Origin of the sequence: Pseudomonas sp. RA_5y_Pfl1_P24 (assembly GCF_963970945.1) — a bacterium.
GTDB lineage: Bacteria > Pseudomonadota > Gammaproteobacteria > Pseudomonadales > Pseudomonadaceae > Aquipseudomonas > Aquipseudomonas tritici.
Genome location: NZ_CAXAOJ010000006.1, coordinates 56,972 through 413,230, shown reverse-complemented (window position 1 = coordinate 413,230; position 356,259 = coordinate 56,972). Strand labels below are relative to the sequence as shown.

The following is a 356,259-nucleotide window of genomic DNA, read 5'->3' as shown; positions in this document are numbered from 1 at the left end:
TTCTGTTACACCGCTACGAGCCAGCAGATGATCGGTTGCCAAGCCTTGGGCGCAGATGTTGAGCCGCCTCGCGACCTCGTGCACCGGTTCGTCGCGAAACAGCGCCATGCCAAGCACAAGCCAGAGCACTTGATCGGCAGGCAAACGACGGCGCCTGATGGTTGCCTGACTGGAGAGATCCAACGCAGATGCCACCCACTCAACGGGGATATTTTGAGTGAAGGTACTCAGGTCAGAAAAGTTGAAAAGGTCGCTGAGGTCTAGCAGGTGCTGCTGAACAGACATAAAAAATCCGATGCCAGATATCTGGCATCGGATTTTCTAGGAGCTTCGACGTGAGCTCAAATGCTTAAGTGAACAGCATTACACCGTGAGGTGGGTTTTCTTATGCGACGCCAATCAATCAGTTAGCAACGGAAGACCGTGGCTTGACCGGCTGGTTGTCGTTGGAGATGGTCACTTCAACGCGGCGGTTCATGGCACGGCCCGACACGCTGGCGTTGTCGGCAACCGGGTATTCCTTGCCATAGCCCTGGGTCACGATGCGCGAGATGTCCACGCCTTGCTGAGCCAGTGCGCGTTGCACGGAGGCTGCACGGCGCTCCGACAGGCTCTGGTTGTACGAGTCTGAACCGGTGCTGTCGGTGTAGCCTTCGACGATCACCTTACGGTCCGGGTTGTCGCGCAGGAACTGAGCCAGCTTGGTGATGTTAACCAGGCCGCTGGATTTCAGATCAGATTTGTTGGTGGCGAACAGCACGTCACCGAAGGTCACCAGGGTGCCGCGATCGGTCTGCTTGGCGTTCAAGCTGTCTTGCAGCTGCTTGATCTGCGCATCACGAGCCTCCAGCAAAGCGCGGGCGCGTTCGTCGCCGGCGTTTTTCAGCTTGGCTTCGGATTCGCGCAGCACGATGGTGTCTTTGGCCACTTCAACACGCTGGTTAGTCAGGTAGGCCAGTTGGTCGACTTTCTTCTGGTCTTCCTTGTCGCGGTAAGCCTTGTCAGCCTTGTCCAGCCATTCGCTGGCGTCCTTGGTTTCCAGCGCCGCGAGCTTGGTCGCTTGCGGGTTGGTTTGCAGGGACGAGAAGTTGGTCCGTGCATTTTCCAGGTTCGCGTTCGGCGGGGTGGAGCAAGCCGCCAGTGCAACGCTCATCGCCAGCAGGGCAGGGATCATCAATTGTTTACGCATAGTCGTGTCGTCCTTTCAATTCTTTATCGGGTGCGATTCGGTCACAGGAAGCGTCTTACTTCTGCTGGATAGCAGCCGGGCGCATGCCTTCCTTACGCAACTCATCAACAGCCTTCTGGGAATCCTTCAAAGCCTGTTCAGCCTTGGCAGCCTGGGATTTGCGCTCTGCAACGCGAGCGTCCCACTCGGCTTGTTCGGCCAGGCGACGGGCTTCCTCGTAATTTTTGTCGTGCATGGCAATCTCAGCTTGCTTGAGCTTGTCCTGGGCCGACTTCATTTCTACAGCCGCGTACTCGGTGCCGCCGGCGCTGACAGCGCTGTTCACCGCAGACTGGGTGACCGCATATTGCTCGGTCGGAGGGTTGCCGGCGCAGCCAGCCAAAACGAAGCTTGTGCCGATTGCCAGCGCGGCCAACTTGAGCCCGCGCAGAGGGTTAAACGAGGATTTGGCAGTGCTGGTCTTCATCGTCTTCAACTCCATTAGATAGCTCCTAATAACATCAAAATCCATCTCAGGTGGTCAGCGGCGGCGGGCTAGCGGTAAAGCTGCGGACGCCTATTCAAACGGCTGTTCCAAGTGATGGCTTACTCGGTGTGACCCGAGGCTTTTTTGAATAGTTCAGCGAAGATGGCGAATTGCCTAAAAAAATTTTTGACTGATTGGTCAGGTCAAAAAGTTGGAACTTTCAGCTGCACGAACGGTATGCCGGGCTTGATAAAAGCCCGAAATAATTGGGTGAAAAGGAAGTTTTGAAGAGGGAGGTCAGCGTTGTGGGTCTTCGTCGCTGGCAGACTGGTCGTGCAGAAAACGCCGCGAAAGTGACAGGAAGCGAGGGGTAGCACCGACATCTTCGTAAAGGGGGTCGCCTTCTTCGTCGGTGGCAATCACATGCTCGCCCTTGACGTAGGGAAAGCTCTCTTCAAGCTCTTCCAGGGCCGCGCCGATCAACTCGCCAAGTAATTCCTCGGTCTGACGCTTGGGGTACATTTCGGCGATGGCCGCCAGCCTCGCGGCGGCCTCTACATCCAGATGAATCGCGTACTCGGTTTTGGTCAGGCGACCCTTGGCGTTCTCTTCCCAGTGCTGGGCCAATTCTCGGATTTTCATGGCAACCTCAATAAAGCGCGCGTTGGCAGGCGGTGATGAGCAACCAGTCGTCTGCGTAGGTGAACGCGACGACTCAACCTTGAGACTCGCTACAACTCACAAGGTTTAAAGTCTTGTCATAAATGGACGCTGGCGGCACTCTGACAGACCTGCGCGTCCCGGATTTCTGGCTGGAGATTGGCTGATGAGTGATATCGATGCACGCTTGCGTGAGGATGTTCACCTGCTGGGTGAGCTGTTGGGCAACACGATTCGAGAGCAGTACGGCGATGATTTCCTCGACAAGATCGAGCAGATCCGCAAAGGCGCTAAGGCTGATCGCCGCGGCGCTGGCGATGAACTGAGTACCCGCGTGAATCAGTTGCAGGAAAATGAACTGTTGCCGGTGGCCCGTGCGTTCAATCAATTCCTCAACCTCGCCAACATCGCTGAGCAATACCAACTGATTCACCGACGCGATGAGTCGCAAGCCGCGCCGTTTGAATCCCGCGTATTGCCGGAGTTGCTTGCCCGCCTGCAAAGTGAAGGTCATAGCAACGAATCCCTGGCCCGCCAGTTGGGGCGCCTGGAGATTGAACTGGTCCTCACCGCTCATCCTACTGAAGTGGCGCGCCGTACCCTGATCCAGAAATACGATGCTATTGCCGCCCAACTGGCCCTGCAGGATCACCGCGACCTCACTACCGCCGAGCGCGAGCAGATCCGCCAGCGCCTGCAACGGCTGATCGCTGAAGCCTGGCACACCGAAGAAATCCGCCGTACCCGGCCCACCCCGGTGGACGAGGCCAAGTGGGGCTTTGCGGTGATCGAGCATTCGCTGTGGCACGCCATCCCTAATTACCTGCGTAAGGCTGACCAGGCGTTGCACGCCGCCACCGGCCTGCGCCTGCCCCTGGAAGCGGCGCCAATCCGCTTTGCGTCCTGGATGGGCGGCGACCGTGACGGCAACCCGAATGTCACTGCGCCGGTCACCCGCGAAGTGTTGCTGTTGGCGCGCTGGATGGCGGCCGACTTGTACCTGCGTGATATCGATCACCTGGCCTCGGAGCTGTCGATGCAACAGGCCAGCCCGGCGTTGCAGGCCAAGGTCGGTGACAGCGTGGAGCCTTATCGCGCGTTGCTCAAGCAACTGCGCGAACGCCTGCGCGCCACGCGCCAATGGGCACACACGGCGTTGAGCAGCAGCACCCCGGCGCCGACCGAGGTGTTGCAGAACAACCGTGACCTGCTGGAGCCGCTGGAATTGTGCTACCAGTCGCTGCATGAGTGCGGCATGGGCGTGATCGCCGATGGCCCACTGCTCGACTGCCTGCGTCGGGCCGTGACCTTTGGCTTATTCCTTGTACGCCTGGACGTGCGCCAGGACTCCAGTCGCCATTCGGCGGCGATGACCGAGATCACCGATTATCTTGGGCTGGGACGTTACGAAGACTGGGACGAAGACGCACGCATCAGCTTCCTGATGAAGGAGTTGGCCAACCGTCGACCGCTATTGCCGAGTTATTTCAAGCCGTCGGCCGATACGGCCGAGGTGCTCAACACCTGCAAGGAAGTCGCCGCCGCACCGGCCGCCTCCTTGGGTTCGTATGTCATCTCCATGGCGGGCGCGGCGTCGGACGTGCTGGCAGTGCAACTGCTGCTTAAAGAGTCAGGCGTGCAACGACCGATGCGCGTGGTGCCGCTGTTCGAAACCCTGACCGACCTGGATAACGCCGGTCCTGTGATCGAGCAACTGTTGCTGTTGCCGGGCTATCGCGCGCGTTTGCAGGGCCCGCAGGAAGTGATGATTGGCTACTCGGACTCAGCCAAGGATGCCGGCACCACCGCCGCTGCCTGGGCGCAGTACCGGGCACAGGAACGGCTGGTGGATATCTGCCGCGAACAACAAGTGGAATTGCTGTTGTTCCACGGTCGTGGCGGCACGGTCGGCCGTGGCGGCGGCCCGGCGCACGCGGCGATCCTGTCGCAGCCACCGGGTTCGGTGGCGGGGCGGTTCCGTACCACTGAGCAGGGCGAAATGATTCGCTTCAAATTCGGCTTGCCGGATATCGCCGAACAGAACCTCAATCTGTACCTGGCGGCGGTACTCGAAGCCACGCTGTTGCCACCGCCGCCGCCTGAACCGGCCTGGCGCCATTTGATGGATGAATTGGCGGCAGACGGTGTCAGCGCTTACCGCGCCGTCGTGCGGGAAAATCCGCAGTTCGTTGAGTATTTCCGCCAGTCCACGCCGGAACAGGAACTGGGCCGTTTGCCATTGGGCAGTCGCCCGGCCAAGCGCCGTGCGGGCGGGATTGAAAGCCTGCGCGCGATCCCATGGATCTTCGGTTGGACCCAGACCCGCCTGATGCTACCGGCCTGGCTTGGTTGGGAAGCGGCGCTGAGCAAGGCGCTGGAGCGCGGCGAAGGCGAACTGCTGGGGCAGATGCGTGAGCAATGGCCGTTCTTCCGTACCCGCATCGACATGCTGGAAATGGTGCTGGCCAAGGCCGATGCCGATATCGCCCGTCTGTATGACGAGCGGCTGGTGCAGCCAGACCTGCTGCCATTGGGCGTGCACCTGCGCGACCTATTGTCGCAGGCGTGCGGCGTGGTGCTTGGCCTGACCGGTCAGTCGCAACTGCTCGCCCACAGCCCAGACACCCTTGAGTTCATCCGCCTGCGCAACACCTACCTCGACCCCTTGCACTTGCTGCAAGCCGAGCTGCTGGCACGCTCGCGCCAGCAGGAAGCGGCGCAAGACAGCCCTCTGGAACAGGCGCTGCTGGTGTCTGTGGCCGGTATTGCCGCTGGTTTGCGTAACACCGGCTAAGGTTTTTTGCGTATTCTCAATGGCTTGCAGATAAACCACGTCGGCCGTCCTGAAAAGGGCGGCTGGCGTTTATGCGGCTGGGTTGCACTCAGGCACACCCCTACCTATGACGTAAGCCGGGCACGGTTCCTGCGACTTTCGGCGGCTTGTGTGGTTAGGGCCTGCTGTGTATCTTGATCAGCCTTTGGCCGTTTTGGACGGCTGGGCTCATACAGTTACAAACCCTATTTTACGAGATTGGCCCCACGCGGCGAATCCGAGCGTCATCTCTATAAAAAATTGAGGAGCACATCAATGCGCGTCATTCTGCTGGGAGCTCCGGGGGCCGGTAAAGGTACTCAGGCAAAGTTCATCACTGAAAAATTCGGTATTCCACAAATCTCCACCGGCGACATGCTGCGTGCGGCCGTCAAGGCCGGCACCGAGCTGGGCCTGATCGCCAAGAGCGTGATGGACAGCGGTGGCCTGGTTTCTGATGACCTGATCATCAACCTGGTCAAGGAACGCATCAGCCAGGAAGACTGCAAGAACGGTTTCCTGTTCGACGGCTTCCCGCGCACCATTCCCCAGGCCGAAGCCCTGGTGAAGGCCGGCGTCGAGCTGGATGCCGTCGTCGAAATCGCGGTTGAAGACGAAGAAATCGTCCAGCGCATTGCTGGTCGTCGCGTTCACGAAGCTTCTGGCCGCGTGTACCACACCGTCTACAACCCGCCAAAGGTTGAAGGCAAGGACGATGTGACGGGTGAAGACCTGGTGCAGCGTAAAGACGACACCGAAGAAACCGTGCGTCATCGCCTGTCGGTCTACCATTCCCAGACCAAGCCGCTGGTGGATTTTTACCAGAAGCTGTCCGCCGCTAACGGCAAGCCGAAGTACAGCCACATTCCTGGCGTCGGCTCGGTTGAAGCGATCACTGCCAAAGTGCTGCAAGCACTGAGCTGATCCCTCGACTGGCTTCACGGATAACGGCCCGCTTGCGGGCCGTTGTTGTTTATACTGGCGCACTTTTTTTCGACTTGGACACCCACAACGATGAGCACCCTGCTGGCCCTGGACACCGCGACTGAAGCTTGCTCCGTTGCCTTGCTGCACGATGGCAAGGTAACGAGCCACTACGAGGTGATCCCGCGCCTGCATGCGCAGAAGCTGCTGCCAATGATCAAGCAACTGCTTGAAGACGCAGGCACGACGTTGGCTGCGGTCGATGCCATCGCCTTCGGCCGTGGCCCGGGCGCGTTTACCGGTGTGCGCATCGCCATCGGCGTGGTGCAGGGGCTGGCGTTCGCGTTGGAGCGCCCAGTGTTGCCGGTGTCCAACCTGGCGGTTCTGGCCCAGCGTGCCTTGCGTGAACACGGCGCGCAGCAGGTGGCGGCCGCTATCGATGCGCGGATGGATGAAGTGTATTGGGGTTGCTATCGCGCAACGGCGGGCGAGATGCGCCTGGTGGGCGTGGAAGCGGTGCAGCCGCCGGCGTCGTCTGCGTTGCCGTTGGATGCCAGCGGTGATTGGTTCGGCGCCGGCACCGGCTGGGGTTATGGCGAACGTATTGGCGTGTCGTTGGCCGGCCAGGACGCTGCGTTGTTGCCGCATGCCGAAGACTTATTGACCCTTGCGCGCTTCGCGTTCGAACGGGGTGAAGCGATTCCGGCGGACCAAGCTGCTCCGGTTTATCTGCGCGATAAGGTTGCGCAGACTAAAGCTGAACGCGGGATTATTTGACGCCAAAAATGGTGGCACTTTGGGGCTAAATTCACCAATCGTCAGAATTTGCCCCCGCTTTTAAACCTTTTTCAAATTATGTGTTCTAGTTATCACCAGAGCATTTGCGCGTTATGGATTGCGCCACTAAAATGCCATCACCGATTTCGAGTTCGCATACATGCGTATAGATGGATTTTCCTCACCGTCCTACCCCATCAAGCGTAAGCCACGCAAGGCAAACGTTACGGTAGACGAGTCCGTCGAAGATTCGCCGGACTTCATCGAAGTCCAGTCCGAAGCACAGCAAAATGCCCAGGGTTCCGCAGGCGCTCGTATCAGCGGTCTTCCAGCCCGTCAGCAAGACATGGTCTTCCCGCGCTCCATGAGCAAAAGCGTCGCCACCGCCCTGGCCAGCTACATGACCACCGCCGGTTTTGTCGAATGGGATATGGAAGTGCTGGGCCTCGACATCCACATCTGATGCGTCTGCCTTACTACCTCGGTTGCCCGTCCTGGAGCGAAAACGCTTGGCGCGAGTACCTGTACCCCGCCGATGCCCGTTCCAGCGACTACCTTGCGCTCTATTCCCAGGTCTTCAACGCCGTTGAAGGCAACACCACCTTTTATGCCCGCCCTTCAGCTGCCACGGTGCAACGCTGGGCCGAAATCATGCCTGACGATTTCCGCTTCACGGCCAAATTTCCCGGTGATATCAGCCACAGCGGCAACCTGATCGAACAACTGCCGGCGGCAGAAAGCTTTGTTGGCTTGATGAGCCCGCTGGGTGAGCGGGTATCGCCGTTATGGTTGCAGCTGCCCGCGACGTTCACGCCGCAGCGGCTGGGTGAGTTGGCAGGTTTCATTGATGGGCTCGAGCGTCCGATGGCTGTCGAAGTGCGGCATCTTGAGTTTTTCGCCAAGGGCGAGGCCGAGCGAACGCTCAACCGTTTGTTGCGTGATCGCGGGGTCGAGCGGGTCTGCCTTGACCCGCGGGCCTTGTTCAGTTGCACGTCCACCTCGGCGGCCGTGCTGCACGCGCAATCCAAAAAGCCCAAGGTGCCGCCGCGTCCGGCGGCGCTGACGCTGTTTCCCCAAGTGCGTTTTATCGGCCATCCCGAATTGGAAGCCAATGACCCGTTCCTGGTCCCATGGGTGGAGAAAGTCGCCGGTTGGATTGAAGAAGGCCGTACGCCCTACGTGTTCCTGCACACCTCGGACAACCGCCTCGCCGCGCAATTGGCGCTGCGTTTTCACGACCAGTTGATGGTGCGTCTGCCTGGCCTGCCAGCGCTGGCAACCTTGGATCGAGCTCCCGCAGCGGAGCAACTGGGGTTACTCTAGGGCACCTTTTTCCGCCTGGAGCCAGACATGGATGCCCAAACCCTTCGCGCCGAAACCTTCAAGGCCTTGCATGAGCGAGACCGTGCGTTTGTCATGCCCAACCCGTGGGATGCTGGTTCCGCTGTGATGCTCGCCAGCCTGGGGTTTGAAGCGCTGGCCACCACCAGTGCGGGGTATGCGTTCAGCCTGGGGCGCCCGGATGCGGAAGGGGCGCTGTCCCTGGATGACACCTTGATCAACGCCAGTATGCTCGTCAAAGCCACCGCGTTGCCGGTAGCGGCCGATCTGGAAAACGGCTTCAGTGACACCCCCGAAGGCTGCGCCCAGACGATCCTGCGTGCCGCGGCCACGGGTATCGTTGGCGGTTCCATCGAAGATGCCACCGGTATTGCCGCTGACCCGATCTATCCCTTCGACCTCTCCGTCGAGCGCGTGGAAGCTGCCGTTGCCGCCGCGCGCAGCCTGCCATTCCCCTTCACCCTGACTGCCCGCGCGGAAAACCTCCTGCATGGTCGTCTGGATTTGCCTGACACCATCCGCCGCCTGCAAGCCTACGCCGAAGCCGGTGCCGACGTGCTGTATGCACCGGCTCTGCGCACTGCCGAGGAAGTGCTGGCGGTGGTCAAAGCGGTGGCGCCCAAACCGGTGAATGTGTTGATGTCCGGCGGATTGAACCTCAGTGTGGCGCAATTGGGCGAGATGGGCGTGCGGCGTATCAGCGTCGGCTCGGCGCTGGCGTTGGCCGCCTATGGTGAGTTCTACCGCGCGGCCCAGGAGGTCTATGAGCTGGGCTCGTTCACCTTCACCGACCGCAAAATGCCGTTCAGTCAGGCCAACCAGTTCTTTAAGTACTAAGCGGTGCGTTTCTTCAAAATCATCTGCGTACTGCTGGTTCTGGGCGGGGTGTTTGCCGTTGGTGTCTGGCGTGGCTGGCTGCCGTTGCCGGCTGATTGGAACCCTTGGGCGCCGTTGGATGTGCGCGCCAGCCCCAACTTTTTGACCCGTTATAAATTGGGACGTCTGCAGGATGATCCAGCGCTGTGCGACAACGTGCTGGAAACCTCCGGCCTGCGCGTCAGCCATCAGGCCGATACGCCCGTCGACGCCGCCTGCCCTTTACGCAATACCTTGCGTGTACAGGGCGCTGCGGTTGGGCTCAGCAGTAGCTTTCTCGCCAGTTGCCCACTGGCGGTGGCGTTCGCGTTGTTCGAGCGGCACAGTTTGCAGCCGGCGGCCCAGGCGGTGTTTGGCCAGGCGGTGACGCGGGTCGATCACCTGGGCAGCTTTGCCTGCCGCAACATGTATAACCGTTCTGTAGGGCGACTCAGCGAGCATGCCTCCGCCAATGCGTTGGATATTGCCGGCTTTCGCCTGGCGGATGGGCGCCGCATCAGTGTGCTCAAAGGTTGGCCGGGGGAGGGCGCTGATGCGCGGTTCCTGCGTCGGGTGCGCGATAGCGCCTGCGATGATTTCAATGTGGTGTTGAGCCCGGACTACAACGCCGCGCACCGCAACCATTTCCATCTGGACATGGGGCGTTGGTGGGTGTGTCGCTAGGGTTTAAGCGGCCAGGCGCAGGTTGTTGGCGATCAACGGACGTGCCCAGTAGTAATCGAAGTCGAGGGCCTTTTGTTGCGCGACCAGTTCTTCGGTAGGGTAAGGCGTGGCGGCCGGTGGCAGCAGGTCCAGCTCGAATTCGGCAATGGGCAGGTGCAGTGGGCGTGGTGCCGGCACCGGGCCTGGCTCCGGCAGCGGCTGGCCGGCTGTCAGCACGATCGGGCGCACCCAGCCACTTTCGAAATTCTGCTGGCGTTGCTGGGCGACGATTTCTTCTTCCGGGAATGGCTCGGCGGCGGGTGGCAGCAGTTCGGTTTCGAACTCGGCGATCGGCAGGAACAGCGGCTCTGGAGGGGCGATCTCGGTGTCCTTCACGTCACACTCACGCTGGGTGAGGATCTGCGACAACAGGTCGGCGCCGGCGTTGGGTTCTACCGCTGGGTCCGCAGGTGCAGGCGCCTGGACCGCCAGCGCGCCAGGCGTATCGCCGAGCTGCTCGGCCAATGCCCGGGCGAAGAAGTCCTGCCACACATGACTCACCCCGGCCAGCGCTTGAGTATTGCGCAGGCCGTAGTGGTTATGGGTCGGCAGTACACCGATGGTTAGGGGAAGAATGTCTGACATTTTTCTCGGTCGACGCTCAGCTCTGGCAAAATACCTGACTGTTGTTTTTATCGGCCGGTTTTGGCCGATCCTTAATATTTTTGAGCGTAGCGATTGATGAGCGAACAACCAGCGGCCAGCCGCATCAGGGTCGAGGCCTTGGGCGAAGGCTTCCAGGACCGTGCCGAGCAGTGGGCTTCACTGCTGGGTTTGCCGTTACACCTGGCGGATGCGGACTTTTCCCTGCAGTTCGGGGAGCATGGCCTACAGCTACAACAGCTTGGGCCTGACGCGCCAGGGCCGGTGCGGGTGGACTTTGTCGAGGGCGGCGCGGCGCATCGACGCCTGTACGGCGGTGGCAGCGGGCAGATGATTGCCAAGGCCGTGGGTGTCGCCCAAGGCGTCCGCCCACGGGTGCTGGACGCCACGGCGGGCCTGGGTAAGGACGCCTTCGTGCTTGCCAGCCTGGGCTGCGAAATGAGCCTGATCGAGCGCCAGCCGCTGATCGGCGCCCTGCTCGAAGATGGCCTGGCGCGCGGCGCGGATGATTGTGAGGTGGCGCCGATCGTGGCGCGCATGAAGTTGCTCAAGGGCAACTCCATTGACGTAATGTGCAACTGGGAAGGCGAGCCGCCGCAGGTGATCTACCTCGACCCGATGTTCCCGCACCGTGAGAAGACGGCATTGGTGAAGAAGGAAATGCGCCTGTTCCGCCCGCTGGTTGGCGATGATCCGGACGCACCGGCCCTGCTGGCCGCCGCCCTGGCCCTGGCCAGCCACCGCGTGGTGGTCAAGCGTGCGCGCAAGGCGCCGTGCATTGAAGGGCCCAAGCCGAGCCACGCGCTGGAGGGTAAGTCCAGCCGGTATGATATTTATGCTAAAAAAGCGCTCAAGCTCTAAGCTGCAAGCTGCAAGCTGCAAGCTGCAAGCTGCAAGCTGCAAGCAAACGCGCTGTACACTTGCCGCTTGTAGCTAACCCCTTGCAACTGCTCCTCTCCCATAAGCCCGCATAAACAACCCCACCACTTCCTGCACATGCGCTTCGGCGGCTTCTTCGCTCTGTTGTCCGCCGCAGCCATACAGCAGGCAAAAATTCGCCGTGCCCTTGAGCAGGCAAAAAAAGTGCTCGGCTGCCGTGAAGGGTTTATCGATGCTCAGGGCGCCACCCTGGTCGATCTTGCCGAGCAGACGCTCCATGCCTTGCAGCATGCGCATGGGGCCGGCCTCGAAGAAGATCTGCGAGAGTTTCACGTCCTGGTTGCCGGTGGTCATCATCAGGCGATGCAGGTTTATCGATTCTTCGCTGTTGATCAGGCGATGGAACCCCCTCGCGATGTTCAACAACACAGTCTCCACGGGCACGCCTTCGGGCAGCTCGAAGTACATCACCGGCAGCTGTTCCTCGCACTTGGCCACCACGGCGGCGGTGAACAGGGTTTCTTTGTCATTGAAGTGGCTGTAGACGGTCAGTTTTGAAACGCCGGCCTCAAGGGCCACGGCGTCCATGCTGGTACTGGCGTAACCATTGCTCAAAAACAGGAATTTCGCTGCTTCGAGGATAGCCTGGCGTTTTGCCATGTCCTTGGGGCGCCCGGGGCTATTGGTGTTTACAGGATTGTCGGACATTTTCACCTTTAATACTGGACTGGCGAGTTTGGTATTAATAACATACCGGCCAGTATAATTATTCTTAGCTTCATTTGCGAAAGGTCCTACAGCATGCGCAGCACTTTCCTGCCCTTTGCGTTGCCTGTCAGTCTGGTCGTCCTGTTGACCGCTTGCGGCCATGAGGAAGCGACCCAGGCCACCATCCGCCCGGCCATGGTGGTGCAGCCACTGCCTTCGTCGCAGTCGATGGGCAGTTACCCCGGCGAAGTGCGTGCGCGCTATGAGCCAGACCTGGCATTCCGCATCGGCGGCAAAATAAGCAAGCGGCTGGTGGAGGAGGGCGAGCGAGTCAAGGCCAACCAACCGCTGGCAGAGCTCGACCCACAGGACGTGCGCCTGCAACTGGAAGCCACCCGTGCCCAAGTCGCCGCCGCCGAGGCCAACCTGAGCCTGGTGCGTGCCGAGCGCGATCGCTACAAGACCTTGATGGACCGTCAGATGGTCAGCCGTTCTCAGTATGACAATGCCGAAAATCTCTACCGGGCCGGTGTTGCCCGCCTCAAGCAGATCAAGGCTGAGTTCGACGTGGCCAGCAACCAGGCCGGCTATGCCGTGCTGCGTGCGCCACAAGACGGTGTGGTCGCCAAGCGCGCAGTGGAAGTTGGCCAAGTGGTGTCCGCCGGCCAGACCGTGTTCACCCTCGCCACCGATGGCGAGCGCGAAGTGCTGATCAGCCTGCCGGAGCAGGGTTTTGCCCGTTTCAAGATCGGCCAGCCGGTGTCGGTGGAGCTGTGGAGCCAGCCCGATCAACGCTTCACCGGGCGTATTCGTGAGCTGTCACCGGCGGCCGATCCGAAGTCGCGTACGTTCGCGGCCCGCGTGGCGTTCACGGGTGGCAAGATACCGGCCGAGCTGGGCCAAAGCGCCCGCGTTTTCATACAGGCTGACGGTGTGATTCCGTTGTCGGTGCCGCTGTCTGCCCTCAGTGCGCAGAACGGTGAGTCCTACGTCTGGCGTGTGCAGCCCGACAACACGCTCAAGCGCACACCGGTGCGCATCGGCGCCTTTGGTGAAAAAACCGTCCCGATACTGGAAGGCCTGACCCCGACCGATTGGGTGATCGCCGCCGGTGTCCATGTGCTCCACGAGGGCCAGCAAGTGCGCCCGGTGGATCGTGCCAACCGTGTGGTGAATCTGGCGGCCAAGGAGTAGTCCCCCAATGGGTTTCAATCTTTCCGAATGGGCGCTGCGTAATCGCCAGATCGTACTGTTCCTGATGATCCTGCTAGCGGTGGTTGGCACCTTGTCCTACTCCAAGCTGGGACAAAGTGAAGACCCGCCGTTCACGTTCAAGGCCATGGTGATCAAGACCAACTGGCCGGGGGCCACGGCCCAGGAAGTTTCGCGGCAAGTCACCGAGCGCATCGAGAAAAAACTCATGGAGACGGGTGAGTACGAGCGCATCGTCTCCTTCTCGCGGCCCGGCGAATCCCAGGTCACTTTCATTGCCCGTGATTCCATGCATTCGGCGCAGATCCCCGACCTGTGGTACCAGGTGCGCAAGAAGATCAGCGACATCCGCCAGACCTTGCCGCCGGATATCCAGGGGCCGTTTTTCAACGATGAGTTCGGCACCACCTTTGGCAATATCTACGCGCTGACCGGCGATGGTTTTGACTACGCCCTGCTCAAGGACTACGCCGACCGCATCCAGATTCAACTGCAGCGGGTGGCGGATGTGGGCAAGGTCGAGCTGCTCGGCCTGCAGGATGAAAAGATCTGGATCGAACTGTCCAACCTCAAGCTGGCCACGCTCGGCCTGCCATTGGCGGCGGTGCAGCAGGCATTGCAGGAGCAAAATGCGGTGTCCACTGCGGGCTTCTTTGAAACCCCTAGCGAGCGCGTGCAACTGCGGGTGTCGGGCAACTTCAAGAGCGTGGAAGAGATCCGCAACTTCCCGATTCGCGTGGGTGACCGGACCTTCCGCATCGGCGATGTAGCCGACATCCACCGCGGCTTCAACGATCCACCGGCACCGCGTATGCGCTTCATGGGCGAAGATGCCATTGGCCTGGCCGTGGCCATGCGTGACGGCGGCGATATTCTGGTATTGGGCAAAGCCTTGGAGAGCGAATTCTCACGCCTGCAGAAGAATCTTCCGGCAGGCATGGAACTGCGCAAGGTGTCGGACCAACCGGCGGCGGTGAAAACCAGCGTCGGCGAATTCGTGCAGGTGCTGGCCGAAGCGCTGGCCATCGTGTTGCTGGTGAGCTTCTTTTCCCTTGGCGTGCGCACGGGCATGGTGGTGGCCCTGGCGATTCCGCTGGTGCTGGCGATGACCTTTGCCACCATGTATTACCTCGGCATCGGCCTGCACAAGATTTCCCTCGGTGCCCTGGTGCTTGCCTTGGGTTTGCTGGTGGATGACGCGATCATCGCGGTAGAAATGATGGCGATCAAAATGGAGCAGGGCTATGACCGGCTCAAGGCCGCCAGCTTTGCCTGGACCAGCACCGCATTCCCGATGCTCACCGGTACGCTGATCACGGCGGCGGGCTTCCTGCCGATCGCCACGGCGCAATCGAGCACCGGCGAATACACCCGTTCGATTTTCCAGGTGGTGACCATTGCGTTGCTCGCCTCGTGGGTGGCCGCCGTGGTGTTTGTGCCCTACCTGGGGGAAAAACTCCTGCCGGACCTGGCGAAGATTCACGCAGCCAAGCACGGCACCGATGGCCCAGATCCCTACGGCACGCCGTTCTATCAACGTGTAAGGCGTTTGGTGGAATGGTGTGTGCGTCGGCGCAAGACCGTGATCGTGCTGACCCTGTTGCTGTTTATCGGCTCGGTGGCGTTATTCCGTTTTGTGCCTCAACAGTTCTTCCCAGCTTCTGGCCGATTGGAGCTGATGGTCGATCTGAAGCTGGCCGAAGGTGCTTCTTTGAGCAACACCGCTGACCAGGTCAAACGCTTGGAGGCGCTGCTCAAGGAGCATGAAAGCATCGACAATTACGTGGCCTATGTCGGTACGGGCTCGCCGCGCTTCTACTTGCCCCTGGATCAGCAACTACCGGCCGCCAGCTTCGCGCAGTTTGTGGTGCTGGCCAGAACCATTGAAGAACGTGAAAGCCTGCGCACCTGGCTGATCGAAACCCTCAACGAACACTTCCCGGATCTGCGCTCACGCGTCACACGCCTGGAAAACGGTCCGCCCGTGGGCTACCCGGTGCAGTTCCGCGTGACCGGTGAGCACATCGAAGAAGTCCGCGCCCTGGCACGCAAAGTCGCGGCCAAGGTTCGCGAAAATACCCATGTGGTCAACGTGCACCTGGACTGGGAAGAACCGAGCAAGATCGTCTACCTCAATATCGACCAGGACCGCGCCCGCGCCCTTGGCGTGAGCACGGCCAACCTGTCGAAGTTCCTGCAGAGTTCGTTGACCGGTTCCAGCGTCAGTCAGTACCGCGAGGACAACGAGTTGATCGAGATCCTTCTGCGCGGCACGGTGCATGAACGCACCGAGCTGTCATTGCTACCAAGCCTGGCGGTGCCCACCGACAACGGTAAAAGCGTAGCGCTGTCGCAAATCGCCACCCTCGAATACGGCTTCGAGGAAGGCATTATCTGGCACCGCAACCGTCTGCCGACGGTGACCATCCGCGCTGACATCTATGGCAAGGAGCAGCCGGCGACATTGGTCCAGCAGATCTTGCCAACCCTTGCAGGCGTGCGGGCCGAACTGCCGGATGGCTACCTGCTGGACGTCGGCGGTACGGTCGAGGACTCGGCCCGTGGTCAGAACTCGGTCAAGGCAGGCGTGCCGCTGTTTATCGTGGTGGTGCTGACTCTGCTGATGCTGCAACTGCGTAGCTTCTCGCGCACTGCCATGGTGTTTCTGACAGCGCCGCTGGGGTTGATCGGTGTGACGTTATTCCTGCTGGTATTCCGCCAGCCGTTTGGCTTTGTGGCCATGCTGGGGACCATCGCACTGTCCGGGATGATCATGCGCAACTCTGTGATCCTGGTAGATCAGATCGAACAGGACATCAAGGCGGGCCTGGCACCCTGGCAGGCAATCATCGAAGCCACCGTGCGACGTTTCCGCCCGATTGTGCTGACAGCCCTGGCGGCCGTGCTGGCAATGATTCCACTGTCACGCAGTGTGTTCTTCGGACCAATGGCCGTGGCGATCATGGGTGGCTTGATCGTGGCGACGGCGTTGACGTTGTTATTCTTGCCAGCGTTGTACGCGGCATGGTTCCGAGTCAAACCACAGTCCGTGTAAAAGCTTGTCGTAGGGGTTTTCACAAAGGCAATACGCAGGCGGGAACGTTTCAGAGACGCGGGGCCACACATGAATTACCTGATTGCCAGGTCTTCTACCAGCAGGCTTCACCGCTGCTGGTAGAAGCTTAAATCTGATGATTCAAGGAGTGTTTATGAAAATTGATATCAATGTCAGCGCTTTCAAACCCGCCTGCAGCAGCAACCCATGCGGGCCTGGCAAGCCTGAACCTGCCAAGCCAAACGACCCTTGCAAAGACGCTTGCAAGCCCCGCAAGAGTTTTGCGATAGGCTTCGGTGTCATGCCGTTGGGCGCGATCGCTTTTGGGGGTATTGGTCTTTTAGGGAAGATCTTCTAATTACGCGAAGACTTCCAGACCCGGGCAGGTGAGCTCCCCACACCTGCCCGGGCTTCTGCCTGGGCTTACAGGGCGCCGAAGACTTTCTTCGCCAGGCTGGTCGCGGCAGCTGCAGGGTTCTCGCGAATGGTTTCTTCCTGCTTGGCAATCATCTTGAACAGCCCATCCAGCGCTTGCTCGGTCACGTAGTTTTCGACGTTGGCGCTCTTGGCGTCCAACGCGCCAAAGGCCGCAGCCTTGCCGGCCAGGGCGTTGTACTGTTGGGCCACGCCGACCTTGTCGGTAGCCGCCTTGACGATCGGCAGGAACTTGGCGCGGATTTGTTCGCGGCTGCTTTTGTTCAGGTACTGGGTTGCCGAATCCTGACCCCCACTGAGGATGCCCTTGGCGTCACTCACGCTCATGTTTTTCACGGCGTTGACCAGGATCGGTTGGGCCTGGGTCACGGCGGTTTCGGCGGCCTTGTTCATGCTGGTTTCCAGCTGAGTGACTTGATCACCCATGCCGAACATTTTCAGTTTGTCGGCGACTTTGCCCAGCTTGCCCGGCAGGCCGATCCTCACTTCGGGGTTATCGCTGAAACCACCGGGGACGCCCAGTTGCTTCACGGCGATCTGCGCGCCTTGGGTCAGTGCATCCTTGAGTCCACCGGCGGCATCACCTTGGGACAGGCTGCCAAGATCCAGGGCCATGGCATTGGCCCCGAGCAGCAATCCGGCACACAGGGCAGTAAAACGAAGGGAGTTACGGAGCATGGGCGCTTCCTTATGAAGTTCGAATTCAGTGGGCGACAGCATCAACCCGCAGACGCAACGGTTGTGGGTCCTGGCCGTTGAGCTGCACAGAATGCCGTTCGGTGGTGATAAACAGTAGCTTGCCATCCAGCTCGATGCGAGCACTCACCGCGTAACTGCGGCCAGGCTTGACGTGCGCCGGGTCGTAGCTCAGGTGAAAGGGCAACGGCACTTGGCCTTTGACCGGGCCTTTCTGTTCGGCCAGGGTGACGGCCGGGGCGTCCATCAACGACACGTCTTGCAGGCTGACGCTCAAGGTCGCGGTTGGCGGCAGGGCAATGCGTTGCAGATAGAACACTTCGCCATCAAGGCTGGCCTTGGAAGTGGGGCTCATGGATTGGCAGGCTCCAAGCAAGGCGGTGAGGCCCAGGAGAATGATCTTTTTCATGGTACAGCTCCTTTTCAACGGCACCGGCATCCAACCGGCGCCTGTTTAAATCTAGCGGGTTTCTTCAGGTGTCGGGGCTTCGGGTTCGACGGACGCTTCAGCAGCGCCATCCACACGATGCAGGGCCACCTGACGGATCGACAGGCGAATATCCGCCGGCAACACGCGCTTGGCTGCGCCTTCAGCCAGCTCACCCAGCAGGTCGTGGTAGCTCAGCTTGCCGGCTTCATTGCGACGCAGCACATCTTGCTCCAACAAGGTCTGGATGAAATGTCGGAAAAGGCTCTTGTCGAAGAACTCTGGAGCGTTGAGGCCATGCAGGATCGACAGGCGCTGGGCCATGATCGTGCACAGGTCTTCCAGCTCTTCGGCGCTGATGCTGCTTTGGCCACTGTTGAGCAGCAGCGAAATCGCCATGTAGAAGCGTTGCAGGGTCTGGGCGATGCTCTTGGACAGCAGCGTGAGCAGCACGAAGTGCCGCGAACTGGGGGCCGGGCGCAGGAACACGTCTTTCTCGAAACGCAGCAGGCCCTGTTCGACAAAAGCCTCCAGCCATTGGTCAACCACCGTGTCCAGCTCTTCCAGCGACCAGCGGATAAACAGCTCCGATTGCAGGTACGGATACAGCGCGTGGGTGTAGCGCAGGATCTGGTCGCGGCTCATGCGCGAGCTGCTCTGGAAGAAGCTCGCCAGCAGCGCCGGCAGGGCAAAAATGTGCAAAACGTTATTGCGATAGTAGGTCATCAGGACGGCGTTTTGCTCGTCCAGGTACAGAATCTTACCGAGGGCGTCGCTCTGTTCCGATAGCAGGTCCATGCCCTTGACGTGCTTGATCAGCGCCAGGCCATCGCCCTCAGGCAACGTGGTGTGAGGCGAGTACGGCACACGGCGCAGCAGCGCCAGGTACAGGTCCAACTGGCGCGCCATGGCTTGTTCGTCGAGCGCTAGGCGCGTGGTGGACAGCAGTGCCAACGCTACCAGGTTCACTGGGTTCACTGCCGCAGCTTCGTTCAGGTGGCGCGCCACCTGTTCGCCAAGGCGGTTAGTGGTTTCGTTGAGCCAGGCTGGTTTGTAGTTCGGGGCCAGTTCCTGGGAGCGCCAATCCGGCTGTTCGCTGTCGAGGAATTCGGCCAGCTTGATCGGCTCGCCGAAGTTGACCGCGACCTGGCCAAAGCGCTGCTTGAGCGCGCCAACCACCTTGAAAATATCGAAGATCGATTCTTTCTTCTTGGTCGCGCCGCGCAGCTCGCCGAGGTAGGTGCGGCCTTCGAGCACGCGTTCGTAGCCGATGTACACCGGCACAAACACGATCGGCATACGCGAGGAGCGCAAGAAACTGCGCAGTGTAATCGCCAGCATCCCGGTCTTCGGTTGCAGCATGCGACCGGTGCGCGAGCGCCCGCCTTCGACGAAGTACTCCACCGGGAAACCCTTGGTGAACAGGGTATGCAGGTATTCGTTGAACACCGAGGTGTACAGCGGGTTGCCCTTGAAGGTGCGGCGCATGAAAAACGCACCGCCACGGCGCAGCAGGCTGCCGATGACGGGCATGTTCAGGTTGATCCCGGCGGCGATATGCGGCGGGGTTAGGCCATTTTTGAACAACAGGTAAGACAGCAACAGGTAGTCGATATGGCTGCGGTGGCAAGGTACGTAGATCACCTCGTAACCCTGGGCAACCTTTTGCACACCTTCGATGTTATTGACCTTGATCCCGTCGTAGATCTTGTTCCAGAACCAGCTCAGCACCACTTCCAGAAAGCGGATCGCGGTGTAGGTGTAGTCCGAGGCGATCTCGTTGCCGTAGCGCAAGGCCTGGGCCTTGGCTTTTTCCGGGGAGATTTTTTCCCGCTCAGCCTCGTCGGCAATGGCTTGGCGCACCAGCGGCATATTGACCAGGCCTTTCACCAGATTGCGGCGGTGGGACAGGTCGGGGCCGATCACGGCGGTCTTCAGGTTACGAAAGTGCACACGCAGGATGCGCTGGGCCATCCGCACCGTGCGTTCGTGGCCTTTATTGTGCTCGATCAATTCACGCAGGTTGATAGGCGCAGAGAATTGCACACGGGTCTTGCGACCGAGGATCAGGATGCTCAAGAACCGACGCAGACGCCCGGTGACCGCCCAACTGTCAGCGAATAACAATTTCCACGGACTGGACTCGCTTTCGGGGGATTGGCCCCAGAACACGCTGACCGGAATGATTTGTGCATTCTCCTCGGCGTGCTCGCTGAGGGTGTTGACCAGGCGGGTCAGGGTCGGCGGCGCGCCGCGCTTGTCTTGGCGGCCGAGCCAGTCGGGCTCTGGCGTGAGGTAGAAGAACGCCGCCGCTTCCATTAGCGGGCCGACCGCTACCGGCAGCACCGGGCGCGGCAAGCCGGCCTTGGTGCACTCGGCATCGACCACGGCCAATTCGCTGAGGGAGGGTGATTGCAGGACGTATAACACCGGCCGGCTGCGGTCCAGGTTGAGGGTTAAGGACGACTGGTTGATCGTCTCCGAGCGAACCCAGAGGTACAACAGTCGGCGCAAGGTGCCAAATACCAGACGGCGAAACGGGGAGCGGGTCATACGGCTTCTGCTTTGAGTGGGAAAAACCGAGCAGACGCTCGGGCGGGTAGTGTGCCGTATTCGCCGAAAATCGGCAAAAAAGCAGCGATGTAAACTTGAGTTGATCGTTTTTGAGCCTGTCTTATACTCGGCAGTTCAATGCGAGCAACTCAACAATAAAAATGCATGTGGGAGTAAGACAGATGGCAACGCGCGAAACCGGCAATGTGAAGTGGTTCAACGATGCAAAGGGCTATGGGTTTATTCAACGCGAGGACGGCAAGGATGTGTTTGTGCACTACCGCGCCATTCGCGGTGATGGTCACCGTTCTTTGGCCGAAGGCCAGCAGGTGGAGTACGCCGTGGTGACCGGCGAGAAGGGGTTGCAGGCGGAGGATGTGGTCGGCCTGTAAGGCCGAGCTGCAAGCTTCAAGCTGCAAGCTGCAAGCGGGTTGGCTTCAGCTTGAGGCTTGTAGCTTGCAACTGCTTTAAGCTGTCTTCCAGGTGATCTGCTCTTCACCGTCTTCACTGATACGAATCCAGGTGTCAGCGCTTTCCTCACCTTCCTCTTCAACCCAAGTACCCGGCGCACAACGCACTTCCACCTTCAGCGCGGCAAACGCGGCGCGGGCGCAGGCGATGTCGTCATCCCACGGGGTCTGGTCGCTTTCCAGGAACAGGCTGTTCCATTTGCCTACAGCTTTCGGCAGCCACGTTACCGGCACATCGCCGGCCTTGCACTTGTAGGTTTGACCCCGTTGGACCCAGTCGGTGCACGGGCCCAGGGCGGCGCCCAGCCAGGCGGCAATGGCCTTGTAGTCGACGTCAGCGTCCTTCAGGTAAATCTCGATATCGGGTTGGCGCATGGATGTTCCTCGTTGCGGGATTCGAAAATCCATTCGCGGAAAGTCGGTTAGTTAAGCACGAAATAATCGTAGCGCATCGACACAGTGACCAGCAGCGGCTCGGCCGCCTCGATCACTTGCGCGCGGCGCTCGGCACTGGCGCGCCAGCCGTGGGGTGTCATGGCCAGCAGGTTGGCGCGGTCCAGGGGCTCGGCCAGGCTCAGCGTGAATTCCAGCGTCTCGCTGTGCGCCAGGCTCATGCCGTCTGGCACCAGGGCCAGATGCTTGTCGTCGGTGTATTCGCGCACTTCGTCGTACAGGCGTTCGCGCAGTTCCATCAGGTGGCCGCTGGTAGGACCGACCTTCATCAAGCCGCCGCCAGTGCTGAGCAGGCGCTTGGCCTCCTGCCAGTCCAATGGGCTGAACACACTGGCGAGGAACTGGCAACTGGCATCGGCCAAGGGCACACGGGCCATGCTGGCGATCAACCAAGTCAGCGCCGGGTTGCGCTTGCACGCGCGCTTGACCGCTTCTTTGGAGATATCCAGCGCGTAGCCATCGGCGTGGGGCAGGGCGTCGGCTATTTGCGCGGTGTAATAACCCTCGCCGCAACCGATGTCGACCCAGCGCGCCGGGGCGCGTTCAGCGGCCAACTCGGCCAAGCGTTTTGCCACGGGAGCGTAGTGGCCGGCGTTGAGGAAGTCGCGGCGCGCTTCCACCATCGCCAGGTTATCGCCGGGGTCGCGGCTGTTCTTGTGCTGCACCGGCAACAGGTTCAGGTAACCCTGGCGCGCACGGTCGAAACGGTGCCCGGCCGGGCAGGCCACGCCATTGTCGACCGCGTTGAGCGGTGCGCTGCAAATGGGGCACGCGAGCATCAGGCGAGCAACTTGATCAGGGTCTGGTAATAGATTTCGGTCAGCACATCGAGGTCGCTGGCGAGGATGCGTTCGTTGACCTGGTGGATCGTTGCGTTGACCGGGCCCAGCTCTACCACTTGAGTGCCGAGGGTCGCAATGAAGCGCCCGTCGGAGGTGCCGCCACTGGTGGACGCCTTGGTCTCGCGACCGGTGATCGCCTTGATGCTCGCCGATACCGCATCCAGCAAAGCGCCCGGCTCGGTCAGGAACGGCAGGCCCGACAGCGCCCATTCCACGTGCCAGTCCAGGCCATGCTTGTCGAGAATCGCCGCAACCCGTTGCTGCAGGCCTTCCACGGTGGACTCGGTGGAGAAGCGGAAGTTGAACACCGCTGTCAGCTCACCGGGGATCACGTTGGTCGCGCCAGTGCCCGAGTTGAGGTTGGAGATCTGGAAGCTGGTCGGCGGGAAGAACGTGTTGCCGTCATCCCAATGCTCAGCGGCCAGTTCGGCCAGTGCCGGAGCGGCCAGATGGATCGGGTTTTTCGCCAGGTGCGGGTAGGCCACGTGACCTTGCACACCGCGTACGGTCAGGGTGGCGCCGAGTGAGCCACGACGGCCGTTCTTGACCACATCGCCCACCAGTGTGGTGCTTGACGGTTCGCCGACGATGCACCAGTCCAGGCGCTCCTTGCGCGCGGCCAGGCGTTCGATGACCGCCTTGGTGCCGTGGTGCGCGGGGCCTTCTTCATCGCTGGTGATCAGGAAAGCGACCGAACCCTTGTGGTCCGGGTAATCGGTGACGAAACGTTCCGCCGCCACCAGCATGGCTGCCAGGCTGCCTTTCATGTCCGCCGCGCCACGCCCGCAGAGCATGCCGTTTTCGTCGATCAGCGCGTCGAACGGGTCGTTCTGCCACGCCTGCACCGGACCGGTCGGCACCACGTCGGTATGGCCGGCAAAGCACAGCACCGGGCCGTCATGCTTGCCGTGAGTGGCCCAGAAATTGTCCACGTCTTCGATGCGCATCGGTTCCAGCGCAAAACCTGCGTCGCCCAGGCGCTGCATCATCAGCTTCTGGCAATCGGCGTCGATCGGCGTCACCGAGGGGCGACGGATCAGGTCGATGGCAAGTTGAAGGGTCGGCGAAAGGTCGGCATGGGCCGTCATGAAAAACTCCGGAAGCGTGTAATGGGCGCAGGACGAATGTGGACTTGAAGCGGTGCAGATCCAATGTGGGAGCTGGCTTGCCTGCGATAGCATCGCCACGGTGTACCTGCCAGACCGCGGCGTCTGCATCGCAGGCAAGCCAGCTCCCACACAGAGCCGGGGCTATGCCAAGTCTTGCAAAACGGCCGTTATCTTATAGCAAAACGGCGGCCAGAGGCCGCCGTTTAGTGCATTGCGCAAGTTTTTACACGGCTGTGACAGGCTCAGCCTTCACCGAAGGTTTCGGCAGGGAAGACAGGAACGCCATGATCAGCGCCGCCACATACGGCAGCGACTGCACCAGCAGCATCACCACCCAGAAGCGGATGTCATTGCTTGGCAGGCCCTGCACCAGGTAAATCCCGAGCGCCGCGCCCCACAACAGCAGCATGATGAACATCTCTTCGCGGGCTTCGGAAATCGCCACCCAGAAGCCGTGGTTATCCGCGTTTTTCGGTGTACGAAAGAACGGAATACTGGTGGTGAAGAATCCGTACAGCACCGCTTTGGCGATGGTGTGTGACAACGCCAGGCCGGCCAGGGCTGCGCAGAACGCATCCTTGAGGTTCACACCCACGGCGCGGCGGTACAGGAAGATGATCTTGCCGACTTTGAACACAAACAGCGCCAACGGCGGGATCGCGAAAATCAGCAACGGCGGGTCGACCCGCGTCGGCACGATGATCATCGCCGCCGACCACAACAGCGCGCCAACGGTGAAGAAGATGTTCATGCCGTCCGCCACCCACGGCAACCAGCCCGCGAGGAAGTGGTAGCGCTGGCCACGGGTCAGCTCTGTGCCTTTGCCGCGCAACAGGCTTGCGGTGTGACGCTTGATGATCTGTATCGCACCGTAGGCCCAGCGGAAACGCTGTTTCTTGAAGTCGATAAAGGTATCCGGCATCAGGCCCTTACCGTAGCTGTCGTGGTAATACGCCGCCGACAGGCCTTTCTCGAATACACGTAGGCCCAGTTCGGCGTCTTCGCAGATGCACCAGTCGGCCCAGCCCAGTTCTTCAAGCACCGAGCGACGGGTCATGGTCATGGTGCCGTGCTGGATGATCGCGTCGCGGTCGTTGCGGGTGACCATGCCGATATGGAAGAAGCCCTTGTATTCCGCGTAGCAGAGCTTCTTGAAGGTGCTTTCGTTCTGGTCGCGATAATCCTGCGGCGACTGCACCACGGCGATTTTCGGGTCGGCGAAGTGCGGCACCATGTGCTTGAGCCAGTTTGGCGACACGCAGTAGTCGGAGTCGATCACCGCGATCACTTCGGCATCCTTGGCGGTGTGCGGGATCAGGTAGTTCAGTGCGCCGCCCTTGAAACCTGCCAGGGGCGCGACGTGGAAGAACTTGAAGCGCGGGCCCAGGGTTTCGCAGTAGTCGCGCACCGGCTCCCAAACGGCCGGGTCCTTGGTGTTGTTGTCGATGATCAGGACTTCGTAGTCCGGGTAATCGAGGGCGGCCAGGGCGTCGAGGGTCTGTTTGACCATCTCAGGCGGCTCGTTGTAGCACGGCACATGGATCGACACTTTCGGGCGGTAGTCCGACTCCCCCTCCACCGGCAGGAATTCACGCCGGCGCTTGTGAGTCCATACCGCTTCCGCCAGTTCGTGGGCTTCGGTCAGCAACACGATAAACACGCCCAGGGCGCCGAGGGCCAAGAGGATGCCCACGGTGACACTGAACCACGTGCTGTATTGCTGGCTGTAGTCGTAACCGATCCACACCAGCACTGAACCGCACAAGAACGCGATAAACGTCAGGAAGGTCCGGCCGCGTTGGCGCAGGGCCGAGCCGTCGATCATTAACAGGGTCAAGGACAGCAGCGCAAGTATGACCGAGCCGATGGCCAGTACGCGCCATTGCGGGATCGCGACCACCGGCCCTTCAAAGTTGAATTTCTGCTGGCGTGCGCCGTTGAACACACCCCAGTAAGCGCCGGCCGAGCCTTCGTCGCTGACTTTCCACGGCTGATCGAACGCCTCGATCACGAAGTAGTTGTAGCCCTGACGGTTCAGCTTGTTCACCAGCGTACGCAGGTAAATCGCCTGGTCGGCCGGCGACGTTTCATTGCCGCCGCGCATGCGCCCGTTGCTCGGCCAGCCAACCTCCGACAGCAGCAGCGGCTTTTTCGGGAACAGTTTCTTCAGATCCTTGGCGCGGTCGAGTACGTACTGGCCGGCCTTGTCCATTGGAATGTATTCCCAGAACGGCAGGATGTGCGCGGCGATCAGGTCGACGTGCTTGGCCAGTTGTGGGTTCTTCTCCCAGATGTCCCATTGCTCGGATGTCGTCACCGGCACTTTCACAGCGGCGCGCACTCGATCCAGCAGCACGATCAACGCTTCTGGCGTGATGTCCTTACGGAACACCGCCTCGTTGCCGACCACCACCCGCACCACACTGCGCGAGGTGTTGGCGATTTCGATGGCGCGCTGGATTTCCCGCTCGTTACGTTCAAGGTCCGGGCTGATCCAGATCCCCAATGTCACGCGCAGGCCGAATTCTTCCGCCAACTTGGGGATGTCGCTCAGGGTGCCGTCGACCGAGTAGGTACGGATGTTGTCCGTCAGCTTGCTCATGATCTCAAGGTCGCGACGCATCTGATCGTCGGTCGGGAACTGGTTTTTCTGTGGGTACTGACCTTGCTGGAACGGCGAGTAGGAAAAACCGGAGATCTGCTCAGGCCAGTTGGGAGCAGTGACCGGGCGGTTGATTAGCGCCCAGAAACCGGTGAACAGTGCGGCAATTGCCAGCACGATCACCAGGTTGAGTCCAAATTTACGCGATGCCATGGTTATGTCAGGTTCCAAAAGGTGTGGAACGAAAAGAGGTGTCGGCCTGCGCCGAACGGCGCGCATCCTACACCGGCCCTTCCCTGACCGTACAGCAAGCAGAGAAAAACTGGACATTATTCAGCGAAAGGCCATCTAAGTTCTTTACTTGTAGCTTGTCGCTTCGAACTTGTCGCTGCGTAGTCCATAATGCGCGCCGGTTTTTGGGGTAATGGTCATGAGCACAGAAGATCCACGGTTTGCAGGCGTCGCCCGTTTGTATGGCATTGAAGGCCTGGAACGCTTGAAAGCGGCCCACGTGGCAATCGTCGGCGTCGGCGGCGTGGGCTCGTGGGCGGCGGAAGCCATGGCCCGTTGCGGGGTGGGCGAGATTTCGCTGTTTGATCTGGACGATGTCTGCGTCAGCAACAGCAACCGCCAGTTGCACGCGCTGGACAGCACCGTGGGCAAGCCCAAGGTCGAGGTGATGGCCGAGCGCCTGAAGGGCATCAACCCGGATTGCACCGTGCATGCGGTGGCGGACTTTGTGACCCGCGACACCATGGCCGAGTACATCACGCCGGATATCGACTGCGTGATCGACTGCATTGACGCCGTTAACGCCAAGGCGGCATTGATTGCCTGGTGCAAGCGCCGCAAGATCCAGATCATCACCACCGGCGGCGCCGGCGGGCAGATCGACCCGACGCTGATCCAGGTCTGCGACCTGAACCGCACCTTCAATGACCCGCTGGCGTCGAAAGTGCGCTCCACGCTGCGTCGCGACTATGGTTTCTCACGCACCGTGACCCGCCATTACAGCGTGCCGTGCGTGTTTTCCACCGAGCAACTGCGCTATCCCAAGCCGGATGGCAGTATTTGTTTGCAGAAGAGTTTTGTCGGGGATGGCGTGAAGCTGGACTGCGCCGGTGGGTTTGGCGCGGTGATGATGGTCACGGCCACGTTCGGCATGGTGGCGGCGACCAAGGCAGTGGACAAGATTGTGGCTGGGGTGCGGCGGCCGTCGGAACGGGTCAAGTCTGCTTAAAACTTAATGCCGTGCACCGCTCAAAATGTGGGAGCTGGCTTGCCTGCGATAGCATCACCGAGGTGTGCCGGATAGACCGAGGTGCCTGTATCGCAGGCAAGCCAGCTCCCACACAAGCCCGCTCCCACATTTAGTTTTGTGTAGGGCTTAGTTCTCGCATGCGCTTGAGGACCGCGTTCAGGCCATTGCTGCGCGACGGTGACAGTTGACGGGAAAGGCCCAACTGGTTGAACCAGTCAGGCAGATCCACCCCTTGCAACTCAGCCGCCGACAACCCATTGACCCGTGCCAGCAGCAACGCCACCAGCCCGCGAATCAGCCGCGCATCGCTGCTCGCCGCAAACTGCCAATGCCCATCCTGCAAACGCCCCACCAACCACACCAGGCTTTCGCAGCCCTGGACCAGGTTGGCGTCGACCTTATCTTCATCCGCCAGGGCCGGCATACGCTCGCCCCACTGCATCAACATCCGCGCGCGTTGCTCCCAGCTACCGACGGCTTGAAAGGCTTCAAGCGCGCTGACCGCATCCACCGGCACACTCATCGCAACATATCCAGGGCCTGGTCCAGCGCTTCAAAAAAGCGTTCCAGGTCATCGGAGTCGTTATACAGCGCCAGGGATACGCGGATCGCCCCCGACAGGTGCATGGCCTTGAGCAACGGCATCGCGCAGTGATGACCCGCGCGCACGGCAATACCTTGCTCGGTCAGCAGGTGCGCAAGGTCGGCGTTATGCACGCCGTCGACCACAAAACTGACCAACGCCACCTGTGGCGAACCCAGCACGCGCACGCCATTGCGCGCCTTGAGCCCACGCAACAGGTAGTCATGCAGGGCTGCTTCATGGGCGACCACCGCTGGCTGATCCAGCGAGCTCAAGTAATCCAGGCTGGCGCCCAGGCCAATCACGCTGGCAATCGGCGGTGTGCCGGCCTCGAAACCCAGCGGCGCGGGACGGAAACTGGCGCTGTGGTAGTCGGCTTTTTGCACCATTTCTCCTCCAAACTGCCAGTGGCGCAGGTGATGCAGGGCGTCATTGCGCCCAAACAGCACGCCGACGCCGTCCGGGCCGTACAGTTTGTGGCTGGAAAATACGTAGAAGTCGCAACCCAGGGCCTGCACGTCGTGGCGGCCATGGACGATGCCTTGGGCGCCGTCGACCACGGTCAGGGCACCGTGGGGCTGGGCCAGCGCGAGAAGGGCCTCCAGCGGCTGCCACGCGCCGAGCACGTTGGACAGCTGGCTCACCGCCAGCAGGCGTGTGCGCGAGCCGATCAGCTCGGCGGCGGCTTGCAGGTCGATCACGCCGTCCTCGCCAAGTGGCAATACCACCAGCGTCAGCGCGCGACGTTTGGCCAACTGCTGCCACGGCAACAGGTTGGCGTGGTGCTCGAGGGCGCTGATGACAATCTCATCGCCCGCATTGAATAAATGCTCCAGGCCATAAGCCAGGAGGTTCAGCGCAGAGGTCGCGCCGTGGGTAAACACAATCTGCCCGCTGTCACCTGCATTCAACCATTGCGCGACCTTGCTGCGACTGTCTTCGAACGCCTGTGTCGCATGGGCTCCCGGCAAATGCTGGGCGCGGTGCACATTGGCTGCGCCATTGGCGTAGTAATGGCTGATGGCATCCAACAAGGCTTGGGGTTTTTGCGTGGTGGCGGCGTTGTCCAGGTAAGTCTGGTCTTGCCGTTGCAGGGTGGCGATGGCCGGGAAATCGGCGCGCCAGGGCGAGGGCACAAGCATGGTGATCAAGACTCGTATAAGCGAGCCCCAGGGGAGGGGCCCGCTAGTGGCATCGAGTGGCTGCTTAGTTGTGAGCGTGCAGCGCTTCGTTCAGTTCGATAGCCGATTTGTGGGTTTTGCACTCCACGGCACCGGTCTCGGAGTTACGGCGGAACAGCAGGTCCGGCTGGCCGGCCAGCTCGCGCGCCTTGACCACTTTGACCAGTTGGTTCTGCTCGTCCAGCAGCGCAACCTTGGTCCCGGCCGTCACGTACAGGCCCGATTCGACGGTGTTGCGGTCGCCCAACGGGATACCAATACCGGCGTTGGCGCCGATCAAGCAGCCTTCGCCGACCTTGATCACGATGTTGCCGCCACCCGACAGGGTGCCCATGGTGGAGCAACCGCCGCCCAGGTCAGAGCCCTTGCCGACGAACACGCCCGCCGATACACGGCCTTCGATCATGCCCGGGCCTTCGGTGCCGGCGTTGAAGTTGACGAAACCTTCGTGCATCACGGTGGTGCCTTCGCCCACGTAGGCGCCCAGGCGGATACGCGCCGCATCAGCGATACGCACACCGCTCGGCACTACGTAGTCGGTCATTTTCGGGAACTTGTCTACCGAGAACACTTCCAGCAGATCGCCACGCAGGCGCGCTTCCAGCTGGCGTTCGGCCAGCTCATTGATGTCGATCGCACCTTGGCTGGTCCAGGCTACGTTCGGCAGCTGCGGGAACACACCGGCCAGGCTCAGGCCGTGTGGCTTGACCAGGCGGTGAGACAGCAGGTGCAGCTTGAGGTAAGCCTCAGGCGTGGACGTCAGTGCAGCGTCTTCGGCCAGCAAGGTGGCGACGAGCGGCGTGTGGCTTTCAGCCAGGCGGCTGATCAGGGCAGCTTGGGTAGCGTCGACGCCTTTGAGCGCGTCAGCCATTTGCAGGGCCTGGGTGACGGTGAAGGTGATTGCCTGGTTGCCTTCGGTGTAGCCGATGATCGGCGCGATCGCCGCGACGATTTCAGCCGATGGGTTGAGCAACGGTTGTGCGTAAAACACTTCCAGCCAAGCACCTTGGCGGTTCTGAGTGCCGACGCCGAAGCCCAGGCTGAACAGGGAATGGGACATGGTGTTACCTCTACAAAAAATGGAAGGCTGGCCTACTTGAGGGCCGCCGAATAACTTTCTGGCTTGAAGCCAATCAGGGTTCTGTCACCGAGATCGAGCACCGGGCGCTTGATCATCGAGGGTTGTGCGAGCATCAATTCAATGGCTTTCGACTGATCGAGATCGGCTTTGCGTTCGTCTTCGAGTTTGCGAAAGGTGGTGCCCGCACGGTTCAAGATCACCTGCCAACCGTGCTCGTTGCACCATTGGGTCAAGTGCTCGCGGTCGATACCGGCCGTTTTATAGTCGTGGAACTCATAGCTCACAGCGTGCTCATCGAGCCAGGTGCGGGCCTTTTTCATGGTGTCGCAGGCTTTGATGCCGAAAAGGTGCAACGTTTTGCTTGAAGCGGTCAAGGAATTGCCCCCTTTGAGCGAATGAAATGGAAAGGTTACGGATTATGCCACGACCAGCGGCCTCTGGTGCCCCTCGTCATGCTGGCGTGAGACTTATGTGCAAATGCCAGCCGGCAGCATAGGTGGGTAATATGGCACTTCAACGGCGAGTTGTTGCCTCATGTGTCGTTGCGAGTCGATTGTCCGGGAAACCCGCGTTATGCAAACCGCCTACACCGTTCTTATCCTACTGATGTTGGTCAGCGTTTCGCGTCTGGTCGGGCGTGTCATCCCCCTGCCGTTACCCTTGGTGCAGATAGCAGCGGGCGCTTTGCTGGCCTGGCCCACGTTGGGGCTGCACGTGGCGCTGGACCCGGAGTTGTTCCTGTTTCTGTTCCTGCCGCCGCTGCTGTTCTCGGATGGCTGGCGCATGCCCAAGCGTGAGTTGTGGCGCCTGCGTGGGCCAATCCTGACGTTGGCGGTGGGGCTGGTGCTGTTCACTGTGGTGGGCGCCGGTTACTTCATTCACTGGATTTTGCCTACGATCCCGCTGCCCGTGGCCTTCGCTCTGGCGGCTGTGTTGTCACCGACGGACGCCGTTGCGGTGTCGGCCATTTCCCAGAACCGTCTGCCCACGCCGCTGATGCACATGCTCCAGGGCGAGGCCCTGATGAACGATGCGTCGGGCTTGGTGACCTTCAAGTTTGCCCTGGCGGCGGCGTTGACTGGCGTGTTTTCCCTGGCGGATGCCAGCCTGACATTTGTGTTGGTCGCCCTGGGCGGCCTGGCCGTGGGGGTGGCATTGAGCTGGCTGGTCGGGCGACTGCGTGCGTGGATGATCGCGCGAGGCTGGGACGACCCGGCGACTCACGTGGTGTTTATGTTGCTGCTACCGTTCGCCGCCTATGTGCTGGCTGAGCGCTTGGGCGCATCGGGCATTTTGTCGGCGGTGGCGGCGGGCATGATGCAAAGCTGGCTCGACCTGCTACCCCGCCAAACCAGCACCCGCTTGCTCAATCGCAGTGTGTGGTCGTTGCTGGAGTTTGCCTTCAACGGCTTGATTTTCCTGCTGCTGGGCCTGCAACTGCCGGACATCATTAAGGCCGTGGTCAGTCACGAGCCGACTTTGTGGCCGACATTGTTTTATCGCTGCCTGGATGTGGTCGCGATCTTTCTGGTGCTGGTGGTGCTGCGTTTCATCTGGGTGCAGAGCATCTGGCGGCTGTCGGGTTTATTGCGCCGGATTCGTGGGAAAAGTGAATTGACGCTGGTGCCGACTGCACGCTCTTGCTGGCTGCTGACCGTCGGTGGTGTGCGCGGTGCGGTGACGCTGGCGGGTGTGATGTCAGTGCCGTTGCTGCTGGCGCCGGGCCAGGATTTCCCCGAGCGCGATTTGCTGATCTTCATTGCTGCCGGGGTGATCCTGCTGTCGCTGATCGCCGCATGCATCGCCTTGCCCCTGCTGTTGCGCGGGATCGAAAAGAGCCCCGATGATAAGCGCCATAACGAAGTGCGCGAGGCCTGGAAAAAGACCGCAGTGGCTGCAATCCATGCGCTGGAGTCTGAAGAACCGGCGGAAAGCGAAACCCAGGACGCCGCCCAGGCTGCGCTCGCGACCGAACTCAAGGCTCGCCTGATGTCGGAGTATCGCCATCAGTTGAACGTGTTCAACGACTCAGCCGAAGCCCAGGCGCTGGCGCGGCAGATGGACCTGCTTGAGCGCAAGTTGCGTCTGAAGGCCCTGCGCGCGCAGCGCTTGGAGTTGTACAGCTTGAGCCGTCATCACCAGATTGGTGACGACGTCTTGAGGGAAGTGTTGGCCGAGTTGGATATGAGTGAGGCTCATCTGGGTCATGTGAAATGACCCAGATGGCCGTTAGCGGCGACGCTGAATAAAATCGCGAATCCGCTCCGCCGCTTCCACACACTCCGCCAAGGGGGCAACCAACGCCATGCGCACACGCCCGGCGCCGGGGTTGAAACCGTCGACTTCCCGCGACAGGTACGAGCCTGGCACCACAGTGACGTGTTCCTCTACGAACAGATCCCGGCAGAAAGCGGCGTCATCACCTTCGACATTCGGCCACAGGTAGAAACCGCCGTCGGGGTTTTGCACGTCCAGTACTGGCTTGAGGATCGCCAGCACCGCATCGAATTTCTCGCGGTACAGATCACGATTGGCCTGCACGTGGGCTTCGTCCTGCCAGGCAGCAATGCTCGCCAGTTGGGTTTGCACCGGCATCGCGCAACCGTGGTAGGTGCGGTATAGCAGGAAAGCCTTGAGAATGTCGGCGTCGCCGGCCACAAAACCGGAGCGCAGGCCCGGCAGGTTGGAGCGCTTGGACAGGCTGTGGAACACCACGCAACGCTTGAAGTCCTGGCGACCCAGCTCGACGCAGGCACTCAACAGGCCCGGCGGCGGGGTTTGCTCGTCGAAGTAGAGTTCGCTGTAGCATTCGTCGGCAGCGATCACGAAGTCGTATTCGTCGGCCAGGGCGATGAGTTTTTTCAGGGTGTCGACCGGTATCAGCGCGCCGGTCGGGTTGCCAGGGGAGCACAGGAACAGGATCTGGCAGCGTTTCCAGACGTCCGACGTCACGGCATCGAAATCCGGGTTGAAGCCATTGGCGGCCAGGCACGGCAGGTAATGCGGCTTGGCCCCGGCCAGGAACGCGGCGCCTTCGTAGATCTGGTAGAACGGGTTCGGGCTCACCACCAGCGCATCGTCGCCGCGATTGACCACGGTTTGGGTGAAGGCGAACAGCGCTTCACGCGTGCCGTTGACCGGCAAGATGTTGCGCGCCGGGTCGAGCCAGCCCTTGGGCACATTGAAGCGGCGCTCGCACCAGGCGCCGATGGCCTCGCGCAGTGCGGGAATGCCCAGGGTGGTCGGGTACACGGCCATCTGGTCAAGGTTATTGCTCAGCGCTTCGGCCACGAAGGTCGGGGATTTGTGCTTCGGCTCGCCGATGGACAGCGCGATCGGGCGTTTGTCCGGGTTCGGCGTGACACTGCCCAGCAGGGCGCGCAGTTTCTCGAACGGGTAGGGCTGCAGCTGGTTTAGGGCGTTGTTCATGTAAGCCTCTATCACGGTGAACACAGACTCTGTGGGAGCTGGCTTGCCTGCGATGGGGACGCCGCGGTACACCAGAGACTCCGCAGCGATGCCATCGCAGGCAAGCCGGCTTCCACAGGGATCGTGTTTACAAAGTTAAAAATTCATGTAGTCAGGCGCGTCAGTTCGACGCTCGGTTCCTGAGTCACGCTTAATTGCTGCTCGATGGCTTTCTGCAAGCGGCGGCACAGTTCCGGGTCGGACAGCGGCTGGTTGTCGGCGTCGGTGATGAAGAACACGTCTTCCACGCGCTCGCCGAGGGTCGCGATCTTGGCATTCTGCAACGACAGGTCGAACTCCAGGAAAATCCCACCGATCCGCGCCAGCAGGCCCGGGCGGTCCGGGGCGCTGAGTTCCAGCACCGTCACCGGGCGCTGGGCGTCGTTGGAGATGGTCACCTGGGGGGCAAACGCAAAATGCTTGAGCTGACGCGGCACCCGGCGCTGGATGATGGTCGGGTAGTCGTCAGGGTTGTGCAGGGCCTCGGTCAGGCCTTCGCGGATCTTTTTCACGCGTGCTGGGTTGTCACCAATTGAGTCGCCATCGGTGTCGAGCACGATATAAGTGTCGAGGGTGAACTGGCTGCTGGAGGTGATGACCCGGGCGTCATGGATGTTGAGGTTGAGCTGGTCCATGGCGGCTACCGTCACAGCAAAGAAGTCGTGCTGGTCCGGCGCATAAATAAAGATCTGCGTGCCGCCCTCGAATTCGCGCTGGGTGGTTTCCTTGACCAATACCAGCGGGCCGCCATCGGCTGGCTGCTGCAAGATCGCGTCAGTGTGCCAGGCCACGTCGCCAGCGGTGTGGCGCAGGAAGTAATCGTCGCCCAGTTGCGACCACAGTTGTTCGACGTCGTCTGGGTCGTTGCCGCCGCGCACCAATATATCCAGCGCCGCGCTTTGGGTGCGGCGGATCTGTTCTTCGCGGTCCACCGGGTTTTCCAGGCCGCGGCGCAGGGCGCGCTTGGTCTCGGTGTACAGCTGGCGCAACAGGCTGGCGCGCCAGGAGTTCCACAGCGTCGGGTTGGTGGCGTTGATGTCGGAGACGGTCAAGACATACAGGTAGTCGAGGTGGGTTTCATCGCCGACGATCTGTGCGAAGTCGTGGATCACCTGTGGGTCGGACAGGTCCTTGCGTTGGGCGGTGGTGGACATCACCAAATGGTTCTGCACCAGCCAGACGATCAGGCGGCTGTCCCACAGCGGCAACTGGTGGCGCTGGCAGAACGCCTCGGCATCCACCGCACCGATCTCGGAGTGGTCGCCATGCCGGCCCTTGCCTATGTCGTGGTACAAGCCGGCCAGGTAGATCAGCTCGGGCTTGGGCAACTTGGCCATCAGCTTACTGGCCAAAGGGAATTTCTCTGACACCTGGGTGTACTGCACCTTACGCAGGTGCTTGATCAGGTTCAGGGTGTGCGCATCCACGGTATAAATGTGGAACAGGTCGTGCTGCATTTGCCCGACGATAAAGCCGAACTCCGGCAGGTAGCGCCCGAGGATGCCGTAACGGTTCATGCGCCGCAGGTTGCGGTGGATGCCGATTTTGCACTTGAACAGCTCGATAAACAGGCTGGTGTTGCGGATGTCGTTGCGGAAATCGTCGTCGATCAGGTGACGGTTTTCCCGCAGCAGGCGAATGGTGTCGGCGCGCACGCCTTTTATTTCCGGCTGCTGGGCCATCAGCACGAAGATTTCCAGCATGGCGAACGGCGTGCGGCGAAACACATTGTCGTTGCGCGCTTCGATATAGCCGTCGTGCAGTTGGAAACGCGCGTTGATCGGTTGCGGCGGCGCTTCGTCTTCAGGGGCCAGGATCACCTCTTCGAAGTGCTGGATGATCAGGTCGCTGAGCTGGGCAATGCTCATGACCACCCGGTAATACTGCTGCATGAAGCTTTCGATGCTGGTCTTTGCGTCTTCGCCTTCAAACCCCAGCAGGGTGGCGATGGAGCGCTGGTGGTCGAACAGCAGGCGGTCTTCGGAGCGCCCCGCGAGCATGTGCAGGGCGTAGCGCACCTTCCACAGAAAATCCTGGGACGAGGCCAGCAGGGCGTTCTCGCTTTCCACCAGGAAGCCTTCACCGGCCAGTGCCCGCAGGTTCAAGGTGCCGTATTGGCGACGGGCAACCCACAAAATCGTCTGGATATCCCGCAGCCCGCCCGGTGAGCCTTTGACGTTGGGTTCCAGGTTGTATTCGGTGTCGTTGTACTTGTGGTGCCTGGCCTTTTGCTCGGCGCGCTTGGCCAGGAAGAACTCCTTGCTCGGCCACATGTGCGCGGTGCTGGTGACTTCGAGCATGCGCTGGCGCAGGCGCTCGGGGCCGGCGATGGTGCGGCTTTCCATCAGGTTGGTGATCACCGTGAGGTCGGCGCGGGCCTCTTCGGCGCATTCGTCGACCGAGCGTACGCTCTGGCCTACTTCCAGGCCGATGTCCCACAACAGCGTCAGAAAACGCTCGATGGAATCGCGAAAGATCTCATGATCGGCGCTGTCCAGCAGGATCAGCAGGTCGATGTCGGAGTAGGGGTGCAGTTCGCCACGGCCGTAGCCGCCGACCGCCACCAGGGCGATGTCGGCGTCTTCGCTCCAGCTGAACTGCTCCCAAGCCTTTTGCAGGATGTTATCGACAAACCAGGCGCGGTCTTCGATCAACCGACGGATGTCCCGGCCGCTGCGAAAGCGCGCATCGAGCACCTCGCGGGCCTGGCGGATAGCTTTCTTGAACGCGGCGATGGGGCTCGCCTTCAGGGCCAGTTCGGCCTGGAACTGGCCACGGTCGAAGAGTTCGGGATCCACCTGGGGCATCGATCGGCTTTCCTTTCTATTAATCAGTCAGTCACAACACAGTGGGGGAAAACCTAAGCAACCGTTACGCCGAAGCAGCACCTGAAGTGCGCGGGATTGTGTCGTCGGCGCGCAGGGTGAAGATTTCATAGCCGGTTTCGGTGACCAGCAGGGTGTGTTCCCACTGGGCCGAGAGCTTGCGGTCCTTGGTGATGGCGGTCCAGCCGTCGCCCAGCACTTTGGTATCGGCCTTGCCCTGGTTGATCATCGGCTCGATGGTGAAGGTCATGCCTGCCTTGAGCTCCATGCCAGTGCCGGCGCGGCCGTAGTGCAGGATCTGTGGCTCTTCGTGGAACACGGTGCCGATACCGTGGCCGCAGAATTCGCGCACCACCGAGAAGCCGTTCTTTTCAGCGTGCTTCTGGATCACTTCGCCGATGTCGCCCAGGCGGCAACCCGGTTTGACGATTTCGATGGCCTTGTACATGCATTCCTGGGTCACCTGGGACAGGCGCTCGGCCCAGACCGGCACGGTGCCGACGTGGAACATGCGGCTGGTGTCGCCGAAGTAGCGGTCCTTGATCACGGTAACGTCGATGTTCAGGGTGTCGCCGTCCTTCAATGGTTTGTCACCGGGAATCCCATGGCAGACCACGTGGTTGACCGAGGTGCAGATCGACTTGGGGAAGCCTTTGTAGTTCAACGGCGCAGGGATAGCACCCTGCACGTTGACGATATAGTCATGGCAGATTTGGTTGAGGGTCTCGGTGGTAACGCCGGGCTTGACGTGCTCGGCGATCATTTCCAGCACGTCGGCAGCCAGTTTGCCGGCGATGCGCATGCCGGCGATGTCTTCGGCGGTTTTCAAACTAACGGTCATACAGGCTCTCTCTAGCGCGACGCGCTGAAATCAATACGGTTTACGGGCGTGCGACAAGAGGTTACAGAATTCGCACAAGCCACAAAAAACGCGATTCTAACAGACGATGGCGTCAAATCATGAGCCTCTGATGATCGCTTCTTTCTATAAGGTAGGGCGATGTTGGCTCTATTCAAGGGGTTACACGAAAGCGACCGGCGGCAAATGTGATTGCGTGTTCCGTTTTTGCCGATGCTGTGGTATAAAATGCGCCGCTTTCCGGGGATGCCCCGCAGAGCTTAAATCCACACACGTGTCGACACGATGACCTGGGTGCCGGAGGCTTTGATGCCGCTGGTTGGTCATTGGGATACGTGGAGGCCAAACCCGACTTATTAAGGAACTATCATGTCCCAAGTCAACATGCGCGATATGCTGAAGGCCGGTGTGCACTTCGGTCACCAGACCCGTTACTGGAACCCGAAAATGGGTAAATACATTTTCGGCGCGCGTAACAAGATCCACATTATCAACCTTGAAAAAACCCTGCCTATGTTCAACGAAGCTTTGACTTTCGTAGAGCGCCTGGCTCAGGGCAAAAACAAGATTCTGTTCGTCGGCACCAAGCGTTCCGCTGGCAAGATCGTTGCTGAAGAAGCAGCACGTTGCGGTTCGCCGTACGTCGATCACCGCTGGTTGGGCGGCATGCTCACCAACTTCAAAACCATCCGTGCTTCCATCAAGCGTCTGCGTGACCTTGAAGTGCAAGCCGAAGACGGTACTTTCGCCAAGCTGACCAAGAAAGAGGCGCTGATGCGCACTCGCGACTTGGAAAAGCTCGATCGTTCCCTGGGTGGTATCAAGGACATGGGCGGTCTGCCTGACGCACTGTTCGTTATCGACGTTGATCACGAGCGCATCGCGATCACCGAAGCCAACAAGCTGGGCATCCCTGTTATCGGCGTAGTCGATACCAACAGCAGCCCGGAAGGCGTTGACTACATCATCCCAGGCAACGATGACGCAATCCGCGCTATCCAGTTGTACATGGGTTCGATGGCTGACGCTGTAATCCGTGGTCGCAACCACGTTGCTGGTGGTGCCGAGCAGTTCGTTGAAGAAGCTCCGGTAGCCGCAGCTGAGTAATTGACGCCCTGGCGTTGACTCAGTAAGCAAAAAGGGGGCTTGGCCCCCTTTTTGCCACCTTGAAAACCATTTGTCGGCGCCCATTTGTGGCAGCGCAACCTAGCGACTGTAACGTGCAGCGGCCTACAAGGGTGATTCGGGAAGAATTGATCGCCCGTTTGATCGGGTGGAATGGTTGAAAACCTATCCAAGAGGATTTTGAAATGGCAGAGATTACTGCAGCGTTGGTTAAAGAACTGCGTGAGCGTACCGGCGAAGGCATGATGGATTGCAAAAAGGCCTTGACCAAGGCCGGCGGCGACATCGAAAAAGCCATCGACGACATGCGTGCCTCGGGCGCCATCAAGGCTGCCAAGAAAGCCGGCAACGTGGCTGCCGAAGGCGCTATCGCTCTGGTTGAAGACGGTAAAGCCGCCGTTCTGCTGGAAGTGAACTCGCAGACCGACTTCCTCGCTCTGCAAGACGACTTCAAGGCATTCGTTGCTGCCAGCGTCCAGAAAGCATTCGACGACAAGCTGACCACCGTTGAGCCGCTGATCGAAGCTCAAGAAGCTGCTCGCCTGGTACTGGTCGGCAAGGTTGGCGAAAACGTCAACATCCGTCGCCTGGTTCGCGTTGAAGGTGATGTTGTGGGTGGTTACCTGCACGGCAACAAAATCGGCGTAGCTGTTGTCCTGAAAGGCGGCAACGTTGAACTGGCCAAAGACATCGCTATGCACGTAGCGGCCAGCAACCCTGAATTCCTGCTGCCATCGGAAGTGTCCGCTGACGCCATCGAACGCGAAAAAGCTGTGTTCCTGAGCCTCAATGCTGACAAGATCGCCGGCAAGCCAGAAAACATCGTTGAAAACATGATCAAAGGCCGTATCAGCAAGTTCCTGGCTGAAGCGAGCCTGGTTGAGCAGGCGTTCGTCAAGAACCCTGAAATCAAGGTTGGCGAACTGGCTAAGAAAGCCGGTGCTGAAATCGTTTCCTTCACCTACTTTAAAGTAGGCGAAGGCATCGAGAAGCCGGTCGACAACTTCGCTGAAGAAGTTGCTGCCCAGCTGGCTGCCGCCAAGCAATAAGACAGTTTTCAACTGTCGCCCGAAAGAGGCTGCCCGCTCACGCGCGCAGCCTCTTTTCAAATGGGAAGGCCGATTTTAATTGGCATCCCTTCGGAACTGGCTTACAAAGCCGTGTTCCGATGGCGCTGTAGCAGCGTCCAGCTAGAGTGAACGCAAGCCGTAAACGGCTCGCCAAGAATTTTTGAAAATACGCCGCAGGAGAGATTCGCAATGGCTCAGCAGGGCAGTGGTTATCAGGCTCGCTATAAACGCATTCTACTCAAGCTTAGCGGCGAGGCCCTCATGGGCTCGGAAGAGTTCGGGATCGATCCCAAAGTGCTCGACCGCATGGCGCTGGAAGTCGGCCAACTGGTCGGTATCGGCGTTCAGGTCGGCCTGGTGATCGGCGGCGGTAACCTGTTCCGCGGCGCGGCACTGAGTGCGGCCGGCATGGATCGGGTCACAGGCGACCACATGGGCATGCTGGCCACTGTGATGAACGCCTTGGCCATGCGCGACGCCCTGGAGCGCGCCAATATCTCGGCTATCGTGATGTCGGCTATTTCCATGGTCGGCGTGACCGATCACTATGACCGCCGCAAAGCCATGCGCCACCTGAACGCCAAGGAAGTGGTGATCTTCGCCGCTGGCACAGGTAACCCGTTCTTCACCACCGACTCGGCAGCGTGCCTGCGCGCCATCGAGATCGATGCTGACGTGGTGCTCAAGGCGACCAAGGTAGACGGCGTGTACACCGCAGATCCATTCAAAGACCCGCATGCCGAGAAGTTCGATCATCTGACCTACGATGAAGTGCTGGATCGCAAATTGGGTGTGATGGACCTGACTGCTATTTGCCTGTGCCGCGACCACAAGATGCCACTACGCGTATTTAACATGAACAAACCCGGTGCCCTGCTGAATATCGTACATGGCGGCGCAGAAGGGACTCTGATCGAGGAAGGCCAACAATGATCAACGAAATCAAAAAAGACGCTCAAGAGCGTATGCAGAAATCCCTGGACTCCCTGAACCATGCATTTGGTCAGATTCGTACAGGCAAGGCTCACCCAAGCATTCTGGGCAGCGTGATGGTGCCGTATTACGGCGCAGATACCTCCATCACCCAAGTGGCCAACATCACCGTAAAAGACTCGCGCACCCTGCAAGTCGTCGCCTTTGAGCGCAACATGCTCGGCGCCGTCGACAAGGCTATCCAGAGCGCCGGTCTGAACCTCAACCCGACCAATCTGGGCGAGTTGCTGCTGATTTCCATGCCAGCCCTGACTGAAGAAACCCGCAAGGGCTTCACCAAGCAGGCGCGTAGCGCAGCTGAAGATGCGCGGGTTGCCGTGCGCAACATTCGTCGTGATGCCTTGGGTGATCTGAAGAAATTGGTCAAGGACAAGGAAATCAGCGAAGACGAAGAGCGCCGTGCCGTTGCTGATATCGACAAGCTGACCAAAGATGCCGAGGCCCAGATCACCAAGGCCACGGAAGAAAAAGAAAAGGACCTGATGGCCGTATAAGGGGTCAGGACGCCTTCATGGAAAAGACCAAGCAGACTGTACCCTCCGTGGTGCCGCGCCATGTCGCGATCATCATGGATGGGAATAATCGCTGGGCGAAAAAGCGCTTTATGCCGGGTGTCGCCGGGCATAAAGCGGGTGTCGATGCGGTACGGGCTGTGATTGAAGTGTGTGCCGAGGCCAAGGTCGAAGTGTTGACTTTATTCGCCTTCTCCAGTGAGAACTGGCAGCGGCCCGCCGAAGAAGTCAGTGCCTTGATGGACCTGTTCTTCAAGGCCTTGCGTCGTGAGGCCAAGCGCCTCAACGACAACAACATCAGCCTGCGTATCATTGGTGATCGCTCGCGCTTCCATCCGGAACTGCAAGCCGCCATGCGCGAAGCCGAGGCCATTACCGCTGGCGCCGAGCGTTTTGTGCTGCAGATCGCAGCCAATTACGGTGGCCAGTGGGATATCGCCCAGGCCGCGCAACGGCTGGCCCGCGAAGTGCAGGCCGGCCATCTGCGTCCCGACGACATTACGCCCGAACTGTTGCAAACCTGCCTGGTCACCGGCGACCTGCCGTTGCCTGACTTGTGCATCCGTACCGGTGGTGAGCACCGCATCAGCAATTTCCTGTTGTGGCAGTTGGCCTATACCGAGCTGTACTTCTCCGACCTGTTCTGGCCGGACTTCAAACACGATGCCATGCGTAAAGCACTGGCCGATTTCGCTTCCCGTCAGCGTCGCTTCGGTAAAACGAGCGAGCAGATCGAAGCTGGGGCCCGGGTTTAAATGCTTAAACAACGAATCATCACAGCACTGATCCTGTTGCCGATTGCCTTGTGTGGGTTTTTCCTGCTCGAGGGTTCCGGCTTTGCGCTGTTTATCGGCCTGGTCGTCACCCTGGGTGCCTGGGAGTGGGCGCGCCTGGCGGGTTTCAGCGCGCAATTGCCGCGTGTGGTGTATGCCACTGTCGTGGCTGCCCAGGCGTTTCTCTTGTACATCCTGCCGGACCTTGCGCCTTGGGTGTTGGGGGCGGCAGTGTTGTGGTGGGCGCTGGCGACGTCCCTGGTGTTGACCTATCCGCGTACCAGTGGCCAATGGTCCACCGTTGCCTGCAAGTTGGTGATTGGTTTGTTGATCCTCTTGCCTGCGTGGCAAGGGCTGGTGGAAATCAAGCGTTACCCAATGGGTAACTGGTTGATTCTGGCTGTGATGGTGCTGGTCTGGGGCGCCGATATCGGTGCCTACTTTTCCGGCCGGGCCTTCGGCAAGCGCAAGCTGGCGCCGGCGGTCAGTCCGGGCAAGAGCTGGGAAGGCGTGTATGGCGGCCTGGCACTAACGCTGGTGATCACGCTGGTAGTGGGTGTCGTGCGTGGGTGGTCGGTGAAGGAAATCTTCCTGTCGCTGTTGGCCACGGCCATCGTGGTGTTCATTTCGGTGGTGGGTGACCTCACTGAAAGCATGTTTAAGCGCCAGGCCGGGATCAAGGACAGCAGCAACCTGCTGCCGGGCCATGGCGGCGTGCTGGACCGCATCGACAGCTTGACCGCGGCCATTCCGATCTTCGCCGTGCTGTTGTGGATGACGGCTTCGTGAGCCGCCTGCAACAAATAACCGTGCTGGGTGCGACGGGGTCGGTAGGGCTGAGTACCCTTGACGTGATTGCGCGTCATCCTGATCGCTATCAGGTCTTCGCCCTCACCGGGTTTACCCGCTTGAGCGAGCTGCTGGCTTTGTGCGTGCGTCATTCGCCGCGCTTTGCCGTGGTGCCTGACGCGGCCGCGGCTCGTGGCCTGCAGGATGATCTGCGAGCTGCCGGGCTTGCCACTCAGGTGTTGGTCGGGGAGGAGGGGTTGTGCCAGGTCTCGGCTGACGCTGACGTGGATACCGTGGTTGCCGCTATTGTCGGTGCGGCCGGTTTGCGTCCGACCCTGGCTGCTGTCGATGCCGGCAAGAAGATCCTGCTGGCCAATAAAGAAGCGCTGGTGATGTCTGGTGCACTCTTTATGCAGGCGGTGCGCAAAAGCGGCGCCGTGTTGCTGCCCCTCGATAGCGAGCACAATGCGATTTTCCAATGCATGCCGGGTGACTACGCCCGGGGCTTGAGTCAGGTTGGCGTGCGTCGGATTCTGCTGACGGCGTCTGGTGGTCCTTTCCGGCAAACTCCGTTGGCTGAGTTGGAGGATGTGTCGCCTGACCAGGCGTGCGCTCATCCGAACTGGTCCATGGGGCGCAAGATCTCGGTTGATTCGGCGAGCATGATGAACAAGGGGCTTGAGTTGATCGAGGCGTGCTGGCTGTTCGATGCGCGCCCGGATCAGGTCGAGGTGGTGATTCACCCGCAAAGTGTGATTCATTCGCTGGTTGATTACGTGGACGGTTCGGTATTGGCGCAGTTGGGCAATCCCGATATGCGCACACCCATCGCCAATGCCTTGGCCTGGCCGGAGCGGATTGACTCCGGTGTGGCGCCGTTGGACCTGTTTGCCGTGGCCCGTCTGGACTTCGAGGCGCCGGACGAGCAGCGCTTTCCTTGCCTGCGCCTGGCGCGGCAAGCTGCCGAAGCGGGTAACAGCGCGCCGGCGATGCTGAATGCCGCGAATGAAGTGGCTGTGGCAGCGTTTCTCGAACGGCGCATCCGCTTTCCGCAGATCGCGAGTATCATCGAGGGCGTCCTGGCGCTTGAACCTGTGGTGGCGGTGAATGATCTGGGGGCGGTATTCGAGGCTGATGCCAAGGCTCGAGCCCTGGCTGAGCAATGGTTGAGTCGGAACGCGCGTTAGTCTTTGGGCGGGTTTGAGCCTTTAGGCACTGGATTGGAATGCGGAGAAATTAGATGAGTGCGCTTTACATGATCGTCGGCACCCTGGTTGCTCTGGGTGTGCTGGTTACCTTCCACGAATTCGGCCATTTCTGGGTCGCGCGTCGTTGCGGCGTCAAGGTACTGCGCTTTTCCGTCGGTTTCGGCATGCCGCTGTTGCGCTGGCGTGACCGCCAAGGCACCGAATTCGTGATTGCCGCGATCCCGCTGGGTGGCTACGTCAAGATGCTCGATGAGCGCGAAGGCGAAGTGCCGGCAGATCAATTGGACCAATCCTTCAACCGCAAGACCGTTCGTCAGCGTATTGCCATTGTTGCCGCTGGCCCGATCGCCAACTTCCTGTTGGCGATGGTGTTCTTCTGGGTCCTCGCCATGCTGGGCAGCCAGCAGGTGCGTCCGGTCATCGGTGCGGTCGAGTCGGACAGTATTGCCGCCAAAGCCGGCCTGGTTGCCGGGCAGGAAATTGTTTCCATTGATGGCGAGCCCACCACAGGTTGGGGCGCGGTCAATCTGCAGTTGGTGCGCCGCCTGGGCGAAAGCGGCATCGTCAATGTGGTGGTGCGTGAGCAGGACTCGACTACCGAAACCCCGCGTGATCTGACCCTCGACCACTGGCTCAAGGGCGCTGATGAACCTGATCCGATCAAGTCCCTGGGCATACGTCCATGGCGTCCGGCCTTGCCGCCAGTCCTGGCGGAGCTCGATCCGAAAGGTCCGGCCCAGGCCGCTGGCCTGAAAACAGGCGATAGGCTGTTGGCCCTCGATGGACAGGCGCTGGGCGACTGGCAGCAAGTAGTCGACCTGGTCCGTGTACGTCCTGATACTAAAATTCTGCTGAAAGTTGAGCGCGACGGTGCTCAAATCGACGTCCCTGTGACCTTGTCTGTTCGCGGGGAAGCCAAGGCGGCCGGGGGTTACCTCGGTGCCGGGGTCAAAGGTGTCGACTGGCCGCCATCGATGGTGCGTGAGGTCAGCTTCGGGCCGTTGGCAGCAATTGGCGAGGGTGCAAAACGCACTTGGACCATGAGTGTGCTGACCCTGGAATCCCTCAAGAAAATGTTGTTCGGCGAGCTCTCGGTAAAAAACTTGAGTGGACCGATAACCATTGCTAAAGTGGCGGGCGCTTCTGCCCAGTCGGGTGTCGCGGATTTCCTGAATTTCCTGGCTTATCTGAGTATTAGCCTGGGTGTTCTGAATTTGTTGCCCATTCCAGTATTGGATGGGGGGCATCTGTTGTTTTATCTGGTCGAGTGGGTGCGTGGTCGCCCCTTGTCGGATCGGGTGCAGGGTTGGGGGATACAGATCGGTATCAGTTTGGTGGTCGGGGTGATGTTATTAGCCTTGGTCAACGATCTGGGTCGACTGTAACGCTTCGCTGAATTGCGAATCTGCCGCATTTTGCGGCAGTTTGTTTATTGCCAGTTGGAATAAGAAAGGACTTCATGAAACGTCTGCTGCTAACTGCGGTTCTCACCGTATTGATGATCGCCGAAGTTCACGCCGAGTCCTTCACCATCTCCGATATTCGCGTCAACGGCCTCCAGCGGGTTTCCGCCGGTAGCGTCTTTGGTGCGTTACCGTTGAACGTCGGTGAACAGGCTGATGACCGTCGCCTGGTGGAGTCCACTCGTGCGCTGTTCAAAACCGGTTTCTTTCAAGACATCCAACTGGGGCGTGAAGGCAACGTCCTGGTCATCACCGTTGTCGAGCGACCTTCCGTCGCCAGTATCGAGATCGAAGGCAACAAGGCGATCTCTACTGAAGACTTGATGAAAGGTCTGAAGCAATCCGGCCTGGCCGAAGGCGAGATCTTCCAACGCGCCACCCTTGAAGGTGTGCGTAACGAGCTGCAACGCCAGTACGTTGCCCAAGGCCGCTACTCCGCCACCGTGGAAACGGAAGTGGTGCCGCAGCCGCGTAACCGTGTGGGCCTCAAGGTCAACATCAACGAAGGCACCGTGGCGGCGATCCAGCACATCAACGTGGTGGGTAATACCAAGTTCGCTGATGAAGACTTGATCGACCTGTTCGAGCTCAAGACCACCAACTGGCTGTCGTTCTTCAAGAACGATGACAAGTACGCCCGCGAGAAACTGTCTGGTGACTTGGAGCGCCTGCGTTCCTACTACCTGGACCGTGGCTATATCAACATGGATATCGCCTCGACCCAGGTGTCCATCACCCCGGACAAGAAACACGTCTACATCACAGTCAACGTCAACGAAGGCGAGAAGTACAAGGTTCGTGACGTCAAGCTGAGCGGCGACCTGAAAGTGCCTGAAGACCAGGTCAAGGCGCTGCTGCTGGTGCAGAAAGACCAGGTGTTCTCCCGCAAGCTGATGACCACCACGTCAGAACTGATCACTCGCCGCCTGGGTAACGAAGGCTATACCTTCGCCAACGTCAACGGCGTGCCGACTCCGCATGATGATGACCACACCGTGGACATCACTTTCGTCGTCGATCCCGGCAAACGTGCCTACGTGAACCGCATCAACTTCCGTGGCAACACCAAGTCGGCGGACGAAGTGCTGCGCCGTGAAATGCGTCAGATGGAAGGAGGCTGGGCGTCGACTTACCTGATCGACCAGTCCAAGACCCGTCTTGAGCGCCTGGGCTTCTTCAAGGAAGTCAACGTCGAAACCCCGGCCGTACCGGGTGTGGATGACCAGGTTGACGTGAACTACGCCGTGGAAGAACAAGCCTCGGGCTCGATCACCGCCAGTGTCGGCTTCGCACAAAGTGCCGGTCTGATCCTTGGTGGCTCCATCACCCAGAACAACTTCCTGGGTACCGGTAACCGCGTGTCTATCGGCCTGACCCGAAGCGAATACCAGAGCCGATATAACTTCGGTTATACCGACCCCTACTGGACTGCTGATGGTGTGAGCCTGGGCTACAACGCCTTCTACCGCACCACCGACTACAAAGACCTCGACGTTGACGTTGCAAGCTATGCGATCGACAGCCTCGGTGCCGGTGTCAACGTTGGTTACCCGATCAGCGAGACGTCGCGCCTGACCTTCGGCCTGACTGCGCAACAGGATGAGATCAAGACCGGTGTCTACACCGTGGATGAAATCTTTGACTTCACCCGTCGTGAAGGTGACAAGTTCCTGAACTTCAAGGCGTCTGCCGGCTGGTCCGAGTCGACCCTGAACAAAGGGGTGCTGGCAACCCGTGGCCATTCCCAGAGCCTGACTGCGGAAGTCACTACTCCGGGCAGCGACCTGTCGTTCTTCAAGCTCGACTACCGTGGTCAGTTGTTTCAGCCGTTGAGCGATAACTACACCATGCGTCTGCACACAGAGCTCGGTTATGGCGACGGTTATGGTTCGACCAATGGCTTGCCGTTCTACGAGAACTACTACGCGGGTGGCTTCAACTCCGTACGTGGGTTCAAAGACAGCACCTTGGGCCCACGTGGTACCCCAAGCCGTGGTGTTGGCGTAACCGGTAACCAAGGCACTGTGGCTGACTCCGACAACGATCCGCTGCCGTTCGGTGGTAACGTGTTGATCCAAGGTGGTGCGGAAATCCTGTTCCCGCTGCCGTTCGTAAAAGATCAGCGTTCCCTGCGGACCTCGGTCTTCTGGGACGTGGGTAACGTGTTCGACTCCAAGTGCGAGCAGATCCGTAACCCGAGCGGCGTGAAGTCCAACACCCAGTGCAACGACGTGAGCCTCAGTAACTTGGCGAGCTCCGTGGGTGTGGGTGTGACCTGGGTGACTGCGCTGGGCCCGTTGAGCTTCGCGCTGGCCATGCCGATCAAGAAACCGGATAACGCTGAAACCCAGATTTTCCAATTCTCCCTCGGCCAGACGTTCTAAGCGTCTGACCTAAGATAACGACAACGGATTCTGTAGGAGTACATCGTGCGTAAGTTGACTCAATTGGTTTTGCTGGCCACTGTGCTGGTAACCACCCCGGCCTTCGCCGAAATGAAAATCGCCGTCCTGAACTATCAGATGGCGCTGTTGGAGTCCGATGCGGCCAAGCGTTATGCCGTGGATGCCGAGAAGAAATTCGGTCCGCAACTGACCAAACTCAAGACGTTGGAAAGCAGCGCCAAGGGCATCCAGGATCGTCTGGTAGCCGGTGGCGACAAGATGCAGCAAGGCGAGCGCGAGCGTCTGGAGCTTGAATTCAAGCAAAAGGCCCGTGACTACCAGTTCCAGTCCAAGGAGCTGAACGAAGCCAAAGCGGTTGCTGACCGTGAAATGCTGAAACAGCTGAAGCCGAAACTCGACAGCGCCGTGGAAGAAGTCATCAAGAAAGGTGCCTTTGACCTGGTGTTCGAGCGTGGCGCGGTTATCGACGTCAAGCCTCAATATGACATCACCCGCCAGGTGATCGAGCGCATGAACCAGCTGAAGTAAGCCATGACCGCGACTATCAAGCTCGGCGAGTTGGCCGAGTTCCTGGGGGCCACCTTAAATGGCTCCCCGGAGAAAGAAATCACTGGGCTAGCCACCTTGCAGGAGGCTGGCCCAGCTCAGTTGAGCTTCCTCGCAAACCCTCAATACCGTAAATACCTGGTCGACAGCCAAGCCGCCGCCGTGTTGCTGAAAGCTGCTGACGCCGAAGGGTTTGCCGGGGATTCGCTGGTGGTGTCCGACCCGTACCTGGCTTATGCCCGGGTGTCGCACCTGTTCGATCCGAAACCCAGGGCCGCAGCCGGTATTCATCCGTCTGCGGTCATCGCCGATGATGCTCAGGTTGATCCTGCGGCCAGCATTGGCGCCTTTGCGGTGATCGAGAGCGGTGCGCGCATTGCAGCAGGTGTGACCATTGGTGCCCATTGCTTTATCGGCGCGCGCTGCGAGATCGGCGCGGACGGTTGGCTCGCACCGCGCGTAACCCTGTACCACGATGTGCGTATCGGTGAGCGTGTGGTCATCCAATCGGGTGCGGTGATCGGGGGGGAAGGCTTCGGCTTCGCCAACGCCAAGGGTATCTGGAACAAGATTGCCCAGGTCGGCGGCGTATTGATCGGCGACGACGTGGAAATTGGCGTCAACACTGCTGTTGATCGCGGGGCCCTGGCCGATACCGTGATCGGCAACGGCGTGAAGCTCGACAACCAGATTCAGATCGCCCACAACGTGCAGATTGGTGATCACACTGCCATGGCGGCGTGTGTGGGTATTTCCGGCAGCACCAGGATCGGCAAGCATTGCATGCTCGCCGGTGGCGTAGGGCTGGTGGGGCATATCGATATTTGCGACAACGTCTTCATCACCGGCATGACCATGGTTACCCACTCGATTACCGAGTCAGGGGCCTACTCATCCGGTACCGCCATGCAGCCTGCGGCTGAATGGCGCAAGAGCGCAGCACGGTTGAGGCAGCTCGACGACATGGCTCGACGTCTCAAACAGCTGGAAAAGCGTGTTGGGGACGTGACCCCTGGCGGTAATGCTTCATCAGAAGGCTGATACCATTTCCATATCAAGTGTGCACAGCCGCTAGACTGCCTCCTTGATTTGCTAGCGGGGCGTGCGTTTAGTTCGCCCGCCCCCAATCTTTATTACAGGCTTCCCCCCGAAATGATGGACATCAACGAGATTCGCGAATACCTGCCTCACCGTTACCCGTTCCTGCTGGTGGACCGCGTAGTGGACCTCAACGTCGAGGAAAAGCGCATTCGTGCCTACAAGAATGTCAGCATCAACGAACCGTTCTTCAACGGTCACTTTCCCGCGCATCCAATCATGCCGGGCGTGTTGATCATCGAAGCGATGGCCCAGGCTGCCGGTATCCTTGGTTTCAAAATGCTCGACCTCAAGCCTGCCGACGGCACACTCTACTATTTCGTGGGCTCCGATAAGTTGCGTTTTCGCAACCCGGTCACCCCGGGTGACCAGTTGATCCTGGAAGCCAAGTTCATCAGCTGCAAACGCCAGATCTGGAAGTTCGAATGCCAGGCTTCGGTGGACGGCAAGCCTGTGTGCTCCGCCGAAATCATCTGTGCGGAACGCAAACTATGAGTTTGATTGACCCTCGCGCAATCATCGATCCGTCGGCCGTACTGGCCGCCGACGTTGAGGTCGGCCCCTGGTCGATCATCGGCGCAGGTGTGGAAATCGGCGAGGGGACTGTCATCGGGCCGCACGTGATCCTTAAAGGTCCGACCCGTATTGGCAAACACAATCGTATCTACCAGTTTTCCTCGGTAGGCGAAGACACCCCGGACATGAAGTACAAGGGTGAAGAAACACGCCTGGTAATCGGTGATCACAACATCATTCGTGAAGGCGTGACCATTCACCGTGGCACCGTGCAAGATCGGGCCGAGACCACCCTGGGTGATCACAACCTGGTCATGGCCTACGCGCACATTGGCCACGACAGCGTCATCGGCAACCACTGCATCCTGGTCAACAACACGGCGTTAGCCGGCCATGTGCACGTCGACGATTGGGCGATCCTCTCCGGATTCACCCTGGTGCATCAGTACTGCCATATTGGCGCACACAGCTTTTCAGGCATGGGTACCGCCATCGGCAAGGATGTTCCGGCGTTCGTCACAGTATTTGGCAACCCGGCCGAAGCTCGCAGCATGAACTTCGAAGGCATGCGTCGTCGTGGTTTCAGCGAAGAGGCCATCCACGCCCTGCGCCGTGCCTACAAGGTGGTTTATCGCCAGGGGCTTACCGTGGATCAGGCGTTGGCGCAATTGGCCGAGCCATCGGCGTTGTTCCCGGAAGTCGCGGTGTTCCGTGACTCGATCCAGGCGTCGACTCGCGGCATCACCCGCTAATCATGGCTAATCTGCGTATTGCGCTGGTGGCCGGAGAAGCTTCCGGTGACATTCTGGGCGCGGGTCTTATGCGGGCCCTCAAGGCCCAGCATCCTGCGGTGGAATTTATGGGTGTCGGCGGCCCGCTGATGCAGGCCGAAGGGCTCACGTCCTACTTCCCCATGGAGCGGCTATCGGTCATGGGGTTGGTGGAAGTGCTTGGCCGTCTGCGTGAGCTGCTGGCTCGCCGCAAGCTGCTGATCCAGACCCTCATCGAAGAGAAACCCGATGTTTTCATCGGGATCGACGCACCGGACTTCACCCTTAATATCGAGCTCAAGTTACGTCAGGCCGGGATCAAGACCGTGCACTACGTCAGCCCCTCCGTGTGGGCATGGCGTCAGAAGCGCGTACTGAAGATCCGCGAAGGCTGTGACTTGATGCTGACCCTGCTGCCGTTCGAAGCCAGGTTCTACGAAGAAAAGGGCGTGCCGGTGCGATTTGTCGGGCACACCCTGGCCGACACCATCCCTTTGCACGCTGACCGCACAGCCGCGCGCGCCGAGCTGGGTCTGCCTGACGGTCCGCTGGTGGCGCTGATGCCGGGCAGCCGTGGCAGCGAAGTCGGCCGCCTGGCTGCGGTGTTCTTCGATGCTGCCGAGCGCCTGCAAGCCTTGAAGCCAGGCGTACGTTTCGTGCTGCCCTGCGCGAGCCCGCAGCGGCGTGCGCAGATCGAGACCCTATTGGACGGTCGCAACCTGCCGGTGACCTTGCTCGACGGCCAATCGCACCTGGCCCTGGCGGCCTGTAATGCCGTGCTGATCGCCTCGGGTACGGCCACCCTTGAGGCCTTGCTGTACAAGCGTCCGATGGTCGTGGCCTATCGCCTGGCGCCGCTGACCTTCTGGATTCTCAAGCGCATGGTCAAAAGCCCTTACATCTCCCTGCCCAACCTGCTGGCCCAGCGCCTGTTGGTGCCGGAGTTGTTGCAGGACGATGCAACGCCTGAGGCCTTGGCACAAACTCTACTACCCTTGATCGACGGCGGCGAAGAGCAGACCCGTGGTTTTGATGACATTCACCGCACCTTGCGCCGTGATGCCTCGAACCAGGCGGCGGACGCCGTGTTGACCTTGATCGGTAAGAAACAGGAAGCTTTATGACCAAGCAAATCGGCCTGGATTTCAGCCTGGTTGCCGAAGCCCACGAATTGGTGGCCGGTGTTGACGAGGTCGGGCGCGGGCCTTTGTGTGGCGCTGTCGTCACGGCGGCGGTGATTCTCGATCCGAACCGCCCGATTCTCGGCCTCAACGACTCGAAGAAACTCACCGAAGCGCGCCGCGAAAAGCTCTACGACGAGATTATTGAGAAGGCCCTCAGCTGGCATATTGCTCGGGCCGAAGTCGAGGAAATCGACGCGTTGAACATCCTTCACGCCACCATGCTTGCCATGCAGCGTGCAGTAGAAGGCCTGCACATCACGCCCAAAATGGCGATGATCGACGGCAACCGCTGCCCAAAATTGGCCATGCCGGCGGAAGCGGTGGTGAAGGGCGATAGCAAGGTGCCTGCGATTGCGGCAGCGTCAATCCTGGCTAAAGTCAGCCGCGATCGTGAAATGGCCGCTTTCGAATTGATCTACCCCGGCTACGGCATCGGCGGCCATAAAGGCTACCCGACCCCCGTTCATCTGGAAGCCCTGGCTCGCCTCGGCCCGACGCCGATCCACCGCCGCTCGTTCGCCCCCGTACGCCAGGCTTATGAGCTGCGAGAGAGTCTCAGCGAGGTGTAGTCGCGAGGCTGATGTTTTTGCCAAGGCCCGGTACAATCCCGGGCCTTGTTGTTTCTACGTTTAAGACAGGATCACTATGCCGGCTTCATTCGTTCACTTGCGCCTGCACACTGAATACTCCTTGGTTGACGGCCTGGTACGGATCAAACCGCTGGTCAAAACCCTGGTGGGCATGAACATGCCTGCCGTGGCGGTTACCGATCAGAACAACATGTGTTCCCTGGTCAAATTCTATAAAAACGCCATGGGCGCCGGCATCAAGCCGATCTGCGGCGCCGACCTGTGGTTGTCCAACAAAGATCCGGATAACGTCCTTAGCCGTATCAGTCTGCTGGCGATGAACGGCGTGGGTTATCGCAACCTCACCGAACTGATTTCCCGCGGCTTTATCGACGGCCAGCGCAACGGCTCGATCATCATAGAGCGCGAGTGGGTCGCCGAGGCCAGCGAAGGGCTGATCATGCTGTCGGCCGCTAAAGAGGGTGAGGTCGGTCTCGCACTACTCGGCGGCAATCCTCAAGAAGCTGAAGTGTTGGCCCGCGAGTGGATGCAGGTTTTCCCCGACCGTTTCTACCTGGAAGTCCAGCGCACCAACCGCCCCAACGACGAAGAGCACCTGCACGCCGCCGTGGCCCTGGCCGACAGGCTGGGCGCGCCGTTGGTAGCGACCAACGATGTGCGCTTCATCAAGAAAGAAGATTTCGAAGCCCACGAAACCCGCGTGTGCATCGGCGAAGGCCGGGCCCTGGATGACCCGCGTCGCTCGAAGAACTACAGCGAAGAGCAATACCTCAAAAGTGCCGACGAGATGGCCGAGCTGTTCAGCGACCTGCCCGAGGCCCTGGAAAACTCTGTCGAAATTGCCAAGCGTTGCAACATTGAAGTGACGCTGGGCAAGCACTTCCTGCCCAACTTCCCGATTCCCGATGGCATGACCATCGATGAGTACTTCCGCAAGGTGTCGTTCGACGGCTTGGAAGAGCGCCTCAGTGTGCTGTTGCCAAAGGACACCACTGAGGATTACGAGGCCAAGCGCCAGGTCTATGTCGACCGGCTGAATTTCGAGCTGGATATCATCATCCAGATGGGGTTCCCCGGTTACTTCCTGATCGTAATGGACTTTATCCAGTGGGCCAAAAGCAACGGTGTGCCGGTAGGCCCGGGCCGGGGGTCGGGTGCTGGCTCGCTGGTTGCTTACGTACAGAAGATTACCGATCTCGACCCGCTGGAATATGACCTGCTGTTCGAACGGTTCCTGAACCCGGAACGGGTTTCCATGCCCGACTTCGACGTCGACTTCTGCATGGACGGTCGCGACCGCGTCATTGAATACGTGGCCGAGAAATACGGCCGCAACGCGGTAAGCCAGATCATCACCTTCGGTTCCATGGCCGCCAAGGCTGTAATCCGCGACGTTGCGCGGGTGCAGGGCAAGTCCTACGGCCTGGCGGATCGCCTGTCGAAGATGATTCCGTTCGAAGTCGGCATGACCCTGGAAAAGGCCTACGAGCAGGAAGAGATCCTGCGTGACTTCATCAAGATCGATGAAGAAGCTGCCGAAATCTGGGACATGGCGCGCAAGCTCGAAGGCGTGGTGCGTAACGTCGGTAAACACGCCGGTGGTGTGGTTATCGCGCCTACAAAGCTCACCGACTTTTCGCCGATCTATTGCGATGAAGAAGGCGGCGGCCTGGTCACCCAGTTCGACAAGGACGACGTCGAGGCGGCCGGCCTGGTGAAGTTCGACTTCCTCGGCCTGCGCACGCTGACGATCATCGATTGGGCGCTCAAGACGATCAACCGTGAGCGTGCCAAGGTCGACGAAGAGCCGCTGGATATTGCGTTTATCCCGCTGGACGACAAGCCGACCTACCAGTTGCTGCAAAAGGCCGAAACCACGGCGGTGTTCCAGCTTGAGTCGCGCGGTATGAAAGAGCTGATCAAAAAGCTCAAGCCCGACTGCCTGGAAGACTTGATCGCACTGGTGGCGCTGTTCCGTCCGGGCCCGCTGCAATCGGGGATGGTGGACGACTTCATCAACCGTAAGCACGGTCGCGCCGAGCTGGCATATCCGCACTCCGACTACCAATACGAAGGCCTCAAGCCGGTATTGGCGCCGACCTACGGCATCATCCTGTATCAGGAACAGGTGATGCAGATCGCCCAGGTGATGGCCGGTTATACCCTCGGTGGTGCGGACATGCTGCGTCGTGCCATGGGTAAGAAAAAACCCGAGGAAATGGCCAAGCAGCGCGGCGGTTTCATTGAAGGTTGCGCCACCAACAATATTGACGCTGACCTGGCCGGTAACATTTTCGACCTGGTAGAAAAATTCGCCGGTTATGGCTTTAACAAATCCCACTCCGCCGCCTACGGCCTGGTGTCGTACCAGACTGCCTGGCTGAAGGCTCACTACCCGGCGCCGTTCATGGCTGCGGTACTTTCGGCGGATATGCACAACACCGACAAGGTTGTGACCTTGATCGAGGAAGTGCGCACCATGAAACTGCGCCTCGACGCACCGGACGTGAACGCCTCGGAGTTCAAGTTCACGGTGAACGACGAAGGTCGCATCATCTATGGCCTGGGCGCGATCAAAGGCGTGGGCGAAGGCCCGGTGGAAGCCATCACCGAAGCGCGCCAGGACGGGCCTTTCAAGGACTTGTTCGACTTCTGTGCACGGGTTGACCTCAAACGCATCAACAAGCGAACCCTCGATGGGCTGATCCGTAGTGGTGCACTCGACCGCCTCGGCCCCTATTTCCATGATGAGCCGAAGGCTTACCAGGCGAATATCGACCGTAACCGCGCCGTGTTGCTCACTGCGATGGAAGAGGCGATCAAGGCTGCCGAGCAGACCGCCCGCACTCATGACAGTGGCCACGCCGACCTGTTTGGCGGATTGTTCGTCGAGGAAGACGCGGATGTGTACGCCAACCACCGCAAGGCCAAGGACCTGACCCTGAAGGAGCGCCTCAAGGGTGAGAAAGACACCTTGGGCCTTTACCTTACCGGTCACCCGATTGATGAGTACGAAGGTGAAATCCGGCGGTTCGCCCGCCAGCGCATCATCGACCTGAAACCGGCACGGGATACGCAGACCGTCGCCGGTATGATCATCGCCCTGCGGGTGATGAAAAACAAAAAGGGCGACAAGATGGGCTTTATCACGCTCGACGACCGTTCGGGCCGCATCGAAGCGTCGCTGTTTGCCGATGCGTTCCACTCCGCGCAGTCGCTGCTGCAGACTGACGCCATGGTGGTGGTGGAAGGGGAGGTCAGCAACGATGACTTCTCCGGCGGCCTGCGGCTGCGGATCAAGCGCGTGATGAGCATGGAAGATGCGCGCACCAATTTGGCCGAGAGCTTGCGCTTGAAGGTGAAAACCGAAGCGCTCAAGGGCGATCAGCTACGCTGGTTGGGCGACCTGCTCAAACGCCACCGTGGCGCGTGCCCGGTGACCATGGAGTACACCGGCAATGACGCCAAGGCCATGTTGCAGTTTGGCGAGACCTGGCGAATTGATCCTGCGGATGGCTTGATTCAAGCATTGCGTGACCAGTTCGGCCGTGACAACGTCTTTCTCCAATACCGTTGACGGTCAGGCATTAATACTTAGCCTGATCTCGGCGAAACATTTAATCTCGACCTAGACGCGCCTCTCCCTTAAGGTAGGGCGCGAATAGACAACCGGCTGGCCAGGCACTCCTTGGCCGTCGACCCAAGACGGACGCTTATGAACCCGAATTTTCTTGATTTCGAACAGCCGATCGCTGACCTGCAAGCCAAGATTGAAGAACTGCGCCTGGTCGGCAATGACAATTCGCTGAATATCGGCGATGAGATCGCTCGCCTGCAAGACAAGAGCAGCACGCTCACCGAAGATATCTTCGGCAAGCTGACCAGCTGGCAGATCGCGCGTTTGGCCCGCCACCCGCGTCGTCCGTACACCCTGGACTACATTCAGCACATTTTCACCGAGTTCGACGAGCTGCACGGCGACCGCCACTTCTCCGACGACGCGGCCATCGTGGGCGGTATCGCTCGCCTGGACGACCAGCCGGTGATGGTGATCGGTCACCAGAAAGGCCGTGAAGTGCGCGAGAAAGTGCGTCGCAACTTCGGCATGCCGCGTCCGGAAGGCTACCGCAAGGCGTGCCGCCTGATGGAAATGGCCGAGCGTTTCAAAATGCCGATCCTGACCTTCATCGACACGCCGGGTGCTTATCCGGGTATCGACGCTGAAGAGCGCAACCAGAGCGAAGCAATCGCCTGGAACCTGCGCGTCATGTCGCGCCTCAAAACCCCGATCATCGCTACCGTGATTGGTGAAGGTGGTTCCGGTGGCGCACTGGCCATTGGCGTGTGCGATCAGCTGAACATGCTGCAATACTCGACCTACGCGGTGATCTCACCGGAAGGTTGCGCTTCGATTCTGTGGAAAACCGCTGAAAAAGCGCCGGACGCGGCTGAAGCGATGGGTATCACCGCTGATCGCCTCAAGGGCCTGGGCATTGTCGACAAAGTGATCGCCGAGCCATTGGGCGGCGCTCATCGTGATCCGGCCGCTGCTGCCGCGACTATTCGTGCCGAGCTGGGTTCGCAACTGGCGATGCTCAAGAAGCTGGATAACGAAGCGCTGTTGGCCCGTCGTTATGAGCGTCTGATGAGCTACGGTCTCTGATCAACTACTGATCTGGCAGACATTGCTGTACTGATGTGGGAGCGGGCTTGCTAACGAAAGCGGTAAATCAGTCAATATATCCGGTGACTGACACCACGCTTTCGCGAGCAAGCCCGCTCCCACATTTGCTTTGTGTATGCTGGGCTATCGTGTTCCAAGTATGCGGCGACAATGTGTGATGAAACGAACGCTGACCGCCAAACTGCTGCAAGCCCTGGGTCCCTGGCAAAATGCCCCGGCCTGGCATATCGCTTTCTCTGGCGGCCTTGATTCCACCGTCCTGCTCCATCTCCTGGCCTCCCTGCCAGAAACCGAAACACTCCCACCCCTCAACGCAATCCATGTCCACCATGGCCTGCAAGCCGCCGCCGACGCCTGGCCAAACCATTGCCAGTCGATTTGCGACAGCGTGGGCATCCCCCTGCGCGTCATGCGCGTGCAGGTACCACCCGGCGCCAGTCTTGAGCGTGCCGCCCGTGACGCGCGTTACCAGGCGTTTACCGAGGCGATTGGAGCAGGGGAGGTGCTGCTGACAGGCCAGCATCGCGATGATCAGGCCGAAACCCTGTTATTCCGCCTGTTGCGCGGCGCAGGCGTGCGCGGGCTGTCGGCAATGCCTGCACAGCGCCCGCTGGCGGCTGGTTATCTGGTTCGGCCTTTATTGGATGTAGCGAGGGGTGAGTTGGAGGCCTACGCCCACGAGCATCAACTCAAATGGGTCGAAGACCCGTCCAACGCCGACCCGCGGTTCTCACGCAATTATCTGCGCCATCACGTGGTACCGGCGCTCACGAAGCGCTGGCCTCAAGCTGTCATCAGCCTTGCCCGCACTGCCGAGCACCTAGGTGAAGCCCAGGGCCTGCTCGATGAATTGGCGCAAATGGACCTGCAAGCCGCCGACCAGCCTGCACCTTTTTCCTGGTTGCACCTGCCATCTTTGGCACTTGCGCCGCTGCGCGAACTTTCCGACGCCCGCCAGCGTAACGCCCTGCGCCATTGGCTGGCCCCGCTGACCCGTCTACCCGACAGCGACCACTGGGCCAGTTGGCATTCACTGCGTGATGCCAAGGGCGACGCACAGCCTCTATGGCGCCTGGCCGACGGCGAACTGCACCGTAGCGGCGAACGCCTATGGTGGCTGCCCTCCACATGGTCGGAGTTTTCCGACGCATCGCTGCGCTGGCCCGATCCGCGAAATCCACTAGAGTTACCCGGCAATGGCCAGCTGAAGCTCACCGGCAAGGCGCCTGAAGGCCCGCTGGAGGTTCGCTACCGTCATGGCGGCGAAATCATCGACGTGCCACGTCGCGGGCGGCGTGACTTGAAGCGCCTGCTTAATGAAAGTGGGCTTCCGAGCTTCGTCCGTGGCAGATTGCCGCTGCTGTATCAGGGGGAGCAATTGCTCGGGGTGCCTAGCCTGGCGGGATTGTGGAACACAGGGCCGGGCGACTGGCAATTACATTGGATGCCACAGACCTGCGATCAAGGTTTGAGCTGATAGCGCCTTTCCGGTAGACTACGCTCCCTTCTTGATACAACTTCTGTGGATTCGCCTGAATCGCAGCAGTTGCCGATTACCAAGCAGTCTTTGCTGGGCGATTCCAAAAAATGTGTAGCGATCAACGTACTGGTGTTTCATTGCCGGTCTGTCATCACGCGGCGGTTTTTTTGAAAGGTGCACTGTGATTAATGCAGGTGATCGGGGGCTTCGGCCTCTCTTCGCTCTCCCCGGCGGTTCGGACCGCTTTAACGCAGACTTCTAGGGTTTTTCATGACGCGCTACATATTCGTCACGGGCGGTGTTGTTTCTTCATTGGGGAAAGGCATTGCCTCCGCTTCATTGGCGGCCATCCTGGAGGCGCGGGGACTTAAGGTCACCATGCTCAAGCTGGACCCGTACATCAACGTCGACCCGGGCACCATGAGCCCGTTCCAGCACGGTGAAGTGTTCGTCACTCACGACGGCGCCGAGACCGACCTGGACCTGGGCCACTACGAGCGGTTCATCCGCACGACCATGACCCAGAACAACAACTTCACCACCGGCCGTGTCTACGAGCACGTGCTGCGCAAGGAGCGCCGTGGTGACTACCTGGGTGCAACCATCCAGGTGATCCCGCACATCACCGACGAAATCAAGCGTCGCATCATCAAGGGTGCAGGCGATGCCGACGTGGCGATGGTCGAGATTGGTGGCACCGTCGGTGACATCGAGTCCCAACCGTTCCTCGAAGCCATCCGCCAGCTGCGTTTCGAAGTCGGCGCCAAGCGCGCGATGCTGATGCACCTGACCCTGGTGCCGTACATCGCTACCGCCGGCGAAACCAAAACCAAGCCTACCCAGCACTCGGTCAAGGAACTGCGTTCCATCGGCCTGCAGCCGGATGTGCTGGTGTGCCGCTCCGATCACCCGATCGACATTTCCTCGCGTCGCAAGATCGCGCAATTCACCAACGTTGAAGAACGTGCGGTGATCGCGCTGGAAGACGCCGACACCATCTACAAGATCCCGGGCATCCTGCACTCGCAAGGCCTGGACGATTTTGTGGTCGAGCGTTTCGGCCTGCAATGCAACAGCGCGGACCTGTCCGAGTGGGAAGCCGTGGTCGACGCCAAGCTCAACCCTGAGCACGAAGTCACCATCGCCATGGTCGGCAAGTATATGGAGCTGCTGGACGCGTACAAGTCGCTGATCGAAGCGATGAGTCACGCCGGCATCAGCAACCGTACCAAGGTCAACCTGCGCTACATCGATTCCGAAGACATCGAGAACCAGGGCACTGCGCTGCTCGAAGGTGTCGACGCGATCCTCGTACCGGGCGGTTTCGGCCTGCGCGGCGTGGAAGGCAAGATCACTGCCGTGCAATACGCTCGTGAAAACAAGGTGCCGTACCTGGGTATCTGCCTGGGCATGCAAGTGGCCGTTATCGAGTTCGCCCGTAACGTGTTGGGCTGGAAAGACGCCAACTCCACCGAGTTCGACAGCAAGAGCGGTCACCCGGTCGTGGGCCTGATCACCGAGTGGGAAGATGCCACAGGTGCCGTCGAGACCCGTACCGAAGCCTCCGACCTTGGTGGCACCATGCGCCTTGGCGCGCAGGACTGCCTGCTGGAGCCGGGTTCGCTGGTTCACGATTGCTACGGCAAGGATGTGATCGTCGAGCGTCACCGCCACCGCTACGAAGTGAACAACAACCTGCTGCCACAAATCAAAGAGGCCGGCCTGAAAATCTCCGGTCGCTCCGGTGATGGCGCGCTGGTTGAAGTGGTCGAGGCACCGGATCATCCATGGTTCGTGGCGTGCCAGTTCCACCCGGAGTTCACCTCGACGCCGCGCGACGGTCACCCGTTGTTCAGTGGTTTCGTTAAAGCAGCACTGACGCAACATCAGAAGAAGGCGTAACCCTGATGGCCCAGAAGATCATTCGCGTAGGCGACATCGAGATTGCCAACGACAAGCCCATGGTGCTGTTTGGCGGCATGAACGTGCTGGAAAGCCGCGACATGGCGATGCAGGTCTGTGAAGAGTACGTGAAGGTGACCCAAAAACTGGGTATCCCTTACGTGTTCAAAGCCAGCTTCGACAAGGCCAACCGTTCGTCCGTGACCTCCTATCGCGGCCCGGGCCTTGAAGAAGGCATGCGGATCTTCCAGGACATCAAGCAAGCCTTCGGCGTACCGATCATCACTGACGTCCACGAGCCTGAACAGGCTGCCGTGGTCGCCGAGGTGTGCGACATCATCCAGTTGCCGGCCTTCCTGTCGCGCCAGACCGACTTGGTTGTCGCGATGGCCAAGACCGGTACTGTGATCAATATCAAGAAAGCCCAGTTCCTCGCGCCCCAGGAAATGAAACACATCCTGAGCAAGTGCGTCGAAGCGGGTAACGACCAGTTGATCCTCTGCGAGCGCGGTTCTAGCTTCGGCTACAACAACCTCGTGGTGGACATGCTCGGTTTCGGCATCATGAAACAGTTCGAATACCCGGTGTTCTTCGACGTGACCCACGCGCTGCAAATGCCCGGTGGTCGCGCTGATTCCGCGGGCGGGCGTCGTGCCCAGGTGCTGGACCTGGCCAAGGCTGGCATCAGCCAGTCTTTGGCGGGCCTGTTCCTCGAAGCCCACCCGGACCCGGACAACGCCAAATGCGACGGTCCGTGCGCCCTGCGCCTGGACAAACTGGAGCCATTCCTGGCCCAGCTCAAGCAGCTGGACGAACTGGTCAAGAGTTTTCCGACGGTAGAGACCGCGTAAGCGCCATTTCTCCGGTAGACTTTCCCACGCTTTACGCTCAGGCCTGCGGGCCTGAGCCATGTCGCCTGCAAGCCTGCCCCGTTGTTCCACCCTTGCGGTCGGTCAAAAGATTTCCTTCAGCTGCGTCGTTTTCGTCAACTTTGGAGTGTTTACAACAATGGCAAAAATCGTCGACATCAAAGGTCGTGAAGTTCTCGACTCCCGTGGCAACCCCACCGTCGAAGCCGACGTGCTTCTCGATAACGGCATCATCGGCAGCGCCTGCGCGCCGTCCGGTGCTTCCACCGGTTCGCGCGAAGCGCTGGAACTGCGTGATGGCGACAAGAGCCGTTACCTGGGCAAGGGTGTACTCAAGGCTGTAGCCAACATCAACGGCCCGATCCGTGACCTGTTACTGGGCAAAGACCCGCTGGACCAGAAAGCCCTAGACCACGCGATGATCAAGCTCGACGGCACCGAAAATAAAGGCAGCCTGGGCGCCAACGCCATCCTCGCCGTGTCCCTGGCTGCTGCCAAGGCTGCTGCCCAGGACCAGGACCTGCCGCTGTACGCACACATTGCCAACTTGAACGGCACCCCGGGCGTTTACTCGATGCCGGTACCGATGATGAACATCATCAACGGTGGCGAGCACGCCGATAACAACGTCGACATTCAGGAATTCATGGTGCAGCCGGTCGGCGCCAAGACCTTCTCCGAAGGCCTGCGCATGGGCACCGAGATTTTCCATCACCTCAAAGCTGTGCTGAAGGCCCGTGGCCTGAGCACTGCCGTGGGTGACGAAGGTGGTTTTGCACCGAACCTGGCGTCCAACGAAGATGCACTCAAAGTGATCTCCGAAGCGGTAGCCAACGCTGGCTACAAGCTGGGCACCGACGTGACCCTGGCGCTGGATTGCGCGGCCAGTGAGTTCTACGAGGACGGTAAATACAACCTGTCCGGCGAAGGCCAGGTGTTCAACTCCGAAGGTTTTGCTGACTACCTCAAAGGCTTGACCGAGCGTTACCCGATCATCTCGATCGAAGATGGCCTGGACGAGTCCGACTGGGATGGCTGGAAAATCCTCACCGACAAGATCGGCGAGAAAACCCAGCTGGTGGGTGACGACCTGTTCGTCACCAACACCAAGATCCTGAAAGAGGGCATCGATAAAAAGATCGCCAACTCGATCCTGATCAAGTTCAACCAGATCGGCACCCTGACCGAAACCCTGGAAGCCATCCAGATGGCCAAGGCAGCGGGCTACACTGCCGTGATCTCGCACCGCTCCGGCGAAACCGAAGATTCGACCATTGCCGACCTGGCCGTGGGCACCTCGGCGGGCCAGATCAAGACCGGTTCTCTGTGCCGTTCCGACCGCGTTTCCAAGTACAACCAATTGCTGCGTATCGAAGAGCAACTGGCCGGCAAAGCCAAGTACAACGGTCGCGGCGAGTTTCGCGGCTGATCGCTCTTGATGGTAAAGCATGGTAAAAAGCTGACGGATTGCGTCGGAAAACTCACGACAGTGTGGGTTTCGACGCTAATCTGATGGCTATCAAGCACAAGCCTGGTTTTTCCAGGCTTCGTGCTATCAGTTACTTTAAAAGTTTTGCATGGCTGTCTTTTTTCACTGGATACCCGGATTTCGATGCGCAGTCCCAATTGGTTGTTTCTCGTCTTGCTCTTGTTGCTGGCTGGCCTGCAGTACCGCCTATGGGTCGGTAATGGCAGCTTTGCGCAGGTAAAAGACCTGGCCGAGCAAATCGCTGCACAGCGCGCCGAAAACGAAGTCCTGCTGGAGCGTAACCGTGTCCTTTATGCGGAAGTGCTTGAGCTGAAAAAGGGTACCGAGACCGTTGAAGAGCGGGCTCGTCATGAGTTGGGCATGGTCAAGGAGGGCGAAACCCTCTACCAGTTGGCCCAATGACCAACAGCTTGCCGGCCTTCTGGGCCGTGATTCCTGCCGCGGGCATCGGTGCCCGCATGGCCGCGGACCGTCCCAAGCAGTACCTGCAACTGGGCGGACGCACCATTCTCGAACACAGCCTTGGCTGTTTTCTCGACCATCCTTCGCTCAAGGGGCTGATGGTCAGTCTAGCTGTTGATGATCCGTATTGGCCTACCCTGGCGTGTGCCATGGACCCGCGAATTCACCGTGCGGACGGCGATTTGGAGCGTTCCGGTTCGGTGCTCAACGCGCTGTTGCAGCTGAACGCTTTGGGGGCCAGTGATGATGATTGGGTGCTGGTGCACGATGCGGCGCGGCCGAACCTGAGTCGCGATGACCTCGACAAACTGCTGATTGAACTGGCGGACGACCTGGTGGGCGGTCTGCTGGCCGTGCCAGCACGTGACACCCTCAAGCGAGTCGATAAGCATGGGCGTGTCGTCGAAACCGTCGACCGTAGCCTGATCTGGCAAGCCTACACGCCGCAGATGTTCCGTCTGGGTCCGCTGCATCGTGCTTTGGCTGACAGCCTGGTGGCGGACGCCGTCATCACCGATGAAGCCTCTGCCATGGAATGGTCCGGCCAGGCGCCGCGGCTGATCGAAGGGCGGTCGGACAATATCAAGGTGACGCGGCCGGAAGATCTGGAGTGGCTCAGGTTGAGGTGGGCTAATCGCCGGTAGTCAGTTGCACCGAGTCGACCCTTTCGCGAGCAAGCCCACATTTGCCGCGTTCCAACAGGATAAACGCGGTCAAATGTAGGCGCTGGCTTGCCTGCGAAGAGACCGGCACAAACAGCCAATAATTACTGGCTGTACTCCGGCCTCTCAGCCAACCCTTCCTTCAAGTAATCCACCAACTTCCTGACCTTCGGCGACAAATGCCGCTGCTGCGGATACAGCGCCCACACCGCTGTATTCGGCGGCTGATGCGCCTCCAGCAGCGACACCAGCGCGCCACTGTGCAAGTGCTCCAGTGCGTAATAATCCGGCAACTGGCACAACCCGACGCCCTGTAACGCCGCATCCAATACCGCTTGCCCACTGTTGCAGCGCCAGTTTCCCTGCACCCGCTGGGAAAATTCGCGCCCGTCCTGGGCCAGTTGCCAGATATCCGAGCTACCAATCAAGCAGTTATGCCGACTCAATTCCGACAAACTATGTGGCCGACCATACCGCGCCAGGTAGGACGGCGACGCGCACAGGTACATGCGCCTCGGCGCCAGCCTGCTGGCGACCATGCGCGAATCCTGCAAACGGCCCAGGCGAATCGCCAGATCCAGGCCCTCGTGCACTAGGTCTAGTTGACGGTTGCTCAGCTCGATATCCACGCGCAACTGCGGGTAGAGGCCCATGAACCGCGTTACCAACGGCACGATAAACCGCTCGCCGTAGGCCACGGCGCAGGTCATGCGCAACATGCCTTTGGGTTCGCTGGTGAGGTCACCCACCGCACGCAGGGCTTCTTCGCGCCCGTCCTGCAAACGTTGGCAATGTTGCAGAAAGGTCTGGCCGGCTTCCGTCAAGGTGACCTTGCGCGTGCTGCGATACAGCAACCGCGTTTGCAGGCGTTCTTCCAGGCGCGCCACCTGCCGGCTGATATGCGACGAAGAGACGCCCAGGCGTTCCGCTGCCGCAGTGAATTGGCTGCATTCGGCCACTGCGACAAATTCATCGATGCCTTCCCAGCGGTTTTCAAGCACGGTGATTATCCCTGTACAGCAATAAAGTTTTGCTTTCGCTTGGATTATTAATCAGCTAGCCATGTTTTACACTCACCGTCTCAGTATTCAACTCCATGGAGAAACCCGGATGATCAAGTCCCGCGCCGCCGTAGCCTTCGAAGCCAAGAAGCCCCTTGAGATTGTTGAAGTGGATGTCGCCATGCCCAAGGCTGGCGAGGTGCTGTTGCGCGTGGTCGCGTCCGGTGTATGCCATACCGACGCCTACACGCTGTCGGGCGCCGACCCGGAAGGTATCTTCCCGTCGATCCTCGGCCATGAAGGTGGTGCAGTGGTTGAAGCGATCGGCGAAGGCGTGACCTCCGTAGCCGTCGGCGATCACGTGATCCCGCTGTACACCCCGGAATGCGGCCAGTGCAAATTCTGCCTGTCGGGCAAGACCAATCTTTGCCAGGCCATTCGCTCCACTCAGGGCAAAGGCTTGATGCCGGATGGCACCACGCGGTTTTCCTACAAGGGCCAGCCGATTTTCCACTACATGGGCACCTCGACTTTCTCCGAGTACACCGTGTTGCCGGAAATTTCCGTGGCCAAGATTCCTAAAGAAGCGCCACTGGAAAAAGTCTGCCTGTTGGGTTGCGGCGTCACCACCGGCATCGGCGCGGTGATCAACACCGCCAAGGTCAAGCCGGGCGACACCGTGGCCATCTTCGGTCTTGGCGGTATCGGCCTGTCGGCCGTCATCGGTGCAGTCAAGGCCAAGGCTGGCCGCATCATCGCCATTGACATCAACCCGGCCAAGTTTGAGATCGCCAAACAGTTGGGTGCGACCGACTGCATCAACCCGAAAGACTACGACCGCCCGATCCAGGACGTGATTGTCGACCTGACCGATGGCGGTGTGGACTTCTCCTTTGAATGCATCGGCAACGTTCAACTGATGCGCGCTGCCCTCGAGTGCTGCCACAAAGGTTGGGGTGAGTCGGTGATCATCGGCGTGGCCGGTGCGGGTCAGGAAATCGCCACGCGTCCCTTCCAACTGGTGACCGGTCGCGTCTGGCGCGGTTCGGCCTTCGGTGGCGTGCGCGGTCGTACTGAGCTGCCAAGCTACGTGGAAATGGCCCAGACCGGCGAGATCCCGCTGGACACCTTCATCACCCATACCATGGGCCTGGAAGACATCAACAAAGCGTTTGACCTGATGCATGAAGGCAAGAGCATTCGTACCGTCATTCATTTTTGAAGCAGCGGCAAGCGACAAGCCACACGCTGCAAGTGAGCGCGCCTTACTTGCAGCTTGGAGCTTGTAGCTTCTAGCTGGGAGCATTCCCATGACCTTGGAAAATATTTCCTGCCAGAAGAGTTTTGGTGGCTGGCATAAACGCTACAAACACAGCTCCCACGTGCTCGGCTGCGACATGACCTTCGCCGTCTACCTGCCGCCGCAAGCGGAGCAGGGCGGTAAGTTGCCGGTGCTGTACTGGCTGTCCGGTCTCACCTGCACCGATGAGAACTTCATGCAGAAGGCCGGCGCGCAGCGCATGGCCGCCGAGCTGGGGTTGATCATCGTGGCGCCGGACACCAGCCCTCGTGGGCCGGGTGTTCCGGGTGATCCCGATAACGCCTGGGATTTTGGCCTTGGCGCCGGCTTCTATCTGAATGCCACGCAGGAACCCTGGGCCAAGCACTATCGGATGCATGACTACGTGGTGAAGGAATTGCCTGCGTTGGTTGAAGCGCATTTCCCGGCGTCAGATAAACGTGGCATCAGCGGTCACTCCATGGGTGGCCACGGTGCACTGGTGTGTGCGTTGCGCAATCCTGGGCGTTACCTGTCGGTGTCGGCGTTTTCGCCGATCAGCAACCCGATGGACTGCCCATGGGGCCTGAAGGCTTTTTCCCGCTACCTGGGCGAAGAGCGTTCGAAATGGCGCGAGTGGGATGCCTGCGTGCTGATCAGCGAAGCCGCGGAAAAGCTGCCACTGCTGGTGGACCAAGGTGATCGCGACGATTTCCTTGCCGTGCAACTCAAGCCTGAAGCCCTGCAGCAAGCGGCCAAGGCAGCCAACCATCCGTTGGAACTGCGGCTGCAACCTGGCTACGACCACAGTTACTTCTTTATCGCCAGCTTCATCGAAGACCATTTGCGACACCATGGTCGTGCTTTGCTCGGTTAATGTGAGGCAAAAGTAGGTAGAATCACGCCCTGAATTAAATCGGGGCGTTTTTATATGCGTATTGGCCACGGCTACGATGTGCACCGTTTCGCTGAAGGCGATTTCATCACCCTGGGCGGCGTGCGCATTGCGCACCACCATGGGTTGCTGGCTCATTCCGATGGCGACGTTGTGTTGCATGCCTTGAGCGATGCCTTGCTCGGCGCGGCGGCGTTGGGCGATATCGGCAAGCACTTTCCGGACACCGACCCGACCTTCAAGGGCGCGGACAGCCGTGTATTGCTGCGCCATGTGGTTGGCCTGATCCATGCCAAAGGCTGGAAGGTCGGCAACGTCGACAACACCATCGTGGCCCAGGCGCCAAAAATGGCGCCCCATATTGAATCGATGCGCGCACTGATTGCCGCAGACCTGCACATTGAATTGGATCAAGTGAACGTGAAAGCTACCACCACCGAAAAGCTCGGGTTCACCGGTCGTGAAGAGGGCATCGCCGTGCACTCCGTTGCCTTGTTGCTGCGCGCATGAATGATCTGCAATTGCTGGGGCCACGGGCCTATGGCGAGGCCTTGGGCAGCGCGGTCCTGAAGGCGACCGCTGAAGACTTCCAGGTTGATGAGGTGCTGGATATCCCGCTGACCGGCGAGGGTGAGCACCTGTGGTTGTGGGTTGAGAAGCGTGGCCTCAATACAGAAGAAGCCGCGCGGCGTATCGCCAAGGCGGCCGGCGTGCCGTTGCGCACTGTCAGCTATGCCGGGCTCAAGGATCGCCAGGCGTTGACCCGCCAATGGTTCAGCGTGCAGTTGCCAGGCAAAGCCGATCCGGACATGAGCGCTGCGGAAAACGACAGCCTCAAGGTTCTCAAGACCGCCCGTCATAAACGCAAATTGCAGCGCGGCGCACATTCGGCCAATGGTTTCACCTTGCGCCTGACCCAACTGGCCGGTGATACCGCCGCCATCGACGCGCGTTTGCAATTGATTGCACAGCAGGGCATCCCCAACTATTTCGGTGCCCAGCGTTTTGGTCACAATGGTGGCAACGTGGTTGACGCCCGCGAGTGGGCCGCACGCAAGGCTTTGCCGGAACAGCGCAACGTGCGTTCACGGCTGCTGTCGACGGCGCGCAGCTACCTGTTCAACAAGGTGCTGGCGGCGCGTGTGGCCGACGGTTCCTGGCAGCGCGCGCAGGTCGGCGACCTGTTGGCGTTTACTGACAGCCGCAGCTTTTTCCCGGCGGGGGAGGCGGAATGCAGTGACCCGCGCCTGGCCATTCTGGACCTGCACCCGACCGGGCCGCAGTGGGGGGAAGGTGACTCACCCGCCAGTGGCGCGACCTTCGAGCTGGAACAGGCGGTCGCCGCCGGTGAAGCCGACCTGCGCGATTGGCTGGTGAATGCCGGCATGAGCCAGGAACGTCGCATTCTGCGACTGCCCATTGGCGGTTTGACGTGGCATTATCCCTCGCTGGACATTCTGCAATTGGAATTCGTCCTGCCGGCCGGATGTTTCGCCACTGTCTTGGTGCGCGAGCTTGTTGATCTGGTGCCGGTGGGGCAGACGGACAACCCATGCGTATTCTGATATCAAACGATGACGGTGCCACCGCACCTGGTCTTGCCGCGCTCTATGCTGCGCTGGAAGATTATGCCGAGTGCGTGGTGGTTGCCCCCGACCAGGACAAGAGCGGCGCCAGCAGTTCGTTGACGCTCGACCGTCCGCTGCACCCGCAGGTCCTGGCCAATGGCTTTATCAGCGTGAACGGCACGCCTACCGACTGCGTCCACCTGGCGATCAACAGCCTGTTGGATCCGCAGCCGGACCTGGTGGTGTCGGGCATCAATCTTGGTGCGAACCTGGGGGATGACGTGCTGTATTCCGGTACCGTGGCGGCAGCCCTTGAAGGGCGTTTCCTGGGGCAAACCGCGTTCGCCTTTTCGTTTGCCTCGCGCCAATTGGATAACCTGCCGACCGCGGCCTATTTCGCGCGCAAGCTGGTAGAGGCCCATGGCTCCCTGGACTTGCCGCCGCGCACGGTGCTCAACGTCAATATTCCCAACTTGCCCCTTGATCATATTCGCGGCATCCAGCTCACGCGCCTGGGCCATCGCGCCCGCGCGGCGGCGCCGTTGAAGGTAATTGATCCGCGCGGCAAGGAAGGCTATTGGATCGCTGCAGCGGGTGACGCCGAAGATGGCGGCCCGGGCACGGACTTTCATGCGGTGATGCAAGGTTATGTATCGATTACCCCATTGCAATTTGATCGCACCTTCAGTGATGCCTTCAGTGGTCTCGATGGCTGGCTGGAGGGGCTGCGCTGATGGGCCGTGAACAAGACGACTTGCTGCGCCGGGGCATCGGGATGACTTCCCAGCGTACCCGCGAACGCCTGATACAGCGCCTGTACGAAGAGGGCTTGTCCAACGCCCAGGTGCTGGAAGTGATCCGGCGCACGCCTCGCCATCTGTTTGTCGATGAAGCCCTGGCCCACCGTGCCTATGAAGACACGGCGCTGCCCATCGGCCATAACCAGACCATTTCCCAGCCTTACATGGTGGCGCGCATGAGCGAGCTGCTGCTGGCCGCGGGGCCGTTGGACAAGGTGCTGGAAATCGGTACGGGCTCCGGCTACCAGACCGCCGTGCTGGCGCAGTTGGTGGAGCGGGTGTTCTCGGTGGAGCGCATCAAGGTGCTGCAAGACCGCGCCAAGGAGCGCCTGGTGGAGTTGAACCTGCGCAACGTGGTGTTTCGCTGGGGCGATGGCTGGGAAGGTTGGCCGGCACTGGCACCGTACAACGGCATCATTGTTACTGCAGTGGCCACCGATGTTCCGCAAGCGCTGCTCGATCAACTCGCCCCCGGTGGGCGCCTGGTGATTCCGGTCGGCTCCGGTGAAGTGCAACAATTGATGCTCATTATCCGTGAGGACGAAGGTTTTTCACGGCATGTACTGGGCGCTGTTCGTTTTGTACCGCTGCTCAATGGCCCGCTGGCCTGATCAATTTTTTCCGGCGGTGAATTCTGCTGGCGGGGATGTGTCTTACGGCGGGGTCTATTGAATCAATATCACTGGCGCGACGATTCAACACGCTGGACGATTCGTTTCAGACGTGTGCCGGTAAAACTCCAATGCCCAGTTATACTTGCGTCATATTTCAAGCCTGATACAGGCGTTCATGTTCAGCCAGCACAAAGGGAGCGGCGGGTGAGTCTCACAGGTCTTGCGCAGCGTATGAGTAAAACAAGCTTTCATCGACTGGTGCTTGGCCTCGTCTTCAGTTCTGTGTTGGTAGGGTGCTCCAGCTCGCCAAGCGGCGGCGCGCGGGTGGTTGATCGTAATAATGCGGCACCGCAAAGGCCGACGGTAACCACCGGGCAATATGTGGTGCGAAAGGGCGATACGATGTTTTCGATCGCCTTCCGTTATGGTTGGGACTACAAGGCCCTCGCAGCGCGTAACAATATTCCTGTGCCTTACACGATACATCCGGGTCAGACGATTCGCTTCGACGGTCGCACGGGTTCAACGCCTACGGCAGTCGTGACAAAGAGTGGTTCTTCGCCGTCGTCCTCAAGCAAAACTACCGTCTTCACCCGGCCTGCCGGTACTGCGGCGCCTGCCTCTGCGAACAAGCCGGCACCCGCGCCGTTGCCACCTGCAGGGCCTTCGCCGACCGGTTGGGGATGGCCTTCAAACGGCGTGTTGATTGGAAAATTCTCTTCAAACGGTAGTTTGAATAAAGGCATTGATATCGCCGGAGATTTGGGACAGCCTGTTTTAGCTGCGTCTGATGGGACGGTTGTATACGCCGGGAGTGGTTTACGGGGCTACGGCGAGCTGATCATCATCAAGCACAGCGATACCTACGTTAGTGCTTACGGTCATAACCGTAGGCTGTTGGTTCGGGAGGGGCAGCAGGTCAAAGTCGGACAGACAATTGCCGAAATGGGGTCAACTGGTACGGACCGGGTGAAACTGCACTTTGAGATTCGCCGACAAGGGAAGCCTGTAGATCCGCTGCAATTCTTACCCCGTCGTTGATATGTTGCACAGCCTGTTCCCTCACGTAGAAGGAACAGGCTCCAGCGTTGCCAAGGATAAAGGCGCCGCTTGAGCTTGAGGTCGAACTCACCAAAGGACTATAACAATGGCTCTCAGTAAAGAAGCGCCGGAGTTTGACATCGACGATGAGGTTCTCCTTATGGAGACCGGCATTGCTACGGAATCGATGTCGAATGAGGGACCTGCTGTACCTTCAGTTCGCACCAAATCCAAGAACTCCACCGCGTTAAAGCAACACAAATACATTGACTACACGCGGGCGCTCGATGCGACCCAGTTGTATCTCAATGAAATCGGCTTTTCCCCTCTGCTTACCCCCGAAGAAGAAGTCCATTTTGCGCGCTTGTCGCAAAAGGGCGATCCGGCTGGGCGCAAGCGCATGATTGAAAGCAACCTGCGCCTGGTGGTGAAAATCGCCCGACGCTATGTCAATCGTGGGCTGTCCTTGCTGGACTTGATCGAGGAGGGCAACCTTGGCTTGATCCGGGCGGTAGAGAAATTCGACCCTGAGCGGGGCTTCCGCTTTTCGACCTATGCCACTTGGTGGATTCGTCAGACCATCGAACGGGCGATCATGAATCAGACTCGCACGATCCGGTTGCCGATCCATGTGGTCAAGGAGCTCAACGTCTACCTGCGGGCAGCGCGTGAGCTTACCCAAAAACTCGATCATGAACCTTCGCCTGAAGAAATCGCCAACCTGCTGGAAAAACCGGTAGGGGAGGTCAAGCGCATGCTTGGTCTTAACGAGCGCGTGTCTTCGGTCGACGTCTCGTTGGGTCCGGATTCGGATAAAACCCTGCTGGACACCCTGACGGATGATCGCCCTACGGATCCTTGTGAGCTGTTGCAGGACGATGATCTTTCCCAGAGCATTGACCAGTGGCTGTCTGAGCTCACGGACAAGCAGCGTGAAGTGGTGATTCGCCGCTTCGGCCTGCGTGGCCATGAGAGCAGCACCCTGGAAGACGTAGGTCTGGAGATCGGTCTGACCCGTGAGCGGGTGCGGCAGATCCAGGTGGAAGGGCTCAAGCGCTTGCGCGAGATCCTGGAGAAGAATGGCCTGTCGAGTGAGTCGTTGTTCCAGTAACGACGCCTAATGCAGCTATTAAAGCGCCCGGTGCATGAGAGTGCGCCGGGCGTTTTGCTTTCTGCTGCCGTAGCAGCTGCCGAGCCTTCGCGAGGTACCGTTAACGCTACCTCGCGAAGGCTCGACAGCTGCTACTTCACGCAGAGTCATGGGCATGAAATCCCAGGCATAAAAAAACCCCGCTTTTAAGGGCGAGGTCTTTTTGACTAAGTCAGTACAAGTTAGATAACTTGAACTTCTTCAGCTTGCATGCCTTTCTGACCGCGGGTAGCGATGAAAGAAACCTGTTGGCCTTCTTTCAGGCTTTTGAAGCCGTCGGATTGGATAGCTTTGAAGTGAACGAACAGGTCGTCACCGGATTGTGGAGTGATGAAGCCGAAGCCTTTTTCATCGTTGAACCACTTAACGGTACCAGTTTGGCGATTAGACATGGTGTAACTCCTTGAACAAAGTTAACTGCGACTCAGGAAAAGCCCTGGCCGAGACTGAGTGCAAAGAGCAGGAAAAATTCTTGGAGATGGTTGGATCGAAATTCAACATATCGTGTAGAGATTCTCAGTGACACAAGCAACACAGTGACGTCACCTTAACTGTTTTTCTCGGACGTGCCAATGATATTTCCGAAGGTTTCTCTATTTTCGTGACTGGTGGTGGTATTTCTATTCGCCTCCCACAGCTATAGGGGGCCCGGCGCCGTTGGCTACGACGTGTAAGCAACCGGCGTTTTTTTTAAGAAAAGTCCCGTGGCCTTTGAACCCCAACGCCGGCCCCGGTAAGATGCCCAACAGATTTTTCACCTCGCTATTCAGGACACCGCCATGAGCATCAAATCGGATAAGTGGATTCGCCGCATGGCGCAAGAGCACGGCATGATCGAACCGTTCGTCGAGCGGCAGATCCGCGGCCAAGGCGATGCCCCGGTGATTTCCTACGGCGTTTCCAGCTATGGATACGACGTGCGTTGTGCCGATGAATTCAAGGTGTTCACCAACATCAACTCGGCCATCGTCGATCCAAAGAACTTCGACGAAAAGAGCTTCGTCGACGTCAAGAGCGACGTGTGCATCATCCCTCCGAACTCCTTCGCCCTGGCGCGCACCGTGGAGTTCTTCCGTATCCCCCGCGACGTGCTGACCATCTGCCTGGGTAAAAGTACCTACGCGCGCTGCGGCATTATCGTCAACGTGACTCCGCTTGAGCCTGAGTGGGAAGGCCACGTGACCCTGGAATTCTCCAACACCACGACGCTACCGGCGAAAATCTACGCCAACGAAGGCGTGGCGCAGATGCTGTTCCTGCAGTCTGACGAGGCCTGTGAAGTGTCCTATAAAGATCGCGCGGGCAAGTATCAGGGCCAGCGCGGCGTCACTCTCCCACGCGCTTGATAGAAAGGTCTTACGCGTAAAGGGAATTAGTCTGAAGAAAGTGACTCTATCTAGGTGTACTGCCTCGGCGCGTGTAAAACGCGTCGAGCCACGCTTGAGGAGTACTTTATGAAGATCGACCCGCGAATCAGCGCAGAAATTGCCCGGCTTGAACCCAACCAGATTGGCGTTCTGGCCTGGTCCCTGATGGCCGACCCTGCGTATGCGGGTGGTATTCCCGGCCAGCCAGACCCGGATTCCCCGCAGCCCATTGAAGAACCGGGCTCGCCCACTGTTCCAGATGAGCCGCCTCCCGCGCCTGTAGCCTGACACCTCGTCAGCCAGTCAATGTACTGGCCAAACTTGATGGTCGCCGATGACAAATATTCGGCGGTCATTGGCCTGTTCCACGGCAAAGCCACCGGTAAACGCGCCAAACGCCGGCAGCAAGCTGACCTGCGTCCCGATCTGAAAGCACGGTAGGCGCAAACTTTGCCGTCCCTTGCCGCGCAAGCGATACACAGGATGCACGTGCCCTGCCAATACATGGTGGGTCGCATGGGCATCCGGTTCGTGTTGCAGTGCAAACGGGGCCATCAGCAGCGGCTGCGCAACAACCTCGATCCTCAGATCCGCAGGCGGGTCACCCGCACGTTTATCGTGATTGCCTCGAATCAAGGTCATAGGCAGGTCAGGATGGCGTGCTCGCCAGGTTCTCAGTGCGCTCAGCGTGCCGCTGGCATGAGAGCCTGGACCGTGCAGGAAATCACCTAGAAAGATCATCTGTGCACACGGTAGCGTCGATAGCAACCGATCCAGTCGTTGCAAATTCTCGGTCGTGGTTCCCTGCGGCACCGGTTGCCCCAGGCTTCGATACGCCGACGCCTTGCCGAAATGCGCATCTGCAATCAACAGGCACTGACGCGCAGGCCAATAGACGGCCTTGTCTGCCAGCAACCACAAATCTTCTCCCTCTAGCATTACCGAACAAACCATCAGCGCTTCCCGTTATCCGCGACTTTTTCCAGGTCCTTGACCATCCGCGCAATGCGCTCAGAGAGTTTTTCCGAACTCATGCTTTCGCGCATCCGCTCAACCAGCAGGGGAAAGGCCAGCGGCGTAGGCCGTTCGATCTCATGCAGGTCCAGTTTCAGCGCCGACAGATGACGTAATGTCTCTTCTAGCCGGCGAATATCCAACTCATCACGCAGGACTTCTTCCCCCGCCTGGGTCAGCAGCAGGTTCTGCGGGTCATATTGCTTGAACACCTCAAAGAACAACCCGCTGGACGCCTGCACCTGTCGGGTACTTTTCGGCGCGCCAGGGTAACCGGCGAACACCAGCCCGGCTATCCGTGCGATTTCACGGAAACGGCGCAGGGCCAGCTCCGCGGCATTCAGGCTGGCCACCACATCATCCAGCAGGTTTTCAGAACTCAGCAGCGCGTCGTTCAACAGCGCCGGCCAATCCAATTGGGTGGCACTCAACAACTCCAGCCCGTAATCATTCACCGCAATGGAGAAGGTGACCGGCTGCCCTCGGCTGACCCGCCACGCCAACACACTCGCCAGCCCCAGGTGCACCTGGCGTCCGGCGAAGGGGTAGAGGAACAGGTGCCATCCCTCCCTCGATTTCAGGGCTTCAGCCAGCAAATGCGCGCGCGTCGGCAAGCCGGACCAGCGCAACTGTGTTTTCAAGACGGTTTGCACCGCCTGCATCTCCGGCCCTTCGAAGTGTCCCTGGGCCGCTTCATCCAAGCGCACGACGACGGCCTGGGCCAGCTCATTGGAAAGCGGCATGCGCCCACCATTCCAGCGCGGCACAGCGGCTTTTTTCGCGGTGCTGCGGCGTACATAGGCGGTCATGTTTTCGACCCGCACCAGCTCCAGCAAGCGCCCGGCGAACAGGAAACCATCCCCCGGCTTGAGCCGCGCAATAAAACCTTCCTCGACGCTGCCGAGGTTTTTGCCGCCGCCGCCCTTGCTCCAGAACTTCAATTGGATGCTCGCGTCACTGACGATGGTGCCGACGCTCATGCGATGCCGACGTGCCAGCCTTGCGTCCGGGACGCGCCAGATGCCGTGCTCGTCCGGCTCTACACGACGGTAATCCGGATAAGCCGTCAACGAAAGGCCACCATGGCGCACAAATCCCAGCGCCCAGGCCCAGTCTTCATCCGTCAGATCGCGATAAGCCCAGGCGCCGCGTACCTCGGCCAGCAGCGCTTGCGGTGTAAAGCCACCGCCCAATGCCATGCTGACAAGATGCTGGACGAGTACATCCAACGATTTGTGCGGCGACTCGCGCGCTTCAATGCGCCGCTGCGCAATCGCATCCTGCGCCGCTGCGGCCTCCACCAACTCCAGGCTATGAGTCGGCACCAATGTCACCCGCGAGGGCCGCCCCGGCGCGTGTCCCGAGCGACCCGCGCGTTGCATCAGGCGGGCCACGCCTTTGGCCGAGCCGATCTGCAGTACGCGCTCCACCGGCAGGAAATCCACCCCCAGGTCCAGGCTTGACGTACACACTACCGCCTTGAGCTGGCCGTCTTTCAACGCCCGCTCCACCCAGTCACGGGTCTCTCGCGACAGCGAACCATGGTGCAGGGCAATCACCCCGGCCCAATCGGGACGGGCATCAAGCAATGCCTGGTACCAGATTTCCGATTGCGCTCGCGTGTTGGTAAAGACCAGGCAACTGCTGCTGCTTTCCACCTCGGCCACCACTTGGGGCAGCATCTTCAAGCCGATATGCCCGGCCCAGGGAAAACGTTCTGTAACGGGTGGCAATAACGTGTCGATGATCAACTGCTTGGTCGTTAGCCCCTGCACATTGATCCCGTCACCCTGTGGGACCAGTACTTCCAACGCGTGAGACTGATTACCCAAAGTTGCCGAAATACCCCACACCATCAACTCTGGATGCCAGCGCCGCAAGCGTGCCAGCGCCAGTTGCAGTTGCACGCCGCGTTTATTACCGATCAGTTCGTGCCACTCATCCACGACCACCATACGCAGGTTTCCCAGGCTGGCTTCGCTATCGGCGCGGGCGAGCATTAACGTCAGGCTTTCCGGAGTGGTGACCAGTGCGGTGGGCAAGCGGCGGGTCTGCCGTGCGCGTTCGCTGCTGCTGGTATCGCCGGTGCGCAGGCCGACACGCCAGGGAATCTGTAACGCCTCGAGCGGCGCTTCAAGAGCGCGGGCGGTGTCGGCGGCCAACGCACGCATGGGCGTGATCCACAGCACCGTCAGCGGTTCAACCGGCGGTTTGCGTTTACCGGTTGCCGCTGGGCGCGTGATGGCGAAGCGATTGAGCGCGGCAAACCACAGTGCATAGGTTTTACCGGCGCCGGTGCTGGCGTGCAGCAAACCCGATCGGCCTTCCTTGACCGCCGCCCAGACTTCTTTTTGAAAGGCGAACGGCTTCCAGCCTTTGGCGGTGAACCATTGCCGGGCGAAGTCGAGAGGTTTTGCCATGCGGGCGCTGACGCTCTGAAGGGCTTATTGCACAGACCCTTAACGCCTGCCAAAGGTTTAACCGGGTGCAGCACGACAGTAATGCAATTGGTAGGTATTGGCCTGGGCCACTGCGTTGCAGGTCAAGGTAGGCGGCAGCGGTTGCTGGTTGTTTTTGCGTCGGATCAGGTAAAAGTCTTTCGACAGCGGCAGTTGTTGTGGGCTTTTGGTGTGCCGTGCCCAGCCGCGGCTATAGAACTCGGCCGAATAGGAGCGTGAGCCCAGGTAGATCAAGTCGCCGGGCGCAGCGGCTTGTTGCGCTTTCCAAAGCGCAACCATGTTTTTCTGGTTTTGTGGGCGGTCGGCAACCTCGCCGCTGATGATCAAGATGTAGCCCAGTAGTGGCAAGGCCAACGCCATGGCTGCGATGACGGTACCGCGTATTTTGCGGCACAGCACCTCAGCCAGTAATAACCCCCAGGCTGGCAGCGCGGGCAGTACGTAGGTCCAGAGAATGTTGGTGGACATGGTAAAGAACAAGGGCGCTGAAACAGCCCACCCCAGTACAAAGATCAAGTACTCCCGCTGACCTTCAAATTGCCCGCGCAGCTTGACCAGCATCGGTAAAAACAGCGCCCAGGGCAAAAGCCCGCCCAGCAGGTTCCCCCAAATCATCGCCAAGGGTTGCGCATGCGGGCTGCCGTATAGATCGCCTTGCCATTTGCTGATGACGTAGCGACTGAAATGTTCGCCGACGATGAAGTACTCCAGAAAACCCGGGGTTTTCAGTTCGGCCAGCCAATACCAGGGCATGGCCACGGCGAGCATCAGTGCCAACCCCGGCAACCATGGCAGCCCCAGCAATCGCCGCCAATGGCCGGTAAGCGCCAGCCAGATTGACGCGGGCATCGCCAGCAACACAAGCGCCAGCGGGCCTTTTGCGAGCAGGCCCAGGCCAAGCCCGAGAAATCCCGCCATGGCCCACCTGCGGTCACCGTGCATCAAACCGCGCCACACGCCCAGGTGGGCGAGCAAAAGGGCGAACGCCAATGCGCCGTCGGTCAACACAGCACCGCTGGAAAGGAACCCGAGTGTGCAAGTCGAGTAGATAATCGCTGCCGTCAGCCCGACTCGCAGGCTGCGCTCGCGGCAGGCGAAGTGCACGATCAGCGCGCAGCTGGCGACATGCAGCAGCCAGGTTGAAAAACGGCTGGAGAACTCGTTGATGCCGAACACTTTCATGCTCAGGGCCTGTAGCCAGAATGACAAAGGCGGCTTGCCCCAGAACGGCACACCGTGATCGAACATCGGCGTGATCCAGTCATTGGAAACGAGCATTTTTCGGGCGATTTCGGCATAGCGGGCCTCCGAGGTATCCATGATTGGATAGAGCCCGAGTGTGACCAGGCGCGCCAGCAGCACCGTGAACAGGATGCCCCAGAGCAAACGCATGGACGCGGAATGATTCATGCCGTCAGCCTTTATGAAGGGATTCAAGATTGATCGCGCTTATGCAGGGAGTGGGGCCTGGGGCTCACCACCGTCAGCACCCGACCGACATACTCGCCGACCACGGCGGTACCCAGGCACAACAACAGAATTGATTGCACCAGCAGATGCGCATGGGTCAGTTCACCGAATGTCGCGGTGACTGCAACCCACAGTGAGCCAACCAGAAAGCTCATGGCACTCAAGTAGCTGTACAGGCGCAGCGGGCGAGTAGAGAAAGCAAGAATCGAGTCCGCACACAGGTCCAGCAATGACAACGGCGTCCACTTGGCTGTGCCCGCTTGGCGTGGCTTGCGGTCGTAGTTCACTTCGGTACTTGGGTAGCCGAGCCAACTGACCAGCAGTTTCAATACGCCGGCGTTGTCGTCCATGGCGCGAATGGCTGCGAGAGCGTTGGGCCCTATCAGTCTGAAATCACTGACTTGCTGGGGGACTTCGAAATCGTCGATCAGTTGGTCCAGCGTGGCGTAATAGAGCCTTGCGGCCGTGCGTTTTATCCAGGAATCGCAGTGCCGCGAACGTCGCTGCATGTTCACGACCTCATAGCCCTTGTGCCATTCCTGCACCATGAGCGGGATCAACTCCGGTGGGTGTTGCAGGTCGCAGTCCATGATGATTACTGCGCCGCCGTCTATGTCGTTGATGCCTGCGCGCATGGCCGCTTCTTTGCCGAAGTTGCGACTCAAGTGCAGACACCTGACACGCGGGTCCTGAGAAAATTGATCGATCATAGCCGCTGTCTGGTCTTGACTGCCGTCATTGATGTAGAACACTTCAGTGCGGATTTTTACGCGGTCAATGATGGCCATCAGGCGCGAATGGAATTGAATTATTACGCACTGCTCGTTATAGCAAGGCACCAGTATTGTAAGTTTCGTGGCAGGCAAGGGCTCACTGAAGAGGTTCGCGTTTGCTGTCATGTTTGAATACCCAGAGGTAATTAATCGTAAAACCTTGAAGGGTCACGGCTACCATTGTCATGAGCTGTGAAAGTTGTGCAGGTACGCCCCAGTGGATCAGTAGCGTGACAATAAGCGTGTTAGATAAAACCTGACGGGTGGCCGTTATGAAAAATCGCCCTCTATTGCAGTCTCGCTGTCCAAATACCCAATGCCTGGACAGGCAATAGGCGACCAGCGCCCCCGCAATGGCTGCACAAAAAGCGGATGGTGTTGGGCCGTAGTAAGGCAGCACGCAGACGAACACTACGAAATGCACCAGTGTCGCGAAGAAGCCTGCGCCCAGATAAGGGATGAACAATCGAAGTAATTTTTGCATGACAAGAATGTATAAGATGAAGTGTGAATCAAATGTAACGTCGCGAAACGATATTTGCTGTCGGGTTTTATCTGTTTGCTGAAGGGATGTTCTTAGTTGCTTGTAAGAATTTGGAGTTTGTCCTGATGGAAATATTACTAGTTGAAGATGATCATGCGTTGGCGGGTTCGTTGGGGGATTATCTCGGTGAATTTGGTTTCGATGTAGATTTCGCCCGCGATGGGCGAAGTTGCCTGGAGCGTGTCCAGCACCATGAATACGACCTCATCGTCATGGATGTGGCAATGCCTCGCATGAGTGGTTTTGACACCTGTCGCCAGTTGCGGTGCGAGCAGAACCACACGCCCGTTATATTCCTGACGGCACGCGACGCACTGCCCGATAAACAAGAGGGTTACGACGCAGGCGGCGACGATTACCTGGTCAAACCCTTTGAGCCTCAAGAGTTGCTATGGCGTATCCGCGCGCTGATCCGCCGGGGCTCCCCGCGCCAGCCACGCGGTGTCAAACAACTGGGCGACCTGGTGATTGATCCGGTCTCGCAGGCGTTGCGTCACAACGGCGTCATGACGGTGTTGCCCGCCCTCCAATTCACCTTGCTGAACCTGCTTGCCGATGGGGCACCGGAGCCCGTCAGCCGGCGCAAACTGGAGGCCGCGTTGTGGCCAGAGGGTGATCCGCCAGACAGTGATGCACTGCGCACGTATATCTACCGGCTGCGCCAAGCCCTGGGCAAGCCATACGGTAACGAACTGATCCGCACGGTTCACGGTAAGGGCTATCGTCTTGCGATTCCTTACTGATTCCTTTTTTGCGCGAATCCTCTCTGCACTGCTGCCGTTCATGGCAACCATCACGTTGTTCTACAGCGTGCTGATCTGGGCCACTGTCAACGTGACAGAGGACAACATCATTGCCAGCTATTTGAAGCTTGAGGCACAGGCGTTCAAGGAACGGCATAGCCTGCAGGGAGCAGCGACAGCGATGCCCAACAGCATTTACCTGCAAGGCTACTGGTCGGGGGACGCTGAAGTTCCGGCCGTCATGCGCCAATTGCCAGCCGGTCACCATGAACTGGAGGGAGAGGATGTCCATGTGTTCGTAAGTGTTGTACCGGGTGCGTCACAGTGGCTGATACTGGTGCTGAACGAGTCTGAACTCAGCCAGACCGAAGGCTACGGCGCTCGGATTTTCGGGCTGTTGTGCGCGGTGGCCGGATTGATCCTGATCCTGGGTACGATCCTGGCCATCGCGATTGCCCGGGCCATTGCCCAACCCGTCAGCCAATTGGTGGAGGACGTGGCCTCTGAACCGCGTGGGCCGTGCAGATTCAGCGGGTTCGAGCGCCAGGATGAAATCGGCACGTTGAGCCGTACGCTGTCGGCTCTGGTGACCCAGCAAAATGCCGCGCTGCTGCGCGAGCAGGCATTTACCCGGCACGTGAGCCACGAGCTACGCACCCCCTTGGGTATCTTGAACAACAGCCTGGCGATCCTGCGTTTGCCCGGCTGCAACGCCGAAAAATCGGCACGCAGCCTGCTACGCATGGAAGGCGCGTTGTCCGGAATGAAAATGACCATTGAGCTGTTTTTGTCCCTGGCCCGTGAACCGCGTCAATTGCCCCATGCGGCGATTGACCTGTCCGCCGTCGTCGCCGAGCAGATCGAAAAATACCAGCTGCTTTTCCCTCTCGCGGCTGATGCGCGGGTGCTGACTGGAGCATCAACGATCTGCGTGCAGACCAATGAGGCGATAGCCCGCAGTGTGGTGCAGAACCTGCTGGGCAACGCTGTTCAGCATGGCGCCGGCAAAGTCCGGGTTGTCCTCACTGAGCAGCAACTGGTGATCATCAATAACCGTGTGGAACAGCGCGTGTCGCCGGGGTTCGGCTTTGGCCTGGAAATCGTCTCGCGTGCCTGCACGCAGGCAGGCTGGCGCCTTGAAACCCGACGCACACGCCATACGTTTCATGCGCGTATCTGCTTCACTTGAGATTGCCACTTAGAAACTGCTGCAAGCGCTCACTCTTGGGATTGCCCAGCACATCCTCAGGCGCACCTTGCTCTTCCACCAGGCCCTTGTGCAGGAACAGCACCTGGCTCGACACCTTGCGTGCAAAGCTCATCTCGTGGGTCACCATGATCATGGTGCGGCCTTCCTCGGCCAGGCCCTGGATCACCTTGAGCACTTCGCCCACCAGTTCCGGATCGAGGGCCGAGGTGGGTTCGTCGAACAGCATCACCTCGGGTTCCATGGCCAAGGCGCGGGCGATGGCGACCCGTTGCTGCTGGCCGCCGGACAGGAACGCCGGGTATTGATCGGCCACACGCGCCGGCAACCCTACCTTGTCGAGGTAGCGACGGGCGCGGTCTTCGGCGTCTTTCTTGCTGCAACCCAGCACCCGGCGCGGGGCCATGGTGATGTTTTCCAGCACGCTCATGTGGCTCCACAGGTTGAAGTGCTGGAACACCATCGCCAGGCGCGTGCGCAGGCGCTGCAGTTCGGCGTCGTCGGCCACGCGCATGCCGTGGCGATCGCTGACCATGCGAATCGACTGGCCGTCCAGGGTCATGGCGCCGTCGTTGGGGGTTTCCAGGAAGTTGATGCAGCGCAAAAAGGTGCTCTTGCCCGAGCCGCTGGCGCCGATCAGGCTGATCACGTCACCGGTGTTGGCCTTGAGCGAAACACCTTTGAGCACCTGATTGTCGCCATAGCTTTTATGCAGGCCTTCAACGGTCAATTTGTACATGGGGCGTGCATCCTCAAGGCGAAAGTAGATAGCCGCTGCGGTAGGCCTCGGTACCTGCGACATGGCCGATGACCATCCCGGCAGTGGCCATGCGGCGTAGCGAACGGGCGTAAAGCAGGCCGGCCTTCTGGCAGTGCACCGGCGTTACGCGGTCGGAAATGGGGTCGATGATTTCGGCGATCAGTTGCCCGGCTTCCAGGTATTCACCGGGCAGGGCGCTGAACACCAGCAGGCCACCCACTGGCGTCGCCACCGGTTCAACGCCGGCCAGCGGTGTGGCCGGGTAGGGCAGGTCGGGCAGCGGTGCCGCATCACCGGTAATGGCGCCGAAGTGAATCAGGTAGTCGATGATTGCCTGGCAGTCGAGGCTGGCCAGGCCGTGGTTGACGTCGCCTTGCCCGCGCAGTTCGACGGTCACCGAAAAACTGCCCATGGGGATCGGGAAGCGCTCGCCGAAGCGTTGCTGCAATTGCCACCAGACCAAGGTGAAACACTCATCGAAGGATTGCCCACCGGAGTCGGTCGCGAGCAAATTGGCCTCCGAACCGATATACCGCGCCAGCGGTTCCACCTTCGGCCAGGCCTCGGGCGTGGTGTACAAGTGCGCCACGGCTTCGAAATCGCAATGCAGGTCCAGCACTATGTCGGCGTCACAGGCCAGGCGTTGCAGCACCAGGCGCTGGGATTGCAGCTGGGTGTCGGCATTTTGCGCGGCGAGGGCGGTGGACAGCGCGGCGCGGATCAGTTCGACGTTGTGCCGAGGATCATCCCCGAGCACATCTTCGACCTGGTTGCCGACGGCTTCACTGAGGTCGACAAACAGGCGATTGAAGTTCTGCCCGCTCTCCAGCTCATAGCGACCCAGCGGAATATCCATCAACACCTGTTCCAGGCCCACCGGGTTGGCGATGGGCACCAGCACGATCTCGCTGCGCAGGCGACCGGCCGCGGCCAGCTTCGCCAATTGCACTTTGAGGTGCCAGGCCACCAGCATGCCCGGCAGCTCATCGGCGTGCAGCGACGACTGGATGTAAATCTTGCCCTCGGCCTGCTCCGGGCCGAAGTGAAAACTGTGAACCTGCCGCGCCGTACCTGGCACTGGCGCGATCAGTTCATGAACCTGGTGACGCATACACACTCCTTAATGGCTCGGCCCGAGAAACGCCAGCCAGCGGCGCTCCGCCAGACGAAACAGACCGACCAGCGCGAAGGTCACGGTCAGGTAGATCAGCGCAGCGATACCGAATGATTGAAAGGTCATGAAGGTGGCCGAGTTGGCGTCCCGCGCCACTTTGAGGATGTCTGGAATCGTCGCGGTGAAAGCCACCGTGGTCGAGTGCAGCATCAGGATCACTTCATTACTGTAGTAAGGCAGCGAGCGATGCAGCGCGGACGGCATGATCACGTAGGCGTACAGCTTCCAGCCGCTCAAGCCATAGGCCTTGGCCGCTTCGACTTCGCCATGGGCCATGCTGCGGATCGCCCCGGCGAAAATCTCCGTGGTGTAGGCGCAGGTGTTGAGGGCGAAGGCCAGGATGGTGCAGTTCATCGCATCGCGAAAGAACGCGTCCAGCAGCGGCTGCTCGCGCACGGCGGCGATGCTGTAGATGCCGGTGTAGCAGATCAGCAACTGGATATAGAGCGGCGTGCCCCGGAACAGGTAGGTGTAGAACTGCACCGGCCAACGCACGGCACGATTGCGCGAGACACGCGCAATGGACAGCGGAATCGACACCAGAAAGCCGATGACCAGCGCGGCGCTGAGCAGCCACATCGTCATGGCCAGACCGGTGATGTGCTGGCCGTCGCTATAAAGGAAGGGGCGCCAGTATTCCTGCAAGAGTTCGATCATCGCACTGCCTCCCGGGCGCCTGCGGAGTAGCGCCGTTCAAGGCGACGCAAGACGAAGTTGGACGCGCTGGTGATCATCAGGTAGATCAACGCGGCGAGCACCAGGAAGTAGAACAACTGATAGGTGCTCTTGCCCGCGTCCTGGGCAGCCTTGACCAAGTCGGCCAGGCCTATGATCGACACCAGCGCCGTGGCCTTGAGCATCACCATCCAGTTGTTGCCGATACCCGGCAGCGCAAAGCGCATCATCTGCGGGAAGGTCACGTAGCGAAACCGTTGCCCGCGCTTGAGGCCGTAGGCCGTGGCGGCTTCCAGTTGGCCACGGGGCACGGCGAGGATCGCGCCGCGAAAGGTTTCGGTGAAATAAGCACCGTAGATAAAGCCCAGGGTGATCACCCCGGCGCTGAATGGGTCGATCTCGATGTATTCCCATTCCATGAAGTCAGTGAAACCGGTGAGCCAGGTTTGCAGGCTGTAAAAAACCAGCAGCATCAGGACCAAGTCGGGTACGCCGCGAATCAGCGTGGTGTAAAGCTGGGCGGGGATGCGCAAAAAGGGCAGGCTGGACAATTTGGCGCTGGCACCGAGCAAGCCGAGCACGATACTGACGGCCAGGGACAGCACCGACAACTTGATCGTCATCCACGTGCCTTGCAGCAACAGCGGGCCGAAACCCTTCAAGCTGAGCGCGCTCAGTCCGAGGGTTTGCAACAGTTCTTCGAACATAAATCAGGACCTATGGCGATAAAAAAGCGCCCTTCCAGGGAAGGGCGCTCCAGGCATTATTTGCCGCTGTACAGGTTCAGATCGCCAAAGTGTTTCTTCTGGATGGTGGCGTAGGTGCCATCATCGTGTAACGCTTTGATACCTTTATCCAAAAGCGCCTTCAGTTCAGTGTTACCTTTTTTGATACCGATGGCGGTTTTCGACGGCAGCAGTGGGTCGTCAATGGCGGCGCTGACTTCGTAGCCTGCACCGGCTGGCGACTTCAAAAAGCCCAGTTCGGCTTGCAGCATGTCCTGCACGGAAGCGTCGAGACGGCCGGAGGTCAGGTCGGCATACACTTGGTCCTGGTTGGCGTAGGCCTTGGTGGTCACACCGGCTTTATCCAATACAGCCTTGGCGTAGGCTTCCTGGATGGTGCCTTGCTCGTAGCCCACGGATTTACCCTTGAGGGACTCGGGCGTCGAGAAGCCAGCCCCCTTCTTGAACACCAGCGAGGTTGGGCCGGAGAACAGCTCGTTAGAGAAGTCGATGGCCTTTTCACGCACCGGGGTCACGGTCATGGACGAAATCACGCCGTCGAATTTTTTCGCTTTCAGGCCTGGAATCATGCCGTCGAAGTCACTTTCGACCCACTTGCATTTCACTTTCAGCTCGGCGCAGATCGCATTGCCCAGATCGATATCGAAGCCGACCAGGCTGCCGTCGGCGGCCTTGGATTCAAACGGTGCGTAGGACGGATCGACACCAAAACGCAGTTCCTTGTATTCCTTGGCCAGCGCGGTACCGGCGGCCATGCACAGAGCCAGTGCAGAAAGGGTCAGCAATGCTTTTTTCATTATGTAATCCCTGGAAACCAAGATAAGCGCTTGTGGCGCGTTTAGGACTGTTACTGAACGGTGTCAGACGGATCACTGGTAGCAATTTCTGCACCATAGTTCCGAATGAGCGTTTTAAAAGGTGGGACAAGGGAAGTTTTAGTGTAGGAGATGCCCGGAAATGGGCACCAAAAAATCCGCGCACCATCTTGGAACTGGCGCTGGTCAAAAAGGTGGGAGCTGGCTTGCCTGCGATAGCGGTGGGTCCATTACTGATGGACTGGCTGACCCGCCGTCATCGCAGGCAAGCCAGCTCCCACAGGGTTTTGTGTTCAGGTCAGTAGGTCTTGCAGGGTGGCGAGGTTGTCGGCTTCTTCCACCTGCTTATCCTGTCGCCAGCGCAACATCCGCGGAAACCTCACCGCAATCCCGCTTTTATGCCGCTTGGAAAGGGCAATCCCCTCAAACCCCAGCTCAAACACCATGCTCGGCGTCACACTGCTCACCGGCCCGAACTTCTCCACCGTGGTCTTGCGCACGATCGCGTCGACCTTGCGCATTTCCTCATCGGTCAACCCTGAATACGCCTTGGCAAACGGCACCAGCGTGCGTTCGGTACCGGGCGGCCCGTCCCACACCGCAAAGGTGTAGTCGCTATACAAGCTGGCGCGTCGACCATGACCGCGCTGGGCATAGATCAACACCGCGTCGATGCTGAACGGGTCCACCTTCCACTTCCACCATAGACCCATATCCTTGGTGCGGCCCACGCCGTAGAGACCTTTGCGATCCTTGAGCATCATGCCTTCCACGCCCAGGCTGCGAGAGGCTTCGCGTTGTTCGGCGAGGTCCTGCCAACTGCTCCCAGTCAGCAAGGGTGATGCCTGCAACAAGGATTGGTTGCACTGGGCAATCACCTGCTCAAGTTGCGCGCGGCGCTCAGCCTGAGTGTGGTTGCGCCAGTCGTCGCCCTGATGTTCCAGCAGGTCGTAGGCCAGGACCGCGACCGGGGCATCCTCAAGTACTTTTTTGCTCAGGGTCTTGCGGCCGATCCGCTGTTGCAGCAAGGCGAAGGGTTGCACCGCGTCTTTCCATACCACGATTTCGCCGTCGATTACGGTGCCATCGGGCAAGCCACTGACCAGGCTGTGAAGTTCAGGGAAACGCTCGGTGACCAGTTCTTCACCCCGGGACCAGATCCACAGGCGGCCCTCACGTTTCACCAGTTGCGCACGGATGCCATCCCACTTCCATTCCACCTGCCAGTTGGCGGGCGAGCCCAGCAGGGTGTCGAACTGCTCCACCGGTTGCGCCAAACCATGGGCGAGAAAAAACGGATAGGGCTGCCCACCCCTTTGTGCATGTTCGTCGGACGATTCGGCGGCGATCAGCTTGAGGTAGCCCTCAGGCGTAGGACGGTTGGACAAGTCCGTGTAGCCCACCAGCCGCTGCGCCACGCGCTTGCTGTCGAGGTCGGCCATCGCAGCGAGGGCTCGCGTGACCAGCAACTTGGACACGCCCACGCGAAAACTGCCGGTGATCAACTTGATGCACACCATCAGGCTGGGCTGATCCAGTTGCGCCCATAACGCCGGTAGGCGCTCAGCCAATTCCAACGGAGGCAAGCCACGCAGGGGCAGGAGTTTTTCCTCCAGCCACACTGCGAGGCCATCCTCTGAGGTGTAGGTGGATTCCGGTAACAGCAGGGAAATCGTCTCCGCCAAGTCACCCACCGACTGGTAGCTCTCTTCGAACAGCCACGGCTCGATGCCCGACGCTTCGGTGGCCATGTCCCGCAGTAGGCGCGTGGGGACCAACTGGCGAGGGCGCCCCCCGGACAGAAAGTACACCGCCCAGGCGGCATCGGCCGGTGGCGCTTGCAGAAAGTAGGCTTGCAGTGCAGCAAGCTTGGCGTTGCTGGAGGTGGTGGCGTCGAGGTTGGCGTACAGCTCGGCGAAGGCCTTCATGCGCTGGCCTCCTCTTCGTCATCGCCGTATTCAGTGGTGAAGCCTTGGGCATCCAGACCTTTTTCCCGCAGATGTCGCACCAATACACCGACAGAGCCGTGGGTGACCATCACCCGTTCGGCGCCGGTTTGCTCGATCGCCCACAACAAGCCGGGCCAGTCGGCGTGGTCTGACAGCACAAAACCTCGATCCACCCCCCGCCGCCGACGGGTACCGCGCAGGCGCATCCAGCCGCTGGCGAAGGCATCGCTATAGTCGCCAAAGCGCTTTATCCAACTGCTGCCGCCGGCGGAGGGGGGGGCGATGATCAAGGCCTGGCGCAACAACGGGTCGGTCTTTTTGAAGTCACCGGCATACAGGGTTTCGGGGATGTAGATCCCGGCCTCGCGGTACACCCGGTTCAGCGGTTCGACCGCGCCATGGCTGAGGATCGGGCCGATGCTGGCGTCGATCCCATGCAGGATTCGCTGGGCTTTGCCAAAGGAATAACAGAACAACACGCTGGCCTTGCCGGCTGCGATGTTCGCCTTCCACCAATCGTTGATCCCGGCAAAAATCTGCGCCTGGGGCTGCCATCGGTAGATCGGCAGGCCGAAGGTGGATTCGGTGATGAAGGTATGGCAACGCACCGGTTCGAAGGGGGTGCAGGTGCCGTCGGGCTCGACTTTGTAATCGCCGGATGCGACCCAGACTTTGCCTTGATATTCCAGGCGCACTTGTGCCGATCCCAATACATGCCCGGCCGGGTGGAAGCTCAGGGTGACGCCCTGATGGACCAGTTGTTCGCCGTAGGCCAGGGTTTGCAGGTTGATGTCCAGCCCCAGCCGCGAGCGCAGGATGCCTTCGCCGGGAGCCGCCGCCAGGTAGTGCTGGTTGCCGGTGCGGGCATGGTCGCCGTGGGCGTGGGTGATCACCGAACGTTCCACCGGGCGCCAGGGGTCGATGTAGAAATCTCCGGCGGGGCAATAAAGGCCTTCGGGGCGGGCGATGACGAGGTCCATGGAATGACCGGGGAAGTGGGCTTGTTACTTATGAGGCGGGGCTGAACGCAGAAGTTCTATCGGAATGTATACAGAACAAATGTGGGCGCAGGCTTGCCAGCGCCCACATTCTGGTCCGGCTTCTTCAGTAAGGCCCCGGGTTATTTACCCGGCGTCAGGGTCAACCTTGTTTTCCCATACACCTTCTCAAAGTTCTGCGGCTGCATCGGGAAACTCAGGTATTGCGCCTTGAGCGACGGGTCGATGCCATTGGCATAGTTCGGACTGGCCGGGTTGCCGGACTGGCCGATGCCACCCTGGCCCATCATCGGTTCCACCTGGCCGAAATCGACAATCATGCGCAGCGCCGGCACTTGGGTGGTGGTGAAATCCTGGCCCCAGTTGTACGGTGCCGGGTTCAAGGTGTTGTGGTCGCCGCCGGACGCCAGTGGGCCACGAATCACCTGGCCATTGGTGTTTTTCCAGGTGGTCGTGTGCAGCTTGCCCCACTGCCAGGCCTTGTGATCGGTACCCAGTTGGCTGTCACCGGCGCTGATCGCCGCGGCCAGGCTGCGGGCGAGGATCAAAGGTTTGTCTTCTTTCTGCGGGGTGCGCACGTCGTCCCAGAATGGGCTGTCTTCGCGGCCCAGCAAGTGATCGGCCTGGGCGGCGTAGGACAGGCTGGCATTGCTGACGAAAGCCTTCCAACTGGTGCTGTTTTCCGGGCCGAGTTCGTCGAGGAAGATCTGACGGGTGCTTTCCTGCAGGAACAGTTCGTAGATCGCGGCGTCGGCGGACGTTGCCACCAGTCGACCATCGAAGGCCATCAAGCGATTCAGTGCTTCCCGCGCCTTGACCTGCTCAGCCGCCGGCAACGCATCGATCGCCTGTTTCAGTGGCTGGGCCATGCCTGGGGCCTGGAACATGGTCTTTAGCTTGGCAGCAAACGTGGTGGTCTGGTCGTATTGCATGGCGATCATGCTGCGGCTGTCATGCTTGCCGGCATTGGCCAACTGCGCCAGGCGCTCGCTACGTTCCGGGGCGTCCCAGGAATTGGACAACTGCATGCCATAACCGCGTGGCGCGGTGCGCTGGTTGGCAGTGCCGACCCAGCCTTGGGCCGGGTCCTGGTCATAGGGGTGCAACATCGCGTCGGCGTAACCGTCCCAGTCGAAACGCGTGTCCCAGCCCGGCGACGGCAGCAAACCTTCGCCTTCGCGACGGTTGGGGAAGCGGCCGGTGACTTGCCAGCCAATATTGCTGGCGTCGGCGAAGACCATGTTCAGCGCAATGGCGCGAATCTCGCGGGTTGCGTCCGAGGCCTTGGCGGCGTTTTGCGCGCGCGACAGGTCGAAGAACGCATCCAGGCTCTTGTCGTCCTTGAAGTCGGCGGTGTGCAGGGCCAGGCCCAGGCCGGTGGTCAGCGCCTGGCTGCTGTTGAGCAGGGCACCGTGGCGGGTTTCGTACACCACTTCACGAATCGAGCGCTGGCCTTTCACGAAAAAGGTTTCGTTACGCACACCTGCCGGCAGCCATTTTCCGTTGTTCTCGTAGTACAACGCGTTGCCCTGGCGTTTGACCTTTTCCAGGAACAGGTCCTGAGTGTCGCCCTTGACCGTGCTCATGCTCCACGCGACCTTGCCATTGAAGCCGGACAGCAGCGTCGGCAAGCCGGCAATCGAGGCGCCCACGGCCTGGTATTTAGGTGCACGGATCTGCACGTAGCTCCATGGCGACGGGGCTTGCGGCTGGGCGGCGAGGTCGTTGGCCAACAGGCTTCTGCCGCTGCGGCTGCGTTGCGGACCGATTGCCCAGTTGCTCGAGGTGGTGACCGCCAGTGAGTTGAGGTGACTCAGTTGCTGGCTGACCGCGTCCAGCCCTGCCAGGCCGGTGATCTGGCCCAGGCTCACACCTTTGAGTTTCTCGGCTTCGGCCAGCGGGACCGCTTCATCCGGCGCGCTTGGGGTCAGCCAGGCGAGTTTGTCGACGCCGACTTTCTGCGCCAGCACCAGGGATGAAATTTCTTCCTGCAGGTTGGCCGACTCGCTGAAATTCAGCAGGCAGAACAGCAGCGCCGAATCTTCCGGCTTCCAGTATTCCGGCTTGTAGCCAGTCTGGGCCAGGTCTGGCGGTAGCTTGTCGCGGTAGCGGAACAGGTAGGCGTTGACGCCACGGGCATACACTTCAAAGAAGCGTTTGAGGCGCGGCGACGAAGCGTTATACAGCTCGCCGGCACTTTTTTTCAGGTTGACCGCACGCATGAAACGGTCGACGTCCAGCACTTCAGCACCCGCCATTTCCGCCAAGCGACCCTGGGCCAGCAGGCGCAGGGTGACCATCTGGGTGATGCGATCGCTGGCGTGCACGTAACCGAGGCTGAACAGCGCGTCATGGAAGGTATTGCTTTCGATCAGCGGCATGCCCTGGGCATTGCGACGCACGGAAACGTTTTGAGCCAGGCCTTTGATCGGCAGCACACCGGCGACCGGCGGCAGGGTGTCCTGGGTGTTCTGGAGCTGGCAACCGGCCATGCTTAACGCACTGGCCACTGCCGCGGCAACGCCGAACCGGGGAAGAAAATGTGAGAGGGCTGGCGAGGCCATGGCAAAGCTCCTGCGGGGGGTAGCGTCAGTAAAGGCGCTACGTTAGTGAGCGCGGCGAAACGACGCAAGCGGGAGTTTGGGGAAAGCGTGAGATCTTGAGTCTTGCGCAGACCAATGTGAGCGCTGCGGTGTGACGATTCGACTTGGTCGCGAAGGCGGTCGGTCAGTCACACACGTACCGACTGATACACCGCTTTCGCGAGCAACCCCACACATTTTGATTGAGTGCGACTTAAGATCAGGATTTGGGCGGGTTGATCTTCTGCACCAGTTCATAGGCGCGGACCGTCGCCGGCCGTTCCTTGATGCTGTTGAACCAGCGCAGCAGGTGTGGGAAATCTTCCAACCGCTGGCTCTGCCACTTGTGGGAAACAATCCACGGGTAGATCGCCATATCCGCGATGCTGTAGGCGTCGCCTGCCACGAACGGCCGATCCGCCAAGCGCCGGTCCAGCACGCCGTAAAGCCGGGCGGTCTCATCTATATAACGCTTGATTGCGTAGGGAATCTTCTCCGGCGCGAACTGGCTGAAGTGATGATTCTGACCGGCCATTGGCCCCAATCCGCCCATTTGCCAGAACAGCCATTGCAAAGCTTCCTGGCGACCGCGCAGGTCTTTTGGAATGAACCGGCCAGTTTTTTCCGCGAGGTACAGCAGGATTGCACCGGATTCAAACAGCGAAATCGGCGCGCCGCCGTCGGCAGGGTTCTGATCGACGATCGCCGGAATTCGGTTGTTGGGGGCTATCTTCAGGAAGTCAGGCTTGAACTGTTCGCCCTGGCCGATATTGATCGGGTGCACCTCGTAGGGGAGACCGGCTTCTTCCAGGAACAGCGATATTTTGTGACCGTTGGGGGTGGTCCAGTAATACAGGTCGATCATGAAGCTCTCCAAAAAGGGGAATGCTTGAGCGGATGCCTGTAGGTATAGGTGATGTTCAGTGCGCAAAAATTCAATGAAACATTTGCGCATAATCTTAGAAGCAATTTATACGGCCCCATCCACCCACCCAATGTGGGAGCGCGCAAGTCAAATCGTCGCACCGCCGCTCCCACATTTGGATCTTCAGCGTGGCTTACGCCCCGTGGCACTTCTTGAATTTCTTCTCGCTGCCGCACGGGCAAGGGTCATTGCGACCCACGTCCTTCAACGCATTGCGCACAGGCTCCTGGTGAGCGTGGCCGCAGTTCGGGCCGTGGACATGGCCGTGGTCGTGATCATGGTGATCGTGATCATGGTTGCAGTCAGGACCATGGACATGGGGTTGCTGAGTCATCGATGTCGCTCCGGAATAAAATCGCCGGGGATTATCTCGCCATTGTGGTTCACCTGCACGTCATAACCGATGAATAATCCGGTTTTCAACTCACCTTCCAGGCGATACGGCACAGGCTTGTTGGGTTTTTTCAGCATCTGCACCACATCACGGATCTGCGGCCAGAGGTTGGTGCGTACCGACACCCGGAAAAACTTATGACTGCGCGGCGGTACGGTTAGCCACTCGTCTGACTCGCCCTCGGTCAACACGAAGTCGCCCAGGCTGACCTTGTAGATCAGGCCGCGCACGGTCAGGTCGGCGTCGTCACGGTTGTCCACGCGAAAGAACAGCTTGAACTTCTGCTCCAGCAGCTTGGCGCGCACCACTTCGACTTTCACCAGGGACACGTGCGGCGGCGGTGAGTCGTCTTCGAACCACGACGCGCAGCCGCTCAGACCAAGGGTTAACGCCAGCATCAAGCTGTACATCCGGAGCATGGCGTGAGTCCTGTGGTGGCTAGAGATAGCTGGAACAACACTTCTTGAATTTCTGCCCACTGCCGCACAGGCACGGATCGTTGCGTCCGGCCTTCACTTGCACTGTCGGGTCGATGAAGTACCAGCGCCCGTCATTCTGTACGAAAGAGGACTGCTCGCGGTGGCTATGTTCGCCGGTGCTGTCATGCCAGCGTGCGGTGAAGGTCACAAAGGCGTGTTCCGGCTGGCCGCCAAACACCTCGCAGCTTTCCACTTCAAGGCCGAGCCAGGTGCTCTGTGCGCTCCAGGCGCCGATGGCATTGCGGTCCAGGTCCGGCTGTTGGGCGGGCAGGGTGGTGGCGACCAGATAGTCCACCAGGCCCAGCACGTAGGCGCTGTAGCGCGAGCGCATCAGCGCGCTGGCGCAAGGTGCCGGGTGCCCGGCGTGATAATGGCCGCAGCAGGCATCCAGCAGGTTGCCACTGCCGCAGGGGCAAATGGGTGTGCTCATCGGGTTACCACCAGTACTTTCCGAAGTTTTCCGGGTTGGCCCAAAAGCGGGCGTTGAGCCAGTCCGGTACTTGTTTATAGTCAAGCAGATCATAGGTAAACAGCGTCAGAACCTGCTCATCACGCTGGAAACGCTCACCAGCCTGCAGGGCGAGGGAGAAGAAGTCGGTGTCCTTCCAGTCACAGGCGCCCAGGTCCACCAGTACCGCAATGCGGCTGGCATTGAGGTTGCGGATGCCGCCCAGCAGCGTCAGGCCTTGTGGTTTTGACAGGTGCTCCAGGCAGTCCACCACCAGCGCCAGGTCAAACCGCTGTGCGGCAAGCTCCGCCGGCAAGGCTCCCGGTGCCGCGACAGACACCTGGGTATCCGGGTGCGCCTTTTTAAAAGCCTCCAGCGCCGGGAACTGGCTGGCGCCCAACAGCAACAGGCGTTTTGGCGGGTGCAGATCAAGCAAGGCGGCCAAGGCTTGCTGGGGTGTACGAGCAGAAATACCAGCGGTCATCAGAGATCCTCACATCAGGACCGTAGAGACTAGCGCGGCTGAGCGTGCGGGCCTAGAGCGGGCGGCAGCGAAAAGTCCGACAGTAGCAACGAACCTCAATGAATACAGGGGGGCGGCGCAGTGGCGAAGATGAAAAGAGCCGTCTTTACTCCACCCATCGGCCCCCGCCGATCCCCTCAGGAGAAATCAGATGAGCATCATGCGGACAGCTCTACCCTTGGTTCTGCTAACCGGAGTATTGACAGGTTGCGCAGGTTTGCAAAAAACCGACTGGCCCACCTGCGCCGCCGTTGGCGGTGTGACCGGCGCGGCGATCGGTGCCACTGAAAGCTCGGCCTATGCAGGCTATGGTGCGTTGCTGATCGGTGGCATGGCCGGCGCCTATTGCTGGGTGCACGGCGATGGCGATGAAGACGGCGATGGCGTGCCAGACAGCCGCGACAAGTGCCCGGGCACGCCAAAAGGCGTGCAGGTAAATGCCGATGGGTGCCCGCCTGCGCCGCCAGCGGCCGTGGTTGAGGAGGTCGTGGTGGTCAAGGAAGAAACCATCGTGATTCGCGATGTGCACTTTGAATTCGACTCGGCCAGGCTGACTGCGGCGGATAAAACCAAGCTCGACATCATCGCCACCCGCCTGAAACAGGAAGCCCCAAGCGCTCAACTGCGTGTCATCGGCCATACCGACAGCGTGGGCAAAGACGCCTACAACCAACGGCTCTCGGATAAGCGCGCGCATTCGGTGACGGATTACCTGGTCGGCTCGGGTGTGCCTCGCAGCGCCTTCGTGGCGGTGACGGGTGCGGGTGAGAGCCAGCCGGTGGCTGACAATAAAACCGCTGAAGGCCGTGCCTTGAACCGCCGTACGGAAATCCAGATCAACCGCTGACGGCTCTTGCCCCTGTGGGTTCCACAGGGGCATTGCTGGCAACTTTCGCTGAAGTCTCCCCTTTATTAACTTTTTTATCCTTCACTGGCAAAACGCCGGTAGAAGTCGTTACTGTGCTTCCAAAGAATAAGTTGAAATAGCTTTTGTAATAATTCCGGGGAGCTTCATATGCGTAAGGTTTTACTGTTGGCCGTGTTGGTCAGCCCCGTTGCCCTGGCGCAAAGCGTCAGTGTTGAAACCAACTCGTTGATGCGCCTGCCCAGCAGCACCAGCGTGTTGCAACTGGAGCGCCTGGACGTGGCGGACTACGGCACCTTGCTGGTTCCTTCCACCATCAGCCAAGTCACGGTGGATGAGCTGCACCTGGGGCGTGACGCCCGTATCGCCATCGTGCCCGGCGGCACCGCGTTGCAATTGCAGGTGCGCCATGCGCAGTTGGATCACGGCAGCCAGATCACCTCGCGCGGTGCTCCCGGTACCCATGAAAAGCCGGCCAAGGCTGGGCGTGATTTGATCTTGCGCATGAATTCGCTGAACGCTGAAGAACTCTCGGTAGACGCCCGTGGTGGCGCCGGTGCCCAGGGTTATGCCGGGCTGGACGGTGCCAACGGTGAAGACCCAGGTTGCACCTGGGGTTCGGCGGGCCGGGGCTTCAATGGTGATAACGGCGGGGATGGCCTTCCGGGAGCAGCGGGTGCACAGGTGCGGGTCGAATTGCCGCAGAGTTTTCCGGCTGAGCAGATCAAGGTCTGGGTTGACGGTGGCGCCGGTGGTTTAGCGGGCACGGCGGGTAAACCCGGCAAAGGCGGGCAATCCAAAGGCTGTGTGGTGTACCGCGCTGATGGCGGCGAGAAGGGCCGCCCAGGGTTGGAAGGGCAGCCTGGGCCGACGGGGCCTGCTGGCGCTCTGACTATTCAGCGGCTGTGAGTCGTTTGGGCTGACGTCTTCGCGGGCAAGCCCGCTCCCACATTCGACCGCATTCTCATGTTGGAACTCGGTCAACTGTGGGAGCGGGCTTGCCCGCGAAGAAGCCCTAAAGCACACCCTTAGAACATTGGCCGAGCCGAAGCAATCGCTACCACCACCAGCCCCACGATCAAGTTAATCCCCACCAACCGGCGAATCTGACCCAGTACCGCCGCACCTGCGGGCCAATCTTCAGCCGCCACTGCCGTGCGCAATTCCGGAAGCTTCAACGCCTGGATACGTATAAACAGCGCCGTCATCACCAGATACAACCCCATCATCACCTGCACATAGCGCGGTGCCGTCTCAAACCCGCTGAAGCGCAACTGCAACAGGCCTACGCCGCTGATCGGCAAAACCGCCACCGCGACCCACACCCACACGAAAAAACGTTGAAACACATTCGTCCATAATTTGAGCCGGGCAGGGCCCTCAAGCGCCGCCACAGCGGCGGGGCGCAGGATCATCCAGGCGAAAAACATGCCGCCGACCCAGATCAGGGCAGCCAGTACATGCAGGGTATAAACGAGGCTAAACACAGTCATTGAGGTACTCCGTTCTGCGCGGGATTAATTAGCGGGGTATGATAGCGGCCGATCCGAACCACTGAAAATTTATCCAGCGTTTTTTGCGCCCGACTATCCATGATCAGCACTGAACTCAAAACTACGATCCAGGGCGCCTACACGCGTTTTCTCGAAGCCAAGCGCTTGAAACCGCGCTACGGCCAGCGCCTGATGATCGCCGAAGTGGCCAAGGTCCTCGGGGATATCGACACCGACGACGAAGGCCGGCGCAGTGGCGACCCGGCGATCGTGGCCGTCGAGGCCGGCACCGGTACCGGCAAGACCGTGGCCTACAGCCTGGCTGCGATTCCTACCGCCAAGGCTGCCGGCAAACGCTTGGTGATTGCCACCGCGACCGTCGCCCTGCAAGAGCAGATCGTCTACAAAGACCTGCCTGACCTGATGCGCAACAGCGGCCTGAACTTCACCTTCGCCCTGGCCAAGGGCCGTGGCCGCTACATGTGCCTGTCCAAGCTCGACGTGCTGTTGCAGGAAGGCCACGCGCAAACCGCCACGGCGTCGCTGTTTGAAGAAGAGGGCTTCAAGATCGAAGTGGATGAAGTCAGCCAGAAGCTGTTCACCAGCATGATCGAGAAGCTGGCCGGTAATAAATGGGACGGCGACCGCGACAGCTGGCCCACCGCGCTGGAAGACGCCGACTGGGCGCGCCTGACCACCGACCACAGCCAGTGCACCAACCGCCATTGCCCCAACTTCGGCCAGTGCGCTTTCTACAAAGCGCGCGAAGGCATGGGCAAGGTCGATGTCATCGTCACTAACCACGACATGGTCCTGGCCGACCTGGCCCTGGGCGGTGGCGCCGTGCTGCCTGACCCGCGCGACACCCTCTATGTGTTCGACGAAGGTCATCACCTGCCCGACAAGGCCATCGGCCACTTCGCCCACTACACGCGGCTGCGCTCCACCGCCGACTGGCTTGAAACCACTGCGAAGAACCTCACCAAGTTGCTGGCCCAGCACCCGCTGCCCGGCGACCTGGGCAAGCTGATCGAACAAGTGCCGGAGCTGGCGAGGGAGATCAAGACCCAACAGCAATTCATGTTCAGCGCCTGCGAACAGGTGGCTGACTTCAAGCCCGGTGAAGACGTCGAGGGCCGTGAGCGACCCCGTCATCGTTTCGTCGGTGGGTTGATCCCCGAACACATGCGTGAAATGGGCATCGAGTTAAAGAAGGGCTTCTCGCGCCTGACCGACCTGTTCACCCGCCTTACTGACCTGCTCAAGGAAGGCATGGACGGCGAGGTCAACATTGGCATCGCCAGCAACCAGGCCGAAGAATGGTACCCGCTGTTCGGCAGTCTGCTTTCCCGTTCCCAAGGCAACTGGGAGTTGTGGACCGCCTTCACCGTCGAAGACCCGGAAGACAACCCGCCCATGGCCCGCTGGCTGACCCTGTCCGAAAGCGGGGCACTGTTTGATATCGAGGTCAACGCCAGCCCGATCCTGGCGGCCGAAATGCTGCGGCGCAACCTCTGGAACGTGGCCTACGGCTGCCTGGTGACCTCGGCCACGCTGACCGCACTGGGTACTTTTGATCGCTTCCGCATGCGTGCCGGCCTGCCAAAAAAAGCGGTTACGGCGGTAGTGCCAAGCCCGTTCCATCACGCCGACGCGGGTGTGTTGCGGGTGCCGGACCTCAAGGCCGACCCGCGGGATGCACCCGCGCACACGGCCGCGATCATCCGCGACCTGCCGGAGCTGGTAGAAGGCTCGCGGGGCACCCTGGTGCTGTTCTCGTCGCGCAAGCAGATGCAGGACGTGTTCGACGGCCTCGACCGTGACTGGCGCAAGCAAGTGTTTATCCAGGGCAACCTGTCCAAGCAGGAAACCCTGAACAAGCACAAGGCGCGGGTCGACGGTGGAGACTCCAGCGTGCTGTTCGGCCTGGCGAGTTTCGCCGAGGGTGTGGACTTGCCCGGTGCCTACTGCGAACACGTGGTGATCGCCAAGATCCCGTTCTCGGTGCCGGATGATCCGGTCGAGGCGGCGCTGGCCGAATGGATCGAAGCACGGGGTGGTAATCCGTTCATGGAAATCTCGGTGCCGGATGCTTCCTTGAAGCTGGTCCAGGCCTGCGGTCGTTTGCTGCGTACCGAAGAAGACCGGGGCACCATCACCTTGCTCGACCGCCGTTTGGTCACCCAACGCTATGGCAAGGCTATCCTTAATGCCTTGCCGCCGTTCAGGCGCGAAATTTCTTGAGCCACCGTGGGCGGATTCGCCCACTTCGTGGTCTATCTCAATTATGTCATCAGGCCATTCACCGGTCGCCTGGGAGAACCTTGCTCGTATGATTCGCACGCTGCCCGCTCTTTTTGCCCTGCTGTTTACAGCGCCCTTGATGGCTGCGCCTGCGGGGCAACAAACGCTGTTCAATTTCGTCCGGCCTGCCGATGTGGTCAAGGTGGCGACCCAGGACGCCAGCCTGCCGCAATACAACGCCGAACAGACCGCCGAAGGCGAAGTGCTGCGCCGCATCACCTTCAACCCGGCGGTCGAACCGAGCCTGGTGCTCAGCCCGCAAAGCGGCGCCTGGGACTGGTCGCAATCGAGCGCCATGAGCTTGCGTATCCAGAGTGCGATGGACTGGGCGTTGACCCTCTATGTCAAGGTGCAGAGCAGCGATGGCCGCACCCTGGTCAGTCGCATTGACTTGCCAGCCGGTCCGGCCCAGACCTTGCTGATCCCGCTGCAAGCCAATTCGCCGTTGAGCCAGGGCATGAAGGCTGGCCCGCCGATGCCGATCACCGTGGACGGCCAGCGCGTATTGCTGGCCAGCAGCGTGGGTGAAATTGACCGCAGCCAGGTGGTTTCGGTGACCTTGTCAATGCTCAAGCCTAACGCCGCCCAGAGCATCTTGCTGGAGCGCTTTGGCGTGCAGGACAGCGAGCCGGTGTTGAAGGCGGCCTACAGCGAGTTGGTGGATGCCTATGGTCAATCCACCCGGGCGCGCTGGCCGGAAAAAGTCAGCGGCGACGGGCAACTCAAAGCCGCCGCGGCCAAGGAGCAACAGCAACTTCAGGGCTGGCTGGCCACGCGGGATAAGTCCGCCCTGGACCAGTACGGCGGCTGGAACAAAGGCCCGGCGTTCGACGCCAGCGGGTTTTTCCGCACCGAAAAACGCGACGGCCGCTGGTACCTGGTGACGCCGGAGGGGCATCCGTTCTACTCCTTGGGCGTCAATACTGTGGCCCCGGACAACAGCCAGACTTATGTGGCCGGGCGTGAATGGATGTTCGCGGCGTTGCCTAAAGGTGGCGAACCCTTCGACAAGTACTACGGCAGCGGCGACAACCGTACCGGTAACGGTGCAGGCGAAGGGCGTAGCTTTGGTGCCGGTCGTTGGTATGACTTTTACGGCGCCAACTTGCAACGCACGTATGGCGGTGACGGTTTCGACCAAAAACGCTGGGTCACCCATACCCTCGACCGCCTGCAAGCCTGGGGTTTCAACACCGTAGGCAACTGGAGCGACGAGGATTTGACCACTGCCAATCGTGTGCCCTACACCTTGCCGCTGTCGATCGTCGGTGACTACGCCAGCATCAGCACCGGCACCGACTGGTGGGGTGGCATGCCCGACCCGTTCGACCCGCGTTTCGCCATGGCCACCGAACGCGCCGTGGCTATCGCCGCCCGCGATCACCGTAACGACCCGTGGTTGGTCGGTTTCTTTGCCGACAACGAACTGGCCTGGGCCGGTCCCGGCGATGATGCTAAATCCCGCTACGCCTTGGCCTACGGCACCTTGCGCATGACCACCGACGTACCGGCCAAGCGCGCCTTCCTCAAACAACTGCGTGACAAATACCGTAACGAAGGAGGCCTGTCGAAAGCCTGGGGCATCGAGTTGAAGGGCTGGGAATTGATGGAAGACCCGGGCTTCGAACCGCCGATTCCCAACCCTGAGCACCCGGAAATCGAAGCTGACTTCCAATACTTCCAGAAGACGTTTGCGGATGCCTACTTCAAGACCATCTCCGACTCGCTGAAATGGCACGCCCCCAACCAACTGCTGCTGGGTGGCCGTTATGCGGTCAGCACGCCGGAAGCCGTGGCCTCCTGCGCGCAGTATTGCGATGTGCTGAGCTTCAATATGTACACGCTTAAGCCGCAGGACGGCTATGACTTTGCCGCGTTGCGTGCGCTGGACAAACCGGTGCTGATCACCGAATTCAACTTTGGCTCGGCCGACCGTGGGCCGTTCTGGGGCGGCGTGACGCAGTTGGCCAAGGAAGAAGACCGTGGCGCGGCTTACGGCAACTTCTTGAAGCAGGCCATGGCCGAGCCGTCGATTGTCGGCGTGCATTGGTTCCAGTACCTGGACCAGCCGGTGACCGGTCGATTGCTCGACGGTGAAAATGGCCACTTTGGCCTGGTGGGTATCACCGACGTACCGTTCCAGGGTTTTGTTGAAAGCGTGCGCAAAAGTAACCTGGCGGCGGTCGATCAACTCGGCAAAGAGGCAGAAAAGGCCAAGGCGGCCGGCGCCGTGCGTGAAAGCGAAGGGGGCAGAGCCGGGCACGAAGGCAAAGGCCCGGTGCAGGGCGCCGGGCATGCCGGTGGGCACTCCGGAAATGGTCATTGATTGAGTGCTGACGGGTTCACAAAACCCACAAGGGCTGGAACAATGTCGGCCACTTTTTGCTGTGTTGTCCGAGGGTGTTCAGGTGCAGATCCAGGGTCATTACGAACTCCAGTTCGAAGCGGTACGTGAAGCCTTTGCCGCGTTGTTCGATGACCCGCAAGAGCGCGGGGCCGGGCTCTGCATCCAGATCGGCGGTGAAACCGTCGTCGACCTGTGGGCCGGTACCGCCGACAAGGACGGTAGCGAGGCCTGGCACAGCGATACGATCGTCAACGTGTTTTCCTGCACCAAGACCTTTACCGCCGTTACGGCCCTGCAACTGGTGGCTGAAGGCAAATTGCAACTGGATGCACCGGTCGCCAACTACTGGCCGGAATTTGCGGCGTCAGGCAAAGAAGCCATCACCCTGCGCCAGTTGCTCTGCCACCAGGCGGGGTTGCCGGCGATCCGCCAGATGCTGCCTACTGAAGCCCTGTACGATTGGCAACTGATGGTCGGCACACTGGCGGCCGAAGCACCGTGGTGGACGCCGGGCCAAGGCCATGGGTACGAGGCGATCACCTACGGCTGGTTGGTGGGTGAATTGCTGCGTCGCGCCGATGGGCGCGGGCCGGGAGAGTCCATCGTGGCGCGGGTTGCACGGCCATTGGGGCTGGACTTTCATGTGGGCTTGGCCGATGAAGAGTTTTATCGCGTTGCACATATAGCGCGCAGCAAAGGCAATATGGGCGATGAGGCCGCACAACGTTTACTGCAAGTAATGATGCGTGAACCTGAGGCCATGACTACACGTGCTTTTGCCAATCCTCCGTCTATTCTGACCAGCACTAATAAACCCGAATGGCGGCGTATGCAGCAGCCAGCGGCAAATGGTCACGGTAATGCACGTAGCCTGGCGGGTTTTTATAGTGGATTGTTGGACGGTAGTTTGCTGGAAGCCGACATGCTTGAACAATTGACCCGTGAACACAGTATCGGGCCGGATAAAACATTATTGACACAAACCCGTTTTGGCCTGGGCTGCATGTTGGACCAACCGCAGTTGCCCAACGCCACCTTCGGCCTTGGCCCGCGTGCTTTCGGGCATCCCGGCGCGGGTGGCTCGGTCGGGTTTGCCGATCCCGAGCATGATGTAGCGTTTGGTTTCGTGACTAATACATTGGGGCCTTATGTACTAATGGACCCGCGGGCACAGAAGTTGGTCGGAATATTGGCCGGTTGTCTGTAAATCCCTTGCTGTTTCACGTTTTTTTGTTACAAAGGCAACTATAAGAAGACGCTGAACGAAATGATGTAACTTTAATGTTCTGTAAGCGTCTGTTTAACGGGTCACCCAGACCCCCGTTTCTTTTCTCATTTTGTGGATATCTCATGTTATCGAACAAGTCCTTGGCACTGGCGCTGTGCCTCACTATTACCGGCTGCGCACAAACTCCACAAAATGATGCCGAGGGCGGGCATTGGTGGTCATTTGGATCTGATAAGGCCGCTACCAAGGACGCAGTGACCCAAACCGACGCCAAGCCGGATGCCAAGCCCGCTGCGGGCGCCAAGCCTGCAGCACCGGTAGCGGCCGCTGCTGCTGCGCAAGCCCCAGCGCCAACTGCAAAGGCTGACACCGGCTCCAGCTGGTGGCCGTTCTCGTTCAAAAGCGCCGACGAAAAGGCTGCCGATGCCAAGGCTGACCTGAAAGCCGACCTCAAGGCCGCGGAGCCAGCACCTGCCGCCGCCCCAGTCGTCGCCAAGACCGACACCAAATGGTGGTGGCCTTTCGAAAGCAAACCTAAGCCATTGGCCAAGGTCGACGTGACCAACGTACCAATGCCCGACCCGAAAATCACTCAGGCCTGGCTGGACGACTATGAGCCACGCCTGCGCGCCGCCATCAAGGACAGCAACCTGCAACTGGAGCGTCGTGACAATGTGCTGGTGGTGATTGCACCGGTAGACGGCTCCTACAACCCGAAACGCCCAGCGATGCTGCTGCCCGTCACCCTCGGCCCGTTCACTCGCGTTGCCAAGGCCGTTGAAGCCGATCCAAAGACCGCCGTACTGGTATTGGGCCACGTCGATGCCACCGGCACCGCCCCGGCCAGCCAGGCGCTGACCAAGGAACGTGCACAATCCATCGCCTCGATCTTCAGCCTCAGCGGCCTCAAGCAAGACCGCCTGATGCTGCGCGGCATGGGCGACATGATGCCACGTGCCGCCAACGACAGCACTCAGGGTCGCGCACTGAACCGTCGTATGGAAATCATGTTTACCCAGCGCACCACCATGCTGGCTTTGCTGAGCAAGTATCAGTCGGGCAAGACTCCACCGGTGGCTGAAATGGTTGCAGTACACAACGTTCCAGCCCCGGCCCCGGCTGCCAAAGCTCCGGCCAAGAAGGCTACAGCCGCCAAGAAAGCCGCTGCCAAGCCAGCCGCTAAAAAAGCACCGGCTAAGCCTGCTGCCAAAAAGCCTGCTCCAGCCAAAGCCAAGGCCGCTGCACCGGCAAACGACCAGGCGAAAAACTGATCTGTTGAACCAGAAGGATAAAGCCGCATGACCCAGGCACTGGCCGATATGCGCCGTGACTACACACGGGATGGTTTGAGCGAGGCCCAGGCCCCGAGCGAGCCGTTTGCGTTGTTCCACGAGTGGTTTGCTGACGCGGTGACAACCGAGCAGCCCCCGGTGGAAGCCAATGCCATGACCTTGGCCACGGTCGACCAGGACGGTCGCCCGCACTGCCGCATCCTGTTGCTCAAGGGCCTGGATGCGCAGGGCTTTACCTTCTTCACCAATTATCAGAGTGCCAAGGGCGAACAGCTCGCGGCTCGACCGTTTGCGGCCATGACCTTTTTCTGGCCGACCCTCGAACGCCAAGTGCGCATCGAGGGGAGGGTGGTCAAGGTCACGCCTGAGGAGTCGGACGCTTATTATCAGGTCCGCCCGCTGGGCAGCCGCCTGGGTGCCTGGGCGTCCCCGCAGAGCCAGGTCATCCGTGACCGCGAAGAACTGCAGGACCTGCTCAAGGCCACCGAACAACGCTTCAGCGATTCCCAACCCGATTGCCCCGAGCACTGGGGTGGCTATCGTTTGCTGCCGGAGCGCATCGAGTTCTGGCAAGGTCGCTCCAGCCGCTTGCATGACCGCTTGAACTATCGCTTGCAAGGGGCCGACTGGACCCGCGAACGCCTGGCGCCCTGAGCCGCACCTTTCGTCACCTCACCTGAATGTTGCCGATCACTCCGAAGTCTCTATCGCAGAGGCTTCGGGCGTGTGTTGCTGCGCGGCTTTTTTCAACCAGTGCGGCAAGTCGGACCGCCTGATTTTCAGCGCGCGAGCCTGTTCCGGCTGTCGCAGCATAAATGCGCGCTTGTGCAGATCATTGCCCGCCAGTGATAGCGCCAGGTCACGGTCGATCCATCGCCTGATACGCAGGTACAGCCAGCCGTGAAAATACAGGCCGGCAAGCGTTGTGACTACAATGATGAAGTAATCCATGGAGGTCCTGGCTAGGCGTGGAGTGCTACCGTTCGTCGAGTTTTCTGGTACGGGCTGTCTGTACTCAGGCTGAATGAAAGCAATTTTCTGCGGCGCTTGCCGTGACAGGCGTCAAGCTGCAGCGTTTAATGAACACCTGTCCTTTGGAGTTGATGCTATGCGTAAGTCCGTTTTACTGGTTGCCTGCTTTACCACCCTGTCGTTGCTGCTGGGTGGCTGCGCCTCGAGTCTGACCGGCGACTCGTACTCCCGCGACGAAGCGCGTCGTGTTCAGACCGTGCGCATGGGGACCATCGAATCCCTGCGCCCCGTGAAAATCGAAGGCACCAAGACCCCAATCGGCGGCGCTGCTGGCGCAGTCATCGGCGGCGTTGGCGGCAGCGCTATCGGCGGCGGTCGTGGCAGCATCGTGACTGCCGTGATCGGTGCCGTTGCTGGTGGGTTGCTGGGCTCGGCCACCGAAGAGGGCCTGACCCGCACCCAGGGTGTGGAAATCACCGTACGCGAAGACGACGGCAGCATGCGCGCCTATGTGCAGGCTGTGCAGGAGAATGAAATCTTCCGCATTGGCGACCGTGTACGCATCATGACCGTTGATGGTACTAGCCGCGTTACGCGTTAAGCGCTGGTTGTAGAACTACAAAACCCCAGCCGGGTGACCGGTTGGGTTTTTTTGGTTTTATGGGCGGTGGCCGGTTTGAACTGAAAAAAATGCAGGCAATAAAAAACCGCCTTAGTAGGGCGGTTTTTTATTGCAAACCCAATTATTCACTGGGCTGCGACTTCAAAGATGCATTGACCTGCATTCAAAGGCCCACGTGTTCCGGTAAGTGCGCTGGAGGAAAGGCCTGACTTTAGGAGGGCCGAGTCTGTCGACGTTTGCACGACGTACGTGGAACCTCGTAGTGAATACCCTGCGTGTCTACCACGTGTGGGTATTTCTGCGGGACAGCTTCGATGACCTGTAAGGTCTGAGAACTGGAGCCGCCTCGGTTTAAGCCGAGGCGGCTTTTTGGTTTTCGGGGCTGTCAGTTCAAACCTGAGTGACGGCCTTCTTGCGACTCGCCATCGCTGTTACCGCATAACCAATACACGCCGCCAATATCGAACCGGTCAAAATCCCCATGCGGTCCTCACCCGCGAACTCACTGGCACCCGGCACGAATGCCAGCGAGCCCACAAACAAACTCATGGTGAAGCCGATGCCGCACAGGATCGCCACACCAAACACCTGACCCCAGTTTGCGCCGTTGGGCAGGGCAGCGATGCCGGTCTTGATGGCCAGCCAAGTGAGCCCGAACACACCAACGGTCTTGCCGATCAACAGGCCCGTGGCGATGCCCATAGGCACATGGTGAGTGAAGCTTTCCAGGCTGACACCCGTCAGCGAGACACCGGCGTTGGCGAAGGCGAACAGCGGCAGGATAGCGTAGGCCACCCACGGGTGCAGGGCGCGCTCCAGCGTGAGCAATGGCGACGACTCGGCGTTCTTGGTGCGCATCGGGATGCAGAATGCCAGCGTTACACCGGCGAGCGTCGCGTGCACGCCGCTCTTGAGTACACACACCCACAGGATCAGGCCAATAATCAGATACGGTCCGAGTTTGATAACACCCAAGCGGTTCATCGCAATCAAGGCGATCAAGCAGGCACCTGCACCTGCCAGGGCGGCACCGGACAGGTCGGCGGAATAGAAAATGGCGATCACGATGATCGCGCCCAGGTCGTCAATAATCGCTAGGGTCATCAGGAACAGCTTCAGCGACACCGGCACACGTTTGCCAAGCAGCGCCAGCACGCCGAGGGCGAAGGCAATGTCGGTGGCCATCGGGATCGCCCAACCCGAAAGGGCCTCGGGATAGTCCTTGTTGATCGCCCAGTAGATCAGCGCTGGCACCACCATGCCGCCGATGGCCGCTGCGCCGGGCAGCACCACTTGCGAGGGCTTGGACAGGTGGCCGTCGAGCAGCTCGCGCTTGACCTCAAGGCCGATCAGCAGGAAGAACAAGGCCATCAGGCCATCGTTGATCCAAAGCAAGGCGGGCTTGGCGATTTTCAATGCGCCAATCTGCGCCACTACCGGTACGTCGAGAAACGCGCTGTACAGGTGCGACAAAGGCGAATTATTGATGATCAGGGCCAGGGCGGCTGCCGCGATCAACATCAGACCGCTGGCGGCTTCCAGCTGGAAGAAACGGGTGAAAGTGCTACGCAGAGGCAAGGGACGCTCTCCAATCCAAGTTCAATAGGTGGGTACCCTAACCCGTACCGTTAGCTGTTAAAACAAAATTTATATTCTTATTCGTTATAAACGGCGGTTCGCGATGACGTTACGTCGAACCCTCGCAATTGTGTCCTCAATTGAGCCAGTACTGTACCTGTGTGGTGTGTAGGAAACCCCCTAAAATCAGGGCTTACACCTTCAGAGAAACTCTCCATGAGCGACCAACGTCCCTGGGCCCGCGAAGCCATTCGTATCATTGAAGCAGACTTCCAGCGCAGCGCCGACACGCACCTGATTCCCTTGCCATTGCCGGGGTTGCCGGGTATCGAGTTGTACTTCAAGGACGAGTCCAGCCACCCCACGGGCAGCCTCAAGCATCGGCTGGCTCGCTCGCTGTTCCTGTATGCGCTGTGCAACGGCTGGCTCAAGCCTGGCGCGCCGGTGATCGAAGCGTCCAGCGGGTCGACGGCGATTTCCGAAGCTTACTTCGCCCGTCTGCTCGGCTTGCCATTTATTGCGGTGATGCCGGCCACCACCTCCCAGGAAAAAATCGCGCAGATTGCTTTCTACGGCGGTAAAAGCCACCTGGTACAGGACCCGACGCAGATCTACGCGGAGTCCGAGCGCCTGGCACTGGAAAGCGGTGGTCATTTCATGGACCAGTTCACCTACGCCGAGCGCGCCACCGACTGGCGTGCGAACAACAACATCGCCGAGTCGATCTTCCAGCAGATGCGTTTTGAGCAGCATCCGGAACCGAGCTGGCTGATCTCCAGCCCCGGCACTGGCGGCACCACAGCAACTCTCGGCCGTTATGTGCGCTATCGCCAGCATTGCACCCGTGTGTTGTGTGCTGATGCCGAGCGCTCCGTGTTCTTTGATTTCTATCAGAGTGGCGACGCGAGTTTGCGCCTGGACTGTGGCTCGCGCATCGAAGGGATTGGTCGGCCTCGGGTCGAGGCATCCTTTTTGCCAAAGGTGATTGATGCGATGGTCAAGGTGCCGGATGCGCTCTCGCTGGCGGCCATGCATTACCTTGCTGCACGGCTTGGACGGCGGGTCGGCGGTTCCAGCGGGACCAACCTGATTGGCGCGCTGGTGGCGGCCCAGCAGATGAAAGCGGCGGGGGAGTCGGGCTCGATCGTGGCGATCTTGTGTGATGGGGGGGAGCGGTATGCCACCACCTATTACGATCAGGCGTGGCTGGCGGGGCAGGGCTATGAATTGGGCGGGCTGATTGCGGCCGTTGCGGCCAGTGTGGAGCGGGGTCAGCCGTTACCGGACAGCATCCTGCGCGCAAATATCTAAGTCGCAGCGGCAAGTTGTAAGCTCCAAGCTACAAGAAAAAGCAGGTCACCTATCCGCTTTTAGCTTGCAGCTTGAGGCTTACAACTCGAAGCTTCAGCCCTGGCTGCCCAACATATCCCGCGCCAACGCCTCGGCAATCCGAATCCCATCCACACCCGCCGACAGAATCCCCCCGGCATAACCGGCGCCTTCACCGGCCGGGAACAGGCCTTTTACGTTCAAGCTCTGCATCGATTCGTTACGGGTTATCCGCAGCGGCGACGAGGTGCGCGTCTCGATACCGGTCAACACCGCGTCGTGCAGCGAATAGCCCTTGATCTGTTTCTCGAACGCTGGCAACGCTTCGCGGATCGCCTCGATGGCGAAGTCCGGCAACGCCAGGGCCAGGTCACCGAGAGCAACGCCAGGCTTGTAGGAGGGTTGCACACTGCCGATAGCGGTAGACGGCTTGCCGGCGATGAAATCGCCCACCAATTGCGCCGGGGCCTCGTAGTTGCTGCCGCCGAGAATGTAGGCGTGGGATTCCAGCCGTTCCTGCAACTCGATACCCGCCAGCGGGCCACCTGGGTAATCCACTTCAGGCGTGATGCCGACCACGATGCCGGAGTTGGCATTACGCTCGTTACGCGAGTACTGGCTCATGCCGTTGGTGACGACGCGGCCTGGCTCGGAGGTCGCAGCAACCACGGTACCGCCTGGGCACATGCAGAAGCTGTAGACCGAGCGGCCGTTCTTGGCGTGGTACACCAGCTTGTAGTCGGCGGCGCCGAGTTTTGGGTGCCCGGCGTATTTGCCCAGGCGCGCAGCGTCGATCAGCGACTGCGGGTGTTCAATACGGAAGCCCACCGAGAACGGCTTGGCTTCCATGTAAACCCCACGGCCGTGGAGCATGCGGAAGGTATCGCGTGCGCTGTGGCCGAGGGCCAGGATCACATGCCTGGATGGGATCTGCTCGCCGCCATCGACGACCACGCCGTTCAACTGACCGTCTTCGATCAGCACGTCGGTAACCCGCTGCTCGAAGCGCACTTCACCGCCCAGGGCGATGATCTGTTCGCGCATGTTCTCCACCACGCCGGTCAGGCGGAACGTACCGATATGCGGCTTGCTGACGTAGAGAATTTCTTCCGGCGCACCGGCCTTGACGAACTCGTGCAGGACTTTGCGGCCGTGGAATTTCGAGTCCTTGATCTGGCTGTATAGCTTGCCATCGGAAAAGGTCCCGGCGCCGCCTTCACCGAATTGCACGTTGGATTCGGGGTTGAGCACATTTTTGCGCCACAGGCCCCAGGTGTCCTTGGTGCGCTGGCGCACTTCCTTGCCGCGTTCGAGGATGATCGGCTTGAAGCCCATCTGCGCCAGCAACAGCCCGGCGAAAATGCCGCACGGGCCAAAGCCTACGACGATTGGACGTTCTGTCAGGCCTTCCGGCGCCTGGCCGACCACTGTGTAGCTGACATCCGGCGCCGGGTTGACGTTGCGGTCATCGGCGAACTTGAGCAACAGCGCCGCTTCGCCCTTCACGTTCAAGTCGATGGTGTAGATGAAACACAGCTCCGACGATTTCTTGCGGGCGTCGTAGCTGCGCTTGAACAGGGTGAAATCGAGCAGGTCATCACTGGCGATGCCCAGGCGCTGCACGATGGCGGGCCGCAGGTCTTCTTCGGGATGGTCGATAGGCAGCTTGAGTTCGGTGATTCGTAACATGACAGGATCCGGTAGGCGGCGGGCTGATTGGCCGGCTGTTTTGCAAACCGGCGATTATAAGCCCCAATGGCCGATTCCCGTCATGTTAAAACAACGCAGTGCCGAGTCAGTCGTCGCGCGAGCCGCCAAACGAGGCGCAACCGCGCTGTACCTGACCGTTGACGCGCAACTCGGCGGTCATGTGTTGCAGGCTGCCGCTCACGCTGTCGATGCAACGTTGCGGGGCCACCCACAGTTCGACGTGCTGGTTGTTGGCTTCAGTCATCAGGTTGAAGCGGCCGTCACCGATCTGCTCTTCCACATAAGGCACTGCCAGTGGCGGCTGGCCTTCGCGTTCCAGCACCATGCCCTTGGCCGTCACGTTCATTGCCCAGGCCGGCTTGTGGCCGTTGGCGCGCAGGATCATGCGCTTGAAGTCCGGATCGTCGCAGGCCGAGGTCGAACGTTCGACACGATACAGCTGTTGCAGGTCCACGCTGCCTTGGGTGCCGCTGGCAACCCCCGAGAACTTGCCGCGCAGGTCGGCAAACAACGCGCCTTGCTGGCCGGCCAGGGAGGCCGCTTCCTGCAGGATGCTGGTGCCGCCGGTGTCGTTGACCACGTAGTTGCGTTTGTCGTTGCAGGGCTGGAACAGCAGTTTGTCGCCGACCGCCGTGAGTTCGCCCTGCATACGGGTCAGCCCGGCGAGAGACGGCTTGGCCGGGTCGCTGTCGAACATCTGGCAGGCGGCGAACAGGGGAAGCAAGGCAAGTAGAGTTAGGGTATGGGCGGCGCGCATTATCGGTCTCCAGACAAGTGCCGCCACGTTACGCACGCCGGCGTTGCACCACAACCCCGGCTGCCAGATTCAGTCAAATCTGACAGGTATCCGATTCAACCCACCATAAAGGTCTGACCTGTCTGTAAACCTTCAACACTTTTTGCGTAGGCCAGCGCCACGTCGGCGGCTGGAGCTGGTTTGTAGCCGCGCAAATATGGCGCGTAACTGTCCATGGCTTCCAGCAGGACCGTCGGGCTCACGGCGTTGATGCGCAGGCCGCGCGGCAATTCAATTGCCGTCGCTTTGACAAAGGCGTCAATGGCGCCGTTGACCAGCGCAGCCGAGGCGCCGGTGCGGATGGGGTCGCGATTCAGAATGCCACTGGTGAAGGTAAACGAGGCGCCATCGTTTGCGTATTCACGACCGATCAACAGCAGGTTGACCTGGCCCATCAGCTTGTCACGCAGGCCCAGCTCGAAATCGCTTTCGCTCATGTCGCCCAGCGCGACGAAGTTCACGCTGCCGGCTGCGCAGACCAGGGCATCGAATGTGCCGGTCTGCTCGAACAGAGCGGATAAACGCACTAATGGGCAACCTTTTGCAGCCGGTGCGGCACTGCTGCCCCAGGCTCAGGCATTGGTGGTGCAGGTGGATCGCGCCCGTCAGGCGTTGGCCCGGCTAAAGGACGATCTGGCCGGGCCGGTGCGTATGACGGTTCCGGTCTCCTTGGGCGAAACCTTCTTTGATGGCTTGTTGCTGGAGTTTTCCAAACAGTACCCGCAGGTGCAGATCGAGCTGGAGCTCAACAACAGTTACCGGGACCTGGCGCGGGATGGCTTTGACTTGGGGGTACGCTCAGGCGCGATTGAAAACGAGCGCCTGGTGGTCAAGCCTCTGCTGGCCTGGCATGAAATGACCTGCGCCAGCCCGGCGTACCTTGAGAGGCATGGCGAGCCGGAGACACCGGCCGACTTGGCCGCCCACACCTGCCTGCTCAACAGCCACTACAGCGGCCGTGAAGAGTGGTTGTACCACCAGCAGCACGAACTGCTGCGGGTGCGGGTGAGCGGTACCTTTGCCTCCAATCACTACAACTTGTTGAAAAAGGCTGCGTTAGTGGGCGCTGGTATCGCACGCTTGCCGTCCTACGTTCTGCCCGCAGAATTGGCTGACGGCCGCTTGCGCTGGCTCCTGCGTGATTATCAGACGCGAAGCATGCCGATGTACCTCGTGCATCCCTTTCAGGGCGGCCTGCCGCGTCGCACCCAGGTGCTGGCTGACTACTTGGTGGACGGGTTCAAGCGCAGCGGCGAGGCCCTCGACCGACTCTAAGCGTAGCGACGCGCGATCAAGTGATCGATGGACAGGCGCCCCGGTCCTTTGGCTACGAGTATCAACAGCAGCGCAATCCAGGTGCCATGAGTCGGGTAGGCGTCCGGGTAGACGAACAGCTGAATCACCAGGGTCATGCCGATCAGGGCCAAGGCCGAGAAGCGCGTAGCGAGGCCTACCAGGATCAACACCGGGAAGAAGTGCTCGGCAAACGCCGCCATATGCGCCGCCACCTCCGGTGATAGCAGCGGCACGTGGTATTCGCTGCGAAACAACGGCAATGTCGAGGCGGCCAGTTTCGGTTCGCCCAGTTGGAAGGTGCCGCTGACCAAATCAATGACGAATCCTTCGACCTTGGTTTGCCCGGATTTCCAGAACACGGCGGCAATCGAAAAACGCGCGACAAAGGCAATCAGGCTGTAAGGGATTTGTTCGAAAAGCGCGATGACCCGATTGATCAGGCCTGATGGACGAGTGCTCATGGCGATACCTTTTGTTCTAGATGCAAATGAGTAATGGCGTTGTGGCTGATCAGCAGCGTCAGGCATTGGTGCAGGTCGAACTCGGCCGCTGCGTCAAGCGCATGCTCCACGGCTTTTTCCAAGGCATTGCCATGGGCCAGGCTGTTGATAAACGCCACTGAGCCACTGTCGGTAGCAAATACCCTGACCACCAGCCCCTGACGTACTACCAGCGCACTCTGGGCGTGCCAGGGATTGAGGGTGGCCAGGCCGCCTTCGGTCTGGTGCGCGGCCCATACCGCCACCACCGCGTAGGCAGAATTCAAGGTGGCAAGGGATGGATGCAGTTGCAGGCGCAATTTCCCCAGGTCTGTTTGGCTTTGCAGTGCTTGAAGAACAGTCGGTTGGTCGAGTGGCTGGGTGTCCGCCGCGTGATAGGCGCGCACACGCAGTCGTTCCAAGCGCGCCATATCGGCCAGGTAGGGCACGCTGGCGGCTGGCTCAAAGTCCTGGATAAATGCGGCGAGCGCACTGCCGTACTCGCTGATCAGCGGGCTGGTGGGTGGGCAAGCCCGGATAAACAGGCCGGCCATCGCACGGAAGAAGTCCTCGCCCACCAATTGCAATGTCACGGGGTAGGCTGTTGCGAGTGCGTTGATCAACGAACTGTGCACATTGTTGCGATACACCGCAAAACGGCTGGCCGGGTCGGCACCGTTGCTGCTGAACAGGCCATTGGGGCATGCCTGGTCCGGCGCCAGCAGCGCTGCGGCAAACTCCTCATGAAGGCTCATGGGCTCACCTGCGACAGATGCAGTTCGGCCTGTTGAGCCTCAGCCAGCAATACGCTGAACGCCGGCACTTGGTTGTCCCGTTCGATCAGCGTGGCTATCGGGCCTACGTGCGCCAATACTTTTTCGTAGAGCTGCCACACGGCGTTGTCGATAGGTGCGCCGTGATCGTCGATCAACAAGCGATCACCGAGGCTGTCAGTGTCTTCGGCAAAACCGGCCAGATGAATCTCGCCCACCGCATGCATCGGCAGGCCGTCGATGTAGGCAACCGGATCGCGTTGATGGTTGATGCACGACACATAGACGTTATTCACGTCCAGCAGCAAACCGCAGCCAGTACGGCGGATGATCTCACTGATGAAGTCGGTCTCATCCAGGGTTGAGCGCTGGAATTGCAGGTAAGTCGACGGGTTCTCCAGCAGCATTGGCCGCTTGAGGGTATTTTGCACGTGGTCAATGTGTTCGCACACCCGTTGCAGGGTCGCGCTGTCATAGGCCAGGGGCAGCAAGTCATTGAGAAACACCGGGCCGTGGCTTGACCAGGCCAGGTGTTCAGAAAAAGAGTGGGGTTGATAGCGTTCGATCAGCGTTGCCAACCGCGCCAGGTGCTCACGGTCCGGCGGGCCTTCTCCGCCGATGGACAGGCCTACGCCGTGCAATGACAGCGGGTACTGTTCGCGGATCAACCCCAGGTAGTGATGAAACGGGCCGCCGTCCACCATGTAGTTTTCGGCGTGCACTTCAAAAAAACCGATGTCGGGTGAGGTCTCCAGCACTGCAGTGAAGTGCTCATGCTTGAGCCCCAGCCCGACCCGGCGTGGGAGGCCGGGCGCCTGAGCCTGGGAGACGGCTTGCAGGGATGAAAGAGTCATCATCAGTACTCAGGTTTTATGAGGTTCAGGACTTGGCGGTGAAGGCCGCTTCCTGGCCGAAACCGGTCGGCGAGGTGGAGCTTGGGGTTTTGAGGCAGGTGCCGGCTGGAACCAGTTTCCAGGCGTTGGCCTGGTCCTTGGTTTTCGAGGTGCCGGCGCAGGAAGTGCCAGCGCCTGCGGCGCAATCGTTCTTGCCGGCTTCGGCGACACCGAAGCACTTTTGCATGTCGTCGGCGGCGTGGGCGGTGGTGGTCAGGGCAGACAGGCTCAGCGCGGAACCGAGGGCCAGGACGAGGGTGGCAGCGGACAGTTTGGTGGTCATGGTGTATCTCCAGTAGGGTGGGTTGGCGGGCTTGAATGCCTGCTTGTAGCACTAGAGAGAGGGCCGTGGGGTTCGTTACAAATCAGCCGAAAATAGTTTCAAACAACGTAATTCCAGGGATCACACAAAGCAAATGTGGGAGCGGCGATGCGACTTGCTCGCACTGCCGCTCCCACATTTTTGATCCGGTTCATCCAGCAACCGTTTTTTAACCGCCGAGGTAGGCCTCGCGCACCTTCGGATCGGTCAACAACTGCTCGCCCGTACCCTGCATCACCACCCGGCCGTTTTCCAGCACGTAGGCCCGGTCAGCAATCTTCAGGGCCTGGTTGGCGTTCTGCTCCACCAGGAACACCGTCACACCGTCCTTGCGCAGTTGTTCGATGATGTCGAAGATCTGCTGGATGATGATCGGCGCCAGGCCAAGCGAAGGTTCGTCCAGCAGCAACAGCTTGGGCTTGCTCATCAGCGCCCGGCCGATGGCGAGCATTTGCTGCTCGCCGCCGGACATGGTGCCGCCGCGCTGGCTGAAGCGTTCCTTGAGTCGTGGGAACAGGTGCAGCACCTTGTCCATCTGCTCCTGGTAGTCGCCCTTGTCGGTGAAGAACCCGCCCATCGCGAGGTTCTCTTCCACGGTCAGGCGGGCAAACACCCGACGGCCTTCCGGCACCACGGCAATGCTCTTGCGCATGATCTCGGAAGAGGCCTGGCCCACCAGTTCCTCACCCATGTAGCGGATGCTGCCGCTGTGAGCCTGGGGCGAACCGCACAGGGTCATCAGCAGCGTGGATTTACCGGCACCGTTGGCGCCGATCAGCGTAACGATCTCGCCTTGGCGCACTTCCACGTTGACGCTGTGCAGGGCCTGGATCTTGCCGTAGAAAGTGGAAACGTTTTCGAATTGCAGCATTTTACGCTTCCCCCAAATAGGCTTTGATCACTTCAGGATTGTCGCGGATCTGCTCCGGCGTGCCGTTGGCCAACGGCGTGCCCTGGTTGATCACCACGATGTGGTCGGAAATGCTCATGACCAGTTTCATGTCGTGTTCGATCAACAGCACGGTGGCGTTGTTTTCTTCACGCAACACGCTGATCAGCGCCTTGAGGTCTTCGGTTTCCTTGGGGTTCAGACCCGCGGCCGGTTCGTCGAGCATCAGGATCCGCGGGCGGGTCATCATGCAGCGGGCGATTTCCAGGCGACGTTGCTGGCCATAAGCCAAGGTGCCGGCAGGGCGGTTGGCAAACTCGGTGAGGTTGACCTTGTCCAGCCAGTACTCGGCGTATTCCATGGCCTCGCTCTCGCTTTTGCGGAACGCCGGGGTCTTGAACAAGCCTGCGAAGAAGTTGGTGTTCAGGTGACGGTGCTGGGCAATCAGCAGGTTTTCGACCGCCGTCATGTCCTTGAACAACCGCACGTTCTGGAAGGTCCGCACCACGCCCTTGCGGGCGATCTCGTGACCGGCCAAACCCTGGATCGGCTGACCATCCAGCAGGATGCTGCCACCACTCGGCTTGTAGAAACCGGTGAGGCAGTTGAACACCGTGGTCTTGCCGGCGCCGTTCGGGCCTATCAGCGCCACAACCTGTTTCTCTTTCACGGTCAGGGCCACGCCGTTGACCGCCAGCAAGCCGCCGAAGCGCATGCTCAGATTTTCGACTTTCAGGATCTCGCGGCTCATTTGCGCAGCTCCATGTGTGGACGTTGCATGGGCAGCAGGCCTTGAGGACGCCAGATCATCATCAGCACCATCATGGCGCCGAACATCAACATGCGGTATTCGCTGAACTCACGCATCATTTCCGGCAGCAGGATCATCACGATCGCCGCCAGGATCACGCCCAGTTGCGAGCCCATGCCACCCAGTACCACGATGGCGAGGATGATCGCCGACTCGATAAAGGTGAACGACTCCGGCGTCACCAGACCTTGGCGAGCGGCGAAGAAGCTGCCGGCGAAACCGGCGAATGTTGCCCCGAGGGTGAAGGCCGAAAGCTTGATGATTGTCGGGTTCATGCCCAGTGCACGGCAGGCAATTTCATCTTCGCGCAGTGCTTCCCACGCGCGGCCGATCGGCATGCGCAGCAGGCGGTTGATCACGAACAGTGCGGCCAGTGCCAGCAACAGCGCCACCAGGTACAGGAACACCACTTTGCTCACCGGGTTGTAGTCGATCCCGAAGTATTCGTGGAAGGTCTGCATGCCCTCGGCTGCGGTGCGGTCGAACGACAGCCCGAAGAAGGTGGGCTTGGGGATGCTGCTGATGCCGTTGGGGCCGCCGGTAATACCGGTGAGGTTACGCAGGAACAGACGGATGATTTCACCGAAGCCCAGGGTCACGATCGCCAGGTAGTCACCGCGCAAACGCAGCACCGGGAAGCCCAGCAGGAAGCCGAACGTCGCCGCCGCCATGCCCGCCAACGGCAGGCAGATCCAGAAGCCCCAACCCAGGTAGTGCGAGAGCAGCGCGTAGGTGTAGGCACCCACTGCGTAAAAGCCCACATAACCCAGGTCGAGCAGGCCGGCCAGGCCCACCACGATGTTCAGGCCAAGGCCCAGCAACACGTAGATCAGGATCAGGGTGGCGATGTCGACCGCGCCGCGCGAGCCAAAGAACGGCCAGATCAACGCGGCCACGATCAGGCCGATGATGATGTAGCGCTGGGTGCGTGGAAGGGTCAGGAATTGACTGACCTTAGGCGACACCAACGGACCACGGTTGCCCTTGAGCAAGGCGCTGACCTGCTGGGTGAACAGCACGCGCAGGAACATCAGTACCGAACACAGGGCGATGATGGTGAGGGTCACGGGACCGGTGCCATGCACTTCCAGGTTGATGCCGACAATGCTCAGCTTGAGGCCGAGTACCGGAAAGGCCACTGCCCATACCAGCAAAGCGCTGAAAAACGCCGATTTAAGATATTTGCTCATACTTTCTCAACCTCCGGACGGCCCAGGATGCCGGTCGGACGGAACAACAGGACCAGAACCAACAGGCTGAACGCTACGACGTCCTTGTACTGGTCGCCGAAGATATCGGCACCAAAGGCTTCGGCCACACCCAGCACCAGGCCACCGAGCATGGCGCCCGGAATGCTGCCGATGCCGCCCAATACCGCTGCGGTAAAGGCTTTGAGACCTACCAGGAAACCGGCGTTGGGGTTGATCACGCCGTACTGCATGCTCAGCAGCACGGCCGCGACGGCCGCCAATGCGGCGCCGATCACGAAGGTCAGGGCGATGATGTTGTTGGTGTTGATGCCCAACAGGTTGGCCATCTTGATGTCTTCGGCACAGGCCCGGCAGGCGCGCCCCAGACGGGAACGGGAGATGAACAGGGTCAGGCCCAGCATGGCCACCAGGGTGACGACGAAGACCAGGACCTGCATGTACGAAATCAGCACTTCTTGTGCGCCGCCTGGGCCGAAGGAGAAGCTCCCCGGGATCAGGTTGGGAATGGACTTGTCCTTGGAGTCCTGGGACAGCAATACGGTGTTCTGCAGGAAAATCGACATGCCGATAGCAGAAATCAGCGGGATCAAACGGTTGCTGCCACGCAAGGGACGGTAGGCAACGCGCTCGATACTGTAGCCATAGGCACTGGTCACGATGATCGACGCCAGGAACGCGGCGGTCATCAACAGCGGCAGGGAGTGGATACCCAGCATGGCCAGCCCGGCAAGGGCGATGAAGGCCACGTAGGAACCAATCATGTACACCTCGCCATGGGCGAAGTTAATCATTCCAATGATGCCGTAAACCATTGTGTAGCCAATGGCTATCAAGGCATAGGTGCTGCCAACGGTCATGCCGTTAACCAGCGTTTGGAAAAAATGATAGATCTCAGGCATTACAGCGCTCCTAAAAACCCGATACGCATTTCACTGGTGGAGTCATTTCCGGCCCGTGCCCTGTTCTGTGAGCAGGTTGCACAAAGCGTTTGCCAGCGAACCGCTGGTGACGGTTTTAAGATTTTCAGGTGAGCCAGCACCCGGATCGCGAGTGACAGGCCCATAAACCTCGTAAAACAAAGCCCACTGCTCTCACAGTGGGCTTGTTGGACCAGTAACGCCTGGCTTACTGAGGGGAAACTTCGGTTTTTGGTTTACCGAAGTGCCATTCGTAGACCACGAATTTGAAGTCCTTCAGGTCGCCCTTGGCGTCAAACGTCAGCTCGCCGGTAGGGGTCTTGAAAGTGCCTGCGTGGATGGCTGCAGCCACTTTGGCAGTGTCTTCAGATTTCGCGGCAGCGATACCGCCGGCGATGACTTCAACGGCCGAGTAGGCCGGGAACACGAACGGACCGGTTGGGTCCTGCTTGTTCTTGGCGAACTCTTCAACGATTGCCTTGTTGGCCGGATCGGTGTCGAAAGACTTCGGCAGGGTGACCAGCAGGCCTTCGGAAGCGCCCTGGGCGATTTGCGAGATGGAGTCGTTACCGACACCTTCAGGGCCCATGAACTTGGCGTTCACGCCTTTTTCCTTGGCTTGGCGCAGGATCAGGCCCAGCTCAGGGTGGTAACCGCCGTAGTAGACGAAGTCGACGTTGGCTTGCTTGAGCTTCTGGATGAGGGAACCGAAGTCTTTGTCGCCAGCGTTGATGCCTTCAAAGAGGGCAACCTTGACGCCTTTTTTCTCGAGAGTCTGTTTAACGGCGGTAGCGATGCCTTCACCGTATTGCTGTTTGTCGTGAATCACAGCAACGACTTTCGGCTTCACGTGGTCGGCAATGTAGTTGCCAGCCGCAGGCCCCTGAGCGCTGTCCAGGCCGATAGTGCGGAAGATCAGCTTGTAGCCACGGGCAGTGATTTCCGGGCTGGTAGCCGCCGGGGTAATCATGATCACGCCTTCGTCTTCATAGATGTCGGAAGCGGGCTGAGTGGAGCTGGAGCAGAGGTGGCCGACCACGAACTTGACGCCGTCGTTGACCACTTTGTTGGCTACGGCAACGGCTTGTTTAGGATCGCAAGCGTCGTCGTATTCCTTGGCTTCGAGCATTTTGCCATCGACGCCGCCTTTGGCGTTGATGTCGGCGATGGCTTGCTTGGCACCCATGAATTGCATGTCGCCGTATTGCGTCACTGGGCCGGTTTTAGGGCCCGCAATACCTATCTTGATGGTATCGGCTGCGAACGAATGGCCGGCAACCCCAGCCAGGACCATAGCGGCAAACAGTTTGGAAATCTGCTTAGTAGCCTTATTCATAGTGCTCCACTCTTACTGTTGTATTTTTTATAGTTCTAGCGGCCTTGTGAGCTGCAGAACCGGATCAGATATCTCGGATATCCCCCCGGCAGTGCCCTGGCAACTGTACCGGTACAGTGTAGAGCGCCGGTTGATCGCTTGAAAAGCTGGCTGCTGGGGGCAAAACCCGGGCGTGTCGCATAAATGAAAGAAAAAGACAGAATTGCGGCGGGGTGATGCCAGAGTTGCGGGCAATCCTTGGCTTTCCTGACACTTTCAATCGGTAACTCATTTGCAACTGGGTTTTTCTACCTGATGCGTGACGTTATGATTGCGCCGATTTTTTCTTCAGGTGAAGTCCCATGACGCAAGAACCTAGCACCCTCTATGCCAAGCTGCTCGGCGAAACCGCCGAAATATCCTGGAAGGAGCTTGAACCGTTCTTTGCCAAGGGTGCCCTATTGTGGGTCGATGCCGGCCTGGATTTGATAGAGGCCGCCGAAGGCATGGCCGAAGATAACCGCGACAAAGTCGCTGCCTGGCTGGCTGCCGGGAGCCTTGGCGAAGTGTCTGCGACGCGGGCGCTGGACCTGGTGGAGCGTGATCCAGGCTTGTGGGCGGTGGTGGTTTCGCCTTGGATCCTGATCCAGGAAAGGGCAACGCCTAGAAGGTGAGCACTAAAACGGTGCGCGCTTTGCCCGTTTAAAAGTGTGTAGCGGGGTAACCGCTGGCGTCGTGATGGCATCTTGCCGTGAAGAAAGGTCACAGCGCAGGATGACGCGCACGTCATGGGAACAGTTTTCCAAAGGCCGAAACGGCTGCAGAATTGTTTCTCGGTGTGAACAAGTACCCGGCAGCGATGAGATCGCAGGGTAGAAAAGGGTGAAATCCGGTAGAGTTCGCCGCTTGTTATTTGGAGCTAGTCATGCTGTCAGCGCTGCCCCCTTCAGCGAAACCTTCGCACCAGTTGCTATACCTTATTTACGGTAAACAAGAGGTTTACCGGCGAGAGGCCAAGTTCAGCATTCTTACTGCCCTGGCGCAGCTCAAGCCTGGAGAGCCGCTTTGCATCCGGGTCATGACTGATCGGCCGCAGGACTTCACCGGCTGGCCGGTGGAGACCCTCGAGTTGGACGAGCAGACCCTGAGCCAATGGCAGGGCCACAACGGCTACCTCCATCGACGCAAGGCGTGTGCGATCGCCCAAGGGTTGACGTTGGCGGACAAAACCTTGTTCGTCGATACCGATACGCTGTTCCTGAAGTCGCCTCACCGTGTGTTCGAACTCATCGAGCCTGGCCAGTATGTGATGGACGAGTTTGAATACGACTGGAGCTACGTCTGCAAGCGCCCGGACTACCTCAAGCTGGGCAAGCACCTGCATGCCCATGGTGTGTCTGCCAGCAACAGCTTCAAGCTTTACAACAGTGGCCTGTGCGGTGTGTGTGACACCGATGCGCCGCTGCTCGAAGCCGCGATACGCTGGATCGACGAGTGGACCCAGGGATCCTTCGACATCCACACCATCGAGCAGGTCGCGATTTCCTTTGCGATGCGTGGCAAGACGGTGCGTGAGTCCAAGAAGTTGGTCCATCACTACTACGCCGAAAAGCGCTTCTTCCATGCCATGCAAGCGCACTTTTTCAGCCTTCATGGCGAGACCTTCGGGCCTGAACTGGTCGCGCGTTGCCTGGACGTGCCACAGGTCAAGCCCGTGCCATCAGCCTGGCAGCGGCTGCTGATTAAATGGAAGCTGCGCAATCAGCGTAAACATTTGAAAAGGGTCGGTCGCGACTTACTCTACGGCAGCGCGGCACCTGAGCACCCGTATTACGAGGTGTGCCGGCAGGGCTGGTGGGAGTCGGCTTCGCGTGAAATTCGCGGTTGGGATGAGGCTGAGCAGAAGAAGTTTTTCGGGACGCACGACACCGGTTGGCCGAAGCAACTGCCACGACCTGCCAAGGCTGCAGACGAACAAGCCATCGTCGATTACCTGCAACAACGAAGAGCCTAGTCAGGCAGCGACGGCGCCCAGCGGCGCCGTCGCAATGCCTCAGCCGGTCTTACCGGTGTGGTTATTCAGCGAAATAACCTTGGTCTTCCCGATCCGGTGACGATAAATCTCACGCAAGTACTTGATGGCCTTCTTCACGCAGTCCCGCGACAGGCGGATGTCATTGATCGACACGAACTTGTCTTTGTCGTTAATCAACTCGCGGTACTTCTTCTCATACATGGGCTTGATCGCGTACCAGTTGGTGTCGAGGATCTTCGCCGGGTTCTCGAACTCGTTGAGTAGCTCGTCGATACGGTCTTCGTCGAAGTCCTCGTGGATGATGAAGTCCAGGATCGAGTTGTCCAGGGTGTCATCGAAACGGTACGGGTTGCGCGCAAAGCAGCGTTTGATAAACGCCACGATCAGCGTCAGGAAGTCATCCGACAGGCACGGGCTTTTCGCGATCAGGGTGGTCAGCGACAAGTTGGCTGAGGCGCCGATCACCAAGGCGTAGCGCTTGAGGGTGGTGTTGGGGAACAGGCTGTTGAGGTGAGTCTTGAGCCGGTTCAGGTCCATGTAGGACAGCTTGTAGTCCTTGGGCAGGGACACGATCGAGACCACTGACGAGCAGTTCTTGAAGAAGTGCAGGTCATGCAGCGCCGCCGCGTCGTAGCCGGAGTTCTTGTACTGTTCCAGGGAGGCCTTGTAGCGTTTGGATTCGATCGGCAACAGGCTGATGCCTTCGATGGCCTGGGTGACCTTGTTGAAGTGCGGCAGGTCGATGGAGCGGAAGAACAGGTCGTCGATGTTCAGGCGCTGTGGCTCTTTCTCGAATACCTTGAATTTGTCATTCGACGGTGCCGGCGTTTCTGGAACCACGGACTCGGCGTAGGCAATCGCCACCGGGCCGGCCAGGCTCATGAACAGGTCGTTGGCATCCAGGCGAATGGTTTCGCCGATGTCGATGCCGGCGCGGCGGAAGTAGTTCTGGTCGTAGTCGGTGGTGACGGCCTGGGCCGTGAGGATGTTGAAGATCTGCTGGGAAATGTACTGGTTGGCGTGTTTTTCCATGGCATTGACGTCAATGTTCTGGATATTGCCGTCATCGCTCTCTTCGGCGTAGCGCATGATGTCGTTGGAGATCAGCATCATCGCGTTCCACGGCCGGATGCGGCCCTTCACACTGGCTTCGCTGCTGTCTTCGTTGTCGAAGTTGTAAGAGAAGTCCCATTCTTCCGACAGGTATTTGCACAGCAGTCGCCCGGCGTTGATGTGCAGCGCCTCGGACATTTCGCTGCGGTGGTCGGAGATATTGGGCAGCACGCAGATGCCGCTGGTGAAGATCGGCTCGAACACAAAGGCGTGGCCGCTTTTGCTGTCGTGCTCGTCGGCGGGCTTGGTGTCGAATGTCTTGTTCATGTACGAGTGTTGCTGGGCCAGACCGAATTCCGAGGCCATGCCCGAGCCGGTGCCGCCGCCGGCGCTGAAGATCGAGAAGTACAGGCGCGACTGGTTGGCCTTGATGCCGCAGGAGTCGATCAGGTACGAGTGGATCATCTTCCAGTCGGGGCTGGAAAAACGCTGGGTGTCTTTATTGAGGATGATCTTGGCCAGGTACTGGCCGAGGATCGGCGCGTTACCGGCGCCACCGGCATGGACTTCCGAGAGGTCCATGATTTTCATCTTGCTGTAGTCGCGCAGGAAGCCGCTTTTTTCGCCCTTGCGCGAGAAGCGGATGCGCCCGGCGATGTCCTTGTCCAGGTCGCCGAGCATCACCAGTGGTTCCACCAGGAACACCGGTTTGCTCGCCTTGCCGCTGCCCAGGCGCAGGTTGTTGCGGATCCACTGGGCCGGGCTGTAGCCCTTGTCCTGCGACTTGTCTTCGTTGCTGAACTCGTTCAAATAGAACTTGCGCGCGTTGTACACCAACTCCGCCACGTCCAGCGCAATGTTCGAACCGCAGCGGCCCAGGCCGATCAGGCACACCGAGGGGAATTCCTGCTCATTGCGCGGATCGCTGTCGCCTTCCTGGTGGGGCGGGCGCGGGAACACCATGTCGCGCAGGCCATCGAGGTTGTCGAGGATGCGGTCGGTATTGGTTTCGGTGAAGTACAGGTATTGCTGGGTGGCCAGCGGCCGGGCGGTGCTCAATGACTTTGAACCTGAGGGCGTGTCCGCAGGAGCTGGGAGCAACACGTCGGATACCACGGTGGCAGAGTTATTTTTAGAGGTCATTTTGCGCCATGTGCCTGGACGGATGGCTGAAACAAATCAAAGGGCCATCACGGAATGGGTGTTCGCGACTTTGCAGTGCGTCCTTGTCTTGGGCGAAGGGGGATAACCCTGGTTTCTCCAGGGAAAACCTGGCCGGACTCTGATGAATCGGCCGTTTGTCGGCGTTCTTTAGGCGAATGATGGCGAAATGCCAAATATTGGGCGTCAGCGAATTGGCCTGACGATGGACTTTGAGCCGCCGCGGCTTGAGGACGTTTCTTTCGGCGAGCCGTTGTCTTTGGTGCCCACCACGCTGCGCGGGTAGATCGGGTTACGCATGTTGATGCTCTGGATCACACCAATGATGTCACTGGCCGCCACTGCTGGGCTCAGCAGGTAACCCTGGACGAAATCGCAGTCATGCTTGAGCAGCAGCTCGAATTGCGCCTGGGTTTCGACGCCTTCAGTGATTACCTGCAAGTGCAGGGTGTGGGCCATGCCGATAATTGCCTGAACGATCTCGATATCCGTGGTGGACTTGGGAATATCCTGGATAAACGAGCGGTCGATCTTCAAGGTATTGAGCGGCAGGCGCTTGAGGTAGGCGAGGGACGAGTAGCCGGTGCCAAAGTCGTCGATGGCCAGTGACACGCCCAGCGCGCGAATTTGCCGCAGCAGCGTCAGGGTGCTGCTGATATTGCCCATCAGCGCATTTTCGGTGACTTCCAGCTCCAGGCGGTTGGCGGCGACGCCGCTGAAGCGCAGCGCATCTTCGATTTCATCCGCCAGCTCGTCACGGGCCAGGTTCAGGGCCGAGCAGTTCACCGACATCGTCAGTTCGGTATAGCCTCTGTCAGAAAGCATTCTTAGGTCATGACAGGCTTGGCGCAACACCCAGTGGTCCAACTCGGCAATCAGCCCATTGTTTTCGGCGATGCCGATAAACCGATCTGGCGCCAGCAGGCCGTGCTTTGGATGTTGCCAGCGTACGAGGGCCTCCAGCCGCGTAACTTTGCCCAGTTTCATGTCAAAGATCGGTTGATAGAACAGCACCAGTTGGTCGTGGGTGCGCAAAGCGCCGCGCAGTTCCTCTTCCAATTGCAGCTCGAGAAAGGCGCGAGTTTTCAGGTTGGAACTGAAGAAGTTCAGGTTGTTGCGCCCAGTGTCCTTGGACTGATACAGCGCCAGGTCGGCAGTTTTCAGCAGCTCCTCGCAGGTGAGGCCGTCATCGGGGAACAGGCTGATGCCGATGCTGGTGGTCATTACCATGCGTCGACCGGCCAGCTCGATGGGTTCTTTCATCTGTTGCATGATGCGCTGGGCCAGGTGCCGGGCTTCGTCGCGGTGGTGGATGCTGATCAGGATGCAGAACTCATCGCCGCCGAACCGCGCAACCACGTCGGCATGGCTGCGCACCGAGCCCTTGATATGCGCGGCCAGCACGGTGAGCAACTGGTCACCTGCGTCATGCCCGAGGCTGTCGTTGATGCGTTTGAAGTGGTCGATATCAAGAAAAATCACCGCCATCATGCCGTGGGAGGCGGTTTTTTCGGCAAGCTTCTCTGCAAAGATCTGATTGAAACCCCGGCGATTGAGCAGGCTGGTCAGGGCGTCGTAATGGGCCACTTGTTGCAATGAAGCGCGCGCCTGATCCAGTTCGCTGAGCAACGCATTGACCCGGCGCAGGTCGCGTTCCTTATGCTGCAGTTTCTTGTCGGCCAGGGCAGCACTGATGCTGCTGCCAATCACCAGGAGGGTGATGACCGCCACCGACAAGCCCAGCTGTATAGGGTTGTTACCCGAAGGCAATGAGAGGTCAGCCCCGGTGGGAACTATTAATTGCATCGCGGCCATGCCGGTAAAATGCATGCTCAGGATTCCCGCGCCCAATACCAGGCTGGCGGCGTATTTGAGCAGTTGATGAAACATGCCGGTGCCGGTGCGCAGGTAGCTCGACAGCAACAACGCAGCCAGGCTTGCGCCCATGGCGATGGCCACCGAGGCTATGAACAACTCTGTCTCAAAATACAGCTGGGCCTGGGAACGCATGGCCGACATGCCGACGTAATGCATCAAGGCGATGCTGACGCCCATCCATAGGGAGGCCAGCCCATACTGGTGCATCCGCAGGTGAGGATGGCTGAGGGTCTGCATGGCGATCAACGAGGCGGTCAGCGCGATGAGCAAGGACGCGAACGTCATCAACAGATCGTAGTGAATCGCGATAGGCGCCTGGAAGGCCAGCATGCTGATGAAGTGGGTGGACCATATCCCGCCAGCCAGGCAACTGGCGCCGAGCCAGCGCCAATGGCGCTGCGCGGTCGGGTCCTCGACATGACCTACGCGTTCAGCCATGTCGAGCGTGCCGAAGCCTGCCGCGCAAGCGACGAGGTAGGCCAACAGCACCAAAAAGGGGTTATGACTGCAATTGAGTAATAAATGCCCGCTTTCTGGAAGCCCGGTGAAAAAATGCAGACCCAGCCATTCCATAGCATGCCCCGTCATAGCGTCACGTCACTGCCTACGGCGATGACCTAATTAGGTCGAGTATAGAGGCCTTACGGAATTTGCCATGGGTGATGGCACTTTGCTCTGAATTATTTTGGCATCCTGCTCATAGCGTTTGATGCTAAGCGCTGATGGGCAGCGCCAATTCGAAGGGCGCTTGCAACGGCGCCAAGCCAAACGCGGCGCGTGCGGCATCGCAATCGACGTTCTGCACGCCCTGGCTCCACGACGCGTCAAACTCGCGGCAGGGGCTTGAGCGTTGCTCATAGATCGAGCAACTCGTCCCTTTACCCACTTCACCCTCAAGGCTGCAGCAGCGGACGGGCTTCTTGTCGGTACCGATCATCGCCACGCGCGTTGGGTTGATTTGCACCACCAGGTCGTCGGGCACCGTGCCCCCCGATGAGGCGCACTCTCCCCAGAAGAAAGACACACGAAAGTATGAACAGCAGGCACCGCAACTCAGACACGGACTGGCTTCGGACATGGGCGTCATCAATAGGATAAGAAGAGGGGGGACTACGGGAAGGCTCGCCATTCTATCCGTGCCATGGCGGTTGGGAAGGGGGCGCGGACTTATATTTTCGTAGCCAAAGTCCCGCAGCACCGGGTGAAATCATGCCCTATCAGCTTTACGAATCATTACAGACAACCGCCGCCCGCCTGACTATGTTGCAGGTACCGGGCAGGATGCAGCGGGCATCGCAGCTCTCATAACAATAAAAGAGACGGACCCATGCAGAACTCGACCCAAGCGGCGAATGCCTGGCGCATTCTGTTCCTGCTGTTCCTGGCCAATCTGTTCAACTTTTTCGACCGCACCATTCCGGCGATCATCATTGAGCCAATCCGTATGGAATGGCACCTGAGCGACTTCCAGCTCGGCATCATCGGCACCGCCTTCACCCTCGTCTACGCCATCGCCGGCTTGCCCCTGGGGCGTATGGCCGACACCGGCTCGCGCAGCAAGCTGATGGGGTGGGGCCTGTTCGCCTGGAGCGGGCTGACGGCGGTCAACGGCCTGGTCGGCAGTTTTTGGACGTTTTTGCTGGTGCGCATGGGCATCGGCATCGGCGAAGCCAGCTATGCGCCAGCGGCCAACTCGCTGATTGGCGACCTGTTCCCGGCGCACCGCCGCGCGCGGGCCATGGGCATTTTCATGCTGGGCTTGCCATTGGGGCTATTGCTGGCGTTTTTCACCATCGGTTGGATGGTCAAGGCGTTTGACAGCTGGCGCGCACCGTTCTTTATCGCGGCAGTGCCGGGGCTGATCCTTGCGGTGTTCATGTTCTATATCAAGGAGCCCAAGCGCGGCGCGGCGGAAACCGTGCAGGTTTCCCAGGAACGCGTCGATCGCCCGGTTCGCCGCGTGCTGGCGGTGCCCACCTTCCTGTGGCTGGTGCTGGCCGGGCTGTGCTTTAACTTTGCCACCTACGCCTGTAACTCGTTCCTGGTGCCGATGTTGCAGCGTTACTTCCTGATGCCGCTGCAAGACGCCGCCGTGGCCACCGGGGTGATCGTCGGCCTGACCGGCCTTGTGGGCCTGACCCTCGGCGGCTGGATCGCCGACAAGATCCATCAACGCGTTGCCAATGGCCGGCTGTTGTTCGCCGCGTTCAGCCTGATCATCTCCACCGTGACCACCGCCTGGGCGTTGCACGCCGGGCGCATCGAGATTGGCGTATTTGTGGCGTTGTTCAGTGTGGGCTGGTTGTTTGCCTATAACTTCTACACCTGCGTGTACACGGCGATTCAGGACGTGGTGGAACCGCGCCTGCGGGCCACGGCGATGGCGCTGTTTTTTGCAGGGTTGTACTTGCTGGGTGGGGGGATGGGGCCGATCGTCGTGGGTGGGCTTTCCGATCATTTTGCCCATTCGGCGATGTATGCGGCGGGGGCGGAACAGATGACGGAGGCCTATAAGGCGGTGGGGTTGCATGACGCCATGTACCTGATACCGGTGGCGCTGTTCTTGACCATGTTGTTTTTGTTTCAGGCGTCGCGCTGTTTTGTGCGGGATGCCAAGCGGATGAAAGAGGGGTTGGTGGCGGTGGAGGTGCCGGCTGCTGTGGCTACGGTTTGAGACCGAGTTGATCCTTTCGCGAGCAAGCCCGCATTTGGAATGCGTTCCCCTGTGGGAGCGGCGGTGCGACGCTTCGACTTGCTCGCGAAGAGGCCACACAGGCAACAATATGCTCAAGCGAATAAAAAAGGCCCGCATTGCGCGGGCCTTCTTTTTAGCGGAGTAGGGCGGTAATCAACCCGCCACCAATACCCGAATCGCTTCCAGTCGCAGCGCCGCTTTATCCAGCATGGCCAAGCCTTGCTCGCGCTGATTGCGCAGGGCAACCAGCTCGCTGTCACGCACGGTCGGGTTGACCGCTTGCAACGCGGTCAGGCGCGCCAGCTCTTCGTCGGTGTCCGCCGCCAGGCGACGTTTGGCGTCGGCTACGCGCTCGGCGTGGCGCGGGGTGATCTTCTCTTCGCCGGCGTTGATCCGTGGCGTCAGATGGTCGCGCTGGGCCTGGATAAACTTGTTGGCGCTGGCCCGAGGCACGCTTTCCAACTGGTCGTTGAGGGTTTCGAACGACACGCGGCCCGACAGGTCGTTGCCATTGGCGTCCAGCAGACAGCGCAGTGCCGCCGGCGGCAGGTAGCGACCCAGTTGCAGCGCGCGCGGCGCTACCACTTCGCTGACGTAAAGCAGCTCCAGCAACACGGTGCCCGGCTTGAGGGCCTTGTTCTTGATCAGCGCCACGGCGGTGTTGCCCATGGAGCCGGACAGCACCAGGTCCATGCCGCCTTGCACCATCGGGTGTTCCCAGGTGATGAACTGCATGTCTTCGCGCGACAGTGCCTGGTTCCGGTCGTAGGTGATGGTCACACCTTCGTCGTCGCCCAGGGGGAAGCTGGCGTCGAGCATTTTTTCGCTGGGCTTGAGGATCAGCGCGTTTTCCGAATGGTCTTCGCTATCGATGCCAAACGCGTTGAACAAGGTTTCCATATAGATCGGCAGGGCGAACTGGTCGTCTTGTTCAAGGATGTCTTCCACCAGTGCATCACCTTCACCCGCGCCGCCGGAGTTGAGCTCCAGCAAGCGGTCGCGACCGGTGTGCAGCTCCTGCTCCAGGCGCTCGCGTTCGGCGCGGGCCTCGTCGATCAAGGCTTGCCACTCGCCGTCGTCGCCGTTTTCCAGCAGCGGCAGCAGGCGCGGCCCGAACTGGTGCTGCAAGGCGTTGCCGGTCGGGCAGGTATTGAGAAACGCGTTCAGCGCTTCGTGGTACCACTGGAACAGACGCTCTTGCGGGCTGGTTTCCAAGTAAGGCACGTGCAGTTCGATCACATGCTTCTGGCCGATCCGGTCCAGACGGCCGATCCGTTGTTCCAGCAAGTCAGGGTGGGACGGCAGGTCGAACAGCACCAAATGGTGGGAGAACTGGAAGTTACGGCCTTCACTGCCGATCTCGGAGCAGATCAGCACCTGGGCGCCAAACTCTTCATCGGCGAAGTAAGCGGCGGCGCGGTCACGCTCGAGGATGTTCATGCCCTCGTGGAACACCGTGGCCGGAATGCCGGAGCGCACTCGCAGGGCGTCTTCCAGGTCCATCGCGGTTTCGGCGTGGGCGCAGATCACCAGGACCTTGGTGCGCTTGAGCATTTTCAGCTGGTCGATCAGCCACTCGACCCGTGGGTCGAAGCGCCACCAGCGGTTTTCTTCTTCGATGTCCGGCTGCGACTGGAAGCTGACTTCCGGGTACAGCTCGGCGTGCTCGCCCAGCGGCAGCTCAAGGTATTCGTCCGGGTTCGGCAGCGGGTAAGCGTGCAGCTTACGCTCCGGGAAGCCCTGCACGGCGGCGCGGGTGTTACGGAACAGCACGCGCCCGGTGCCGTGGCGGTCGAGCAGCTCACGCACCAAACGCGCGCTGGCTTCGGTGTCGCCATCGTTGACGGCGGTGAGCAGTGCTTCGCCTTCGTTGCCGAGGAAACCCTGGATGGTCTTGTGGGCTTTTGGCGACAGGCGACCTTTGTCCAACAGCTCTTGTACCGCTTCGGCCACCGGGCGATAGTTTTCGCTTTCGGCGCGGAAGGCGTGCAGGTCGTGGAAACGGTTCGGGTCCAGCAGGCGCAGGCGCGCGAAGTGGCTGTCCTGGCCCAGTTGTTCCGGGGTGGCGGTGAGCAGCAGCACGCCGGGAATCACTTCAGCCAACTGTTCGACCAATGTGTATTCGGGGCTGGCTTTCTCTTCATGCCACACCAGGTGGTGGGCTTCGTCGACGACCAGCAAGTCCCAGCCAGCCGCGAACAGTGCGTCCTGGGCCTTCTCGTCGTCCACCAGCCATTCCAGCGCGACCAGCGCCAGTTGGGTGTCTTCGAACGGGTTGGCGGCATCGCTTTCGATAAAGCGTTCTTCGTCGAACAGCGCGACTTGCAGGTTGAAGCGCCGGCGCATTTCCACCAGCCACTGGTGCTGCAGGTTTTCCGGGACGAGGATCAGAACGCGGTTGGCGCGGCCCGAGAGCAGTTGGCGATGGATCACCAGGCCGGCTTCGATGGTCTTGCCCAAGCCTACTTCGTCGGCCAGCAATACCCGAGGCGCGATACGGTCAGCGACTTCACGGGCGATGTGCAGTTGGTGCGCGATAGGTTGCGCGCGCACGCCGCCCAGGCCCCACAGCGAGGACTGCAATTGGCGGCTGGTATGTTCCAGGGTGTGGTAGCGCAGCGAGAACCAGGCCAGCGGGTCGATCTGCCCGGCGAACAGACGGTCGCTGGCCAGGCGGAACTGGATAAAGTTGGAGAGTTGGGTTTCCGGCAGGGTGACCTGCTCGTTCTCCCCTTTGAGGCCGTGGTACACCAGCAAGCCGTCGACATCGTCGACTTCCTGCACGGTCATCTTCCAGCCTTCGAAATGGGTGATGGAGTCGCCCGGCGAAAACCTTACGCGGGTGAGGGGCGCATTCCGTAGCGCATACTGGCGAGTGTCGCCAGTGGCCGGATAGAGCACGGTCAACAAGCGGCCGTCCTGTGCCAGAACGGTGCCTAACCCCAGCTCTGCTTCGCTGTCACTAATCCAGCGTTGCCCCGGTTGATACTGCTGCGCCATGCTGCCTGACTCCCGCCGTGAAAAAGCCGACTATCTTAACGGAACAAGGCCCTCATCCAAAGGACTCTGACAAAAACTACTGCGTTTGGTGGACGCATTCAGCGCTGAATCGACGGGTGGCGGGCACTTGCCAGTGTCGACTGGGTCACAGCCTGGCGAGCTTCTGCTCAAGTCACCCTGCAACCCGCCGACAGCCTGTTGATCAGGAGAGTAATCATTATGCTGCCACCCATGTTGCCCGTCAGCGTTGTGCCGGTGACGTCACAACTTGATCCGGTGCGCCAGAAGCCGGATATCCCGCCCGTGGTGCCCGTTCAGCCGAGCTCCAATGAGAGCACCATCGACCTGAAAAAGGGCGACGCCGAGACTTCGGCGTTTTTGCTGCGCGAAGAACAACGCCGCCAGCAGGAACAACAGAAGCGCCGGCGTGAAGCCGATGAAGATCCAGAGCAGCACCTGGCCATTCCGGGGGATGTGCTCAACGCCGACAACACCGTGCCGGTGATTCCACTGATCGAAGACGCGCCGCGCCAGGGCCTGTGGGTCGATGTCGAGGTTTAGTCGCGCAACTCGCGTAAGGCCGCTGACAGCAACACGATATCGTCCTCGTTGTTGAGCGGGCTGACTGAAATCCGCGCCACGCTTTGCAGGCCTCGCGCTTGCATATCCAGCGGGGTATACGCCACGCCGTTAGCGCCGATATTGATGCGCTTCAAGCCCAGGCGCCGTTTGAGTTCGAAGGCGTCCCAACCGGCCAGGTTGAAAGCGATCAAGCCTGATTGACGGGCGCCCAAGTCATGCAGGGAGATGCCCGGCATCTCACGCAATGCTTCGCGAATTCGCTCACTGGTCTGCGACACTTGCTCCCAGACGCGCTCGATGCCCAGTCGATTCATCTCTTGCAACGCATTGCCCAGCCCGGCCAGCAAGGCAAACGACGTCTCGCTGGTTTCAAAGCGGCGGGCATCGTTGCGCAGGTCGAACCCCTGGGTGGTCCATGGCGCTGAAAACACGTCACGCTGAGCAGGCTTCAATCGCTCGAGAAACGCCGGGCGCACATACAACAGCGCTGTACCACGTGGCCCGCGCAGGTGTTTTCGACCGGCCGACTTGAGCACATCACACTGCAGCGCCTGCACATCTACTGGCATCTGGCCGACGGCTTGGCCGGCGTCGATGAAATAGGGGATGGCGTGGCGCCTGGCGACCTCGCCGATGGCCTGGGCGGGGTTGATCAGGCCACCGTTGGCCGGCAGCCAAGTGAGGTCGATCAACTTCACATGGGCATCGATCATTGATGCCAGCGCCACTGGGCAGGCCGCGCCACTGTCATCGCAGGGGATGACTTCGATCCGTGCTCCGGCTTGCACGGCCAGTTCCATGCTCGCCAGGTTACCGCCCCACTCGTGACGGCCCACCAGAATGCGGTCGCCGGGCTGCCAGCGGCCCAAGGCCTGGAAGGCCATGCTCCAGGCGGTCGAGCCGCTGCTGGCAAAGGCAATTGAGGACGCCGGCGCATTGAGTAACTGCCCGGCGGCGCTGCGGGCTTTTTCTAGCAGCACCTCGCCGTGTTCGCCGGCCTCCATCGGACCGTCGCGGGCTTCGCGTTGCAGCTGCGCGATGATTGCGTCGAGGGTCGCCTGGCTGGGCAGTGAGGCGCCGGCATGGTTGAAATGCACGATGCCGGACTGGCAGCCTGGTGTTGTATCCCGCAACTGTTGGATTTCGCGCGGGCTCATGGGCGCAATTCAAAAATCGCATCAACCTCCACCGCCACGCCGGCCGGAAGGCTGGAAACGCCCACGGCGGTACGCACATGCCGACCTTTTTCGCCGAGGGCGTTGACCAATAGGTTGGAGGCACCATTGGCGACCACGCTCTGTTGCGTGAAATCAGCGTGGCTGGCGATAAAAACGCCCAGGCGCAGCGTGCGCATCAGGCGTGACAGGTCATCACCCAGCGCATCGTTCAACTGCGCCAGCAGGCTCAACGCGGCGAGTTCCGCCGCTTGTGCGCCTTCTTCGTCACTCAAGGATTCACCCAGCCGGCCCACGTAGGCAGGTTTACCGTCCACCAGTGGAATTTGCCCGGAGATGAACAACTGGTTCTGGCTGATGACGTGGCTGATGTAGTTGGCAGCCGGTTGGCTGGGGACGGGCAGCGTGAGACCGAGAGCTTGCACGCGTTGGCGGATGGAGTCGCTCATGATGAATCCTCTTGAGTCAGAAGGTTTCAGCATGTTGGTTGCTCAGATAGGCGACAAACGGATAGATCTCACGCGACGTATCGAAATCACTCACGCGTCGGCGCAGGTTTCCTTCAGCCACTGGCTGAAACATGCGGCTGCTTCACTCGTCGTGCCCTGCGGGGCGATGAGCCAGTAGCCAATGTCGCTGTGATAGGGCGGCCAATCGAAGGCTTGTACCAGGCTGCCGTCCAGGAGCTTGCGCTCGATCAGGCGATGACGGCCCATGGCGATGCCTTGGCCAGCCACAGCGGCTTCAACCACGATGTTGTAGTCGTGCAGCATCACACGGGGGCGGTTGGCGAGGTCGACGTGGTAATGCTCAGACCAATCGGTCCATTCAAACGGGCGGTGCGAAGTGGCCATCAGCAGCGGGCCGTCACGCCGGGCCTTGAACGCCGGGCTGCACACCGGGGAGAGGATTTCCGGCATCAGTCGCGTGGCCTGTACATCGGGCCAATCGCCCTTGCCATAGCGGATGGCAAGGTCGACCTCGGCGGCTGCGACGTTCGCCAGCTGGATCGCCGGCAACAACTCCACTTGGATGTGCGCGTAGCGGTTGAGAAAACCGGCCAGGCGTGGTGCCAGCCACAGGGTGGCAAAGGAGGCCAGCAAGCCGATGCGCAATACCGTGGCGCTAGGGGGCACGCGTTGGGCACGGGTAGCGGCGGCAATGGCGCCAAGGGCCGGGCTGATTTCGTCGTAGTAACGTTGGCCGTCGGCAGTCAGGTCAATCGCGCGCGTGCGTCGGATAAACAACGGTTTGCCCAAGTGTTGCTCAAGTTTCTGTACTTGATGACTCAGGGCGCTCTGGGTCACCGACAACTCGTTCGCGGCCTTGATAAAACTCAAATGCCGCGCCACGGCTTCAAAGGCGCGCAGCGCCAGCAACGGCGGAAGGTCCTTGTGCAGTGCCACTTGAGTGCGTCTCCTGATAGGGGAAAGTACCGATTTTGTGGGATGGCCTGCCTTTTGTCGCCCGCTGATTTGCCGTTGGGCGGGGGAGGCCGCATTATTGAGCCATTCTAGCCACCACGTAAGCCAAGCCATGAGTGAAGACGACAAACTGATCGACCTGAATGCCGAACGCGCCAAGCGGGTGCACGACCTCAATGACAAGCGCTTGAATGAAGTACGCCAAGCGTTTGAACAGGCAATGCCGCTCGGCAAAGTGAAGAAGAAACCTAAGAACAAGCCCAAAAAGCGTTGAAACAGCCTGCATCCGTTGATGCAGGTCAGTTATTTCCCTTCTTTACGCCCCGTCGTGGGCGACATTGATCCCCGTCAATTTTTCAATCCGCCTTCTCCATTAACTTAGCCCTATCGCAACAGGGCAAGTGCAGGAGGCCGGTCATGTTTTTCGATAATGTGGTGTTTGCCGGAGTGCTGACAGTGAGCCTCATGGTGATGTTTTTTGTAGGGTTTGGATTTTTTATCTGGAAAGACGCGAACAAGCGTAAAAAATCATAGGTTTTTCCGGGTTACATGAGCACGCAAGGCATTTTGGGCGACTTCGGTCGCCCTTTTTTTGCCTGTTATTTGATCGCTGAAGATCAACTGTGGGTATGGAGTCGGGGCATAAAAAAAGGTGCGACCCTCGCGGATCGCACCTTTTTTATGGCTGCTAGGCTATCAGCTACCGAGTGCCCAGGAGGCCAGCCAGAACAACCCGGCCGACAAGCCCACGGTTGCCGGCAGAGTCAATACCCAGGCCATCAGGATGGTTTTGACGGTGCCGCCTTGCAGGCCGCTTTTGTTCGCGACCATGGTGCCGGCCACGCCCGAAGAGAGCACGTGGGTAGTGGACACTGGCAGCGCGAAGATGTTGGCAAAGCCAATCATGGTCGCGGTGGTGATCTGTGCCGACATGCCTTGGGCATAGGTCATACCCTGCTTGCCGATCTTCTCGCCGATGGTCAGTACCACACGTTTCCAGCCCACCATGGTGCCCAGGCCCAAGGCCAGTGCCACGGCGAGGATGACCCAGAACGGCGCGTATTCGGTGGTGGCGGTCAGGTCTTTGCGCAGCTTGTCGAGGTCGGACTTCTCACGCGCCGGCAGACCTGGCAATTTGCCGACTTTCTTTGCGGTATCGTCCAGGCAGAGCAGGTAGCGGCGCACTTCAATGCGGTGATCGGCGGTCAGCGAATGGTAGTCGGAGACACCTTTCAAAGTACCTAGCAGCGCGTTGATGGTCGGCTCGGTCTGCTGCGGGTTACAACGGAACTTGCCCGGCAGGTCATCCTTCACGCTTTTACCCAAGGCCAGGAATTCACCCAGAGTCTCGTGGTTGCGCTGGTAGAACTGGTTCAGGTGCAAGGTCGCGTCGCGGGTCCGCTCGATCTGGTAAGTGGTGCTGCCCAGGTCGAGTACAAACTGCGCGGGCACGATGCCGATCAGCACCAGCATGATCAGGCCGATACCTTTCTGACCGTCGTTGGAGCCGTGCACGAAGCTCACCGCCATGGCAGAAATTACCAATACCAAGCGGTTCCAGAACGGCGGGTGCTTCTTGTCATCAAGTTTGCGGCGCTGGTCCGGGGTCTTGTGCATCTTCGACAGCGGGCGCCACCACTTCAGGCCAATCAGCACAAGGGCTGCGACCAGAAAGCCGGCCATCGGCGAGAACACCAGGGAGGCGCCGATATCGATCGCCTTCTGCCAATTCACACCGTCAGCCAGGGGGATGTCGTTGATCAGCGCATTGGCCAGGCCGACACCAAGGATCGAGCCGATCAGGGTGTGGGAGCTGGACGCGGGAATACCGAAGTACCAGGTGCCCAGGTTCCAGGTGATCGCCGCAGCCAATAAAGAGAAGACCATCGCCAATCCATGGCCGGTGTTCACATTAATCAGCAACTCCACCGGCAGCAAATGCACGATGGCGTAGGCGACACCGACACCACCGAGCAACACGCCGAGGAAGTTGAACACCCCGGAGAAGAACACGGCCAGGTGCGGCGGCATGGCTTTGGTATAGATGACTGTGGCCACCGCGTTAGCGGTGTCATGAAAGCCATTGATGAACTCGAAGGCGAGGACAAAGGCCAGGGCGAGCAGCAGGCTCACTAGAACCCAAGCATCCAGTCCGCTGAATAAATCGATCATGAAGGTTTTCTGACCCGGTCGTAAGGGGGCGCGATTATGCCAGAAAACCTCAGTAATCGATGCACTAGCTGCTCATCGGTAACAATCTTCCTTGAAAAAAACCGGCGCTAGGGTGCGCATCCCAGGAATTTCGGGGCTTTGGCAAGTCTTTGATTCATAAAGCAGAGGGGTTGCGGGGTAGGGGGCTGTCACAAAAACGTCACGTCTGAAACATTTGTATGAAATTTTACCGCTGGTGGTGCAATGCAAGGTGGCCGGATGCTAGCTATATGCCAGCAACCGAGGCCAGAACCTTGAGTGCCAAACCGAATCGCTTATGGCTCTTCGGTTTTGAGTTCCTGTTCAATCTTTTGGATTTCTTGGGCAAACGCCTGGTCGAGGAGACTGGCTCGCTTGCGCCAGGGTTTGCGTTCAGGCTCAGGCTGGGCGGCGTAGGTGGTGACTTCCCCGCCGTAAACGTCCTTGTAACGTTGCTCCTGGCGCTCAAGTTCCGCGCGCAGTTCATCTTTCGTCACATCGTTACCTAATTAAGTTGAGTGTAAATACGTTGCAGCGTTATGCCTGAATGCCGTTCCTGGCGTCTTCCAAGTTGAACCGTGAAAATGTCCGAGTTTGAAATAGGGACGGGCGGCCACACTGTTAGTGCAGTCATTCAAAGCAGGTAGTTGCGGTCGTCAATGCACAGCGTGCATCACCTGGCGAGCGCTGCTTTCGAGAGTAAACCGGGCAGACCTGTACAGAGGGTGCATTATAGCGGTGCATTTGAATAACACTATCGGCATAAAGTTAAAAAGCGTCAACTTTGTGTGAGCATTTTGTTACACGGGTGTGTCGCTAATTTCGTGAATTCTGGCGTCATAAAATTAACCCAACTTCAGACCTTATTAAGTCTGACTTCATTTTACTGCGTTCCGCTGGCTGGCCAGGGGAGGGCGCCAGCAGATTGCGATAATCGAATGACTGTCCGATAATCGCACAATGTTCTCGGCCTCGCCTTGTGCACGCGGCCGACGCGACTTGTAATAGCAGCCAAACCTCCCCTGCGGTTGACAATAAGAGTAAGGACCCCGACATGAACGATCAATTGCGCAACTCTTTCGCGTCAGTGGCGCCGCCGATCGTTGCGTCCCCGGCCAAGCGTATCCAGGCGTTCACCGGTGATCCGGACTTCATGACCTCCCTCGCCCGTGGCCTGGCGGTGGTGCAAGCGTTCCAGGAGCGCAAGCGCCATCTCACCATCGCCCAGATCAGTCATCGCACCGAGATCCCCCGCGCCGCCGTGCGCCGTTGCCTGCACACCTTGATCAAGCTCGGTTACGCCACCACCGACGGGCGTACCTATTCGCTGCTGCCCAAAGTCCTGACCCTGGGCCATGCCTACCTGTCGTCCACGCCACTGGCGGTCTCGGCCCAACCGTACCTGGACCGCATGAGTGAGCAGCTTCACGAAGCCTGCAACATGGCCACCCTCGAAGGCGACGACATCCTCTATATCGCCCGTTCGGCCACCACCCAGCGCCTGATTTCCGTGGACCTGTCGGTGGGTGGGCGGTTGCCGGCCTATTGCACCTCCATGGGCCGCATATTGCTCGCGGCGCTGGACGACGCCTCGCTGCAGGATTATCTCGACCACGCCGACCTGCAAACCAAGACCAGCCGCACCTTGACCACGCCGCAGGCCTTGTTCGAATGTCTGCAGCAAGTGCGTCAACAGGGCTGGTGCATCGTCGACCAAGAGCTTGAGCAAGGCCTGCGTTCCATCGCCGTGCCGGTGTATGACGCCTCGGGCCAAGTGTTGGCCGCGCTGAACGTCAGCACCCACGCCGGACGGGTCAGCCGCGCCGAGCTGGAACAGCGCTTCTTGCCGAGCATGCTGAGTGCCAGCTGCGAGCTGAGTGCGCAGCTGTTTGCCTAAGCTGTTCGGTGACCGCACAGATCCTGGTTTGATCAATTGACGGTGTTTCCTCAGGCTTATTAAGGTGCGGCAGCGCTGTCAGCGCCAAATAATAACGACGACCCCAGGTCGTCAGCCCGCCATCGGTGTGGAAATAACAATAATGACTCAGCCCTCTGTCGGTACCACGCTGGACGTCCAGTCCTTCATCAACACCCAACCACTGTCACGCTATCAGTGGCGCGTGGTGATCCTGTGTTTCCTGATTGTCTTCCTTGATGGCCTCGACACGGCCGCCATGGGCTTTATCGCGCCTGCGCTGTCCCAGGATTGGGGCATCGACCGCGCCAGCCTCGGCCCGGTGATGAGCGCCGCGTTGATCGGAATGGTCTTCGGCGCGCTCGGCTCCGGCCCGCTGGCGGATCGCTTCGGGCGCAAGGTGGTGCTGGTTGGCGCGGTGTTGGTGTTTGGTGCGTTCAGCCTGGCGTCTGCCTACAGCGCCAACGTTGATCAGTTGCTGGTGCTGCGCTTTCTCACCGGGCTGGGCCTGGGGGCCGGCATGCCGAATGCCACCACGCTGCTGTCCGAATACACCCCGGAACGCCTTAAGTCGCTGCTGGTGACCAGCATGTTCTGCGGCTTCAACCTGGGCATGGCCGGCGGCGGGTTTATTTCGGCCAAGCTGATCCCGGCGTTCGGTTGGCACAGCCTGCTGCTGATCGGCGGCATCCTGCCGTTGATCCTGGCGGTGGTGTTGTTCGTGTGGCTGCCGGAGTCGGCGCGTTTTCTGGTGGTGCGCAATCGCGGCTCTGACAAGGTGCGCAAAACCTTGTCACCCATCGAGCCTTCAATGGTTGCCCAGGCCACCCGCTTCAGCGTGCCTGAACAAAAAACCGTCAAGGCGCGCAACGTGTTCGCGGTGATTTTTTCCGGCACCTACAGCGTTGGTACGTTATTGCTGTGGCTCACCTACTTCATGGGCCTGGTGATCGTGTACCTGCTCACCAGTTGGCTCCCGACGCTCATGCGCGACAGCGGCGCCAGCATGGAACAGGCCGCGTTTATCGGCGCCTTGTTCCAGTTTGGTGGTGTGTTGAGCGCGGTGGGCGTGGGGTGGGCGATGGACCGGTTCAACCCTCACAAGGTCATCGGCATTTTCTACTTGCTGGCCGGGGTGTTTGCCTACGCGGTAGGGCAGAGCCTGGGCAATATCACCGTGCTGGCGACCTTGGTGCTGATCGCCGGGATGTGCGTCAACGGTGCGCAGTCGGCAATGCCGTCCCTGGCCGCACGCTTCTACCCGACCCAGGGGCGCGCCACCGGCGTGTCGTGGATGCTCGGCATCGGCCGCTTCGGCGCGATCCTCGGCGCTTGGATGGGCGCCACCTTGCTTGGCTTGGGTTGGAACTTCGAGCAGGTGCTTACCGCGCTGGTGATTCCGGCTGCATTGGCGACGGCCGCCGTGGTGATCAAAGGCATGGTCAGCCACGCCGACGCGACCTGATGCGTGTTGCAAGCCAGCTCCCACATTGACCGAGTCCCTTCAGATGATTAGCAAGGCAACAATATGTTCGATAATCGAACGCTTAGTCGATTATCGGATTGTTTGGCCCATTTCCCCAGCTTAATCTTCAAGCACTTCGGCGCCACCTCAGCGCCTTTTTCGATCCACACTGGGAGCCCGAACCCCATGGCTGAAATCCTCGCGCTGCGTGACGCGGTGAAGCAATTTGTGAACGACGGCGACACCGTCGCTCTGGAAGGCTTCACTCATCTGATCCCTACGGCAGCGGGTCATGAAATCATTCGTCAGGGTAAGAAAGACCTGACGCTGGTGCGTATGACGCCTGACCTGGTCTACGACCAGTTGATCGGTGCCGGTTGCGCCCGCAAGCTGATTTTTTCCTGGGGCGGCAACCCGGGCGTTGGCTCCCTGCATCGCCTGCGCGATGCGGTCGAGAAGCAATGGCCGCAACCGCTGGAGATCGAAGAGCACAGCCACGCCGACCTGGCCAATGCCTACGTCGCCGGTGCTTCCGGCCTACCCTTCGCGGTACTGCGTGCCTACGCCGGTTCCGACTTGCCCAAGGTCAACCCGCTGATCAAGACCGTGACCTGTCCGTTCACCGGCGAAGTGCTCGCTGCGGTGCCGTCGGTGCGTCCGGATGTCACCGTGATCCATGCGCAAAAAGCCGACCGCAAGGGCAACGTGTTGCTCTGGGGCATTCTTGGCGTGCAGAAGGAAGCGGCACTGGCGGCCAAGCGTTGCATCGTCACCGTCGAGGAAATCGTCGATGACCTCAACGCGCCGATGAACAGCTGCGTGTTGCCGACCTGGGCCCTGACTGCGGTGTGCCATGTGCCCGGTGGCGCCCACCCTTCCTACGCCCATGGTTACAACGAGCGGGATAACCGCTTCTATCAGGCGTGGGACCCAATCGCACGCGACCGTGGGACCTTTACCGCCTGGATTGACGAATACATCCATGGCACTGCCGATTTCACTGAATTCCAGGCCAAGCTGGCCGCCGCGCAGGAGGCCAAGTAATGGCTTACTCGACCCATGAAATGATGACCGTCGCCGCCGCGCGGCGCCTCAAGAACGGCTCCGTCTGCTTTGTTGGCATCGGCCTGCCGTCGAAGGCGGCCAACCTGGCGCGCCTGACCTCGTCCCCGGATGTGGTGCTGATCTACGAGTCCGGCCCGATTGGCGCCAAGCCCAGCGTATTGCCGCTGTCCATCGGCGACGGCGAGCTGGCGGAAACCGCTGACACCGTGGTGCCGACCGGTGAGATCTTTCGCTATTGGCTGCAGGGCGGGCGCATTGACGTGGGCTTTCTTGGTGCGGCCCAGGTCGACCGTTTCGGCAATATCAATACCACCGTGGTCGGTGACTACCACCAGCCCAAAGTGCGCCTGCCGGGTGCCGGTGGCGCGCCGGAGATCGCCGGTTCCGCCAAGAGCGTGCTGATCATCCTCAAACAGTCGGCGCGTTCGTTTGTCGACAAGCTGGACTTCATCACCTCGGTCGGCCACGGCGAAGGCGGCGACTCGCGCAAACGCCTGGGCCTGCCAGGCGCGGGACCGGTAGGGATTATTACCGATCTGTGCATTATGGAGCCTGAAGAGGGCACCCACGAATTCGTGGTTACCGCGCTGCACCCCGGTGTTACCCGTGAACAGGTAGTGGCGGCGACCGGTTGGGCGATTCGATTTGCCGACAAGGTCGACACCACCGCTGAACCGACCGATGTAGAGCTGACCGCTTTGCGTGACCTTGAAGCACGTACCGCGGCGGCCCATGGCCAAGCGCCGGGAGAAGCCTGATGCGCGACGTATTTATCTGTGACGCCATTCGTACCCCCATCGGCCGTTTCGGCGGTGGCTTGTCCACCGTGCGTGCCGATGATTTGGCGGCGTTGCCGATCAAAGCGCTGATCGAGCGCAACCCTTCGGTGGATTGGAGTGCGGTTGATGAGGTGTTCCTCGGTTGTGCCAACCAGGCCGGCGAAGACAATCGTAACGTGGCACGCATGGCGCTGTTGCTGGCGGGCCTGCCGGAGAGCATTCCAGGCGTGACGCTCAACCGCTTGTGCGCCTCGGGCATGGACGCCATCGGCACGGCCTTCCGCGCCATTGCCAGCGGTGAAATGGAGCTGGCGATTGCCGGTGGCGTCGAGTCGATGTCCCGTGCGCCGTTCGTGATGGGCAAGGCCGACGCGGCGTTTTCGCGCAACATGAAGCTGGAAGACACCACCATCGGCTGGCGCTTTATCAACCCGTTGATGAAGGCCCAGTACGGCGTGGATGCCATGCCGCAGACCGCCGATAACGTCGCCGACGATTACCACGTATCCCGCGCCGACCAGGACGCCTTCGCCCTGCGCAGTCAGCAACGCACCGCTGCCGCGCAAGCCGCTGGATTCTTCGCCGAAGAAATCGTGCCGGTGCGGGTCGCCCATAAAAAAGGCGAGACGGTTGTCGAGCAGGATGAACATCCACGTGACACCACGCTGGAAACCCTGGCCAAACTCAAACCGGTCAACGGCCCTGACAAAACCGTCACCGCTGGCAATGCCTCGGGTGTGAATGACGGTGCGGCAGCGTTGATCCTGGCCTCCGCCGACGCCGTCAAGAAACACGGCTTGACCGCCCGCGCCCGCGTGTTGGGCATGGCCAGCGCTGGCGTCGCACCGCGCGTGATGGGCATCGGCCCGGTGCCGGCGGTGCGCAAACTGGTGGAGCGGCTGGGCCTGGCGGTCACCGACTTTGATGTGATCGAACTCAACGAAGCCTTCGCCAGCCAAGGCCTGGCGGTGCTGCGTGAACTGGGCATCGCCGACGATGCGCCGCAGGTCAACCCGAATGGTGGTGCCATCGCCCTCGGCCACCCGTTGGGCATGAGTGGCGCGCGGCTGGTGCTGACCGCCTTGCATCAACTCGAAAAAACCGGCGGCCGCAAAGGCCTGGCGACCATGTGCGTGGGCGTCGGACAAGGCTTGGCCCTGGCGATTGAACGCATCTAACACGAGAGGATTGTTCCATGAGTGACAAGCCCGGATACCGACGCCCGCAAGCGGGCACCCAACCTGATTACCTGCACCCGGCCTACCAGTCGACAAACCTGCGCTCGCCGTCCCAGCCGTTGGTGTTCTTGCCACACTCTTTGTCGGAAATCACCGGCCCGACCATCGGCGCCGAGCGGATCAATGAGAAGGACAATGACCTCACTGCCCAGCATGAGGGCGAGCCCCAGGGCGAGCGCATCATCATTCACGGCCGCGTGCTGGACGAGAATGGCCTGCCGGTGCCGGGCATTCTTGTGGAAATCTGGCAGGCTAACGCCGCCGGCCGCTACAACCACAAACGCGACCTGCACGATGCACCGCTGGACCCGAATTTCACCGGCACCGGTCGCACCGTGACCGACGCTGACGGCGGGTACCAGTTCCAGACCATCAAGCCCGGTGCCTACCCATGGGGCAATCACCACAACGCCTGGCGCCCGGCGCATATCCACTTTTCGCTGTTTGGCCCGAGTGTGCTGACGCGCCTGGTCACGCAGATGTACTTCCCCGGCGACCCGCTGTTGGAATACGACCCGATCTACAACTGCGTGCCGGATACCTCGGCCAAGGAACGCCTGATCGCCCGTTTCGACCTGGAAAAAACCGTCCCGCACTACGCCCTCGGCTACCGTTGGGACATTGTCCTTCGCGGCCGCGACGCCACGCCGATGGAGAAATAAGATGACACTCAACGCGACCACGTCCCACACCGTTGGGCCTTATTACCACATTGGCCTGACCTGGCTGAACCGCGAAGACCTGACCGTGGCCGCCACCCTTGGCGAGCGTGTGGCGATCAGCGGGCAAGTGGTGGATGGCAACGGCGATGTCGTCAACGACGCCATGCTTGAAGTCTGGCAGGCCAACGCCGCCGGCAAATATGACCACCCCGAAGATGAGCAGGACAAAGCGCTGGACCCGAACTTCGAAGGTTTCGGCCGGGTGCCGGTGGATGCAGAAGGGCGATTTCGCTTTACCACCATCAAGCCGGGCGCCGTGCCGGGGTTGAAGGGCACGACTCAGGCGCCGCATTTGGTGGTGCTGGTGTTTGCGCGAGGGTTGGTGAAGCATCTGCTGACGCGGATTTATTTTGACGGTGAGCCGATGAATGGGGATGACCCGTTGCTGGCGTGTGTGCCGGCGGAGCGGCGTAGCACCTTGATTGCCAAGCCGGATGCGGCGGGTGTGCATCAGTGGAATGTGGTGTTGCAGGGGACGAATAAGGAAACGGTGTTCTTCGATTATTGATCGGTAGCAGCGGCAAGTTTCAAGCGGCAAGCTACAAGGAAAAGCAGGCGATCGCTGTCGCTCTTCTCTTGCAGCTTGCCGCTCGAAACTTGTAACTGCTTCAAATGCGGAACATGGTTGTTGCAAAGTATGTCTAGGCTATAACCGTTCCCACTGAGTGAAAAAAACATGACAACAACCACCAGTCACTACACCGGAGAAGAACGCAGCAAACGGATTTTTGCGATTGTCGGTGCTTCGTCCGGCAACCTCGTCGAATGGTTCGACTTCTACGTCTACGCCTTCTGCGCCATCTACTTCGCCCCAGCGTTTTTCCCGTCGGACGACCCCACGGTCCAACTGCTCAACACTGCGGGTGTGTTCGCCGCCGGGTTCCTGATGCGGCCGATCGGCGGCTGGCTGTTTGGTAGGGTGGCCGACAAGCACGGCCGTAAGAACTCGATGATGATCTCGGTGCTGATGATGTGCGCCGGCTCGCTGGTCATTGCCTTCCTGCCGACTTACAAAGACATCGGCGCCTGGGCCCCGGCGTTGCTGTTGGCGGCACGACTTTTCCAAGGCTTGTCAGTGGGTGGCGAATACGGCACCACCGCGACCTATATGAGTGAAGTCGCGCTCAAGGGCCAGCGCGGTTTCTTCGCCTCGTTCCAGTACGTAACCCTGATCGGCGGGCAATTGCTGGCTGTGCTGGTGGTGGTGATCCTGCAACAGATCCTCACCGAAGACGAATTGCGCGCCTGGGGCTGGCGGATTCCGTTCGTGATCGGCGCGGTGGCGGCGATGATCTCGCTGCTGCTGCGTCGCACCCTGAAGGAAACCGCCAGTAAGGAAATGCGCCAGGACAAGGACGCCGGCAGCATCGCCGCGCTGTTCCGCAACCATAAGGCGGCGTTTATCACCGTGCTCGGCTATACCGCCGGCGGCTCGCTGATTTTCTACACCTTTACCACCTACATGCAGAAGTACCTGGTGAACACTGCCGGGATGCATGCCAAGACCGCCAGCTACATCATGACCGGCGCGCTGTTCGTGTACATGTGCATGCAGCCACTGTTCGGCATGCTTTCGGACAAGATCGGCCGGCGTAACTCGATGCTCTGGTTCGGTGCCCTCGGCACCCTGTGCACGGTACCGATCCTGCTGACCCTGAAAACCGTGACCAGCCCGTTCCTGGCTTTTGTGCTGATCTCCCTGGCGCTGGCCATTGTCAGCTTCTATACCTCTATCAGCGGCCTGGTGAAAGCGGAAATGTTCCCACCGCACGTACGTGCATTGGGTGTGGGCCTGGCCTATGCGGTGGCCAATGCGATCTTCGGCGGTTCGGCGGAATACGTGGCCTTGGGCCTGAAATCCATGGGCATGGAAAACACTTTTTACTGGTACGTCACCGGCATGATGGCAGTGGCTTTCCTGTTCAGCTTGCGCCTGCCTAAACAGGCGGAGTACTTGCATCACGATCTTTAAGGGATGAGCTATGACGCTGCGCACGAGCAATCAATTGTTCGACGCTTATTTCACGGCGGACAGCATGGCCGAGGTGTTCTGCGACAGGGGACGTTTGCAGGGCATGCTGGATTTTGAGGCGGGGTTGGCCCGGGCCGAGGCTCGGGTCGGTTTGATCCCCCAGGCCGCGGTCGCACCGATCGCCCAGGCGTGCCTGGCGTCGCTGTATGACGTCGATGCCCTCGGCGTGGCGATTGCCACGGCGGGGAATTCGGCGATTCCGTTGGTGAAGGCATTGGGCAAGTTGATTGCCGCTGAAGACCCCGGCGCCGAACGTTATGTGCACCTGGGCGCGACGAGCCAGGATGTGATGGACACCGGGCTGGTGCTGCAACTGCGCCAGGCCATGGCGTTGATCGAAACGGACCTGGCGCGCCTGGGCGACATTCTTGCCACCCAGGCCCAGCGCTATGCGGCCTTGCCACTCGCTGGGCGGACCTGGTTGCAGCATGCGACGCCGGTGACCCTGGGGATGAAAATCGCCGGTTGGCTGGGGGCAGTCACGCGCAGTCGGCAACGTCTCGCCGAACTGAAACCGCGCTTGCTGGTGCTGCAATTCGGCGGTGCCTCCGGAACCCTCGCAGCGCTGGGCGAACAGGCCATGCCGGTGGCCGAGGCGCTGGCAATAGAGCTGCAACTGACCTTGCCCGAACAGCCCTGGCACACCCAACGGGATCGTCTGGTGGAATTCGCGAGCGTGCTTGGCCTGATCGCTGGCAGCCTCGGCAAACTGGGCCGCGATATCAGCCTGCTGATGCAAACCGAAGCGGCGGAGCTCTTTGAGCCCTCCGCGCCGGGCAAAGGCAGCTCATCGACCATGCCGCACAAGCGCAACCCGGTGGGCGCCGCAGTGCTGATCAGCGCCGCGACCCGTGTGCCCGGGTTGGTGGCGACAATGTTCGGTGCCATGCCCCAGGAGCACGAGCGCAGCCTGGGCCTGTGGCATGCCGAATGGGAAACCTTGCCGGAGATTTGCCGGTTGGTCTCCGGCGCGTTGCAACAGGCCTTGCTGGTGAGCGAAGGGTTGGAAGTCGACCCGCAACGCATGGCGCACAACCTCGACCTGACCCAAGGCCTGGTGCTGGCCGAAGCCGTCAGCATCGTGCTCGCCCAGCGCCTGGGCCGTGAAACTGCACACCATCTGCTGGAGCAATGCTGCAAACGCGCCGCCGCAGAAGGCCGGCATCTGCGCGCGGTATTGGCGGATGAGCCGCAAGTCACCGCCGAGCTGTCAGCGGCTGAGCTGGACCGCTTGCTTGATCCCGCCCATTACCTGGGCCAGGCCCGCACCTGGGTCACCCGCGCTGTAGCCGAACACTTTGCTTGAGGAGACCACCGTGGCATTTTTACAACTCGCCGAGGGCGAACTGCATTACAAATTGGACGGGCCTGTGGACGCGCCAGTGTTGGTGCTTTCCAACTCATTGGGCACCGACCTGCACATGTGGGACATCCAGATCCCGGTCTTCACCAAACATTTTCGCGTGCTGCGTTTTGACACCCGTGGCCATGGCAAATCCTTGGTCAGTCCTGGGCCCTACAGCATCGAGCAACTCGGTCGCGACGTGATCGCGCTGCTCGACGCACTGGCCATCCAACGCGCACATTTCTGCGGCTTGTCCATGGGCGGCTTGATCGGCCAGTGGCTGGGCATCAATGCGGGCGGCCGCCTGCACCGCCTGGTGCTGTGCAACACTGCGGCCAAGATCGGCACGCCCGACGTTTGGAACCCACGCATAGAGAGGGTGCTGCGCGATGGCGCAGCGGCGATGGTGGCCCTGCGCGATGCGTCGATTGCGCGCTGGTTTACCGCCGACTTTGCGGCGGCCAACCCGCACCAGGCCCGGCAGATTACCGACATGCTTGCGGCGACCTCGCCTGAGGGTTACGCCGCCAACTGCGCAGCGGTGCGGGATGCGGATTTTCGCGACCAACTGGCCTTGATCAAAGTGCCGACCCTGGCGATTACCGGCACTGAAGACGCAGTCACACCGCCTGCGGGCAGCCACTTTATCCAGAACCATGTGCAGGGTGCCGAGTACGCAGAGTTCTACGCGGCGCATTTGTCCAACGTCCAGGCCGGTGCTGCGTTCAGCGAGCGCGTTATCGAATTTTTACGCACTACAGATCGCGTTTCCTAGTGAATCAGGAGTTTTTTGTGGACGAGAAACAACGTTATGCCGAAGGCCTGCAAGTGCGTCGCGAAGTGCTGGGTGATGCCCATGTCGACCGCAGCCTCAATGCCCTGACCGAGTTCAACAGTGAGTTCCAGGAAATGATCACCCGCCATGCCTGGGGTGATATCTGGACCCGTCCCGGCCTGCCTCGGCACACCCGCAGCCTGATCACCATCGCCATGCTGATCGGCATGAACCGCAGCGAAGAACTCAAGCTGCACCTGCGCGCCGCGGCCAGCAATGGCGTGACCCGCGCCGAGATCAAGGAAGTGCTGATGCAGAGCGCGATCTACTGCGGGATTCCGGCGGCGAATGCGACGTTCCATTTGGCTGAGTCGGTGTGGGATGAGCTGGGGGTGGAGTCGCGCGAGCAAGACTGAACCTGAAATACGATCAAATGTGGGCGCTGGCCTCCATCGCACCGGGAATCAGTGGGAATCCGCATCCCACACCCAGTTCCACACACCCGGCAGATGCACCTCTTCACTCACATCCTTCACGGTCCTTGCCAACGCCGCGCGCTGAAGCTGCGCGGTGTCGGTGTAGAACGGCGCAGCGGCCGTCTTCAGGCCAGTGACGCGAGCGCTGTCCAGCAGGATCTGCAAGTACTCCTGCATATGGATCGCGGTATAGCGGTTGATGTCGTGGAACGTCACCACCACCGGTATCACGCCGTCCACGGTCGGCAGTTGCCCCAATGCGATGCGCTCGCGCACCACCGACAGTTGCCGATACACATTCGCCCGGCGCCGTGGGCTGCCATTGAAGCCCCAGATCTTGCCGTCATTGGCGCTCAGGTCGGTCAACAACACGTGCATGCCATGGCGCTTGTAGGCGGCGAAGGTGCGGCGGTCGTAGTTCCAGAACGGTGGACGTACCAGCGTGGGCGGTGCACCGGTGATGGCGGCAATGTCGGCGGCGCCCTGGGTGAGGGTGCTTTCAAGTGTCGCGTCATTCAGCCAACGATGGTTGGTATGAAACGCCGTGGCCGTGTGGAAGGCCAGGATATGCCCGCCCGCGTACTCACGCTCCATCGTCTTGCGGCCCCGCGAACTGCCACCGGAGCGGGCTGCTTCGGTTTGCAGGAAAAACACCGCCTTGATCCCCGGCAATACCGGGTTCTGCGCCAGGTCGGCCACCACCGAACGGCTCGGGTTGTTGTAGCCCGATGCGCTGGGGCCGTCATCGAAGGTCAGTAGAAAGCGGATCGGCGCCTGAGCTTGCAGGCGTTGTTCGGTCTGCGGTGTGAGGGCGATGGGGGCGCCGATGCAGCCGCTGAGGCTCAGGGCCAGGGCTAGCATGGCGGATGCGATGGCGAAGGATTTCATGGCGGGCGCGGGCTCAAATAGAAGGCCGCTGTTGGGTGGGATCAGCAGCGGCAGGCGCGCACGATACAGCAAGATCGGCTGTGTGAGGTTACAGTCTGACAGGCGAGCGTTGATCGGCGTCAGTCCAGGTATTGTCCTTTTCGCGGAGCCAGGTGCTGACCCTGTCTCTTGGAATTGGTCGGACACGTCAGATCGTTCCCCGATACATGTCATTCGGGTTTACAGCAGACTGATCGGATAGCTGATGATCAACCGATTCTCATCAAACTCATTGTTGCTGTAGTCACGCCGCATGCTCGAATTGCGCAGGCGCACTGTCAGGTTTTTCGCGGCGCCGCTTTGCACGGTGTAGCCCAATTCGCTTTCGCGGCCCCATTCCTTGCCATCAGTGATCGTCCCGGTGTGCACATTGCTGCCGCTGATATAGCGATTCATCAGGGTCAGCCCGGGCACGCCGAGGGTGGCGAAGTTGTAGTCGTGACGCACCTGCCAGGATTTCTCTTGGGCGTTGTCGTAGCTCGAGTTGTAGCTGTCGTTGGCCAGGGTGCCGCCGCTGGTGCCGTTGACGCGCATCCAGGCGCTGTCGCCGGTGAGTTTTTGCAGGCCGACATAGAAGGTGTTGCCGCCGTACTTGGCCGAGAACAGGCCGGACCAGGTCTTGTTGTCCAGCTCGCCTGCGCGGGCGCTGCCGTCGTCCTTGCCATAGAAAAAGCCAAGGTTGGCGCCCAGGGTCCAGTCGCCCAACGGCTGGCTGTGGGTCAGGTTAACGAACTGCTGGCTGTAGATGTCCTTGAGCTGCGCGTTCCACAGGCCGATCTGCGTGCGTTTGTCATTGAACGCGTACTCGCCGCCCTGGAAGTTGAAACGGTCGGAAGTGAACGCGGTTTTACCGGCCATCGACATGTCGGTCATGCTGCTGTCGTCACGCGGGCTGTTGGCGCGGAACTGGCCGCCGTAGAGGGTCAGGCCGTCGATTTCCCTGGAGGTGATCTGCCCGCCGCGCAAGGTTTGCGGCAGGGAGCGACCATCGTCCGAGCGCAGGATAGGCAGCACCGGCATCCATTCGCCGACCTTCACTTCGGTCTTGGAAATGCGCGCCTTGAACGCTACACCAAGGCGCCCGAATTCATCCGCAGGGCGGCCATCATGGTCCAACGGCAACAGCTGCGTACCGCCGGTACCGCGCCCACCGTCCAGCTTCAACGAATACAGCCCCAGCACATCCACGCCAAACCCCACGGTGCCCTGGGTAAAGCCGGACTTGGCGTCGAGGATGAAACTCTGCGTCCACTCCTGCGCACCGCCCTGTGTTTTGGTGGGGTTGGTGAAGTTGCGGTTGAAGAAGAAGTTACGCAGGTTGAGGTTGGCGCTGGCGTCTTCGAGAAAGCCGTGTTCTTCGGCGACAACGGGCAGGGCAAGACTGGCGACAGCGGTTGCCAGCAGGAGCTGGCGCGGGTGGAAAGTGCTCATGGCGTAAGGGCCTGTTGTTATTGGGTTTATGCAGGTGGCGGCCATGGTGCGGGGCGGTGCGGGGGCGATTCAATTGGGGGAGGACGGGTTGTGGGCGATGATCGAACGCAAGTTGGCGGGCCGGACTCATGAGGTCTGGCCTGGTTTTCGGGGCTTAGTGCAGGGTGTTCAAACTGGTCCACGGGATGGCGGGCAGAAATTTCTGGCAGGCGAGGGTTGCGGCCACCATCGCCATCAAGAACACCACTTGCAGCGGGCTCCAATAAGCCCAGTGCAACCCTTTGATCCACGGAATCCTGGCATTGAAGTTTTCGTTGACCTTGCCGATTCGCCGCGAGTGAAACAGGCTGATCAGGATCATGCCCAGGTAAGTCAGCATGCCCATGACCCCGAGAATGTAGCCAAACACAATTAGCATCACCAATTGGGGAATACCATGGCGTAGCACGAGTCTGAACTGGCCGACGCTGAGCCGCTTGGGCAACAGGCGTTCGCTGAGCCACAGGTCCTGGACGATCAGGCGTGAGGTGAAGTCGGCCCATAATTGGGCACCGCGCAGGGCGCAGAGCGCGGGAGCGACTGACAGCAGGATCAACAAAAAGAATTTGGCCGGCAGCGAAGTGTCGAGGACTTGATGAAAGGCCAGGCCGTTGGCGAGGGCTAATCCGGCCCAGACTCTGATCCAGCTATCAAGGGTCACCCCACGCGGCAGGAATTTTCGCCAGAAGAAAACGTGCGAATCCGGCAGTCGTTCGAGCAAGTCCGGGTAGCGCCAGGTCAGCACTTCAGACAGGTGTTGAGTGGCATTCCACGCATTCTCATCAAAGCCTGCGACCAAGCGGCATTGTTCCTTCACGCTCATCGGCGTAAGCAACAGGCGCGCCGCCAACGCATCGGCAGAGGTGCGGCGGGTGTCGTTCGCCTTCTCTTGCAGGTTGACGTAGAAACTTTCCTGCTCACAACGCGACACCAATTCGCGCCACATCCACGCCGGTTCCGGGTAGACGCCTTTCTGGTCGTCCCAACCAAACACCTGGCACACCCGCTCGAACAGCGGCACGCTCCAGGTGGTGTCGTGGAGCAGGTGCAGGATGATGCGTTGCCACTGCTGCTGCAGGTCGAACACCCGTAGCCAGGGCTGGTTGTTGTACTGCGTGAGCTGGGTGATGAACTCGCGCTCGGCCTTTTGCTCCAGCAGTTCCTGCAAGGTGTGACGGTAGTCCTGCAGCAGTTCGCTGGTCAGCGCATCGTATTGCCAAGTGGTCATTGCCACCTGCTGCCACGGGGTCAGCCATTCCAGGTTTTGTACCGCCCATTGGGCGATAGGACTGCGTTCGCCCGGTGCTTCAAAGCAGTGGCGCAGCAAGCCAACCTGGAAAGCGTCGGTGCAGTCCTGCTGATTGGCCAGGTTCCAGCGTTCGATGAAGTTGCTGACGTTGAGTCCACTGAGCAGGGCATGCGCCGGGTCGGCCTTGGGCGCTTCGAAAGGGGCTGGGTGCAGGGCGCTGACGTCCATCAACTCGGCGAGGTCGTTGAGGTTACCGTAGGCCTGTTCGGCAGCGGGCTTTGCGGCGATGTTTGGCTGTTCTTCGCAGTCGGCTCGCCAGCGTGCGTAGGCCAGTGCTTCTTCATAGGCTTCGCGCAATCGCTGGAAGCCTGCGGCATCGTCATCCGGCCGGCAGCTTTTCAGCAGCCGCGCATAGCTGCGCTTGATGGTGCGCTCGTCAGCGTCTTCCGACAGTTGCAGCACGGTCCAGCAATCCATGGTGTGTTCCCTCAGCGCCAGAACCCGTTGTCGAGTTGCTCAAGTTGCCGGGTCAGTTCGCTGCGGGCTTCACGGATGCGGCGTTCATCCTGGGAGTCGAGCACCTGTTGGAACTGCCCGGCCCAGTGCCCAAGCTGCTCGCGAAGTTCGCCGAGGCTTTCCTGGTAGAGCCGCTCGAGCCGCGCGGTGAGTACGGTATTGACCTGTTGGTCGCGCGGGTGAACCTTCAACTGCGCCAGGGCTTGCAGGCGTTGCTGGATCTCTTCGGGGCTGAGCACGCCAGGGTTGTTCTCGATCACCAGCGAATGTTGCTCGCCGGTCAGCGGAATGCTCACCTGGGCTTCCAGCAGGCCGTTGTTGTCGTAAGTGAAGCGCACGTCCAGCGAGACTTCACCGGCCTTGCGCTTGGGCACGGGAATTTCCAGTTGGCCCAGCTCGATGTTGTCTTTGACCAGGCGGCTTTCGCCTTGGTAGATCTTCAGCAGTACGCGGGTCTGGTCGTCAGACAGGGTGACCACGCTTTTGACCCTGCTCACCGGCACGCTGCTGTTGCGTTCGATCAGCGGCAGGTAATGGCCGCTCTCGATATGGCTACCGTACTGGTTAGAGGTTTCGATGCCCAGGGTGTAGGGGCAGACGTCGGTCAGCACCACTTCTTCCAATGCGGCGGAGCGGGCTTTGAGCGCCGCCTGGATCGCAGCGCCATGGGCGACCACTTGGTCCGGGTCGAGACTGATGGACGGGAAACGTCCGAACAAACCGGCGGCGAGTTTGCGCACCAGCGGCATGCGCGTGGTACCGCCCACCAGCAGGATTTCATCCAGGTCGCCCACACGAATCCGCGCATCACGCAGAGCCCGTTCGATCGGTGCGCGCAGGCGTTCCAGCAGCGGCGTGTAGAGCTTGGCCAGTTCCTGTTGGGTAATGGTTTTTACCCATTGCTGGCCATCGACACGCAGAGCGAAGTCGGCGCTGTCGTCCTGCCCAAGGGCCTTGCGCACGCGTTCAGCTTCGCGGCGCAGGGCTTGCAGTACGCTGCTGGTGGGCGGGAAGCCTTGGGCGTTGCGCTGGCTGTCGACGAAGTGTTCCAGCAGCAGGGTGTCGAAGTCTTCGCCGCCGAGGAAGTTGTCGCCGGCACTGGCACGGACTTCCATCACGCCGTCGAACAACTCAATGATCGACACGTCGAAGGTACCGCCACCGAGGTCAAAGACCAGGAACGAGGTTTCCTTGTCGCGCTGATGCAGGCCATAGGCGAGGGCGGCAGCGGTGGGTTCGTTGATCAGTTTTTCGACGTTGAGCCCGGCCAGTTCACCGGCGATGCGTGTGGCCTTGCGTTGGCCGTCGCTGAAATAGGCGGGCACGCTGATCACGGCTTCGGTGACGGTATGGCCGTAGGTGCGCTCGATGTCTTCCTTCAGGCTTTTGAGCACCAGTGCGCAAAGTTCTTCCGGACGGAATGAGCGGCCGCCCAGGCGCACTTCGGTGGCACTGCCCATGTAGCGCTTGAACAACGACGTGGTCAGGTGCGGGTGAGTGTGCAGGCGTTCTTTGGCAGCCTGGCCTACCAGGACACGGCCTTGATCATCCAGACCGACCACGCTTGGGGTCAGCAACTGGCCAAGGGCATTGGGTACCAATTCGGCGGTATCACCGCGCCAGACAGCGGCGAGACTGTTGGTGGTCCCCAGGTCGATTCCTACGATCATTACGACAAGCTCCCTCTGCGGTCTGTAAGAATCTGTGACCAATTTTATCCTGAAAGGTTGGGCGAAAAGCAAGGCAATGGGCGTTTGAGCCCGCTCACTACGCCACCCATCAGGCATAAAAAAACCGCTTCCGGTGAGGGAAGCGGTTTTGTTTACAGCGGCGTTACTTTTTTACAACCGCATCAGAACAACTTCAGTGCCGGTGCTTCTTCTTTCAACGGCTCGTTCTTCGCGCTCTGCTCGTTCCAGCCGCCGCCGAGGGCCTTGTACAGGTTGACCTCGCTGTTCAACTGCGCCAGGCGGTCGGTGATCAGCGACTGCTGGGCACTGAACAGTTGGCGCTGAGCGTCAAGGAACGTCAGGTTGCTGTCGACACCAATGCGGTAGCGACGCTCGGCCAGGCGGTAGTAATCCTGGTTGGCCGCGACAAAGCCACGCTGGGCCTCCAGTTGCTGCTTGTAGGTCTCACGCGCGGCGAGGCCGTCGGAGACTTCCTGGAAGCCGGTCTGGATCGCCTTCTCGTAGTTCGCCACGTTGATCTCTTTCTGGATCTTCGAGTAGTCCAGGCTGGCGCGCAGGCTGCCGGCGTTGAAGATCGGGATGTTGATCTGCGGAGCGAACGACCAGGTGCCCGAGCCGCCTTTGAACAGGCCGCCGAGGTCCGGGCTCAGGGTGCCGGCGTTGGCCGTCAAGCTGATGCTCGGGAAGAACGCAGCACGGGCGGCGCCGATGTTGGCGTTGGCCGCCTTGAGGTTGTACTCGGCCTGCAGGATGTCTGGACGACGTTGCAGCAGGTCCGAGGGCAACCCGGCCGGCACTTCGCTGAGCAGGTCATCCGACAGCGGCTTGCTGGCGATATTCGCCGGCAGGCCAGTGCCCAGCAGCAGGGTCAGGCTGTTTTCGTCCTGGGCCACCTGGCGCGTATACCGGGCAAGCTGCACGCGGGCGTTTTCCACCGAGGTGCGTGCCTGGCTCAGGTCGAGGGCCGAGGTCACGCCGACTTCGTTGCTGCGCGAGGTGAGCTTGAAGCTCTGCTCGAAGGCGCCCAGGGTGTCCTGGGTCAGCTTGAGCAGTTCCTTATCGGCTTGCCAGGTCAGGTAGGCATTGGCCACGCTGGCCACCAGGCTGATCTGGGTGCTGCGGCGTGCTTCTTCAGTGGCGAAGTACTTCTGCAGCGCTTCTTCACTCAGGCTGCGTACGCGACCGAACAGGTCCAGCTCATAAGAGCTGATCCCGAGGGTGGCCGAGTATTGGCTGGTGATGTTCGCTTTGCCGGTCTGGGAGGCACGGGCCGGCACACGCTGGCGGCTGCCGCTGCCATTGGCCGATACGGCCGGGAACAGGTCGGCACGCTGGATGCTGTACTGCGCCGCGTAGGCGTCGATGTTCAGGGCCGCAACGCGCAGGTCACGGTTGTTCACCAGCGCGGTCTGGATCAACTGTTGCAGGGCAGGGTCATGGAAAAACTGCTTCCAGCCTTGTTCGGCAGCGGCCTGGCTCGGTGCCTGGGCCGACGAATACGCTGGCCCCTGCGGGAACTGCGCGGCCACTGGCGCTTCGGGGCGCTGATAGTCAGGTATCAGCGAGCAGCCACTGAGCACGAATGCCGTGACGGCTAGGGAAAGTAGCGACTTGCTCATTGGCCAGCCTCTTTAGGAGTTTGCTTGGTTTCTTTCGGTTTACGGTCGCCGATGGCGGACACGGTTGCAAAGAACAACGGCACCCAGAAGATCGCCAACACTGTGGCCGTGATCATACCGCCAATTACACCGGTACCGATCGCGTGCTGGCTGCCTGAACCTGCGCCTGAGGAGATCGCCAGCGGCAGTACGCCGAGGATGAACGCCATGGAGGTCATGATGATTGGACGCAGACGCATACGGGACGCCTCGATGGCCGCCTCGACGATGCCTTTGCCCTGTTCGTGAAGCTCTTTGGCGAACTCCACGATCAGGATGGCGTTTTTCGCCGCCAGGCCCACCGTCACCAACAGGCCCACCTGGAAGAACACGTCGTTGGACAACCCGCGCATGCTGGTGGCGATCAACGCACCCACCACGCCCAGCGGCACTACGAGTACCACCGCAATCGGGATCGACCAGCTTTCGTACAGTGCCGCCAGGCACAGGAACACCACGAGCAGCGACAAAGCGTACAGCGCAGGTGCCTGGGAACCGGACAAGCGTTCTTCGTACGACAAGCCCGTCCAGGCGTAGCCGATACCCGCCGGCAATTGCTTGGCGATGCGTTCGACTTCCGTCATGGCGTCACCGGTGCTGTAGCCCGGTGCCGGGGTGCCGAGGATTTCCATCGCCGCCACACCGTTATAGCGCGAGAGCTTCGGCGAGCCGTAGATCCACTTGCCCGAGGCGATGGCCGACAGCGGCACCATCTTCCCGGAGTCGCTGCGCACGTACCATTTGTTCAGGTCTTCAGGCGACATGCGGCTGGCGGCTTCACCTTGCACGTAGACTTTCTTCACCCGACCACGGTCGATGAAGTCGTTGACGTAGCTGCCACCCAAGGCAATTGCCAGGGTCTGGTTGATGTTCGACAACGTGATGCCCTGGGCGCTGGCCTTCTCGTCGTCGACGGTGAGCTCATACTGCGGCTCATCGTTCACGCCGTTGGGGCGCACACCCGCGAGGATCTTGCTCTGGGCAGCCATGCCCAGGAACTGGTTACGGGCCGCCATCAACTTCTCATGGCCGACACCGCCCTGGTCTTGCAGGAACACGTCGAAACCGGTGGCGTTACCCAGCTCCAGAACAGACGGCGGCACAATGGCGAATACCATGGCGTCCTGGAAGGTCTGCATGAAGTAACCCTGGGCGCGCTTGGCGATTTCAAACACGGAGGTGGACGCATCACGTTCATCCCACGGCTTGAGCATCACGAAGGCCAGGCCCGAACTCTGGCCACGACCGGCGAAGTTGAAGCCGGTTACGGTAAACACCGATTTCACGCCTTTGCCTTCGCCAGGCTCGCCTTCCTTGTCATTGAGCAGGTATCTACGCATGTCATCGATGACTTTCTGCGTACGTTCAGCCGAAGAACCCACAGGCGTCTGCACCTGGGCAAAGATCACGCCCTGGTCCTCATCGGGCAGGAACGCGGCAGGGATGCGCATGAACAGCCAGATCATGCCGGCGAAGATCAGTGCGTACACCAGGAACGCCGGGATCTTGTGCTTGATCATGTTGCCCACGCCGCGCTCGTAGCTCAGTACGCCACGGTCGAAGGTGCGGTTGAACCAGCCGAAGAAACCGCGCTTGGGTTGGCCGTGTTTTTCAGGGTCGATCGGCTTGAGCAAGGTGGCGCACAAGGCCGGGGTGAAGATCAGGGCAACCAGTACCGACAGCGCCATGGCCGAAACAATGGTGATGGAGAACTGTTTGTAGATCACACCGGTGGAGCCGCCAAAGAAGGCCATCGGCAACAGTACCGCCGACAGCACCAGGGCAATACCCACCAGGGCGCCCTGGATCTGGCCCATGGACTTGACCGTCGCCTCTTTCGGCGACAGGTGTTCCTCGGCCATTACCCGCTCAACGTTTTCCACCACCACGATGGCATCGTCCACCAGCAAGCCGATGGCCAGGATCATGCCGAACATGGTCAGGGTGTTGATGGTGAAGCCGAACGCCGCGAGGATCCCGAAGGTACCCAGCAATACCACCGGCACCGTCATGGTGGTGATGATGGTGGCGCGGAAGTTCTGCAGGAACAGGAACATCACCAGGAACACCAGCACGATCGCTTCGACCAGGGTGTGCACCACGCCGGAGATCGATTCGGTCACTACAGGCGTGGTGTCATACGGCACCACCGCCTTCATGCCTGGCGGGAAGAACGGCTCCAGGGACGCCACTGTGGCGCGGATAGCCTTGGCGGTGTCGAGGGCGTTAGCACCCGAAGCGAGCTTGATCGCCATACCGGAAGCCGGATTACCGTTGAACTGCGCGCTGATGCTGTAGTTCTGGCCACCCAGTTCGATACGGGCCACATCACGCAGGCGAACCTGGGAGCCGTCGGTGTTCACCTTCATCAGGATGTTGCCGAATTGCTCTGCGGTTTGCAGACGGGTCTTGCCGATGATGGTTGCGTTCAGCTGGTTGCCGGGTAGGGCAGGCAGGCCGCCCAACTGGCCGGTGGCGACCTGGACGTTCTGTGCGGAGATGGCCGTGCTGACATCGACCGGGGTCAACTGGAAGTTGTTCAGCTTGGCCGGGTCCAGCCAGATACGCATGGCGTACTGCGAACCGAACACCTGGAAGTCACCGACACCCGCGGTCCGCGAGATCGGGTCCTGGATGTTGGACACGATGTAGTTGGACAGGTCGTCCTTGTTCATGCTGCCGTCTTCCGACACCAGCCCAATCACCATCAGGAAGTTCTTCACCGACTTGGTCACGCGGATACCCTGCTGCTGCACTTCTTGCGGCAGCAGTGGGGTCGCCAGGTTCAGTTTGTTCTGCACCTGAACCTGGGCGATGTCCGGGTTGGTACCCTGGTTGAACGTCGCGGTGATGGTCATGCTGCCGTCGGAGTTACTGTCCGAGGCGACATAACGCAGGTTGTCGATACCGTTGAGCTGTTGCTCGATCACCTGCACCACGGTGTCCTGCACGGTTTGTGCGGACGCGCCTGGGTAGGTCACCTGGATGTCGATGGCGGTTGGCGCGATGGCCGGATATTGGTTGATGGGCAACTTCAGGATCGACAGTGCCCCGACCAGCATGATCACCAGGGCAATTACCCAGGCGAAAATGGGACGGTCGATAAAAAATTTCGACATGAATTACTCCCCTTTGCCCGTAGTGGCAGCAGGAGCAGCAACCGTTCCAGCAGGCTTGGCGTTATCCGCCTCCTTAACCTTGACTTCGGCGCCAGGCTTGACGTACTGCAAGCCTTCGGTGATCACACGGTCACCGGCGTTCAAGCCTTTTTCCACCAGCCAGTAGGCGCCGACGGTGCGGTTGGCGACCAGGACGCGCTGCTCGACTTTGTTGTCGGCATTGACGATCAGGGCCGTCGGGATGCCTTTGAGGTCGCGGGTTACGCCTTGTTGCGGAGCCAGGATCGCCTTGCTGTTCACGCCGGCTTTCAACTGGGCGTGTACGAACATGCCAGGCAGCAGGGTGTGGTCAGGGTTGGGGAACACGGCGCGCAGGGTCACGGAACCGGTGGTCTGGTCAACCGACACTTCGGAGAATTCCAGCTTGCCATCCTGGCCGTAGTCGCTGCCGTCTTCCAGGGTCAGCTTGACCTTGGCGGCATTGGCGCCGGCTTTTTCCAGCTGGCCGCTTTCCAGGTCGCGGCGCAGTTTCAGCATTTCTACCGAAGACTGCGTGACGTCGACGTAGATCGGGTCGAGTTGCTGGATGACGGCCATGGAGTCGGCTTGGCCGTTGCTGACCAGCGCGCCTTCGGTGACCAAAGAACGGCCGATGCGACCGGCGATCGGCGCGTACACCTTGGTGTAACGCACATTGATCTGCGCGGTTTGAACGTTTGCTTCTGCGGTCATGCGGTTGGCGACGGCGGTGTCGTATTCCTGACGGCTCACGGCTTGCTCATCGACCAACTGCTTGTAGCGGTCGGTGATGGATTTGGTCTGGGTCAGCGTGGCTTGCGCGCTTTTCAGAGTGGCTTCATACACCGATGGGTCGATCTGGTAGAGCTGTTGCCCTTCCTTCACGTCCGCGCCTTCCTTGAACAGGCGCTTGAGAATGATGCCGTTGACCTGCGGGCGAACTTCCGCGATGCGGTAGGCGGTAGTACGGCCTGGCAGCTCGGTTGTCAGGGTAAAGGCTTGCGGTTGAATGGTGACCACGCCGACCTGAGGGGTTTGAGCGGGCGGAGCCGCTTCTTCCTTTTTACATCCGCTGAGCAGCGATGCCAGGGCGACGGCAGTGACCAGAGCGGTAACAGCTGGCTTAAGTTGCATGAAGATCCTCGGGTCAGGCGCGCAGAGTGCGCACCAGCAGTGTGGAAAGGTAAAAAGCAAACGGCGAGTGGATAAGTAGCTTGCTACGCAATATACTTACGTTCATGGTTGTTTGTAAACTCTTGACAGGCTCTGCGCAATGTTGACAAAGCAACGCCCAAAGCCTCGATTCCATTACGTTCGGCACCCATGACGGTGTCGTCCCACAAATATTCAGATGATCGTTACCGGCTATTAATTCTGGCTTAACGATAGTCTCAAGTGTCCTGATTGAGGTTTTACTGCCATGGTTCGTCGCACTAAAGAGGAAGCTCAGGAAACGCGCAGCCAGATCCTCCAAGCCGCCGAGCAAGCCTTCTATGAGCGCGGCGTTGCGCGCACTACGCTGGCGGACATCGCCGCGCTGGCCGGTGTGACGCGGGGTGCTATCTACTGGCATTTCAGCAACAAATCCGATTTGCTGCAGGCGCTGCTCGATACCCTTCATGAGCCGCTGGACGAATTGGCCAGGGCCAGTGAAAGCGAGGACGAACTCGACCCGCTGGGCTGCATGCGCAAGCTGCTGATTCATTTGTTCCATCAAGTGGCCTTGGACCCGAAAACCCGGCGCATCAACGAGATCTTGTTCCATAAGTGCGAATTCACCGATGAAATGTGCGACATGCGCCGTCAGCGTCAGACCCACAGCCTGGAATGCAACCTGCGCATCAGCCTGACGTTGCGTAACGCGGTCCATCGCGGGCAGCTTCCGGAAAACCTCGACACCACCCGTGGCGCGGTGTGTATCCACGCCTACATCAACGGGCTGATCGGCCAATGGCTGCTGGTCCCCGACAGCTTCCAGCTACATCAGGAAGCCGAGCGCTGGGTGGACGCAGGGCTGGACATGCTGCGCTGGAGCCCGAGCCTGCGCAACTGAGACAAAATGCGTAATTGCATCAGGTTGTGTCAACAGTAAAGCGTAAGGATGGTCAATCGTCCTTTTGCCTGATTGGTGGGGTGACTTTATATACGGGCTGGCGGGTGGTTGATAGGTAGCCGGCTAAGTATTTTGTAGCGATTTTGTTGCAAGGGTGTGAAGGAGTGGTACCCCTGGCTGCACACATGGGGTAGTTGGTGTGTTCAAGGTACGAGTAAAAAAGCCCCGGTTCCTGCGAGCCGGGGCTTTTTCATTTCAGCACGTTACGTCAGAGCGCCAGCGTCGGGTAGTCGATATAACCGACCGGGCCCTTGCTGTAGAAGGTGTCCGGGCGTGGCTCATTCAGCGGCGCATCCGCCTTCAGCCGCGCTGGCAAGTCCGGGTTGGCAATAAACGGCACGCCCCAGGCCACCGCATCCGCCTTGCCTTCAGCCAGCCAGGCGTTGGCGCTGTCCTTGGTGAAGCGTTCGTTGGCAATGTACATACCGCCAAAGGCTTTTTTGAGTTGTGGGCCGAGGCTGTCAGCGCCTTCCTTTTCACGCGAGCAGATGAAGGCGATGCCACGCTTGCCCAATTCGCTGGCGACGTAGGTGAAGGTCTGCGCCAGGTTGTCGTCGCCCATGTCATGGGAGTCGGCGCGTGGTGCCAAGTGCACACCCACGCGACCGGCGCCCCAGACTTCGATGGCGGCGTCAGTCACTTCCAGCAGCAGGCGTGCACGGTTTTCCAGGGAACCACCGTAGTTGTCGGTACGCTGGTTGGTGCTGCTTTGCAGGAATTGGTCGAGCAGGTAGCCATTGGCACCGTGGATTTCCACGCCGTCAAAACCGGCGGCCTTGGCGTTCTCGGCACCGGTGCGGTATGCGTCGACGATGTCGGCGATTTCAGCGGTTTCCAGCGCGCGAGGGGTCGGGTAGTCGGCCAGTGGGCGCACCAGGCTGACGTGTCCTTTAGGTTGGATCGCGCTCGGTGCAACCGGAGTTTCGCCGTTCAAGTACGACTCGTGGGAAATACGGCCCACATGCCACAGCTGCAGGAAGATCTTGCCGCCTGCGCCATGAATCGCCTTGGTCACGTTGGCCCAGCCGCGTACCTGGTCGTTGGACCAGATGCCCGGGGTATCCGGGTAGCCCACGCCCAGCGGCGTCACGGAAGTGGCTTCGCTGAGGATCAGCCCGGCGGAAGCGCGTTGCACGTAGTACTCGGCCATCAGCGCGTTGGGTACGCGGCCGTCGTCTGCACGGCAGCGGGTCAGCGGCGCCATGATGATGCGGTTCGACAGTTCCAGGTCGCCCAGTTTGATCGGATCGAAAATAGTCGTCATCGGGAAAATACCTTTGTCTTTGAAGTGGATCAGTTGGTCGCAGGGGCCAGGCCGGCATCGCCGCTCTGACGGAAAGTAATCAGGGTCACCACCAGCGCGAGGATCGCCAGGGCCGCTGCGGCTAACGGCACACTGGTCAGGCCGAAACCGTGGGCTATCACACTGCCGCCGACCCAGGCGCCAAGGGCGTTGCCGATGTTGAAGGCGCCGATGTTCAGGGTGGACACCAGGTTCGGTGCGGCCTTGCCAAAGCTCACCACGTTGATCTGCAACGCAGGCACGGCGGCGAACGAGGCGGTGGCCCACAGGAACAAGGTGATTTCAGTCGGGATGATGGCGACGCTGGTCCAGGTCAGCGCGGTGGAAACTACCGCCATACTGATGAACACGCCGATCAGGGTGGCCGCCAGGCGTTTGTCCGCCAGCTTGCCGCCAATGATATTGCCCACGGTGAGGCCCAGGCCGATCAGCAGCAGGGTCCAGGTCACGCCTGTGGGCGACACGCCGGTGACATCGCCGAGCAGCGGCGCAACGTAGGTGAAGAGGGTGAACATAGACGCGGCGAACAGCGCGGTCATGCTCAGCGACAGCCTGATGCCGACGCCTTTGAGCGCGGCCAGTTCGGCGCGCATGTCGAGTTTCTCTTCATCACGCTTGGCGGGCAGGAAACGGATCAAGCCAATCAACGCCACCACACCCATCACCGTCACCGCCCAGAACGTCGAGCGCCAGCCGGCTTCTTGGCCCAGTGCGGTACCCAGTGGTACGCCAAGCACGTTGGCCAGGGTCAAACCGGTGAACATCAAGGCTACGGCCGAGGCACGTTTGTTGGCCGGCACCAGGTTCGCCGCTACCACTGAACCAATCCCAAAGAAAGCACCGTGGCACAGCGCGGTGACGACGCGGGCAAACATCAGCACGTTGTAGTCACTGGCCAGGGCGCAGAGCAGGTTGCCGATAATGAAGATACCCATCAACGCTACCAGTGCCGCCTTGCGTGGCAGCTTGGCGGTGGCCAGTGCCATGAACGGTGCACCGATGGCCACACCCAAGGCGTAGCCGGTGACCAGCCAGCCGGCGCCAGGAATCGACACACCCAGGTCCGCCGCTACATCGGGCAGCAAGCCCATGATGACGAACTCGGTGGTACCGATGGCGAAGGCGCTGAGGGCCAGTATGAGTAGCGAGAGGGGCATTATCGTTTCCTTGTTACAGCGCTACGTTTTCGTCAGCGCTGAGTTCAGTGATGAGCGCCGTGAGGAAGGCCTGGATGGTTTCCTCGTTGCGTTTGAAAAAGTGCCACTGGCCGGCCTTCTGGCTGCTGATCAACCCTGCGCGTTGCAAGGTCGCCAGGTGGGCCGACACGGTCGACTGGGACAAACCGCAGCGCTGATCGATCTGACCGGCACAGATGCCGTATTCGTGGTTGTGCAGTTGCTCGGGGAACTGCACTTTCGGGTCTTTCAGCCAAGTGAGGATGTCTCGTCGTACTGGGTGCGCCAGGGCTTTTATTATTTCGTCGAGGTCGATGGACATGGCAGGTGCTCGGTTTCGTAAAGCGTTATATCGCGATGAGGCGAACTTTAAATCGCTCTATCCCGATATACCAATATGATTTTGATCTGAACCTAGGCTTAATCGGTATATCGGGTTATAACGATACGTTGCTGGCAGTGATAGACTGCGCGCCATGAATTATCTCGCACATCTGCACTTGGGCGGCCAGCTTCCTGCGCAATTGCTGGGTAGCCTGTATGGCGATTTCGTCAAAGGGCGCCTGCAGGGTCAGTTCGGCCCGCAAATCGAATCGGCTATCCAGCTGCACCGCTCCATTGATCGTTTTACCGACAGTCACCCGTTGGTGGGGGAGGCGTTGTCACGCTTCAGCCTGACCCGCCGGCGCTATGCCGGCATCGTCCTCGATGTTTTTTTCGACCACTGCCTGGCGCGGGATTGGGCGCTGTATGCTGACCAGCCGCTGGAGCGCTTCACGTCGCAGGTGTACCGCGTGCTGGCGGCCGAGCCGCAGTTGCCGGGGCGGCTGGCGCAGATTGCGCCGTATATGGCGGCGGATGATTGGTTGGGTTCTTACCGTGAGTTTGCGGTGATGGAGCAGGTGTTGCGCGGGATCTCGCGGCGGCTGACACAGCCCGAGGAACTGCGACATGCCATGCAGGAGTTGCAGGTGTTATATGAGCCGTTGAGTGAAGACTTTCGAGTGTTCTACCCCGAGCTGCAGAAATTTGCACAAGCCCAACTGACTATTGGGATCTAAATGTGGGAGCGAGCAAGCCCGCTCCCACATTTTTTTGACCCTGCTCGCCTCAGGCCGCGAACGCCGGTCGAGCGTCCACTTGTTCTGCCTCCGGCAGCGGCCCGAACAACGCTCTCTGCACCGCCTGCTGCGCCTGATAAGCCAGCGCCGCGCGTTCCTGCCCGGCACAGGCAATCGGCTTGAGCACATGAATCTCCACATCACCCTGGTCATTGCCAAACAGACGCATCAGGTGCGACAGCAAATCATCATCGCCAATAAACGGTGCCAGTGGGTCCACTTGGCCGTCGCGCAAATAACGGATCGCCACCGGTTGCAGCGACACATCCGCATCGATCGCACTGGCCAGCAAGCGCCCGTGGAACGTGCGCAGGCTGCGGCCGTCGGTGGTGGTGCCTTCCGGGAACATCAGCAGCGGGTGCTGTTGCTCCAGATGACGGGTCATCTGCTTGCGGATCAACTGGCTGTCACCCGAACCCCTGCGGATAAACAGGCTGCCCGCTTTAGCCGCCAACCAGCCGGCCACCGGCCAGGTGCGCACTTCGGCCTTGGACAGGAACGACATCGGTGCCACAGCGCCCAGCAGCGGAATATCGGTCCAGGACACGTGGTTGCTCACCCACAGCATCGGCTGCGTTGGCAACTCGCCGTGCACCGTCACGCGAAAGGGCAGAGCATTGGTCAGGCGCGCCATGAAGAACCGCGACCAGCGCTGGCGGCGCACCATCGAGTTGGCTACGCCCAAACGCTCAAACAGGCCAAACACGCTGGCCATGCTCAAGCCCAGCGCCACCACCACTAACACGCGGGCAATGCGCCCGTAGATCCGCAGGCGGCTCATCACATGGCTGCCTTGAAGTGGCGGGCGTAACGCGGGCATAGCTCATCGCGCTTGAGCAGGATGAACACGTCGGCCACTTGGAAATCTTCATCCCAGCACGGCTCGCCGCAGATCTTCGCACCCAGGCGCATATAGGCCTTGAGCAGCGGTGGCATCTCGGCGATTACGTTGGACGGCAGGTCCAGTGCCGGCAGTGGTTTCTTCGGTTCGGCACGCAGGTGTTCGTTGCACAGGTAGCGTTCGCGCAGACGCTGCATGATCGCGTGAGCCTGGATGCCGCCGTCGTGCATCGGGATGCTTGCGCACCCCATCAGGTAGCTGTAGCCGCCTTGGTTCAACACTTCGGCCAACTCGCCCCACAACACGGCAATCGTGCCGCCGTTACGGTAGGCGGGGTCGACGCAGGTGCGGCCGATTTCCAGGATCGGGCCCTGCAAGTGCAGTAAACCGTGCAGGCTGAACTCTTCTTCGCTGTAGAACCGGCCCAGGGTGCTGGCGGCCTGGTGGTCGAGCAAACGGGTGGTGGCGACCAATCGACCGCTGTTCAAGTCCCGCACGCCGATGTGGCTGCAGTGAACATCATAGTCATCCATGTCCAGGCCCAGTTCCGCGCCTTTCAGCTTGGCGTTGAACTCGCCGCTGAACACGTTGAACCGCAAGGCCTGGGCTTCCTGCAAAGCCTGTGCGCCGATCAGGCGTTCGGCTTGCAGACGGCGTTCATTGCCGGTGTCGCTGATGCGGGCGATCTGAGTCATGGCGAGTCTCCGAGTGCCGGCCACGTTTCGGCCGGTCGACTTTGTTGTCCAAAGTCAGGCTATGTAGGCTCGGTGTCATCTCCATGAAGTTACGGTGACGGTTGAATGACAGCCCTCGCTGTCGCAAATCTGTCATCGCCCTCGGCTAGGCTCGCGGGCTTTAATGCCCTCCTTGAGTTTGCGTCCATGGTCAGAGGCCTGTTGTGCGTTGCCTTGCTACTCGTCACCGTTACCGTCCACGCCGAAACCTGGCCCGACAAAGAATGGGCCAAGGGCACACCGCTCGCAGGTCCTGCCGTCGACGCCTTGGATGCCTACGCTTTCCCTGCGCGAGACGACACCACCCGCCAAGGCATTCGCACCGACGCGTTGCTGGTGATCCGCGACGGCGAGGTTATCTACGAACGCTACGCCGCACCCACCACCGCCAGCACGCCGCACCTCACCTGGTCCATCAGTAAAAGCCTGATGGCCACCGTGCTGGGCGTGGCCTATGGCGATAACCGCTTTAAATTGACCGACCCGGTCGCGCGCTTCTACCCGCCGATGAAGCAACACCCAACCGTGACCATGGCCGATTTGCTGCACTGGGCCTCGGGCCTGGACTGGCAGGAAGACTACGAATACGCGCCATTGAACTCTTCTGTGGTGGCGATGCTCTACACCCGTGGCCGCGCCGATATGGCTGACTTTGCCGCGGACACGGAGGCGGCCAGCGCACCCGGCCAGGCCTTTCGTTACTCCAGCGGCGACACCAACATCCTGTCCGCCGCCCTCAAAGGCATGCTCGGCCTCAAGGCTTATATGAGTTACCCCTGGGACGCACTGTTCAAGCCCTTGGGTATCCGCAGTGCCACGTGGGAAACCGACGCCGATGAAACCTTTGTCGCCTCGTCCTACGCCTACCTCACCGCCCGCGACCTGGCGCGCGTCGGTCTGCTGATGGCGCGGGATGGGCGTTGGGGGGATCAACAGTTGCTGCCAAAGGATTGGGTGACCTTCAATCGCCAGCCGTTCGATAAATACAAAGCCGGCCAGGACGAAGCCGTCCCTGGCGGCCATTGGTGGCTCAATCAAGGCACTCCACGGCCCTGGCCCGACGCCCCCGTCGATACCTTCGCCGCCCTCGGCCATTGGGGCCAGGCGCTGTACGTGATGCCCGACGAACGCCTGGTGATCGTGCGCTATGGCGACGACCGCGACGGCAGCTACCGCCACAACGAACTGCTCAAGCGCGTGCTTGCGGCGGTGCAACCATGATCCGCCGTCGTCCGTTCACCAGCCTGTTTATCCTGCTGCTTCTCGCCCTGCTGGGGTGGCTCTGGCACGAGCGCGTCAACCTGCAAGCCTTTCCCGACATCATTGCGGCGTACACCGCCAAGGAGTATTGCTCGTGTCGGTATGTGGCGAACAACCCGGCCGAGTATTGCCGTGGGTATGTAAAGCAATACGTGCCGACCAGCGCATTCAGCGACAACCCGGCGCGCAGTGAAGTGACGGCGAGTGGGTTGGGGCGTACGCACAGTGCGCGGTGGTTGGGGGACCGCCAGGGTTGCCGCCTGACGCCCTGACGCCGCAAACGTCCCCACATTGGATTTGCGCCGTTCATGAGATTGCGCTTAAGGTTCGTTCAGTTTTTTTCCCCGCGAGTCTTTATGTTCAACGCTTCTCTCTTCAATCCCCTGGCCTTCGCCCTCTTGGCCACCGCCGCTGTGCCTGCCCACGCCGACTGGTACCTGGATAACGAATCCTCGCGCCTATCGTTCGTTACCACCAAAAACACCGAGATTGCTGAAGTCCACCGCTTCCTAGTCCTGCACGGCAAGGTCGACAGCAAAGGTGCGGCCCAGTTGGAAGTGGAAGTGGAGTCGGTCAACAGCGGCATTCCGCTGCGCGATGAGCGCATGCGCAATCAGCTGTTCGAGATCAAGACCTTCCCCGAAGCGTTGATCAGCGCACAGATCAATCTGCAACCCATCAATGATCTCGCGCCCGGAGCGCAGTTGGAATTGCGCCTGCCGCTGTCCGTGACCCTGCATGGCAAAACCCAGACCTACAGCGCCGAGTTGCTGGCCACGCGCTTGGACGACCGACGTTTCCAAGTGGTGACCCTGGAACCGGTGGTGCTGCATGCCGAAGATTTCGATCTGGCGCCGGGTGTGGCGGCGTTGCGCAAGGCGGCGGGGCTTGCGTCGATCAGTTTGTCGGTACCGGTGGGTGCGGTGCTGATCTTTACCGCGCGCTGACATGAGCGGCGCGGTGTTTCCATGGCGCAGCGCCAATCGGTTCGAGTTGCTGATCGACGGCCCGCAATTCTTCCCGCAGATGCTGGTGGGCATCGCCCGCGCCGAGCGGCAAGTGGACCTTGAACTCTATCTGGTGGAAGCCGGGGCCTGTGCCGAAGCGCTGGTGCAGGCGCTGGTGCAGGCGACCGAGCGTGGCGTGCAGGTGCGTTGCCTGTTCGATGATTATGGCAGCCTGGCGTTCACCCTCGGGCTGCGCAAACGCTTGACCGACGCCGGTGTGGCGCTGCGTTTCTACAACCGCCTGAGCTGGCGTCGCTGGATGCGTAACTTTTACCGCGACCACCGCAAGCTGTTGCTGATCGACCAGAGCATTGCCGTGGTCGGCGGCACAGGGGTGACGGATGAATTCTGGACGCCGGGCCAAGACACCGCCGACTGGCATGAAGTGATGGTGCAAATCAGCGGCCCGCTGGTGTTGGACTGGCAGGCGCTGTTCGACCGTCAATGGCACGCCAACGCAGCGCGCCGGGAGTGGAAACCCTCCACTCACTTTGGTTTGCCGCGTTTGCCCAAGTTGCCGGCGACTGGGCCGGGCCTGGGTCGTGTGGCTTACGCCGACGCCCGTCAGCATCGCGATATTTTGCAATCGCTGATCCGTGCCCTGAATAACAGTCACCAGCGCATCTGGCTGGCCACGCCCTATTTTCTGCCGACCTGGAGCGTTCGTCGCGCTTTGCGCCGCGCGGCCGGGCGCGGGGTGGATGTGCGTTTGCTGCTCACCGGCCCGCGCACCGATCACCCGTCTGTGCGTTACGCCGGGCACCGTTATTACCCGCGTTTGCTGCGCTCGGGTGTACAGATCTTTGAGTACCAGCCGTGCTTTCTGCACCTCAAAATGGTGCTGGTGGATGACTGGGTCAGCGTTGGGTCGTGCAACTTCGATCACTGGAACCTGCGTCTCAACCTGGAAGCCAACCTGGAGGCGTTGGACCCTGAGCTGACGCTGGCAGTTAAAGAGAGTTTTGAACGAGATTTTGCCCAGAGCCAGGTGGTGAGCCTGGAGGCGTGGAAGTCGCGGCCATTGTGGCGGCGGGTGAAACAACGGGTGTGGGGGTGGGTTGATCGGTTGGTGGTAAATTTGCTCGATAGACGCGGTTAAGAAAAACACCGCTAAACAAATGTGGGAGCGGGCTTGCTCCCACATTTTTTGACGGTGTCAGGCTTCAGAGCAATTCAAACGTCTGCTGCTGCACCTCCTGGGAGTCCAGGCCAATCTGCACGTTGAACTGACCCGGCTCCGCGGCGAACTTGAGCTGGGTGTTGTAGAACTTCAGGTCTTCCTCGGTGATGGTGAAGTGCAGCGTGCGCTCCTCACCCGCCTTGAGCATGACCTTCTGGAAGTTTTTCAACTCTTTGATCGGGCGGATCATCGAGCCGGCCACGTCCTGGATATACAACTGCACCACGGTTTCGCCATCCACCTTGCCGGTGTTGGTCACCGTGACACTGGCGTCGAGCTTGCCGGTCTTGTTCAGCGTGGTGGACGACAGCGCCATGTCCGACAGGGTGAACGTGGTGTAGCTCAGGCCATAGCCAAACGGGAACAGGGGCCCGGTGGTGTCATCGAAGTACTGCGAGGTGTAGTTGCCCGGTTTGCCTGGGGTGAACGGTCGGCCGACGGTCAGGTGGTTGTAGTAGGTCGGAATCTGCCCCACCGAGCGTGGGAACGTGATCGGCAGCTTCCCCGACGGGTTGTAGTCACCAAACAGCACGTCGGCGATGGCGTTGCCGCCTTCGGTGCCGGCGAACCAGGTTTCCAGGATCGCATCGGCCTGTTGGTTCTCTTCAACAATCGACAGCGGGCGGCCGTTCATCAACACCAGTACCAGCGGCTTGCCGGTGGCTTTCAAGGCCTTGATCAGGTCGCGCTGGCTTTGCGGGATGTTCAGGTCGGTGCGGCTCGAGGATTCGTGGGACATGCCACGGGATTCACCCACGGCAGCCACCACCACATCGGCATCCTTGGCGGCCTTCACGGCCTCGTCGATCATCACGTGGGCAGGGCGGGTGTCGTCCACCACTTCCGGCGCATCGAAGTTGAGGAAGTTCAGGTAGTCGACCACGGCCTTGTCGTTGGTGATGTTGGCGCCACGGGCATAGATGATCTTGCCTTTTTCGCCGATCACCGCGTTCAAACCGTCGAGCAGCGTCACCGATTGCGCAGGCCGTCCGGCGGCGGCCCAACTGCCCATCATGTCGATAGGCGCCTTGGCCAGCGGGCCGACCAGGGCGATGGTCGCGGATTTTTTCAGCGGCAGGGTGTTGTTCTGGTTTTTCAGCAACACCAGGCTGCGGCGTGCGATGTCGCGTGCGTCGGCACGGTGCAGGCGGCTTTCGGCGTAGGTGTCGGCCGGGTCATCCTCGGCCTTGCCGATGCGCAGGTACGGGTCCTTGAACAGGCCCATGTCATATTTGGCACCGAGCACTTCGCGCACGGCGTTATCGATGTCGCTCTGTTCGATCTCGCCGGACTTGAGCAGCCCCGGCAATTCCTTGGCATACAACGAGTCGTTCATGCTCATGTCGATGCCGGCCTTGATCGCCAGCTTGGCGGCTTCGCGCCCATCCTTGGCCACGCCGTGCTTGATCAGCTCGAAGATCGCGCCATGGTCGCTCACGGCCACGCCCTTGAAGCCCCAGTCCCGGCGCAGCAGGTCGTTCATCAGCCAGGTGTTGGCGGTGGCAGGCACGCCGTTGATCGAGTTCAACGCCACCATCACGCCGCCCGAACCGGCCTTGATCGCCGCGTGGTACGGCGGCAGGTAGTCCTGGTACATCTTGACCGGGCTCATGTCGACCACGTTGTAGTCGCGACCGCCTTCCACCGCGCCATACAGGGCGAAATGCTTGACGCTGGCCATGATGCTGTCGGCATTCGCGGGGCTCACGCCCTGGAACGCCTTGACCATGACGTCGGCGATGCGTGAAACCAGGTAGGTGTCCTCACCGAAACCTTCGGAGGTACGGCCCCAACGCGGGTCGCGGGAGATGTCGACCATCGGCGCGAAGGTGATGTCGAGGCTGTCGGCGGCGGCTTCCTGGGCAGCGATGCGCCCGGAGCGGCCGATGGCCTCCATGTCCCAGCTGGACGCCAGGGCCAGGCTGATCGGGAAGATCGTGCGGTGGCCGTGGATCACGTCGTAGGCGAAGAACATCGGGATCTTCAGCCGGCTGCGCATGGCCGCGTCCTGCATCGGACGGTTTTCCGGGCGGGTGATGGAGTTGAAGGTGCCACCGATACGGCCGGCGGCGATTTCCTTGCGGATCAGCTCGCGGGGCATCTCGGGGCCGATGCTGATCAGGCGCAATTGGCCGATCTTTTCGTCCAGGGACATCTGCTTGAGCAGGTCGCTGACAAAGGCGTCCTTGTCTTTAAGCGCAGCAGGCTTTGTTTCTGCCCATACGGGGTGACTGGCCAGAGTGGCAACAAGGCCGAGCAAACACAGCTTTTTCATGAATATCCTTTTTCGGCTCACTGCACAGCATTGGGGTGAATGCTGATCGGCCAAAATGTGGGGAGCGTCTATTGTTGTTCGGGTGTTGTTCAGATAAATGCAGCAGACTCTGAACTCTTGTTCGCGCTGGGCATCTTTGTAGCTGATTGGCTCGATGCATTCCAGTGGTGGCGGATTATGCCCCAAGCGCGTGGTGTATAGGGTTAGTCGTAACATTCCATCAAGATTGGGCAGGAGAAACACCATGCAAGCAGCACAAGGTTACCGCTGGGGCTTGAAAGCCGCGGTTTTGCTATTGATCAGCAGCGTGCTGAGCGGTTGTGGCATCAACAACATCCCGACCCTGGACGAACAGGCCAAGGCCGCCTGGGGCCAGGTGCAGAACCAGTACCAACGCCGCGCCGACCTGATTCCCAACCTGGTGGAAGTGGTCAAGGGCTATGCTGCCCATGAACAGGACACGCTCACCGCCGTGATTGAAGCGCGGGCCAAGGCCACGTCGATCCAGGTGGATGCCAGCACCCTCGACAATCCGGAAAAACTCAAGCAGTTCCAGCAAGCACAGGATGGCTTGAGTGGCGCACTCAGCCGTTTGATGGTGGTGTCCGAGCGCTACCCGGACCTGAAGGCCAACCAGAACTTCCTGGCCCTGCAATCGCAGCTTGAAGGCACCGAAAACCGTATTGCCGTAGCCCGCCGCGACTTTATCCAGGCCGTGCAGGCCTACAACACCGAGATCCGCACTTTCCCTGGCCGTCTGTGGCACAGCGTGATGTACAGCGACTTGCCGGTCCGCGCCACGTTTGAGGCCACCAGTGCCGATGCCGATAAAGCGCCGCAAGTGAAGTTCAAATAAAGCTGCATTGAGGTGTCGATGCGTTTATTACGGATAGGCCTGGCGCTGTGGCTGTTGGCCTGTGTGGGCGTGGCCCAGGCAGCCCTGACCTTCCCGGCGCTGACCGGGCGGGTGGTGGATAACGCCGATATGATCGACGCGGCCACGCGCCAGCAGCTGACACAGCAGCTGCAGGCGCTGGAACAGACGTCCGGCGACCAGATCGTAGTGGTCACCGTGCCTGACTTGCAGGGCGTACCGATTGAGGACTTCGGTTATCAATTGGCTCGCCAGTGGGGTATCGGCCAGAAAGGCAAGGATAACGGCGCGCTGTTGATCGTCGCCCGCGATGAGCGCAAATTGCGCATCGAGGTCGGTTACGGCCTGGAAGGCGTCCTCACCGATGCGCAGTCGTGGGTGATCATCAATCAGGTGATTGCTCCGGCGTTCAAGGCCGGTAACTACAGCAAAGGCATCAGCGACGGCGTGGCTGCGATGGTGCAAGTGGTGGGCGGAGAACCCTTGGCCGTGCCAGCCCATGTGGCGGATGGCAACTTTGCCAAGGATAATCCCGGGCTTTCCATCGGCCTGTTTGTCCTGCTGATCGGCGTGCTGTGGCTGTGCAACCGGATGGGGCTGCCGGTGGGTGCGATCCTGCTGTCGATTCTCAGCAGCAGCGGGCGCGGCGGTGGTGGCGGGGGCGGCGGTGGTTTCCGGGGCGGCGGCGGCGGCTTCGGCGGCGGCGGGGCCTCGGGCGGCTGGTAATGACAATAATGAGAGAGCACCTACAACCATGGCATTACTGACTGAACACGAGCAGCGCCAAGTCGCCGAAGCGATCGCCCGCGTGGAAAAAACCACCGACGCCGAACTGGTGACCGTGCTGGCCGCCCGCGCCGATGACTACGCCTACATCCCGCTGCTGTGGGCGAGCCTGATCGCGTTGGTGGTGCCGGGCGTGGTGCATTACGTGTCGGGTTACCTGAGCATGTACACCTTGCTGTTGGCGCAATGGGCGACATTCATCGTGTTGTGCCTGGTGTTCCGCTTGCCCAAGGTCACCACGCGCTTGATTCCGCGTTCGGTGCGCTACTGGCGCGCGTCCAACCTGGCGCGGCGGCAGTTCCTGGAGCAGAACCTGCACCACACGCTGGGCAGCACCGGGGTGCTGATTTTTGTCAGCGAGGCCGAGCGCTATGTGGAGATTCTGGTCGATGACGGGATTTCCAGGCACCTGGATGACAGCAGTTGGGACGCCATCGTCAAGGCGTTTACCCAGCAGGTAAAACAGGGGCATACGTTGGCCGGGTTTATCAGTTGCATTGAGGCCTGTGGTGAATTGTTGAAGGTGCATGTGCCGGTCACCCAAACCCGTAATGAACTGCCGAATCGCTTGGTCGTACTCGAATAAAAATGTGGGAGCGTGCGTGCTCCCACATTGGATCGTGTTATCCAGTCCAATGACCGCTGATCAAATAACCCCGTGCCCTAAACCGCCATCCGCCCTAAAATGCCCGGCATTCCCAGCCCGAGGCGTTTTTGTTCATGTCTGTCACCGCTCAACCTGCCCGCCCTGCGCCGGACCATCACGCCGAGTTCATCGAACTGCTCAGCGCAAGCCTCGCGCAAAACGCTTTTATCAAGCTGGTGCTGGCCAAATACGTCGGTGAAGAAGCCGAATTGCAACGGCTGATCATCAAGCCGGTAGTGGTCAAGGAGCAGGCATGCCTGTCCTTCGTCTACCGCTACAAGACCCGCGACATCACCAAAAACTTCCCGTTGGCAGAGGCCGTGGCGGCGATTGCCGAGCTGCTGCCGGCGCAGTTCAAAAACGCCCACCTGCTGTCGCTGACCGACGAAGCCCAGTTGGAATACAGCAAGAAGAACAAAAGCTCGCTGTTCAAAAGCAAGCCGCAGCAATTGCGTGAGGCGCCCTCGGCCGAGCATAACCGCGAGAAAAATCGTTTCCTCGACCTGAGCCGGCCGTTTCTCGCCGACCTGGGTGTGACCGACGCCAAGCAGGCGCTGATCCCGTCTATGTCGCGCAAATGGAAGCAGATCAACAAGTTCATCGAAGTGTTCAGCCATGCGCTGACCTCATCCCCCTTGAAACTGGACCAACCCGTACGCGTGGCGGACTTTGGTTCGGGCAAGGGCTACCTGACGTTCGCCATCCACGACTACCTGCGCAACACCCTCAAGGCCGAGGGTGAGGTGACGGGCGTCGAGCTGCGCGCAGACATGGTGACCCTGTGCAACACCGCCGCCGCCCGCCTGGAACACCCCGGGCTGGTGTTCAAATGTGGCGACGTGCGCAGCGTGGCGCCGAGCGAGCTGGACGTGATGATCGCCCTGCATGCCTGCGACATTGCCACTGACTATGCGATCCACACCGGCATCCGCTCCGGCGCGTCGATCATCATGTGCTCGCCGTGCTGCCACAAACAGATCCGCCTGCAGATCCAGAGCCCGGCGCTGCTTAAACCGATGCTGCAATACGGCCTGCACCTGGGCCAGCAGGCGGAAATGGTCACCGACAGTTTGCGCGCGTTGTTCCTGGAGGCCTGTGGTTATGAGACGAAGGTGTTCGAGTTCATCTCGCTGGAACATACCAACAAGAACAAGATGATCCTCGCGGTGAAGCGCGCGGAGCCGATGGACAACGCGCAGTTGCTGGAGAAAATCCAGGAACTGAAGGCGTTCTACCACATCACCGAGCACTGCCTGGAAACCCTGCTGCGCGCGGATGGGTACCTGACCTGAGCACGATGCGAATCAAAATGTGGGCTCCCATATTCAGGCCGCGCTCGGCTTGGGGGCTGGCGCAGGCTGCACCGCCGTCTTGCGCCCCTGCATCACCGTCACAATCACCCCACACGCAAACACCCAGGTAATCGGCTCGATGTGTTCACCAAAGAACAGCGCCGAGAACGCGATGGTGAAGAAGATCTGCAACAGCTGAATTTGACTGACCCGTGCAATCCCGCCCATGGCCAACCCGGCATACCAGGCGAAGAACCCCAAAAACTGCGAGAACAGCGACACATAACCAAACGCCCACCACGTGCGCATGGAAATCGCCCCTTGATGCTGCGCCGCCAAGTACCACACCGGGCCGATCAACACCGGCGTCGACAGTACCAGCGCCCAGCAGATCACCTGCCAGCCACCCATCTCCTTGGCCAGTCGCCCGCCTTCGGCATAACCCAGGCCGCCCACGGCAATCGCGCCAAGCATCAGCAGGTCGCCCGCTTGAATACTGCCGGCTCCGGTGATCAGCGCATAACTCAACACCAGTGCACTGCCCAGCGCCGCGCAGGCCCAGAAGGCTTTTGACGGCCGCTCATGGGACAGCCACGCCGCATACAGCGCTACGCACAACGGTTGCAGGCCATTGACCAGCGCGCCATGGGACGCTGGCAAGGTTTGCATGGCCCAGGCCGACAGCACCGGAAAGCCCAGAATCACGCCCGCGATCACCAGGCACAGCCCGCGCACCTGACGCCAGCTTGGCCAGCGTTCGCGCCGCCACAACAACAGCGCTGCCGCCGGGATCGCCGCGAACAGCGCGCGGCCCAGGCCGTTGAGCAACGGGTGCATTTCCTGCACCACGATGCGGGTGAAGGGCAGGGTCAGGCTGAAGATGATGACGCCCAGCAGGCCGAGGGCCATGCCGGTGTTTTCGCGCGAGCTCATGGGGAAGAACCGAAATCTGGAGGGTTTCAAGGGAAACCCATCTAGCCACAACCCCCGCTGATTGCGGGTCTACAGCTGGGTGAGGATTTATCCGTACAGTTGAGTCCCGGGTGGGGGGGAGTGGGAGCTGGCTTGCCTGCGATAGCATCACTTGGGCCTACCTGATACACACGAGGTGTCTGCATCGCGGGCAAGCCCGGCTTCCACATTTTAGAAGAAGCGCGTGATGCTGATCTTGGCGTTGCGCCCTTCGCTGTAGACGCCCTCGCCGCTGAGGGCCGGCTGGTAGCTGCGGTTGAACAGGTTGTCGACGGTTAAGTTGATCTCGGTGCCTTTGAGGCCGGCTTGCTGCGGTTTCCAATTGGCGAACAGACCCTGGGTGTCGTAGCTGGCGTTCTCGGTTTGGTCGTAGATAAAGTCGCCGATGCTGGAGTTGAAGCCGCCTGGGTAAATGTCGGTGGGCACGCGATCGGTCTTGCGCACGAACTGGCCCTGCCAGCCCACTTGCGCGTCCCAGCTCGGGATTTTGGTACCTAGCACCACGACCCACTTGGCCGGTGGAATATCGCGTGCCCACACATGACGGTCGGTAGCCCAAGGGTTGGTGTAGGGGTTGTCGCGTTTACCTGTAGCCCAGGAGTAAGTCAGAGAGGCGAACACGTATGTCGAGTCGTAGTAGCTTTCGAGCTCGACGCCCTTGATGGTCATGCCGCCGACGTTGCGATAGTTGGTTCTGGACGCCGTGTCGGTGCACACCGAATCGATATTGCCCGGCACGGTCATTTGCCGTTCGCAGCCGATGCCGGTGGCCTTCATGATCTCGTCTTCGATGCGGTTATGAAACAGCGTGGTGCGCAGTTGCAGGTTGTCATCGCGGGTGAAGATGCGCGAGAAGTTGGTGACGTTGCCCGCGGTAATCGCCGTAATGCGCTCGGGCTTGAGGTTGAGGCTTGTGGCGCTGCGTGTGCTGGCGGCGCCCTGGACTTCATACTGTTCATCGATGACCGGCGCACGCCACGTGCGGTTCCAACTGGCGAAGAAGGCCACATCCGGGGTCACGTTCCAGAACGCGGCCAGGCGCGGTGACCATCCGGTGTAGGTGCGGTCGCTGTAGTCATGGCCGACGCGCGGGTCCGGGTTGCTGTAGTACGGCGCATCGTTGGCTTCGCCGCGGTTGCGCACGTGGTCATAGCGCAGGGACGGGGTGAGGGTCACATCCCCAAGCGTGATCGCGTCCTGCAGGTAGAGCGAATTTGTGTCGACCTTGCCGTGGGGCATGAAATACGGCTGGAAATGCCCATAGTTGTATCTGGCGGTGTTGTAGGTCGCACCCGGCATCCAGCTTTCGGTTTCGCGGTCGTGCTTGCGGATCTGCACGCCAGTGGTCACTGCGTGTTCCAGCGGGCCGGAGGTCAACAGGCTGATATTGCGCAGCTCAAAAATGCGGTCTGCATAAGACGTTTCCATCTTGCGTCCACCGGTGCTCAGACCCATCACGGCATTTTCGGCGCGTTCGTCAGTCTGGTCGGTCTTGGAGAACGAGTAGCTGAGCTTCAAGTCGATCAATGGGTTGTTCAGCGGCTGGTACTGGTATTTGCCCGACCAGGTGGTGTCCACGGTTTCACGGTCGGCCAGGAAACGTGTCAGAGCGCCTTTGTAGCCATACCGGTCGATCGCCGATTGCATCGGCGGTGACGGGTAGGATTTAGCCGAGAACGGCGCCATGCGCTCGCTTTTGGCACTGGAGTAGGACAGGCCCATGCTGTGTTCGTCGGTAAAGTGGGCATTGACCTTGAACAACTTGCCCTCTACATCCTGTGCACTGTTGGGCAGGCGCTTGGGGTTGATCGGGTATTGATTGCGCGGGTCGGGCGGGGTGCCGGCGAGCTTCAAGTCGTCGCCGTCGCGCTTGGTCAGGTAAATCAGGCCATCCATGCGACCATCGTCGGTGCGGCCATATACCGCGCCGCTGTACACCTGCTCGTGAGTGTTGCTGGAGTAGCCATACTTGGCCATCGCCCCGGCGTTACGCCCGTCCTTGAGCAAGTCTGGCGCATCCTTGGTGGTCATATTGACCGTGCCGCCGAAGCCGCCGTTACCGGTGAACGGCGAGTAGGGGCCTTTCTCCACCTCAATGCTTTTGATCAACTCGGGCTCGATGAAGACCGTGCCTTGTTGATAGCGCTCGAAGCCACTTTTGGTTGCGCCATCCACGCTCATCGGCACATCTTCTGCATCGCCCATGCCGCGAATGTTCATGGTCTGGCCACCTGGCTTGGGTGAGCCGCCCATGAACACACCGGGCAGAGTCTGCAGCAGTGAAGGGATGTTGTCGGGCTGATAACGGTCAATATCGGCCTGGCTCAAGGTGGAGCGGCCTACGGTGCTGGCGTCGACCTCGGTACCGGTGCCGATCACGCTCAGGGCGTCCAACTGAATCGCACCGCTCTGGGTGGTTTTCGCCTCTTCGGGCCTTACCACATAGGTGTTGCCGACTTTGATCAGCGTGAATTCACCATTTTTCAGCAAGGTGCGAAGCGCCACTTCCGCGGTGAAGTCACCGTCGAGTGCCGGCGCCTGCACATTCCTGAACAGCGCTTCATCGAATAACAGCTGGATTTTCGCCTGCTGCGCTACCTGGCTCAGGGATGTCGCCAGCGCCTGGGCGGGCAGCTTGAATGGCTCGGCTTGGGCATTGAGGCTGAATGCCAGGCAGGTGGCGATGAGGGTCGGTCGAAGCAACAGGTGCGAAGCGTGGCAAGGCGCGCGAAACATGAAATCCCCCGGTGTGGCCCAATGGCCGAAAAGGCGTGCGTGTCGAATGCAGACCGGAGGAAGACGGGGCAGATAAAAAAATCCACACCTGCGAATGCAAAATATTCTCAAATAAGAATTTGCGCGGTTATTTGCTCGGTTCGATGTTGATAATGCCGTCCGCCGACGCCACGGTTTTCACCGGTAACAGGGCGGGCAGGGCGTTGAGCAGGGCGTCTGGATCATTCACATCAAGATTGCCCGAGACCTTCAGGTGCGCCACGGCGCTGCTGACCTGCAACGGTGCCTGAGGGCGATACAGGCTCAACTCGTCGATCAGGCTGGCAAGTTCGCGGTTGCGAAACGACAAGTGTCCACTGCGCCAGTCAGCGACCTCCTCGAAGGGAAGTGTTTGCTGCTGCAACGTACCATTGGCATAGCGGTAGATAGCACGTTGCTGGGCGCCAAGCAGCGTGACCGGGCTTTTTGCATCCGGCTCGAAGGCGACCTGGCCATGGGCGACGCTGATCACCAGTTGCTGTTGGCTGCGGCGCACGTCAAAGCCGGTGCCGACCACGCGCACGCTCGCTTCGCCCGCTTGCACGAACAACGGTCGTTCCCTGTCGGCGGCCACTTCGATGTACAGCTGGCCCTTGTCCAGGTGCACGATGCGCTGGTGCGCGGTGAAGTCCACACGCACGCGGGTGTTGGCATTCACATACAAGGTGCTGCCGTCGGGCAGGTTGAGGGTGCGCATGCCTTTGGCGTGCGCCGTTACCTGGGTGTGATACAGCTCGCGGGGCGCGCCGATGTGGGTCGCCAGCACCGCGCACAGCAAGGCGGCGGCCACGGCCAGGGCAGGGCGCCATACCGACGGTTTGCGCTTGGGCAGCGTCGCGGGCTTGTTCAGTTGCTGTAACTGGGCCAGGTCGGCCCACAGTTGCTCGAATTCGGCATAGGCGCGGGCATGGGCGGGCTCGGCCTGCCAGGCGGCAAACGCTTTGCGCTCGGCGCGCCCCATATCATTGCGGTTGCGGGCAAACCAGCTGGCGGCTTGGGCATCGATGGCGTCGCTGGCTTCGATGTCCAAGAGCTCGGTGTCGCTCAGGCGATTCATTCTGGCTGCTCCGTGCCGGGTTCTTGTTGAAGGCGTCGCTTGCAATGCAGCAGGGCAAAAGCGATGTGCTTTTCCACCATGCTGGTGGAAATGCCCATGCGCTCGGCGATCTGCGCCTGGCTCAAGCCTTCGAAGCGGTGCAGCATAAGGGCTTCTCGCCGGCGGGGCGAGAGTCCGGCGAGGACTTCTTTCAACTGTTCCAGTCGTTGCAAGCGTTGCGCGGCGGCCATGGGGTCGTTTTGCTCGTCGGTGACAGGTTCCGCGTCCATAGCGGCCTGATCAACGTGAACGGAGTGCCGCACCTTCTGTTTGCGCCAGTGATCACGCAGCAGGTTGCGCGCCATCTGGAACAGAAACGCCCGTGGCTGCTCGACCTTGGCCCGGTCGCGGTAGTCCAGCCACTGGGTAAAGACATCCTGCGTCATGTCCGCCGCGTCGCTGGCGTTGTCCGTGCGTCTGCGCAGGAAATACAGGATATCTGTATAAAATCCGCGAAAGGCATCGGCCGACAACGGGTCGGGCTTGGGACGAGACATGGATATCCTTCTTGACGAAGCACGATTTGGAAAGGTCGCGAATGATATCGAGAATTATTGTTATTTGTCTCCCTGTAACAGATGTCCTCAGTCAAAAATCTGGAGACGTTCCCGTGGGAGCATGATCGGCACGCCGATGCTGTCGCCAATCGCTGCATAGTGGGCGAGGATTTCCGCTTCGCTGAGCTTCCAGTAAGACGTCGGCAGCACCATCACTGCATCGGCGCCATTGGCTTCGGCGTAGCGGGCGCGGCGTACGGCCTTCGCGGTGGTCAGGTCGCAGACGCTGACGATGGTCGGTACGCGCGCGGTGATCTGCCAGGCCAGGCCGGAGTCGTGGCCGTTTTCGAACAGGATGCGACACGTGAGCGCCAGCTTTTGCCGGTCGGTCCACGTATTATCCGCCAGGGTGTTTTGCATCTGGACCAGTGCCTGCAGGCGCAGTGCTGGTGTTCGTTCACAGCGCCGAAGAGTGACGCGATCCTGATTTGAAATGCAGTCCAATGTGGGAGCGGCGGTGCGACGATTCGACTTGCTCGCACAGTTGATCTTCTTCGTTCAGGGGATCAGCGTTCGACAGGCACTGACAGCGCCGTATTACCCAATGGATGCGTGCGCGCCGCGAAGAACTTCAGTTCAATTCCAGAGCCGTCAAACAACGCTGAATACCGCCGTTTCTGCTGGCGTATAAACCCATCGCTGCGCCCCGAAACCGAGATCGCCAAAGTCGTCAGCGTTGCCTGGCGAATCGCATCCACCAGATGCTTATCCTGCGACCCCAAGTCATGGCCAAAGATGCACAGCGCGCCCTCATGCGTCAGCAACTGCTCATAGCAAAACGACAGATAGTCCGAGCTGCGGATGGTCTTGAGCTTCTCCTCAACCTTGCCTTCGCTGACAAACAGCGGCACATCATCGAGGGTCTTGATCGTGTTGTTGATGGCAAAACTGCTGAGCAACGTGCTCTCGGTGGTCGGCAATTTGCGCGCGGTGCCATCAAGGTTGCGCACCAGGTGCAGGCCGCCATGCAGGTAGAGGATGCGCGTGGCGTCGGTGCGGGTGTTGCGCAGGTCGAAGCTGGCGTCGGCACTGCGAAACAAGTCGTCGATGCCCGGCGTGTGCAGGATCGCCCAATAGTTGAGCAAGTCGTAGTTACTGGTGAACACCGTGGCGTAATTGGCCAGTTCGCTGTTGATCGTCGCCAACGTAGACGGCTGCACCAGTCGCCACGGGATATGCACGGTGTGGATCGTATTGATCAAGGCTTCCTTGATCGCGTAATAGCGGTTACGCGGCGCCGCCGAGCTCACCGCCAGGGCCTTGTTGACTCGACTGGTGGTTTTCAACGCTCCGAGCGCCTGCTCGAAACTGCGGGTTTGCAGGGCATCGAACACACTGAGCTCGGAGGGGCTTAGGGGTTTTTCTTCGATGGTGCGCGCGTTTTCGAACAGCGAATCGTAAGCAAAGTCTTCCCAAATCGCTCGGCTTGCGCCGTTGCCGATCAGAATCCCGCTGAAGTCGGTGCTGCTGCGCAGTGCGCTCCAGTCTTCAAGGTGGGCGTCAATATCCTGGAAATCCTTCATTGCGGCGGGTCTACTCGAAATCGGCTGGACGGTGACTTTATCACGAGCGGGCGTTGATCCTGGTCAAGATGGCGTAGGCGACTGAGGTCGATGCTGTAGGCATAAACGTCATCCGAGGATTCGCCATGAGCAGCACCTTCTTCATTCCCGCCGTCAACATCATGGGCACCGACTGCCTCGACGAAGCCATGATCGCCATTCGCAACTACGGCTTTCACAAGGCACTGATCGTCACCGACGCCGGCCTGGCCAAGGCGGGCGTCGCGAGCATGATCGCCGAGAAACTGGCGATGCAGGACATCGACTCAGTGATCTACGACGGCGCCAAGCCCAACCCCAACGTGGAAAACGTCGAGAAAGGCCTGGCGCTGTTGCAACAGAGCGACTGCGACTTCGTGGTGTCCCTGGGCGGCGGCTCTCCCCATGACTGTGCCAAGGGTATCGCCCTGTGCGCCACCAACGGCGGGCATATCGGCGACTACGAAGGCGTCGATCAGTCGAGCAAACCGCAACTGCCACTGGTGGCCATCAACACCACCGCCGGCACCGCCAGCGAGATGACCCGTTTCTGCATCATCACCGACGAAACCCGCCACGTGAAAATGGCCATCGTCGACCGCAACGTCACACCGCTGCTGTCGGTCAACGACCCGAGCCTGATGGTCGGCATGCCCAAGGGCCTCACCGCTGCCACCGGCATGGACGCGTTGACCCATGCCATCGAAGCCTACGTGTCCACCGCCGCCACACCCATCACCGACGCCTGCGCGATCAAGGCCATCGAACTGATCAGCGCCAACTTGCGCCTGGCCGTACGCGACGGAAGCGACAAGGCTGCACGGGAAAACATGGCCTACGCGCAGTTCCTCGCCGGGATGGCGTTCAACAATGCATCGCTGGGTTTTGTCCACGCCATGGCGCACCAGTTGGGTGGTTTCTACGACCTGCCCCACGGCGTGTGCAACGCGGTGTTGCTGCCCCACGTACAAAGCTTCAACGCCAGCGTCAGCGCCAAACGCCTGAGCGACGTGGGCCGCGCATTGGGCGCCGACATCAAGGGCATCACCGACGAAGAGGGCGCACAAGCCGCCATCGCCGCGATTCGTAGCCTGGCCTCGGACGTTGAAATCCCGGCGGGCCTGCGAGAATTGGGCGCCAAGTTGCAGGACATTCCGCTGCTGGCTACCAATGCGCTCAAGGATGCCTGTGGTTTGACCAACCCACGGCGGGCGGATCAGCGTCAGATTGAGGAGATCTTTCGTAACGCGTTCTGAATGGGGTAGTTATGAGCTGCAAGCGGTAAGCTACAGGCTGAACTGCATTCAACTTGAGCTTGAAGCTTGCGGCTTGCCGCTGAGGTCCCCCTATGAGAGTTCTGCTATTCGGCGCCACCGGCATGGTCGGTCAGGGCGTGTTACGCGAGTGCCTATTGGCCGCCGACGTTCAGGAAGTCATCGCCGTGGGCCGCACGCCCTTGACCCAGGAACACGGCAAGCTGCATCAGGTGTTGCACGGCGACATGCTGGATTTCCAGCCCTTGGAAAACCTGCTGCAAGGTTTTGATGCGTGCTTCTTCTGCCTCGGCGTTTCGTCGGCAGGGATGAATGAAACCAAGTACACCCGCCTCACCTATGACCTCACCCTGGTCGCGGCCAGCACCCTGGCGCGGCTCAATCCGCAGATGACCTTTATCTATGTATCCGGCGCCGGTACCGACAGTTCCGAGGCGGGTAAGTCGATGTGGGCGCGGGTCAAGGGCAAGACCGAGAATGCCCTGCTGCGCCTGCCGTTCAAGGCGGTGTATCTGTTTCGGCCGGGGGTGATCCAGCCCTTGCATGCTGTGCGCTCGAAGACGCCGTTGTACCAGACCTTCTATTCGGTGCTTGGGCCGTTGTTGTCGTTTGTCCGGCGGATAAAACCGGGTTGGGTGATAAGCACCGAGACCGTCGGCCGGGCTATGTTGCAGGTGGCGAGTCATGGTGCGTCGCAGCAAGTGGTGGAGCAGGCCGAGATCAATCGGTTGGCCAGCGAGCGTCGCTGATGATGCACAAAGGCCTGGTGCGTCGGCTGGACCTGATCACGCTGCAATTGTTTGTCGCGGTCTTTGAGGAAGGTACGCTGACCCGTGCCGCCAACCGTGAAGCCATTGCCGTTTCGGCTGCCAGCAAGCGCTTGATGGAACTGGAACAGGTGCTGGGCGTAAGCCTGTTTGTGCGGCGGGCCAAGGGCATGGAGTTGACCGCAGCCGGCGAAACCCTGTTGCACCATGCACGGCAGATGCTGTTCAACGTCGAAAAAATGGGCCTGGAACTGGGCGAACACAGCCACGGCGTGCGCGGCTATGTGCGGATGCTGGCCAATCTGTCGGCGATCATTCAGTTCCTTCCTGAAGATTTGCGGGACTTTTCCGAGCAGCACCCCGAAGTGAAAACCGACTTGGAAGAGCGCCCCAGCAACGGCGTGGTGCAAGGCGTTCTGGATGGCGTGGCGGACCTGGGGATTTGCTCCATTGACACCGACACCAAGGGCCTGCCGAGCGTGACGTATCGGCACGACAAATTGGTCGTGCTGATGCCGGCGGATCATCCGCTGGCAACCCGAGAAACCCTGGCATTTGCCCAAACCCTGGACAGCGATTACGTCGGCCTGCACGCCGCCAGCTCCATCAATATGCGCACCCACGCCGCCGCGCGCGAGGCGGGCAAGATGCTGCGCCTGCGCATTCATGTGCCGGGGTTTGATGCGATGTGCCGGATGGTCCAGGCGAATATGGGGATTGGCATCCTGCCGCAAAAGGCCTATGAACTTTTCGGTCGCGCGTTGGGGTTACATGCCGTGCCGTTGACGGATGACTGGTCGGATCGCAGCCTGATCCTGGTGGTGCGTGATGAGGCACAGCTGTCGCCGGTCAGCCGGCTGTTGTTCGAATATCTGCGCAAGATGCCGGTGTAAGCGAACTACAGTGTTCGCATTTCGCGAACGCGCCTTGCCAACTGACGGTTGGATTTTTTCTGCACCGGCCCTCTAGTCTTGGCGACACATTCCAAGAATAAGAGGTACACCCCATGACGGCTCCCCTGAACGGTATCAAGGTGATCGAGATCGGCACCCTGATTGCCGCGCCGTTCGCCGCCCGGCTGATGGCCGAGTTTGGCGCCGAGGTGATCAAGATCGAAGCCATGGGCCAGGGTGATCCGCTTCGCAAATGGCGAAAGCTGCACGAAGGCACGTCGCTGTGGTGGTACCTGCAATCGCGTAACAAGAAGTCCCTTGCGTTGGATCTCAAGTCGCCAGAAGGGCTGGACTTGATCAAGCAACTGCTCGGCGACGCCGACGTCCTCATCGAAAACCTGCGCCCCGGCGGCCTGGAAAAGCTCGGCCTGGGTTGGGATGTACTGCACGCCCTCAACCCCAAGCTGACCCTGGTGCGTATTTCTGGCTATGGCCAGACCGGGCCTTATCGCGACCGCCCTGGCTTCGGTGCCATCGGCGAGGCCATGGGCGGCATTCGCTACACCACCGGCAACCCGGATTCGCCGCCCGCGCGGGTCGGTGTGAGCCTCGGTGATTCCCTGGCTTCGTTGCACGGCGTGATCGGCGCGCTGATGTCGTTGTTGCGGGTCAAGACGGGGCAGGGCGATGGGCAGATTGTCGATGTGTCCCTGGCCGAAAGCGTGTTCAACCTGATGGAAAGCCTGGTGCCGGAATACGACATGCTCGGCCATGTGCGTGAACGCAGCGGCGGCGCCTTGCCGGGCATTGCGCCTTCCAATACCTACCTGACGGCCGACGGTGCCTATGTGGTGATTGCCGGCAACAGCGACCCGATCTACAAACGCTTGATGACCACCATCGGCCGCGCCGACCTGGCTGAAGCCCCAGAATTCGCCCACAACGATGGCCGCGCAGCCAAGAGCAGTTTGCTCGACGCCGCGATCACTCACTGGACCAGCAGCCTGCCCATCGACCAAGTGCTCAGCGCCCTGGAGGCCGCCGAAGTGCCGGCCGGGCGTATCTATTCGGTGGCGGACATCGTCAGCGACCCACACTACCAGGCGCGTGACATGTTGCTCACTGCCGAGTTGCCCGGCGGTGTGTCAGTGAAGATGCCCGGCATCGTGCCCAAACTCTCGCAAACCCCGGGCGGCGTGAATTGGCAGGGCCCGACCCTGGGGCAACACACTGACGAAATTCTCGGCAGCCTGGGCCTGGCCGGCGCTGATATCCAACGTCTGAAAAGCACGGGAGTGGTGCAATGATTTCTGATTATTCCGACCCGCTGATTGTGCAGGAAGTGTCCCCGCGCGACGGCCTGCAAATCGAGCCGACCTGGGTCGAGACGGCCGACAAAATCGCCCTGATCGACCAGCTTTCCCTCGCGGGCTTTTCACGGATTGAGGCCGGTTCATTTGTCTCGCCCAAGGCCATCCCGGCATTGCGTGATGGCGAGCAAGTGTTCCAGGGCATCAAGCGCAAGCCAGGTGTCATCTATGTGGCGTTGATCCCGAATCTCAAGGGGGCGCAGCGCGCTATCGCGTCTAGCGCCGATGAACTGAACCTGGTGATGTCCGCCAGCCAGACCCACAACCTGGCCAATATGCGCATGCGCTGCGAGGCGTCGTTGGCGGCGTTTGGCGATATCGTCAGCGTTGCCGCCGACCACCCGGTGAGGCTCAACGCCAGCATCGCCACCACCTTTGGTTGCCCGTTCGAAGGCAAGATCGACGAAGACTGCGTGCTGAAGATTATCGAGGCCTATCAAGCGCTGGGCATCAAGGGCATCAGCCTGGCCGACACCACGGGCATGGCCAACCCGCGTCAGGTGGCGAGCCTGGTCAAGCGTGTGTTGCAGCGCATAGCTGCCAGTGACCTGACCCTGCATTTTCACAACACCCGCGGCCTGGGTTTGTGCAATGTGCTGGCGGCTTACGAGGCTGGTGCCCGTCGTTTTGACGCGGCGCTCGGTGGCTTGGGCGGTTGCCCGTTTGCGCCGGGGGCATCGGGCAATATCTGCACCGAAGATTTGGTCAACCTCTGCGAGGAAGTCGGCATTCACACCGGTATCGACCTGCCGCACCTGCTGCAAATGTCCCGCCGCTTGCCGGCCTTGTTGGGCCACGAACTTCCTGGCCAGGTGGCGAAGGCAGGGCGCAATTGCGACCTGCACGCGCCGCCGGCCTACATCGCCACGTTGTAACGCTACACCAGACAACAAAAACAATTGGGCGCCTGTGAGCAGCCCGCTGGAGAGAAACCATGAGCACTAATACGTTGGAGGCCGGCGCGCGCCCGGCTGCTGAAATCGATGCCGAAAAAGCCCTGGTCAGCAAGGTCGCCTGGCGCCTGATGCCGCTGATCATGGTGTGCTACCTGTTCGCGTTTTTTGACCGGATCAACATCAGCTTCGCCAAGTTTCAGTTGCAAGCAGACCTGAGCCTGAGCGACACCGCCTACGGCCTGGGCGCCGGTTTGTTTGTGGTGGGGTATGTGATCTTCGAAGTGCCGAGCAACATGATGCTGTACAAGGTCGGCGCGCGGCGCTGGATTGCGCGGATCATGATGTCGTGGGGCCTGGCGACGGCGGCCATGGTGTTTGTCACCGCCGAATGGCAGTTCTATGGCCTGCGCTTCATCATCGGCGCGATGGAGGCGGGTTTCGCACCTGGCGTGCTGTATTACCTGACCCTGTGGTTCCCGCAGCATTTCCGTGGGCGCATCACCTCGATGCTATTTCTGGCTTCGGCTTTTGCGGGCCTGGTGGGCGCACCGTTTTCCGGCCTGGTACTGGAACACCTCGACGGTGTGTTGCAGATGCGCGGCTGGCACTGGTTGTTCCTGCTTGGCGGCTTGCCGTGCATCGGCCTGGGGTTCCTGGTGCTGACGCTGCTCAAGGACCGTATCGAAGACGCCCATTGGCTGACGCCGGCGGAGAAAGCGTTGCTGTCGAGCCGTATCGCCAAGCATGAGCCGAACCAGCACGGTGGCTCGTTGCTGTCGGCAATCCGTATTCCGGGGTTCCTGATGCTCGGCTTTATCTACTTTTTGATTCAGGTGGCGTCGTACGGCCTCAACTTCTGGGCACCGCAACTGATCCGCAGCGCGGGCACCCAGAGCCCGGTGATGATCGGCCTGCTTACGGCGATTCCTTATGTTTGCGGCGCCATCAGCATGGTGGTGATCGGGCGACTATCGGACGCTACCGGCGAGCGTCGCAAGTTTGTCTGCGGCCTGGTGGTACTCGGTGCGGTGGGCTTTTTCAGCGCCGGGTTTTTCGCCGACCACACCACCTTCCTGATCATTGCCCTGGGCATGTTGGGCGCTGGCATCATCGCGTCGATCCCGACCTTCTGGACCCTGCCACCCAAGTTGCTGGCGGGCGCCGGCGCAGGCGCGGCGGGCGGTATTGCGGTGATCAACACCCTCGGACAGTTTGGTGGGATTGTCAGCCCGGTGATGGTGGGGCGCATCAAGGACCTCACCGGCAGCACCACCCCGGCGCTGTATGTGATCGGCGTGTGCGCGCTGTTGGCGGCGGCGCTCTTGCTGTGGGGCCTGCCGCAAAAATTGCGCACCCTCGATAAGGGTTGATCAACCCGTCGTTGCCAGAGCGGGGGCGGGTGTGGCGCTGAACTGAATCAACGCCACGCCGCCGATTAACAACAACGCCCCCAGCACGCGGGGCGTTGTCAGTTGGCGCTCAGCCAGGCCGAACAGGGCAAAGTGATCAAGGACCAGCGACGCAAGAATCTGCCCGGCCATGGCCAACGCGATAAACCCCGAGGCGCCGAGCTTAGGCAATAACATCAACGCCAGGGAAATAAAGCACACGCCGAACGCGCCACCCGCCCACATCCACAGTGGCGCCTGGGTGATAAACGTCAGGCTCGGCAGCGGCAGACGCATCGCCATAATCACCGGCAGCAACACGATGATGCTCACCAGCAACGACGCCAGGGTGGCCCACAACGGGTGGCCGAGCCCGCGCCCGAGCGTGGCGTTGATCGCACTCTGAAACGGCACCACGGCCCCGGCAATCAAGGCCAGCGCCAATAAACCTACCCAATGCAACGTTGTCATTTCGACTCTCCCAGAGGTTTTGCTGGACTCTAGGTTATTCGTCACGCAAATTTAAATTCCAAGTTCTTATGGTGAACATGCAGCTGATGAATGATCTGCGCCGCATCGACCTCAATCTGTTGGTGATCCTTGACGCCTTGCTCAGCGAGCAACACGTCACCCGTGCCGCCGAGCGTCTGCACCTGAGCCAACCGGCAGTCAGCCATGCGCTGGCGCGCTTGCGTGACCTGCTCGGCGATCCGCTGCTGGTGCGTCAGGGCGGTAGTTTGGTGCCGACCGCTCGCGCGCTGGAATTGGCCACGCCACTGGCTGAAGCCCTGGCTCAGGTGCAAGCCCTGCTGGCGCCGAATCGCTTTGAGCCGGCATCGGCCAAGCGCAGGTTTCGTGTGGCAATGTCTGACTACAGTGCGGCGATTTTCCTACCCGATCTGGTGCGTACGCTGCGCAGTGAGGCGCCGGGTATCGATCTGCAAATCATCCAGGCCAGCCGTGAAGGCATGGTGGAGGGGGTGCTCAATGGCGACCTCGACCTGGCCGCCGGCGTGTTTCCCGACATGCCCGCCGAACTGCGTACTACGCCGTTGTTCGAAGAGCACTACACCTGTCTGGTGGACCGCAGCAGCCTCCCGGAGCGCGGCACGCTGGATTTGCCCGCCTACCTGTCACGTCCGCACGTGTTGTTGGAGATGCGCGGCAGCGGCACGCCGGAAATCGAGCGAGCGCTGACAGCGATTCGTGAGCGTCGGCATGTGGCGATCAGCCTGCCGCATTGGGGCGTGGCGCCGCAGTTGATACGGGGCACGGACCTGATCCTTACGGTGTCGTCCCGAGGCTTGCTCGATATCGATCATCAGCACTTGCTGGCGGTGCTGCCACCGTTTCATATTCCGTCGTTTGCATTTGAATTGGTGTGGCATGCGCGGCGGGGTGGGGATTCGGGGTTGCAGTGGTTGATTGGGCAGGTGCAGGGTGTATTGTCCGAAGATCACCGCTGACAGGAAAAACAACATGCTCTCAGGCTTTAACCACCTGACCCTGGCCGTCACCGATCTGGATCGCAGCGTCCGCTTCTACCATGAGCTGTTGCACCTTCAGCTCGACGCCACATGGGACGCCGGCGCCTACCTCTCACTGCCGGGTTTATGGCTGTGTTTATCGCTGGATCCATTGCGCGACGCGAATCCAGCCGCCGATTACACCCACTATGCGTTTACCGTCGCTGCGGCTGATTTCGCGGCGCTGATCGAGCGCCTGCGAACGGTTGATGTTGAAGAGTGGCGCGACAACCGCAGTGAAGGCGCTTCGTTCTATTTCCTCGACCCCGATGGCCACAAGCTCGAAGCCCATGTCGGCGACCTGGCCTCACGGCTACACGCGTGCCGCGAAAAGCCTTATGCCGGAATGACGTTTTACCCGTAGGGCGGGCACGTGCGTAAACGCTTAAGCGCACGTGTTGGCAGGTCGTGCAGGCAGCAAACCAGCTGGATTCGAAGATGACCGTTCGTCGCACTGAAAAGTTTTTTCTAAACCTTTGCTGCCCTGAAAATTCGAATTAAGGGCGGGCTGTGTTCTCCCGCACCTATTCTTGCCCTGGAGGAACCCATCATGAGCCGCATGGCTATCCGGTTACGCACCGCCAGTTTCGCGATGCTGCTGGGTCTCGGCGCCAGCAATGCTTTCGCCCAGTCGCCTGCTGAATTCATTGAGCAGGCTTCGGCCAAAGGTATGGCCGATATCGAAACCAGTCGCATGGCCCACGCCAAAACGTCGTCCCAGGAAATCAAGGACTACACCATTGAGGTGATCAACGAGCGCACCCTGGCCAACCAGCATCTGGCGGCCATCGCCAAGAAGCTCGATCTGCCTGTGGCCCCGCGGGAGAAAATCGTCGATAAAGCCGAAACGCTGATGCCTGAACTCAAGGACGGCGACTCTTTTGATGCGGCGTACACCGCGCAACAGGTGAAGGAAAACGAAGACGCCATCGCCCTGTTCAAACGGGAAGGCGCGGCATCGGATGTACCTGAAATAAAAGCCTTGGTGGACGAGACGCTGCCTAAGTTGGAGGAGCGTTTGCATAAAGCCCGTGCGTTGGCTTCGACCCATGCTAAAGGTCATCAAGGCGACGGCTGAATCCGTCACTTGAAATGAAAAACGGCGGTTGGATGTTCTCCAACCGCCGTTTTTCATGCCTGGTTCAAATCAGTTTTATTCGGTCCAGGCCGTCCAGACTGAGCACAGCGTTTTGAGCATCCTTGGACACGCGTAGCAGTTCATCGATCTTGATATGCAGGATGTCGTTGTCGCGGTTCTGCGTGTTCTGGATCAGGAACACCATCAAAAACGTGATGATGGTGGTCGAGGTGTTGATGATCTGTTGTCAGGTGTCGTTGTAGTGAAAATACGGCCCGCTCAGGCTCCACGCCACCGGCGCGTAGAACGTGCGTGGGCTGCCCGCCCAGCGGGACAGGGATTGGGAGACTGTGGAGAATTTTATGACCGGTTTCCTTGGTAGGGGGTGATGAAAGACTGGACCGCAGGAATTCTCTGAAATTTCTTTCTACATTTAGCCCGGTGAACAACGTTGTACGTTTTTGTCGGCGGCTGTTTTTAGAAGGCTAATTGCGCCTGGCCCGTGCCTTCCAGTGCCAGCAAATACTGCTTGGCTTGCAGCCCCCCGGCGAACCCGGTCAGCCCGCCCGACGCACCGATGACGCGATGACAGGGTGCAATGATCGAGATCGGGTTCCGGCCATTGGCAGCACCCACCGCACGCACTGCTTTTGGGTTGCCGATCTGTTCGGCAATCTGGCTGTAGCTGCGGGTTTCGCCGAAAGGAATGGTCAGCAGCGCTTGCCAGACTTGTTTCTGGAAGTCGGTGCCATCGAAGTCCAGTTCCAGCTCGAATCGGTTACGGCTACCGGCGAAGTATTCCTTGAGTTGGCGTTCGGCTTCCAACAGCACCGGGCTGTCATTGGCCTCGTGCAACTCACCCAGGCGCACACGGTTGGCGCGCTCTGTTTCCCACAGGATGGCGCCGAGTTTGCCATTGCGCGCCACCAAGGTGAGTTGGCCCACAGGGGAGGGCATGACCTTGTATTCATAAGGCATGGGCATAATCCTTGATGCTGTATGGAGTCATTATCCGTCTTGCGAACCGTGGGGGAACCTTGTTTCTTGCGGTGTAATTCTACGCCCGCTAAAAGCGCCAGTGAATCCAATTGCCCGACCCATAGACCCAGGAGACCAGGTAGACAAACCAGACTATCGAGGGCGTTGACAGTGCGACGAGTGAGCCAAGATTGAGTAGCGCGATGATGGCCGCGCCGATTGCCAGTCCTCGACCAGCGTGCTGCCTTGCGTACCACGCGCCATAGATAGACCCGGCAACTGCCGCTATCAATACAAAACGGCCCAGGCCTATCGTGGGAATAGGCATCAGTGGGGCCGCAGTGGGATGATCAGCACCAGCCCTACGACTTTTCTAAAGACCTGCGTTGGCGTTTTTTGTCCGCACGCGAGCATCCTGCTGTGTCCTGTTCTGGTTAAGGTTTCCCATGGTGATAGGCGAACTTTCTCGTCCCTGTAGGAATGAGCTTAATCAATGCCCTGCTGAAGCACTTCCACGCTCCAAGCGGAGTTTTCATCGCCGGTCGATATTGCGATGGGGTAGTGCATCGTTTAGCCCTCAAAAGGGTACTTACTGTAACCACCAACGTTCGGTGATCAACGCCACGATCCCCATTTGTTTTGAACGAACTTTCCGATAGCGGCGAGTGAATCAGCTTTGGACAGTTGATGCGTTATCCAGCCCGCACCACCTCATCAATCACGCTCATAAAGGCTCGGATCGATAAGTTCTGTTCCTCCTTTCGAGTCAGCACCAACAACGGTGCATACGCATCCCCCTCTATCAACGGCCTGTACGTCACGCCTTTATTCATCAGGCTCTGCGTACACGTCGGCACCAACGCCACACCTTGCCCAGCCGCCACCAGCGCGATGATAGAGGTGATCTGCCGCCCAGTCGGTCCAAGCCGTAAAGGCTGGCCGTGGCGTCGGTAAAGTTGCTCGATGGACTGGTTGAGCCCCGATCCATAATCCGCAGGAAACATAATCACTGGATAGGCGCTGAGCTGCGCCAGGCTGACGCTTGGCAGACTGGCCAAAGGGCTTTCACTGGACACTGCTACGACCAGCCTTTCTTCACCCAACGACAGCACTTGCACCTCTTGGGCTTGCGGCAGCAGGCGACTCAACCCGATATCCAGCCGCCCATCCGCCACTTGTGCGCCCAGGCTGCCGGAGGCGCACTCCACCAAGGTCAGCTGAACGTCGGGAAAACGCTGCGCAAACGCCTGGATCGTCTGGCTGAACAGGTCCGACAGGGCGATGGAGCTGACGTACCCCAAGGCCAGCTGCCCGGCGGTGCCCGTAGCCAGTTTGCTGGCAATCACCTGCGCCAACTCCACCTGCTCCAACACGCCGCGCGCGTAGGGCAGGAATGACCGCCCTTGAGCCGTGAGGGTGACGCTGCGGCTGGTGCGATCAAACAGCTTGAAGCCCAGCTCGGTTTCCAGCGCCGAGATCTGCCGGGTCAGCGGTGGCTGAGCCAGATGCAGGCGAATGGCCGCGCGACCGAAGTGCAATTCTTCAGCTACCGTCAGAAAGTACCGCAGCTTGCGTAGATCGAGCATCCTGATCCTTGGGTATCGATCGGTTCGAAATCGGTATTGGTTTAAGATCCGCCGGCCATTCTATAAAGACCTCACAAAATAAAACGAGAGGTTTCATGAAACCGCGCCTGCATTGTGCCCGCCTTGCCCTGTTCCTGTGTGGCTGCGCGGCGTTCCTCAACCTCTATGCCACCCAGAGCATTCTGCAGACCTTTGCCGCGCAGTTTCAGGTCAGTGCCAGGGCGGCGGGATGGAGTATCACCGTGACGACGCTGGCCGTGGCGATCACTGCACCGTTTGTCAGCCGACTGACCGGGCGCTTTGAGCAACGCACGGTGATCAGCGCGGCGGCTTTGCTGTTGGCGGTGCCGGCGCTGATGACCGCCTACGCCGACAGTTTTGCCGAAGTGCTGGTGTGGCGGTTCGTCGAAGGCATGTTGATCCCGGTGGTGTTTGCCACCAGCGTGGCTTACATCGGCGACCGCTGGAGTGGCGGCACGGTGACGGAGGTCACCAGCCTGTATGTGGCAGGCACCGTACTGGGTGGGTTTGCCGGGCGTTTTGTCACGGGTGTGATGACTGAATACGTGGGCTGGCGCGAAGCCTTCGAGTTGCTGGCGGTGCTGAGCCTGATGGTGGGTGGGTTTATCCCGTTCTTGTTGCCGATCAGTCGTGTGCGAACGGCGAAGGTTAAAACCGCTTTCTCGGCCGTTTTTCGCAAGCCCTTGCTGGCTGCTTACGCTGTAGGTTTTTGCGTGTTGTTCTCCCAAGTCGCAGCGTTTACCTACGCCGGTTTGTACCTCGGATTACCGCCATTCAACTTGGGGCCTGCGGCGTTGGGCACGCTTTACACCGTGTTCCTGCTGGCGCTGGTCGTGATCCCCATCGCCGGTCGCCTCAGTAAAGCCCGGCCTCACGCCGAACTGCTGAGCGTGGCTGCGGTGCTGGGCATCACCGGCTCAGCGCTGACGTTAGTGCCTTCCTTGTGGTGCATCGTCGTGGGCCTGGCGCTCAGCTCCACCGGCGTATTCCTCGCCCAGGCAGCCGCCAATGCGTTCACCACCGCTACCGCCCGTGACAACAAAGCGGGCGCCGTGGGCGTGTACCTCACGTGTTATTACCTGGGCGGAAGTTGCGGTGCGATTGTGCCGGCTTTGATCTGGGAACGCTGGGGCTGGGCCGGGTGTGTGGCGCTGGTTATGACCTTCCAGGTATTGACCTTGCTGATTGCCCTGACCGGTTGGAAACCCCTTAAAGCTGAACCGATCCCAATACCATGAACGATACCGTCGAGGTGCCTGCTGCCGTATCATCAACCCGCCGTCGCACGCTGATCGCCGGCTGCGGTGCGCATGCCGTGCATGACGGCCTTACCGATGTCATCTACGTGCTGCTGCCGATCTGGCGGGCGCAGTTCGCGCTTTCCTACGCATAAATCGGACTGTTACGCGGAGCCTATTCCGGGATGATGGCGGCGTTCCAGCTCATGGCCAGTCGCGCGCGCGAAGCGTTGGGGGCGTGTACCGATGCTGGTGAGCGGAACCACGCTCGCGGGCGTGGCTTACTTGTTGGTGGGCCAGGCCAGCGGACTGGCGATGTTATTGCTGGCGCTGCTGTTGGGTGGGTTGGGCGCCAGCACCCAACAACAGCTCGCCTCCTCAATGATCAGCGACGCCTACGAGGACGGTGGTGGGATCAAGCAGGCGCTGTCTCAATACAACTTCAGCGGCGATATCGGCAAAACCCTGATCCCCGGACTGGTTGGCCTGCTGCTTACGGTGATCAGTTGGCGCGCGAGTGCCACGCTTCTTGGATTGCTGGGTTTGGCGGCGGCGGGGTTGTTGTGGTGGCTGATTCCTACACAAGTATCCGAATCTGACTCCACAAAAAAGACCAAACCCCACAGCGGAACCGGCTCCGTCAGAGGCCTGCGCGCCCTGATTCTTACGGGCACCCTCGACAGCGGCGTGCGCATGGGTTTCCTCACGTTCCTGCCGTTTCTGTTGCAAGCCAAGGGGGCTGGCACCGCCGGTATTGGCGTGGCCCTGACGCTGCTGTTTATCGGTGGCGCATTCGGCAAATTGCTCTGCGGTTATCTTGGCGCGCGCATCGGCATGATGAGGACGGTGTGGCTGACGGAAAGCAGCACGGCGTTGCTGATCATTGCCGCCGTGTATTTGCCGCTGACCGGGTTGATGGTGATGCTGCCGTTGCTGGGCCTCGTGCTCAATGGCACGTCCTCAGTGTTGTATGGCGCCGTGCCGGACCTGGCCGGCGCGGGGACGCGGGAGCAGGCATTTGCCGTGTTCTACACCGGCACGATTGGCGGCGGGGCGCTGGCGCCGGTGGTGTTTGGTGGGGTGGGGGATGCGTTAGGCGTGCCGGTGGCGATGATGGTCTTGGCGGGGGGGTTGATAGTGACGTTGCCGTTGGCGTGGGTGGTGCAGCGGGGGATGGTTGAGTCGGAGTGATGTTCGCAATTACAAAATGAGTAATCTATCCATTCGATCATGCACGATACGAACGATCTCAATTCCATACGTGCCGATCTGAAAATAGAGCGTCTGTCTCTCCACGCGATAGTGGCGGTATCCCGGGCTGATCTCGTCGCAGGCTGGGGCGATCTTTGGCTGTTGCGCTAGCTGCTCGAACGCTTTCGTCACACTATCTATATAGCGGTTAGCCTGTTCTACGCTCCACGCCTGAGCGCTATAGACCCATATGTTTTCAAGATCACGCTCTGCCGCAGGTGTAAGACGGTATTCAGCCATATGTCTTTAACATTCTTCTCTTGAACTCATCGGGGTTGAATGGACGAGGTTCGCCGCTGGACTCACCCTCCCTCAACGCTGCGCGGATTGATTCAATTTCAGCGCTGCGTTCTTGTTCTCGCCTTATCAAATCGCGGATGTATTCACTGTCATTGGTGTAATGACCCGCTTCTATCTGCGCTTTGATCCAGCCGTCTTGCTGGTCGGTAACGGTGATGGTTTTTCGTACGGTTCCCATGGGAGCGCCTCTAGTCCAAAGAGTGACAGGGGAACGCTATCATACTATTGGTGCGAAATCGCGTGTATGGGATGGCCGACGTTTCACCGCGGGCCGATGCCGAAGGTATTTTCTAAAGGTCTTGCTTCGATGAGGTTCAGGAGGATGATGCGAACGGGCGGATGATTTCAAATGATCTTTAAAGGTTTGTATTACTTGGAGTTGCAGTTGGATTTTGGTTATGCACAGGCGTGTGAACAGCTTGCGCCATTGCCTACACAACGATCAGACTCGTCCGAGTTGTGCGTCTTGGGCGGCCTCTTTAAGGTTCGTTTGCCGCTGCCCATCAGCGGTCGGGTTTAGTAGCCCGTTGAAAATTTATCCGGCGTACGGCTGTCCTTACTCTCAGGCACTTTCATGCCTGTGCTTATTGGTAGCTGTGCGTAGGGCGTCTTCGGGCGCGCCGGTTTTTTCGGATGAATTTTCCCGGTCTACTAACCTCCGTACAGCTGCCACCCTTACGCCTCGGGTGGTGGTCCTTACCGAGGATCAAAAGATGTGCAATGACCCCTGTAACCCCTCCGTAAAACTGTTCAGCGTCCGTCCGGACGTTAACACCGAAGGGTTACTCGCCAACGCCTACGAAACCATCGCCGGCGCGGGCGCCATGACCAATGAGTTCGCCGAAACCCTGCCTTCCCAACAGCGCTACCTGGCCCTTGCGATTCAGCAAATGATCGAGTTGGGACTGATGCTGGTGGAAGCGGCGCAGGACCGCGTGGATCAAGCCGCGCAGGGCCGTTCGCGCACTGCATAGGCTTGCCTTCCCAGGCCGCCCATACCAAGGGGGAGGGAAGCCAAAAAATGCATAGCGCTTTAAAGAGATGAGGTCAGCGAAAACGGAATGCGCAACGCGCCAATCGGCCCTTCCCGAACACCGCACATTTCATCGTGCACGCACTGCTGCACCAGCACGCAGGGAAACGGCGGAACCCGTTGTAACAGGTCGCGCAAGTGCGTCGTAGAGCCGATGCGCATCGGCTTGGCATCATCGTCGAGCAATGTCATTTCAGCGTCATCCAGCCTGACACGCGCGATGTAGAACCCACCCTCCAGCGACAGTAACTCCAGCTCGCGAATTTCACCTTTTACCGCCAATTCAGTCAGCATGTGTATATTCATGATTGAGCCTCACTGCGAGTTATTTATTGGCGACGAAAGAACAACGTGACCTGCCCCCATTCGACGCCGAACTTGGTCATGCTGGAGCGGTTGATCAAGGTGTTCTCGTCCATCAGGTACATCCAGTCATCAAAGCTCACCTCGTAGACCGAGCCGTCCACCGGTAGGTTGAGGCGGTAGCGCCAACGCAGTGCGTTACCCGCCACTTCGCCGATTGCCTCGCCGACCACATCACCCGCTCGGCCCTTCCAGCGCCCCGGGCCATCCGGTGTCAGCGTCCACACGCGTTGTTGACGTGTGCCATCGCTGTACAGGAAGCGTTCGTCGAGAATCAGGGCGTTCCCCTCGCGTCGGCTGGCTATGTTCACTTCAAAGCGCTTGGCGACCTCCCCGGAACGCTTTTGGAAAATCCCCCAGGCCTTGACGGGCTTGCTGAAGAAACGCTCCAAATCCAGTTGCGGCTGCTGGTCAGCGTAGTGCTCGACCTCGACGTTGGCGCAACTGCTCAAACTCAATATCAGCAACAATGAAACCAGTAGACGAGTCATTGCCCAGCTCCGTGATCGCGCGCGGCGAATTGCCAGCGTGTTGAATAGATACTTGTACAGAAATATAGATTTGTACAGGTTTGCGCGACAGGAATAACGGATACCTCAAATCGCAGGCATAAAAAAACCGGCCTTACAGGACCGGTTTTTTTGTTTCCCCATCAATAAAAGACCTGACGCGGAACGAGAATTCGAGTGGAGCGGGTAGAGGGAATCGAACCCTCGTCGGAAGCTTGGGAAGCTACTGTTCTACCATTAAACTATACCCGCTCAGAGCGGCTGACTTTGTACCAGATGTTCGCCAGGATTTGAAGTTTTTCTTCAAAAATGTGTGAGTTACAAGCGCAGCTGCTGACTTGCCCGCGATACCGGCACCTGTGTGTGTCAGTCACACTTCGGTGATGCTATCGCAGGCAAGCCGGCCCCCATACAAGCTCGCGCCTACAGTGGTTCTGATTTCAGATCGCGAAGGCATGCTGCGTCTGGCCTTGGTGATACCGCAACCGGCTGACCTGCCGCTCAGGTTTCAGAAAGCCCACCACCGCATCCCGACTGTCGCGGCACGCCGCCTTGTGCTCCATATCCAGAAAATGCCCGGTCGCCTGAATGGTGCTGAAGCTGCTGTTAGCCACGTACTGACCAAATAGCTTGGCATCCTGGGCGCTGGTGTATTCGTCCCATTCGCCGTTCACAAACAACACGGGAACGGCGATTTGCCTGGCCGCTTTGACGTAACACAGCCGGTCACTGTTCAGCACGTGGCTGATGTGAAAGTGCATCTGCCCGTATTCATGCTCGGCCAGGTTGCTGACGTGTTTGTAGTTGAAGCGTTTGAACAGCGACGGCAGGTGTTTGCCGATGGTGCTGTTGACCAGATGGCCGACGCGGTCGCGGTCGAGGTTGCCGAGGTAGTCGACGCCGCGTTCAAGGTAGTCGTGCATGGGGGCGTTGATCACCGGCGAGAACGAACTGATCACGGCCTTTTCAACCCGACGAGGGCGATGGGCGAGGGCAACCAGCGCGGCGGCGCCGCCCCAGGAAAATGACAATACGTGTTCGGCGGCGAAGTGGTCGATAAGCTCCAGCAGAATCTGGCCTTCGACTTCCTTTGTCAGCATCTGCTCATGGCGATTATGGATTTTGGAGCGGCCAGCGTAGGGCTGGTCGTACAAAACCACATTGAATTGCGGGTACAGGCTTTTCACGGTTTGAGCGAAGGATGCCGTGGTGGCCATGGAGCCGTTGACCAGGATGATGGTCTTTTCAGCAGCGTCCGCGCGATAGAACTCCGTGTAAACCCGATACTGACCCTGTATATCCAACACAGCGATTTCTGGCCTCATGTCGTAAGACTCCTGGCAAGCGGGTAGGGCGCGCAGGTAACTCTGCACGAGCTTTGTGACAGGTAGGCATACGCCTTGAAGTGGGAGGCCCATGTCGATCCGATGACGGCTGGCCGACGGGTGTTGTTATGGCGGGCTGTTTGCCGGGAAGGCCCGTAGATCAAGCGCGGGCGGGGCAATGTGTTTCTTGGAGGTTATAGGCGACTCGCCAGTCATATTTAAACTGGTGATCCTGATTCAAGCAGCAGAGGTTCCATCCCGCAAGGCGATGAGCCGATTTTTTGTCACCACCGGCCGAACGGTCGTCAGACTTGTCGGATTTCGTCGTCAGTCAGCGCCCGATACTCGCCTGGCGCAAGGGCAGCATCCAGCACCAAATGGCCCATTTGCTCGCGATGCAGGCCGATCACCCTGTTATCAAAGTGCCCGAACATGCGCTTCACCTGGTGGTAGCGCCCTTCGATTATGCTGAGACGAGCGGTTCTCGGCCCAAGCAGTTCCAGCTCTGCGGGTTGCGTGGTCAGGTCTTCGAAAGCGAAATACAGGCCTTTGGCAAAGGTAATCGCGTACGCAGGGCTGATGTCTTGCTCGGTCTCTACCCGGTAGACCTTGGGCAACTTGGTTTGCGGTTGCGTCAGTCGGCGCGACCATTGGCCGTCGTTGGTGATCAGCATCAGCCCCGTAGTGTTGAAATCCAGGCGGCCGGCGATGTGCAAGTCGGCTTTGTCGGGCTCATTCAATAAATCCAGGACGGTCGGGTGTTGCGGGTCTGCCGTGGCGCTCACACAACCCTGGGGCTTATGCAGCATGAAGTAGCGCGCGGGTTTACCCGCCTGCAGCACTTCATCGTCGACGCAGACGCGGCTGAATTCGCGCACCTCATGATGAGGATCGTTGACTGCCACGCCATCGACCGACACCCGTCGTTCCACCAAGAGCAAACGCACTTGCTGGCGATTGAAGCGCGGCAGGTTACTGAGGAAACGATCAACCCGCATTACGTCGGCTCTGCCCCGCGTAATTGCTCATCCACCCTGGCACAGCGCGGGCACAAGCAGGCCTTGTTGCGCAATTCATCGGGCAGGGCCTGGAGCACGGCCGGGTCGATGGTGACGCTGTAGCACCAGCAGGCCCGGTCGACCGTACGTGGGTCAGCCAGGGTACAGTCGTTGCGGGCGCCGCAGGCAGGGCAGAGGGTTGGCGTGGTCATCGGCAGGTTCGGGCTTGGATCAGGCAAGGTTCCGGAGAATTCCGGTGTGCCTTGCACGATACAGGGCCGACTCCGCACAGGCTACTTAGAGCTGGAACTTGCTGACCAATGCATTGAAGGACGTGGCCAGGCGCGACAGGTCCTGGCTGGCGGCATTGGTCTGGTTGGCACCGGCGGCCGTCTGGGTGTACAGGTCCTGGATATTCAGCAGGTTGCGGTCTACTTCGCGGGCCACCTGGGCTTGCTCCTCCGATGCGGAGGCGATCACCAGGTTGCGTTCATTGATCATCGCCACACTGGCGGTGATGCGTTGCAGTGCTTCACCGGCGTTTTGCGCCAGGGCCTGGGTATTGTTGGCCCAGGTCAGGCTCTTGTTCATTGCCGCGACCGCACCATCAGCGCCGACTTGCACTTCGCCAATCATTTTTTCGATGTCGACCGTGGAGATCTGAGTGCGATGCGCCAGTGCACGCACCTCATCGGCGACCACTGCAAAACCGCGACCTTGCTCGCCCGCGCGGGCCGCTTCAATGGCGGCGTTGAGGGCCAGCAGGTTGGTCTGGTCGGCGATGCCACGGATCACATCGATCACCTTGCCGATTTCCCGCACTTGCCCGGCGAGATCTGCGACCGATTGCGTGGAATCGTCGATTTCACTCACCATCGAACTCATGCCGGACACGGCCTGTTCGACTTGCTGGCGACCGTCCTCGGCCTCGCTGGTGGCCTGGCGCGAAGCCTCTGAGGTCGATACGGCGTTGCTCGCCACTTCGTCCACCGCAGCGGTCATCTGGTTCACGGCCGTAGCGGCCTGTTGGATCTCATCATTCTGACGGGTCAGGCCACGGCTGCTTTCATCGGTGACCGCACTCAATTCTTCGGCGGCTGAAGCGAGCTGGTCGGAAGCGTTGGCGATTTCCATCAGGGTGCTTTTCAAGCCGCCCTGCATATCCGCCAGTGCCATCAGCAATTGCCCGGCTTCGTCGGTGCGTTCGGAGAGGATGGCCTGGGTCAGGTCGCCCTTGGCAATGCGTTGTGCGCTTTCCACAGCCTGGGCGATAGGGCGGGTGATCAGGCGGGTGATCAACACCCCAATGGTGATGGCAATGATGAAGGCCAGGACAATGCCACTGATCATCCACGCCAACGCACTGCCGCGCAGCTCATCGGCGGCGACGACGCCTTCCTTGATCTGGCGGTTATTGGATTCGATCATCACGCGGATCAACTCGCGCGCCTCACGGAAGAGCCTCCCTGGCTTCGAGCGATATCATCGCAATTGGCAAAGTTTCGAGCTAGCTAAATTTACTGAAACGTTAAAGTGCGCGCAGATGTATCAAGCTGTTGCGAAAACGCACCAGATTCGGTTTTTGATGTCAGATATTTCGTCATTCAGTGAAAGCTGAATGCCGCCCTTCAGCGTCGCTGGAGGTGCTCTTCCGCGGTCCAGGAGGCCGCCATGTATCGACGACTGCTGCTCAGTGCTTTACTCGGTCTGACCCTTTCTGCCTGTGTGCCCTATTACGATGGAGGCCAGAGCTATTACCGTTCTGAGGTCTACACCTCACCGGCGCCGGTGTACTACTACGGCGGTGGCGCGGCGTATCCTTACCGCCGTGACTATTACCCTTCGCCGCGCTATTACGCGCCCCAACCGCGTTATTACTCGGCACCGCGTTATTACCAGCCTGCGCCGCGCTATTACGGGCCGCGCGCCGGTTACCGGCCTTATCCGAATCAAGGCTGGGGTAGCGACCGTTGGGGTAATGGCGGGCATGGTCGCGGTTCCGACCACGGAGGTGGTCGCGGCGGTCACCGTTGACAGACCCGCATGGCAAGCGGCGCATGAAGCGCCGCTTTTTTATGGGCGCCAATAATCAGTAATCAGACAAGTCAGCCAGCGGATGGCGGCCTTCCCACGCCTTATTGAAATGCGCCTGCACCACCGTTTCTGGGACGGTATTGATATCGGGCCAATGCCAATGGGGCGTCTGGTCCTTGTCGATCAGTCGCGCACGCACGCCTTCGCTGAACTCCGGGTGGCGGCAGCAATTGAGACTAAGGGTGTATTCCATCTGGAACACTTGGGCCAGGGACAAATGCCGGGCGCGCTGGATCTGCTCCCATACCAGATGGGCGGTCAGTGGGCAGCCCTCGGTCAGCGTTTCGCCGGCACGGCTGAACAACGGATCGGCGTGCTCACGCAGTCGGCTCAAGGCGCGCCAGGCACAACGCACATCGCCCACGTCCAACCATTCGTCGATCTGTGCGCGCCGCGGCAGCCATTGCGCTTCGGGTTTCTGATCGACGGCTTCCTGAGCAAGCGCTTTGAGCAGGCTATTGAGTTGCACCGAGGTCTGTTCCTGCCAGTTCAGTTGCAGCAGGCCATCCAGCAGTTCGTCTTGTTGATCGTCGCGCAGGAAGCGGTCGGCCAGGCCAAGGTCCAAGGCGTCGCGACCGTTGATGTGCGCGCCGGTCAGGCCAAGGAACAAGCCGAGTTTGCCCGGCAGGCGCGACAGGAACCAGCTAGCGCCCACGTCCGGATACAAGCCGATACTGATCTCCGGCATTGCCAACCGGCTGCTCGGGGTGACGATACGCACCGACGCGCTTTGCAGCAGGCCCATGCCGCCGCCCAGTACATAACCGTGGCCCCAGCAGATCAGCGGTTTGGGGTAGGTGTGCAGGCGGTAGTCGAGGCGGTATTCCGCGGCGAAAAACTGCGCAGCCAATGGCGGCACCTCGCCGGGATGTTCACGGCAGGCCTGGGCCAGGCTGCGTACTTCGCCGCCAGCGCAAAACGCCTTGGGGCCGTTGCCACGCAACAGCACACACACGATGTTCGGGTCCTTGGCCCAGGTGTCCAGGCGGTCGCCGAGGGCGAGGATCATTGGCAAGGAGAGGGCATTGAGGGACTGTTCAGCATCGAGGCTGGCGATGCCGATGCGGGCACCGTCGCTGCCGGTTAGCTCTTCGAAGTGCAGGTTCATCGTGACCTCAAGCGAGAAGGTGAAGGATCAGTATGATCGCTTCGTAAGAAAGTGCCGGCGGGGTGTCAGATCAATTGACAAGCGGAGTCGGCTTTCCTAGGGTTCGCCTCATTCTTTTTTACAAGACAATTCAACTATGACCGATGGCGACCGTATCAAACTCGAACCCAGCTGGAAACACGCCCTGCGCGATGAGTTCGATAAGCCCTACATGGTCCAGTTGCGTGAGTTTCTGCGCCAGGAACATGCCGCCGGAAAAGAAATCTACCCGCCGGGCCCGCTGATTTTCAATGCGCTCAATTCCACGCCGTTGGACAAGGTCAAAGTGGTGATCCTCGGCCAGGACCCGTACCACGGTCCCGGCCAGGCTCATGGGCTGTGCTTTTCGGTGCAACCGGGCGTGCCGACGCCGCCGTCGCTGGTGAATATCTATAAAGAGCTCAAGCGCGACCTGAACATCGACATCCCCAATCATGGTTACCTGCAAAGCTGGGCTGACCAAGGGGTTTTGATGCTCAACACCACCATGACCGTGGAGCGTGCCAACGCCAACGCCCATGCGGGCAAGGGCTGGCAGTTTTTTACCGATCGGGTTATCGAAGTGGTCAGCGAACATCAGTCGCATTTGGTGTTTTTGCTGTGGGGCGCACATGCGCAGGGCAAGCAGAAGTTGGTCGATGCGACCAAGCACCTCGTGTTGACCTCGGTGCACCCGTCGCCGTTGTCGGCGTATCGCGGGTTCTTGGGTTGCGGGCATTTCAGCCGCACCAACAAGTTTCTTGAGCAGAATGGCGAGGCACCGATTGAGTGGCGGTTGCCGCCCGTCTGATCCGCGCGGTACTAAAGCCTGACCATCGAAACCGAGCCATTCTCGATATCAGCGACATATAGATTTCGGCCATCCGGAGCGACAACCATACCCCGCGGTTTGTCGAAGCCTTCAATAGTGCCGGTGATGCGGTTCAGACGCGTGTCAATAATGCTGATCCGACGCCCGTCTGTTTCAGAGATATACGCCATTTCGCTGAGCCGATTGAAGGCAATGGTCCAAGGCCCCTCAAGGTTGCTGATTTCTTTGCTGACGTCGGGGATCAAGGCATTGCCAACGGTCACCTTTCCACTTTCGCGGTGGGTGATGTAGAGGTTTGGATAGCGCGGGCTGTAAGCGATGGCCGTGGGGGGGCCGGCGGCGATGCCGATATACGCGGTGACATTATTGCTCGCGAGGTCGACGATGGCCCAGCCGTGACTATCCGTGGCGACGTGAGCACGCGTGTTGTCCGGTGCGATCACCACGTCTTTAGGGCCATGCACCGGTGTCTCACTCACTCGTTGATAGGTGCTGGTATCAAAGGCAACCAGTTTCGAGTCGCCGTGATCAGCCACATATAACCTTGTACCCGTTGAGTTCCGCGCCATGCCATTCACCGTGATGAGCCCTGTGATGGTTTTGACTACGGTGTTATTCAGGGTTTCGATGACGTTGATGGGGGTTCCAGTCGCGACACTGTTGTCACTCACATAAACCCGGGAGTCATCCGGGCTGATTACTATCCTTATGGGAGAACCCAGGCCTGTTAGGGTCTGTATTACCCGCAGAGGTTGGGTGCCGAGGACGGTGATGGATCCCGTTGTAGCGCTTGTCACATACAGACGTGTGCCTGCACGGTTCATCACCAGGCTATTGGGGTCGCCTGGTACTGCGATGGTTTCCACAATCGCTGCAGGTTTTGGGGCGTCGTCAGAGGTCGGTGGGCGTGGCTCATTGTGTTTGGTCATGATGAGCAATTCGAGTAGGCGGAAAGGGTGCAGTCATCACCTGTACTCACGCGATCTGCACCACAGATTGAGCGCTCAGTGAGTGAGGTTGACTACCTGTGAAAAATGACAGTTCAGATGAGCGGTCATGGTTCCTGGGAGACCTTTGCACAGCGGCTCTGCTCAGGGTAGGCGGTTCCAGTGTCTGAACAGCGGCTCCGCCAAAAACAACACGAATAGTAAGCGCATCACCTGCATCGCCGTCACCAGCGGCACCGACAGTTGCAGGGTCTCGGCGGTGAGGCTCATCTCGGCAATGCCGCCGGGCATCATGCCCAGGGTCAGCGAGCGCAGGTCCAGATGGGTCAGGGCGCTCAAACCCAACGCCGCCAATGTCGCCAGCGCCATGGTCAAGGCCGTGCCGATCAGGGTGCGGCCCATGAACGATGGCGCACGTCGAAAGAACTGACGATTGAAGTGGCAGCCCAAACCGCTGCCGATCAGCCATTGGCCAATCTGGCTGCCGCCGTCGGGTAGGCCGATATGCAGGTCCCAGACCACACTGGCAGTGGCGCTCACCAGCAAGGGGCCGAACAACCACGGGTTCGGCTGACGCAAACGCTGCCAGCACCAGGCCACCAGCGCACCCATCGGAAACAAGACTAACAACCAAGGCCAACTCACCGGCGCCGGATGAAACTGCGGGGTGCCGCCTTCCAGCAGATACTTGAAGATCGCCGGCACACACAGCACCACCACCAGCACCCGCAAACTTTGCCCCGCCGCGACCCGGCTGAGCACTGCGCCATTGCGTGCGCCGAGGTTGACCATCTCACCGGAGCCACCCGGCATGCTGGAGAAAAATGCGGTGGCGCGGTCTTCACCGCTGCGCCTCATCAACCACACGCCGACCACGCTCGACAGGCTGGTGACCAGCGCACCAAAAAAAATCAGCCCGAAGTGGCTCATTACCTGCTCGATCATCACCGGGGTGAAGTGCAGGCCAATGCCTATGCCCACCACCCATTGGCCGCATTTGCGCCCGCCGGGCATCTCGGCCAACTGCCAAGGCGTGAGGCAACGCACCAGAATGATCGCCAGCAACGAGCCGACCATGTACGGCAAAGGCCAGCCGACGAGGCTGGCCAGGTAACCGCCGGCCAGGCCGACCAGCGGTGTTCCCCACCAGTGTTTAAAGGTGGTCTCAGGCATCGGCCACGGCACGACGCTGCAAGGCACGTTTGCGGTAGATGCGCACCAGCGGGAGGGCCAGCATCAGCGCAGTCAGTACCCACACACCAAAGGTGATCGGGCTCGACCAGAGGATTTGCAGGTCACCGTTGGAGATCGACAACGCACGGCGTAGGTTCTGCTCCATCAAGCCGCCCAGGATAAAGCCCAGCAGCACCGGCGACAGCGGGAAGTCGAGCTTGCGCAGGATGTAACCGAAGATGCCGATACCCACCATCAGGAACAGGTCGAAGGTGGTCGCGTGAACGGCGTAGACACCAATCGCCGTGATGATCGCGATCACTGGCACCAGCGCCCAGTTTGGCACGGCCAGGATGCGCGTGAAGATACGGATCATCGGGATGTTGAGGACCACCAGCATGATGTTGGCGATAAACAGCGAGGCGATCAGGCCCCAGACGATATCCGGTTGCTGTTGAAACAGCAGCGGGCCAGGGGTGATGTTGTACAGCGACAGTGCGCCGATCATCACCGCCGTGGTGCCCGAGCCGGGTACGCCAAGCGTCAGCATCGGCACCAGCGCACCGCAGGCGGACGCTCCGATCGCAGTTTCCGGAGCGGCGAGGCCGCGCATGTCGCCCTGGCCGAATGTACCGCTGGCACCGGCCAGGCGTTTTTCGGTCATGTAGGCAACCGCCGAGGCCAAGGTCGCACCGGCACCGGGCAACACGCCCATGATGAAACCGAGCAGTCCGCAACGGATGTTTACTACAAAGACAGAAGATGCTTCCTTCAGGTTGAACATCATCCGTCCGGTCGCTTTCACAGCTTCCTGACCACGGTGGGTTTTTTCCAGCAGCAACAGGATCTCGCTGATGGAGAACAAGCCCAGCACCAACACCACAAACTGGATGCCGTCGGTGAGGTGAATGTTATCGCCGGTAAAACGGTACACACCGCTGTTGGCGTCGATGCCCACCGCCGAGAGGAACAGGCCGATCAGCGCCGCCACAAACGTCTTCAGGGGTTTATCACCCGCCATCCCGCCGAGACAGACAATCGCGAATACCATCAGTACGAAGTATTCCGCCGGGCCGAAGGCAATCGCCCATTTGGCCAGCAGCGGCGCAAACAGCACCATGCCGCAGGTAGCGATAAACGCACCGATGAATGAGCTCCAGGCCGACAACGACAGCGCTACACCCGCCAGGCCTTTGCGGGCCATCGGGTAGCCGTCGAGGGTGGTCATCACGGTGGACGCTTCGCCCGGAATGTTGAGCAGGATCGAGCTGATCCGGCCACCGTACTCGCAGCCCAGGTACACGGCTGCCAGCAGGATCAGCGCCGATTCCGGCGGCAGGCCGAGGGCGAAGGCGATCGGAATCAACAGCGCCACGCCGTTGATCGGGCCAAGGCCCGGCAACAGGCCGACCACGGTGCCGATCAGGGTGCCGCACAGCGCGGTTATCAGGTTGTAGGGGGACAGTGCAACGCCAAAGCCTTGGCCCAAGTAGCCGAAAGTATCCATATCAGTTCTCCAGAACGTCGAGCAGGCCAAGGGGCAGCGGCACATCCATGACTTTATCGAACAGCAGATAAAGCCCGACGGCCATTAGGCTGACGATCATCACACTGGGCAGCCAGCGGCCGCCGTACAGGCGTGCCATCGGGATGCCGATCAGCATACTGCTGAGGATGAAGCCCAGAGGTTCGAAGGTGCCTGCGAACACGATCAACAGCCCGACGCACACGCCGATCTTGATCAAGGTGGCACGGTCCAGCGCGGGTTCTTCTTCGGTATGGCGAGTTGGCTGCGGGCGAATCAGCATGTAGATCAGCGCCAGGCTCATCAGCCCGAGCATCAGCAGCGGGAAGGCGCGTGGCCCGACTGGTTCGTATGAAAATGCGGCGTGATAGCGCCACGCCATCGCTGCGAGGCCGGCGCAGGCCAGCAGCAACACGGCGGCAAAAATGCGTTGTAAGAGCATGTTGAACTCCTGGGCCACGCCGCGTGTTTAAACGGGCGTGGCCGCGCGACAGAAGGGCGATTACTGGATCAGGCCGAACTCTTTGGCCAGCACTTTGTAGTCAGCCACCTGTTTCTTCACGTAGGTGTCCAGCTCTGGGCCGGTCATGGCAAACGGGAACAGCTCGCGCTGGTCACGCAGCTTGGCGAACTCTTCAGAGGCCAGCAGTTTGTCGAACGCGTCCTTCCACCAGGCGTAGTCGGCATCGCTGACTTTTGGCCCCAGGTAGAAACCGCGAACCACCGGCCAGACGATGTCGTAGCCTTGCTCTTTGGCGGTCGGAATATTCTTCATTTCCGGCTCATCCAGGCGCTGTTCGGAGAACACCGCCAGCAGACGCATATCGCCGCTCAAGATGTGCGGCATGGAGTCGGAGATGTCGGTACTGCCCACTTGGATGTGGCCGCCGAGCAGAGCGGTGGCGATTTCACCGCCGCCTTCCAAGGCCACATAACGCAGCTCGCGCGGGTTGATTCCGGCGGCTCTGGCGATCAGCGCGGTTTGCATCCAGTCCTGGCTGCCCACAGTGCCGCCGGAACCGATCACTACGCTGCCTGGATCTTTCTTCAAGGCTTTGACGAGATCGTCGAGGTTCTTGTAGGGCGAATCGGCTTTCACCGCGATGGCGCCGTAGCTGGTGCCGACCGCTGCCAACCAACGCACGGCGCTTTCATCGAAGCGACCGAACTTGCCTTGGGCCAGGTTCAACAGCGAACCGCTGGACCACGCAACCAGGGTGCCGCCGTCCGCAGGGCGTTGGGCGACCACCGCGTTGTAGGCCACGGCACCGACGCCGCCAGGCATGTAGGTGACGCGCATCGGCTTGCTCAGCAGCTTCTGGTTGACCAGCGCGCTTTGCGCCAGTTTGCAAGTAAGGTCAAAGCCGCCGCCAGGCGATGCTGGGGCGATACATTCCGGGCGCTTGGGTTCATCAGCGGCTAACAGTTGGCCGGCAAACAGCATGCAGCCGGCGGCGAGCGCGAATTTACGAAGGGAAGGGGTCATGCCTGTCTCCATTATTGTTCTTATTGGGACGAAAACGCTTCGAGGCGTTTTTCGGTTGCTATCACTCAAATAGCTTGGCAGGCGTAACCTGCCGTAGCTGGATGCTAAAGCGCGAAGCTTTCACTAACCTTTCAGTCACCTTTCAATGTCTTCGGGCTTCACAGGGCAGGCGGCGCCTGTAAACTGCCCGGCAATGCGCGGTGCCGACCACGCCTGAATGAGGTAGAAATCCATGCGTGTCTTGCTGGTTGAAGACCATCTGCAACTCGCCGAAAGTGTTGCGCAAGCGCTCAAGAGCACGGGTTTGACCGTTGACGTGCTGCACGATGGGGTGGCGGCGGACCTGGCCCTGAGCAGCGAGGAATACGCGGCGGCGATACTCGATGTGGGGCTGCCACGCATGGATGGTTTCGAGGTGCTCGCGCGTTTGCGCGCCCGTGGAAAAAACTTGCCGGTGCTGATGTTGACGGCACGCAGTGATGTGAAGGACCGCGTACACGGCCTGAACCTGGGGGCTGACGACTACCTCGCCAAACCTTTCGAATTGACGGAGCTGGAGGCGCGGGTCAAGGCGTTGCTGCGGCGCAGCGTGTTGGGTGGCGAGCGTCAGCAGGCCTGCGGCGTGCTGGTCTACGACCTCGACACCCGGCGTTTCACCGTGGGTGGTGAGCTGATGACGCTTACTTCCCGTGAGCAAGCAGTGCTCGAAGCGCTGATCGCTCGCCCGGGTCGGGTGATGAGCAAGGAGCAGTTAGCCTCCCAGGTGTTCGGCCTGGATGAGGAGGCTAGTCCGGATGCCATCGAAATCTACGTGCACCGCCTGCGCAAGAAACTCGACGGCCAGCCCATCGCTATCGTGACCTTTCGTGGCCTTGGGTACTTGCTGGAAGCTCGCGATGCATAAGCCCAGCAGCCTGCGCTGGCGCCTGCTGTGGAACCTGGCGCTGCTGCTGGTGTTGTTGATGTTCGCCAGCGGCATGAGCGCCTACTGGAATGGCCGCGAGGCCGCAGATACCGCCTACGACCGCACACTGCTGGCCTCGGCGCGCACTATCGCCGCTGGCTTGACCCAAGTAGATGGCACCTTGAGCGCCAATGTGCCCTACGTCGCCCTGGACACTTTTGCCTACGACAGTGCCGGGCGGATTTATTACCAGGTCAATGACATCCACCAGCAGTTGATCTCCGGCTACGAAAACCTTCCCGGCCCACCGCCGGGCACGCCGCGCACCGATGACTATCCGGCACTGGCACGTTTCTATGACGCCGTGTATCAGGGCCAGGAAGTGCGTGTGGTGAGCCTGCTAAAGGCTGTCTCTGAACCCAACATGAATGGCATGGCGGAAATCCGCGTCGCCGAAACCGATGAAGCGCGCGTAAGCATGGCTCGCAGCCTGATGGCCGACACCTTGCTGCGCCTGGGCATGCTCGGTATCGGCGCGTTGTTGCTGGTGTGGTTTGCCGTGAGTGCGGCGTTGCGGCCGTTGGAGCGTTTGCGCACGGCGGTGGAGGAGCGCCAGCCCGACGACTTGCGTCCTTTGCCGTTGGTGGAAGTGCAGCACGAGTTCGGCCCGTTAGTGCGGTCCCTCAACCACTTCACCGAGCGCCTGCGCGGCCAGTTCGAGCGCCAGGCGCAGTTTATTGCCGATGCGGCCCATGAGTTGCGTACGCCGCTGGCAGCGCTGAAGGCCCGGTTGGAACTGGGCTTGCGCGCCGAAGATCCCGCCATCTGGCGCAGTACTTTGGAATCCGCGGCCCAGGGCACTGACCGTCTGACTCATCTGGCCAATCAACTGTTGTCTCTGGCACGCATCGAAAACGGTGCCCGAGCGATTGCCGAAGGCGGCGCGCAGCTACTTGACCTCAGCCAATTGGCTCGCGAGCTGGGCATGGCCATGGCGCCGTTGGCCCACGCACGCGGCGTGGCGTTGGCGTTGGAAGCCGACGAGCCAGTGTGGTTGCGCGGTGAGCCAACGCTGTTGAATGAGCTGTTGAGCAATCTAGTGGACAATGCCTTGGCTCATACGACGCCGGGTGGCAACGTGATCCTGCGTGTAACGGCACCGGCGGTGCTGGAAGTGGAGGATGACGGCCCCGGTATTCCGCAGGATGAGCGGGATCGGGTGTTCGAACGCTTCTACCGCCGTAGCCAACAAGGCATGGGGTCAGGCCTGGGGTTGGCGATTGTCGGTGAAATCTGCCGGGCGCATCTGGCGCAGATCAGCCTGCACGATGGCGAGCAGGCCGGGTTGAAGGTGCGGGTGAGTTTTATCGCGGGCTGATCAGTAGAACATCGAGCGTGCTTCATCCAACTCGGCGCGCAAGGATTCGCTGTAGGGGTCGATGCGCAGTTTCTTGATCGCCGGCAGGGTAGAGGCCGATACGCTTGCCAGGGGGTGATCGGTGCCGCGATGGCAATACAGCACGGCGACTTGCACTACATCGATGTAGTCGAGTCTGGCCGAATCGCGTTCCAGGTCCAGGTACTGGCCGGGCAGTTTCGCCAGCATTTCCGGAAAGTCCCAGCCGCTTAGCAGTTTGTCGCCCAGTAACGGGTGGATGCTCTCGATTACATGGTTGAGGCTGACCGAGTCCGACAGCAGCTCATAGTGGTCTTCTGCGTACGTCAGGATCGGCAGCACGCCGATCTGGTGCACCAGGCCGCCGAGGGCCGCCTGGTCGGGCTTGAGCTGGCTGTGACTGCGGCATAAGGCATAGCTGACGCCCGCTACTTCGAGGCTGCGACGCCACACATCACGCATTTTCTGATCAATCACATCGGAGCGGGCTTGAAAAATCTGCTCCATGACCAGGCCGATTGCGAGGTTGCTGCTGTAGTTGGTGCCCAGCCGGGTGATGGCGGTGTGCAGGTCGGTGACTTCCTGGGTCGCACGCAACAGCGGGCTGTTGACCACTTTTATCAGGCGAGCCGACAGCGCGGTATCGCGACCGATCACTTTGCTCAAGTGGCTGATGCTGATTTCCGGGTCTTCAGCGGCCTGACGAATATTCAGGGCTACTTCCGGCAATGTCGGCAGAACCAGGTCATCGTTGTCGATGGCCGTCACTAAAGCCTGTTGGACTTTTTCCGCCAGCTCGTTCATTCATGCTCTCTAGCGTGTTGCAAAAAGGTATGGCGACTAACGCTGTATCTCTCGATCACGGTCGAGTGTGTAAGGCAGGTCAAGCAGCTGTAAGGCGGGACCTTCTAGCGTGCCTAAATGCACATCGCCACTATCGGCAGCTTCGGCTTGCAATACGGCCAGAAGTTCAACGTTTTGGTCAGCTTTTGCGGCAATGACCACTTCGCCGATCGAGCTGTTATGGCTGGGAGAGAACAACGGCGTGCCCGGCTCGGGCATTTCAGCGGTATTGAGGCTCAAGCGGTACAGCCGACGTTTGAGTTTTCCCAGGTACTGCATGCGCGCTACGATTTCCTGGCCGGTGTAGCAGCCCTTCTTGAAGCTGACGGCGCCCACGGCTTGCAGGTTGAGCATCTGCGGGATGAACAGCTCGCGCGTCTGCGGCATGACCTGGCCAATACCTGCGCGGATTTGACCCAGCAGCCAATCATTCAAATCTGTTTCTTTTAATTGCTTGGCCAGTTGCTCGTGCACGGCCTCAGCGTGTTCGGTGGGTACCCAGAGTTCGGCGCGCTCAGGGGACACGCGGGTGGCAATCAATGCGTTGCTGCGGGCGACGCTATCGGTCTCGGCCGGCAGTTCCAGGCCTAGGCTGGCCAACGCCTGATTCGCGCTCACGAGGCCGAAACGCACCCAGGCGGCGGTTTCGTCGGTGAGCTTGGATTTGGAGAACACGGCGTACTTCTTCAGGTCTGCCAACTGCGGTTCCAGCAGCTCAGTGGCCATTGCCAGTAACACGCCGTCACCTTGCAGCAGGATGCGAAAGCTCGACTGCATACGTCCTTTTTGTGTGCAGCGCGCGCCGAGGCTGGCCTGGGTCTCGCTCAGGTAATTGAGGTTGCAGGTCAGTTGGCCCTGAAGGAATTTGGCAGCGTCGGCGCCTCGGACGGCGAGAACGCCTTCGTGGGATAGGGGGCAGAAGAAAGCAGAGTCAGCCATGGGTCATCGCAGGTCAAAAAGTCATGGGTGCATCATAGAGGGGCGCCCGGCAAATGGATAGTTTCCGTATGGGGCGACCAAAGCCGACTGTTCCGGTGCCGTCGGGCCTGTATACTTGCGCTCTATTTGAGGAGCGCTCCATGGTCGAAGATGTAGAAATCAATCGTCTCTACTGGCACAGCCGTCGTGGCATGCTGGAATTGGACGTGTTGCTGGTGCCTTTCACCAAGGATGTGTATGCGACGCTCAATAAGGTGGATCGCGACCTCTATGTCAGGCTGCTGGAATGCGAAGACCAGGACATGTTCGGCTGGTTTATGGAACGTGCCGAATCGGAAGACCCGGAACTGCAGCGTATGGTCCGGATGATTCTGGACCGTGTTCAGCCCAAGTAATACGTTTGAATGCCGCTGGCAGGCCTCACGGCTGATGCTGGCGGCGTATCTCCTCGCCCAGCTGTTCGCGTTGGCTGCGCTTTTGTTTCTTGATCTGTCTTGTTCAAGCCTGGGCATGTTGCTGTGCCTGGCGCATGCCGCCTGGGTTTTACCGCGTCATATCCTGCTCACACACCGTTCGTCGATTCGTGGCCTGCGCCGCGACGCCGATGGCTGGCAGTTGCTCAGTGCTGAGCGAGGTTGGCACAGCGTGCAGTTGCGTCCCGACAGCTTGGCGCTGCCGCTAATCGTGGTGCTGCGCTATCGGGTGCCTGGGGCGTGGTGGGTGCGTTCTATCTGTGTGCCGTCGGATGCGCAGGTCGCCGATGTGCATCGGCGCCTGCGGGTGCGCTTGAAGTTCAGCCGCCGTAGGTGGTTGGCACCAGAATAGTGTCCCGGGCTTCGGGCAGCATCTGCGGGTAGTCCAGGGTGTAATGCAGGCCGCGGCTTTCTTTGCGCTCCATGGCCGAGCGGATCATCAACTCTGCTACCTGGGCCAGGTTGCGCAGCTCGATCAGGTCGCGGCTGACTTTGTAGTTACTGTAGAACTCGACCCTTTGAGGCTAAACCCAATGGATACAGGGGTTTCAGCCGATGACCGTTAACCACCGCTCCCAAAGTGGGACAAACCTGTTACAAACTGCGCTCGCCAAGCCGTACCACTATCGCCGGTCTGGTCGCTATTACCTTCGCCTTCGCCCTCAAGGAACCGTTAAGGGCTTCTTCACGCTGTCACTCAGGACTACCGACAAGGCCACCGCAATGACCATCTCCGACGACATCCTCTCGACTCTGAAGGCCTATCATTTTGACAACCCAGAAGCGCCATGGGATGAACTTCGTGAGCGCTTGATCGACATCGCTGAGTACAACCTGACGATGGCACACGGTGACAGTTCGCTGGTCGCTTACGAGATGATCAACGATGAACATCACTTGGCGCTCCGTAAGGCGTCCGCACAGTTGCCCTTGAGCATCAATCAGCAACGAGCAGTAAGTAAGGCCCTTGAGATCCTTGAGGCCTCTCAGGAGCGTATGCGGGGTCGGTCGGGGAAGCTGGTCGAGATCGTGAAGGACCTCAATGGGGAATCTTGTAGCACGTCTGTGGCCCTCTCCCTGCCCTTATCTGTAAGTGCTCTTTCAGGTCTGACATTCAAGGCCCTCTCTGGGCTCTACATGGCGGAACGCAAAGACAGCATTCAGGTCAGCACCATGCGGGACGTGAAGTCATCGTGTGAGTCTATCGGCGCGATCCTTGGCGACTTGGACATGAAGACCCACACGCGGGAGGACATGAAGGATCTGAGGGAGAAGCTCCTTGAGACTCGTAAACCGATCACCGTGAGAAAGATCCTGACGAAGCTATCGACGGTCATGGATTGGGCTGTGAATAACGGCTATCTCGACAAGAGCTTCGATAAGGGTCTGAAGCCAACGAAAGGCGCTGACAGCTCCCGTGAGGCGCTCTCTCAGGATCAGGTAGCGGCCTTGATGGCTCACGCTAAGTCCCTTCCAATGGACGCTTGGCAGCGCTGGGCGTTGTCCCTTGGGGTGATCACTGGGGCCCGTATCGAGGAACTCAGGCAGTTGACCAAGGCTGACGTAAAGCAGGTCGGCAGCGTGTGGGTCATCGACATCAACAGGAATGATGGAAAGACAGCTAAGACCAAGAATGCTCTCCGTGTTGTGCCGCTGACTGATGGCGCCTACGGCTTCGATCTTCAGGCGTTTCTTGAGTTCGTCAGAAAGGCAGACTCCCGGCTATTCACACTTGGCGCCGGTCAGTTCTCGAACGTGCTCAATGGGGCCCTTAGGGAGGTCCTGACGTTGAACGCTGATCGGACCCAGACCTTCCATTCGTTGCGTCACTCGCTGGCCGGTGCCTTGAAGGCCGCTGAGGTGCCTGTGGGGACCGCTGAGTCCATCTTGGGGCACGCTTCGGGGTCTATCAGCTATGACCTGTATGGGGCGGGGAGTGCCGTTGAGGTGGGCCGTATGGCTGAGGCGCTGGTAAGTGCGTTTCGTATGGCCGTATGATACTACCCAGAGTTGAATTGATTCATCTGTGAGGCACCGCGAGTTATACGAATTTCCAGCGCGGATAGTGTGCGATAGCGGGTGATCGAGATTTCATCTCAGGGAAAATTGCCCGAACCTTTAATCTAAGGAGTGCGACTTAAGATGTTGAGGGCATTTGATAAATTACTTATCGTTTTGGCGAGTGCTTTACTTTTGTTTGTTAGCTTCTCTGCGTCTGCCGATAAGGGCTGGATAAAACTCGTTTCAGCAGAAGACGGTTCAACTTGGGAAGCTATGCCAGGATCGTTTGAGTTTTCACAAAATAAAAGTGATGTTCCTATTGCGGTGTTGGCAGGTAGAGCCATTAGTGCCAAGCGCAAGAAAATAGAATTGAGTAAGTGGTATGTCACTGCTGGGGATTGCAAGAATAAAATGGGGAAGTTGGTAACCCTCAATGTTAGTGGTGAATATCAGTTTGAAAGTGATTTTATATTTGATAGTGGGAATGTGGCTTCATTTATTGCCAAGTTCATCTGTGATGTTGCAGATCAGAGTATAAAGAATGCTGATGGTAAAAGTTTGTGAGTGTCTCTGTTTGAGAGGGGATTTAAAAACCCCCACAATAACCAGAGCGACACCACCCGAAACGTGGCGACCTCTGTGAATGATGCCGTAAGGTCACCTCCAAGGTGGCCCTCTGCGGGCAAGGCGTATCTGGACAGTGGCTCATACCCAGACCGATACGACCACCAAGCGCAGCCCTAACGGGATCTGCTGGTCCAGCATCGAGGACCACTGTAGCGATTCTGTCTGTTCACTTCGTGTGAGTAGACCCTTGATAGGTTTGGGCCTCCTATCACTGATCGCACGGTTAGAGGGCCTTTTATGATCTACGGACCGAGTTGGCTGTGTACCCATATAAAGGCTCTTAAGGTTTATATAAAGAAAACTTAAAGAGAGCTTGGAGTGTTAATTCTTATAAGATTAATCTATTAAGGAATAATACTTTAAGTTCTAATTGAGTAACTTTAAGTTCACCTTGTTCGCGGGTCTACTGCCCTGCAAATTTGCATAGCTCCGATGGTCTCCACAGACCGTGATCAATCCGGCCATCCAGTCACAATCGAGACGAATTTAAAAACACCCACAATAACCAGATGACCCACGCCACGGTCACCTGCAACGGCGATCACACGCCACTCCCGTAAACTCCAAGTCTTTCTGAATGCTTCCTTTGCCACTTGCCGATGCCCGTTGTGGGGCCTTGGAGGTTGGCCGGTGGATGTGACTCAGGGAGCATTCAAAAGGAAAACACAACTATGAACATCGACAACCAAGCCGATTTGCTGCCCATTGTTATCGAGGGTCAAACCTTCAAGCCGAATGAAGATGGAATGTGGAATCTAAACGAGATCGCCAAGGCCTTGAATGTTCGGGAGCCGGGTCAGTGGCGTAATGCTGTACAAGCTGCCCTGATCAAAGATGCAAATTTGCATGTCTCCCACGGTAACGGGACCCTCGCTACAGAAGAGGGCGCAATTGCCTACGCCATGTGGGTTTCGACTGATTTTTATCTGATGGTCATCCGTGCGTTCATCTCCATGCGTAACAGTGCCGTCCGTGAACTGCGTCAGAAAGATGCCCTCTTGGACGCCAACATGCCCAAGGCTACGACCCTCGACCTTAAGGCGCGTGGCGCTGGTCTTACATGGACCGAGGCATGCCGTGTAGCAGGCATTCAGCACCCCGCTTTGGCCCTTAAGTACCTGCATGCGTGCAAGCGTTTCGTGCGTGCCGTGGATAGCTTCGGTACGCCTGACGGCCCTGTACGACCTCCTAAGAAAGCTTTCGACCTCGGACACTTCGTGCCCGTATCGAGCGACTTCGGGAACCGTGAAGGCTGGAGGGTCAAGCCCGGTGGCCTCGATTGGCTGGTTTGCAACACAGAGACTATCAACACCGGAGTAGCTGACGGCAACCGCCGCAAGGCTCAGGCCAAGAAGGCAGCTCAGGCCTCTCGTGTTGACCGCTGGGGTCGTGTGACCAAGGAGGCGATCTAATGAGCCACAACGAGCCCAACACGAACTTCGCCATGTCCTGCGCCCAGCGCACCCGACTGGTTCGCACTCTGTCCATGATGCTTGCGGGTCATCCCCTTGAGGTCCGTCAAGCTACCGCTGAGCGCCACCGTAAGGCACACCAAGCACGCAAGAACCGTAAGCCTTCACGTCAGGCGTGGTGGGCCGCTAAGCAGGCTGAGAACGACGCAAAAGAGCAGCACGACCCCGATACCCTTGAGCTGATGAAACGCTATGAACTTCTCTGATCAGCTCAACGCTTTCTTCGCGACACCTGCAAGTCGAACCAAGCTGATCACCCTGCGCACCATCTGGCGAGACCGTGACGCCCGTGAACGTATCGTCCGCAAGGGTGAGCAGGGCGTAGACGTAGTGGCCCTTTGCAGGCTCCTTAAGCTGGCCCACCCCGGCCTACTGGTTCTCGTGAAGCAGTTCACCCAGACCACCACACTGCATCTCGATGCGGTCCTGATGGTGCCCATGCGAATCCCACTGACCCGATCACCGATCACCGTAGTAACCCCGCTTAACGCATAGCCGTCCGCCATCGGCACCAAGATCACACCCGCCAAGCTGTAGACCCGTGATCACGAACAACCTACCCAAAACCCAGAAGATATTGATCATGACCTTGAGAGGCCCGTGCGGCTACTCCTTGCCATCTGGTCACGTTGCCTCTATGCGGCAAGGCCATGAATCAATGTCTCTATATAGGAGACACACAATCATGAATCTGAATATCCAAAACGTTACCCCTGAGACTGTGGAAATCCAAGGTCAGACCGTAACCCGTGCTTACGCCGAAGGCATCATGCTGACCACGCTGGTAACCAGTGCCGGTAAGAATGAGCCAGCCCGTAACGCCATCGTTAAGCAATACCTTGACGCTGGTCTGAGTGCCGCCCTGTTCCCACGAGTGGCCGCAGCGGTCCGTCAAGCTGCCTTTGATGCTGCTCAAGAGCGAGCCCGTCAAGTTGCTGCTGCTGAGGCTCACGCTGCACGTCACCGCTCCTATCACACGTCGACCCCATTGGATGCTGCGCGTCGCCGAGCCAAGCGCTTGGCCCATGAAGACAAGATGCGCGCTATGGGTGCTGCTGTACGAGCCGCAAATGGCAGCTCGTCGTTCTCAAGTAGCGACTTCGACTAAGCCAACCTTGTGATTCCCTTGGTGACGCTGCTCTTGCTGGCGTCTCCCTGAACCCATTCCGTTAAAACCTCAGGAGAACCAAAATGACTACTCGAATTCCTAACTCTTTCAAGAACACCGATCACCGTGAACACACTGACCGTCCACAAGCAGTGACCTCTTACGAGCAGGCTGTATGGGGCAATGGCGGTGACCTGCGCTTCAATACTCAGGCTTCCACCTCTGCAAGTGCCCCTGATGCAAGCGCCGTAGCTCAGGCCGTTGTTAAAGGCATCGACGAATTCTTCAATGGCGGCGAATGGCACCAACGCGCTATCGACGCTATTCCTTGTGAGTTCCGTCCGCGTGGCACCGAGCCGACCTCTGTGCGACTGGTCAACATGGTCAACCGCAACATCGAGTTCGACCCACGCCAGTCGATTTATGATCACTCCAAGATCACGAAGGGCGAGGCCGTAGCTGGTGACTTCATCTTCACTGAGCCGACCAATACCGCAGGTTTCTTCTCGCACCGCTTCACCCTGTTGGATGTTCATGTGGTCGCTGGTTTCACCGGCAACGGCATGGAGCAGATGATGGACAAGATGCTGGCCGACTTCGAGAAGGCTTGCGGTTCGACTATTGTGGACATCCTGATCAAGTCCCCAAGCACTGAGGCCAAAGAGGTCACCATTGCGGGCATTTCGCCACGCGACCGTGCTGAGGACTGGATCGACGCCTTGACCCTGAGCATCAACCAATCGGTTGGTAACTCCTTGAGCGACTTCGTGTTGCTGATGCACATGACCGAACAAGCTGTTCTTGAACGTGCCGCCCAGCGTGCTGGTGTGGATGACGTTGAGGACCTGTTGGGTTGCCGTACTCAGTTCTACTCGGGCACCAACCGTGGCGTATTCATGCTGCCTAAAGGCTTCGCCTCGCTGTCGTTCCGTGAGGGTCGCAGTGGCGACGTATGGACCATTCTGGCAAGCCGTAACGCTGGCATCCAAGGTTGGGACATCGAGATCACCGGCATTGCTGACGTGATGGCTCAGGCCAAGGTCAAGCTCAAGCTTGCAAACCCAGCGGACCCTACTGAGAAACTTCAGGTCGAGACCGTAGACTTCCCGTTGATCACCCGTGCGGTCGCCAAGCCGTAACACCCGCTGTAACCATGGGGCCCTTCACGGGCCTTGTGGGCTGACCTGAGCGTCTATCCACGCCGGTGGACCTTCAGTTGAGCCCATTCCGTATCACGTTCCTACGCACAAAGCGCAGGGCACTGACCCACATTCAAACTCACATTCCACGCAGGAGCCCGCTATGGACGCCAAGAAACCATGGTTGGCCGTCCTTAAGGCCCTGTTGACCTCAAAGGCCACGTGGAAACTGATAGGCACCGTAGCGGTTCTTTACGGTGCAGCCCATGGCGAGCTGATCGCTGAGCTGGTCGGTGAGGTCGCAGCGGATACGTTAGGGGCCCTTTGAGAATCTGACACAAATTTCCCTGAGACCACCTGTCATAGCTAACCTGCGCGCTTACCCCCGTAGGCCCTCGCACGCTCGCTCAGGCGCACGATAAGGACCCTTGCGGGCAGGCGATAAGGACCCCAGCGTTGGGACAAATGTGCGCCAAAGCTGTTACAAAACGGGGTTCTATGGTGTTACGCTATGGGCTCCTAACGTGCCTCATCAGGTCGGTGTAAGGATCGTATCCTTCGCCTCTGGCAACATCTCTGGATAGTCCAGCGTGTAGTGCAGACCCCGAGATTCCTTACGTTCCATGGCAGACCTGATCATCAGTTCCGCTACTTGAGCAAGGTTCCTCAATTCAATCAGGTCTCTGCTTACTCGGTAGTTACTGTAGAACTCCTCAATCTCATCCAGCAGCAGACGCACCCGGTGCTGCGCGCGTTGCAGGCGTTTGTTGGTGCGCACGATTCCCACGTAGTCCCACATGAAGCGGCGCAGCTCATCCCAGTTGTGCGCGATGATTACGTCTTCGTCCGAGTCGGTGACCTGGCTGGCGTCCCAGCGGGGCAGGGCGGCAGGCACCGGGATGCGTTGCAGCTGCTCGAGGATGTCCGCCGCCGCGGAGCGCGCATAGACGAAACATTCGAGCAACGAATTGCTGGCCATACGGTTGGCGCCATGCAGGCCGGTGAAGCTGGTTTCGCCAATCGCATACAGGCCGGGTACGTCAGTGCGGCCATGCCTGTCGACCATCACGCCGCCGCAGGTGTAGTGAGCGGCCGGCACCACAGGGATCGGGCCTTTGGTGATGTCGATGTTGAACGCCAGGCAGCGCTCATAAACCGTGGGGAAGTGGGTCTTGATGAAGGCTTCGGGCTTGTGGCTGATATCCAGGTAGACGCAGTCGATGCCCAGGCGCTTCATTTCATGGTCGATGGCACGGGCGACGATATCGCGCGGGGCCAGCTCGGCGCGCGGGTCGAAGCGCTGCATGAAGCGTTCGCCGTTAGGCAGTTTCAAGTGTGCGCCTTCCCCGCGCAGGGCTTCGGTAATCAGGAAACTCTTGGCCTGTGGGTGATACAGGCAGGTGGGGTGGAACTGGTTGAATTCCAGGTTGGCCACCCGGCAGCCGGAGCGCCAGGCCATGGCAATACCGTCGCCGCAGGCTCCGTCCGGGTTGCTGGTATAGAGGTAGACCTTCGCTGCGCCGCCTGAGGCCAGGATGGTGAAGCGCGCGCCGTAAGTGTCGACTTCACCACTGACACGGTTGAGCACGTAGGCGCCGAGGCAGCGTTCGCCGTCCAGGCCCAAGCGTTTCTCTGTGATCAGGTCGACGGCGACGCGTTGCTCAAGCAGCTCGATATTGGGGCGCTGGCGTGCCTGGTTGAGCAGCGTCCTGAAAATGGCTGCGCCTGTGGCGTCGGCAGCGTGGATGATTCGGCGATGGCTGTGGCCACCTTCGCGGGTCAAGTGGAATTCAAAGCCGCCGTCGTCGCTGCGAGCGTGTTCGTCACGGGTGAACGGCACGCCTTGGTCGATCAGCCATTGAATCGCCTCACGGCTGTGCTCGACAGTGAAGCGCACCGCCTCTTCATTGCACAGGCCGCCGCCGGCATTGAGGGTGTCTTCGACGTGGGATTGCACCGTGTCGGTGTCGTCCAGCACGGCGGCGACACCGCCCTGGGCCCAGAACGTCGAGCCGTTTGCCAGGTCGCCTTTGCTCAGTACCGCAATACGCAGGTGGCTGGGGAGGGTCAGCGCAAGGCTCAAGCCGGCCGCGCCGCTACCGATTACCAGGACATCGTGTTGAAACTGTTGGCTCATTTAAAGGATTCCGCAAAAAGCGATCCGGGGTGGCGCAAACAGGACGCCTGGATCGGCGAATCAAAGGGTCGCACGGGCTACTAGTATATAGAGGGGTGGAGCGGCACAATAGTCGGGCATTCGTGGCAATATGAGATTACGGTGCACGGCTTCGGTAAAATCGGCGGGTTATTGAGACGGGAACTTTTTGCATAAGCCTCGACTCAATAGCAGGTTGCCCGGAAGCTGGGAAACGTTGAGTTTATTGGCCCGTCGGGAGCATTGGACGCGTCAGAAAACCGGCGACAAGATTATTCGCGCAGCCGGCGTTGCCCGTGCTGCGTTTTTCGTGTGTGCCAAATCAGTGCATGCCGGAAACTTGCTTTGAGGGGGAGAACTTTTGCGAAAAGTCCGAGTCTATGTTTGCAAGCCTGATCGTTTAGTTATGAAAGCCTCCTTCAAGTACAACGAGGAGTGTTCATGCTAACCCAGGAAGAGGATCAGCAGCTGGTCGAGCGCGTTCAACGCGGTGACAAGCGGGCCTTTGATCTGCTAGTGCTGAAATACCAGCACAAAATTCTCGGGTTGATCGTGCGGTTTGTGCACGACACCCATGAAGCGCAGGACGTTGCACAGGAGGCCTTTATCAAGGCTTACCGTGCACTTGGTAATTTTCGCGGTGATAGTGCGTTTTACACGTGGCTATACCGAATCGCCATTAACACGGCGAAGAACTATCTGGTGTCTCGCGGACGCCGCCCGCCGGATAGCGATGTAAGTTCAGAAGATGCAGAATTTTACGATGGTGATCACGGCCTCAAAGATCTCGAGTCGCCGGAGCGTGCGTTGCTGCGCGACGAGATCGAAGGCACCGTTCATCGCACAATTCAGCAACTGCCAGAAGATTTGCGTACGGCGTTAACTTTACGTGAATTCGATGGTCTGAGTTACGAAGACATTGCGAGTGTCATGCAGTGTCCGGTGGGGACTGTAAGGTCGCGGATTTTCCGGGCCAGGGAAGCCATCGATAAAGCCTTGCAACCGCTGTTGCAAGAGAACTAAAGACAGCGGCTACAGCCAAGAGAGGAACCGCCATGAGTCGTGATGCCCTGCAGGAATCGCTGTCCGCAGTGATGGATAACGAAGCGGATGAACTGGAACTTCGTCGAGTGCTCAATGCATTTGATGATGCCGAAACCCGTGATACCTGGTCTCGTTACCAAGTCGCTCGGGCGGTGATGCACAAGGATCTTCTAATCCCTCGTCTGGATATTGCTGCGGCGGTTTCTGCTGCGCTTGCTGATGAAGCCGTTCCGGCAAAATCTGCTCGTGGTCCATGGCGTAGCCTGGGTCGCCTCGCAGTGGCTGCCTCGGTGACTGTCGCAGTGTTGGCCGGTGTTCGCCTGTATAATCAGGACGAAATCGCCGGTGCCGAGCTGGCCCAGCAGACTCAGCAACCGGTCATGGCCGGTCCGCAAGTCAAAGGCCCAGCGGTACTGGCCGGCTACAAGGAAAGCTCTGACTCCACCGGTCCTATGGCCAACGGTGTGTTGCAAGGGCAATCCGGCTGGCAAGATCAGCGTCTTCCAGGCTACCTGCGCCAACATGCACAGGAATCTGCCTTGAAAGGCACTGAGAGCGCTCTGCCATACGCTCGCGCAGCAAGCCTGGAAAACCGCTAATCCGTAAGGAGCTCTATGCGAGCCATACCGCTCCTTACGCTTTTGCTCAGTGGTTGTTTTGCACTCCCCGGCCATGCCGATGAAGCCCAAGACTGGTTGACTCGACTTGGGCGTGCAGAACAGCAGCAAAGCTTTCAAGGTACGTTTGTCTACGAACGTAACGGCAGTTTTTCTACTCATGACATCTGGCATCGCGTCCAGAATGGTCAGGTCCGTGAGCGGCTCTTGCAGCTTGATGGTTCTGCCCAGGAAGTCGTGCGGTTGGATGGTCGAACGCAATGCGTCAGCGGCACTCTTGTCGCAGGCCTTGGCAATTCGCGCGATGCACCATCACGTGCACTTGATCCACAAAAACTCAATCAATTCTACGAAATGGCCGTTATTGGCAAATCCCGCGTGGCCGGTCGCAATGCGGTGATCGTGTCAATCACTCCCCGTGACCAATACCGCTATGGTTTTGAGCTGCACTTGGACCGTGAAACCGCGCTGCCGCTCAAATCACTGTTACTCAATGATCAGGGGCAGTTGCTCGAGCGTTTCCAGTTCACGCGGTTGAATACGTCGCTCGTCCCTGAAGACCGCGATCTGCAGCCCAGCAGCGAATGCACATCCATCACGGTCGCCAATGATAAAACCCCAGAGGTGCAGTCTACCGAGACCTGGCATCTGGAATGGTTGCCGGCCGGGTTTCAGCTGACCAACAGCGGCGCTCGAAAAGACACCCAGACCAAAGCGACCGTCGACAGCCTGATGTATGAAGACGGGCTGGCGCGTTTCTCGGTGTTCCTCGAGCCAATCAGCGATGTGAGCGTCACTGAAACCCGCACTCAACTGGGGCCCACCGTTGCAGTATCGCGCCGCCTGAATACGGTGGACGGCGAAATGATGGTGACAGTAGTGGGCGAGATTCCAATCGGCACCGCAGAACGTATCGCATTGTCGGTACGCGGTGAAAAAAAGCCAGTCGCCCAGCCGTGAGTCGTTAATTCTATGTTCATCCTGACGTTTCACTGTAGTTGCATGCCAGGTTGGCTGCCGAGAGACATGAAATGTCTGGATCAGCATTTTCACTTGCAAAAATCCCTCATGTTTTTTATAGGTCAGTGCTTGTCGGCTCTGGCCTTGTCTTGTTCGCGGAACAAAGATGTCGGTCGCAGTTTTCGGCGTTTCTTGAACCCTGTCGCTCAACCCTGCTCGTTGTAACGGGAGCTGTATGTCGATACCACGTTTGAAATCGTACCTATCCATAGTCGCCACGGTATTGGTGCTGGGTCAGGCCTTACCTGCGCAAGCGGTCGAGTTGCCTGACTTCACCCAATTGGTTGAGCAGGCATCGCCTGCCGTGGTGAACATCAGTACCACGCAAAAACTGCCGGATCGCAAAGTCTCCAACCAGCAGATGCCGGACCTGGAAGGCCTGCCGCCGATGCTGCGCGAGTTCTTCGAGCGCGGCATGCCGCAACAGCGCGCCCCCCGTGGCGGCGGTGGCGGCCAGCGTGAGGCTCAGTCCCTGGGCTCGGGCTTTATCATCTCGCCGGATGGCTACATCCTCACTAACAACCACGTGATTGCCGATGCCGACGAGATTCTCGTGCGCCTGGCTGATCGTAGTGAGCTGAAAGCCAAGTTGGTAGGCACCGATCCAAGATCCGATGTGGCCTTGCTGAAGATTGAAGGCAAAGACCTGCCAGTGTTGAAACTGGGTAAATCCCAGGACCTGAAAGCCGGGCAGTGGGTAGTCGCCATCGGTTCGCCGTTTGGCTTTGACCATACCGTGACTCAAGGCATTGTCAGCGCCATTGGCCGCAGCCTGCCGAACGAAAACTACGTGCCATTCATCCAGACCGACGTGCCGATCAACCCGGGCAACTCCGGTGGCCCGCTGTTCAACCTGGCCGGCGAAGTGGTGGGGATCAACTCGCAGATCTACACCCGTTCCGGTGGCTTCATGGGGGTGTCGTTCGCCATTCCGATCGATGTAGCCATGGACGTTTCCAACCAACTGAAAAGCGGTGGCAAGGTCAGCCGTGGCTGGTTGGGCGTGGTGATTCAGGAAGTGAACAAAGACCTGGCTGAATCCTTCGGCCTCGACAAGCCGGCCGGTGCACTGGTCGCGCAGATCCAGGACGATGGCCCGGCTGCCAAGGGTGGCCTGCAAGTCGGCGACGTGATCCTTAGCATGAACGGCCAGCCAATTGTCATGTCGGCCGACCTGCCGCACCTGGTAGGCGCGCTCAAGGCAGGCAGCAAGGCCAAGCTTGAAGTGATCCGCGAGGGCAAGCGCCAGAACGTTGAGCTGACTGTTGGCGCAATCCCTGAAGAAGGGGCAGCACTGGATGCCTTGGGTAACGCTAAGCCGGGTGCCGAACGCAGCAGCAATCGCCTGGGCATTGCTGTCGCCGAACTGACCGCTGAACAAAAGAAGACATACGACCTCAAGAGCGGCGTCGTGATCAAGGAAGTCCAGGATGGCCCTGCGTCCCTGATTGGCCTGCAGCCAGGTGACGTGATCACCCACCTGAATAATCAGGCAATCGACAATACCAAGCAGTTCACTGACATCGCCAAGGCGCTGCCGAAGAACCGCTCGGTATCGATGCGAGTGCTGCGTCAGGGGCGTGCCAGCTTCATAACCTTCAAGTTGGCCGAGTAACCCGGTAAAAAGAAAAAGCCCCGCCTTCGTTTAACGAGGGCGGGGCTTTTTTTGGCCGCTGGATTTAGCTCATCATTCCTTTGACCAGGCGCTCCTGTTCGATCAGTTCACGCTGACGCGCGTCGATACGCGACGACAGCGGGAAATTGCTTCCAGCGCGACGCTTTGCAAAATCCAACTGCTGGATGGCCTGCTGGAAGTCACCTACCAATGCGAAGTATTCGGCGCGGGCCTGATGCAGGCCAATGATATTGCCGGACAAGCCTCGGGTTTCCGCAACCTGATACCAAACGTCGGGATCGTCGGGGCGGGATTTGAGCAAACCGTCCAAGGCCTTCTCTGCATCGGCAGTGCGGTTCTGTTTGAGCAGCACGTCTACTCGGATCTGATTCAGCGGATAGTTGCCCGGATATTGGGCTAGCATCCGATCGGTACGTTGCTGGGCATCGGGCAGATGATTGTTGTCGATCTCCAACTGAATCAGTGCCAGGTTGTAGGTAATGTCGTTCGGTGCCTTGGCCAGCAACGCTGTCAGGTTTTCCCGCGCTTGCTTGAATTGGGAGCCTTTGATCTGGGCGATAGCCAAACCATAACGCGCTACATCGTTTTTCGGGTTCTCGTCCAACTGCGCCTGGAAGCGCTTGGCGGCGAGACCCGGGGTGTCTTCGTACTGCAATTGCACCCGTGCGCGGATCAGTTGATAGCGCAAGCTGTCTTCTTTGCCGCCAGGCTTGGACTGCTCGGCGCGGTTGCGTGTGTCGGCGATTCGCGATTCGGTGACCGGGTGTGTCAGCAGGAATTCCGGTGGCTTGGCATCGAAGCGGTACTGGCGCATCAGACGCTCGAACATGGTTGGCATGGAGCGCGGGTCGTAACCGGCTTTTTCCAGGTTGAGGATGCCTATACGGTCCGCCTCTTGTTCGTTTTGCCGCGAGAACCGACGCTGCTCTTGGATTGCAGCAGCCTGGGTGCCGGCAATCGCAGCAATACCCGCGTCACCTGCACCAGCGGCTGCGGCAATGATGCCGCCAAGCAACGCTGCCATCATCGGAAGCTGCATGCGTTGTTGCGCTTCCACGCCACGGGCGAAGTGGCGTTGGGACAAGTGCGCCAGCTCATGCGCCAGCACCGAAGCGTATTCCCCTTCGGTCTGAGCGTTGAGGAACAGGCCGCCGTTGACCCCCACAATACCGCCGGGTGCGGCAAAGGCGTTCAGTTGCGGGCTGTTGATCAGGATGAACTCCAGCCTACGGTCGTTGACTTGGCTGGTCTCCACCAGTTTGTAAACGCTGGTTTCGACGTAATCCTTGAGCTGCGGATCGTTGAGTTGCGAGACCTGGCCCCGCAGATAGGCCAGCCAGGCGCGGCCCAACTGGTATTCCTGTTGTGGCGAGACAATGGCAGAACTGGCGTCGCCAAGTGACGGCAGGTCGTCAGCGAAGCCTGGGGAGGCCAGCAGGCAAGCCAGCGTCAGCAGGGTAGGGCGCAAAAAAGTCATGCACAGAGCCTTTCGACAAAGAGCTTACTGTAGCCGGACACTGAGCTTCGGACCAGATATTCTAAGCAGCCCAACGCGTGCCCGGAGTAAAACCATGACCGACGCTGTAGCTTTTGATGCCGAACTTGATGCCAGCGGCCTCAATTGCCCGTTGCCCTTGCTCAAGGCCAAGCTGGAACTCAATCGTCTGGCCAGTGGCGCCGTACTTAAGGTAATCGCCACGGACGCAGGCTCTCAGCGTGATTTTCGTACGTTTGCCAAGCTGGCCGGCCACACCCTGTTGCACGAAGAAGACGCCGCCGGTGTGTACCGTTACTGGTTGCGCAAGGCCTGAACTGTTTGCCCCCACCACCTGAGGTTGATTGATGTTCAAAGTGTTACGAGACTGGATCCAGCGCTACTTCTCCGATGAGGAGGCCGTGGTGCTGGCGGTTCTGTTGTTTCTGGCGTTTACGGCTGTGCTCACCTTGGGTGGCATGTTGGCACCGGTGTTGGCGGGGATGGTGCTGGCCTACCTGATGCAAGGCCTGGTCACGGCGCTGGAACGGTTGCGCCTGCCGGGCGGGGTGTCGGTGGGGCTGGTGTTCGCCTTGTTCATGGGCGTGTTGGTGCTGTTTATCGTAGTAGTGCTGCCGTTGCTATGGCATCAACTGATCACTCTGTTCAATGAGTTGCCGGGCATGCTCGCCAAGTGGCAATCACTGTTGCTGCTGTTGCCGGAACGCTACCCGCACCTGGTGTCGGATGAGCAGGTGTTGCAGGCTATAGAAGTGGCCCGCGGCGAGATCGGAAAGTTCGGCCAATGGGCGCTGACCTTTTCCCTGTCCAGCTTGCCGCTGCTGGTGAATATCATGATTTACCTGGTGCTGGTGCCGATTCTGGTGTTCTTCTTCCTCAAGGACCGCGCCATGATCGGCCGTTGGGTAAGTGGCTACCTGCCGCGCGAGCGAGCGCTGATTACCCGTGTTGCCGAGGAAATGAACCGGCAGATCGCCAACTACATACGCGGTAAGGTGATCGAGATCATTATCTGCGGGGGCGTGACCTACATTGCCTTTATTGCCCTGGACCTGAACTACGCGGCCTTGCTGGCATTGCTGGTCGGGATTTCAGTGGTGGTGCCTTACGTAGGCGCGGTGGTGGTGACGGTGCCGGTTACATTGATTGCCTTGTTCCAGTGGGGCTGGAGCGACCAATTCATCTACTTGATGGCGGTGTACGGGATTATCCAAACCCTGGACGGCAACGTGCTGGTGCCGCTGCTGTTCTCGGAGGCCGTCAACCTGCATCCGGTAGCGATCATCTGCGCAGTGTTGTTGTTTGGTGGGTTGTGGGGCTTCTGGGGCGTGTTCTTTGCGATCCCCCTGGCGACGCTGTTCAAGGCGGTGCTGGATGCATGGCCGCGTCAAGAGCCGGTCGTTGCGCCGTTGTTGTAACGGTATGACACAACTTGTATGAGCGGGCTCGCTCCGCGCGGGGGTGCGAAGCAGCCCTAAAACCTGCAGCCGCGTTTTATCTGAAAAAAACGCGGCGGCTATGTTGGGGGCACTTCGCACCCCAGCGCGGGACAAGCCCGCTTACTGCAGACTCAAGGCTTGTTCAGCGCCTGCGCCGCGGCCAAAACCGCATCCACATGCCCCGGCACCTTCACGCCACGCCATTCCTGACGCAGCACGCCATTCTTGTCGATGAGGAACGTGCTGCGATCCACGCCGAGGTATTCCTTGCCATACAGCTTCTTCAGCTTGATCACGTCAAACAGTTGGCAAACCGCTTCGTCCTTGTCGCTGATCAGCTCGAAGGGGAACTCCTGCTTGCCTTTGAAGTTTTCGTGAGACTTCACGCTGTCGCGCGACACGCCAAACACTTCAGTGTTGGCCGCCTTGAACGCTGCGTACTGGTCACGAAAACCCTGGCCTTCAGTGGTGCAGCCCGGCGTACTGTCCTTCGGGTAGAAGTAGAGCACCACTTGCTTGCCCTTGAGGGCTGCGAGGCTGAAGGTCTGGCCGCTGGTGGCCTGGGCTTCGAAATCGGCTATGGGTTGGTCGATGACTACGGCCATGAAAACTTCCTTACATTGGGTTCTGTGGGCGCCACGGTTCGATCAGTGCGTCGAGGTTCAGGGCATCGGCGAAATCCAGGAACTGATCGCGCAGCCAACTGATCTGCACGCCCGCCGGCAGGGTCACGGTAAACGTGGCGTTCAACATGGTGCCGCCGGTTTGCGGGGCCTGGTAGGTGTCGCAGGTCAGGTTCTCCAGCTCGACATTGTGGTCGATGAAGAACTGGCACAGCTCGTTGACGATGTCCGAGCGATAGGCCGAACTGACATACGCCACATAAGGCAGAGCCTGCGGACGATTTTCCAGGGCGGCGCTGCGTACCACATTGACGGTGAAGTCATGCTTCTTTGCCAGGCCCGGCAGGCCGGTTTCGAGGCGAGCCAGTGCATCCCAAGTGCCGGAGATCTGCAGGACCAGCGCACTGCACTCGCCATGACGGGTCAGGCGGGAGGTTACGACGGCGCAGCGGTTTTCATGGCTGGCGCGGCACAGGACGTTAGTCAGCTCCATGGGGTTGGCGCCGAGGGCACTGATAACAAGGAATTGTTCGCGAACTGTGGGGGTGGACATGCAGCCTTCCTAAAACGATGAGCGGTCGATACTGTAAGGGCGGTATCGATCAAAGGATGAAGGGTAGCGAAAAGCGTCGCCAAGGGATAGGAGGTGGCGTTTTCATTGCGAGATCGGTCCTATTTCATCGTGCTTCAGGGTGTGCTTTGGCCCGATGATGGCATTGTCCGTCGTTTAGTTACGTCAGAACGCATCCTCAGGCGGTACTTTGCTTGTGCAAGCATCTTGGCGCCAGTACCATTACGGCTCTCTTTTTCCGGCAGGAGCGGTTGCATGATTGCGGGCAGTATGGTGGCACTGGTCACACCCATGGATGCACAAGGTCGTCTCGACTGGGACAGCCTGGGCAAACTGGTGGACTTCCACCTGCAAGAAGGCACCAACGCCATCGTGGCGGTCGGCACCACCGGTGAATCGGCCACTCTCGATGTGGAAGAACACATCCAAGTGATCGAGTTCGTGGTCAAGCGTGTTGCGGGCCGTATTGCCGTGATCGCCGGCACGGGCGCCAACTCGACACGCGAAGCAATCGAGCTGACCAAGAACGCCAAGAAGGCCGGCGCCGATGCGTGCCTGCTGGTGACCCCGTACTACAACAAGCCGACCCAGGAAGGCTTGTACCAGCACTTCCGCGCCATTGCCGAAGCGGTCGATATCCCGCAGATCCTCTATAACGTACCGGGTCGTACCGCGTGCGATATGAAGGCCGAGACCGTGATCCGCCTGTCCACCGTGCCGAACATCATCGGCATCAAGGAAGCCACGGGCGACCTGCAGCGCGCCAAGGACATCCTGGCCGGCGTGAGCGGCGATTTCCTGGTGTATTCCGGTGACGACGCCACGGCGGTCGAGCTGATCCTGCTCGGCGGCAAAGGCAACATCTCTGTGACCGCCAACGTGGCCCCGCGTGCCATGAGCGAGATGTGCGCTGCCGCCATCGCCGGCGACGCCCCGACCGCCCGCGCGATCCACGAGAAGCTGATGCCGCTCAACAAGACACTGTTTATCGAATCCAACCCTATTCCCGTGAAATGGGCGCTGACTGAAATGGGCATGATGCCGGACGGTATCCGTCTGCCGCTCACTCGTCTTAGTGAAGCCTGTCACGAACCGCTGCGACAGGCCCTGCGCCAGTCCGGCGTCCTGGTTTAATTGAGGAAGCATTACGCATGAAGCGATTGGCCGGACTTTCCGCACTTGCCTTGATTATCTCCAGCACCAGTGGCTGCGGTTGGATCTGGGGCCCGGATGGCTACTTCCGTGACCGCGGTAGCGATTACCTGGAAGCCCAACCCACCAAGCCGATGGAGTTGCCGCCTGGCGTCAATGTCGCCAAGCGCCTTGACCCCTTGCTGCCGATCCCGCGCAACGTTGCCGACGACACCACCAAGGGTGAGTACGTAGTGCCGCGTCCACAGCCGATCTCGGCCGTGGCGGATGCCAGTGACTACAGCCTGCAGAAAAGCGGTGACTCCCGCTGGATCGTGGCTCAGCGCCCGCCCGCCGAAGTCTGGCCGGTGGCGGTGCAGTTCTTCCAGGACAACGGTTTTCGCATTGATCAGCAACGCCCGCAGACCGGTGAATTCACCACTGCATGGCAGCAGGGCAGCGAGCTCTCCGCGACCATGGCCAAGCGCCTGCAGGCCGGTGGTGTAGCCGCCGACAGCGAAGCCCGAGTGCGTGTGCGCATCGAGCCAGGTGTACAACGCAATACCAGTGAAGTCTACGTGGTCAGCGCCGAGCGTCCTGCCGGCAGCACCGCCAACGTTGATTTCACCAATCGTTCGGTTAACCCCGGTGTCGACTCGGCACTGGTCGACGAGATGTTGGCCAGCATGAGCCGTATCTCCGAGAAGGGCGGTTCCGTTTCGCTGCTCGCCGCACGTGATTACGACACCCCGAGCCGCGTCAGCCTCACTGAAGACGGTAGCGGCAACGTTGTGCTGAGCCTGGGTGAAGACCTCAATCGTGCCTGGGCCAGTGTTGGCCGCGCGTTGGAACAGGGCCCTTGGCGTGTTGAAGATATCAACCGCAGCCTGGGCCTGTACTACATCAACGTGGCTGAAAAGGCCGAGCGCAAAGATGATGAACCAGGTTTCTTCAGCAAATTGTTCGGCAGCAAGCCGACCAAGGAAGAAGTCGAAACCCGCGCCGAGCGTTATCAGGTTCGTTTGAGCAAAGTGGGCGAAAGCGTGCAAGTCACCGTCGAGAAAAACATCAATACCGTTGCGCCCGCTGAAACAGCGCGCAAAGTATTGGGCGTGATTCAGGACAACCTGGGCTGATCCGATGCGTTTTGCCGTTCTCGGCAGCGGTAGCCAAGGGAACGGCACGCTGGTCGCCCATGACGACACGTATGTGCTGGTGGATTGTGGTTTCTCGTTAAAAGAAACCGAGCGGCGTCTGCTGCGCCTGGGGGTTCACCCCGCGCAGCTGAGTGCGATTCTGGTGACCCACGAACATGCCGACCACGTGCATGGCGTGGGTTTGCTGTCTCGGCGCTACAATCTTCCGGTGTACCTCAGTCGCGGCACCTTGCGCGGGATGCGCAAACCCATTGAGCCCGCGGGTTTCCTGGCCGGTGGCGAGCAACTGCAAATCGGTGCCCTGAGCATCGATGTGATTGGCGTGGCGCACGACGCTCAGGAACCGACGCAGTATGTTTTCAGTGACGGAGAGCGACGCTTCGGCGTGCTCACTGACCTGGGTTCCTACTGCGCCAAGGTGCTGGACGGTTACCGGAACCTCGATGCGTTGATGATCGAGTCCAACCACTGCCGAGACCTGCTGGCTCGCGGTCATTACCCCTACTTTCTCAAGCAGCGGGTGGGCGGCGAACTGGGACATTTGAACAACCACCAGGCCGCGTACCTGGTGTATGAGTTGGGCTGGCAAGACCTGCAACACTTGGTCCTGGCCCACTTGAGCAGCAAGAACAACCTGCCGACGCTTGCCCGGCAATGTTTTGTCGACACCCTTGGGTGCGACCCGGACTGGCTGCAACTGGCCGATCAAGATTCAGGGCTCGACTGGCGCCACATCGCCTAGCCCACCTCACTCAAAGCGGAGCCCATCATGGAAAAACGTGAAGAACTCTACCGCGGCAAAGCCAAGTCGGTGTACAAGACCGACGACGCCAACCGCCTGATCCTGCTGTTTCGCAACGACACCTCGGCGTTCGACGGCAAGCGCATCGAACAACTTGATCGCAAAGGCATGGTGAACAACAAATTCAACGCCTTCATTATGCAGAAACTCGAAGAGGCCGGCATTCCGACCCAATTCGACAAACTGCTGGGCGACAACGAGTGCCTGGTCAAGAAGCTCGACATGATCCCGGTGGAATGCGTCGTGCGTAACTACGCCGCCGGCAGCCTGGTCAAGCGCCTGGGCGTGGAAGAGGGCCTCAAGCTCAATCCATACACCTTCGAACTGTTCCTGAAGGACGACGCCAAGGGCGACCCGTTCATCAATGAATCCCACGTCGTGGCGTTCGGCTGGGGCACCGCTGAGCAGCTGGCGCGCATGAAGGAATTGTCCCTCAAGGTCAACGATGTGCTGAGCAAGCTGTTCGACGACGCCGGTCTGCTGCTGGTCGACTTCAAGCTCGAATTCGGTGTGTTCCACGATGGCTCCATCGTCCTGGGCGACGAATTCAGCCCGGACGGCTGCCGCCTGTGGGACAAGGACACCAAGAAGAAGATGGACAAAGACCGCTTCCGCCAAGGCCTCGGTGATGTGATCGAAGCCTACGAAGAAGTTGCCAATCGTCTCGGCGTACCGCTTTAATCGACGCAAGCATCTGATAGCACGGAAAAAAATCGCTTCGGCGCTTTGCTTTCCTGATTCACGCTGTTATGATGCGCGCCGTTGGAGAGATGCCAGAGTGGCCGAATGGGACGGATTCGAAATCCGTTGTACCTTCACCGGTACCTAGGGTTCGAATCCCTATCTCTCCGCCATTATTGAATAACGAAAACCCCCGATAACTTAATTGTTGTTGGGGGTTTTTTGTTTGGGGCAGAAATTTCAAGATGAATCCTGCTACGGTCATTTATCAGATGGCATCATGGGTCGTAACACCGTCATGCAGTACCCAGTCATAACAACAGGGCGACGGCTCCGGAACAAGGACAGTCAGGCGGGTATTTTCGAGAGCTATACCCTCAGTTAAAAAACCGCGCTGCGCTGCACGAGCGGGGCTGCTGTCAGATATTCAGAAGGGCGGAAAAGTGCATGGCCGATAATGTGCTAATCAACAACGCCTCGAGCATTGAGCGCGGTGTCGCTCGCGCCCGCGAGGAGTACGCAAAGGGCCCTGCCAGTTTCGCTACTGACTTCATCCGTCAGGACGCAGCGATTCTTAATATTCAACGTGCGTGCGAAGCCGCGCTGGATATGGGGCAGCATCCTGTTGACCAACCTGAAGAGCATGGTCGGTTTTCGCAATATCGCCGTGCACGAGTATCAACCCCTCCAATTGCCGATTACCGTTGCGATCATCACTCAGCATTTGGGTGATTTTTTGGCGTTCAGTTCATTTATCCTGATTAAGGATGCGAGTCAGTCAAGCGCTACCCCAGACACTCGACTCAGATGAAGAGAAAGCCTGCAGAACTCAATGTTCAGCAGGCGTTTTAGTAGTTGCTCCTCCCTTCTGAATGTTCCCGTGATCTACTCCCCAGGGCCCTTAAGCGCCTTCGGCCTGCCATTGCGTGGGCACTGTTTTTTCAACGTTAAACCGTCAGGTTCGCTGTCGTTTTTTACACATCAGCCAAGCCTTCGAACGAACCGAGCGCCTTCGCACGGCGTCGTCCCCTCCGTTAATTCGCGCTTCCTCTCATCAGCGCATCAGCCCAACTTTTCCGCACTCACAAAAAATAGGTTGAATAGTCACAGAAAATGTTATTTAAATAACAAAAATAATAACGCTGTGGTGCCTGCCACAGCGTGCACAAGGTAAAGATATCCATGAATAAGATCGCGGTCATCGGCAGCAACATGGTGGATTTGGTTACCTATATCGACCGAATGCCCCGTCAGGGCGAGACACTTGAGGCTCCGAGCTTTGCCATGGGCTGCGGCGGCAAGGGGGCGAACCAGGCAGTGGCGGCGGCCAAGCTTGGCAGCGAAGTGTTGATGCTGACCAAATTGGGTGATGACATGTTTGCCGATAACACCCTGGCCAATTTTCAACGCCATGCCATCGACTCGCGCTACGTCACGCGGGTGCCGGGGGTGTCCAGCGGCGTGGCGCCAATCTTTGTGCAGAGCGATTCCCACAACAGCATCCTCATCGTCAAAGGCGCCAACGCGCATTTGAAGCCGGCTGATATCGACGCCGCGGACGCGGCTTTACGCGAATGCAGCCTCATCGTCCTGCAGTTGGAAATCGACTTGGCAACCGTCTACTACGCCATCGAGTTTGCCAAACGGCACGGCATTCCTGTGTTGCTCAACCCGGCCCCTGCGGTCGCGGGTTTGAGCCGCGAGCATCTGGCGCAGCTGGATTTTTTCATTCCCAATGAAAGCGAACTGTCACTGATCACCGGCAAGTCGGTCGAGGGGCCTGAGAGTGCGTTACTCGCCGCGCGGGTGTTGGTCGCCCAGGGTATCCGCCACGTTATCGTCACCCTCGGTGAGCATGGTGCGCTGTATGTGGGCGAGGAGGGTGAGTTCCATGTGCCTGGGCGCGAGGTCGAGGCCCGGGACACCACCGGCGCTGGTGATGCCTTTATCGGTTGCTTCGCCCACTACTGGACCCAGCAGGGCGATATGCGTGCGGCCATGACCCGGGCGGTGGCGTATTCCGCCTGTTCGGTCACCGGCCTCGGCACCCAGAGTTCCTACCCCGACGTTGCCCGGTTCGCCGAGTTTTTTGACCCGTCCTGAGTCGTCTATCACCGATGTCGGCCATCCCTGTATGGCTGACGCGCCGTATACCCCACGGAGAATAACAATGACAAAAGTCCCGCTCCAACAAACTGCCGATGGTTTTTATCTCAATCGCACGCCCTGGTTCGCGTTTTTGCTGCTGTGCAGTATTTTCGCCCTGTGGGCGGCGGCGGCCAGCATGAATGACGTGCTGATCGCGCATTTCAAGAAAGCCTTTTTGCTCAGCGATTTCCAGACCGCGTTTGTGCAGTCGGCGTTTTACCTGGGCTACTTTTTCGTCGCGATTCCGGCGGCCTTGGTGGTCCGTCGCTTCGGTTATAAAAGCACGATTCTGGTGGGTTTGATGCTCTACATGGCGGGCTGCGCGCTGTTCTTTCCTGCGGCATCCAGCGCCACCTACGGCATGTTCCTGATGGCGCTGTTTGTGATCGCGTGCGGGCTTTCGTTTCTCGAAACCGCCTGCAACACCTACTCGACCTTGATGGGCCCGCGGGAGACCGGCACCCGCCGCCTGAACATCTCGCAGACCTTCCACCCGTTCGGCGCCATGGCCGGGGTGTATGTCGGCAGCTTCGTGATGTTCAAGGACACCGATGCGACCCACGAACAACTGACCCAGATGAGCGCCTCTGAGGCGGCTATCCAACAGTTGGAAATGATCCAGTCGACCCTGCTGCCGTACAAGTGGATGATCGCGGTGCTGGTGCTGATGTTTATCCTCATCGCCATCACCCGCTTCCCCGCGTGCCGGGGCAACGTCAAGGCTGATGTGAAAAAGCCCAGCCTCGGCCAGAGCCTGGCGCGCCTGTCGCGTAATCCGCGCTTTACCTTCGGCGTGCTGGCGCAGTTTCTGTATGTGGGTGCCCAGGTGGGTGTTTGGAGCTTCACCATTCGCCTGGCGATGCAGATGGGCGGGATGAACGAGCGCAGCGCGTCATGGTTCCTGCTGACGACCTTTGCCGCTTATTTCGTCGGCAAGATGATCGCCAATCTGTTGATGCGCAAGCTGCACCCTGCCAAGGTCCTCGCCATCTACGGCGTGCTGACAATTGCCTTGCTCGCCTACACCATCCTGGTACCGAATATCAGCGCGGTGTATGCAGCGGTCGCGGTGAGCATTTTTCTCGGGCCGTGCTGGCCGACCATTTATGGCCTGACGATTGAAGGGCTGGGCGAAGACACCAGTGTCGGCGGTTCTCTGCTGGTGATGAGCATCGTCGGCGGCGGGGTGATTCCGGTCTTCCAAGGCCTGTTGTCAGATGCCACTCACGGCAATATGCAGCTGGCGTACAGCGTGCCCCTGCTGTGTTTTGTGGTGATTGTGGCCTACGCCTATTCCTGCATGCGTCACAGTCGCGCCGCGCAGCCTCGGGCTGGCGCTGTGGTGGCCTCATGAAAACCTTTACGCTGGCCTTGTCTCCCGAGCAGTTCAGCGGCGTCGAAAAGACCCTGCTGCAATCGGCCGATTTTCGCGTGCTGGCCTGGACCTACCCCAGTGGGGTCAAGGCGCTGGCGTTGGAAAATGCCCGCGGCCGCGTGGTGGCCTTGCCTTACCAGGGGCAGATGATCTGGTCCGCGACCTTCGACGGTTGCGAGCTGACCATGCGCAATATGTTTCGCCAGCCCAAGCCCAGTTCGACGGTGATCGGCACCTACGGCTGTTTTATGTTCCACGCCGGGCTGCTGCGCAATGGTTGCCCGGCCCCGGCCGATGACCACCCGCTGCACGGCGAAATGCCCTGCGCGCCGATGGACGCCGCCTGGCTGGAAGTGGGGGAAGACGCGGCTGGCCTGTACCTGCGCCTAGGTGGGGACTACGAGTATGTGCAGGGGTTTGGCGACCACTATCGGGCCACACCCACGCTGACCCTGCGTGTCGGCTCGGGGGTATTTGATATCGGCATGGCGGTCACCAATCTTGCGGGCAAGGCCATGGAACTGATGTATATGGCCCACATGAACTACGCCTACATTCCCGGCGCCAGCCTGGTCGAGCCCTTGGCCGGCGCCCGTGTCCGGGTTCGCAGCAGCGTGCCGGCCCACGTCAAGCCAACTCCCGAGTGGTCGGCCTATATGGCTGAGTTGAGCCAGGACCCCTTGCGCTTGAGCACCCTGGACAGCCCCGCGCTGCATGATCCGGAAATTGTCTGTTTCTTCGAAGAGGTGCCCGGCGATGCTGCAGGTCATGCGCATTTTCTACTGGACCATCCCGAAGGTTCGGCGTTTTACACCCGCTATCGGCCCGATCAGTTCTCCCATGCCACCCGCTGGATCCTGCATAACGCCGACCAAGGTGTCGCCGCATTCGTCTTGCCCTCTACCTGCGAACCCGAGGGCTACCTGGCGGAAAAAAACAAAGGCAATGTGCGCTCATTGGCCGGCGGGCAACGTGCGCTGTTCAGCGTGAGCACCGGCTATTTGTCGGCTGAGGAGCGTTGTCGCCTACGGGATGAATTGGGCGGCTGATGAGGCGTGGCGAGGGAGGTTCACACCACCCATTGCGCGCCGTATTGCGTGATCAGCTCACGGTATGGTTTGGGCAACTTCTTATCGGAGACCACCACGTTGAATTGTTCCAGGGTGGCGAAATGCGCGGTGCGCACGACGTCGAACTTGCTGTGGTCGGCCAGCAGCATGCGGTGCTGGGCCTGGCGCAAGACCTTCTGTTTCACCGCCACTTCATTGAAGTTGAAGCAGGTCACGCCGAAGGTTTCGCTGACGCCTGCGGCCGAGATGAATGCCCAGGTCAAGCGCACGTTGTCGAGGATGCTGCTCTCGTTGGCATGGTCGAACACTTGGTTCTTGCGATGGAAGGTGCCGCCACAGAGGACGATCGTGCAGTTGGGTTTTTGCTGCAGCTTGAGCAACACGTTGAGCGAGTTGCAAACCGCGGTGAACTCAAGTTCATCGGGGATGAAATCAATCACAAAGGGCACCGTGGTACCGCAGTCGAAGAATACCGTGTCGCCGCGCTTGATAACCGCGGCCGCGAGCTTGCCGATGCGGCGTTTCTCTTCCACATGCCGAGTGCCTTGCTCCGTGACTTTGTAGTCGGGCGCGCCTTCCGGGTCGAATGCGAGCGTGATATGCCCGCCGAGTAAATGGAACTTGTCCGGGTAGCGGTTGAGATCCCGGCGCAGGGTCATTTCCGAGACTTCCAGCAACGCGGCCATCTCCCGCAGATGGATCGCCTTTTGGTCCTGCAGGGCTTGTTGGATCAGTTTGATGCGTTCTGATTGTTTGCTTTCCACAGGTATTCCGATCGGCCAGTTATGTTGTAATTACATCATTTATTGGTATTATATTAACATTTGCTGGGCGCGTCTTCTAACACATTCGCCCATCGTGCCCCTTCACCAGGAACGGATGTCATGACCTCAATCACACCCGCAGCACTTGCACCGTTTATCGATCACACCTTACTGGCGCCCGACGCGACGCGGGAGCAAATTGCAGCGTTATGCAAAGAAGCGCAGGAATATGGGTTCTATTCCGTGTGCGTGAACTCGGGCCAGGTGCCTTTTGCCGCTCAATTGCTTGCAGGGCAGAAGGTTAAAGTCTGCGCAGTGATCGGGTTCCCATTGGGTGCGGGGCTGAGCGAGAGTAAAGCCTTCGAAGCCCAACAGGCAATTGCCGTGGGCGCGGGAGAGATCGATATGGTGCTCAATATCGGCGCACTGCGCGAAGGGCGCCTGGATACAGTGCGCGACGATATCGCCGCCGTGCATCAAGCTTGTGGTGCGGTGCCGCTGAAAGTGATTCTCGAAACCTGCCTGTTGGACGAGGAGCAAAAGATCCGGGCCTGCGAAATCTGCCGTGAATTGGGCGTGGCTTTCGTCAAGACGTCGACGGGCTTCAGCCGCGGTGGCGCCACCGCTGAAGACATCGCCCTGATGCGCCGCGTCGTCGGCCCGCAGATGGGGGTCAAGGCGTCGGGTGGGGTGCGCGACTATGCGACTGCAGTCGGCATGATCGAAGCCGGCGCCACCCGCCTGGGCACAAGCTCGGGGGTGAGCATTGTCAGTGGCAAGCTCGAGGATGCGGCGGGTTACTGAATTCGTTTTGTACCCGGCCATTGAAAAAGCCTGCTGAACTCAATGCTCAGCAGGCTTTTTAATGGGGACTGGTCTGTCAGGCAGGTTGGGCCGCCAGGCTGTTACTCACATCACGCCCCAGCACCAACACTGTGACAAACCCACATCCCACCAACGCCGTAGCCAGGCTTAACAACACTGAACTGCCCATCTGATCGACGATCCGCCCGCCAAAGAACGAGCCCAAGGCAATGATCACCTGGAACAAGGCGACGAACAGCGGCATGCCGCGTTCCACATCCTTGGGCGCGACCACAAACATCCAGATACTGGCGCAGGCCGGGAAGGCGCCAAAGGCGAAACCCCAGAGCGCAATGAGCATCGCTGCGCCGGTCAAACCGGTGGCGAAGTGGGGGAACAGCGCGGTGCTGGTGCCGATCATCAGCGCGACCAGCAGCAGGGTGTAGCGCACGCTGCGGTTGGCGGCGAAGCCGGCGAAAATGTTACCCGCGACTCCTGCCACACCAAACATCAGCAGCAGCGAGCCAATCGTCGGGCCATCGAAGCCGGAGCTGTTTTTGAAGAAAGGTGCGACATAGGTATACGCGGCAAAGTGCGCCAGGCCGATCAGCAATACGGCGATCAGTCCGACCCGAGCCCGTGGGTTGATAAACAACGCCGGCAGGTCACTGACTTGAATGGCCTTTTCCGGGTTGAGCCGGGGTAGCAGGAAGACCTGCGCCAGGACCACCGGTATGCCCAACAGCGCGGTGACCAGGAAGGTCATGCGCCAGCCCATCAGGCCGCTGAGCCAGGTCCCTACGGGCACGCCCAGTACGGTGGCCAGTGTTACCCCCATCATGATGATCGATGTGGCTTTCGCTACGCCCACACCCTTGGGGGCCAGGCGGCCGCTGAGGGCAATGGCCGTCGCCCAGAAACCGCCGATGCTGATACCCAGCAAGACGCGGCCGAACAGCAGCAGGCTGAAGTCACTGGCGAAGGCCACGACTGAGTTGGCGATAATCATGACCAACGTCAGGCCGATCAGCAGATAGCGACGGTCCATGGTGCCAATGATCACCGACAGCAGGGGGGCGGCGAGGGCGGCCATGATGCCAGGCAGGGTGACCATCAGGCCTGCGTGGCCGGCAGTGATGCCGAGGTCGCTGGCGACGTCGTTGAGCACGCCCACGGGCAGAAACTCACTGGTGACCAAGGCGAACGCGCCCACGGCAACCGAGAGAATTGCCAACCACTGCTGTTTGACACTTTGTTGATTATGTTCGGGAAGGTCGCGAGGGGCCTGGCTGGCACTTGGCATGGTTGGGTTCCAGGATGAGCGTCGCCTGAAGCCAGGCGAGGGGGAGGTAATTTGGACGCGATTATAGGAATCAGTGTTGAAAATCGGGCAGGCGCTCGTTTCGATAGTAATCATCAGTGCAATCGATACGACGCTCTAGCACGCACTACACGTTCAATGCACCTTTCGTACAGGCTTTCAAAATGCTGCCTACGAGCAGCGCATTGCGGTACTCCCGGCAACTTATTACTTTGTGGTAGCGCTCGAGATCGGGCGCCTCCAACCGCAAAGGAACTGCATCGTGAACAAAAATACGAAAGAAACCACCGGCAAGATCGCGACGTTGGCGGCGGAAGTGCTCAACAGCCAAAGCGCCTCAACCATTGCCAAAAGCCTCGCCGCTTCAGCTTTAGCCCAAAAAGGCACCGACAAGCAGACGAGTGCAGAGATGGAGAAGAAAGCTGGAAAGGTGCTGGGCAGCGATAAATACAGCGAAGATACCAAAGCGCTTGCCGCCTCGGTTCTGTCTCAAGCGAACAAGGAGCGCGCAAGCTAAGTCACTCCCGCTAGATAGGAAGGGCCCGGTAGTCGAATCGGCTACCGGGCCTCAGTCATCGCCCAAGCCGTTCTGACAGGCTCTCGATAAACACCGTTTCCGCCCGACTCATCTTCTGTTCCCGATTCCACAGCAAATGAATATCCACGTCCGCGATCCCCTCATCCGGCGGCAGCCGCCACAGCAGCCCGTTCTTCACATCCTCTGCCACCACATGAATCGGCAAACAGCCCAAGCCAAACCCGGCAATCACCAACCGACGCACTTCTTCCAGGCTTGAAGAGGACGCCACGATCCGTCCGCTAAACCCTTGTTGATCACGGAAAATCGTCAACGGCGACAGCATTCCGCCAAGCAGGGTTTACGTTGATCCTTTTCGAAAAGTGACTGAAATATTCATTAGTACTTTCCTGAGCATCTCTAAAGTCCTGCCATCGCGAGCCGAAACTCTCTCATACGACATCGTATTTCTAAATAAGAGAGCTTCCCGAAAATGTCCCTTCGCAGCCTGTCCATCGCCCGCCGTGCGGGTCTGGGTTTTGTCTTGATTGCCTTGCTCGTGGCCCTGCTGGGTTTTTTTGCGCTGTCGAACATGGCGAGCATCCGTGCCAGTGCGGTGCAGGTTGAGAGCGGGCTGGTGCCCAAGATACGGTTGGTGGCGGACATTCGCGAAATCATGCTGCGCATTCGTACGATCTCTTTGCGCATGGCGTTGGATCCGAATCCCGCAAGCCTTCCGCAATACCGCAGCCAGATGGACACCCGCAGCCAGGACCTGGTCAAAAGGCTGGCTGACCTCGAGGCGGTGATCGACACCCCTGAGGTACGCTCGCTCTATGACCAGTTCCAGGTTTCGCTGCGCTTGTACCAGCAAGGCCTGGCCCAATCTTTCGTCCTTGCCGACAAGCAGCAGGGCGCCGAACTCAACAAGCTGCTGCTGGTGGACATGAAAACGGTGATTGATGGCTCCGGTGCGCAGCTCAATGCCCTGGCCGACTACTACAACGCGCAGATCAACCAGCAGGGACAGATGGCCGAGGCGCAGTACAGTCGTTCGCGCACCATGGTGTTCGGCTTCGTGCTCCTGGCGGCGTTGAGCACAGTGGCGCTGGCGTGGTTGCTGACGCGCAGTATTGTCGGCCCGCTGAGCCATGCGGTGCGGGCTGCAGAAAACGTGGCCCATGGCGACCTGACCCAAACGGTGGCTGTTACCGGTGACGACGAAGTGACCCGCCTGCTTGTAGCACTCAAGACCATGCAAGCCAACCTGCGCGGGACCTTACAACTGATCCGTCAGTCGGCGGGGCAGATGGCATCGTCCGCCACCGACCTGAATGGCATCACTGATCAAAGCAGCCGCAGCCTGCAAAAGCAGACCGCTGAAATAGAGCAAGCCGCCACCGCCGTCAACGAGATGACCTCGGCGGCGGATGAAGTAGCGCGCAATGCGGTTTCCACCTCAGAGTCCACCCGCCTCTCCAATGAAACGGCGCGCGAAGGCCAGCACCGTGTCGGCGAAACCGTCAGCGCCATTCAGGCCCTGAGCACAAATATTGGTGAAACCTCGACGCTGGTGCAGACCCTCGCTGAACAATCGCGTGATATCGGCAAAGTGCTCGACGTGATTCGCTCCATTGCTGAACAGACCAACCTATTGGCCCTCAATGCCGCCATCGAGGCTGCGCGGGCCGGTGAGTCCGGACGTGGCTTTGCGGTCGTGGCTGACGAAGTGCGCGCACTGGCACACCGTACGCAGCAGTCGACGCTGGAGATCGATCAGATGGTGACCGCGATGCGCACGGGGTCTGACCACGCGTTGACATCAATGCAGTCCAGTACCCAGCGCGCTGCCGCTACCTTGACCATGGCTGAAGGTGCGGGAGGCGCGTTGAGTCAGATCACCGACTCCATCGACCAGATTCACCAACGTAACCTAGTCATTGCCAGCGCCGCAGAAGAGCAGGCTCAGGTTGCCAAGGAAGTCGACCGCAACATCGTCAACATTCGCGACTTGTCTGCGCAGTCCTCATCCGGCGCCGGGCAGATCAATGGGGCGAGTCGCGAGCTGGCGCAGTTGGCAGTTTCGTTGAGCGAGGCGGTGGCGCGTTTTCAGCTATAGCGCGATTTATGGTGAAGGCGTGTGAGTATCGGGCACCCATTCCAACACCCGGTTCCTCCCGCCTTCGGCCAGCAGATAACTCCCTCGACCGGTCGACACAATGATCACCCTTGTTGTCGGGGCTAACCCCAATCGCTTTGCAACATTGCCGTGTAGTCTTTGCCACCGTAAAACACACCCGGTATCGACACCGTTTCGGAATCGGGCCCTACCATGCACGCGATGACGGTGGTGCGTCGACAGTGAGTGATGCGCAACTCGGGTAGCAGGTCGTCACGGCAAGTGCCACGCAAGGGAAACAGGGAAAGGCTTTCGCAGTAGCCGATGAGATTGTCGATAAAGCGCGCAGCAGTAGAGGGGGACGCGGCATCGCTGACACAGTCTTCAAGGGCGTCGAGTTGCGCCAAGGCTTGAGGCGAAAAGACGACCGTGTAGCTCACGTTTTCCCCGTGTCTTTTCGCTGACGCTTGGTCGCCATATGTTCGCGAACCTGCTCAGCAGACAATGCTCGGTCGGGCTCGGCCTTGAGGGCGGCAGCCGTAGGAATCACCTCGTCCCGCAGCCAGTCTTCCATGGCACGGTCACGTGCCAGCATCGCCCGCAGGCCGTCGCGAATCACTTCGCTCTCGGTGGCATATTCACCCGCCGCGACTTTGGCCTTGACCAAGGCGGCCATTTCGATTGGCAACGTAATGCTCATTTGCTGGGTCGAGCGCATTTGGAAGTCCGCCGAGGTTGGGTAGGATTCAATCCTACTGGACCATTGACGTGATGCATGAAGCAACTGATCGATGCCGATATCCGGCGACTCGTCGTCTATCCAGAAGTGATGGGTTTCCATGAGTGTGTGCGTCTCCCGTTGTGTAGGTCAGGTCTCAAGTATTGACCCATTTCAACGATTGCGTGGCCGCAGAAACCCAATAACCCACTGATATGTATGACTTCATATTTGTAGCAAGGTGATAGCGGCAAAGTCATCGGTCCCCCTGCAACGTAGCGCCCACGCGCCCACGATGATCGGGCTGGTATTGCCGCAGGTGCTGCGTAATGTGGGCTTGATAAAACGCCGCGGGCGGACCTTGCCGCCAGCGGCGCTGGAGTTGGAGCGGTGGGTGCGGGAGATGCCGTTTCGGTCAGCGTGACACCGGGTCCAGTCCGGTGGATTGCACCACGGGTTGCGCCTGAGGCGATGACAAATATTGAAGCAACGCTTTGGCCTGGGCCGTCAGCGCCATCGCGCTGAGAGCCACCGCCGCCAAGGTGTTGAGCAGTGGCTTCATTGTGCAGCCTCTTGCATCACCTGCCCACGGGCGTTGGCGTGGCGATACAGCGCCAGGGTCGAGCACAGCGCACACGCCGCAGCAAACATCATCCAGTAGGCGGGCGACGCTTTATCGCCAGTGATGTGAATGAACCACGTGGAGATCGCTGGGGTGAACCCACCAAAAATCGCCGTCGCCAGGCTATAGGCCAGGGAGAAACCCGCCACGCGCACTTCCACCGGCATGATTTCAGTGAGGGCCGGGATCATGGCCCCGTTGTACATGCCGTAGAGGAAGGAGAACCACAGCAGGGTTTCCAGCATGTGCGCGAAGCTGGGTGCGTTCACGACGTAGGACAATGCTGTATATGCCGTCAGAACGGTCAATACAGTCATGGCGATCAGCACCGGCTTGCGGCCGAAACGGTCGCTCAAGGTGCCGCCGATCGGCAGCCAGATAAAGTTCGACACCGCCACCAACAAGGTCACCAGCAGGGCATCGGAGGTGCTCAGGTGCAGCACGGTCTTGCCGAACGTCGGCGCGTACACGGTGATCAGGTAGAACGCCGTCGTGGTCATGGCCACCATCAGCATGCCACAGATCACCACGGTCCAGTTCTTCACCAGGGTCGCCAGCACTTCGCGCAGGGTTGGACGGTGCTTGCGATTGGCGAACTCTTCAGTTTCCTGCAGGTTGCGACGCAGGATGAAGATGAACGGGATGATCACGCAGCCGATGGCGAACGGAATGCGCCAGCCCCAATCGGCGACCACAGCGGGCTCCATCCAAACGTTCAGGCCATAACCCAATGCGGCGGCGATCACGATGGAGATCTGTTGGCTGCCCGACTGCCAGCTGGTGTAGAAACCCTTGCGTCCTGGCGTTGCCATTTCGGACAGGTACACCGACACGCCGCCCAGTTCCGCGCCGGCCGAGAAGCCTTGCAGCAAACGGCCCAGCAAGACCAACAAAGGTGCCCACAGGCCAATGGTGTGATAACCGGGCACCAACACGATCAGCAGCGTGCCGCTGGCCATGATCGACAGGGTCACGATCAGCCCTTTGCGGCGCCCGACGTCATCGATGTAGGCGCCCAGGATGATTGCGCCCAACGGACGCATCAGGAAGCCTGCGCCGAATACGGCGAAGGTCATCATTAATGACGCAAACTCATTAGCGGCAGGGAAGAACGCGGCAGCAATGTAAGTGGCGTAGAAACCGAACAGAAAGAAGTCGAACTGTTCGAGGAAGTTACCCGAAGTAACGCGAAAAACCGCGCCAACTTTAGATTGGGCAGATTCGGGCCGGTGAGGGCTAGTCATGGTTTTGTGTCTCCAGCGGTCTTTTTAAAGTGCTTGATTCGCCTATGACCGAGGATAGTGGCTGACACATTTAGAAATGAAAAGTAACAAATTTGGATGGGTTGATGTTTGTTAGCTATCAATCCGCAGCGCAGTCCAAATGTCGTAGCGCACCTATGAAGCCGGGAAACTATTTGACATATTTGATTTGTGATCACATATTGGGCCCATAAGAACGACAACACAGGTTTTGCCTCATGACTGACAGTCCGCTCCTCCTGCCCACCCTGCGCCAGGTGTCCCGCGATACTTTGCAAGACCAGGTCTATCGCCAGATCCGCGAAGCGCTGATGAGTGGCCGTTTTCAGCCAGGCCAGAAACTCACCATCCGCGGCCTCGCCGAAGCCCTCGGTTCCAGCCCGATGCCGGTGCGTGAAGCCCTGCAACGCCTCAGCGCCGAAAACGCCTTTGAAGTCACCGAAACCTCCCGTCTGCGCGTACGCCTGATGACGGTAGAACGTCTGCGTGAAATTCGTGATACACGGGTCGCCCTGGAAGGTTTACTGGCCGAAAAGGCCGTGCTGCTCCTGCAAAAAGCCGACCTCGACGAAATCACCGACCTCTGCCAACAGATGCAGCACGCCGCCGACGAAGTCGATGTGTCCCGCTACCTGTGGACCAACTTTGCGTTTCACCGGCGTATCTATGCCGTGGCCCAGGCCGAGTTGACCATGGCCGCCGTGGAAAACTTCTGGCTGCACATGGGCCCGTGCTTTGCGCTGGTCGCCCCGGATAAAGCTCACCTGCAACGCTCGATGGAGGCGCACACGCGCATCGTCGAAGCGCTGGCTGCCCGTGATGGCGCCGGTGCCCGCGCGGCGGTGACCGATGACATCATGCAGGCCGCCGATTCCCTGGCGCGCCTGCTCGTCAAGAACGACCGTTCGCGGTCGTCTGTTTCAGGAGGTAAACGTGCATGAGTGTCCTACAACGGCTGCAGCCCTATCCTGGGTTACGTGTGTTGATTTCCGGTGGGGCTGCCGGCATTGGTGAAGTGCTGGCGGCGGCCTATCTCGAAGCCGGTGCCCAGGTGCATGTGTGTGATGTGAGCGAGCCCGCCCTGGCAGCGTTTCGCGACAAATACCCTGGCACGGTCGCCACCCGTGCCGACGTCAGCGATGCCGCGCAGATCGAGGCGGTGTTCAAGGTGCAGCACGAGCATTTCGGCGGCCTCGATGTGCTGGTCAACAACGCCGGAATCGCCGGGCCTACTGGCGGGATCGATGCGATCAGCGACGCCGAGTGGCAAGCCACTATCAACATCAATCTCACCGCGCAATACCGCTTTGCCCACCACGCGGTACCGATGCTCAAGGCGTCGCCCCACGGCCATCTGCTGCATATCGCCTCGGTGGCGGGGCGTTTGGGCTACGCGTGGCGTACCCCGTATGCGGCGACCAAATGGGCGATTGTCGGTTTGATGAAATCCCTGGCCTCGGAGTTGGGCGAGAGCGACATCCGCGTCAACGCCTTGCTGCCTGGCATCGTCGAAGGCCCGCGCATGGACGGCGTGATCCGCGCCCGTGCCGAGCAGGTCGGTGTGCCCGAAGCCGAGATGCGTCAGGAATACCTCAACAAGATTTCCCTCAAGCGCATGGTCACCGCCGAAGACGTGGCCGCCATGGCGTTGTTTCTCTGTTCACCCGCCGCGCGCAACGTGACCGGCCAGGCGATCAGCGTCGACGGTAACGTCGAGTACCTGTAAGTCACGGAAGAACACCTCGCGCTGTACCCAGGATTTTTTTCATAAGAATAAAAGTCGGAGAATCGTCATGTCCAAAAAACGTCCTGTCATCATTACCTGCGCTGTCACCGGCGCGATTCATACGCCGTCGATGTCACCGCATTTGCCGATTACTGCGCAGGAAATTGCCGATGCCGCCATCGGTGCCGCTGAAGCCGGCGCTGCGATTGTTCACCTGCATGCCCGTGACCCGAACGACGGCCGTCCGAGCCAGGACCCCGCACTGTTCGCCGAATTCCTGCCGCAAATCAAAGCCGCCAGCGACGTAGTGATCAACATCACCACGGGTGGCGCACCGACCATGGGCGTGGAAGAACGCCTGCAACCGGTGATGCAGTTCAAGCCGGAATTGGCCTCGCTGAACATGGGCTCGATGAACTTCGGGCTGTACGAAATGCTCAACCGCTTTACTGACTTCAAGCACGATTGGGAAAGGCCATACCTGGAAGAAAGTGACGACCGGATCTTCCGCAATACCTTCCGCGACATCACTCACATCCTCAACGCCTGCGCCGAGAACCGCACCCGATTTGAGATCGAGTGCTACGACATCGGTCACCTCTACACCGCTGCCCATTTCCTGGAGCGCGGCTTGCTCAAGCCACCCTTGTTTATCCAGTCGGTGTTCGGCCTGCGCGGTGGCATCGGCGGGCACCCGGAAGATCTGGCGCACATGCGACGTACCGCCGACCGCCTGTTTGGCGATGACTACGTGTGGTCGATCCTCGGCGCCGGACGTGGGCAGATTCCGTTGGCGACCATGGGCTTGTCCATGGGCAGCAATGCGCGGGTTGGCCTGGAAGATTCACTGTGGGACGGTCCGGGAAAACTGGCGGCGTCGAATGCCGACCAGGTACGGCGCATTCGTACGGTGATCGAAGCCCTGGGGCATCGCGTCGCCACGCCGGACGAAGCGCGGGAAATCCTTGGGCTCAAGGGGCGCGACCAGGTCAACTTCTAAACACACACACAGGGCCGCGGCAAAGCGCGGCCTGTATCCCGCACAACAACAATAAGGGGATCACACCATGCGTATCGAAGTGCTTGTCGACGTCAAGACCACCCTGGGCGAAGGCCCGGTGTGGGACGTCGAGCAACAACGTTTGTATTGGATCGACAGCGCCGACGGTCGCATCCTGCGCTGCACCGACTACGGCCGTGAATTGCGTGCCTGGGAGGTGGGCCAGAAAATCGGCTCCATGGCCCTGCGCCACAACGGTGAGAGTGCCATCGTCGCCCTGCAAAACGGCGTGCACACCCTCGACCTCAACAGCGGCGAGCTCAACCAGATCATCGACCCGGAACCGCAGTTGCCAAACAACCGCCTCAACGACGGTAAGGTCGACCGCCAGGGCCGCTTCATCTTCGGTTCGATGGACACGCTGGAGGACAGCGCCAGTGCCAAGCTCTACCGGCTCGATGCCGACCTGAGCCTGCACACCCTGGACGAAGGCATCATCGTGTCCAACGGCCCGTGCTGGAGCCCGTCGGGTGAAACCTTCTACTTCTGCGACACCTGGTCCGGCGATATCTGGGCTTACGACTACGACCTCGCCACCGGCAACGTGAGCAACCGCCGCACCTTTGCCAACGTCGACACCCGCACGGGTGGCGCCGCCGATGGCTGCACCGTGGATGCCGAAGGCTGTCTGTGGCAAGCGCTGGTCTACGCCGGAAAACTGGTGCGCTACACCCCCGATGGCCAGGTCGACCGCATCATCCAGATGCCAGTGAAAAAGGTCACCAGCCTGACCTTCGGCGGGCCGAATCTCGACACCCTGTTTGTGACCTCCATGGCCAAGCCGCCGCTGCCGCGTTTCCCGGCAGACGGCCAGCAGCGCGGTGCGCTGTTCGCCATTACCGGGTTGGGCGTGCAAGGAATAGCTGAGCGAAGGTTCGCCAGCTAGCGCGTTTTTTCAATAAGGCATATTCCTTCGCAACCTTGTGTCAGTGCGCGCCTTCGCGCGCCTGGAGAGGCCCATGGCAACTATAAAAAAAGCGTCGCTGCGCAGCATTCACCGGCATTCCTGGGTGTCGCTGCTGGTCTGTTGGATGATCTGGATCCTCAACGCCTACGACCGTGAGATCGTGTTGCGCCTGGGGCCGACCATCTCCAAGCATTTCGATTTGTCCGCCGACCAATGGGGCACCGTGGCCACGGTGGTCATGCTCGCGCTGGCGCTGTTGGATATCCCCGGCTCCATGTGGAGCGACCGTTATGGCGGCGGCTGGAAACGTGCGCGCTTCCAAGTGCCGTTGGTGCTGGGTTACACCGCGATTTCGTTTCTGTCCGGCTTCAAAGCCTTGAGCGGTAACCTCGCGACCTTTATTGCCCTGCGCGTCGGCGTCAACCTCGGTGCCGGTTGGGGCGAGCCGGTCGGGGTGAGCAACACCGCCGAATGGTGGCCGGTGGAGCGTCGCGGGTTTGCCCTGGGCGCGCACCATACCGGCTACCCGATTGGCGCCATGCTCAGTGGCATTGTCGCGAGTTTTGTCATCACCGTGTTTGGTGAGGACAACTGGCGTTACGTGTTCTTCTTCGCCTTCGTGGTGGCGCTGCCGCTGATGATTTTCTGGGCGCGTTATTCGACGGCCGAGCGCATCACGGCGCTGTACGTCGACATCGCCGCCAAAGGCATGACCCCGCCCGACAGCGCACCAGCCAGCCAAGTCAAAGGCGAGGCCTGGCGTACGTTTATCGCCACCTTGCGCAACCGCAATATCGCCCTTACCGCCGGTAATACGATGCTCACGCAAGTGGTGTACATGGGCGTGAACATTGTACTGCCGGCCTACCTTTACAACATCGCCGGGCTGTCGCTGGCGGAGTCGGCGGGGATGAGCGTGGTGTTCACCCTCACCGGCATTCTCGGGCAACTGGTGTGGCCGTCCCTGTCGGACATCATTGGCCGGCGCGCCACCCTGATCATCTGCGGGCTGTGGATGGCGGCGAGTGTCGGCGCGTTCTACTTCGCCAATACGCTGACCTTGATCATCGTGGTGCAACTGCTGTTCGGCCTGGTGGCGAATGCGGTGTGGCCGATCTACTACGCCGTGGCCTGCGACTCTGCCGAGCCGTCGGCGACCTCCACCGCCAATGGCATCATCACCACTGCGATGTTTATCGGTGGCGGCCTGGCGCCGTTGCTGATGGGCAGCCTGATTGCCATGGGCGGCGGCTGGACCACGCTGCATGGCTACACCGTGTGCTTTTTCGTGATGGCCGGCTGCGCCCTCGGCGGCGCGCTGCTGCAGCTGTTTTCACATCGCCCGCCGGCGTTGGCTGTGCAACTCGACTCCTAGAACAACACTGATGCGCCCCCCAGCCCGGCTGGCGGGGCGCCAAGAGGAATTGCCGATGACTATCGCCACCCCCGCCCGCGAGCCGCAGGCGTTAAACAAACTGATGTTCGTCAAGCTGATGCCCTTGCTGATCATCGCCTATATTTTGAGCTTTCTGGACCGCACCAACATCGCCCTGGCCAAGCATCACCTGGATGTCGACCTAGGCATTTGCGCCGCTGCATACGGATTGGGCGCGGGGCTGTTTTTCCTGACCTATGCGCTGTCGGAAATCCCCAGCAACCTGATCATGCACAAGGTCGGCGCGCGGTTTTGGATCGCCCGGATCATGGTGACCTGGGGCCTGATCTCGGCGGCGATGGCCTTTGTGCAGGGCGAGACCTCGTTCTACGTGCTGCGCCTGTTGCTGGGCATTGCCGAAGCCGGTCTGTTTCCCGGTGTCATGCTCTACCTCACCTACTGGTTCAATCGTGAACAACGGGCGCGTGCCACCGGTTACTTCCTGCTCGGCGTGTGCTTCGCCAACATCATCGGCGGCCCGGTAGGCGCGGCGTTGATGCGCATGGACGGTCTGCTCGGCTGGCACGGCTGGCAGTGGATGTTCCTGCTGGAAGGTTTGCCGGCGGTGGCTTTTGCCTGGGTGGTCTGGCGCAAACTGCCGGACCGTCCAAGCAAGGCGCCGTGGCTGTCGGCCGAGGAAGCGCGTGGGATCGAACAGCGCATCGCCCTGGAAACCGAAGAGGGCGCGGGCGAGGGCGGGCACTCGTTGAAAAACTGGCTGACCCCGCAAATTCTGCTGGCGATCTTTGTGTACTTTTGCCATCAGATCACCATCTACACGGTGATTTTTTTCCTGCCAAGCATCATCAGCAAGTACGGCGAACTGAGCACCATGAGCGTCGGCTTGCTGACCTCATTGCCCTGGATCGCGGCGGCACTCGGCGCGGTATTGATTCCGCGTTTTGCCACCACGCCCGGGCGTTGCCGTCGCTTGTTGGTCACAGGGCTGCTGACCATGGCGTTGGGCCTGGGCATTGCCTCGATGTCGGGGCCAGTGTTCAGTTTGCTGGGCTTTTGCCTCTCGGCGGTGATGTTCTTTGTGGTGCAGTCGATCATCTTTTTGTACCCGGCCTCGCGCCTCAAAGGCGTTGCGCTGGCGGGCGGGCTGGGTTTCGTCAACGCCTGCGGGCTGTTGGGCGGGTTTGTCGGGCCGTCGGTGATGGGGGCGATCGAGATGAGCACCGGCAACGCGATGAACGGCTTGAAAGTGATTGCGGTGGTGTTGGTGATCGCGGCATTGGCAGCCTTGCGTTTACGTCAGGGCCAGGAGTACGCGCCCGCGCCACAGGCAATCATGAAACCAGCAACGAAATAGGAAAGCCCGACGCCAGCACCCCATACGCCACCATCGCCGCCAGGCACAGGCCGACAAACACCCGCAGCAGTGTGCGGGCGGTGGGGTTGGCAATCAGCTGGATGACCCAGATACAAAAACCGGCCAATACAATGGCCGAGGCGAGAGTGACCAGCACGGGCGTGTTCCTGCGACCTTGGCGTGCTGTTTTATAGCTGCAAAGCGGCTGGATGAACAGTGTGCACATAGACGCAGGCCCCCGCGCTTTCTAAACTGCGGCTTGTCTTGGGGAAAGGGGCAGGCGCCGATGAATCGCAATGAATTACGCAAGGCCGACATCAACCTGATGGTGGTGTTCGAAGCGCTGATGCTCGAGCGCAATGTCACGCGGGTGGCGGAGAAGCTGTTTCTCGGCCAACCGACCATCAGTTCGGCCCTCAACCGCTTGCGCACCTTGTTCAACGACCCCTTGTTCATTCGTGTCGGCCATCGCATGGAGCCCACTGCGCGCGCCGAGGAAATCATCCAGCACCTGTCGCCGGCCCTGGATTCATTGTCATCGGCCCTGAGCCTGACCCACGATTTCGACCCGTCCATCAGCACCATGACCTTTCGCATCGGCCTATCCGACGATGTCGAGTTCGGCCTGCTGCCACCGTTGCTACGCGCCTTGCGCCAGGAAGCGCCGCAAGTGGTGTTTGTGGTGCAGCATGTGGACTACTGGCGCATTCCCGACCTGCTGGCCTCCGGCGATATCACCGTCGGCATCACCCAGACCCGTGGCCTGCCGGCGAATGCCAAGCGCAAGCTGCTGCGCCATATCCGTCCGCGCTTGCTGCGCGCCGATGCTTCCGACACACCGCTGACCCTCGATGAATATTGCTCACGCCCCCATGTGCTGGTGTCCCACACCGCAAACGTGTCGGGGTTTGCCGATGAGTGGCTGGCGGAAATCGGCCGCAAACGCCACGTGGTGTTGTCGGTGCCGCAATACAGCGCGCTGCCGGCGTTGCTCGCCGGCACTGACCTGATCGCCAGCCTGCCGGACTACACCGCCGAGGCCATGGCGGTGTCGGGCCACCTGTTCTGTGAGCCGTTCCCGTTCGAGACGCCGACCCTGGATTTGTCCATGGTCTGGCTCAGTCATGTGGACACTGACCCGGCTGAGCGTTGGGTGCGGTCGCGGTTGGAGGCCTTCATGAGTGATCGAGGGTTGGCGACCCAGGCCTGACTCGCATGGTATACCTGCGAAACTTCCTACAATAAATTTGGAGCCCTTCATGCCACACCTGCACCTGGAATACACCGCCAACCTGACAGGCCTTGCCGTCGAGAAAGTCCTGTTGCGGCTCAACAACGTGCTGATGGTCTCTGGCCAGTTCGGTTCCGAGTTCGATATCAAAAGCCGTGCGGTCAAGGTCGAGAGTTTCCAGGTAGGCACTTCCCTCGATCCGCGTGGGTTTGTCGCGTTGAAGCTTTCGCTGCTCAGCGGGCGGTCACCACAGGTCAAGAAGCAGTTGTCGGAAAGCTTGCTGGCGGCGTTGCAGGACGCGAGCGACTGGCCGGCGGATATACAGGTTCAACTGAGTGTCCTGTTGGTGGACATGGACCGCGATGCCTACAGCAAAGCCGTCATCGGCTGACACCGCAACGATGCCACCGGCGTAGGGTCCTTTCACAGCAAGCCCTGGTCCGCGCAGACTTTTACAACCTGCTCACGAAACCAGGTATTGGCACTGTCCTGTTCACTGGTTTCATTCCACTGCATTTCCAGCGTGAACCCCGGCAAACCGTTGGGCGCCTCGCAATGGCCGAACACCGCCGCAGGCGCCAACAGCTTTTGCACGCGGCGCGGCAGGGTGACGATAAAGTCGGTGCCGGTGATCATCTTCAGCGCCGCACTGTAGCTGTTGGCGCGGGCGATCACTTGGCGCTTGTGGGCCTGGCGCGCCAGCCAGCCGTCGATCATGTTGGTGTCGGAGGTCCACGGCGTGGGGAACACATGCCGTCGCTCGACAAAGGTTTGCAGGCTGAAGGCCGGTTCGCGCGGCGCTGAGCGTTTATCGAACACGCACACCAGGTCGTCTTCGAGCAGCATCTGTGTGCGGAAGTCTTTATGGGCGCGGTGGAAGTTGGGGCCGAAACAGATCACCAGATCGAGACGGCCATCGCGCAGGTCGTCGGCGGGGATGTCGGTTTCCAGCTTCTGTACATTGACGATCACCGGCAGGTCGGCGCGGTCGAAGTGCTTCAACAGGCGCGGCAGGATCAACTGTTCGAAATATTCCGGCGCGCACACGTTGAACGTCACGGCCTTTTGCGTCGGGTCGAAGGCCTGGCCACCGGCGTGGCACAGGTTGATGCTCTCGAGAATTTTCTGCACATGGCCGTACATGGTGGTGGCCTTGTACGTCGGGCGCATGCCCGCTCGTGTGTTGATAAACAACTCGTCTTCGAAACTGGTGCGCAGCTTCTTCAGGCTGTAGCTCACGGTGGACTGGCTGACAAACAGCGTTTCGGACACCTCGGTAACGCTGCTCTGGTCATAGACGGCGATAAATACCATCAAGTCCTGCATGTCGAGCTTTCTGAGCAAGTTACTGTTTAACATCGGTTTCGTCCGTAAACCCGTTGTACCGAACTCAGTACAAGACAGCGCAAAAGCTTAACGGAACGAGCGTGCCATTAGAAAGCTCTGTAGGGCGTTTCTATGTTTGGCGTGAGACAAATACTGTTTGCAACACGACTTCAGTGGATATGGTGTGCGTAGTGTTTTGGGTTAAAGCGCGTGACGATCAGCAGCATCATTACGATCACCGCCGTCAGCGACCACCAGGCCCATTCGAAGCTGCCCAGTTGATCGCGGATCATCCCCGCGATCAGCGGCGACAGCCCGGCTATCAAGTAGCCGATACCTTGCACAAACGCGGTGAGGCCGCCGGCGCGGCGCGGGTTGTCCAAGTGGTCAAGGGACAGGATCAAGCTCATCGGGAACAGCCCGCCAATGCCCAGGCCGAGCAGGCAGGGCCACAGCAGGCTCAGGTATTGCGGGCTGAGAATCAAACCGCAGAAACCGAGGATGATCAGCACCAGCAGCACCGCAACCACACCGCGTTTATCCCGGTGACGGTTGGCGATGGCGGGGGTGATCAAGCCGGACACCACTTCCATTGCCGTCAAAAAGCCCAGCAGCAAACCGGCGTTCTGTTCGCTCCAGCCTTGCTCCACGTAGTACGGCGCCAGCCAGGCGAGTACGCAGGTGTAGGACGCAGTACCAAGGCCGAAAAAGACGGCCAGCAACCAGGCCCGGCCGTTACCGAAAAACGATGCCTGTGGGCCGGCATTGGTTTGCGGCAACGGCGGCAGCACCGAGCGCTGCGCAAGCCAGAACGCCAGCGCCAGTACCGCGAGCACTGCCCAGATTGCCAGGCCAATGCGCCAACTGCCGGTCTGCACTTGCACGAAGGGCGCGAACGACGCCGCCAGCGCAGCGCCCCCCATGATCGCGGTGACGTACAGGCCCATGAACAGCGAGACGTTATCGCTGAATCGCGACTTGATCAGCGCCGGCATCAATGCCTGGATCATCGCAATGCCCACCCCGGCCGCGATGGCGCTGACGATCAGCTCCAGCGCCGAATCGAGGAACAACCGCGACAGCGTAGCGATGCCAATCACCAGCAGCGACAGCACAATGCTGCGGTGTTCGCCAAAACGCTTTGCCAGGCCCATGCCAAAGAACATCGCCAAGCCCATGGCCGTCACCGGCAACATGGTCAACAACGCCGCGCTGCTGAAGCTCAGCGGCATGTCGCCGCGAATCGATGACAACAGTGGGCCCACGGCGGCCATTGATGGGCGCAGGTTGAGGGCGACCAGCACGACACTGATCATCAGCCAGAGGGCGGTGGTGGGTTTGGTGTGAACGGTTTCCATGAGCGGGCCTTGAGTGAGCAAGGGCGAATCAGGCCATGGAGGGGAGGCGTGGGGCAAATGAGAAAGTCGCAGTGCCTATTGAAAAATTGCAGGTGACTGATTCTCCGTTGATCAACATGTGGGAGCAGGCAAGCCAGCGCCCACAGTTTTTAACCGCGTTGGGTCAGTAGCCCACGGTGAAACGCTGGCGGGAGTGCTTTGGTGATTCCACTTCGTCGATAAGGGCAATCGCGTAATCAGCAAAACTGATCCAACTACGCCCTTCACGGCTCACCAACAAATCGTCCTTGCCTACACGGAATTTACCGGTGCGTTCGGTCTCAACAAACTCCGCCGAGGGCGACAGGAAGGTCCAATCCAGTTCCTTCTCCTGACGCAGCGCATCGAGAAACGCAGCCCCCGCACTGGCCTCGGCTTTGTACTCTGCCGGGAAGCCTTCGCTGTCGATCACCCGACCGCCACCCGGCAGCAACAGCGAACCGGCACCGCCCACCACCAGCAGGCGTTTCACCCCGGCTTTTTTCACCGGCCCGATCACGGCGCTGGCGGGCAGGGTGGCGAAGTGTGCGGCGCTGATCACCACATCGCTGCCGCTGACGGCGTGTTGCAGGGCATCTGCGTCCAGTGCGTCAACCTGTTTGACGGTGACGCCAGGGCGAACGGCCAGCTTGTCGGTATTACGTGCGATGGCTACAACGCTATGCCCACGGCGCAGCGCTTCTTCCAGCAGTTGGCTACCGGCACGGCCAGTGGCCCCAATGATTGCAATCTTGCTCATGACGTTCTCCAGGACGGTTAAGGTTTGAAACGCTTCACCACTTCATTTCGCCCTTGGCGACTTTGGCGCTCAGCTCCAGCGAGCTCTCGTCAGCGAGGGTGGGGTAACGCTTTTTCATGGCCGCGATCAGGGCAGCGGAATCCTTGGCTTTGGCGGTCTCGACGTCAAAGGCCTTGATGTAGTCGGCGGTAAAGGCCACCGATTTCAACGACGGTGTGCCCAGGTAATGGCCTGGAACCACGGTGCGAGGTTTGAGCTGTTCGATGCGTTGCAGGGTGGCGAGCCAATCTTTGTGGGATTGCGCGCTCTGGGTGTCGGCCATCCACAGGTGGATGTTTTCAGCGACGAGCACACCACCGACCACGGCTTTGATCGACGGGATCCATACAAAGCTGCGATCCGGCTGCGGGCCATCCAGACCGATGACATCCAGTTGTTGGCCTTCGAGGGTCAAGCTGTGGCCTTCAAGCACCTGCGGGACGATGGTTTTGGCCGGATTGTCGGCGCCCATTTTCGGGCCCCAGAACTCAAGTTTTCCGACAACGGTCGCCTTGATGTGGTCGACCACCGGTTGCGGTGCAAGCACCTTGGCGTCGGGGAACGCGGCGGTGAGGGTGTCGAGGCCGAAGTAGTAGTCCGGATCGCCATGGCTGATGTAGATGGTGGTGAGGTGTTTGCCGCTGGCGCGGATCTTTTGCACCAACTGCTCGGCCTGGCCCTTGCCGAATTGCGCGTCCACCAGGATGGCGTCCTTGGCACCGCTGACCAGCACCGAGCTGACCGGGAAGATCGCGGCTTCGCCTGGGTTGTACACGTCCAGCGTCAGGTCGGCCGCAGCCGCATGGGCGGCGAAGGCCAAGGCAGCGGTGGCCAGGGTCAGGCGCTTGAAGGTTGAGAACATCGGACAGCTCCAGCATGGGTAAGGGATGCACAGAGCTTAGTTGCACAAAACCAGACTAAAAATGCGATGCTGGGACATAGTTTGTTTCTAAAATCGGGCAAATCATGGATCGTCTTCAAGCAATGCGCGTGTTTGTCACGGTGGTGGACCTGGGTAGCCAGTCCGCCGCCGCCGACCATTTGGACCTGTCGCGGCCGGTGGTGTCGCGCTACCTGGCCGAGCTGGAAGACTGGGTCGGCGCACGTTTGCTGCACCGCACCACGCGCAAGCTCAGCCTCACGGCGGCCGGCAGTGAAACCCTGCCACGTTGTCGGCAAATGCTGGAACTGAGCGGCGATATGCAGGCCGCTGTCAGCGAGCCCGACGACGCGCCCCGCGGCCTGCTGCGCCTGAGTGTCAGTACGTCTTTCGGCCAGGCGCAATTGGCGCAGGCCATCGCCGAGTACGTCAAGCGCTACCCGCGGGTGACGGTTGACCTGCAGATGCTCGACCGCACGGTGAACCTGGTGGATGAGCGTATCGACTTGGCCATCCGCACCAGCAATGACCTGGACCCCAACCTTATCGCCCGCCGGCTGACGGTGTGTCGCTCAGTGGTCTGCGCCACGCCGGCTTATCTACTGGAGCATCCGGCCCCGCAGAAAGTCGAAGACCTGGCCGGGCACAACTGCCTCACCCACTCTTATTTCGGTAAAAGCCTGTGGCATTTCGAAGAGCGTGGCGAGCACGTTTCGGTGCCCATCAACGGCAATATCACTTCCAACGAGGCCAGCACCTTGTTGCGCGTGACGCTGGCCGGGGCAGGGGTGTCGATGCTGCCCAGTTACCAGGCCGGCGACTACATCCGCCGCGGTGAACTGGTACGCCTGCTGCCCGATGCAGAGCCTCGCCGGATGAACATTTACGCGGTATACGCCTCGCGCAAGCACATGCCATCGGCGCTGCGCAGCCTGTTGGATTTCCTGGTGGTGCGGTTCCCGGAAGAGCCCGCATGGGATGCGGGTCTCTAGGTCGACATAACCGTGTTGAATGTCGCCTGATAATGGCAACTCGCGCGCGTTGACCTATGCTTTGGATAGCACCCTGTAGATCCGCTCAGAGGTCTGTGCCATGAGTATTAAAACCAGAAAATACCTGATGATTTTCAGCCTGTGCGCACTCGCCAGCGCGCTGTACGGGGCTGCCGCCTACCGTGTGGAGCAAACGCGTCTGCAGCCGACCTTTGCGATCAGCTGCCATCAGGACCAATGTGTTCCGCGTACCGGCAGTTTCAGTGCCTTGCGCTAAAACCGCCCGCTCCCACAAAAGCTCGCGCTTACATTCAGCTTTGCGGCGCGTCGGCCTTCAGCTGTTCGCGAAACGCCTTGGGCGAAAACCCGACCCGTCGGCGAAACAGCCGTGAGAAGTTGGTCGGGTCGGAAAAGCCCAACACCTCCGACATTTCATTAATGGTCATGCTGGTGTAAGTCAGCAGACGCTTGGCTTCCAGCAACTGGCGGTCATGCATGATCTGCAGCGCAGGCTGCCCACCCAACTCCCGACATGTTCCGTTCAGGTGTGAGACCGAGATCCCCAGCTTGTGGGCCAGGTCCTCGATCTTCGGGTGTTCGCGGTAATGCTGCTCGACCAGTTGGGTAAAGCGCCGGAAGTATTCACGCCCCCTGGGCGCCCGAGGGTGGCGATGCTGGATGGCCTGGCGGCTGATCCACACCAGCAGCACGCTGACCAGCGCATGCATCATCATGTCCCGCGCTGGCTGGTCGTCGGCGTATTCATCCTGCAGACGGGCAAACTGACTGTTCAGGTAATCACTGTCTTTGCCTGCCGGGTAACTGCCCAATGCCTGCAAGCCGTCTACCGTTGCGCCCAGCTGTGCTTGCAGATGGCTGACCAGCGGCGCTGCGAGCGTCACGACATAGCCTTCAACATCCTCGGGAAAGCGAAACCCGTGCACACACAACGGCGGCAATACCTGCAGGGTCGCTTCATTCAAGGTGGTGCGCTGGCCTTCGATTTCCAGCTGTGCCTGGCCTTTGTGCACGTAGAGCAGTTGGCACAGATCCGCGTGCCGGTGGGGTTGGATTTCCCACTGGTATTCCCGACTGCGCCGGGAAATGGTTTCACAGTGCAACAAATCGGGGGTCGGCCATTGCTGGTCTTCCCCGTAAAGCTTGAAGACCGGAATCGCGGTTTTGGTCATGGTTTCAATCCGATACGCAGGACAGTGGTGCGGTAATCGCCCCAATTGGCAAAAAGCGCAGGCTTTGGCTCAGTTTTCACCTTCTTATGCTGCTCGCTCAAGTGAAAAATGTCAGCAACAAGACCAATGACAACTCTTTCACCCTGTCCGTTCGGGTGGAACTTGCGGGCCATAAAAATAATGAAAACGCTGAAAACCCAAGTCGCCATCATCGGCGCCGGTCCCTCTGGACTGCTGCTCGGTCAATTGCTGCACAATGCGGGTATCGAGACCCTTATCCTAGAGCGCCAGAGCGCCGATTACGTGCAAGGGCGCATTCGTGCCGGGGTGCTGGAGCAAGGCATGGTCGACCTGTTGAGGCAGGCCGGCGTCAGCCAGCGAATGGACAGCGAAGGCCAGGTGCATAACGGATTCGAGCTGGCGCTGAACGGCCAGCTCACCCATATCGACCTCAAGGGCTTGACCGGCGGCCAGTCGGTGATGATCTACGGCCAGACCGAAGTCACCCGCGACCTGATGGCCGCGCGTGCCGCCGCTGGCGCCACCACTTTTTATGAAGCCCATAACGTGCAGCCCCACGGCCTTAAAAGTGATCGACCCTGGCTGACGTTTGAGCACCAGGGTGAGGCGTTTCGCCTGGAGTGTGACTACATTGCCGGTTGCGACGGTTACCACGGCGTTGCGCGCCAATCGATCCCGGCCGAATCGCTCAAGGTCTTCGAGCGGGTCTACCCCTTCGGCTGGCTGGGTATACTGGCCGACACGCCGCCCGTGCACGCTGAGTTGGTGTACGCCAAGCACGCGCATGGCTTTGCCTTGTGCAGCATGCGTTCGTCGACCCGCAGCCGCTATTACCTGCAAGTGCCGCTGGAAGAACCTATTGATGAATGGCCTGACGCACGCTTCTGGGACGAGCTGAAAACCCGCCTGCCCAGCCACCTCGCCGAGAACCTGGTGACCGGTCCGTCGATCGAAAAAAGCATCGCGCCGCTGCGCAGTTTCGTGGTGGAACCGATGCAGTACGGCCGCCTTTTCCTGCTGGGCGACGCGGCGCATATCGTGCCGCCCACCGGCGCCAAGGGCTTGAACCTGGCGGCGAGTGACGTGAGCACACTGTATCGGATTCTGCTCAAGGTCTACGGCGAGGGGCGCGTGGACTTGCTGGAACGCTATTCCGCCATCTGCCTGCGGCGGGTGTGGAAGGCCGAGCGGTTTTCCTGGTGGATGACCTCGATGTTGCATCAATTTCCCGAGGCGGACGGTTTCAGCCAGCGCATTGCTGAGAGTGAGCTTGAGTACTTCATCCACTCCGAGGCAGGGCGCAAAACCATCGCAGAAAATTACGTCGGACTTCCTTACGAAGCTATCGAGTAGCCTGCTATCGTATCGAGCATTCCCGCGGGCCGACTTTCCCGCGGGCCCTGCTCGAAGGTCTTGCCGTGACGCACCTCAATCAGCCCGCTCCGCCGCTTCCCGCTGTGCGCAGTATCCTCGCCTCACTGATGATGGCGATCTTCCTTGGTGCCCTGGACCAGACCATTGTCGCAGTGTCCATGCCGGCCATTTCGGCGCAGTTCCACGACGTCAACCTGCTGGCCTGGGTGATTTCCGGCTACATGGTGGCGATGACCGTGGCCGTGCCGATCTACGGCAAGCTCGGCGACCTGTATGGGCGCCGGCCGATGATGCTGATCGGCATGGGCCTGTTCACCCTGGCCTCGCTGTTCTGCGGCATGGCGCAAAGCATGGAGCAACTGGTGCTGGCGCGGATCCTCCAGGGCATCGGCGCCGGCGGTATGATTTCAGTGAGCCAGGCGATCATTGGCGACATCATCCCGCCCCGTGAACGCGGACGCTACCAAGGCTATTTCAGCAGTATGTACGCGGTGGCCAGCGTGGCCGGGCCGGTCCTCGGCGGCTACACGACCGAGTACTTGTCGTGGCGCTGGGTATTTTTGATCAACCTGCCATTGGGCGCCGGCGCCTGGTACGTGGCCCATCGCACCCTGGTGGGGCTGCCGGTGCCGCAGCGCAAGCCGATCATCGATTACCTCGGCACCGTGCTGATGATCGTCGGCCTGACCGCGTTGCTGCTGGGCATCACCGAAATCGGCCAGGGCCATCATTGGCGTGACAATGAAGTACTGGGCCTGCTGGCGTGTGCGCTGCTGGCGTTGAGCCTGTTTGTCTGGCACGAACGCCGCGCGCGTGAGCCGTTGTTGCCGATGCATTTGTTCGCCAACCGCAGCGCGGTGTTGTGCTGGTGCACGATTTTCTTCACCAGCTTCCAGGCGATTTCCCTGACGGTGCTGATGCCGCTGCGTTATCAGACGGTGACCGGCTCAGGTGCCGACAGCGCCGCCCTGCACCTGCTGCCGCTGGCAATGGGCTTGCCGATGGGCGCCTATTTTGCCGGGCGCATGACCTCGGTGACCGGGCGTTATAAACCGATGATCCTCAGCGGCGCGCTGTTGAGCCCCTTTGCGATTCTCGGCATGGCCTTGAGCGCGCCTCAGGCGGTGGGGCTGACAGCCGTGTTTATGCTGCTGTGCGGGATCGCGGCCGGCATGCAATTTCCCACCTCGCTGGTGGGCACGCAAAACTCGGTGGAACAACGCGATATCGGCGTCGCTACCAGCACCACCAACCTGTTCCGTTCCCTCGGTGGGGCAGTGGGGGTGGCGTGCATGTCGGCGCTGTTGCTGGCGCTGTTGCAGGATTCCAGCTTCGCCCACCTGGCCAGCGGCGCGCTGGCCGTTGAAGGTAGCTCCGGTAATGTGTTGCTTGATGGCCTCAACGCTGCTCCCGGCCCGGCGCAGGACGCCTTGCGCGGGGAATTGGCGGTGACGTTCCGGCATTTGCTGATGGTGAGTGCGGCGGTGTCGTTGTTGGGCTTGGCGGCGGCGATTGCGATGCCCAACCGCGTGCTGCGCGGTCGCGAAGACAAGGCAAAATAACCGGCATGATGCAGTTCAAAATGTGGGAGCTGTCTTGCCTGCGATAGCGGTGGTTCAGCTTGCACAGCTGTTACTGATACACCGCTATCGCAGGCAAGCCAGCTCCCACAGGAGATTGCATTTCAAGTCCAATCAGGGGCTGTAGTAACCCACCGCCACCATGAAATGCCCGACCTTGCGCACATACGCATGCTTGTTCTCGACCTTGCCGGTCACCGGGTTTTTCCAGCGGTATGTGTATTCACCCTGGTCCTGCTCGGCCATCAGCTTGAGGATCGGCTCGCCCACCGGCTTGCCGTCGGGGTCCTTGATCTTGCTGAAGTCGGTGTTGATCAGCCGCAGGGTGGTGCCGTGGGCCACGTAGCGTCGGGTATTGAGGTCGACGACAAACACGTAGAGGTCATCCTGCAAGAAGCCGCCTTGCAAGGAGTTGATCGCCTTGAGCGTGCCCGACTCATCCTTGAGCAATGCGTTCACTGCCTTGTTGCGCAGGGCGCGTGCCTGTTCCGGTGTGGCCCGTGGCAAGTAATAACCCACGGCCAGGATGCGTTCGCCCACGCGCTGGTAGAACACGTGCTTGTGCTCGACCTTGCCATCGTTCCAGTTCTGCCAGCGGTAATCGGCCTGCTGGATGCCCTGGCCTTCCGGCACCTTCAGCGCGTCTTTAAATGACTGGCGCAGATCCGGTCCCAGTACGTCGGACACATCGCGTCCGATCAAGGCGGAGGAGGGCCCGCCACTGGCCAGCAGCACGCCCTGGGTATCGACCACGAACACATAGCGATCCTGATCAATAAACTCCCCCTGGCGACTGAACGCGGCAAAGGCCTTGTCGCCGTTGCTCTGGTAGTAGGCCAAGGCTTTCTCCAGCAGCGCCTTGGCCGCCTGCGCATCCTCATCCTGAGCCGTCGCGGCATGCACCTGGCTGAAACACAACAGCAGCAGCCAGGTGATTCGAAGCAATCGCGTCATAACCTATCCCTCGTTTTTATTGATGTGCCAAGAGCGTAGCTCAGGGCGCCGCCAGCCATTGACTGACGATGCCGTCATACACCCCGGTGGCCACGCTCAGGTGCAACCATTGGTCGACATAGCTTTTCCATGCCACATCATCGCGGGGCAGCATGAAGGCTTTTTCGCTGTACTGCATCTGCCGCTCAGGGTTGACCGCGCACAGCCCTGGCTTGAGCTTTTGCTGGTAACGCGCTTCGCTGGCGTCGGTGATCATCACGTCGGCCTTGCCCGCCAGCAGTTCGTCGAAGATGGTCACGTTGTCATGCAAGCGGATTTGCGCCTGGCCCAAGTGGGCGCGCGCGAATATTTCGTTGGTGCCGCCGGCGGGCTCGATCACGCGGACCTGCGGTTGGTTGATCTGCTCGACGGTCTGATAACGCTGCACATCGGCGCAGCGCACCAGCGGGATCTTGCCGTCGACGCCGAGGGCCTGGCTGAAGAAAGCTTTTTTCTGGCGCTCCAGCGACACCGAAATGCCGCCCACGGCAATGTCGCAGCGTTGGGCGAGGAAGTCCGGCATCAGGGTTTTCCAGGTGGTGGGCACCCACTGGATTTTGGCGTTGAGGCTCTTGGCCAGGGACTCGGCCATGGCGATGTCGATGCCTTCGTAGCTGCCATCGGCGCGCAGGGAGGTGTAGGGCTTGTAGTCGCCGGTGGTGCAGACGCTGAGCGTGCCGCGTTGGAGCACCTGGTCTAGACGCGAAGGGGCGGTGTCGGCCAGGGCGCTGGTGGCCATACCTAATACACACAGGGCAAAAAGAGCTTTCATGCGGTCGAGTCCTTGGGGCATGGTCTTGGGCGGTCATTATTTCCAGCGTTGGGCAGGGTGGCAAGGCGCTGCGAATGTTTAGCCAAGTCGCAACCAAACTCCATCAACCCTGAATTTACCCACCTGTGCAGGCGTGTGAGGCTGGCCGCTATCTTCAGCACTGTGATCCCTGCATGGACGGCTCTCCCGACACCCTCCCCGCGACACTGCCGTCCGATCTCGCGTTCTGGGCCTTGTTCCACTGCCGTCACGCACGCCCACCAGATACCTCATTCCTACGTTGATCCATCCCTTGGATGGCGTGCACCTGCGCGTCTGCTTTACACAAACGTATGAGAATGCCCATGAGTGTGTTTGCCTGCCTGAACGAAGCCCGGTCTTACCTCGAACACAACCCGGACATCGAAATGTTCGAGCTGTTTATCCTCGACAACAATGGTGTGCCACGCGGCAAGTTGCTGCACCGCGATGAGCTGCTGGCGGTGTACGAGAGCGGCCGGCCCTTGCCCAGCACTATCCTGGGCCTGACCATCAATGGCGACGACGTGGAAAACTCCGGGTTGGTGTGGGAGGTGGGCGATATCGACTGCCGCGCCTACCCGATCAGCGGCAGTTTGCAGCGCATGCCGTGGCGGCTGATCCCGACGGCGGCGGTGCAGGTCAGCATGCACCCCACCGAAGGTCTGCCCGCCACCGTGGCTGATCCCCGGCATTTGCTGGCCAAAGTGATCGACGGGCTCAAGGCCGATGGTTATTACCCCGTGATGGCGGCGGAGTTGGAGTTTTACCTGCTTGACCAAAAACCCGACAGCAATGGCCGGCCACAACCGGCGCGGGATGTGGATGGCGGGCGCCCGCGTTCGACCCAGGTCTACGGCCTGCGCGAGCTGGAACAGATCGAGCCGTTCCTCGCCGACCTCTACAGCGCCTGCAAACTGCAAGGCATCCCGGCGCGCACGGCGATTTCCGAATACGCCCCCGGTCAAGTGGAAATCACCCTTGAACACCGTACCGACGCCCTGCAAGCCATGGATGAAGCGGTGCGCTATAAACGCTTGGTCAAGGGCGTGGCGCACAAACACGGGATGACCGCCTGCTTCATGGCCAAGCCGTTCGATGACCTGGCTGGTACTGGCATGCACATGCACGTGAGCCTGGCGGACGCCGCGGGCAATAACCTGTTCGCCAGCGAAGCCACTGACGGCACGCCGCTGCTGCGCCAGGCGGTGGGTGGCATGCTCAGCACCTTGCTCGATTCGCTGTTGCTGTTCTGCCCCAATGCCAACTCTTACCGTCGCTTCCAAACCAACAGCTACGCGCCGCTGGCCGCCACTTGGGGCGTGGACAACCGCACCGTCAGCCTGCGTGTGCCTGGTGGGCCGGCCAACTCCCGGCATATCGAACACCGCATCTGCGGCGCCGACGCCAACCCTTACCTGGCGGCTGCCGCAATCCTGGCCGGCATTCACCGTGGCATCCGTGAACAGCGCGACCCCGGCGCTCCGGTGGAGGGCAACGGCTACGCCCAGGCCAAGGAGCTGCTGCCGACCGACTGGCTTACCACTCTGCGCGCGCTGGAAGGTTCAAGCTGGGCGCGGGAGGCATTTGGCAGTGAATTCCTCGGCGTGTACCTGGCGGTAAAACGCGCTGAGTATCGCCAGTTCATGGGCGAGGTAGGGGAGCAGGATTGGCGCTGGTATTTGCATCAGGCGTGAGCCGGTGAAAGGGCGGTGGTGGCTTCGACCTTTTTTTCACGTTGTGGTGTTTAATCTGCCAATCAAGGTCGTTCACTACTGTTCTACTTACATGAGCCCGCGATGCCGTCACCACCACCATCCTCCATCGAGATCGAATACGCCGAGCGCTGTGACCGTGAGCACGCTCGGGTTTGCGGCGATACGCGCCCGCCGGGACTGCGGCGGCGCCTGGCGTCATGGCGCGACGAGTGGCTGGTGCGCCAGGCGTTGAAGGTCGCCGGTGAACCTGGGCTGGTGCTCGATCTGGCCTGCGGTTCCGGGCGTTTCTGGCCGGTGTTGGCCGAACACGTCAACCGGGTGATCCTGGCATCGGACAATTCCCAGGACATGCTCGACCACGCACGCAGTCACCACCCGGCGTCCTTGCTCAAACGAGTCAAGACGTTTCAGGGCTCGGCATTTTCAATCGGCTTGTCGGCGAACGCAGTGGACTGCATTTTCTGCCTGGAGTTGTTTCGCCATGTCCCCAGCAGTGAAGGGCGCTTGGCGTTACTGCGCGAATTTCACCGGGTCAGCCGCGACACGGTGATCGTTTCTGTCAATTCTCGTACCGCCGTAGAGGACGAGTTTCGGCAGGCCGGCTTCAAGGTCCTGAATTATCAGGAATTCATGCCAGGCTCAAGCGTGTGGCGGGTTTACGTACTGCGTAAGAGAGGATAAGTCCCGCCTGTCGGACTATTCTTCAAGTCTTGCCTGAGTTTTCATGGTCGCCTCTGCACTGCGGATGCTCGCAAGTCCCTTTCGCGATATATACTGCGCGCCATTCTTCAAGGGAGAGCCGTGTGGCCATCGATATTCACTGGATCTGCGACAACGATAGCCTCGGCCAGCATTGCGCCGAATGGCAGCAGTTGCCATTCGTCGCCCTCGACACCGAATTCATGCGGGTCGACACCTTTTATCCTATTGCCGGGCTGATCCAGATCGGTGATGGCGTGCGCGCTTACCTGATCGACCCCCTGACCATCGACAACTGGCAACCGTTGGCCGCCCTCCTGGAAAACCCGGCGGTGATCAAGGTGGTGCACGCTTGCAGCGAAGACCTGGAAGTGTTGCTGCGCCTGACCGGCAGCCTGCCGGTGCCGTTGTTCGATACCCAATTGGCTGCCGCTTATCTGAATCTTGGCTTCTCCATGGGCTATTCGCGCCTGGTGCAAGCCGTGCTGGATATCGAACTGCCCAAGGGCGAGACCCGTTCGGACTGGCTGCAGCGGCCGTTGTCCGAGACGCAGATCAGCTACGCCGCCGAAGACGCGCTGCACCTGGCCGAGGTGTACATCCGTCTGCGTCCGCGGTTGTCCGACGATAAATACGCCTGGGTGTTGGACGATGGTGCCGAATTGGTCGCCAACCTGCGCCGCGAAGTCGACCCGTACGAGGTGTACCGCGACGCCAAGCTGGCGTGGAAACTCTCACGTGCCCAACTCGCCGTGCTGCGTGAGCTGTGTGCCTGGCGCGAGCAGCAAGCCCGCGCCCGTGACCTGCCGCGCAACCGCATCATCCGCGAACACGCGTTGTGGCCCCTGGCCAAATCCCAGCCGGATAACCTCGCCGCCCTGGGCAAGATCGAAGACATGCACCCGCGCACCGTGCGTCAGGACGGCCCGTTTCTGCTCGACCTGATCAAACGTGCCGGCAGCGTGCCGATGGACCAATGGCCACCTGCCGTTGCCGAGCCTTTGCCGGTGGATGCCGCTGCATTGATCAAGCAACTGCGCGCCTTGGGCCAAACGTTCGCCGAGCGCCTGGACATGGCTCCGGAACTGATGCTGCGCAAGAAAACCCTCGAAGCCCTGGTCAAAAGTGGCTACCCCGATGGGCCTTATAAATTGCCAGACTCGCTGCGTGGCTGGCGCCGTGAGTTGATGGGCCAGGCGCTGCTCGACAGCCTGGCCACTGCCGGAGAACAGCCTTGAAACGTATTTGCTCCATCTATCGCAGCAAGAAAAAAGACGGGATGTACCTCTACGTGCTGAAAAGTGATGCTTTGGAGCGCGTGCCTGAACCCTTGATGGACGCCTTCGGCAAGGCGCATCACGCGTTTGACATGGTGCTGACGCCGGAGCGCAGACTGTCCCGTGAGGACATCGCCGTGGTCCTGGAAAACCTCGACAAGCAGGGTTACCACCTGCAAATGCCGCCGGCCGAGGACGAGTACATCGAACACTTGCCCGAAGAGCTGCTGCGCCGTAACGACCCGATGTGATCGGTGAGTGCCCTGTTCAGGGCACAGTCTTCAATGGAATCGTATAAGTGGGCGGTGGCCGTAAGGATGCGGGCGGCCGTCCGTATTGTTTTTGAAAGGTTTGAACCATGCGTGTTCTGATTGCTGAACAGGATCACCCGCTCTACGCTCGATTGCTGGGTGACCTGGCCCCGGACCTTGAGGTGCTGACCAGCGGCGACTCCGCCGAACTGTCGCGCCTGGCCGCCGATTGCCCGGTATGGCTGGGCCAGCCCGACCTGCTGGCGACGTTGTTGCGCCAGGGCCATCATCCGCAATGGCTGCAATCGACCTGGGCTGGCATTACGCCGCTGCTGGCCGAAGGCTTGCCGCGCGACTACCGCCTGACCCGCGCGGTCGGCATCTTTGGCCAGGTCATGGCTGAATTTGTCCTCACCTATATGCTCGGCCACGAGCGCGAAGTGTTGGCGCGCCTGGTCAGCCAGGTCGAGCGCAAGTGGGACAACCGCTTGGGCCAGAGCCTGGCGGGGCGCAAGGCGTTGATCGTCGGCACCGGCGACATCGGGCAGAGCGTTGCCGGGTTCCTCGTGCCGTTTGGCGTGAAGCTGTATGGCATCGCAAGCGAAGCGCGTGAGCAGGCACCGTTTCTCGAAGTGGCTGGGCTCGACCAACTGGGCCGGCTGGTGGGGGAGGTGGACTACGTGATCAACCTGCTGCCCAACACGCCGAATACCCATGACGTGTTCGACGCAGCGCTGTTCAAGCAATTCAAGCCGACGGGGGTGTTTATCAACGTCGGGCGCGGTGTGGCGGTGGTCGATGCTGACTTGGTCGAGGCCTTGAAGGAAGGGCATTTGGCGGGCGCAGTGATCGATGTCTGCCGTCAGGAGCCGCTGCCGCAGCGTCATCCGTTCTGGACCGCCTGGGGGTTGTTGTTGACTGGGCACAGCTCGGCGCCGACTTCGCCGCCGATGATGGTGGCGCTGTTCCTGGAAAACCTGCGCGCGTATCAAGCAAAGACTGCGTTGCGCGGTGAAGTGAGTTTCGAGCGCGGGTACTAAGTCGACCTGCTACTCGAGCCACATCTGCCCTTAGCTCTTGCCCCTGACATGAACCCTGACAGTTGCGCTGGAACCTCCTCACTGGGTTTGTACACCCAGTGAACGCCTAGGCCGCTAATCGCGTGCCCGGCAGGACGTTCCTTCAGCTATGGACAGGTGTGCACATGATCGCCAGCAATTCCTCACGCTCCAGTTTCCCCCACGTATCCATCTCGACACAACCACCAGCATCCATCGTCGACCCCGGCGCAACGAGCGTGCCCGAACCTTCGGCGGCCCTGGCAGCGCAGCCGACAGCACAGGCCCCGCGCCAAGCGACGGCCCCACCGCTGGGTAATTTCGGCGGGGCGCTGGCCTGGCCAATGCCTCTGTCCAAGTCCGACCAAGATGCGATCATCACACTGTTGCAGGACCCCGACGCCACTCTACCGGGGCTGCCGCTGGTGGATGCACGCAAGGGCGCATTGGGTTATTTGCTGAGTGGCAGTTCGGTCGCCAATGCTGACCTGAATACACCCGACATCACCCTGCAAAAACTGCTCGGATCCTCTAAGGCTCAAGCGTTAGGGCAGGCCCTGCAAACCCGGGTGAACGGCATTGCGACGGCCACCAGTAGCAACGACTATTTGCTGGCCGCCATCCACCTGGGCCTGGACCCGGAGCTGCGTGTTGCGCGCCCAAACAGCGTCGCCGGGTTTGATCTTGCGGCGCGCCAATATTGGGGCAAACCTGCGTCAGAGGTGATTGACGGGCTCAGTCGTCATCTGATCGATCAGGGCAGAGCCACGGTGCAAACCGCGAACCTGGCAGCCTGCCTGCTGCTGGCCAGAACCGCCCCGGAGTTATTGGTCAAAGACGTTCCCGCCAGCGTGACCTACGGCAGCCTGCTGTGGACGCAACTGGTGATAGCCACGGCCAAGGTGGAAGCCGACTCGCCCGGACGTGCGCACACGATGAGCTACGCCGAAGTCGTGGCGCATGCCGATACCCTCACTGGGCGCGGGGTTAGCGTGCAAGCGGCCGAGCAACTGGCCCTCGTGAACTGGGGGGCGGCCAACGCATTGCTGAACGTCGCTTCAGCGATGCCCAGCGAAACCGAGATGGAGCGTGTACGCACACGTTATAACCGTCAACTCAGCACGCTGACGGACGCGTGTGCCGCGGTGCAAACGCCGATACCCAGCCGACGGGCCATGGCGCTTGCCACGCTCAAGGAGCACTTTCCAACGCTGGATCCGCAGGCATTCGAACTGCCCGCCTTACAAAAGGCCTGGCTTAACCCAGGACGGCCGGGCGCGTTTCCCGGGCTGTATTCGATGCTCGATATCGTCATGGAAGGCGGCAAACTCAATGCCCAGGAGCATTGGTTGGCGCGGGATAAGCGGGTGCCGGGCGAGGTGTTCTGCCAGCTGTATGAAACCGGCCGGCTGGACGTCAACGATGCTTTCGGTGCGCAGTATGACAAGGCCATCACGTCACACGAACAGGGTCACGGAGGCCTGGTCCAGTATCTGATTTCCACCCTGCCCGTGGAGGACAGAAACAACTTCGAATATGGTGCGCTCGAATTTTTTCGCACCGATCAATACAAGATAGCCGGGGATTTTTTTTCGCCGCAGGCCCTGCACACTCGCGGGCATACGCTGCAGGTGAAAACCACCCTGGATGGAGCGGTCAATATTTATGAGCTGGATACCAGAAATGGCAGCATCAAAAAACAGAACTATCTGATAGCCCGCTATACACCGCCCTATACGGCAAAAAACCTGGAGTCCCGAGACGCAAATATCGTCAGCAAGACCAGCCTGTTTGATCTACCACCCGGGCAATACACCGAAAAGCCGCTGCCCTCCGTCCACCTGCAGTCCTATGGTTCCGGCCGCAGCAAAGCCATCGGCAAGGTATTCGTCAAGGCGCTGGGGTTGGGCAATGACGACCTGTTGCAACAGGCACGCGGCGTGACGTCATTTGATCAGGGCAGAGCCACCGACCAGGCCATCGGCGAGTTTTTCCTCAACCTCATCCCACTGCGATCGGCCATCGTCAACTTTATGAACGGCAGAGTCGCCGACGGCCTGTTTGATCTGAGCCTGGATGTAATGGGTCTTGTCACCTTGGGGGCGGGCAAGGCTGCGCAGGCCGGCAAGGCACTTTCGAAAGGCGTCAGAACACTCGGCGGGCTGTCGAAGGTTGCGCGATTTGTGGGCGCCGCGACGATCGAAATGTTCAACCCGTTCAACGGCCTGGGCGATTTGGCGATGGCGGGCGGGTACGCGCTGGGTACTGTCACGCGGTTGGCGTTCGCCAAGGGACGCGAAAGCGTGAACATGCTTCGCGGTGCAACGGGCAGTTATGACGTGCTCAAGGCCGCCAGCCAACAGCACGGCGTGGCAGCCACTGGGACGTTCAAGGCCGTAGGTCAGAGCATCGAAGGCGGCGCGGTGCTCAAAGACGGCAAATGGTATGGCCTGGATGCGCGCACGCTGCAGGCCTATGGCAGCCCGCTCGAAGGGTTTTCTCCCGTCACACGGGCCGTCGACGGCGTGATAGGTGTAGCGCCGGGTAATGAATTGAGCAATGCGCTGTTTGCCAATTACGGCGTCGTCGAATCGAAAATAGCCGGGGTTTCGCGCAACACCCAAGGGGTCTATGTGGGCGCCGATGGTCACCGTTCCCATATCCGCCATACCGACAGCAGCGGCGACACCGCCGTCTATGAAGTTCGCCAGGTGACTCGCACTGAAGAGGGCGTGGTGCAGGCGCGGATTTATCATAATAACCGGCAAACCGAGCTACTGGTCCAGCACGTACAGGGCGATCAATGGCAGCGTTTGACGGCGCGGGGCGGTAACGGGTCTTCCGTGAAAGCAGACCTGGGACCAGTGATTGGCGGCGGCGGCGAGAGCACTCTTTACGCAAGCCTGGATGGCAAAAGTGTTTACAAAGACCTTCACACGAAAGCCGCCACGAAGATCCCCGATTACGCCACTTCCGAGGCGCACCGTCTGAATACCTACTATGGTGCCGGTTTTGCAGAGGCCATGGTGGAGGACGGGCGCTCCTACATCAAAATGAAAAGACTGGATGGCATCGCACTGGATGATGTGCCCAAGCGCAGCTTGCCCCCAGTAGTCCGCATCTGGCTGGATGACGCGTTGAAAGGCATGGAAGACAAAGGGATCTACCATAACGATCTGCATTTGAATAACTTTCTGTACTCGTTGAAAGATAAAAAAGTCTATCCGGTGGACATTCAGTCACTGAGCCCGGAAATGTTGGCCAGCGACAAGTTTCTGCATGACATGACCCTTAGTGATTACGCACGCAAAAAGGCTCAGTTGCAGAGCGACTTCAACGAACTCGTGCGTGCTGGCGACAGGTAATCACTATGAACATCATTGATTTCCCTTCTCGTCAGCAGCAGGTCATCTCGTCCAGCCCGGCGGTCCAACAGACGACGCAGCCGTCTGTGGACGTCGCCGGCAAAACCCACCGTGCCTCGACGTTACACGCGTCATTGGGCGACAAGGGCAACCTTGCAACGCTGGGCGTCAAGCTCTATGAGATCGCCGCACGCCTGGCCGAAAACCCCACTGCCGAAATGATCAAGACCACACTTCAAACCACGCCTATGGCCGTGCGGCCTGAATCATCCGACGCCGCAGCACTGGGTAGCACGGTCAATCTCGCGGCATTTATTCAGGGCAAGGGACTGGGCTTGCCGTATAACCTGTTTTCGCTGACATCCCTGGCCGACGCTGTGAGCGACCGGGCCTTGCAGCACCCGCTTGGCAACTTGAGCGGCGCGCTCTCATGGCCGAATCCGTTGAGCCCGGATCAACAGCGCAGGATGCGCGACATCACCCAGCGGCATGATCATGCACAGGGTGAGCAGCCGCTGGTGATGCAGACCAAAGGGGTTCTGGACTTTCTCAGTTACCCCAACACGCTTTCCCCTGATGAGTTGGTTGACCCGGTCAAGGCGCTGAACACGCTGATCGGCTCCGCCGCAGCGCAGCGCTTGGGACAGACGCTGCAACACGGACTGGGTGGCATCGCCACCGAGAACAGCGCGAATGACTATCTGCTCGCGGCAATCAATCTGCACCTGGACCCTGAATCAATCTCCGCGCCGCACCGCAATAAAGTGGCCGGCTTTGACTTGATGCAAGAGCAACATTGGGGCGAGCCTGCCGCGGTGGTGGTCGAGGGCCTGCGCCAGCATCTGATCACCCAGCGCAAAAGCAGCCCGCTGATGGCCAACGCTGGCGCTTATTTGCTGTTGGCAAACAAGGCCCCCGAGTTTCTGGTCAAGGACCTGCCCGGCAACCTCACGTACGGCAGCCCGGCGTGGGTCAGCCTGTCGGTGGCGGCGGCGACGATTGAGGCACAGTCGCCGGGAACGGTTGCGAACATGACATTCGCCCAGGTCATGATCCGGGCAGAACATGCGGCCATGGTCGATCCCGTGATGACCGAACGTGCGCGCAAAACGGCGCTGGCAGATTGGGGCGTGGCCAATGGTGTGATCGAAAGACGCGGCGATGATCAATACTCGAGCGAACAACTGGACAGTGTCAGGGCGACGTTCAATGTCCGGCTTGGCCAGCGCTTGTCGGCTTCACAGGCATTGAATCAAGCGATGCCGATGCGCAGAGACATCGCGCTGGCCAAACTCGTCGAGCGGTTTGGCGACCTTGGCGCGTTGTTTGAAGAGAGGCTGTTAGCCACGCACAACTACGCTGGGCCGGGGCACCGCACATCGCTGGTGGGGGACCATTCGTTGCTCGATATCGCAATGATGGATTTGCCCAGCCCGGCGCCATTCGTCTCGGCGGATAATCGCCTGCCGCTGGCAGCCTTGAATGCCAATCCCAGGTTTGGTGTGACCGAGGCGTTCGATCAGCAGTTCGACACATTCATCAGCGGCAAAAAATCCGCCATCGGCATTACGGTCAAACACCTCATTGCACAATTGCCTTTGGAGCATCGACGTAATGTCGAGTTCGGCAAAATCACCCTGTTTCAGCAGACTTCCCACACGCTTGGGCTGGATTTCACCTCAAAAACGCGAGGCCCGAAGCAACCGCGGTTGCTGGTAAAGACTGAGCGAAACGGCGTGGCCTCGGCGTATGAGATCGATTTTCACAACGGCACGGTACAACCTGCACAGCTCTACAAAGCCCGCGAGCAACGCTCAAGGGACGCCAATCGGGTACGGGAGACCAAGGTATTCACACCCGCCGAAGCCGTAGGCGAGCTAAGTCGCGAGCGGACCTCGGGAACGGCGCCGCCGGACAGTTTCAACAGTGCGCGAAGCGAAGCGATCGCTGCTGCATTCGTCGAACATCTGGCGCTGGATGACCCTGCCATCAAGGAAGAGGCCAGGGGCAAGACCACCGGAGACCGCCAGCATGACAGGGCCAAGGCGTTTGAAACGTTTTTGCTGAACCTGGTGCCGCTGCGATCGGCCATTGTCAATTTCCAGAATGGCAACTACGGCGACGGCGCGATGGACCTTGCGTTGGATGTACTGGGTTTTCTCACGGCGGGCCTGGCCACCGCCGGCAAAGTCGCCAAGATCGGCGCGACGGCCATTTCCACTGCAAGCAAAGCGCTGCGTGCGACCAAGGTAATCGGCACCGCCGCCATCGGTGCGTTCGATCCACTGGGCGGGTTTGGTGATCTAGCAGTGGGTAGCATCAGCTTCGCGGTTGCAAAAGGCAGCGCCGCGATCAATCGGCTGCGGGGTGCCACGGGCAGCTATGACGTGCTCAAGGCCATGAGCAAAGACTATGACGCTGCGGCCATTGGCACGTTCAGCGTGGCCGAACGTCGGGTGGATGGCGCGGCGGTACTCAAGGACGGCCGCTGGTACGCGTTCGATGCCGACGCAATGCAACCTTACGGCAGCCCTCTCGAAGATTTCACCGCGCATACCCGGGCCGTGGACGGCGCAGTCAGCACGGCGCATATCGAGCACGCCAGCGAATTGGATAATGCGCAGTATCGGCAATTCAAGGTGGCGGAGTCGAACCTGGATGGGCTGACGCGCAATAGCCAAGGGGTGTATGTCGCCGCCGATGGTCACCGTTCCCATATCCGCCATACCGACAGCAGCGGCGACACCGCCGTCTATGAAGTTCGCCAGGTGACACGCACTGAAGAGGGCGTGGTGCAGGCGCGGATTTATCACAATAACCGGCAAACCGAGCTACTGGTCCAGCATGTTCAGGGTGACCAGTGGCAGCACCTCGCCGCGTTGGGCGGCGCCCACATTGACGCCACGCACCTGCGCGCATGGGAGGCGCTCTCCAGCCAGGAGCAGCAGCGGCTCACGCTGAAGGGGTTTGCGAGGCAGCACCGCTTGAACCTGCCGACCCTGACGTATTACGTGCAGCCCGACGGAACGTTGAGTGCCGCAGGCGTGATCGTACGCGACCGCGCGGCAGGTGCGCCCTCGCGCACGCTGACTCCCCACCATCTGCGTGATTGGCAGGGCATGACCCAACAAGCGCGGGATGCGGCAACCATGGAAGGATTCGCCAGCCTCCATCATCTTGATGTGGGCGACTTCAAATCCTGCGTCAAACACACCGGCGGCCTGCTGCCACGCGGCGAAGCGCTGTTGTTCAGGGCCGGCGGCGGCAAGTACAACCAGCTGACTGACGATCATTTGCTGAAGTGGCACCGGCTCTCCCGGCAACCGAACAATCGGGTGACCCAAGAGGCGTTCCGGCGACAACACACGCTCAATCCAGTGGACTGGAAAGCTCATGTGTATAGCGATGGCTCCTTCAACACCTCGGGGGCGCGACGTCTGAGCAGGGCGCAGGAAAACCTGGCTACCCAGCCGGCTGCCAGGTTTCCTGCCCCAGGCGCGACGCGCAAACGGCCTGCACCGGATAACATGCCCCCGGCGCAGGATGCCCCACTGGATTTGTCCAAACCCGCCGACGGCGATCCTCCGGCCGCTGCGGCGATTATCAAGACCGAGCCGGAGGTTGTCCCGTTGCGCACGCTGGGGACCCATTCGGTGGATAATACGCTGCCGATTTTACAGGACCCGGCCAACCCCAGGCTCAGCTTGACCCAGGCGATTGAAGGGCCGATCGATGATATTCGCATTGCGCATTGGTATGGGTTGCTTGACGGGTTGGAGCCGGCGCAGAAAAAGGTGGTGGCCGACCGGATCAAAGACTCGATCAAGGACTGGCTGCGAAGCGAAGGCAGCCATGGGCCGCGTTTCGACCAGATGCTTGAAGTGGTGACGCCGCTGGATGACGGCGGGCCAGCCCGTGGTGCTTCGGTATGGGCACGGCGAGACATCGCGCAATTCGAAGTGCTCGGCCCTTACGCCGGCAAATATCATGCAACCGACGCCTCCCTGTTTCAGGAGCAGCGCAAGCAAGGCTCGCGGGCAGTGCTGACGTACCTGTTCGGCACACGCTCGGGCACGCGCTCGGTGAGTGCCTTGAACAGCGGTAATACTCTGAGCCTGGTGAACACGTCACAATTGAGGAATGGGCCTGCGTGGCAGAGCAACAACGTGATTTCCATCGCCGTGGGCAAGAACCTGTCGTTTTATGTGGCGCTCAAGGACATCAAGGCCGGCGATGAGTTGTTGCTCGACTATGGCCCGCTCTACGACGTGACGCCGGGGTTAGTGCCCAAACAGGAACCTGCCGTCTGAGGTTGTGCGGCGAGACCTTCAAGGCTCGCCGCACAACAGGGTGCCGGGCTCAGAGGCTAAAATCACCTTCCGACACCAGCTCGCTCAACGGCCGGCGCGGGCTTGGCGCTTCACGGCTTTGCAGGTACTCCGGCAAGGTCGATTTATCGCCCAGCTTGCCAACCGCCACGGCCGCATGCAGCGCATAACCGTCTGGAATCTTCAGCTCTTTGCGGGTCAGCTCCTGATCGAAGCCGGCCATGCCGTGGGTGTGCCAGCCGCTGATACTGGCTTGCAACGCCAGGTGGCCCCAGGCCGAACCGGTGTCGAAGGTGTGCCACAGCGCTGGGGTTTCTTCGGTGGCGCCGGGGGCGGTGAAGTCGGTTTTCGACGCGATGATCACCAGAGCCGACGCGTGTTGCGCCCAGCCACGGTTGAATTCATTCAGCAAACCCAGGAAACGCTCCCAGTCCGGCGTGTCGCGGCGCGCGTAAAGAAAACGCCATGGCTGCGAGTTGTAGGCGGACGGCGCCCAGCGCGCGGCTTCAAAGAAACTCAGCAGGGTTTCTTGGGAGATGGTTTCGCCGGTGAAGGCGCGGGGTGACCAGCGGTCGGTGAACTGGGGATCGATCGGATAGTCGGCAACACGTGTCATGGAGCAGTTCCTGATCGTCAATTCGGCGTTCAAGGCTACTGCGCGCTCACTAGACTGACAAGTGGTGTTACACCGCCAGTCGTAAGCGCTTGGCCCCAGGGGCCGTGGGCACTAGACTGACGGCCTTTTCACCTACCGATACTGATGTAGAGCCATGGCCGCCAAAGTCGAACCTTTCTGGATACGCAAAACCCTTGAACACCTCGATCAGGAGGAGTGGGAGTCGTTGTGCGACGGCTGTGGCCTGTGCTGCCTGCAAAAGCTCGAGGATGAAGACGACAACAGCGTCTATTACACGCGTATCGCCTGCAAACTGCTTGACCTGAAAACCTGCCAGTGCACCGACTACCCCAACCGTCGTGCATCGGTGCCGGACTGCATCCAGCTCACCCCGGGCCAGGCGGATCAGTTCAAATGGCTGCCGCCGACCTGCGGCTATCGCCTGGTCAGCGAACGCAAGGACCTGCCACTGTGGCACCACTTGGTCTGCGGCGACCGCGATGCTGTGCACCAAGAACGCATTTCCCAGTCCGGGCGCATGCTCAGCGAAGGCAGCGTGCCCGAGGACGACTGGGAGGACTACCTGATTTTTCGTGCCGGCTGAAAAGGAGTGTGTATGAAAGGGGGGCGGTTGGGGGTGAGCCTGGTACTGCTGGCGCTGAGCATGCCAGCGTGGAGCGCGAAGAAAGTTGACTTGGATTATCACGTCAAACTCCTGCCCCAGAGCGATCAGGCCGAGGTGCGCGTAAGCCTGTCACAGGGCTCGGCAGTGCGCAGCCTGAACTTCGACCTCGGCCACGACGGTGACTACAGCGACTTCAAGGCCGACGGCCGATGGAGCATCACTGAGCACCGTGGCCTGTGGCAACCCAGCGCCAACAAGGCCAGCCTGACCTACCGCGTGCGCCTCACCCACGCGCGCAAGCCCGGCACCTATGAAGCGCGCATGACGCCGAGCTGGGCGCTGTTTCGCGGTGAAGACCTGGTGCCGACGGCGCGGCTCGACCAGCAAGACGGTGTCGAGTTGGTCTCCCGGCTGGTGTTCGAACTGCCGGCTGGCTGGAAAAGCGTCGAAACCGCATGGCCGCGTATCGGCAAGAACAAATTCCGCATTGATAACGTCTCCCGCCTGTTCGACCGACCCACCGGCTGGATGCTCGCCGGCACCCTCGGCAGCCGTCGCGTGCGCCTGGGCGAGACTGAAGTCAGCGTGGCCTCGCCCAAGGGCCAGGCCATGCGGCGCATGGATGTGCTGACGTTGCTGACTTTTGTCTGGCCCCAAGTAGAAGCAGCGTTCCCGCGTCGTCCGGCCAAGCTGCTGGTGGTGGGCGCCAGTGACCCGATGCGCCGTGGCGCGCTGGCGGCGCGCGACTCGATTTACCTCAACAGCCGCACGTCGCTGGTCGGTGAGAACGGCATCAGCCCGTTGATCCGTGAAGTGGTGCAGGCGATTGGGCGCTTCAATGATCACGACGCCAGTGACTGGGTCAGCGAGGGGTTGGGCGAGTATTACGCGATCGAACTGCTGCGCCGAGCCGGAGGCATTACCGATGAGCGGTATGAGGCCATCCAGGCGCGCCTGGCGAAGGAAGGCAAGGACGTGACCAGCCTGCGCGGCGAGCATGTCAGCGGCGCGACGGTGGCACGGGCGGTGATGGTGTTACAGGAGTTGGATCGCGAGATTCGGGTGAAGACTCATAACAAACGGTCGCTGGATGACTTGTCTCAGGCGGTGATGCGCGCGAACAGCATCACCACTGCGGAGTTCGTAAAGCTGGCTGAGAGCATTACTGGCGAGCCCTCAGTGGTGCTGGACAGCAAATTATTGCGTTGACGGAAATCATTGTGGGAGCTGGCTTGCCTGCGATAGCGGTCTATCAGCTACTGAGCCAGCAACCTGACACACTGCTATCGCGGGCAAGCGCGCACATTTAACCGAGTTCGGCTGGACTACTTGGTTGCTTTTTCAGCCGCCACTTCCGCCTTGGTCTTCAAGTTCTGCAACTCTTCCCCGGCCCGCTCGATCTTCGCACGCACCGTGTTCATTTCCTGGCGGCCCTGTGCAAGTTTGTCCTTGAGCGAACTGTGCCCGGTGAACCCACGCGCCAGCGCCACGCCGCCGATCGCCACTTGGATCAAGCCGAAAATCCCGCCACGGCGCAGGCCTTTGCCCACCATCATCACGCCACCGGCCACCGAGCCGATGCGCTCCCAACCGTGTACGTTTTGCTGCGGCTGCGTTTCAAACGGGGCGTGTTCGATGATAGGACGCAAGGTTTTGCTGTCGCTCATGATCTGTCTCCAACGTGGGCTAGTGATATGTAGCTGACTGCTGGCACCTGCCGGATGTTCCGGAAAAATCAATACTTGGGGCCCGAACGGGTGTTGTTGCCCTTGGCCAGTCGATCGTAGAGCACCACGTTGACGGTGGCGGCGAGGTTCATGCAGCCGGTGGTCGGGATGTAGACCACGTCTTCGCACCAGTCGCGGATATCTTTGTCTAGGGAGCCGTCTTCCGGCCCGAAGATGTACAGCGCGCGGTCGGGGTGGGTGTATTCAGGCAGCGCGCGAGCACCTTCCACCAGCTCCACAGCGACAGGGATGCAGCCCAGGGGCAGGATCTTTTTCAGGTCATCGATGCCGATCAGCGGAATGTCGTGGTGGACTTTCTTGGTGTCGGTGATGAAATCCCGGGCGCGCGCGTAGCGCACGCCGGTGTAGAACACCGAGGCCACGCCGTAGCAGCCGGCGGCACGCATGACCGAGCCGACGTTTTCGGGGGATTTGGGGTTATACAGACCGATGCAGCTGTAGCGTTTATTGCCCACGGGGAAGGGTGCCTTAAAAAGGCAGCATTATAGCGGCAAGCTACAAGCTGCAAGTTAAAAGCGGAGCGGCTTTTTCTTGCAGCTTGCAGCTTGATGCTTTCAGCCGTCTTTCTTCATAAGGCCAGCCAACGCCGCAAACGGATTATGCGTCGCCTTGGCAATTGTCGGGCTGCTGGTGGAGCCTTCGCCGAAGTACTGCTGGTCGGTGTAGCGCGAGTGTTCGTTGTCGTGGCAGTACAGGCACAGCAACTCCCAGTTGGAACCGTCCTGGGGATTGTCATCATGATTGTGGTTGCGGTGGTGTACGGTCAGCTCACTCAGGCGTTTGCCGGCGAACTCACGGGCGCAGCGGCCGCACACGTGGGGGTACATTTTCAAGGCTTTGTCGCGATAGCCCATTTCCCGGTCGCGCTGGGCATCGGCGAGGATACGATCCAGCTTGGCGGTGTGGGAGGGCGGATTGGTCGAGCTCATCATGGCTCCTGGCTATTGGGTGGTTCACGGATAAGGTTGATTCTAGCCGCTTGCGTTGTAAATGACCGCTTCACTTTGTCGATAAGGAGCTCAATATCATGCGTCTGCAATCATGGACTGCTGCGTTGTTGCTGTGTGGGGTGGTTGCCCAGGCCCAAGCGTTCTCCACGCCAAAACCCGGCCAAGTGATCGAGGTTGCACTCGAACACTTGCACCCGACCCAGGGCGTGGTGGGCTTCGACCAGATCTACTACAGCCTCGGGCTGTTTGCCGACAAACCCGCCAAGGTCTTCGATGAGTACTGCGAAACCAACGGCCAGGGCGAAGCTGACAAGGTGCCCAAGAACGCAGACCTGCACAAACCCTCCAGTTTCACCTGCAAGGACCCGGTGGGCACCCATCCCGATGACATGAAAACCGTGGTGCTCGGCCCCGCTGGCCAGCTGTACCTGACCGACGGTCACCACAGTTTCACCACTTTATGGGAAGTGCCCGGCGGTGGCCCTCGGTTGAAGATGTGGGTCAAGGTTACCGACGACTTTAGCAACAGCCCGACTTTAGCGAGCTTCTGGCGGCGGATGGAGGCAGCGCGCAAAGTCTGGCTCAAGGACAACAGGGGGCAGACGCTGCCGCCCGAGCAGTTGCCCGCGCACCTGGGCTTCAAAAACCTGCAGGACGACACCTTCCGCAGCCTGGTGTATTTCACCCGTAAGGCGGCCTATGGCAAGCCGGAGGCTGGGGAGATCGCGCCGGAGTTCCTGGAGTTTTACTGGGGCAACTGGTTGCGTACGCAGATTGACCTGGCCGCGTTCAACCTGAACAAGAAAGGCGGCTACAAAGATGCGATTGAGGCTGTAGCCAAGCGCATGGTCAGCCTGGCGCCGGGGTCGCAGGTCGGGGATAGCGGTTTTACCTCTCATCAGTTGGGTGGCATGACCAAGCTCGACCGGGATGAGCTGGAAAAGACCTTCGACAAAAAAGTGCCGTACGTGATCGATTACCGCAATTCTCGAAACTAATTCCGATTAAAAATGTGGGAGCGGGCTTGCGGTGTGATCAACCCTTGAGCTTCTCCGCAATCCAGATGGTGTGCCGGGTGCCCTTGTTGCCATGGGCAAACACCTGCACTTCCTCGGCTTTGAAACCGGCCTTGCGCAGTTTGTCGCTGAACAGCTTGTCGGCGCTGGCCGACCATACGGCCAGCACGCCTTTGGGGCGCAGGGCCTTGGCGCAGGCGGCCAGGCCTGCGGCGGAGTACAGCCAGCTGTTGGCTTTTTGCGTGAGGCCTTCGGGGCCGTTGTCGACGTCCAGCATGATCGCGTCAAAGCCCTGGGGCTCGGCTTGCAGCACCTTGGCTACATCTTCCATACGGATCACCGTGCGCGGATCCAGTAGCGGGCGGCCGGATTTTTCTCCCAGCGGCCCACGGTTCCATTCCACGACGCCCGGCACCAACTCCGCAACAACCACTTCGGCGGTTTTGCCCAGGTGCTTTAGGGCTGAAGCCAGGGTAAACCCCATGCCCAACCCGCCGATCAATACCCGCGAATCCGGGCGACCGGCGACTTTGCAGCAGGGGATTTGCGCCAAGGCATCTTCGGAACCGTGCATACGCGTGTTCATCAACTGGCCGCCGTCACCGCCCTGGATCTTGATGACAAAATCTTCACCGTATTCGAACAGGCACAAGGCACCGCCGTTGTCGGGGATCGGGGTGGTGTCGAGCAGAACGAAACGTTTCATGGAAATCTCATTGGGAAGGGCATTCTTGCGCGGTTGGGAGTAGCCTTGTGACATTCCGGTCAGGCCATGGAGCCATCGATGAAGTGCAGCATTCTAACGGTCATTGTGTTGAGCGCGCTCGCATCCGGTACAGCGCAGGCTCAGGAGTTGCAAACCGTACCGATTGCGCCGGCCCCTACGCCAGGTGCACCGGGCACGCCGACGCCGACGCTGTACCCGCAAGTCACCCCACCGGCCATGCCCAAGACTAACGGCTCGCCGCCCCTTGTGCCCATCGTGCTGCCGACGCCGCCGAAGGACCAGACGGTACCCGGCCTGCAGCAGAACGACAGCAAACCGAAGACGCCCGGCGGTTAAAACTGTTGCGATAGCAGCTGCCCATCGGCCATGCGCAGGCGCTTGGACAGGGCGATGGCAATCGCACGGATGATCTTGGCGGCAACCCTGGGGGTTTCGTTGAGCATCTTTTCCAAGGCGTCCTTGCCCAGGTTGAGCAGCACGCAGTCACTGGCGGCCACGCAACTGGCGGAGCGCCGCTCGCCGTCAAGCACCGCCATTTCACCAAAGGCCCGGCCACTGCGCAGGGTGGCGATGGTCAGGCGTTGGCCGTCGCTATTGGTTTTTTGCACCGCCACCTGGCCGCTGTGGATGATGCACATGAAAGTACCGGCATCGCCCTCGAGAAAAATCGCTTCGTCACGGGCAATGCTGCTGATGTTGAAGTAGCCGGCGGCGACGTGAAAATCTTCCGGAAACAGCGGGTCGAACAGGCCGCAGTCCATGAGCATGTCGCGGATTTCGTCGTTGAGAAGCGTGGGTAGTGTCATGGCTGCAATCTTGATCCATCAATCATGTAGGGCGGTCCTGTGTTCAGACAGAACCGCCGCACTAAGTTCCTTAAACCAGCCCCAATACCTTGAACACAAAGCCATATTCGAGTGCTACGTCACGTAATCCCTGGTAACGACCACTCATGCCACCGTGGCCGGCGCCCAATTCGGTCTTGAGCAGCAGCAGGTTGTCGTCGGTCTTGGTAGCGCGCAGCTTGGCCACCCACTTGGCCGCTTCCCAATATTGCACGCGGCTGTCGTTGTAGCCGGCGATCACCAGCATGGCCGGGTAGGCCTGGGCGCTGACGTTTTCATACGGCGCATAGGCCTGGATGCGCGCATACACCTCGGGCTCTTGCGGGTTGCCCCACTCGTCGTACTCGGTGATGGTCAGCGGCAACTCCGGGTCGAGCATGGTGTTAAGCACGTCGACGAAAGGCACTTCGGCAATCGCCGCCTGGAACAGCTCCGGACGCTGGTTAAGTACGGCGCCGATCAACAGGCCGCCGGCACTGCCGCCGCTGATTGCCAGTTGTTTGGAGGTGGTCAGGCCCTTGGCGATCAAGTGCTCGGCGCAGGCGATAAAGTCGCTGAAAGTGTTCTGCTTGTGCTCCTGCTTGCCATTGCGGTACCAGGCCTCGCCCAATTCACCGCCGCCGCGCACATGCGCAATGGCGAAGGCCACGCCACGGTCGAGCAGGCTCAGGCGTGCGTGGGAAAACCAAGGGTCGAGGCTCGAACCGTAGGCGCCGTAGCCGTACAGGTACAGCGGCACAGGCTTGCCCAACTGGTCGCGCTTGACCACCAGGCTGATCGGCACCTGTGTGCCGTCCGCCGAGGTGGCCCACAGGCGCTGGCTGACGTAATCGTCGGCATTGAACACGCCAAGCACCGGGGTTTCCTTGAGCACCTGCTGTGCGCCGTTGGCCAGTTCCAGCTGGCGAACCTGGGCCGGGCGGTTAAGCGCCTCATAGCGCAGGCGAATCTTGTCGCTGACAAATTCCAGGCTGTTTTGAACGTAGAGGCTGTAGGCGGCGTCGGGCAATTCCACCCGATAAGCCGGCACGCCTTGCGGGTGAACTTCGATCACGGGCAGCCCACCAATGCGTAGGCTCAGGGTCATGGCGCTGGCATTCAGGCTCACGCCGTCGAGCATGACGTCATCGCTGTGGGGGATCAGGTTTTGCCACTCTGCCTCGGTCGGCACGTCGCCAATGTCGGTCGCCACGAACAATGCGTAGTTGATGCCATCACGGTTGCTGCGGATAAACCAGGTCCACGCGCCATTCAACTGACCGTGGTCGACATCGTATTCATGGTCTTCGACCCGTGGCGCCAGGCAGGTAAAGTCCAGTTGCGGCTGGTCGGCGTCCAGCGCCCAGATTTCGCTGGTGGTCTTGCTGCCCAGGGCCAGCAGCAACTGGCGCTCGGAGCTGGAACGGTAGCAATGCAGGAAGAAACGCCCGTCCGGCTCATGGAACACTTCCTGCGCCGCCGTCCCATCCAAGCGATAGCGGTAGAGTTTGTGCGGACGGTGGGTGTCGTCCAATTCGCCGAAGAACAGGGTCAGGCTGTCATTGGCCCAAGTCATGCTGCCGTCGCAGTCCTGGAACTCCAGTTCACTGACCTTGCCGTTGGCCAATTCCTTCACGTACAGGGTGTAGACCTCTTCACCGCTGGTATCCAGGCTGTAGGCCAGGCGCTGGTGGTCGGGGCTGATGCTGAACGCGCCGAGGGAGAAGAAGCCGCCATTGGCGAGCACGTTCGGGTCGAGCAGCAATTCTTCGCTGCTGTCATCCACCTGATTGCTGTCGTCATCCGGGCGGCGGCAGCGGTAGTGGCGGGCGTATTCGTCACCGGCGGTGGTGCGGGTGTAGTAAAGATACGGTCCCCAGGGGGAGGGCAGCGACAGGTCAGTCTCGAGAATGCGCCCCTTGATCTCCTCGAACAGGCTTTCGCGCAGGGCCTGCTGGTCGGCGAGCTGGGCTTCCTGCCAGGCGTTTTCGGCCTTGAGGTAATCGAGTACCTCAGCGCTGTCACGCGTTTGCAGCCAGGCGTACGGATCTGGGCCTTGGGCCTTGCGGGCAATCGGGGGTGTCGACATAGGCATGGATTATTCTCTATCTGGCAGACGGTGGCAGGCATTGCAGCCGCGACACGCAAAAGCCGTTATCATAGCCGCCTGTTTGCCAACCTTGCCATGGACACCATGACCGAGAACGACTATCTGACTGCTTGGGGCCTTTACGCCTTCGCTGCCTTGGGCTGCCTATTGGTGTGGTGGCGCATGACCCGCTGGATCTGGCGCTGGCTGCGCGAGCCGTTGCAATTGCTGATGGCGGTGCTGCTGCTCAGCCCGACCATCGTCGATCCGGTCAAGACCCAGTTCGCGCCGGCCGTGGCGATAACCGCCCTGGACCTGTTGCTCAAGGTCGGCAACAACGCCTGGCGGGCCATTTCCGATTTGTTCATGTACACCATGATTGCCTTTGGCGTGTACCTCGTGATCGTGTTGATCCGCTGGCCCATCGAGCGCGCCGCCAACGCTCGCCGTGAGCGCAAGGCCGCCGCCGATGCGGCATTGGCCGCTGAACCTGAAAGCGATGACGATGACGTACCTTTCCGCCGTCCTGAGCCTGTGAGCGGTATGCGGGTCGAACCACGCCTTTAACGTTGTAGCGAGAGCCCTGGCATGTGTGAATTATTGGGCATGAGTGCCAACGTCCCCACCGACATCGTGTTCAGCTTTACCGGGCTGATGCAGCGCGGTGGGCGCACCGGCCCGCACCGCGACGGTTGGGGCATTGCGTTTTATGAAGGGCGTGGCCTGCGCTTGTTCCAGGACCCGGCTGCGAGCAGTGAGTCGGAAGTCGCGTTGCTGGTACAGCGTTATCCGATCAAAAGTGAAGTGGTGATTGGCCATATTCGCCAGGCCAACGTCGGCAAGGTCAGCTTGGCCAATACCCACCCGTTTGTGCGCGAACTGTGGGGGCGCAACTGGTGCTTCGCACATAACGGCCAACTGGCAGACTTCAATCCCCGCGCCACGTTCTACCGCCCGGTGGGCGATACCGACAGCGAAGCGGCGTTCTGCGATTTGCTCAATCGCGTGCGCGAAGCCTTTCCTGAGCCGGTGGAGATTGAAAACGTCTTGCCGGACCTGATTGCCGCCTGTTCCGAATACCGCAGCATAGGCGTGTTCAACTGCCTGCTCAGCGATGGCGACTGGCTTTTCTGCTACTGCTCGACCAAATTGGCGCAGATTACCCGCCGCGCACCTTTTGGGCCGGCGCGCTTGAAAGATGTCGACGTGATCGTCGATTTTCAGGCCGAAACCACACCCAATGATCTCGTCACCGTGATCGCCACCGAGCCTTTGACCGACAACGAAAACTGGACCCGTTACGAACCGGGCCAATGGAGCCTGTGGCGACGCGGTGAATGCGTCAGCCAAGGCATCACCGAGTAAGGATATCGACCATGTTGCTCAGTTATCTGCGGTTGGTGCTGTTTGCCATCGGCCTGTTGGTCGGCGTGCAAGTGCCCGGGTTTATCAACGACTACGCCAAGCGCGTCGAGGCTCACCTGATCGAGGCCCAGACCGGCTTGAGCGGGTTCGAAACCACCGCACGGCAGTTCTTCAACGGTGACTTGCAGGCGTTGGTGGCGCATTACCGCGCCAGTGATGATCCCGTGTTCCAGAGCGACGCCAACAGCCTGGGCGCCATGCTTGACCGCCAAGTGGCGCTGGACAAGCAGTTCCAGGCGATGCAAGGGCCTTGGTACATCCGCGCCCTGCAAGTGGCGGTGGCGGCGGACCCGGATATTCGCCAGGAAACCTGGAATGGCTACAGCTACCAGATCCTGCTGACCCCCGAAGCCATGGGCTGGGGGTTGGGCGGGGCGATGCTGTTGTCGTTTGGCATCGAATGCCTGTTCCGCCTGATCGACTGGGTGGTGTTGGGCGGCAAGCGCCTGCGCCAGAGCCGGCCGATAGAAGAGCGTGACCTCAAAGGCCTCTAAAGACCGATGCGGTCAAATGTGGGAGCCGGCTTGCCTGCGATAGCTATTTATCAGTGACTGATACACCGCTATCGCAGCCTAGGCATAGCGAGCCTCTGCTACGCGATATCACATTTAGAATGTGTAGATACCGATGGCTATCCCAGGCAAGCCAGCTCCCACAGTTTAATCGGGTTTCGTCAGTAACATTCTGTCTTCACCGACTTCCCCGGCATAGCGGGCAACGACTTTCTGACACAACCCCACAATCTCCTCCACCAACTCCACCCCCACACGCCACGACACCACCACCTGCAAGTTCGGCAATCGCTGCGCCATCGGCAGCATCACCAATTCCCCGCGCGCCAGCTCTTCTCTGACCAGCACCGGCGGCAACGCACCAATCCCAAAGCCATCGCGCAGCAAGCGGGTAATCGCCGACACCGAGTTCACGCAGTTCATCCGTGGCGCGGCCACGCCGTTGGCCTGCATCAGGCTGATGACGTCCTGGTGCGGGTGGGAATTTTTCGAGTAGGTGATGATGCGCTCCTGGGCCAGTTCGGCGAGGGAACCGTACTCCCGATTGTAGATTGATTGGCTGGCGACGATCCACGCCATGGGGTGGCTGGCCAGCTCCAGGCTGCGTACGCTTTCGAGGCGCAGCAGGTCGGTTTGCAGGATCAGGTCGAGGAAGCCTTTTTGCAGTTGATCGCTGAGGTTCAGCGCGGTATCGGCGACCAACTCGATTTCTACCAATGGGAAATGGTCCATCAGTTCCGCCACCAGCGGGCTGAGCCACGTATGGATCACCGTGTCCATGGCGCCGATGCGGATGCGCCCGACCTTGCTGCTGGTGGTCTCCAGGGACTGCTTCAAACCCTGCAGGGTCACCAGCATCTGCTCGGCATAATCGAGCACCTTCAAGCCTTCCGGGGTCAGGCTCACGCCGCGTGAGTCACGCAGAAACAACTTCACCCCCAGCTCGTTTTCCAGCACGGCGATGCGGCTTGAGATCGAGGCCTGGGTGGTGAACAACTTCTCGGCGGTCAGGCGGAAACTCTTGAGTTTGGCCACCCAGACGAAGGTTTCGAGAAACTTCAAATTCATGGGATCAACTTTTTCTTATGCATGGATCGGTTTTTATTAGTTGGACGCCGCACCGGGCCAGCGCCAAAAATCGGGCTATTCCACGATAAGCGCCGTTGGGGTGTCAGGACAAGTTGCGAGTTCTGCGTAAAAAATCCCACACTACAAAAAAACAAAGCCTACAGGAGCACCTACAGTGAGCCGTTTGCTACTGAATTGCGATATTGGCGAAAGCTTCGGCAACTGGACCATGGGTCTGGACGCCGAGATCATGCCGTTCATTGATTGCGCCAACGTGGCGTGCGGCTTCCATGCCGGTGACCCGGGCATCATGCGCAAAACCGTCAGCCTGGCGCTCAAGCACGGCGTGCAAATCGGCGCGCACCCGGCCTACCAGGACCTGCAGGGCTTCGGCCGCCGCTCCATGGCTTACACTGCGCAGGAAATCCAGGACCTGTTGCACTATCAGATTGGCGCCCTTGAAGGTATGTGCCGGGCGCAAGGCGGGCGGGTCAGCTACGTTAAACCCCACGGCGCGATGTACAACGACATGATGGCCAACCCTATGCAGTTGCGCGCCGTGATCCAGGCTGTCGCCGCTTATGGCGAGCTGCCGCTGATGCTGCTGGCCACTCGCGACAACAGCGTGGCCCAGGCGTTGGGTAACGAATATGGGGTGACCCTGTGGTTCGAAGCTTTCGCCGACCGGGCCTACGACAACAATGGCCATCTGGTGTCCCGCCAGTTGCCCGGCGCGGTGCACCACGACTCTGAGACCATCGTGCAGCAAGCCCTGACCATTTCCCGTGGTGAAGCGCTCACCGCCAGCGACGGCAGCCCGCTGGTCTTACAGGCCAATACCCTGTGCGTGCATGGCGACAACGCCAGTTCCGTCGCAGCTGTAAAGCGCATCCGCGAGGCCTTGAAACCAGCATGAAGCCACGGATTGAAGTGGTGGCCATCGACTGCCTGATGGTACGTCTGTTTGATGCAATCGCCGAAGCCAACATGCCCTGGATGCTCGCCGCTAGCCAGCGCCTGCGCAGCGGGTTTGGCGCGGCATTGGTGGACCTGGTGCCGTCGTACACCACCTTGATGGTGCATTACGACCTCACCGTCTTGAGCCCAGCCCAGGCACGGGAGCTGATCACTCACGCCCTCACCGACCTGCAGCCGCAAGCCCAGGGCGGCGGCCAGCGCCACGTGCTGCCGGTGTGGTACGACCTGAGCGTCGGCCCGGAATTGACCTTGCTCAGCCAACGCAGCGGGCTGGCCATCGACGACGTGATCCGCCGCCACAGCGCCCACGAATATCAGGTGTTCGCCCTTGGCTTCGCGCCTGGCTTTGCCTTTATGGGGCTGGTGGATGAAATCCTCGCCACGCCACGCCTCAACACCCCGCGCAAGCGCGTGGCGGCCGGCAGCGTGGGCATCGCCGAACGGCAAACCGCCGCCTACCCGGTGGTATCCCCGGGTGGCTGGAACCTGATCGGCCGCACCCCGGCCAAGCTGTTCGACCGTGATCGCGACGGCTACAGCCTGATGCAACCGGGCGACACCGTACGTTTCGAACCGGTCGATCACGCCCAGTTCATCAAATTAGGTGGCGATGACACCCCGTTGGAGGCACAGGCATGAGCCGCTTGATCATCGAGGCCAGCACGCCGCTGTGCCTGCTGCAGGACGCCGGTCGCTTTGGCGTGCGCCACTTGGGCGTGACCCAGGGCGGCGCGCTGGATTGGGTGTCGATGTCCTGGGCCAACTGGCTACTGGGTAACGCACTGGACGCGCCAGTGGTGGAAATCACCCTCGGCGGCTTTACCGTGCAAGCCGACGATTATTGCCTGCTGGCTCTGGCCGGTGCAGACCTGGGTGCGTATGTCGACGAGCGCGCCATCAGCCCCGGCCGCAGTTTTATCCTGCAAAAGGGCCAGCGTTTGCGCTTCACCCAGCCTTTCAGTGGGGCGCGCGCGTACCTGGCGGCGCCGGGCGGGTTCGATGCGCCGGATGTGCTGGGCAGTTGCGCCACCGTTGTGCGGGAGGAATTGGGCGGGGTAGACGGTTTTGGCAAGGCGCTGGCCGAAGGCGGGCGCCTGGTCTATTCCGGTACAGGCGGTGCAATGAAGGTGCTGAATGCCCAGGAGGTGCCCTCCGGTAAGCCGCTGGACGTGATTGTCGGCGCGCAGATCGGTCAGTTCAGCGGCCAAAGCCTGTTCGATGCGTTCAACACCGAATGGGCCCTCGACAGCCGCGCCGACCGCATGGGCATGCGCTTGCTGGGCACGCCGTTGCAGTACCAGGGACCGTCGTTGATTTCCGAGGGGATTGCGCTGGGGGCGATCCAGGTGCCGCCGGATGGGCAGCCGATTGTGTTGCTTAATGATCGGCAGACGATTGGGGGGTATCCGCGTCTGGGGGCGTTGACGCCGCTGTCGCTGGCGCGATTGGCGCAGTGCTTGCCGGGAGAGAAGGTGAAGTTGGCGCCGGTCGTACAACCGACAGCCTACCAGCAGCACATTGAGTATTTGCGCCGATTTAACTAACGGCGCTGTTCAAAATGTGGGCGCGCCGTTTATTTGGAGAGAAACCGCATCCCTTCTTCCAACCCCCGCAGGGTCAACGGATACATCTGATCCTCCACCAACTCCCGCACAATCCCCGTCGACGCCGTATACCCCCAAGTATCCTTCGGATACGGGTTAATCCAGATCAGCTTTTTGTACTTGGCCATGAAGCGCTGCATCCACACATACCCCGGCTCTTCATTCCAGTGCTCGACGCTGCCACCCGCCTGGGTAATCTCATACGGCGCCATCGACGCGTCGCCGATAAAGATCACTTTGTAATCGGCGCCATACTTGTGCAGCAGGTCCAGGGTTGACGTGCGTTCGGACGTGCGGCGCAGGTTGTTCTTCCACACCGATTCGTACACAAAGTTGTGGAAGTAGAAGTACTCCAGGTGTTTGAACTCGGTCTTGCACGCGGAGAACAGCTCTTCGCAGATTTTCACGTGGGCATCCATCGAGCCGCCGATGTCGAACAGCAGCAACAGCTTGATGGTGTTGCGTCGCTCCGGGCGCATTTGGATATTCAGCAGCCCGGCATCGCGGGCGGTGTGGTCGATGGTGCCGTCAATGTCCAGCTCTTCCGCCGCACCCTGGCGCGCGAATTTGCGCAGGCGGCGCAGGGCGATTTTGATGTTGCGCGTGCCCAGCTCGACCTGGTCGTCGAGGTTCTTGTACTCGCGCTGGTCCCAGACTTTCACCGCCTTGCCCTGGCGCTTGCCGGCATCGCCGACACGAATACCCTCGGGGTTGTAGCCGCCGGAACCGAACGGGCTGGTGCCGCCGGTGCCAATCCATTTGTTGCCGCCGGCGTGGCGTTCCTTCTGTTCTTCCAGGCGTTTCTTGAATTCCTCGATCAATTTGTCGAGGCCGCCGAGGGACTGGATCTGCGCGCGTTCCTCATCGCTCAGCGAGCGTTCGAATTCCTTGCGCAACCAGTCTTCGGGGATCAGTGCCTGCAGGTGGTCGTCGAGTTTTTCCAGGCCGTTGAAATACGCGCCGAAGGCGCGGTCAAACTTGTCGAAATGCCGTTCGTCCTTTACCAGGATTGCCCGGGCCAAGTAGTAAAACTCGTCCATGTCGGCGAAGGTCACGCGCTGTTTCAGCGCGTTGATCAGGTCGAGCAGCTCGCGCACCGACACCGGCACCTTGGCGGCGCGCATCTCGTTGAACAGGTTGAGCAGCATCAGCGATTACCGCGACGGCTCATGAACGCCAGACGCTCCAACAACTGCACGTCTTGCTCGTTCTTCACCAGCGCACCGGCCAGCGGCGGGATGGCCTTGGTCGGGTCGCGCTCGCGCAGCACGGCTTCGCCGATGTTGTCGGCCATCAGCAGCTTGAGCCAGTCGACGAGTTCGGAGGTGGACGGTTTTTTCTTCAGCCCGGGTACTTTGCGCACGTCGAAGAACACGTCCAGCGCTTCGCTGACCAGGTCTTTCTTGATGTCGGGATAGTGCACATCGACGATCTTTTGCAGGGTGGTGCGGTCGGGGAAGGCGATGTAATGGAAGAAGCAGCGGCGCAGGAACGCGTCCGGCAGCTCTTTTTCGTTGTTGGAGGTAATGATGATGATCGGGCGCTTCTTCGCCTTGATGGTCTCATCGATTTCGTAGACGTAGAACTCCATTTTGTCGAGTTCTTGCAGCAGGTCGTTGGGGAACTCGATGTCGGCCTTGTCGATTTCATCGATCAGCAGGATTACCCGCTCTTCGGACTCGAAGGCTTCCCAGAGCTTGCCCTTCTTCAAGTAGTTGCGCACGTCGTGCACCTTATCCACGCCCAGTTGCGAGTCGCGCAGGCGGCTGACCGCGTCGTACTCGTAGAGGCCCTGATGGGCCTTGGTGGTGGACTTGATGTGCCAGGTGATCAGCTTGGCGCCGAAGGATTCGGCCAGTTGCTCGGCAAGCATGGTCTTGCCCGTGCCAGGCTCGCCCTTGACCAGCAGCGGTCGCTCCAGGGTGATGGCGGCGTTGACGGCCAGTTTCAGGTCGTCGGTGGCAACGTAGGCCTGGGTGCCTTCGAACTTCATCGGTATTTCCTCGAATTCATCAATGGCCGGACTATACCGCGCAGCCCTGGCGACTGTGAACGCAGACGGGCTATTCAGTCTCTGAATGGTCAGTCAGGCCTAGTCCGCCGAGGGCTTGGGCTGTTCATATCGCGCATTGAATGCCTGGATGAATCCATTACGCAAGATCGAGATAAAGGCCGAGAACGCGCTGACATCTTGCTGGTGCACGCTGCCACTGAGCTCGACGCGGCTGGCGAACTGGTTTTCGCTCTGGTTTTTCAGCACTGTTTCACTGGCGCCGACCACGGCTTCCCAGATCGAGCGGAAGATGTTCTTGTCCTTGTTCTCCACGTCCTGTTTCCAGTCGAACACTTCCACGTTGCGCAGCAGCGGTTTGATGTAACCCGTCAGTTGGCCTTTTTCGGCCTGGGCTTCGATCACCACGTCGCCGGTGCCGGCCTTGAAGTCGAACTTGCCGTAGGCCGAGGCGAAGTCATTCATGCGCTTGAGCTGCAGGTCGCGGGCGCGGAAGCGGAACTCGAATTCTTCAAAGTCGCTCAGCGGATCAAACGTCGCCGTGGCCTCCAGTGGCGCCTGGCCTTGCAGCAAGGCCTTGCCTTCGAAGCGCGCGTCGCGCTTGCCTTTGACGTCCACCACGTTGGTGAGGTTGTAGAAACTGGCATTGACCGAGGTGGTGTTGATGTTCACCGGCGGTTTGGAATTGAAGTTGTGGAACGAAATCTTGCCGTCTTCAATGCGCATTTCATTCAGGGTGATCGGCAGCAGTTTTCTCAACTGTTCCTGCCAGTCGGTGCCTTCACCCGTCTGTGACGCCTGCTTGTTGGCGCCGCCGTCGACGAAGTTGAGCTCCGGCTTGACGAAATGCCCCTCGGCGACCACCGCATGGTCGTACCACAACGAGTGCCAGCTCACGGCAAATTCGATCAACGGCGCGTTGACGAACGGTACGGGCACCTTGCCGTCGACCTTGACGATCTTCAGGCCATTGATGCGATAGGCACCGCGCCACAACGCCAAGTCCACATCAGTGACTTCGCCACGGTAGTCGCCCATGTCGGCGAGCTTTTCATTCAAATAGTTGCGCACCAGATAGGGCAGCGCGATGTTCAAGGCAACCAATGCCACCACCAGCCCGGCGACGGTCCATAGCGGCCAACTGTAACGACGTTTCATGGTGCAGATCTCCTTGCAGTTAGGAGGTTGACTGTTTTGAATGCGCCAATGTTCCTCCGACTGGACGCTTCGAGAGGTGAGGCATACCCTTGGGCCTTTCTGGAAACTGCCAAATAGGACCCGTCATGAGCCGTATCTTTGCAGACAACGCGCACTCCATCGGTAATACGCCGCTGGTTCAGATCAACCGTATCGCACCGCGTGGCGTGACCATTCTGGCCAAGATCGAGGGGCGTAACCCGGGTTACTCGGTGAAATGCCGCATTGGCGCCAACATGATCTGGGACGCTGAAAGCACTGGCAAACTCAAGCCGGGCATGACCATTGTCGAACCCACCTCCGGCAACACCGGCATCGGCCTGGCGTTTGTCGCCGCTGCCCGTGGCTATAAATTGCTGCTGACCATGCCGGCGTCCATGAGTATCGAGCGGCGCAAAGTGCTCAAGGCCCTGGGGGCCGAATTGGTGCTGACTGAACCGGCCAAGGGCATGAAGGGCGCTATCGAAAAGGCTGGCGAAATCGTCGCCAGCGATCCGGCCACTTATTTCATGCCGGCTCAATTCGAAAACCCGGCGAATCCGGCGATCCACGAAAAAACCACCGGCCCGGAAATCTGGAATGACACCGATGGCGCCGTGGACGTGCTGGTCGCGGGCGTGGGTACCGGCGGCACCATCACCGGCGTGTCGCGCTATATCAAGAACATTCAGGGCAAGCCGATTCTGTCGGTGGCCGTCGAGCCAATCGTGTCGCCGGTGATCACCCAGGCGCTGGCCGGTGAGGAAATCAAGCCGAGCCCGCACAAGATTCAGGGCATCGGCGCCGGTTTCGTGCCGAAAAACCTCGACCTGTCGATGGTCGACCGCGTGGAACTGGTTACCGACGACGAATCCAAGGCCATGGCACGGCGTCTGATGCAAGAAGAAGGGATTCTGTGCGGCATCTCCTGCGGCGCCGCGATGGCCGTGGCGGTGCGCCTGGCCGAGAAGCCGGAAATGCAAGGCAAGACCATCGTGGTGATTCTGCCGGACTCCGGTGAGCGTTACCTGTCGAGCATGCTGTTCAGCGATTTGTTTACCGAACAAGAAAACCAGGCTTGATGTGAATCAGCGCAGGTAAGCTAGGCCTTCTGCATACTGGCCCAAATGTTTATCATGGCCGGCTGCTACGTCTGCTGTTGGCCAGGCGCTTATTTCCAGGAGTTGCTGCATGACCTTTTCTTTGGCCGCCAAACTGTCGGTGTTGCTGTTGTTTATTGGCAGCACGCTGTATGTGCACCTGCGCGGTAAGGCCCGTTTGCCGATGTTGCGCCAATTCGTCAACCATTCGGCGCTGTTCGCCCCGTATAACGCTTTGATGTACCTGTTCTCGGCGGTGCCGTCCAAACCGTACCTGGACCGCAGCAAGTTCCCGGAACTGGACGTGCTCAAGGACAACTGGGAAGTGATCCGCGAAGAGGCCATGCACCTGTTCGACGAGGGTTACATCCGCGCTGCCGAAAAGAACAACGACGCCGGCTTCGGGTCGTTCTTCAAGAAGGGCTGGAAGCGTTTCTACCTCAAGTGGTACGACAAACCCCTGCCGTCGGCCGAGGCACTGTGCCCGAAAACCGTAGCACTGGTGAGCAGCATTCCTAACGTGAAAGGCGCGATGTTCGCGCTGTTGCCTGGCGGCAGCCACCTCAACCCGCATCGCGACCCGTTTGCCGGCTCGCTGCGTTACCACCTGGGGTTGTCCACGCCGAATTCCGACGCCTGCCGGATCTTTGTTGACGGCGAGGAATACGCCTGGCGCGACGGTGACGACGTGATGTTCGACGAAACCTACGTGCACTGGGTCAAGAACGAAACCGAGCAGACCCGTGTGATTCTGTTCTGCGACATTGAGCGGCCGCTGAGCAACCGCGTGATGACCCGCGTCAACCGCTGGGTCAGCAAGCAGTTGGGCCGCGCGACTGCACCGCAGAACCTGGATGACGAGCGGGTGGGTGGGATCAACCAGGCGTATGCCTGGAGCAAGACGTTCAGTGACACGTTCAGCGGTGTGGTGAAGCAGTGGAAGCGCAAGCATCCCAAGGCGTACCGGATTGCCCGGCCGGTGTTGGCGGTCGTCGTGCTGGTGCTGCTGTGGAAGTGGCTCTTCGGCTAATTTGAAACGCGTTCAAAACGGTGGGAGCTGGCTTGCCTGCGATGGCGGTGGGCCAGCCAGCCTACCTGCAACTGATACACCGCTATCGCAGGCAAGCCAGCTCCCACATTAGATCTCCAGCGTTTGTCAGGAAGCGATTAGCTGGCGCAACACGTAGTGCAATATGCCGCCGGATTTGAAGTATTCCACTTCATTCAACGTATCAATCCGGCACAGCGCCTCTAGCTTCTCTGTACTGCCATCCTCCCGCGTAATCACCAGCGTCAGGTTCATGCGCGGCACGATCTCTGCTTCCGTCAGCCCAAGAATGTCGACCTGCTCCTTGCCCGTCAGCTTCAGCGACTTGCGGTTCTGGTCCAGCTTGAACTGCAGCGGCAACACGCCCATGCCCACCAGGTTGGAGCGGTGAATGCGTTCGAAGCTCTCGGCAATCACGGCCTTCACACCCAGCAGGTTGGTGCCTTTGGCCGCCCAGTCACGGCTTGAGCCTGTGCCGTATTCCTGGCCGGCAATCACCACCAGCGGCGTGGCCGAAGCCTGGTATTTCATCGCGGCGTCGTAGATCGGCATTTTCTCGCCGGTAGGGATGTACAGCGTATTACCGCCTTCCTCGCCGCCGAGCATTTCATTGCGGATGCGGATGTTGGCAAAGGTGCCGCGCATCATCACTTCATGGTTGCCTCGGCGTGAGCCATAGGAGTTGAAGTCGCGTGGCTCCACGCCTTGTTCTCGCAGGTAACGGCCTGCAGGGCTGTCGGTTTTGATGTTGCCGGCGGGGGAGATGTGGTCAGTGGTGACCGAGTCTCCCAGCATCGCCAGCACATTCGCGCCTTTGACGTCCTTGATCACCGGCAGAGGCCCGGAAATATCGTCGAAGAATGGCGGGTGCTGGATGTAGGTGGAGTCTTTCTGCCACACGTACGTCGCGGCTTGCGGCACTTCAATCGCTTGCCACTGTTCGTCACCGGCAAACACTTCGGCGTATTCCTTGTGGAACATCCCCGTGGTGACTTGAGCGACGGCATCGGCGATTTCCTGGCTGGTGGGCCAGATGTCTTTCAGATAGACCGGATTGCCCGCTTGATCGTTACCCAGCGGTTCGCTGCTGATATCGATACGCACGGTGCCGGCCAGGGCATAAGCCACGACCAGGGGCGGTGACGCCAGCCAGTTGGTCTTGACCAGCGGATGCACGCGGCCTTCGAAGTTGCGGTTGCCGGAGAGCACCGATGCTACGGCAAGGTCAGCTTTCTGGATGGCTTTCTCGATCGGCTCGGGCAACGGCCCGGAGTTGCCGATGCACGTGGTGCAGCCGTAACCCACCAAGTCGAAGCCGAGTTTATCCAGATAGTGGGTGAGACCTGCGGCCTTGTAGTAATCAGTGACCACCTTGGAGCCCGGGGCCAGCGAGGTTTTCACCCAAGGTTTTCGGGTGAGGCCCTTTTCTACAGCCTTTTTCGCCACCAGCCCGGCCGCCATCATCACACTGGGGTTGGAGGTGTTGGTGCAGGAGGTGATCGCGGCGATCACCACGGCACCGTTTTTCAGGCGGTAAGTGTGGCCGTCGTATTCGTAGTCGGTTTCGCCCACCAGGTCGGCATTGCCCACGGCAACCCCGCCGCCGCCTTCGCTTTCGAGGCGACCTTCTTCCTTGTTGGTGGGGTTGAACTGCAGGTCGAGGAAGTCGCTGAATGCCTGGCCGACATTTGGCAGCGACACACGGTCCTGTGGGCGTTTTGGCCCGGCGAGGCTGGCTTCGACGCTACCCATGTCCAGCGCCAGGCTGTCGGTGAATACCGGCTCCTGGCCGGCATTGCGCCACAGGCCCTGCGCCTTGGTGTAGGCCTCAACCAGTTTTACGGTTTCCGTAGGTCGGCCAGACAAGCGCAGGTAGTCCAGCGTTACCTCATCCACCGGGAAAAAGCCGCAGGTGGCGCCGTATTCCGGGGCCATGTTGGCAATGGTCGCGCGGTCGGCCAACGGCAGGTCGGCCAGACCATCGCCGTAGAACTCGACGAATTTACCCACCACGCCTTTCTTGCGCAGCATCTGGGTCACGGTCAGCACCAGGTCAGTGGCGGTGATGCCTTCCTTCAATTTGCCGGTGAGCTTGAAGCCGATCACTTCCGGGATCAGCATCGACACCGGCTGGCCGAGCATCGCGGCTTCCGCTTCGATCCCGCCCACGCCCCAGCCGAGTACGCCGAGGCCGTTGATCATGGTGGTGTGGGAGTCGGTGCCAACCAAGGTGTCGGGGAAGGCGTAGGTGCGGCCGTCTTCGTCCTTGGTCCACACGGTGCGGCCGAGGTATTCGAGGTTGACCTGGTGGCAGATGCCAGTGCCCGGTGGCACCACGCTGAAGTTATCGAAGGCGCTCTGGCCCCAACGCAGGAAGGCGTAGCGTTCGCCGTTGCGCTGCATCTCGATGTCGACGTTTTGCTCGAAGGCGTCGGCGTTGCCGAACTTGTCGACCATCACCGAGTGGTCGATCACCAAATCCACCGGCGACAGCGGGTTGATACGCTGCGGGTCGCCACCGGCCTTGGCCACGGCGGCGCGCATGGCGGCCAGGTCGACCACGGCGGGCACACCGGTAAAGTCTTGCATCAACACCCGGGCGGGGCGGTACTGGATCTCACGGTCGGACTGACGCTCCTTGAGCCAGGCGGCAATGGCCTTGAGGTCGGCGCCAGTGACGGTCTTACCGTCTTCCCAGCGCAGCAGGTTTTCCAGCAGCACCTTGAGCGACATCGGCAGCTTATCGAGGTCGCCCAAGCGCTTGGCGGCTTCGGGCAGGCTGAAGTAGTGGTAGGTTTTACTGTCTATTTCAAGAGTTTTAAGGGTACTCAGGCTATCAAGCGATGACATGACACGACTCCTTATGGTCCGCACGGCTACGGACCTGACGGGACGAACAGAGCTATCAACTTAGCCCTGTTTTCATTAGCAGGCTAATAACTGGACTCTATCGTTAAGTCCAAGGTTCCGAACTCCGTTATCATGCGCGGGTTTTCATGACAGGCATTGCGACAGCGCAACGTCGGTTGATTCACCAGGAGAGTTGATGAACACCCTTTTTATGCACTGCCGCCCGGGTTTTGAAAGCGAAGTCTGTTCCGAGATCGCGGACCTTGCCGCGCGCCTGAACGTTTCCGGCTATGCCAAGGCCAAGACAGGCAGCGCCTGCGCCGAATTTGTCTGCACCGAAGAAGACGGCGCTCAGCGCCTGATGCACGGCCAGCGCTTTGCCGAGCTGATCTTCCCAAGGCAGTGGGCGCGCGGGGTATTCATCGACCTGCCGGAAACTGACCGCATCAGCGTGATCCTCGCTCACCTGCAGGGTTTTCCGGTGTGCGGCAGCCTGTGGCTGGAAATGGTCGACACCAACGACGGCAAGGAACTCTCGAATTTTTGCAAAAAATTCGAAGTGCACCTGCGTAAAGCTTTATTGAGCGCCGGCAAGCTGGTGGATGACCCGAGCAAGCCGCGCCTGCTACTGACCTTCAAAAGCGGCCGTGAAGTGTTCATGGGCCTGGCCGAGCCGAACAACTCGGCCATGTGGCCAATGGGCATCCCGCGCCTCAAGTTCCCGCGTGACGCGCCAAGCCGCTCGACCCTCAAGCTGGAAGAGGCTTGGCACCACTTTATCCCCCGCGACCAATGGGACGAGCGCCTGCACGGCGACATGACCGGCGTCGACCTCGGCGCAGCGCCGGGCGGCTGGACCTGGCAGCTGGTCAACCGCGGCATGCTGGTGACCGCCATCGACAACGGCCCCATGGCCGAAAGCCTGATGGACACCGGCCTGGTGCAGCACTTGATGGCCGACGGCTTTACCTTCGTGCCCAAGCAGCCGGTGGACTGGATGGTCTGCGACATCGTCGAGAAGCCTGCGCGTAACGCCGCGCTGCTGGAAACCTGGATCGGCGAGGGGCACTGCCGTGAAGCGGTGGTGAACTTGAAGTTGCCGATGAAGCAGCGTTACGCCGAAGTGAAGCGCTTGTTGGAGCGCATCGAAGACGGTTTCAAGGCGCGCGGCATTCGCGTGGAGATCGGCTGCAAGCAGCTGTATCACGACCGTGAGGAAGTGACCTGCCATTTGCGTCGGCTGGAAACTGCCAAGAAACCCAAGGCCCGCTGATCTCAAGTCGGGCACCGCTCAAAATGTGGGAGCGGGCTTGCCCGCGATAGCGGTATAACAGTCGATATTTATAGTGAATGTGCCCCTTATCGCGGGCAAGCCCGCTCCCACAGGAGAGCGGGTCTGTTTCAGGAGTGATGTATGAATCAGCCCCTCGATTTGCCCGTAGACGCTGTGCTGGATGCCACCGGCCTCAACTGCCCGGAACCGGTCATGATGCTGCACCAGCACATCCGCGACCTGCCGCCTGGCGGCTTGCTCAAGGTGATCGCGACCGACCCGTCCACGCGCCGCGATATCCCCAAGTTCTGCGTGTTTCTTGACCACGAACTGGTGGATCAGCAGGCGCTGGCCGGTACGTACCTGTACTGGATCCGCAAGAAGTCCGCTTAACCCCGCGCCTTGCCTGCGCGAATGCGCCGGCGTGCACTGCGCGCCAGGCGCACCAGCAACATCCCCGCCGCGCAGCTCAGGCCCACGATCAGCCCTTGCCACAAGCCGCTTGGGCCGCTCGGTGCGCCCAGCCAGTCGGTCAGGCCCAGGGCGTAACCCACCGGCAGCCCCACGCCCCAGTACGCGAACAAGGTCAGCACCATGGTCACCCGTGTGTCCTGATAGCCGCGCAATGCGCCGGCCGCCGTCACTTGGATCGAGTCGGAGAACTGGAACAGCGCGGCGAACACGATCAACGTCGAAGCCAAATGAATGACTACCGGGTCCGGGGTGTAGATCGCCGCAATCTGCTCGCGAAACAGCAGCATCAGGCTGCAGGACAGGCAGGCGTAGGCCAGCGCCGTGCCCATGCCAACACCGGCGGCGAAGCGCGCTTCACGCGGTTCCCCACGCCCCAGCGCCTGACCCACGCGCACGGTGATGGCCATGCTCAAGGAGTAAGGGATCATGAACACCATAGAGCTGATGTTCAGCGCGATCTGATGACCGGACACCACCGTGGCCCCCAAGCCGCCAAGCAGCAGGGCGATCACCGCGAAGATGCTCGACTCGGCGAAGATCGCGATGCCGATGGGTAAGCCAATCCCCAATACGCGCTTGATGACCGCCCACTGCGGCCAGTCGAAACGCTTGAACAGTTCGCTGCTCTGGTAGGCCGGGCCCCAACGGCTCCAGACGGCCAGGCCGAGCATCATCGCCCACATCGAAATGGCAGTGGCCCAGCCGCAGCCCACGCCCCCCATGGCCGGCAGGCCAAGGTGACCATAGATGAAGATGTAGTTCAGCGGAATATTCAGTGCCAGGCCGAACAGGCCCATGACCATGCTGGGCAACGTGCGGCCCAGGCCATCACTGAAACAACGCAGCACGTAATACAGCGCAATGGCCGGCATACCGGCGGCGATGCCATGCAGGTAGCCCATGGTGGGCGCGATCAGGTCCGGTTCAACCTTCATCGCATGCAGGATCGGCTCGGCGCAGAGCAGCAGCAGTGCGCCGATAATGCCGACCACCAAGGCCAGCCACAATGACTGACGCACCAATGGCCCGATTTCGCTGTAATGACCCGCACCGTAGCGTTGGGCGACTTTCGGCGTGGTGGCCAGCAGCGTACCGCTCATGAGCAGGTAGACCGGAATCCAGATCGAGTTGCCCAGGCCCACCGCTGCCAGGTCCTGGGGGCTGACGCGGCCGGCCATCACCGCATCGACAAAGCTCATCGCGGTGGTGGCCAGTTGGCCGATCATGATCGGCAAGGCGAGCGTCAGCAGGCCGCCGACTTCCCGGGTGATGCGGACGGGGCGGCTGAGGATGGCGGTGGCAGTGTTCACGTGCAGATGTCCGATCGAGGTAAGCGCAAGGACCGTGGATTCTACGCATTGACGCATCGGTCAGGAAAAAACCTGTGTTAGCGATTTGTAAGCGCGGGCTGCGATGCCTGTACACTGCGGGTCCGCCAAAGGAGCCTGCCATGCTGATTGTTGCCGACGAAAATATTCCGCTGCTCGATGCATTCTTCCAGGGATTTGGCGAGATTCGCCGCGTGCCCGGCCGTTCCATCGACCGCGCTACAGTCGAGCAGGCCGATGTATTGCTGGTGCGCTCGGTGACCAACGTCAACCGTGCCCTGTTGGAGGGCAGCAAGGTGCGCTTTGTCGGTACCTGTACCATCGGCACCGATCACCTGGACCTCGACTACTTCAAGCAGGCCGGCATCCAATGGGCCAGCGCCCCCGGCTGCAATGCCCGTGGCGTTGTGGATTATGTGTTGGGCAGCCTGATGACCCTGGCTGAGATCGAAGGCGTCGACCTCAATCAGCGCACTTACGGCGTGGTCGGTGCCGGTGAAGTCGGTGGGCGGTTGGTGAAGGTGCTCAAGGGCCTGGGCTGGAACGTCCTGGTCTGCGACCCGCCACGGCAGATCGCCGAAGATGGCGATTACGTCAGCCTGGCGCAGATCATCGAGCAATGCGATGTGATCAGCCTGCACACGCCGCTGACCAAATCCGGCAACGGCTCTACCTGGCACCTGCTTGACCGCCAGCGCCTTGAGCAACTCAAACCCGGCACCTGGCTGATCAACGCCAGCCGTGGCGCAGTGGTGGACAACGCCGCCCTGCGCGAGGTACTGCTGGAACGCGAAGACCTGCAAGCGGTGCTGGATGTGTGGGAAGGCGAACCGCAGGTGGATGTCGACCTGGCTGACTTGTGTGTGCTGGCCACGCCGCACATCGCCGGCTACAGCCTGGAAGGCCGGCAGCGCGGCACGGCGCAGATTTATAAGGCGTTCTGTTCGCACTTGGGCCAGGAACCGGGTATTCAACTGAGCGACCTGCTGCCACCGTTGTGGCTGGACGAGGTGCATTTGAATGCATCGACCGATCCGGCCTGGGCGCTGACAACCCTGTGCCGGAGCGTGTACGACCCGCGCCGCGATGATGCGGATTTCCGCCGCAGCCTTGTGGGAACCGTGGAAGAGCAGCGCAAGGCTTTTGACCTGCTGCGCAAGCATTATCCCGCACGCCGAGAGATCGACAGTGTGAAGGTGCGAATCAATGGGGCGTCGACGGCGCTGGCCAGTATTGTTTCCGCATTGGGCGCGCAGACGATTTAAACGCCAATAAAAAACCCGGCCATCTGGGCCGGGTTTGAAAGAGCGTGGCGCTTCAGCCTTGCTGGGCAGGCTTGACTAATTTTTCTTCCAGTTCGCTGCAGGCTTGCTGGATCATCTCTTCGGTGATCTGCACTTCACGGCCCTGGGCGTCGATGTACGAGCAAGGCAACTGCTGCGGCTGGCGGATCACTTCAATGTTGGCATCGCTGCTATTTTGCAAGGTCATGGCCTGTCTCCTCATCAGGTTGTATACCCACTTTAAGACCCCCGCGTGACCGAGCTGTTACAACTTCCTACCCGTTCAGCGGTTCAGACACCCAGTCGACCAGAAACCGATACAAATTTCCAGCCAGGCGTTAGACCGGTAGCCTCTAGGGGCAACATCGCGGGGCATAATTAACCTGACTCATTGTTATTTAGGCAAGTTCCCCCAATGTTGTGGTGTAGATAACTTTATCCCCTCCACAGGTGATGCCCTCCATGTTCTCAGCCCGTCAACGCCGCGCAATTCGCCTGGCCAGCCGTTTCATTGGGCCCTACCGCTGGCAGGCGCTCGGCGCCCTGTTGGCGCTTATCGTCACGGCCGGTATTACCTTGTCCATGGGGCAGGGCATTCGCTTGCTGGTGGACCAGGGCTTCATGACCCAGTCACCGCACCTGCTCAACCAGTCCATTGGACTGTTCATGATCCTGGTACTGGGCCTCGCCGTGGGCACGTTTGCGCGGTTTTACCTGGTGTCGTGGATTGGCGAGCGGGTGGTGGCGGATATCCGTCGGCAGGTGTTCAACCACCTGATCTACCTGCATCCGGGCTTCTATGAGAACAACCGCAGTTCGGAGATCCAGTCGCGGCTGACCACCGACACCACCTTGCTGCAGTCGGTGATCGGCTCGTCGCTGTCACTGTTCCTGCGCAACGCCTTGATGGTCATCGGTGGCATCGTGCTGCTGTTTGTCACCAATCCCAAGCTCACCAGTATCGTGGTGGTGGCGTTGCCGCTGGTGCTGGCGCCGATCCTGCTTTTCGGTCGGCGCGTGCGCAGCCTGTCGCGACAAAGCCAGGACCGCATCGCTGATGTGGGCAGCTATGTGTCCGAGACCCTCGGTCAGATCAAGACCGTGCAGGCGTACAACCACCAGGTGCAGGACGAACAGCGCTTCGCCATGACCGTGGAAGACGCATTCACCACCGCGCGTAAACGCATCACCCAGCGCGCCTGGCTGATTACCCTGGTGATCATGCTGGTGCTCGGCGCCGTGGGCGTGATGTTGTGGGTCGGCGGCATGGACGTCATCAGCGGGCGCATTTCCGGCGGTGAGCTGGCGGCATTTGTGTTCTACAGCCTGATCGTCGGCAGTGCCGTCGGCACCCTGAGCGAAGTGCTCGGCGAATTGCAGCGCGCCGCCGGTGCCGCCGAGCGGATTGGCGAGTTGTTGCAGTCGAGCAACGACATCCAGGCGCCGGCCAGCGGCACTGTCCAATTACCTGAGCGGGTCAGCGGCCGCATGGCGCTACACGACCTGCGCTTTTCCTACCCGTCACGGCCGGACAGCTTCGCCATCGACGGCTTGAACCTGACGATCAATCCCGGTGAGACCCTGGCCTTGGTCGGCCCGTCCGGCGCGGGCAAATCGACGATTTTCGACCTGTTGCTACGTTTCTACGATCCCCAGCAAGGCCGCATCCTGATTGAAGGCCACGCGCTGACCGATCTCGACCCCATGGACCTGCGCCGCCACTTCGCCCTGGTATCCCAGAGCCCGGCGCTGTTCTACGGCAGCGTCGAAGAAAATATCCGCTATGGCAACCCGACGGCCACTTCAGAACACGTCGAAGCCGCCGCGCGCATCGCCCATGCCCACGACTTCATCCTGCAAATGCCCAATGGCTACCAGACCCACCTCGGCGACGGCGGCATGGGCCTCTCCGGCGGCCAACGCCAACGCCTGGCCATCGCCCGCGCGTTGCTGGTGGACGCGCCGATCCTGTTGCTGGACGAGGCCACCAGCGCGCTTGATGCCCAGAGTGAACACCTGATCCAACAAGCGCTGCCGCAATTGATGCAGGGGCGTACCACGTTGGTGATCGCGCATCGCTTGGCGACGGTGAAGAATGCTGACCGGATTGCGGTAATGGACCAGGGCAAGCTGGTGGCGGTAGGTACGCATCAGCAGTTGATTGCGAGCAATCCGTTGTATGCGCGGTTGGCGGCGTTGCAGTTCAGTGATGGGGTGGAAGAGCCTGCTTCACATTAAATCCCGCTGAAAAAAATGCCCGCATCTCTCAATGCGGGCATTTTCATTGTGGCGGGCAAAAAGCGCGCAGCCTCGTTTTACTCGACAGCGCCTACATGACCGGCATTACCGGTCATTGATCATCAAAATACCGCTCATGCCAATCCACCAGCGGCTGGGGTGAATTGAGCTTCTGCCCGTAGATCACCGAATAAGACAGCACGTTCTGCACATACTGGCGGGTTTCGTCGAACGGGATGCTTTCTACCCACACGTCGAAGCTCAAGTGATCGGCACCGCGCAGCCATTGGCGCACGCGGCCGGGGCCGGCGTTGTAGGCGGCGGAGGCGAGGACGCGGTTGCCGTTGAACTGGCTGTGCACCTGGCTCAGGTAAGCCGCGCCGAGCTGGATGTTTTTGTCCGGGTCCAGCACCTGGGCCGGGGAGGCCAGGGGGATGCTGAACTTGCGCGCAGTTTCCTTGGCGGTGCCGGGCATCAGTTGCATCAGGCCGCTGGCGCCGACGCCGGAGCGGGCGTCATCCATGAAGGCGCTTTCCTGGCGAGTGATGGCGAATATCCAGCTCGAATGCAGGCCGCGTACCTTGGCCTCACGCACCAGGGTGTCGCGGTGGGCCATCGGGAAGCGGATGTCCAGGTCGTCCCAGTACTTCGCCTGACTGATGGTACGGATGGCCGGGAAGTACCACTTCATGTCGTAGGCCAGCTTGGCCTGGGTGACCATTTCGTCACGGTTGAAGTGACGGGTGACGTGGTACCACTCGCGGCGGCCATCGACGATCTGGCCGCGCGCATAGAACTCCAGGGCACGGCGCACGCCAGGCGTGTTGCGCACCTTGTTGACCAACGCCTTGCTCATCACCAGTGGCTTGTTGTTCAGCTGGTAGGGCGCCTTGGAGCGGTCAGCGGCGAGAAAACCGTAGAAATCCCGCTCCCGCGACAGGTTCTTGTACAAGACCAGTGCTTGGGGGTTTTTCGGCTCGGCCAGCTCCAGGCTACGGGCCTGCCAGTAGCGCCAGCGGTTGGTGGTCGCCAGGTCTTGTGGGAGTTTGCGAGTCAACTGATAGGCATCTTCCCAGCGGGCCAGGCGCAACAGTAGGCGCAGGCGCCATTCGGAGACGGTGTTGTCGCGCAACTCAGGGTCGTACTTGGTCATTACTTCAAGCGCACGTGGGTCGAAGCGCTTGGCAAGGGTCAGGCCGATCTCTCGAGCGATCGACACTTTTTCGTCACGGGAGAAGTGCATGCTGCTGGCGTAGCCGTCGAGCAGGGTCATGGCCTTGTCCGGATCCTTGCGTGCCAGGCGTCGCAGGCCCAGCCCCACGGCGTCAGACATGGCCTCGGTGGCCGGCAGGAAGCGTGATGGGTCGCTGAGCATGTCGGGCTTTTGCGCCACATCCACCATCAAGCGGCCTTGGACGCCGAGGGTGGGCAGGGTTTTCACCAGGCTGTTGGCCAGTGCGTAGTTGCGCGCTTCGGCGGCGAGCTTGGCGCGGTCCCAGATTTTCTGTTCGGTGAGTTGGCCGTCAGCCGCCCATTGCCCGAAGGTGACATCGCAGGCCGCCGGTCGGGACTTGCCGGTCATCCAGAGTTTTTCGGCAGTCTTGTAGCCTTCGGCTTTCAGATTGTGGGTGAGCTGGTACTGGCCATGCAGGCAGTCCAGTTCGACAAAATTGAGCTTGGCGTCGTAATACTTTTCAAACGTCTGCCAGTCGTCACGTTCGGCCAGCCAACGCAACCAGCGCAGCTTCATCCAGTTGGCCTGGGGCAGGTCGCCGTTTTTGGCGAGGAACTGTTCGATTTCCTGGTTACTCGCGTTTTTCAGGCGGGCGGTCAGTTCGTCGTAGGCCAGGTAGGGCGTCAGCGGATAGTCCGCCAGGGCCTGGCTGTATTGCATGTAGGGTCCGGTATCGCCCTTGGCCAGGGCGCGTTTGGCTTCATCGTAATATTGACGTTGGGTGGTGAGGTCCACGGCCTGGGCGGATTGAGCGGCGGTGGCGGAAAGAAGCAGGCAAGATAAAAAGTTGAAAAGGCGACTGCGCATGAGACGTCCGTGCAGAGAAATCACGACTAGCACCGGCATCGCCGACACTGATTGCCCCTAGCTTAGCCTTTTGCCCGCGACCGTTGAAAGCTTTGCAGGCCGGTTGGATCAAGTTCGTTGGAAATGTCCTACAGAACGTGTCGGCAGCGAAAATGCCAGCCGCATCCCACCCTCAACTCAGGTAGAATGCGCGCCCAGTTTTTGGAGAAGCGTATGACCCTGCTCAAATTCAGCGATGTGTCCCTTGCTTTCGGCGCTATGCCGTTGTTGGACAAGGTGTCCTGGCAGATCGCCCGTGGTGAGCGGGTGTGCATCATCGGCCGCAACGGCACCGGCAAATCCAGCATGATGAAGCTGGTAAAAGGCGACCAGAAGCCCGATGACGGCTCTGTTTGGCGCGCTCCGGGCCTCAAGATTGGCGAATTGCCGCAAGAATTGCCAGTGGCCGACGGACGGACAGTGTTCGACGTGGTTGCCGAAGGCCTGGATGGTGTGGGCGAGTTGCTCGCGCAATACCATCACCTGGCGCAGAACTGTGTCACCGAAGAAGACCTGGACAAGCTGATGCACGTCCAGCAAGACCTCGAAGCCCGTGACGGCTGGCGCTTGCAGCAATTGGTCGACAGCACCTTGAGCCGCCTGCAACTGCCGGCCGACAAGACCCTCGCCGAGTTGTCCGGCGGCTGGCGTCGTCGCGTGTTGCTGGCCCAGGCCCTGGTGTCCGAGCCGGACCTGCTACTGCTCGACGAACCGACCAACCACCTGGACATCGGCGCCATCGCCTGGCTGGAAGAAGCCATCAAGGATTTCCAGGGCGCCGTGCTGTTTATCACGCACGACCGTGCCTTCCTGCAAAGTCTGGCCACGCGCATCCTCGAACTGGACCGTGGCGGCCTGATCGACTGGAACGGCGACTACGCCAGCTTCCTGGTGCACAAAGAGGCCTCTCTGGCGGCTGAAGAAACCGCCAACGCGCTGTTCGACAAAAAACTGGCCCAGGAAGAAGTCTGGATCCGCCAAGGCATCAAGGCGCGCCGCACCCGTAACGAAGGCCGCGTACGCGCCCTCAAAGCCCTGCGCGTTGAGCGCAGCGAGCGTCGTGAGCGCACCGGCAAGGCCAACATCCAGCTGGACACCGCCGACAAGTCGGGCAAGCAGGTAATGGTCCTCGATAACGTGAGCTTCGCGCACCCGGGCGGCCCGTTCCTGATCAAGGACTTCTCGATGGTCCTGGCGCGCGGCGACCGTATCGGTCTGCTGGGTGCCAACGGTACCGGCAAGACCACCTTGCTCAAGCTGATGCTCAATGGTCTGCAGCCGACCAGCGGCAGCGTGGAAGAGGGCACGCGCATCGACGTGGCCTACTTCGACCAGTTGCGCCATCAGTTGGACCTGGAAAAGACCGTGATCGACAACGTCGCCGAAGGTCGCGACTTTATCGACATCGACGGCCAGAGCCGGCACGTACTCAGTTACCTGGGCGACTTCCTGTTCAGCCCGCAACGTGCGCGTACACCCGTGAAAGCCTTGTCCGGTGGCGAGCGTGCGCGCCTGCTGCTGGCCAAGCTGTTCAGCAAGCCGGCCAACCTGCTGGTACTCGACGAACCGACCAACGACCTCGACGTGGAGACCCTCGAGCTGTTGGAAGAAGTCCTGCTGACCTTCAACGGCACTGTGCTGATGGTAAGCCACGACCGGGCATTCCTCGACAACGTGGTCACCAGCACCCTGGTCTTCGAAGGTGAAGGCAAGGTGCGTGAATATGTCGGTGGTTACCAGGACTGGCTGCGCCAGGGCGGCTCGCCGCGTCTGTTGGGCGTGACCGAGAGCAAGTCCGGCAAGGCCGACTTGACCTCTGCCGTCGTTGCTCCGGTGTCCGCTGCTGCACCCGCTCAGGAAGCCGCACCGGCGGCCAAGAAAAAACTCAGCTACAAACTGCAGCGTGAGTTGGAAGCCTTGCCAGCGGATATCGAAGCCAAGGAAAAGCAGATTGCGGCAATAGAAGCAGACATGGCTGACGCGGGTTTCTACCTGCGTCCGGCGGCGGAAACTGCCAAGGTCATCGCTTCCCTGGAAACCTTGAACCAAGAGCTGGAAGTGTTGGTTGAGCGTTGGGCTGAGCTGGACGCCTGAGTGATTCCAATGCATTAAAAAACCCGGTGTTCACTTAGGTGAGCAGCGGGTTTTTTATAGGGGAATACAGTTAAATGTGGGAGCTGGCTTGCCTGCGATAGCAGTCTGTCAGTTGATACACCTGGCGACTGACACACCGCTATCGCAGGCAAGCCAGCTCCCACAGTTGATTTTCAGTGTTCTTAGGAGCTCTTCACCAGTTTCACCGCCAATACATCGCACGGCGCGCCGTGCAGTACATCATTGGCAGTAGAACCCAGCAACAACGCCAAACCGTGCCGGCCATGGCTGCCCACCACGATCAAGTCGCAAGCCTTTTCCTTGGCCAAGTGGTGGATTTCCTGGCGCGGTTGGCCGTATGTCAGGTGGCAGTCTTCCTTTTTCAGGTGCGGGTATTTGAGAATCAAACGGTCCAGGCGCTCCTTGGCCTGGTCAAATTGTTGTTGCTGCAACTGGGAAAGGTCCATCGGCACGTCACCGCCAAAGGCCATGGCCATGGGCTCGACGATATGCACCAGCGACAGTATGGCGCCATTGGCCAACGCAGATTCCTGCGCGCGCTTGATCACCGGATCGCACTCTTCGGTCAGATCGACAGCGACCAGAATATGTTTGTAGGGCATGAGGCGTTCCTCCAAGGGGCTGCAATAAATTCAGTATGGCTGCTTTCAAGCGGATGCGGTTGCGTCAGGTCAAATCCGCTCATCTAGAAATTCGGGAGTACACATATGACGGTCTGGATAGTGGTGTCAATCCTTGTGGTGGTTCTGAGCCCTCTGGCATGGCTGCGCCCGTCGCGCCATCAGAGCGGGCGCATGGCCCTGCGCATGGAGGCGCGCCGCATCGGCCTGGCCATGCAACTGTCGCCCCAGGCGTGGCCGCACTGGCTCAAGCATGAGCCGCCGAGCCCGTGCGCGCAGTATTGCCGGCCACGGCGCGGCAGCACGCCGGCGCTCTGGAGCTATTGGCAGTTGGAACCAGGGGTATGGGTGAATCAGTGGCGTGAAGTGTGCGTCGATGAAAAGCTGTTGCCGTATTTTGCGAAGCTGCCGGACAACGTCTACAAGATCGAGGCCGACAAGCAAATGATCGCCCTGTATTGGGGCGAGAAGGGCGACGCAAGCGTCCTAAAGGAGATTGATACGCTGCTTAAAGCCCTGGCCTGATAAACAGCCGGCCATAAAAAGCCCGACATCTCATCGGGCTGGAGTTGGCCAGGCAGGCCGGTAATCTGTGTTTTCCGCGTCGGATGTTCATCCAGGCGCGTTACGGTTGTCGCTAGCCTAGCGGCATATCCCATTCTGTGCAGCCTTTTCCCGTATGTTTTCTATTATTGATTGAGTGAATAGCTGAATATTGACGGGTTGCGGGTCTATGACTCGGGTTCTGAAATGACTGGAAAGTCGCGTTTTTCCTAGCCTTTCGAGCGATTGACAATTGCCCGGAATTGGATGAAGGTGGCATACCCAAATCAAACGGGCGTATGAATTGAGCGTTTGTCTGTCAGACGACTCATACAGAATCCCGACTATCGCATTGGCGGGTGTGCCTGGCGGATGGGCTTTAACATTGACGAAATCATCAATGCTCACGCCGTTTCGCCAGCGTTCAATGTGTACTGTTCAGCTTCCATATCGTGGAGATCAGTTGATGATTTACGAAGGTAAAGCCATCACGGTTAAGGCTCTTGAAAGTGGCATCGTCGAATTGAAATTCGACCTCAAGGGTGAGTCCGTCAACAAGTTCAACCGTCTAACCCTGAATGAACTGCGTCAGGCCGTAGACGCCATCAAGGCTGATGCATCGATCAAAGGTGTGATCGTCTCCAGCGGCAAGGACGTGTTTATCGTCGGCGCTGACATCACCGAATTCGTCGAGAACTTCAAGCTGCCCGATGCCGAGCTGGTGGCTGGCAACCTCGAAGCCAACAAGATTTTCAGTGATTTCGAAGACCTCAACGTACCGACCGTCGCCGCGATCAATGGCATCGCGTTGGGCGGTGGCCTGGAAATGTGCCTGGCAGCGGACTTCCGCGTCATGTCGGCCACTGCCAAAATCGGCCTGCCTGAAGTCAAACTGGGCATCTACCCAGGTTTCGGCGGCACCGTACGCTTGCCGCGCCTGATCGGTGCCGACAACGCCATCGAGTGGATCGCCGCCGGCAAGGAAAACCGTGCTGAAGACGCGCTGAAAGTCGGTGCCGTCGACGCCGTGGTTGCCCCGGACAAACTGGCCGAAGCAGCACTGAGCCTGATCAAGGGCGCCATCAGTGGCGAGTTTGACTACAAGGCCAAGCGTCAGCCGAAGCTGGAAAAGCTCAAGCTCAACGCCATCGAACAAATGATGTCGTTCGAAACCGCCAAAGGTTTTGTGGCTGGCCAGGCCGGCCCGAACTACCCGGCGCCGGTTGAAGCGATCAAGACCATCCAGAAGGCCGCGAACTTCGGTCGCGACAAAGCCCTGGAAGTGGAAGCGGCAGGCTTCGTCAAACTGGCGAAAACCTCGGCGGCCCAGAGCCTGATCGGCCTGTTCCTGAACGACCAGGAGTTGAAGAAAAAGGCCAAGGCCTACGACGAAATCGCCAAGGACGTGAACCAGGCTGCCGTACTCGGCGCCGGTATCATGGGCGGCGGTATCGCCTATCAATCGGCGTCCAAAGGCACGCCGATCCTGATGAAAGACATCAACGAGCATGGCATCGAGCAAGGCCTGGCGGAAGCCGCCAAGCTGCTGGTCGGCCGCGTGGACAAAGGTCGCATGACCGCCGCGAAGATGGCTGAAGTGCTTAACGGCATTCGTCCTACGCTGTCCTATGGCGATTTCGGCCACGTCGACCTGGTGGTTGAAGCGGTTGTCGAGAACCCGAAGGTCAAGCAAGCCGTACTGGCAGAAGTGGAAGCCCAGGTTAAGGACGACACCATCCTGGCCTCGAACACCTCGACTATTTCCATCAGCTTGTTGGCCAAGGCCCTCAAGCGTCCGGAAAACTTCGTGGGCATGCACTTCTTCAACCCGGTGCACATGATGCCGCTGGTGGAAGTGATCCGTGGCGAGAAATCCAGCGAGCAGGCTGTTGCCACCACCGTTGCCTACGCCAAGAAAATGGGTAAGAACCCGATCGTAGTCAATGACTGCCCGGGCTTCCTGGTCAACCGCGTGCTGTTCCCGTACTTCGGCGGTTTCGCCAAGTTGGTCAGCGCCGGTGTGGACTTTGTGCGCATTGACAAAGTCATGGAAAAATTCGGCTGGCCAATGGGCCCGGCGTACCTGATGGACGTGGTCGGCATCGACACTGGCCACCACGGTCGTGACGTAATGGCTGAAGGCTTCCCGGACCGCATGAAAGACGACCGCCGTTCGGCGATCGACGCGCTCTACGAAGCCAAGCGCCTGGGCCAGAAGAACGGCAAGGGCTTCTACGCCTACGAGGCCGACAAGAAGGGCAAGCAGAAGAAAGTGGCTGACCCGTCGGTGCACGAAGTGCTGGCTCCGGTCATCTACGAACAGCGTGAGGTGTCGGACGAAGACATTATCAACTGGATGATGATCGCCCTGTGCCTGGAAACCGTGCGCTGCCTGGAAGATGGCATCGTCGAAACCGCCGCCGAAGCCGATATGGGCCTGGTGTACGGTATTGGTTTCCCTCCATTCCGTGGTGGTGCGCTGCGTTACATCGACTCGATCGGTGTGGCCGAGTTCGTTGCCCTGGCTGATCAGTACGCTGATTTGGGCCCGCTGTACCACCCGACCGCGAAGCTGCGTGAAATGGCCAAAAATGGCCAGAGCTTCTTCGGTTAAGCGCCCAGACGACTAGAGCGAGAATATTTATGAGCTTGAATCCAAGAGACGTGGTGATTGTCGACTTCGGTCGCACGCCGATGGGCCGCTCCAAGGGCGGCATGCACCGCAATACCCGTGCCGAAGACATGTCGGCGCACCTGATCAGCAAATTGCTGGAACGTAACGTCAAGGTTGACCCGAACGAAGTCGAAGACGTGATCTGGGGCTGTGTCAACCAGACGCTGGAGCAGGGCTGGAACATCGCGCGCATGGCGTCGCTGATGACCCAGATCCCGCACACCGCGGCCGGCCAGACCGTGAGCCGCCTGTGTGGCTCGTCGATGAGCGCGCTGCACACTGCCGCCCAGGCAATTATGACCGGCAACGGTGATGTGTTCGTGGTCGGTGGCGTGGAGCATATGGGCCACGTCAGCATGATGCACGGCGTCGACCCTAACCCGCACATGTCGCTGTACGCAGCAAAAGCCTCGGGCATGATGGGTTTGACTGCGGAAATGCTTGGCAAAATGCACGGCATTACCCGTGAAGCCCAGGACGCGTTCGGCGTGCGTTCCCACCAACTCGCTCACAAGGCGACCGTGGAAGGCAAGTTCAAGGATGAAATCATCCCGATGAACGGCTACGACGAGAACGGTTTCCTGAAATTGTTCGACTATGACGAAACCATTCGCCCGGACACCACCCTGGAAAGCCTGGCGGCCCTCAAGCCTGCCTTCAATCCAAAGGGCGGCACCGTGACAGCCGGTACGTCGTCGCAAATCACCGACGGTGCTTCGTGCATGATCGTGATGTCGGCGCAGCGTGCCCAGGACCTGGGTATTCAGCCGCTGGCCGTGATCCGTTCGATGGCGGTGGCGGGTGTGGACCCGGCGATCATGGGCTATGGTCCAGTACCGGCCACACAAAAAGCCTTGAAGCGCGCAGGCCTGACTATCTCCGATATCGACTTCTTCGAGCTCAACGAAGCTTTCGCCGCACAGGCCCTGCCAGTGCTGAAAGATTTGAAAGTGCTCGACAAGATGAACGAGAAGGTTAACCTGCATGGCGGTGCGATTGCCCTGGGCCACCCGTTCGGTTGCTCCGGTGCGCGTATCTCCGGCACTTTGCTTAACGTGATGAAGCAAAATGGCGGCAACCTCGGGGTTGCAACCATGTGCATTGGTCTCGGCCAAGGCATTTCGACCGTCTTCGAACGCGTTTAAGCGTTGGGTTGACGGAAGCCGGGGCCCAGTGCCCCGGTTTTTGTTTTTTGGAATTTTTAATATTTTTTTTTCAACACATTTTGTAAGAGGGCCAGAGCATGAAAGTCGAACCAGGGCTCTACCAACATTATAAAGGTCCGCAGTACCGTGTTTTTAATGTGGCACGGCATTCCGAGACTGAAGAAGAAGTGGTGTTTTACCAAGCACTGTATGGCGATTACGGCTTTTGGGTGCGCCCATTGAGCATGTTCCTGGAGAGCGTCGAAGTTGACGGCGAGCAGGTCCCGCGCTTTGCTCTGGTCCAGGCCGAACCGAGTCTTTTTTTCGGGCAATAACGGCAGGTCGCGCAGAATGCTGCGCTTGACCTCACCTTGTTGCCACTATATATAGCGTTGCCGCGACAGGCGCCAACTGCCTTTCTTTTCTCGAATTCAGGAATTTTCCGATCCATGGGCAAATCGCTGGTCATTGTGGAATCCCCGGCTAAGGCCAAGACCATCAACAAGTACTTGGGCAACGAGTACGTGGTGAAGTCGAGTATCGGCCATATCCGAGACCTGCCCACCAGCGGTTCGGCTAGCGCCAGCAAGGAGCCTGCCGCCAAGCGCGGCAAGGCGGCCGCGGGCGAAGGTCCGGTGCTCACGCCTAAAGAGAAAGCGCGCAAGCAACTGGTCTCGCGCATGGGTGTGGACCCGGATCATGGCTGGAAGGCCAAGTACGAAATCCTTCCAGGCAAGGAAAAGGTCATTGAGGAGCTGCGCCGGCTCGCCAAGGATGCTGACACCATCTATCTCGCGACGGACTTGGACCGCGAAGGGGAAGCCATTGCCTGGCACCTGCGGGAAGCCATCGGCGGTGATGACAGCCGCTACAAGCGCGTGGTGTTCAACGAAATCACCAAGAAAGCCATCCAGGAAGCCTTCTCCAAGCCGGGCGAGCTGGATATCGACCGCGTCAACGCCCAGCAGGCCCGGCGTTTCCTCGACCGCGTCGTGGGCTATATGGTCTCGCCGCTGCTGTGGGCGAAGATCGCCCGTGGCTTGTCCGCTGGCCGTGTGCAATCGGTTGCGGTAAAGCTGGTGGTGGAGCGTGAGCGCGAAATCCGTGCGTTCAACCCCGAAGAGTATTGGGAAGTGCACGCCGACCTCGGCACTGCCAAGGGCGCCAATGTGCGCTTTGAAGTGGCCCGTGAGAAAGGCGAGGCCTTCAAGCCGCTGAACGAAGCCCAGGCCATGGCCGCGCTGGAAAAGCTCAAGGCTTCCAGCTACAGCATCGTCAAGCGTGAAGACAAACCGACCAGCAGCAAGCCGTCGGCACCGTTCATCACCTCCACCCTGCAGCAGGCCGCGAGCAACCGCCTGGGCTTTGGCGTGAAGAAAACCATGATGATGGCCCAGCGTCTTTACGAGGCCGGCTACATCACTTATATGCGTACTGACTCCACCAACCTGTCGCAAGACGCGGTGGCCATGGCGCGTACTTATATTGAAACCGAGTTCGGCAAGAAGTACCTGCCGGAGAAGCCGAACGTCTACAGCAGCAAGGAAGGCGCACAGGAGGCTCACGAAGCGATTCGTCCTTCCGACGCCAACACTGAGCCGAGCAAGCTGAGCGGCATGGAGCGCGACGCTGAGCGCCTCTACGAGCTGATCTGGCGCCAGTTCCTGGCGTGCCAGATGCTGCCGGCGCAATACCTGTCCACCACCGTGAGCGTGGGCGCTGGTGACTTCGAGCTGCGTGCCAAGGGGCGTATCCTCAAGTTCGACGGCTATACCCGTGTGATGCCGCAGATCGCCAAGCCTGGCGATGACGACGTGCTGCCGGATATGGCTCAGGGCGATACGCTGAAGCTGATCAAGCTCGACCCGTCCCAGCATTTCACCAAGCCGCCGGCGCGTTATTCGGAAGCCAGCCTGGTGAAAGAGATGGAGAAGCGCGGTATCGGTCGTCCTTCGACCTATGCAGCGATCATCTCGACCATCCAGGACCGTGGCTACGTTGCGCTGCATAACCGTCGTTTCTACTCGGAAAAGATGGGCGATATCGTCACTGAGCGCCTGTCCGAGAGCTTCTCGAACCTCATGGACTATGGCTTCACCGCCGGCATGGAAGAGAACCTCGATGACGTGGCCCAGGGCGAACGTGACTGGAAAAATGTGCTGGACGAGTTTTACGGCGACTTCAAGAAGAAGCTCGAAGTAGCAGAAAGCCCTGAGAGCGGCATGCGCGCCAACCAGCCTGTGATGACCGACATCCCGTGCCTGACCTGCGGCCGCCCGATGCAAATCCGTACGGCGTCCACTGGCGTGTTCCTCGGTTGCTCGGGCTACAGCCTGCCGCCGAAAGAACGCTGCAAGGCCACCGTTAACCTGGTGCCAGGTGATGAAATCGCGGCCGACGATGAGGGTGAATCCGAGTCGTTGGTACTGCGTGGCAAGCACCGTTGCCCGATCTGCAGCACGGCGATGGACGCCTACCTGCTGGACGAGAAACACAAGCTGCACATCTGCGGTAACAACCCGGATTGCAACGGCTACGAGATCGAAGAGGGCACTTACCGCATCAAGGGCTACGAGGGTCCGAGCCTGGAATGCGACAAGTGCGGCAGTGAGATGCAGCTCAAGACCGGCCGTTTCGGCAAGTTCTTCGGTTGCACTAACCCGACCTGTAAGAACACCCGCAAACTGCTGAAAAGTGGTGACGCGGCGCCGCCGAAGATGGACCCGGTGAAGATGCCTGAACTCAAGTGCGAGAAGGTCAACGACACCTACATCCTGCGTGACGGCGCTTCGGGGCTGTTCCTGGCTGCCAGCCAGTTCCCGAAAAACCGCGAGACCCGTGCGCCGCTGGTGCTGGAGATCGTGCCGCACAAGGATGAGATCGACCCTAAGTACCACTTCCTGTGTGAAGCGCCGAAGAAGGACCCGGATGGTCGCCCAGCCGTGATCCGCTACAGCCGCAAGACCAAGGAGCAGTACGTGCAGTCGGAAGTGGACGGCAAACCGACCGGCTGGAAAGCATTCTACGACGGCGGCAAGTGGAAGGTCGAAGACAAGCGCCAGGGCGCTTGATCGACTGATCCGCTAACGACCAAGGCCGCCTGCACAGGCGGCCTTTTTTTGCGCTTGCAGTGCGCTTGGCTGATCCGTAACACTGTTAAGCCAGCATCACGCTTATTCGTTGTGGAGACTGCCGCATGGCCAACGAACTCTATACCCGTACCAATCAGAAAATTTACTTCGCGGGTTTGTCCCTGGAAGCCCTTGGCCGTGCCGAGGAAGGGAAGGAGATGAATGCCATTGCGCTCGTCCAGGCGGGGCGTGAAGCCGCGTTGTTCCACCTGTACGGTGCCTTGTTGGGGCTGTGCCATGAAATCGCCGGGTTTTACCGTCTGCCCCAGGCCGGTTCGCCGCGCGCAGAAATGATCATTAACCGCGACGTGCTCGACACAATGGCGATCCCGGAACTGGCCGAGCTGGTGGAAATGGCGCAAAGCCCCGACAGCTGGATCGCGCGCTTGCTCAAGGCGCATGCCGACATGTTCCAGCCGCCGCGTGTTCCCCACGTTCCCAAGGGTGACGTGACCCAGCCGCTGATCGTAGCGGTGGCAGTTGAAGAGAACGAACCCAAGCCGTTGAGCCGGGAAGAGTTGGAAGGCTGGCGCCAGGAGCTAAAAAAACTGGCGCTGCGCTATCGCGAAGGCCTGAGCGAGTGCTGAGAGGGCTCGATTAAAATATGGGAGCGTTGAGCTGCCGCTCCCACATTCGAATCGAGTCAGCTCTGCACCGTTCATCAAGCCGTAAAGAAACCTGTCCAGATCGTCAGCGGGGTTGGGTGGATGACTGATATAATTCCCGTCTTTCGTGGAGAACAGACTTTTATGCCGACGTCCTTTCTGGAAATTGTTGAGTTGCCTGACGGCCGAATCGAGCTGCGCCGGGCTGAGGACGAAGGTTCTCTGGTTATTCTGGATTTTTCCGAGGACGCCAAGGTGTTCCTGCAGGGCCAGCACGTGGAAGTGGCTAAAGCCATGTTGAGCGTGGGTGTACAGATGGCAGGTCGCTTGGCTGAAGGCGAACCGGAGAAAGAAGATGGGCCGCGGGTGCTTCACTGAGTCCCGGCGTTGTAGTGAGCGAGCTTGCTCGCGCAGGGCTGCGAAGCGGTCCAAAAACCGGCCACCGTAGAATATCTGATATATCGCACCAATCTATTTAGGGCCGCTTCGCAGCCCATCCCGGGCGGTGCGACGATTCGACAAGCCCGCTCACTACACACGCCCTTCTATCAAAGGGCTGCGCGACATTTATCCCAATCGAATATTCAAGCTCTGCGCATCGCCAACGCGTGCCGCACTGATCAACTGTTGCTTGGCGGTAGCGTTCAACGGATTCAACCAGCTCACCACCGTATGGCTACGGCCCAGGCGCAAGGCTTCGCAGGTCAACTGCTGGGCACTTTGCGCACCGCGCGGTTGCAGTAACAGGATGCGCTCGCGGTTGAGGCCGGCGTCCCGCAACCAGGTCTGGGTCAGGCTGGCCGGCGGAGCGATCAGCGTCAGCCAGCGGGCGTCCTGCTCTTCGCTCAATTCGCGCAGGATCGGCGCCAGCAGGCTCAGGCAACTCCCCGCCGCACCGCGCAACGACAATTCACTGAACGCCTCAGGCTCGGCGCTCCAAGGCGCCTCGACCGTTTCCTTGAGGATGGGCGCAAGGGGTTGGGCCATGAAGGCCTCGAACAGCGACAGTTGTGTGTGTTGTGGGGTGTGGATGAGCTGCATGGTGCCTCCTTTAGCGGCGAATGACGCCGACGCTCAAGCCTTCAATCACCAGGTCCTGATCTTTCAGGTTCACTTCAATCGGGGCGAACTCAGGGTTCTCGGCCAGGAGCCAGACCTTGCTGCCTTCGCGCTTGAAGCGTTTGACGGTGACTTCATCGCCGATACGGGCGACGACGATCTGGCCATTACGGGCTTCGCGGGTGGTGTGAACGGCCAGCAGGTCGCCGTCGAAGATGCCCACGTCCTTCATGCTCATGCCATGGACCCGCAACAGGTAATCGGCGCGAGGATGGAAGAAGGTCGGGTTGATGTTGCAAGATTCCTCGACGTGCTGCTGCGCCAGGATTGGCGCACCGGCGGCGACGCGACCGATGATCGGCAGGGTCGATTCGTCGGCCTTGGCTTCGAAGCCAGGGATGCGAATACCGCGTGATGCACCCGGAGTCATCTCGATCGCGCCTTTGCGAGCGAGGGCCTTAAGGTGTTCTTCGGCGGCGTTGGGGGACTTGAACCCCAGTTCCAGCGCAATTTCCGCTCGCGTCGGCGGGTAGCCGTTGTCATCGAGGCAGCGCTTGATAAAAGCCAGAATCTCAGCTTGGCGTGGCGTCAGTTTTAGCATGTTGATCGCTCTGTCTTTTTATACAGTGACTGGGATTATATACAGTAGACTGCGCTTGGCAATCATCCTTTTCTACCACTCCGCTGGACGGTCATCGGGCATGCTTCCCACAAGGCAGAGATAGCGCTGCCTACAGACCGTTAGGGATGTGATTAAATAGCGATGAACTACATGACTGCCCGGCCGGAAAGCGAACCCCCAGGCTTGACAAGACACAGTCTGAAACGTATGTTTCAAACAAGTGTTTGTCAGGCGGAGTAGCCATGGCCCAGTCGGAAACCGTTGAACGCATTCTCGATGCTGCCGAGCAATTGTTCGCGGAAAAAGGATTTGCTGAAACTTCATTGCGGCTGATAACCAGCAAGGCAGGGGTCAACCTTGCTGCAGTGAACTACCATTTTGGCTCGAAAAAGGCCCTGATCCAGGCGGTGTTCTCGCGCTTTCTGGGGCCGTTCTGCGCCAGCCTCGACCGTGAGTTGGAGCGCCGCCAGGCCAAGGCTGATCACAAGCCTACCCTCGAAGACCTGCTGGAAATCCTGGTTGAACAAGCCCTGGTGGTTCAACCGCGCAGCGGCAACGACCTGTCGATCTTCATGCGTCTGCTGGGCCTGGCGTTCAGCCAGAGCCAGGGTCACTTGCGACGTTATCTGGAAGACATGTACGGCAAGGTATTTCGTCGCTATATGTTGCTGGTCAACGAGGCCGCCCCGCGCATTCCGCCCATCGAACTGTTCTGGCGCGTGCACTTCATGCTCGGTGCCGCAGCGTTCAGCATGTCTGGGATCAAGGCATTGCGGGCTATTGCCGAGACCGATTTCGGCGTCAACACCTCCATCGAACAGGTCATGCGCCTCATGGTGCCATTCCTCGCCGCCGGCATGCGTGCCGAAACCGGCGTGACCGACCCGACCATGGCCGCCGCCCAATTGCGTCCGCGCAGTAAAACCACGCCGGCTGTCGCCAAGGTTTAACCGCCCCGGGTGTGCGAGGCCGCTTGCATCCGCTAAGCTAGCCGCCATGCCGATTTCAGCTATTTATTCGCAACCCGTTGTGCTCACCGCGCCATTCGCGCCGCGTGAGGGCAACGGGTTGCGTGCGTTATTTAAGGAAGGTTTATGACTGCTGCCCTGCAAGGTTCTTTGATGGTCGACGTTGCCGGTACCTGGCTGACGGCCGAGGACCGCCACCTGCTGCGCCAGCCTGAAGTGGGCGGCCTGATCATTTTCGCGCGTAATATCGAGCACCCGCGCCAGGTGCGTGAATTGAGCGCGGCAATTCGTGCCGTGCGCCCGGATCTGCTGCTGGCAGTCGATCAGGAAGGCGGTCGTGTACAGCGCCTGCGCCAGGGTTTTGTGCGCCTGCCGGCCATGCGTGCGCTGGCGGATAACCTGAATGCCGAGTACTTGGCCGAGCAGTGCGGTTGGGTCATGGCGACTGAAGTACTGGCCGTGGGCCTCGACCTGAGCTTCGCCCCGGTGCTCGACCTGGACTATCAACGCAGCGCAGTCGTCGGCACCCGTTCCTTCGAAGGCGACCCCGAGCGCGCCGCCGTGCTGGCCGGTGCCTTTATCCGTGGCATGAACAGCGCCGGCATGGCTGCTACAGGCAAACACTTCCCGGGCCACGGTTGGGCTGAGGCTGATTCACACGTGGCGATTCCCAATGACGAACGTAGCCTGGAAGAGATTCGCACGAATGACCTGGTGCCGTTCGCGCGGCTGAGCAAGCAGTTGGCGGCGGTAATGCCGGCGCATGTTATTTACCCGCAGGTTGACGCTCAGCCAGCTGGCTTTTCGCGTCGATGGTTGCAGGATATTTTGCGCGGCGAATTGCAGTTTGATGGGGTGATTTTCAGCGATGACCTGTCGATGGCCGGTGCACATGTGGTCGGTGACGCGGCCAGCCGGATTGAAGCCGCGTTGACGGCTGGTTGTGATATGGGGCTGGTGTGCAATGATCGGGCGGCGGCTGAGTTGGCACTGACGGCCGCTCAGCGTATGAAGGTCACCCCATCGGCGCGCATTGCGCGGATGCGGGGGCAGGCGATTGCTTCGACGGATTACAAGCAGGATCCGCGGTGGTTGGCGGCGCTTACCGCGTTGCGGGATGCTCAGCTGGTCGGCTGAAAACCGCGTCGCGGCTATCGCAGGCAAGCCAGCTCCCACATGGGAATGCATTCCAAGGTGGGAGCTGGCTTGCCTGCGATAGCGGTCTAACCGTCAACGCTTCTCTTGCTTGTGGGGCAACGGCGCAAACAACGCTTCAATATCCTCATTGCCCAACTGCCAATCCCCGGTCGTGCGCCCATCCAGCACACCCGCCGCCAAGTCTGACTTTTCCTTCTGAAGGTGCTGGATTTTTTCCTCCACCGTACCCCGCGCAATCATCTTGTAGACGAACACCGGCTTCTCCTGCCCTATCCGGTACGCCCGGTCAGTCGCCTGATTCTCCGTAGCTGGGTTCCACCATGGGTCGTAGTGGATCACCGTGTCGGCTTCGGTCAGGTTCAGGCCTACACCGCCGGCCTTCAGGCTGATCAGAAAAATCTGCAGCTTGCCACTCTGGAAGTCCTTTACCGGCGTACGCCGATCGCGGGTCTGGCCGGTCAACAGCGCGTAGGCCACGCCACGCTTTTTAAGCTCCGCTTCGATCAGGCTCAGCATCGAGGTGAACTGGGAGAACAGCAAAATTCGCCGTCCTTCGGCAAACAGTTCTTCGAGCATGTCCATCAAGCTATCGAGCTTGCCCGAGCTACTGCCCCGTGCGGGCAGGGCGGCGTCGTTGACCAAACGTAAATCGCAGCACACCTGACGCAACTTCAACAGCGCTTCAAGAATGATGATCTGGCTGCGCGCCACGCCCTTGCGGGTAATCTCGTCTCGCACCTTATTGTCCATGGCCAGGCGCATGGTTTCGTACACATCGCGCTGCGCCTCGTTGAGGTCGACCCAGTGGATGATCTCGGTCTTGGGCGGCAACTCCGTGGCCACCTGTTCCTTGGTGCGTCGCAGCAGGAAGGGTTTGATCCGACCGTTTAGGTGCTGCAATCGCACATCGCTGGCGCGCTTTTCGATGGGCACGCGGTAATCGCGGTTGAAACTTTTTACATCGCCCAGCCAGCCCGGCAACAGGAAGTGGAACAGCGACCACAGTTCACCCAAGTGGTTTTCCAGCGGCGTACCACTCAGGCACAAGCGCTGCCGCGCATTCAGCTCGCGCGCCGCCTGGGCGGCTTTGCTATTAGGGTTCTTGATGTATTGCGCTTCATCGAGGATCAGCACATGCAAGGGCAGGGCGGCGAGCTGTTCGATGTCCTTGGGCAGCAGGGCGTAGGTGGTCAGCAGCAGGTCATAGTCCTGCAGGTTGGCGAAGTGTTTCTTGCGCGTTGCGCCATACAGCGCCAACACCTTGAGCTGTGGCGTGAAGTGCGCTGCTTCATCAAGCCAGTTGGGAATCAGGCTGGTGGGCATCACGACCATGCACGGCCGGTCCAGGCGCCCGGCGGCTTTCTCAGTGAGAATATGCGCCAGGGTCTGCAGGGTTTTGCCCAGGCCCATGTCATCCGCAAGTATCCCGCCAACGTCCAGCTGACGCAGCGACTGCATCCAACTCAAGCCTTCCAGTTGATACGGGCGCAAGGTCGCGTTCAGCCCTTCGGGCGCCACGCAGGTGAAATCCTTGATATCCCGCAGGCGTTGGGCAAAGTTACGGATCTTTTCGCCACCTTCCCATTGCAGTGGCAGGTCTTCCAGCGGGTTCAGGCGAATCGCATCAGCCTTGGCCAGGCGCAGCGTGGTGCTGCCGGCTTCTTGCAGGTAGAACTCGCCCAGGGTGGCCAGCACGGGTTTCAGCCGGCCGTAAGGCAAGGCCACTTGCAGCGGACCATGGCCATTGGGCAAGCCGGGAATGTTCACCAGGATCAGCTCATCATCGCGGCGTCGCGCGATTTTTTCCGGATTCAGGATCTCGGTGTGTGAGCGCATCAGGTTCAGCAGGATCGGCAGCAGGCTCAGCCGTTCGCCGTTGACGATAATCCCCAGCTCCAGGTCGAACCAGTCACGTTCCGGCCCTTCATCGACGGTGGCGTACCAGTCATCGACGGCGCTCAGGTCGAACCCGAAATCTTCTTCGATCTGCAACTCCCAACCCTCGGCCCGCAAGGTCGGCGAGGCATTGAGGGTAAAGTTCAGCCAGGCGCTGTCATTGACCAGCTCGAACAGCTCGCCGGCGCTTTCCGGCAGGGCTTTGCTCTGACGCGTGGCGATCTTGAAACCGAGCAACCGAAGTTGCTCGCGATAGGGTTGCTCCAGCTCGGGATGCCGCTTGATGCGCAGGCTCTGGGTGTCCTGGCGCACGATGATGTCGGCGTTTTTCTGCCCGCTGACGTAATTGCCCAAGTAGTTGAAGGACAGTGCCGCGCGGTGCTGGATGTAGCGCTGCATCTTGCCGTTGCGCGGTTCAAATGCACTGAACTCGACACTGGCCAACCACAGACGCGGTACGGGCGGCACGTCTTCCATCACCACCTGCGGCAACGCCACGCGGTTTTCCAGCACGGCCTGGAGTTTTTCCAGCAACTCGGCATCCTGTGCGGCGGCCGGGTAGGCCAGGGTTTCCTGGACTTTAAGCAGCACCGCCGCGATGTGTTTGCAGTTGGTGTGCACCGGGCAGGTACAGCGGCTGTCCACCAGTATCAGCGTGCCTTTGGCCGATTCGCGCAGCGAGATGGTTTGCCGATAAACGTTGCTGCCCGAGCCTTCGCAGCTGGCGATGATGGTGCTGTCGCCGGACTCAACGATGCGCACCCGGTTCTCCAAGGCATAACGTCGCCCGCGCTCCAGGCTCTGCTCTTTGAAGCGATTGGCCCACGAAGGGGCCAGGGGTTTGGTCAGCGACGACGTCAGGGCCATGGCGCTGGATCAGTCCTGAATGTCGGGCGGTGGTGCGCTGGGTGGCTTGGCGGTCAGCGAGGTGATCTTGATCAGCAGCGCCAGGTGGCCGCCATCCAGGTAGTTGAGTTGGTTGTTCTTGGTGCGCACGTCGGTCTGGCTCAAGTGTTCGCTGGCGATCACACTGCCGTTGCTGTCGAACTGGTTGATCCAGAAGTTCGCATCGATATCGGTAAATCGGCCCAGTTGCAGGCTCAATACGCCTTCGATAGGAAACTGACCAAACTGCTCCTGGCCGTCGGAGATTGCGACGTTGACCGGCTGCTCCCCCAGGTTCTGTTCCCACGCCTTGTGTAACAGCACCGTGTAGGTGGAGTCAGCGCGCAGCTTATCGACAATGTTGGACAAGCGCGGCGGGCTCAGTTTATCGCCCAAGCGCGCTGCGCCAGCATCCCAGTTTTCCGGGGCGGCGCGGCTGTTGAGCGGCGGCTCTGCGTTCTGGCGCACCAGGATCATTTCCACCAGGTACGGGCTATCGGCAAATGCCGCAGGTGCCACTGCCACCAACAACAAGCTCAAAATGCGGAACAGGCGCATTGGGGCGTCCTTCAAGCAGATTTCGGGATGAGGCGCTCGAACAACGCCTCCAGTGTATTAAAGCGTTCTTCGGCCCGTTCCATCGGCACCATGAACTTGAACAGCGTAGCCCCTTCGAACTTGTAGCGGTTCGGCTGGCCCTGGATCATCTTGATCAGCACCAATGGGTCCACCGGGGTCTGTGCTTCAAATTCGATGCGCCCGCCCTGCGGCCCGGCGTCGACTTTCTTGATGCCCAACTGCTCGGCCTGCAATTTGAGCAAGGTCAGGCGCACCAGGTTCTTGGTCGGTTCCGGCAGCAGGCCGAAGCGGTCGATCATCTCCACCTGTAGGTCCTTGAGGCCTTCTTCGTCGGTGGCCGAGGCGATGCGTTTGTACAGGATCAACCGCGCATGCACGTCCGGCAGGTAGTCTTCGGGAATCAACGCCGGCAAGCGCAGGTTGATTTCCGGACCGCCGCCCAAGGGTTGATCGAGGTTCGGTTGCTCGCCTTTGCGGATGGCTTTCACCGCGCGTTCAAGCATCTCCATATACAGGGTGAAACCCACCGCCTGGATCTGCCCGCTCTGGCCGTCGCCCAGCAGCTCGCCGGCGCCACGGATTTCCAGGTCGTTGGTGGCCAGTACAAAACCGGCGCCCAGGTCCTGAGTGTTGGCGATGGCTTCCAGGCGCTTTTCCGCGTCGGAAGTGATTTGCTGGCGCGGCGGCGTGAGCAAATAGGCATACGCCTGGTGGTGACTGCGACCCACCCGGCCGCGCAGCTGGTGCAGCTGCGCCAGGCCGAATTTGTCGGCGCGCTCGATGATGATGGTGTTAGCGCTCGGCACGTCGATACCGGTCTCGATGATGGTCGAGGCGATCAGCACGTTGAAGCGCTTGTGGTAGAAGTCGCTCATCACCTGTTCGAGTTCGCGTTCGCGCATCTGCCCGTGGCCGATGGCGATGCGCGCTTCCGGTACCAATTCGGCGAGGTCGGCAGCACATTTCTCGATGGTCTTCACATCGTTGTGCAAGTAGTAAACCTGCCCGCCGCGCAGCAATTCCCGTAGCAGCGCTTCCTTGACCGTGCTTTTGTTCTGCTCCATCACAAAGGTGCGTACCGACAAGCGCCGCGCCGGTGGCGTGGCGATGATCGACAGGTCGCGCATGCCCGACACCGCCATGTTCAGCGTGCGCGGAATCGGCGTAGCGGTGAGGGTGAGGATGTCGACTTCGCTGCGCAGGGCCTTGAGTTGTTCCTTCTGACGCACCCCAAAACGGTGTTCTTCGTCGATGATCACCAGGCCGAGGTTCTTGATCTTCACATCGTCCGACAACAGCTTGTGGGTGCCGATCACGATGTCGATCTTGCCTTCCGCCAGGTCAGCGATGGCGGCGTTCACTTCCTTGGCCGACTTGAAGCGGCTCATCACTTCCACGGTCACCGGCCAGTCGGCAAAGCGATCGCGGAAGCTGTTGTAGTGCTGCTGGGCGAGCAGGGTGGTCGGCACCAGGATCGCTACCTGGCGGCCGCCGTGCACGGCGATGAAGGCGGCGCGCATCGCCACTTCGGTCTTGCCGAAGCCCACGTCGCCACACACCAGACGGTCCATCGGCTTGGGCGCGAGCATGTCGGCGCGCACCGCTTCGATGGTGGTTTGCTGGTCCGGGGTTTCTTCGAAAGCAAAGCCGGCGCTGAAGGTGGCGTAGTCGGCTTTCGGGTCGGCGAACGCGTAACCTTCGCGCGCTGCGCGGCGGGCATAGATGTCGAGCAGTTCGGCGGCGACGTCGCGGACTTGTTCGGCGGCCTTGCGCTTGGCCTTCTGCCAGGTCTCGGAACCCAGGCGATGCAACGGCGCCAGGGCGTCGTCGCTGCCGGTGTAGCGGGCGATCAGGTGCAGGCTGGCCACCGGCACGTAGAGCTTGGCGCCCTCAGCGTATTCCATGGTGAGGAATTCGGCGGCCTGGTTGTCGATTTCCAGGGTTTGCAGGCCGAGGTAGCGGCCAACGCCGTGGTCGATATGCACCACCGGCGCGCCTTCGCGCAGCTCGGTGAGGTTTTTGATCACCGCGTCGTTGTTGGCGTCGGCGCGTTTTTCGCGGCGTCGACGTTGCATCACGCGCTGGCCGAACAGCGGGCTCTCGGCGATCAGCGCCAAGGCCGGGTCGTCCAGCAACAGGCCTTCGTCCAGCGGTGCTATGGTGATCGCCAGGCGTTCTTTGCTTTTTACAAAGTCCGGCCAGCTGTCGACGGTTTTCGGTCGCAGCTTCAGGCGTTCCAGCAGCTCCAGCAGGACTTCGCGACGCCCGGCGGACTCAGCGGTAAACAGCACGCGGCCAGGGAAGTCGCCCAGGAAGTTGGACAGCGCTTCCAGCGGTTGTGTGGCTTTAGCCTGGATCGCCAGGTCCGGCAGTGTCCCCGCCGGGAAGCGCTCGCGGCCACTACCCGCGTCCACATCTTGTTGGCTGGCAACTACGCGTGGCCAGTTTTTCAAGCGCGCGAAGCAATCTTCTACCGGCAGGAACAGCTCGGCGGGCGGCAATAAAGGCCGGGACGGATCAACGCGGCGCTCTTCATAGCGGTTACGCACGTCGTTCCAGAAGTTTTCTGCCGCCTGCTCGATACCCGGCAGCGAGAATACTTGCGTGTCCTGGGGCAAGTAATCGAACAAGGTAGATGTTTCGTCGAAGAACAGCGGCAGGTAGTACTCGATCCCCGCGGGTGTAATCCCGCTGCTCAAGTCCTGAAAGATCGGGCAACGACGGAAGTCGACGTCGAAACGCTCACGGAAGCGCGCCTTGAAGCGCGTGACCGCGTCTTTTTGCAGCGGGAATTCCCGGGCCGGCAGCAGCTTGATCGAGTCGACTTTGTCGATGGAACGCTGGTTTTCCGGATCGAAGGTGCGCAGGGTCTCGATTTCGTCATCGAACAGGTCGATGCGATAGGGCACTTTACTGCCCATCGGGAACAGGTCGATCAGCGCACCGCGCACTGCAAATTCACCGTGCTCGTACACCGTGTCGACGCAGCGGTAGCCGCTGGCCTCCAGGCGCGTGCGCATCTGTTCCACATCGAGCTTCTGGCCGATATCCAGGACCAGGCTGCTGCCCAGCAGGAACTTGGTCGGTGCCAGGCGATGCAGTGCCGTGGTGATCGGCACCACCAGCACACCGTGGGCCAGTTCCGGCAAGCGGTACAGGCTGGCGATGCGCTGCGAGATGATGTCCTGATGCGGCGAGAACAGGTCGTAGGGTAGGGTTTCCCAATCGGGAAAATGCAGCACCGGCAAATCGGGGGCGAAGAAGCTCAGCTCCTGCTCCAACCGTTCGGCACTTTGGCTGTCGGCGGTGAGCAGCAGGGTAAAGCGCTTGGCTGCGCTGGCAGCCTCGGCGATGGCCAGGCTAAGGGCGGCACCGGGCAGGTTGCCCCAGTGCTGTTTACCTGCCGCGGCAGGGAGAAGCGGTAGACGCAGAACGGGCACGGAAGGTTGAGCTCCAAGCGTTGCGACAAAGTCGGTAATTGTAACGGCCAGAGGTGCCGCCTGTCAGTTTCTGACTGAGCCTATTACGGTTTGTAGGAAATGTAGTGGCTAAGACAAACAATGGCGTGTTTTGACTCAATATGTAGTGCCGAAATACGCGATTGTTTTGGAGGGTTACGGACAAGTCGGCGTTGTTGCCCAAAGAGAGGTCTTCTGGAACCCGCGTATTTACTGGGCTCCAGCGGGGTGGCTTTTTTGCGCAAAGCTTTTTTGTTGTAGGACGCGCATTGCTCCAAGGGCAGTCGGGCGGCATAATGTAGCCCCTTTTTTCAGCCCCTACATGTGGAAGGTTCCCGTGACTCAGAAGCCCGACCAGTGTCTTGGTGAATGGATCGACCGTGAAGCACTCGCAGAAGCGATGATCCCGCTTATCGGTCAGCTGTACCGCAATAACAATGTGGTGAGCTCGATCTATGGCCGCAGCCTGATCAACCAGTCTGTCATCGCGATTCTCAAAGCTCACCGCTTTGCGCGTCACCGTTCCGCCGACGACAGCGAACTCTCCGTCCACGAAACATTCCCACTGCTCAAAGCCATGAGCGAGCTCAAGCTCGGCGCGGCTTCGGTAGACCTGGGCAAGCTGGCCTATAAATTCCGCAAAGAAGGCGCAGGCCGCAGCGCCGAGCAGTTCGTGCGTGAAGAAATGGCTGATGTGGTTGGCCAGCAGAGCGCCGCAGCCCGCAAAGGCACCGACGTTGTGCTGTACGGCTTTGGTCGTATCGGCCGCCTGTTGGCGCGCATCCTGATCGAAAAAACCGGTGGTGGCGACGGCCTGCGCCTGCGGGCCATCGTGGTGCGCAAAGGCGCCGAGAACGACCTGACCAAACGCGCCAGCCTGCTGCGCCGCGATTCGGTACACGGTTCGTTCAACGGCACCATCACCATCGACGAAGAAAACAGCACCATCACCGCCAACGGTAACCTGATCCAGGTGATCTACGCGAAGAACCCGTCCGAGGTGGATTACACCCAGTACGGCATCAAGGACGCTCTGCTGGTGGACAACACCGGCGTATGGCGTGACGCCGAAGGCCTGGGCCAGCACCTGGCCTGCCCAGGTATCGACCGCGTTGTCCTGACCGCGCCTGGCAAGGGCAAGCTGAAGAACATCGTGCACGGCATCAACCACGCTGAAATCACGGCTGACGACAAGATCGTGTCCGCCGCTTCCTGCACCACCAACGCCATCGTGCCGGTGCTGAAGGCGGTGAATGACAAGTTCGGTATCGTCAATGGCCACGTTGAGACGGTTCACTCGTACACCAACGACCAGAACCTGATCGACAACTTCCACAAGGGCGATCGCCGTGGCCGCAGCGCCGCGTTGAACATGGTGATCACCGAGACCGGTGCTGCCACTGCTGCTGCCAAGGCCCTGCCTGAGCTGGCCGGCAAGCTGACCGGTAACGCGATCCGCGTGCCGACGCCTAACGTGTCGATGGCGATTCTCAACCTGAACCTTGAGAAAGCCGCTACCCGTGAAGAGATGAACGAGTACCTGCGCTACATGGCGCTGCACTCCGATCTGCACAAGCAAATCGACTACGTCAACTCGCAGGAAGTGGTCTCCACTGACTTCGTTGGCTCGCGCCACGCCGGAGTGGTGGACGCTGAGGCGACCATTACCCAGGACAACCGCGTTGTACTGTATGTCTGGTACGACAACGAGTTCGGGTACAGCTGCCAGGTGGTTCGCGTGATGGAAGACATGGCTGGGGTCAACCCGCCTGCGTTTCCACGCTAAGCATTAGCGGTAAGTGAAAAAGCCCCGACTGGTTCGGGGCTTTTTCATGGCTGGGGGTTTTGTGTTGTCTTTGGGGCCGCTTCGCAGGCAAGCCAGGTCCCGCATTTGGACCGCGTACTCCCTGAAAAAACGCGGTCAAAATGTGGACGCGGCGATGCGACGATTCGACGTGCCTCGCGAAGGCGGCAGTTCAGTCGGCGCAAATCCTCAATTCAGCAATTTGCTGCGCAACTCCTCGGACAACCCCTTGGGCGCCAACCAGATCCCCAGGTAGGCCCTCGCCAGCGCGTCATCGCGACTGCTGAACAGCACTTGCCCATTGATCTCCAGGTTCAAGCCACGCCCTGGTCGATAATCCAGGGCATATCGATCACCGGCTTGAATGTCACGAAAGCGGGCATGCAGTTTTTCCAGCTCAGGCTTCAAGCTCGCGCTGGATTGCTGGCGTTCCAGGGTCGTATTGGCCGCCTTGATCACGTCATTGCGGTCGATGTCGCGAAAGTAATACAGCGTCAGGCGCAGCGCCTTTTTCTGCTCCCAGGCCTGTTTGGCGCTCAATTCCGAAGGGGTATACAGCGCGGCCGCGTACACGTCGGCCCAGAGGTAGGTGAGCACAGCCTGGTTTTTCAGGGGCAGTTCCTGTGACTGTGCCGGGAAGTTGGCCTGCTTTAGCCGTTCCGCCTCATTGGCGTGTGCTGTGATCGACAGCATCAGTAATAAACAGAAAACTATATGCCGCATAATGGCCCGTCCCGAAAAGATGCGTGACTACAGGGTAATTCATTTTCCGGCAGCGGCAGGGTTCAGGGATAATCTGCGCTGTGTAGTAAAGGCAATACTGGCCTACGACGCGACCAAGGGTTAATGTGCGCGGCGTTACGCCTTATATAGACTGTGCCCCGGTTCACACACTTGAGCCAAATTGTCCTTCATGACCGCTGGCCGCGGCATGATTTAGCCCGGCGTCCAACCGTACGCCTGGCCTGTTCTGAGGAGTACGCATGGCTGTCTACAACTACGACGTGGTGGTACTGGGTTCCGGCCCAGCTGGAGAAGGTGCGGCGATGAACGCCGCGAAGGCCGGGCGCAAGGTGGCGATGGTCGATAGCCGTCGCCAAGTCGGCGGTAACTGCACCCACCTGGGCACCATCCCGTCCAAGGCCTTGCGTCACTCGGTGCGCCAGATCATGCAGTTCAACACCAACCCGATGTTTCGGGCCATTGGTGAGCCGCGCTGGTTCTCGTTCCCGGACGTGCTGAAAAGCGCCGAGAAAGTCATCTCCAAGCAGGTTGCTTCGCGTACGGGCTACTACGCCCGTAACCGTGTCGACCTGTTCTTCGGCACTGGCAGCTTCGCCGACGAGCAAACCGTCGAAGTGGTCTGCCCCAACGGCGTGGTCGAGAAGCTAGTGGCCAAGCACATCATCATCGCCACCGGTTCACGCCCGTATCGTCCGGCGGATATCGATTTCCACCACCCGCGTATCTACGATAGCGACACCATCCTGAGCCTGGGCCACACCCCGCGCAAACTGATCATCTACGGTGCCGGCGTGATCGGCTGTGAATACGCCTCGATCTTCAGCGGCCTGGGTGTGCTGGTGGAGTTGGTCGACAACCGTGACCAGTTGCTGAGCTTCCTCGACTCGGAAATTTCCCAGGCGTTGAGCTACCACTTCAGCAACAACAACATTACCGTGCGCCATAACGAAGAGTATGAGCGGGTCGAAGGCCTGGATAACGGTGTGATCCTGCACCTCAAGTCCGGCAAGAAGATCAAGGCCGACGCCTTGCTGTGGTGCAACGGCCGTACCGGCAACACTGACAAGCTCGGCATGGAAAACATCGGGGTCAAGGTCAACAGTCGTGGTCAGATCGAGGTCGACGAAAACTACCGTACCTGCGTGACCAATATCTACGGCGCCGGTGACGTGATCGGCTGGCCGAGCCTGGCCAGTGCCGCCCATGACCAAGGCCGTTCGGCGGCGGGCAGCATCGTCGACAATGGCAGCTGGCGCTACGTGAACGACGTGCCGACCGGGATCTACACGATTCCCGAGATCAGCTCGATCGGCAAGAACGAGCACGAACTGACCAAGGCCAAGGTGCCCTACGAAGTGGGCAAGGCGTTCTTCAAGAGCATGGCGCGTGCGCAGATCGCCGGTGAGCCGCAAGGCATGCTGAAGATCCTGTTCCACCGTGAAACCCTGGAAGTGCTCGGCGTGCACTGCTTCGGCTACCAGGCTTCGGAGATCGTGCACATCGGCCAGGCGATCATGAGCCAGCCGGGTGAACTCAATACCCTCAAGTATTTCGTCAACACCACGTTCAACTACCCGACCATGGCTGAAGCCTATCGGGTAGCTGCCTACGACGGCCTCAACCGGCTTTTTTGAGCGGCTCCGGCCGGTGGCCTGAGCCGGCCGGGGAGACCGATTTCAGTAATTCCCGAGGGTGGCAGTGGCCAAACCGGGAAAGTCTGTAATCAGGCTATCTACGCCGAAGTCGGCGAGCCTGCGCATCAGCGCAGGTTCGTTGACTGTCCACACGGATACGTGCAAACCCTGGCGCTGGGCTTTTTCCAGACGTTCAGGGGTGCACAGCGTCCAGTTCAACGCCAGATACTCACAGCCGTAGTTTTGCGCGACCTTCAGCGGGTCGAGCCAGGCGTACTCGGCCACCAGGCCGCGTGACAGGTCGGGGGTGAGGTCAACCGCTGCTTTCAATACTTCCCTTGAGCTTGAGGTGACGGTGACTTTGTCCATCAGGCCAAAGCGCACGGCCATCTCGCGGATCGCCAGCACCGTGGTGGCGGCGCGGGTGCGTGAGGCGCTTTTGACTTCCAGTTGCCAGTGATCGAAGTCGCACTTTTCGAACAGCTCCTCCAGGCGCGGGATCGGGCACGGCTGGATCCAGCCCGGGCCGCCTTTGCGCGCATCCATCTTCACCAGGTCCGCCGCCGAATACTCGACGACCTTGCCACGCCGGTCGGCGGTGCGTTTGAGGGTCGGGTCGTGCATGACCATCAGCTCGCCGTCCATGGACAGGTGCAAGTCCAGTTCGCAACGGCGTACGCCGTGCTTGAGGCACTCCTGAAAGCTGGTCAGGGTGTTTTCCGGTGCTTCGCCTTTGGCACCGCGATGGCCGTAGATCAGGGTCACAGTTGCTCCTTCGCGCCAGGATGACTGGCGTAGTGAATACACATTCAGATGTCGTCGCTTTGTTCCCGCGCCAGGCGACGTTCCTGGGCCTGTTTCTGCAGGATGTAGCGCGCGAGCAGTTGGCGTTGGGCATCGGTCATGGATTCGAATTCCGTGCCGACGTCAAAGGCATCGCCTTTGGGATCGCAATGGGTGATGCGCGCGCGCAGCAGCAGGCCGAGCGCCTGGGGCATCAGCACCAGTTTGACCGCGAGGTGCGCGCCAGTCGCCAGGGGAGTGGGGTGTTGGAAGTCGATACCGCCTTCGGAAATGATCACCGGTTGCGGTGCGCCGACCTCATCCAGCAGGCCGCGCGCCATGATTTGGCTGAGCAGGTCCACGCGTTTGTTCTGCACGCGGAGGAAGGCGGCGAGGGTGCGATCCTTCTCGCTGAGCTGACGCAACAGGTGCTGGGCTTCGAATTCACTCAGGTGCAACTCGCTGAGCAGGTTGAACAGCGGCGAATCATCCAGCAACACTTCCTTGCTCGCCGCTTCGGGGGCAGACAGGCTTTTGATTTGGAGTGCGATCATGTCGTCGATACGGTAGTATTCGCGGCGCTCTTCTTCATCTAATGTCGACATGGCGAACCCCAGGTAACGGTAATGGTCTGAGTGTAAAGCTGCTTACCAGACCCCGCCACCGGGACGTCTTCTTTTCCTCCGAACAAGCCCCGACATGTTCAGACCTCTCTTCGTATTTATCGGCACGCGTTATACCCGTGCAAAGCGTCGCAATCATTTTGTGTCGTTCATTTCCTTGACCTCGATGATCGGGCTCGCCTTGGGCGTGGTCGTGATGATCGTGGTGCTCTCGGTGATGAACGGCTTCGATCATGAGATGCGCACCCGCGTGCTGGGCATGGTGCCCCACGCGACTATTGAGGGCGATGCGCCCATCAGTGACTGGCAAAGCCTCGCCGACAAGGTCAAGCAGAACCCCAAGGTACTGGCCGTTGCGCCGTTTACCCAGATGCAGGGGTTGCTGACCAACGACGGCAAGGTGCAGAAGATCCTGCTCAATGCCATCGACCCGGCCCAGGAACGTAAAGTCTCGATCATCGACAAGTTCATGTTGCAGGGCAAACTCGATGACTTGGCGCCGGGCAGCTTCGGCATCGTGATCGGCGACAAGGCTGCGGCCAAGCTCGGCGTGGGCCTCGGCGACAAGCTGACCTTCGTCGCGCCGGAAGTCACTGTGACCCCGGCCGGCATGTTTCCGCGCATGAAGCGCTTTACCGTGGTGGGCACCTTCCACGTGGGTGCCGGCGAGATCGACGGCTACCTCGGCCTGACCAACCTCACCGACCTGGCCCGCCTGCATCGCTGGCAGCCGGACCAGGTGCAGGGCTTGCGCCTGAAGTTCAACGACCTGTTCGACGCGCCGCGCGGTGCCTGGGAAATCGCCCAGCATTTGGGTGAGAGCCAATACTACGCCCGCGACTGGACCCGTACCCACGGCAACCTGTACCAGGCCATCCGCATGGAAAAAGCCATGATCGGCCTGCTGTTGCTGCTGATCGTCGCCGTGGCGGCGTTCAATATCATCTCCACGCTGGTGATGGTGGTGAATGACAAGAAGGGCGATATCGCCATCCTGCGCACGCTTGGCGCCACGCCGGGGCAGATCATGGCGATCTTTATGGTGCAAGGCACGGTGATTGGCGTGGTCGGCACCTTGATCGGCACCGCCGTCGGGATCCTGGCGGCGTTGAATGTCAGCGCCGCCATTGCCGCACTGGAAAACGTGCTCGGCCATAAGTTTCTCAACGCTGACGTCTACTTCATCGACTACTTGCCGTCCCAGGTGCAGACCCAGGACGTGTTGATGGTGGGCGGCGCTGCGTTGGTCCTGAGTTTCCTTGCCACCCTGTATCCAGCCTGGCGCGCGGCGCGTACCCAGCCAGCACAGGCCTTACGTTATGAGTGAATCGGGCATGAGTGAAAAAGCAATCCTGAGCTGCCGAAACCTGGGTAAATCCTACGAGGAGGGCCCGGAATCTGTTGTCGTGTTGTCCAACCTGCAACTTGAGCTGCACCCCGGCGAGCGCGTGGCGATCGTTGGTAGTTCCGGTTCCGGCAAAAGTACCTTGCTGAACCTGCTGGGCGGGCTTGATACGCCGTCCCAGGGCAGCGTATGGCTGGCCGGTGAAGAACTGTCGGCCCTGGGCGAAAAGGCCCGTGGCCAATTGCGCAACCGTTCTTTGGGCTTTGTGTACCAGTTCCACCACCTGTTGCCGGAATTCACGGCGCTGGAAAACGTGTGCATGCCGCTGTTGATCGGCAAGACCGCGATCCCGCAAGCCCGCCAGCGCGCCAAGGCCTTGCTGGAACGCGTCGGCCTCGGCCATCGCCTGGAACACAAGCCGGCCGAACTGTCCGGTGGCGAGCGTCAGCGTGTGGCGATTGCCCGCGCCCTGGTGAACAACCCGGGCCTGGTGATGCTCGACGAGCCCACCGGCAACCTCGACTCCCACACTGCCCAGGGCATCAAGGACTTGATGCTGGAACTGAGCACCCAGATGCGCACCGCGTTCCTGGTGGTGACCCATGACATGAGCATGGCCCGGCAGATGGACCGCGTGTTGCACCTGCAGGAAGGTCATCTGGTCGCCATCTGACCCGTTTCAAGCCCGGTGCTTTAAGCGCCGGGCTTTTTCATTTTTTCAGGCGGTGCACGCGAATGTTCAGACCGTTATCGATTTTCATCGGCACGCGCTATACCCGCGCCAAGCGCCGCAACCGTTTTGTATCGTTTATCTCGATGACCTCGATGATCGGCCTCGCCTTGGGCGTATTGGCGATGATCGTGGTGCTGTCGGTGATGAACGGCTTCCAGCGCGAAATGAGCTCGCGCATTCTCGGCATGGTGCCCCACGCCACCATCGTCGGCGTGAACCCGATTGACGATTGGCAGCCCGTGGCTGCCGCCGCGATGAAGAATCCGGAAGTGACTGCCGCAGTACCTTTCACACAGATGGACGGCATGTTTTCCTACAAGGGCGCGATGCAGCCGATCGAGATCAGCGGCGTCGACCCGGCGCAGGAAGGCAAGGTGTCGATCGTGGCCCAGCACATCGTGCGCGGCAAACTGGATGACCTGAAACCCGGCGAGTTCGGCGTGGTGGTCGGCGAAATCACTGCCCGGCGTTTTCGCCTGAATGTGGGGGACAAGCTGACCCTGATCGTGCCGGAAATCAGCACCGCACCGGGAGGGATCACCCCGCGCATGCAGCGCTTGAACGTGGTCGGGATCTTCAAGGTTGGCGCCGAGCTGGATGGTTCGATGGCCTTGATCCACATGGCCGACGCGGCCGAGATACAGCATTGGCAGCCGAACCAGGTGCAAAGCGTGCGCCTGGCGGTGAAAGACCTGTATGCGGCGCCCAAGGTCTCGGCGGATATCGCCGCCAGCCTGGGCGCGGCCTATAAGCCTGATAATTGGACGCACACTCAAGGCAGCCTGTTCAGCGCAATGAAAATGGAAAAGACCATGATCGGCCTGCTGTTGCTGATGATCGTCGCTGTGGCGGCGTTCAACATCATTGCTACCTTGATCATGGTAGTGAACGACAAAGGCGCAGACATTGCGATCCTGCGCACCATCGGCGCCACGCCACGGCAGATCATGGCGATCTTCATGGTGCAGGGCACGGTGATCGGTATCGTCGGCACCTTGATCGGTGGTGTGCTTGGCGTGATAGCGGCGCTGAACGTGAGTGAGCTGGTGGCTTGGGTGGAGCGAGTCACCGGGCAGCACATCTTCAGTTCGGATGTGTACTTTGTCAGCAACCTGCCTTCGGAGCTGCAAGGTGGGGATGTGGTGCTGATCTGCGCGGCGGGGTTTGTGTTGAGCTTTTTGGCGACGCTGTACCCGGCGTATCGGGCGGCGAAGATAGAGCCGGCGCATGCCCTCAGGTATTCGTAGGATGTAAGACTGCTTTCGCGAGCAAGCCCGCTCCCACATTTTGACCGCATTTCACAGGATGTACTCGGTCGAATGTGGGAGCGGGCTTGCTCGCGAAAGGGCTGGCCCAGCTTGCATCAACCCTCCATGGGCAACTCAATTACAAACCGCGTCAACCCCACTTCAGACTCACAAAAAATCCTCCCCCCATGCGCCCGCACAATCGACTGGGTAATCGCCAACCCCAGCCCCGCGTGCTCGCTGCTGCCCTCGTGCCGCGCTGGATCAGCCCGATAGAAGCGGTCAAACAACTTCGGTAACAGCTCGGGTGGAATGCCTTCCCCTGTGTTCTCAACCGTCAACCTCACGCCATCCGTCATCTGCACCCTTACGTCGCCGCCCGCTGGCGTAAACCGCAGCGCGTTATCCAGCAAGTTCGACAGGGCCCGGCGCAACATGCTGCGATCACCCCGCGTATGGGCAGTACCTTCGCGAATCAGGCTGACTTGGGCGTCTTCCGCCAGCAACGCGAAAAACTCAAGCAAAGCATCCACTTCATCAGCCAGCGCCAAAGGCACACGCTTAGGCATGAGCAAACCATGGTCTGCCTTGGCCAGGTACAGCATGTCGTTGACCAACTGCGCCATCCATTGCAGCTCTTCCAGGTTGCTGTGCAGCGCCTCGCGGTAATCCTCCAGCGGGCGTGGCTGGGTCAGGATCACTTGGGTATGGGTCAGCAGGTTCGACAGCGGCGTGCGCAGTTCATGGGCGATATCGGCGGAGAACGCTGAGAGGCGCTGGAACGCATCGTCCAGGCGACCCAGCATGGCGTTGAAGGCCTGGGCCAGCTCCGCCAGTTCCACCGGCATGTGTTTCTGAGGCAGGCGTTGGGTCAGGGAGTGCGCGGACACACTGGCAGCCACTTCACCCATGCGTCGCAACGGCCGCAACCCACTGCGCGCGGCCCAGGCGCCGAGCAGGGCGGTGGCCAGGGCCGACAGGCCGACGGTGAGCCAGATCAGGTGCTGCATGCGCTGCAGGAAATGTTGGTGGTGGGTGATGTCGAGCATCAGCGTCAGTTGGGGTGAGTCGGGTTGGTTTGCCCTCAGCGGCGCGTTGTACACTCGATAGTCGGTGCCGGCATTTTGCAGGCTGTGCAGGCCGGGTGCGTCTGGCAAGTTCACGCTTGGCGCATCGTCCAGCCAGCGGCGGCCGGCGGCGGTGATGCGCAGCCTGAGCTCGGGTTGGCGATTGAGTTCGGCGCGCAGTTGCGCTTCACGTCTGGCGAATGCATCTGGCGAATCGACACCCTGCAAGGTGCTGCGCAGCGCCACCAGTTGGCTGTCGAGCTGTTGCTGGTCCAACTCAATGAAGTGCGCCTCGCTGGCGTGGTTGAACAGCACGCCGGCGATCAACGACACCACTGCGGTGCAGGCGGCAAACAGCAGCGCCAGGCGGCTGGCCAGGGACAGGCGCTTGATCAATTGACGCGCTCCTCCAGCACGTAACCCATGCCGCGTACGGTGTGGATCAGTTTGGTAGGGAAGTTATCGTCGACTTTCAGGCGCAAGCGGCGGATCGCGACTTCGATGATGTTGGTGTCGCTGTCGAAGTTCATGTCCCAGACCTGTGAGGCGATCAGCGATTTGGGCAGCACTTCGCCCTGGCGGCGCAGCAGCAATTCCAGCAGGGAGAATTCCTTGGCGGTCAGGTCGATACGCTGGCCGTCCCGTTCGACGCGGCGGCGGATTAGGTCCAGGCGCAGGTCGGCCAGGTGCAGTGCGGTTTCCTGAGGCGAGCTGCTGCCACGGCGCAACAGGCTGCGTACGCGGGCCAGCAGTTCGGAAAAGGCGAAGGGTTTGACCAGGTAATCGTCTGCGCCCAGTTCAAGACCGTGCACACGGTCTTCCACCGCGTCGCGCGCGGTGAGGAACAGCACCGGGATGTCCAGGCCTGCACTGCGCACGGCTTGGAGGATTTGCCAGCCATCACGGCCGGGCAGCATCACGTCGAGGATCAGCAAGTCGTAGTCCCCGGTCAGTGCCAGGTGCTGGCCGCTGGTACCGTCGGCCACCAATTCGGTTGTAAAGCCCGCCTCGGCCAGTCCCTGGCGCAGATAATGGCCGGTTTTGGGTTGGTCTTCGACGATCAGCAGTTTCATGGGCGGCTCTTGGCAACGGTTCACGACGGCTTTATACCTTGGGTGCCAGGGCAGGGGGCCAAGCTGACAAAGTTGTAATCTAGCAGTCAGCTGGCTGGCAGCGACGTCATCTTAGAGTGCTGCCCAAGCGCGTTACACATTTTTGGAGAATAGACATGGCGTTACGTACACCCCTGTTGTTGGCGGGTTGCCTGCTGGCGTTGAGTTTCGATGCGGTGGCTGATGCGGCGCACGCCTATGCGTTCGGCCAGGCAGCCCCTGCGAGCAAAGCCACGCGCACCGTGGAAGTGACGCTGCAGGACATTTCCTTTTCGCCAAAGTCCCTGGACGTAAAAGCTGGTGAGACGGTGCGCTTTGTACTGGTCAACAAGGGCCGGTTGCTCCACGAATTCAACCTGGGTGACGCGGCCATGCATGCCGAGCACCAGAAGGAAATGTTACAGATGCAGGCCAGTGGCATGCTCACCGCCACCGGTATGGGCGAAATGGACCACAGCGCCATGGGCCATGGCGCGATGAAACATGATGATCCCAATAGCGTATTGGTCGAGCCTGGTAAAACTGCCGAGCTGACCTGGACTTTTACAAAGGCCACGGGCCTGGAGTTTGCCTGCAACCTTCCGGGGCATTACCAGGCGGGCATGGTCGGCAAGCTTAACGTCAACTAATTCGCAGATGGCGTCTTGAAGCGAGTCCGGTGAAGCGCTTGCCTGAGTCTTGCGTAGCAGCTGTCGAGCCTTGGCGAGGGCGCGTTTGCAGAGTGTCAGGCGCACCGCTGACGCAGCCTCGCCGAGGCTCGACAGCTGCTACTGGGTGGGGCGGCGCTGTGTTTCTTAAGGGTAGTAGCAAAGGCTGGTAGACTGGCGCGGTTTATTTAGCCAGGTTTCCGCCATGCATCCCGCAGCCGAACATTCGCCGCTGGGCAAGTCCAGTGAATACATCTCCACCTACACCCCTTCGTTGCTGTTCCCGATCCCGCGTGCCGCCAAATGGGCCGAGCTGGGCCTGAGCGCCGAGACCTTGCCTTACAAGGGCGTGGATTTCTGGAACTGCTTCGAACTGTCCTGGCTGCTGCCGTCGGGCAAGCCGGTGGTGGCCATCGGTGAATTCAGTATCCCGGCCGACTCGCCGAACATCATCGAGTCCAAGTCGTTCAAGTTGTACCTCAACTCGCTGAACCAGACCGCGTTTGCCGATACGACCAGCCTTGAGGCGACTCTGCGTACCGACCTCAGCGCCGCTGCCGGCAAACCGGTGAGCGTGCGCATCCGCAGCCTGGCCGAGATTGAGGCCGAAGGCGTGATGGCGTTGCCCGGCGTGTGCATTGATGAGCTGGATATCAACGTCAGCAGCTACGAGCATCCGCGCCCGGAATTACTGCGTTGCGATGAATCGCGCATCGTGGAGGAGAGCGTGCACAGCCACCTGCTCAAATCCAACTGCCCGGTGACCAGCCAGCCGGACTGGGGCAGTGTGGTGGTGGAGTACCGTGGCTCGGCGCTGGATCACGCCAGTCTGCTGGAATACCTCGTGAGCTTTCGCCAGCACTCGGACTTTCACGAGCAGTGTGTAGAGCGCATTTTTCTCGACCTGCAGCGTTTGCTCAAGCCTGAGAAGTTGACGGTATATGCGCGGTATGTGCGGCGTGGCGGGTTGGATATCAACCCGTATCGCAGCACGGAGGAGGTGGCGTTCCAGAACGTGCGCCTGGCCCGTCAGTAGCCTTCATATAAAGCCAATGTGGGAGCTGGCTTGCCTGCGATGGCGGTGTATCAGTCGACTGAATAATGACTGAAAGATCGCTATCGCAAGCCAGCTCCCCCATTGGGTTCTGCGTTTGGCTTGGGGCAGGAATCAGATCCCGATGTTGCCCAAAGTGACCATGATGTTGCGCAAAGTCCCGGAAATGACCGGGTGTTCGGCGTCGAACTCGATAGCAGCTTGATTCACATCGTCAGAAATACTGGGTGTCTGGGTGGCCGGTTCCAGTTCAAGTTGTAATTCGAACTTGGCAATCAAGGCCTCCAGCGCTTCACGTTTCTCTTCCGACAGCGGCGGTTCCTGTTCCAACTGCCCGCGCAGGATCTCGACCTGTTCTTCCAGTTTTTTGCGATCAGGCATGACATGTTTCCTTTTATCGATAGGCACTGGCATAGACCGCGGCACGCCGAGAAAGGTCTACGGGCTGACCTGTAGATTAATCCACCGGCGGCGACTGTGCATGATCCGTGTCAGGGCTTTTCGCCTTTGAGCTGGCGCAGGCTGATGTCGGCCAGGCAGGTGCCGAGTTCGCCCAGGTGATCAATGACCGAGTGCACGCCCAACCCGTACAGGGCGACGGTGGCCTTGCCGCGCTTGTGTTCGCGCTCCTGTTCGGTCAGCGCTTGCCATTGTTCGGGTGCCATGCCGCACAGCGAGCCGCAGGAGGCCAGGCCGATGGTCCACAACCCGGCATTGAGCCCGGATTGCAATAGGCGCGGTTCGCCGCTGACCAACACGCAGCCTCCCAGGTGTTCGATGTTCAGCGCCATCAAGGCTTGCCAGCAGGCATGCGGCGCCGGCCAGCGGATCGAGGAAGGTGGCGTCGCCTTGACCCAGTCTGGCAGCGTGACGGCCAGGGGCGTAGTGACAGAGGGAGGGAGTTCATCCAGCCAGGCGCAGGGGACGCCTTGTTCCTTGAGGCTGCGCAGGATTTTCAGCGCGCCAGGTGTGGCTTGGGAATCGGGGGCGGTCGAATCGGTGCGCGCCCGGGAACCGAAGTCCACCAGGCAGCCACTCAAGCCAAACAAAACGGCAGTCAAGGCGGGAGCACTGGCGATGGCTATTTCGGCGTGAGGCATGTCGACATCCCTGAAATAGCTCTGACGGTATCGAGGCTAGATGACAATTCGATGACAAGATTGTTAATTGTAGGAATTTTGTCCATTTTGCGTGCGACAGCTTCCCGGAAGCTGCCTAATTGGACACTTCCGTCATATACTGAACGCCTTATTCAGGGCATAGCGCCCATGACAGACCATTCAAGGAGCAAAAGCTATGCGCTGGAGCCACTACTTCGCTCAGCTGTCGGTGTGTGCCACTGTCTTGCTGGCCCCGTTCGCCGCACACGCAGCGTCGGAAGATGATCCATGGGAAAGCGTCAACCGCCCGATCTTCACCTTCAACGACACCGTTGATACCTATGCCCTCAAGCCATTGGCCCAAGGCTATGAGTGGATTACCCCGCAATTTGTCGAAGACGGTATCCACAACTTCTTCCGCAACATCGGCGATGTCGGCAACCTGGCCAACAACGTGCTGCAGCTCAAGCCTCACAATGCCGGGGTCGACACTGCCCGTTTGCTGGTCAACACCACCTTCGGCGTGCTCGGCTTTATTGATGTGGGCACCAAAATGGGGCTGCAACGCAGCGATGAAGACTTCGGCCAGACCCTCGGCTACTGGGGTGTTGGCAGCGGTCCATACGTGATGATCCCGCTGCTGGGCCCAAGCACACTGCGCGATGCGCCGTCCAAGTACGTGGACAGCTACACGCAGCCGTACCGCTACATGGATGATGTTTCCCTGCGCAACAGTGTCATGGGGCTGGGCATTGTTGACGCCCGCGCCAGTTTGCTCGACAGCGAAAAACTGATCACAGGTGACAAGTACACCTTCATCCGCAACGCCTACCTGCAGAACCGCGAGTTCAAGGTCAAGGATGGCAAGGTTGTCGACGACTTCTAAGCTGTGACGTTTTGAAATGAAAAAGGCGACCCCAGCGGTCGCCTTTTTTGTGCGCGTCTTTCAGCGCATCTTCAGGATTTTGAGGCCAAGGTGCTGGTCTTCCCCTTTGGCTTTGGCCCACACCACCTCGGTGTCCGCCTCCAGTCCTTTCAGTGCGGCGTGCTCCGAATCGATGCGCACCGTCAGCAGGTCGCCGACGTTGAACTCGCGAGTTGCCTTTACCTGCATACCAGAGCTGGAAAGGTCCACGCAAACCCCGGCAATCTCTTGCCCCGCGTGGATCAGAGACACATCGGCATCCACACGCATGCGGATGAAATCGCGTTTTTCAGCGTAGTCGCGCTCATGCTCGCTCATAGGTTTCATCCTTACTTTGTGTTGTGGTCGTGCCTGTTCTTATAACTCCCGGTGATTTGCGGTGTAAAGACGTCCGGCGACCATCGGCATGAGCTTGAAACCCCTGTCGGATGGGAGTACCGTCTGCGCCTTAGAAGGGCACCTCTGCTTTACCTTTGTGCATGGGCAAAATCCCAATGCTTTGTAGGACAGAGAGGCTAGAAAGCGAATCCAGTACGTGAGCCCGGCCATTGCCGAGCCGCCTACGCCAACCTAATTCTGGCGCCGTTTGCCCACATGCAAAAAACCAGTGCCACGCTGCTGATAATCGATGACGACGAAGTAGTGCGCGCGAGCCTCGCGGCCTATTTGGAAGACAGTGGCTTCAGCGTCCTGCAGGCCAGTAATGGCCAACAGGGTCTCCAGGTATTCGAGCGCGACCAGCCCGACCTCGTGATCTGCGATCTGCGCATGCCCCAGATGGGCGGCCTCGAGCTGATTCGGCAGGTGACTGAGCTCGCCCCGCAGACGCCGGTGATTGTCGTGTCCGGCGCCGGCGTGATGAATGATGCCGTCGAAGCCCTGCGCCTGGGTGCTGCCGACTACCTGATCAAGCCCCTTGAAGACCTGGCGGTGCTGGAGCACTCGGTGCGCCGTGCCCTGGATCGTGCACGCCTTCTGGTAGAAAACCAGCGCTACCGTGAAAAGCTCGAAACCGCCAACCGCGAACTCGAAGCCAGCCTTAACCTGCTTCAGGAAGACCAGAACGCCGGTCGCCAAGTGCAGATGAACATGCTGCCAGTCAGCCCCTGGACCATCGACGAATTCCAGTTTGCACACCAGATCATCCCTTCGCTGTACCTGTCGGGTGATTTTGTCGATTACTTCCGCGTTGACGAGCGGCGTGTCGCGTTCTACCTGGCCGACGTCTCCGGCCATGGTGCTTCCTCGGCTTTTGTCACCGTATTGTTGAAGTTCATGACCACACGGCTGCTGTTCGAATCCAAACGCAATGGCACCTTGCCGGAGTTCACCCCTTCCGCGGTGCTGGGCCACATAAACCGGGGCTTGATCAGCTGCAAGCTGGGCAAGCACGTGACGATGGTCGGCGGTGTTATTGACGAAGAAACCGGTCTTTTGACCTACAGCATCGGCGGCCACCTGCCGATGCCAGTGTTATACACTCCAGACAGTGTGCGTTACCTGGAAGGGCGTGGTCTGCCCGTAGGCTTATTCAATGAAGCCACCTACGAAGACCACATCCTGGAACTGCCGCCGACGTTCAGCCTTACGCTGATGTCCGACGGCATCCTGGACCTCCTTCCAGAGCCTACACTCAAAGAGAAAGAAGCCGCCTTGCCCCAAAAGGTCAAGTCGGCGGGCGGCAGCCTGGATGGCCTGCGGCAGGTTTTTGGATTGGCCACGCTAGGGGAGATGCCGGATGATATCGCCCTATTGGTGTTGAGCAGGAATCTTTGATGAGTACCGGAAGAATCCAATTCGCCGAGCAAGACGGGACCTTCGTCCTGAAATTTGTCGGTGAAGTGCGCCTGACCTTGTGTTCGGCGCTGGATGCGACGATTGAGCGGATCTTCACAGCATTGAATTTCTCGGCGATCGTGATCGATCTGACCGAAACCCGCAGCATCGATAGCACCACCCTTGGGCTGTTGGCCAAGTTGTCCATTCTGTCTCGGCAGAAGGTCGGCCTGTTGCCTACGGTCGTCACCACCCACGAAGACATTACCCGGCTGCTGCAGTCCATGGGCTTCGACCAGGTGTTCAACATCGTTGATCGCCCGATCCCCTGCCCGGAATGCCTGACTGACCTGCCGTCGCAGGACCAGTCCGAGGAAGTGGTGCGTTTGAAGGTGCTGGAGGCACACAAGATCCTGATGGGCCTCAACGAGTCCAATCGCGAAGCCTTTCACGACCTCGTGAATGCCCTGGAACGCCACTGATCCCCAACTGCTGAAACACAGTTGAACCGAGGCCGGCTTGAGCCCGTGGGCACAAAAAAGGGCGGTACCCGCGAAGGTACCGCCCTTTTTGCAACTGCCCGCCTTACAACTTGGCAGTCAGCAGCGCCTCCAGCTTCTCCTGATCTCGCGCAAACTGACGAATCCCTTCAGCCAACTTCTCAGTCGCCATCGCATCCTCGTTGGACTCCCAACGGAACTGCGCTTCAGTCAGATGCACACGGGCTTCACCGGCATGGCCTGGCGACAGCTTACGCGCCAGCGTGCCCTCATCCGCCGCCAGCTTCTCCAGCAGATCCGGGCTGATGGTCAGGCGATCACACCCAGCCAACTCTTCAATCTGGCTCAGGTTACGGAAGCTCGCACCCATCACCACAGTCTTGTAGCCATTGGCCTTGTAGTAGTTGTAGATACGTGTCACCGACTGCACGCCTGGGTCTTCGGCGCCGGTGTAGTCGTTGCCGTTGGCCTTCTTGTACCAGTCGTAGATACGGCCCACGAACGGCGAAATCAGGAACACACCAGCCTCTGCGCACGCCACGGCCTGGGCGAACGAGAACAGCAGGGTCAGGTTGGTCTGGATGCCTTCTTTTTCCAGCTGTTCGGCGGCGCGGATGCCTTCCCAAGTGGAAGCGATCTTGATCAGTACGCGGTCGCGGCCAACGCCGGCTTTGTCGTACAGGTCGATCAGACGGTGCGCACGCTTGAGTACGGCGTCAGTGTCGAACGACAGACGGGCATCCACCTCGGTGGAAATGCGGCCCGGTACTACTTTGAGGATCTCTTGACCCACCGCCACCGCAAAACGGTCACTGGCCAGGCCCACGTCGCCGTTGCAGTCCTTGACGCACTCATCCAGCAGCTTGGCATAGCCTGGGATCGAAGCGGCCTTGAGCAGCAGGGAAGGGTTGGTGGTGGCGTCTTGCGGTTTGAGCTTGGCGAGGGTGGAGAAATCGCCGGTATCGGCTACGACGGTGGTGAATTGCTTGAGTTGTTCCAGCTTGGAAGTCATGGGCGTGCTCTGTCCTATGGGTCTGATGACATTACCCGAGCGCCGGCAGGCGCTCAAGGGCGCAAATGCGTTCGATCGTTTGCGAGGGCAACAACCTGAAAACAGCCGTTTGAATGGCAGGTCTGGCTGCTAAATAGGAGGCCAAAACGGCCAGCAGGTTCAACCGAAGTAGCGCATGAACACCACGATAAAATGTCGGAGCCGGCTTGCCTGCGATAGCGGCACCACAGCCGCCGATATTTACCAGAGGTAAGCTAATCCAACTGTGGGAGAGGGCTTGCTCGCGAAAGCGTCAGTCCAGTCACCTCCTGCCCCGACTGACACACCCTCATCACCGTCCTTCCAACAGCTCTCCTGCCTGATCCAGCAACGCCAACGGATCACTCGCCTTATGAATATCCACCGACAGCAACTGCCTGAACCTGCGAGCCCCCGGGAAACCCGTCCCCAGCCCCAACACGTGCCGAGTAATGTGATGCATCGTGCCACCCGCAGCCAAATGCTCAGCAATATAAGGCCGCAACTGCGCCAACGCCTCAGCCCTACTGATCACAGGCTGCGCGCTGCCAAACAATTGCTGATCCACCTCCGCCAGCAAATAAGGATTGTGATAAGCCTCCCGCCCCAGCATCACGCCATCAAACGTCTGCAAATGCTCATGGCACTGTTCCAACGTCTTGATTCCGCCGTTGAGAATAATCTCCAACTCCGGAAAGTCCCGTTTCAACTGCGCCGCTACGTCATAGCGCAACGGCGGAATGTCGCGATTCTCTTTCGGCGACAACCCCTCAAGAATCGCAATCCGCGCATGCACGGTAAAACTGGTGCAGCCCGCCTCTTTCACCTGGCCGACGAAATCACACAGCTCGGCATAACTGTCCCGTCCGTTGATCCCGATGCGGTGCTTCACCGTTACCGGGATCGACACCGCATCGCGCATTGCCTTCACGCAATCGGCTACCAGGGCAGGGTGCGCCATCAGAATTGCGCCGATCATATTGTTCTGCACCCGGTCGCTGGGGCAGCCGACGTTCAGGTTTACTTCGTCATACCCCGCAGCCTCGGCCATGCGCGCACACGCCGCCAGATCGGCAGGCACGCTGCCACCCAATTGCAGCGCAAGCGGGTGCTCGGCTTCGTTGTGACGCAGGAAGCGCTCGTGATCGCCGTGCAGGATCGCGCCGGTGGTGACCATTTCGGTGTAGAGCAGCGCGTGTTTGGAGAGCAGGCGCAGGAAGTACCGGCAATGGTGGTCCGTCCAATCCATCATGGGGGCAACGGAGAAGCGGCGGGAGAGGGGAGCTGTTTGTAGGGGCATTGGGGATCTGAGTCAACGAGGCGAATGGGGCGCAGTTTATCAGGGATGGGTCTAGGGTGTGGGAGGGGCTTGTGCGCTTCTCACCACCTCGCGTTGCACATTGCTTCGTGTGAAATGTGTCGGGATCGGAGGGAGGCCAGTACGTTAGATAACGTGGTCTGACCCCGATATCTGCCCTCACTGGCTAACCCCCAACTTTCTCTAGGAAAATTAAGGGGTTGAGAATCCGCTCTTGGTCGGGACTCGCCTGTCGCACCAGACAGGCACTGGCCAGACGCGGTCGCCCCATGCCTACGATAGCTGGTACGACTCAATTGGGTGATTAATGTTGGATATACTTAAAAAAACCAAGCGGCCAGAGACTGGCGGCTTGGGTTTCGTCCCACCCCATACCCTTTAGGCTGATGGCGTTTCGGCTAATCAGTTCCCCTTTCGCCTAGCCTGCAAAGGCCGCAATCTACCGTCCTAAAAAGGCCTGAATCGCGCCGTGAAAGCGACAGGCTTTTCACGGGGCTAACCCCGAAGGGTGTACAGGCCAACGCGGATATACCGCAGTGAGGGCATTAAGGCGCCCTCGTTCCGATTAGGGTTCGATCAACCTACCAGACAGCCGGATAGTCGACAACACCCTCTACTGGAAAGCCATGATTCATTAGTGCCTGCCGAAGCAAAAATGGCAGAGTAAGCCCAATGTGCGGGTGCTTCTCGCTTAAGCTATTGGCGTAGCCATCTAACCAGGCAATGAGCTCAGCGCTACTTTGCTGATCCGATACTTCGGATGACCACACCGCATCCTCTGCACTGCTTAGAGTGAGCTTGATAGGTGAATCTAATTCAAGTCTGCGCTGAACCACACTTATGAAACTATCGGCACCCTGATGGTGAATTATCAATTTCATCACGGGTATTTTTTGGGTTGCCTTTCCGCTGGACTCTTTAAGCTCAAACACCACTTCGGCAAGCACCACCTTTCCTTCAATCCGGAAGAACGTCTTGGCCTGCGTGTTCGAGTCGAACGCCCAATACACACGGAATGTATGTCTTCTTAACTTGTGCCCGTAGATCTCAAGCAACGGCATTAACTGTGCCTCAGTCGCGCACTTGGCCCCCTTGCTCCAGGCACTGACAATGGATTGCTGAACTCGACACTTTTCTGCAATTTCTCTCTGCGCCCAGCCATCATTGAGCGCGAGACGAATCAGCTGTCGCGTCAGCTTAAAAGGCTTTTTCTTAGCACTTTTCCCTTTACTTCTTTCGGACTGATCTTCCATGTATCTCCCGCTTAAAAAAATAAGGGGAGCAAAGCTCCCCCTAACACGTTATGACTTTTTCACCTGATTCTGTGGGTTCTCAGGGTTCTTTTGCCAGCCAGTGTGACCGTGGTTTTTGTCCCAGGTCTTGTTGGTGCCGTTGGTGCCAGGGTTACGATTGTGGGCGTTTGCCTTGTCATCGTTCTGCTTGGTCATGTTGGTGCTCCTTAGCTATGTGAGTAGAGAGCTCAGCCTACCAACTGGGAAAAACGCCACCACTGATCGTTTGGTGATGAACCGTGATAATTAGTGATATTTCACCATCGTGTGGTTTTGCACAAGCTGAAGCCAGCACTTGATGCAGGACAGTGGCGGAGCTGCGCGGACTACAAGTGAGAATTTTACCCAAGAGGTAAGTGACCTCTTCTGGCCGGTTGCGGCGCGTCACGAACGGCAGAAATCGGCCCAGGCTGTGTAAAAACGCAGCGGCCGTTTTCAAGTCCTCGCGTCTACGTTAAATCTGCAAGCGTTCGGTTAGGCTGCAAACCTGGATTTTGCGTAGGAGCGTGATTTTTGCGCCGATTTTGATTGCTACGACTACCCGAAAGAGTTTTTACACAGCCTCGGCCAAAAGCGGACACTCGGTTGAGGAGCCATTCAGACCAACTGCATAGTCTGCATCCGAGAAATGAACCGTTTCGCGAAAATTCCAGTGGAAAGGTTGTCCACGGAACCGTCCGTGATCAAGGATGGCTGAAAAGAGCAGTATCAGCACTTCCCTCTCATGAGCGAATTCGCTGATGATATGGTTTTGTTCTAACCAAGTCAGGGGGAAAGGTCATATGGTCACGGATTTCACATGAATTATTAGAAAGTCTGATGGGCAACTGCTACAAAGCTTTTCCATCGATCCGAAAGAAATCCGCGTCGGCTTGTTCAGCCCAGACGCACCGTTAAAAACTAAAGAAGGTAAGAAGGGCCCCCTAGCTCTGCGTGATGAGACAAGAGCCCTCGCGCTCCTTGCTGCTCTGGCCGCTAATCTCCCTTCGGAATTTTTGCATGCAGAGGTGGTTATTGTCTCGATAAACTGATTAACAGAATGTCTGAGACAGGTCAAACGCAGTCGCGTGGATTACAGATATGTCCATATTTTTGCTGTTGATTTCACGTCACTCGGACCTATAGTTGAACAAAAACTAGCAATGGATTGAGAACAATGCGAAATATCTCTCGTAGCGAAGCAAGAGAACAGATAAGAAAACTAAATAGAATAGACCCCAGAAGCGCATCATATGACTCGATACGTTCAACGTTTAACAAAATCACACACGGTCTGAATGTAGTTGTAGGTATTGCCGGTGGCGGAGAGATGTTTTATCGAGCAAGAGTTGCATCTAAGAAACCAGTAAAAATCACAGAGCTTCATGCACCCCCAGCCCATCTGGTTCGTGGCTATCAGAGGTGCAACCCTCCGCTGACCCCAATGTTTTACGCTGCCTCACAACGGGCTGGAGCACTGTTAGAAACCCGTGTTTCCGAGGGCGATACCGTTTATTTAAGCCAATGGATTGCGAGAGATCGAATCCCCGTAAACAGAATTTTTGACAGCGAAGAGAATCAGGCAGTAAATGGCATGCCTGCGGCTGCGTTTAGCGGGCCCAATGATGATCTCCTACTTGCTTATCTAGACACACAATTCACCAGGAGGATCCACGCAAGTTTCGCCGATGATTATAAGTTTACCGCAGCGATTGCGCAGTTTCTTACCTGCAACTTCCATAAGGACGATGAACATACTATACGTGACGACGGGCATGTCGCATTAAAGTATCCATCTGTGCTTGGTCTTGACACTTGGCATAATACTGCTATGCATGCTGAATTCGCCAGTAAGCGATTAGAGCTTTTGCATGTAATGGAACTGAAAGTGCTTTCTGTCAATGACAGCTCCATTCGGGTTGATATCTTGGATACAGCGACTACCTTCGAAGCCGGTGTGATCTGCTGGTCATCAGATCCGAGCCTCGTGCCGACCCTGCTTGAAAAAAACCGAGCTGTACCATTTATTTTTGACGGTCGTAAGTGGAATCTTCAGTTGTTCGAAGGCCCAGTCACAGCGGCCTACGTAGAGGCGCTTTTGTCGAATTAAGGGAGTCGTGAGACCCAGCGATGCAGCCAAGAGCATGAGTTTAGTTATTTTATTGACCCGGACGACTGGCGGCTAAGGCTCGCCTCTCGTCAACGGCTGCAATGGGTCGAAAGCAGACCAAATGCAATGACCACTTCTGGCCGATTGCCGCCTGTCGTGAGGAGCATGGCGTCACTGCTTGGAAGTAGTGTTGGTACGAAAGTGGTACGCAGCTTTCAGGCCGGCTCTGTAGAGCAAGGAATACGTGGCCTACAGGATTAGTAATTCCAATCCATCATGAGGGCAACGGAGAAGCGGCGGGAGAGGGGAGCTGTTTGTAGGGGCATTGGGGATCTGAGTCAACGAGGCGAATGGGGCGCAGTTTATCAGGGATGCATGTCAGCTGTCGGGGAGGCTGTTTCCGGAAACAGAGCTTTTGGGGACTGCAGTTAATTGCGTTAAACGCCCCCGTCGTCTACCGAGCCAAGCGCACGTCGAATCTACCGCCTAACATTCTATCTCGCCGCCTTGCCTCAAGCCGGCAACCTGAACCCACGCTGTCACTGCGCAAAGTTTCATCATCCTCTGCGTCCTTGAGGTCTACGATCCTCCCTAAGGGA

332 protein-coding genes, 2 tRNA genes and 12 pseudogenes are annotated in these 356,259 nt (G+C 59.9%); 188 read left to right on the top strand and 158 right to left on the bottom strand.

Going from position 1 to position 356,259, the window contains the following annotated elements; genetic code table 11:
* From AACY30_RS13025 to AACY30_RS13010, 4 genes are all read right to left on the bottom strand, one after another.
* On the bottom strand, positions 1 to 285 hold a 285-nt coding region (locus AACY30_RS13025; RefSeq protein ID WP_339540433.1), incomplete at its 3' end, for a transposase domain-containing protein.
* Between the two features lie 118 nt (positions 286 to 403).
* A complete protein-coding gene (locus tag AACY30_RS13020) occupies positions 404 to 1,189 on the bottom strand; it encodes an OmpA family protein (protein WP_339493535.1) in 786 nt (261 codons plus the stop codon).
* 55 nt (positions 1,190 to 1,244) lie between these two features.
* Positions 1,245 to 1,670: a DUF4398 domain-containing protein gene (locus tag AACY30_RS13015; RefSeq protein ID WP_339469449.1), complete on the bottom strand. Its 426-nt coding sequence runs from the start codon at positions 1,668 to 1,670 to the stop codon at positions 1,245 to 1,247.
* 282 nt (positions 1,671 to 1,952) lie between these two features.
* Entirely contained in the window at positions 1,953 to 2,297 is a 345-nt protein-coding gene (locus tag AACY30_RS13010; protein ID WP_339418182.1) for a pilin assembly protein, read from the bottom strand.
* A gap of 184 nt (positions 2,298 to 2,481) precedes the next feature.
* On the opposite strand from AACY30_RS13010, the gene ppc reads away from it, so the two are divergent.
* The 7 genes from ppc to AACY30_RS12975 all read left to right on the top strand — a co-directional run bounded on the left by ppc (position 2,482) and on the right by AACY30_RS12975 (position 9,708).
* Positions 2,482 to 5,109, top strand: coding sequence for a phosphoenolpyruvate carboxylase (gene ppc, locus AACY30_RS13005; RefSeq protein WP_339493537.1), 2,628 nt, complete (start codon positions 2,482 to 2,484; stop codon positions 5,107 to 5,109).
* A gap of 294 nt (positions 5,110 to 5,403) precedes the next feature.
* Entirely contained in the window at positions 5,404 to 6,051 is a 648-nt protein-coding gene (gene adk, locus AACY30_RS13000) for an adenylate kinase (protein ID WP_049709696.1), read from the top strand.
* A gap of 90 nt (positions 6,052 to 6,141) precedes the next feature.
* Positions 6,142 to 6,828, top strand: a complete 687-nt coding sequence (tsaB, locus tag AACY30_RS12995) for a tRNA (adenosine(37)-N6)-threonylcarbamoyltransferase complex dimerization subunit type 1 TsaB (protein ID WP_339540432.1) — start codon at positions 6,142 to 6,144, stop codon at positions 6,826 to 6,828.
* A 160-nt stretch (positions 6,829 to 6,988) separates the two neighbouring features.
* Positions 6,989 to 7,291, top strand: a complete 303-nt coding sequence (locus tag AACY30_RS12990; RefSeq protein ID WP_339469454.1) for a hypothetical protein — start codon at positions 6,989 to 6,991, stop codon at positions 7,289 to 7,291.
* Entirely contained in the window at positions 7,291 to 8,151 is an 861-nt protein-coding gene (locus AACY30_RS12985) for a DUF72 domain-containing protein (RefSeq protein ID WP_339437953.1), read from the top strand. Before AACY30_RS12990 ends, AACY30_RS12985 begins: the two co-directional genes overlap by 1 nt.
* Positions 8,152 to 8,178: 27 nt before the next feature.
* A complete protein-coding gene (locus AACY30_RS12980) occupies positions 8,179 to 9,006 on the top strand; it encodes an isocitrate lyase/PEP mutase family protein (RefSeq protein WP_339540431.1) in 828 nt (275 codons plus the stop codon).
* Between the two features lie 3 nt (positions 9,007 to 9,009).
* On the top strand, positions 9,010 to 9,708 hold the full coding sequence (locus tag AACY30_RS12975; RefSeq protein WP_339493540.1) for an extensin-like domain-containing protein: 699 nt from the start codon (positions 9,010 to 9,012) through the stop codon (positions 9,706 to 9,708).
* A 3-nt stretch (positions 9,709 to 9,711) separates the two neighbouring features.
* On the opposite strand, the gene AACY30_RS12970 is transcribed toward AACY30_RS12975, so the two are convergent.
* Entirely contained in the window at positions 9,712 to 10,332 is a 621-nt protein-coding gene (locus AACY30_RS12970) for an energy transducer TonB (protein ID WP_339418175.1), read from the bottom strand.
* A gap of 96 nt (positions 10,333 to 10,428) precedes the next feature.
* On the opposite strand from AACY30_RS12970, the gene AACY30_RS12965 reads away from it, so the two are divergent.
* A complete protein-coding gene (locus tag AACY30_RS12965) occupies positions 10,429 to 11,211 on the top strand; it encodes a class I SAM-dependent methyltransferase (protein ID WP_339469457.1) in 783 nt (260 codons plus the stop codon).
* Between the two features lie 72 nt (positions 11,212 to 11,283).
* On the opposite strand, the gene AACY30_RS12960 is transcribed toward AACY30_RS12965, so the two are convergent.
* Positions 11,284 to 11,937, bottom strand: a complete 654-nt coding sequence (locus AACY30_RS12960; RefSeq protein ID WP_339469458.1) for a TetR/AcrR family transcriptional regulator — start codon at positions 11,935 to 11,937, stop codon at positions 11,284 to 11,286.
* A gap of 93 nt (positions 11,938 to 12,030) precedes the next feature.
* Here AACY30_RS12960 and AACY30_RS12955 point away from each other — a divergent pair, with 93 nt between their 5' ends.
* The 3 genes from AACY30_RS12955 (at position 12,031) to AACY30_RS12945 (ending at position 16,562) form a co-directional block, all read left to right on the top strand.
* Complete coding sequence (locus AACY30_RS12955; RefSeq protein WP_339469459.1) at positions 12,031 to 13,131, top strand: efflux RND transporter periplasmic adaptor subunit; 1,101 nt, start codon at positions 12,031 to 12,033, stop codon at positions 13,129 to 13,131.
* Positions 13,132 to 13,138: 7 nt separating this feature from the next.
* On the top strand, positions 13,139 to 16,204 hold the full coding sequence (locus AACY30_RS12950; RefSeq protein ID WP_339469460.1) for an efflux RND transporter permease subunit: 3,066 nt from the start codon (positions 13,139 to 13,141) through the stop codon (positions 16,202 to 16,204).
* A 154-nt stretch (positions 16,205 to 16,358) separates the two neighbouring features.
* Positions 16,359 to 16,562: a hypothetical protein gene (locus tag AACY30_RS12945; protein ID WP_339469461.1), complete on the top strand. Its 204-nt coding sequence runs from the start codon at positions 16,359 to 16,361 to the stop codon at positions 16,560 to 16,562.
* A gap of 65 nt (positions 16,563 to 16,627) precedes the next feature.
* Here AACY30_RS12945 and AACY30_RS12940 read toward each other — a convergent pair whose 3' ends face one another.
* Genes AACY30_RS12940 through plsB form a run of 3 tightly spaced genes read right to left on the bottom strand, consistent with a single transcriptional unit; the run spans position 16,628 to position 20,315 of the window.
* Positions 16,628 to 17,317, bottom strand: a complete 690-nt coding sequence (locus tag AACY30_RS12940) for a DUF4197 domain-containing protein (protein WP_339540430.1) — start codon at positions 17,315 to 17,317, stop codon at positions 16,628 to 16,630.
* 25 nt (positions 17,318 to 17,342) lie between these two features.
* Positions 17,343 to 17,744: a YbaY family lipoprotein gene (locus AACY30_RS12935; RefSeq protein ID WP_339493542.1), complete on the bottom strand. Its 402-nt coding sequence runs from the start codon at positions 17,742 to 17,744 to the stop codon at positions 17,343 to 17,345.
* 51 nt (positions 17,745 to 17,795) lie between these two features.
* Positions 17,796 to 20,315 carry a glycerol-3-phosphate 1-O-acyltransferase PlsB gene (gene plsB, locus AACY30_RS12930; protein WP_339540429.1) on the bottom strand — a complete coding sequence of 840 codons (2,520 nt, stop codon included), beginning with the start codon at positions 20,313 to 20,315 and terminating at the stop codon, positions 17,796 to 17,798.
* A gap of 182 nt (positions 20,316 to 20,497) precedes the next feature.
* On the opposite strand from plsB, the gene AACY30_RS12925 reads away from it, so the two are divergent.
* A complete protein-coding gene (locus AACY30_RS12925) occupies positions 20,498 to 20,707 on the top strand; it encodes a cold-shock protein (protein ID WP_032891681.1) in 210 nt (69 codons plus the stop codon).
* Positions 20,708 to 20,782: 75 nt separating this feature from the next.
* On the opposite strand, the gene AACY30_RS12920 is transcribed toward AACY30_RS12925, so the two are convergent.
* The 4 genes from AACY30_RS12920 to AACY30_RS12905 form a co-directional block, all read right to left on the bottom strand.
* Positions 20,783 to 21,160, bottom strand: coding sequence for a hypothetical protein (locus tag AACY30_RS12920; protein ID WP_339418166.1), 378 nt, complete (start codon positions 21,158 to 21,160; stop codon positions 20,783 to 20,785).
* A gap of 47 nt (positions 21,161 to 21,207) precedes the next feature.
* Positions 21,208 to 22,017 (bottom strand): putative RNA methyltransferase, encoded by an 810-nt coding sequence (locus AACY30_RS12915; RefSeq protein ID WP_339435882.1) that lies wholly within the window; start codon positions 22,015 to 22,017, stop codon positions 21,208 to 21,210.
* Positions 22,017 to 23,168 carry a succinyl-diaminopimelate desuccinylase gene (gene dapE, locus AACY30_RS12910; protein ID WP_065872455.1) on the bottom strand — a complete coding sequence of 384 codons (1,152 nt, stop codon included), beginning with the start codon at positions 23,166 to 23,168 and terminating at the stop codon, positions 22,017 to 22,019. Before dapE ends, AACY30_RS12915 begins: the two co-directional genes overlap by 1 nt.
* A 244-nt stretch (positions 23,169 to 23,412) precedes the next feature.
* Positions 23,413 to 26,004 (bottom strand): glycosyltransferase, encoded by a 2,592-nt coding sequence (locus AACY30_RS12905; protein WP_339435883.1) that lies wholly within the window; start codon positions 26,002 to 26,004, stop codon positions 23,413 to 23,415.
* A gap of 217 nt (positions 26,005 to 26,221) precedes the next feature.
* On the opposite strand from AACY30_RS12905, the gene tcdA reads away from it, so the two are divergent.
* On the top strand, positions 26,222 to 27,031 hold the full coding sequence (gene tcdA / locus AACY30_RS12900) for a tRNA cyclic N6-threonylcarbamoyladenosine(37) synthase TcdA (protein WP_370467832.1): 810 nt from the start codon (positions 26,222 to 26,224) through the stop codon (positions 27,029 to 27,031).
* Between the two features lie 130 nt (positions 27,032 to 27,161).
* Here the strand turns inward: tcdA and AACY30_RS12895 are convergent, their stop codons facing one another.
* The 4 genes from AACY30_RS12895 to AACY30_RS12880 all read right to left on the bottom strand — a co-directional run bounded on the left by AACY30_RS12895 (position 27,162) and on the right by AACY30_RS12880 (position 30,217).
* Positions 27,162 to 27,575 carry a SufE family protein gene (locus AACY30_RS12895; RefSeq protein ID WP_339418162.1) on the bottom strand — a complete coding sequence of 138 codons (414 nt, stop codon included), beginning with the start codon at positions 27,573 to 27,575 and terminating at the stop codon, positions 27,162 to 27,164.
* Entirely contained in the window at positions 27,572 to 28,777 is a 1,206-nt protein-coding gene (locus AACY30_RS12890) for an aminotransferase class V-fold PLP-dependent enzyme (protein ID WP_339418161.1), read from the bottom strand. The genes AACY30_RS12895 and AACY30_RS12890 overlap by 4 nt, the downstream gene beginning before the upstream one ends.
* 64 nt (positions 28,778 to 28,841) lie before the next feature.
* On the bottom strand, positions 28,842 to 29,876 hold the full coding sequence (gene dapD / locus AACY30_RS12885) for a 2,3,4,5-tetrahydropyridine-2,6-dicarboxylate N-succinyltransferase (RefSeq protein ID WP_339469465.1): 1,035 nt from the start codon (positions 29,874 to 29,876) through the stop codon (positions 28,842 to 28,844).
* Between the two features lie 32 nt (positions 29,877 to 29,908).
* Positions 29,909 to 30,217, bottom strand: a complete 309-nt coding sequence (locus AACY30_RS12880; protein WP_339540440.1) for an arsenate reductase — start codon at positions 30,215 to 30,217, stop codon at positions 29,909 to 29,911.
* Between the two features lie 253 nt (positions 30,218 to 30,470).
* Here AACY30_RS12880 and AACY30_RS12875 point away from each other — a divergent pair, with 253 nt between their 5' ends.
* Entirely contained in the window at positions 30,471 to 32,114 is a 1,644-nt protein-coding gene (locus AACY30_RS12875) for a Na+/H+ antiporter (RefSeq protein ID WP_339540428.1), read from the top strand.
* A 12-nt stretch (positions 32,115 to 32,126) separates the two neighbouring features.
* Here the strand turns inward: AACY30_RS12875 and dapC are convergent, their stop codons facing one another.
* From dapC to map, 3 genes are all read right to left on the bottom strand, one after another.
* Positions 32,127 to 33,326 carry a succinyldiaminopimelate transaminase gene (dapC, locus tag AACY30_RS12870; RefSeq protein WP_339540427.1) on the bottom strand — a complete coding sequence of 400 codons (1,200 nt, stop codon included), beginning with the start codon at positions 33,324 to 33,326 and terminating at the stop codon, positions 32,127 to 32,129.
* Between the two features lie 143 nt (positions 33,327 to 33,469).
* Positions 33,470 to 36,172: a [protein-PII] uridylyltransferase gene (locus tag AACY30_RS12865; RefSeq protein WP_339540426.1), complete on the bottom strand. Its 2,703-nt coding sequence runs from the start codon at positions 36,170 to 36,172 to the stop codon at positions 33,470 to 33,472.
* 64 nt (positions 36,173 to 36,236) lie between these two features.
* Positions 36,237 to 37,031 (bottom strand): type I methionyl aminopeptidase, encoded by a 795-nt coding sequence (gene map / locus AACY30_RS12860; RefSeq protein WP_065872446.1) that lies wholly within the window; start codon positions 37,029 to 37,031, stop codon positions 36,237 to 36,239.
* 387 nt (positions 37,032 to 37,418) lie between these two features.
* Between map and rpsB the strand changes: the two genes are divergently transcribed.
* The 23 genes from rpsB (at position 37,419) to ispD (ending at position 63,621) form a co-directional block, all read left to right on the top strand.
* Positions 37,419 to 38,156, top strand: a complete 738-nt coding sequence (gene rpsB / locus AACY30_RS12855; RefSeq protein ID WP_049709669.1) for a 30S ribosomal protein S2 — start codon at positions 37,419 to 37,421, stop codon at positions 38,154 to 38,156.
* A 203-nt stretch (positions 38,157 to 38,359) separates the two neighbouring features.
* On the top strand, positions 38,360 to 39,223 hold the full coding sequence (tsf, locus tag AACY30_RS12850; protein WP_314563261.1) for a translation elongation factor Ts: 864 nt from the start codon (positions 38,360 to 38,362) through the stop codon (positions 39,221 to 39,223).
* Positions 39,224 to 39,433: 210 nt separating this feature from the next.
* A complete protein-coding gene (gene pyrH / locus AACY30_RS12845) occupies positions 39,434 to 40,177 on the top strand; it encodes a UMP kinase (RefSeq protein ID WP_003172271.1) in 744 nt (247 codons plus the stop codon).
* Positions 40,174 to 40,731, top strand: a complete 558-nt coding sequence (gene frr / locus AACY30_RS12840; protein WP_049709667.1) for a ribosome recycling factor — start codon at positions 40,174 to 40,176, stop codon at positions 40,729 to 40,731. The genes pyrH and frr overlap by 4 nt, the downstream gene beginning before the upstream one ends.
* Before the next feature lie 17 nt (positions 40,732 to 40,748).
* The gene (gene uppS, locus AACY30_RS12835) at positions 40,749 to 41,504 is read left to right on the top strand and encodes a polyprenyl diphosphate synthase (protein ID WP_339418149.1); all 756 of its coding nucleotides are present in this window, start codon (positions 40,749 to 40,751) and stop codon (positions 41,502 to 41,504) included.
* Positions 41,505 to 42,311, top strand: coding sequence for a phosphatidate cytidylyltransferase (locus AACY30_RS12830; RefSeq protein ID WP_339540425.1), 807 nt, complete (start codon positions 41,505 to 41,507; stop codon positions 42,309 to 42,311). It begins immediately after the preceding gene.
* A complete protein-coding gene (gene ispC / locus AACY30_RS12825; protein ID WP_339540424.1) occupies positions 42,308 to 43,498 on the top strand; it encodes a 1-deoxy-D-xylulose-5-phosphate reductoisomerase in 1,191 nt (396 codons plus the stop codon). Before AACY30_RS12830 ends, ispC begins: the two co-directional genes overlap by 4 nt.
* Positions 43,499 to 43,551: 53 nt before the next feature.
* Positions 43,552 to 44,904: a sigma E protease regulator RseP gene (gene rseP / locus AACY30_RS12820; RefSeq protein WP_339427100.1), complete on the top strand. Its 1,353-nt coding sequence runs from the start codon at positions 43,552 to 43,554 to the stop codon at positions 44,902 to 44,904.
* A gap of 74 nt (positions 44,905 to 44,978) precedes the next feature.
* Positions 44,979 to 47,366, top strand: a complete 2,388-nt coding sequence (gene bamA, locus AACY30_RS12815) for an outer membrane protein assembly factor BamA (RefSeq protein ID WP_339469469.1) — start codon at positions 44,979 to 44,981, stop codon at positions 47,364 to 47,366.
* A gap of 45 nt (positions 47,367 to 47,411) precedes the next feature.
* Positions 47,412 to 47,915 carry an OmpH family outer membrane protein gene (locus AACY30_RS12810; protein ID WP_003189173.1) on the top strand — a complete coding sequence of 168 codons (504 nt, stop codon included), beginning with the start codon at positions 47,412 to 47,414 and terminating at the stop codon, positions 47,913 to 47,915.
* A gap of 3 nt (positions 47,916 to 47,918) precedes the next feature.
* Positions 47,919 to 48,974, top strand: a complete 1,056-nt coding sequence (gene lpxD, locus AACY30_RS12805) for a UDP-3-O-(3-hydroxymyristoyl)glucosamine N-acyltransferase (RefSeq protein WP_339540423.1) — start codon at positions 47,919 to 47,921, stop codon at positions 48,972 to 48,974.
* A 111-nt stretch (positions 48,975 to 49,085) separates the two neighbouring features.
* A complete protein-coding gene (gene fabZ / locus AACY30_RS12800) occupies positions 49,086 to 49,526 on the top strand; it encodes a 3-hydroxyacyl-ACP dehydratase FabZ (RefSeq protein WP_003172281.1) in 441 nt (146 codons plus the stop codon).
* Positions 49,523 to 50,299, top strand: a complete 777-nt coding sequence (lpxA, locus tag AACY30_RS12795) for an acyl-ACP--UDP-N-acetylglucosamine O-acyltransferase (RefSeq protein ID WP_339540422.1) — start codon at positions 49,523 to 49,525, stop codon at positions 50,297 to 50,299. Before fabZ ends, lpxA begins: the two co-directional genes overlap by 4 nt.
* A gap of 2 nt (positions 50,300 to 50,301) precedes the next feature.
* The gene (lpxB, locus tag AACY30_RS12790) at positions 50,302 to 51,441 is read left to right on the top strand and encodes a lipid-A-disaccharide synthase (protein ID WP_339469471.1); all 1,140 of its coding nucleotides are present in this window, start codon (positions 50,302 to 50,304) and stop codon (positions 51,439 to 51,441) included.
* Entirely contained in the window at positions 51,438 to 52,070 is a 633-nt protein-coding gene (rnhB, locus tag AACY30_RS12785; RefSeq protein WP_339469472.1) for a ribonuclease HII, read from the top strand. The genes lpxB and rnhB overlap by 4 nt, the downstream gene beginning before the upstream one ends.
* 76 nt (positions 52,071 to 52,146) lie before the next feature.
* The gene (dnaE, locus tag AACY30_RS12780) at positions 52,147 to 55,668 is read left to right on the top strand and encodes a DNA polymerase III subunit alpha (RefSeq protein WP_339540421.1); all 3,522 of its coding nucleotides are present in this window, start codon (positions 52,147 to 52,149) and stop codon (positions 55,666 to 55,668) included.
* A 138-nt stretch (positions 55,669 to 55,806) separates the two neighbouring features.
* A complete protein-coding gene (locus AACY30_RS12775; protein ID WP_003172288.1) occupies positions 55,807 to 56,754 on the top strand; it encodes an acetyl-CoA carboxylase carboxyltransferase subunit alpha in 948 nt (315 codons plus the stop codon).
* Positions 56,755 to 56,932: 178 nt separating this feature from the next.
* The gene (gene tilS / locus AACY30_RS12770; protein WP_339540420.1) at positions 56,933 to 58,252 is read left to right on the top strand and encodes a tRNA lysidine(34) synthetase TilS; all 1,320 of its coding nucleotides are present in this window, start codon (positions 56,933 to 56,935) and stop codon (positions 58,250 to 58,252) included.
* Positions 58,253 to 58,525: 273 nt separating this feature from the next.
* On the top strand, positions 58,526 to 60,157 hold the full coding sequence (locus AACY30_RS12765) for a CTP synthase (RefSeq protein WP_339427097.1): 1,632 nt from the start codon (positions 58,526 to 58,528) through the stop codon (positions 60,155 to 60,157).
* 5 nt (positions 60,158 to 60,162) lie between these two features.
* On the top strand, positions 60,163 to 61,008 hold the full coding sequence (gene kdsA, locus AACY30_RS12760; RefSeq protein WP_339540419.1) for a 3-deoxy-8-phosphooctulonate synthase: 846 nt from the start codon (positions 60,163 to 60,165) through the stop codon (positions 61,006 to 61,008).
* Positions 61,009 to 61,165: 157 nt separating this feature from the next.
* On the top strand, positions 61,166 to 62,455 hold the full coding sequence (gene eno, locus AACY30_RS12755; RefSeq protein ID WP_065872435.1) for a phosphopyruvate hydratase: 1,290 nt from the start codon (positions 61,166 to 61,168) through the stop codon (positions 62,453 to 62,455).
* 183 nt (positions 62,456 to 62,638) lie between these two features.
* A complete protein-coding gene (gene ftsB / locus AACY30_RS12750) occupies positions 62,639 to 62,917 on the top strand; it encodes a cell division protein FtsB (RefSeq protein WP_339418126.1) in 279 nt (92 codons plus the stop codon).
* A complete protein-coding gene (ispD, locus tag AACY30_RS12745; protein WP_339540418.1) occupies positions 62,914 to 63,621 on the top strand; it encodes a 2-C-methyl-D-erythritol 4-phosphate cytidylyltransferase in 708 nt (235 codons plus the stop codon). The genes ftsB and ispD overlap by 4 nt, the downstream gene beginning before the upstream one ends.
* A gap of 122 nt (positions 63,622 to 63,743) precedes the next feature.
* Here ispD and AACY30_RS12740 read toward each other — a convergent pair whose 3' ends face one another.
* Positions 63,744 to 64,640, bottom strand: coding sequence for a LysR substrate-binding domain-containing protein (locus AACY30_RS12740; protein WP_339418121.1), 897 nt, complete (start codon positions 64,638 to 64,640; stop codon positions 63,744 to 63,746).
* Positions 64,641 to 64,749: 109 nt separating this feature from the next.
* Between AACY30_RS12740 and AACY30_RS12735 the strand changes: the two genes are divergently transcribed.
* The 8 genes from AACY30_RS12735 to rpoS all read left to right on the top strand — a co-directional run bounded on the left by AACY30_RS12735 (position 64,750) and on the right by rpoS (position 71,948).
* Positions 64,750 to 65,862 carry an S-(hydroxymethyl)glutathione dehydrogenase/class III alcohol dehydrogenase gene (locus tag AACY30_RS12735; RefSeq protein ID WP_065880066.1) on the top strand — a complete coding sequence of 371 codons (1,113 nt, stop codon included), beginning with the start codon at positions 64,750 to 64,752 and terminating at the stop codon, positions 65,860 to 65,862.
* 88 nt (positions 65,863 to 65,950) lie between these two features.
* Positions 65,951 to 66,796: an S-formylglutathione hydrolase gene (gene fghA / locus AACY30_RS12730; protein WP_445261427.1), complete on the top strand. Its 846-nt coding sequence runs from the start codon at positions 65,951 to 65,953 to the stop codon at positions 66,794 to 66,796.
* A gap of 54 nt (positions 66,797 to 66,850) precedes the next feature.
* Positions 66,851 to 67,324, top strand: a complete 474-nt coding sequence (gene ispF, locus AACY30_RS12725) for a 2-C-methyl-D-erythritol 2,4-cyclodiphosphate synthase (protein WP_025855145.1) — start codon at positions 66,851 to 66,853, stop codon at positions 67,322 to 67,324.
* Positions 67,321 to 68,379, top strand: a complete 1,059-nt coding sequence (truD, locus tag AACY30_RS12720) for a tRNA pseudouridine(13) synthase TruD (RefSeq protein WP_065890103.1) — start codon at positions 67,321 to 67,323, stop codon at positions 68,377 to 68,379. Before ispF ends, truD begins: the two co-directional genes overlap by 4 nt.
* Complete coding sequence (gene surE, locus AACY30_RS12715; protein ID WP_339418117.1) at positions 68,367 to 69,116, top strand: 5'/3'-nucleotidase SurE; 750 nt, start codon at positions 68,367 to 68,369, stop codon at positions 69,114 to 69,116. The genes truD and surE overlap by 13 nt, the downstream gene beginning before the upstream one ends.
* Positions 69,117 to 69,157: 41 nt before the next feature.
* The gene (locus AACY30_RS12710) at positions 69,158 to 69,793 is read left to right on the top strand and encodes a protein-L-isoaspartate(D-aspartate) O-methyltransferase (protein WP_010563544.1); all 636 of its coding nucleotides are present in this window, start codon (positions 69,158 to 69,160) and stop codon (positions 69,791 to 69,793) included.
* Positions 69,794 to 70,000: 207 nt separating this feature from the next.
* Positions 70,001 to 70,837: a peptidoglycan DD-metalloendopeptidase family protein gene (locus tag AACY30_RS12705; protein ID WP_339418297.1), complete on the top strand. Its 837-nt coding sequence runs from the start codon at positions 70,001 to 70,003 to the stop codon at positions 70,835 to 70,837.
* Positions 70,838 to 70,943: 106 nt separating this feature from the next.
* A complete protein-coding gene (rpoS, locus tag AACY30_RS12700; RefSeq protein ID WP_025855149.1) occupies positions 70,944 to 71,948 on the top strand; it encodes an RNA polymerase sigma factor RpoS in 1,005 nt (334 codons plus the stop codon).
* A 221-nt stretch (positions 71,949 to 72,169) separates the two neighbouring features.
* Here the strand turns inward: rpoS and AACY30_RS12695 are convergent, their stop codons facing one another.
* Entirely contained in the window at positions 72,170 to 72,379 is a 210-nt protein-coding gene (locus AACY30_RS12695; protein WP_002554837.1) for a cold-shock protein, read from the bottom strand.
* Between the two features lie 387 nt (positions 72,380 to 72,766).
* Between AACY30_RS12695 and dcd the strand changes: the two genes are divergently transcribed.
* Positions 72,767 to 73,333, top strand: coding sequence for a dCTP deaminase (dcd, locus tag AACY30_RS12690; RefSeq protein WP_010212421.1), 567 nt, complete (start codon positions 72,767 to 72,769; stop codon positions 73,331 to 73,333).
* Positions 73,334 to 73,441: 108 nt separating this feature from the next.
* Entirely contained in the window at positions 73,442 to 73,642 is a 201-nt protein-coding gene (locus AACY30_RS12685; RefSeq protein ID WP_049709645.1) for a hypothetical protein, read from the top strand.
* 15 nt (positions 73,643 to 73,657) lie between these two features.
* Here AACY30_RS12685 and pdeM read toward each other — a convergent pair whose 3' ends face one another.
* Genes pdeM through AACY30_RS12660 form a run of 5 tightly spaced genes read right to left on the bottom strand, consistent with a single transcriptional unit; the run spans position 73,658 to position 79,554 of the window.
* Positions 73,658 to 74,308, bottom strand: a complete 651-nt coding sequence (gene pdeM, locus AACY30_RS12680; protein ID WP_339469480.1) for a ligase-associated DNA damage response endonuclease PdeM — start codon at positions 74,306 to 74,308, stop codon at positions 73,658 to 73,660.
* The gene (locus AACY30_RS12675; RefSeq protein WP_339540417.1) at positions 74,308 to 76,788 is read right to left on the bottom strand and encodes a ligase-associated DNA damage response DEXH box helicase; all 2,481 of its coding nucleotides are present in this window, start codon (positions 76,786 to 76,788) and stop codon (positions 74,308 to 74,310) included. Before AACY30_RS12675 ends, pdeM begins: the two co-directional genes overlap by 1 nt.
* A 57-nt stretch (positions 76,789 to 76,845) precedes the next feature.
* Entirely contained in the window at positions 76,846 to 78,237 is a 1,392-nt protein-coding gene (locus tag AACY30_RS12670) for an ArnT family glycosyltransferase (RefSeq protein ID WP_339540416.1), read from the bottom strand.
* Between the two features lie 23 nt (positions 78,238 to 78,260).
* On the bottom strand, positions 78,261 to 79,196 hold the full coding sequence (locus AACY30_RS12665; protein ID WP_339540415.1) for a glycosyltransferase family 2 protein: 936 nt from the start codon (positions 79,194 to 79,196) through the stop codon (positions 78,261 to 78,263).
* Positions 79,168 to 79,554: a GtrA family protein gene (locus tag AACY30_RS12660; protein WP_339540414.1), complete on the bottom strand. Its 387-nt coding sequence runs from the start codon at positions 79,552 to 79,554 to the stop codon at positions 79,168 to 79,170. The genes AACY30_RS12665 and AACY30_RS12660 overlap by 29 nt, the downstream gene beginning before the upstream one ends.
* Positions 79,555 to 79,679: 125 nt before the next feature.
* Here AACY30_RS12660 and AACY30_RS12655 point away from each other — a divergent pair, with 125 nt between their 5' ends.
* Both AACY30_RS12655 and AACY30_RS12650 read left to right on the top strand, forming a co-directional pair.
* Positions 79,680 to 80,357, top strand: coding sequence for a response regulator transcription factor (locus tag AACY30_RS12655; protein WP_339418109.1), 678 nt, complete (start codon positions 79,680 to 79,682; stop codon positions 80,355 to 80,357).
* A 40-nt stretch (positions 80,358 to 80,397) separates the two neighbouring features.
* Entirely contained in the window at positions 80,398 to 81,546 is a 1,149-nt protein-coding gene (locus tag AACY30_RS12650) for a sensor histidine kinase (protein WP_339540413.1), read from the top strand.
* Here the strand turns inward: AACY30_RS12650 and AACY30_RS12645 are convergent.
* The 13 genes from AACY30_RS12645 to AACY30_RS12585 form a co-directional block, all read right to left on the bottom strand.
* The gene (locus tag AACY30_RS12645; RefSeq protein ID WP_339418106.1) at positions 81,539 to 82,303 is read right to left on the bottom strand and encodes an ABC transporter ATP-binding protein; all 765 of its coding nucleotides are present in this window, start codon (positions 82,301 to 82,303) and stop codon (positions 81,539 to 81,541) included. The two genes, AACY30_RS12650 and AACY30_RS12645, sit on opposite strands and share 8 nt — an antisense overlap.
* Before the next feature lie 13 nt (positions 82,304 to 82,316).
* Positions 82,317 to 83,435: a succinylglutamate desuccinylase/aspartoacylase family protein gene (locus AACY30_RS12640; protein WP_339540412.1), complete on the bottom strand. Its 1,119-nt coding sequence runs from the start codon at positions 83,433 to 83,435 to the stop codon at positions 82,317 to 82,319.
* A gap of 9 nt (positions 83,436 to 83,444) precedes the next feature.
* Positions 83,445 to 84,155 carry an ABC transporter permease gene (locus tag AACY30_RS12635; protein WP_339540411.1) on the bottom strand — a complete coding sequence of 237 codons (711 nt, stop codon included), beginning with the start codon at positions 84,153 to 84,155 and terminating at the stop codon, positions 83,445 to 83,447.
* Entirely contained in the window at positions 84,152 to 84,880 is a 729-nt protein-coding gene (locus AACY30_RS12630) for an ABC transporter permease (RefSeq protein ID WP_339435899.1), read from the bottom strand. Before AACY30_RS12630 ends, AACY30_RS12635 begins: the two co-directional genes overlap by 4 nt.
* Positions 84,881 to 84,936: 56 nt before the next feature.
* The gene (locus AACY30_RS12625) at positions 84,937 to 85,716 is read right to left on the bottom strand and encodes a transporter substrate-binding domain-containing protein (protein ID WP_339469488.1); all 780 of its coding nucleotides are present in this window, start codon (positions 85,714 to 85,716) and stop codon (positions 84,937 to 84,939) included.
* A 311-nt stretch (positions 85,717 to 86,027) separates the two neighbouring features.
* Entirely contained in the window at positions 86,028 to 87,662 is a 1,635-nt protein-coding gene (locus AACY30_RS12620) for an ATP-dependent DNA ligase (protein WP_339469489.1), read from the bottom strand.
* Positions 87,659 to 88,663: a ligase-associated DNA damage response exonuclease gene (locus AACY30_RS12615; protein WP_339540410.1), complete on the bottom strand. Its 1,005-nt coding sequence runs from the start codon at positions 88,661 to 88,663 to the stop codon at positions 87,659 to 87,661. The genes AACY30_RS12620 and AACY30_RS12615 overlap by 4 nt, the downstream gene beginning before the upstream one ends.
* Positions 88,664 to 88,803: 140 nt before the next feature.
* Complete coding sequence (locus AACY30_RS12610; RefSeq protein ID WP_339540409.1) at positions 88,804 to 91,245, bottom strand: penicillin acylase family protein; 2,442 nt, start codon at positions 91,243 to 91,245, stop codon at positions 88,804 to 88,806.
* 238 nt (positions 91,246 to 91,483) lie between these two features.
* Positions 91,484 to 92,128 (bottom strand): glutathione S-transferase N-terminal domain-containing protein, encoded by a 645-nt coding sequence (locus AACY30_RS12605; RefSeq protein ID WP_339469493.1) that lies wholly within the window; start codon positions 92,126 to 92,128, stop codon positions 91,484 to 91,486.
* Between the two features lie 193 nt (positions 92,129 to 92,321).
* Positions 92,322 to 92,522: an SEC-C metal-binding domain-containing protein gene (locus AACY30_RS12600; RefSeq protein WP_003189235.1), complete on the bottom strand. Its 201-nt coding sequence runs from the start codon at positions 92,520 to 92,522 to the stop codon at positions 92,322 to 92,324.
* On the bottom strand, positions 92,519 to 93,001 hold the full coding sequence (locus tag AACY30_RS12595) for an LEA type 2 family protein (protein ID WP_339540408.1): 483 nt from the start codon (positions 92,999 to 93,001) through the stop codon (positions 92,519 to 92,521). The genes AACY30_RS12600 and AACY30_RS12595 overlap by 4 nt, the downstream gene beginning before the upstream one ends.
* A 19-nt stretch (positions 93,002 to 93,020) precedes the next feature.
* Positions 93,021 to 93,491, bottom strand: coding sequence for a YchJ family protein (locus AACY30_RS12590; RefSeq protein ID WP_339418090.1), 471 nt, complete (start codon positions 93,489 to 93,491; stop codon positions 93,021 to 93,023).
* A 4-nt stretch (positions 93,492 to 93,495) separates the two neighbouring features.
* Complete coding sequence (locus AACY30_RS12585) at positions 93,496 to 93,993, bottom strand: DUF6231 family protein (RefSeq protein WP_339469496.1); 498 nt, start codon at positions 93,991 to 93,993, stop codon at positions 93,496 to 93,498.
* Between the two features lie 190 nt (positions 93,994 to 94,183).
* Between AACY30_RS12585 and AACY30_RS12580 the strand changes: the two genes are divergently transcribed.
* Both AACY30_RS12580 and AACY30_RS12575 read left to right on the top strand, forming a co-directional pair.
* Positions 94,184 to 94,879 (top strand): OmpA family protein, encoded by a 696-nt coding sequence (locus AACY30_RS12580; protein ID WP_339540407.1) that lies wholly within the window; start codon positions 94,184 to 94,186, stop codon positions 94,877 to 94,879.
* A gap of 168 nt (positions 94,880 to 95,047) precedes the next feature.
* Entirely contained in the window at positions 95,048 to 95,806 is a 759-nt protein-coding gene (locus tag AACY30_RS12575) for a collagen-like protein (protein WP_339469498.1), read from the top strand.
* A 119-nt stretch (positions 95,807 to 95,925) separates the two neighbouring features.
* Here the strand turns inward: AACY30_RS12575 and AACY30_RS12570 are convergent, their stop codons facing one another.
* Positions 95,926 to 96,390 (bottom strand): CopD family protein, encoded by a 465-nt coding sequence (locus AACY30_RS12570; protein WP_339469499.1) that lies wholly within the window; start codon positions 96,388 to 96,390, stop codon positions 95,926 to 95,928.
* A gap of 99 nt (positions 96,391 to 96,489) precedes the next feature.
* Here AACY30_RS12570 and dinG point away from each other — a divergent pair, with 99 nt between their 5' ends.
* From dinG to pdxH, 5 genes are all read left to right on the top strand, one after another.
* On the top strand, positions 96,490 to 98,634 hold the full coding sequence (gene dinG, locus AACY30_RS12565) for an ATP-dependent DNA helicase DinG (RefSeq protein ID WP_339418082.1): 2,145 nt from the start codon (positions 96,490 to 96,492) through the stop codon (positions 98,632 to 98,634).
* 88 nt (positions 98,635 to 98,722) lie between these two features.
* Positions 98,723 to 101,020: a beta-galactosidase gene (locus AACY30_RS12560; RefSeq protein WP_339469501.1), complete on the top strand. Its 2,298-nt coding sequence runs from the start codon at positions 98,723 to 98,725 to the stop codon at positions 101,018 to 101,020.
* A gap of 82 nt (positions 101,021 to 101,102) precedes the next feature.
* On the top strand, positions 101,103 to 102,248 hold the full coding sequence (locus AACY30_RS12555) for a serine hydrolase domain-containing protein (protein WP_339540406.1): 1,146 nt from the start codon (positions 101,103 to 101,105) through the stop codon (positions 102,246 to 102,248).
* A gap of 143 nt (positions 102,249 to 102,391) precedes the next feature.
* Positions 102,392 to 103,540, top strand: coding sequence for an OmpA family protein (locus AACY30_RS12550; RefSeq protein ID WP_339540405.1), 1,149 nt, complete (start codon positions 102,392 to 102,394; stop codon positions 103,538 to 103,540).
* A 27-nt stretch (positions 103,541 to 103,567) separates the two neighbouring features.
* Positions 103,568 to 104,215: a pyridoxamine 5'-phosphate oxidase gene (gene pdxH / locus AACY30_RS12545; RefSeq protein WP_339469505.1), complete on the top strand. Its 648-nt coding sequence runs from the start codon at positions 103,568 to 103,570 to the stop codon at positions 104,213 to 104,215.
* Positions 104,216 to 104,251: 36 nt separating this feature from the next.
* Here pdxH and AACY30_RS12540 read toward each other — a convergent pair whose 3' ends face one another.
* Entirely contained in the window at positions 104,252 to 104,512 is a 261-nt protein-coding gene (locus AACY30_RS12540) for a hypothetical protein (protein ID WP_339540404.1), read from the bottom strand.
* 157 nt (positions 104,513 to 104,669) lie between these two features.
* On the opposite strand from AACY30_RS12540, the gene AACY30_RS12535 reads away from it, so the two are divergent.
* On the top strand, positions 104,670 to 105,134 hold the full coding sequence (locus AACY30_RS12535; RefSeq protein ID WP_003189251.1) for an outer membrane lipoprotein: 465 nt from the start codon (positions 104,670 to 104,672) through the stop codon (positions 105,132 to 105,134).
* A gap of 411 nt (positions 105,135 to 105,545) precedes the next feature.
* On the opposite strand, the gene nhaA is transcribed toward AACY30_RS12535, so the two are convergent.
* Positions 105,546 to 106,733: a Na+/H+ antiporter NhaA gene (gene nhaA, locus AACY30_RS12530; protein ID WP_339540403.1), complete on the bottom strand. Its 1,188-nt coding sequence runs from the start codon at positions 106,731 to 106,733 to the stop codon at positions 105,546 to 105,548.
* 216 nt (positions 106,734 to 106,949) lie between these two features.
* Here nhaA and AACY30_RS12525 point away from each other — a divergent pair, with 216 nt between their 5' ends.
* Entirely contained in the window at positions 106,950 to 108,044 is a 1,095-nt protein-coding gene (locus tag AACY30_RS12525) for a PLP-dependent cysteine synthase family protein (protein ID WP_339469509.1), read from the top strand.
* A gap of 93 nt (positions 108,045 to 108,137) precedes the next feature.
* Here the strand turns inward: AACY30_RS12525 and AACY30_RS12520 are convergent, their stop codons facing one another.
* The 3 genes and pseudogenes from AACY30_RS12520 to AACY30_RS12510 form a co-directional block, all read right to left on the bottom strand.
* Entirely contained in the window at positions 108,138 to 109,751 is a 1,614-nt protein-coding gene (locus tag AACY30_RS12520) for an NAD(P)/FAD-dependent oxidoreductase (protein ID WP_339469511.1), read from the bottom strand.
* Between the two features lie 106 nt (positions 109,752 to 109,857).
* A complete protein-coding gene (locus AACY30_RS12515; protein ID WP_339415031.1) occupies positions 109,858 to 110,529 on the bottom strand; it encodes a COG3650 family protein in 672 nt (223 codons plus the stop codon).
* Between the two features lie 95 nt (positions 110,530 to 110,624).
* Positions 110,625 to 111,080: pseudogene (locus AACY30_RS12510) on the bottom strand (short chain dehydrogenase); the annotation flags it as partial.
* 31 nt (positions 111,081 to 111,111) lie between these two features.
* Between AACY30_RS12510 and AACY30_RS12505 the strand changes: the two are divergent.
* Positions 111,112 to 111,843 (top strand): annotated as a pseudogene (locus AACY30_RS12505) (substrate binding domain-containing protein); the annotation flags it as partial.
* Here AACY30_RS12505 and AACY30_RS12500 read toward each other — a convergent pair.
* From AACY30_RS12500 to AACY30_RS12460, 9 genes are all read right to left on the bottom strand, one after another.
* Complete coding sequence (locus tag AACY30_RS12500) at positions 111,840 to 112,325, bottom strand: DoxX family protein (RefSeq protein WP_339540402.1); 486 nt, start codon at positions 112,323 to 112,325, stop codon at positions 111,840 to 111,842. The pseudogene AACY30_RS12505 and the gene AACY30_RS12500 sit on opposite strands and share 4 nt — an antisense overlap.
* Positions 112,322 to 113,098 (bottom strand): DNA-binding domain-containing protein, encoded by a 777-nt coding sequence (locus AACY30_RS12495; protein ID WP_339540401.1) that lies wholly within the window; start codon positions 113,096 to 113,098, stop codon positions 112,322 to 112,324. The genes AACY30_RS12500 and AACY30_RS12495 overlap by 4 nt, the downstream gene beginning before the upstream one ends.
* A complete protein-coding gene (bufB, locus tag AACY30_RS12490; RefSeq protein ID WP_339415026.1) occupies positions 113,095 to 113,973 on the bottom strand; it encodes an MNIO family bufferin maturase in 879 nt (292 codons plus the stop codon). Before bufB ends, AACY30_RS12495 begins: the two co-directional genes overlap by 4 nt.
* Positions 113,974 to 113,995: 22 nt before the next feature.
* Positions 113,996 to 114,292, bottom strand: a complete 297-nt coding sequence (locus AACY30_RS12485) for a BufA1 family periplasmic bufferin-type metallophore (protein ID WP_012722651.1) — start codon at positions 114,290 to 114,292, stop codon at positions 113,996 to 113,998.
* Positions 114,293 to 114,500: 208 nt separating this feature from the next.
* Positions 114,501 to 115,202, bottom strand: a complete 702-nt coding sequence (locus AACY30_RS12480; protein ID WP_122540346.1) for an ATP-binding cassette domain-containing protein — start codon at positions 115,200 to 115,202, stop codon at positions 114,501 to 114,503.
* Between the two features lies 1 nt (position 115,203).
* Entirely contained in the window at positions 115,204 to 115,971 is a 768-nt protein-coding gene (gene livG, locus AACY30_RS12475) for a high-affinity branched-chain amino acid ABC transporter ATP-binding protein LivG (RefSeq protein ID WP_339415024.1), read from the bottom strand.
* Positions 115,968 to 117,221, bottom strand: coding sequence for a high-affinity branched-chain amino acid ABC transporter permease LivM (locus AACY30_RS12470; RefSeq protein WP_339469516.1), 1,254 nt, complete (start codon positions 117,219 to 117,221; stop codon positions 115,968 to 115,970). The genes livG and AACY30_RS12470 overlap by 4 nt, the downstream gene beginning before the upstream one ends.
* Positions 117,218 to 118,141 carry a high-affinity branched-chain amino acid ABC transporter permease LivH gene (livH, locus tag AACY30_RS12465; RefSeq protein WP_339469517.1) on the bottom strand — a complete coding sequence of 308 codons (924 nt, stop codon included), beginning with the start codon at positions 118,139 to 118,141 and terminating at the stop codon, positions 117,218 to 117,220. Before livH ends, AACY30_RS12470 begins: the two co-directional genes overlap by 4 nt.
* Before the next feature lie 226 nt (positions 118,142 to 118,367).
* On the bottom strand, positions 118,368 to 119,495 hold the full coding sequence (locus AACY30_RS12460; protein WP_339415021.1) for a branched-chain amino acid ABC transporter substrate-binding protein: 1,128 nt from the start codon (positions 119,493 to 119,495) through the stop codon (positions 118,368 to 118,370).
* A gap of 341 nt (positions 119,496 to 119,836) precedes the next feature.
* Here AACY30_RS12460 and AACY30_RS12455 point away from each other — a divergent pair, with 341 nt between their 5' ends.
* Complete coding sequence (locus AACY30_RS12455) at positions 119,837 to 120,148, top strand: DUF2288 domain-containing protein (protein WP_339469518.1); 312 nt, start codon at positions 119,837 to 119,839, stop codon at positions 120,146 to 120,148.
* 251 nt (positions 120,149 to 120,399) lie between these two features.
* Positions 120,400 to 121,488 carry a hypothetical protein gene (locus AACY30_RS12450; protein ID WP_339469519.1) on the top strand — a complete coding sequence of 363 codons (1,089 nt, stop codon included), beginning with the start codon at positions 120,400 to 120,402 and terminating at the stop codon, positions 121,486 to 121,488.
* A gap of 39 nt (positions 121,489 to 121,527) precedes the next feature.
* Here AACY30_RS12450 and AACY30_RS12445 read toward each other — a convergent pair whose 3' ends face one another.
* The 3 genes from AACY30_RS12445 to AACY30_RS12435 form a co-directional block, all read right to left on the bottom strand.
* The gene (locus AACY30_RS12445; RefSeq protein ID WP_339469520.1) at positions 121,528 to 123,705 is read right to left on the bottom strand and encodes a hypothetical protein; all 2,178 of its coding nucleotides are present in this window, start codon (positions 123,703 to 123,705) and stop codon (positions 121,528 to 121,530) included.
* Between the two features lie 204 nt (positions 123,706 to 123,909).
* A complete protein-coding gene (locus AACY30_RS12440; RefSeq protein ID WP_339469522.1) occupies positions 123,910 to 126,174 on the bottom strand; it encodes a putative bifunctional diguanylate cyclase/phosphodiesterase in 2,265 nt (754 codons plus the stop codon).
* 139 nt (positions 126,175 to 126,313) lie between these two features.
* Complete coding sequence (locus AACY30_RS12435; RefSeq protein ID WP_339469523.1) at positions 126,314 to 126,679, bottom strand: YkgJ family cysteine cluster protein; 366 nt, start codon at positions 126,677 to 126,679, stop codon at positions 126,314 to 126,316.
* A 249-nt stretch (positions 126,680 to 126,928) separates the two neighbouring features.
* On the opposite strand from AACY30_RS12435, the gene AACY30_RS12430 reads away from it, so the two are divergent.
* Positions 126,929 to 128,275, top strand: coding sequence for a spinster family MFS transporter (locus AACY30_RS12430; RefSeq protein WP_339469525.1), 1,347 nt, complete (start codon positions 126,929 to 126,931; stop codon positions 128,273 to 128,275).
* Positions 128,276 to 128,449: 174 nt separating this feature from the next.
* Here the strand turns inward: AACY30_RS12430 and rapA are convergent, their stop codons facing one another.
* Positions 128,450 to 131,296 carry an RNA polymerase-associated protein RapA gene (gene rapA, locus AACY30_RS12425; protein ID WP_339415014.1) on the bottom strand — a complete coding sequence of 949 codons (2,847 nt, stop codon included), beginning with the start codon at positions 131,294 to 131,296 and terminating at the stop codon, positions 128,450 to 128,452.
* A 219-nt stretch (positions 131,297 to 131,515) separates the two neighbouring features.
* Here rapA and AACY30_RS12420 point away from each other — a divergent pair, with 219 nt between their 5' ends.
* Positions 131,516 to 131,857: an aspartate-semialdehyde dehydrogenase gene (locus AACY30_RS12420; protein WP_339435920.1), complete on the top strand. Its 342-nt coding sequence runs from the start codon at positions 131,516 to 131,518 to the stop codon at positions 131,855 to 131,857.
* Here the strand turns inward: AACY30_RS12420 and AACY30_RS12415 are convergent.
* The 3 genes from AACY30_RS12415 to AACY30_RS12405 form a co-directional block, all read right to left on the bottom strand.
* The gene (locus tag AACY30_RS12415; RefSeq protein ID WP_339540400.1) at positions 131,854 to 133,035 is read right to left on the bottom strand and encodes an aminotransferase class V-fold PLP-dependent enzyme; all 1,182 of its coding nucleotides are present in this window, start codon (positions 133,033 to 133,035) and stop codon (positions 131,854 to 131,856) included. The genes AACY30_RS12420 and AACY30_RS12415 overlap by 4 nt on opposite strands.
* Positions 133,032 to 133,502, bottom strand: a complete 471-nt coding sequence (locus tag AACY30_RS12410) for a RidA family protein (protein WP_339540399.1) — start codon at positions 133,500 to 133,502, stop codon at positions 133,032 to 133,034. Before AACY30_RS12410 ends, AACY30_RS12415 begins: the two co-directional genes overlap by 4 nt.
* 90 nt (positions 133,503 to 133,592) lie before the next feature.
* Positions 133,593 to 134,459, bottom strand: a complete 867-nt coding sequence (locus AACY30_RS12405) for a LysR substrate-binding domain-containing protein (protein WP_339540398.1) — start codon at positions 134,457 to 134,459, stop codon at positions 133,593 to 133,595.
* A 130-nt stretch (positions 134,460 to 134,589) separates the two neighbouring features.
* Here AACY30_RS12405 and AACY30_RS12400 point away from each other — a divergent pair, with 130 nt between their 5' ends.
* Both AACY30_RS12400 and ccoM read left to right on the top strand, forming a co-directional pair.
* Positions 134,590 to 134,751, top strand: a complete 162-nt coding sequence (locus AACY30_RS12400; protein WP_017137225.1) for a hypothetical protein — start codon at positions 134,590 to 134,592, stop codon at positions 134,749 to 134,751.
* A gap of 143 nt (positions 134,752 to 134,894) precedes the next feature.
* Complete coding sequence (ccoM, locus tag AACY30_RS12395) at positions 134,895 to 135,011, top strand: cytochrome c oxidase subunit CcoM (protein ID WP_305884516.1); 117 nt, start codon at positions 134,895 to 134,897, stop codon at positions 135,009 to 135,011.
* Positions 135,012 to 135,173: 162 nt separating this feature from the next.
* Here ccoM and AACY30_RS12390 read toward each other — a convergent pair whose 3' ends face one another.
* Together AACY30_RS12390 and AACY30_RS12385 are read right to left on the bottom strand one after the other, a co-directional pair.
* The gene (locus AACY30_RS12390; protein WP_049709598.1) at positions 135,174 to 136,649 is read right to left on the bottom strand and encodes an inorganic phosphate transporter; all 1,476 of its coding nucleotides are present in this window, start codon (positions 136,647 to 136,649) and stop codon (positions 135,174 to 135,176) included.
* Positions 136,650 to 136,963: 314 nt separating this feature from the next.
* Positions 136,964 to 137,164, bottom strand: coding sequence for a hypothetical protein (locus tag AACY30_RS12385; protein ID WP_003189295.1), 201 nt, complete (start codon positions 137,162 to 137,164; stop codon positions 136,964 to 136,966).
* 557 nt (positions 137,165 to 137,721) lie between these two features.
* Between AACY30_RS12385 and pcaR the strand changes: the two genes are divergently transcribed.
* The 11 genes from pcaR (at position 137,722) to pcaC (ending at position 148,419) form a co-directional block, all read left to right on the top strand.
* Entirely contained in the window at positions 137,722 to 138,564 is an 843-nt protein-coding gene (gene pcaR, locus AACY30_RS12380; RefSeq protein WP_314564805.1) for a pca regulon transcriptional regulator PcaR, read from the top strand.
* A gap of 142 nt (positions 138,565 to 138,706) precedes the next feature.
* The gene (locus AACY30_RS12375) at positions 138,707 to 140,047 is read left to right on the top strand and encodes an MFS transporter (protein ID WP_339469531.1); all 1,341 of its coding nucleotides are present in this window, start codon (positions 138,707 to 138,709) and stop codon (positions 140,045 to 140,047) included.
* A 186-nt stretch (positions 140,048 to 140,233) separates the two neighbouring features.
* Complete coding sequence (locus AACY30_RS12370) at positions 140,234 to 141,091, top strand: CoA transferase subunit A (RefSeq protein ID WP_339415009.1); 858 nt, start codon at positions 140,234 to 140,236, stop codon at positions 141,089 to 141,091.
* Positions 141,091 to 141,870, top strand: a complete 780-nt coding sequence (locus AACY30_RS12365) for a CoA-transferase subunit beta (RefSeq protein ID WP_339415008.1) — start codon at positions 141,091 to 141,093, stop codon at positions 141,868 to 141,870. Before AACY30_RS12370 ends, AACY30_RS12365 begins: the two co-directional genes overlap by 1 nt.
* Positions 141,867 to 143,069, top strand: a complete 1,203-nt coding sequence (gene pcaF / locus AACY30_RS12360; RefSeq protein WP_339469593.1) for a 3-oxoadipyl-CoA thiolase — start codon at positions 141,867 to 141,869, stop codon at positions 143,067 to 143,069. The genes AACY30_RS12365 and pcaF overlap by 4 nt, the downstream gene beginning before the upstream one ends.
* Before the next feature lie 17 nt (positions 143,070 to 143,086).
* Positions 143,087 to 143,791, top strand: a complete 705-nt coding sequence (gene pcaH, locus AACY30_RS12355) for a protocatechuate 3,4-dioxygenase subunit beta (protein ID WP_339469532.1) — start codon at positions 143,087 to 143,089, stop codon at positions 143,789 to 143,791.
* 1 nt (position 143,792) lies between these two features.
* Positions 143,793 to 144,359: a protocatechuate 3,4-dioxygenase subunit alpha gene (gene pcaG, locus AACY30_RS12350; protein WP_339469534.1), complete on the top strand. Its 567-nt coding sequence runs from the start codon at positions 143,793 to 143,795 to the stop codon at positions 144,357 to 144,359.
* Positions 144,360 to 144,527: 168 nt separating this feature from the next.
* Positions 144,528 to 145,823: an MFS family transporter gene (locus AACY30_RS12345; protein WP_339415005.1), complete on the top strand. Its 1,296-nt coding sequence runs from the start codon at positions 144,528 to 144,530 to the stop codon at positions 145,821 to 145,823.
* Between the two features lie 10 nt (positions 145,824 to 145,833).
* Positions 145,834 to 147,189, top strand: coding sequence for a 3-carboxy-cis,cis-muconate cycloisomerase (locus tag AACY30_RS12340; protein ID WP_339540397.1), 1,356 nt, complete (start codon positions 145,834 to 145,836; stop codon positions 147,187 to 147,189).
* A gap of 10 nt (positions 147,190 to 147,199) precedes the next feature.
* Positions 147,200 to 148,003: a 3-oxoadipate enol-lactonase gene (gene pcaD, locus AACY30_RS12335; protein ID WP_339469537.1), complete on the top strand. Its 804-nt coding sequence runs from the start codon at positions 147,200 to 147,202 to the stop codon at positions 148,001 to 148,003.
* A 17-nt stretch (positions 148,004 to 148,020) separates the two neighbouring features.
* The gene (gene pcaC, locus AACY30_RS12330; RefSeq protein WP_339415002.1) at positions 148,021 to 148,419 is read left to right on the top strand and encodes a 4-carboxymuconolactone decarboxylase; all 399 of its coding nucleotides are present in this window, start codon (positions 148,021 to 148,023) and stop codon (positions 148,417 to 148,419) included.
* Positions 148,420 to 148,467: 48 nt separating this feature from the next.
* Here pcaC and AACY30_RS12325 read toward each other — a convergent pair whose 3' ends face one another.
* From AACY30_RS12325 to AACY30_RS12295, 7 genes are all read right to left on the bottom strand, one after another.
* The gene (locus tag AACY30_RS12325) at positions 148,468 to 149,367 is read right to left on the bottom strand and encodes a polysaccharide deacetylase family protein (protein WP_339540396.1); all 900 of its coding nucleotides are present in this window, start codon (positions 149,365 to 149,367) and stop codon (positions 148,468 to 148,470) included.
* Between the two features lie 219 nt (positions 149,368 to 149,586).
* Entirely contained in the window at positions 149,587 to 150,837 is a 1,251-nt protein-coding gene (locus tag AACY30_RS12320) for an OprD family porin (RefSeq protein ID WP_339540395.1), read from the bottom strand.
* Between the two features lie 154 nt (positions 150,838 to 150,991).
* Positions 150,992 to 152,602 (bottom strand): J domain-containing protein, encoded by a 1,611-nt coding sequence (locus AACY30_RS12315; protein ID WP_339540394.1) that lies wholly within the window; start codon positions 152,600 to 152,602, stop codon positions 150,992 to 150,994.
* 11 nt (positions 152,603 to 152,613) lie between these two features.
* The gene (locus AACY30_RS12310) at positions 152,614 to 154,311 is read right to left on the bottom strand and encodes a molecular chaperone HscC (protein WP_339414998.1); all 1,698 of its coding nucleotides are present in this window, start codon (positions 154,309 to 154,311) and stop codon (positions 152,614 to 152,616) included.
* Positions 154,312 to 154,493: 182 nt separating this feature from the next.
* Entirely contained in the window at positions 154,494 to 155,951 is a 1,458-nt protein-coding gene (adeC, locus tag AACY30_RS12305) for an AdeC/AdeK/OprM family multidrug efflux complex outer membrane factor (protein WP_339469545.1), read from the bottom strand.
* Positions 155,948 to 159,109, bottom strand: a complete 3,162-nt coding sequence (locus AACY30_RS12300) for an efflux RND transporter permease subunit (RefSeq protein ID WP_339469546.1) — start codon at positions 159,107 to 159,109, stop codon at positions 155,948 to 155,950. Before AACY30_RS12300 ends, adeC begins: the two co-directional genes overlap by 4 nt.
* Positions 159,110 to 159,112: 3 nt before the next feature.
* Positions 159,113 to 160,261, bottom strand: coding sequence for an efflux RND transporter periplasmic adaptor subunit (locus AACY30_RS12295; protein WP_339469547.1), 1,149 nt, complete (start codon positions 160,259 to 160,261; stop codon positions 159,113 to 159,115).
* Between the two features lie 286 nt (positions 160,262 to 160,547).
* Between AACY30_RS12295 and AACY30_RS12290 the strand changes: the two genes are divergently transcribed.
* Complete coding sequence (locus AACY30_RS12290) at positions 160,548 to 161,180, top strand: TetR family transcriptional regulator (protein WP_339414994.1); 633 nt, start codon at positions 160,548 to 160,550, stop codon at positions 161,178 to 161,180.
* A 268-nt stretch (positions 161,181 to 161,448) separates the two neighbouring features.
* Here AACY30_RS12290 and AACY30_RS12285 read toward each other — a convergent pair whose 3' ends face one another.
* The 3 genes from AACY30_RS12285 to AACY30_RS12275 are packed head-to-tail and all read right to left on the bottom strand — an operon-like array spanning position 161,449 to position 164,040.
* The gene (locus AACY30_RS12285; protein WP_339414993.1) at positions 161,449 to 162,504 is read right to left on the bottom strand and encodes an alkene reductase; all 1,056 of its coding nucleotides are present in this window, start codon (positions 162,502 to 162,504) and stop codon (positions 161,449 to 161,451) included.
* Between the two features lie 29 nt (positions 162,505 to 162,533).
* Positions 162,534 to 163,700, bottom strand: coding sequence for an MFS transporter (locus AACY30_RS12280; protein WP_339540393.1), 1,167 nt, complete (start codon positions 163,698 to 163,700; stop codon positions 162,534 to 162,536).
* Between the two features lie 13 nt (positions 163,701 to 163,713).
* Positions 163,714 to 164,040 (bottom strand): ArsR/SmtB family transcription factor, encoded by a 327-nt coding sequence (locus tag AACY30_RS12275; protein WP_339469549.1) that lies wholly within the window; start codon positions 164,038 to 164,040, stop codon positions 163,714 to 163,716.
* Between the two features lie 154 nt (positions 164,041 to 164,194).
* Between AACY30_RS12275 and AACY30_RS12270 the strand changes: the two genes are divergently transcribed.
* Positions 164,195 to 164,779: an acyl carrier protein phosphodiesterase gene (locus tag AACY30_RS12270; RefSeq protein WP_339414990.1), complete on the top strand. Its 585-nt coding sequence runs from the start codon at positions 164,195 to 164,197 to the stop codon at positions 164,777 to 164,779.
* A 49-nt stretch (positions 164,780 to 164,828) separates the two neighbouring features.
* On the opposite strand, the gene AACY30_RS12265 is transcribed toward AACY30_RS12270, so the two are convergent.
* Positions 164,829 to 165,620 carry a lysophospholipid acyltransferase family protein gene (locus tag AACY30_RS12265; protein ID WP_339469551.1) on the bottom strand — a complete coding sequence of 264 codons (792 nt, stop codon included), beginning with the start codon at positions 165,618 to 165,620 and terminating at the stop codon, positions 164,829 to 164,831.
* Positions 165,620 to 166,375 carry an L-ornithine N(alpha)-acyltransferase gene (gene olsB, locus AACY30_RS12260; protein ID WP_049709576.1) on the bottom strand — a complete coding sequence of 252 codons (756 nt, stop codon included), beginning with the start codon at positions 166,373 to 166,375 and terminating at the stop codon, positions 165,620 to 165,622. Before olsB ends, AACY30_RS12265 begins: the two co-directional genes overlap by 1 nt.
* A 186-nt stretch (positions 166,376 to 166,561) precedes the next feature.
* Here olsB and AACY30_RS12255 point away from each other — a divergent pair, with 186 nt between their 5' ends.
* The 4 genes from AACY30_RS12255 to AACY30_RS12240 all read left to right on the top strand — a co-directional run bounded on the left by AACY30_RS12255 (position 166,562) and on the right by AACY30_RS12240 (position 169,780).
* Positions 166,562 to 167,635 carry a serine hydrolase domain-containing protein gene (locus AACY30_RS12255; RefSeq protein WP_339469552.1) on the top strand — a complete coding sequence of 358 codons (1,074 nt, stop codon included), beginning with the start codon at positions 166,562 to 166,564 and terminating at the stop codon, positions 167,633 to 167,635.
* Positions 167,632 to 167,946, top strand: coding sequence for an amidase (locus AACY30_RS12250; RefSeq protein ID WP_339469553.1), 315 nt, complete (start codon positions 167,632 to 167,634; stop codon positions 167,944 to 167,946). Before AACY30_RS12255 ends, AACY30_RS12250 begins: the two co-directional genes overlap by 4 nt.
* A gap of 84 nt (positions 167,947 to 168,030) precedes the next feature.
* Positions 168,031 to 168,621, top strand: a complete 591-nt coding sequence (locus AACY30_RS12245) for a YceI family protein (RefSeq protein ID WP_339469554.1) — start codon at positions 168,031 to 168,033, stop codon at positions 168,619 to 168,621.
* Position 168,622: 1 nt separating this feature from the next.
* Positions 168,623 to 169,780, top strand: coding sequence for a phospholipase D-like domain-containing protein (locus AACY30_RS12240; RefSeq protein ID WP_339414984.1), 1,158 nt, complete (start codon positions 168,623 to 168,625; stop codon positions 169,778 to 169,780).
* Between the two features lie 64 nt (positions 169,781 to 169,844).
* Here the strand turns inward: AACY30_RS12240 and bglX are convergent, their stop codons facing one another.
* Positions 169,845 to 172,136 (bottom strand): beta-glucosidase BglX, encoded by a 2,292-nt coding sequence (gene bglX / locus AACY30_RS12235; RefSeq protein ID WP_339540392.1) that lies wholly within the window; start codon positions 172,134 to 172,136, stop codon positions 169,845 to 169,847.
* Positions 172,137 to 172,380: 244 nt separating this feature from the next.
* On the opposite strand from bglX, the gene AACY30_RS12230 reads away from it, so the two are divergent.
* From AACY30_RS12230 to AACY30_RS12215, 4 genes are all read left to right on the top strand, one after another.
* Positions 172,381 to 172,992 (top strand): LemA family protein, encoded by a 612-nt coding sequence (locus AACY30_RS12230; protein WP_049709565.1) that lies wholly within the window; start codon positions 172,381 to 172,383, stop codon positions 172,990 to 172,992.
* 18 nt (positions 172,993 to 173,010) lie between these two features.
* Positions 173,011 to 173,736, top strand: coding sequence for a TPM domain-containing protein (locus tag AACY30_RS12225; protein ID WP_339540391.1), 726 nt, complete (start codon positions 173,011 to 173,013; stop codon positions 173,734 to 173,736).
* A gap of 28 nt (positions 173,737 to 173,764) precedes the next feature.
* Positions 173,765 to 174,382, top strand: a complete 618-nt coding sequence (locus AACY30_RS12220; RefSeq protein ID WP_339455686.1) for a TPM domain-containing protein — start codon at positions 173,765 to 173,767, stop codon at positions 174,380 to 174,382.
* 134 nt (positions 174,383 to 174,516) lie between these two features.
* The gene (locus AACY30_RS12215) at positions 174,517 to 175,734 is read left to right on the top strand and encodes a class I SAM-dependent methyltransferase (RefSeq protein ID WP_339469559.1); all 1,218 of its coding nucleotides are present in this window, start codon (positions 174,517 to 174,519) and stop codon (positions 175,732 to 175,734) included.
* A 33-nt stretch (positions 175,735 to 175,767) separates the two neighbouring features.
* Here the strand turns inward: AACY30_RS12215 and AACY30_RS12210 are convergent, their stop codons facing one another.
* The 6 genes and pseudogenes from AACY30_RS12210 to AACY30_RS12185 all read right to left on the bottom strand — a co-directional run bounded on the left by AACY30_RS12210 (position 175,768) and on the right by AACY30_RS12185 (position 182,657).
* Positions 175,768 to 176,667: a DMT family transporter gene (locus AACY30_RS12210; RefSeq protein WP_339540390.1), complete on the bottom strand. Its 900-nt coding sequence runs from the start codon at positions 176,665 to 176,667 to the stop codon at positions 175,768 to 175,770.
* 210 nt (positions 176,668 to 176,877) lie between these two features.
* Complete coding sequence (locus AACY30_RS12205) at positions 176,878 to 179,442, bottom strand: TonB-dependent receptor (protein WP_339540389.1); 2,565 nt, start codon at positions 179,440 to 179,442, stop codon at positions 176,878 to 176,880.
* A 127-nt stretch (positions 179,443 to 179,569) separates the two neighbouring features.
* The gene (locus AACY30_RS12200) at positions 179,570 to 180,538 is read right to left on the bottom strand and encodes a FecR family protein (protein ID WP_339540388.1); all 969 of its coding nucleotides are present in this window, start codon (positions 180,536 to 180,538) and stop codon (positions 179,570 to 179,572) included.
* Positions 180,535 to 181,074 carry an RNA polymerase sigma factor gene (locus AACY30_RS12195; RefSeq protein ID WP_339540387.1) on the bottom strand — a complete coding sequence of 180 codons (540 nt, stop codon included), beginning with the start codon at positions 181,072 to 181,074 and terminating at the stop codon, positions 180,535 to 180,537. The genes AACY30_RS12200 and AACY30_RS12195 overlap by 4 nt, the downstream gene beginning before the upstream one ends.
* A 117-nt stretch (positions 181,075 to 181,191) precedes the next feature.
* Positions 181,192 to 181,494, bottom strand: a pseudogene (locus tag AACY30_RS12190) (dihydrodipicolinate synthase family protein); the annotation flags it as partial.
* Positions 181,495 to 181,640: 146 nt separating this feature from the next.
* Entirely contained in the window at positions 181,641 to 182,657 is a 1,017-nt protein-coding gene (locus AACY30_RS12185; RefSeq protein ID WP_339540386.1) for a DUF4917 family protein, read from the bottom strand.
* 125 nt (positions 182,658 to 182,782) lie between these two features.
* Between AACY30_RS12185 and yiaY the strand changes: the two genes are divergently transcribed.
* The 6 genes from yiaY to AACY30_RS12155 all read left to right on the top strand — a co-directional run bounded on the left by yiaY (position 182,783) and on the right by AACY30_RS12155 (position 189,245).
* The gene (gene yiaY, locus AACY30_RS12180; protein WP_049709553.1) at positions 182,783 to 183,931 is read left to right on the top strand and encodes an L-threonine dehydrogenase; all 1,149 of its coding nucleotides are present in this window, start codon (positions 182,783 to 182,785) and stop codon (positions 183,929 to 183,931) included.
* A 92-nt stretch (positions 183,932 to 184,023) separates the two neighbouring features.
* Positions 184,024 to 184,698 (top strand): NAD(P)H-binding protein, encoded by a 675-nt coding sequence (locus tag AACY30_RS12175; RefSeq protein ID WP_339540385.1) that lies wholly within the window; start codon positions 184,024 to 184,026, stop codon positions 184,696 to 184,698.
* A complete protein-coding gene (locus tag AACY30_RS12170) occupies positions 184,698 to 185,609 on the top strand; it encodes a LysR family transcriptional regulator (RefSeq protein ID WP_339469567.1) in 912 nt (303 codons plus the stop codon). The genes AACY30_RS12175 and AACY30_RS12170 overlap by 1 nt, the downstream gene beginning before the upstream one ends.
* Positions 185,610 to 185,722: 113 nt before the next feature.
* Positions 185,723 to 186,916, top strand: coding sequence for a CaiB/BaiF CoA transferase family protein (locus AACY30_RS12165; protein ID WP_339438008.1), 1,194 nt, complete (start codon positions 185,723 to 185,725; stop codon positions 186,914 to 186,916).
* Positions 186,913 to 187,854 (top strand): hydroxymethylglutaryl-CoA lyase, encoded by a 942-nt coding sequence (locus AACY30_RS12160; protein ID WP_339540384.1) that lies wholly within the window; start codon positions 186,913 to 186,915, stop codon positions 187,852 to 187,854. Before AACY30_RS12165 ends, AACY30_RS12160 begins: the two co-directional genes overlap by 4 nt.
* Positions 187,855 to 187,913: 59 nt before the next feature.
* Positions 187,914 to 189,245, top strand: a complete 1,332-nt coding sequence (locus AACY30_RS12155) for an MFS transporter (RefSeq protein WP_339469571.1) — start codon at positions 187,914 to 187,916, stop codon at positions 189,243 to 189,245.
* Here the strand turns inward: AACY30_RS12155 and AACY30_RS12150 are convergent, their stop codons facing one another.
* Complete coding sequence (locus tag AACY30_RS12150; RefSeq protein ID WP_339540383.1) at positions 189,246 to 189,734, bottom strand: DMT family transporter; 489 nt, start codon at positions 189,732 to 189,734, stop codon at positions 189,246 to 189,248.
* 77 nt (positions 189,735 to 189,811) lie between these two features.
* Between AACY30_RS12150 and AACY30_RS12145 the strand changes: the two genes are divergently transcribed.
* The 3 genes from AACY30_RS12145 to AACY30_RS12135 all read left to right on the top strand — a co-directional run bounded on the left by AACY30_RS12145 (position 189,812) and on the right by AACY30_RS12135 (position 191,867).
* Positions 189,812 to 190,729 (top strand): LysR substrate-binding domain-containing protein, encoded by a 918-nt coding sequence (locus AACY30_RS12145; protein ID WP_445261426.1) that lies wholly within the window; start codon positions 189,812 to 189,814, stop codon positions 190,727 to 190,729.
* Positions 190,730 to 190,742: 13 nt separating this feature from the next.
* The gene (gene fos / locus AACY30_RS12140) at positions 190,743 to 191,153 is read left to right on the top strand and encodes a fosfomycin resistance glutathione transferase (RefSeq protein WP_339469573.1); all 411 of its coding nucleotides are present in this window, start codon (positions 190,743 to 190,745) and stop codon (positions 191,151 to 191,153) included.
* Between the two features lie 186 nt (positions 191,154 to 191,339).
* Complete coding sequence (locus AACY30_RS12135; RefSeq protein ID WP_339469574.1) at positions 191,340 to 191,867, top strand: DUF4142 domain-containing protein; 528 nt, start codon at positions 191,340 to 191,342, stop codon at positions 191,865 to 191,867.
* A gap of 70 nt (positions 191,868 to 191,937) precedes the next feature.
* On the opposite strand, the pseudogene AACY30_RS12130 reads toward AACY30_RS12135, so the two are convergent.
* From AACY30_RS12130 to AACY30_RS12120, 3 genes and pseudogenes are all read right to left on the bottom strand, one after another.
* A pseudogene (locus AACY30_RS12130) lies at positions 191,938 to 192,231 on the bottom strand (low affinity iron permease family protein); the annotation flags it as partial.
* 113 nt (positions 192,232 to 192,344) lie between these two features.
* Entirely contained in the window at positions 192,345 to 192,845 is a 501-nt protein-coding gene (locus AACY30_RS12125; protein WP_339540382.1) for a methylated-DNA--[protein]-cysteine S-methyltransferase, read from the bottom strand.
* 692 nt (positions 192,846 to 193,537) lie between these two features.
* Positions 193,538 to 194,431 (bottom strand): LysR family transcriptional regulator, encoded by an 894-nt coding sequence (locus AACY30_RS12120; protein ID WP_339540381.1) that lies wholly within the window; start codon positions 194,429 to 194,431, stop codon positions 193,538 to 193,540.
* A 95-nt stretch (positions 194,432 to 194,526) separates the two neighbouring features.
* On the opposite strand from AACY30_RS12120, the gene AACY30_RS12115 reads away from it, so the two are divergent.
* Positions 194,527 to 195,690, top strand: coding sequence for an MFS transporter (locus AACY30_RS12115; protein WP_339540380.1), 1,164 nt, complete (start codon positions 194,527 to 194,529; stop codon positions 195,688 to 195,690).
* Positions 195,687 to 196,881, top strand: a pseudogene (locus AACY30_RS12110) (MFS transporter). The gene AACY30_RS12115 and the pseudogene AACY30_RS12110 overlap by 4 nt, the downstream one beginning before the upstream one ends.
* A gap of 9 nt (positions 196,882 to 196,890) precedes the next feature.
* Here the strand turns inward: AACY30_RS12110 and AACY30_RS12105 are convergent.
* Positions 196,891 to 197,181, bottom strand: a complete 291-nt coding sequence (locus AACY30_RS12105) for a type II toxin-antitoxin system RelE/ParE family toxin (RefSeq protein ID WP_339540379.1) — start codon at positions 197,179 to 197,181, stop codon at positions 196,891 to 196,893.
* Entirely contained in the window at positions 197,174 to 197,419 is a 246-nt protein-coding gene (locus AACY30_RS12100) for a type II toxin-antitoxin system ParD family antitoxin (protein WP_339469579.1), read from the bottom strand. The genes AACY30_RS12105 and AACY30_RS12100 overlap by 8 nt, the downstream gene beginning before the upstream one ends.
* Before the next feature lie 535 nt (positions 197,420 to 197,954).
* Here AACY30_RS12100 and AACY30_RS12095 point away from each other — a divergent pair.
* Positions 197,955 to 198,215 (top strand): DUF6124 family protein, encoded by a 261-nt coding sequence (locus tag AACY30_RS12095; protein ID WP_339469581.1) that lies wholly within the window; start codon positions 197,955 to 197,957, stop codon positions 198,213 to 198,215.
* Between the two features lie 59 nt (positions 198,216 to 198,274).
* Here the strand turns inward: AACY30_RS12095 and AACY30_RS12090 are convergent, their stop codons facing one another.
* The 8 genes and pseudogenes from AACY30_RS12090 to AACY30_RS27450 all read right to left on the bottom strand — a co-directional run.
* Positions 198,275 to 198,580 (bottom strand): DUF6482 family protein, encoded by a 306-nt coding sequence (locus AACY30_RS12090; RefSeq protein ID WP_339469583.1) that lies wholly within the window; start codon positions 198,578 to 198,580, stop codon positions 198,275 to 198,277.
* A gap of 23 nt (positions 198,581 to 198,603) precedes the next feature.
* Positions 198,604 to 199,128: a DUF3833 domain-containing protein gene (locus tag AACY30_RS12085; protein WP_339427818.1), complete on the bottom strand. Its 525-nt coding sequence runs from the start codon at positions 199,126 to 199,128 to the stop codon at positions 198,604 to 198,606.
* A gap of 196 nt (positions 199,129 to 199,324) precedes the next feature.
* Positions 199,325 to 199,398: transfer RNA gene (locus tag AACY30_RS12080), tRNA-Gly, on the bottom strand.
* Positions 199,399 to 199,586: 188 nt separating this feature from the next.
* The gene (locus AACY30_RS12075; RefSeq protein ID WP_339540378.1) at positions 199,587 to 200,471 is read right to left on the bottom strand and encodes an alpha/beta fold hydrolase; all 885 of its coding nucleotides are present in this window, start codon (positions 200,469 to 200,471) and stop codon (positions 199,587 to 199,589) included.
* Between the two features lie 305 nt (positions 200,472 to 200,776).
* Complete coding sequence (locus AACY30_RS12070; protein ID WP_339540377.1) at positions 200,777 to 201,469, bottom strand: 16S rRNA pseudouridine(516) synthase; 693 nt, start codon at positions 201,467 to 201,469, stop codon at positions 200,777 to 200,779.
* Positions 201,469 to 201,681 carry a cysteine-rich CWC family protein gene (locus AACY30_RS12065; protein ID WP_339415050.1) on the bottom strand — a complete coding sequence of 71 codons (213 nt, stop codon included), beginning with the start codon at positions 201,679 to 201,681 and terminating at the stop codon, positions 201,469 to 201,471. Before AACY30_RS12065 ends, AACY30_RS12070 begins: the two co-directional genes overlap by 1 nt.
* A gap of 85 nt (positions 201,682 to 201,766) precedes the next feature.
* A complete protein-coding gene (locus tag AACY30_RS12060) occupies positions 201,767 to 202,603 on the bottom strand; it encodes a methyl-accepting chemotaxis protein (protein ID WP_445261429.1) in 837 nt (278 codons plus the stop codon).
* A 21-nt stretch (positions 202,604 to 202,624) separates the two neighbouring features.
* Positions 202,625 to 202,819, bottom strand: a pseudogene (locus AACY30_RS27450) (HAMP domain-containing protein); the annotation flags it as partial.
* Between the two features lie 321 nt (positions 202,820 to 203,140).
* On the opposite strand from AACY30_RS27450, the gene AACY30_RS12055 reads away from it, so the two are divergent.
* A complete protein-coding gene (locus AACY30_RS12055; protein WP_339414961.1) occupies positions 203,141 to 203,503 on the top strand; it encodes a hypothetical protein in 363 nt (120 codons plus the stop codon).
* A gap of 55 nt (positions 203,504 to 203,558) precedes the next feature.
* Here AACY30_RS12055 and AACY30_RS12050 read toward each other — a convergent pair whose 3' ends face one another.
* Positions 203,559 to 204,671: an enoyl-CoA hydratase/isomerase family protein gene (locus tag AACY30_RS12050; protein WP_339471243.1), complete on the bottom strand. Its 1,113-nt coding sequence runs from the start codon at positions 204,669 to 204,671 to the stop codon at positions 203,559 to 203,561.
* A gap of 136 nt (positions 204,672 to 204,807) precedes the next feature.
* On the opposite strand from AACY30_RS12050, the gene ung reads away from it, so the two are divergent.
* Positions 204,808 to 205,500, top strand: coding sequence for a uracil-DNA glycosylase (gene ung / locus AACY30_RS12045; protein ID WP_339540376.1), 693 nt, complete (start codon positions 204,808 to 204,810; stop codon positions 205,498 to 205,500).
* A gap of 11 nt (positions 205,501 to 205,511) precedes the next feature.
* Here the strand turns inward: ung and AACY30_RS12040 are convergent, their stop codons facing one another.
* From AACY30_RS12040 to AACY30_RS12020, 5 genes are all read right to left on the bottom strand, one after another.
* On the bottom strand, positions 205,512 to 206,450 hold the full coding sequence (locus tag AACY30_RS12040; RefSeq protein ID WP_339540375.1) for a YncE family protein: 939 nt from the start codon (positions 206,448 to 206,450) through the stop codon (positions 205,512 to 205,514).
* 162 nt (positions 206,451 to 206,612) lie between these two features.
* Complete coding sequence (locus AACY30_RS12035) at positions 206,613 to 207,641, bottom strand: AbrB family transcriptional regulator (RefSeq protein WP_339540374.1); 1,029 nt, start codon at positions 207,639 to 207,641, stop codon at positions 206,613 to 206,615.
* Positions 207,634 to 209,148 (bottom strand): tripartite tricarboxylate transporter permease, encoded by a 1,515-nt coding sequence (locus tag AACY30_RS12030; protein WP_339414956.1) that lies wholly within the window; start codon positions 209,146 to 209,148, stop codon positions 207,634 to 207,636. Before AACY30_RS12030 ends, AACY30_RS12035 begins: the two co-directional genes overlap by 8 nt.
* Before the next feature lies 1 nt (position 209,149).
* Positions 209,150 to 209,608, bottom strand: a complete 459-nt coding sequence (locus tag AACY30_RS12025; protein WP_339471239.1) for a tripartite tricarboxylate transporter TctB family protein — start codon at positions 209,606 to 209,608, stop codon at positions 209,150 to 209,152.
* A 60-nt stretch (positions 209,609 to 209,668) separates the two neighbouring features.
* Positions 209,669 to 210,652, bottom strand: coding sequence for a Bug family tripartite tricarboxylate transporter substrate binding protein (locus AACY30_RS12020; protein WP_339414954.1), 984 nt, complete (start codon positions 210,650 to 210,652; stop codon positions 209,669 to 209,671).
* 232 nt (positions 210,653 to 210,884) lie between these two features.
* On the opposite strand from AACY30_RS12020, the gene AACY30_RS12015 reads away from it, so the two are divergent.
* Positions 210,885 to 211,556 (top strand): response regulator, encoded by a 672-nt coding sequence (locus AACY30_RS12015; protein ID WP_010212220.1) that lies wholly within the window; start codon positions 210,885 to 210,887, stop codon positions 211,554 to 211,556.
* The gene (locus tag AACY30_RS12010; protein WP_339471238.1) at positions 211,549 to 212,934 is read left to right on the top strand and encodes a sensor histidine kinase; all 1,386 of its coding nucleotides are present in this window, start codon (positions 211,549 to 211,551) and stop codon (positions 212,932 to 212,934) included. Before AACY30_RS12015 ends, AACY30_RS12010 begins: the two co-directional genes overlap by 8 nt.
* Here AACY30_RS12010 and AACY30_RS12005 read toward each other — a convergent pair whose 3' ends face one another.
* Together AACY30_RS12005 and ygfZ are read right to left on the bottom strand one after the other, a co-directional pair.
* Entirely contained in the window at positions 212,935 to 213,756 is an 822-nt protein-coding gene (locus AACY30_RS12005; protein WP_339471237.1) for an HDOD domain-containing protein, read from the bottom strand.
* A 36-nt stretch (positions 213,757 to 213,792) separates the two neighbouring features.
* Entirely contained in the window at positions 213,793 to 214,734 is a 942-nt protein-coding gene (gene ygfZ, locus AACY30_RS12000) for a CAF17-like 4Fe-4S cluster assembly/insertion protein YgfZ (RefSeq protein ID WP_339471236.1), read from the bottom strand.
* 140 nt (positions 214,735 to 214,874) lie between these two features.
* Between ygfZ and AACY30_RS11995 the strand changes: the two genes are divergently transcribed.
* Both AACY30_RS11995 and AACY30_RS11990 read left to right on the top strand, forming a co-directional pair.
* On the top strand, positions 214,875 to 215,129 hold the full coding sequence (locus tag AACY30_RS11995) for an FAD assembly factor SdhE (protein WP_339414950.1): 255 nt from the start codon (positions 214,875 to 214,877) through the stop codon (positions 215,127 to 215,129).
* Positions 215,113 to 215,559, top strand: coding sequence for a hypothetical protein (locus AACY30_RS11990; protein ID WP_339471234.1), 447 nt, complete (start codon positions 215,113 to 215,115; stop codon positions 215,557 to 215,559). The genes AACY30_RS11995 and AACY30_RS11990 overlap by 17 nt, the downstream gene beginning before the upstream one ends.
* On the opposite strand, the pseudogene AACY30_RS11985 reads toward AACY30_RS11990, so the two are convergent.
* Positions 215,528 to 215,719: pseudogene (locus AACY30_RS11985) on the bottom strand (L-aspartate oxidase); the annotation flags it as partial. The gene AACY30_RS11990 and the pseudogene AACY30_RS11985 sit on opposite strands and share 32 nt — an antisense overlap.
* Before the next feature lie 43 nt (positions 215,720 to 215,762).
* On the opposite strand from AACY30_RS11985, the gene AACY30_RS11980 reads away from it, so the two are divergent.
* The 8 genes from AACY30_RS11980 (at position 215,763) to AACY30_RS11945 (ending at position 221,882) form a co-directional block, all read left to right on the top strand.
* The gene (locus AACY30_RS11980; RefSeq protein WP_339540373.1) at positions 215,763 to 217,205 is read left to right on the top strand and encodes a tyrosine-type recombinase/integrase; all 1,443 of its coding nucleotides are present in this window, start codon (positions 215,763 to 215,765) and stop codon (positions 217,203 to 217,205) included.
* 144 nt (positions 217,206 to 217,349) lie between these two features.
* Positions 217,350 to 217,772 (top strand): hypothetical protein, encoded by a 423-nt coding sequence (locus AACY30_RS11975; protein WP_108573989.1) that lies wholly within the window; start codon positions 217,350 to 217,352, stop codon positions 217,770 to 217,772.
* 734 nt (positions 217,773 to 218,506) lie between these two features.
* On the top strand, positions 218,507 to 219,247 hold the full coding sequence (locus tag AACY30_RS11970; RefSeq protein WP_339540372.1) for a KilA-N domain-containing protein: 741 nt from the start codon (positions 218,507 to 218,509) through the stop codon (positions 219,245 to 219,247).
* Positions 219,247 to 219,513, top strand: a complete 267-nt coding sequence (locus AACY30_RS11965; RefSeq protein WP_339540371.1) for a hypothetical protein — start codon at positions 219,247 to 219,249, stop codon at positions 219,511 to 219,513. The genes AACY30_RS11970 and AACY30_RS11965 overlap by 1 nt, the downstream gene beginning before the upstream one ends.
* Complete coding sequence (locus tag AACY30_RS11960; protein ID WP_339540370.1) at positions 219,500 to 219,802, top strand: hypothetical protein; 303 nt, start codon at positions 219,500 to 219,502, stop codon at positions 219,800 to 219,802. The genes AACY30_RS11965 and AACY30_RS11960 overlap by 14 nt, the downstream gene beginning before the upstream one ends.
* A 190-nt stretch (positions 219,803 to 219,992) precedes the next feature.
* Positions 219,993 to 220,415 carry a hypothetical protein gene (locus AACY30_RS11955; RefSeq protein ID WP_122488900.1) on the top strand — a complete coding sequence of 141 codons (423 nt, stop codon included), beginning with the start codon at positions 219,993 to 219,995 and terminating at the stop codon, positions 220,413 to 220,415.
* Positions 220,416 to 220,498: 83 nt separating this feature from the next.
* Positions 220,499 to 221,554, top strand: a complete 1,056-nt coding sequence (locus AACY30_RS11950) for a hypothetical protein (protein WP_339540369.1) — start codon at positions 220,499 to 220,501, stop codon at positions 221,552 to 221,554.
* 163 nt (positions 221,555 to 221,717) lie between these two features.
* The gene (locus AACY30_RS11945) at positions 221,718 to 221,882 is read left to right on the top strand and encodes a hypothetical protein (protein WP_339540368.1); all 165 of its coding nucleotides are present in this window, start codon (positions 221,718 to 221,720) and stop codon (positions 221,880 to 221,882) included.
* 204 nt (positions 221,883 to 222,086) lie between these two features.
* Here the strand turns inward: AACY30_RS11945 and nadB are convergent, their stop codons facing one another.
* The gene (nadB, locus tag AACY30_RS11940) at positions 222,087 to 223,691 is read right to left on the bottom strand and encodes an L-aspartate oxidase (RefSeq protein ID WP_339540367.1); all 1,605 of its coding nucleotides are present in this window, start codon (positions 223,689 to 223,691) and stop codon (positions 222,087 to 222,089) included.
* Positions 223,692 to 224,150: 459 nt separating this feature from the next.
* On the opposite strand from nadB, the gene rpoE reads away from it, so the two are divergent.
* The 4 genes from rpoE to AACY30_RS11920 all read left to right on the top strand — a co-directional run bounded on the left by rpoE (position 224,151) and on the right by AACY30_RS11920 (position 228,005).
* Positions 224,151 to 224,732, top strand: a complete 582-nt coding sequence (gene rpoE, locus AACY30_RS11935) for an RNA polymerase sigma factor RpoE (RefSeq protein WP_003172477.1) — start codon at positions 224,151 to 224,153, stop codon at positions 224,730 to 224,732.
* 32 nt (positions 224,733 to 224,764) lie between these two features.
* A complete protein-coding gene (locus AACY30_RS11930; RefSeq protein ID WP_339471230.1) occupies positions 224,765 to 225,352 on the top strand; it encodes a sigma-E factor negative regulatory protein in 588 nt (195 codons plus the stop codon).
* Positions 225,353 to 225,367: 15 nt separating this feature from the next.
* Positions 225,368 to 226,330, top strand: a complete 963-nt coding sequence (locus AACY30_RS11925; RefSeq protein WP_339540366.1) for a MucB/RseB C-terminal domain-containing protein — start codon at positions 225,368 to 225,370, stop codon at positions 226,328 to 226,330.
* A gap of 235 nt (positions 226,331 to 226,565) precedes the next feature.
* The gene (locus AACY30_RS11920; RefSeq protein WP_339414945.1) at positions 226,566 to 228,005 is read left to right on the top strand and encodes a DegQ family serine endoprotease; all 1,440 of its coding nucleotides are present in this window, start codon (positions 226,566 to 226,568) and stop codon (positions 228,003 to 228,005) included.
* 64 nt (positions 228,006 to 228,069) lie between these two features.
* Here AACY30_RS11920 and AACY30_RS11915 read toward each other — a convergent pair whose 3' ends face one another.
* Positions 228,070 to 229,503 (bottom strand): M48 family metalloprotease, encoded by a 1,434-nt coding sequence (locus AACY30_RS11915; protein ID WP_339471228.1) that lies wholly within the window; start codon positions 229,501 to 229,503, stop codon positions 228,070 to 228,072.
* A 94-nt stretch (positions 229,504 to 229,597) separates the two neighbouring features.
* On the opposite strand from AACY30_RS11915, the gene AACY30_RS11910 reads away from it, so the two are divergent.
* Together AACY30_RS11910 and AACY30_RS11905 are read left to right on the top strand one after the other, a co-directional pair.
* Positions 229,598 to 229,837: a sulfurtransferase TusA family protein gene (locus AACY30_RS11910; protein WP_010212198.1), complete on the top strand. Its 240-nt coding sequence runs from the start codon at positions 229,598 to 229,600 to the stop codon at positions 229,835 to 229,837.
* A gap of 31 nt (positions 229,838 to 229,868) precedes the next feature.
* Positions 229,869 to 230,939, top strand: a complete 1,071-nt coding sequence (locus tag AACY30_RS11905; protein WP_339471227.1) for an AI-2E family transporter — start codon at positions 229,869 to 229,871, stop codon at positions 230,937 to 230,939.
* A 152-nt stretch (positions 230,940 to 231,091) separates the two neighbouring features.
* Here AACY30_RS11905 and AACY30_RS11900 read toward each other — a convergent pair whose 3' ends face one another.
* Together AACY30_RS11900 and AACY30_RS11895 are read right to left on the bottom strand one after the other, a co-directional pair.
* Positions 231,092 to 231,565: a peroxiredoxin gene (locus AACY30_RS11900; protein WP_339471226.1), complete on the bottom strand. Its 474-nt coding sequence runs from the start codon at positions 231,563 to 231,565 to the stop codon at positions 231,092 to 231,094.
* Positions 231,566 to 231,575: 10 nt separating this feature from the next.
* Positions 231,576 to 232,136: a glycine cleavage system protein R gene (locus AACY30_RS11895; RefSeq protein WP_003172487.1), complete on the bottom strand. Its 561-nt coding sequence runs from the start codon at positions 232,134 to 232,136 to the stop codon at positions 231,576 to 231,578.
* Between the two features lie 273 nt (positions 232,137 to 232,409).
* On the opposite strand from AACY30_RS11895, the gene dapA reads away from it, so the two are divergent.
* The 9 genes and pseudogenes from dapA to AACY30_RS11845 all read left to right on the top strand — a co-directional run bounded on the left by dapA (position 232,410) and on the right by AACY30_RS11845 (position 240,497).
* The gene (gene dapA / locus AACY30_RS11890) at positions 232,410 to 233,288 is read left to right on the top strand and encodes a 4-hydroxy-tetrahydrodipicolinate synthase (RefSeq protein WP_339471225.1); all 879 of its coding nucleotides are present in this window, start codon (positions 232,410 to 232,412) and stop codon (positions 233,286 to 233,288) included.
* A gap of 17 nt (positions 233,289 to 233,305) precedes the next feature.
* Entirely contained in the window at positions 233,306 to 234,421 is a 1,116-nt protein-coding gene (gene bamC, locus AACY30_RS11885) for an outer membrane protein assembly factor BamC (protein WP_339471224.1), read from the top strand.
* A 4-nt stretch (positions 234,422 to 234,425) separates the two neighbouring features.
* Positions 234,426 to 235,184, top strand: coding sequence for an MBL fold metallo-hydrolase (locus AACY30_RS11880; RefSeq protein WP_339540365.1), 759 nt, complete (start codon positions 234,426 to 234,428; stop codon positions 235,182 to 235,184).
* A 27-nt stretch (positions 235,185 to 235,211) separates the two neighbouring features.
* Entirely contained in the window at positions 235,212 to 235,925 is a 714-nt protein-coding gene (purC, locus tag AACY30_RS11875; protein ID WP_003172493.1) for a phosphoribosylaminoimidazolesuccinocarboxamide synthase, read from the top strand.
* 83 nt (positions 235,926 to 236,008) lie between these two features.
* A tRNA-Ser gene (locus AACY30_RS11870) sits at positions 236,009 to 236,098 on the top strand.
* Positions 236,099 to 236,372: 274 nt separating this feature from the next.
* Positions 236,373 to 236,736: pseudogene (locus AACY30_RS11860) on the top strand (DUF86 domain-containing protein).
* Between the two features lie 371 nt (positions 236,737 to 237,107).
* Positions 237,108 to 238,028: a ribokinase gene (gene rbsK, locus AACY30_RS11855; RefSeq protein ID WP_339414933.1), complete on the top strand. Its 921-nt coding sequence runs from the start codon at positions 237,108 to 237,110 to the stop codon at positions 238,026 to 238,028.
* A gap of 67 nt (positions 238,029 to 238,095) precedes the next feature.
* Positions 238,096 to 239,427, top strand: coding sequence for an L-fucose:H+ symporter permease (gene fucP, locus AACY30_RS11850; protein WP_339540364.1), 1,332 nt, complete (start codon positions 238,096 to 238,098; stop codon positions 239,425 to 239,427).
* Complete coding sequence (locus tag AACY30_RS11845) at positions 239,424 to 240,497, top strand: aldose 1-epimerase family protein (RefSeq protein WP_339540363.1); 1,074 nt, start codon at positions 239,424 to 239,426, stop codon at positions 240,495 to 240,497. Before fucP ends, AACY30_RS11845 begins: the two co-directional genes overlap by 4 nt.
* Positions 240,498 to 240,517: 20 nt before the next feature.
* Here AACY30_RS11845 and deoR read toward each other — a convergent pair whose 3' ends face one another.
* Positions 240,518 to 241,282, bottom strand: a complete 765-nt coding sequence (deoR, locus tag AACY30_RS11840) for a DNA-binding transcriptional repressor DeoR (RefSeq protein WP_445261425.1) — start codon at positions 241,280 to 241,282, stop codon at positions 240,518 to 240,520.
* A gap of 120 nt (positions 241,283 to 241,402) precedes the next feature.
* On the opposite strand from deoR, the gene deoC reads away from it, so the two are divergent.
* Complete coding sequence (gene deoC, locus AACY30_RS11835) at positions 241,403 to 242,086, top strand: deoxyribose-phosphate aldolase (protein WP_339471221.1); 684 nt, start codon at positions 241,403 to 241,405, stop codon at positions 242,084 to 242,086.
* A 76-nt stretch (positions 242,087 to 242,162) separates the two neighbouring features.
* Here the strand turns inward: deoC and AACY30_RS11830 are convergent, their stop codons facing one another.
* Entirely contained in the window at positions 242,163 to 243,389 is a 1,227-nt protein-coding gene (locus AACY30_RS11830; RefSeq protein ID WP_339540362.1) for an MFS transporter, read from the bottom strand.
* Positions 243,390 to 243,669: 280 nt separating this feature from the next.
* Here AACY30_RS11830 and AACY30_RS11825 point away from each other — a divergent pair, with 280 nt between their 5' ends.
* Positions 243,670 to 243,924, top strand: coding sequence for a hypothetical protein (locus AACY30_RS11825; RefSeq protein ID WP_339540361.1), 255 nt, complete (start codon positions 243,670 to 243,672; stop codon positions 243,922 to 243,924).
* Positions 243,925 to 243,979: 55 nt separating this feature from the next.
* On the opposite strand, the pseudogene AACY30_RS11820 reads toward AACY30_RS11825, so the two are convergent.
* Positions 243,980 to 244,279, bottom strand: a pseudogene (locus AACY30_RS11820) (LysR substrate-binding domain-containing protein); the annotation flags it as partial.
* A gap of 138 nt (positions 244,280 to 244,417) precedes the next feature.
* Between AACY30_RS11820 and AACY30_RS27445 the strand changes: the two are divergent.
* Positions 244,418 to 245,185 (top strand): annotated as a pseudogene (locus AACY30_RS27445) (MCP four helix bundle domain-containing protein); the annotation flags it as partial.
* A complete protein-coding gene (locus AACY30_RS27440) occupies positions 245,180 to 246,043 on the top strand; it encodes a methyl-accepting chemotaxis protein (protein ID WP_445261428.1) in 864 nt (287 codons plus the stop codon). The pseudogene AACY30_RS27445 and the gene AACY30_RS27440, both read left to right, overlap by 6 nt.
* Before the next feature lie 122 nt (positions 246,044 to 246,165).
* On the opposite strand, the gene AACY30_RS11810 is transcribed toward AACY30_RS27440, so the two are convergent.
* Together AACY30_RS11810 and AACY30_RS11805 are read right to left on the bottom strand one after the other, a co-directional pair.
* Positions 246,166 to 246,483: a type II toxin-antitoxin system RelE/ParE family toxin gene (locus AACY30_RS11810; RefSeq protein WP_339540359.1), complete on the bottom strand. Its 318-nt coding sequence runs from the start codon at positions 246,481 to 246,483 to the stop codon at positions 246,166 to 246,168.
* Positions 246,480 to 246,884 (bottom strand): ribbon-helix-helix domain-containing protein, encoded by a 405-nt coding sequence (locus AACY30_RS11805; protein WP_445261424.1) that lies wholly within the window; start codon positions 246,882 to 246,884, stop codon positions 246,480 to 246,482. The genes AACY30_RS11810 and AACY30_RS11805 overlap by 4 nt, the downstream gene beginning before the upstream one ends.
* A 181-nt stretch (positions 246,885 to 247,065) precedes the next feature.
* Here AACY30_RS11805 and AACY30_RS11800 point away from each other — a divergent pair.
* A pseudogene (locus tag AACY30_RS11800) lies at positions 247,066 to 247,185 on the top strand (LysR family transcriptional regulator); the annotation flags it as partial.
* Here AACY30_RS11800 and AACY30_RS11795 read toward each other — a convergent pair.
* Together AACY30_RS11795 and AACY30_RS11790 are read right to left on the bottom strand one after the other, a co-directional pair.
* A pseudogene (locus tag AACY30_RS11795) lies at positions 247,177 to 247,263 on the bottom strand (ABC transporter substrate-binding protein); the annotation flags it as partial. The pseudogenes AACY30_RS11800 and AACY30_RS11795 overlap by 9 nt on opposite strands.
* A gap of 56 nt (positions 247,264 to 247,319) precedes the next feature.
* Positions 247,320 to 248,627, bottom strand: coding sequence for an MFS transporter (locus tag AACY30_RS11790; protein ID WP_339540358.1), 1,308 nt, complete (start codon positions 248,625 to 248,627; stop codon positions 247,320 to 247,322).
* A 236-nt stretch (positions 248,628 to 248,863) separates the two neighbouring features.
* On the opposite strand from AACY30_RS11790, the gene AACY30_RS11785 reads away from it, so the two are divergent.
* The 6 genes from AACY30_RS11785 to AACY30_RS11760 all read left to right on the top strand — a co-directional run bounded on the left by AACY30_RS11785 (position 248,864) and on the right by AACY30_RS11760 (position 255,088).
* On the top strand, positions 248,864 to 249,586 hold the full coding sequence (locus AACY30_RS11785) for a GntR family transcriptional regulator (RefSeq protein WP_339414925.1): 723 nt from the start codon (positions 248,864 to 248,866) through the stop codon (positions 249,584 to 249,586).
* A complete protein-coding gene (locus AACY30_RS11780; protein WP_339471213.1) occupies positions 249,583 to 250,371 on the top strand; it encodes an SDR family oxidoreductase in 789 nt (262 codons plus the stop codon). Before AACY30_RS11785 ends, AACY30_RS11780 begins: the two co-directional genes overlap by 4 nt.
* A gap of 67 nt (positions 250,372 to 250,438) precedes the next feature.
* On the top strand, positions 250,439 to 251,371 hold the full coding sequence (locus AACY30_RS11775; protein WP_339540357.1) for a 3-keto-5-aminohexanoate cleavage protein: 933 nt from the start codon (positions 250,439 to 250,441) through the stop codon (positions 251,369 to 251,371).
* 67 nt (positions 251,372 to 251,438) lie between these two features.
* A complete protein-coding gene (locus AACY30_RS11770) occupies positions 251,439 to 252,317 on the top strand; it encodes an SMP-30/gluconolactonase/LRE family protein (protein WP_339540356.1) in 879 nt (292 codons plus the stop codon).
* A 73-nt stretch (positions 252,318 to 252,390) separates the two neighbouring features.
* Positions 252,391 to 253,713 (top strand): MFS transporter, encoded by a 1,323-nt coding sequence (locus AACY30_RS11765; RefSeq protein WP_339540355.1) that lies wholly within the window; start codon positions 252,391 to 252,393, stop codon positions 253,711 to 253,713.
* 55 nt (positions 253,714 to 253,768) lie between these two features.
* Positions 253,769 to 255,088 carry an MFS transporter gene (locus tag AACY30_RS11760; protein ID WP_339540354.1) on the top strand — a complete coding sequence of 440 codons (1,320 nt, stop codon included), beginning with the start codon at positions 253,769 to 253,771 and terminating at the stop codon, positions 255,086 to 255,088.
* Here the strand turns inward: AACY30_RS11760 and AACY30_RS11755 are convergent.
* Positions 255,066 to 255,245 (bottom strand): hypothetical protein, encoded by a 180-nt coding sequence (locus tag AACY30_RS11755; protein WP_339456435.1) that lies wholly within the window; start codon positions 255,243 to 255,245, stop codon positions 255,066 to 255,068. The genes AACY30_RS11760 and AACY30_RS11755 overlap by 23 nt on opposite strands.
* 129 nt (positions 255,246 to 255,374) lie before the next feature.
* Here AACY30_RS11755 and AACY30_RS11750 point away from each other — a divergent pair, with 129 nt between their 5' ends.
* Both AACY30_RS11750 and AACY30_RS11745 read left to right on the top strand, forming a co-directional pair.
* The gene (locus tag AACY30_RS11750) at positions 255,375 to 256,298 is read left to right on the top strand and encodes a LysR substrate-binding domain-containing protein (protein WP_065874789.1); all 924 of its coding nucleotides are present in this window, start codon (positions 255,375 to 255,377) and stop codon (positions 256,296 to 256,298) included.
* Positions 256,299 to 256,347: 49 nt separating this feature from the next.
* Positions 256,348 to 256,710, top strand: coding sequence for a 5-carboxymethyl-2-hydroxymuconate Delta-isomerase (locus AACY30_RS11745; RefSeq protein WP_339414918.1), 363 nt, complete (start codon positions 256,348 to 256,350; stop codon positions 256,708 to 256,710).
* A gap of 32 nt (positions 256,711 to 256,742) precedes the next feature.
* On the opposite strand, the gene AACY30_RS11740 is transcribed toward AACY30_RS11745, so the two are convergent.
* The 4 genes from AACY30_RS11740 to AACY30_RS11725 form a co-directional block, all read right to left on the bottom strand.
* On the bottom strand, positions 256,743 to 257,678 hold the full coding sequence (locus AACY30_RS11740; protein ID WP_339471205.1) for a LysR family transcriptional regulator: 936 nt from the start codon (positions 257,676 to 257,678) through the stop codon (positions 256,743 to 256,745).
* A gap of 137 nt (positions 257,679 to 257,815) precedes the next feature.
* A complete protein-coding gene (locus tag AACY30_RS11735; protein WP_339540353.1) occupies positions 257,816 to 259,003 on the bottom strand; it encodes a cyanate transporter in 1,188 nt (395 codons plus the stop codon).
* Between the two features lie 163 nt (positions 259,004 to 259,166).
* Positions 259,167 to 259,781 (bottom strand): NAD(P)-dependent oxidoreductase, encoded by a 615-nt coding sequence (locus AACY30_RS11730; RefSeq protein WP_339471203.1) that lies wholly within the window; start codon positions 259,779 to 259,781, stop codon positions 259,167 to 259,169.
* 34 nt (positions 259,782 to 259,815) lie between these two features.
* Positions 259,816 to 260,682, bottom strand: coding sequence for an MBL fold metallo-hydrolase (locus tag AACY30_RS11725; RefSeq protein ID WP_339540352.1), 867 nt, complete (start codon positions 260,680 to 260,682; stop codon positions 259,816 to 259,818).
* 104 nt (positions 260,683 to 260,786) lie between these two features.
* Between AACY30_RS11725 and AACY30_RS11720 the strand changes: the two genes are divergently transcribed.
* Entirely contained in the window at positions 260,787 to 261,692 is a 906-nt protein-coding gene (locus AACY30_RS11720; RefSeq protein ID WP_339540351.1) for a LysR family transcriptional regulator, read from the top strand.
* Positions 261,693 to 261,792: 100 nt separating this feature from the next.
* Positions 261,793 to 261,969, top strand: a complete 177-nt coding sequence (locus AACY30_RS11715; protein ID WP_339414912.1) for a hypothetical protein — start codon at positions 261,793 to 261,795, stop codon at positions 261,967 to 261,969.
* A 34-nt stretch (positions 261,970 to 262,003) separates the two neighbouring features.
* Here the strand turns inward: AACY30_RS11715 and AACY30_RS11710 are convergent, their stop codons facing one another.
* On the bottom strand, positions 262,004 to 262,882 hold the full coding sequence (locus AACY30_RS11710) for a helix-turn-helix domain-containing protein (protein ID WP_339540350.1): 879 nt from the start codon (positions 262,880 to 262,882) through the stop codon (positions 262,004 to 262,006).
* Positions 262,883 to 263,071: 189 nt separating this feature from the next.
* Here AACY30_RS11710 and pobA point away from each other — a divergent pair, with 189 nt between their 5' ends.
* On the top strand, positions 263,072 to 264,256 hold the full coding sequence (pobA, locus tag AACY30_RS11705) for a 4-hydroxybenzoate 3-monooxygenase (RefSeq protein WP_339540437.1): 1,185 nt from the start codon (positions 263,072 to 263,074) through the stop codon (positions 264,254 to 264,256).
* 65 nt (positions 264,257 to 264,321) lie between these two features.
* On the top strand, positions 264,322 to 265,839 hold the full coding sequence (locus tag AACY30_RS11700; protein ID WP_339540349.1) for an MDR family MFS transporter: 1,518 nt from the start codon (positions 264,322 to 264,324) through the stop codon (positions 265,837 to 265,839).
* A 132-nt stretch (positions 265,840 to 265,971) separates the two neighbouring features.
* On the opposite strand, the gene AACY30_RS11695 is transcribed toward AACY30_RS11700, so the two are convergent.
* Positions 265,972 to 266,811, bottom strand: a complete 840-nt coding sequence (locus tag AACY30_RS11695; protein WP_339471198.1) for a cache domain-containing protein — start codon at positions 266,809 to 266,811, stop codon at positions 265,972 to 265,974.
* Positions 266,812 to 266,851: 40 nt separating this feature from the next.
* Positions 266,852 to 267,622, bottom strand: a complete 771-nt coding sequence (locus AACY30_RS11690; RefSeq protein ID WP_339471197.1) for a transporter substrate-binding domain-containing protein — start codon at positions 267,620 to 267,622, stop codon at positions 266,852 to 266,854.
* Positions 267,623 to 267,966: 344 nt separating this feature from the next.
* Here AACY30_RS11690 and AACY30_RS11685 point away from each other — a divergent pair, with 344 nt between their 5' ends.
* The 7 genes from AACY30_RS11685 to AACY30_RS11655 all read left to right on the top strand — a co-directional run bounded on the left by AACY30_RS11685 (position 267,967) and on the right by AACY30_RS11655 (position 280,318).
* A complete protein-coding gene (locus AACY30_RS11685) occupies positions 267,967 to 269,337 on the top strand; it encodes a glutamine synthetase family protein (RefSeq protein ID WP_339471195.1) in 1,371 nt (456 codons plus the stop codon).
* Positions 269,338 to 269,439: 102 nt separating this feature from the next.
* Positions 269,440 to 270,039 carry a class I SAM-dependent methyltransferase gene (locus tag AACY30_RS11680; protein WP_339438721.1) on the top strand — a complete coding sequence of 200 codons (600 nt, stop codon included), beginning with the start codon at positions 269,440 to 269,442 and terminating at the stop codon, positions 270,037 to 270,039.
* Between the two features lie 122 nt (positions 270,040 to 270,161).
* Complete coding sequence (rnd, locus tag AACY30_RS11675) at positions 270,162 to 271,295, top strand: ribonuclease D (RefSeq protein WP_339471194.1); 1,134 nt, start codon at positions 270,162 to 270,164, stop codon at positions 271,293 to 271,295.
* Complete coding sequence (locus AACY30_RS11670; protein WP_339540348.1) at positions 271,292 to 271,585, top strand: YcgL domain-containing protein; 294 nt, start codon at positions 271,292 to 271,294, stop codon at positions 271,583 to 271,585. The genes rnd and AACY30_RS11670 overlap by 4 nt, the downstream gene beginning before the upstream one ends.
* Before the next feature lie 107 nt (positions 271,586 to 271,692).
* Complete coding sequence (locus AACY30_RS11665; protein ID WP_339471193.1) at positions 271,693 to 272,625, top strand: D-2-hydroxyacid dehydrogenase; 933 nt, start codon at positions 271,693 to 271,695, stop codon at positions 272,623 to 272,625.
* Between the two features lie 164 nt (positions 272,626 to 272,789).
* A complete protein-coding gene (locus AACY30_RS11660; RefSeq protein ID WP_339540347.1) occupies positions 272,790 to 276,008 on the top strand; it encodes an OspG family effector kinase in 3,219 nt (1,072 codons plus the stop codon).
* Positions 276,009 to 276,013: 5 nt separating this feature from the next.
* Positions 276,014 to 280,318, top strand: a complete 4,305-nt coding sequence (locus tag AACY30_RS11655) for an SET domain-containing protein-lysine N-methyltransferase (RefSeq protein WP_339471190.1) — start codon at positions 276,014 to 276,016, stop codon at positions 280,316 to 280,318.
* A gap of 49 nt (positions 280,319 to 280,367) precedes the next feature.
* Here the strand turns inward: AACY30_RS11655 and AACY30_RS11650 are convergent, their stop codons facing one another.
* Positions 280,368 to 280,952, bottom strand: a complete 585-nt coding sequence (locus AACY30_RS11650; protein ID WP_339471189.1) for a nitroreductase family protein — start codon at positions 280,950 to 280,952, stop codon at positions 280,368 to 280,370.
* A 154-nt stretch (positions 280,953 to 281,106) separates the two neighbouring features.
* Between AACY30_RS11650 and AACY30_RS11645 the strand changes: the two genes are divergently transcribed.
* Entirely contained in the window at positions 281,107 to 281,556 is a 450-nt protein-coding gene (locus AACY30_RS11645; protein ID WP_049709459.1) for a YcgN family cysteine cluster protein, read from the top strand.
* 12 nt (positions 281,557 to 281,568) lie between these two features.
* On the top strand, positions 281,569 to 282,786 hold the full coding sequence (locus AACY30_RS11640; protein WP_339471188.1) for a hypothetical protein: 1,218 nt from the start codon (positions 281,569 to 281,571) through the stop codon (positions 282,784 to 282,786).
* Positions 282,787 to 282,902: 116 nt separating this feature from the next.
* On the opposite strand, the gene AACY30_RS11635 is transcribed toward AACY30_RS11640, so the two are convergent.
* The 3 genes from AACY30_RS11635 to AACY30_RS11625 form a co-directional block, all read right to left on the bottom strand.
* Positions 282,903 to 283,244, bottom strand: coding sequence for a YgaP family membrane protein (locus AACY30_RS11635; RefSeq protein ID WP_339471187.1), 342 nt, complete (start codon positions 283,242 to 283,244; stop codon positions 282,903 to 282,905).
* 68 nt (positions 283,245 to 283,312) lie between these two features.
* Positions 283,313 to 283,780 carry an RNA methyltransferase gene (locus tag AACY30_RS11630; protein ID WP_339471186.1) on the bottom strand — a complete coding sequence of 156 codons (468 nt, stop codon included), beginning with the start codon at positions 283,778 to 283,780 and terminating at the stop codon, positions 283,313 to 283,315.
* Between the two features lie 99 nt (positions 283,781 to 283,879).
* Entirely contained in the window at positions 283,880 to 284,254 is a 375-nt protein-coding gene (locus AACY30_RS11625; RefSeq protein ID WP_057723014.1) for a YajD family HNH nuclease, read from the bottom strand.
* A gap of 98 nt (positions 284,255 to 284,352) precedes the next feature.
* Between AACY30_RS11625 and AACY30_RS11620 the strand changes: the two genes are divergently transcribed.
* Positions 284,353 to 285,273 (top strand): ParB/Srx family N-terminal domain-containing protein, encoded by a 921-nt coding sequence (locus tag AACY30_RS11620; protein WP_339471185.1) that lies wholly within the window; start codon positions 284,353 to 284,355, stop codon positions 285,271 to 285,273.
* Between the two features lie 37 nt (positions 285,274 to 285,310).
* On the opposite strand, the gene AACY30_RS11615 is transcribed toward AACY30_RS11620, so the two are convergent.
* On the bottom strand, positions 285,311 to 285,997 hold the full coding sequence (locus tag AACY30_RS11615) for a hypothetical protein (RefSeq protein ID WP_339471184.1): 687 nt from the start codon (positions 285,995 to 285,997) through the stop codon (positions 285,311 to 285,313).
* Positions 285,998 to 286,075: 78 nt separating this feature from the next.
* On the opposite strand from AACY30_RS11615, the gene AACY30_RS11610 reads away from it, so the two are divergent.
* Positions 286,076 to 286,354, top strand: coding sequence for a hypothetical protein (locus AACY30_RS11610; RefSeq protein ID WP_339471183.1), 279 nt, complete (start codon positions 286,076 to 286,078; stop codon positions 286,352 to 286,354).
* On the opposite strand, the gene AACY30_RS11605 is transcribed toward AACY30_RS11610, so the two are convergent.
* Entirely contained in the window at positions 286,351 to 286,824 is a 474-nt protein-coding gene (locus tag AACY30_RS11605) for a cyclic nucleotide-binding domain-containing protein (RefSeq protein ID WP_339414893.1), read from the bottom strand. The genes AACY30_RS11610 and AACY30_RS11605 overlap by 4 nt on opposite strands.
* Positions 286,825 to 286,894: 70 nt before the next feature.
* Complete coding sequence (locus AACY30_RS11600; RefSeq protein WP_339471182.1) at positions 286,895 to 288,937, bottom strand: S9 family peptidase; 2,043 nt, start codon at positions 288,935 to 288,937, stop codon at positions 286,895 to 286,897.
* Positions 288,938 to 288,961: 24 nt separating this feature from the next.
* Here AACY30_RS11600 and AACY30_RS11595 point away from each other — a divergent pair, with 24 nt between their 5' ends.
* Genes AACY30_RS11595 through AACY30_RS11585 form a run of 3 tightly spaced genes read left to right on the top strand, consistent with a single transcriptional unit; the run spans position 288,962 to position 290,850 of the window.
* Positions 288,962 to 289,498 carry an MFS transporter gene (locus AACY30_RS11595; protein ID WP_339414891.1) on the top strand — a complete coding sequence of 179 codons (537 nt, stop codon included), beginning with the start codon at positions 288,962 to 288,964 and terminating at the stop codon, positions 289,496 to 289,498.
* Positions 289,499 to 289,519: 21 nt separating this feature from the next.
* On the top strand, positions 289,520 to 290,296 hold the full coding sequence (locus tag AACY30_RS11590; RefSeq protein WP_339471181.1) for a class II glutamine amidotransferase: 777 nt from the start codon (positions 289,520 to 289,522) through the stop codon (positions 290,294 to 290,296).
* Between the two features lie 11 nt (positions 290,297 to 290,307).
* Positions 290,308 to 290,850 carry a DUF2937 family protein gene (locus tag AACY30_RS11585; RefSeq protein WP_049709451.1) on the top strand — a complete coding sequence of 181 codons (543 nt, stop codon included), beginning with the start codon at positions 290,308 to 290,310 and terminating at the stop codon, positions 290,848 to 290,850.
* 165 nt (positions 290,851 to 291,015) lie between these two features.
* On the opposite strand, the gene AACY30_RS11580 is transcribed toward AACY30_RS11585, so the two are convergent.
* Positions 291,016 to 291,936: a LysR family transcriptional regulator gene (locus AACY30_RS11580; RefSeq protein WP_339540346.1), complete on the bottom strand. Its 921-nt coding sequence runs from the start codon at positions 291,934 to 291,936 to the stop codon at positions 291,016 to 291,018.
* 175 nt (positions 291,937 to 292,111) lie between these two features.
* On the opposite strand from AACY30_RS11580, the gene AACY30_RS11575 reads away from it, so the two are divergent.
* From AACY30_RS11575 to AACY30_RS11565, 3 genes are read left to right on the top strand one after another with little or no spacing between them, the layout of a single operon-like run.
* Complete coding sequence (locus AACY30_RS11575; protein ID WP_339540345.1) at positions 292,112 to 292,852, top strand: 5-oxoprolinase subunit PxpA; 741 nt, start codon at positions 292,112 to 292,114, stop codon at positions 292,850 to 292,852.
* Entirely contained in the window at positions 292,849 to 293,553 is a 705-nt protein-coding gene (locus tag AACY30_RS11570; RefSeq protein WP_339438705.1) for a 5-oxoprolinase subunit B family protein, read from the top strand. Before AACY30_RS11575 ends, AACY30_RS11570 begins: the two co-directional genes overlap by 4 nt.
* Complete coding sequence (locus tag AACY30_RS11565) at positions 293,550 to 294,458, top strand: 5-oxoprolinase subunit C family protein (RefSeq protein ID WP_339438703.1); 909 nt, start codon at positions 293,550 to 293,552, stop codon at positions 294,456 to 294,458. Before AACY30_RS11570 ends, AACY30_RS11565 begins: the two co-directional genes overlap by 4 nt.
* 29 nt (positions 294,459 to 294,487) lie before the next feature.
* Here AACY30_RS11565 and AACY30_RS11560 read toward each other — a convergent pair whose 3' ends face one another.
* The 3 genes from AACY30_RS11560 to AACY30_RS11550 all read right to left on the bottom strand — a co-directional run bounded on the left by AACY30_RS11560 (position 294,488) and on the right by AACY30_RS11550 (position 297,687).
* Positions 294,488 to 295,666, bottom strand: coding sequence for a vWA domain-containing protein (locus tag AACY30_RS11560; protein WP_339540344.1), 1,179 nt, complete (start codon positions 295,664 to 295,666; stop codon positions 294,488 to 294,490).
* Positions 295,666 to 296,511: an AAA family ATPase gene (locus AACY30_RS11555; RefSeq protein WP_003210690.1), complete on the bottom strand. Its 846-nt coding sequence runs from the start codon at positions 296,509 to 296,511 to the stop codon at positions 295,666 to 295,668. The genes AACY30_RS11560 and AACY30_RS11555 overlap by 1 nt, the downstream gene beginning before the upstream one ends.
* A gap of 99 nt (positions 296,512 to 296,610) precedes the next feature.
* A complete protein-coding gene (locus tag AACY30_RS11550) occupies positions 296,611 to 297,687 on the bottom strand; it encodes a DUF748 domain-containing protein (RefSeq protein WP_339540343.1) in 1,077 nt (358 codons plus the stop codon).
* Positions 297,688 to 297,812: 125 nt separating this feature from the next.
* Here AACY30_RS11550 and cysK point away from each other — a divergent pair, with 125 nt between their 5' ends.
* The gene (gene cysK, locus AACY30_RS11545; protein WP_339414883.1) at positions 297,813 to 298,787 is read left to right on the top strand and encodes a cysteine synthase A; all 975 of its coding nucleotides are present in this window, start codon (positions 297,813 to 297,815) and stop codon (positions 298,785 to 298,787) included.
* A 109-nt stretch (positions 298,788 to 298,896) separates the two neighbouring features.
* Complete coding sequence (locus AACY30_RS11540) at positions 298,897 to 299,835, top strand: aspartyl/asparaginyl beta-hydroxylase domain-containing protein (protein ID WP_339471173.1); 939 nt, start codon at positions 298,897 to 298,899, stop codon at positions 299,833 to 299,835.
* A gap of 126 nt (positions 299,836 to 299,961) precedes the next feature.
* On the opposite strand, the gene acnA is transcribed toward AACY30_RS11540, so the two are convergent.
* Entirely contained in the window at positions 299,962 to 302,703 is a 2,742-nt protein-coding gene (acnA, locus tag AACY30_RS11535) for an aconitate hydratase AcnA (protein WP_339540342.1), read from the bottom strand.
* 196 nt (positions 302,704 to 302,899) lie between these two features.
* On the opposite strand from acnA, the gene rlmM reads away from it, so the two are divergent.
* Positions 302,900 to 303,976, top strand: a complete 1,077-nt coding sequence (gene rlmM, locus AACY30_RS11530; protein WP_339471171.1) for a 23S rRNA (cytidine(2498)-2'-O)-methyltransferase RlmM — start codon at positions 302,900 to 302,902, stop codon at positions 303,974 to 303,976.
* A gap of 141 nt (positions 303,977 to 304,117) precedes the next feature.
* A complete protein-coding gene (gene tusA, locus AACY30_RS11525; protein WP_339414879.1) occupies positions 304,118 to 304,369 on the top strand; it encodes a sulfurtransferase TusA in 252 nt (83 codons plus the stop codon).
* Here the strand turns inward: tusA and AACY30_RS11520 are convergent.
* Positions 304,366 to 305,760, bottom strand: a complete 1,395-nt coding sequence (locus AACY30_RS11520; RefSeq protein WP_339471170.1) for an MATE family efflux transporter — start codon at positions 305,758 to 305,760, stop codon at positions 304,366 to 304,368. The genes tusA and AACY30_RS11520 overlap by 4 nt on opposite strands.
* Positions 305,761 to 305,900: 140 nt before the next feature.
* Here AACY30_RS11520 and pdxB point away from each other — a divergent pair, with 140 nt between their 5' ends.
* On the top strand, positions 305,901 to 307,043 hold the full coding sequence (pdxB, locus tag AACY30_RS11515) for a 4-phosphoerythronate dehydrogenase PdxB (protein ID WP_339540341.1): 1,143 nt from the start codon (positions 305,901 to 305,903) through the stop codon (positions 307,041 to 307,043).
* Between the two features lie 52 nt (positions 307,044 to 307,095).
* On the opposite strand, the gene AACY30_RS11510 is transcribed toward pdxB, so the two are convergent.
* Positions 307,096 to 307,269, bottom strand: coding sequence for a PA1571 family protein (locus tag AACY30_RS11510; RefSeq protein WP_339414876.1), 174 nt, complete (start codon positions 307,267 to 307,269; stop codon positions 307,096 to 307,098).
* A 245-nt stretch (positions 307,270 to 307,514) separates the two neighbouring features.
* Here AACY30_RS11510 and AACY30_RS11505 point away from each other — a divergent pair, with 245 nt between their 5' ends.
* On the top strand, positions 307,515 to 309,299 hold the full coding sequence (locus AACY30_RS11505; protein WP_339437152.1) for an ABC transporter transmembrane domain-containing protein: 1,785 nt from the start codon (positions 307,515 to 307,517) through the stop codon (positions 309,297 to 309,299).
* Between the two features lie 112 nt (positions 309,300 to 309,411).
* On the opposite strand, the gene AACY30_RS11500 is transcribed toward AACY30_RS11505, so the two are convergent.
* Positions 309,412 to 311,340, bottom strand: a complete 1,929-nt coding sequence (locus tag AACY30_RS11500) for a transglycosylase SLT domain-containing protein (protein WP_339540340.1) — start codon at positions 311,338 to 311,340, stop codon at positions 309,412 to 309,414.
* A 213-nt stretch (positions 311,341 to 311,553) separates the two neighbouring features.
* On the opposite strand from AACY30_RS11500, the gene AACY30_RS11495 reads away from it, so the two are divergent.
* Entirely contained in the window at positions 311,554 to 313,473 is a 1,920-nt protein-coding gene (locus AACY30_RS11495) for an ATP-binding cassette domain-containing protein (RefSeq protein ID WP_339540339.1), read from the top strand.
* Between the two features lie 182 nt (positions 313,474 to 313,655).
* Here the strand turns inward: AACY30_RS11495 and AACY30_RS11490 are convergent, their stop codons facing one another.
* On the bottom strand, positions 313,656 to 314,096 hold the full coding sequence (locus tag AACY30_RS11490) for a universal stress protein (protein ID WP_049709433.1): 441 nt from the start codon (positions 314,094 to 314,096) through the stop codon (positions 313,656 to 313,658).
* A gap of 105 nt (positions 314,097 to 314,201) precedes the next feature.
* On the opposite strand from AACY30_RS11490, the gene AACY30_RS11485 reads away from it, so the two are divergent.
* The 7 genes from AACY30_RS11485 (at position 314,202) to AACY30_RS11455 (ending at position 322,590) form a co-directional block, all read left to right on the top strand.
* Positions 314,202 to 314,639 (top strand): hypothetical protein, encoded by a 438-nt coding sequence (locus tag AACY30_RS11485; protein WP_339414873.1) that lies wholly within the window; start codon positions 314,202 to 314,204, stop codon positions 314,637 to 314,639.
* 484 nt (positions 314,640 to 315,123) lie between these two features.
* Positions 315,124 to 317,271 carry a fatty acid oxidation complex subunit alpha FadB gene (gene fadB / locus AACY30_RS11480; RefSeq protein WP_339471158.1) on the top strand — a complete coding sequence of 716 codons (2,148 nt, stop codon included), beginning with the start codon at positions 315,124 to 315,126 and terminating at the stop codon, positions 317,269 to 317,271.
* 29 nt (positions 317,272 to 317,300) lie between these two features.
* Positions 317,301 to 318,476, top strand: coding sequence for an acetyl-CoA C-acyltransferase FadA (gene fadA / locus AACY30_RS11475; protein ID WP_026136849.1), 1,176 nt, complete (start codon positions 317,301 to 317,303; stop codon positions 318,474 to 318,476).
* Between the two features lie 98 nt (positions 318,477 to 318,574).
* The gene (locus AACY30_RS11470) at positions 318,575 to 318,811 is read left to right on the top strand and encodes a DUF1653 domain-containing protein (RefSeq protein WP_339414871.1); all 237 of its coding nucleotides are present in this window, start codon (positions 318,575 to 318,577) and stop codon (positions 318,809 to 318,811) included.
* 114 nt (positions 318,812 to 318,925) lie between these two features.
* Positions 318,926 to 321,547, top strand: coding sequence for a type I DNA topoisomerase (gene topA, locus AACY30_RS11465; protein WP_065874836.1), 2,622 nt, complete (start codon positions 318,926 to 318,928; stop codon positions 321,545 to 321,547).
* 125 nt (positions 321,548 to 321,672) lie between these two features.
* A complete protein-coding gene (locus AACY30_RS11460) occupies positions 321,673 to 322,194 on the top strand; it encodes a DUF6586 family protein (protein ID WP_339471154.1) in 522 nt (173 codons plus the stop codon).
* Positions 322,195 to 322,356: 162 nt separating this feature from the next.
* Positions 322,357 to 322,590, top strand: a complete 234-nt coding sequence (locus tag AACY30_RS11455) for a hypothetical protein (protein ID WP_010212068.1) — start codon at positions 322,357 to 322,359, stop codon at positions 322,588 to 322,590.
* 189 nt (positions 322,591 to 322,779) lie between these two features.
* Here the strand turns inward: AACY30_RS11455 and sulA are convergent, their stop codons facing one another.
* Entirely contained in the window at positions 322,780 to 323,253 is a 474-nt protein-coding gene (gene sulA, locus AACY30_RS11450) for an SOS-induced cell division inhibitor SulA (protein WP_339540338.1), read from the bottom strand.
* A gap of 10 nt (positions 323,254 to 323,263) precedes the next feature.
* Positions 323,264 to 323,872 carry a transcriptional repressor LexA gene (lexA, locus tag AACY30_RS11445; RefSeq protein ID WP_003172575.1) on the bottom strand — a complete coding sequence of 203 codons (609 nt, stop codon included), beginning with the start codon at positions 323,870 to 323,872 and terminating at the stop codon, positions 323,264 to 323,266.
* Positions 323,873 to 324,135: 263 nt separating this feature from the next.
* On the opposite strand from lexA, the gene AACY30_RS11440 reads away from it, so the two are divergent.
* Positions 324,136 to 324,843: a TetR/AcrR family transcriptional regulator gene (locus tag AACY30_RS11440; RefSeq protein ID WP_065874839.1), complete on the top strand. Its 708-nt coding sequence runs from the start codon at positions 324,136 to 324,138 to the stop codon at positions 324,841 to 324,843.
* Between the two features lie 144 nt (positions 324,844 to 324,987).
* The gene (nagZ, locus tag AACY30_RS11435; RefSeq protein ID WP_339540337.1) at positions 324,988 to 325,998 is read left to right on the top strand and encodes a beta-N-acetylhexosaminidase; all 1,011 of its coding nucleotides are present in this window, start codon (positions 324,988 to 324,990) and stop codon (positions 325,996 to 325,998) included.
* 93 nt (positions 325,999 to 326,091) lie between these two features.
* Here the strand turns inward: nagZ and AACY30_RS11430 are convergent, their stop codons facing one another.
* Genes AACY30_RS11430 through mfd form a run of 3 tightly spaced genes read right to left on the bottom strand, consistent with a single transcriptional unit; the run spans position 326,092 to position 332,819 of the window.
* On the bottom strand, positions 326,092 to 328,782 hold the full coding sequence (locus AACY30_RS11430) for a DEAD/DEAH box helicase (protein ID WP_339540336.1): 2,691 nt from the start codon (positions 328,780 to 328,782) through the stop codon (positions 326,092 to 326,094).
* Positions 328,783 to 328,791: 9 nt separating this feature from the next.
* Positions 328,792 to 329,358 (bottom strand): CsiV family protein, encoded by a 567-nt coding sequence (locus AACY30_RS11425; RefSeq protein ID WP_339540335.1) that lies wholly within the window; start codon positions 329,356 to 329,358, stop codon positions 328,792 to 328,794.
* 11 nt (positions 329,359 to 329,369) lie between these two features.
* Positions 329,370 to 332,819, bottom strand: coding sequence for a transcription-repair coupling factor (gene mfd, locus AACY30_RS11420; protein WP_339540334.1), 3,450 nt, complete (start codon positions 332,817 to 332,819; stop codon positions 329,370 to 329,372).
* 340 nt (positions 332,820 to 333,159) lie between these two features.
* On the opposite strand from mfd, the gene AACY30_RS11415 reads away from it, so the two are divergent.
* Entirely contained in the window at positions 333,160 to 334,623 is a 1,464-nt protein-coding gene (locus tag AACY30_RS11415) for a glyceraldehyde-3-phosphate dehydrogenase (protein WP_339471144.1), read from the top strand.
* 207 nt (positions 334,624 to 334,830) lie between these two features.
* On the opposite strand, the gene AACY30_RS11410 is transcribed toward AACY30_RS11415, so the two are convergent.
* The gene (locus AACY30_RS11410; RefSeq protein ID WP_339540333.1) at positions 334,831 to 335,364 is read right to left on the bottom strand and encodes a chalcone isomerase family protein; all 534 of its coding nucleotides are present in this window, start codon (positions 335,362 to 335,364) and stop codon (positions 334,831 to 334,833) included.
* Positions 335,365 to 335,624: 260 nt separating this feature from the next.
* Here AACY30_RS11410 and sthA point away from each other — a divergent pair, with 260 nt between their 5' ends.
* Positions 335,625 to 337,019, top strand: a complete 1,395-nt coding sequence (gene sthA / locus AACY30_RS11405; RefSeq protein WP_220074510.1) for a Si-specific NAD(P)(+) transhydrogenase — start codon at positions 335,625 to 335,627, stop codon at positions 337,017 to 337,019.
* 42 nt (positions 337,020 to 337,061) lie between these two features.
* Here sthA and AACY30_RS11400 read toward each other — a convergent pair whose 3' ends face one another.
* Both AACY30_RS11400 and AACY30_RS11395 read right to left on the bottom strand, forming a co-directional pair.
* Entirely contained in the window at positions 337,062 to 337,784 is a 723-nt protein-coding gene (locus AACY30_RS11400) for a glycerophosphodiester phosphodiesterase (protein ID WP_339414862.1), read from the bottom strand.
* Positions 337,785 to 337,828: 44 nt separating this feature from the next.
* Positions 337,829 to 338,407 carry a PilZ domain-containing protein gene (locus tag AACY30_RS11395; RefSeq protein WP_339540332.1) on the bottom strand — a complete coding sequence of 193 codons (579 nt, stop codon included), beginning with the start codon at positions 338,405 to 338,407 and terminating at the stop codon, positions 337,829 to 337,831.
* Between the two features lie 94 nt (positions 338,408 to 338,501).
* Here AACY30_RS11395 and AACY30_RS11390 point away from each other — a divergent pair, with 94 nt between their 5' ends.
* From AACY30_RS11390 to AACY30_RS11380, 3 genes are all read left to right on the top strand, one after another.
* The gene (locus AACY30_RS11390) at positions 338,502 to 339,752 is read left to right on the top strand and encodes a lipoprotein-releasing ABC transporter permease subunit (protein ID WP_339414861.1); all 1,251 of its coding nucleotides are present in this window, start codon (positions 338,502 to 338,504) and stop codon (positions 339,750 to 339,752) included.
* A 7-nt stretch (positions 339,753 to 339,759) separates the two neighbouring features.
* The gene (gene lolD, locus AACY30_RS11385) at positions 339,760 to 340,443 is read left to right on the top strand and encodes a lipoprotein-releasing ABC transporter ATP-binding protein LolD (RefSeq protein ID WP_164487915.1); all 684 of its coding nucleotides are present in this window, start codon (positions 339,760 to 339,762) and stop codon (positions 340,441 to 340,443) included.
* Positions 340,444 to 340,505: 62 nt separating this feature from the next.
* Entirely contained in the window at positions 340,506 to 341,750 is a 1,245-nt protein-coding gene (locus AACY30_RS11380) for a lipoprotein-releasing ABC transporter permease subunit (protein ID WP_339540331.1), read from the top strand.
* A gap of 116 nt (positions 341,751 to 341,866) precedes the next feature.
* Here AACY30_RS11380 and AACY30_RS11375 read toward each other — a convergent pair whose 3' ends face one another.
* The gene (locus AACY30_RS11375; RefSeq protein ID WP_339540330.1) at positions 341,867 to 343,213 is read right to left on the bottom strand and encodes a heavy metal sensor histidine kinase; all 1,347 of its coding nucleotides are present in this window, start codon (positions 343,211 to 343,213) and stop codon (positions 341,867 to 341,869) included.
* Positions 343,210 to 343,890, bottom strand: coding sequence for a heavy metal response regulator transcription factor (locus tag AACY30_RS11370; protein ID WP_339471137.1), 681 nt, complete (start codon positions 343,888 to 343,890; stop codon positions 343,210 to 343,212). Before AACY30_RS11370 ends, AACY30_RS11375 begins: the two co-directional genes overlap by 4 nt.
* 155 nt (positions 343,891 to 344,045) lie before the next feature.
* On the opposite strand from AACY30_RS11370, the gene copI reads away from it, so the two are divergent.
* Positions 344,046 to 344,558 carry a copper-resistant cuproprotein CopI gene (gene copI / locus AACY30_RS11365; RefSeq protein WP_339540329.1) on the top strand — a complete coding sequence of 171 codons (513 nt, stop codon included), beginning with the start codon at positions 344,046 to 344,048 and terminating at the stop codon, positions 344,556 to 344,558.
* Positions 344,559 to 344,781: 223 nt separating this feature from the next.
* Entirely contained in the window at positions 344,782 to 345,612 is an 831-nt protein-coding gene (gene queF / locus AACY30_RS11360) for an NADPH-dependent 7-cyano-7-deazaguanine reductase QueF (protein ID WP_339471133.1), read from the top strand.
* A gap of 132 nt (positions 345,613 to 345,744) precedes the next feature.
* Here queF and AACY30_RS11355 read toward each other — a convergent pair whose 3' ends face one another.
* Together AACY30_RS11355 and AACY30_RS11350 are read right to left on the bottom strand one after the other, a co-directional pair.
* Entirely contained in the window at positions 345,745 to 346,011 is a 267-nt protein-coding gene (locus AACY30_RS11355; RefSeq protein WP_339414855.1) for a DUF4404 family protein, read from the bottom strand.
* A gap of 110 nt (positions 346,012 to 346,121) precedes the next feature.
* Complete coding sequence (locus tag AACY30_RS11350) at positions 346,122 to 346,730, bottom strand: HAD family phosphatase (RefSeq protein ID WP_339540328.1); 609 nt, start codon at positions 346,728 to 346,730, stop codon at positions 346,122 to 346,124.
* A gap of 196 nt (positions 346,731 to 346,926) precedes the next feature.
* Here AACY30_RS11350 and AACY30_RS11345 point away from each other — a divergent pair, with 196 nt between their 5' ends.
* Positions 346,927 to 347,616, top strand: coding sequence for an MlaA family lipoprotein (locus tag AACY30_RS11345; protein WP_049709410.1), 690 nt, complete (start codon positions 346,927 to 346,929; stop codon positions 347,614 to 347,616).
* Between the two features lie 60 nt (positions 347,617 to 347,676).
* Here AACY30_RS11345 and AACY30_RS11340 read toward each other — a convergent pair whose 3' ends face one another.
* Entirely contained in the window at positions 347,677 to 347,973 is a 297-nt protein-coding gene (locus tag AACY30_RS11340) for a PilZ domain-containing protein (protein ID WP_339414853.1), read from the bottom strand.
* 276 nt (positions 347,974 to 348,249) lie between these two features.
* On the opposite strand from AACY30_RS11340, the gene rssB reads away from it, so the two are divergent.
* Together rssB and rssC are read left to right on the top strand one after the other, a co-directional pair.
* Positions 348,250 to 349,431, top strand: a complete 1,182-nt coding sequence (gene rssB / locus AACY30_RS11335; protein ID WP_339414852.1) for a two-component system response regulator RssB — start codon at positions 348,250 to 348,252, stop codon at positions 349,429 to 349,431.
* Positions 349,431 to 349,913: an anti-sigma factor antagonist RssC gene (rssC, locus tag AACY30_RS11330; RefSeq protein ID WP_029293846.1), complete on the top strand. Its 483-nt coding sequence runs from the start codon at positions 349,431 to 349,433 to the stop codon at positions 349,911 to 349,913. The genes rssB and rssC overlap by 1 nt, the downstream gene beginning before the upstream one ends.
* A 103-nt stretch (positions 349,914 to 350,016) precedes the next feature.
* Here rssC and tal read toward each other — a convergent pair whose 3' ends face one another.
* From tal to AACY30_RS11310, 4 genes are all read right to left on the bottom strand, one after another.
* Positions 350,017 to 350,943 carry a transaldolase gene (gene tal / locus AACY30_RS11325; RefSeq protein WP_339414851.1) on the bottom strand — a complete coding sequence of 309 codons (927 nt, stop codon included), beginning with the start codon at positions 350,941 to 350,943 and terminating at the stop codon, positions 350,017 to 350,019.
* Between the two features lie 331 nt (positions 350,944 to 351,274).
* On the bottom strand, positions 351,275 to 352,261 hold the full coding sequence (dusA, locus tag AACY30_RS11320; protein WP_339471128.1) for a tRNA dihydrouridine(20/20a) synthase DusA: 987 nt from the start codon (positions 352,259 to 352,261) through the stop codon (positions 351,275 to 351,277).
* A gap of 599 nt (positions 352,262 to 352,860) precedes the next feature.
* Positions 352,861 to 353,532 carry a hypothetical protein gene (locus AACY30_RS11315; protein WP_339540327.1) on the bottom strand — a complete coding sequence of 224 codons (672 nt, stop codon included), beginning with the start codon at positions 353,530 to 353,532 and terminating at the stop codon, positions 352,861 to 352,863.
* A 48-nt stretch (positions 353,533 to 353,580) separates the two neighbouring features.
* Positions 353,581 to 353,727, bottom strand: coding sequence for a hypothetical protein (locus tag AACY30_RS11310; RefSeq protein ID WP_221599522.1), 147 nt, complete (start codon positions 353,725 to 353,727; stop codon positions 353,581 to 353,583).
* Between the two features lie 1,000 nt (positions 353,728 to 354,727).
* Between AACY30_RS11310 and AACY30_RS11305 the strand changes: the two genes are divergently transcribed.
* Positions 354,728 to 355,660 (top strand): RES domain-containing protein, encoded by a 933-nt coding sequence (locus AACY30_RS11305; protein WP_339540326.1) that lies wholly within the window; start codon positions 354,728 to 354,730, stop codon positions 355,658 to 355,660.
* The last annotated feature ends 599 nt before the right edge of the window (positions 355,661 to 356,259 follow it).

Bases quoted from the DNA above. Each gene is read 5' to 3' on its own strand.
- AACY30_RS12030 (WP_339414956.1), bottom strand. From the start codon at position 209,148: ATGGATACTTTCGGCTACTTGGGCCAAGGCTTTGGCGTTGCACTGTCC.
- AACY30_RS11340 (WP_339414853.1), bottom strand. From the start codon at position 347,973: ATGAGCGAGCATGAGCGCGACTACGCTGAAAAACGCGATTTCATCCGC.
- AACY30_RS11380 (WP_339540331.1), top strand. From the start codon at position 340,506: ATGTTCAGACCGTTATCGATTTTCATCGGCACGCGCTATACCCGCGCC.
- rnhB (WP_339469472.1), top strand. From the start codon at position 51,438: ATGACCAAGCAAATCGGCCTGGATTTCAGCCTGGTTGCCGAAGCCCAC.
- AACY30_RS12370 (WP_339415009.1), top strand. From the start codon at position 140,234: ATGGCTGAAATCCTCGCGCTGCGTGACGCGGTGAAGCAATTTGTGAAC.
- AACY30_RS12620 (WP_339469489.1), bottom strand. From the start codon at position 87,662: ATGAAGGCCTTCGCCGAGCTGTACGCCAACCTCGACGCCACCACCTCC.
- AACY30_RS11500 (WP_339540340.1), bottom strand. From the start codon at position 311,340: ATGCGCAGTCGCCTTTTCAACTTTTTATCTTGCCTGCTTCTTTCCGCC.
- AACY30_RS12340 (WP_339540397.1), top strand. From the start codon at position 145,834: ATGACGCTGCGCACGAGCAATCAATTGTTCGACGCTTATTTCACGGCG.
- AACY30_RS12435 (WP_339469523.1), bottom strand. From the start codon at position 126,679: ATGTCCGAAGCCAGTCCGTGTCTGAGTTGCGGTGCCTGCTGTTCATAC.
- sulA (WP_339540338.1), bottom strand. From the start codon at position 323,253: ATGCAGCTCATCCACACCCCACAACACACACAACTGTCGCTGTTCGAG.
- AACY30_RS11655 (WP_339471190.1), top strand. From the start codon at position 276,014: ATGAACATCATTGATTTCCCTTCTCGTCAGCAGCAGGTCATCTCGTCC.
- AACY30_RS12935 (WP_339493542.1), bottom strand. From the start codon at position 17,744: ATGAAAAAGATCATTCTCCTGGGCCTCACCGCCTTGCTTGGAGCCTGC.
- AACY30_RS11415 (WP_339471144.1), top strand. From the start codon at position 333,160: ATGTGGAAGGTTCCCGTGACTCAGAAGCCCGACCAGTGTCTTGGTGAA.
- sthA (WP_220074510.1), top strand. From the start codon at position 335,625: ATGGCTGTCTACAACTACGACGTGGTGGTACTGGGTTCCGGCCCAGCT.
- AACY30_RS12265 (WP_339469551.1), bottom strand. From the start codon at position 165,620: ATGAGCCGCCTGCGGATCTACGGGCGCATTGCCCGCGTGTTAGTGGTG.
- AACY30_RS12095 (WP_339469581.1), top strand. From the start codon at position 197,955: ATGTGCAATGACCCCTGTAACCCCTCCGTAAAACTGTTCAGCGTCCGT.
- fadA (WP_026136849.1), top strand. From the start codon at position 317,301: ATGAGCTTGAATCCAAGAGACGTGGTGATTGTCGACTTCGGTCGCACG.
- AACY30_RS12055 (WP_339414961.1), top strand. From the start codon at position 203,141: ATGTATCGACGACTGCTGCTCAGTGCTTTACTCGGTCTGACCCTTTCT.
- AACY30_RS12070 (WP_339540377.1), bottom strand. From the start codon at position 201,469: ATGCGGGTTGATCGTTTCCTCAGTAACCTGCCGCGCTTCAATCGCCAG.
- topA (WP_065874836.1), top strand. From the start codon at position 318,926: ATGGGCAAATCGCTGGTCATTGTGGAATCCCCGGCTAAGGCCAAGACC.
- pcaH (WP_339469532.1), top strand. From the start codon at position 143,087: ATGAGTGACAAGCCCGGATACCGACGCCCGCAAGCGGGCACCCAACCT.
- AACY30_RS11730 (WP_339471203.1), bottom strand. From the start codon at position 259,781: ATGAGCAAGATTGCAATCATTGGGGCCACTGGCCGTGCCGGTAGCCAA.
- AACY30_RS11780 (WP_339471213.1), top strand. From the start codon at position 249,583: ATGAGTGTCCTACAACGGCTGCAGCCCTATCCTGGGTTACGTGTGTTG.
- AACY30_RS12005 (WP_339471237.1), bottom strand. From the start codon at position 213,756: ATGAACGAGCTGGCGGAAAAAGTCCAACAGGCTTTAGTGACGGCCATC.
- queF (WP_339471133.1), top strand. From the start codon at position 344,782: ATGCATCCCGCAGCCGAACATTCGCCGCTGGGCAAGTCCAGTGAATAC.
- AACY30_RS11605 (WP_339414893.1), bottom strand. From the start codon at position 286,824: ATGACACTACCCACGCTTCTCAACGACGAAATCCGCGACATGCTCATG.
- AACY30_RS12390 (WP_049709598.1), bottom strand. From the start codon at position 136,649: ATGATCGATTTATTCAGCGGACTGGATGCTTGGGTTCTAGTGAGCCTG.
- AACY30_RS11505 (WP_339437152.1), top strand. From the start codon at position 307,515: ATGCCCTCCATGTTCTCAGCCCGTCAACGCCGCGCAATTCGCCTGGCC.
- yiaY (WP_049709553.1), top strand. From the start codon at position 182,783: ATGAGCAGCACCTTCTTCATTCCCGCCGTCAACATCATGGGCACCGAC.
- AACY30_RS12625 (WP_339469488.1), bottom strand. From the start codon at position 85,716: ATGAAAAAAGCATTGCTGACCCTTTCTGCACTGGCTCTGTGCATGGCC.
- AACY30_RS12300 (WP_339469546.1), bottom strand. From the start codon at position 159,109: ATGTCGAAATTTTTTATCGACCGTCCCATTTTCGCCTGGGTAATTGCC.
- AACY30_RS12830 (WP_339540425.1), top strand. From the start codon at position 41,505: ATGCTTAAACAACGAATCATCACAGCACTGATCCTGTTGCCGATTGCC.
- AACY30_RS11560 (WP_339540344.1), bottom strand. From the start codon at position 295,666: ATGCTGCTCAACCTGTTCAACGAGATGCGCGCCGCCAAGGTGCCGGTG.
- AACY30_RS12520 (WP_339469511.1), bottom strand. From the start codon at position 109,751: ATGTTACGAATCACCGAACTCAAGCTGCCTATCGACCATCCCGAAGAA.
- tusA (WP_339414879.1), top strand. From the start codon at position 304,118: ATGAATCAGCCCCTCGATTTGCCCGTAGACGCTGTGCTGGATGCCACC.
- AACY30_RS12250 (WP_339469553.1), top strand. From the start codon at position 167,632: ATGATCCGCCGTCGTCCGTTCACCAGCCTGTTTATCCTGCTGCTTCTC.
- AACY30_RS11830 (WP_339540362.1), bottom strand. From the start codon at position 243,389: ATGCCAAGTGCCAGCCAGGCCCCTCGCGACCTTCCCGAACATAATCAA.
- tsf (WP_314563261.1), top strand. From the start codon at position 38,360: ATGGCAGAGATTACTGCAGCGTTGGTTAAAGAACTGCGTGAGCGTACC.
- ispF (WP_025855145.1), top strand. From the start codon at position 66,851: ATGCGTATTGGCCACGGCTACGATGTGCACCGTTTCGCTGAAGGCGAT.
- AACY30_RS11785 (WP_339414925.1), top strand. From the start codon at position 248,864: ATGACTGACAGTCCGCTCCTCCTGCCCACCCTGCGCCAGGTGTCCCGC.
- AACY30_RS13020 (WP_339493535.1), bottom strand. From the start codon at position 1,189: ATGCGTAAACAATTGATGATCCCTGCCCTGCTGGCGATGAGCGTTGCA.
- AACY30_RS12455 (WP_339469518.1), top strand. From the start codon at position 119,837: ATGACGCAAGAACCTAGCACCCTCTATGCCAAGCTGCTCGGCGAAACC.
- AACY30_RS12525 (WP_339469509.1), top strand. From the start codon at position 106,950: ATGAGCGACCAACGTCCCTGGGCCCGCGAAGCCATTCGTATCATTGAA.
- AACY30_RS12090 (WP_339469583.1), bottom strand. From the start codon at position 198,580: ATGAATATACACATGCTGACTGAATTGGCGGTAAAAGGTGAAATTCGC.
- bglX (WP_339540392.1), bottom strand. From the start codon at position 172,136: ATGAAAAAGCTGTGTTTGCTCGGCCTTGTTGCCACTCTGGCCAGTCAC.
- rpoS (WP_025855149.1), top strand. From the start codon at position 70,944: ATGGCTCTCAGTAAAGAAGCGCCGGAGTTTGACATCGACGATGAGGTT.
- plsB (WP_339540429.1), bottom strand. From the start codon at position 20,315: ATGACCCGCTCCCCGTTTCGCCGTCTGGTATTTGGCACCTTGCGCCGA.
- AACY30_RS11945 (WP_339540368.1), top strand. From the start codon at position 221,718: ATGGACGCCAAGAAACCATGGTTGGCCGTCCTTAAGGCCCTGTTGACC.
- AACY30_RS11410 (WP_339540333.1), bottom strand. From the start codon at position 335,364: ATGCGGCATATAGTTTTCTGTTTATTACTGATGCTGTCGATCACAGCA.
- AACY30_RS11775 (WP_339540357.1), top strand. From the start codon at position 250,439: ATGTCCAAAAAACGTCCTGTCATCATTACCTGCGCTGTCACCGGCGCG.
- AACY30_RS11950 (WP_339540369.1), top strand. From the start codon at position 220,499: ATGACTACTCGAATTCCTAACTCTTTCAAGAACACCGATCACCGTGAA.
- AACY30_RS12610 (WP_339540409.1), bottom strand. From the start codon at position 91,245: ATGGCCTCGCCAGCCCTCTCACATTTTCTTCCCCGGTTCGGCGTTGCC.
- AACY30_RS12905 (WP_339435883.1), bottom strand. From the start codon at position 26,004: ATGGCATCGCGTAAATTTGGACTCAACCTGGTGATCGTGCTGGCAATT.
- AACY30_RS12775 (WP_003172288.1), top strand. From the start codon at position 55,807: ATGAACCCGAATTTTCTTGATTTCGAACAGCCGATCGCTGACCTGCAA.
- AACY30_RS11600 (WP_339471182.1), bottom strand. From the start codon at position 288,937: ATGCCTATGTCGACACCCCCGATTGCCCGCAAGGCCCAAGGCCCAGAT.
- AACY30_RS12640 (WP_339540412.1), bottom strand. From the start codon at position 83,435: ATGCGTCACCAGGTTCATGAACTGATCGCGCCAGTGCCAGGTACGGCG.
- AACY30_RS11615 (WP_339471184.1), bottom strand. From the start codon at position 285,997: ATGAAACGTTTCGTTCTGCTCGACACCACCCCGATCCCCGACAACGGC.
- AACY30_RS12400 (WP_017137225.1), top strand. From the start codon at position 134,590: ATGAGTGAAGACGACAAACTGATCGACCTGAATGCCGAACGCGCCAAG.
- kdsA (WP_339540419.1), top strand. From the start codon at position 60,163: ATGGCCCAGAAGATCATTCGCGTAGGCGACATCGAGATTGCCAACGAC.
- AACY30_RS12920 (WP_339418166.1), bottom strand. From the start codon at position 21,160: ATGCGCCAACCCGATATCGAGATTTACCTGAAGGACGCTGACGTCGAC.
- AACY30_RS12570 (WP_339469499.1), bottom strand. From the start codon at position 96,390: ATGACTGTGTTTAGCCTCGTTTATACCCTGCATGTACTGGCTGCCCTG.
- AACY30_RS12420 (WP_339435920.1), top strand. From the start codon at position 131,516: ATGCTGCCACCCATGTTGCCCGTCAGCGTTGTGCCGGTGACGTCACAA.
- lpxA (WP_339540422.1), top strand. From the start codon at position 49,523: ATGAGTTTGATTGACCCTCGCGCAATCATCGATCCGTCGGCCGTACTG.
- rpoE (WP_003172477.1), top strand. From the start codon at position 224,151: ATGCTAACCCAGGAAGAGGATCAGCAGCTGGTCGAGCGCGTTCAACGC.
- AACY30_RS12175 (WP_339540385.1), top strand. From the start codon at position 184,024: ATGAGAGTTCTGCTATTCGGCGCCACCGGCATGGTCGGTCAGGGCGTG.
- fucP (WP_339540364.1), top strand. From the start codon at position 238,096: ATGACAAAAGTCCCGCTCCAACAAACTGCCGATGGTTTTTATCTCAAT.
- AACY30_RS11430 (WP_339540336.1), bottom strand. From the start codon at position 328,782: ATGGCCCTGACGTCGTCGCTGACCAAACCCCTGGCCCCTTCGTGGGCC.
- purC (WP_003172493.1), top strand. From the start codon at position 235,212: ATGGAAAAACGTGAAGAACTCTACCGCGGCAAAGCCAAGTCGGTGTAC.
- AACY30_RS12160 (WP_339540384.1), top strand. From the start codon at position 186,913: ATGATTTCTGATTATTCCGACCCGCTGATTGTGCAGGAAGTGTCCCCG.
- livH (WP_339469517.1), bottom strand. From the start codon at position 118,141: ATGCCTGAGATCTATCATTTTTTCCAAACGCTGGTTAACGGCATGACC.
- AACY30_RS12215 (WP_339469559.1), top strand. From the start codon at position 174,517: ATGTCTGTCACCGCTCAACCTGCCCGCCCTGCGCCGGACCATCACGCC.
- tilS (WP_339540420.1), top strand. From the start codon at position 56,933: ATGAAACGAACGCTGACCGCCAAACTGCTGCAAGCCCTGGGTCCCTGG.
- AACY30_RS11310 (WP_221599522.1), bottom strand. From the start codon at position 353,727: ATGACCAAGCAGAACGATGACAAGGCAAACGCCCACAATCGTAACCCT.
- AACY30_RS12965 (WP_339469457.1), top strand. From the start codon at position 10,429: ATGAGCGAACAACCAGCGGCCAGCCGCATCAGGGTCGAGGCCTTGGGC.
- AACY30_RS12580 (WP_339540407.1), top strand. From the start codon at position 94,184: ATGAGCATCATGCGGACAGCTCTACCCTTGGTTCTGCTAACCGGAGTA.
- AACY30_RS12415 (WP_339540400.1), bottom strand. From the start codon at position 133,035: ATGAGCCCGCGCGAAATCCAACAGTTGCGGGATACAACACCAGGCTGC.
- AACY30_RS11635 (WP_339471187.1), bottom strand. From the start codon at position 283,244: ATGAGCGACAGCAAAACCTTGCGTCCTATCATCGAACACGCCCCGTTT.
- dapA (WP_339471225.1), top strand. From the start codon at position 232,410: ATGATTGCGGGCAGTATGGTGGCACTGGTCACACCCATGGATGCACAA.
- dapD (WP_339469465.1), bottom strand. From the start codon at position 29,876: ATGTCCCATTCCCTGTTCAGCCTGGGCTTCGGCGTCGGCACTCAGAAC.
- map (WP_065872446.1), bottom strand. From the start codon at position 37,031: ATGACCGTTAGTTTGAAAACCGCCGAAGACATCGCCGGCATGCGCATC.
- lolD (WP_164487915.1), top strand. From the start codon at position 339,760: ATGAGTGAAAAAGCAATCCTGAGCTGCCGAAACCTGGGTAAATCCTAC.
- fabZ (WP_003172281.1), top strand. From the start codon at position 49,086: ATGATGGACATCAACGAGATTCGCGAATACCTGCCTCACCGTTACCCG.
- AACY30_RS11590 (WP_339471181.1), top strand. From the start codon at position 289,520: ATGTGTGAATTATTGGGCATGAGTGCCAACGTCCCCACCGACATCGTG.
- AACY30_RS12430 (WP_339469525.1), top strand. From the start codon at position 126,929: ATGCAGAACTCGACCCAAGCGGCGAATGCCTGGCGCATTCTGTTCCTG.
- livG (WP_339415024.1), bottom strand. From the start codon at position 115,971: ATGAGCCGCGAGATCCTGAAAGTCGAAAATCTGAGCATGCGCTTCGGC.
- AACY30_RS11440 (WP_065874839.1), top strand. From the start codon at position 324,136: ATGGCCCAGTCGGAAACCGTTGAACGCATTCTCGATGCTGCCGAGCAA.
- AACY30_RS12550 (WP_339540405.1), top strand. From the start codon at position 102,392: ATGTTATCGAACAAGTCCTTGGCACTGGCGCTGTGCCTCACTATTACC.
- AACY30_RS12155 (WP_339469571.1), top strand. From the start codon at position 187,914: ATGAGCACTAATACGTTGGAGGCCGGCGCGCGCCCGGCTGCTGAAATC.
- AACY30_RS12925 (WP_032891681.1), top strand. From the start codon at position 20,498: ATGGCAACGCGCGAAACCGGCAATGTGAAGTGGTTCAACGATGCAAAG.
- lpxD (WP_339540423.1), top strand. From the start codon at position 47,919: ATGACCGCGACTATCAAGCTCGGCGAGTTGGCCGAGTTCCTGGGGGCC.
- AACY30_RS11980 (WP_339540373.1), top strand. From the start codon at position 215,763: ATGACCGTTAACCACCGCTCCCAAAGTGGGACAAACCTGTTACAAACT.
- AACY30_RS12595 (WP_339540408.1), bottom strand. From the start codon at position 93,001: ATGCTCCGGATGTACAGCTTGATGCTGGCGTTAACCCTTGGTCTGAGC.
- frr (WP_049709667.1), top strand. From the start codon at position 40,174: ATGATCAACGAAATCAAAAAAGACGCTCAAGAGCGTATGCAGAAATCC.
- AACY30_RS11925 (WP_339540366.1), top strand. From the start codon at position 225,368: ATGCGAGCCATACCGCTCCTTACGCTTTTGCTCAGTGGTTGTTTTGCA.
- AACY30_RS12225 (WP_339540391.1), top strand. From the start codon at position 173,011: ATGCGTTTATTACGGATAGGCCTGGCGCTGTGGCTGTTGGCCTGTGTG.
- AACY30_RS12485 (WP_012722651.1), bottom strand. From the start codon at position 114,292: ATGACCACCAAACTGTCCGCTGCCACCCTCGTCCTGGCCCTCGGTTCC.
- fadB (WP_339471158.1), top strand. From the start codon at position 315,124: ATGATTTACGAAGGTAAAGCCATCACGGTTAAGGCTCTTGAAAGTGGC.
- rbsK (WP_339414933.1), top strand. From the start codon at position 237,108: ATGAATAAGATCGCGGTCATCGGCAGCAACATGGTGGATTTGGTTACC.
- AACY30_RS11370 (WP_339471137.1), bottom strand. From the start codon at position 343,890: ATGAAACTGCTGATCGTCGAAGACCAACCCAAAACCGGCCATTATCTG.
- AACY30_RS12890 (WP_339418161.1), bottom strand. From the start codon at position 28,777: ATGCTTGTGCCCTCGCCCTGGCGCGCCGATTTCCCGGCCATCGCCACC.
- ccoM (WP_305884516.1), top strand. From the start codon at position 134,895: ATGTTTTTCGATAATGTGGTGTTTGCCGGAGTGCTGACAGTGAGCCTC.
- AACY30_RS11455 (WP_010212068.1), top strand. From the start codon at position 322,357: ATGCCGACGTCCTTTCTGGAAATTGTTGAGTTGCCTGACGGCCGAATC.
- lexA (WP_003172575.1), bottom strand. From the start codon at position 323,872: ATGCTAAAACTGACGCCACGCCAAGCTGAGATTCTGGCTTTTATCAAG.
- AACY30_RS12255 (WP_339469552.1), top strand. From the start codon at position 166,562: ATGGTCAGAGGCCTGTTGTGCGTTGCCTTGCTACTCGTCACCGTTACC.
- AACY30_RS11680 (WP_339438721.1), top strand. From the start codon at position 269,440: ATGCCGTCACCACCACCATCCTCCATCGAGATCGAATACGCCGAGCGC.
- AACY30_RS12230 (WP_049709565.1), top strand. From the start codon at position 172,381: ATGCAAGCAGCACAAGGTTACCGCTGGGGCTTGAAAGCCGCGGTTTTG.
- deoC (WP_339471221.1), top strand. From the start codon at position 241,403: ATGACCTCAATCACACCCGCAGCACTTGCACCGTTTATCGATCACACC.
- rlmM (WP_339471171.1), top strand. From the start codon at position 302,900: ATGAACACCCTTTTTATGCACTGCCGCCCGGGTTTTGAAAGCGAAGTC.
- ppc (WP_339493537.1), top strand. From the start codon at position 2,482: ATGAGTGATATCGATGCACGCTTGCGTGAGGATGTTCACCTGCTGGGT.
- AACY30_RS27440 (WP_445261428.1), top strand. From the start codon at position 245,180: ATGCAAGCCAACCTGCGCGGGACCTTACAACTGATCCGTCAGTCGGCG.
- AACY30_RS12460 (WP_339415021.1), bottom strand. From the start codon at position 119,495: ATGAATAAGGCTACTAAGCAGATTTCCAAACTGTTTGCCGCTATGGTC.
- AACY30_RS11740 (WP_339471205.1), bottom strand. From the start codon at position 257,678: ATGTTAAACAGTAACTTGCTCAGAAAGCTCGACATGCAGGACTTGATG.
- AACY30_RS11905 (WP_339471227.1), top strand. From the start codon at position 229,869: ATGTTCAAAGTGTTACGAGACTGGATCCAGCGCTACTTCTCCGATGAG.
- AACY30_RS12015 (WP_010212220.1), top strand. From the start codon at position 210,885: ATGCGTGTCTTGCTGGTTGAAGACCATCTGCAACTCGCCGAAAGTGTT.
- AACY30_RS11470 (WP_339414871.1), top strand. From the start codon at position 318,575: ATGAAAGTCGAACCAGGGCTCTACCAACATTATAAAGGTCCGCAGTAC.
- AACY30_RS12035 (WP_339540374.1), bottom strand. From the start codon at position 207,641: ATGCCTGAGACCACCTTTAAACACTGGTGGGGAACACCGCTGGTCGGC.
- AACY30_RS11585 (WP_049709451.1), top strand. From the start codon at position 290,308: ATGTTGCTCAGTTATCTGCGGTTGGTGCTGTTTGCCATCGGCCTGTTG.
- AACY30_RS11760 (WP_339540354.1), top strand. From the start codon at position 253,769: ATGACTATCGCCACCCCCGCCCGCGAGCCGCAGGCGTTAAACAAACTG.
- AACY30_RS11305 (WP_339540326.1), top strand. From the start codon at position 354,728: ATGCGAAATATCTCTCGTAGCGAAGCAAGAGAACAGATAAGAAAACTA.
- AACY30_RS12010 (WP_339471238.1), top strand. From the start codon at position 211,549: ATGCATAAGCCCAGCAGCCTGCGCTGGCGCCTGCTGTGGAACCTGGCG.
- AACY30_RS11910 (WP_010212198.1), top strand. From the start codon at position 229,598: ATGACCGACGCTGTAGCTTTTGATGCCGAACTTGATGCCAGCGGCCTC.
- AACY30_RS12200 (WP_339540388.1), bottom strand. From the start codon at position 180,538: ATGAATCGCCTGAGCGACACCGAGCTCTTGGACATCGAAGCCAGCGAC.
- AACY30_RS12025 (WP_339471239.1), bottom strand. From the start codon at position 209,608: ATGCTCTTACAACGCATTTTTGCCGCCGTGTTGCTGCTGGCCTGCGCC.
- AACY30_RS12065 (WP_339415050.1), bottom strand. From the start codon at position 201,681: ATGACCACGCCAACCCTCTGCCCTGCCTGCGGCGCCCGCAACGACTGT.
- AACY30_RS11425 (WP_339540335.1), bottom strand. From the start codon at position 329,358: ATGCGCCTGTTCCGCATTTTGAGCTTGTTGTTGGTGGCAGTGGCACCT.
- AACY30_RS11955 (WP_122488900.1), top strand. From the start codon at position 219,993: ATGAATCTGAATATCCAAAACGTTACCCCTGAGACTGTGGAAATCCAA.
- AACY30_RS12375 (WP_339469531.1), top strand. From the start codon at position 138,707: ATGACTCAGCCCTCTGTCGGTACCACGCTGGACGTCCAGTCCTTCATC.
- olsB (WP_049709576.1), bottom strand. From the start codon at position 166,375: ATGACTCAGATCGCCCGCATCAGCGACACCGGCAATGAACGCCGTCTG.
- AACY30_RS12345 (WP_339415005.1), top strand. From the start codon at position 144,528: ATGACAACAACCACCAGTCACTACACCGGAGAAGAACGCAGCAAACGG.
- bamA (WP_339469469.1), top strand. From the start codon at position 44,979: ATGAAACGTCTGCTGCTAACTGCGGTTCTCACCGTATTGATGATCGCC.
- AACY30_RS11690 (WP_339471197.1), bottom strand. From the start codon at position 267,622: ATGAAAGCTCTTTTTGCCCTGTGTGTATTAGGTATGGCCACCAGCGCC.
- AACY30_RS11460 (WP_339471154.1), top strand. From the start codon at position 321,673: ATGGCCAACGAACTCTATACCCGTACCAATCAGAAAATTTACTTCGCG.
- AACY30_RS12605 (WP_339469493.1), bottom strand. From the start codon at position 92,128: ATGATCGACCTGTATTACTGGACCACCCCCAACGGTCACAAAATATCG.
- AACY30_RS12660 (WP_339540414.1), bottom strand. From the start codon at position 79,554: ATGCAAAAATTACTTCGATTGTTCATCCCTTATCTGGGCGCAGGCTTC.
- AACY30_RS12310 (WP_339414998.1), bottom strand. From the start codon at position 154,311: ATGATCGTAGGAATCGACCTGGGGACCACCAACAGTCTCGCCGCTGTC.
- rseP (WP_339427100.1), top strand. From the start codon at position 43,552: ATGAGTGCGCTTTACATGATCGTCGGCACCCTGGTTGCTCTGGGTGTG.
- AACY30_RS11915 (WP_339471228.1), bottom strand. From the start codon at position 229,503: ATGACTTTTTTGCGCCCTACCCTGCTGACGCTGGCTTGCCTGCTGGCC.
- AACY30_RS11685 (WP_339471195.1), top strand. From the start codon at position 267,967: ATGAGTGTGTTTGCCTGCCTGAACGAAGCCCGGTCTTACCTCGAACAC.
- fghA (WP_445261427.1), top strand. From the start codon at position 65,951: ATGACCTTGGAAAATATTTCCTGCCAGAAGAGTTTTGGTGGCTGGCAT.
- dapC (WP_339540427.1), bottom strand. From the start codon at position 33,326: ATGAACAACGCCCTAAACCAGCTGCAGCCCTACCCGTTCGAGAAACTG.
- AACY30_RS11895 (WP_003172487.1), bottom strand. From the start codon at position 232,136: ATGTCCACCCCCACAGTTCGCGAACAATTCCTTGTTATCAGTGCCCTC.
- AACY30_RS12865 (WP_339540426.1), bottom strand. From the start codon at position 36,172: ATGCCCCAGGTGGATCCCGAACTCTTCGACCGTGGCCAGTTCCAGGCC.
- AACY30_RS12665 (WP_339540415.1), bottom strand. From the start codon at position 79,196: ATGACAGCAAACGCGAACCTCTTCAGTGAGCCCTTGCCTGCCACGAAA.
- AACY30_RS12365 (WP_339415008.1), top strand. From the start codon at position 141,091: ATGGCTTACTCGACCCATGAAATGATGACCGTCGCCGCCGCGCGGCGC.
- AACY30_RS12575 (WP_339469498.1), top strand. From the start codon at position 95,048: ATGCGTAAGGTTTTACTGTTGGCCGTGTTGGTCAGCCCCGTTGCCCTG.
- AACY30_RS11845 (WP_339540363.1), top strand. From the start codon at position 239,424: ATGAAAACCTTTACGCTGGCCTTGTCTCCCGAGCAGTTCAGCGGCGTC.
- AACY30_RS11965 (WP_339540371.1), top strand. From the start codon at position 219,247: ATGAGCCACAACGAGCCCAACACGAACTTCGCCATGTCCTGCGCCCAG.
- eno (WP_065872435.1), top strand. From the start codon at position 61,166: ATGGCAAAAATCGTCGACATCAAAGGTCGTGAAGTTCTCGACTCCCGT.
- AACY30_RS12685 (WP_049709645.1), top strand. From the start codon at position 73,442: ATGAAGATCGACCCGCGAATCAGCGCAGAAATTGCCCGGCTTGAACCC.
- AACY30_RS12875 (WP_339540428.1), top strand. From the start codon at position 30,471: ATGCAAACCGCCTACACCGTTCTTATCCTACTGATGTTGGTCAGCGTT.
- AACY30_RS12240 (WP_339414984.1), top strand. From the start codon at position 168,623: ATGAGCGGCGCGGTGTTTCCATGGCGCAGCGCCAATCGGTTCGAGTTG.
- AACY30_RS12955 (WP_339469459.1), top strand. From the start codon at position 12,031: ATGCGCAGCACTTTCCTGCCCTTTGCGTTGCCTGTCAGTCTGGTCGTC.
- cysK (WP_339414883.1), top strand. From the start codon at position 297,813: ATGAGCCGTATCTTTGCAGACAACGCGCACTCCATCGGTAATACGCCG.
- AACY30_RS12970 (WP_339418175.1), bottom strand. From the start codon at position 10,332: ATGTCAGACATTCTTCCCCTAACCATCGGTGTACTGCCGACCCATAAC.
- AACY30_RS11880 (WP_339540365.1), top strand. From the start codon at position 234,426: ATGCGTTTTGCCGTTCTCGGCAGCGGTAGCCAAGGGAACGGCACGCTG.
- lpxB (WP_339469471.1), top strand. From the start codon at position 50,302: ATGGCTAATCTGCGTATTGCGCTGGTGGCCGGAGAAGCTTCCGGTGAC.
- truD (WP_065890103.1), top strand. From the start codon at position 67,321: ATGAATGATCTGCAATTGCTGGGGCCACGGGCCTATGGCGAGGCCTTG.
- ygfZ (WP_339471236.1), bottom strand. From the start codon at position 214,734: ATGGCTGACTCTGCTTTCTTCTGCCCCCTATCCCACGAAGGCGTTCTC.
- tcdA (WP_370467832.1), top strand. From the start codon at position 26,222: ATGAGCACAGAAGATCCACGGTTTGCAGGCGTCGCCCGTTTGTATGGC.
- AACY30_RS12470 (WP_339469516.1), bottom strand. From the start codon at position 117,221: ATGAGCAAATATCTTAAATCGGCGTTTTTCAGCGCTTTGCTGGTATGG.
- AACY30_RS12105 (WP_339540379.1), bottom strand. From the start codon at position 197,181: ATGGCTGAATACCGTCTTACACCTGCGGCAGAGCGTGATCTTGAAAAC.
- rpsB (WP_049709669.1), top strand. From the start codon at position 37,419: ATGTCCCAAGTCAACATGCGCGATATGCTGAAGGCCGGTGTGCACTTC.
- AACY30_RS12990 (WP_339469454.1), top strand. From the start codon at position 6,989: ATGCGTATAGATGGATTTTCCTCACCGTCCTACCCCATCAAGCGTAAG.
- AACY30_RS12270 (WP_339414990.1), top strand. From the start codon at position 164,195: ATGAATTATCTCGCACATCTGCACTTGGGCGGCCAGCTTCCTGCGCAA.
- AACY30_RS12245 (WP_339469554.1), top strand. From the start codon at position 168,031: ATGTTCAACGCTTCTCTCTTCAATCCCCTGGCCTTCGCCCTCTTGGCC.
- pdxB (WP_339540341.1), top strand. From the start codon at position 305,901: ATGCTGATTGTTGCCGACGAAAATATTCCGCTGCTCGATGCATTCTTC.
- AACY30_RS12585 (WP_339469496.1), bottom strand. From the start codon at position 93,993: ATGACCGCTGGTATTTCTGCTCGTACACCCCAGCAAGCCTTGGCCGCC.
- AACY30_RS11975 (WP_108573989.1), top strand. From the start codon at position 217,350: ATGTTGAGGGCATTTGATAAATTACTTATCGTTTTGGCGAGTGCTTTA.
- AACY30_RS11900 (WP_339471226.1), bottom strand. From the start codon at position 231,565: ATGGCCGTAGTCATCGACCAACCCATAGCCGATTTCGAAGCCCAGGCC.
- AACY30_RS11625 (WP_057723014.1), bottom strand. From the start codon at position 284,254: ATGAGCTCGACCAATCCGCCCTCCCACACCGCCAAGCTGGATCGTATC.
- AACY30_RS12285 (WP_339414993.1), bottom strand. From the start codon at position 162,504: ATGACGACTATTTTCGATCCGATCAAACTGGGCGACCTGGAACTGTCG.
- AACY30_RS12635 (WP_339540411.1), bottom strand. From the start codon at position 84,155: ATGATCGAACTCTTGCAGGAATACTGGCGCCCCTTCCTTTATAGCGAC.
- AACY30_RS11485 (WP_339414873.1), top strand. From the start codon at position 314,202: ATGACGGTCTGGATAGTGGTGTCAATCCTTGTGGTGGTTCTGAGCCCT.
- AACY30_RS12220 (WP_339455686.1), top strand. From the start codon at position 173,765: ATGGCATTACTGACTGAACACGAGCAGCGCCAAGTCGCCGAAGCGATC.
- dinG (WP_339418082.1), top strand. From the start codon at position 96,490: ATGATCAGCACTGAACTCAAAACTACGATCCAGGGCGCCTACACGCGT.
- AACY30_RS12695 (WP_002554837.1), bottom strand. From the start codon at position 72,379: ATGTCTAATCGCCAAACTGGTACCGTTAAGTGGTTCAACGATGAAAAA.
- AACY30_RS11695 (WP_339471198.1), bottom strand. From the start codon at position 266,811: ATGACGCGATTGCTTCGAATCACCTGGCTGCTGCTGTTGTGTTTCAGC.
- AACY30_RS12710 (WP_010563544.1), top strand. From the start codon at position 69,158: ATGACTTCCCAGCGTACCCGCGAACGCCTGATACAGCGCCTGTACGAA.
- AACY30_RS11555 (WP_003210690.1), bottom strand. From the start codon at position 296,511: ATGAAGTTCGAAGGCACCCAGGCCTACGTTGCCACCGACGACCTGAAA.
- AACY30_RS11745 (WP_339414918.1), top strand. From the start codon at position 256,348: ATGCCACACCTGCACCTGGAATACACCGCCAACCTGACAGGCCTTGCC.
- dapE (WP_065872455.1), bottom strand. From the start codon at position 23,168: ATGACGGCCCATGCCGACCTTTCGCCGACCCTTCAACTTGCCATCGAC.
- AACY30_RS12060 (WP_445261429.1), bottom strand. From the start codon at position 202,603: ATGGAAATCGCCAACGCTTCCGACCAGCTCGCTTCAGCCGCCGAAGAA.
- surE (WP_339418117.1), top strand. From the start codon at position 68,367: ATGCGTATTCTGATATCAAACGATGACGGTGCCACCGCACCTGGTCTT.
- AACY30_RS12280 (WP_339540393.1), bottom strand. From the start codon at position 163,700: ATGCCCCTCTCGCTACTCATACTGGCCCTCAGCGCCTTCGCCATCGGT.
- AACY30_RS12675 (WP_339540417.1), bottom strand. From the start codon at position 76,788: ATGGCAAAACCTCTCGACTTCGCCCGGCAATGGTTCACCGCCAAAGGC.
- AACY30_RS12535 (WP_003189251.1), top strand. From the start codon at position 104,670: ATGCGTAAGTCCGTTTTACTGGTTGCCTGCTTTACCACCCTGTCGTTG.
- fos (WP_339469573.1), top strand. From the start codon at position 190,743: ATGCTCTCAGGCTTTAACCACCTGACCCTGGCCGTCACCGATCTGGAT.
- AACY30_RS12050 (WP_339471243.1), bottom strand. From the start codon at position 204,671: ATGAACCTGCACTTCGAAGAGCTAACCGGCAGCGACGGTGCCCGCATC.
- nadB (WP_339540367.1), bottom strand. From the start codon at position 223,691: ATGAGCCAACAGTTTCAACACGATGTCCTGGTAATCGGTAGCGGCGCG.
- AACY30_RS11765 (WP_339540355.1), top strand. From the start codon at position 252,391: ATGGCAACTATAAAAAAAGCGTCGCTGCGCAGCATTCACCGGCATTCC.
- AACY30_RS12630 (WP_339435899.1), bottom strand. From the start codon at position 84,880: ATGTTCGAAGAACTGTTGCAAACCCTCGGACTGAGCGCGCTCAGCTTG.
- AACY30_RS11715 (WP_339414912.1), top strand. From the start codon at position 261,793: ATGAGTATTAAAACCAGAAAATACCTGATGATTTTCAGCCTGTGCGCA.
- AACY30_RS12940 (WP_339540430.1), bottom strand. From the start codon at position 17,317: ATGCTCCGTAACTCCCTTCGTTTTACTGCCCTGTGTGCCGGATTGCTG.
- ispD (WP_339540418.1), top strand. From the start codon at position 62,914: ATGACCAACAGCTTGCCGGCCTTCTGGGCCGTGATTCCTGCCGCGGGC.
- AACY30_RS11720 (WP_339540351.1), top strand. From the start codon at position 260,787: ATGGATCGTCTTCAAGCAATGCGCGTGTTTGTCACGGTGGTGGACCTG.
- bufB (WP_339415026.1), bottom strand. From the start codon at position 113,973: ATGATGACTCTTTCATCCCTGCAAGCCGTCTCCCAGGCTCAGGCGCCC.
- tsaB (WP_339540432.1), top strand. From the start codon at position 6,142: ATGAGCACCCTGCTGGCCCTGGACACCGCGACTGAAGCTTGCTCCGTT.
- AACY30_RS12560 (WP_339469501.1), top strand. From the start codon at position 98,723: ATGATTCGCACGCTGCCCGCTCTTTTTGCCCTGCTGTTTACAGCGCCC.
- AACY30_RS11710 (WP_339540350.1), bottom strand. From the start codon at position 262,882: ATGACCAAAACCGCGATTCCGGTCTTCAAGCTTTACGGGGAAGACCAG.
- AACY30_RS11565 (WP_339438703.1), top strand. From the start codon at position 293,550: ATGAGCCGCTTGATCATCGAGGCCAGCACGCCGCTGTGCCTGCTGCAG.
- AACY30_RS12600 (WP_003189235.1), bottom strand. From the start codon at position 92,522: ATGACTCAGCAACCCCATGTCCATGGTCCTGACTGCAACCATGATCAC.
- rapA (WP_339415014.1), bottom strand. From the start codon at position 131,296: ATGGCGCAGCAGTATCAACCGGGGCAACGCTGGATTAGTGACAGCGAA.
- AACY30_RS11345 (WP_049709410.1), top strand. From the start codon at position 346,927: ATGCGCTGGAGCCACTACTTCGCTCAGCTGTCGGTGTGTGCCACTGTC.
- AACY30_RS11315 (WP_339540327.1), bottom strand. From the start codon at position 353,532: ATGGAAGATCAGTCCGAAAGAAGTAAAGGGAAAAGTGCTAAGAAAAAG.
- AACY30_RS11390 (WP_339414861.1), top strand. From the start codon at position 338,502: ATGTTCAGACCTCTCTTCGTATTTATCGGCACGCGTTATACCCGTGCA.
- AACY30_RS11930 (WP_339471230.1), top strand. From the start codon at position 224,765: ATGAGTCGTGATGCCCTGCAGGAATCGCTGTCCGCAGTGATGGATAAC.
- acnA (WP_339540342.1), bottom strand. From the start codon at position 302,703: ATGTCATCGCTTGATAGCCTGAGTACCCTTAAAACTCTTGAAATAGAC.
- ftsB (WP_339418126.1), top strand. From the start codon at position 62,639: ATGCGCAGTCCCAATTGGTTGTTTCTCGTCTTGCTCTTGTTGCTGGCT.
- AACY30_RS11770 (WP_339540356.1), top strand. From the start codon at position 251,439: ATGCGTATCGAAGTGCTTGTCGACGTCAAGACCACCCTGGGCGAAGGC.
- pdeM (WP_339469480.1), bottom strand. From the start codon at position 74,308: ATGGTTTGTTCGGTAATGCTAGAGGGAGAAGATTTGTGGTTGCTGGCA.
- AACY30_RS11490 (WP_049709433.1), bottom strand. From the start codon at position 314,096: ATGCCCTACAAACATATTCTGGTCGCTGTCGATCTGACCGAAGAGTGC.
- AACY30_RS12735 (WP_065880066.1), top strand. From the start codon at position 64,750: ATGATCAAGTCCCGCGCCGCCGTAGCCTTCGAAGCCAAGAAGCCCCTT.
- AACY30_RS11550 (WP_339540343.1), bottom strand. From the start codon at position 297,687: ATGAAACGTCGTTACAGTTGGCCGCTATGGACCGTCGCCGGGCTGGTG.
- AACY30_RS12915 (WP_339435882.1), bottom strand. From the start codon at position 22,017: ATGCTCGCGTGCCCCATTTGCAGCGCACCGCTCAACGCGGTCGACAAT.
- AACY30_RS12945 (WP_339469461.1), top strand. From the start codon at position 16,359: ATGAAAATTGATATCAATGTCAGCGCTTTCAAACCCGCCTGCAGCAGC.
- AACY30_RS12480 (WP_122540346.1), bottom strand. From the start codon at position 115,202: ATGCTGCAATTCGAAAACGTTTCCACTTTCTACGGCAAGATCCAGGCC.
- AACY30_RS12670 (WP_339540416.1), bottom strand. From the start codon at position 78,237: ATGAATCATTCCGCGTCCATGCGTTTGCTCTGGGGCATCCTGTTCACG.
- AACY30_RS12515 (WP_339415031.1), bottom strand. From the start codon at position 110,529: ATGCGCGCCGCCCATACCCTAACTCTACTTGCCTTGCTTCCCCTGTTC.
- AACY30_RS12880 (WP_339540440.1), bottom strand. From the start codon at position 30,217: ATGAAAAAGGCCCGCACCTGGCTCGATGAGCACGCTGTGAGCTATGAG.
- AACY30_RS11960 (WP_339540370.1), top strand. From the start codon at position 219,500: ATGAACTTCTCTGATCAGCTCAACGCTTTCTTCGCGACACCTGCAAGT.
- AACY30_RS11995 (WP_339414950.1), top strand. From the start codon at position 214,875: ATGGTCGAAGATGTAGAAATCAATCGTCTCTACTGGCACAGCCGTCGT.
- AACY30_RS12185 (WP_339540386.1), bottom strand. From the start codon at position 182,657: ATGAAGGATTTCCAGGATATTGACGCCCACCTTGAAGACTGGAGCGCA.
- pyrH (WP_003172271.1), top strand. From the start codon at position 39,434: ATGGCTCAGCAGGGCAGTGGTTATCAGGCTCGCTATAAACGCATTCTA.
- AACY30_RS11970 (WP_339540372.1), top strand. From the start codon at position 218,507: ATGAACATCGACAACCAAGCCGATTTGCTGCCCATTGTTATCGAGGGT.
- AACY30_RS11790 (WP_339540358.1), bottom strand. From the start codon at position 248,627: ATGACTAGCCCTCACCGGCCCGAATCTGCCCAATCTAAAGTTGGCGCG.
- AACY30_RS11395 (WP_339540332.1), bottom strand. From the start codon at position 338,407: ATGTCGACATTAGATGAAGAAGAGCGCCGCGAATACTACCGTATCGAC.
- uppS (WP_339418149.1), top strand. From the start codon at position 40,749: ATGGAAAAGACCAAGCAGACTGTACCCTCCGTGGTGCCGCGCCATGTC.
- AACY30_RS11640 (WP_339471188.1), top strand. From the start codon at position 281,569: ATGAAAGGGGGGCGGTTGGGGGTGAGCCTGGTACTGCTGGCGCTGAGC.
- AACY30_RS11750 (WP_065874789.1), top strand. From the start codon at position 255,375: ATGAATCGCAATGAATTACGCAAGGCCGACATCAACCTGATGGTGGTG.
- AACY30_RS12590 (WP_339418090.1), bottom strand. From the start codon at position 93,491: ATGAGCACACCCATTTGCCCCTGCGGCAGTGGCAACCTGCTGGATGCC.
- AACY30_RS12985 (WP_339437953.1), top strand. From the start codon at position 7,291: ATGCGTCTGCCTTACTACCTCGGTTGCCCGTCCTGGAGCGAAAACGCT.
- rssB (WP_339414852.1), top strand. From the start codon at position 348,250: ATGCAAAAAACCAGTGCCACGCTGCTGATAATCGATGACGACGAAGTA.
- adk (WP_049709696.1), top strand. From the start codon at position 5,404: ATGCGCGTCATTCTGCTGGGAGCTCCGGGGGCCGGTAAAGGTACTCAG.
- AACY30_RS12075 (WP_339540378.1), bottom strand. From the start codon at position 200,471: ATGAGGCCAGAAATCGCTGTGTTGGATATACAGGGTCAGTATCGGGTT.
- AACY30_RS12445 (WP_339469520.1), bottom strand. From the start codon at position 123,705: ATGACCTCTAAAAATAACTCTGCCACCGTGGTATCCGACGTGTTGCTC.
- AACY30_RS12765 (WP_339427097.1), top strand. From the start codon at position 58,526: ATGACGCGCTACATATTCGTCACGGGCGGTGTTGTTTCTTCATTGGGG.
- AACY30_RS12495 (WP_339540401.1), bottom strand. From the start codon at position 113,098: ATGAGCCTTCATGAGGAGTTTGCCGCAGCGCTGCTGGCGCCGGACCAG.
- AACY30_RS12320 (WP_339540395.1), bottom strand. From the start codon at position 150,837: ATGAGCACTTTCCACCCGCGCCAGCTCCTGCTGGCAACCGCTGTCGCC.
- AACY30_RS12410 (WP_339540399.1), bottom strand. From the start codon at position 133,502: ATGAGCGACTCCATCCGCCAACGCGTGCAAGCTCTCGGTCTCACGCTG.
- AACY30_RS11650 (WP_339471189.1), bottom strand. From the start codon at position 280,952: ATGACACGTGTTGCCGACTATCCGATCGATCCCCAGTTCACCGACCGC.
- AACY30_RS12540 (WP_339540404.1), bottom strand. From the start codon at position 104,512: ATGGATTACTTCATCATTGTAGTCACAACGCTTGCCGGCCTGTATTTT.
- AACY30_RS12615 (WP_339540410.1), bottom strand. From the start codon at position 88,663: ATGGACCTCGTCATCGCCCGCCCCGAAGGCCTTTATTGCCCCGCCGGA.
- bamC (WP_339471224.1), top strand. From the start codon at position 233,306: ATGAAGCGATTGGCCGGACTTTCCGCACTTGCCTTGATTATCTCCAGC.
- AACY30_RS12275 (WP_339469549.1), bottom strand. From the start codon at position 164,040: ATGTCCATCGACCTCGACGAAATAATAAAAGCCCTGGCGCACCCAGTA.
- AACY30_RS11645 (WP_049709459.1), top strand. From the start codon at position 281,107: ATGGCCGCCAAAGTCGAACCTTTCTGGATACGCAAAACCCTTGAACAC.
- AACY30_RS12960 (WP_339469458.1), bottom strand. From the start codon at position 11,937: ATGTCCGACAATCCTGTAAACACCAATAGCCCCGGGCGCCCCAAGGAC.
- dusA (WP_339471128.1), bottom strand. From the start codon at position 352,261: ATGCCCCTACAAACAGCTCCCCTCTCCCGCCGCTTCTCCGTTGCCCCC.
- AACY30_RS11920 (WP_339414945.1), top strand. From the start codon at position 226,566: ATGTCGATACCACGTTTGAAATCGTACCTATCCATAGTCGCCACGGTA.
- AACY30_RS12125 (WP_339540382.1), bottom strand. From the start codon at position 192,845: ATGCCTTATGAATACAAGGTCATGCCCTCCCCTGTGGGCCAACTCACC.
- pdxH (WP_339469505.1), top strand. From the start codon at position 103,568: ATGACCCAGGCACTGGCCGATATGCGCCGTGACTACACACGGGATGGT.
- AACY30_RS12295 (WP_339469547.1), bottom strand. From the start codon at position 160,261: ATGCAACTTAAGCCAGCTGTTACCGCTCTGGTCACTGCCGTCGCCCTG.
- AACY30_RS13010 (WP_339418182.1), bottom strand. From the start codon at position 2,297: ATGAAAATCCGAGAATTGGCCCAGCACTGGGAAGAGAACGCCAAGGGT.
- AACY30_RS12145 (WP_445261426.1), top strand. From the start codon at position 189,812: ATGCAGCTGATGAATGATCTGCGCCGCATCGACCTCAATCTGTTGGTG.
- AACY30_RS12135 (WP_339469574.1), top strand. From the start codon at position 191,340: ATGAGCCGCATGGCTATCCGGTTACGCACCGCCAGTTTCGCGATGCTG.
- AACY30_RS11805 (WP_445261424.1), bottom strand. From the start codon at position 246,884: ATGGAAACCCATCACTTCTGGATAGACGACGAGTCGCCGGATATCGGC.
- AACY30_RS12100 (WP_339469579.1), bottom strand. From the start codon at position 197,419: ATGGGAACCGTACGAAAAACCATCACCGTTACCGACCAGCAAGACGGC.
- AACY30_RS11660 (WP_339540347.1), top strand. From the start codon at position 272,790: ATGATCGCCAGCAATTCCTCACGCTCCAGTTTCCCCCACGTATCCATC.
- AACY30_RS12205 (WP_339540389.1), bottom strand. From the start codon at position 179,442: ATGTTTCGCGCGCCTTGCCACGCTTCGCACCTGTTGCTTCGACCGACC.
- dnaE (WP_339540421.1), top strand. From the start codon at position 52,147: ATGCCGGCTTCATTCGTTCACTTGCGCCTGCACACTGAATACTCCTTG.
- AACY30_RS11540 (WP_339471173.1), top strand. From the start codon at position 298,897: ATGACCTTTTCTTTGGCCGCCAAACTGTCGGTGTTGCTGTTGTTTATT.
- AACY30_RS12170 (WP_339469567.1), top strand. From the start codon at position 184,698: ATGATGCACAAAGGCCTGGTGCGTCGGCTGGACCTGATCACGCTGCAA.
- AACY30_RS12115 (WP_339540380.1), top strand. From the start codon at position 194,527: ATGAAACCGCGCCTGCATTGTGCCCGCCTTGCCCTGTTCCTGTGTGGC.
- AACY30_RS12210 (WP_339540390.1), bottom strand. From the start codon at position 176,667: ATGAGCTCGCGCGAAAACACCGGCATGGCCCTCGGCCTGCTGGGCGTC.
- AACY30_RS11725 (WP_339540352.1), bottom strand. From the start codon at position 260,682: ATGTTCTCAACCTTCAAGCGCCTGACCCTGGCCACCGCTGCCTTGGCC.
- AACY30_RS12040 (WP_339540375.1), bottom strand. From the start codon at position 206,450: ATGACCAAACACAATGAGCCACGCCCACCGACCTCTGACGACGCCCCA.
- pcaG (WP_339469534.1), top strand. From the start codon at position 143,793: ATGACACTCAACGCGACCACGTCCCACACCGTTGGGCCTTATTACCAC.
- AACY30_RS12645 (WP_339418106.1), bottom strand. From the start codon at position 82,303: ATGTACAAATTGACCGTTGAAGGCCTGCATAAAAGCTATGGCGACAAT.
- AACY30_RS11350 (WP_339540328.1), bottom strand. From the start codon at position 346,730: ATGCCTCACGCCGAAATAGCCATCGCCAGTGCTCCCGCCTTGACTGCC.
- AACY30_RS11580 (WP_339540346.1), bottom strand. From the start codon at position 291,936: ATGAATTTGAAGTTTCTCGAAACCTTCGTCTGGGTGGCCAAACTCAAG.
- AACY30_RS12315 (WP_339540394.1), bottom strand. From the start codon at position 152,602: ATGGATTGCTGGACCGTGCTGCAACTGTCGGAAGACGCTGACGAGCGC.
- AACY30_RS12655 (WP_339418109.1), top strand. From the start codon at position 79,680: ATGGAAATATTACTAGTTGAAGATGATCATGCGTTGGCGGGTTCGTTG.
- AACY30_RS11355 (WP_339414855.1), bottom strand. From the start codon at position 346,011: ATGCCTGATCGCAAAAAACTGGAAGAACAGGTCGAGATCCTGCGCGGG.
- AACY30_RS12195 (WP_339540387.1), bottom strand. From the start codon at position 181,074: ATGTCTCGTCCCAAGCCCGACCCGTTGTCGGCCGATGCCTTTCGCGGA.
- adeC (WP_339469545.1), bottom strand. From the start codon at position 155,951: ATGAGCAAGTCGCTACTTTCCCTAGCCGTCACGGCATTCGTGCTCAGT.
- AACY30_RS12120 (WP_339540381.1), bottom strand. From the start codon at position 194,431: ATGCTCGATCTACGCAAGCTGCGGTACTTTCTGACGGTAGCTGAAGAA.
- AACY30_RS11510 (WP_339414876.1), bottom strand. From the start codon at position 307,269: ATGACCTTGCAAAATAGCAGCGATGCCAACATTGAAGTGATCCGCCAG.
- AACY30_RS11495 (WP_339540339.1), top strand. From the start codon at position 311,554: ATGACCCTGCTCAAATTCAGCGATGTGTCCCTTGCTTTCGGCGCTATG.
- AACY30_RS11570 (WP_339438705.1), top strand. From the start codon at position 292,849: ATGAAGCCACGGATTGAAGTGGTGGCCATCGACTGCCTGATGGTACGT.
- AACY30_RS12165 (WP_339438008.1), top strand. From the start codon at position 185,723: ATGACGGCTCCCCTGAACGGTATCAAGGTGATCGAGATCGGCACCCTG.
- AACY30_RS11665 (WP_339471193.1), top strand. From the start codon at position 271,693: ATGCGTGTTCTGATTGCTGAACAGGATCACCCGCTCTACGCTCGATTG.
- AACY30_RS11610 (WP_339471183.1), top strand. From the start codon at position 286,076: ATGAAGTGCAGCATTCTAACGGTCATTGTGTTGAGCGCGCTCGCATCC.
- copI (WP_339540329.1), top strand. From the start codon at position 344,046: ATGGCGTTACGTACACCCCTGTTGTTGGCGGGTTGCCTGCTGGCGTTG.
- nagZ (WP_339540337.1), top strand. From the start codon at position 324,988: ATGACTGCTGCCCTGCAAGGTTCTTTGATGGTCGACGTTGCCGGTACC.
- AACY30_RS12290 (WP_339414994.1), top strand. From the start codon at position 160,548: ATGGTTCGTCGCACTAAAGAGGAAGCTCAGGAAACGCGCAGCCAGATC.
- AACY30_RS12950 (WP_339469460.1), top strand. From the start codon at position 13,139: ATGGGTTTCAATCTTTCCGAATGGGCGCTGCGTAATCGCCAGATCGTA.
- AACY30_RS12450 (WP_339469519.1), top strand. From the start codon at position 120,400: ATGCTGTCAGCGCTGCCCCCTTCAGCGAAACCTTCGCACCAGTTGCTA.
- AACY30_RS11735 (WP_339540353.1), bottom strand. From the start codon at position 259,003: ATGGAAACCGTTCACACCAAACCCACCACCGCCCTCTGGCTGATGATC.
- AACY30_RS12085 (WP_339427818.1), bottom strand. From the start codon at position 199,128: ATGACTCGTCTACTGGTTTCATTGTTGCTGATATTGAGTTTGAGCAGT.
- tal (WP_339414851.1), bottom strand. From the start codon at position 350,943: ATGACTTCCAAGCTGGAACAACTCAAGCAATTCACCACCGTCGTAGCC.
- ung (WP_339540376.1), top strand. From the start codon at position 204,808: ATGACCGATGGCGACCGTATCAAACTCGAACCCAGCTGGAAACACGCC.
- AACY30_RS12150 (WP_339540383.1), bottom strand. From the start codon at position 189,734: ATGACAACGTTGCATTGGGTAGGTTTATTGGCGCTGGCCTTGATTGCC.
- AACY30_RS12895 (WP_339418162.1), bottom strand. From the start codon at position 27,575: ATGAGTGTGCCGGTGGATGCGGTCAGCGCGCTTGAAGCCTTTCAAGCC.
- AACY30_RS12650 (WP_339540413.1), top strand. From the start codon at position 80,398: ATGGCAACCATCACGTTGTTCTACAGCGTGCTGATCTGGGCCACTGTC.
- dcd (WP_010212421.1), top strand. From the start codon at position 72,767: ATGAGCATCAAATCGGATAAGTGGATTCGCCGCATGGCGCAAGAGCAC.
- AACY30_RS12500 (WP_339540402.1), bottom strand. From the start codon at position 112,325: ATGAGCACTCGTCCATCAGGCCTGATCAATCGGGTCATCGCGCTTTTC.
- AACY30_RS12980 (WP_339540431.1), top strand. From the start codon at position 8,179: ATGGATGCCCAAACCCTTCGCGCCGAAACCTTCAAGGCCTTGCATGAG.
- rssC (WP_029293846.1), top strand. From the start codon at position 349,431: ATGAGTACCGGAAGAATCCAATTCGCCGAGCAAGACGGGACCTTCGTC.
- AACY30_RS12440 (WP_339469522.1), bottom strand. From the start codon at position 126,174: ATGGAATGGCTGGGTCTGCATTTTTTCACCGGGCTTCCAGAAAGCGGG.
- pcaR (WP_314564805.1), top strand. From the start codon at position 137,722: ATGAACGATCAATTGCGCAACTCTTTCGCGTCAGTGGCGCCGCCGATC.
- AACY30_RS12020 (WP_339414954.1), bottom strand. From the start codon at position 210,652: ATGACCCCTTCCCTTCGTAAATTCGCGCTCGCCGCCGGCTGCATGCTG.
- AACY30_RS12325 (WP_339540396.1), bottom strand. From the start codon at position 149,367: ATGAAATCCTTCGCCATCGCATCCGCCATGCTAGCCCTGGCCCTGAGC.
- AACY30_RS13015 (WP_339469449.1), bottom strand. From the start codon at position 1,670: ATGGAGTTGAAGACGATGAAGACCAGCACTGCCAAATCCTCGTTTAAC.
- AACY30_RS11620 (WP_339471185.1), top strand. From the start codon at position 284,353: ATGCGTCTGCAATCATGGACTGCTGCGTTGTTGCTGTGTGGGGTGGTT.